This window comes from Leclercia adecarboxylata, assembly GCF_023639785.1.
GTDB lineage: Bacteria > Pseudomonadota > Gammaproteobacteria > Enterobacterales > Enterobacteriaceae > Enterobacter > Enterobacter adecarboxylatus_D.
Window position 1 is genome coordinate 2971175 of sequence record NZ_CP098325.1, and the last position, 461373, is coordinate 3432547.

Genomic DNA, 461373 nt, shown 5'->3' on the forward strand with positions numbered 1-461373 from the left:
CACCCGTATCATCATCGTCTTTGGCCTGCTGCGAAACGCGCTGGGCACCCCTTCCGCGCCGCCTAACCAGGTGCTGCTGGGCCTGTCGTTGTTTTTGACCTTCTTCATTATGTCGCCAGTGATCGACAAGATTTATGTCGACGCTTATCAGCCCTTCAGCGAAGAGAAGATCTCGATGCAGGAGGCGCTGGAGAAAGGGGCGCAGCCGCTGCGGGAATTTATGCTGCGTCAGACCCGTGAAGCCGACCTGGCGCTGTTTGCCCGTCTGGCTAACGCCGGGCCCATTCAGGGGCCGGAAGCGGTGCCAATGCGCATTCTGCTGCCCGCCTACGTCACCAGCGAACTGAAAACCGCGTTCCAGATTGGCTTTACGATCTTCATTCCGTTTTTGATTATCGACCTGGTGATTGCCAGCGTCCTGATGGCGCTCGGGATGATGATGGTGCCCCCGGCCACTATCGCCCTGCCCTTCAAGCTGATGCTGTTTGTTCTGGTGGACGGCTGGCAGCTGCTGGTGGGTTCGCTGGCGCAAAGTTTCTACAGTTAAGGAGCGCGCAATGACGCCAGAATCGGTCATGATGATGGGCACGGAAGCGATGAAAGTCGCCATTTCCGTTGCCGCTCCCCTGCTGCTGGTGGCGCTGGTCACCGGCCTGGTCATCAGTATCCTGCAGGCCGCCACGCAGATTAACGAGATGACCCTGTCGTTTATCCCGAAAATCATCGCCGTGTTTGTAGCGATCATTATCGCCGGGCCGTGGATGCTGAACCTGCTGCTGGACTATATGCGCAATCTGTTCACCAACCTGCCCTACATCATCGGCTAGTCATGCTGCAAATCACCAGCGTTCAATGGCTTGAGTGGCTCGGCCTTTACTTCTGGCCGCTGCTGCGCATCCTGGCGCTGATCTCCACCGCGCCGATCCTGAGCGAGCGGGCCATTCCTAAACGGGTTAAGGTCGGGCTGGCGATGATGATCACCATTATCGTCGCCCCGACGCTGCCGCCGGTGAACGTACCGATCTTTTCCGCCCCGGCACTGTGGGTGGGCTTGCAGCAGATCCTGATTGGCGTTGCCATTGGCTTTACGATGCAGTTCGCGTTTGCCGCCGTGCGTACCGCCGGGGAGCTGATTGGTTTGCAGATGGGTCTGTCGTTCGCCACCTTCTTTGACCCGGGGAGCCGGCTCAATATGCCAATTCTGGCCCGTATCATCGACCTGCTGGCGATGCTGCTGTTTATGGCCTTTGACGGCCATCTGTGGCTGATTTCGCTGCTGGTGGATACCTTCCACACGCTGCCCATCGGCGGAAATCCGGTCAACAGCAACGCCTTTATGGCGCTGGTCAGCGCGGCCGGGCTGATTTTCCTCAACGGGCTGATGCTGGCGCTGCCGCTTATTACCCTGCTGTTGGCCGTCAACCTGTCGCTGGGCTTACTCAACCGTATGGCGCCGCAGCTGTCGGTATTCGTCATCGGTTTCCCGATTACCCTGACCATCGGTATTCTGCTTATCTCCCTTTTAATGCCGCTTATTGCACCTTTCTGCGAACATTTATTCAGCGAAGTATTTAATTTGCTGGCTGATATTGTGCGCGAACTTCCGACGAAATAATAAACCCCTGGTTTTATATTGTCTCTCTGAGGATATTCCTAAAATAAAGAATGAGAAACATCTGCCAGGATATATCTGATGCGGGTTGAATGTTTCAATGCTCCTCACATAATTCAACATTTACTTTACTTTAAGAAGTTTCCTGGCAAATTATACGTAACTTTACGGGATAGTGAGTTCGCCTGAAAGTCCTTGTAATGCTCACAGGTAATTTATTTTTCCATCCCGTTTGGCTGTTATAGAGCTCTCAGGCAGGTGGTTAATTATCGTTATGCATTGAGTGAGGGTATGCCATGTCAACGATCATTATGGATTTATGCAGTTACACCCGGCTAGGGTTAACCGGGTATCTGGCAAGCAGAGGGGTTAAGAAAAAGGACATCAACGATGTACATACCGTTGACGAACTTGCCGCCGCATGTGAAGCCTTTACGCCAGGTGTGGTGTTTATTAATGAGGACTGTTTCATTCACGATCCCGCCAACAGTCAGCAAATAAAGCAGATCATTAATCAGCATCCCGGCACGCTGTTTATTGTTTTCATGGCGATAGCCAATATCCATTTCGATGAATATTTGCGTGTTCGTCAGAATCTTCTGATTAGTTCTAAATCTATTAAACCCGAATCCTTGGATGAACTGGTAGGGGATTATTTAAGCAAAGAGATAAAGAGTGTAGCGAAAATTAATTTTCCGACTTTATCATTAAGCCGAACTGAATCCAGTATGCTGCGAATGTGGATGGCTGGACAAGGAACGATTCAGATTTCCGACCAGATGAATATCAAAGCGAAAACCGTATCGTCACATAAGGGAAATATTAAAAGGAAGATAAAAACGCATAATAAGCAAGTGATCTATCATGTCGTTCGTTTGACAGACAATGTGACCAACGGAATCCACGTTAACCTGCGTTAACCCCTTCCCTTTCTTTACACGCAATCCGATCTCTGGCTACGCCAGAGATTTTTCATTTTGGCCGGGCCAGCCCCTGCAACCCGACATGCACGCTACTCCTGGCTCTCAACGAATATACCGTCAGGGTGGCCAAGCTCGTTAAAGAACCAGATCCCAAGCGGGTAATCTTCCAGCGAGACCAGATACATCGTGCCTTCATTAAACTGCTCAACCGCCAGAACAACCCCCGGGCGACGCGGCCCGCCATCGGTTTTAACTGTGACCCGATCGTTGACGTTCATAAAATCCTCCTCTGGTTTTGAGCCAGTGTAGAACAAAACGTGAAAACTGGCAGCGTGTTGCTGCGCGATTGCCGCTTTTATCGGCGGTCTATACTTACAGATGAACCCGGTTGAATGAGGAGTGAGGAATGAAGACCGCAAAAGAGTACAGCGAGACCGCGAAACGGGAAGTGAATGTCGACGTGGATGCCTTGCTCGCCGCCATCAATGAAATCAGCGAGAGCGAGGTCAAGCGGATCGAGGATGACCCTACCCGGGTCAGAGTAAACGACAGGGATTACCATACCTGGCGCGAGCTGGCGGAAGCCTTCGAGCTGGATATTCATGATTTTAGCGTGACGGAAGTAAATCGCTGAGGCGAAAAAAATCCCGGTCATGGGGTGACCGGGATCAAACTTGCTTATGCAAGAAGCACTTGTAAATTCGTTACACCAGGAAATCTGATGTCGGGTAAACATTATCTGCAAAATTTTTGCAAGACAAGGAAATATTCTTCACATTTATAGTTACCGTGTGAAATTAAAATATTAGTTATGGTTCCACAAGTCACGCGGGACGCGGTGTGAGCGGGATCGGTTCCAGACGGTAGCCATTTTAACGAATTTTATTTTAAGAAAAATCCTATAAAAGACCTTTATCTGTTACGGGAGATGCTATGCCTTCACTTAACGATCCGCTGCTGATTTATAGCGATCTGGACGGCACATTGCTGGACATTCACACCTATGACTGGCAGCCCGCGCTTGGCTGGCTGGAACAGCTACGGGATAACCAGATCCCGGTGATCCTCTGCAGCAGTAAAACTGCGGCGGAGATGCTCGAGATCCAGAGCGACCTGGGCCTGGATGGCCTGCCCTTTATCGCCGAAAACGGTGCCGTGATCCAGCTGGACGTGCGCTGGAACGACCACCCCGATGCCCCGCGGTTAATCACTGGCGCTGCCCACACCGACATCGTTAACGTTATTAATCAGCTGCGCGACCGGGAGGGTTATAAGTTCACCACCTTTGATGATGTGGATGAGCGGGTGATTAGCGAGTGGACCGGGCTTAACCGGGAGCGAGCGGCTCTGGCGAGGCTACATGAAGCCTCGGTGACCCTCATCTGGCGCGACAGCGACGAGAGAATGGCCGCGTTTGAAGATGCCCTGGACGGGCTGGGAATGAAGTTTGTGCAGGGCGCGCGGTTCTGGCACATCCTTGATGAGCGCGGCGGAAAAGATCAGGCGATTAACTGGCTCAACGAGCAGTACCTCCAGCGCGAAGGGGCACTCCCAACCACCCTCGGCCTGGGGGACGGTCCTAACGATGCCCCGCTGCTCGATAGCGTCGATTTTGCCGTGGTGGTCAAAGGCATAAACCGCCAGGGCGTGGCGCTAAAAAACGACGATCCGGCGCGGGTTTACCATACCCAGCAGCCCGGCCCTGCAGGCTGGCGTGAAGGGCTGGATCACTTCTTCTCGTCCTGATCCACCACCTGGTTGCGTCCACGCTGTTTCGCCTGGTAGAGACGGGCGTCGGCGATGGACTGCAGCTGTTCAAAATCGTAACTCCCGCTCTCCTGTGCGCTGCTGACGCCAATCGACACGCTGACGCGCGTCGTCTGGCTCTTTTTCACCAGGATCTCCCGACGATTGATGCGCTCGCGAATGCGCTGGGCAATCGACATCGCCTGTTCCGGCCCCGTATCCGGCAGCACCACGCAGAACTCCTCTCCCCCAACCCGACCGGCGACATCGCTATCCCGTATCGTACGGGTAATTAACCCGGCGGCATGGGTCAGGACTTTATCCCCTGCCTGGTGACCAAAGCGGTCGTTAACGCTTTTGAAGTGATCAAGGTCCATCTGCAACACCGAGAAAGGCTGCTTCTGCTGTTCACAACGTTTCGCCAGCGCTTTTGCGCGCTCAAACAGCGCGCCACGATTGTTTATGCGCGTGAGAGGGTCGTGCCAGGCCTGCCACTGCAGCGAGTGCTGCATGGAGTACATGTTGCTAACCATCCGGCGGATAACGATCCAGGAGACGACCAGCATGCCGGTGAACAGCAGCCACAGCAGCGCCAGAGCGATAGTGATGCTGCCAAAATCGCCGTTCGCCCCTTCCCTCAGGGTATGGATGCGCAGCACCATGCCGTCGAAGTGATCCAGATGCTGCCAGTTGACGTAGCGGCTCCCCAGACGGATATCCCCTCCGGTATCTTTTTCCAGCGCAGCGGCGATTTGCGCCCGCTCACGTTCGTTGAAATGGTTCACATTGTCGGCATTGCTCTCTGATGTGGCAAGCAGATGAAAACCGTTGTCGTAGAGCTGAAACTCCCCTTCACCGTTGCCATCTACCGCATCCTGGAGCAATTTCTTAAGCCCGGTGAGGGAGAAGTCTATCGCCAGCGCGCCGTACCAGTAGTGCTGATGATCGACCGGCACGCTGGCGGTGACCGTGCCATCCTCAGATCCCCGGGTAAACCAGCGCACGCTGCGGGTCCGGTTCTCACGCTCCGACTGGCCGGTGTACCACGGACGTGTCACCAGCTGGTAGTAGCGGGAGATGATGTCATTGCCCCAGTCGGCAGGATTGGTCGAGACGTAAAACCCGGCGCGGGAGACATAGACCACGCGGTTTGCGTGTGCCGCAGGGGAGTCGATACGCAGTAAATAGCCCATTTCGAAGGCGGCGCTCAACTCTCTTTCAAGCCGTTCCTGGTCGCGTATCAGGCTGGTGGTTTGCCGCACAAAGGCATCAGAAACGCCGTTCAAAGGTAAGGTGCGCCGCACGTCAAACGTCAGCTGCCAGAAAGGTTTTCCCTGCAAATCTTTAAAATGGTCGACGGTATTGCGCAGCAGCGGCGACGCGAGGGGGGTTTCAAGGGCGTCGCGCATGCCGTTACGAAAGAACAGCAATTTTTCAACGCTGAACTCGAGCTGGCGATCGAGGGAATTGACTACCGTCTCCAGATGGTTCTTCTGGCTGGCGGCGTAGGCATCCTCCAGTACCACAGCCTCACGCCAGGTGAGCAGCGTGGAGAAGATGAGGACAGCAATAAAGCATATATTAACAACCCGGCCCGGATGAAAACGGTGTCGCGCCGAAAAAGCGTCTTTTCCTGTAACGTTGTCGTGCTCCACACACTCTCCATAAAGGCCAACTTTGCCATCCGCATGGCATCAAAGCCTGGCGGGTTTTGCCGTGCAACTACTGTTGGCGATTATAGCGTACAAAAACGCCCGGCAGTGCCGGGCGTAGCGTGACTTAAGCCTTGTCCTGCCGCCGGATGCCGTCACCATGCTGAAGCTCATCTTCACGAAACGCTTCCTGCTTGATGCCGTAACCGTCGTACCAGCGACACTCCACCATTCCGCTTGCATAGCCGGTGACGACCATACGTGGACCGCCGTTTTTAGGCTTAACTTCATCGCTGACCAGAAAGACCATAACCGCCTCCTTTATCAGTGTGAAACTGTATCAATTTAGTCGAGGAACAGAAGTTATGCCTGGTACAGGCGCAGCCTATTAATGTGAGCGACCTCGCATTTTCTCCACAACTTTAACCACCGCGACGACGATCAGCCCCAGGATAAAGCCGAGGACCAGGTTAAGTAACGTCGGTAATATGGCTGCGATAACAGCGCCTTGCGCTTCGGCGAAGTGCTCAATGGCATGATGTAGCGGTGCAATACCGTGTACCACGATCCCGCCACCGACCAGGAACATCGCCAGGGTGCCAATCACCGATAACGACTTCATCAGCCAGGGGGCAATCACCAGCAGCGCCTTGCCGATCCCCTGTGCCAGCGCGCTGGTTTTTTCGTTCAGCCAGTAGCCGATGTCGTCCAGTTTGACGATGAGTCCTACCAGACCGTAAACCCCGATAGTGACCAGAATGGCAATTCCGGAGAGCACCAGCACCTGATTCAGCAGTGGCGCATCCGCCACAATGCCCAGGGTAATAGCGACAATCTCCGCCGACAGAATAAAGTCGGTGCGGATAGCACCCTTAACTTTATCGCGTTCGAAAGCGACAGGATCTTTAGCGGCCAGCGCTTCCAGACGCTGTTGCCGGGCGGCCGGGCTCTCCTTCTCCTTGTCTTTACGCGCAGCCAAAGAGTGAAGGATCTTCTCTGCCCCTTCAAAACAGAGAAACGCCCCGCCAATCATCAACAGGGGCGTAATGGCCCAGGGGATAAAGGCGCTAATCAGCAGCGCCAGCGGCACCAGGATCACTTTATTGATAAAGGAGCCTTTCGCCACGGCCCAGACCACCGGCAGTTCCCGGTTGGCGCGAACGCCCGTGACCTGTTGAGCGTTGAGGGATAAGTCATCTCCCAGCACGCCCGCGGTCTTTTTCGCCGCCAGTTTTCCCATCAGTGAAATATCGTCCAGCAGCGTGGCGATATCATCCAGCAGAGTTAATAAGCTACTTCCCGCCAAAATTACGTTCCTTCTTTTTTGTTAATTACCACAACAGTATGGAGCAAAACCGGTAACCCTGAAACCATCCCATTTATGTCAACAAAATATTCACACTTGCCGAACAATTAAAGGACTCGCCAGCGCAATAGTTTTCACGTTAACTATATGCGACCTTTTTATTACGCGGTGAGGGAGTATGCGTTTCAGGCAAGTAATACCATTAGCGGGCGCGCTGTTTGCGCTCTATATCATCTGGGGCTCCACCTACTTTGTGATCCGTATCGGGGTGGAGAGTTGGCCGCCCCTGATGATGGCGGGGGTGCGCTTTCTCTCTGCGGGTACGCTGTTGCTGGCGTTTCTTCTGCTGCGCGGCCATAAGCTGCCGCCGCTGCGCCCGTTGCTCAATGCAGCCCTGATTGGCGTCCTGCTGCTGGCAGTGGGCAACGGATTTGTCACCGTCGCCGAACATCAGAACGTGCCGTCCGGGATCGCCGCGGTGGTCGTGGCGACCGTGCCGCTGTTCACCCTCTGCTTCAGCCGCCTGTTTGGCATCAAAACACGCAAGCTGGAGTGGCTGGGGATCGCCATCGGTATGGCGGGTATTATTCTGCTCAACAGCGGCGGTAACCTGAGCGGTAATCCATGGGGTGCGGTGCTGATCCTGATTGGTTCGATGAGCTGGGCATTCGGTTCGGTCTATGGCTCACGCATCGCGTTGCCAACCGGGATGATGGCCGGAGCCATTGAGATGGTGACCGCCGGGATCGTCCTGCTGGCGGCATCTATGCTGTCGGGGGAGAAAATGGCTGCCCTGCCCGACCTGTCGGGATGGCTGGCGGTGGGCTATCTGGCGATTTTCGGCTCGGTGATCGCCATTAACGCCTACATGTTCCTGATCCGCAACGTCTCACCGGCGGTTGCCACCAGCTATGCCTATGTGAACCCGGTGGTGGCTGTCCTGCTGGGCACGGGCTTAGGCGGGGAATCGCTCTCAAGCGTAGAGTGGCTGGCGCTGGGGATTATCATTATGGCGGTGGTGCTGGTGACGCTCGGCAAGTATCTGCTACCGGGCAAACCGGTGGTTACGCCGTGTCCGGTGGAGAAACCCTGAGCGGGCGAATGCCCTGAGTGTCGATCTGCGCGGTAGCACCGCCGCTGCAGATCCACTCCTCCAGCCGCTCCATAAGCGCCTTATCATCCAGCTTCATTCGGCCGCGCAGCGCACATTCCCACACCACCAGAACCCGCCAGCCCTGATCCTGCAACACGGCGATATCCCGCGCGTCGCGCGCCACATTTTTGCCAATTTTATCCAGCCAGAAATCGGTGCGGGTCGCGGGAACTTTAAACAGATAGCAGTCGTGGTGATGCCAGAAGCAGCCGTGGGTGAAGATGACGCATTTGCCGCTATCGACAACAAAATCTGGCCTTCCGGCAAGCGCGGCGTCCTGCACGCGAAACTCAAACCCGAGCTCCGTGAGCAGGCCCGCCAGCCGCTTCTCGATAGCCGTATCCCGCGTGCCGATAGCGCGCATGTTTTTACTGCGCGTGGCCTTATTGTGAACGTCCGTCATTCGCGGCCTCGGCCTTGCGCTGTTGCACCGCCTGTAAAATGCGCGACTCCAGCAAACGTGCCACGGCGGCAAATGCCGGCACCACCACGGAGTTACCAAACTGGCGATAGGCCTGGGTATCCGAAACCGGAATGCGGAAGCTGTAGCCCTGCGGCGTTTCAAACCCCATCAGGCGAGCGCATTCGCGTGGCGTCAGGCGGCGCGGACGGTGGCGCTGGTTTTCGGCATCATCAAAGTCGCGCTCGCCCAGGGCCTTATCCCAGCCGCGGTCGATAAGGATCTCGGCGCCATCTTTGTAATAGCGTGCCGACAGGGTGCGGGCGACGCTGTGCGGATTGGTAGGGTCGACCATTCCGAAGCCAAAACCGTTACCCTTCGCCTGATGCTTTTTGGCATAACGATACAGATACTTCCACAGCACCGGGGTAAGAATGAATTTAGCGTCCACCACCGGCTCGAGCAGGTCGGCAATCGTCGGGCGCCGGGCCGGCCACAGCCCCGGAAGATCGCGCAGCGTAAAGTTGCCCCGCAGATTGAGATCGCGACGAAAGCCCACCAGCACGATACGCTCGCGATGCTGGGGCAGGAAATGTTTGCCATCAACGATCTTCGGGTCGTCCGGCCCGCTATCGTCGGCATCCGCCACGTCATACCCCAACTCGTCCAGGGTCTGCATAATGATGCGGAATGTTTTGCCCCCGTCGTGACTCTTCAGGTTTTTGACGTTTTCCAGCACGAAGATCGCCGGGCGGCGGGCGTCAATGATGCGGGCCACGTCGAAAAACAGCGTCCCCTGGGTATCGCAGGCAAACCCGTGTGCGCGGCCCAGTGCGTTCTTCTTCGACACGCCCGCCAGGGAAAACGGCTGGCAGGGAAAGCCCGCCAGCAGCACGTCATGCGCGGGAATGTTGTCGCGAATATGCCGGGCCGCCTCTTCATCGGTAACGCCGGTCTGGTGGCTGAGCGTGACTTCACGAATATCATCGTTGAACTGATGCGCGTCTGGATCGCAATACCAGTTGGCCCTGTAGGTACGCACCGCGTGTTTGTTCCATTCGCTGGTGAAGACGCACTGCCCCCCAATCGCCTCAAAACCATGGCGAATACCGCCGATCCCGGCAAAAAGATCGACAAAGCGGAAAGCATAGTGCGGGTGACAGGCTGGCGGGCGCGGGAGCAGGTTTTGCAGCATGCCAAATTCGCCGTCGCTGAGACGATGCCCTGCCCGCTCGCTGGTTACCAGTCGCTTGATAATAGCCGGACTCCAGTGGCTCTCGCCCTGAGCATTCAGAAGATGAGCCAGGGTTCTGGCATCGTAAATTTCCAGCAGTTGACACAATAACGCCTGAACGGACGCCGTTGATTTTACTGCCAGCAAAGGCGCGGATTCCGTCACTGATACATTTTCCTGCATACATTTAACCGGACCAAAAGGGATGCAAACAGAGTAACACAGAAAGGGCTTACAGACTTTCCCGGAAGCGTTGTAATACCTCGCTGTCGGTGCCTTCGTAATCCCCGCGTAACTCTGCGCTGAGCCGGGCCATAAACTGGATCAGAAAATCGGCGCTCTGCCGTGCCAGCTCACGTCCGGCCTGGGTCTGCATCGTCTGCGGCAGACGCAGGAGTTTGGTCTGGAAATGGTCCAGCGCAAACGCCCGGTCGTTCAGCTCGCGTTCATCCGCAAAGGGATCGTCCGGATCGAAAAGGGGCACGCCCAGCGCGCCGGAGACGGCAAACACGCGCGCCAGCCCGATGGCGCCAAGGGCTTCCAGCCTGTCTGCATCCTGCACGATTTTCGCTTCCAGCGTGCGAGGCGGGATCCCGGCACTGAAGCTGTGCGCCTCAATGGCGTGCTGAACGGCCGCATAAAGCGGGGTGGGGAAATCCGTGAACTCTTCGCCCAGAATAGCGGCCGTCTTTTCAGCGGCCAGCTGCGACGAGCGGCCCCGCTGCGGATGGTTCTTCGGCAGGCTGACAATATCGTGAAAATAACAGGCCGTGAGAATGACCAGGGCATCAACCTGCTGGTCTTTCATCAGGCGCTGTGAGGTATACCAGACCCGGCGGAAATGCGAAATATCATGCGCGGTATCATCCCGGCCATGATGCACCATCAGCCAGTGTTCAAAACGTTGTTGCCACTGCACGAGTTCCATAGCGCTTCCCTGAAGTGAAAAGCCGTACAATAGCAATTATTTACTGCTCTGGCACATCGCGCGGGCGGGTGTACCAGGCAATGCTCCCGAGGATCGCCCCCACAGCCCCCAGCACCAGAAATCCAATCAGAGCACCCAGCCATTTGCCGGATGTCGATCCGAGATCGCCATCAACCAGCGGACCTGGCACTGAATTGATCTTACTAATGACCCACAAATAGCGTGCCATCGCCCAGATGAAGTAGCCGCAAAATGCGTAAAAAACCCACAGGGCCAGTTTGCCTCCCAGGCTGCGCTCATATTTTTGTTCCATTTAGTCCTTTCCTTTCCTTTCCTTTCCTGGCGGCGCTGTCGCCCATTCACATCGTCACTGTAAAATGTGAAATAAATCACATTTTTCTATCGAACGCACCCTCATGGTGCACATTTGTGCTGATGATTTGCCTTAAGTTGATCTCCCGCAACTTTATATAGCGCATATTTATCATTTCGTCGCGTTTATCTGTCAAACATATAGTTTTAGCAGAAGGCAACTTTATTAAGGACTAATTTCACTCTCCCGGCACGAGGCAAGCTATTTCTTAAATCTCACAACTGTGTAATGATAATGACGTTATGAGCTTTTTTGTCGTTTCATCATTAAACACTCTTAAATACCCCCTTATTATTGCCCGATAATGTTATCGGGCTTTTTTTTATTCTCGCCCGCCCTGTCAGGCATAACCCCGCTAAATGAACCCATCAAACCTATAACCAGCTAATATTAAAACCAATAACCATCATAAATGCGTGAAAAAAAACCATAAATTAAACATATAAAGACACTCATTTTAATATTTTGAAATAATCTAAATAATTTAGTTACATTTATTTTTAAACAGTAAAAACCTGCCCTGAAATAGTATTGACCCGGTAACCCGGAGGGGGTTGCATATATTCATGATGAAAATATATAGAAGGGAATATATAATGAAAAGAAAAGTACTGGCAGTTCTGGTCCCCGTTTTATTGAGTGCAGGCGGAGCTAACGCAGCGGAAATTTACAATAAAAACGGCAATAAATTCGATCTGTACGGAAAGATGGTCGGAAAGCGTATCTGGAACAACACCGACCAGAGCAACAGCGAAAATTTTGATGCCTCTTACGCGCGCTTCGGCATTAAAGGCGAAACGCAAATCAGCGATGCTCTGACCGGTTACGGCCAGTTCGAGTACAACATGCCCGCCAACGCGCCGGAAGGCGAGCAGAACCAGAACACCCGTCTGGCCTTCGCGGGGCTGAAATTCGGCGAGTTCGGCTCATTTGACTATGGCCGTAACTACGGCGTAGCGTACGACGCCGGTGCTTACACTGATATGCTCGTAGAATGGGGTGGTGATTCCTGGGTTCACACCGATAACTTTATGACTGGCCGTACCACCGGCGTGGCGACCTATCGCAACTCGGACTTCTTCGGCGCGGTTGAGGGTCTGGATTTTGCGCTGCAATACCAGGGCAAAAACCATGATAACCAGGTGAAGAAAGCCAATGGTGACGGTTACAGCTCATCAATCAGCTACAACTTCGATGGCTTCGGCTTCGTTGGTGTATACGGCAAATCTGACCGCACCGACAAGCAGTCAATTGACGGCTACGGCGATACCGCTGAAATCTGGTCGCTGGCAGCAAAATACGATGCCAATAATCTCTATACTGCTGTGATGTACGGTGAAACCCGTAACATGACCTATGTAAGCGACGCCGGTTTTGCTAACAAAACCCAGAACATTGAAGCCGTGGTGCAGTACCAGTTCGATTTTGGTCTGCGTCCTTCCCTGGGCTATGTCTACTCCAAAGGCAAAGACCTGGGTGAACGTAACGGCGTGCGCGGCTTTAATGCCGACCTCGTGAACTATGTTGAGCTGGGTACCTGGTACTACTTCAACAAGAATATGAACGTCTACACTGCGTACAAATTCAACCTGCTGGATGGTGACGACGCAGCCAGTACCGGCATGCCTGCTGACGACCAGTTCGCGCTGGGTATCGTTTACCAGTTCTGATTGGCCAACAGCCCCTATCAGGCCCGCTGCAAAGCGGGCTTTTTGCTTTCTGCCGCCTTCGTTTTACATTGCTTTTACAAATTAGCACCATCAGCGATAATGCTCCCCTTTCTGCCTTTACCGGAGTTTCAATGCGCGATTTGCCGCCCCTTCCCTCCACGCATAAGCGCCCAATGAAGCTGAACACGCTGGTCACGCTGATGGTGTACAGCGTGACGGGCGCGGTGCTGCTGGTGATTTTTATCCTCTATTTTGCGCAAATCACCCGGGCCACGCGCGATGGGGTTCGGGATACCGCCCTGGCCGTCGCCAGAACGCTGGCCGACAGCCCGGAGGTGATCCGCGGCTTGTCCCTCCCACCGGAGAGCAACATTATTCAGCCCGTCGCCCGGGCAGTCATGCAGCGTAACAACCTGCTATTTGCAGTCGTCACCGATATGCAAGGCATCCGCTATTCGCATCCCAACAGCACTCTGCTTGGCAAAGCCTTTATCGGCGTGGATCTCCGCCCCGCGCTGGAGGAAAAAGAGAATGTCGCCATCAATCACGGGGTGCTCGACGAGGCGCTGCGCGTGTTCACGCCGGTCTATAACGCGCAGCATCAGCAGATTGGGGTCGTTGCGGTGGGGATCTCGCTCAATAAAGTGGAGCAGCAGATCGCCCGCAACCGCTGGGATGCCATCTGGCTGGTGCTGTTCAGCGCCCTGCTGGGGGCGCTGGGCGCCTGGGGGCTGGTGCGGGTGCTGAAGCGCGTTCTGTTCGGGCTGGAGCCCTGGCAAATATCAGCCCTGCTTGAACAGCGCCAGGCGATGCTGCAATCCCTGCGCGAGGGCGTTATTGCCGTGGATCAACAGGGGCATGTGACGATGGTGAACCATGCCGCCCGGCAGATCCTGAATATCAACGCCTGCGGTAATACTCAGCATGAAGCGCCGCTGCTGGCGAACCTGCGCGAAGTATTGCGTAGCGGGGAATCCCGTCAGGATCAGGAGATCACCTGCCACGGTCGGTTGTTGCTCTGTAATACCTTACCCGTGAAAAGCGATAATCAGCTGATGGGTGCTATTACCACGTTTCGCGATAAGACTGAAATCAGCGAGCTTCTGCAGCGACTGGACGGCATGGTGAACTATCTCGATGCCCTGCGCAGCCACTCCCATGAGTTTATGAATAAGCTGCACGTGATCCTCGGGCTGCTGCATATGAAACACTATGCCAGACTTGAAGAGTACGTCCTGCTGACGGCGAATGCCTGGCAGAGCGATGTCGGCACGCTGCAGCGCAACGTCAAATCGCCGGTGGTGGCGGGATTTTTGCTGAGCAAAATCAACCGCGCCAGAGAGATGGGGAGTAGCCTGACGCTATCCGATGCCAGTCAGGTTCCTGATAACCCCAATGCGCAGCAGGTTGCAGGGCTTGTTACCGTTCTCGGTAATGTGATTGAAAATGCACTCGATGCCATGGTCCCTCAGTCCGGGGGGGAGATCGGTCTGCTGCTGCACTACCAGCAAGGCTGGATTAGCGCTGAGGTGAGTGACGATGGCCCGGGTATTGCCCCTGAGCATCTGCAGACCATTTTTAGCAAAGGGTTTTCCACTAAAGGGGAGAACCGGGGGATGGGATTATTCCTCGCCCGTCAGCAAATCGAAAATCTGGGCGGGGAGATCGCCGTGGAATCTGAGCCGGGCGTGTTTACCCAGTTTTTTGTGCAGCTCCCCTGGGACAGTGAAAGGAATAACGCGTGATACATGTTTTGATTGTTGATGACGATGCGATGGTGGCCGATCTTAACCGCCAGTACATAGACCGGGTCGAGGGATTTTTCTGCTGCGGCATTGCCACTTCCCTTGCACAGGCTGAAGCCGTATTACACTCCCCTGGCCGACAGGTGGATCTGATCCTGCTGGATGTCTATATGCAGCGGGACAATGGCCTGAGCCTGCTGCCAGCGATCCGCGCATCCGGGCGTAAAACAGACGTTATTATGATCACCTCGGCCTCGGATGCCACCACCATTCAAACCGCCATGCATTATGGCGTGGTGGACTACCTCATCAAACCCTTTCAGTTTCCGCGTTTTGCCGGGGCGTTGAACGGCTGGCGCGAGAAAAAGCAGCTGATGGAATCGCACCAGTATTATGAACAGGCCGACGTTGACCGTCTGCTGCGCGGCGGTGCGCCGGCGCTGGCGGACAGTCGTCGCCTGCCGAAAGGGTTAACCTCTCAGACGCTGCGCACGCTGTGCCTGTGGATTGATGCCCATCATGGAACAGAGTTCTCAACCGACGATCTGGCGAACGCGGTTAATATCTCGCGGGTATCCTGCCGCAAGTACCTGATCTGGCTGGCGCAGGTTAACGTTCTGCACACCAGCATTCACTATGGTGCAACCGGTCGGCCCGTGTATCGTTATCGCCTGCGCCCTGAGCAGATAGCCTTGCTCAGACAATATTGTCACCAGGAGTAACGCCTGCAATACAATCTCTTCGGATAAACAGCCTGATTTAGCTCACATATATTGTTTTGAAGCGGTAAAGGGCTATTACTCAACACAAGTGGAATGATAAGGTAACCGGCGCACAGTAAGTCTGGTGAGATGCGAGCAGAAATTCTGAAGCGTAATTTGGCTTTTAACAGACCATAACCGTTCAATTTTGTTCAAGTGACGAGTTTGCGAGCAAAGCGATGATTAAGTGGCCCTGGAAATCGAATGAATCCGCCCGAAGCGCGGCGCTGCCGTGGGAAGAGGCGCTGGCGATCCCCGTTCTGTCCACTTTATCGGATGAGGATAAATCGCGTCTGGTACAGCTTGCCATGCGGTTCTTACAGCAAAAACGCCTGGTACCGCTGCAGGGTTTTGAACTCGACGATCGCAAGAGCACCCGCATCGCCCTGCTCTTTTGCCTGCCGGTACTGCAGCTGGGTATCGAGTGGCTGGACGGTTTCCATGAAGTGCTGATCTACCCTGCCCCCTTTGTGGTGGACGACGAATGGGAAGATGACATCGGGCTGGTTCACAATCAGCGGATGGTGCAGTCTGGTCAAAGCTGGCAGCAGGGGCCAATTATCCTCAACTGGTTGGATATTCAGGACTCGTTCGACGCATCCGGCTTCAACCTCATCATTCATGAAGTGGCGCATAAGCTGGATACCCGTAATGGCGACCGCGCCAGCGGGGTGCCGTTTATTCCGTTACGTGAAGTCGCGGGCTGGGAACACGATCTGCATGCCGCCATGAATAATATTCAGGACGAGATCGATCTGGTAGGCGAAAGCGCGGCCAGCATTGACGCCTATGCCGCCACCGACCCGGCCGAGTGCTTTGCTGTATTATCAGAGTATTTCTTCAGCGCTCCCGAGCTTTTCGCGCCCCGCTTCCCTGCGCTGTGGCAGCGTTTTTGCCAGTTTTACCAGCAGGACCCGCTGCAACGTTTACGTGAAAATGAAGGACCCGGCGAAGATCCCGCCGCGCAAGTACACTAAATCAGCAGCTTGAGTCATAATTAATCAATTGAATCAGTGCGTTGAATTTAGTGTTGACACAAAATAGCGAGGCTATTAATATGCGCCTCGTTCACACGATTCCTCTGTAGTTCAGTCGGTAGAACGGCGGACTGTTAATCCGTATGTCACTGGTTCGAGTCCAGTCAGAGGAGCCATATTTAAGAAGCCCGCTTAAGGAAACTTAAGCGGGATTTTTGCTTCCTGCGTTTAATCGTTATACCCCGCATTGCGGGGTCGTCCTGGCTATATCTGGTAGTCAATCGCCACGTCTTCCGGCTCCATGACCTGACGTTTAATCTCATCCACCGACAATCCGGCGTTGCAAAGTTCGATAAAGCGCCAGACATAGTTGCGCTGCAGCTGCCCCCGCTTAAGCCCGAGCCACACGGTGTTGGCATCAAACAGGTGGCGGGTATCGAGACGCACCAGATTTCCCTGCTCGCGCTCGTCGCCGGACTGTTCCGCGACCAGCCCGATACCCAGCCCCAGCTCAACGTAAGTTCTGATCACATCGGAGTCCTGAGCGCTGAGCACCACATCCGGCGTCAGTCCTTTGCGGTTAAAAGCTTCATCAATGCGGGAGCGCCCGGTGATGCCCTGGCGATAGGTGATTAACGGCCATTTCGCGATCGCGTCCAGCGTCAGCGGGGAGACCTGCGTCAGCGGATGTTCCACCGGCAGCAGCAGGCTGTGATGCCAGCGAAACCACGGAAACGCCGCCAGCAGCGGATCGTTGCTCAGGCGCTCGCTGGCGATGCCGATATCAGCCCCGCCATTTTGCAGCAGCACTTCTATCTCCTGCGGCGTGCCCTGGATCAGCTCCAGACGTACGTCCGGGAACAACTCCCGGAAGGCCTTGATGACCGGCGGCAGACTGTAGCGAGCCTGAGTATGGGTGGTGGCAATGGTCAACACGCCGGAAGCGTCGCTGGTAAACAGGTCCGCCAGCCGGCGCACGTTACTCGCCTCATTGAGAATGCGTTCGGCGATGATCAACAGCGCCTTGCCGGGCTCCGTCATCCCCAGCAGGCGTTTGCCGCGACGAATGAAGATCTCAATCCCCAGCTCTTCTTCAAGCTCGCGGATATGGCGGCTGACGCCGGACTGGGAGGTATAAAGCATGTTGGCGACCTCGGTCAGGTTATAATCCCGACGGGCCGCCTCACGGATAATTTTAAGTTGCTGGAAATTCACGGTTCACCCCGACGAATCTGACATAACTCTATTGTTAGAGTCTGGCCGCCGTGAGAACAAATAATAAAAACCCGCAACTTATACCTTTATGGAATATTAGCTCACCAGCTGCAGCTCGCGGTTCTCCAGCGATGGGCGGCTTACCAGCGACATCAGGATCTCTTTTACCGCCTGCGCCTGCGGCGACAGCGAGCCCCGCGCCGAGACGTTTAGCGACAGCGGCAGGCTCATCGACGGGGAGGATATTCTCGCCATCCAGCCGTTGGCGGCACTGCAGAGCGCTCGCGCGGCCGATTCAGGCAGTACCGTCACGCCCATCCCGCTGGCAATGGCGGCAGTCAGGGTGGAGATCGAGTCGATTTCACCGATGATTTTTGCCGTCAGGCGGCGCAAAGAGAAGGCCTCATCAACGCGCAAACGCACGGCGCTGTAATCGCGGGGTAAGAACAGATTCATCTCCGCTACCGCGGTTAAATCGACGCTCTGTCCTGGGCAGTCCCGCGTCCCCACCACAAAGAGATCTTCTTTCAGTACCGGCTGGCTGGTGATCCCTGCCACGGGAGAACGATCGTAAAGCACAGCCATATCCAGCTGTCCGCTGAGTAATTTATCGTTCAGTGCCGCACCGCTGTTTTCGTGCAGGTAGACCAGCACCTCCGGCAGCTCTGCGCGCACCGCCTGTAATAACGGCATGGTGACAGACGAGGCCGCGGTGCCTGGCGCCAGCCCGATCGATACCTGTCCGGTCAGCGTCTGTCCGACATTGCCCACCGCCAGCTGCGCCTGTTCGCACTGCCGCAGAATGGTGCGTGCATGGGTGTAAAGGATTTTGCCTGCTTCGGTAGGGGTTACGCCGCGTTTCGTGCGGATCAACAGCTGCTGATCCAGCTCACCTTCCAGAGTGGCTACCTGCTGGCTCAGTGCCGGCTGTGCGATATGTAACACCTCTGCGGCCTGGGTCAGGCTACCGATATCGACGATTTTCACGAAGTACTTCAGTCGTCTTAAGTTCATTTTGCCCCCTGTACGAAATGCGTTGCCGGTTTCGGCGCGAATGTACTGAGGGTTTTGCAAGATGCTTGCCAGTTTTATGGAGAGGTCCGATATGTCTGTGAATCAGCGGAAAATAAGGAAATCTAATCGCTGCTGACGCTTTTAAACATGAAACAGCGGTTTATGATCTGCCCCATTCGGGGTATATGCGCACCAAAAATGTGCAAACCGTTGCTGAAACCGCCACTTTGCTGGTTTTGTCAGCAAACGATCCACGCAGGCGGGATCACCCTTTGACAAGAGCCAGCCACGCCGCTAATATTCGCCCCGTTCACACGATTCCTCTGTAGTTCAGTCGGTAGAACGGCGGACTGTTAATCCGTATGTCACTGGTTCGAGTCCAGTCAGAGGAGCCAAATTTAAGAAGCCCGCTTAAGGAAACTTAAGCGGGCTTTTTGCTTTATTGCTTTCGATAAATAGTGGTGCCGACAGCATCGGCACCACACCAGGTTTACTGATATTCGAAAGAGGCAACGATTGCAGAAGAAACGTCACCCGGCATAACTTTACCGGCTGTTGAATAAACGCGCGCCTGAAGTTTAAAGGTTGTGCTTCCGTCTTCAACGGCGCCGGTCAGCGAGCTGTTATTGCTCAGAATGTCTCCCGAGGTTTGTTCCGATAACTCGACAGCGGTATTGGCTGCGGCGTCCGCGGCGTTGTTCGCCCACATCGTGGCATCTGTTTCGTCCGGCGTACCGGTAAATGTCACTTTTACGTTAGTGGTACTTGCCGGGCAACCGGTCACCGGTAAGTCAAATTTCGTCAATGTTGAACCCGAACCGGCCGCCTCTAAAGAGTACGCCTGGATGTCCTGACCCAGATCCACGTTTAACGCACTTGAACCACCGTTAAGGGTTGTACAAGGGGAAGCAATCACTTTCCCTGTGACATTAATATTAACGGTATCCGCCGCATAAAGATTGCCAGCAAATAAAACTGCAGAAATGGATGCGGTCAAATAACATAACGTTTTTTTCATTTTAGCCCACCTTGGCATGAAGTTAAGACATTTTAAAATGTCATTGGTATGTAAGTGTCAATGTTGCGGACGTATTCGCCTCACCGACGGTTACTGAATTTCGTGTTTGATAATATCGGGCAGTAATAGGGAATGTTTCTTTCCCACCGCTGGATTGTTTTAATTGCAATTGGTTATTAATCACGAGAGGGTTGCCATCGTATAATAACTGCACTCCAACGCCCTGCGCGGTATTCGCATCGCCTTGATTGTTTAATGCCAGTACGCTCGCATCGCTGACGTCCGGGTTTTGCTGTCCGTTTAACGTAACATTGATATTGGCATTTTTATCGCAGTCTAATCCAAGACTCTGCGTACTGGTTTTATCCGGCGTAAATCCTATCGTATTACCGAAATCTGCCTTCGAAACAGCGCCTATCGGGAACGTTAAATTCGGTGTCGTAATTGCGCATGCCACCTCAGTGACTGCCCCACCGATTAGGTTAACTTTCAGGGCCGTAATTCCAGACACCGTCCAGTTGCCTAATTCCCCCACTTTTAACTGCCCGGACTGAATATCACCCGTTTTATACAATTTATATTTAATCGGCGGTGAGGACACAGTACCGGACCCCGTATTATCGGTGGAGGCTGGATTGTCCAGATATCCCCACATCAGATTCACTGAAATAGCCACCCCTGGAATATTGGTCTCGTAGGCATGATCTATTGACGTTGGCACACCACCAAGATAAACCATCTGATAGTAGTTAGTGTTGGTACTACCATCACACACCAGGAAATCCCCGCTACCCGGGCTGGAACTCGAATATATCACTGAACCAACCGGTGCATCTCTTTGTACTATCACATTGCTGGGCGTGAAGCTTATTGTTTGCGTTCCCGCGCCCCCCATAAATTGACAAGTCGCTGATGCACTAAAGCTGAAACACCCGCATAGTATTAATAAAACGCCAGAGGTTTTAGTGAAAATTTTATTTGCATATTTCATTGCTTAACACCACTCCGGAATTTGCTTCGGGTATATGAAGCGCATAATTAACCCGGCATTGTTCATTTGCTTCCCGTCCCCAACGTGCAATGAGCTCACCACTATTTTCCAGGCCGGTGAGATAGACCTGCCCCTGATCCCCGACAATAAATCCGGCAGAGTTTTTATCTGTGGCTACAGTCACCGTGGCTCCAAAGGGGACAGGTTGTCCACTTGCCTTTGCCAGGGTCATTAAAACGCGGTTCCCCACGTTGGCAATATATTCCGCCCTGACCACTGCACCGCGAGTGGGAATAACCGTCTGGGTCGTTAGCTGCAGTTCAACATCATCAGGTAGCGTTTGGGTGTCGAGGCTCAGGCGATTTTTGCGATACGGCGACACATTCGTGGCGACGGTATATCCGCGAAAATCGGTTTTCACGCCGGTCTGACCCGTTACGCCTACGCCCGACGCGCCCGGTGCCTTAATCAGCGCGATGGTTTCGCCAAAAGGTTGCCCCAGCGTCACGCCGTTGGCATGAACCAGAATGCCCCCATTCAGGCCGTAGTTCATGCGCTGCATATTTTCGTCGGTGCTATAGCCACCGAGGATTTCACCGTAGGTTCCGTGATAATCCGCGCTGAAGTTACTGCTATGGCCGACGCCGTCGTTGCCATACCCTTGCTGGATACCCCAGCTCAGGGCATTTTCCTGCAGCGCGGTGCCGCTCAGACCCAGCGAATGGGTCGTGTTCCCTTTCTTACTGGTGTTCAGGCTGTAGCTGGCCCAGGTATTGCTCAGGAAACGATCTAAAGGAATGCTGACATTTAGCGCCAGAATCTGATCTTTATCGTAGGTTTTCCCGCTGCCGCTGCTTCCGGCGCTCGCATTATTGCTATAGGTATAACTCAGCCCCCAGGTGATGCCGTTCCACGCGTTGTTATAGCTGACGCTGTAGGAGCTCATCGTCTTGTCAGCATTCCAGTAATCTTCCCGGATGGCGCTGCCGGTGATTGAGCCGAAAGCGGGGCCCAGCGTCTGGCTCAGCGTCACTTCGGCCCGGTTACGCCGACGATCCTGCAGCGACGCGTTATCGCTGCTGGCGTCCAGCACTTCCTGCATACCGTAATAGCCCGCGGTAGAGTAGCGATAGCTGGTCGCCGTGAAATTGGTTCCGGTATCGGTAAAGTTTTTGCTGTAGCGTAGACGCCAGGCGCGCCCGCTCGATTTGCTCATGTTCTCAGGACTTGACCACGCCTGGGTGACATCCGCAGACACTGCGCCGATCCCCCCCATATTTCGCCCGATACCGACCGCGTACGACTGATATGGGCTGGCCGCCTGCACGCCGCCGTAAATCGTAAAGCCCTTCGGCAGACCATAAATGGCGGTTCCCTGCATCAGAGGACGCTTTTCAACCTGGCTGTCACTGGGACGATACTGGCCCCCCGTAAGGCTGTACTTCAGCCGCCCCTCTCGCTGCAAGACGGGGACAGAGGCGTAGGGCACGACAAACTCATGCTCGCTACCGTCCGCTTCTTTCACCGTCACGTTTAAATCACCTGCACCGCCTGTTGGGTACATATCGGTAATTTCAAATGCGCCAGGTGCAACATAGCTCTGGTAGATGATGTAACCGTTCTGGCGAATAATCACCTGAGCGCTGCTGCGGGCAATGCCGCGCACCACAGGCGCATAGCCCTTTTGACTGTCGGGCAGCATCTCATCATCAGAGGCCAGCTGGCCACCGCGAAAAGGAATACTGTCAAAAACGTCTGACGGCGATGAACTGTCGCCGAGGGTCAGCTGGCTTTTCAACGGCACAATATTGCGCTGGGCATAGGTATAAACCGAATCCCACTGCGTTTTACCGTCATTATCCCGGCGCCAGGTTATGTAATTGCGCAGACGCCACGGGCCAATATTTATGCCCGGACGCAGGTTCGCATACTGGCTTTGACTGTTGTTCGTGGCGCTATTTCGCCCCCAGGTGTTATCCCCGCTAATGCTGTAATTCAGCATCAGGGCGTTAATGCCTTCATCCCACAGTTCCGGCGCGACATAGCCACGCGCCTGCGACGTAAGCGCGGCCTGCGGAAAACTCAATAACAGCTTCTGTGCCCCAAAGATAAAATCAGCAGACGCCTCGGGAATAACGGTAAAATTGACGCACTCGCTCTCTTTATCCAGCGCTGGAAACAGATCGGTTTTAACACCGTAACTTTGCAGCAAACCTAACGACAGGCAAGGCTGAAGGATCCGATCGCCCTGCGCAGTCGTCGCGGCTTTAAATTCAATCTCCCGCGTATCGACCGTCTGATCGTTCAGGACGACCTCGACACGATAGCGGCCCGGCACCTGCGCGCCACTGGCAAAAGATGAGAGATCAACGCCTTTCATAGAGGGGTTGTCAACTTCAAGCAGGGCCGGATTAAAATACTCCTCTGCGCAGACATTCTGTGTTATACCGGGCAATGCCAGCGCAATAAAACAGGCCAGACGAGACGGCTTAAATAAGGAGTATAATGTCTTGCACATAATTAGTTTTTCTCCTGTCCGTGGAGAGTTATTCCTTTAAATAGTGACGTGATGGATTTTCCCGACGCCACCATAATCGTTAATAAGCTTGAAGGTTACCGGTCCGGAACTGACGCCTGCCGGCAATGAAAATGTCGCCGACGATCCTGGTGCAACATAAGTTGGTTCAGGCACGCTTTTTCCTGCGACGGTAATTTCATTAAAATTCATATAATAATTAGCCGGATTACTCACCGAAATGTGACCCGCAGAGATTTTCCATGTCAGCTGCTTAGCAAAATCTTCAGGACCTTTTCCTTTTAATGACTCCGGGCGATAAATTAATTTAATGCGGGTTTTCACTGCAATCTGCAGTGAATTCGCTTTTTTTTCCGCCGCAGGAATGGCCTTAATGTTTAACCAGTACATGGACTCTTTATTGTCCGGTAAATTCCCGGCACGGACGATCCTCATCATATTCTCCTGACCGCGATCCAGGCGGTACAAAGGAGGTGTAATAATAAAAGGAACTTTTCCGGCACTGTTGTCCAGGTTATCAAACCATGACTGAATAAGGTAAGGAACGTTATCAGGATTTGAAACGCCGATCGCTGCTTCCTTTTTACCGCCGTCGTAAATTACGCGCGTTCCGCCGATATTCACGCCCGCGTAGACTGACGATGCGCTAAATAACACCAGCAAACCTGTCAAGAGGTTATTCCTGAAACGTTTCATTAAAAAACCTGTGGATTTAATAAGCTGAAAAATGCCCTGTTCTGCGTAACGGGCTGATAAATAATTGACCAGAGTATTTATCTTTTGCGTAAATCCAACAATCCAAAAACAGGGTAATTTTATTCAGGAAATTTCTTTACTTTTATAAAAAAAATAAAAACCCGCCTAAGCAATCTTAAACGGGTTTTTAGTATATCTTACATCTTATTAGTCGATTGTGGCTACCCTCGACGCATCAGATATTCCATAAGTAATATTCACCGGCATTCCAGACCGGCGCACCAGCGCCTCATTCACTCGCCCGGTATCGACATCTCCAGCGTTAAGCTGGGCGCGTAAGGCTGGCGTCATCGGCAGCGGGACTTTATTTGTTGATTCAAACTCCGCGCGGTTACGCGACAGCGGTTCATGAACTTCCACCCAGCGGCTACCGTCCGGCTCGGTGGTCACTTTCACCGGCTGATCGATAAGCTGCACGCGCGTTCCGACCGGAACATTTTCGAAAAGGTATTTAATATCGTCGTTGCGCAGCCGGATGCAGCCCTGGCTGACGCGCAGCCCGATGCCAAAGTTCGAATTCGTACCGTGGATGGCATAAAGCCTGCCGATATAGAGGGCATACAGCCCCATCGGATTATCCGGGCCGGCTGGAACAAATGCGGGCAGCGTTTTGCCCTCTTTGGCATAGGCGCGACGGGTGTTCGGCGTTGGCGACCAGGTTGGCCCGTCCTGCTTGCGCTCAACGGCAGTGACCCAGTTACGCGGCGTCTCCCGCCCGGCTTCTCCGATACCGATTGGGAAGATCTCAACGGTATTGCCCCCTTTCGGATAGTAATAGAGGCGCATCTCCGCCACGTTGACCACAATGCCCTCACGCACCGTCGGGGGCAGGATCAGCTGCTGCGGCACAACCAGCTGTGTACCCGCTTTGGGTAAAAAAGGATCGACCCCCGGGTTAGCCTCCAGCATATTGCTGAGCCCCTGTCCGTGCTGCGCCGCAAACGCCTCCAGCGGCAATTTATTGTCATGCGGAACGGCGATCGTCTGCACGCTTCCCACCAGACGACTCCCTTCAGGCGGCAGCGGGTAACTTACCGCCAGTACATTCTGGCTAACCAGTAAAGCAGTAACAAAACCTGACGTCTTTATAAGACTCATCATTCCCTTCCTCTGTCGCTCCGCGTATCAGACAAGCATAGCCTCGTTGCTGCGTTTATAGCCAGCCAACGAATTATCATTCTGATGAATATCACCCGTTTAGCGCATGCGGGGATAAAAACGTTTTCAGCGGTTCGCTGTCGCGGTAGTCTCATACCCGTCGCCATTTTCTGGCGGCCGCAATGTGAGCGATCTTCTTCCTATACCTATAAAAAATAACGTCAGACAGGATCACTATGGATACCACCCTCGCTTCCTCGTCCCCCGACGGGGCAACACCATCGCTTCAGCGCGCGCGCCGCGCGGCCCTCGGCAGTTTTGCCGGTGCGGTAGTCGACTGGTACGATTTTCTGCTGTATGGCATCACCGCCGCGCTGGTCTTTAACCGGGAATTTTTCCCGCAGATTAGCCCGGCAATGGGCACGCTCGCGGCCTTTGCCACCTTTGGCGTCGGCTTTCTCTTTCGCCCGCTCGGCGGGGTAATCTTCGGCCATTTCGGCGACAGGCTGGGCCGCAAACGGATGCTGATGCTGACGGTGTGGATGATGGGGATCGCCACGGCGTTGATTGGCATTCTGCCCTCTTTTGCCGCTATTGGCTGGTGGGCGCCGGTTCTGCTGGTCACCCTGCGTGCGGTTCAGGGCTTTGCCGTCGGCGGCGAATGGGGCGGCGCTGCGCTGCTGTCGGTCGAAAGCGCCCCGGCGCGTAAAAAAGCCTTTTACAGCAGCGGCGTGCAGGTGGGTTACGGCGTGGGTCTGTTGCTCTCAACCGGCCTGGTGTCGCTGATAAGTACCCTCACCACAGACGAACAGTTCATGAGCTGGGGCTGGCGCATTCCGTTCCTGTTCAGCATTGTACTGGTGCTGGGCGCGCTGTGGGTGCGTAAGGGGATGGATGAGTCTGCCGAGTTCGAGCAGCAGCAACAGCAACCTGCTGAAAAGCGCCGCCTGCCGGTGATGGATGCGCTGATCCGTCATCCCGGCGCGTTTTTGAAAATTATCGCCCTGCGCCTGTGCGAACTGCTGACCATGTATATCGTCACCGCCTTCGCCCTAAGCTACTCCACCCAGAACCTTGGCCTGCCCCGTGAGCTTTTTCTGAATATTGGCCTGCTGGTGGGGGGTATCAGTTGCCTGACCATCCCCTGCTTTGCCTGGCTGGCGGACCGGTTCGGCCGCCGCCGGGTCTATATCACCGGTGCGCTCACGGGAGCCCTGAGCACCTTCCCGTTCTTTATGGCCCTTGAAGCCCAGTCCGTTTTCTGGATTATGGTCTTCGCTATTATGCTGGCGAATATCGCGCATGACATGGTGGTGTGCGTCCAGCAACCTATGTTCACAGAGATGTTTGGAGCCAGCTACCGCTACAGTGGCGCAGGGGTTGGCTATCAGGTGGCGAGCGTGGTGGGAGGTGGTTTTACACCCTTTATAGCCGCCGCGCTGGTGACCTTCTCTGGCGGGGACTGGCACAGCGTGGCGCTCTATCTGCTGGCCGGGTGTTTGCTCTCTGCCGCCACCTGCCTGCTGATCAAACGGGCCGACACCTGATCTCACTTTTGTTTCACATACAGGTGACATACTATCGGGTAACGCCGTACACCTGTGGAACAAGGAGACAGAGATGAATAATAAGGGCTCCAGCCTGACCCCGGCTCAGGCACTGGAAACGCTGGATGCGCTGTACGACCAGGCGGTCAACGCCCTGCGCAGTGCCATCAGCAACTATATCAAAGACGGAACGCTCCCCGATCCAGAGGCCAGAATGAATGGCCTCTTTGTTTATCCGTCACTTTCCGTGACCTGGGATGGCAGCACCACTAATCCGCCAAAAACCCGCGCCTATGGCCGTTTTACCCATGCCGGATGTTACTCCACCACCGTCACCCGTCCGACGCTTTTCCGCCCCTATCTGGAAGAGCAGCTGACGCTGCTGTATCAGGATTACGGCGCCCACATCACCGTGGAGCCATCGCGCCATGAGATCCCCTACCCGTACGTTATCGACGGCTCAGAGCTGACCCTGGACCGCTCCATGAGCGCGGGCCTGACGCGCCACTTCCCGACCACCGAGCTGTCGCAGATCGGCGATGAGACCGCGGACGGCATCTACCATCCCGCGGAATTTTCCCCGCTGTCACACTTTGATGCCCGCCGCGTCGATTTTTCACTGGCGCGCCTGCGTCACTACACCGGCACGCCCGCAGAACATTTCCAGCCGTTTGTGCTGTTCACCAACTACACCCGCTATGTGGATGAGTTTGTGCGCTGGGGCTGCAGCCAGATCCTCGATCCAGACAGCCCGTACATCGCCCTCTCCTGCGCGGGCGGGATCTGGATCACCGCCGAAACCGAAGCCCCGGAGCAGGCCATCTCCGATCTGGCGTGGAAAAAGCACCAGATGCCCGCCTGGCATCTGGTCACCGCCGATGGTCAGGGCATCACCCTGATTAACATCGGCGTAGGTCCGTCGAACGCCAAAACTATCTGCGATCACCTCGCGGTGCTGCGCCCGGACGTCTGGCTGATGATTGGCCACTGCGGCGGGCTGCGAGAAAGCCAGTTGATTGGCGATTATGTGCTGGCCCACGCCTACCTGCGTGACGATCACGTGCTGGATGCCGTACTGCCGCCGGATATCCCTATCCCGAGCATTGCCGAGGTGCAGCGGGCACTGTACGACGCCACCAAAGAGGTGAGCGGCATGCCGGGCGAAGAGGTGAAGCAGCGCCTGCGTACCGGTACGGTGGTCACCACCGACGACCGTAACTGGGAGTTGCGCTACTCGGCGTCGGCGCTGCGCTTTAACCTGAGCCGCGCGGTGGCTATCGATATGGAGAGCGCCACCATCGCCGCTCAGGGGTACCGCTTCCGCGTGCCTTACGGCACCCTGCTCTGCGTCTCAGACAAGCCGCTCCACGGCGAAATTAAGCTCCCCGGCCAGGCAAACCGCTTTTACGAGGGGGCAATCTCCGAGCATCTGCAGATTGGCATTCGCGCTATCGATCGGCTGCGCGCCGAGGGCGATAGATTGCACTCGCGCAAACTGCGTACCTTTAACGAGCCGCCGTTCCGCTAATCATAAAAAAGGAAAGTTATGCAAACCCCATCACCGCTCTATGCCCTGCGCCAGTGGCTGGAAACCCAGGCGCTGGATGGCATTATCGTTCCCCGCGCCGATGCCTTTCAGAGCGAATATTGCCACCCTCACGATGATATTCTCGCCTGGCTGACCGGCTTTGACGGCTCGGCGGGCCACGCCCTGATCCTGCGCGATCGTGCCCTGCTGTTCGTCGACGGTCGTTATCAGGTTCAGGCCCGGGAACAGGTTAATCTGGCCGAAATCGCGATCCTGCATCTGCACAACGATCCCCTGGCGGACTGGTTGCAGCAGAACGTGGCGGCGGACACGCGAATCGCCTTTGAAGCGATGCTGATGACCAACGCCCAGTACGAGGCGCTCAACGCCAGCCACTGCGAGCTGGTCGCCCTGAATGATTCCCCGTTCGATACACTCTGGCAGGATCGTCCGGCCCCGCCTGTGGGTGCCATCCGCGAAATGACGGTGGAGGTCAGCGGCGAGAGCAGCGCCGATAAACGCCAGCGCGTGGCCGCCCTCCTGGCAAAACAGAACGCCGACTATCTGGCTATCACCCAGCCGGACAACATCGCCTGGCTGCTGAACGTGCGCGGCAGCGATATCCCGATGAGCCCGGTGCCAAACTCATTTGCCCTGTTGAGCCGCGAGGGTGCGGTGGCGTGGTTTGTCACCCCTGAGAAAACCCGCGACCTTTCCTCCACATTGCTCGGGAGCCTTAAGCTATCGCCTGAAACGGATTTCCTGGAACGCAGCCAGCAGCTGTGCGCCGGTAAGCGCGTCATGGTGGATGCCGATTCGGCCCCTGTCGCCCTGCGCTTTGCCGTCGAGCCGCAGGGAGAGATTGTCTGGCACGCCGATCCGATCACCGCCATGAAGGCGCACAAAAACCCTGTTGAGCTGGCGGGCTACCGCGACAGTCACCATCAGGATGGGGTGGCGTGGGTCAACTTCCTTGCCTGGCTGGCGCACGAGGTGCCGCGTCGCGAAGCCGCTGGCAACCCGATCACCGAACTGGAGGCGCAGGCGCAGCAGCTTCTCTTCCGTCAGCAGCGGCCGGGCTTTATCGAGCAGAGTTTTGCCACCATTTCCGCCTCTGCCGGCAACGCGGCAATGTGCCACTACCACTCCAGCGAGCAGACCAATGCGGCCATCACCCGGGCGCATTTTTACCTCAACGATTCCGGCGGGCAGTATCACAACGGCACCACCGATGCCACACGCACCCTGGCTTTCGGTCCGCTGGGCGAGCAATGTCGACGGCATTACACCGCAGTGCTGAAAGGCTTTTTATCGCTTATTTCCCTGCAATTCCCGACCGGCACCTGCGGACATCAGATTGATGCCTTTGCGCGGTCTGCATTGTGGGAGCTGGGGCTCGATTTTGATCATGGCACCGGACATGGCGTTGGCCACCAGCTGCTGATCCATGAAAACCCGCAGCGGATCGCGAAGAAGGTCAACCCCTGGCCGTTGACGGCGGGTAATATCATGACCATCGAGCCGGGTTATTATCTGGCCGGTGAATACGGTATCCGCATTGAAAACCAGGTGGAGGTGGTGGAAAGCGTTCCGGGCTTCTGCCGCTTCGCGTCGCTGACGCTGGCCCCGATTGATCTGAGCCAGGTGGAGCTGGCCCTGTTGAGCGATAAAGAGATTAAGTGGCTGAACGATTATCACCACCGGGTACGCGAGGCGCTTTCACCGCACGTTCACAGTGAGGCACGCCCGTGGCTGATCGCGGCGACGGCGCGCGTGCACAGGTAACCTGTCTCCGCCCTCTCCCACAGGAGAGGGCAAACGTCCAAAAGCAAAAAGCCCGCTTAAGTTTCCTTAAGCGGGCTTCTTAAATATGGCTCCTCTGACTGGACTCGAACCAGTGACATACGGATTAACAGTCCGCCGTTCTACCGACTGAACTACAGAGGAATCGTGTGAACGGGGCGAATATTAGCGATGCCACCTGGCGTTGTCAAAGGCAGAATGCAGATTTTGCATCGTTTGCCGATTTATTCCCCACTTTGCACATTCGCTATCCGTTCTGCGGGGAGCGCCGCGACATTTTCGCGCGCGGGTCGAGGATATTTCCACAGCCAGCGTCCGCTGACCATGCGCCAGTAAAACAGCGCGCCGCGTACCGCCCAGTCGAGGAACATCCCCAGCCAGACACCCACCACGCCCATACCCAGCATGATCCCCAGCGTATAACCTGCCACCACGCGACATCCCCACATCCCGAGCATCGAGACCCACATGGCAAAGCGGGCATCGCGCGCCCCTTTCAGTCCGGCAGGCAGTACCCAGGACGCCGCCCAGATCGGCATAAAGGCAGCGTTGAGCCAGATAAGGATCACTACCACGTCCTTAACGTCCTGCTCATGGGTATAGAACGATGCCAGCAGGCTGGCGAACGGCGCGGTGCCCCAGGCAATGGCGGTAAGCCCAATCGTCGAGAGCCAGAAGACGTGACGCAACTGGCGCTCCGCCTGGCCTATCTGCCCTTTCCCGAGCCGTTTACCGGTGATAATGGTGGATGCGGAACCCAGGGCGTTACCCGGCAGGTTGATCAGTGCGGCGATGGAAAAGGCGATAAAGTTACCGGCGATGACGTCGGTCCCCATCCCGGCCACAAACATCTGGGTCAACAGCTTGCCGCCGTTGAACAGCACCGACTCGATACTGGCGGGCACGCCGATACCCATCACTTCCCAGATAATCGCGAAGTTGAGCGGCTTGAAATAGCTTTTGAGGCTGATACGCAGCGCCGGATTAAAACCAACCGCCAGCACCACAATGATGGCCACAGCGCCAATATAACGGGAGATAGTCAGCCCCAGACCGGCACCGATAAACCCGAGCCCGTCCCAGGAGAAAATCCCGTAGATCAGCACGCTACTGATCATGATGTTGAGGATGTTCATCCCGCCATTGATCAGCAGCGGAATTTTGGTATTCCCTGCCCCACGCAGCGCCCCGCTGCCAATCAGCGCAATGGCCGCGGCCGGGTAGCTAAGCACCGTCATTTCAAGATAGGACAGCGCCAGGGCTTTCACCTCTCCGGTGGCATCACCGGCAACCACATTGATAATCTCTTCGCCGAAATAGTGGATCACCGCCGCCAGTACAATGGAGAACAGGGTCATGATCACCAGCGACTGTCTGGCTGCCGCCCGTGCCCGCCGCGGATCGCGCTTGCCCAGGCTGAATGCCACCACCACCGTGGTACCAAGATCGATCGCCGCAAAGAAGGAGATGATGACCATATTGAAGCTGTCGGCCAGCCCAACGCCCGCCATCGCCTCTTTACCGAGCCAGCTTACAAGGAAAGTGCTGAGCACCCCCATCAGCAGAACGCAGGTATTTTCCAGAAAGATTGGCACGGCAAGGGGGGTGATTTCGCGCCAGAAGAGAACTTTGTAGCTCTTGCGTTTGCTATACCAGCGCGTGCGCATCACGGCCTGGCGTAAAGCGGAGGTGACGTTCAAAATGGACCTTAGAGAGAAAGTTGAAACTACATTTCAAATAATGAGGGAGAAATGCAGATCCTGCAAAGTATTTCCCACAAAAAAATCCAGGAAATGACGACAAACTGATGACAGAATCGGCAGTTGAACAATCTTGTCTAAGATCAGGTTTGACAAAAGTTTTTTCGCCGCTAAGATAACGCTCCACAACGATTCCTCTGTAGTTCAGTCGGTAGAACGGCGGACTGTTAATCCGTATGTCACTGGTTCGAGTCCAGTCAGAGGAGCCACATTTAAGAAGCCTGCTTTCGAGCAGGCTTTTTGCTTTTCTGAAGCGGGCAAACGGCGGATAAAAAAAAGCCCCCGACAGATCGGAGGCCTTATTCTCTTCAGTGACGATTATTCGCCTTTCACTTCAGCGTGCTTCATTTCGCCCATCACTTTCAGCTTTTTGGAGATTTCACGACGTTCTTTAGAGATCTCAGCATTTTTGATGATGTAGTCGTCTACGCGGTCTTCGTAGTCGCTTTTCATGCTGGCAATAATGCCCTGGATTGCTTCAACGCTCATGCCTGGTTTGATGTAATCGCTCAGGTTGTCCAGCAGCAGGACACGCTTCTGGTTGTCACGGATCTTCTTCTCAACGTCCTGGATTTCACGTTGCAGTTTGTTCTTGCGGCGGAACAGGCGGACGAATTCCAGAACATCCTGGAACGAAGGCTTAGTTGTTTCCATTTTTACACCCCTGATAATGTGAGATTCGGATTCGTTTAAACAACCGCGATGGCATTAACTTACTGATAGCGATTGCTGATGACAATAATTTTTCCTTTGTCCCTATCATAACCTCAATTTCTGCTGAATCGAAGCAGCAGACAACACAACCGCGCATAGCCGCTTTTTATTTGCGCAGTGCCCGGCAGATAAGATGTGACAGCAACTCCAGCTGGCGGGCAAGTTCCATGCTCAACCATACATAGCCGTGAATGGGCGTTTCCGCCACGTTTTCACTGCGATTATCGTTAATCAGCTGACGCAGCTCGGCAACGATTTCATTCAGTCGCTCGGTATTTGCCAGAATGGGCTGCGGATTACCTTCGTAGAGGGCATGGGCGATGGTCAGCAGCGTTTGCTGGGTCATCTGCTGCGTCTCTTTCAGCGTTCGGGCATTCAGCATGACAAAGTGGCTGGCCCGGGAGGACCAGTGGGCATTGATCTGTAGCTCGAGCATGCAGACCAGATTGCGGCTGACGGTCTGGATCGCCTCAAAGATGGCGCGCTGAATATGGGTCTCTTTGCTGGCCGGCGTAATCAGGCCACGCATTTTCACCACGTCGTTGAGGATGGTTTGCAGATGCTTTTCCAGCCGTGGACGCTCAACCAGGTTGGGTGAAAACCCCGCCTGATAGACCCGGTTGAAGGCGGTAACGTAGTTCGCCATCTGGATACGCCAGTGTAAAAACGCCCGCTGCGGCCAGATGCCGGTAAACAGCATTGCCAGCAGGGACCCCAGGATCACGTCGCCGCTTCGCCACAGCGCAGTCTGCATGTCCCCGGTCGGCGCGCCAATGACCACCGCGAGGGTGATGCCAATAAGCAGTGCCTGATAGGGTCGTTTCCCCAGTGCCAGCCAGCCACAGAGAAACATTGCTGCCGCGCACCACAATAGCATCAGCGGCAGGGAGATAAGCTCCAGCTTCAGGGCAATTAACCCCAGGGCCGACCCCAGAATAGTGCCGCCTATACGCTCGTACGCGCGCGGAACAACGTTCCCCCAGAAGGAGATGGGCCCCATGATGACCACCAGGGTAATCAGCGGCCATGTCCCTTCCGGCACGTCCAGCAGACGCACCAGTAAAAAGGTGAGGATAAACGCCAGCGCGATACGGCATCCGTGGACGGTGCGGTAATGACGATACAGACGAATTTCAAAAGGCGTCAGAGACTTGTCGGGGCGCACAGGCTCTCCAGCTTTACGGCAAACCCTGATTGTACTTCGTTTTCTGCCGGAGTTGTGCTCCCCGGCAGAAAAACCCTGAGAAAAGTAAGAATTAGCGCGCCCTTACGCGATACGGGTCTGGACCGGAATAAACATTTCAATATCCCAGTAACCGTCTGCGTTGCCGTCATTCAGATAACGTTCAAAGCAGGCTTTCGGCGCAATCTGGTAATCGACATCTTCGAGCAGGCTATCGAAAAAGAGATTCCACGGGGTGGCGAAATCATGGTTTTCGACGCGGGCCTTCGCTACCGCATAGTCGCCTTCTGCCACTTCAGTGAGGATGACGCCTTCGCTATTGGGAGGGATAACAAAATCGTCCGCCACGGTGACAACCGTGTCACAGCGTAACTTTTCAGCAGGGACTTCATCGGGATTATCATAGTAGACCGCCACCCATTCCAGGGGTTGGATCTGACGCCCTTCCACCCACATCATCAGTTGCTCAAAACCCTGCTTAACGGTGTGTTCCCACGGGCCAACCATATGAAAACCGGCAATTTTGCGTTTATTCTGGTGCGTGATGCTGTAGTCCATGCTGCCTCCGATTGGTTACTGTATATACATACACTGTAATGCAGAGAAAAGCGTTATAACAATGATGACCTGTCTATTATGCGAGCAGGCTCGCACAGTCGCCAGCCTGCTCATCGGTAGGTTATGCCTTATGGTGTATATAGTCGCTCAGACGGGAGAACATTCCGCCTTTCCCGACGCTCTCAAGCGTCACCAGCGGCCAGTGGGCCACAACTTTATCGCGATCGTAAAGCTCGATCTCCCCTACCCGCTGATGGGCGGCGATCGGCGCTTCCAGCTCTTTCGTATCCAGCACATACTTGGCCTTAATGTTCGGCAGTTCCGCCTTCGGCAGCGCCAGCCAGAAATCCTGATCGGTGCCTAACGAAATGCGCTCCTTATCGCCGTACCAGATGCGCTCGTTGCCCACCTGCTTACCGTTACGCAGGATCTGCACGGTATCGAAATTCTGCTGTCCCCAGTGGAGCAGTTTGCGCGCCTGGTCCTCGCGGCCTTTCGGGCTTTCGGCCCCCATCACAACGGCAATCAGACGGCGCTCCCCGTCAACGGCAGAGGCGATCAGGTTAAAGCCGGCACCGGAGGTGTGCCCGGTTTTCAGGCCATCCACGCTGAGCGACTTATCCCATAGCAGGCCGTTACGGTTCTGCTGGGTGATGCCATTCCAGGTCAGACTCTTTTCGCTGTACATGTGATAAAACGCTGGCTCACCGTGGATGATCGCCCGGGAGAGCACCGCCAGGTCGAAGGCGGAGCTGTGCTGGCCCGGGGCATCGAGACCGTGGACCGTTTCAAAATGGGTATCGCGCAGATTCAGCTTTTTGACGTAATCATTCATCATCGTGACGAACTGCGGCTGCCCGCCTGCGACATAGTCAGCCAGCGCCACGCAGGCGTCGTTGCCGGAGTCAACAATCAGACCGCGGCTGAGGTCGCGTACGGAGACGCGCTCGCCCGCTTTCAGGAACATCAGCGAGGAGCCATCAAAGACTGGATTGCCCTTTGCCCAGGCGTCCTTTCCTACGGTTACCATATCGTCCGGCGTGATACGATGGCTGTCGATAGCGCGATCGACCACATAGCCCGTCATCAGTTTGGTCAGGCTCGCCGGATTACGCTGCTGGTGTTCATTGCCCGCCGTTAAAATTTGCCCCGTCGTATAGTCCATCAGCACCCAGGATCCCGCCTGGATTGCTGGCGGCTGCGGCGCATAGTTAATTGGATCGGCAGCCAGCGCGGATGAAATGCTCAAAGTGAGTAAAGAAACAGCAATAAACAGACGGCGTTTCAACGAAGTATCCTCAGGTCATTTAAAATCGTTGACCTTTTTACGGAACTTTTCAGGTTGATTCCTGGATTAATTGCAAAAGAATGTGACAGCGCGCATGTTTTTCCCGGACGATCCTTCGCAAATTTGCACGGTGGCGGCGCTTTTCCTTCGGCGTGCCAGGCCGGATGGTTTACCATAGTGATGTCACTCATAAACAGGATGGTATTACTGGTGTCTGACTCCGCCGCGCGCCCTACATTTTTATTTCATGATTACGAGACCTTTGGCACCAGCCCTTCGCTGGATCGCCCCGCTCAGTTTGCCGCTATCCGCACCGATGAGGATTTCAACGTTATCGGCGAGCCGGAGGTGTTTTACTGCAAACCGGCCGATGACTATTTGCCCCAGCCTGGGGCGGTGATGGTGACCGGCATCACGCCGCAGGAGGCCCGCGAGAAAGGCGTCAATGAGGCAGAGTTCGCCCGTCGCATCCACGATCTGTTCACCGTGCCCAATACCTGCGTGGTGGGCTATAACAACGTGCGCTTCGATGACGAAGTGACCCGGCATATTTTTTACCGTAACTTCTACGATCCCTACGCCTGGAGCTGGCAAAACCGCAATTCACGCTGGGATCTGCTTGACGTGATGCGCGCCTGTTACGCCCTGCGCCCGGAGGGGATCGCCTGGCCGGAAAATGACGACGGGTTGCCGAGCTTCCGCCTGGAGCATCTGACCCGCGCGAACGGCATTGAACACAGCAATGCCCACGACGCGATGGCGGATGTTTACGCCACCATTGCGATGGCGAAGCTGGTGAAGACCCGGCAGCCGAAGCTGTTCGAGTACCTGCTCAGCCACCGTAGCAAGCAAAAACTAACCACCCTGATTGATGTTCCGCAGATGAAGCCGCTGATGCACATCTCCGGCATGTTTGGCGCCTGGCGCGGCAATACCAGTTGGGTCGCCCCTCTCGCCTGGCATCCGGAAAACCGCAACGCGGTGATTATGGTGGATCTGGCGGGTGATATTACCCCCCTGCTGACGCTCGACAGCGACGAGCTTCGTGAGCGGCTGTACACGCCGAAAGAGGCGCTGGGTGATAATGCCGCGGTGCCGGTGAAGCTGGTGCATATTAACAAGTGTCCGGTGCTGGCGCCTGCCAATACCCTGCGCCCGGAAGATGCCGATCGGCTGGGAATCGACAGGCAGCGCTGCCTGGCTAACCTGAAATTGCTGCGGGAGAACCCGCAGGTGCGCGAAAAAGTGGTGGCGATTTTTGCCGAAGCAGAGCCGTTCGTCCCTTCTGAGAACGTTGATGCTCAGCTTTATAACGGGTTCTTCAGCGATGCGGACCGCAACGCCATGAACATCGTATTAAAGACCGATCCCCGTAACCTGCCCGCACTGGATATCACTTTTGTGGATGAGCGCATCAGGAAGCTGATGTTTAACTACCGCGCACGTAATTTCCCCGGCACGCTGGATGAGAGCGAGCAGGAGCGCTGGTTGCAGCATCGCCGCAACGTTTTTACGCCAGAATATTTGCAGGCCTATGCCCAGGAGCTGGAGATGCTTTATGGTGAATATGAAGGCAATGCGGAGAAGCAGGCGCTGTTGAAAGCGCTGTATCAGTATGTGCAGGAAATAGTGTAAGTTCAGGGCATAAAAAAACCGGAGGCGATGTTCTCCGGTTTTTTTTATTTTGCCCGGCGGCGCTATGCTTGCCGGGATCAGGATGCGTTATGCAACGTCTTCGTACTGAGGAACCGGGTTGCGGAAGCTTTTGGTCACGCAGGCCAGGTAAATCAGGCCAATACCACCCCAGATCAGACCCAGAACCATGGAGCTCTCTTCCAGGTTGACCCACAGTGCGCCAACGGTCAGCGCGCCACAGACTGGCAGTACCAGGTAGTTGAAGTGGTCTTTCAGGGTTTTGTTGCGCTTCTCACGGATCCAGAACTGGGAGATCACGGAGAGGTTAACAAAGGTAAAGGCCACCAGCGCACCGAAGTTAATCAGGGCGGTAGCGGTAACCAGGTCGAAGTTAATCGCCAGCAGCGCAATGGCACCGACCAGCAGCACGTTCCATGCCGGGGTACGCCATTTCGGATGAACATAGCCGAAGAAGCGAGTCGGGAACACGCCATCGCGACCCATTACGTACATCAGACGAGAAACGCCCGCGTGCGCCGCCATACCGGATGCCAGAACGGTAATGCTGGAGAAGATCAGCACGCCCCACTGGAAGGTTTTACCGGCAACATACAGCATGATTTCTGGCTGTGACGCGTCCGGCTCTTTGAAGCGAGAGATATCCGGGAAGTACAGCTGCAGGAAGTAAGACGCGCCGATAAAGATGACACCGCCCAGCAGCGCCGTCAGGAAGATGGCACGCGGGATCACTCGCTCTGCGTCTTTGGTCTCTTCAGACAGAGAAGAGATACCGTCGAAGCCCAGGAACGAGAAGCAGAGGATTGTCGCACCGGTGATCATCGGCACAACGTGCGCGCCTTCAGACCAGAACGGACGTGAGCTTACCAGCGTACCTGCACCTTCACCGTGGGAAACACCGTAGATAATCAGACCGACAATCACCGCCACGATACCCATCTGCAGGATAACGATCAGGGTATTGAAGTTAGCCACGGTCTTGATGCTGCGCAGGTTAGAGATGGTCATAAAGGCCACCAGCGCCACAACGAAGATCCACGATGGTACGGAAGGCACCAGCGCTTCGAAGTAAATTTTAGCCAGCAGAATGTTGATCATCGGCATGAACAGATAGTCCAGCAGAGATGACCAGCCCACCATAAAGCCTACAGCCGGGCTAATGGATTTCTGGGCATAAGTGTATGCAGAGCCTGCGGACGGGAAGCGGCGAACCAGCTTGCCGTAGCTCAGCGCAGTAAAGAGGATCGCGACCAGCGCAAAGGCATACGCCGTTGCAACGTGACCGTCAGTGAGGCCTGATACAATACCGAATGTATCAAACAGCGTCATCGGCTGCATATAGGCAAGGCCCATCATAACAACCGGAATCAACGTAAGCGTTTTACGTAATTCCACGCGAGAGGTTTTTGGAGTTGCGTTATGCGACATAGTTATTCTCCTTTACGGTGAATACCGCCACGTAAGCGAATGATTGCCCCATTTCTTTCTTCCTCAGCGACAACAACTGTCGGATTTTAGTAAATATCTATCCGGTACGAAGCCCGGCCTCTTGGATTTAAATGATTTTCTTACATGCAAAAAAAAATAACCGACGCCTTTTATATCGTCGATTATTTATATGTTTGCAGCGGCGCATTTTGCCCTGGTTTAGGGCGAAAAGGCAAGAGCGCAAAGGCCTTGTGAAACAAAAAATTCACACTAATCGCTTGATTTCTCGGCTTCGCTTTGGGCGTATACGGCAGCGATAGCACTATTTGCTAAAATTTCCTGCCGCCACCATGCATTCGCAAGCCCGGCGGTCTGCTCATTCCAGCCTATCCACACGGAGTCATAACTGGATTGGGCCACGACCTGCTTCTCAATTAACGCTCCGCTTTCAATGTAACGCTGGGCTAAATAGCGCGGCAGATAACCGCAACCTAAGCCGCTTATTTGCAGCTCCAGCTTGGTTTTAAAATCGAAGACGGTAATAGCCTCCTGATCGTCGAGCAGCTGCGATGAGGCCGAGCAACCTGGCAGGGCGTTGTCACCGACCACAATGGCCCGGTAGCTTTTAATGACGCGACGGTTAACCGGCTCCGGCTCCTGCGCTAAAGGGTGGTGCGGTGCAACCACGAACACCTGTTCCAGCTGTCCCAGACAGGCAAAACCAAAGTCGCTGAGCTGGGGGGGTTCATGTAACGCCCCAACAACGATATCCGCCCGGCCTTGCACCAGGGCTTCCCATGAACCCGCCAGCACGCCGTTGATAAACTTAAGCCGGGTCACGCTGTGTCGCTCATAAAAGGCTTCAATCAGCGGCGCCAGCAGAGAAAAGGGGAAAGTGTCGTCTACGCCGATAATCAGCTCATTCTCCCACCCCTGATGCAGCTTAACGGCCTGCTTTTCCAGCTCGCGCACTGAATGCAGCACTTCCCGCCCTTTTTCCAGCAGCATTTTCCCGGTGCGGGTAAAGCGCGCCCGGTGGCCGGAACGGTCGAGGATCTGAATATTAAGGTCGCTTTCAAGCTTGTGGACGGTGTAGCTGAGGGCGGAGGGCGTTTTAAAGAGCTTCGCCGACGCCGCAGCAAAGCTCCCCTCTTTTTCCAGTGCATCAAGGATTATAAGAACATCCAGCAGCGGTTTCATGCTCACCCCCTTGTGGTGCGCTTACGCTCCGCCAGCGGCATTACTCCATTGGCATAACCAGCGGATCGGGAAAGAGATACTCAAATCCCAGTTCATGACAGATGCGGTTCCCGTCAATCAGTTTGCCCTTCCCCTCTCCGGGGGCATCGTGAAAGTGCGGAGGCGCCAGACCAAGCTGACGGGCCATCGCCGGATAGAATGTACTGCGTGCTGGATGAGAGGGCGCACATATATTATAGATGTGCCCGCCCTTTGGAGCCTGCAATAGCAGAGTAATCGCGCCAATAACATCCTCCAGATGGACCAGATTAACGCCATGTTGCCCATCTGACGCTGATTTTCCGGCAAAAAAACGTCCCGGATGACGACCAGGCCCCACCAGCCCCGCAAGGCGTAATATATCCACCTGAGTGCCGGGCAAATTATGCAGCCAGTCCTCCAGCTCTTTTAATACATGTCCGCTGGCCGTTACCGGCTGGCGGGGCATATTCTCTTTGACGGCGCCTTCGACATCGCCATATACCGAGGTTGAGCTGGTGAAAATAATGCGCGGAATATGATGCGCCAGGGCGCTGTCGACAATTTCCTGTACCGCCTGCAGATAATAGTTTTCACCCGGACCGGTGCGACGCGCCGGCAGCGTGATGACCAGCGCATCCACATTCATCAGGGCATCCAGGTCATCGGCATCGCACACCAGCTCCGGTTCCAGACGTAATTCAACGCTCTCGATGCCGCACATTCGCGCCGCTTCGACGCCATCTGCGGTGGTTTTACTGCCGGTAACGTGCCAGCCCCGTGCCTGTAACGACATGGCCAGCGGCATTCCAAGCCATCCCAGACCGACAATTGCGACCTTTTTCATGCGTTTTCTCCTGACTTTTACGCCTCTGCTGTAAGGCTACGCCAGCCACGCGGAACTGACAATTGATAGCGCCAATATGAAATCATTTAATGATAAAAAAAAGCCCTTGCTTTATGTAGCGCAAGTGGTTTAGGTTAAACGACATCACATGAATAAGCATTCATCGAGAATTTTATGACACGCGTTCAATTTAAACACCACCATCATCACCATCATCCTGACTAGTCTTTCAGGCGATGTGTGCTGGAAGACAGTTAGATCTTCCAGTGGTGCATGAACGCAAGAAAAAGCCCCCGGAAGATCACCTTCCGGGGGCTTTTTTTTGGACCGTATTCAGGCAAGTTACAACAGGATCACGAGGAACCGACAATGTTAGATAATTCACGTTTACGCATAGCTATGCAGAAATCAGGTCGTCTTAGCGACGATTCCCGCGAACTGCTGGCGCGCTGCGGCATAAAAATCAACCTGCACACCCAGCGCCTGATTGCGCTGGCAGAGAATATGCCGATTGATATTCTGCGCGTGCGTGACGACGACATTCCGGGCCTGGTGATGGACGGGGTGGTGGATCTGGGCATTATTGGTGAAAACGTGCTGGAAGAAGAGCTCCTGACCCGCCGCGCGCAGGGTGAAGATCCGCGTTACTTCACGCTGCGTCGTCTGGACTTCGGCGGCTGCCGCCTGTCGCTGGCCACTCCGGCTGATGAAGCATGGGATGGCCCGGCCGGGCTGAACGGTAAGCGTATCGCCACCTCCTACCCTCACCTGCTGAAGCGTTACCTCGATCAGAAGGGCGTGCAGTTTAAGTCATGCCTGCTCAATGGTTCTGTCGAAGTGGCACCGCGTGCCGGTCTGGCTGACGCGATTTGCGACCTGGTCTCCACCGGCGCGACCCTGGAAGCGAACGGCCTGCGCGAAGTGGAAGTGATCTACCGCTCTAAAGCCTGCCTGATCCAGCGCGACGGCGAAATGCCGGAAGCCAAGCAGCAGCTGATTGACCGCCTGCTGACCCGTATCCAGGGCGTGATCCAGGCGCGCGAATCCAAGTACATCATGATGCACGCCCCAACAGAACGTCTGGATGAAGTGATCGCCCTGCTGCCGGGCGCAGAACGCCCAACCATTCTGCCGCTGGCAGGGGATCAGCAGCGCGTGGCGATGCATATGGTCAGCAGCGAAACCCTGTTCTGGGAAACAATGGAAAAACTGAAAGCGCTGGGCGCCAGCTCTATCCTGGTGCTGCCCATCGAGAAGATGATGGAGTAACCCCCATGACCTTTAACACCGTTATCGACTGGAACACCTGTAGCGCAGAGCAACAGCGCGACCTGCTGATGCGCCCGGCAATCTCCGCCTCGGAGAGCATAACCCGCACCGTGGCGGAGATTCTGGACAATGTAAAAAACCGTGGTGACGATGCCCTGCGGGAGTACAGCGCGAAGTTCGACAAAACCGACGTTGGCGCGCTGAAGGTGAGCGTGCAGGAAATCACTGACGCATGTAACCGTCTTGGCGACGACATCAAGCAGGCGATGGCGGTGGCGGTCAACAACATCGACACCTTCCACCGCGCACAAAGTTTGCCCGTTGTGGATGTGGAAACTCTGCCAGGTGTGCGTTGCCAGCAGGTGACCCGCCCGGTTGATTCGGTGGGTTTGTATATTCCCGGCGGTTCTGCGCCACTGTTCTCCACCGTGCTGATGCTGGCCACCCCGGCGCGGATTGCCGGATGCCGGAAGGTGGTGCTCTGCTCTCCGCCGCCGATAGCCGATGAAATTTTGTATGCGGCACAGCTGTGCGGCGTGCAGGAGATATTCAAAGTGGGCGGCGCGCAGGCCATTGCCGCTCTGGCGCTGGGTACCGAGTCCATCTCTAAAGTGGATAAAATCTTCGGCCCTGGCAATGCGTTCGTCACCGAAGCCAAGCGCCAGGTCAGCCAGCGGCTGGACGGTGCGGCCATCGATATGCCGGCCGGTCCGTCGGAAGTGCTGGTCATTGCCGACAGCGGCGCGACGCCGGATTTCGTGGCCTCTGACCTGCTCTCGCAGGCCGAGCACGGCCCGGATTCACAGGTGATCCTGCTCACGCCGGATGCCGATATGGCAAAACGCGTGGGCGAAGCCGTGGAACGCCAGCTGGCGGATCTGCCCCGGGCAGAAACGGCCCGTCAGGCGCTCTCAGCCAGCCGCCTGATTGTGGCGCGGGATCTGGACCAGTGCATCGCCATTTCTAACCAGTATGGCCCTGAGCACCTGATCGTTCAGACGCGCAACGCCCGTGAACTGGTCGACAGCATCACCAGCGCCGGTTCGGTATTCCTCGGCGACTGGTCTCCGGAATCCGCAGGCGATTACGCCTCGGGCACCAACCACGTGCTGCCAACCTACGGTTATACCGCGACCTGCTCCAGCCTGGGGCTGGCGGATTTCCAGAAGCGCATGACCGTGCAGGAGCTCTCCCGGGAGGGCTTTGCCAGCCTGGCCGCCACCATTGAAACCCTGGCCGCCGCCGAACGTCTGACCGCCCACAAAAATGCCGTGACGCTGCGCGTTGCCGCCCTGAAGGAGCAAGCATGAACATTGAAGAGTTAGCCCGCGAGAACGTCCGCGCCCTGACCCCGTATCAGTCTGCCCGCCGCCTGGGGGGCAATGGTGATGTCTGGCTAAACGCCAACGAATTTCCGACGCCTGTTACCTTTGAGCTGACCCAGCAGACGCTGAACCGCTACCCGGAGTGTCAGCCCAAAGCGGTAATCGAGAACTACGCGGCCTATGCTGGCGTGCAACCGGAGCAGGTGCTGGTGAGTCGCGGCGCGGATGAAGGTATCGAACTGCTGATCCGTGCCTTTTGCGAACCGGGTCAGGATGCCGTGCTCTACTGCCCGCCAACCTACGGGATGTACAGCGTCAGCGCCGAAACGTTCAACGTTGAGCAGCGCAAGGTGCCGTCTCTGGAGAACTGGCAGCTCGATTTGCAGGGTATCGCCGATAATCTTGACGGCGTGAAGGTCGTGTTTGTCTGCAGCCCGAATAACCCCACCGGCCAGCTGATTAATCCGCAGGACATTCGCGCCCTGCTGGAGATGACCCGCGGTAAAGCCCTGGTGGTTGCCGATGAGGCCTATATTGAGTTTTGCCCGCAGGCGACGCTGGCCGGCTGGCTGGCGGAATATCCACACCTGGTTATCCTGCGTACCCTGTCAAAAGCCTTTGCCCTCGCCGGGTTACGCTGCGGCTTTACGCTGGCAAACAAAGAGGTAATCGACCTGCTGATGAAGGTGATTGCGCCTTATCCGCTCTCGACGCCGGTGGCGGATATCGCTGCCCAGGCCCTCTCGCCAGCGGGAATTACCGCCATGCGCGGTCGCGTGGCGCAGATCGTTTCCGAGCGCGAGTATCTTGTCAGTGCGCTGAAAAACATCGCCTGCGTGGAGCAGGTATTCGATTCAGAAACCAACTATATTCTGGCGCGCTTCACCGCCTCGAGTGCAGTCTTTAAATCTTTGTGGGATCAGGGCATTATCCTTAGAGACCAGAACAAACAACCCTCTTTGAGTGGCTGCTTACGTATCTCCGTGGGCACCCGGGAAGAGAGCCAGCGCGTTATCGACGCCCTGAATGCGGAGAAAGTATGAGCCAGAAGTACCTCTTTATTGATCGTGACGGCACCATCATTTCGGAACCCCCCACGGATTTTCAGGTCGATCGTTTCGACAAGCTGGCGTTTGAAGCCGACGTCATTCCGGTGCTGCTGAAGCTGCAGAAAGCCGGGTATAAGCTGGTGATGATCACCAACCAGGACGGCCTGGGTACCGACAGCTTCCCACAGGCCGATTTTGACGGCCCGCACGATCTGATGATGCAGATCCTGACCTCCCAGGGCGTGGCGTTTGATGAAGTGCTGATCTGCCCGCACTTACCCGCTGATAACTGCGACTGCCGTAAGCCGAAAGTGAAGCTGGTTGAGCAGTACCTCGCCGAATCGGCACTGGATAAAGCGAACAGCTACGTGATTGGCGATCGCGCCACCGACATTGAGCTGGCCACAAACATGGGCATTGCTGGCCTGCGCTACAACCGCGAGTCCCTCAACTGGGCGATGATTGGTGAGCAGCTGACCAGGCGCGACCGTTTCTCTCACGTTGAGCGCAACACCAAAGAGACGCAGATTGACGTGAAGGTATGGCTGGATCGCGAGGGTGGCAGCAAGATCCACACCGGCGTCGGCTTCTTCGATCATATGCTGGATCAGATCGCCACCCACGGCGGATTCCGCATGGAGATCGGCGTAAAAGGCGATCTCTACATTGACGATCACCACACCGTGGAAGATACCGGCCTGGCACTGGGCGAAGCCCTGAAGCTGGCGTTGGGCGACAAGCGCGGGATCAATCGCTTTGGTTTTGTGCTGCCAATGGACGAATGCCTTGCCCGCTGCGCGCTGGATATCTCCGGCCGTCCACACCTGGAATACAAAGCCGACTTTACCTACCAGCGTGTAGGCGACCTCAGCACCGAGATGGTTGAGCACTTCTTCCGCTCCCTCTCCTACGCCATGGGCCTGACGCTGCACCTGAAAACCAAAGGTAAGAACGATCACCACCGCGTGGAGAGCCTGTTCAAGGCCTTTGGCCGCACCCTGCGCCAGGCCATTCGCGTGGAAGGCGATACGCTGCCGTCGTCGAAAGGAGTGCTGTAATGAACGTGGTGATCCTTGATACCGGTTGCGCCAACCTCAACTCCGTGAAATCCGCCATTGCCCGCCACGGTTACGACCCGCTGGTCAGCCGCGATCCGGATGTGGTCCTGCGCGCCAGCAAACTCTTTTTACCCGGCGTCGGAACGGCGCAGGCAGCGATGGATCAGATCCATCAGCGTGAGCTGGTCGAGCTGATTAAAGCCTGTACCCAGCCGGTGCTGGGGATTTGTCTGGGGATGCAGCTGCTGGGCCGACGCAGTGAAGAGTCTAATGGCGTGGATCTGCTGGGTATCATCGATGAAGATGTGCCTAAGATGATCGATCACGGTCTGCCCTTGCCGCATATGGGCTGGAACCGTGTTTATCCGAAAGCGGGCGATCGCCTGTTCCGCGGGATCGAGGACGGGGCGTACTTCTATTTCGTGCACAGCTACGCGATGCCGGTTAACGCCCATACTATTGCCCAGTGCCATTACGGCGAGCCCTTCACTGCCGCCGTACAGAAAGATAACTTCTATGGCGTGCAGTTTCACCCGGAGCGTTCCGGTGCCGCAGGCGCGCAGCTGCTGAAAAACTTCCTGGAGATGTGATGATTATTCCCGCTTTAGATTTAATCGACGGCACGGTTGTCCGTCTGCACCAGGGCGATTACAGCCAGCAGCGCGACTATGGTAACGATCCGCTGCCCCGACTGCAGGACTATGCCGCGCAGGGCGCTGAAGTGCTGCACCTGGTTGACCTTACCGGGGCGAAAGATCCGGCCAGACGTCAGATCCCGCTGCTGAAAAAACTGGTCGCGGGCGTTAACGTGCCGGTACAGGTTGGCGGCGGCGTGCGCACAGAAGAGGACGTGGCGGCGCTGCTCGACGCGGGCGTGGCGCGCGTGGTGGTAGGTTCTACCGCGGTGAAAGATCCGGATACGGTAAAAGGCTGGTTCAGACGCTTCGGTGCCGACGCGCTGGTGTTGGCGCTGGACGTGCGTATCGATGACCAGGGACAAAAACAGGTTGCGGTCAGCGGCTGGCAGGAGAATTCCGGCGTGACGCTGGAAGCCCTGGTGGATCTCTATCTGCCTGAAGGACTTAAGCACGTTCTGTGCACCGATATCTCCCGTGACGGCACGCTGGCGGGCTCAAACGTATCGCTGTACGAAGAGGTTTGCGCCCGTTATCCGCAGGTGGCGTTCCAGTCTTCAGGCGGTATTGGTGATTTGAATGATATCGCGGCCCTGCGCGGTACTGGCGTTCGTGGGGTTATCGTTGGTCGCGCCCTGCTGGAAGAGAAATTTACTGTAACGGAGGCGATTCAATGCTGGCAAAACGGATAATTCCTTGTCTCGACGTGCGTGATGGTCAGGTCGTAAAAGGCGTGCAGTTCCGCAATCACGAAATCATCGGTGATATCGTTCCGCTGGCAAAACGCTATGCGGAAGAAGGCGCTGACGAGCTGGTCTTTTATGACATCACCGCCTCCAGCGACGGACGCGTGGTGGATAAAAGCTGGGTCGCGCGCGTCGCGGAAGTGATCGACATTCCTTTCTGCGTGGCGGGCGGGATCAAATCGGCGGACGATGCGGCAAAAATTCTCTCCTTCGGTGCGGATAAGATCTCCATTAACTCCCCTGCCCTGGCCGACCCTGAGCTGATTACCCACCTGGCGGACCGGTTTGGCGTGCAGTGCATTGTAGTCGGGATCGATACCTGGTTTGACGAGGCTACCGGCAAATACCACGTTAACCAGTACACCGGCGATGAGAGCCGTACCCGCGTGACTCAGTGGGAGACGCTGGACTGGGTGCAGGAAGTGCAGAAGCGTGGCGCGGGAGAGATCGTACTGAATATGATGAACCAGGACGGCGTGCGTAACGGCTATGACCTGGCGCAGCTGAAAAAAGTACGCGCCGTCTGCCATGTGCCGCTGATTGCCTCGGGTGGCGCAGGCACGATGGAGCACTTCCTGGAAGCCTTCCGCGATGCCGATGTGGACGGCGCGCTGGCGGCCTCGGTGTTCCACAAGCAAATTATCAATATTGGTGAGTTAAAATCGTTCCTGGCGAATCAGGGCGTGGAGATCAGGGTATGTTAACAGAGCAACAACGTGCGCAGCTGGACTGGGAAAAAACCGACGGCCTGATGCCGGTGGTGGTGCAGCACGCGGTGTCCGGCGAAGTGCTGATGCTGGGCTATATGAATCAGGACGCTCTGGCGAAGACCATCGACAGCGGCAAAGTAACCTTCTTCTCGCGCACCAAACAGCGTCTGTGGACCAAGGGCGAAACCTCCGGTCATTTTTTGAACGTTGTGAGCATCACCCCGGACTGCGATAACGATACGCTGCTGGTACTGGTTAACCCAATCGGGCCAACCTGCCATCTGGGCACCAGCAGCTGCTTTGGCGATACCAGCCATCAGTGGCTGTTTCTGTATCAGCTGGAGCAACTGCTGGCGGAACGCAAAACCGCTGACCCGCAAAGCTCCTACACTGCGAAACTCTATGCCAGCGGCACCAAGCGTATCGCACAAAAGGTTGGGGAAGAAGGCGTGGAGACAGCCCTGGCCGCCACCGTGAACGACCGGGCCGAGCTGACGAATGAAGCCTCTGACCTGATGTATCACCTGCTGGTGCTGCTTCAGGATCAGGATCTGGATTTAACAACGGTGATTGAAAATCTACGTCAGCGACACAAATAAAAAAACCGGGGAAACCCGGTTTTTTTTTAGCTATTGAACCTGTATCAGGCTCTGGCGTTATAGTTACGCAGCGCGTTGCGGCCTAATACCACGCCGGAGCCGATGATGCCGCCGAGCAGTACGGCAAGGATCAGTACGATTGAGCGTTTCGGGCTATCACGGCGAATCGGCAGGTCTGGCTTCATGACGTAACGATAGGCATGAATTGATGCCGGGTCGATTTTCAACTTCTCAATATCGAGAAGTTTCTGTTTGTTCTGGTAGTAGCTGTCCGAGAGCGTCAGGGGACGCGAAGATTCGTGGGCAATCATGGATTGCAGCGCTTCGGTACCTAACAGGAACATCGTTTCCTGGGTCACATCCTGAGTCTGCTGAATTTTAGGGGTCGTAATGTTTGCAGCTTCGGCATACTTCAGCGCTTCCGTAATCTGGCGGATACGCAGGTCTTTCTGCTCCTGAGCGATAGTTTCCTGGTTCCCCAGTACGTCCTTCAGGGTCGCAACCTGCTGCTTGATGTTGTCGTTGAGGTCAACTTCAAGCTCTTTTTGAATCTGCTCATCTACCTGCTGAATATACTGTGCCACCTGCTTCTGCGCCGCTTCAGCAGAACCGTTTACGTAGCTGATTTTCAGGGGCAAAGGTTGCCCCTTGACCGACTGCTCAATCATCAGTTTTTCAGGGATATCCTGGTTTTCCAGCGTCTGGGATAACGCCGAGAAAGAGGCGTTATAGCGGGTGATCACGCTATCCTGAATATCCGTCAGCTTCGGCGCATTAGCACCATAAAGAATATTCAGCGCATTGCTGTAGCCGCCAATCTGGGCGGCATCAGGCTGGGTGATAATAGCAGTAGATGTCCACTTCTCTTTGGCAAACGCCAGGTATACACCAGCAAGAATCACTGCGATAACGATAAACGCCGCAACGATCCATTTCCCCCGCCACAGCTGGACAACAAGATCAATCAAATCAATCTGCTCAGGGTCACTGCTGCGCGCGACCACGTTATTGTTGTTGTGAATCATATAGTCCTTAGAATGCAAATAAGCGCAAAGAATAAAGTTTGGGATATAGTTTATCGATTGTTTCCGGATTATCTATAGGAATCCGATGAGCGATATCGAAAATATGATGTTTGGTAACCCTGCGCATCGCGTTATCATACCCCAAATCCGGTATTTAACGCACCGGACATGATAAGTCACAGATGAGGACAGTTATGAAATTTCTGGTCACTGGCGCAGCGGGTTTTATCGGCGCACATGTCAGCAAGCGGCTTCTGGAAGCCGGGCATCAGGTTGTAGGTATCGACAACCTCAATGACTATTACGATGTGAACCTGAAGCAGGCGCGTCTTGATCTTTTGCCAACAGCGAACTTCACCTTCCGTAAGCTGGATTTGGCTGACCGTGAAGGCATGGCCGCGCTCTTCGCGGATGAAAAATTCGATCGCGTTATTCATCTCGCTGCGCAGGCAGGCGTACGCTACTCCCTGGACAATCCTCATGCTTACGCAGAAGCCAATCTGGTCGGCCATCTGAACGTGCTGGAAGGCTGCCGTCACAATAAAGTGCAGCATCTGCTGTACGCATCCTCCAGTTCAGTTTACGGCCTGAACCGTAAAATGCCTTTCTCGACCGATGATTCCGTTGACCACCCGGTATCGCTCTACGCCGCGACCAAAAAAGCCAACGAGCTGATGTCGCACACTTACTCCCATCTGTATGGGCTGCCAACTACAGGTCTGCGCTTCTTTACCGTATACGGCCCATGGGGGCGTCCGGATATGGCGCTGTTTAAGTTCACCAAAGCCATGGTGGAAGGCAAGAGCATCGATGTTTATAACTTCGGTAAGATGAAGCGCGATTTCACCTACATCGATGATATCGCCGAGGCGATTGTTCGCCTGCAGGATGTGATCCCTCAGGCAGACAGTGAATGGACAGTTGAGTCTGGCTCTCCGGCCACCAGCTCCGCACCTTATCGCGTCTATAACATCGGTAATAGCTCACCCGTTGAGCTTATGGATTACATCACGGCGCTGGAAGAAGCCCTGGGCATCGAAGCGGATAAAAACATGATGCCGATCCAGCCAGGAGACGTGCTGGAGACCAGCGCGGACACTACCGCACTGTATGAGGTTATCGGCTTTAAGCCACAGACGTCGGTGAAAGAAGGCGTGAAGAATTTCGTTGACTGGTATCGCGACTTCTACAAGGTTTAAAAAAAAGCCCGGAATTATCGCCGGGCTTTTTTTATACAGAATAATCAGTCGCTGCCAAAAAGATCGCGGGTATAGACCTTTTCCGCCACGTCAGAGAGCTCTTCTGCCATTCGGTTGGAGATGATCACATCCGCTTCTTTCTTGAAGGCATCCAGATCGCGAACCACGCGTGAATGGAAGAATTCATCTTCTTTCATCACCGGTTCATAAATAATTACCTGGACGCCCTTCGCCTTAATACGCTTCATAATCCCCTGAATGGAAGAAGCACGGAAGTTATCCGAGCCGCTCTTCATAATCAGGCGGTATACACCTACCACTTTCGGTTGACGCGCCAGAATGGAGTCGGAGATGAAGTCTTTTCGCGTGCGGTTCGCATCCACAATGGCAGAGATTAAGTTGTTCGGTACGGACTGATAGTTGGCCAGCAGCTGCTTGGTGTCTTTCGGCAGGCAATAGCCACCATAACCGAAGGATGGGTTGTTATAGTGGTTGCCAATACGCGGATCCAGGCAGACGCCTTCGATGATCTGACGCGTGTTCAGCCCCAGGCTCTCTGCATAACTGTCCAGCTCGTTAAAGTAGGCAACACGCATAGCCAGATAGGTGTTAGCAAAGAGTTTAATGGCTTCAGCTTCTGTCGCATCCGTGAACAGCACATCAATATTCTGTTTGATTGCGCCTTCCTGGAGCAGCGCAGCAAAGCGTTCCGCACGCTCTGAGCGCTCACCGATAACAATACGGGATGGGTGCAGGTTATCGTACAATGCCCTGCCCTCACGCAGAAACTCTGGGGAGAAAATGACATTATCGATACCCAGCTCTTCTTTGATTGACTGCGTGAAACCAACTGGAATGGTTGATTTAATGATCATCACGGCATCTGGGTTAATCGCCGTCACGTCTTTGATTACCGCCTCAACGCTGGAAGTATTGAAATAGTTGGTTTTCGGATCGTAATCAGTGGGTGTCGCAATGATGACAAAATCCGCACCACTGTAGGCATCAACTTTATCAGTAGTGGCCCGGAAGTTTAATGGCTTGTTAGTCAGGTAATCCTGAATCTCTTTATCCACGATTGGAGAGATCTTCTGGTTGAGCATATCAACCTTGGCCTGCACGATATCCAGCGCGACCACTTCGTGGTGCTGTGCAATCAGGATCCCGTTAGAGAGACCCACATAACCTGTTCCGGAGATTGTTATTTTCATTGAGTTAACTTCTTTAAATTAAGTGTCCGGGAGCGACGACCGCCCCACCGCATTAAGCAACTTTTGGGGTTTTTACCTCGTATGTCGAGTTGATGTCAAGGCGAATGGCTGGCTGCAGAAAGGCATAATTTCAGTGATTTATGCTGCAGTATAGCCTGTCGGATGAATCAGGCGAGGCAATGCAGGGGATTACGCATAAAAAAAGCCCGGTGATATTCACCGGGCTTCGCTACGTAACTGAGTTAAATCAGATTAATCCAGCCACTCGGTGTGGAATACACCTTCTTTATCAGTACGCTTATAGGTGTGCGCACCGAAGTAGTCACGCTGCGCCTGGATCAGGTTGGCAGGCAACACAGCAGCACGATAGCTGTCGTAATAGGCAACAGCAGCGGAGAAGGTTGGCACCGGAATACCGTTCTGTACAGCGTAAGCAACGACGTCACGCAGCGCCTGCTGGTAATCATCAGCGATCTGCTTGAAGTAAGGTGCCAGCAGCAGATTGGCGATGCTCGCGTTTTCTGCATAGGCATCGGTGATTTTCTGCAGGAACTGGGCACGGATGATGCAACCGGCACGGAAGATCTTCGCGATTTCGCCGTAGTTAAGATCCCAGTTGTTCTCGTCAGACGCAGCTCGCAGCTGTGAGAAGCCCTGAGCGTAAGAGACGATTTTGCCAAGATACAGTGCGCGACGGACTTTCTCGATAAATTCGGCTTTATCAGCGGCCAGTTTAGGCTGCGGACCCGTCAGCACTTTAGAAGCCGCAACACGCTGCTCTTTCAGGGAAGAGATGTAACGTGCAAAGACGGATTCAGTAATCAGGGACAGTGGCTCGCCCAGATCAAGGGAGCTCTGGCTGGTCCATTTACCGGTACCTTTGTTCGCCGCTTCATCGAGGATCACGTCGACCAGGTATTTACCCTCTTCATCTTTCTTGGTGAAGATGTCTTTGGTGATGTCGATCAGGTAGCTGCTCAGCTCGCCGTTGTTCCAGTCGGTGAAGGTTTCTGCCAGCTCTTCATTAGAAAGGTTCAGACCCCCTTTCAGCAGTGAGTAGGCTTCTGCGATCAGCTGCATATCACCGTATTCGATACCGTTGTGAACCATCTTCACATAATGACCCGCTCCGTCCGGACCGATATAGGTCACACATGGCTCACCATCTTCCGCAACGGCAGCAATCTTAGTCAGGATTGGCGCAACCAGCTCGTAAGCGTCTTTCTGGCCGCCAGGCATGATGGATGGGCCCTTCAGCGCACCCTCTTCGCCGCCGGATACGCCGGTACCGATAAAGTTAAATCCTTCAGCAGAAAGTTCACGGTTACGACGGATGGTGTCGTGGAAGAACGTATTGCCGCCATCAATGATGATGTCGCCTTTTTCCAGATAGGGCTTCAGGGAGTCGATGGCAGCATCGGTGCCAGCGCCTGCTTTCACCATTAACAGGATACGACGAGGCGTTTCCAGGGATTCAACAAACTCCTGAACCGTATAGAAAGGAACGAGTTTTTTGCCTGGATTCTCGGCAATCACTTCTTCAGTTTTATCACGGGAGCGGTTGAAAACGGAGACGGTATAACCACGGCTTTCGATGTTCAGCGCCAGGTTGCGCCCCATCACTGCCATACCGACGACGCCGATCTGTTGTTTGGACATTACTTACTCCTGTCAGGTGTGTTTAAGACAATTTTACATCGCGAATCACAATAACAAAATCGTCTTTTTTTTAACAAATAAAAATTAGCAATAAGCGTGATTACAGCCACTTTGGCCACATTCACACAATCAGAATGTTAAATGAACAGTTATGCAGAAGTGTTTTTATTAGAATTTATTGCCATAGCCATTACGAATATCCCCATGGGGGTATAAAGGAAGGGGTTCGTAATGGATACGCCTGCAGAAAAAATAAGCGCACAAACGATCTGTAGCTTTCGAATAGTAAATGATTTCACAATAGTCCCTATCGACAGAATAAAAATAGGGATAAGAGATAACATTACACCCAATGCTCCTGTTTTATAAAACAGTTCCAGTGGCACAACTTCAATTCTTCCTCTATCCAGAATCTGTGCGCCAAAACCATGTCCAAAGACAGAAACGAGTCCATTCATTGAGTTCATTATATAGGTGAAGTCCTGGAGTCGCACGGAGTCAGAGTCGCCTGCCCGCCCACCAACGATAACCATCAAAGCAAGCCCTGCCATAACGGCTAATGCAATATACATTAAATTCTTCATTGCACCGTTAATTCTGAAACTTGCAATCATCATCGAAAGCCCTGCAAAAAGAAATACGCCTCGGGTTTCTGTTAAAAATAGTGCGATGACGGTAAGGATAAAATACAGATATCGCTTTTCGATAAAGAAGAAAATTGCGCCGATGCCGAGGAAGAAAAAAGATTTTGCAAAAAAAGCGCCACTCGGTCTGAAGAAGAATTCTGACGTTAGTGAGAGTGCGTTATAAATAGCAACAGAATTAAGAAGTCCGCCCTTCAACAAAACAATATAAGCGATGTAAATCGAAGAGGCGATAACGCAAAAAAACTTAACCACTTTAACAAATATGGTTAGCGAGTATTCAGTCAGTGATTCATTCAATGTACAAAGATATAACAGTATTAACATGTAGATGTATGGCTGAAAATCAAAAGCCATTTCAGATACATCATTTCCGTTAATCGCTCCCACGAGACAACCATAAACCGGAAGAGCGATTATTGCAAATATAGTTAGCAGCGTTCTGCTGTTTGTTCTGGCTGTTAAGGTTATTGCATTTAAAATAAAAAGTAAAACTGCCAGGCCGAAAAAAATATAACGCAACGGCGGTAAACCAAGAGGGTCTAACAATCTACCGCCGCCGCCAAAGACAATTTCCATGGTGAGAAGCAGGATAAAGATCCTGTTTAACTTATTCATCGTTGTTTCTCAAAAATTATCATGAAATGAAATTAACATTGTTCAAAAGAAGTTGAGCAGTAAAAGCATACTTAAAATAATTTTATCTCGACCACGGCGTCTCAATTTTGACACATGTGGTATCAGGATAATATTATTACTGTAATTACGCGTAATTGTTATACGCTTAATCGGCCTAAAGTTTGTTTCAAAAAGTTTTTTTAATTTATAGACTTCAGTTCTATACCAGCCAGAATTTACCAACTTTATCCTTTTCACCCACATTTTGAATGATATATTTGCTCCAACCTGGTTTGAGGAATGTTGGCGATATTTCATCCCTGGTACTGAATCAATATACCATGAATAATTATGGGAACGCGCATATGCATAAATCAACCAGTCATGTAAAGATACATCCCTGGCTAATTCTTTTGATTTCAGGAACTCACGAAACGCGCTTCCTAATCTATTGGTAAAAACATATGTACAACCTGGTCCTGCTGCTTCGAAATAATAGTCAAATGCAGTCTGGGATTGCGCTTTATCGATTAGACATGTCCTGCCATCTTCCCAGAATGCTAGAACATTACTTGAATAGGCATCAATCTGTTTACTCACAATAATTTCAATTGCGCGTTTAAGTTTATCTGTATACCAGATATCATCCTGATCGGCGAAAGAAATATAATCATAGCCGTCAAAATTAACATCCATTACCAGACGATAAAAGTTCTTTCCGGCAGAACCATATCGATCACCGTAGGGCAAAAAATAAACATTATCGAATTTGTTATATTTTGCAGTCAAATACTCCCACGAACCATCGCTTGAAAGATCGATACTGATAAATACATCAACGCTCACTTCAACTTGCGCTAAGATAGACTCTAATTGTTCATCAATCCAGGTCCTACCATTATAAACTGCAAGTAAAACTGCCACTTTATTCATTATAAATTCTCAAAATTACTTATGTTCTTTTTTAGACGTGCGAGGATTTTCACCTGCTACATTTCGGATACCATCCCAAACGCCAGAGACAAAGGATTTGAAGTAGTTTTTCTTGTCATTTTCATGAATAATTAAAATGACACTATGCACAACGCAAAACGTAATTTCGCGAAGCGCGAGCAGTTTAGGAACATGAGGGTAACGTAGCAAACGAATTGCATTTCTCACACGATAATATCGTCTTGCCGCCGAGTGGACGGGTACAGTAAATCCAAAGACCGAAAAAGATGAATTACCGATAGAATGAATCATGACAGCATTCGGGTTTATATACACCAAATGGTTTTTATCGAAACAGCGAAGACACCACTCTGTATCAACATAATCGATAAATAATGAGTCATCCATCATGCCCACCTGGTCGAAGAGTGAGGTTTTAACCATTGAACCGGATGAAATAACCACAGATGAAGTGAAAGTTTTTTTCTCGCCACGAGAATAAAGCTTTTCACGAAAGCCGTTCTTTTTAATGTGCGTTATCGCATATTCAAAGCCGCGAGCCTCATCATAAAAAACTGGGGCTGATATAAGCGCGTTATTTTCCACGGCAAATTTGAGCATATCATGGATAAAAGTATCAGGAATTTTGCTATCCTGATCAAAGAAAATGACATTTTCATATCCATTTTCAATACAATATTCAATACCGATGTTCTGCGCTAAAGCAATTCCCTTATTACCTTGCAACCAGCGGTACTCAACCCCCATTTCCTTAAGCTCTTCTGTTTCGTAAGGGCTATTATCCACGACCACAATATCACATGCCTGATTTTTTAAAGACATAATGGTTTGTGTTAAATCGGAGAGCACCGGGTTATAGGCTACTATAATAGCGCAAATTTCGTTTATGTTATTCATTTATATTTACTCAAACCTCATCCTGGACTCAATATAACATTATGAAAAATTCAATCTAATGAATAATCCATCAAGTAAATCCCTTATAATTGATTTTTTAGTTGAGTATTTCATATAACTAGAACTCAATAATGCTGACACAAGACCTTTTCTTTCCCCGCCAGCAAAGATACTGCCTCTGTAAATTGTATTAACACAGCCCAGATAATTTAGGATGTATTCAGATATTTCTCTCATCTGTGAGGTCTGCTGTGATTTACGTAGTGCATGAGTTAAATCATAGATCTCCCGATAATGGGCGATGCGCTTATCTCTTTTTTTTCTATCAAACGCAGCTTTTAACTTCCCTGCAAAAGTACTCTTTTTTGCACCAATTTGATTATTTTCGTGCTGACGATACAGTATCAATTTGTCTTCGACCGGGACTAATGACCCAAGCGCACATGCATTGCTTGCGAGCCAATAGTCATGCGGAATTTTTTCCGGGAAAGGCATAACGGAATTAAGGAAAACCTTTCGTACAGCCATAGTGGCGCCGGTAACAACATTATTTATGAGAATTTTTTCTAATGCTATATCGCCGTTGGCTGGCGTAAAGTTCACATGCTGCCAGAGCGTCCCCAGCCTCTCCATGGCATTGTTTATCAGCCAGGCATTAGAGAAAACAACATTGGCATAACTTTGATTTGAGAAAACCGCCAGTAGTGTTTCTGCTTTGTTTTCGACCCAAATATCATCTTGATCTGAAAAAAACACAATCTCAGATGTGACGTGCTCCGTTAATTTTTCAAAATTCTTGATATAGCCTAAATTGAGCCCATCATGGATGATATCAATTTTAATATCCGTTTCTGTTTTTAACGTCTCAAGTATGGCGAGGGTACTATCAGTCGATCCATCATCTCGTATAATAATCCGGGAAGGTTTTATGGATTGTGCAAGGATACTTACAACCTGCTCTCTGATATAGCGCTCACCATTGTAAGTCGCAAGAATAACTTCGTAACTCATATCTTCCCTCTATGTTTATTTATACATTCCCGGGAAACAATAATAAGTAAAATGCAATCTACAAATACGCGAATTGTCCACGCATAAGCAGCACCAAGCACGCCATATGCATTCACACAAAAATACAGCAGGGCCAAATAGGGTATTACCTCAATGCAGTGTAAAAAAGCGGTATATTTCGCTTTACCCAGAGACTGTATGACGGTGAAAGGAATTTGAGCGATAGAGTTAAAGAAAAAGCCCACTAACAAAATCTGGAAAATGGCCTGTGAATGGAGGGCATACTCATCGCCGAGCCAAAGCTGCATAATCAGTTTAGCCAGGAAGATCAGGATAAGAACTAATGGTAAACATCCCAGCCCCATTATCAGATAGGCGAATCTGATATTTTTTTTCAACTCATCATACGTTTTTGCTGCGCTCAGCTTAGGAAAAACGGCTCTGGAAAGCGCTCCGGGAAGGAGACCTAAACGCGATACGATTTCAGAGGGAGCGGTGTAATAACCGACCTTATCAGCACCCAATGAGCCTGATATAACGAACCGGTCGAAGTACACCATCACCGGGCTTATGATGTTGCTAACAGTGATCCATCCTCCAAAGAAAATCATTCGTCTGAATGTTTCTCTATAAAATATAAAACCGGCATTAATGATTTCATTCCGAACAATCACAAATGCAATTATTAATGACAATAATCTACCAACTGCTAAGCCAAGGATTGCAGAGAATAGCGATGGTGAAACAAATACAAACAAAGCCGGTAAGCCAGCAATTATAGAACTACCGAAACTTCTTTGTATATTTAATATTGCAAAACGTTCATCGCCTTCAAGTATAGACATCCATAACTGATTAAGCAGAAAAGCGGGTATAGTCCAGACCAGGACGCGAATGGAATTTTGAACATCAGTATGATTGGATGCTGTGATATTCAAGAGTGAAATAATATTTGGCGTGAAAAGTGATATGAGAATTGCGCCAAAAACGCTAAATAAAAATAAAAATATTGTTGCTGTAGAAATTATTTTTTTACGTTCATCGATATCGCCCCGATACACGGCAATTTCTCGGACAATTGCGCGAGTCAAACCAATATCAAATATGCCTGCATAACCTACAATGGCAATTGCTAAAGTGTAAACACCAAAAAGTTCAACCCCTAGTACCCGAGCAAGATAACCCATGGCCGGGATAGCTATAGCAGTAGGTACAACATAACCTGCTAAATTCCAGACACTATTTTTAATTAATCCCATTCCGTTTACATTATCTCATCTTAATAAATAAAGGGGCTTTTAGCCCCTTTTAATAACTATAAGCAAAATATGATGCATTAATCCCCCGCCTCGATTGTCATCATTCGGGGTTGGTGTGAAATAATCTGACTTTAAATATCAGTAGCCTTTTAGCATCTTCAACAAATACTGACCATAAGCATTCTTCGCCAGCGGTTTTGCCAGCACCCTCACCTGCTCCGCATCAATAAACCCTTTGCGATAAGCAATCTCTTCCGGGCACGCTACCTTCAGTCCCTGACGCTCTTCAATGGTCGCAATAAAGTTACTGGCCTCAATGAGGCTCTGATGTGTACCGGTATCCAGCCAGGCAAAACCGCGTCCCATCATGGCAACGGACAGATTGCCCTGCTCCATGTACAGACGGTTGATGTCAGTGATTTCCAGCTCACCACGTGGCGACGGTTTCAGGCTCTTTGCCATTTCAACCACGCTATTGTCATAAAAATAAAGACCGGTCACGGCGTAGTTACTTTTTGGTTCAGCGGGTTTTTCTTCCAGGCTAACGGCCGTGCCCTGTTTATCAAACTCAACGACGCCATAACGCTCAGGATCGTTAACATGGTAAGCAAAGACGGTTGCACCGCTCTCTTTATTAACGGCTGAATCCATAAGTTTCGGCAGGTCGTGACCATAGAAGATATTGTCGCCCAGTACCAGCGCACAGTCATCATCGCCAATGAACTCTTCACCAAGGATAAACGCCTGGGCCAGCCCATCCGGACTCGGCTGGACTTTATACTGCAGGTTAAGCCCCCACTGGCTACCATCACCGAGCAGCTGCTCAAACCGTGGCGTGTCCTGGGGAGTACTGATAATCAGGATGTCACGAATACCCGCCAGCATAAGCGTCGTCAGCGGGTAGTAAATCATGGGTTTGTCGTAGATAGGCAACAGCTGTTTGCTGACAGCCATCGTCACCGGGTACAGTCGGGTTCCTGAGCCACCGGCTAAAATAATCCCTTTACGCGTTTTCATTTCATCATCTCTTTAATGTGCAAAATGCCCGTAAACGGGCATTTAATTAAAAGTCAGACCGCAGTGGTCGTAAATAGCTCAGCCAGCATTCGTTTCACACCGGCTTCCCATTCAGGTAATACCAGGTCGAAGTTCTGCTGGAATTTCTCAGTATTCAGACGGGAGTTATTCGGACGACGCGCAGGGGTAGGATAAGCGCTGGTAGGGACGGCGTTAAGTTTATTGATCGCCAGTTCAATACCCGCCTTACGTGCTTCTTCAAATACCAGTGCCGCATAGTCGTGCCAGGTGGTCACGCCACCCGCAACCAGATGATAGAGGCCAGCCACTTCAGGCTGTTTTACTGCAACACGAATTGCATGCGCAGTACAGTCGGCCAGCAGTTCAGCGCCTGTCGGTGCGCCAAATTGATCGTTAATAACCGACATCTCTTCGCGTTCTTTTGCGAAACGCAGCATGGTTTTTGCAAAGTTATTGCCTTTGCCCGCATAAACCCAACTGGTGCGGAAAATTAAGTGCCGGGAACAATTTTCCTGAAGTGCTTTTTCGCCTGCCAGTTTGGTCTCACCGTACACGTTCAACGGTGCGGTCGCATCCGTTTCCAGCCATGGTTTTTCCCCGTTGCCAGGGAAAACGTAATCGGTGGAGTAGTGAATGACCCAGGCACCGATTTTTTCGGCTTCTTTCGCGATGGCTTCAACGCTTGTAGCATTGAGCAGTTGCGCGAATTCTGGCTCTGATTCCGCTTTATCTACGGCCGTATGGGCCGCCGCGTTGACAATTACGTTCGGTTTAATGCGGCGTACCGTTTCAGCCACGCCTTCCGGGTTGCTGAAATCACCGCAATACTCGCTGGAGTGCACATCAACGGCAATGAGGTTACCTAGCGGGGCGAGCGCCCGCTGCAGCTCCCATCCCACCTGCCCTGTTTTGCCGAACAGAAGGATATCCATTACTGACGTTCCCCATAGTTCTGTTCAATCCAGGATTGATAGTTACCGCTTTTCACATTCTCAACCCACTGGGTGTTCGCCAGGTACCACTGCACCGTTTTACGGATGCCGCTTTCAAACGTCTCCTGCGGTTTCCAGCCTAACGTCTGGCTAATTTTATCGGCATCAATGGCATAACGACGGTCATGGCCCGGACGGTCAGTAACATAAGTGATCTGATCGCGATACGAGCCCTCTTTTGGCACGATCTCATCCAGCAGGTCACAGATGGTGTGTACGACATCCAGGTTCTGCTTCTCGTTGTGACCGCCAATGTTGTAGGTCTCGCCAGGTTTACCCTGAGTCACCACGGTGTAGAGCGCGCGGGCGTGATCTTCAACGTACAGCCAGTCGCGGATCTGATCGCCTTTGCCGTAGATCGGCAGCGCCTTACCGTCCAGCGCGTTGAGGATCACCAGTGGGATCAGTTTTTCCGGGAAGTGATAAGGGCCGTAGTTATTGGAGCAGTTAGTCACAATCGTCGGGAACCCATAGGTACGTAACCATGCGCGGACGAGATGATCGCTGGATGCTTTGGAAGCAGAGTAAGGGCTGCTAGGTGCATAGGCTGTAGTTTCAGTGAACAGCGGCAGTTCTGTAGAGCCGGGGTGTTCATCCGGATGCGGCAGATCGCCGTACACTTCATCAGTAGAGATGTGATGGAAACGGAAAGCTTTTTTCGCGTTTTCGTCAAGCGTTGACCAGTAGGCTCTGGCCGCTTCTAGCAGGACGTAGGTGCCAACAATATTGGTTTCAATAAACGCCGCCGGGCCGGTAATGGAGCGGTCAACGTGGCTCTCTGCCGCCAGATGCATCACCGCATCAGGCTTATGCTCGGCAAAAATACGGTCCATCGCGGCTTTATCGCAAATGTCTGCATGTTCAAACAGGTAACGCTGGCTGTCGCTCACCTCAGCCAGAGATTCCAGGTTACCGGCGTAGGTCAATTTATCGACATTAACCACGGTATCCTGGGTGTTTTTAATAATATGTCGTACAACCGCAGAGCCGATAAAACCCGCACCGCCAGTAACAAGAATTTTCACGCGTTATTTTCCGTTAATTGATATATCAGGATCTTCACATTCTGCAGCAGCGATGGCGCTGAACAGAAATCGGACACGCTACCGCCCCTGGCTTAACAGCTACCAGTGCACTGAACGTCGTCGTAAATAGAGGTATTTTGCAGGCCAGCCCGCGCATAACGACGACAGGGCTGACCAGTAAATCAATTAATAATTGTCGTCTTAAATGCCAGCAGAAACAAGGGAAAAATCTGACTAACGAGACAAAAAGCCAGCAATTAACTTGCTGAAATTTAAGAATATATTTAAAAACGAAAACGGCAGTGTCATTCACAGGGCTTATCAGAGCCAGGAATGAACCACTGCCGTTTGGGCAACGACGAGACGATCGTTAATCGTTGGTTAAGAGCTTCGTCATGCTTTCGCGGAACTTCTGCCCTTCTTTCAGGTTACGCAGGCCATACTGTACAAACGCCTGCATGTACCCCAGTTTCTTACCACAGTCGTAACTGTCACCGGTCATCAGCATCGCATCAACCGACTGCTTCTTCGCCAGTTCTGCGATGGCATCCGTCAGCTGAATACGATCCCAGGCGCCAGGTTCGGTACGCTCCAGTTCGGACCAGATTTCTGCGTTCAGCACGTAGCGGCCTACGGCCATCAGATCGGAATCCAGGGTCTGCGGCTGATCCGGCTTCTCGATAAACTCAACGATACGGCTGACTTTACCTTCTGAGTCCAGCGGCTCTTTGGTCTGAATAACGGAATACTCAGAGAGATCGCCCTTCATGCGCTTCGCCAGCACCTGGCTACGGCCCGTCTCGTTGAAACGCGCCACCATAGCGGCAAGGTTGTAACGCAGTGGATCGGCAGAGGCGTTGTCCAGAATGATATCCGGCAGGACAACCACAAACGGGTTATCGCCGACCACAGGACGCGCGCACAGAATAGAGTGGCCCAGACCCAGAGGCTGCGCCTGACGCACGTTCATGATGGTTACGCCCGGCGGGCAGATGGACTGCACTTCTGCCAGCAGCTGTCGCTTAACGCGCTGCTCCAGAAGAGCTTCAAGTTCGTAGGAGGTGTCGAAGTGGTTTTCCACCGCATTCTTGGAGGAATGGGTAACCAGAACGATTTCTTTGATCCCTGCAGCAACAATCTCGTCGACGATGTACTGAATCATCGGCTTGTCAACGATCGGCAGCATCTCTTTAGGAATGGCTTTTGTGGCCGGGAGCAAATGCATGCCCAGACCGGCTACCGGAATGACCGCTTTCAAATTAATCATATTTCTTCCACCTTAAAATGGTTGCCGAATTATAGCCCTTTAGCCTGGTTTCGCCAGCACGAATTGCTACAAATCTCGGGATGATGTTACGCAATTACAGCGCAAATTCCAGTGGATGCAATCCGAATACCGGCGCTTTAATTCCAGGAATCCTCGCAAAATGTCGTCTGGCTAATATTTAGCGCTTCGGCAGTTTAAAATTCAGCCGTTCCGTGTTGATTGTATGATGGTCAATTCGGTCTATATCGACAGAACTTTGCCCCTTCTCATTAACGGCATTAATGTTCGCCAGCGAGAGCAGCGTCTCGTCACGCGCCATAAACTTGCCGCGCACATCCTTGCGCAGATCGAAATTCAGCTTCAGGGCTGGCCCTCGCTCTGCATCCTGCATGACGTTGATATTACGCATGAAAAGATGCTGAGGTTTATTGTGCAACTCCAGCGTAGCCCGTTTCATCTCCATATTGGTCAGCGCCACGAAGGAGGTCTTATTGCCGGAGGAGATCTGTATTCCGCGCAATTTTCGCGCAAGATTCCGGTTGTCCATGTGGATATTGTTGAGGCGGAAATTTTGCGGTATCGACAAATAATCGCCTTTGATTACCCCATAGCCAATTAACATCCCGGCGCTGTCGATCATCTCAACATTATCGATAACAAAATTATCGCAGCCGTATATCGCCACCGTTGCGTTATCAATACCCGCTTTCTTGCTGAAGTCCGGGGTAATATTTCGGGCCTTAACGTTACGAATAATAAAGTGTTTGCCGTTTTCGACATGTACCAGCTGGCGGCAGTTGCTGCCGGTAATGTTCGCTACCACGAAGTTCTTAACTGACTGGTCTTCCGGGTAATTATTGTCGTACGTGCTGCCAGCCAGACCGATGCCGATCCCCCAGTTAATCTTCCCGTTGGTACAGTCGATATGGTCGATCACATGGTCTGAAATCAAGATGTTCTTATCATTAATCGCCACGTTCCACTCGATGGCGTCACCCTGCAGGTAGCTGAAATGACAGTTGGTGATCTTCACGCCGTCCAGCTGGTTATGAAATCCCTGACGCAGGATCGCATAGTTGGCCTTGGTGACCCGCAGGTTGTCGATCAGCAGATTGCGCATCACCCGCTTTTGTTTGCCGCCAATATAAATCTGGGTCACCGGGCCATAGCCGCTCATTGCCAGGCCCTGGATCACGCAGTCGGAGCCGCGTACGTCGAAGGTAATGTTTTCGCTGCGCCCCTCCCCTTCACCAATCACCTTGCTGCCATCCTGCAGCACCAGGCGGCCCCGGCCGTTGCCGGTCAGCGCGCCGCGAATGCGCAGGGTTTTACCTTCGGGGATAAAAATGGCGGCGTTGATATTTTTGCAGGTGAGCCCTGCGGGCACCACCACGGTATCGCCTTCGGAAAAGGCCTTTTTGAAAGCGGCGATCCCGTCACGAAGATCATACCGGCTGATGTCTACCGTGGCGCCGCTCGTGGCGGCCCGTACCCCCACCAGCGGTGCGGCCGCCAGTACGGAACAGGTGGTGACAAACGCGCGTCGCGTCATCTCTTTCGGCATATCGCCTCCGTTTAAAGCGTGTGTAGCAGAGTGGCTAACTGTCGATTGATGAGATGCTGGTTGAAATCGGTCTCCACCTTTTTGCGCGCGTTGTGCAGCACAGGGGAGAGCTCCTGGGGGGCGAGGGCGGCAAACCGTTCCAGCTGACCGGCCAGCGCCTCCGGGTTGTTCTCTTCCACCAGCCAGCCGGAATGCCCGGGCTCAATAAGCTCAGGAATACCGCTGTGCACCGTAGAAACCACCGGGATGCCCACCGCCATCGCCTCCATCAGGGCAACCGGAATCCCCTCCATATCACCGTCCGTGCCGGTGATGGACGGCAGCAAAAAGACGTCGGCGGCATCGAGCATGGCTTTGACTTCATGGCTGGGCTTGAAGCCTGGCATCTCGACGTGCGACTCCAGCTGATACTGCTCGATCAGGGTGCGCAGGCGACGCTCCCAGGGGCCGATGCCAAGAATGCGATAGTGGAAATCCACCCCGCGCGCTTTCAATTGTCGGCAGGCTTCGATGGCCACGTGGAGCCCTTTTTTCTCGGTCAGGCGCGCGACAGAGATTATCTGCAGCGGGCTGCCGGGCGTTTTAACCGGCCGCTGGGTAAAGCGCTGCATGTCCACGCCCATACGCGAAACGGTGATTTTCTCCGGCGGACAGCCCATGGTTTTGAGCCGTCCAGCCCACAGATCGCTGATGGGCAGCATCATGTCGCCGCGCTGAAAGAGCCGCTGGTATTCAGGCGTATAGTGGTTCAGTACCTCACGGCTGGAGATATCAATGCCGTGGAACACCGTCGCAATTTTCCCCTCGATCACCCCCAGCTCGCGCAGCTTGGCGGCCGTCACCCCTGCCGGGCCAAAGTGGGCGATAAACACATCCGCCCGCCAGGAGCGCTGCGTCTGGCCACAAATGGCGGAGAGGATCAGATTGCGCGACTCGGCGCCGTAGCGGGAAACATTCAGCGCCTTCCATGTGCCGGGACGATGCAGCCCGCGCAGGGTCTGGCGGGCACGGTAGCGGAGTTTTGCCAGCTTGCCCTGAGGCTCATCCTGCAGCCAGCGGGTCTTGCTGGCCAGGTCATACTGGGTCCAGGCGGCGTGGGTGTTCCGGGTATCGCCCTTTTGCAGGGCGATAATTTCCACGTCATATCCCATATCGATAAACGCGGTGATCTGATTAAGCACAAACGTCTCGGACGAGAGCGGGAATTTCAGTAAGAAAAAACCAACCTTCATTTGCCCTCCCCGACCCGATCCAGCACTGATTTCACCATTTTGATGCCGTTCTCACGTTCGGCCTTCACCGCCACCGCCAGGCGTTCGTTGATAGCCGGGAGCTGACCGAGGGTATCGCCGACCATCGCGCCCAGGGAGCCATCCAGCAGATGACGTATATCCACCGCCATCTCCGGCATCCCCAGCTGCTGCATGATCCCGGCAGACTTGTGCTCGTAGTTAATGGCAATCGCTGGCGTACCAAAGTTCATGGAGATGATGGCCGAGTGCAGGCGGGTACCCACCGTCAGGTCGCAGGCGCCCAGCAGCTTGCCCATCTCAAGGTCGTTGAGTTCGTCCATCACCACGTGGTAGCGAGACGGATCGCTGACGTGCTGGCGCAGGTTAAGCGCCACCATGCGGTCATCTTTGTTGTAGCTGTCGATGCCGGTACAGGTTGAGAGCGCCAGCACCTGATAGCCGCTGTCCAGCACCCGGTTGACCACCTCGGCAAAGGCCTTTTCGTAGGCCGCCTGGGTGGTGCCGAGCCGCTTATCAAACGGCGCCAGCTCGCGCAGGGTGATGGCGACGGTCTTCTGCTGCGCCGCGACGTTCAGCCAGTGCTGCACGGCATAGCTCGGGGTAAAGTTCTCTTCCTGATGATCCACCAGCCAGGCGGTATCCACCCCCTGCTCCACTTTGCGGGTGTCGATCTCGCTGCGTTGCATCAGGTTCAGGCTCACCGACTCGCGCAGGATCAGGGCGTCACAGTGACCAAAGACATAGTTTGCCAGCTGGTTGAACTGTGGATCCTGGAAAGGCCCGACGCTGTGGCCAACCATAAACAGCGGTTTTTTCGCCATAAAGGTGCAGAGCGCATGCTCAAATTGCGGTACGCCGTAGAGGTCGACAAAAAACGATCCCCCCACCTGAATGATGGCGTCGTAGCCGGAGAGCAGACGGACAAAATCGGTAAAACCCTGGGCGATGGCGATATTGCGCAGCTTGCCGGTGTCGGTCACGCGGGACAGCAGCACCTGATGCTGATAGCGGCGGCGCAGCACCTTTTTGACGCGCCCCATCATGCCTGCGGCGCTGTTATGCTGCTTCATCTGGCTGTAGAGAGGATCGCCCATAACCGGGCGGTTCAGCAGCCAGGATGAGCTCACCGGGTAGCGGCTCATCACGTCGACTTCTGTCTCGGGAGACAGGGCGTAAATCGCGTCCAGCAGGCCGCGCAGAATGGCGCTGTCACCACGGTTACCACAGGTATGGTTGCCCAGAATCAATAATTTCATAATAACCTCTTAAAAGCGGTTCTAAATTCATCGGGTTCGGCCTGGTGCCTTCACCCCGACCCTCTCCCGCAGGGAGAGGGAGCAAGTTATCCTGCGCGAAGCAGCATTTTCATCTTTTCGTTGCGGCAGAACTGGCGTTTGATCTCCACTACCAGCGCGTTGCGCGACAGCACAATCATCACCGCGAAGGCCAGCGCGCCCGCAGCCACCTGCACCGCCAGCAGCGCGGCCAGCGGCAGATGGCCGTTCAGGGCCAGCCCTAAGCCATAGCTCACTGCAAGGGTGGGCAGCGACAGGTAAAACGGCAGCCACAGGCTCAGGATGTACTGGCGGTAGCTGGAGCCCAGCACCGGCTTAATCATCACGAAGTAGCTCAGGACGGTGTTGACAATCTGCACCAGCAGGAAGCCCAGCGTCACGCCCATCGCGCCCGCCAGATGGCCGCCGATGACGATCGCCGGAATAAACAGAAATGTTTTGAATACGTTGAATTTGAAGCTGATATCGACGCGGGCTTTGGCCATCAGCAGCGAACCAATCGGGTTACCGACGGAGCGCAACAGCCCCACCACGCACAGCAGCTGCAGGATCGGCACGATGCTGAGCCACTTCTCACCGAACACCAGCGGCACCAGATTGCCGGAAACCACCATCAGCCCCAGCAGCGTCGGGAAGTTAATAATGCCCACCACCGACAGCAGCTTGTAGAAATTGATGCGCAGCTTGCCGGTATCGTCCTGGATTTTGGCAAACGCCGGGAAGAGCACGCGGGTGATGATGGGGTTGAGCTTCATCGGCGGCACTACCGCCACGTTGTAGGCCAGGTTATAGCCCCCCGCGACGCTGGCGCCGAGAATACGCGCCAGCACCAGGGTAGAGAGGTTGGTGTTCACATAGTTAATGATGCTGTCGGCGGTCAGCCACGCCCCAAAGCGCAGGTTCGACGCCACCGATGCAAGAGAGAAGTGAAAACCCGGACGGTAAATTTTGCGCCCGAAGTAGCCGAACAGCAGGGTGCGTACGGCGGAGTTCACCAGATACCCGAGAATGGCCGTCATCGCCAGAGGCCAGAAGTGGGCGCTGACCACGGTAAAGGTAAAGCCGGCCAGCACCGAGCTGGTTTCAATCATGCCGATTTTGCTGAACTCCAGCTCCTTTTGCATCAGCGCCCGGAACTGCTGCCCGTGGGGGATCACCACAAACGCGAACGACAGCGTGCGCATCAGGGGGCCGAGTTCAGGGTTATTCAGTGCGTCAGCAATAACATCGCTCAGCAGAAACAGCACCACGAATACCAGAATACCCAGGCCGACGTTCAGCCAGTAGAGGGTGGTCAGCTCCAGCTGGCTAATCTCCTTGCGCTGAATAATCGAGTTGGCGATGCCGAAGTCCGACAGCGTATCGGCCAGGGCGATGATCACCAGGGAGACGGTCAACAGGCCAAACTGGTGGCTATCGATGATGCGCGCCAGCACCGTCATCTGCACCAGTCCCAGGCCGATGATGATCACCGTGGCGATAGCCGACCACTTTGCCCCGCTCAGGGTTTTTTCACGTAAGCTCATGTTAATACGCCGCTTTGTTCACAAAGCCCTTAAAGACGGTGAGAAAAACGATTTTGATATCAAACCAGAGGCTCCACTCACGGATGTACTCCAGATCGAACTCAATGCGTTTTTCCATCTTCTCCAGGGTGTCGGTCTCGCCGCGCCAGCCGTTGATCTGCGCCCAGCCGGTGATCCCCGGTTTAACTTTGTGGCGCAGCATGTAGCCTTCAATCAGCTGACGGTACTGTTCGTTATGCGCGACCGCATGCGGACGTGGGCCGACGATGGACATGCCGCCGGTGAACACGTTGATAAACTGCGGCAGTTCATCCAGCGACGTACGGCGCAGGAAGTTACCGACGCGGGTGACGCGCGGGTCGTTTTGCGTCGCCTGGGTTACCACGTCGTCGTTCTCCATCACCTTCATGGAACGGAATTTCCACACCATGATTGGCTTACCGTCCATGCCGTAGCGGGTCTGGCGGAAGATCACCGGCCCCTTCGAAGTGAGCTTCACCGCCAGGGCAATGGCACACAGCACCGGGGAGATCAGCAGCAGGATCAGGGAGGAGAGGACGATGTCTTCCACGCGCTTCAGCACCCGGTTAAGGCCAGAGAGCGGCGTGTCATACAGCGGCACCACCGGCACGCCGTTCACCTCTTCGATACGGGAGTGCAGAATGTTAAAGGTGAACACATCCGGGATAAGGAGCACCGAGCAGGTGGTATCCGCCAGCTTGTGCATCAGGGTCTTGATGCGCGCTTCGTCGCTCATCGGCATGGCGATGTAGACGTTGTGGATCTTCCCGGCTTTGGCATCATCAACCAGCTGGGAGTAGTTACCGGCCCAGTCGGCAGAGACGCCGCCAGGCTGCGCGTCGTGATAGACCCCAACCACATCAAACCCCAGCCACGGCTCTTTACGAAAACCGTCCAGTAGCGCTACGCCGGCTGGCATACTGCCGGCCACCGCCACCCGACGGGTGTTGTAGCCCCGGTTACGCAGCCAGCCCGCGCCAAAGCGGATAAGGGATCGGCACACCACCATTCCCACGCTGGTGAGCAGATACCAGGCAAAATAGGTAGCGAAGCGATTATCGAAGTCGTTGTTGAAGGCCACCAGCCCGAAGCTGAAGACCAGGCTTAAGGTCCAGTTCTGCAGCAGCAGCAACAGCTCGGTGGTGATTTTGACGCCCCGCCATGAGCGGTAGAAGTCGGTCATGCCGCCGATCATCTGGAAGACAACCAGCGCAATCAGCGCCATCAGCAGATGCATGTAGAGGAACGGCAGCCCGCTGAGTTTACACACCATCCACAACCCACCGAACATGATGGTGATATCAGAAAAACGCTGCACCATAGAGATTAACGATGCATTCGTTTTGGCTCGCTCGCGCTTTTTTAGATTTGTCATCGTTGTTCCTGTTTCAGGGTCCCCTCACCTATCGGGTGAGGGGCAAGGGTTACTGATTCAACAGCGCCATAATGTCCTGCGTTCGCGCCGCCATCAGCGCCGCATCGGCGCGGGATTCCACGTTAAGGCGCACCACCGGCTCGGTGTTCGACGAGCGCAGGTTGAAGCGCCACTGCGGGAAGGTCATGCTGATCCCGTCGGTACGGTCGATCTCCAGCGCATGCAGGGCAAAGTGGTGCTCCACGCGGGCAATGGCTTCGGCGGGGGCAGCAAGCGTGCTGTTGATCTCCCCGCTCGCCGGGAAGGCCGCCATGCGGTCGCGCACCAGCTCGCCCAGGGACTTGCCCTTCAGGCACAGCAGCTCGGTCACCAGCAGCCAGGGGATCATCCCGCTGTCGCAGTAGGCAAAATCGCGGAAGTAGTGGTGGGCGCTCATCTCGCCGCCGTAAATGGCGTCCTCTTCGCGCATCCGCTCTTTGATGAAGGCATGCCCGGTTTTGGACATTACCGGGGTGCCGCCCGCTGCGGCCACTACGTCCACCGTGTTCCAGGAGAGACGCGGGTCATGAATGATGCGCGAACCGGGGTTTTTCTCGAGGAATGCTTCCGCCAGCAGGCCGACAATGTAGTAGCCCTCGATAAACTGCCCTTTTTCGTCGAACAGGAAGCAGCGGTCAAAGTCGCCGTCAAAGGCGATGCCCATGTCGGCACCGTGTTCGATCACGGCGTTGCGGGTATCGGCCCGGCACTCCGGCAGCAGCGGGTTAGGAATGCCGTTCGGGAAGTTGCCATCCGGGGTGTTGTGCACCTTAACGAAGGTGACCGGCACGTTGAGCGCTTTGAAGCGGGCTTCCAGGGCATCCACCACCGGGCCTGCCGCGCCGTTGCCGGAGTTAATTACCAGCTTGAGCGGCTTGAGGTTCGCCAGGTTGATGTAGCCCAGCAGGTGGTCAATGTAGGCGTCGCGCAGATCGATTTTCTTGTAGCTGCCGCGTTTCGCCTCATTCACCGGCGGGAAGTCGTTGGCTTCGGCCAGACGCTGCACGTCGCGCAGGCCGGTATCACCGCTAATTGGGCGAGCCCCCTCGCGCACCAGCTTCATGCCGTTGTAGTCCATCGGGTTATGGCTGGCGGTCACTTCGATCCCGCCGTCGACGCCTAAATGGAAGGTGGCGAAGTAGATCTCTTCGGTGCCCGAAAGCCCGATATCCAGCACATCGACACCCGCGTCCTGCAGCCCTTTCGCCAGCGCCAGCTTTAACGCTTCGCTGGTCAGGCGCACGTCGCCGCCCAGCACAATGGTTTTTGGTTTTAAGTATTCGCCGTACGCGCGGCCAATGCGCCACGCAATATCTTCATTCAGCTCTTCACCCAGCTTGCCGCGAATATCGTAGGCTTTAAAACAGGTTAATTTTTGCATCATTACCCCTTTTTCAGGCAACAGTTGGCCCGACCCGGACAGGGCCAATTTAATTTTGTTGTTTCCGTAGGCCGGATAAGCGAAGCGCCATCCGGCAAATCACGCGCTGGGGCTAAACCCTGCCGTACCTGTCCTCAAAGCGGACGATATCGTCCTCTTCGAGATACGAGCCGGAGCGCACCTCAATCAGATCGAGGGGGATTTTCCCCGGGTTTTCCAGGCAGTGGGTGGCCCCCAGCGGGATGTAAATCGATTCGTTTTCACCGAGCAGGGTCTCGACATTGTCGATGGTGACTTTGGCGGTACCCGCCACCACCACCCAGTGTTCCGCGCGGTGGTGATGCATCTGCACCGATAACCCCTCGCCCGGTTTAACGGTGATGCGTTTCACCTGATAGCGGTCGCCTTCGTCGATGGAGTCGTATTTACCCCACGGACGGTAAACTTCACGGTGAATGTGGTGCTCGTGGCGGCCATCGGCCTTGATCTGCTCAACGACTTTTTTGACGTCCTGAACGGCGTTGCGATCGGCAATCAGCACCGCGTCTTTGGTCTGCACCACCACCAGATCCTTCACCCCGACGGTCGTGACCAGGCCAGACTCGGCGTACACATAGCTGTTTTCGGTTTTATGGCTGATCACATCCCCGTGATGGACGTTACCTTCCGGCGACTGGGCGCTGATCTCCCACAGAGAGGACCAGGAGCCGACGTCGCTCCAGCCTGCATTCATCGGCACCACCACCGCATCGGCGGTTTTTTCCATCACCGCGTAATCCACCGACTCTTCAGGGCAAGAGAGGAATGCGGCTTCGTCCACGCGGATAAAGTCCAGATCCGGGTCGACGGTGGCCATAGCGCGTTCGCAGGCTTCCAGAATATCCGGACGATACTTCTGCAGCTCTTCCAGATAGCGTCCCGCGCGGAACAGGAACATGCCGCTGTTCCAGTAATATTCCCCGCTGGCAACGTAGGCCTGGGCGGTTTCCATATTCGGTTTTTCAACGAACTGCGCCACGTCAAAGGCCAAGCTGTCGCCCTCGCCCGGCGTGACGTTGCCGCGACGGATATAGCCATAGCCGGTTTCCGGCAGATCCGGCACGATGCCGAAGGTCACCAGCTTGCCGCTATCGGCATAAGGGATGGCCGCGCGCACTGCGTCGCGGAACGCCTCTTCCTGCTGGATGACGTGGTCAGCGGCCAGCACCAGCATCAGCGGATCGCAATCCGGGCTGCTGCGCTTTGCCGCCAGTGCCGCCAGGGCGATCGCCGGCGCGGTGTTGCGTCCCGCCGGTTCAAGAATGATGTTTTCGGTGAGCTTGTTCAGCTGACGCAGCTGCTCGGCGACGATAAAACGGTGCTGTTCGTTACAGATCACCACCGGGCTTTCGCAGTCCACGCCGTTAAGACGGTTGACCGTGGTCTGCAGCATAGTGAGCTCCCCTTTCAGGCAGAGGAACTGTTTTGGATAGAGCACGCGGGAGAGTGGCCATAACCGGCTACCTGAGCCACCCGCCATCACAACCGGGTACAACGTATTCTTATTCATGATTTATCCCCGAATATCTGCAATAAACTGGTTAAGCACGTTTTCTTTCTCGAGCGTGCGTTCGGCATAGTCACGCGCTGTCGCGTTCTCTTTAGGCATATTCAGCGCCTGTTCGATCCCGGCGACCAGCGCAGGCACCGATTCAGGCTCGACGCACACCGCGATCCCCGGCAGGCTGTCGCACAGCTGGCCCAGTTCGGTGTGGGCCTCGGCGGTGATCACCGCATTGCCGCCCACCGCCAGAATGTTGGTCAGCTTGGAGGGCAGCACGGCATCCGCCGCGCCGCGCTTTTGCACCACCAGATGGCAATCGGCCATCTTCAGCAGCGCCGGCAAGGCGTCGTAAGACTGCAGCGGCAGGAAGCTGACGTTCTGCAGGCCGCGCTCGCGGGCCATTTTTTGCAGCCGCGCTTTGCCGCCGCCCTGGCCGACAATCACAAACTGCCAGGGCTGGCCACTGAGCTGAACGGCTGCCTCAATCACGTTCTCGAGCCCCTGCTTCTCGCCGATGTTGCCTGAATAAAGAATAATTTTTTCCGCGTCTGGCAGAGCCAGCTGCTCGCGCAGGGCTGCGGCATCCGCGGGTGTCACCTCACGGAAACGCGCCACTTCTGACCAGTTGGGAAAGAAGATCACTTTTTCCGCCGCCACGCCCTTCTCCTGCGCCTTGTTCATCATGGAGCGCGAGATGGTGGAGACGTAATCGACGTTGTGCAGGCCGCTGCGCTCGAAGGCACTGGCCAGTTTCGCCACCTTGCCGCCCTTGCCTTTTCCGGCCATTCCCAGGCCCAGCATGGCGTCCACTTCGTAATCCTGAATGTGCAGCAGGGTGCGCGCGCCCGAGAGTTTGCCCAGCAGGCGCATGCCCGGGGTGCAGAACAGGGTCGGCACCACGCCGATAATGCGGTCCGGCTTCCAGCGACGTTGCGCCATCAGCGGGAAGAAACTGCTCAGGGCAAAGCTGCCCAGATGAATCAAACGTTTTAAGGTGGATGGCTGCTTCGGCACGTACAGCGGACAGCGCCAGACGGTGGCGGCCCCCTCTTCGCGACGGTAGCGCCAGCTGGAATAGGACTCGCCCACCTGCCACTCCGGGTAGTAAGGCGGTGCGGTAATGACCCGCACCTCATGGCCCTGGCGGGCCATCCACTCGACCATCTCGCCGGTGTACTTACCGATACCGGTCAGTTCGGGGGAGTAGTTAATTCCGTATACGAGGATCTTCATAGTCCCGGTACTCCGGCCTGCTGCAGAAAATAGGCCCGGCTGTTGTCATGAACGTTATCGCTTGCCAGCAGCGCGTCGGCTGTCTGCCAGCGATAATCGTCATGCTGCGCATCAGGCAGACGCAGGTCCGCCTGATTCACCTTCAGGCGGAAACCGAGCACCACGTAGTGGGTGGTGAAATCGCTGCCGGAAAAGTTGTCGTCATAGAAGTGCTGCCAGACCCCGTAGAACTGCCCCGCCGTCATCGGCAGGCGGAGCCCCAGCTCCGCCTCCGTCAGACGCGCAAAGGCATTTTCCAGCGTCTCGTCTTTCTGCACCCGCCCGCCCGGTACGAACCAGTAGCCCTGCGCCGGGCGGTTGGTACGCTGCCCGAGCAGGAACTCACCGCGCTCGTTCTCCACAATCAGATCGATGGAGATAAGCGGGGTGGAACGCACCACAGTGGCAAAATCTTCCTGACTCAGAAACATAGTTACCCCCGGAAGCGGTGCTGGTTTTCCAGGAACCACTGGTAGGTGCTGGCCAGCCCCTGCGCCAGCGACACCTCGTGGAACCAGCCCAGCTGGTGCAGACGGGTCACGTCCAGCAGCTTGCGCGGGGTGCCGTCAGGTTTGGTGGCATCGAACACCACGCGCCCCTTGTACCCCACCACCTGGCTGATGGTGAGCGCCAGCTCGCGGATAGTGCAGTCCACGCCGGTGCCGACGTTGATGTGCGACAGCATCGGCTGGGTGTTCTCCTGCCACACCTCCTGGGCCAGCTCCATCACATGGATGCTGGCAGCGGCCATGTCGTCCACGTGCAGGAACTCACGCATCGGCGTGCCGCTGCCCCACACCACCACTTCCGCCGCGTTACCGACCGTGGCTTCATGGAACCGGCGCAGCAGCGCCGGGATCACATGGGAGTTGCTCGGGTGGAAGTTATCGTTCGGGCCGTACAGGTTCGTCGGCATCACCGAGCGATAGTCGCGACCATACTGGCGGTTATAGGACTCGCACAGCTTGATCCCGGCAATCTTGGCGATAGCGTAGGGCTCGTTTGTGGCTTCAAGCGTGCCCTGCAGCAGCTCGCTCTCGGCAATCGGCTGCTTCGCCATCTTCGGATAGATACAGGATGAGCCGAGGAACAGCAGCTTGTTCACGTTGTGCAGGTGCGCCGCGTGAATGATGTTGCTCTCGATCATCATGTTTTCGTAGATGAAGTCCGCCGGATAGGTATTGTTGGCAACAATACCCCCCACTTTTGCCGCCGCCAGATAGACCTGGTCGATACGCTGTTCGGCAAAGAAGGCCTCTACCGCACGCGCATCCAGCAGGTTAAGCTCGTCACGGCTGCGCAGCACCAGTTCGACGTTGCCGCGCTGTTCCAGCTGGCGGACGATCGCCGAACCCACCATCCCGCGATGTCCGGCAACAAAAATACGTTGTTTGGTCATTCTCAGGACTCCAGCGCGATGGCAACCTCGTAGCCGTGGGATTTGAGCAGGGAGTGTTTTTTCGCCGCTTCGAGATCTTTAGCCACCATCTCGGATACCATCTCCTGCAGCGTGGTTTCTGGTTTCCAGCCCAGTTTTTCGTGCGCTTTGGTCGGGTCGCCCAGCAGGGTTTCAACCTCGGCAGGACGGAAGTAGCGCGGGTCAACTTCCACAATCACGTCGCCTGGCTGTACGCCCGGAGCGTCGTGGCCGGTTACGGAAACTACGATGCCCTTCTCATCCACGCCGGTACCTTCAAAGCGCAGTTTGATGCCCAGCTGAGCCGCGGCCATCTCAACGAACTGACGCACGGAGTACTGCACGCCGGTGGCGATAACGAAGTCTTCCGGTTTTTCCTGCTGCAGCATCATCCACTGCATCTTGACGTAGTCTTTGGCATGGCCCCAGTCACGCAGGGAGTCCATGTTGCCGAGGTGCAGTTTCTTCTCAAGGCCCTGGGCGATGTTGGCGATAGCGCGGGTGATTTTACGGGTTACGAAGGTCTCGCCGCGGCGCGGGGATTCGTGGTTGAACAGAATGCCGTTACAGGCGTACATGCCGTAGGATTCACGGTAGTTAACAGTGATCCAGTAGGCGTACATTTTTGCCACCGCATACGGAGAGCGCGGGTAGAACGGGGTGGTCTCTTTCTGCGGGATCTCCTGCACCAGGCCGTACAGCTCAGAGGTGGATGCCTGGTAGAAACGGGTCTTCTTCTCGAGGCCGAGGAAGCGAATCGCTTCCAGCAGACGCAGGGTGCCGATGGCGTCTACGTCAGCGGTGTATTCCGGGGACTCAAAGGAGACCGCCACGTGGCTCATGGCCCCCAGGTTATAGACTTCGTCCGGCTGCACTTCCTGCAGAATACGGGTCAGGTTGGAGGTATCGGTCAGATCCCCATAGTGCAGGTGGAATTTAGGGTTCGCCGCGTGTGGATCCTGGTAGATATGATCCACGCGCTCGGTATTGAAAGAGGAGGCACGACGTTTGATTCCGTGCACTTCGTAGCCTTTTTCCAGCAGGAGTTCCGCCAGATAAGAACCATCCTGTCCGGTTACGCCGGTGATGAGAGCGACTTTAGACATGTTTATTTTCTCCAGACTTATCAGAAGTTATTCAGTTTCAACGCGTTCGCGTATCACCACTGCGGGATTGCCACGGCAAAGCGTATTTGCCGGTAGCGACTTAAAAACACTGCTGCGCGCGCCAATAACGGTACCGTTGCCAATTGAGACGCCGGGGGCGACAAATACGTCGGTCGCCAGCCAGCATTTCTCGCCAATGGTTATTGGCTGCGCGTTAATATCAAAATGTTCACTCATGTAATCGTGGCTGCCGGTGCACAGGTAGCATTTCTGTGACACCACCGCATTTGCACCAATCGAAATATCGCCCAGGGTGTATAACACCGCGTCGTCGCCAACCCAGGCGTTATCCCCTAAGGTTAATTTCCACGGATAAGTAATTTTTACCGAGGGGCGAATGACTGCGTTTTTTCCGATTTTTGCGCCGAAGCAGCGTAATAAAAATGCGCGCCAGCGATACATAATTTGCGGTGACCAGGCAAATAACGTTGCCTGTACGGCCCACCATAACTGCACCTTAATTCCCCCTGCGCCACGAAAGCCTTTTGGCACGGAGAAGCCGCTTAATTCCTGCATACGCTTTCCTTATATTCAGGCTTTGTTATATAAGGCTTTGGTTTTACCCGTCGTTTTAAGACGTAATAAATAAGATAATTCCGCGAGGGCACCCGGCATGCGCAATATTTCGCGCTGCACTTTTTTGGCGTCCTGACACAATTCCAGATTATTCGAGGTTGACACTCCGCCCATTGAAAATTCAGATACCAGACCCGGCAGGCGTTTAAACGGATAACCGGCTTTATAGAGTCGGGCGGTCAGAGCGTAATCCGATGAGACGCGATATTGCAGATCGTACGGGTACGTTTTTAATCCACTCAGCGGAAAGAAAATCGCCTGATGGCTTGCGGGCAGGCTGTGGTAAATATACCAGCCCGGTTTCGCCGACCGGCGTACTTTATTTCCATCACCGAAATCGAGTAAGGCGTCACCCATGTACATAGCGTTATCGTTCGCCCGGCTGAGCTGGCGCACAAACTGCGCCACGTCGTCATGAAAAATATCGCCGGAGTTCAGAAAAATGGCGTAGCGCCCCTGCGCCATATCGATGCCCTTATTCATGGCATCGTAGATACCGCGATCCTTCTCGCTGATATAGCGTAAGTTATACTCACCATTGAGTTTTTCCAGAAACTCCGCGGTGCCGTCGTTCGAACCGCCATCCACCACAATCCATTCAAAACTGAGGCTGGGATCGCCTGCCAGATTGCGCAGTGACCGCCAGGTTTTTACCACACCCTCGTAGTTACGAAAGGCAACAGTAATAACACTGAGTAACATAAACCACCTCGTTATGAATGGGTAATATTAAGCGCTTTGCGCAAAATAAACGGGCAAACAATTAAAAATGCGTACTCCGGACTAAATATTGACCCGGTAAAAAACAGCGACACCGGCGTAAACAGATAAAGCTGAACGCGAAAATTCTGATTATCACCAAAAGCGCTGATCGTCATTTTGAAAACTTTAAACAGATACCAGGCCGTTAATAACACTGCGAACCATGAGAAATAAATAATCAGCAGATACAAGCCATTGTCTATTGTTTTTCCGACATCCGCACCGTTAAAGATTCCGAATGATGCGACATATTCATAAAGTGAGCCAAATCTGACAACGCCGTCAATATGGGTTAAAGAGTACCCTACCATCACCAGCGGACCGATAATACGATAATACGATGATGACCCTTCGGTCCCTAAATCACCCAGACGTTCAGATATATACGGGAAGGCAAACACCACCCCGACTAAGAACACTGACAATGAAATGATCGCTAAAGGTAACTTCTTCTTGATCGCCTCTTTATTCAGGTACTGAAACGCCCATTCAAGAAGGTAAAACAGAATAAAGGTCATTACCCCGGAGAACGAACCTGACAGAACAATTCCTGCAAGAATCATAGCATCGCTCTTGGGCGTTTTGATACCAAACTGTTTGATGCTGAGCCAAATTGAGATTAACGCCAGAGCGAAGAATGCCGGTTCGAAATAGAGCGCGGTGGTGCGCTTTCCGCCAAATTTAATGAAATTCAGTACATAGCTATTACTGTAAATAAGATATTTCGAAATTATTTCCATCAGGCTACTGCCGCCGGTGAGAATAATTTGCGCCATCTCCAGGGCGGCAATAGAAACGATGATGCTAATGACCAGATAAAAGAACCTGAGGATCTTCCGATAATTGTGCGGCGAAATGGTTTTAAAGCGAATACTCCATACCATGCCGATAATGATCACAATATAAACAAACAGCATGGTGGAGGTGACGTATTTGCTGGCATCCAGCGACTGCCCAAAAATGTAGTTGAATGCGGTCAGGCCCACGCCCATCCCCAGGGCTATCATCAGCTTCTTCACGCTGATTTTGTCGACAAACAGCAACAGCAGCAGCGGTAAGAAGGTGACGATAGTGATGGGGAAACTTTCTCCCAGCTGGGCAATTTTGACGTTAACCAGCAGGTAGACCAGGGGCAGCAGCAGATAGCTACAGATTCTGATAGAACGAGACATACTCCTCCAGCATCTGTTGTCCACTGTAGGCCTGGCGGCTGCGGGTGCGGAAATCCTCAAGGGTGGTGCCAAACACCGCCTGGGCGATCTCCGCTTTCGACAGCTGCACCAGAGGCAACACTTCATTTTCACTGAAGGTTTTGCCCCCGGATTTCTCCAGCACTTCCCGGGCGGCATCGCTGTGGGTGGCGATCACCGGCACCCCGATGGAGAGCGCTTCGCACAGGATCAGCGGGTAGTTATCCACCCGGGAGCTGAACACCAGCGCATCCATACCGTTCAGGGCGCTCATCAATTTGCGCTTGTCGGTTTCGAAGCCGTGATTCACCACGTTCGGCCCCTCAAATGGCGAGAATTTGCCGAAGGTGTGCAGTTCGATCTTATCCCCGAGCGCCATTATGTCGCGCACCAGCTGCTGGTTGGTTTTGCCGTCGTAGCGCAAATCGTGAGCAACCACGGCGATTTTCGGCTTACCTGCGGTGACGGCGACCGGAGTCAGCTCAGCCAGAATGGCTTCCGTCGCCACGTCGATACCGTTATTGATGATCCGGCAGCGCCCTGCCCCGTACAGGCTGTTAAAGGCGTCGGCCACGTGCTGGCTGGGGGAGATAAACTGGCAGCCCAGCGCCAGCATGTCGCGGAACAGCTGACGTTTGCCGTCCACCAGCTGATGGGCGCGATCCACTTTTACCGGCGGGTAGTTGCTGAGCGTCGGGCATTTCTGGCAGTTCTCTTTCCACCCTTCGCAGCCGTCGGTAAAGGCGCAGCGCCCGGTCACGCTCCAGTGATCGTGCAGGGTCCAGACAAAGGTGGTTTCCGGCTTATGCGCCTGCACGTTCTCACAGAAGGCCACCACCTCTTCAAGCTTCAGCCAGTAGCTGTGCAGCACATGAAAGTGCAGCACCACCGGGCCCGGCGTGCGGGTGACGGTGCGATACAGGCTGTTAAGATTTCCGAACAGGTCGCGGTTAAACAGGCGGAACAGCGCGATATTGGCCACGGAGGTCAGGCGCGGGGTGTGCTTCACCACCTGCGGATAGCGGTCGTGGCTGACGCTTTTTTTGCCACCCTTGCCGTAGCCGTAGATAAAGCGCGACTGAAGGCCTTTTTGCAGCGCGCGCTGGTGCAGATCCAGCGCCACGCCTGCCGCCCCGCCCTCGGCGAGACGCACGTTAAATTGCAGAATGTTCATTTGATCACCTTCACGCGGGCCTTTTCGCCCACCACCAGGGCGTTGTCCGGGATGCTGTCGAGCACCACGCTTCCCGCCCCGACGGTGACGTTATTGCCGACGGTGATATCACCGATCATCACCACGTTGGCGCCCAGCTCGACGTTATTGCCGATCACCGGACAGGCCAGGCTGTCCGGGCCGCGGTTGCCAAGGGTCACCCCGTGGCGAATGGTGAAATCATCCCCGGCGACCACGAATTTATTGATCACCACGGCATAGCCGTGGTGAATGGTGAAGCGGCGACCGATGGTGGCCGCGGCCTGGATTTCGTAGCCGAAGAAACACTCGGTGATGATGCGATAGAGCACCAGCACCGGCGCCGCCCAGAGATTGTTAAGGACGTTCTTTTTGCGCCACACCGAGCAAAAATGGGCCACCCGGTAGGCCAGCACCATGCAGCAGGGGCGCAGGCTCCAGCTGTTTGCGCGACAATCTTCCAGCACCATTATTTCCCCCGCAGTCCATCAGCCAGGCGCTTGCCGTTACGCACGGAAATCAGCGTCAGCAGCGTGCGCCAGTTCATGCGCTTATTGCGGATCTGATACAGCGTAAACAGCTGATACTTGCGGCTGGCGCGGTCAAACTTGTCCCGGTGCTTGCGATAGAAGTGGAAGTAGCCGGAGAACTTTTTCGGCGACGAGGTGATCTGCATTTCGCCATGATTGATATGCAGGATCTGCGTGGCTTCTTCGACTTTCCACGGCTCGCCATACTCCACCACCATCCGCAGGAAGATGTCGTAATCCTGTGCGGCAGCAAGGGTCGTATCGAACAGGCACTCCTTGAAGCGCCATGCCCAGGTAAAGACCTGATTGCCGATGATGTTGCGCTTGTAGAACAGGCGACGGGAGTACGGCGATTTCGGGTACAACGGCAGGCTGGCAGGCTGGGAGTAGACCTCCCCCTCGCAGACGTAGTCGTTGGCGTATAAAAACGCGTGGGTGACCAGATGATGCTGGTGGGACAGGAAGGTCGACAGCCGGTTTGGCGTCCACTCGTCGTCATCGTCGATGCCGGTCAGGTACTGGCCGCTGGCCTGCAGAATGGCCTGGTTGCGTACCGCACAGGCACCGGAGTTGATGGCATTATGGGTGTAGATCACCCGCGGATCGTTCAGGTCAGCGACAAACTTCTGCAGCTGCTCGTACGAGGAAGAGCAGTCATCAACGATGATCAATTCCCAGTGGTCATAATCCTGGCGCAATACCGATTTTATCGCACGGATCGCCAGCTGCTGACGGTTCCATGTCGGCATATAAATGGAAATCAAAGGACGTGGTGTCATGGTGTTCCCCGAATGGCTCATTACTTGCTGTCCGATTTATATTCGTACTCGTAATACCCGTAATCCTGATACCCGCTGGCGCGGCGGAAGATAGAGTTGAGGATCACCCCTTTCACCGCAATGCCGTTCTGCTCGAAGCGGCTGAGACTGGTTTCCACCTCTTTCAGGGTGTTCACCGCATAGCGCGCCACCATCAGGGTGGTGCCCGCATGGCGGCCGACCACCGCTGCATCCGTTACCGCGAGGATTGGCGGGGTGTCGATCAGCACCAGGTCATAGTTTTCGCTCGCCCACTTCACCAGCTGGGTAAAGCGCTCGCTCATCAGCAGCTCCGACGGGTTCGGCGGCACCTGTCCACGCGTGACCAGGTCAACGCCAGGGATCGAGGTCGGCTTCGCGCACTGGCTGATATCGCCCTTGCCCAGCAGAATGTCCGACAGACCGTTAACGTTGTTGGTGCCGAACAGCTCGTGGGTGTAGCCCTTACGCATATCGCAGTCGATCAGCAGCACGCGCTTGTTGGTCTGGCTGACCACCGCCGCCAGGTTGGCGCAGACAAAGGTTTTCCCGATGGACGGGCTGACCCCGGTCAGCATCAGCACGTTGTTGCTGGCCTGCATCATGGCGAAGTGCAGACTGGTGCGCAGGCTACGGATGGCTTCGATGGCCAGATCCGTCGGGTTACCTACCGCAAGCAGCTGGCTCTGTTTGTAGCGCTTAACGCCGTTGGTGGTTTTAACGCTGTCGCGGGACTTCTGCCACTCGGACAGCGGGATGCTGGCGTAGACGTTGATGCCGTTCTCCTCCAGCACCTGCGGGCTTTCAATCCCACGGTTAAACAGGGAGCGCAGCAGCACGCCAACGATGGAGAGCATCAGGCCGAGAATAATGCTGCCGAGAATAATCAGCGCTTTCTTCGGCTTCAGCACGCCAGGCTGGGTGATGGCCGGGTCGACAATGCGCACGTCGCCCACGGTGCTCGCCTCGGTGATCTTCAGCTCCTGCTGTTTATTCAGCAGCTGCATATAGACCTGCTGGCCGGACTCCACGTCGCGGGTCAGACGCAGGATCTCCTGCTGGGTTTTTGGCATCGCGGTGACGCGATTATTGAGCTTCGCTTTCTCCTCTTCCAGGGTCTGGCGTTTTTCCAGCAGCGTGCGGTAGGCCGGATGACGTTTGGTGTAGAGCTTGGATATTTCCGCCTCTTTGAAGGTCAGCTCGTTCAGCTGGGCGTCGATGTTGACCATTGAATCCAGCACCGACTTCGCTTCCAGCGGCAGATCGACGGAATCTTTATCCTGACGGAAAGCGTTGAGCTTGTTCTCGGCCTGATCCAGATGACCGCGCACCTCCGGAAGCTGTTTGGCAAGGAAGTCGAGGCTTTTCGACGCCTCTTCCGACTTGCGCTTCACGTTCTGCGCCTGGTAGTTGCGGGTAATGCTGTTGAGAATGTCGCGGATCTTGTCCTTGTCTTCCCCGGTAAAGCTCAGTCGCAGTACCCCTGTGTCCTTACCGGTTTCGGTGACCGTCAGGTTGCCCTGCAGGTTATTGATCATGCCCAGCATCGAGAATTTGCTGACGGTAAACTCGCTGCCGCTCCCGGCATGAATGGCGCTGACCATCATGCTCACGCCGTCTTTCGTCAGCATCTCCCCCACCTTGCCCTGGGCGCTAAACCCGGCGTCGCTGGTGAGCTGGTAGCGATCTTTACCCAGCACTTCGAGGGTAAAGATCTGGCTGGCGCCTCCGGCAGGAAGCGTAAACGTGGTCACTTTGACAGTGTCGTTCTGTCGGCCCATCAACCGATCCCAGCCCGCGCCAAACACCGGGAAGGTGTTTTTGCTCACGCCGATATCGAGATCCAGATCGTCTACGGTTTTGCCCAGCACCAGGCGGGACTGGATCAGTTCAATTTCCGCCTGTGAGGCGGGCGGCTTGTTCGCCAGCGCTGAACCGATGTCCTGCACCAGGGAACTGCCGCTGTTCTGCTCAATTTGCACCAGCGCGTCGGCGCTGTAGATCGGCGTGGCGAAGAGGGTATAGATCACCGCCGCGACGGCGAACACGGCGGTGATGCCAATCACCCACCAGCGCGCCTCGACCACGGTCCCGATCAGGCGACCAATATCAATTTCATCACCGCCCGCGCTCGGGGTGGAAGAAGGTTTTACGTTTGCTGTCATTATTATCCCTGCTGAACGTTCAGTGCCTGTGCCCACTGGCGGGCAGACTGGTCGAGTAAGGTGTAAACCGCCTCAAACGCTTCATGGCTTTTGCGATACGGGTCGGGGATCTCACGTTCGTTATCCCAGTGACCAAACAGCATCACCTTGCCGCGCATCTCCGGTGCGATATCGCACAGGGCATGGATGTGGCGTTTTTCCATCGCGAGGATCAGGTCATAGTCGCGGCACAGGCTGGCCGTCACCTGACGGGCACTGTGCCCGTCGAGTGAAAGCTGATGCTCTGCGGCAACCTGACGCGCGCGCTCGTCGGCCCCTTTGCCCACCAGCGCGCCGAGCCCGGCCGACGCCACGGTGAGCTGCGGTTGGTACTGTTTCAAAAGCCGTTCAGCGGTAGGGGAACGGCAGATGTTCCCCACACAAACCACCAGAATTTTGTTAAACATCGTTATCACCAGTTGTGGTACTGATGTACCGTGTCGGACATGGTATGGATATTGTTGATGGTCGGCATCAGCTGGTTCATCACACGGTTCCAGCGCGTTATCGGCGCGGTAGTGACGTAGACCACGTCATACGGCTGGAGGCGGAAGCCGGTCGCCATCACCAGCGAGGTGGCATCAGACATATCCAGCTGGTAGACGTTGGCAATCTTGCCCTTCCCACCGTTGCCCGTAATCGGACGGATCACGAAGATACCGCTGGCGTCGGAGGTGCTCATATCCAGCCCTTCCGCGTTGCCCAGCGCTTCGGTCAGGGTCATACCGCTGAAGTCCATCTTGAGGGTGCTCTGTTTTTTCACTTCACCCATCACGAATACTTTGAGGTCGTCATTGCGCGGCACGAACAGAATGTCGCTCGGATAGAGCAGACGGTTCTGGCTCAGATCGCCGTTCTGCATCAGCGCCTGCAGGGAGATACGCTCCTCTTTACCTTTATGGGTCAGCACCGCATTGCTCCAGTCGGCGCCGTCGGTGAGCCCGCCCGCGGCGTTGATGGCATCAAGCACCGTCAACGGCACGTTGGTGATTGGCTGCTGGCCGGATTTGTTCACCTGGCCGGAGACATAGACTTTCTGCGAACGGAATGCGGCGATATTAACGTCCACCTGCGGGTCAGCGATGTACTGCGCTAAACGGCCGGTAATATCACTGCGGATCTGCGCGAGCGTTTTGCCCGCCACGCGAAGTTTGCCGACATAGGGATAGAACATGGTGCCGTCCGCCTGAACCCAGTTGCCGGTATCGCTGGAGCTACGATACTGGCCGGCCGGGGTGGTCAGCTCCGGGTGATCCCAGACGGTGACGTTAATGACATCCCCCGGCCCGACGCGGTACTGGTAGTTGGCGATCTCCTGGTCGAGGCTGTCGTTAGGCCGCGCCACGACCGGACGGGGGCGTAATTGTTCAACCAGCTGCGGGGTCATGGGATAAACATTCACCATGCGGTTAATATCAAAGTCAGCATCCTGCTGTTTAATCACATCCTTGCCCGAGGTCGAGGTTGAGATATTGCTGCCGGGAAAGATCGTACAACCACTCATCAAGGTCACAGACACCAATAATGGCATCAATTTCATTTTGGATTTCATCATTGATTATTTATCACTATGGCAGAGTAATTATCCTGTGCATTTAAATAAGTGCGAAGGCGTATTACTTTTAGCATGCAGTCAATAAAAGAGAAATATAACTGGCATCAGTCCTAAAAGAAGCTTATTCGCTCTCAGGCTATTGACAGAATAATCGAGGCTGATCAACACGCTTTCAGGCACGCTACCGCCCTTGGCTTTCAGTTACCAATTCACTGCTTAAACAGTAAGTTAGGGATAAAAACCCTCTTTGACAGGGTTTAATGTAAAAATATAAAGGACAGGATAATTCCGAACCCGATATAGATTTAAACGCCATTAAACCGTTACAGAAATAGCATCAAAAATGACCGCTATTTGATGCTGAAAGAATTGTTGCAGCTATCCGAAATGCAGGCAAGGAAACATCATCAAAGGCGTGGCTTTTAAGATTAATATTAACGGTCGCATTTCTTTGCTTTTAGGAATAGCTTGATATTGACAATATTAAATTATGCCTGGCAACCTGCGATATTTCTTATTTTACTTTATTCGGAGTTATTCCAATTTTAACCCACAGAGCGAAGGGTTTATTTCCTGACCATTAAGGAAAATCTGTGCAGATAAATGCCCGGCTGGCATTGCATTTTTCTGGCGCAGTATCCATGATCGAAATGTGACAATTGTCATATAACCAAAGGTATTACTCTCACTATGGAATGGATAGCAGATCCATCAATATGGGCTGGCCTGGTCACCCTGGTGGTGCTGGAGCTTGTGCTCGGTATCGATAACCTGGTCTTTATCGCTATTCTCGCCGAAAAGCTGCCCCCTGCTCAGCGCGACCGCGCCCGCATTACCGGTCTGTTAATGGCGATGATTATGCGCCTGCTGCTGCTGGCCTCTATCTCCTGGCTGGTGACCCTCACCCGCCCGCTGTTTACCGTCCACGGCTTTGGCTTCAGTGCACGCGATCTGATCATGCTGTTTGGTGGTTTTTTCCTGATCTTCAAAGCCACCGTCGAACTCAACGAAAGGCTGGAGGGCAAGGACAGCGAGAACCCCACCCAACGTCGCGGGGCGAAGTTCTGGGCGGTAGTGGCGCAAATCGTGGTGCTGGACGCCGTCTTCTCGCTGGATTCGGTGATCACCGCGGTGGGCATGGTCGATCATCTGCCCGTTATGATGGCTGCCGTGATTATCGCCATTGCGCTGATGGTAATGGCCAGCAAGGCGCTGACGCGCTTCGTCAATGACCACCCGACGATTGTCATTCTGTGCCTGAGCTTCCTGCTAATGATTGGCTTTAGCCTGGTGGCAGACGGTTTTGGCTTCCACATTCCGAAAGGGTACCTCTACGCCGCCATTGGCTTCTCGGTGATTATCGAGGCGCTGAACCAGCTGGCGATCTTCAACCGCCGCCGTTTTCTCTCCGCCAATCAGACCCTGCGCCAGCGCACCGCTGACACGGTGATTCGTCTGTTGAGCGGTAAAAAAGAGGATGCCGAACTGGACGCGCAGTCCGCCTCTCTGCTGGCCGACCATGATGACAGCCCGATCTTTGCCCCACAGGAGCGGCGAATGATTGAGCGGGTGCTGCACCTTAACCAGCGCTCCGTCAGCAGCATTATGACCTCCCGTCACGATATCGAGCATATCGACCTCAACGCGCCGGAAGAGCAGATCCGTGCCCTGCTGGATAAAAACCAGCACACCCGCATCGTGGTCACCGGCAGCGATCGGGAAGAGGAGCTGCTGGGTGTGGTTCATGTAATCGATCTGCTTAATCAGCAGCTGCGCGGCGAGCCGCTCAATCTACGCGTGCTGATCCGCCAGCCGCTGGTGTTCCCGGAGGTGCTGCCGCTGCTGCAGGCTCTGGAGCAGTTCCGCAACGCGCGCACCCATTTTGCTTTTGTGGTGGATGAGTTTGGTTCCGTGGAGGGGTTAGTCACGCTCAGCGACGTGATGGAGACCATTGCGGGCAACCTGCCGAACGAAGTGGAAGAGATCGACGCCCGGCATGATATCCAGAAGAATGCCGACGGCAGCTGGACCGCCAACGGCCATATGCCGCTGGAGGATCTGGTGCAGTATGTGCCCCTGCCGCTGGACGACAAGCGGGAATATCACACCATTGCAGGCCTGCTGATGGAGAACCTGCAGCGGATACCGCAGCCGGGTGAAGAGGTGCAGGTGGGAGATTACGCGCTGAAAACGCTGGAGGTGGAGAACCACCGGGTGCAGAAGGTGCAGCTGATCCCGCTGGTTACGCAGGATGAGATGGATTACGAGCTGTGATGTGGCAATAAGAAGGGGGAAAACCCGATCGCGCTCAGGCTTTAAGACCGCACCTGACTGTTCCCTCTCCCCTGTGGGGAGAGGGTTAAGGTGAGGGGTGAAAGGTCAGTGAAAACGCTACTGAATCTTCTCCAGCAGCTTCTTCACATCTTTACCGTTCTTCGACTCTTTGTTCTTTTCCGCCCAGTCATTTAACCGGCGTTTCGCCTCATCCTGCAGATGCTTACGTAGCAGCTGGTCCACCTGCAGGCTGTAGTTCAGCGCCTGCCAGTTGCCATAGACGTTCAGCGGGATCGGCGTGGTTTTCAGGAAATCGATCAGCTTGCCTTCGCCAAGCCATCCTTCCAGCACGCGGATTTTAAAGCGGGTATCCGCGGTTTCCTTAACCAGATCCAGGGTGCCGTTTCCTTCAAGGGTCAGCATCGGCGACTCGCCCTGCATATCTTCCAGGGTGACCTGTCCTCTGTCGAGAGTCAGGTCAGTAACGAAGCTGTCCAGACGGGTGGCATTATCAAAATTCTCTTTAACCTTGACGTTACTGCTGCGCTCCACCGCCTGCTGCACCAGTTGCTGGAAGTTAAGCCCTTCCATGCGGGCATTGTGCATTTCCAGATGCGCCTCGCCCTGCCAGTTGTGGCGGAAGGCTTCGGCGTCAATTTTGCTGCCGGAGAAGTCGCCGGCCATGGTCAGGCTGCCGGTGAGCGAAATCGGATAGTTGAACGCCTTCAGGATGGTGCCGATCTCAATATTATCAAGACGCGGCTGGAAGGCGGTCTGGGCAGCGGCTTTTCGCACATCGAGCGTGCCGGGTAAGGAGAGATGCCCCTCCCCCAGTTTACCGCTCAGCTCTGCTATGGTCAGAAGGCCGTTTTTATTGCTCAACTGGCTGCTGACCTGGGTAAAGTCCATTCCGCGCCAGCGTACGCTGTTCGCTTTCAACTGAACATCGGCGCTGAAGCCGCGCAGGCCGTTGTAATCAGGATCGTCCACACTGGAGGCGATGACCGGACGCTGTGACCTGGCCTGGGTTTGCCCCTGCTGTACCGCATCACTGTTTGCCGCCGCGGCGGCCTGCGCCGGGAGCAGATTTTCCAGATTAAGCTTGTCAAATTGCAGGTTGATGTTCCACTGCGGGTCGGTGCCCAGCAGCACGCTGGCCTGGCCGGTCAGGGCGCTGTCATTGGCCTGCAAATTAAGCTGATTGAGTTCGAGCTGTTTCTTCTCTTCACGCCACAGGGCCTGCAGCGAGCCCTGGCCGCTAATACCCTGCGTCGGCAGATCGACACCGGTCAGCTGCCAGCTAAGCTGCTGGATGTCGGCGCTCAACAGATGCGGATAGTCAGAGGCGTTGACGTTGGCGGAAAAGGCCAGAGTGAGATCGCGCTGGTTGCGGTTCACCCGGGCGCTAAAGTCGACCTTGCCTTTATGATGCTCGTCCTGATCCATCTGCAGGTTCAGATTGCGCACCGTGACCTGCTCATCACCTTCGTGCTGGAACACCAGCACGCTGTCGGCCACCTTCAGGCGGCCAATATCAAATGACCAGCCGGCGTCCTCCGCTTTATCAGGCAGGGTATTTTCCCGGGGCGCCACGGGCGCTTCGGCGTTACGCACCGCTTCGGTTTGCGGGGTGAGCTGGATCACCGCCCCTTTGAGCATCACCTGATTGACCTGAAGCTGATGCGAAAGCAGCGGCATCAACGCCACGTCGAGACGCATATTGTCGGCAGACACCAGCGGCGCGGAAGCTCCCGGTGCGGTGAGCGACATGCGCCCGGAGAGGATGCTGAGCTGCGGCCAGACGTGCCAGCGCAGCGGGCCATCCAGCTTCAGCGCATAACCACTGCGAGCCTCAACCTGACGCACCATGTAGGCACGAAAGTCATTAGGATTGACCAACAGAACCAACGCCGACAGGCCAGCAACCAGCACCACCAGCAAAATCATCAGCGTTGTCAGAACTCTTCTCATGGCTTCCTCAATGGCTCGGTTCGGACTCAGTCTTTATCAATACGACTGGCGACAGCACCCTGCTGGTCGCGATACTTGGCATCCTGGCGGGCGTTGTAAGGACGTGCCGCAGGACCGGTTAACGGCTCAAAGCTCAACGCGCCAATCATCATGCCCGGGCGCAGCGCCAGCGGCAGTTTACCCGCGTTGAAAAATTCCAGCACAATACGGCCTGACCAGCCTGGATCGATACGGTGAGCGGTCACGTGTACCATCAGCCCCAGACGCGCCAGAGACGAACGCCCGTCGAGCCAGCCGACCAGATCCGCCGGCAGGGTGATGGATTCAAAGGTGACGGCCAGCGCCAGTTCACCCGGATGCAGATAGAAGGCTTCCCCGTCTTCCAGCACGATTTCGTCGCTCATCACCCGGTCGAGCGCGGCGCTGACTTCATCTTTCGGCCCGCTCAGGTCGATAAATGGCGCGGTATGGCCGCTAAAGGTGCGAAACTTATTTCCCAGACGGACATCGACAGTCACGCCGTTAATGCGCTCGACAGGCGGGCGCGGGGTGATGCTCAGACGGCCTTCGTCCAGCCAGGCTTCAATATCACGGTCACAAAGACGCATCACTTTCTCCTTTCGTGCAGCACGCCTTCCGGCATTGAGAGCCGGAGGGCGAACCCGGTTATCTTTGAACGGTACACAATTCGCGCGTGTTATTCAAAAAACTGGCTGATTTTCGCTTTCAGAATATCAATGGCAATGCGGTTTTTACCCCCGCGCGGCACGATAATATCGGCGTACTGTTTGGAGGGTTCAATGAACTGCAGGAACATTGGGCGTACCGTTTTCTGGTACTGCGCCATCACGGAGTCCATGGAGCGGCCGCGTTCGTTGACGTCGCGTTTGATGCGGCGCATCAGACAAATATCCAGCGGGGTATCGACGAAAATGGAAAAGTTCATCGATTCGCGCAGGCGTGCGTCGGTAAGCAACAGGATCCCTTCGAGGATAATGACCTTTTTCGGCGCAATGCGAACGGTTTCCTGCAGGCGGGTATGTTCAACATAGCTATAAACAGGCAGCTCAATGGCGGTGCCGTTTTTCAGAGCCTGGAGATGCTGGAATAACAGGCTGTGATCCATCGCGCTGGGATGGTCATAGTTGGTCTTAACACGCTCTTCCATCGACAGATGGCTTTGATCTTTGTAATAGCTGTCTTCTGGAATAACGCCGATGTGCTCATCACCGACCTGTTCACGTAATTCACGGTAAAGCGTACTGGCAATGAGACTTTTACCTGAAGCCGATGCGCCGGCGATGCCTATAATGACGCACTGATGAGACTTATCAGTCATAAATTTTGCGACCTGAGTAACCTGGATGTAAGGAAGGACGACGCCTGAGCGTCAAACGCGGCAATTATAGGGATTTCATCGTTCTGATACCAGCCGAATAGAAATGTTATGCGAGACGCGTTCAAAGTCCGTGCAGATTAATCCGCGCACACTATTATTCGGTTACTTTTCCAGCACCTGAGATAAATTTTTTACAGGATAACTGTTTAATAACTCTGTGATGTCAATTTATGAGCGCATACCATATAAATTGTAAATTGTTTGTACTAGCATGAACCAAATTAAAAAATGAACTCGTCCGGAGATGACTCCTGGCGGCATGGCGTCTTCGGATAAAGCGGTAATGAATAAAAAATACCAGCGCGTTTTGGTAACTACGCCACATCCTTTACTACGGCTTGTCAGTCTTGGACTGGTTACCTTCATATTCACTCTTTTTTCGCTCGAATTAACGCGTTTCGGCACTTTTTTGGCACCTTTATGGTTCCCGACCTCCATCATGATGGTGGCGTTCTACCGTCACGCCGGCAAGATGTGGCCTGGCATCGCCCTCGCCTGCACCTTAGGTAACATTTTTGCTTCATGGCTTATCTACTCCTGGGATTCCATCAATCTCTGGTACGCGGTTATCAACGTCGTGGAGGCGTTTGTCGGCGCGCTGCTGCTGCGCAAGCTGCTTCCCGGCTACAATCCCCTGCAAAATCTCGGGGACTGGATCCGTCTGGCGATTGGCAGCGCCCTGATCCCTCCCCTGCTGGGCGGGGTGCTGGTCTGGCTGCTGGTGCCGAGCGACGAGCCGCTGCGCAGTTTTCTGGTCTGGGTACTGTCGGAGTCCATCGGCTCGCTAGCGCTGGTGCCGTTAGGCCTGCTGTTTAAGCCGCACTATCTGCTGCGCCACCGCAACCCACGCCTGCTGTTCGAAACCCTTGTCACCATGGCGGTAACGCTGGTTCTCAGCTGGATCTCCCTGCAATATTTGCCCTGGCCGTTTACGGCAATCATTGTCTTACTGATGTGGAGCGCCGTGCGGCTGCCGCGTCTGGAAGCTTTCCTGGTCTTCCTCGTCACGGTGATGATGGTGTCGTTAATGATCGCCAAAAATCCTGCCCCGCTGGCGACGCAAAATGCCTACGCGATGGTCAACGCCCCCTGGCTGCCGTTCCTGATGATGCTTCTGCCCGCCAACGTAATGACCATGGTGATGTACGCGTTTCGCGCCGAGCGTAAGCACATCACCGAAAGCGAAGAACGCTTTCGCAATGCGATGGAGTATTCCGTCATCGGTATGGCGCTGGTCAGCACCGACGGCCAGTGGCTACAGGCGAACAAGGCCCTGTGCCAGTTCCTCGGCTACTCCCAGTCCGAGCTGCGCTCCCTTAGCTTCCAGCAGCTCACCTGGCCGGAAGATTTAGAGAACGATCTGGAGCAACTGGATCAGCTGTTGCAGGGCAAAATCAACAGCTACTCGCTGGAGAAGCGCTATTACACCCGCAGCGGCGAGGTGGTCTGGGCGCTGCTGGCGGTGTCGCTGGTGCGTCACGCCGACGGCACGCCGCTCTACTTTATCGCCCAGGTCGAGGACATTAACGATCTCAAGCATACCGAATGGGTGAACAAGCGCCTGATGGAGCGCATTACCCTGGCAAACGAAGCGGGAGGCATCGGCATCTGGGAGTGGGACGTTAAGCCCAACGTGATCAGCTGGGACAAGCGCATGTTCGAAATGTATGAAGTGCCTGCCCACGTCAAACCCACCTGGCAGCTCTGGCATGAGTGCATGCTGCCGGAAGATCGCGCCATGGCGGAACAGGTGGTGCGTGATTCCCTCGCGGCCCGCGTGCCCTTCAAGCTGGAGTTCCGCATCCGGGTGAAAGACGGCATTCGCCACATTCGCGCTCTGGCAAACCGGGTGCTGAACAAACAGGGCGAAGTGGAGCGCCTGCTCGGCATCAACATGGACATGACCGAGGTGAAAGAGCTGAACGAGGCGCTGTTCCAGGAAAAAGAGCGTCTGCACATTACCCTCGACTCCATCGGCGAAGCGGTGCTGTGTACCGATATCAACATGAACGTCACCTTTATGAACCCGGTGGCGGAGAAGATGAGCGGCTGGCTGCAGCAGGATGCACTGGGGCAACCGATCCTTTCGGTGCTGCACATTACCTTCGGCGATAACGGCCCGCTGATGGAGAACATCCACAGCGGGGACATGTCCCGCAGCGATATCGAACAGGACGTGGTACTGCACAGCCGCAGCGGCGGCAGCTACGATATTCACTACAGCATCACCCCGCTGAGCACCCTCGACGGGCAGAACATCGGCTCGGTGCTGGTGATCCAGGACGTCACCGAATCGCGCAAAATGCTGCGCGAATTGAGCTATAACGCCTCACACGACGCCCTCACCCACCTGGCGAACCGCGTCAGCTTTGAGGCCTGCCTCAAGCGGATGCTGCATACCGTGCAGGAGACGCGTCAGCGTCATGCGCTGGTGTTTATCGATCTGGACCGCTTTAAGGCGGTGAACGACACCGCAGGCCACGCGGCGGGGGATGCGCTGCTGCGGGAGCTGTCATCTTTGATGCTGAGCATGCTGCGCTCCACCGATATGCTGGCCCGTCTGGGCGGGGATGAGTTTGGCCTGCTGCTGCCGGACTGCAACACCGAAAGCGCGCGCTACATTGCCGGTCGCATCATCGACGCCATCAACGACTATCACTTTATGTGGGAGGGCCGCCTGCACCGCATCGGGGCCAGCGCCGGGATCACGCAGATTGACGAGCGCAATAACCAGGCCTCCGAGGTGATGTCGCAGGCCGATATCGCCTGTTACTCCTCGAAGAACAACGGCCGCGGCGTGGTAACGGTGTATGAACCCCAGCAGGAGCGGATCCTCAACGTGCCGGGCACCATCTCACTGGACGAACAGTGGCACATGATTAAAGACAATCATCTGCTGATGATCGCCCGCAGCGTCGCCTCGCCGCGGATACCGGAAAGCAGCACCTTCTGGATGCTCGCCCTTCGCCTGTGGACCAACGACGGTGAAATGCTGGAAGAGCACACCTTCCGGGCAGGACTGGCGGAGCCGGAGCTAATTCACGCCCTCGACAGACGTATTTTGCAGGAGTTTTTCCGCAACTTTGCCACACCGCTGACCAACAAAGGCACCGGGGTCGCCCTGCCGCTCTCCACGGCGGGTCTGGCCAGCGCCACGCTGGTGGATGAACTGCTGGAGATGCTGAGCGCCTCTCCGCTGCAGCCGCGCCTGCTGCATCTGATCGTCAACGTCAGCGTCCTGACGCTTGCTGATGGCCAGACCCACGCCAACCTGCAGAAGCTGCGTGAGGCCGGTTGCCCTATTATCCTGAGCCATGTGGGTCGCGATATGGAGATATTCAACCACCTGAGCGCGCAGATGGCCGACTACCTGCTTCTCGATCCTGAACTGGTGGCTAACGTCCACGGTAATCTGATGGATGAGATGCTGATCACCATTATTCAGGGCCACGCCCAGCGTCTGGGGATCAAGACTATCGCCGGGCCGAGCAATCAGCCGATTATGATGGATACGCTCTCGGGCATTGGCATCGACTATATCTACGGCAACACCATCGGCGAGCCGCAGCCGCTGGAGCTGCTACTCAATACCAGCTATTTCGCCATCAACTGACGGCGTCCAGCCGTCGGTATACCAGATGTGCAGCAGAGCGTACGAACGCCAGGGCTGCCAGCGTTCCGCATAGCGGCGTATCTGTGCCGGGGTCATACCGGCAAAGCGCTGCTTGATCAGATAGTCATCCGCTAAAAACACATCTTTTGCCTGCCAGCCGCGCAGGGCGAAGTAGTTCGCCGTCCAGCGGCCAATCCCGGGCCGGGTCTGCAGCGCTTTGATCGCGCCCTCAATATCATCCGGGGCCTCGGTCGGGAAATCCCCCGCCACCACCGACTGCGCCAGATGGATCAGCGATTCCGCGCGTTTTAACGGCATGCCCAGCGCTTTCAGCGCCAGCGGATCGATCTCCGCCACCGCGGCAGGCGTGGGAAAACAGCGGTAGCCCGCGGCTTCCGGCAGGGGCTCGCCGCACAGCGCCACCAGCTTCGCGGTCAGCTTCGCGGCCATCGCCACGCTCACCAGCTGTCCAAGGATGGCGCGCACGCCCTGCTCCCAGGTGTCCATCGATCCCGGCAGGCGCAGGCCGGGACGCGCGGCACCCAGAGAACCCAACACATGGGCAATCTGCCGCGGATCGCAGTGCAGATCGAACAGGCGGGTGACGCGCGCCAGGCAGAGATCGGCGATGGGCAGCAGCCCGTCGCTGAGCGCCACCTCCAGCGTGCCATTGGGCTGCGGCGTCACGTGGATCAGCCCCCGATGTTCCTCCCGGGCGAAACTGCGGGTGTAGTCGGTGGGGGTCACGGTTTCAATCCCGGCGACCGCGCGATCGCCAAGAAATTTCAACATCCATTGCCAGTCGTAGGGCGGCTGCCAGGTCAGGGTAAACATCGTCGCTCCTTATTTTGTCCAGTCACAGCATAAACGGTGATGGCGCCTTACGCCTTGCTTTCATATTCCTGTTGTCGCCAGCCGGACATTTCGCTAAAGTCTCGCCCCTTCTCAATGGCATGGGGACGCTGACGTGTTTATCGGATTTGACTATGGCACCGCCAACTGTTCAGTAGCGGTGATGCAGAACGGGCAGCCGCAGCTGCTGAAAATGGAAAACAACAGCACGCTGTTACCGTCGATGCTCTGCGCGCCGACCCGCGAGGCGGTGAGCGAGTGGCTGTACCGCCATCATCAGGTTCCGGCCACCGGGGCGGAAACCCAGGCGTTGCTGCGCCGGGCGGTCAGCTTTAACCGCGAGGAAGACATCGATGTGACGCCGGCCAGCGTGCAGTTTGGTCTGTCGTCGCTGGGTAATTACATTGAGGATCCGGAGGAGGTGTACTTCGTTAAGTCGCCGAAATCCTTCCTCGGGGCCAGCGGCCTGAAGCCACAGCAGGTGGCGCTGTTTGAAGATCTGGTCTGCGCCATGATGCTGCACATTCGCCAGCAGGCCCAGACGCAGCTGACGGATGAGATCACCCAGGCCGTGATTGGTCGCCCGATCAACTTCCAGGGGCTTGGCGGCGACGAGGCTAACCAGCAGGCGCAGGGCATTCTGGCGCGCGCGGCGCAGCGTGCCGGTTTCCGCGATGTGGTGTTCCAGTATGAGCCGGTTGCCGCCGGTCTGGATTTTGAGGCGACGCTGGATCGCGAAAAACGGGTGCTGGTGGTGGATATCGGCGGCGGGACCACCGACTGTTCGCTGCTGCTGATGGGGCCGCAATGGCACCAGCGCCGGGATCGCGAGAGCAGCCTGCTGGGCCACAGCGGCTGTCGTATCGGCGGTAACGATCTGGACATCGCCCTGGCCTTTAAGAGCCTGATGCCGCTGCTCGGCATGGGCGGGCAGACCGAAAAAGGCACCGCGCTGCCGATTCTGCCGTGGTGGAACGCCGTGGCGATCAACGACGTGCCGGCGCAAAGTGATTTCTACAGCGTCGCCAACGGCCGTTTCCTTAACGATCTGGTGCGCGACGCCCAGGACGGCGACAAGGTGGCGCTGCTGCATAAAGTGTGGCGTCAACGTCTGAGCTACCGGGTGGTACGCAGCGCGGAAGAGAGCAAAATTGCGCTTTCAGACGCACCAGAACACGCCGTGACGCTGCCCTTCATCAGCGATGCGCTGGCGACGGCCATCAGCCAGCAGGGGCTGGAAGCGGCCCTGGCGCAACCGTTACAGCGCATCCTCGAGCAGGTGCAACTGGCGCTGGATAACGGCAACGAGAAGCCGGACGTCATCTACCTGACCGGCGGTAGCGCCCGTTCACCGCTGATTAAAAAAGCGCTGGCGCAGCAGCTGCCGGGTATCCCGATTGCCGGGGGGGATGATTTTGGCTCCGTCACCGCCGGGCTGGCCCGTTGGGCGCAGGTGGTGTTCAGCTAAGGTGGCATTGCCGGGGGCGCTTCGCTTGCCCGGCCTACTCTGGTGCGGCCTGTTGCCCTCACCCCACCCTCTCCCACAGGGAGAGGGAAAAAACACTAAAAACGACAACTGGCGTTGCCGTTTTGCTTTTACCTCCATTCAGACAAATCCAGACAGTCTTTCATATTTCCTCCATTTTTCCGCTCAATTGCCTCACTAAACTAGTATTATTTTCCGCACTGTTTCAGGACGAGAACATATAACGATGAAAGGCCGCAATAAATCCCGCTGGGTAATCGCCGCTGGCATCATTGTGGTGGCCCTTGCCGCCGCGTGGTACTGGCATCAACAGGCTTCGGCCCCCGCCGGGGCGTCGAGCCAGACGCAGCGCCCGGCAGGGGGTGGACGCCACGGGATGCGCGGCGGCCCGCTGGCGCCGGTTCAGGCGGCGACCGCCGTCAGTAAATCCGTTCCGCGCTATCTTTCGGGCCTCGGCACTATCACCGCCGCCAATACCGTTACCGTGCGCAGCCGCGTCGACGGGCAGCTGATCGCCCTGCACTTCCAGGAAGGGCAACAGGTGAAAGCCGGCGATCTGCTGGCCGAAGTCGATCCCAGCCAGTTTAAGGTTGCGCTGGCGCAGGCCCAGGGACAGCTGGCGAAAGATCAGGCCACCCTCGCTAACGCCCGCCGGGATCTGGCCCGTTATCAGCAACTGGTGAAAACCAACCTTGTCTCCCGCCAGGAGCTCGACGCCCAGCAGGCGCTGGTCAGCGAAAGCCAGGGAACCCTCAAAGCCGATCAGGCCGCCGTCGCCAGCGCGCAGCTGCAGCTCGACTGGAGCCGCATCACCGCCCCCATCGACGGGCGTGTCGGGTTAAAACAGGTGGACATCGGCAACCAGATCTCCAGCGGGGATACCACCGGGATCGTGGTGCTGACCCAGACCCACCCTATCGACCTGGTCTTCACCCTGCCGGAAAGCGATATCGCTACCGTTGTCCAGGCACAGAAAGCGGGCCAGACGTTAACCGTCGAAGCCTGGGATCGCGCCAACAAGCAGAAACTGAGCGACGGCACCCTGCTGAGCCTTGATAACCAGATCGACACCACGACCGGCACCATCAAGCTGAAAGCGCGTTTCAGCAATCAGGATGACGCCCTGTTCCCGAACCAGTTTGTTAATGCCCGCATGCTGGTGGCGACCGAAGAGAATGCGGTGGTGATCCCTACCGCAGCGCTGCAGATGGGTAACGAAGGCAACTTCGTCTGGGTGCTGAACAGCGACAACAAGGTCAGCAAACATCTGGTGAAACCGGGTATTCAGGACAGCCAGAATGTGGTGATTACCGCCGGCCTGTCGGCAGGCGACCGCGTGGTGACCGACGGGATCGACCGTCTTACCGAAGGGGCAAAAGTGGAAGTGGTGGAAGCCCATACCGACACCCCGGCAGAGCCTGCGAAACGCGAACATAAAAAACAGGGAGCGAACGCCTGATGCAGGTCATGCCTCCGAGCGCCACTGGCGGCCCGTCGCGCCTGTTCATTCTGCGCCCTGTCGCCACCACGCTTCTGATGGTGGCGATCCTGCTGGCGGGGATCATCGGCTACCGCTTCCTCCCGGTCTCTGCCCTGCCGGAAGTGGATTATCCTACCATTCAGGTGGTGACGCTCTACCCTGGCGCCAGCCCGGACGTGGTCACCTCGGCCATTACCGCCCCGCTTGAGCGCCAGTTCGGGCAGATGTCGGGCCTGAAGCAGATGTCCTCCCAGAGCTCCGGCGGCGCGTCGGTGGTAACACTCCAGTTCCAGCTTAGCCTCTCACTGGACGTTGCCGAGCAGGAGGTGCAGGCCGCGATCAACGCGGCCACCAACCTGCTGCCCTCTGACCTGCCTAACCCGCCGGTTTACAGCAAGGTCAACCCGGCGGATCCGCCGATCATGACCCTCGCCGTCACCTCCTCCGCCATGCCGATGACCCAGGTCGAAGACATGGTAGAAACCCGCGTGGCGCAAAAAATATCCCAGGTTTCCGGCGTCGGGCTGGTGACCCTCTCCGGCGGCCAGCGCCCGGCAGTGCGCGTGAAGCTCAACGCCCAGGCCATTGCCTCTCTGGGGCTGACCAGCGAAACCATCCGCACCGCCATCAGCAATGCCAACGTTAACTCGGCCAAAGGCTCCCTCGATGGCCCGACCCGGGCGGTGACGCTCTCCGCCAACGACCAGATGCAGTCTGCGGATGAGTATCGCCAGCTGATTGTTGCGTATCAGAACGGGGCGGCGATCCGCCTGGGGGACGTCGCCACCGTCGAACAAGGGGCGGAAAACAGCTGGCTGGGGGCATGGGCCAACAAGCAGCAGGCCATCGTGATGAACGTCCAGCGCCAGCCGGGGGCGAACATCATCGACACCGCCGACAGCATCCGCGCCATGCTGCCCACGCTCATCGACAGCCTGCCGAAATCGGTCAGCGTCAAGGTGCTGTCGGATCGCACCACCAATATTCGCGCCTCGGTGAGCGACACCCAGTTTGAACTGATGCTGGCGATTGCGCTGGTGGTGATGATCATCTACCTGTTCCTGCGTAACGTCCCGGCGACCATTATCCCGGCGGTGGCGGTGCCCTTGTCGCTGGTCGGTACCTTTGCCGTGATGGTGTTCCTCGACTTCTCGATCAACAACCTGACGCTGATGGCCCTCACCATCGCCACCGGCTTCGTGGTGGATGATGCTATCGTGGTCATCGAGAACATCTCCCGCTATATCGAAAAAGGCGAAAAGCCGCTGGCGGCGGCACTGAAAGGGGCCGGTGAGATCGGCTTTACCATCATCTCCCTGACCTTCTCGCTGATTGCGGTGCTGATCCCGCTGCTGTTTATGGGCGATATCGTCGGGCGCCTGTTCCGCGAGTTTGCCGTGACCCTGGCGGTGGCGATTTTAATCTCGGCGTTGGTTTCCCTGACCCTGACGCCGATGATGTGCGCCCGCATGCTGAGCCATGAATCCCTGCGCAAGCAGAACCGTTTCTCCCGCGCCTCGGAGCGGATGTTCGAGCGGATCATCGCCGCCTATGGCCGCATGCTCGCAAAAGTGCTGAACCACCCGTGGGCAACCCTCGGCGTGGCGCTGGGTACCCTTGCCCTGAGCGTGCTGCTGTGGGTGATGATCCCGAAAGGCTTCTTCCCGATTCAGGATAACGGCATTATCCAGGGCACCTTGCAGGCCCCGCAGTCGGTCTCCTTCGCCAGCATGGCCCAGCGCCAGCAGGCGGTTTCCGATGTGATCATGAAAGATCCGGCAGTCGAGAGCCTGACCGCGTTTGTCGGCGTGGATGGCACCAACCCGTCCCTGAACAGCGCCCGCCTGCAGATCAACCTCAAACCGCTGGACGATCGTGACGACCGGGTTAACACGGTAATAGAGCGACTGCAGCGCGCGGTGGCGAAAGTGCCTGGCGTGGAGCTCTACCTGCAGCCCACCCAGGATCTGACCATCGATACCACCGTCAGCCGCACCCAGTATCAGTTTACCCTGCAGGCCACCAGCCTCGACGCCCTCAGCACCTGGGTGCCGCAGTTGATTGACGAACTCCGGCAGCTGCCGCAGCTCTCCGACGTCAGCAGCGACTGGCAGGACAAAGGCCTGGCGGCGTACATCAACGTCGATCGCGACAGCGCCAGCCGTCTGGGTATTACCATGGCGGATGTCGATAACGCGCTTTACAACGCCTTCGGCCAGCGTCTGATCTCCACCATTTATACCCAGGCCAACCAGTACCGGGTGGTGCTGGAGCACGACACCCGGCAGACGCCGGGGCTGGCCGGGCTGGACACCGTTCGCCTGACCAGCAGCAGCGGCGGAATTGTGCCCCTGAGCGCCATAGCCAAAGTAGAGGAGCGCTATACGCCGCTGGCGGTGAACCATCTGGATCAGTTCCCGTCCACCACCATTTCGTTTAACGTCCCGGACGACTACTCCCTGGGCGAGGCGGTCCAGGCGATCACCGATGCGGAGAAAAACCTCAGCTTCCCGACCGATATCCAGACCAAATTCCAGGGCAGCACCCTGGCCTTCCAGGCCGCGCTCGGAAGCACCATCTGGCTGATCGTGGCCGCGGTAGTGGCGATGTACATCGTGCTGGGGGTGCTGTATGAGAGCTTTATTCATCCGATCACCATCCTCTCAACTCTGCCTACCGCAGGCGTAGGGGCGCTGCTGGCGCTGATGCTGGCGGGCAGCGAGCTGGACGTCATTGCCATCATCGGCATCATCCTGCTGATCGGCATCGTCAAGAAAAACGCCATCATGATGATCGACTTTGCCCTCGCCGCCGAGCGCGAGCAGGGGATGTCGCCGCGTGACGCCATTTTCCAGGCCTGTCTGCTGCGTTTCCGCCCGATCCTGATGACCACGCTGGCTGCGCTGCTCGGCGCCCTGCCGCTGATGCTCAGCACCGGCGTCGGCGCCGAACTGCGCCGTCCGCTGGGGATTGGCATGGTGGGCGGCCTGCTGGTAAGCCAGGTGCTAACCCTGTTCACCACGCCGGTGATCTATCTGCTGTTTGACCGCCTGGCCCTGTGGAGCAAAAGCCGCTTCCCGAAACGTGAAGAAGAGGAGGCGTAAGTGAAGTTTTTTGCCCTCTTCATTTACCGCCCGGTGGCGACGATTTTAATCTCCCTTGCCATTACCCTGTGCGGCGTTCTCGGCTTCCGGCTGCTGCCGGTGGCCCCGCTCCCGCAGGTGGATTTCCCGGTAATCATGATCAGCGCCTCCCTGCCGGGCGCGTCGCCGGAAACCATGGCCTCGTCGGTGGCCACCCCGCTTGAGCGCTCGCTCGGGCGCATCGCCGGGGTCAACGAGATGACCTCCAGCAGCTCGCTCGGCAGCACGCGTATCATTCTTGAGTTTAACTTCGACCGCGATATCAACGGCGCGGCGCGGGACGTGCAGGCGGCGATCAACGCCGCGCAGAGCCTGCTGCCGAGCGGCATGCCGAGCCGTCCGACCTACCGTAAAGCCAACCCGTCCGATGCGCCGATCATGATCCTGACGCTCACCTCGGACACGTACTCTCAGGGGCAGCTGTACGACTTCGCCTCCACCCAGCTGGCGCAGACCATCGCCCAGATCGACGGCGTGGGCGACGTGGACGTTGGCGGCAGCTCCCTGCCCGCCGTGCGCGTGGGGCTCAATCCGCAGGCGCTGTTTAATCAGGGCGTCTCGCTGGATGACGTGCGCAGCGCTATCAGCAATGCCAACGTACGCAGGCCCCAGGGGTCGGTGGAGGATGGCAGCCGCCGCTGGCAGATCCAGACCAACGACGAGCTGAAAACGGCGGCGGAGTACCAGCCGTTAATCATTCACTACAATAACGGCGCGGCGGTGCGCCTGAGCGACGTGGCGAGCGTCACCGACTCGGTGCAGGACGTGCGTAACGCCGGGATGACCAACGCTAAGCCAGCCATTTTGCTGATGATCCGCAAGCTGCCGGAAGCCAACATCATTGAGACGGTGAACAGCATCCGCGCCCGTCTGCCGGAACTGCAGGAGACCATTCCGGCAGCCATCGACCTGCAGATTGCCCAGGATCGCTCCCCCACCATTCGCGCCTCGCTGGAGGAGGTGGAGCAGTCGCTGATTATCTCGGTGGCGTTGGTTATCCTCGTGGTCTTCCTGTTCCTGCGCTCCGGACGTGCGACGCTGATCCCGGCGGTCGCCGTGCCGGTGTCGCTGATTGGTACCTTCGCCGCCATGTACCTGTGCGGCTTTAGCCTCAACAACCTGTCGCTGATGGCGCTGACCATCGCCACCGGCTTTGTGGTGGATGACGCCATCGTGGTGCTGGAGAACATCTCCCGCCATCTCGAAGCGGGAATGAAGCCGCTCCAGGCGGCGTTGCAGGGCTCACGGGAGGTCGGTTTTACGGTGCTCTCCATGAGCCTGTCGCTGGTGGCGGTATTCCTGCCCCTGCTGCTGATGGACGGCCTGCCGGGGCGTCTGCTGCGGGAGTTTGCGGTGACGCTGTCGGTGGCGATTGGCATCTCGCTGTTAGTGTCCCTGACGCTGACGCCGATGATGTGCGGCTGGATGCTGAAACGCAGCCCACCGCACTCCCAGCCGCGCAAGCGGGGCTTTGGCCGCCTTCTTATAGCCCTGCAGGAGAGCTACGGCAAATCGCTGAAATGGGTCCTGAACCACACCCGGATCGTCGGGCTGGTGCTGGTGGGCACTATCGCGCTTAACGTCTGGATGTACATCTCCATTCCAAAAACCTTCTTCCCCGAGCAGGACACCGGCGTGCTGATGGGCGGTATTCAGGCCGACCAGAGCATCTCCTTTCAGGCGATGCGCGGCAAGCTGCAGGACTTTATGAAGATCATCCGTGAAGACCAGGCCGTGGATAACGTCACCGGCTTCACCGGCGGCTCGCGGGTCAACAGCGGAATGATGTTTATCACCCTTAAGCCCCGCGACGAGCGTAACGAAACCGCCCAGCAGGTGATCGACCGCCTGAGGGTCGCGCTGTCGAAAGAGCCGGGAGCGAATATGTTCCTGGTGGCGGTGCAGGATATCCGCGTCGGCGGACGTCAGTCGAACGCCAGCTATCAGTACACCCTGCTGTCGGACGATCTCGCGGCGCTGCGGGAGTGGGAACCGAAGATCCGCAAGGCGCTGGCGGCGCTACCCCAGCTGGCGGATGTGAACTCCGACAGCCAGAATAACGGCGCGGAGATGGCCTTAACCTACGATCGTGAAACCATGTCGCGGCTGGGCATTGACGTCAGCGCCGCGAACAGCCTGCTGAATAACGCCTTCGGCCAGCGGCAGATCTCGACCATCTATCAGCCAATGAACCAGTACAAGGTGGTGATGGAGGTCGATCCGCGCTATACCCAGGATATCAGCGCCCTGGATAAGATGTTTGTGATTAATAACGACGGCAAGGCGATCCCCCTCTCCTACTTTGCCCACTGGCAGCCTGCTAACGCGCCGCTGTCGGTGAACCACCAGGGGCTGTCGGCGGCGTCCACCGTGTCGTTCAACCTGCCAACCGGCTCGTCACTGTCGGAGGCCAGCGAGGCCATCACCCGCACCATGACCCAGCTTGGCGTCCCGTCCTCGGTGCGCGGCAGCTTCGCCGGTACCGCACAGGTGTTTCAGGAGACCATGAAATCGCAGGTGATCCTGATTCTGGCGGCTATTGCCACGGTCTATATCGTGCTGGGCGTGCTGTATGAGAGCTATATTCATCCCCTGACCATTCTCTCCACGTTGCCGTCGGCGGGGGTGGGCGCGCTGCTGGCGCTGGAGCTGTTCGGCGCGCCGTTCAGCCTGATCGCGCTGATCGGTATTATGCTGTTAATCGGCATCGTAAAGAAAAACGCCATCATGATGGTCGATTTTGCCCTGGAGGCGCAGCGCAACGGCAACATGACGCCGCAGGAAGCCATCTTCCAGGCCTGCCTGCTGCGTTTCCGCCCGATTATGATGACCACCCTGGCGGCGCTGTTTGGCGCCCTGCCGCTGGTGATTTCCAGCGGTGATGGAGCAGAGTTACGCCAGCCGCTGGGGATCACCATTGTCGGCGGGCTGGTGATGAGCCAGCTGCTGACGCTGTACACCACCCCGGTGGTCTATCTGTTCTTCGATCGCCTGCGGGTGCGTTTTTCCCGTAAACCCAACGAGACGGTACCTGGCCCATGACCGATCTTCCCACTCAGGTTCGCTGGCAGTTGTGGATTGTCGCCTTCGGCTTCTTCATGCAGTCGCTGGATACGACCATCGTCAATACCGCCCTCCCCTCAATGGCGAAAAGCCTCGGGGAGAGCCCGCTGCATATGCATATGGTGATCGTCGCCTACGTGCTGACGGTGGCGGTGATGCTGCCCGCCAGCGGCTGGCTGGCGGACAAAGTGGGGGTGCGCAATATCTTCTTTACCGCCATCGTGCTCTTTACCGCTGGCTCCCTGTTCTGCGCCCGGGCAGAGACGCTGAACGAACTGGTGATGGCCCGGGTGCTGCAGGGCGTCGGCGGGGCGATGATGGTGCCGGTGGGCAGGTTAACGGTGATGAAGATTGTGCCGCGCGAGCAGTATATGGCGGCAATGACCTTCGTCACCCTGCCCGGCCAGGTGGGGCCGCTGCTGGGCCCGGCCCTCGGTGGCGTGCTGGTGGAGTACGCCTCCTGGCACTGGATCTTCCTGATTAACCTGCCGGTGGGCATCATCGGGGCGATCGCCACCCTGTGTCTGATGCCGAACTACAAAATGCAGACCCGGCGCTTTGACCTGGCGGGCTTTTTCCTGCTCGCGGCGGGAATGGCGACCCTGACCCTGGCGCTGGACGGACAAAAAGGGCTCGGGATCTCTCCGCTGGCGCTGGCCGGACTGGTGGCTATCGGGGTGGTATCGATTCTCTGGTATCTGTGGCATGCCAGGGGTAACGACCGGGCGTTGTTCAGCCTCACGCTGTTCCAGAACACCACCTATCGCCTGGGGCTGCTCGGTAGCCTGGCCGGGCGTATCGGCAGCGGCATGCTGCCGTTTATGACCCCGGTCTTTTTGCAGATTGGCCTCGGCTTTTCGCCGTTCCATGCCGGGCTGATGATGATCCCCATGGTGCTCGGCAGCATGGGGATGAAGCGCATTGTGGTGCAGGTGGTGAACCACTTTGGCTATCGCCGGGTGCTGGTTGCCGCCACGCTGGGGCTGGCGCTGGTGAGTCTGCTGTTTATGGGCGTCGCGCTGCTGGGCTGGTACTACGTCCTGCCGCTGGTGCTGTTCTGCCAGGGGATGATCAACTCCATCCGCTTCTCCTCCATGAACACCCTGACGCTCAAAGATCTCCCCGATGAACAGGCGAGCAGCGGCAACAGCCTGCTGTCGATGATCATGCAACTGTCGATGAGCGTCGGCGTGACCATCGCCGGGCTGCTGCTGGGCATGTACGGGCAGCACCAGCTCACCGCCGACAGCACCGTCGTCCATCAGGTGTTTCTCAACACCTACCTGAGCATGGCACTGATCATCGCCCTGCCGGTCTTTATTTTCGCCCGGGTTCCGGATGATACCAGCAAGAATGTCGTCATCAGGCGGCGCAAAAGGAGTAAACCATGAAGTTCTGGCGACCGGGCATTACCGGCAAGCTGTTTCTGGCCATTTTCGCCACCTGTATTGTCCTGCTGATCACCATGCACTGGGCGGTGCGGGTCAGCTTTGAACGCGGTTTTATCGACTACATCAAACACGGCAACGAGCAGCGGCTGCAGGGCTTAAGCGATGCCCTGGCCGAGCAGTACGCCCTGCACGGCAACTGGCGCTTTTTACGTAATAACGACCGCTTTGTCTTTCAGATCCTGCGCTCGCTGGAGCACGATACCGACGACGATCGCCCCGGCCCCGGTATGCCGCCGCACGGCTGGCGCACCCAGTTCTGGGTGATCGACCAGGATCTGCGGGTGCTGGTCGGCCCGCGCGCCCCGGTGCCGCCGGACGGCACGAAGCGGGCCATCACGGTGAATGGCAATGCCGTCGGCTGGGTGATCGCCTCCCCCGTTGAACGGCTGACGCGCAATACCGACATCAATTTTGACCGCCAGCAGCGCCAGACCAGCTGGCTGATTGTGGCCCTTTCCACCCTGCTGGCGGCGCTGGCTACCTTCCCGCTGGCGCGAGGCCTGCTGGCTCCGGTCAAGCGGCTGGTGGACGGCACCCACCGGCTGGCGGCCGGAGATTTCTCCACTCGCGTCGATACCCGCAGCCAGGACGAACTGGGCAAGCTGGCGCAGGACTTTAACCAGCTCGCCAGCACCCTGGAGAAAAACCAGCAGATGCGCCGGGACTTTATGGCCGATATCTCCCATGAGCTGCGCACTCCGCTGGCGGTGCTGCGCGGCGAACTGGAGGCCATTCAGGACGGCGTGCGGAAATTCACCCCGGAATCGGTGACCTCGTTGCAGGCGGAGGTGGGCACCCTCACCAAGCTGGTGGACGATCTGCATCAGCTGTCGATGTCCGACGAGGGGGCGCTGGCCTACCAGAAAGCCCCGGTAGATGTGATTAATATTCTGGAAGTGGTCAGCGGTGCATTCCGGGAACGCTTTGCCAGCCGGGACCTGCGCATCGAGCTGTCGCTGCCGGAGAACGCGGTGGTGTTTGGCGATCGCGACCGGCTGATGCAGCTGTTTAACAACCTGCTTGAAAACAGCCTGCGCTATACCGACGCGGGCGGGGCACTGCGGATCTCCGGCAAATGTGAAGCGCAACGCTTCGCGCTGACCTTCGCCGACACCGCGCCCGGCGTCTCTGATGAGCAGCTCAGCAAGCTGTTTGAGCGTTTTTACCGCACCGAAGGTTCCCGCAACCGCGCCAGCGGTGGCTCCGGGCTGGGGCTGGCAATCTGCGTCAACATCGTTGAAGCCCACGGCGGCACCCTTCGTGCCGCCCATTCGCCTTTTGGCGGGGTTAGCATTACAGTAGAGCTACCGCTGGAACGCGATTTATCGAGAGAAGCATGACTGAGTTACCCATTGACGAAAATACACCCCGCATCCTGATTGTGGAGGACGAGCCTAAGCTTGGGCAGTTATTAATCGACTATCTGCGGGCGGCGAGCTATGCCCCGTCGCTTATCAACCACGGCGATCGGGTGCTCTCTTACGTGCGCCAGACCCCGCCGGATCTGATCCTGCTCGACCTGATGCTGCCTGGCACCGACGGCCTGACCCTGTGCCGCGAAATCCGCCGCTTCTCTGAAGTGCCGATTGTTATGGTGACCGCCAAAATCGAAGAGATCGACCGCCTGCTGGGGCTGGAGATCGGTGCCGATGATTACATCTGCAAACCCTACAGCCCACGCGAAGTCGTGGCCCGGGTGAAAACCATTCTGCGCCGCTGCAAGCCGCACCGTGAGCTGCAGGTGATGGATGCTGAAAGCCCGCTGATTATCGACGAAGCCCGTTTCCAGGCGAGCTGGCGCAGCAAGCTGCTGGACCTGACGCCTGCGGAGTTCCGCCTGCTGAAAACCCTCTCTGGCGAGCCGGGAAAAGTGTTCTCCCGCGAGCAACTGCTGAACCACCTGTATGATGATTACCGGGTGGTGACGGATCGCACTATCGACAGCCACATCAAAAATCTGCGCCGTAAGCTGGAAGCCCTGGATGCCGATCAGTCGTTTATTCGTGCGGTTTATGGAGTGGGATATCGCTGGGAAGCGGATGCGTGCCGGATCGGCGGATGAAGGAGGTAAAATTACCCGCTGCGGCGGGTAATGGCATCAGAGGACGTCAGCCGCCCCGTGTGCCGTAATAACATAACCCTGCTTTTGCCAGTGATCCAGCTGCTGGCGCTGTTCGTCTGACAGCGTTTTACCCGCCCAGACGAGAATGTGCTGACCGGGGAAGAACTCCGGATGGGGTAACTCAAGGGGTTCAGCAAAGACGTTGATGCGCCAGCCCCGCTGCGACAGACGCCACCCCTCCATCCACAGGCGGGTACGATCCTCAACCCCCCAGCCAATGAGTAACGCATCCCTTCCCGCTTTGGTACGCGAGTCGGTCAGGCTGTTGACCGCCTGCTCAATCAGAATGCCGTCCAGTAAGCTGCCCATAATACGCGCGGTGGCGTGGTCAAGGCGCAGGGTGTCTCGCACAGGGATAAACACGTTGTCGATTAGCGCGTCAACAGGATGATGCTGACAGAAAATGGCGATCTGCGCCCGTGACTTAGACGGGTTCACCTGACGTAGCGTGCCGATCATCTCTTCCTGTAGCACACGCCAGTCTCCCGGCTCGGAGGCTTTTTCCCCATCTAGCAGGGCTTTGACCTTACCCACCGGTACGCCACGCTCAATCCAGCGCTTGATCTCTTCTATGCGCTGCAGATCGTCGTCATCAAATTGTCGATGTCCACCTTCACTGCGCTGCGGCTTCAGCAGGCCATACCGGCGCTGCCACGCACGCAGGGTGACGGGATTGATGCCGCAACGTTCTGCCACATCGCCAATACTGTAAAAGGCCATCAATTCCTCATGGCTAATCAATATATTCATCGTTCAAGGTAACGAATCTCACCGGGCAGTACAACTTGTAATATTGTACAACAGAATTGTATCACTGCCCGGTAAAGGTTAGAGAATAACCTCCTCGCGCGGCTCAGGCCAGGCAACTGGCGGGATCCCGGCCAGTTCAGGGTGGGCAAAAAGGTGCCCCTGGAACTGAGAAACGCCTGCAGATTCGAGCCACATCCACTCTTCCGGCTGCTCGATACCCACTGCGGAGATCAGAATTTCTAAAGCTGTACAACATTTTATGATAGCGAGCACAATCGCCTGCCGCGGACCGCTCTTGTGAACGTCGCGAATCAGATCACGGTTAATCTTAATTCTGTCTGGCTGGAACTGCGCCAGCAGTAACAGACCGGCAAAACCCCCGCCAAAGTGGTCGATCGCCACGCCGATGCCTGCGGCTTTTAACTCGCGCACCGCACCGGTGAACGCCTCCAGACGTGAGATGACTTCATGCTCGGTAAATTCCACCACAATCTGCTCGGCCACCAGCCCGTTAGCCTCAATCTCCCGGATCAGATAGTCGACTGCGTTGGGAATTTTGACCAGCGTCATGGGTAAAAGGTTCACGGACAGGCTCTGCTCCCCCAGCCCCAGCTCCTTTGCCATCGCAAAAGCAACGCTCTTACTTTTAAGGTCGGCTTCATAGACGGCATCGCCTTCCAGCCCTTCAAACCAGCTCAGGGAGGGCTCCCCTTGCGGCGTGCGGATCAGGGCTTCAAGGGAGACAACTTCCCGGGCCAGCGGGTCGATAATCGGCTGGAACGCGAAGCTGCACAATTCACTGTAACAGCCCGGCAGGGTGCGTACGCTGGGATCGTCGTTATCAGGAACGAACACCCAGTGGTCCCCTGACGGCAGCTCAAAGTAGTTCTCTTTTTCACTCTCCTCGACGAAGGTTCTGAAAAACTGCAGCGCCCTGTCGTTATAGGTCATCTGGTACTTAGTGGTGCCCTTATCCAGCACGTTTTGCAGCACTTCATTACGGTCATAATGACGTAAATCAAACAGTTCCATGCCGTACTTACCGAAGCGTCGGGCGCGAGAATAATCGCACAACAGTTCCACCACATTGTGGTGGCGCGGGTCTTCACAGATCGCGCGGTAAATGGCTCTTACATTCTCCTCGGGTCCCTCGAGCAGCTGAAAAAAGAGCTTGCCAGTAAACAGAAGAATGCCGCTAACACCGGCTTCTTTGTTTTTTTCATTTGCTGCAACAACCATGTCTTCCAGCACTGTTACCGGTACGTCATCATGAAAATGGCTACGGTAAATAATGGTAGTGAGCATAGGATTTCCAATAGAGGAGGTAAATGAAAGTCCACAGTATCAGATGGTTTGCTTAACTTCTTATAAGCTTTACCGGACGAGATAAACCCCGCCACCTGTACCCGCTAAAACGACAAAAATTGTCGACAATGTACAATCTTTTTAGCGTGTTTTACAAATTTTATCCATTTTAAACCTCTGAATAATATGGATTAGCACGTAATGGTAAAAATATATTTGTTAACTTGTACAATTGGTGTGTACAGTATTTACAAGTTAACAAGATATTAACCTTAAAAATACAGCGGATTTCAGGAGTGACATATGCGCGAGAACGGGTACTCACCGAACACAGCCAATGCCATTGCCCAGTACTTTAATAAAGCAAACCAGCCCTCCCAGCAGGAGACACTGGGTCAGATTGTGGTTGAAATTCTACGGGAAGGAAAAATCCTCAATCGAAAAGCCATTTGTACCCGTCTGCTTTACCGGATGGAGCAGGCTTCGGATCGGGATGAGGAGAGTCGATATCAGACCCTGGTAGGCCTGCTGTTTGATCGATAAACAATACGCCACGGCGGCTGATTACCTTGTTTTTTGAGTCAGTTTTTTCTTTGAGACAGATTTTTTATACTGTTACGACAGACTGACTTTATGCCACATCTCTTCCTGCAGGAAGATGTGGCGACAGAGACGTAGTTATGAACAGAAGTGACCATGAACGACTTACTGATGAACTCATTGGCGAAGCCACCCTTTCTCTGCTGAAAGATAACGGCCCCATCAGCATGAAGCTGTTGCTGGAGAGGCTGCAACACATGTTATCGACAGAGCAAGACGGGCAGCGTCGGAACGTGCTATCCCAAATTATTCTGGAAATTTCCAATGATGGTAAGGGTGGCGCCCGGCGCAATACCAAAAGCGATCAGCAGGAGTGGGACACGGATGGTCGACACAGCAGCAGCAATGTGTACCCTCTGTTTGGCAATAGCCCGCAAGCCAACAGAAATAAGCATTAACTGCACCATTAACTTATTTATTGAACCGGTGTGACACTATGAGCCAGGCTATGCTCCAGACAACAGACTTTTACGAAGAACTGCCCAACGCTGCATTGTCCAACTACTTCCGCAGTGCTGGCGGTTTGCTGGCCGAAGAGTGGGCGCTGCTTCAAACCGTGACGGGCGCCATTCTGGATGCGAAGGAACCGCTGACTAACAAAGCGATTATTTTACGTTTGATCCACGAAATCGAGTCTACGCGTGACGTCGTCCGCGCCGATATCATTCGTAAGACCCTGGAAATTATTGTCGATCACACTCAGGACGACATCTGATTGCCCCACCTCTGAGCTAAACGCCGACGGTACTGTCCTGCCGTTGGCGTTTACTCACTCAATGGTTTACCTCCCCTTCCCGCAGCGCTACAATGCCCGCCCTTAATGTATGGGATCTCCTCCCGGCGCCCACCTGGTGTGCGCATCTGACCTGTCATCAGAACGAGAACTAACATGTTTAAACCGGAACTTCTCTCCCCGGCGGGAACGCTGAAAAATATGCGTTACGCTTTCGCCTACGGCGCCGATGCCGTTTATGCGGGCCAGCCGCGCTACTCACTGCGCGTGCGTAATAACGAATTCAACCATGAGAATCTGCAGCTCGGCATCAACGAAGCCCATGCGCAGGGTAAAAAATTCTACGTGGTGGTGAACATCGCCCCGCATAACGCCAAGCTGAAAACCTTTATCCGCGATCTGAAACCGGTGGTGGAGATGGGCCCGGATGCGCTGATTATGTCTGACCCCGGTTTGATCATGCTGGTGCGGGAGAACTTCCCGGAGATGGACATTCACCTTTCGGTGCAGGCCAATGCCGTGAACTGGGCAACGGTGAAATTCTGGAAGCAGATGGGACTGACCCGCGTGATTTTATCCCGGGAACTGTCGCTGGATGAGATTGAAGAGATCCGCACCCAGGTGCCGGACATGGAACTGGAAATTTTCGTCCATGGCGCGCTGTGCATGGCCTACTCCGGCCGCTGCCTGCTCTCCGGCTACATCAACAAGCGTGACCCGAACCAGGGCACCTGCACCAACGCCTGCCGCTGGGAATATAAGGTTCAGGAAGGCAAACAGGATGAGGTAGGCAATATCGTACACAAGCACGAGCCTATCCCGGTGCAGAACATTGAGCCAACGCTGGGCATCGGAGCACCTACCGACAGCGTGTTTATGATTGAAGAGGCCCAGCGCCCGGGTGAATACATGACCGCGTTCGAAGATGAGCACGGCACCTACATCATGAACTCCAAAGATCTGCGCGCCATCGCTCATGTTGAGCGCCTGACCCAAATGGGCGTGCACTCCCTGAAGATCGAAGGCCGCACCAAGTCCTACTACTATTGCGCGCGTACCGCCCAGGTCTATCGCCAGGCGATTGACGATGCGGCGGCAGGCAAACCCTTCGACAGCACCCTGCTGCAAACCCTGGAAGGTCTTGCCCATCGCGGCTACACCGAAGGCTTCCTGCGTCGTCACACCCATGACGATTACCAGAACTACGAATATGGCCACTCCGTTTCCGATCGTCAGCAGTTTGTTGGCGAGTTCACCGGTGAGCGTAAAGGCAATCTCGCGGCAGTGGCGGTAAAAAACAAGTTCCTCGTGGGCAACAGCCTGGAGTTGATGACTCCGCAGGGCAACATTAACTTCACCCTGGAGCATATGGTGAACGGCAAAGGCGAACCAGTTTCCGTCGCGCCGGGAGACGGTCATACCGTCTGGCTGCCGGTGCCGGAAGAGATCGCCCTGGAATATGCGTTGTTGATGCGTAATTTTGACGGTGAAAACACTCAGGCGCCGCACGCTAAGTGATAAAAGGGGTTATTTTATGGTATGAGATGATTCTTAGAATCCGATCACATACCGCTGCGCTTAATACGGGTATTATCGCAGGTGCTGAAAAACATAACCCATAAATGCTAGCTGTACCAGGAACCACCTCCTTAGCCTGAGTAATCTCCCTTACACAGGCTATTTTTTTATCTTTTTTACGCTGAAATCCTGAGTGCTTCCGCATTAGATTCATACCCTACCCGTCAGGCAGCGGTTATTCTGTGATACACAGTGTCTTCGATTATCATCGTGAGGAAGGGAGGCATTAAATAACGATATTGATGTCTGAACAGACAATACCGTGACAGACATTTCTCATTTATTAAATAAAATGCTAACCTTATAATAAATAAAAAAGGAGAGGTAAAAACATATTATTTACCTCTCCTTGTACTGCTTTTATATTAAAGTTTTAGATATGCAGATTATTCAGAAATGAATACGCAGATTATTTCTTTAATTTGTTGGCAATCTGTGAAATGGCATCAATACCAAATCCTACCATACCCACTACGCTTGAACCGATCTGATAAATTCCGGTGAAGATGTTGAATTCAACAATGCTGCCGATTCCCTTACCCATCATAGTTGCCGGGGTAGTAGCATCAGTCTTGAAGCCACCCAGTGAGGTACCCGCGTCAACAAGACCGCCAACAACTTTGCCAATCTGACCTAACACATTTGAGAAGATACCTGAGCCGGTAACGTCCGCCATTTCCTGTGGATTAATTTCTCTCATTTCCAATTTCCTTTTTGTTATTTGCCATATATGTGTAAAGCATGCGCATATTACACGGGCGCCGTTAAAAATCCATTAATTTCGCAAAACTTTGAATTAAAAATTTGATGAGAATCTACATGTAAAAAGTTTGTTCGGTAGAATTATTCATATTGATAATGTGTAGTGATTTAAAATAGCGCCACGCTGCCAATAAATTAGCAAAAAACAGTGTTTTCCATATTGCTGGCGTTATTAAAAATAAAATCACTATAATAATATTAATTTTGGAAATATTATTTAATTTATTAATGAAAGTCTTTAAGGAATTTAAAATTTAAATAGTTGAGGAGAGCGTTAGCAAGCGTGCGCAGACCCGCGATTCAGGCTCCCTGAGTCATCGCCTTTACATAGGTGGATTTGTGACCCGCTCTTTCCCTTCAGAACCCTCGTCCGGATGCTGTCGTTACACTATCCTGAAGGGCCCCCAAACGTAAATTTATCTCTATTTTCAAGGAGAAGTAAGACAAATTATCAATTTGTTAAAGTCAGGGTATTCATTCAGATATCAGATGCTATTCTTCTTACGAATGAAATTTCACTTAAGGAGAAGGAGAATATATGTACTGGGTGGTTGAAAACAGGATGGTTTGCCCTCGTACTGGAACAATATTTATACACGTACTCACCGTTAAAAATCTCAGGCTGATAATCTGGTATAAAGGAGATTACTTTATCAGCATCGGATCGGTTCTTGTCACCAGCCCCTTCGGCATTGCCATAGATGGCAAAATCAAAAAATTACACATCCTTCGAACATTCCCTTATAAACCCTCACTTTGGTCATCTTTTCTGCAGAATTCAGACTGCCCCGGCAATGAGGGGGCCCTGATAACCCGCTGTGCACGACGCCAGCACTGTATGTTCGCTTTATGCCCTTATGGCGTACTTACGACCTGAAACATTCGAACCGAGTGGCGTAAAACTGAGTACGCCACTCATTTAATTTCTCGCCTTTCATCCTCTTCTTACCCGCTTTTCCTCGCGCTGCGATACACTTCTGGAAGATAAGCACAGGAGCAACGTGGATGGCGACCTATCCGGCAAGTTTATTAATTCTCAATGGTAAAAGCGCAGGCAACGATCTGTTACGCGAGGCGGTCATGCTGCTGCGCGACGAAGGCGTCCAGATCCATGTTCGCGTCACCTGGGAAAAAGGCGACGCGGCGCGTTATATCGACGAAGCCCAAACCCTCGGCGTCGAGACGGTGATTGCAGGCGGCGGCGATGGCACCATCAACGAGGTGGCAACCGCATTGATTAACCTTCAGGGTGACCACCGTCCTGCGCTGGGCATTCTGCCGCTCGGCACCGCCAACGATTTTGCCACCAGCGCGGGGATCCCCGAGGCGCTGGATAAGGCCCTGCAGCTGGCGATTGCCGGTAAAGCCACGGCGGTGGATATTGCCCGGGTCAATGACAAAACCTGCTTTATCAATATGGCGACGGGCGGATTTGGCACCCGCATTACCAGCGAAACCCCGGAAAAACTGAAAGCGGCGCTGGGCGGGGTCTCGTATTTGATCCATGGGCTTGCTCGACTGGATACCCTTAAACCGGATCTGTGTGAAATCCGCGGCGAGAACTTCCACTGGCAGGGTAATGCGCTGGTGATTGGTATTGGCAACGGTCGTCAGGCGGGCGGCGGGCAGCAACTCTGCCCGGATGCGCTGATCAACGACGGGCTGCTTGGGGTGCGTATCATTACCGGCGATGAACTGCTTCCGGCCCTGCTCACCACGCTGACCAAAGCGGAGGACAGCCCGCATCTTGTTGATGGTCAGTCAGCGTGGTTTGAAATCCAGGCGCCGCACGGGATGACCTTTAATCTGGATGGCGAACCGCTGAGCGGCGAGCATTTCCGCATTGCGCTCCTGCCTGGAGCAATCCACTGCCGGCTGCCGCCGGATTGTCCGCTGCTGCGCTGAGTGTTGCCCGGCGACGAGGTCAAAGCAAAACGGTAACCGTCAGGTTACCGTTTTTTTGTGTTTGCGCTCTCTCCCTGTGGGTGAGGGCATCAGGCTACACCTGACCCACTAATACACCGCCACCTCCCTCGCCATCTCGCGGGAATACTGCTGGCTGGCGGTGACCAGCATCCGGGTATAATCGGTTTTGGCCTCACCCGCCACCAGATCGTCCACCGTCAGGGTTTCAAGGATTTTGCCGTACTGCATTACCGCCACCTTCTGGCAGAGATGCGCAATGACCCCGAGATCGTGCGTCACCATCAGGTAGGTGAGCTTCGACTCGCGCTGCAGCTCCGCCAGCAGGTTTAAGATCTCCGCCTGAACCGACACATCCAGCGCCGAGGTAGGCTCATCGAGCAGCAGCACCTGCGGCTCCAGGATCAGCGCCCGGGCGATCGCCACGCGCTGGCGCTGGCCGCCGGAGAGCTGATGCGGATAGCGGTCGCGGAAGGCGCGATTGAGACCCACCTTATCCAGCAGGGCGTGAATGCGCCGATCCCGGTCGTTGATACCGTGAATTTGCAACGGCTCTTCCAGAATATCGCCGATGGTGTGCCGGGGATGTAGCGAACCGTAAGGGTCCTGAAACACCATCTGCACCAGACGGCAGCGCTGCGGGCTGATGCGCCGCGCCAGTGGCTGACCATTAATCGCCAGCGCCCCTTCCCAGTGCGTGAACAGACCCGCCAGGCACTTCAGCACCGTGGTTTTGCCGGAACCCGACTCCCCCACCAGGCCATAAATCTCCCCCGGCTGGACGTTAATATTCACGTCGTACAGCACCTGGCTGCGTTTCTCGCCTTCGCCGAAGGCCAGATTCAGGTTTTTTACCTCGATCATCTTCGCTCCTTATTCGGTCAGCCAGCTGGCCTGGCGCTGCAATACCGGCAGCACCGGACGGCGGCGATTCATCTCGGGCAGGGCGTTAATCAGCCCCTGCGTATAGGGGTGCTTCGCGTTGTGCAGATCGCAGGCGGCAATCGACTCCACCACCCGTCCGGCGTACATCACCAGCACCCGGTCGCAGAAGCTGCGCACCAGGTTGATGTCGTGGCTGATAAAGATCAGCCCCAGCCCGCGGGACTGGACTAAATCGTCCAGCAGCCCCAGCACCTGCAGCCGCACCGAGACATCCAGCGCCGAAGTCGGCTCGTCGGCGATCACCAGCTCCGGGTCGGTGATCAGCATCATGGCGATCATGATGCGCTGCCCCTGCCCGCCGGAGATTTCGTGAGGATAAAGATGATAAACGCGCTCTGGCTGGCGAATACGCACCACGTCCAGCATCTCCAGCACTTTGGCTTTGGCCTCTGCCTTGCGCCCCGGATGGTGGGTCAGCCAGGCTTCGGCAATCTGATCCCCGACGCAGACCACCGGATTGAGAGAGTATTTCGGGTCCTGCATGATCATCGAGATGCGCTTACCGCGAATGCCGCGCATCTGCGCCTCGCTGACGGTACGTAAATCGACGTCGCCAAACTGCATCCGCGTGGCGGTGATCTGCGCCTTTGCCGGGTGCAGGCGCAGCAGCGCCCGCCCGACGGTGGATTTGCCAGAGCCGGACTCGCCGACTATCGCCAGCTTTTCCCGGCCCAGCTGGAAGGAGACGCCGCGCACCGCGTTGGTCACCGCGCGTCCGTTGATAAAGTCGACGTGCAGGTCGCGCACGTCGAGCAGCGGCATATCAGTTGCTGCGAGGATCGAGGATGTCACGTAAGCCATCTCCTAAGAAGTTGAACGCCAGGCTGTTAATCAGGATCGCCAGCCCCGGGATCGTCACCACCCACCAGCACTCCATCATGTAGGTGCGGCCGCTGGAGATCATTGCTCCCCACTCCGGCTCCGGCGGCTGTGCGCCGAGGCCGAGGAAGCCGAGCCCGGCGGCGGTCAGGATGATCCCCGCCATATTCATGGTGATACGAATAATGACCGACGGCAGGCACAGGGGCACGATGTGACGCCACAGCACCCGCACCGGAGAAGCCCCCTGCAGACGCACGGCGGAGATAAAGTCGGCCTGGCGTAATGAGAGGGTTTCGGCACGCGCCAGACGGGCAACTGGCGGCCAGGCGGTGAGCGTAATGGCGATCACCACGTGTTCCAGCCCCGGCCCGAGCGCCGCGACAAACGCCAGCGCCAGTACCAGGCTCGGGAAGGAGATAAAGATATCGGTGACGCGCATTAACACCGCATCCACCTTGCCGCCAAAGTATCCGGCGGTGACGCCCAGCAGCAGCCCCAGCGGGCCGACGGTGACCGACACCAGCAGCACGATATAGAGCGTGATGCGCGAGCCGTACACCAGGCGGCTGAAGATATCCCGGCCAAACTCGTCGGTGCCGAACCAGTGCTGCGCGTTCGGCGCCGCCAGAGCGTTATTCAGATCCTGCACCAGCGGGTTGTAAGGTGCGATCCAGGGTGCGAAGGCCGCGACGATCAGCAGCAGCAGGATGATGCCGCCGCCAATGGCCGTCAGCGGGTTACGCGCCATCTGCCCGGCAAATCCGAAGCTGCGGCGGGCCATTCGCGCCAGGCGCTGGCGTCCTTCGCTGCGAACACCTTGCAGCGGTGTATCCAGAGAAACGGTCATGATTTCGTCCTCGGGTCGAAGAGTTGATACAGCATGTCGGAGAGCAGGTTGAGCATCACGAAGATCATCCCCACCAGCAGGACGCAGCCCATCACCGCGTTCATATCGCCCAGCAGCAGGCTGCCGGTGAGATAGGAGCCAAAGCCCGGCCAGGAGAAGACGGTTTCAATCAGCACCGCCCCTTCCAGCAGCGAGCCGTAGGCCAGCGCCACCACCGTCAGCAGCTGCACGAGGATGTTGCGAAACGCGTGGTTCCAGATCACCTGCCGCTCGGTTAAGCCTTTCACCCGGGCGGTGATGATGAACTCCTGGGACAGCTGGGCCAGCATAAAGCTGCGGGTCATGCGGCTGATATAGGCCAGGGAGTGGAACCCCAGCAGCGAAGCGGGCAGCACCAGGTGGTTAATGGCGTTCCAGAACACCGCGCTGTTGCCTGCCAGCAGGGCATCGACGGTCATCAGTCCGGTGCGGCGCGGCACAATGCCATCCAGGCCTAAATCCAGCCGTCCGGCACCGCCCACCCAGCCGAGCCAGGCGTAAAACAGCAGCAGCCCCATCATCCCCACCCAGAAGATCGGCGTGGAATAACCGGCCAGACTAATGATACGCACCACGTAGTCCGAGACGCTGTTACGGCGCGCCGCGGCCAGCACCCCCAGCGGGATCCCTAAACCGGCACCGACGATAATCGCCATGGTCGCCAGCTCAAGGGTGGCCGGGAAGACGCGCAGAATGTCATCCAGCACCGGTTTGCCGGTCAGCAAAGCGTTGCCAAAATCGCCGTGCAGCAGGTTATTGAGGTAGATCCCAAACTGGGTCAGGAGGGATTTATCAAAGCCCAGCTGCTGGTAAACCTGCTGATAGGTGCTGTGGTCGGCATCCGGGCCGACAATGGCCAGCACCGGATCCACCGGCATCACGCGGCCAATGAAAAAGGTCAGTACCAGCAGGCCGAACAGCGTCACCAGCACCTGGGTTAAACGCCTGGAGAAACGCCGGGTGCGGGAGCCTGGCGCGAGTATCGCAACACTCATTTTTCACCTCCGGTTTTATACACTTCCCGCAGGAAGGTGGTGGCGGACGGATGCGACTGGAAGTTTTTCACCTCGTTACGCACCACTACCGAATCAACCATCTGCGACAGCGGGAGCAGCGCCGGGATCAGCTGGTCATAGCGCACCTGAATCTGCTGATAGTCGGCGATCTGCTTCTGCGGATCGCGCTCCAGCAGGGCCTTGTCGATCATCTCGTTCAGCGGCTTGTCGTAGAAACTGGTCCGCCAGCCCTGGAAGTTGGTCAGCCGGGCTTCGTCGCTGTTGTCCGGGTTGTAGACCAGCGCCCGTAGGCTGGAGTGCGGGTGTGGCTCCACGCCGCTGCCGCCGCGCCCGACCAGCATGTCGAACTTACGCTCGCGCATCGCGCCGTAGATCTGGTTCCCGGTGCCGGTGATGATTTTGGCGTTGATCCCCGCCTGCATCAGAGTGGACTGCACGGCGATGGCGATATTGAGGAACGGCTGATCCGCCAGCACGCGCAGGGTTGTGTCAAAACCTTCCGGATAGCCCGCTTCCGCCAGCAGCTTTCTGGCGCGCGGGATGTCGAGTTTGTAGCCCGGATCCGGCAGCGTCGACGGCATTCCCGCCTTGATTGGCCGCTGGTGCAGCACGCCGTAGCCCGGCATCAGCGCCTTATTTATCCCCTGATAGTCGATGAGATAGCGCACCGCCTCGCGCACCTTCGGGTTGGCGAAGTGCGCCTCCTTCATGCTCATCGCCACGTAGTACACCGTGCCCTTCTGCACGGCTTCCACCGTCAGCTGCGGATCCTTGCGCAGGGCGTTAATGTCGGCCACCGCCATGTTGCTGGCGATATCCAGATCGCCCTTCTCCACCATCAGGCGCAGGGTCTGCGACTCCTGGAAGTGGCGCAACACCACGCGGTTCATCTTCGGCGCTTCGCGCCAGTAATTCGGGTTACGCTGCATGCGCAGCACATCTTTTGCCTGCCAGGTCTCCAGCATAAATGGCCCGGAACCGGCTTCGTTGGTAGTCAACCAGCGGTTGCCCCAGTCGCTGTTTACCTCGTGGCTCAGCACGGTTTTGCGATCCAGCACGCCAAGGTTGCCCAGCGCGCCGAGAGAGTAGATCACCAGCTGCGGGTCGTTGGCTTTCGGCAGGGTGAGCTGCACGGTGTAGTCATCCAGGGCTTTCACCTGCTGGTCGATATTTTTCTTAGAAAACCCATAGGATTTCCACACCGACGCCTGGGCGAGGTTCAGGTGCAGCAGACGACGCATGGACCACACCACGTCTTCGGCGGTAAGCGGATTGCCGGAGTGGAAGGTCACGTTATCGCGCAGGTGGAAGGTCAGCGTTTTACCGTCCGGCGAGATGTCCCAGGACTTCGCCAGCGCCGGTTTAACGTTGGTGAGGGTATTGGGATCGAGTTCCACCAGCGAATCGTAAAGATTGACCACAATGCCCACCACCTCGTTGCCGGTCATCGCGGCCGGATCGAGGGTCAGCAGGTTGTTCATGTTCATACCGATGATGAGCTGATCGGGCGGCGTTTTTGCGTACGCCGCGCCGCTCCCCGTCATCAGCGAGAGCGCGAGTAAGCACGCTCCGGTGAGGGAGGTTCGTTTCATGTATATATCGCCTGTAGGGTACGTTTTTATTTGTCAGTCGTGGCTGACGGTATTGGCTTCGATATACGCAAAATTAATGTCTTCGCCGAGTCCCGGGCGATCCGGCAGGCTGACCATGCCGTTGTCATCCATCGGGTCGATCAGGCTGTGCAGATATGCAGCGGGTTCGTCGTAATCAAGGAACGGGTGCAGCAGGCCGCGTTCATACCAGCGGCAGTTTTTGATGGCGCCAATCACCGCCAGGCTCGCCGCACCGTTGCCGTGTACTTCGCAGTCCATGCCGAACGATTCGGCGAGGTTCGCCACCTTCAGGGTTGGCGAGATGCCGCCCACGCCGTTGGCCCCCGCGCGCAGGATATCGCACGCCCCGGCTCTGACCCAGTCGGCGCGGCTGTGGTGTTTGCCGCCCAGGCTCTCTGGCCCGACGATGGGAATGGAGAGGTTCTCCGCAAGCCAGGCATAGGAGGCCATGCTCTCCTCTTCCATCGGCTCTTCAAACCAGGCGAAGTTGAGTTTTTCCAGTTCTTTACCGATCCACAGCGCTTCCGCGCGGCTGTACCAGTGGTAGCCGTCAATCATCAGGTCGATATCCGGCCCCACCGCCTCGCGGACCGCGGCGCAGGCTTTGATATCCATCTTCGGATCAGGCGCGAAAGAGACCGGCGGCATCCAGGTGTGGAGCTTGATAGCTTTATAGCCGCGGGCGACCAGTTTTTCAGCAAAGCTGGCGTACTCTTCCGGGGTGGAGAGACCGCCCGGCAGATCGTCCCCGCACATGGTGCTGCCGTAGGCGGGCACTTTATCGCGGTAACCGCCCAGCAGCTTCCAGACCGGCATATTGAGTTTGCGGCCAATCAGATCCCACAGCGCCTGCTCAACGAAGCCCAGTGCACGTTCGGTCAGCTGATGGGCGCTGCCGCGCTGCCAGTGAGCCAGCTCCTGCCAGATCTTCTCGCGGTTAAACGCGTCCTGGCCGATCAGCACTTTACGAAAGAAGGTATTGACCACAAAAGGGCGCACCACTTCCGGCGGTGCAAAAGCGTACCCTTTGGTGCCATCGTCTGCGGTAATGGTCAGCATCGCCATTCTGGCCAGGCTTTCGGGTCCCGGATGAGAGTGCCCGGCGCTGTCGGAAACCCGGCGGGTGGGATACTGAAAGACGGTGACGTTTACAGATTCGATTTTCATTTTTTATCCTTAAAACTGCGTAGGTTCAGCGTGTTCTTTCATTTTGAAAAGCTGTTTCGAATCTAACTTTAAGCGCAAAATTCATCCACTGCCTTAGACAAATTCCGCTAAGCGTCGACCGTTTTTTGTGCATCTGCACGGGTAGGAGTGACACTTTTCACAAAAGACAGGGGAAATGTGAGGTAGATCGGGATGGATGTTTGAATGAAATGAAATGGGGTTTCGATCATGGCCGGAGGGAGAAAAACGGCACCGGACGGTCCCCTCTCCCCAGTGGGGAGAGGGTTAGGGTGAGGGGTTATGCGATAGTCACCTTCTTATCCAGATAGACGTCCTGCACCGCATTAATCAGCTTCACGCCATCGGCCATCGATTTTTTAAACGCCTTACGACCGAGGATCAGCCCCATGCCGCCCGCCCGTTTATTGATAACAGCCGTGCGTACTGCATCGGTGAGATCGGTTTCGCCCCCTGCCGCGCCGCCGGAGTTGATAAGCCCTGCGCGACCCATATAACAGTTCGCCAGCTGGTAGCGCACCAGATCGATCGGGTTGTCGCTGGTCAGTTTGCTGTAGACCCGATCGTCGGTATAGCCAAACTTGACCGCCTTATAGCCACCGTTATTTTCGGCCATTTTCTGCTTCACGATATCCGCCCCAATGGTGGCCGCCAGATGGTTGGCCTGCCCGGTCAAATCGGCGGAAACATGGTAATCCGTGCCGTCTTTATTAAAGGCCGGGTTACGCAGATAGGCCCAGAGTACGGTCACCATTCCCAGCTCATGAGCACGCTCAAAGGCAGCGGAGATCTCTTCGATCTGACGGCGCGACTGCTCTGAGCCGAAGTAGATGGTGGCCCCGACCGCCACCGCGCCCAGGTTGAACGCCTGTTCGACGCTGGCATAGAGGGTCTGGTCATATTCGGTTGGGTAGCTCAGGGTTTCGTTGTGGTTCAGCTTGACCAGGAACGGAATGCGGTGCGCATAGCGCCGGGAAACCGATGCCAGCACGCCGTAGGTGGAGGCGACACAGTTACAGCCAGCTTCAATCGCCAGTTCAACGATATTCTTTGGATCAAAATAGAGCGGGTTGGCGGCAAACGACGCACCGGCCGAATGCTCTACCCCCTGGTCCACCGGCAGGATCGACAGATAGCCGGTTCCGCCCAGACGCCCGGTGTTATACAGCGTCTGCATATTTCGCAGTACCGCTGGCGGGCGGTTGTTGTCGATCATCACGCGATCGACGTAGTCGTGGCCAGGCAGATAGAGCTGGTCGGCTGGAATGGTCATACAACGATGCTGTAACAGGCTGTCGGCGTCTTTGCCAAGCAACTGCGCAATATCAGTCATAGTTTTGCTCCCCTTAGTGCCGACAGGCTGTCGGCATGTTTCTCCAGGCTCACAGGATTGCGAGCCCCCTAAGCCTGGTCTGTGGGTAGCGAATTTTCCAGCTATGCCTGAGAACCTTTACCACCACGCATGGAAATGGTGGACCGGCCCAATGCCCTGCCCGACCTCCAGCGAGTCCGCCTGGGCCAGCGCGCAGGAGAGCCAGGCTTTAGCCTCACGCACCGTATCCGCCCAGTTATCGTGGCGCGGACGCAGCGCAGCCAGTGCCGCCGAGAGGGTACAGCCGGTGCCGTGGGTGTTTTTGGTCTTCACGCGGGGGGCGGTAAAACGTACCGTACCGTCACGGGTGAACAGCCAGTCAGGGCTTTCGGGATCGTCAAGATGCCCTCCCTTCATCAGCACCGCTTCACATCCCATCGCCAGAAGGGCGTAACCCTGCTCTTTCATCTCCTGCTCGCTGCGGGCATGGGGGGCATCCAGCAACGCCGCCGCTTCGGGTAAGTTAGGCGTAATTAGCGCCACCTGCGGCAACAGTTTTTTACGCAGGGTATCGACGGCAGAAGGTGAAAGCAGCGGGTCGCCGCTTTTCGCCAGCATCACCGTGTCCAGTACCACACTTGTTACCTGATGGCGCCGAAGCTGCTCCGCTACGGCCTCGACGATATCGGTTTCGGCCAGCATGCCGATCTTGGTGGTGTCGATGCGCACATCGCTGAACACCGATTCCAGCTGCGCCGCCACAAAATCGGGCTCAATACGATAGACCGACTGGACCCCGCGGGTATTCTGCGCCACCAGGGCGGTAATAGCCGAGCAGCCGTAAGCGCCGAGCGCGGAGAAGGTTTTCAGGTCGGCCTGGATCCCGGCGCCGCCGCTTGGGTCGGTGCCGGCAATGGTCAGGGCATTAATGCGTTTCATCGTTGTGCCCCCAGTTCCCACAGGGCATCCAGAAACGCCGTGGCAAAACTGCCCGGCCCGCGGCTCTGGGCTGCCGCAAGGGTTCCGGCCCGCTTCATCCAGCCGCAGGCCGCCGCCATGTTCTCCAGCCTGTCGCCGGGCAGTGAACAGCTGGCCGCCACTACCGCCGACAGCGCGCAGCCTGTCCCCACCACCCGGGTCATCATCGGATCGCCGCCGGTGACCGTCTGGGTACGCAACCCGTCGGTGATGTGATCCACCTCCCCCGTCACCACCACAATGGCATTGGTTTGCCGTGCCAGCGCCTGGGCCGCAGGCAACGCGCTGGCCGCCGTATCGGTGGTGTCCACGCCGCGTCCCCCCGCGCTCATGCCGGCGAGCGCGAGGATCTCCGAGGCATTACCGCGAATGGCCGCCGGTTTGAGGACGAGGATCTGCTGGCAGAACCGGGTGCGATAGCCCAGCGCCCCGACGGCCACCGGGTCGATCACCCAGGGTTTACCGGCGGCAACCGCGTTCTCAATGGCCCGGCGCATCGCCTGGGCGCGCGACGCGGTTAACGTCCCGACGTTAATCAGCAGCGCATCAGCAATAGCAGAGAATTGTTCCGCCTCTTCGGCTTCAATCACCATCGCCGGTGAAGCGCCGAGCGCCAGCAACACGTTAGCGGTAAAGGTCTGCACGACGTCGTTGGTCATGCAGTGGGTCAGCGGAGAACGGGTTTGGAAGTGGTGTAAGGCGTGTAAATTAAGCAGGTCAGGCTGCATGGTGTCGCTCCTGCCTTGCGCGAAGAAGCGATTGCCCGAAGGGCATCTGACTTCCCTACGCTGGCATTATCCAGATCAGGTGGTACGGGTATTTCTCAGCCTTCACAAAGAAGGGCACCCCGAGTCAAATTACATAATGTAACGATGGCAGCGTAGAGGATGCTTCTGACAATAGCAAGAGCCGTACTGACACCTCTCCACTCACTTTGATTTACATCTCTAAAATCATTTTCTAACCCGCCAATAACTGACAGCCAGGACAAATCTCAAGAATTTAGCTATTCGTGCTAAATGTGATCTTCGTCAACCTGATAAAACGCCCCTTGCGTGATATTCACCGCGCGCCACTGCTGCGTCTCTAATATAGACACCAGCAAACTGTGGCCAGGCCAATAATAATTATCGAATCAACAATCGGGGAAAAATTCCTCACTTCTTTAAGGTTAATGTATGAAAAAGATTCTGTTGGTGGGTGTGATTGCCGCTTTGCTGGCGGGCTGTGTCTCAGAGGAGCAGCGCTTGGCGCAGTGTCAGGCCAAAGGCGTAAGCCGTGATGCCTGCTACATTGCCGACCAGAACCGTCAGGCCACCATCAATGCGGCGGCGGAAAAGCAGGCGCTTGAGAATGCGCATGAAGCCGTACAACATGGCCAGGCGGCTCACGTTGCCGATCCGCTGCGTGAAGCCTCCTTCAGTGCTAACGGGATTAAAGCCAGCATCAATAACGGCTTCACCCAGGCCACCATCAACGGCAAAAAAGCGTCGGTGAAACGGTTTAACGCGAATTTTTACGAGGTGAAAGGCGCGGGTTACGTGCTGTCGATCTCGCTGGATGCGAACGGCGTGGTCGATGCCTCATGGAATAAAACCCATGGCCGCGACAACGGTATTCTGAACGTAGTCCAAAAGTAGTTTAAAGCGTTCTAAAAAGCCCCTCTTATATACCCGGAGCCTCCCCCGGGAAACCTCAGGCACCATGCGGGGTTACGCCCTACGCGCGTTGTTTCAACGCGCGTTACAAAACGATAAACAATTAACCATTGAGCCCTGGGCAAAAAGGCTCTATATTGGCCGCGATTTTTGATGCCCTTCTCATTTTTTTTCATTAATTATTCAATCGGAGCCACGTGCTGAGCTGCGGTTGTAGGAGTGATATGATGACGGATAAAGTCCGTATTGATACTTTGAATGCTTCTTCTTTCAAAACCAACGAAACCTATCTGGCCCGTCAGGCCGAAATGGAATCCAATGTCAGGAGTTATCCGCGCAAGCTGCCTTTAGCCATTACGAAGGCGGACGGGGTGTGGATCACCGACGCGGATAACAAAGAGTATCTTGATTGCCTGGCCGGAGCGGGAACGCTGGCGCTGGGACATAACCATCCTGATGTGCTGAAAAGCATCCAAAGTGTCATTACCAGCGGCTTGCCGTTACATACCCTGGATCTGACCACGCCGTTGAAAGACGCGTTTTCAGAATACCTGCTCTCTATGCTGCCAGGTCAGGGCAAAGAGTACTGCCTGCAGTTTACCGGCCCATCCGGCGCAGATGCTGTTGAAGCCGCGCTGAAGCTGGCGAAAAAAGTGACCGGCCGCAGCGGCATCATCAGCTTCTCTGGTGCATACCACGGCATGACCCACGGCGCACTGTCCGTGACCGGCAACCTGTCTCCGAAAGAAGCGGTTGACGGCATGATGCCAGAAGTACAGTTCATGCCTTACCCGCACCAGTACCGCTGCCCGTTGGGTATCGGCGGTGAAGCAGGTGTTAAAGCGCTGACCTACTACTTCGAAAACCTGATCAACGACGTTGAAAGCGGCGTGCGTAAACCTGCTGCCGTGATTCTGGAAGCCGTTCAGGGCGAAGGCGGCGTGAACCCGGCACCGGTTGAATGGCTGCAGCGCATCCGTAAAGTGACTGAAGAGCACGGCATTCTGCTGATCCTTGACGAAGTTCAGGCTGGCTTTGCCCGTACTGGTAAATTCTTCGCCTTTGAACACGCGGGTATTCAGCCAGACATCGTTGTGATGTCCAAAGCTGTGGGCGGCGGTCTGCCGCTGGCCGTACTTGGTATCAAAAAGCAGTTCGACGCCTGGTCTCCTGGCCACCACACCGGTACCTTCCGTGGTAACCAGCTGGCAATGGCAACGGGCCTCACCACCCTGCAGATCCTCAAAGAGCAGAATATCGCTGATAAAGTTGCCGCCCAGGGCGAGTGGCTGAAAGCGAAACTGGTTGAGCTGCAGAAACGCTATCCGGTTATTGGTCACGTGCGCGGTCTGGGCATGATGATCGGTATTGAGATCGTTAAGCCGCACGAAGCTGCCGACCATATGGGCTGCTTCCCGGGCGACGGCGAGCTGTCTGCATTGATCCAGAAGAAGTGCTTCGAAGCGGGCCTGATTCTGGAGCGTGGCGGTCGTAACGGTAACGTTGTGCGTCTGCTGCCTTCCCTGCTGATCAGCGATCAGGAGCTGAATGTGTTCCTGGATAAATTTGAGCAGGCGCTGCTTGCTGCGGGCGTTCGCCCAGTCTAACCGGAGACAATGGATACAATGTCAGATTTAAACCCGATTTTGTCGTCCTCGGCGCAAAGCATCGAAGCCTATCAGCAGGCCATCGAGCAGAGCACCCAGGCGGTCATGCAGTGGCTGAAACAGCCGGAAATGTACCAGGGTAAAACGGTCGCTGAACTGCGCGACCGTATCAACCTGGATTTCAACCCGGAAGGGCTGGGCAACGAGACCGCTATCGAGCGCGCCGTTGAATATTTCCTGAAAGACAGCCTGGCGGTGCATCATCCGCAGTGTGTGGCGCATCTGCACTGCCCTAGCCTGGTGGTAAGCCAGGCGGCGGAGGTGATGATCAACGCCACTAACCAGAGCATGGACTCCTGGGATCAGAGCCCGTCTGCGACCATTATCGAGATAAAACTGATCGAGTGGCTGCGTACCCGCCTGGGTTATCAGGCGGGCGACGCGGGCGTCTTCACCAGCGGCGGCACCCAGAGCAACATGATGGGTCTGATGCTGGCGCGCGATGCCTTCTTTGCACGTCAGGGCCACTCCGTCCAGCAGGATGGTCTGGTTGGCGATCTGCGTAAGATCCGTGTTCTGTGCTCCGACAGCGCCCACTTCTCCGTACAGAAGAATATGGCGCTGATGGGTCTGGGCTACCAGTCCGTTATCCAGGTTAAAACTGACGAATGTTCGCGCATGGATCTGAACGATCTGGCCGCGAAAATTGAGCAGTGCAATGCCAACGGCGAGCAGATTCTGGCGATCGTTGCCACTGCCGGTACCACCGATGCGGGCGCTATCGATCCGCTGCGTGCGATTGCAGAGCTGGCGGCGAAGCAGAATATCTGGGTTCACGTCGATGCGGCATGGGGCGGCGCGCTGCTGATGTCCGAGAAGTATCGCGATTACCTCGACGGTATCGAGCTGGTGGATTCCGTAACGCTGGACTTCCACAAGCAGTTCTTCCAGACCATTAGCTGTGGCGCGTTCCTGCTGAAAGAAGCGCGTCACTATGAGCTGATGCGTTATCAGGCGGCGTACCTGAACTCTGAGTTTGATGAAGAGGCGGGCGTGCCAAACCTGGTATCCAAATCCCTGCAGACCACCCGTCGTTTTGACGCGCTGAAGCTGTGGATGAGTCTGGAAGCGCTGGGCGAGAAGAAATACGCTGAGATTATCGATCACGGTGTCACCATGGCGCAGCAGGTTGCCGCGTACGTGACTGAACAGCCGCTGCTGGAGCTGGTCATGCCGCCACAGCTGGCGAGCGTTCTTTTCCGCTTCCGTCCTGAGCATCAGCTGGATGACGCAGCCATCGCGCTGCTCAACCAGAAGATTGGCGATGCCCTGCTGGAATCCGGTCGCGCTAACGTCGGTGTCACCGAGCATAACGGTATCACTTGCCTGAAGCTGACCCTGCTGAACCCAATCGTAACGCTGGAAGATGTTAAAGTTCTGCTGTCACTGGTAGAACGTACGGCGCACGAACTGCTGGCGAAGTAAAAGGTTTAACCCGGCGGCGCTCGCTGCCGGGTCTTCACTCCCCTCACATTATTCCGCTTTATTCTTCCCCTGTTTGCGCTTAGAGGTGGAGTAGCCATACGCATCATAACCGGAAGCATAATAGCTGGCCGCGGATTTCACGACGTCATTCAGTATCGCGCCTTTAATGTTGACTCCCATCTGCTGTAAACGGCGCTGGCACACCGCCATCTCCCGGACGCTGGTCACGTTAAAGCGAGCCACCAGCAGGGTGGTAGCCGCAATCCGGCCGATCAGCGCGGCATCCGTGACTGCCAGAACCGGCGGCGTATCGACAATCACGATATCGTACTGGGTGCTGGCCCAGTGCATAAAGGCCTGGAAACGCTCGTGCATCAACAATTCAGAAGGGTTCGGCGGATATTTACCGCAGGTCACTACATCAAATTGCCCGCTGGTGTAGGTCTGGATCGCTTCATGGAAGGCGACTTTACCTGACAACACATCTGATAAACCGGCGTCATTGCGCAGGTTAAAAATATTGTGCACATAGCCTTTGCGCATGTCGGCATCGATAAACAGTACCCGCTGCTGAACCTGCGTGACCAGTGCCGCCAGTGTGGTGCTGACCAGCGTTTTACCGCAGTCCTGGCTCGGACCAGTGAACATCAAAATATTATTTTCGGCATCCATCATGGCGAAGTGCAGGCTGGTTCGTAACCCGCGCACCGCTTCGACAAAGTTATCCAGCGGCCGGTCTATCGGCAAGAAGGGCACATCGACAATTTTGTGTCGCTTGCAATAGTGAAAGAAATAGCGGTTACCGATACGGGTTTTACTGTGCAGCCAGGCAGAATGCGGCAAGGTGGCATAGACGCTAACCCCCTCCTCTTCGAGCTGTTCCGGGGCGTTAATGCCGCGTCGCAGCGCCGTTTTTGCCAGCACGCCGCCAGACGCAATAAACATCCCGAACAGGGTCATAGCGACCACAATCATCGCTTTACGCGGCTTAACTGGCGCAGGTTGTGTCATCGCCGGGTCGATAATGCGCACATTGCCAATCGCGCTGGAACGAGAGATGTTCAGCTCCTGCTGGCGGGTAAGCAGCTGGAGGTAAACCGCCCGGCCTGAATCCACATCGCGGCTGAGGCGCAGGATCTGCTGTTGCGTTGATGGCATCGCCCCTACACGCTTGTTCAGCCGCTCCCGTTCGGCTTCTAAGGTCTCACGTTTTTCCCGCAGCGCCCGATAGGTCGGGTGGTCTTTTTTAAAGTGCTGAGAGACCTCGGCCTCGCGGAAGGTAAGCTCATTGAGCTGATTATCAACGTTAACAATCTGCTCAAGCACTGTCTTGGCTTCCAGCGTTAAGTCTACCGAGTCGCGCTGCTTACGATAGCTGTTGAGGCGCTCTTCAGCCTGGTCCAGCTCGCCCCGGACCTGCGGCATCTGGCGCTGCAGGAAGATCAGGCTCTGCGAGTCCTGCGCTGCCTGACGGGCAATGTTCTGCTGCAGATAGCTCTGGGTAATGTGGTTTAACACCCTGGCGATTTGCACGGGATCCTGGCCACTCAGGCTCAGGGAAAGAATCCCCGTATCTTTGCCCTGTTCCACCACGCTAAACTGGCGGTTCAGGGCATTGATCGCCTCAAGTTGCGTACGTTGCCGCACCCTGAATTGCGTGCCTGGCCGGGCAGAGAGTTCACGTACGACAATCTCCACCCCGGCGTGTTTCAGCTGCACACCAACGGTGCCGCGCACGCTAACCCCCTCTCCTTCCAGCAAATAGTGTCCCTTATCTTCTGCTGTCAGTATCAGCTCAGCGCTTTTCCCCGGGGTGCGAGGAAGCGTAAGATTATCGAGAGTCAGGGTGGCGGCAGGCTGCCCGGTTAACTTCGCCCATCCCGCGCCGATTAACGGCAGGCGAACCTGGGTGATGTCATCGCGCAAGCGCAGCGCCTCGACGGTTTCACCGAGGATCATCCGCGATTTCAGCAACTGAGTTTCCGCAACGGCGCTCGATGAACGCTCCGGCGTCAGCTGGTTTAGCGTTTTGAGAATACTGTTCTGCTGTTTATCTTCTATTTGCACCAACGCATCCGCGAGATAAACCGGTGAGGCGAACAACGCATATAAGATTCCGCAGAGCGTAAAAAATAGCGTGATCGAAATAATGCAGATGCGATGATCGATTAACTCGCCCAGAAGACGCGCCAGATCCAGCTCATGATTATCAGCAGTGTAACTCTGCGTATTTACGATTTTCGACGACATGTATGTAATCCCTTAACGTTAAGTCGGTTAGTCCATTCCTGACTTGCTTCGCCAAGCAGGCGAAAAACATATTCAAAAGCTTCCATGCTTTTTCCATAGGGATCAGGGATTTCCTGCGCGCTGAGCCACTTCCCAAACAGCAAGGCTTTACCGCGCACCTCCGGCGCAATGAGTGAGATCTGGTTTATCTGCCCCAACTCCATCGCGAGGATCAGGTCGTGTTGCCGCATCAGTGTTGCCGTCAGTGGGCGGGCGACGTGATCCGCCAGCGACAGGCCATACATGGCGGCGATTTTTTGCGCCTGGCTATCTGCCGGATGTCCGGCCAGCGCGCAGATCCCCGCCGAGGCAATCGTGAAAGTGGGTAACTTTTGTTGCAGAAGCCGCTCGCCAATCGGCGAGCGACAAATGTTCCCTGTGCAGACCACCAGAATTGACTGGATCATTATTCAGGCCATGACTTAATGAAGCGAACGGTTTCGGTCAGGTCATGCACACCGCTGATGGTAGGAACCAGTTGCGTCAGAACCCGGTTCCAGCGAGATACCGGCGCTGTAGTGACATAGACGATATCGTAGGGCTGAAGCTGGAATTCCGTGCTCAGCACCATGGCCGATGCATCGCGGGCATTCAGTTGGAAAATATGCGCAATTTTGCCGTCACGGTTTTTGCCCGCAGTGGAGCGGATCACGAAAATACCGCGTGCGTCAGCCATCGCCTGGTTCAGGCCACCGGCGTTTGCCAGGGCTTCTGCCAGCGTCATGCCGCTGCGATCCATTTTCAGGGTGCTCTGATTCACCACCTCGCCCATTACGAAGACTTTCAGGGCGTCGTTACGGGGGATAAAGAGAATATCGCCGGGCCACAGCAGCTTGTTTTGCGTCAGATCGCCATGCTGCATCAGGGCATACAGCGAAATGCGCGTATCTTTGCCTTCGTGGGTGAGGACCACGTTTCGCCAGTCTGCATCTTTCGACAGGCCGCCTGCCGCATTGATTGCATCCATAATGGTCAGGGGAATATTCGTGATCGGCTGCTGCCCGGACTTCTCCACTTCGCCGGTGACGTAGGCTTTTTGCGACCGAAACGCCGCGATGCTAACGTCGACCTGTGGGCTTTCGATCACCCTGTCCAGCCGGGCCGTGATCTCTTCGCGCACCTGGGAGAGCGTTTTTCCGGCCACGTAAAGCTTGCCGACATAGGGATAAAAGAGCGTTCCGTCCGCACCGACCCAGTTGCCGGTGTCGCTGGCGCTGCGATACTGTCCGGCAGGCGTGGTAAGCTCAGGGTGGTCCCAGACGGTGATCATCAGGACATCTCCTGGGCCAATCCGGTATTCCCAGCGTTTTAACTGTTCATCCAGATTCGGATTTGCCTGAGATTTCACCTGATTTACGCGAAGCTTTTCAATGACTGAAGGCGTTAATGGCCAGACATCCACTTTCTTATCCAAATCAAGCGGATTGTCGCTGACCGCAACGGTATTTTTCCCTGACGTAATGATATGTTGGCCAGGCGTAATGGTGCAGCCTGTTAACAATAGTGCGCAAATAAAACTTATGCTGGTGCGGAGTGGTATTGTCATTAATAAAAGATACTCTATTATATTCCGTTAATAGCCCATCAACATCCCTGTAGCTCTCATTAAAACGCCACATCACTATACTTAATAATATTAATTTAAATCAGAGAGTTACACGAAATAATCCGATAAAACGAAAAAGCATAAACTGTACTTAAAATTGTCTTGCGAAATTTTTAAAAGAGAAAAAAGGTGCAGAACAAATTAATTAAATGGCATCATAAACACTTCATAAAAAAAATAACATAGTACATTGATAGCTATTAAGCCTGCGGGCGCCATTTAGGATTTTATAAAAAGAATAATAAATAATATAAATTTAGATTAGAAAAAAATTCGCCATATAAATGATTAGATCTGTTCCCACTGTCGCAGGAATGTGGTGATTTGTTACATTTTTTGCCAGCTTAGCCAACCGGCAAAACATAAAATAGACTATCTGTTGCTCAAGCCACGAAACGGCAAATCATGAGTGATGGCCACGGTAAATCTGGAGAAAAAATGACTAAAGGTAAAATTCTACTTCTGGGCGTATTGATGTCACTGGCGAGCGCAGCCTTTGCTGCACCACAAGCCGCAGCGGCGCCCTCTGGCATCCAGGCCTATGAGGAACAGGAGTTTGTAGCCGATTTTACGAAATACAAGATTGGTGATTTCGCCCCGGCGCAGTACCTGACACCTGAGTACACCATCAAGCAATACAACCTGCGTAACCTTCCTGCGCCGGATGCAGGCCAGCACTGGACCTACATGGGCGAGAACTACGTGCTGGTGGGCGATACCGACGGTAAGATCTACAAAGCCTATAACGGCGATATTTTCTATCACCGTTAACCCTTGTTGTAGCCGGGTGGCGAGGTAAAAGCAAAACGGTCACCTGAGGTGACCGTTTTTTATGTTTACACCCTCTCCCGTGGGAGAGGGTTGGGGTGAGGGCATCAGACCGCACCCGCGCAAAAGCGTTACACCGCGCGAAACGCGATATCGCCCGGAATCACTTCACCCTGCCAGTAAAGCTGTGCTGCGACGCGATTCGCCAGCTGGCGATACATCTGTGCAAACTCACTTTCAGGACGGTTGACCACGGTCGGCTTACCGCTATCCAGATCTTCACGCAGCGTGATGTGCAGCGGCATCTGACCCAGCAGCTGGGTGTGATACTGCGCGGCCAGTTTTTCTGCCCCGCCGGTACCGAAGATAGCCTCATGATGGCCGCAGTTGCTGCAGATATGCATGCTCATGTTTTCAACGATACCCAGCACCGGCACCTCGACCTTCTCGAACATCACGATGCCTTTTTTGGCGTCGATTAGCGCGATATCCTGCGGCGTGGTTACCACTACTGCTCCGGTAACCGGAATGTTCTGCGCCAGCGTCAGCTGAATGTCACCGGTGCCCGGCGGCATATCCAGTACCAGATAATCGAGATCCGGCCACATTGTTTCCTGCAGCATCTGCATCAGCGCTTTGCTGGCCATTGGCCCGCGCCACACCATGGCGTTATCGTCGGTGACCAGATAGCCAATCGAGTTGGTCGCCAGCCCGTACGCCATAATCGGCGCCATATGGGTGCCATCCGGCGAGGTTGGGCGCTGATTTTCCGCGCCCAGCATATTGGGAATTGACGGGCCATAGATATCGGCATCGAGAATACCGACTTTCGCCCCTTCGGCGGCCAGCGCCAGCGCCAGGTTCACGGCGGTAGAGGACTTCCCTACCCCGCCCTTGCCGGAGCTGATCGCGATAATATTTTTCACGCCATTGATACCAGGATGGTTCTTCACCCGTTTCAGCGTGGCGATGGTATGGGTCAATTTCCAGTCAATGGCCTTCGCCCCGGTGATACGCAGTAACTCGGCGCTGGTTTGCTCTTTCAACGTCTCGAACGCATGGTTCCAGACGAAGGGCATATGCAGTTCGACATGCAGAGTGTCATCCAGCCACGCCACGTGATGTAACGCTTTCAGCGTGGTGAGATTGTGCTTCAGGGTGGGGTGCTGAAAATTAGCCAGCGTCCCGGCGACCATTGCGCGCAAGGCTTCCGGGGATTTGGCCTGGGATTGAGAACTCATCCCGACTCCTTTTGTTTTTGTGGATAAGACCTTTGTTGAACAAGTTTACCTGAAAGGCCATGGTTTGTGCTTACTTAATAATGCCCCTTTTGGTACTATCAAAACCCTTTTCACTACCAAAGAAGTAATGCTTACTATGACTCAAGTCGCGAAAAAAATTCTGGTGACGTGCGCTCTGCCGTACGCTAACGGCTCAATCCACCTCGGCCACATGCTGGAGCATATCCAGGCTGATGTCTGGGTCCGTTACCAGCGAATGCGCGGCCATCAGGTAAACTTCATCTGTGCAGACGACGCACACGGCACGCCAATCATGCTGAAAGCACAGCAGTTGGGCGTTTCCCCTGAGCAGATGATTGCTGAAATGAGTCAGGAGCATCAGACAGATTTTGCTGGCTTCGACATCAGCTATGACAACTATCACTCCACGCACAGCGACGAAAACCGTGAGCTGTCGGAGCTGATTTACACCCGTCTGAAAGAGAACGGTTTTATTAAAAACCGCACCATCTCTCAGCTCTACGATCCGGAAAAAGGCATGTTCCTGCCGGACCGTTTCGTCAAAGGCACCTGCCCGAAATGTAAGTCTGTGGATCAGTATGGCGACAACTGCGAAGTCTGCGGCGCAACCTACAGCCCGACCGAGCTGATTGAGCCGAAATCCGTGGTATCCGGCGCGACGCCTGTGATGCGTGACTCCGAACACTTCTTCTTCGACCTGCCGTCATTCAGCGAAATGCTGCAGGCGTGGACCCGCAGCGGCGCGCTGCAGGAGCAGGTAGCGAATAAGATGCAGGAGTGGTTTGAATCCGGCCTGCAGCAGTGGGATATCTCCCGCGATGCGCCGTACTTCGGCTTTGAAATCCCGAACGCCCCGGGCAAATACTTCTACGTCTGGCTGGATGCGCCAATCGGTTATATGGGCTCGTTCAAGAACCTGTGCGACAAGCGCGGCGACACCACCAGCTTCGACGAATACTGGAAAAAAGATTCCGACGCCGAGCTGTATCACTTTATCGGTAAAGACATCGTCTACTTCCACAGCCTGTTCTGGCCAGCGATGCTGGAGGGCAGCGGCTTCCGTAAGCCAACCAACCTGTTCGTCCACGGCTATGTGACGGTGAACGGCGCGAAGATGTCCAAATCCCGCGGCACCTTCATTAAGGCCAGCACCTGGCTGAACCATTTTGACGCCGACAGCCTGCGCTACTACTACGCGGCGAAGCTCTCTTCCCGTATCGACGATATCGACCTGAATCTTGAAGATTTCGTCCAGCGCGTGAATGCCGACATCGTCAACAAAGTGGTTAACCTGGCCTCCCGTAACGCAGGCTTTATCGCCAAACGTTTCGACGGTGTGATGGCCGCGGAGCTGGCCGATCCTGAGCTGTACAAAACCTTCACCGACGCGGCGGCCGTGATTGGCGAAGCGTGGGAAAGCCGCGAATTCGGTAAAGCCGTACGCGAAATCATGGCGCTGGCCGATCTGGCTAACCGCTACGTCGACGAGCAGGCCCCCTGGGTTGTCGCCAAACAGGAAGGCCGCGATGCCGACCTGCAGGCGATATGCTCCATGGGTATCAACCTGTTCCGCGTGCTGATGTCTTATCTGAAGCCTGTTCTGCCGCAGCTGGCTGCGCGTACTGAAGCGTTCCTGAACACCGAACTGACCTGGGACAGCATTAACCAACCGCTGCTGGGTCATAAGCTGAACGCGTTTAAGGCGCTCTACAACCGTATCGAGATGAAGCAGGTTGAAGCCCTGGTTGAGGCCTCTAAAGAAGAGGTGAAAGCCGCTGCCGCACCGGTTACCGGCCCGCTGGCGGACGATCCGATTCAGGAAACCATTACTTTTGACGATTTCGCTAAAGTCGATCTGCGCGTGGCCCTGATTGAAAACGCGGAATTTGTTGAAGGCTCCGACAAGCTGCTGCGTCTGACCCTCGATCTGGGCGGCGAGAAGCGTAACGTCTTCTCCGGCATTCGCTCCGCATACCCGGACCCGCAGGCGCTGATTGGTCGCCACACGGTGATGGTCGCCAACCTCGCGCCGCGTAAAATGCGCTTCGGCATCTCGGAAGGGATGGTGATGGCCGCAGGTCCTGGCGGGAAAGATATCTTCCTGTTAAGCCCGGACAGCGGTGCGCTGCCTGGCCATCAGGTGAAATAACAAAAAAGCCGGAGATAATCTCCGGCTTTTTTTTGCCCTGCGGCGCTACGCTTGCACGGGCCTACAAATCACGCCTTCGGATGATGCACCCGGTGGGTCAACCCGCGCAGGAAATTACGCAGGAACTGGTCCCCGCATTCGCGGTAATTTTTATGGTCCGGCGCGCGCATCATGGCGGTGATTTCCGGCATTGAGACGCGGTATTTCTGCTCCGTCATAATGGCCAGAATATCGTCGGTTTTCAGCGAAAAGGCGATCCGCAGCTTTTTCAGCACCGTATTGTTGTTTACCCGACGCTCCAGCGCCAGCTCCGGCGCGGACTCATCTTTGCCACGCTTGTCATAAATCAGGCCGTTCAAAAAACCGGAAAGAATGATGTCCGGACAGCGAACGAAACCGTCCTCCTCCTCTTTGGTCATCCAGGTGTCGAACCCGGCCGAGGTGGATTCCATGTCGGCAAGCGCAAGAATGCGCACCATGTCGTTGTTATTAGCTTTCAGGGTGTAGCGCAGGCTACGAAGAATATCATTACTGAGCATAGAGCCTTCGAGTGTCGATGATGCAATGGCGCGCAGTGTAGCAGTTTTACAGCCCTATCGCCTCTTTCAAACTCTTCAGGTAGCGACGGCTGACCGGCACCGTCTGCCCGGCGCGCAGGACCAACTCCGCCTGGCCATTCTCCTCAAGGCGGATCTCTTTCAGATGCGCCATGTTGACCAGATACTGGCGATGGCAGCGCAGCAGCGGCGTACGGCTCTCCAGGGTACGCAGCGTCAGTTCGGTAAAGCCCTCTTTTCCCTCATGGCTTGTCACAAACACCCCGCTCATGCGGCTACTGACAAAGGCCACGTCCTCCATCTGTAACAGATAAATTCGGCTGTGGCCGGTGCAGGGAATAAACTTCAGCGGCTGCTGGTGTTCCGCCAGGAGCGACACATCCTGCATGCTGCGCTCCTGGCGCAGGCGATTGAGCGTTTTTTCCAGACGCGGCTCTTCGATGGGTTTCAGCAGATAGTCGAACGCGTGCTCTTCGAATGCTTTAACCGCGTACTCGTCAAAGGCGGTGAGAAACACAATATAGGGGCGATGCTCCGGGTCGAGCATGCCCACCATCTCCAGGCCGCTGATGCGCGGCATCTGGATATCCAGAAACAGCACGTCGGGACGCAGCTTATGCACCGCGCCAATAGCTTCAATGGCGTTAGCGCACTCGCCGACAATCTCAATATCGCTGTGTTCCTGCAGCAAAAAACGCAGGTTTTCTCGCGCTAAAGGCTCATCATCGACAATCAGCACATTCAACATGCGTGTTCCTCCAGAGGCAGTCTTAAGGTTATGCGGGTAAAGCTGTCGGGCTCGCAGGTGACGGTAATGCCGCAATTCTCGCCAAAATGGGCGCGCAGGCGTTTATCCACCAGCCCCATTCCCAGGCCTCCCGCCTCGTTTGAGGCGCTATAGAGCCCGGCATTGTCTTCAATATTCAGCACCAGATAGCGATTAAAGCGGCTGGCGGTGATGGCAATCTCCCCGATGCCCAGCAGCTGGGAGGTGCCGTGCTTGATCGCATTTTCCACAATCGGCTGTAAGGTAAAGGCGGGCAGCTGCTGCCAGGCCAGCTCATCCGGCACCGAGAGCGTGACGTGCAGGCGCGACTGGAACCGGGCCTGCTCAATTTGCAGATAGGCGTTCACATGCTCTATTTCATCCGCCAGGGTGACGATCTCTGACGGCCGCTTCAGGTTCTTGCGGAAGAAGGTTGAGAGAAACTGCACCAGCTGCGTCGCTTGCTCGCTGTCCCGGCGGATCACCGCCTTCAGGGTATTGAGGGCATTAAAGAGAAAATGCGGGTTCACCTGGGCGTGCAGCAGCTTGATCTCCGACTGGGTGAGCAGCGCCTTCTGCCGCTCATACTGCCCGGCCAGGATCTGCGCTGAGAGCAGCTGGGCGATCCCCTCTCCCAGGGTACGGTTGATGGAACTGAACAGGCGGTTTTTCGCCTCGTAGAGCTTTATGGTGCCCATCACCCGCTGATTTTCCCCACGCAGCGGGATCACCAGCGTTGAGCCCAGCTTGCACTGTGGATGCAGCGAGCAGCGGTACGGCACTTCGTTACCGTCGGCGTAGACTACCTCACCGGTCTCTATTGCGCGAAGCGTATATGCGGACGAAATCGGTCTGCCCGGCAGGTGGTGATCGTCCCCGGTGCCGGTAAAGGCCAGCAGCTTTTCACGATCGGTGATGGCGACCGCGCTGATATCCAGCTCCTGATGCAGCACCTGCGCCACCTTCATGCTGTTCTCTTCGTTAAAGCCCTGGCGCAGGATCCCCTCCGTCGAGGCCGCGACCTTCAGCGCCGTCGCTGAAAAGGCCGAGGTATACTTCTCAAACATCGCCCGTTTATCGAGCAGAATGCGCATAAACAGCGCGGCGCCGACCGTGTTGGTGACCATCATTGGCGCGGCAATGCTGCCCACCAGATGCAGGGCATCCTCGAACGGACGGGCGATGAGCAAAATGATCAGCATCTGTACCAGTTCGGCCACCAGGGTAATTGCGCCTGCGGTAAGAGGGCTGAAGACTTTATCCGGGCGGCCGCGGCGGATCAGCACGCTGTGGACGAGGCCGCCAAGCAGCCCTTCGACAATGGTTGAGATCATACAGCTCAGCGCCGTCATCCCACCCATTGAGTAGCGATGCAGGCCGCCGGTCAGCCCCACCAGGCCGCCAACCACCGGGCCGCCGAGCAGGCCACCCATCACCGCGCCAATCGCACGGGTGTTGGCAATGGAGTCTTCAATATGCAGGCCCAGATAGGTGCCGAGAATGCAAAAGATGGAGAAGGTAACGTAGCAGAGCAGCTTGTGCGGCAGACGGACGGTGACCTGCATCAGAGGAATGAACAGACGTGTTTTACTCATCAACCACGCGATGACCAGAAACACACACATCTGCTGAAGCAGCAGCAACACCAGATTAAATTCGTACATGCCCACAAACCGGTAACTCTAAAAGCGCGTAACATACACCGAAGCGCATTAACTTTCTTTGCAGTAAAAGCATGGAAATGTGTTTTCGTGCAACCCATCACACCTTTTGCCGAACATAATCTGATATTCGCATTATTTGTGCGAAAAAAGAGCAATCTTTCCTGGTTCACCATTCTGCGTCTACAGTTAATCTGGGTATGTGCAAGCCGGGGGATAACATGGCGCTCTACACGATAGGGGAAGTGGCACTGCTGTGTGATATCAATCCAGTCACGTTACGCGCCTGGCAACGGCGTTACGGATTACTTAAACCGCAGCGAACCGACGGCGGACACCGGTTGTTTACGGATTCAGATATCGACCGGATCCGGGAGATCAAAGGCTGGATCGATAACGGCGTACAGGTCGGGAAGGTCAAAACGTTGTTGAGCCCGGAAGGTCAGGATGAACTGAACATCTGGCGCGAACAGCAGGAGGTGCTGCTGCGTTATCTGCAGTCCGGCCATCTGCACCGCCTCAGGGTATGGATCAAGGAGCAAGGCAGTGAATACCCGGCGCAAACCTTGATTACTCACCTCTTCATTCCGTTACGAAGGCGGTTGCAGTCGCAGCAGCCCACTCTGCAGGCGCTGCTGAGCGCGCTCGACGGGGTGCTGATCAATTACATCTGTATCTGTCTGGCCAGCGCGCGAAAGAAGAACAGCAAGGATGCGCTGGTAGTGGGCTGGAACGTGCACGACACCACTCGCCTGTGGCTGGAAGCCTGGATTGCCGCCCAACAGGGCTGGCGTGTCGACGTGCTGGCACATTCCCTGGTGCAGCTGCGCCCCGAGCTCTTCGACGGGCAGACGCTGCTGGTGTGGTGCGGTGACTCACCGACGGCGGCCCAGGAGCTGCAGCTGACCCAGTGGCAGGAGCACGGCTATCCCGTCTTCCCGCTGAAAGGCAATTAATGGTTCATTAACACCCGCGCTTCACCGTATAATCGCCCTGTTAACATCAGGAGCACATTATGAAGGCAACCAAAGTCGCGGTTATCACCCTGTTCTTTCTCATGGCCGTCAGCGGTATTGGTGGCGTGATGCTGGCAGGTTATTCGTTTATTGTCCGTGGCGGTGTCGGCTGAGGCTTCTTGCCAGCCGCTCAAAGGCGCGATCCACCACAATCGCTGCCAGCGCTACCAGCAGCGCCCCCTGGATAATATAGGCGGTATTAAAGCCGCTTAAGCCGATAATAATCGGCGTCCCCAGCGTACTGGCCCCCACCGTTGACGCAATGGCCGCCGTGCCGATATTGACGATCACCGAGGTGCGCACCCCGGCCAGCATAACCGGCGCGGCCAGCGGCAGTTCGACGTTACGCAGACGCTGCCAGCTACTCATCCCCATCCCTTCTGCCACGCTGATTGCCGCTGCGGGTACCGCCGCCAGCCCGGCAAGCGTCGCCTGCAAAATCGGCAGTACGCCATACAGGATCAGCGCGATAATCGCCGGCTGCTGACCAAAGCCCATCACCGGCACCGCAATCGCCAGCACGGCAACCGGCGGGAAGGTCTGGCCGACGGCGGCGATGGTCTCCACCAGCGGGCGAAACTCTTGCCCTGAAGGTCGCGTGACCGCAATCCCGGCCCCAGCCCCCAGCACGATGGCGAAGAGGCTTGAGGCGCCCACCAGCCAGAAGTGGGCGAGCGTCAGGACAACAAAGCTCTCCTGCTGATAGACCGGGCGCGGCAGTTCGGGGAACAGCGCGCTGAAGAGCGGCGCGCTGTAGGGCATCAGGAGCAGGAGTGCAACGAAAAGCGCCACCAGCCACAGGAGCGGATCGCGTAACCACTTCATGTTGCCTCCCGGGCCAGCAGGTCGCGAAACCAGAGCGTGCCGCACGGCTTGTCCTGGTCATCCACCACCGGCAGGCTTTCACAGCCCTGACTGACAAATGCCGAAAGCGCATCGCGCAGGCTCATGGATGCCCGCAGGGGGCTCTCGCCCGGGATGATTTCCGGGCGCATCGACTCACCCACCGTACGCAGCGACAGCAGGCGTACGCCCAGCTCGCTGCGGCCAAAAAACTCGCGCACAAAGCCATTTGCCGGCTGGGTAAGCAGCGCCAGCGGCGTGCCCTGCTGCACCACCCTGCCGCTGTCCATCAGCACCAGATGGTCCGCCAGGCGGAGCGCCTCGTCGATATCGTGGGTCACCAGCACAATGGTGCGGCCCAGGATGCGGTGAATACGGGTCATCTCCAGCTGCAACGCGCTGCGGGTAACCGGGTCAAGCGCACCAAAGGGTTCATCCATCAGCAGCACTTCCGGATTAGCGGCCAGGGCTCGCGCCACTCCGACACGCTGCTGCTGTCCGCCCGAAAGCTGATGCGGGTAACGCTCGCGTATCCCGGGGTCCAGCCCCAGCAGCGCCATCAGTTCATCCACCCGATCGTCAATTTTTTGCTGCGGCCATTTTTGCAGCTGGGGCACGGTGGCGATATTGCGCGCCACCGTCCAGTGCGGGAACAGCCCGATGGACTGGATGGCATAACCCATCCGACGGCGCAGCTCCAGCACCGGCAGGCTGCGGATCTCCTGCCCGGCAAAGCGGATCAGGCCGCTGTCGTGCTCCACCAGCCGGTTGATCATTTTCAGGGTGGTCGATTTGCCCGATCCCGAGGTGCCCACCAGCACCGAAAAGGCCCCTTCAGCAAAGGTCAGATCCAGATTGCTGACCGCGGGCTCCCCGGCAAAGGTTTTACTTACATCATGAAATTCAATCATTGGTTCTCCTTCGCAGCAGGGCCATCCACAGCGCAAACAGCGCATCCACCACCACCGCCAGGACGATGGTGGGTATAACCCCCAGCAGCACCAGATCCAGGGCGCTGCTCAGCAGCCCCTGGAACACCAGCGCCCCGAATCCTCCGGCGCCGATTAATGCCGCGATCACCGCCATCCCCACGGTTTGCACCGCCACCACGCGCAGGCCGCGCAGCAGCACCGGCAGTGCCAGCGGGAGCTGGATCTGCCAGAAGCGCTGGCGGCTGTTCATCCCCATCGCATCGGCGCTCTCCAGCACCTCGGCAGGTACCTGGCTGAGCCCCGCCAGTACCCCGCGCGCCAGCGGCAACAGGGCATAAAGTACCAGGGCGATCAGCGCCGGGGTCATGCCGGTGCCGGCAATGCCCAGCGAGGAGAGCCAGGGCCAGGCGCGGGACAGCCCGGCGAGCGGGGCAATCAGCAGGCCGAACAGCGCCACGGAGGGGATAGTCTGGATGACGTTCAGCACCGCAAATACCGGCCCCTGGGAGGACGGGCGGCGATAACAGAGAAGCCCCAGCGGTACGCCGATAACCAGCGCCGGAACGAGTGTCCCCAGCAGCAGAGTGAGATGCTGCTGCCCGGCATCGTTAAAGACATCCTGCCGGTTGGCGTACTCCTTCATCAACGAGAGCGCATTGAGTTCGCCGCTGAACAGCAGCATCAGGGGCAGGATCCAGATTTGCGCCTGCAGCAGCCAGCGCCAGAGCGGCTGCGGGCTGAGCCGACGTATGGCATCGCTACAGGCCAGCAGGCAGAGCGCCAGCCAGAGCCACAGCCCGCTGCCCACGGCGGTACGCGCCAGCGGGCTTTCGCTGCTGGCAAGATGCGACGCGGCAAGGCCCGCACTCCAGACCAGCCCGGCGAACAGCAGCTCGCACACCGCAAGCGTTGCGACATATGCCCAGCGCCCGCGCATCAGCGACAGGCCCAGCAGCAGGCCGAGCGGGATGAGCAGCAGCGCAGGGGAAAACGTCCAGACCTGCCAGACGGCGCGCCCTTCCCCGGACACCAGCCGGTTCGGGGCGAAATTCACAAAAGGTAGCGCGCCTGCTGCCAGGGCTATGGCAGCCATCAGCAGCAGCACGCGGTTATGACATTTTATCGGCACAGCACGGTCCTGCGGCGGGTTATTTCACCAGCCCTTTTTGCTTCAGGTAATCTGCCGCCACTTTTTTGGCATCCAGCCCTTCCACTGCAATGCTGGCATTCAGCTGCTGCAGCGTTTTTTCATCCAGCGTTTCAAATACCGGCTTCAGCCAGGCGTCCAGCTCCGGGTACGCTTTCAGCACCGCCTCACGCACGACCGGCGTTGGGGCGTAGATAGGCTGAACGCCTTTCGGATCGGTCAGGGTTTGCAGGCCAAGCGCCGCGACAGGGCCGTCGGTGCCGTAGGCCATCGCCGCGTTGACGCCCGAGGTTTGCTGGGCCGCCGCCTTAATGGTGACGGCAGTATCGCCCCCCGCCAGAGAGAGAAGCTGGCTCTGGTCGAGCTTGAAGTCGTAGGCTTTTTCAAAGGCCGGGAGGGCGTCCGGGCGCTCGATAAACTCGGCTGAGGCTGCAAGTTTGAAATCGCCCTTCTCTTTCAGGTAGCGGCTGAGATCTTCAAGGGAGGTGAGTTTGCCTTTCTCCGCCATGTCCTTGCGTACCGCGATGGTCCAGGTATTGTTGGCCGGGGCCGGGGTAAGCCAGATCAGCTTGTTTTGTTCGGCATCGAGTTTTTTAACTTTCTCGTACCCGTTCTTAGCATTTTTCCACGCCGGGTCATTTTCATCTTTAAAGAAGAAGGCCCCGTTGCCGGTGTATTCCGGGTAGATATCCAGCTCGCCCGAGGTGATGGCCCCGCGCACCACCGGGGTGGTGCCCAGCTGTACTTTATTGACGGTTTTAACCCCGTGGCTCTCCAGCACCTGCAAAATGATGTTGCCCAGCAGCGCGCCTTCCGTATCGATTTTCGACCCGACCTTTACCGGCTCCGCCGCCTGTAATGGCAGGCTCAACGCCGCCAGCAACGCCGTTGAGCCAACAATCCCCTTTAAAATAGTCATTCCGCTTTCCTCATGATTTTGCCGCCTTTTTCAGAGGCTTGAGAGAAAAGCGTAGTCGAAAAGTGGGGTTTTAGCGCGCCATTCATAAATTGTGTAAGGCGCCCCACTTTCGCTATTGCCGGGTGGCGCTACGCTTACCCGGCCTACATAACCGCAGGCCCGTGCAAGCGCAGCGCCGTCGGGCGGTTTTACAGGTTTACAGCAGCTCGAACTCGCCCTTATTCACGCGGGCTGAATCCGTACCAATAAAGACGTTGAATTTGCCTGGCTCAGCGGCATATTTCATCTGCTGGTTCCAGAACTTCAGCGCATCCACGTCAATCGGGAAGCTGATGGTTTTGGTTTCACCCGGTTTCAGGTTCACCTTCTCAAAGCCACGCAGCTGTTTCACCGGGCGGCTCATGGAGGCGGTCACGTCCTGAACGTACATCTGGACCACCGTCTCCCCTTCGCGTTTACCGGTATTGGTAACGTCGACGCTGGCGGTAACTGTGCCGTCTGCCTTCATGGTCGGCGCAGACATTTTCACGTCAGACACCTTAAAGGTGGTGTAGCTCAGACCGTAACCAAACGGATACAGCGGGCCGTTCGCTTCGTCGAAATAGCGCGAGGTATACTTGTTCGGCTTGTCGGCGTTATACGGACGACCGGTGTTCAGGTGGCTGTAGTACACCGGGATCTGCCCGACGGAGCGCGGGAAGGACATCGGCAGTTTGCCGGACGGGTTGTAGTCACCAAACAGCACGTCGGCAATAGCGTTACCGCCTTCGGTACCGGCGAACCAGGTTTCCAGAATGGCGTCAGCCTGCTGATCTTCTTTCACCAGCGCCAGCGGACGGCCGTTCATCAGCACCAGCACCAGCGGCTTGCCGGTGGCTTTCAGGGCGGCGATCAGATCGCGCTGGCTTTGCGGCAGGGTGATATCGGTCCGGCTCGACGCCTCATGCGCCATCCCCTGGGCTTCACCCACCACGGCGACCACCACATCAGACTGTTTCGCGGCGTTAACCGCCTCGTCAATCATCTCCTGGGCAGAGCGCGGATCGACCTTCACCGCCTCTTCATACTGATTGAGGAAAGTCACGATATCGTTATCGCTGGTGACGTTCGCCCCTTTGGCGTAAATCACTTTACCCTTGTCGCCCAGGGCATCTTTGATGCCGGTCAGCACGGTGACGGACTGATCCGCCACGCCTGCCGCAGACCAGCTGCCCATCACGTCGCGCTTGCTGTCGGCCAGCGGGCCCACCACCGCCACGGTGCCGGATTTCGCCAGCGGCAGAGTGTCGAGACGGTTTTTCAGCAGCACCAGGCTTTCGCGCGCCACTTCACGCGCCTCTTTGCGGTGCAGGCGGCTTTCGGCATTGGTATCCACCGGGTCGGACTCTTTCGGCCCCAGGTGGCTGTACGGATCGTTGAACAGCCCCATGTCGTATTTCACGTTCAGGACATGGCGCGTGGCGTCGTCCAGCTCCGCCATGGTGACCTTACCGCTCTTCACAAGATCCGGCAGGTACTTGCTGTAATACTCGTCGCTCATGCTCATGTTGATGCCGGACTTCAGCGCCACGCGCACCGCATCTTCCGGGTCGGCGGCGGTGCCGTGCTTAATAAGCTCTTTAATCGCACCGTGGTCAGACACCGTAATACCCTTGAAGCCCCACTGGTCGCGCAGCACGTCTTTCAGCAGCCAGGAGTCGGAGGTGGCCGGGGTGCCGTTGAGGGAGTTCAGCGCCACCATCACCGCGCCGCTCCCGGCATCGAGACCGGCTTTGTACGGCGGCATATAGTCGTTGAACAGGCGCTGCGGGCTCATGTCGACGGTGTTGTACTCTTTACCGCCTTCCACTGCGCCGTAGGCGGCAAAGTGCTTGACGCTGGTCATCACCGAGTAGCGATCCGCCGGGCTTTTGCCCTGCATCGCTTCCACCATGGTTTTACCCATCGTCGCGGTCAGATAGGTGTCTTCCCCGAACCCTTCCGAGGCGCGGCCCCAGCGCGGATCGCGTGAGACGTCCACCATCGGCGCCCAGGTCATGTTCAGGCCGTCATCCGCCGCCTCGTAGGCCGACACGCGACCGACGGTTTTCACCGCCTCGAGGTTAAAGGAGGAGGCCAGACCCAGGCTAATCGGGAAGACGGTACGCTGGCCGTGCACCACGTCGTAGGCGAAGAATAACGGGATTTTCAGGTGGCTGAGTTCCATCACCTGATCCTGCATCTTGCGGATATCCTGGCGGGTGACGGTGTTGAAGATCGCCCCCACCTGCCCGTTTTTGATCATCTCGCGAATGGCTTCTTTCGGATTATCCGGCCCGACGCTGATCAGGCGCAGCTGGCCGATTTTCTCGTCTACCGACATCTTTGTGAGCAGGTCGGTCACAAAAGCATCCCGGGCTTCCGGCGTTAGCGGATGATTGCCAAACAGGTCGTCAGCCAGCGCGGGTTGCAGCGCCAGACTTACAGCTACCCCAACAGAACAGAGCCATTTCATCTCGTTTACTCTCTCATCAATAACCGCCGGATAGTCGCGGCCAGACCGTACGAAAAGCGCAGTGTGCCATAAACCCTGTTAACCTTGGAGGGTTTATTCTCTGATTTTTCTGGTGAATAGTCGTTCGCATACAGATTAATCGCGCTATGATTTTCGACGACGCATTTGAATAACCACAAGGGGTGGACGATGTCTTCTGAACGACTGCACGATAACACCAACTTTATAAACGACCTCGCACGTCTGGTAGGTCATGCGCATCTGCTTACCGACGCCGCGAAAACCGCCCGCTACCGTAAGGGCTTTCGCTCCGGACAAGGGGACGCGCTGGCGGTGGTGTTCCCGGGCACGCTGCTGGAGCTGTGGCGGGTGCTCAACGCCTGCGTCGAGGCTGACAAAATTATTCTGATGCAGGCGGCCAATACCGGCCTGACGGAAGGCTCCACGCCAAACGGCAATGATTACGATCGCGACATTGTGATCATCAGCACCCTGCGCCTCGACAAACTGCATCTGCTGGACAAAGGCGAGCAGGTGCTGGCCTATCCGGGCACCACCCTCTACTCGCTGGAAAAGGCGCTCAAGCCGCTGGGCCGCGAGCCGCACTCGGTGATTGGCTCTTCCTGCATTGGCGCCTCGGTGATCGGCGGGATTTGCAACAACTCCGGCGGCTCGCTGGTACAGCGCGGCCCGGCCTACACTGAAATGTCGCTGTTCGCCCGTATTGACGAACAGGGCAAGCTGACGCTGGTGAACCATCTGGGCATCGATCTGGGGGTTACGCCGGAGCAGATCCTCAGCAAGCTGGACGACGACCGGGTGAAAGACAGCGACGTGCTGCACGACGGGCGTCATGCCCACGACCATGATTACATCACCCGGGTGCGCGAGATTGATGCCGACACCCCGGCGCGCTACAACGCCGACCCGGATCGTCTGTTTGAATCCTCCGGCTGTGCCGGCAAGCTGGCAGTCTTCGCCGTGCGCCTGGACACCTTCCCGGCGGAGAAACGCCAGCAGGTGTTCTATATCGGTACCAACCAGCCGGAGGTGCTGACCACTATCCGCCGCCATATTCTCGGGGAGTTCACCCATCTGCCGGTCGCCGGTGAGTATATGCACCGGGATATCTACGACATCGCCGAACGTTACGGCAAAGATACCTTCCTGATGATCGACAAGCTCGGCACCGACAAAATGCCATTCTTCTTCACCATGAAGGGGCGCACCGATGCGATGCTGGAGAAGGTATCGCTCTTCAAGCCCAACTTTACCGACCGCTTTATGCAGAAACTGGGCAACGCCTTCCCGGCGCATCTGCCGCCGCGCATGAAGAGCTGGCGGGACAAATATGAGCATCACCTGCTGCTGAAGATGGCGGGCGATGGCATTGCCGAAGCGCAGAGCTGGCTGGCGGAGTTCTTTAAAACCGCCGAAGGCGACTTCTTTGCCTGCACGCCGGAAGAAGGCAGCAAGGCCTTCTTACACCGCTTTGCCGCCGCCGGGGCCGCGATCCGCTATCAGGCGGTTCATGCCGACGAGGTGGAGGATATTCTGGCCCTGGATATCGCCCTGCGCCGCAACGATACCGAATGGTTTGAGCAACTGCCGCCGGAAATCGACAGCCAGCTGGTGCATAAGCTCTATTACGGCCACTTTATGTGTTACGTCTTCCATCAGGACTACATCGTCAAAAAAGGGGTCGATGCGCACGCCCTCAAGGAACAGATGCTGGCCCTGCTGAAGGCGCGCGGGGCGCAGTACCCGGCGGAACATAATGTAGGTCACATTTATGAAGCGCCGGAGACATTAAAACAGTTTTATCGCGCTAACGACCCAACCAACAGCATGAACCCCGGCATCGGGAAAACAACCAAGCATAAAAACTGGGCAGGCGAACCGGAAGCAGCGCGGGAAGGTGTGCAAGCCACTGATCAAACCAGTTAGCCCTCGGTGGGGTGCTGTTAAGCCCGCATAAATAGGATTAGAGTAACCTCACGACGCCAGAGAAACGTTTCTCTGGCTTTTTTTAACGAGGAGCGGGCATACCATGTCGGCTGTTGAAACTTTATCCGAAACTGACGTTGTGATACGCGATGCCGGGGCGGAGGATGCGCATGCGATTGCCGCTATCTACGCCTGGCACGTCCTTAACGGACGCGCATCCTTTGAAGAGGTTCCCCCTACCGTTGACGAGATGCGCGAGCGCATTCACGCGGTGACCAGCCAGGGTCTGCCGTGGCTGGTGGCGCTCTATCGCGGGATTGTGGTGGGCTACTGCTACGCCACCCACTATCGCGCGCGCCCCGCCTACCGCTATACCCTTGAAGAGTCGATTTACGTCGAGGCCAGCACCCCCGGGCGCGGTTTTGGCAGCGCGCTGCTGAGCGCCCTGATCGCCCGCAGCGAAGAGGGACCCTGGCGCCAGATGATCGCCGTGGTGGGCGATGGGCCAAACAACGCCGGGTCGTTACGCCTGCATAAAAAGCATGGATTCGAAGTGGCGGGACAGCTCAGAAGCGTGGGATACAAAAAAGGTGACTGGCGCGATACGCTGATTTTGCAGCGTCCCCTCAACGACGGTGACTGGACGCTGCCGGAGTAGTTTATTGCCCGGCGGCGCTTCGCTTACCCGGCCTACGAAACCCGTAGGCCCGCGCAAGCGCAGCGCCGCCGGGCATTAAACCCCGCTTAATCGTTCTGCGCGGTGGCCATCTGCGCGGCTTTCTGCTTTTTGTAGCTCAGCGCCGCGGCCGGAACCGGGGTAACTTTTCCGGTTTCAATCCAGGTACGCAGACGGCTGGCGTCGGCAAAATGGGTATATTTGCCAAACGCATCCATCACCACCAGCGCGACCGGCTTGCCATTAAAGACCGTACGCATCACCAGGCAGTGGCCCGCGGCGTTGGTAAAGCCGGTTTTGGTCAGCTGAATATTCCAGTTATCACGGTAGACCAGATGGTTGGTGTTGCGAAACGGCAGGGTATAGGCCGGGTTCGAGAAGGTTGCCATCTCTTCACGCGTGGTGCTGAGCTGGCCAATCAGCGGATACTGCTTGCTGGCGATCAGCAACTTCGTCAGATCCTGCGCCGTCGAGACGTTATGAATCGACAGGCCAGTTGGCTCCACAAAATGCGTCCGGGTCATGCCCAGCGCCTTCGCTTTGGCGTTCATGGCGCGGATAAAGGCGTTATAGCCGCCCGGATAGTGGTGCGCCAGGCTTGCGGCGGCGCGGTTTTCCGAGGACATCAGCGCCAGCAGCAGCATGTTTTTGCGGCTGATTTCGCTGTTCAGACGCACGCGGGAGTAAATCCCTTTCATCTCCGGCGTCTGGCTGATGTCAACGCGCAGTTTTTCATCCAGCGGCAGCCGTGCATCCAGCACCACCATCGCGGTCATTAATTTGGTAATAGAAGCAATCGGGCGCACCAGGTTCGGGTGGCTGGAGTAGATCACTTTGTTGGTTTGCAGATCGACGATCATGGCGCTACCGGAGGCGATCTCCGGCTGGGTCGCCGTAGCCACAGCGGCAGGTTTGGCGATCGCAGGGGTCGCCACTGGCACGGCCAGCAACAGTGCAAGACTCAGTAAAGAAACGCGGAATTTCAGCATGGTGAGATTTCGGATAATTATTCATGCACGTAATAACGTACGCCGCCCGGGCCGAAGCGAGAGCACGGGCTGGCTAAGGCATCATAGCCGTCCGGATGCCTTGCTACCAGTAGTTAATCGTGAACAGATGCTGCATTGCTGGCATTTGCGCCAGCAATGCATTCAGCTCAGAAGAGACGATATCCATAACCCCAAAGAATAACTGTTAGCGCCAGTAACACTTCCAGCAGCAGCACGCCAATGGCGAGGGTTGAACCAGAGAAGCTTCGCCCCTCTTCTTTGTTGATCTTCAGGAAGGTAGGAATACCGATATACAGCAGATAACCGGTATAAAACAGCGCCAGCGTACCGACCAGCGCGCATAGCCATACAATGGGATAGAGCGCCACGATCCCGCTTAAAAACAGCGGTGTGGCCACGTATCCGGCAAATACCATGCAGTGGGTCAGCGAAGGCCGCTGCGGATATTTACGCGCCATCCAGTAAATCACCCGCCCCATTGCCGCTACCCCTGCCAGCATCAGGGCGTAAAACGCTACGGCCAGCGCCAGGCCGGTGGTCCACGACAGTTTTACGATATTCCCGTCGTCAAAATCCCAGCCGATTTGCGTGGTACCAATAAATGCGCAAATCACCGGTACGGCGGCCATCAGCAGCACATGGTGGGTATAGTGATGACTGACCGTTTCGTTTTCGCTTCTGATGACGTGCATTTCACGATCGGGATGGGAAAAGAGTCCCCAGACATGGTTCATAACGCCCCCTTGTTGTCGGCCCGCTAGCGATAACTCAAGTATAATGCAGGCCTGAGATTATTTTTTATACAGTATAAAAATGCAGCGGTGGGTTCAGCGCTCTGATATATTAAGTCCTGCTAAACAGCACCTTACGGCAGAGGATCTCTGATGGCGAAATTCATTTTTTTCAAAAAGGGGCATAACGTCGCTGCATTGGATAAATCCGACGTGCAGGGCGCCAGGATGTTGACTGAACAGGGGTATATCGAGCAGTTTGAAGAGATTACCGCCCCGGACGGCCAGCGCGCGCTGGCGCGTTTTGACGATATTAAAAAAGAAGAAGAGACGGCGTTACATGCCTGGGCGACAGGTGCCGTCTTTTTTGGGCTTATTGTCCCCGGTATAGGTTTAATCAGCTGGTTGTTATTACGTTAACGTTTCCTGCGCTACGCTTAACGTATGGATATTAATACTCTCATTGCACAGTATGGCTATGCCGCGCTGGTTATCGGCAGCATAGCGGAAGGCGAAACCATCACCCTGCTGGGTGGCGTGGCGGCGCATCAGGGACTGCTCCGCTTTCCCCTGGTGGTGGCCGCAGTGGCGCTGGGCGGCATGATTGGCGACCAGCTCCTCTACTTAACTGGCGTGCGGTTTGGTCCGACAATCCTGCGACGCTTTTCCCGCCATCAGAAGAAAATCGACCGCGCCCAGCAGCTGATCCAGCGTCACCCCTATCTTTTCGTCATCGGCACCCGCTTTATGTACGGCTTTCGCATCATCGGCCCGCTGCTGATCGGTGCCAGCCGCCTGCCGCCGAAAATCTTCCTGCCGCTGAACATTGTCGGGGCCATCGTCTGGGCGCTGATCTTCACCACCCTGGGCTATGTGGGCGGGGAAGTGCTGGAACCCTGGCTGCACGCGCTGGACCAGCACCTGCGCCACTGGATCTGGCTTATTGTGGTGCTGGTGCTGGTCTTCGCGGTGCGCTGGTGGCTGAAACGCCGGGATCGCAGCTAAATATTACTGCTCCGGCTTAAACTGCGGATTGCCCAGCATAAAGCCGCCATCGACGATAAACGACTGTCCGGTGGCGTAGCTGGCGTCGGTGTCACACAGCCAGGCGACCAGGCTGGCGATCTCTCTGGTATGCCCCGGCCTTGCCAGGGGAATATTTGGCATGGAGCCGGGCTCCACTTCACTGTCGTCCATGTTGTTCATCGGCGTGGCAATCGCCCCCGGCGCTACGGCGTTGACCAGAATATTGTGATGCACCAGCTCCATCGCCATCGATTTGGTCAGGCCGCCCAGCGCGTGTTTGGCTGAGGTGTAGGCGCTGGCTTCCGGCAGCGGGGTATGCTCATGCACCGAGGTAATGTTGACGATACGCCCGCCCTCCCCCTGCTTCACCATCTGCCGGGCGGCAATCTGTGAGCAGAGAAACGCCCCGTCCACGTCGACGCTAAAGATCGAACGCCACTGGTCATACTCCATATCGAGAAACGCCGCTTTGGTCATCGCCCCGGCGTTATTGACCAGCACGTCGAGGCGGCCGAAACGGGCAATCAGCGTCTCGATGGCTTTCGCGCCATCCGGCAGCTGGCTGAGATCAAGCTGGATAGCCTCTGCCCGCTGCCCGCGCGCCTCGATCTCACGACAGGTTTTCATCGCCCCTTCTTCGTCCGAGTGCCAGGTCACGCCAATATCAAACCCACGCTCCGCCAGCATCAGCGCCGTGGTTTTGCCGATCCCCGAATCCGATGCCGTCACAATTGCCACACGATTGGTTGAACCCATACTCACCTCCGAGAAAGAACACAAAGAGATAAGTATAGTTACTTCTCATTCTCTACCCGTGGTGATAGCCGCCGCCCAGAGCAGAGGTGAGTTGCAGGGTGGCATCAACGTATTGCCCCTGCAGCGTCAGCCCGGCCACCTGCTCCTGCAGGGCGGGGATTCTGGCCTCGCTGACGCGCGAGCCGGCGATAATCCCGGCGTTAAAACGCGCCTGCGCCAGGGCCACTACGCGGGCGGCATCGGCTTCCACGCGCTGCTGATGCCTGTTTTTCGCCATCAGCGTTTCAACCTCGCTGGCGCTGCGGGTCACCTGATTGACCGCCTCCACCACCGCTTTGTTGTAGTTCGCGATCGACAGATTGCTTTGCGCCTGGGCGATATCCAGGTTGGCATTCAGGCGTCCGCTGTCGAAAATCGGCAGGGTCAGACCAGCGGTGACCCCCATCTGCTGCGCCGAGGAGCGGAACAGATCGCTCAGGTGCAGGGCGTCCTGTTGCAGAAAGGCCATTAAATTTACATCGGGATAGAACGCCGCTTTCGCCGCATCCACGTCGCGCAGGGAAGCCTCGATATACCAGTGCGCCTCCTGCAGATCCGGCCGCCGGGCCAGTAATTCATAGCCCAGGGTGGAAGGCAGGTGGCTCTCCACCGCAGGCAAGGCATGGGGAGTGAGCTGCACCGCCGGCGAGTTCGTCAGCGCCGCCAGCCGGGCCTCAATGGCTTTAATCTTGCCGTTGACTTCCGCCAGCCGCTCATCGGTTTTACTGGCGTTGATGTCGGTTTCCACCCCTTCCACGGAAGAGGTAATGCCATGCTGATACAGCTCGCGGTCGGTGCCGATGATGGCAAGCTGCTCCTGCCTGATGGCGGTTAATACATGCCCGATGGCCGCCTCGGTCTGCCACTCCCAGTACAGGCGCGCCACGCTGGTGGCAAGCAGCTGGCGGGTTTGTTGCAGCTCCGCCTGTTGCGCGTTGACCTTACCGATGCGGGATTCAACCCGGGCGCGGTTTTTGCCCCACAGATCCAGATCCCATCCGGCGGTTAAGCCAAAGGTGCCGTTGGTATACCAGGGGCCGGTGGTTCCGGCCGCCGGATCGGTTATCGCAAAGGGCCCCATCAACCCTTCGGCAGACATTTTTTGTCGCTCTGCATCGGCTGAAAAATCGACTTGCGGGCCATCGGCGGCTGTCGCCATTCTGGCCTGCGCTTCAGCCAGGGCAATGCGCTGACGGGCAATGTCCATATCGGGCGCATCGGCCAGGGCTTTGGTAATCAGGTGAGTTAATTCTGGATCCTGAAACGCTTCCCACCAGCTGTTTTTTGGCCACTGACCGGCAGTAAGCCCGGTGTCGATTTTCGCGGCGGGGATCTGTTGATGTAGCGACGCCGCCGTATCGTGGCCGGGCGCACAGGCAACCAGAAAAAGAGAGAGAGGCAGGCAGCAAAAATAAAAAGTCGAAGGTTTCATAACGTTATTCACCCAAAAAAGAAGGCTGCAAAATACGCCCGCTTCGTCTCCTTTGTTTAGGAATGGGTGGCAATCAACAATTTGTCATACCTTTACATATCCGGTAAAGGCGCCCGACAGGAGGTCAGACGCCTTCGCACTCATTACGCTTTCAGCGAGGCGCCACGGGTCGCAATCACCTCCTGATACCACCAGAAGCTCTTCTTACGGCTGCGCGCCAGCGTGCCCGCCCCACTGTCGTCACGATCGACATAGATAAACCCGTAGCGTTTGGAAAGCTCCGCTTTTGACGCGCTCACCAGATCGATCGGCCCCCAGCTGGTATAGCCCATCACCGCCACGCCGTCCTCAATGGCTTCACGCACCTGCACCAGGTGGTCGTTCAGGTAGCGGATGCGGTAATCATCCTGCACCACGCCGTCGGCATCCGGTTTGTCTTTGGCACCCAGACCGTTCTCCACAATAAACAGCGGCTTCTGATACCGATCCCAGAGCACGTTCAGCAGAGTACGCAGGCCAACCGGGTCGATCTGCCAGCCCCACTCAGAGCTGGCCAGATGCGGGTTCGGCACCATGCTCAGAATATTGCCGCGCGCCTGCTGGTTCAGCGCTTCATCGGTGGTCACGCAGCCGGTCATGTAATAGCTGAAAGAGATAAAGTCGACGGTCGATTTAAGCGCCTCGCGATCGGCGTCGGTGATGTCGAGCTCAATGCCGTTATCGCGGAAGAAACGCAGCATATAGCCCGGGTAGGCTCCGCGGCACTGCACGTCGCCGAAGAACTGCCAGGCACGGTTTTCCTGCAACGCTTCCAGCACATCGTCCGGCTTGCAGGTCAGGGGATAGACCAGACCGCCGAGCAGCATATTGCCGATTTTCGCCTCCGGGATGATCTCGTGGCAGGCCTTCACCGCCCGCGCGCTCGCCACCAGCTGATGGTGGATCGCCTGATACACCTCCGCCCTGCTGCTGGTTTCCGGCAGGCCGACGCCGGTCATCGGCGCGTGCAGGGACATGTTGATCTCGTTGAAGGTGAGCCACAGCTTCACCTTATGCTGATAGCGGGTGAAGACGGTGCGGGCATAGCGCTCGAAGAAGCCAATCACCTGGCGGCTGCCCCAGCCGCCGTACTCTTTTACCAGCCCCCACGGCATCTCGTAGTGCGACAGCGTCACCAGCGGCGTGATGTGGTGTGCCGCCAGCTCGTCAAACAGCTTATCGTAGAAGGCCAGTCCGGCTTCATTGGGCTGCTGCTCGTCGCCGTTCGGGAAAATACGCGTCCAGGCGATGGAGACGCGAAGACAGCTGAAGCCCATTTCGGCGAACAGTTGAATGTCCTCAGGGTAACGATGATAAAAATCGATGGCCACATCCTTGATGCCGCTGTCCCCCGCCACGCGCTCCACCACCGGGCCAAAGACCCCCTGAGGCTGAACGTCAGAGGTGGAGAGACCTTTGCCATCGGCCAGGTAAGCGCCTTCGACCTGATTCGCGGCAACCGCGCCGCCCCATAAGAAATCATCCGGGAACGTTTTCATTCTCTTCTCCTGTTATTGATGGCTGACGCAGAGTAGCGGCGTACCGGCCTGGACAGCGGTCGCCGCCAGGGTCACGATAGCGCCGTAGTCGTCGCTGTTACTGATAATGATGGGTGTCGCCAGATCGTATCCGGCATCGATGATCGCCTGGCGATCGAACTCCAGCAGCAGATCCCCCGGCTGCACTTTGTCTCCCACCTTCACGTGGGCGGTAAACGGCTTGCCGTCGAGCTTCACGGTGTCGATCCCGACGTGGATCAGCACTTCGATGCCGCTGTCGCTCAGCAGGCCGATGGCATGTCTGGTGGCAAACAGCGAAGCAACCTCCCCGGCAAAGGGGGCGATGACCTTGTTGTCAGAAGGAATAATCGCCACGCCCTGGCCGAGCAGACCGCTGGCAAAGGTGGCATCCGGCACCTGATCCAGCGCCAGAACGCTACCGCTCATCGGTGACAGGACATCGTTTTCACCCAGGGCGGCGGCAACCGGCGTCGCGCCCGCCGCGCTACCCGGCATACCGGCGACCAGCGTCATAGCACAGCTCAGCCCCAGCGCGACCAGCGTGCCAATAATTCCGCCCCACAGGGTGGCATCGATGCCGCCCGGCGGGATCATCTGCGCAAAGGTGAAGATATTGCCAAAGCCAAAGGAGTAAACGTGGGTGTCGCTGAAGCCGACAATCGCCCCGCCAACCGCCCCGGCTATACAGCCAAAGATAAAGGGGCGTCGCAGCGGCAGGTTGACGCCATAGACCGCAGGCTCGGTGACGCCAAAGATGCCCGCCGTTACCGAGGAGCCCGCCAGCATTTTTAACCGCATATCGCGGGTGCGCAGGAATACGCCGAGCGCGGCACCCACCTGGCCGTATACTGCCGGCAGCAGCATCGGCAGCATAGAGTCATGCCCCAGCACCGCGATGTTATTGATCATCAGCGGGACCAGCCCCCAGTGCAGGCCGAAAATCACGCACACCTGCCAGACGGCACCCATCGCCGCCCCCGCCAGCCACGGCGCCAGAACGTAGATCCACTGGTAGCCGTTGGCCAGCATCTGGCTAAGCCAGGTAGCGACCGGGCCAATCACCAGGAAGGTGAGCGGCACCGTCAGGCCTAAGCAGAGCAGCGGCGTGAAGAAGTTTTTCATTGCCGACGGCAGGCGCCTGTTGCCCTGTTTCTCCAGCCAGCAGCTGACCCAGGCCGCAAGAATAATCGGGATCACTGAGGTGCTGTAGTTAAACCAGATCAGCGGGATACCGAGGAAAACATCCGCCGCCGCCCCCGCCTGCTGGCTGGCATCAAAGGCCTGAATCATGGTCGGGTGGACCAGCGCTCCGCCAATCACCATCGTGATAAACGGGTTACCGCCAAACTTTTTCCCGGCGGTATAGCCCAGCACCAGCGGGAAGAAGAAGAACAGCGCATCGCTGGCGGCAAACCAGATTTTGTAGGTGCCGCTGTCGGTGGAAAGCCAGCCGCAGACCACCGCCAGCGCCAGCAGACCTTTCAGGATCCCCGAGGCGGCCAGGACGCCGATAAACGGTGTAAAAATGCCCGAAACAATGTCGATTAAACGCCCCAGCAGGTTATCTTTCTCCCCACTGTCCTCCGCCACCGGCGTCTCATCGCTGAGACCTGCTTCGCTGCACACCGCCTGCCAGACGTCATGGACGTGGTTGCCGATAACCACCTGAAACTGGCCGCCGCTCTCCACCACCATGATGACGCCGGGGTTTTGCTTCAGCCCTTCGGCATCTGCCCGCAGGGGGTCTTTCAGTTTGAAACGCAGCCGGGTCGCGCAATGCACCAGGCTGATAATGTTCTCTTTGCCCCCCACGTGGCAGAGAATGTCCTTCGCCAGTGTTTGATATTCCATTTCCTGTTCCTCTTCACTGCCCGCAGGCAGGATGTGACTGAGTCGTAAAAATAAAAAAACCCGAGAACGGCCCCCTTTCGGGAGCCGCGCTCAGGTTTTGCCTGCGTTATGCAGTAACAATCCAGTTGTGGGAACTTAACGTCCCTCTTTTCTCACGCGCTCAATGTGAATGGTGAGAAACATAATCTCTTCGGTGGTCAGCTCGCGCTGATAGCTCATTTGCAGATGCCGGGCAATTTTCTCGGCACAGTTCCACGCTTTCGCGTAGTTGTCCTTTACCGCCGTATGCAGCGATGCGTCGTCATCGGCCACCACGGTGCGGGTCAGCATCCGCTGGGCAAAAAACTTCAGATGGGTGACGAAGCGCTGATAGCTTAGCGACTCTTCATCATACTCCAGCTGCAGGCTGTACTTCACCAGCTGCAGAATCTCCTGCATCACGCGGGTAACGTGCATCACCTCCGGCATCTCGCTGTGCAGCTGGGCGGTGACCAGATGCAGCGCGATAAATCCGGCTTCATCTTCATCCAGCTTTACGTCCAGCCGCTTCGCGATAATGGCCCGCGCCTCCTGGCCCAGCGCAAACTCTTTCGGGTAGAGCCGCTTTATCTCCCACAGCAGGACGTTTTTGATCGCCAGGCCCTTTTTCTGCCGCTCAATGGCAAAGTAGCAGTGATCGGTTAAGGTGATGTACAGACTCTCCTGTAGCTTACCCAGCCGCTGCGTTGCCAGCCCGATAATGCGGTCGCAGGTGGTCATCACCTCAAGCGGGATCTGGCTGAGTAACTCCCCCAGCCGGCGCACCAGCTCATCGCTTTGCAGGGCAAACACTTTTTCGATGTTCGCTGTGGGCACCCTGTCACCGATGCGTTTCTGAAAGGCCAGCCCGCGGCCCATCACCACCTGTTCACGCCCCTGTTCATCCAGAACAACCACCACATTATTGTTCAGTATTTTGGCGATTTTCATTCCGAGCCCCAGAAACAAAAAAACCTGACCTCCGGCAGATGCCAGAAATCAGGTTTTGCCTGCCGCAGCAGTAACAATCCAGTTCACGCACTTTAACAGTTTCGTTCGGAGCCACAATGCGCCCCGCTAAAAAACGTGACGCAGATCGAAGTGTTACTTCGCCTGAATAACCCGGGCAATATCCGCGGAGGTTTGCAGGGTACGGATCTCCTGGAACAGATCCAGGGCCTCATCGTACTCTTTGCGCAGGTAGCTCAGCCACTGTTTGATGCGCGCCACATGATACAGGCCGGTGTCGCCCTGCTTTTCGAGACGGGAGTATTTCTTCAATAGCGTAACGACGTCCGGCCACGGCATACGCGGCTCGTCGTATTTAATCACCCGGCTGAGGTTCGGCACGTTAAGCGCCCCGCGCCCGATCATAATGGCATCGCAGCCGGTTGCGGCCATGCAGGCCAGCGCGCTCTCGCGATCCCAGATTTCGCCGTTCGCCACCACCGGGATGGCCAGCCGTTTGCGGATCTCGCCGATGGCCTGCCAGTTTATGCGCTCAGCTTTGTAGCCATCCTCTTTGGTGCGCCCGTGCACCACCAGCTCGGTAGCGCCCGCCTGCTGGACCGCATCGGCAATTTCAAACTGGCGGTCGCCGCTGTCCCAGCCGAGGCGCACCTTCACCGTCACCGGCAGATGCGAAGGCACCGCCTCGCGCATCGCTTTGGCCCCACGGTAGATAAGCTCGGGATCTTTTAGCAGCGTGGCCCCGCCGCCGCTGCCGTTCACCATTTTCGACGGACAGCCGCAGTTGAGATCAACCCCCCAGGAGCCCAGCTCGACGGCACGGGCGGCGTTTTCCGCCAGCCACTCTGGATATTGCCCCAGCAGCTGTACCCGCACCAGGGTGCCGGAGGCGGTGCGGCTCTGGCGATGCAGCTCCGGGCAGAGTCTGTAAAACGATTTTACCGGCAACAACATATCCACCACCCGAAGAAACTCGGTGATGCAGAGATCATAATCGTTAACGTCGGTCAGCAGCTCGCGCACCAGCGAATCGAGCACGCCTTCCATCGGTGCCAGTAATACACGCATATCAGTACCCGTAAAAAAAGACGCGCTATGGTATCTGCTCTGTGTAACGGTGGAAAGCCCTGATTCGGGGCTGGCGGAAGCAGGCTGATTTATAATGTTTTTACCCCTATTCCCGGGGGAATGCCCAGGGTTCCCAATGGGAATGTCTGGTATGCTCAAAAGTCATGATGTGATCCGTAGCACGTTTCGGGTTTTAATTGTATGATGAATGCGTTTCATCAAGGGCTTTCACCATGAATAAATCTCTGATAGTCGTCTGGCAATACCTGCGCGCGTTCGTCCTGATCTACGCCTGCCTGTACGCAGGTATTTTTCTCGCCTCCCTTCTGCCGATCACCATTCCCGGCAGCATTATTGGCATGCTGATTCTGTTTGTGCTGCTTGCGCTGCAAATTCTCCCGGCAAACTGGGTTAAGCCCGGCTGCTCGGTGCTGATCCGCTATATGGCGCTGCTGTTCGTCCCCATCGGCGTGGGGGTGATGCAGTATTACGATCTGCTGAGCGCGCAGTTTGGTCCGATATTCGTCTCCTGCACCATCAGTACCCTGGTGGTATTTTTGGTGGTCAGCTGGAGCACGCATCTCGCGCATGGGGAACGTAAAGTGGTTGGGCAGAAAGGACAGAAAAAATGATGGCGAATATCTGGTGGTCCCTGCCGCTGACCCTCGCGGTATTCTTCGCCGCCCGCAAGCTGGCGGTGCGCCTGAAGTTCCCCCTTCTCAACCCGCTGCTGGTGGCGATGGTGGTGATCATTCCTTTCCTGCTGGTGACCGGCATCCCCTACGCGCACTATTTCCAGGGCAGCAAAGTCCTTAACGACCTGCTCCAGCCTGCGGTGGTGGCGCTGGCGTTTCCGCTGTATGAACAGCTGCACCAGATCCGTGCCCGGTGGAAATCCATTATCACCATCTGTCTGGTCGGTAGCGTGGTGGCGATGATCACCGGCACGTCGGTGGCGCTGCTGATGGGCGCAACGCCGGAAATTGCGGCCTCCATTTTACCCAAATCCGTCACCACCCCGATCGCGATGGCGGTGGGCGGCAGCCTCGGCGGCATTCCGGCGATCAGCGCCGTATGCGTGATTTATGTCGGTATTCTGGGAGCGGTATTAGGCCATACGCTGCTGAATGCCATGCGCATTCGCACTAAATCAGCCCGCGGTCTGGCGATGGGTACCGCCTCGCATGCCCTCGGCACCGCCCGCTGCGCGGAGCTGGACTATCAGGAAGGGGCATTCAGTTCTCTGGCGCTGGTGATCTGCGGAATTTTAACCTCGCTGATCGCGCCGTTCCTGTTCCCGATTATTCTGGCGGTAGTGGGCTAAAATTTGCGACGCGTCGCGCATTTTTCATTTGAGTTTCATAAGTTGCACACATAATGAGATCTAAGTCACATATAAAGCCCCAACGGCTCCGTACACTACTGATCCATTAACCTTTATGAGGCAACGCCATGCATCCACGTTTTCATTCCGCTTTCGCTCAGCTTGCAGAGAATTTGCAGTCAGCCCTGGCCCCGGTTCTGGCGGATGCACACTTCCCCGCCCTGCTGACGGCTGAACAGGTCGCCGGGCTGAAACGTGCCACGGATCTGGATGATGACGCGCTGGCCTTTGCGCTTCTGCCCCTGGCGGCCGCCTGCGCCCGTGCCGACCTTTCTCATTTCAACGTTGGCGCCATCGCGCGCGGCGTGAGCGGCACCTGGTACTTCGGCGGCAATATGGAATTTCTCGGTGCCACCATGCAGCAGACCGTTCACGCCGAGCAGAGCGCCATCAGCCACGCCTGGCTGCGCGGTGAAAAATCCCTGCAGGCAATCACCGTCAATTACACCCCGTGCGGTCACTGCCGTCAGTTTATGAACGAGCTCAACAGTGGTTTAGAGCTGCGTATCAACCTGCCGGGTCGCGCCCCGCATACGCTGGCGGACTACCTGCCGGATGCGTTCGGACCAAAAGATCTTGAGATTAAGTCGCTGCTGATGGATGAGCAGGACCATGGTTACGCCGTAAGCGGAGACGAACTGGCCCGGGCCGCCATTCTTGCCGCCAATAAGGCACACACGCCGTACAGCAACGCGCCAAGCGGCGTGGCGCTGGAGTGCCGTGACGGGCGATTCTTTACCGGCAGCTATGCCGAAAATGCCGCCTTCAACCCGACGCTGCCGCCGTTGCAGGGTGCGCTAAACCTCCTCAGCCTTAACGGTTACGACTATCCGGATATTCAGCGCGCCATTCTGGCGGAAAAGGCCGATGCGCCGCTGATCCAGTGGGATGCTACCGCAGCCACGCTGCGCGCCCTGGGGTGCACCAGCATCGATCGCGTATTGCTGGCGTAAGTCTCTGATGCGGGCAGCAATGCCCGCACAACTGATGAAATTCCCCCCAATTAAACCGCCGTTTCTTGCGCTTACCAGACGGGTAAAGTAGCCTGAGTGAAATTTCACCTTTGGTAAGAGTCATCTGTATGTTAAAGCGCGTGTTTTACAGCCTGGTTGTCCTGATCGGCATCGTGCTGTTGACTGCGCTGGGCCTCGACCGCTGGATGAGCTGGAAAACGGCCCCTTATATCTTTGATGACCTTCAGGATCTGCCCTACCGTCAGGTCGGCGTGGTGCTCGGTACCGCCAAGTATTACCGCACCGGGGTGATCAATCAGTATTACCGTTACCGCATCCAGGGGGCGCTCAACGCGTATAACAGCGGCAAGGTTAATTATCTGCTGCTGAGCGGGGACAACGCACTCCAGAGCTATAACGAGCCGGTCACCATGCGTAAGGATTTGATTGCCGCAGGCGTTGACCCGGCCGATATCGTGCTCGACTATGCGGGTTTCAGAACCCTCGATTCCATTGTCCGCACGCGTAAGGTGTTTGATACCAACGATTTCATCATCATTACCCAGCGTTTCCACTGCGAACGGGCGCTGTTTATTGCCCTGCATATGGGCATCCAGGCGCAGTGTTATGCCGTTCCGTCACCCAAAGACATGCTCACGGTCCGGGTGCGCGAATTTGGCGCTCGTCTGGGGGCGCTGGCGGATCTTTATCTCTTCAAACGTGAACCACGGTTCCTGGGCCCGCTGGTGCCGATCCCGACAATGACGGAAGTCCCGGCCGATGCCCAGGGTTATCCGGCGATAACGCCTGACCAGCTTCTTGAGATGCAGAAGAAGAAATAACCCCCGCCGGGTGGAGGCTTCGCCTTACCCGGCCTATAACATCTGCCGTACCGTAGGCCCGTGCAAGCGCAGCGCCGCCGGGCACAAAAAAACCCGCACAAGGCGGGTTTTTTGTGAACCTTAATCTTACTTCTTACGCGCGTACTTCAGTGAGTCCAGCGCCACGGCGAAGATAATGATCGCGCCTTTGATGATGTACTGCCAGTACGGGTTCACGCCGATATAGGTCAGACCGTAGTTGATCACGGTGAAGATGATCACACCGGTTACCACACCCAGCACGGTACCCACACCACCGCTGAACGACACGCCACCTACCACGCACGCGGCGATGGCATCCAGTTCATACATAAAGCCGAGGTTGTTAGTGGCGGAACCGATACGACCCGCTTCCAGCAGACCACCGAACGCGTAGAACACGCCGGACAGGGCATAGATAACCAGCAGGTTCAGGGCAACGTTAACCCCGGAGACTTTTGCCGCTTCCGGGTTACCACCGATGGCGAAGATGTTCTTACCGAAGCGGGTTTTGTTCCACAGGATCCAGACGAACGCCACCGCAATCAGCGCGTAGAAGGTGATGTACGACAGGCGGAAACTGCCCATCGCGATAAAGCCCTGCGTAAAGGTCGAGAAACCGCTATCGAAACCGGAAATCGGTGATGCGCCCACGAAGTCGTAGTACAGGGAGTTAATACCGTAAACGATGATCATCGTGCCCAGAGTGGTGATAAACGGCGTGACGTTCAGGTACGCGATGATGATGCCGTTGATCAGGCCGATGATAGCGCCAATGGCGCAGACAATCAGGATCACCAGGAAGATTGGCATGGTTGCCATCTCCGGGAACACCTTGTTGGCGTTTTCCATCGACTGCAGGAGCGTAGCCGCAACAACCGCCGCCAGACCAACCTGACGCCCGGCTGACAGGTCAGTACCCTGGGTGACAATCAGACCCGCCACGCCCAGGGCAATAATAATACGCACCGAAGACTGGGTCAGAATGTTACTTAAGTTCAGCAGACTTAAGAATGTTGGATCCTGGAAAATAATAATGGCCAGCAAGACTAAAAGAACAACGTAAATACCGCCTTCTTTCAGATAAGTAAGAAAACTTTTCTTATTTAACGCACTCATGAGGAGCCCCTGATCTTAAAGGTGCAAAGACGCAAGACGCAAAATTTCGTTTTGCGTTGTCGTTTTGGTGTCAACAATTCCGGCAACGAGACCATTGCTCATAACCAGAATACGATCTGTGATCCCTAACAATTCCGGCATTTCGGAAGAAATAATAATAATCCCTTTATCTTTCTTGGCTAATTCAGCAATCAACTGATAGATTTCAAATTTTGCACCAACATCGATACCGCGGGTGGGTTCATCCAGCATCAGAATTTCAGGCTGGGTTAACAACCAGCGTCCAATAATAACCTTCTGCTGGTTACCACCGGAGAGCGAGCCAATCTGCGTGCGATGTCCTGGGGTTTTTACGCGCATGGAGTCAATTACCCACTGGGTATCGCTCTTCATACGGGAATTGTCCAGCAGACCGATTTTGTTTTTGTAATTATGGATATTAGAAATTAAGGAGTTAAAGTTAATATCCAGATACGCATAAATACCGGTCGAGCGGCGCTCTTCCGTTACCAGCGCAAAGCCGTGGTTAATGGCTTCGTTGGCGTTGTGGTTATTAATCTTCTTCCCGTGCAGGGTGATCGTCCCGCCCGATTTCTCGCGAATACCAAACAACGTTTCGACGATATCGGTACGCTTGGCCCCCACCAGACCGGCAATGCCAAGGATCTCCCCTTTATGCAGATCGAAGGAGATATCGCGGATAGAGGGCTGGCGCAACGACGTAAGGTTGCGGACTTCCAGAATCACTTCGCCCGGCTTGTTCTCTTTGTTCGGGAAACGCTGGTTCAGGGAGCGGCCAACCATCATGGCGATGATCTTGTCCATGTCCAGCCCTTCCAGCGGCTGGGTGGCAATCCACTGGCCGTCGCGCAGCACCGTGATTTCATCGCACAGCTGGAAGATCTCTTCCATTTTGTGAGAGATATAAACGATGCCGCAACCGCGGTCTTTCAGCTTACGGATAATAGTGAACAGATGGTTCACCTCTTTCTCCGTTAATGAAGACGTTGGCTCATCCATAATAACGATTTTGGCGTTATAGGAGAATGCCTTGGCGATTTCGATCATCTGCATCTGTGAAACAGATAAGGTACCGACGCGCGCGCGCGGATCGATATCAATATCCAGTTCATCAAAAATAGCCTTGGTGTCACGATACATTTTGTCCTGATCGACAAATACGCCTTTGGTCGGATAACGACCCAGCCACATATTGTCCATAACAGAACGCTGAAGTACCAGGTTAAGCTCCTGGTGAACCATCGAAATACCGTTTTCCAGTGCCTCTTTAGCGGAATGGAAATCGATCTCTTTCCCCTGAAAAAGAATGCTGCCAGAATCTTTTTGATAGATCCCAAATAAGCATTTCAATAACGTTGATTTACCCGCACCGTTCTCCCCCATTAATGCATGAATGGAGTGAGGCCGTACTTTTAAATTAACATTATCCAGTGCTTTAACACCGGGAAAAGACTTGTTGATACCGCTCATTTCCAACAAGTATTCACCGGACGACTGAGTCGTTGTGCTGACCATAATTATACCTTCTCGGCCTCGCGTCGCGTGATAAAAGGGCGCAGAAACTGCGCCCAGTGGAATGCAATAACTTATTTACCGGTGAACTGCGCCAGGTTTTCCTGATCTACGCCAACGTAGGGAACGCGAACAACTTTATTTTCGATTTTCCAGTTAGTACCGTCAGCAGCGCCTTTGCCTTCTGCCAGGTTTTTCGCCAGATCGAAGGTAGCTTTCGCCTGATTGTTAGCATCGTTCAGCACGGTACCGGCCATTGCGCCAGATTTAACCAGTGCCAGGGCCTCAGGCAGGGCATCAACACCAAATACCGGGATAGAAGATTTGTTGTGTGCTTTCAGTGCTTCTACCGCGCCCATTGCCATCGCATCGTTGTTAGCGATAACCACTTCGATTTTGTTAGCGTTCGGACCAGACAGCCATGCGTCCATCTTGTCTTTCGCCTGAGCGGTATCCCACATGGCGGTATCTAATGCCAGCTGCTGGGTTTTCAGACCCTTGTCGTTCAGCTCTTTGATAACGTAGGTGGTACGTGCTTCAGCGTCCGGGTGGCCTGGCTCGCCTTTCAGCAGTACGAACTGAACCTGACCATCTTTGTTCAGATCCCAGTTCGGGTTAGCCGCCCAGTGTTTAGCAATCAGGTCGCCCTGAATAATGCCGGATTCTTTGGAGTCAGTACCGACGTAGAAGGCTTTGTCGTAGCTGTCCAGCGCTTTACGGGAAGGTTCTTTGTTGAAGAACACCACTGGCACGTTCTGGCCACGTGCTTTCTCAATGACGGTACCCGCAGCAGCCGGGTCAACCAGGTTGATTGCCAGTGCTTTCACGCCTTTTGCCAGCAGAACGTCGATCTGGTCGTTCTGTTTGGACTGGTCATTCTGGGAGTCATTCATCAGCAGCTGTACGTCTGGTGCGCCTTTACCCTCTTTCTCGATGGCCTTACGCACAACAGACATGAAGTTGTCGTCATACTTATAGATAGTCACACCAATACGGCTATCTGCAGCGTGCGCGGTGGCACCGAAAAGCATGCTTGCCATAAGAGCAGACAGAGTCAACACCTTCTTATTCATGATATCTCCGATTTTTATGCAGGGTAGTTCGTGTGAATAAGGCTCGGCGGGCACATGTTAAAGAAACGTTACTGCCGGCCGAAGTCCACTTATAAAATTTCTATCTTCCTTGGTCGGTAACGCTCCAGAATGCGTTTTTTTGGATGTTTAACGGACCGTAGCTATAGTCAAAGTGATTAATCACCGTTACATAGCGTTTCAGTTGCTAAAACGCTGACATCATAGACAGCGCATTGTTAAGTTACTGTGAAATTACTCACAAATTGAAAACGGTTACATCACGACGAATTATTAGTTAGTGATCGGAGCCACAATTTGCCGAATGGCAACCGAGTGGCGACGCACTAAAGTCGGCATGAAACAGTGTGTTGCGTCGATATCCAGCTTGCCGGCAGCCCCCTGTAACGCCAGTTCTGTGGCCAGCCGCGCCATAGAGGCGATGGGATAGCGAACCGTTGTCAGCTGAGGGTCCGTGTAACGGGCGATCGGGATATCATCGAAACCAATCAGTGACAGATGCTGCGGCACCGCAATGCCGTTGTCTTTCAGCGCCGTGAGCGCACCCGCGGCCATGCTGTCGTTATAGGCAAAGACCGCGGTCAGCTGCAGGTTACGTCCGAGCAGCTCTACCATCGCCGCTTCCCCGCCCTGCATGTCCGGCGCGCCGGTGCCAATCCAGCTTTCCGAGGCCGTAATGCCCTGTTCCAGCATGGCTTTCTGCCAGCCCTCCCGGCGCATGTCGTCATCCTCAATGCGGTGGCTGGAGGCCAGATAGCCGATGCGCTGATGGCCGTTGTTCATCAGCATTCGCGTCGCCATCATCGCGCCGCTGACGTTATCGAGGCAGACGCAGCGGTGGGCGTAGCCAGGGACGATGCGGTTAATCAACACCATGCCGGGGATCTGCTCCATCAGGGCGGAAAGCTCTTCATCGCTTAACGCTTTTGAGTGCACGATCAGGGCGTTACAGCGCTGGCGAATCAACACCTCTATGGCGTTGCGCTCCTTTTCCGCTTCGTGATAGCTGTTGCCGATCAGCACATATTTGTTGTGCTCCTGAGCGACCATATCCACGGCTTTTACCAGCGCACCAAAGAAGGCATCCGACACATCCATCACCACCACGCCGATGGTATCGCTGACCTGCGTCGCCAGCGCCTGGGCGTTCGCATTCGGCCGGTAACCCAGCGCCGTGACGGCTTTCATCACGCACTCACGCGTTTCCGGACTGACCAGCGCGCTGTTATTAAGCACCCGGGAAACGGTGGCGACAGAAACGCCCGCCTGACGCGCGACGTCACGAATGGTGATCATATTCACCACCCTTATTTAGATTGCAGCAACTCACAGACACCCCCTGTGTTTAGCAAGGTGACTATTCTGGCAGCGAGAAGAGGAGGACTACGTGAAGAAGGTCACAAGGATGAAAACGGTTACATCCGTTTTGTTAATGATTGTGATCCAGATCGTTATCCGGATGTATTACCTGATGAAACCCCTGACGCACGCGCGGTCAATTGACGCCACAGCCATTCCAGCGGCCCCTGGCGGAAATGACGCAGCCAGAGCACGGAGAAAAGGATATTCACCAGCCAGATGGGCAGTACGAAGCCCAGCAGCTGCAGGCGGTCGAATTTCATAAATAAGCCGAGATGATAGAACAGCGTGGTGCAGATCAGCGTCTGCAAAATATAGTTGCTCAGCGCCATGCGCCCCACGCAGGCCACCGCCATCACCAGCCTGAACCGGCAGAGCTGCGGCCAGAAACCGTATATCAGCGCGGCATAGCCAATGGTCTGGAACGGGGCGCTCAGCTCGCGCGGCGCCTGCAGCAGGAAGGCGCACCAGCGATAATCCCAGCCCACATACCACTGGGCGATCACCGCCGGGAGGTTAATAGCCAGCCCCACCAGCACCAGCCACATCCCGGTACGCCGGTAGTGGCGCTGGCTGAACTCGCCCTTCAGCCAGCCGGTACGCATCAGCGCGGCGCCGATCAGCATCATGCCTGCCAGCTGCCAGCCATACTGCGCCCCAAGGGCCAGCAGACTGTTGCCAATCATATCCGCCCGGTTGCTGATGGCCTCCATACCGCCGCCCACCTTCCAGTACTGCTCATACTGGAGATTCGCCGCATCCGGCACCCAGGAGCGGTTGGTCGACCCGCCTGAAATAACCCCCAGCAGCAGCAAAATGGCCACGCCGATCGCGAACAGCACTACGCCGGTGTTAAAGAGATTTTTCACATCATGCGCGTCGCGGATGATGCGCCAGCAGATCAGCCCCACCAGCCCGTAGGCCAGCAGAATGTCGCCATCCCAGAACAGCAGCCCATGGATAAAGCCGAACAGCACCAGCAGAGAGAGCCGGGCCTGGATCCAGCCTTTACCGCGTTTCAGTAACAGCTGAAGGCCAGCGCCGAACAGCAGCGCAAACAGAGTGAGGAATTTGACCTGCGCAAAGAGATCCAGCCCAGCCCATGTCCAGGCGTCGCGGAGGGTGATATCGCCATACCAGGCGGGATTGAGGTAAGCGGCCTTCGGCAAACCGAAGCCGCTTATATTCAGCAGCAGGATACCCAGAATAGCGACGCCACGAACGAAATCCAGCGTGACATTTCTTTCCATGTACCCTGCCCTGACGATTAGCTAACGTGACGGACGGCGCGCAGGAACTCCTGGCGGGTATTCTGGCTCGATTTGAACAGACCGCCCAGCGAGGTGGTGGTGGTGGCGCTGGTCGCATCACGAATACCGCGCGCTTTCACGCAGTAATGCACTGCATCAATCGATACCGCCACGTTGTTAGTGCCAAGCAGCGTTTGCAGCGCGATAAGGATCTGCTGGGTCAAACGCTCCTGCACCTGCGGACGCTGGGCAAAGAACTGCACGATACGGTTGATTTTCGACAGACCAATCACCGCATCTTTCGGGATGTAGGCCACGGTCGCTTTACCGTCGATGGTAACAAAGTGATGCTCGCAGGTGCTGGTCAGGGTGATATCGCGCACCGTTACCATCTCATCGACCTTCATCTTGTTTTCGATGACGGTGATTTTCGGGAAATTGGCGTAATCAAGGCCGGAGAAAATCTCATCGACATACATTTTGGCGATGCGACGTGGGGTCTCCATCAGACTGTCATCACTCAAATCGAGATTGAGCAGCTGCATGATTTCGGTCATGTGCCCGGAAATAAGACGTTTACGTGTTTCGTTGTCCATCTCCTGAACCGGTGGGCGCAGCGGCGTTTCAAGGCCGTGTGCTACCAGCGCTTCATGGACAAGGGCAGCTTCTTTACTCATTGATGACATTCTTTTCTCCTGCAGGTGTGGCGCTCTTCTGCCCTCCGTGGGGCAAAATGTGCACTCATTGTGCGCGAGGCGGCGAGCATAATCCAGTATTCACCGCGATAATTATTCCAATTGCCGTTACCTTTCAACCTGACGCTGCCAGACCAGTCCGCCCGCAATAAACAATGCGATACCGGCAAGGCCCAGCGCGGGCTCAAGCTGATGGGTAAGCCAGCTCGACAGTGCCGAGGTCATCGGGCCAATCAGCTGCCCGACCGCATAGCCGGTGGTGAGTAAACCGGCCATGTAACGCGTGTGATTCGGCGCCAGCTCGCGCCCGTAAAGCAACGAGAGCTGCACCGCACACAGAAATCCGCCCCCGACCAGCAGCGCACCGGTCACCAGACCGGCCATCCCCGGCATCAGCCAGGCGGCAATCACGCCCACCGCCTGCAACCAGAGCACCACCGCCAGCCGACGGTGGCTGGTAGAGACGTGGCGCAGGGCAATACTCAGGGCAATCCCCAGCATCGAGGCGACCCCGAACACCGGCCAGACAAACTGGGCAAAGGCGCTGCCAGGAAAGCGCAGCGCCGCCATCTGCGACAGAAACGTCGCCGGGAGGATGTAACCAAACCCGGCGAGGCTGTAGCTCCAGACCAGACGACGCAGATCCCGGGTCAGGGTCAAGGGCTCCGGCGTGGTGCCCGGACGATGCAACTGCCCGGTGCGCGGCAGGTAGCGGGCCACCAGCGCGACAAGCACCAGCGCCAGCAGGCCGTAAATTTGCCAGGCGGCACTGGCCGACAGCGCCTGGGCCTGGATCCACACCGCCAGCAGACCGCTTATCGCAATGCCCGCCCCCGGCCCGGCAAACACCGCGGCACTCAGGCCCGGCTTGCCGAAATGGGCCAGCCGCTCGTTGGTCCAGGCGGCGATGAGCACCATCGACCAGCCGCTCATGCAGCCAATCACAAAGCGCAGAAGCCCGTGGATCACCGCGTTATCCGCCACGGCGGAAAGCAGGGTCAGCGCCACCGCGCCCGTAATCCCCAGCCATAAACGCCCTTCGACAAACCGGTGCGCGCGCATGGCATCCCATGCCCCGACCAGATAGCCAAGATAGTTCATTGCCGCCACCAGCCCGGCGCTGGTCAGGGTGAGTTCGCCCGCCGCAATCATCAGCGGCACCTGCGGGGTAAAGGCAAAGCGCCCTATTCCCATCGCCACCACCAGAACCACAAATCCGCTGAGCGCGATACGCAGCGCCATGACCACTCCAGATGTTAAAGTTTCGTAAATTCATGATGCAGGATATGACGTCAATGCGGAAGTGAAAGTTACTCACACGTAACTGAATTATCTGTATTATGGCTTTCCTGACCGATATCACCTTTCATAAGGAGCCCTGCATGGAACTGCTCGAAGAGCACCACTGTTTTGAAGGCCGACAGCAGCGCTGGCGTCACGACTCCAGGGTGCTGAACTGCGCAATGACGTTCAGCATTTTTCTTCCTCCGGTAATCGGCAGCGCAAAACCGCCGGTGCTGTACTGGCTCTCCGGCCTGACCTGCAATGACGAAAACTTCACCACCAAAGCGGGTGCCCAGCGCGTGGCGGCTGAACTGGGAATTGCGCTGGTCATGCCGGACACCAGCCCGCGCGGTGACGACGTGGCGGACGATGCCGGATACGACCTCGGTAAAGGGGCCGGGTTCTACCTGAACGCCACCCGGGCTCCGTGGGTGCAGCATTACCGCATGTACGATTACCTGCGCGACGAGCTGCCGGGGCTGATCCAGGCGGAATTTGCGGTAGCGGATCGCAGCGCGATCAGCGGCCATTCGATGGGCGGGCACGGTGCGCTGGTGATGGCGCTGAAAAACCCGGGTAAATACGTCAGCGTGTCGGCGTTTGCGCCGATTGTGAACCCGGCCCAGGTCCCCTGGGGGCAGAAAGCGTTCACACATTATCTGGGCGAAGATGCCGCCACCTGGCAGGAGTGGGACAGCTGTGCGCTGATGCTGGCCAGCCAGCCGGAACAGGCGATCCCGACCCTTATCGACCAGGGCGATGCCGATCAGTTCCTCGCGACGCAGTTACAACCGGCAGTGCTGGCGGAAGCCGCGCGCCAGAAGGGCTGGCCGCTGACGTTACGTATCCAGCCGGGGTACGATCACAGCTACTATTTCATTGCGACCTTTATTGAAGATCATCTGCGCTTCCATGCGCAGCAGCTGTTGAAGTAAGTGCGGCCTGATGCCCTCACCCCAACCCTCTCCCACAGGGAGAGGGAGTCAATCGCCGCCCGGCGCTTTAACCATCAGAAGCGGTAATCCACCGCCATAAAGTAACGGCGCCCTTCTTCGGTGTAGCTGTAGTCGTCGCGGCTGAGATCTTTATCCAGCAGGTTCATCACCCCGGCACGCAGCTTGACGTTTTTGGTCGCCTGCCATGCGCCGCCGGTGTTCCACACCACGTAGCCGCCCGGCGTTGCTGCGCCATCGGTCAGGGCGCGTTTCTCGCCGGTATAGTTCCCCTGCACGTAGAAGGACCAGTCCTGCGTCGCCTGCCAGTCAAGGGTGCCGTTCGCGGTATGGAACGGCAGCTCGGAGAGCGGTTTGTTCTCGCCGTTGCTGATATCACGCCCGTCGTTATAGGTGTAATTCAGCGTCATTCGCCAGTCTTCGGCAATCGGGAACTTCACCTCCGTCTCTACCCCGCGGATACGCGCCTTATTGACGTTGTAGTAGCGGAAAATCGGCTCGCCGTCGACATTCAGCCCGACATAGTTCGGGTAACCCTGCGCCTGGTTGACGTTGGCAGTACGGCTGATGCTGATCCGGTCATCGACGTCATTCTGGAAGGTGGTGATGCTGGCCTGAACGCCTTCTGACCACCCCTCTTCGCCGCTGTAGTAGAGACCCAGCTCGAAGCTTTCGCTGGTTTCCGGTTTCAGATCCGGGCTACCGACGATTTCACAGGCGCCACGGCAGGAGCCGGTGGTCCAGTCCGGGCTCAGCTGCAACAGGGACGGCGCTTTGAATGCCGTTGCCCAGCCGCCCTTCACCGTGACGGTATCGGTGGCGTTATAGACCAGGTAGGCACGCGGGCTCCAGTGGTCGCCGTAGGTTTCGTGGTCATCCATACGCACGCCGGTGGTCAACGCCAGCGGTTCGAAAATCCGCCATTCGTCTTCCAGGAACAGCGCATACTGGCTGGCCGAGGTATTGCTGCTGGAGCCGCCGGACAGGTTTACCGGATCTTTCAGCTTATCGTGACGCCACTCTCCGCCGAAGGTCAGCAGCTGGTTGATTTCCCCCAGCGGCAGAACATATTTGCCGTCAACGGAGTTGCTTTCGGACGTAATCGGGCTGGCGTTGCCCGGGTTCTTGTTGTCGACCTTCTCGCCGTAGAATTTCAGCTCGCTGTTACCCACGCCCCAACGGCCGTTATGGCTCAGGGAGTAGTTCTGGCGCTCCAGGCGGTTTTTGTCCAGCGAGTCGGAATCACGATCCTGACGGTCGAAACCATACCCGGCGGTGAAATCGTGGTTTTCGTTCGGGGTCCAGGCAAATTCGACGTTGGCATCGCGGCTGGTGAAGCCTTCGATACGCGGCGTTTCGCCGGTGGCGCTGGTAGAGGAGGTCTGCGGATCGTCTTTATCACGCTGGGATACGCTGCCGAAGGCTTTCAGGCCGAGGACGCCATCCACCAGCGGGCCGCTGGTATAGAACTGGCCGCCGTAGGTATCACCGCGATCGCGATGCTCCTGAAGGGTGGTATCGGCGGTGAGCGTGCCGGTCCATTTCTGGCCGATCTTTTTGGTGATGATGTTTACCACGCCGCCCAGGGCATCGGAGCCGTAGAGGGAGGACATCGGCCCGCGCACCACTTCGATGCGCTCGATGGCATCTACCGGAACCCAGTTTAGGTCGAAATCGTTATGGCGAAAAACGGCGTTGCGCGAGTTGACGCGTTTGCCGTCGATCAGGATCAGCGTATAGCTGCTGTCCAGCCCGCGGATACTGACGCCCTTCCGGTTGTCCCCTTCGTTAGTTAACTGCACGCCCGGCACGTCCTGTAACACATCTTTCAGGTTCTGCACTGGCTTACGCTGCAGATCCTGCTGCGTGATGACGCTGATACTGGCGGGGGCATCCTTCAGGTTTTGCTCGTTGGCCGAGGCGGTAACGACCATTGTGTCGCCAGATTCCGCCGCAACAACCGGCAGCGCCAGGGAAAGAGCAGACGCGCACAGCCCTCCCCGAACGAAGGGATTCAACCTAAACATTCCATTTCTCCATGAGGTAAAAACAGCAAAATCAAACAGGTACTGCTCACATAGCTTTTTTTTATTAAGATGTAATGATAAGGCAAACGATAACTATTATCAATTCAATTGTTAAAAGTTATGTCAAGACGGCATAATGTGGAGAGATAAAAAACCCGCTCGAATGAGCGGGTTAAAGAGAGGCGTTGCGCTTATTTTTTAAAGCTATTCGGGAAATCCATATCTTTATAGCTTACGAACTTCGTCCCTTTCGCCAGCTTGTAACCAAACCAGATAATCAGGAACAGCGGGATACCAATATAGGTGGCCGCCACGCCGCCCCAGTCGATGGTGTCGGCCAGGAAGGCTTCGTAGTTCTGGCCCAGAGTAATGATCAGACACAGCACAAAGGCGAAGATCGGCCCCAGCGGGAAGAACCCGGAACGGTACGGCAGGTTGTTAATATCGTAACCCTGCTTCACATAGCCGCGGCGGAAACGGTAATGACTGATGGCAATACCCAGCCAGGCGATGAAGCCCGTCATGCCGGAGGTGTTGAGCAGCCACAGGTAGACCGTCTGGTTGCCGAACATCGAGGTCAGGAAGCACAGGCAGGCAATCACGGTAGTGGCATACAGCGCGTTACGCGGTACGCCGCCGCGGGACAGCTTAGAGAAGATGCGCGGGGCTTTACCGTCACAGGCCAGGGAGTAGAGCATACGGGTAGAGGCATACATCCCGGAGTTACCCGCCGACAGTACCGCCGTCAGGATCACCGCATTCATCACCGCTGCCGCAGAGAGCAGACCGGCATGCTGGAAGACCAGCGTGAACGGGCTGACGCTGATGTCTTTCACATCGTTACGCAGCAGGCTCGGATCGGTATACGGAATGATCAGGCTGATAATCAGGATGGCGAACACATAGAACAGCAGGATACGCCAGAACACCTGCCGTACCGCGCGGGGAATGTTCTTCTCCGGGTTTTCGGATTCACCTGCGGCAATACCGATAAGCTCTGTCCCCTGGAAGGAGAAGCCGACAATCATCGCCACGCCGATCATCGCCGAGAAGCCCCCGGCAAATGGCGCATCGCCCACCGTCCAGTTGCTCCAGCCTGCCGGTTCGGCGCCTTTGAAGATGCCGACGATCATCGCGATGCCCACGACGATAAAGATGATGACCGTTGCGACTTTGATCAGCGAGAACCAGTATTCCGCTTCACCGAAGCCGCGCACGGAGATGTAGTTCAGCAGGAAGATCACCGCGAGGAAGACGGCGCTCCAGATCCAGCCCGGCGTATCCGGGAACCACCAGGTCATCACCAGCTGTGCGGCGACGAGGTCCACGGCGATGGTGACCGCCCAGTTGTACCAGTAGTTCCAGCCCAGCGCGAAGCCGAAGCCTTCTTCAACATATTTCTGGCCATAGGTAGAAAAAGAGCCGGACACCGGCATATACGCCGCCAGTTCGCCCAGGCTGGTCATCAGGAAGTAGACCATCAAACCGATCAGAATATAGGAAAAGAGCGCGCCGCCAGGACCCGCTGCAGAAATGGTCGCACCAGAGGCGACAAAGAGGCCTGTACCGATGGATCCGCCAATGGCGATCATCGTCAGGTGACGCGCCTTGAGTTCGCGACGTAGCGCGGGCGCTTCTGTGGTTTTAGTTTCGGAAACCATGTGAAAATGCTGTCCATTCAAAAAATGAGGCGCGATTGTAGCAGACGATCGCCAGCTCTTCCGGCACAAATGCCCTGTTATAAGAGAGCTTCATGACCGGTCCAGGATTATAAGTAAAGCAGAGAATGGCATTGGCGCGAGGAATAGATCCCGGCGGGCAAAAGGCCGCCGGGCGGGCTTACATTTCGCAGTAACGCAGGAAACGTTGCAGGGAATTAGAGAGGTGCTTCTGGCGGTGATGGATGCGCCACAGGGTGCGCACCAGCTTGTTCGGCAGCGGAACGGGGATCTCCACCAGGGTGCCACTCTCCAGCTGTTCGGCAATCACCCGGCGCGACAGGCAGCTGATGCCAAGGCCGTGGCGCACCGCATGTTTGATGGCCTCCGAGTTACCCAGCTCCATGCCCATATGAAATTGCGGCAGATGCGAAAGCAGCAGGTAATCGACGATCTCACGCGTGCCCGACCCCTGCTCGCGTAAAATCCACGGCGCCTGCGCCAGGCGTTCCAGCGTGACCTCCTGCTGTAATAAAGAAGAGGCCGGGGAGGCAAAGACCACCAGCTCATCCTCCAGCCAGGGCTCCGCAATGATGTCGGCGTTATGGCATGGCCCCTCGATAAGGCCGATATCCACCCGAAAATCGATCACCGCGTTAATCACATCCTGGCTGTTACCGACGCTCATCTCCAGCGGCAGACCCGGAAAATCCCGGCGGTAGCGGGCAATCACTTCGGGCAGGATATAGTTGCCGACGGTGCTGCTGGCATAGACGCGAATGGCGCCGTTATCCTCGCGAAACAGCTGTTCGATTTCGACGGTCTGCTCCAGCAGCGCCAGCGCACGCGGGTAAAGCAGCCGCCCGTGCTCGTTCACTACCAGCCGCTTCCCTACCCTGTCAAAGAGCTGAACCCCAAGCTGGCCTTCGAGATCGGTCAGCGCAGCGCTGACCGCAGACTGGGAGAGCGCCAGCATCTGGGAAGCCTGGGTCGTCGATCCGCTTTTCAGCACTTCGGCGAAGACTTCAAGCTGGCGTAACGTAATATGCATAGTTGCCATCCGGTACGGTAAGCCGATTGCTTACCACTTATAAAGATTAATTATAAATATATAATCAATTTTATTTTTAAGCCAGAGCGCCGTAACCTTTTAGCCAGAGAAAAGGAGAAGGTTATGACAACACTCACCCTGCAGCATCATCGTACAGTGTGGCACTACATTCCAGGCCTTGCGCTCAGCGCGCTGGTTACCGGCGTGGCCCTTTGGGGCGGCAGTATTCCGGCGGTGGCGGGAGCAGGTTTCAGCGCCCTGACTCTGGCTATCCTGTTGGGGATGGTGGTCGGGAATACGGTCTATCCGCGGATCTACAAGCCGTGCGACGGCGGCGTGATCTTCGCCAAACAGCACCTGCTGCGACTGGGGATCATCCTGTATGGTTTTCGCCTCACTTTCGCACAGATTGCCGACGTCGGGGTCAGCGGGATCGCCATTGACGTATTAACCCTGACCAGCACCTTCTTACTTGCCTGCTTTATCGGCCAGAAGGTATTTGGCCTCGACAAGCAGACCAGCTGGCTGATTGGCGCAGGCAGCAGCATTTGCGGCGCGGCGGCGGTCCTGGCGACCGAGCCGGTGGTGAAGGCTGAATCCAGCAAGGTGACGGTTGCCGTGGCGACGGTGGTGATCTTCGGTACCCTGGCGATCTTCCTTTATCCGGCCATGTATCCGCTGGTTGCCCACTGGTTCAGCCCGGAAACCTACGGTATTTACATCGGTTCGACAATGCACGAAGTCGCCCAGGTCGTGGCGGCCGGTCACGCTATCAGCCCGGACGCAGAGAACGCGGCGGTGATCGCCAAAATGCTGCGGGTAATGATGCTGGCTCCGTTCCTGCTGATCCTCGCCGCGCGGGTGAAACAGCTTGCGCCAGCGGGTAACGGGGAAAAGAGCAAAATCACCATTCCGTGGTTTGCGATCCTCTTTATCGTGGTAGCCATCTTCAATTCGTTCCATCTGCTGCCAAAAGCAGTGGTGGATATGCTGGTGACCCTGGATACGGTGCTGCTGGCGATGGCGATGGCGGCGTTGGGCTTAACCACCCACGTCAGCGCGCTGAAAAAGGCCGGGGCGAAACCGCTGCTGATGGCGCTGCTGCTCTTCGTCTGGCTGATTGTCGGCGGGGGCGCCATTAACCTGGCGGTTCATAGCCTGATGGCATAAACCGCTGTAGCCTTATCCTGTTAACCCGCTATCATAAGCGTTTGCGGGTTAACAGGAGTCCCTTTATGAAATATGTTGGAGCGCACGTCAGCGCTGCCGGCGGTCTGGCAAATGCCGCCATTCGCGCCGCCGAAATCGAGGCGACCGCTTTCGCCCTGTTCACCAAAAATCAGCGCCAGTGGCGCGCCGCGCCGTTAACCACTCAGGTGATTGATGAGTTCAAAGCGGCCTGCGAAAAATACCACTTCACCCCCGGTCAGATCCTGCCTCACGACAGCTACCTGATTAACCTCGGCCATCCGGTTCAGGAGGCGCTGGACAAATCCCGTGACGCCTTCCTGGATGAGATGCGGCGCTGCGAGCAGCTCGGCCTGACGCTGCTGAACTTCCATCCCGGCAGCCATCTGTCACAAATCGACGAGGATGCGTGCCTGGCCCGTATCGCCGAGTCGATCAACATCGCCCTGGCGCAGACTGAAGGCGTCACGGCGGTCATTGAAAACACGGCAGGCCAGGGCAGCAATCTCGGGTTCCGCTTTGAGCATCTGGCGGCCATCATTGACGGCGTGGAAGATAAAACCCGCGTTGGCGTCTGCATAGATACCTGTCACGCCTTTGCCGCCGGGTATGACCTGCGCAGTATTGAGGAGTGCGAGAAGACCTTCGCCGCATTCGAGCGCATCGTCGGCTTTAAGTACCTGCGCGGTATGCACCTTAACGACGCGAAAAGCGCCTTCGGCAGCCGCGTTGACCGTCACCACAGCCTGGGCGAGGGCAACATCGGCCATGATGCCTTCCGCTTTATCATGCAGGACCCGCGATTCGACGGTATCCCGATGGTGCTGGAGACCATCAACCCGGATATCTGGGCCGAGGAGATCGCCTGGCTTAAAGCGCAGCAACATGCCGAGGCCACCGCATAATGATGAACGAAAGGGAAAAGCAGATCCTGAAGATCCTGCGGCGGAACCCTCTTATTCAACAGCATGAGATCGCCCAGATCCTGGATATCAGCCGCTCGCGCGTCGCCGCGCACATTATGGATTTAATGCGTAAAGGGGCGATCAAGGGGAAAGGCTATATCCTCACCGAACAGGATTACTGCGTGGCGCTGGGTGCCATCAATATGGATATTCGCGGGGTGGCGGATATCCGCTTCCCGGAACCCTCCTCCCATCCCGGGGCCATTCAGTGCGCGGCGGGTGGCGTGGCGCGTAACATCGCCCATAATCTGGCGCTGCTCGGGCGCGAGGTGCACCTGATTTCTGCCGTTGGCAGCGATTTTTATGGCGAAACCCTGCTGGAACAGACCCGGCAGGCAGGCGTTAACGTCCAGAGCACCCTCCGCCTGCACGGACAAAGTACGTCGACCTATCTGTCGATTGCTAATCCGCAGGATGATACCGTTCTGGCGATCAACGATACCCATATCCTGCAAGGGCTGACACCACAGCTGCTGAACCAGTCGCGCGAGCTGCTGGCCCATGCCGGGGTGATCCTGGCGGACTGCAACCTCACAGCGGAGTCGCTGGAGTGGGTCTTTACCCTCGCCGGGGATGTGCCGGTCTTTGTCGACACGGTTTCGGAATTTAAGGCCGACCGCGTCAAACCCTGGCTCTCGCGCATCCACACCCTGAAGCCCACCCTGAAGGAGCTGCAGATTCTGGCGGAGTGCGATGATTGTCATGCTGCCCTCGCCGCCCTGCATGAGAAAGGGGTGCAGCGGATAGTGGTCTGTCTGGAAGAGGATTCGGTGCTGTGCAGCGCCCAGGGCGCAGAGCCGTTCCTGCTGACGCCGCCTGCCCACCCGGTGGTCGACCGCTTTGGTGCCGATGACGCCTTTATGGCCGGGCTGATTTATGGCTTCCTCGACGGGAGCGATTTTACGGACAGCGCCCGGTTTGCTGTTGCCTGCGCAGCGCTCTCCCGGGCCAGTGAAAGCATCAACAACCCGACGCTGTCGGTCGATAACACCCTGTTGCTGCTTGACAGCCAGCCGTAAACCGGCCGGGTAGATCCCCTACCCGGCCTGCGCCGTTAGCCTGCTAAACCGATAAAGAAGCCCGCGATGGTGGCGCTCATCAGGTTAGAGAGCGTTGCCGCCACCAGCGCCCGGACGCCAAGCTGGGCTATCTCCGGGGCGCGCCGGGGCGACACCGCAGAAAACGCCCCCACCACCACCCCGATCGAGCCGAAGTTAGCAAAACCACACAGGGCGAAAGAGATAATGGCAATGGTTTTCACATCCAGTTGACCGGCGCTTTGCAGGTACGGTGAGAAGTTGAGATAGGCGACGAACTCGTTAATCGCCAGCTTCTGTCCAATCAGGCTGCCGGCCAGGGTGGCATCCTGCCACTCCACCCCCATAATCCACGCCAGCGGCGCCAGCGCGTAGCCAAACAGCCCTTCCAGGCTCAGGCTTTCAATGCCAAACCAGCCGCCGATGCCGCCCAGCATCCCGTTCAGCAGGGCGATGATCGCCACAAACGCCATCACCACTGTCGCCACCCCGGCGGCGATTTTTAAGCCGGTCATCGCCCCGGTGGCCGCGGCTTCAATAATGCTTTTCGGCGGCGTGTCGCTGAACGACAGGTTTTCAAAGGTGACCTGCGACGCTTCCGTCGCCGGACTCAGCAGACGGGCAAACAGGATCCCGCCGGGGATCGCCATCAGCGAGGCAGCAAGCAGGTAATCAATCGGCACCCCCATTCCCGCGTAGCCAATCAGCATTGAACCGGCAATCGACGCCATGCCGCTACAAATAGCGGTAAACAGCTCGTTGCGGTTCAGCTTATCAATGAACGGTTTTACTATCGCCGGGATCTCGTTTTGCCCGAGGAAAATAGTGGTCACCGCCACGAAGGATTCAATTTTACTGATGCGCAGCGCCTTCTGGAAAATGCCGCCCAGAATCCGGATCAGCAGCCCCATCACGCCAATGTAGTACAGCAGGCTTATCAGCGCGGTCACAAAGATAATGGCGGGCAGAACGCGGAACGCAAACACGAACCCGGCCCCGTCAAACAGGGTATCCATCTTCGGTCCGACCAGCGCGCCAAAGATAAAGGCGCTCCCGGCATCGCTGTAGGACATGACCTTACTCACCCCGATGGCGGCCTGTTCAACCAGCCATTTACCGGGTGGGAAATAGAGCATGATGCCGCCGATGGCCACCTGCAAGATGAAAGCGGCCCCCACGGTACGCAGGCTGATGCGGCGTTTATTGATTGAAAGGAGGAAGGCTATCGCTAACAGTACCGCCATACCCAGCAGACTTCTCATTACGTCCATAATGATTTCCTTACCTGAAAACCCGGCGACAGGCCGGGTATCCGTGATTCCACTGCGAAGACAGGCGACGGCAAACTGCCTGTGGAAAGGTTATGCGAGGCGCTGGTAAGACTTAGCGATATCGCAGGCCAGGCGGGCATTGTTAAAGACCAGCTGAATATTGGATTTCAGGCTGTCGCCGCCGGTTAATTCCGCCACACGGGCCAGCAGGAACGGCGTACTGGCTTTGCCGGTAACGCCCTGCTCTTCCGCTTCCTTCACTGCCTGGTCGATGGCGGCGTTGATGGTCTCTTCCGGCATGGCGAACTGTTCCGGGATGGGATTCGCCACCACCAGGCCGCCGTTGAGGCCGGTCTGCCATTTCACGGCCATTGCGCGGGCGATGGCTTCTGCGCTGTCGAGACGAATGCTGACCTCAAACGGGCTGGTACGACAGAAGAAGGCAGGCAGGGACTGGGTCTGATAACCAATTAACGGCACCCCGTAGGTTTCCAGATATTCGGTGGTTAATCCAAGATCGAGAATCGATTTTGCCCCGGCGCACACCACGGCCACGTTGGTTTTTGCCAGCTCCTGTAAATCGGCGGAAATATCAAAGGTATGTTCCGCCCCACGGTGTACCCCGCCAATGCCGCCGGTGGCGAAGACGTTAATTCCGGCCATCGCCGCAATAATCATGGTTGAGGCCACCGTCGTCGCGCCATTTATTCCAGCAGCCACCACAAAAGGCAGATCCCGGCGGCTGACTTTGGTTACGGCGTGGCCCTCACGGCCTAATAATTCAATCTCTTCTTTGCTCAGGCCCACTTTCATTACGCCATGAATAATAGCGATAGTGGCCGGAACAACACCCTGCTGGCGGATAGCATCTTCAACTTCCAGTGCCGTCTGGGCATTTTGTGGGAAAGGCATGCCATGAGAAATAATGGTGGATTCAAGCGCCACGATCGGTTTTTTATTATTTAATGCGTCCTGAACTTCAGGAGAAATTTGCAGGAACCCGGCAGATAATTTTAATTCAGACATGTTCTCTCTCCATTAATGCGTTAACATTTTCAGACGATAAATCAGGGTTATTGGTATACATCGATGCCAGCGCCAGCGAAGAACAGCCCTGGGCAAAACGAACGGCACGCGCGAACGTGTCTCCCTCCAGCCAGCAGAACGCCAGCCCCGCCATCATGGCGTCGCCCGCCCCGGTCACGTTCACCAGCCGGGTTTTGAAGGGGGCTGACCAGCCGCTTTCTCCCCCTTTCTCACTGTAATAAACGCCGTCGCCGCCCATGCTTAACACCAGCCGGAACAGACCGTGCGCGTGAAACCAGGCTGCGACTTTCGGCGCATCCGCCGCGCAGGTGAACGGGATGCCGCTGAGGGTTTCGGCCTCGATGCGGTTGGGTTTGAGGGTGTGGATATGACCCAGCCAGTCACGCACTTTGTTGCACTTCCAGGCGGAGACCGGGTCAACGAATACCGGCGCCTGGCCTGCGTTTTCGAAGATCCAGCCCAGGGTAGATTCACTGAGATTGCAGTCAACCACCACCGCTTTTGCCGCCCGTAAAAATGAGAGATGGTGGGCCAGATATTGCGGGTTAATGTAGTCAGAAATGGCCATATCATTAATGGCTACCAGCATTTCACCGGTGTTATCCAGTAACGATAAATAACTGGAGGTTCCCTCACCCGCGATGACCTGGCATTTTTCTACCTGCACACCGGCGGCCTGGGTTTGCGACAGCAGTGACTGACCGTAAAAATCATCGCCGACGGCGGAAAACAGCCAGACGTTTTTCCCCAGTAAGGCAAGGTTTTGCGCAATATTGCGGCCTACGCCGCCGGGGGTAAATTTTATTTTTCCTGGGTTAGAGTCTGCATAATTCAGCGAGGCGTGTGAATATCCCGCAACATCCATATTTGCAGAACCAATTACAACAATATAATCCTTTTCACGCATAGAACATCCTCTGGCACGCAGGCCATCGCAATGACAATTAAGCGAGGTAGTTACCTTAAAGACTATTAGAGCATGTGTTTGTATGTGAACACGTGTTCATAGTATGCGTAAGAAGGGGAAAGTAAATAGGTCCAAAAAAGGATCATGAAATGTATATGAACAGAATCACAAATTTTTGTAGATACCGTTTTCTGCTCAACAAAAAACTGCGAACCGCTGCACGATTAAAGGCAAAAAAAAGGGCAGAGTTGCCTCTGCCCTTTCTGGAGAAAGATAAATTACGCTGCTTTTGCGGCGACTTCTGCTTCCGGGCGTTTCAGCACCGCGTAAGAGAGGCCCGCCACCAGGGTGCCGGCGATAATCGCAAACAGGTAACCCAGCACCGGCGTGATTGCGCCAGGGATCAGCAGAACAAACAGACCGCCGTGTGGTGCCATCAGCTTCGCGCCAATCGCCATGGAGATAGCGCCGGTTACCGCGCCACCCACGATACAGCAAGGCAGAACGCGCATCGGATCGCGGGCCGCGAACGGAATCGCCCCTTCGGTGATAAAGCACAGGCCCAGTACCAGCGCCGCTTTACCGCCTTCCTGCTGCGCCTTGTCGAACTTACGACGGGCAACGATAGTCGCCAGGCCCAGCGCCAGCGGTGGCACCATACCCGCAGCCATAATGGCCGCCATTGGGGCATACGTCTGGGTACTCAGCAGGCCAACACCGAAGGCGTAAGACGCTTTGTTAACCGGTCCACCCATATCGGTACACATCATCGCACCAAGGATCGCACCCAGCAGGACCGCATTGGCGGTGCCCATGGTTTGCAGCCAGTGGGTCAGGCCTTCGAGAATACCGGCAACCGGTTTACCGATCAGGTAGATCATGGCCAGACCAACCACCAGGCTGGAGAACAGCGGAATGATCAGGATCGGTTTCAGCGCTTCCATGCTCTGCGGCAGCTTCAGCTTCCCGCTGATGAGCTTCGCCATATAGCCTGCGAGGAAACCGGCGATAATCCCGCCGATAAAGCCAGAGCCGGTGCTCACGGCCAGCATACCGCCAATCAGACCCGGGGTCAGACCCGGACGGTCGGCGATGGAGAACGCAATATAACCGGCCAGGACCGGCACCATCAGGGCAAACGCCGAGCCGCCGCCAATCTGCATCAGCGCCGCGGCCAGGGTACCCGGCTCTTTAAAGGCCTCGATACCAAAGGCGAAGGAGAGCGCGATACAGAGACCGCCCGCCACCACCATCGGCAGCATATAGGAGACGCCCGTCAGCAGGTGACGATAGGCCCCGGCGGACTCTTTTTTACCTTCAGCAGCCGCAGCTGCGCTGTTACCCGCAGGCTGGAACGGTTTGGCTTCTGCCTGGGCTTTATCCAGCTCCTGCGCGGTTTTCTTCAGCGCCAGACCGGTAGAGGTACGGTACATCGGCTTACCGGCAAACTTCGCCAGATCCACTTCGATATCTGCCGCCACGATAACCAGATCCGCAGCCGCCACCTCTTCCGGGGTGATTGCGTTGCCTGCGCCCACGGAACCACGGGTTTCAACTTTTACCCACCAGCCGCGTTTTTTGGCTTCGGTTTCAATGGCTTCAGCCGCCATGAAGGTGTGCGCCACGCCGGTCGGACAGGCGGTGACCGCCACTACGCGCTTCGGACCGCTGGCCGCAACCGGTGCAGCCGCTGCGACAGGTGCGGTATAGAGCGCCGCATGGCCTTTCGCTTCGCTCAGGAACAGTTCCGGGTGGGCCACGGCGCGGTTGATGTCGCCCAGCCACACTTTTTTGCCGTTCAGGGAGCTGTCGACCGGAATGCTGTCGCCCAGCACGATAACCAGCTCGGCATCGCCCGGGTTGTCGATGAAATCAAGGTGTGCTTTATGTCCTGCCGAACCGAGCAGGGTTTTCGCCATATAAGCGCGAGCCTGTCCGAGTGCAGAGTCAATAATCAGCAGCGTTTTCATTATGCCTCTCCTGCTGTCAGTTAAAGGGTTTCAAGTCAACGCGCGCCATCATCGCGGCCAACTGGGTACGATCGGTAATGCCGACATTGCTCTGGCTGACGGCCAGGGCAGCAACGGCGGTAGCAAGACGTAAAGTGTGTTCACTGGATTCACGCATCAGCAGGCCGTAGATCAGGCCGCCCACCATCGAATCGCCGGCACCCACGGTGCTGACCACTTCCATTGACGGCGGTTTTGCGATCCATTCGCCAGAGGCGTTCACCCACAGCGCCCCTTCGGCACCCAAGGAGATCACCACGTGGGCGATACCCTGCTCACGCAGCGCATGGGCAGCGTCAATCACATCCTTTAATTCTGGCAGCTTACGGCCAGCCCAGATCTCAAGTTCGCGACGATTGGGTTTCACCAGCCACGGCGCGGCTTTCAGACCGGCAACCAGCGCATCGCGGCTGCTGTCAAAGATAATGCACGGGCACTGGCTGCGCAGGCGCGTCATCCAGTCGGTAAAGGCTTCCGGGCTGACGCCGGACGGCAGGCTGCCGCTCACGCAGACCATGTCGAACTGGCCAAGCCAGCTCAGGGAATCATTCACAAAACGTTCCCAGTCAGCCTGGGTGACTTCAAAACCGGAGAAGTTCAGGTCGGTGACTTCGCCATCTTTTTCCGTCATTTTCACGTTGATGCGGGTACGCCCCTGCACCACCTGGAAACGGTTGGCGATCCCCAGCTCGCTGAACAGCTGCTGGAAACCATCCTGGTTATCTTTGCCGAGGAAACCGCCGACGGTGACGTCGATACCCAGATCCTTCAGCACTTTCGCAACGTTAATCCCTTTACCTGCCGCATGCAGGCCAGTGGTACGCACGAGGTTAACTTCGCCACGCTCAATTTCCGGGCAAAAGCCCACGAGATCGTAAGCCGGGTTCAGCGTAATGGTGGCAACACGTCTGCTCATTATGCGCCCTCCCCCAGACCGGCCGCGATGGCGTCGCCAATCGCTTTCAGCGCCTGTTCAGCATCCGTACCCTGTGCGGTGAAGCGCAGGCGATGGCCTTTCTTCACGCCCAGCGCCACGACTTTCATCAGGCTGCGACCGTTGGCCGGTTTACCGCTGCCGTCGAGGTTGGTGACGGTAACGTCGCTGGAGAATTGCTTAATGGTATTGACCAGCATGGTACCCGGACGGGCGTGCAGGCCGTGCTCGTTACGCACCACAAACTCGGCGCTCAGCAGTTCATCAGTGTTCACGTCATCGCTGGTCAGCAGCGCCAGCAGGGTTGCCGCGTCCGCTTTCAGCAGCTGTTCAGCTTTTTTGTTCAGCAGTAGGTCACTCAGGCGCTTCAGCACCTCTACCGGCTGATCGTCCGCCATGGCGACGGTAACCAGCATTGCCGCGGTTTCCCCGGCGGTGTCGAAGGCGGTGGCCGCACGGCTGACCGCGATGGCGCTGCGCAGGTTGCCTTCAGCACAGTCGTTCAGCCAGACGCCCTGCCCGAGGTTCAGGGGCTTGTCGTTGATGGCGTGAGCCACGAAAGCGGTATCCACCGCACCGGCTTCTTTCAGACGACCGGCGTTCAGCGCCTGCAGGGTCACCAGATCGGAAGCGGCTACGTCCAGGGTCAGCGTCTCGTTATCCAGCTTCAGGGCTTCACTCTGCTTTTCACCCATCAGCAACGCGCGCAGCTCTTCTGCGGTGGTCGCGGATTTCAGCTGTTCAGCGACGGCGTCGTCGCTCAGGACGTGCGTCAGCTGACGCAGCAGGCCGAGGTGTTCATCGCTGCTGGCGGCGATACCGATGGCGACATAGGCCACCTGGCCTTCGCCCCAGAGCACGCCCTGCGGGAACTGATAAACCTGCACGCCGGTTTTCAGCACTTGATCGCGGGTATCGGTGGTGCCATGCGGAATGGCGATGCCATTGCCAAGGAAGGTTGAGGTCTGCAGCTCGCGCGCCAGCATGCCGTCAACGTAGCCGTCAGCCACGTTGCCCGCCTGCACCAGCGCGGCAGCGATCTGCCGGATAGCCTCTTCTTTTGTACCGGCCTGTTCGCCCGGATGAATGTCCTGCACGGATAACTGGAACATGGTTCTCCACTCCTGCTGAATTTGAATCGATTCAGCTTAACTGTGAAAAAAGGCGCCAATCCGTTTGGGTTAGGTAAACCAATTAGCGCTGAAACGTTTCAAGAAGTCTTGCGCTTTACGGCACAGCTTGCAAGTAAAGAGTCATTTCAGCTTGCAGAATTTAGAGTTACAGCACATTTTTGCTTCAGCTCACGGCTTCCGTCATAGCCGCAGCCGCTCGACTTCAGCAACTTCAGCAAGCACAGCGGCAGGATGAAATGCCATTTTGATTTTTTGTGGGGTAATTGACCCGGGTATCTGTTTATTTTCTGACAAGCGGCGTAAAATCCGCGTCTCTTCATATCACTGATACAGAAACATGCACACCACTCCCGCGGCCGCCTCGCCAAAATCCTTTGATCTGACCTCATCGGCGTTTTTGATTGTTGCTTTTCTTACCGGCATTGCCGGCGCGTTACAGACGCCGACGCTGAGCCTGTTCCTCACCAACGAGGTGCACGCCCGTCCGGCCATGGTGGGCTTCTTTTTTACCGGTAGCGCCATTATCGGCATTCTGGTCAGCCAGTTTCTGGCCGGCCGTTCAGATAAGAAAGGCGACCGCAAATCCCTGATTGTCTTTTGCTGTCTGCTGGGAGTCTTCGCCTGCCTGCTGTTCGCCTGGAACCGGAACTATTTTGTGCTGCTGTTTGTTGGCGTGTTCCTCAGCAGCTTTGGCTCTACCGCCAACCCGCAGCTGTTTGCCTTAGCCCGGGAGCATGCCGATCATACCGGCCGCGAGGCGGTAATGTTCAGCTCCATCCTCCGTGCCCAGGTGTCCCTGGCCTGGGTGGTGGGGCCGCCGCTGGCCTACGCGCTGGCGATGGGATTTGGCTTCCCGGCGATGTATCTAAGCGCCGCCGTGGCGTTCGTGATCTGTGGCGCGATGGTCTGGTTTTTCCTGCCGACGATGCGCAAGGAGCCAAAGCTGGCGAGCAGCGTGCTGGAGTCACCGCGCCGCAACCGCCGCGACGCCCTGCTGCTGTTTACCATCTGCACCTTAATGTGGGGCACCAACAGCCTGTACATCATTAATATGCCGCTGTTTATCATTAACGAGCTGCACCTGTCCGAGAAGCTGGCGGGCGTGATGATGGGGACGGCCGCCGGGCTGGAGATCCCAACCATGCTGATTGCCGGCTATTACGCCAGACGCTTTGGGAAACGCTTCCTGATGCGCATTGCCGCCGTCGCTGGCCTGCTGTTTTACATCGGGATGCTGACCGCGCAAACGCCGGTGCTGCTGCTGGGCTTACAGCTGCTGAACGCTATCTATATTGGTATTCTCGCCGGGATTGGCATGCTCTATTTCCAGGATCTGATGCCGGGCCAGGCGGGCGCGGCGACCACGCTGTACACGAACACCACCCGCGTCGGCTGGATTATCGCCGGTTCTGTGGCCGGGATCGTGGCCGAGATCTGGAGTTATCATGCGGTATTCTGGATTGCGCTGGGGATGTGCATCCTCACCACTCTCTGCCTGAGCCGCATTAAGGATATTTAAGGGGCGGTGAGCGCCTCGAGTTCAAGCAGCCAGGTTATGGCCTGATGGCGCGTATCCTGGCACATCTCCCGCGAGGGCTGGAGCCCGGCGCACACTTTGGGGCGTAAGCTCGAGCCGAAGATTTTGCAGCGCTGCCGCTCGTCGAGCTGAACACAGGGCGTGTTGGCCGGTTTGCCGTTGGGCATCCCGGGAATGGGGCTGGTGATGGAGGGCGCGGTGCAGCATGCTCCACAGTCCGGACGGCAATCCATATATGTACTTTACCTGAAAGAAACCCTGGAGCACGGGCGTGGCGCGCACAGTAACACCTTTTACGTATTGATAGCAAAAGCCGCGAAATCCGCTTGCCTGAAAAGCCGCGCGCGAGTACTTTGACGCGATATTTTTGACCTTCCCGTTAACAGGATTATTGCAATGCCAAGAGCGAACGAAATTAAGAAAGGTATGGTGCTGAATTACAACGGCAAGCTGCTGATTGTGAAAGACATCGATATTCAGGCACCCAGCGCCCGTGGCGCAGCAACGCTGTACAAAATGCGTTTCGCCGATGTGCGTACCGGTCTGAAAGTTGAAGAGCGTTTCAAAGGCGACGATATCGTCGATACCGTTACCCTGACCCGTCGCTATGTCGACTTTTCCTATGTGGACGGCAACGAGTACGTCTTTATGGATAAAGAAGACTATACGCCATACATCTTCACCAAAGACCAGATTGAAGAGGAGCTGCTGTTTATTCCTGAAGGCGGCATGCCGGACATGCAGGTTCTGACCTGGGATGGCGTTCTGCTGGCGCTGGAGCTGCCGCAGACCGTGGATCTGGAGATCGTGGAAACCGCACCAGGCATCAAAGGCGCATCCGCATCCGCACGTAACAAACCTGCCACCCTGACCACCGGTCTGGTTGTTCAGGTGCCAGAGTACCTCTCCGCTGGCGAGAAAATCCGTATCCATATCGAAGAAAAACGCTATATGGGTCGCGCTGACTGAGTGCGGGCTGTTTTGCCGGGTGGCAAAATAAAAACAAAACGGCAACCAATGGTTGCCGTTTTTTATGTTTGCGCCCTCTCCCCACGGGAGAGGGTTGGGGTGAGGGGATCAGGCCGCACCTAAAACCCCTGGCCCGGTAAGCGCAGCGCCACCGGGCATCAAGGCTTAAAGAAGTTCCGGATATTTGGTCATCTTCAGCGCCAGCTCCACGCCGCGCACTTCCGCCATCCCTTTCAGACGGCCAATCGCCGAATAGCCCGGGTTGGTTTTCTTACGCAGATCGTCCAGCATCTGATGTCCGTGATCCGGACGGAACGGGATAGGACGCAGATCCCCCGCCTGCTTACGGCGCTTCTCTTCACCCAGGATCGCATCGACCACCGCCACCATATTCACATCGCCGGTCAGATGAGCGGCTTCGTGGAAGGTCTTTGGATTCTCTTCCCGGCAGGTTGCCCGCAGGTGGGTGAAGTGGATACGGTCGCCGAAGGTTTCAATCATCTGCACCAGGTCGTTATCGGCGCGCACGCCGTAGGAGCCGGTACACATGGTGAAGCCGTTGTTAATGCTGTCGACCGTCTCTTTCAGCCACTGCATATCTTCAATGGTGGAGACAATGCGCGGCAGGCCGAGAATAGGACGCGGTGGATCGTCCGGGTGAACCGCCAGACGCACGCCCACCTCTTCCGCCACCGGGACAATCGCGCGCAGGAAGACGGCCATGTTCTCACGCAGCTGGTTTTTGTCGATGTTGCCATACTCCGCCAGGCGTGCGCGGAACTGGTCAAGGGTATACCCCTCTTCCGCACCCGGCAGGCCAGCGATGATGTTGCGGGTTAATTTTTCGATATCCCCTTCGCTTGCGGCCTCGAACCATGCCTTCGCCTGCTGCTGCTCTTCTGCGGTGTAGTCTGCCGCCGCGCCGTCGCGCTTCAGAATGTGCAGTTCGAACGCGGCAAAGGCGATCTGGTCAAAACGCAGCGCCTTTGAGCCGTCCGGCAAGGTGTATTCGAGGTCGGTACGCGTCCAGTCGAGGATTGGCATAAAGTTGTAGCAGACGGTGTCGATACCGCAGGCCGCAAGGTTGCGGATACTCTGCTGATAGTTTGCAATCCAGGTCTGGTAGTCGCCGGAGTGGGTTTTGATCTCTTCATGAACCGGGATGCTCTCAACGACCGACCAGGTGAGCCCTTTCTCGGCCAGCAGCGCCTGACGCGCTTTGATCTCTTCCACCGGCCACACCTGGCCGTTAGGAATATGGTGCAGCGCCGTGACAACGCCCGTTGCGCCAGCCTGGCGCACATCATCAAGAGAAACAGGATCTTTCGGCCCGTACCAACGCCAGGTTTGTTCCATTGATTCACCCTCTAAAGTTGTTATACCAATATTTCGCTAAGTGATGACGACTACCATACATGCATGGGGGAGCAGGTCAACACGCCTCGCTATATTGATTGATCCATCTCACAGTTCCCGGATATTTCCGGCTCACCAATTCAATTTGTTGTCATATAACTTTACACTGGCATTGTTAATTAATGGTTAATCAGGTGTTTATTTCATGAAGACAATTGCCTCCACCGCGCTACCAGCTCACGTGTTACAGCCGCAGTACGATCGCCGGGCGTTACGCTCCCGTATCGTGCATTTCGGCTTTGGCGCCTTTCACCGCGCCCATCAGGCGCTCCTGACCGATCGGGTGCTGAACGCCAGAGGCGGTGACTGGGGGATATGTGAGATTAGCCTGTTCAGCGGCGATACGCTGATGAGCCAGCTGCGCGCGCAGGATCATCTGTTTACGGTGCTGGAAAAAGGCCCCGAAGGTAATCAGCCGATCGTCGTGGGGGCGGTACATGAATGTCTGAACGCTAAGCTCGATTCGCTGGCGGCCATTATTGAGAAGTTTTGCGAGCCGCAGGTGGCGATTGTCTCCCTGACCATCACCGAAAAGGGCTACTGCATCGATCCGGCCACCGGCAAGCTGGATACCCGTAATGAACGCATCATTCACGATCTGGAATATCCCGATGCGCCGCACTCGGCGCCGGGGATCCTGGTTGAAGCCCTGCATCGCCGCCGCGAGCGCGGCCTGCCGCCGTTCAGCGTGCTCTCCTGCGATAACATTCCGGATAACGGGCACGTGGTAAAAAATGCGGTGCTGGGTATGGCCCACAAGCGCTCGCCGGAGCTGGCGGAGTGGATTGCCGCTAACGTCAGCTTCCCGGGCACGATGGTTGACAGGATTGTGCCTGCCGCCACCGAAGGTTCTCTGGCAGAAATCGCACGCGAAGTGGGCGTCGAGGATCCGTGCGCCATCAGCTGCGAGCCGTTCATTCAGTGGGTTATCGAGGATAATTTCGTCGCCGGGCGCCCGGAGTGGGAAGTGGCCGGTGTGCAGATGGTGCAGGACGTGTTGCCGTGGGAGCAGATGAAGCTGCGCATGCTCAACGGGAGCCACTCTTTCCTGGCCTGGCTCGGCTATCTGGCCGGTTTCGCCCACATCAATGACTGCATGGCCGACAGCGCCCTGCGTGACGCCGCCCGTCGCCTGATGCTTAACGAGCAGGCACCGACCCTGCGCATTACGGGTGTGGACCTTATCGCCTATGCCGACAGCCTGATTGAGCGCTTCGCCAATCCGGCGCTTCAGCACCGCACCTGGCAGATTGCGATGGACGGCAGCCAGAAGCTCCCTCAGCGCATGCTGGAGGGTATTCGCCACCATCTTCAGCGCGGCACCCCGTGGCCGCTGCTGGCCCTCGGCATCGCGGGCTGGATGCGCTACGTCAGCGGGCTGGATGATGCGGGCAATGACATTGATGTCCGCGATCCGCTGAGGGACAAAATTCGCGCCATCGTCGAGACCAGCAGCGAAGAGGAGCGCGTCCCTGCCCTGCTGGCCCTGAATGAAATTTTTGGCAACGACCTGCCGCAGGATCCGCAGTTTGTGGAGGCCGTTACCGCGGCTTACCAGCGTATCCGCCAGTCGGGCGCACGACAGGCCGTCATTGATACGCTCCAGTTTTAACGGGTGCGTTTCAGGCGAGCGGGCGCCCCCCGTTCGCCCTTCCCCTTCCCAACGCTGTTCTTTTCCGCCAGGATGATGATAATTGTTACAGCATTACATTTATCACTCCTGGAGCACCTGTGACTAAAACCAACCTCATTACTGGCTTCCTTGGTAGCGGGAAAACCACGTCGATATTGCACCTGTTGGCCAATAAAGATCCTGATGAAAAATGGGCCGTGCTGGTCAATGAATTTGGCGAGATCGGCATCGATGGCGCGCTGCTGGCCGATAACGGGGCGATGATTAAGGAGATCCCCGGGGGATGTATGTGCTGCGTGAACGGCCTGCCGATGCAGGTGGGGCTGAACACCCTGCTGCGTCAGGGCAAGCCCGACCGGCTACTGATTGAACCCACCGGCCTCGGCCATCCTAAGCAGATCCTCGACCTGCTGACCGCCCCGGTCTATGAGCCGTGGATCGATTTACGTGCCACCCTGTGCCTGCTCGATCCCCGTCAGCTGCTGGACGAAAAATTCGTCCACAATGAAAACTTCCGCGATCAGCTTGCCGCCGCCGACATCATTATTGCTAATAAAGAGGACCGCGCCACAGCGGAGAGCCGCGCCGCGCTGGAGATCTGGTGGCAGCACTTCGGTGGAGAACGCCAGCTCGCGCACGCCACCCAGGGGAACGTGGATAACGCCCTGCTCGATCTGCCGCGGCGCAATCTTACTGCATTGCCTGCCAGCGCAGCCCATGCCCACAGCCACGGCGAAAAACAGGGCCTGGCAGCGCTGAGCCTGCCCGGGCACCAGCGCTGGCGTCGCAGCCTGAACAGCGGCCAGGGCCATCAGGCCTGCGGCTGGGTATTCGATGCCGAAACCTGCTTCGACACCATCGGTTTACTGGAATGGGCGCGGCTTGCCCCGGTTGAACGGGTGAAGGGAGTGATGCGTACCCCGGACGGGCTGGTGCGGATCAATCGCCAGGGGGCAGATTTCTTCATCGAAACCCAGGGCGTGGCGCCGCCGGATAGCCGAATAGAGTTAATTAGTGCGGTTAACACCGACTGGAACGCCTTACAGTCGAGCTTGTTGAAGCTTCGTTTAAGTTCGGGCAACTAACGTTGCCCTGTTTTAACTGACTACGGCGTGATGATGAAAACCCGACTATTACCCATTTTATTGCTCAATATCGCCGGTGTGGCGCTCTTTTTATCCTGGTATCTGCCAGCCAACCACGGTTTCTGGTTCCCGCTGGACAGCGGGATCTTCCACTTCTTCAACCACAAGCTGGTTGAGAGCCGGGCCTTCCTGTGGCTGGTGGCGATCACCAATAACCGGGCGTTTGATGGCTGCTCGCTGCTGGCGATGGGCGCGTTGATGTTCGCCTTCTGGCGTAATGAGAGCCCTGCCGGGCGCCGACGCATTCTGATGATCGGCCTGGTGATGCTGCTGACTGCGGTGGTCCTCAACCAGCTGGCACAGGCCCTTATCCCGGTGAAACGCTCAAGTCCGACGCTATTTTTCCCGGATATCTACCGCGTCAGTGAACTGCTGCATATTTCGACAAAAGACGCTTCAAAAGACAGTTTCCCCGGCGATCACGGAATGATGCTGCTTATTTTCAGCGCGTTTATGTGGCGTTATTTCGGTCATAAGACTTTCGCATTAGCCCTGATTATTTTTATGGTTTTCTCTTTCCCACGGGTAATGATCGGCGCGCACTGGTTCAGTGATATTGCCGTCGGGTCGCTTTCGGTGGCATTGATTGGCCTTCCCTGGTGCCTGCTGACCCCGCTAAGCGATCGTTTAATAGCCTTATTTGATCGCTACCTGCCCGGTTAATACAACATCTTTCAAACAAGTTACTAACAGTAATTAACTATATCTGACAGGGATCGTTAACGATCCCTGATGAGTTTCTTCCCTGACTTAACGGCAACCGTCATCTTCCTGTCATATTAATCACGTTAGAAATTAACGCGTTGACCATTCCTTAACCTAAATCAGCCTGTTTTTTCGCTTTCCCGCCCGCCTGCTTTTGCTATCACATTTACTTATAAAAAACTGCGTATTTTTGCTCGCAATGGCTGGCTCAATCAGGTAATCTCAGACTCGTTTTACCTCGGCGCTACAATTATTATCGTTGTAAATAAATTTGTGCGATTCGCCACAGATTTGACCATAAAGAATTGTCTGATAGTGCGCAGGTATTTAGTCTCGTCTCGCTTGGCATTTTTTATAACGATATTTGTCGTTAAGGACTTCAAGGGAATATAAACAACATGGTCAAATCTCAACCGATCTTGAGATACTTCTCACGGGTAATCCCGGCGATTGCAGTCGCGGTTCTGCTTTCAGCTTGTAGCGCATCGAACACCGCAAAGAATATGCATCCTGAGACGCGTGTTGTGGGGTCAGAAGACGCCTCTTCACTGCAAGCCTCTCAGGATGAATTTGAAAAGATGGTCAGCAATCTGGATATTAAATCCCGATTAATGGACCAGTATGCCAGCTGGAAAGGCGTGCGCTATCGCCTTGGCGGCGAAACACGTAAAGGTATTGATTGTTCCGGTTTCGTGCAGCGTACGTTCCGCGAGCAGTTTGGTTTAGAACTTCCGCGTTCAACCTATGAACAACAGGAAATGGGCAAGTCGATTTCGCGTAACAGCTTACGCACCGGCGATTTAGTGCTCTTCCGTGCGGGTTCAACCGGCCGTCATGTCGGCATCTATATCGGTAACGACCAGTTTGTCCACGCGTCCACCAGCAGCGGTGTGACGATCTCCAGTATGAACGAGCCATACTGGAAAAAGCGCTATAATGAAGCGCGCCGTGTACTGACTCGCAGTTAACCGCCTGTGCTGTCCGTTTCCCTTGACTGACAGCATGGTAAAAAGCACTGCTATTGCAGTGCTTTTTTTTTATCGCGATTCGCGATAATTCTGGACTTCTCATTCCAGGCTATAGTCTTGTAGTAGCGTGAGTTTAGCCGTCATGATAACGCGGGCGGCACATCAGGATCCCATAACACTTATGTTCACCCGCCATTTATCGTCCCGCCGAAAAGTGCTGATGCTCAGCGTGCTTTCAGGTCTTATTGTCGCCCTGCTCTGCGGCGGTATGCAGTTTTTATACAGCTACCACAAGCGCGAAGTGAAATACGACAACCTGATTAGCGACCTTCGCGTGTACATGGAAAGTTATTTTGCAGAACTGCAGACGTCTATTGATAAATTACAGCCGCTGACGCTCAGCCAGTGCAAGGACGTCAAATCTGAACTCACTTCCCGCGCCTCATTCAGCCTTAACGTCCGCGCCTTTCTGCTGGTTAAAGATAATATGGCCTTTTGCTCGTCAGCCACGGGCCCCATGCATGTCCCCCTCAAGGAACTCGTGCCGGAAATAGACACCCGTAAAGCGGTAGACATGGCTCTCCTGCCGGGTACGCCGATGATGCCGGAGAAACCGGCCATTGTGTTGTGGCATCGCAATCTGCTGATCAAAGACGGCGGAGTATTTACCTCCATTAACCTCAACCTGACGCCTTATCTGCTCTATACCGCCCGTCAGGATGAATTTGCCGGTATTGCCCTTATCATTGGCAAAACGGCTTTTTCGACCCATTCAACCCGGCTCATTCATATTAACAATCTGGACGACAAACCTGTGCGTTCGAGCCAGATCGCCGGATTGCCGTTTACCATTAATCTGTACGCCGATACCTGGACGCTGGAAGATCTGATCTTCGCGCTACTGTTTGGCCTGTTGTGCGGCTCCAGCATCGGGCTGCTCAGCTTCTTCTGGTTAATGATGCGCGCCAATCCGCGTAAAGAGATCCTCACCGGTATCAAGCAGAATCAGTTTCATGTGGTGTATCAGCCGGTGGTGGATTCGGGAGATTTGCAGATGCGCGGCGTGGAGGTGCTGATGCGCTGGCAGCATCCCGGCGCAGGCGCCATCCCGCCAGATGCCTTTATTAATTTCGCAGAAGCGCAGCAACTTATTGTGCCGCTGACGCTGCATCTTTTCGACCTGATCCGCCGCGACGCGCCAGCGCTGGCTAAACGTCTGCCGCCAGGCTCCAAGCTGGGCATTAATATCTCGCCAGGCCATCTGCATGCCGATAGCTTTAAAGACGATATGCGTAAGTTCGCCGCCTCGCTGCCGCCGGATCACTTCCAGATTGTGCTTGAAATCACCGAGCGCGATATGCTGAATCAGCGGGAAGCAACAAAGCTGTTTGAGTGGCTGCACCTGGAAGGTTTTGAAATCGCCGTGGATGATTTTGGTACCGGGCACAGCGCCCTGATCTACCTTGAGCATTTCACCATGGATTACCTGAAGATCGACCGGGGTTTCGTGAGCGCCATCGGGATGGAAACCGTCACCTCTCCGGTGCTGGATGCGGTACTGACGCTGGCCCGGCGGCTGAACATGGTGACAGTCGCAGAAGGCGTCGAGACCGCCGAGCAGGCGAAATGGCTGCGTGACCATGGCGTCAATCTGCTGCAGGGGTACTGGATAAGCCGCCCGTTGATTCTGGAGCAGTTCCTTAGCTGGAAGCCTGATATTCACCTTGATAGCGAATAATTTCCCAACCACCGCTGCGTCACATATTATTCAGGTATCCTGCCCGTTGAGAACAGATGAGGAAAACGTTGCGGAATGATTGTGCGTATTATATTGCTGCTGGTGGCGTTGATAAGCGGGTTCAGTCAGGCGCAAACCATTAAAGAGAGCTACGCGTTCGCGGTCATTGGCGAGCCCAAATACGCTATCAATTTCGATCATTACGATTACGTCAATCCCGCTGCGCCAAAAGGCGGCACCGTCACCCTGGCGGCGAACGGCACCTTCGATAACTTCAACCGTTATGCCCTGCGCGGCGTCGCGGCAGAGCGCACCGACGCGCTCTACGATACCCTCTTTACCACCTCCGACGACGAACCTGGCAGCTATTATCCCCTGGTGGCCGAGACCGCGCGTTACGCTGATGATTTTTCCTGGATGGAGCTGACCCTCAACCCGCATGCGCGTTTTCACGACGGTACGCCGGTCCGGGCCAGCGATGTCGCCTTCACCTTCCATAAATTTATGACCGAAGGCGTGCCGCAGTTCCGGCTGGTCTATAAAGGGGCGACGATAACGGCCATCGCTCCGCTGACGGTGCGTATCACCCTTGCCAGCCCCAATAAAGAGGACATGCTGAGCCTGCTGACCCTGCCGGTGATGCCGGAAAAGTTCTGGAAAGATCACAAGCTCAGCGACCCGCTCTCAAAACCACCCCTGGCAGGCGGGCCCTACCGCATCACCCGCTGGAAGATGGGGCAGTATGTGATCTATTCCCGGGTAAAAGATTACTGGGCGGCAAACCTGCCGGTAAACCGGGGCCGCTGGAATTTCGACACCCTGCGCTACGACTACTATCTGGACGACAACGTGGCCTTCGAAGCCTTTAAGGCGGGGGCCTTTGATATGCGGGTGGAGAGCAGCGCCAAAAACTGGGCCACGCGCTATATCGGGAAAAATTTTGATCGTCGCTATATTGTGAAAGAGTCCTTTAAAAATGACTCCGCCCAGGACACGCGCTGGCTGGCGTTTAATATTCAGCGCCCGGTATTTACCGACCGCCGCGTTCGCGAGGCGATTACCCTCGCCTTTGATTTCGAGTGGATGAACAAGGCGCTGTTTTACGGCGCCTATAGCCGCGTCAATAGCTATTTCCAGAACACCGAATACGCCGCCCGAGGTTACCCGGATGCCGCTGAACTGATGCTCCTCGGGCCGCTGAAAGGCGCAATTCCCTCGGAAGTCTTTACCCGCGTCTTTCAGCCGCCCGTCTCAAAAGGCGACGGCTACGATCGTAACAACCTGCTGAAAGCCAGCCAGCTGCTGGATGAGGCGGGCTGGGTCATTAAAAATAAGCAGCGGGTCAACAGACAAACCGGTAAAGCATTCAGTTTTGAACTGCTGCTGCCCTCCGGGGGTAATAACCAGTGGGTGCTGCCGTTCCAGCACAATCTGGAGAGGCTCGGCATCACGTTGAATATCCGCCAGGTGGATAATTCACAGATCACCAACCGGATGCGCAACCGGGATTACGACATGATGCCGCGCCTGTGGCGGGCCATGCCGTGGCCCAGCACCGACCTGCAGATTTCATGGGCCTCCCAATACATTGATTCAACCTACAACTCGCCGGGCGTGAAAAACCCGGCGGTGGATAACCTGATCGCCCAAATCGTTGCCGCGCAGGGGGATAAAGCCAAACTGCTGCCTCTTGGACGGGCGCTGGATCGGGTATTGACCTGGAACTATTACATGCTGCCAATGTGGTTTATGGGGGAAGACAGGGTTGCCCGCTGGGATAAATTCTCCCTTCCCGCCCAGCGCCCGATCTATTCCCTCGGGTTCGATAACTGGTGGTATGACGTTAACAAAGCGGCGAAATTACCCGCCGAGCGGCGTTAAGGGATCGCAATGGGCGCTTATTTACTTCGTCGTTTACTCCTGGTGATCCCCACTCTGTGGGCGATTATCACCATCAACTTTTTTATCGTGCAGATTGCCCCGGGCGGTCCGGTGGATCAGGCCATTGCCGCCATTGAATTTGGCAACAGCGGCGCCATGCCCGGCGGAGGCGATGAAGGGATGCGCGCCAGCCATGCCCGTACCGGGGTGGGCAACATCAATGAGAGCCACTATCGCGGCGGACGCGGGCTCGATCCCGAGGTGATCGCCGAGATCACCCAGCGTTACGGTTTTGATAAGCCGATCCATGAGCGCTACTTCAAAATGCTGGGGGATTACCTGCGCTTCGATTTTGGCGACAGTCTGTTTCGCAGCGCGTCCGTGCTGCACCTGATCAAAGAGAGCCTGCCCGTCTCCATTACCCTTGGGCTGTGGGGCACGCTCATTATCTACCTTGTTTCGATCCCGCTCGGCATTCGTAAAGCGATGGATAACGGCAGCCGGTTCGACATCTGGAGCAGCACCTTCATTATTATTGGCTATGCCATCCCGGCGTTCCTCTTTGCCGTGCTGCTGATTGTCTTTTTCGCGGGCGGAAGCTACTTCGACCTCTTCCCGCTGCGCGGCCTGGTCTCGACCGATTTCGACACGCTGCCGTGGTATCAAAAAATCACAGATTATCTGTGGCACATCACCCTGCCGGTGCTGGCGACGGTGATCGGCGGATTTGCGGCGCTGACCATGCTTACCAAAAACGCCTTCCTGGACGAGATCCGCAAGCAGTACGTGGTCACCGCCCGCGCCAAAGGGGTGAGCGAGCGGCGCATCCTGTGGAAACATATTTTTCGCAATGCCATGCTGCTGGTGATCGCCGGTTTTCCGGCCACCTTTATCAGCATGTTCTTTACCGGCTCCCTGTTAATTGAGGTGATGTTCTCCCTCAACGGCCTGGGCCTGCTGGGCTACGAGGCCACCGTCTCGCGGGATTATCCGGTGATGTTTGGCACGCTCTATATTTTCACCCTGATTGGCCTGCTGCTGAATATCCTCAGTGATATCTGCTATACGCTGGTCGATCCGCGTATTGATTTTGAGGGTCGCTGATGCTGCGCTTAAGCCCCATCAACCAGGCCCGCTGGGCTCGCTTTCGTCACAACCGCCGCGGCTACTGGTCGCTGTGGATTTTCGCCCTGTTTTTTGCCCTGAGCCTGTGCTCGGAGATCATCGCCAACGACAAGCCGCTGCTGGTGCACTTTAACGATCGCTGGTACGTCCCGGTGCTCAAAAACTACAGCGAAAGCGACTTTGGCGGCCCTTTTGCCACCGCGGCGGATTATCAGGACCCGTGGTTACAGGCGCAGTTAAACGAACACGGCTGGGTGCTCTGGACGCCGATCCGCTTTGGCGCCAGCAGCATTAACTTTGCCACCACCACGCCTTTCCCGTCGCCACCCTCGGCGCAAAACTGGCTGGGCACCGATGCCAACGGCGGCGATGTGCTGGCGCGCATTCTGTACGGGACGCGAATTTCCATACTCTTTGGCCTGATGCTGACCCTCTTTTCCAGCGTGTTGGGCGTACTGGCGGGCGCGGTCCAGGGCTATTACGGCGGTAAGATTGACCTCTGGGGACAGCGGTTTATCGAAGTGTGGTCCGGCATGCCGACGCTGTTTTTAATCATTCTCCTTTCAAGCGTGGTGCAGCCCAACTTCTGGTGGCTGCTGGCTATTACGGTGCTGTTTGGCTGGATGGCGCTGGTGGGGGTGGTGCGGGCGGAATTCCTGCGCACCCGTAACTTCGACTACATCCGCGCGGCCCAGGCGCTGGGGGTGAGCGACCGCGGGATCATTTTCCGCCATATGTTGCCGAATGCCATGGTGGCGACGCTAACCTTCCTGCCGTTTATTCTGTGCAGCTCCATCACTACCCTCACCTCGCTCGATTTTCTCGGTTTTGGCCTGCCGCTGGGCTCGCCTTCGCTGGGTGAACTGCTGTTGCAGGGCAAAAATAACCTCCAGGCGCCGTGGCTCGGGATCGCCGGTTTTCTCTCCGTCGCCGTTCTGCTTTCGTTGCTGATTTTTATTGGCGAAGCGGTCCGCGACGCCTTCGACCCCAACAAGGCGGTGTAAGATGACGCAGCCCTTGCTCCATATCGACGCGCTCTCCATTGCCTTTCGCCAGCAGGGAGAGGTGCGCAGCGTGGTGAACGACATCTCCCTGAAAATTGATGCCGGCGAAACGCTGGCCCTGGTGGGTGAGTCGGGTTCCGGGAAGAGCGTCACCGCCCTGTCCGTTCTGCGTCTGCTGCCTGCCCCGCCCGTGCTCTATCCTCAGGGCGATATCCTGTTTCATGGCCAGTCGCTGCTGCATGCCGACGAACGCACGCTGCGCGGCGTGCGCGGAAATAAGATCGCCATGATCTTCCAGGAGCCGATGGTGTCGCTGAACCCGCTGCACACCCTTGAAAAACAGCTCTATGAAGTGCTCTCCCTGCATCGGGGTATGCGCAAGGAGGCGGCCCGGGGAGAGATGCTGGACTGCCTCGAACGCACCGGGATCCGCAATGCCGCGAAACGGCTCGGCGATTTTCCCCATCAGCTTTCCGGGGGGGAACGCCAGCGGGTGATGATCGCCATGGCGCTGCTGACCCGCCCGGAGCTGCTGATCGCCGATGAGCCCACCACCGCGCTCGACGTCACGGTGCAGGCGCAGATCCTGCAGCTGTTACGCGAGCTACGCGACGAGCTGAACATGAGCCTGCTGTTCATCACCCATAATCTCAGCATCGTGAAAAAACTGGCTGACCAGGTGGCGGTGATGCAGAACGGCCGCTGCGTGGAACAGAACCGCGCCGCGCCGCTGTTGGCCGCGCCACAGCATCCCTATACCCAGCGGTTGCTCAACAGCGAGCCCGCAGGCGATCCTGTCCCGCTGCCGGACGCCGCTCAGCCGCTGCTGCGCGTGAAGGATCTCTCCGTGGCGTTTCCGGTGCGCAAAGGCATCCTGCGCCGGGTAGTGGACAACAAGCAGGTGCTGAACAACGTCAGCTTTACCCTGAGCCCCGGCGAGACCCTGGGGCTGGTAGGTGAGTCAGGATCCGGCAAAAGTACCACGGGACTGGCGCTGTTACGCCTGATCGCCTCGAAGGGGGAGATTATGTTTGACGATCGTCCCCTGCACGAGTGGGATCGCCGCCAGATGCTACCCGTTCGCCACCGGATGCAGGTGGTTTTTCAGGATCCTAACTCCTCCCTTAACCCGCGCCTTAACGTGCAGCAGATTATTGAGGAGGGGCTGCGTGTCCATCAGCCCGGCCTCAGCGTGCGGGCGCGTGAAGAGGAGGTCATTCGGGTGATGAGCGAAGTGGGGCTGGATCCGCAGACCCGGCATCGCTACCCGGCCGCTTTTTCCGGCGGCCAGCGCCAGCGGATCGCCATCGCCCGGGCGCTGATCCTGCGCCCGGAGCTGATTATTCTGGACGAACCAACCTCATCACTGGACAAAACCGTCCAGGCGCAGATTCTGGCGCTGCTGAAAGATCTGCAGCAAAAACACCGCCTGGCCTATATCTTCATCAGCCACGATTTGCAGGTAGTACGGGCGCTATGTCACCAGGTGATTGTGTTGCGGCAGGGGGAAGTGGTCGAGCAGGGAGATTGTCAGCGCGTGTTTGCCGCGCCGACGCAGGAATATACGCGTCAGCTGTTAGCGTTACGCTGACGCTTCAGAAAGGATTCTGGCCAGAGAAAGGCTCGGCTATCGCCACACCGACGTTTTTCAGGCGGCAGGTTGCTGCGAACTCATCCTGGCTTTTCACAAACAGGCATGGCTCGCCTTCGCACTCCAGCACCGAGCTGTAAAGCTCAATGTCCGTCAGCGCCTGGCTCAGTTTTTCCATCAGCGGCCACGCGTTGCCCTCTTCCGGGCTCAGCAGCTTAAGGGCCACCAGACAGTTGTCAGGATTTGTTCCGCTCTGCGGAATCGGTTCAACCTTCGAGCCTGCAAAACCCGCTGACCAGCGATAGCTCTGCGGCAAGCGATGCACAATTGAGAGCTGTAATGTATTCACGTTTGTTCCCCGGAAGCAAAATTTACTTCACAATCTATTTACATTTATAGTAACACATCATCACTCACCTGCTCTGTTTTTAGTAAGAAAACGCTTACACCCAGTTTCCGTGGGCATTGACGTCTTATTTATCAGGGCTTTTTATGAGTGTTTCAGGTTCATAGCGGCGCTATATGTACCCGTTTCTGTGATCTAACACAACCTTTTTAACTACAAAGATGTGACTATTTACACAAATAGATTTTACATAAAAGAAACAAACAAGAGGTCAATGAACCGCCTTTTAATTGACCTGCATCAAAAAAGGGCCCGGTCTGGGCCCTTAATTGTGCATCAGTTCACCGATTTTCGCGGCCGACTGGCATAGAGGCAGAAAAGAATGGAGCAGGTGGCGCACAGCGCAATTGTCCAGAGCATCGGCCAGGCGCTGTCAAAGGTCGCCAGTGAGAGCAGCGCGCCGACAATAGCACCGATCCCGAAGCGGAAGGTTCCCGCCAGTGAAGAGGCGGTCCCGGCCATGTGCGGAAATTCATCGAGAATGACGGCCATGGCGTTGGACGAGACCATCGATATACAGCCGACAAACGCCGCGATACCCACCACCAGCGCCCAGAATCCAACATCGAAGAAGGCGGTTACCACCATCCACACCGCCATCACAAACTGGATCCACAGCCCGATGCGGAACATATTCAGCGCCCCCACCCGGCGGACGAAGCGGCTGTTAATCATCGTCAGTACGAAGATGAACACCACGTTCAGCGCGAAGTAGTAGCCAAAATGCTGCGGAGAAACATGGTTAAGCTCAATGTAGACAAAGGGCCCGGCGCTGAGGAACGAGAACATCCCGGCAAAGCTGAAGCCGCTGGCCAGCATGTAGCTCAACACGCGCTTATGGCGAAACAGCGAGGCAAAGTTGCCAAGCGTGGTGCGAATATGAAACTTCTGCCGGTGCTCAACAGGGAGCGTCTCTTTAATAAAGAAGAAGATCATCGCCGAGGCCAGCAGGGCCGCCAGCGCCAGGATCCAGAAAATCGCATGCCAGCTAAACCACACCAGCACCGCCCCCCCGACCATCGGCGCCACCAGGGGTGCCACGGTGGTGACCATCATGACGAAGGACATCATGCGGGAGAACTCTTCTTTCGGGTAGATATCACGCATCAGGGCGTTGATGACCACGCTTGCCGCCGCAGCCGCCAGGCCATGGAAGAAACGCATCACAATCAGGTGATCGACGGACTGCGCCATGGCACAGGCCATCGCCGCGCCGGCGAATACCAGGGTCCCGCCCAGCACCACCGGTTTACGCCCCAGGCTGTCGGCCATTGGCCCGTAGAGCAGCTGCCCGAGCGCAAAACCGAGAATATAGCTGCTGAGGGTCATTTGCACGCTACCTGCCGGCACGCCAAATTGCTCAGCGATCACCGGTAGCGCGGGCAGATACATGTCGATGGACAGCGGCATCAGCATGGCCAGCAGGCCAAGAATAAAGACAATGCTCAACGACGAGTGTGGCCTGGTGGTCACAGTTAGCTCCTGAAATTAGCGTGAAGAGAGGCCAACGCTGGCAATTTCTTCTTCCGTCAACGGGCGGTATTCGCCCGGCTCAAGTTCCGGGTCGAGAAGGATCTCCCCGATCCGTTCGCGATGCAGACCCACCACGTGATTTCCCACGGCGGCAAACATGCGTTTTACCTGGTGATAGCGCCCTTCACTGATGGTCAGACGCACTTCGGTTGGGGTGATGACTTCCAGCACGGCGGGTTTAGTCAGATCTTTTTCATTATGTAGCTGGACACCCCTGGCGAATTGCTCAGCCGTGCTGTCGCTCACCGGGTTTTCCAGGGTCACCAGATAGGTTTTCTCGCAGTGGTGACGCGGGGAGGTGATGCGGTGCGACCACTGGCCGTCGTCGGTCATCAGCACCAGGCCCGTGGTGTCGATATCCAGACGCCCGGCGGCATGGAGTTTATGCGCGACAGGCTCATCGAGGAAATAGAGCACGGTAGGATGATCGGGGTCTTCGGTGGAGCAGACGTAACCTTGCGGTTTATTGAGCATGAAGTAGCGCGGACCATTCTGCTGCGTCAGCGAATTGCCTTCATATTCTACCTGCTGTTCAGGCTGGAGTTTGAACGCGCTGTCTCGCACAATATCCCCATCCACGGTGACGTGGCTGGCGCGGATCAGACGCCCGGCAATAGCGCGGCTTACGCCGAGTTGCTGAGCGATAAACTTATCAAGTCGCATGAAATATTTTAAGCCTTAAAGGTGCCAGGAGCCGGACAAGGCGTCCGGAAAAGAAGCAGTCGGAAACAGATCAGTATAACGGGCTCTGTGCGCCACTCAAGGGAAAAAGTTTCATGGCATAATATGAGCGAGATAACCAAACCGAGACCCCATGACCTTTACACTTCGCCCCTACCAGCAGGAAGCCGTGGACGCCACCCTCGCCCACTTTCGTCAGCATAAAGAGCCGGCGGCCATTGTGCTGCCCACCGGCGCAGGCAAAAGCCTGGTGATCGCCGAACTGGCGCGTCTGGCCCGTGGCCGGGTGCTGGTGCTGGCGCACGTCAAAGAGCTGGTGGCGCAGAACCACGCCAAGTATCTGGCGCTGGGCCTGGAGGCGGATATTTTTGCCGCCGGGTTACAGCGTAAAGAGAGCCACGGCAAGGTGGTTTTTGGCAGCGTGCAGTCGGTGGCGCGCAACCTGGACAAATTTCAGAGCGAATTCTCCCTGTTGATTGTGGACGAGTGCCATCGCATCAGCGATGACGATGACAGCCAGTATCAGCAGATCCTGAGCCATCTGAAGAGCGTTAACCCGCAGATCCGCCTGCTGGGGCTCACCGCCACGCCGTTCCGCCTCGGCAAAGGCTGGATATACCGTTTTCATTATCACGGCATGGTACGCGGGAATGAAAACGCTCTCTTCCGCGACTGCATTTACGAGCTGCCGCTGCGGTACATGATTAAACATGGCTACCTGACGCCGCCGGAACGGCTGGACATGCCGGTGGTGCAGTACGATTTCAGCCGCCTGCAGGTGCAGAGTAACGGCCTGTTCAGCGAGGCAGACCTTAACCGCGAGCTGAAAAAGCAGGATCGCATCACCCCGCATATCATCAGCCAGATTATGGAGTTCGCCGCCACGCGCAAAGGGGTGATGATATTTGCCGCCACCGTGGAGCACGCCCGGGAGATCGCTGGCCTGCTGCCCGCCAGCGATGCGCAGCTTATCACCGGTGAAACCCCCGGCAGCGAACGCGATCGGCTGATTGAAGCTTTTAAGGCGCAGCAGTTCCGCTACCTGGTCAATGTGTCAGTGCTTACTACCGGTTTTGATGCCCCGCACGTGGATCTGATTGCCATTCTGCGCCCGACCGAATCCGTCAGCCTCTATCAGCAGATTGTGGGCCGCGGCCTGCGCCTGGCCCCGGGTAAAACCGACTGTCTGATTCTGGATTACGCCGGGAACCCGCACGACCTCTATGCTCCCGAAGTGGGCGCGCCCAAAGGAAAAAGCGACAACGTACCGGTGCAGGTGTTTTGTCCCGCCTGCGGGTTTGCCAATACCTTCTGGGGTAAAACCACCTCTGACGGCACGCTCATCGAGCACTTTGGCCGCCGCTGCCAGGGCTGGTTTGAAGATGACGAGGGGCATCGCGAGCAGTGCGACTATCGCTTTCGCTTTAAAAACTGCCCGCAGTGCAATGCCGAGAACGATATCGCCGCCCGCCGCTGTCGCACCTGCGATACGGTGCTGGTCGATCCCGACGATATGCTGAAAGCGGCCCTGAAGCTGAAAGACGCCCTGGTGCTGCGCTGTAGCGGGATGGCGCTGGCGCAGGGTGCCGATGAAAAAGGCGAATGGCTGAAAATCACCTATTACGATGAAGACGGCGCTGATGTAAGTGAGCGCTTCCGCCTGCAAACGCCCGCCCAGCGCACCGCCTTTGAACAGCTGTTTATCCGCCCGCATACCCGCACGCCCGGCGTGCCGCTGCGCTGGATCACCGCCGGGGATATCCTGCATCAGCAGCCGTTGCTGCGCCACCCGGATTTTGTGGTGGCACGGAAAAAAGGGCAGTTCTGGCAGGTGCGTGAAAAGGTGTTCGATTACGAAGGCCGTTTCCGCCGCGCCAATGAATTGCGGGGTTAGCGGGACTTTTCGTTGATGTGAAAGCCATTTGAGTATAAAATGCCGCCCGCTTCACATCCGTGATGCAGAACACTCACCTGTTGCTGGGTCGCCTGTAACAGGATTTTTATACAGAGAGAAATCAATGTTCACTATCAATGCAGAAGTACGTAAAGAGCAGGGTAAGGGTGCGAGCCGCCGCCTGCGTGCAGCTAACAAATTCCCGGCCATCATCTATGGCGGCGAAGCTGCTCCTGTCGCAATCGAACTGGACCACGACAAACTGTGGAACCTGCAGACTAAGCCTGAATTCTACAGCGAAGTTCTGACCATCGTTGTTGACGGTAAAGAAGAGAAAGTTAAAGCTCAGGCCGTACAGCGTCACGCTTTCAAGCCAAAACTGTCTCACATCGACTTCGTTCGCGCGTAATCGCAAACTGGTCGAAAAAAAACCCCGCATTGCGGGGTTTTTTTATGGCGGTTATTTACCGCCGGCGGTGCGACGCTGCAGCTGGTCCCGCAGGTTTGGCGGGGTGCCTTTAATGGTCAGCGTGTCGGTCGCCGGATCCCAGAAAATGCGCTCGCCCAGCAGCATGGCGTCAAAGTTAAGGGTTAACCCACCGCCGCTACCGGCAAATTTGGTCAACTGACGCAGCGTGCTGCGATCCGCCGGGAAGCTCTCTTCCAGCTCGTAGCCCTTCTCCGCCGTAAATTCCTGGAAACTCACTTCGCTGACGCCCGCCAGCTCTTTAGAGAGCGACTCCAGTTCAATCTCTTCCCCCGCCTGCAGCTGTTCGTTGCAGTAGGTATACACCTGCTGACGCACGTTCTGGCGCTCTGCTTTATCCAGCTCGGCTTCCGCGGTGAAGTCATCCACCGCCTGCAGCAGGCCTTTATTTTGCGCTTTGGCGTTCAGGCCTTCGCTGGCACCGAGGAAATCCATAAAGAAGTCGGCCACCTTGCGCCCTACCCGGCCTTTCAGGAAGGTCAGATAGCGGGTGGATTCGGGATTGGTCTCCCATTCGGTCAGATCGATACGCGCCACGATATCCGCATGGTTGATATCCAGATAGTGGGTGGAACTGATATCCAGCTGCTCATTGACGCGCATGCTGCTTAAGTTATTCAGCACCGCCACCAGCAGATACTCCACCGCCAGGTAGCGGTAGTGGCAGAACAGCACGATACCGCCGTCGGCAAAGGGGTATTTTGCCAGCTCATCACGCAGGCGGCCGGTTGCCGCGCGGCTAAACGCGAGAAACTCCTCTTCGCCCTGACGCTGCTGGCGCAGCGCCTGCGCCAGTTCGCTCTCTTCGCTGAACAGGCCGTAGGCTTTATTTTTGGCACTGTAAACGCGGTGCAGCTCTGCCATCATGTCAACAACGGTAGGCGTCGGTTCCAGTAACGAATCGCGCAGCACCAGCTCAAGGGTTTGCTCATCACGCTTGATAAGCTGGTGCAGGGCAATCTGGTTGATATCCAGACTCATGATAAACTCTCCTTTTAGACCGGGCCGTATTCAACCACCCCCCAGTCATGTATGCAACCGAAGATAAAAAAGGGGAAAAAAAGCTGTTGCTACGGTAATATGTTGCCCTTTCCTCTACAAACAGATTTCGATTTATGCCACAACTCTCCCGCTACAGTGATGAACACGTTGAACAAATGCTCAGTGAGCTGCTCAACGTACTGGAAAAACATAAGGCACCGACCGACCTTTCCCTGATGGTGCTGGGAAATATGGTGACTAACCTTATCAATACCAGCGTTGCGCCGGCCCAGCGCCAGGCGATCGCGAAATCCTTCGCCCAGGCCTTACAGTCCTCGGTCAACGACGACCAGGCGCACTAAGGGAACCGAACCCGTTTATGGTGACGAATCGTCAGCGCTACCGTGAAAAAGTCTCCCAGATGGTTAGCTGGGGGCACTGGTTTGCCCTGTTCAACATTCTGCTGGCGATGGTGCTCGGCAGTCGTTATCTCTTTGTCGCCGACTGGCCGACGACGCTTGCCGGACGGGTTTACTCCTGGATAAGCGTCATTGGTCATTTCAGCTTTCTGGTGTTCGCCACCTATCTGCTGATCCTCTTCCCGCTGACGTTTATCGTCATGTCGCAGCGGCTGATGCGGTTTGTCTCCGCCATCCTTGCCACCGCAGGCATGACGCTGCTGCTGATTGACAGCGAAGTCTTTACCCGTTTTCACCTGCATCTTAATCCCGTCGTCTGGGAACTGGTGATCAATCCCGACCAGAACGAAACGGCGCGCGACTGGCAGCTGATGTTTATCAGCGTGCCCATTATCCTGTTGATTGAAATGCTGTTTGCCACCTGGAGCTGGCAAAAATTGCGTAGCCTGACGCGTCGTCGTCGCTACGCCAGGCCGGTGGCCGCCCTGTTTTTCGTGGCGTTTATCGGCTCACATTTCATGTATATCTGGGCAGACGCCAACTTCTACCGGCCGATCACCATGCAGCGCGCGAATTTACCGCTCTCTTATCCGATGACCGCCCGTCGCTTCCTCGAGAAACACGGTCTGCTGGATGCGCAGGAGTACCAGCGCCGCCTGATCGAGCAAGGCGATCCTGAAGCCGTTTCGGTGCAGTATCCGCTGAGCGATCTGCGCTACCGTGACATGGGCCAGGGGCAGAACGTGCTGCTTATCACCGTCGACGGTCTGAACTATTCCCGCTTCGAGAAGCAGATGCCCGCGCTGGCTGAGTTCGCCGATAAGAACATCAACTTTACCCAGCATATGAGTTCCGGTAACTCAACCGATGCCGGTATCTTTGGTCTGTTCTACGGCATTTCGCCAGGCTATATGGACGGCGTGCTGTCTTCGCGTATTCCGGCGGCGCTGATCACCGGGCTGAACCAGCAGGGCTATCAGCTGGGGCTGTTCTCCTCTGACGGCTTTAGCAGCCCGCTCTATCGCCAGGCGCTGTTGTCTGACTTCTCGTTGCCGACAACGAAAAGCCAGTCCGACGAGCAGACTGCCGGGCAATGGATCAACTGGCTTAACCGTTATGCGCAGGACGATAACCGCTGGTTCTCCTGGATTGCCCTGAATGGCACCACCCTGGATGACAGCAACCAGAAAGCCTTTAACCGCCGCTACGCTCAGGCCGCAGGCAATGTGGATACCCAGATTGCCCGGGTGCTGGATGCGCTGCGCGAATCCGGCAAGCTGGAGAACACCGTGGTGGTGATCACCGCCGGTCACGGCGTGCCGCTGGGCGACGAGCGCAACGATGTCGACTGGGCCCGCCCTCGCCTGCATGTTCCGCTGGTGATCCACTGGCCTGGCACGCCATCGCAGCGCATTAACATGCTGACCGATCATAAGGATGTCATGACCACCCTGATGCAGCGTCTGCTCCACGTCAGCACGCCAGCCAATGAGTATTCTCAGGGTCAGGATCTGTTCAGCGCAACGCGTCGTCATAACTGGGTTACTGCCGCCAGCAACAACACGCTGGCCGTCACGACGCCAAAACTGACGCTGGTGCTGAGCAGCAATGGTAATTACAAAACCTATGATCCATTGGGTGAAAAACTCGACGACCAGACGCCACAGCTGAGCCTGCTGTTACAGGTGCTGACGGATGAGAAACGGTTTATCGCTAACTGATTTAAAATTAATCAGTTAGCCTGAGCCACCCTTGCATTAAATGCGGAATTGGGTAGTATAAATTTTATGTGTCGGCACGTAGCGCAGCCTGGTAGCGCATCGTCATGGGGTGGCGAGGGTCGAGAGTTCAAATCTCTCCGTGCCGACCAAACAATTTGAAGACAAAAAAGCCAGCCGGTTAACCGGCTGGCTTTTTTTGATCTTTAATTCTGACAGATTAGATTTCCGGCGTGGTCTTAAACCCGCTCAGCATCAGCACCAGGCTCTCTTTAGAGGAGGCCGGGCTGAACTGGTAGTGGTTACCCTGACGGTCGCCACCGATGTACCAGGAGATTTCTGTTTTCCCGGCCGCCAGCGCTTTACGCACCGCTTTGTCGACGTCCACCATCCGGTATTCACGCTTGTTGTTGAGATACAGAATGGCATCGGAGTTATAGGAGCAGGCCGGGCGATGATTCCAGGTGACGGTCGCTGGATCCCAGTCGTTGCTTGCCGGATAGAAGAAGATCTGATCCGCGCCGTTGGCTTCGACTTTTCCGCCGTAGATCCGCACCTTGTATTTAAACTGCGACGCATCCTGGCCTTTTGGCAGCGGTGGGATTTTGAACTTGATAAGGCTCATGGTCTCGACGTTGCGGGTCCGGCCGCCGTTTTTCCAGTTATCCTGAATTAACAGCGTTTGCGCCGTCGGGACCGGGGTGGTTGGGGCCTCGCTGCTCACCCAGACGTTGGCCAGCGCCTTCGAATAACCGTGCGGTATAACGCCGCAATCCACGTCATCGTTCATACACATGTCAGTCATAAAGCGGGCGGCATCTTCGGTCCAGCCGTTCATAAAGTCGGCATGGGCGGTATACATGCTGCCCCAACGCTCTTCGCGCACATCGCCATTCATGATGGGATCGAGCGAGAGCTGCGCTTTGGCGGTATCCAGAGAGGTGATCCCGTGAAGGACATAGGCTACGTTCATATTCACCGTCGGGATTTTCACCGGATAACCGGAAGGGCACTGCCCCTTCACATCATAGGCCGCATTCGCCATACCGTGATGGGGCTTCAGGTTGATACCGTCCCAGCAGTTAGGAAACTGGATGCCGATGTTGAACTGTACGGCGTCCTGGGCTTTTCTCAGCCCACACACTTCACCAATTTTATTGCTGTAGCCTTTGCCGTTGGCACATAAAAAAGTGATTCGCGGATTAGGCGCGCTGCCGTGGTGATCCCCTGCCACCATCTCCAGCCCGGCAGGGAATGGATTAAGCGGGTACTGATCGACGTTGGTGGCCTGATAGTAGGTTTTCTGATAGGCCGGCTTTACCACCGTGCCGTCCGGGAGACGCATGGAAGGCGCCCAGTAAGCAGAGCTGTCCGCTTTGTTATCGCAGGTGGTTTCTGCACGCTGTTGTAACGATGAATACGTTGAGAACGCGTCGGTATGGGTGTTACCGAAAAAGTCGTGCCACATCGCCTGGTTGGTTTTGCCAAACATCATGACGGCATCATCGCCCAGGGTATGGGACCAGGCGCAGACAACGCTTGTCTGCGGGGTGGCATGTGCATAAAGGGACGGCAGCAACAGAGCTGACGCCAGCGCGGTGTAAAGTGTGGTCCTTTTCATTAGTATCTCCTTATAGAAAGGACCACATTGGTAACAAATGGGGGTTAACTCTCCGAATTATTTACAGAATAATTTTCCACAGTTGCGTGCTTTACAACGCCGACGGGCGCTTTAACAGGTAGACCAGGGTGATGAGGCAGATCGCCGCCCCGGTATAAAAGGTGTATTCCGCCCCCCATACCTCCCAGATAATACCGGCCCCCAGGCTGGCAATCAGCAGCGCCACACCGCTCACCATGCTGAACAGGCCAAAGGCGGTTCCGCGCAGGTCGGCGGGTGCCGTTTTGGCGATCATCGCGGTCAGCAGCCCCTGGGTCATCCCCATATGGATCCCCCACAGCGCCACGCCGGCAATGATCCCTATCCAGTGGGTGCTCAGCGCCAGCACGATATCGGCGGCGATCAACACCACCAGCCCCCACATCAGCAGGCGGGTATGGCTCATGGCATCGGAGAGTTTGCCGAACGGATAGGCCGAAAACGCGTAAAGCAGGTTCATGGCGACCATCACCAGCGGGATCAGCGCCAGCGGGATATGGGCCTGCTGGGCGCGCAGCACCAGAAATGCCTCACTGAAACGGGCGAGGGTGAAGACTGCGCCGAGGCCAATCACCCACCAGCAACTGGCGCCGAGGCGTTTAAGGTTCTCTTTTTTGATGGGGTTGGTACGCTTGTGGGTGACAGGGGTAGCGGGCTCATGCAGGCCGACAAAGAGCAGCACAACGGCTAAAATGCCCGGAATAACGGCAATCCAGAAAATGGTGCGGAAATCGTTATTCCACAGCAGCATCATGCCGACGGCCAGCAGCGGCCCCAGAAAGGCGCCGAGAGTATCCATCGACTGACGCAGCCCGTATGCTGCCCCGCGTAATTCTGGGGGCGTGACGTCAGCGACCAGCGCGTCGCGGGGTGCGCCGCGGATCCCCTTCCCTACCCGGTCAATCAGGCGCGCGCCAAGGATCATCCCTGAAGAGGAGGCCATGGCGAACAGCGGTTTGCTGGCTGCTCCCAGTCCGTAGCCCAGCAGCGCCAGCCCTTTACGTTTCCCCAGATAGTCGCTGATGGCGCCGGAAAAAACCTTAATGATGAGCGCAGTGGCTTCTGCCAGCCCCTCAATCAGGCCAATGACGATCACGCTGGCACCCAGCGTGGTCGCCATAAAGAGCGGCAGTAAGCTATGGATGATTTCCGATGAAATATCCATCAACATGCTGACGCCGCCCACCACCCAGACCCCTTTTGGGATCCGGCTCAGCGTGGAAAACCGGGAGACCATGTTCCACTCCTGTTATCAGGAAAACAGTCATTTAACCTGAATATAGCGCAGGAGTGAAATGCGAATCTATCGCGTTAATGACTCAATGTTTATCGCTGCCGCCGAGGAAAAAGATCCCCAGCGGGATGGCCAGCAGAACGGTAAATACCGTACTGTAGACCAGCACCATCGCCGATTGCAGCACGTACATACTGGTCGTCCACTGGGTCAACGGAATATTGTACTGCTCAACCACGCCAATGATTGTCACACGGCCCACCCCCATTACCGCGATCAGAAAAACCGTCAGCAGTGCCAGCAGAAATTTTTTCCCCGCCGGGGTGTTAAGTTTTTTACGTACCATGCGTGTTTTCCTTCACAGATAGATAACAAAGATTGCTGCTCACCCTACCACGATCGCTGCCGCCGCACCAACTCAGAATTTAAAACCATATTAAAGGCAATTTTTCAGTGATATAAACCAGATAAAAATAAAATTAAGGCAATAAACACCATTTGTGATAGGGTGATAGTTACCGTTTGTCATAAAAAGGAATGACTGTGAAAAACGCCTCTAAAAGCATCATCGCCCTGCTGGCCCTCACCTGTGCCAGTGCATACGCCACGTCTGCCGATCTGCCGCTCAGCAAAACGGCCCCGTATCCGCAGGCGGAACAGGGTATGAAGCGCCAGGTGATTGACCTGCCCGAGCAGAAAGATGAAGCAAATTATAAGGTTGAACTGCTGATCGGCCAGACGCTTGAAGTGGACTGTAACGCGCATCGTCTCGGCGGGCAGCTCACCAGCAAGACGCTGGAAGGCTGGGGTTATGACTATTACGTCTTCGATAAGGTCACTTCGCCGGTCTCTACCATGATGGCCTGCCCGGACGGCAAGAAGACACGCAAATTTGTGACCGCCAGCCTGGGCGAGCATAGCCTGCTGCGCTACAACAGCAAGCTGCCGATTGTGGTCTATACGCCTGCGAACATCGAGGTGAAATACCGCGTCTGGCGGGCTGACGAGAAGGTCGAAAACGCCGTCACGCGTTAATAAAAAAGCCGGGTTAGCATAACCCGGCTTTTTTGTGTCAGAGCGCGATATCCGCCACCGGTTTGCTTTCCGGCTGGGTTGTCGCCTGCGGCTGAGCCTGAGGCGCCGTATCCGGGGCCTGAGGTTTTTCATATTTCAACTGCAGCACGCGGCTGGTGTACTCCAGCTCCTGCTCGGTGGCCTCAACGTTACCGTTCAGCGCCGTACCGTAAGACGGAATAATGGTCTTCAGCTTCGCCTGCCATTCCGGGCTGGCGACTTTGTCTTTAAACACTTTTTCCATCAGGTGCAGCATGATTGGCGCTGCGGTGGAAGCGCCCGGTGAGGCCCCCAGCAGTGCCGCCACGGTGCCCTCTTTATCGCTCACCACTTCGGTGCCCAGACGCAGCACGCCGCCTTTTTCAGCATCACGCTTGATGATCTGCACGCGCTGTCCCGCCTGCCACAGACGCCAGTCCGCTTTCTTCGCGTCCGGGTAGTACTCTTTCAGCGCGTCGAAGCGATCGTCATCTGAGAGCAGCACCTGGCTAATCAGGTATTTCACCAGATCGAAGTTATCCAGACCCACATCAACCATCGGCCCCACGTTTGAGGTGGTCGTGGCGCTGAGCAGATCCCACAGCGAACCGTTCTTCAGGAATTTGGTCGAGAAGGTGGCGAACGGCCCGAACAGCACCACGCGCTTACCGTCAAGCATACGGGTATCGATATGCGGGACCGACATCGGCGGCGCGCCCACGGAGGCCTGGCCGTAGACCTTCGCCAGATGGCGATTCACCACCTCCGGGTTTTCTGACACCAGGAACTGGCCACCAACCGGGAAGCCCGCATAGTTTTCCGCTTCCGGAATTCCTGTTTCCTGCAGCAGCTTCAGCGCCGCACCGCCGGCACCGATGAAGACAAACTTCGCCCTGATGACGTGTTCTTCTTCATTGTGCTTCAGATCGGCAACGGTCACGCTCCAGGAGTTGTCGGCGTTACGCTTAAAGCCGCGCACCTCGGTATTCAGCGCCAGGTTGAAGTTCTCTTTTTTCTGCAGAGAGCCCACCAGCTGACGGGTGATTTCACCGTAGTTCACGTCGGTACCGATTTCCGTACGGGTGGCGGCCACTTTCTGGTTCGGGTCGCGCCCTTCCATTACCAGCGGTGCCCACTCTTTAATCTGAGCGTGATCTTCAGAGTACTTCATGCCGCGGAACAGCGAGCTTTGCTGCAGGGCAGCATAACGTCCACGCAGGAAGTTAACGTTGTCGTCGCCCCAGACAAAACTCATGTGCGGCACGGTGTTAATAAAGCTGTGCGGATCGTGCAGCACACCGCTGTTCACCTGGTGAGACCAGAACTGACGGGAGATCTGGAACGCTTCGTTAATCTCCACGGCTTTCTCAATGCTGATGGAGCCGTCTTTTTTCTGTGGCGTGTAGTTCAGCTCCATTAACGCGGAGTGGCCGGTACCGGCGTTGTTCCAGCCGTTAGAGCTCTCCTGCGCCACGCCGTCCAGGCGTTCAACCATGGTCATGGACCAGTCCGGCTGTAACTCTTGCAGATAGGTGCCAAGGGTGGCGCTCATGATCCCGCCACCAATTAAAAGAACGTCGGTCTCCTGCTCTTTTGGTGCGTCCGCTTTCACCGCCATGGAGACGGCGTTAAGCCCCACGGCCAGTGAAAAGAGCGCGGCAGTCATTTTTTTCATCATTTATGCCTTAGTTATATGCGTGGAAATTGCAGGTGAAATAAGCTGCGGGGCAAAATTAACAACATTTAAATATTGTTTAAAGGTTAAGAAATTATTGTAATTGTGAAATTTAATGGTGGAATGTTTGTATGGAAATGTCGCAACCGGCTGGCAAAACGGTCATTTTCTGGCTACTATGCTGCACTTTGTGATCGCGCGCACGGAAGCCCGCCCAAACCTGCGAATCTTATGTCTCAATCTTTGATGCCCAATGAAAGTCGCGTAGCTACCGTGCTGCGCTCTCCAACGCTTTTTGTACGTGAAATTCTGGCCGGGGTGATTACCGCCCTGGCGCTGATCCCGGAAGTGATCTCCTTTTCAGTGGTGGCGGGTGTAGACCCAAAAGTCAGCCTGTTTGCCTCGGTAGTGCTCTGCCTCGGGCTCTCGGTACTGGGCGGCCGCCCGGCCATGGTGACGGCAGCAGCCGGTTCCGTCGCGCTGGTGATCGGCCCGATGGTGGCGCAGCACGGCGTACAGTACATTCTGCCAGCGGTGCTGCTGGCGGGCGTGATTCAGATCCTGTTCGGCGCCCTGGGAATGGCGCGACTGATGCGCTTTATACCCGCCGCGGTGATGACCGGGTTTGTTAACGCGCTGGGCATTTTGATTTTCTTCGCCCAGGTCCCTCATTTCTGGAGTAAAAGCCCGCTGATCGTCGGTCTTTTCGTCCTGACGCTGTTAATTGTGCTCTGGGCGCCACGCTACATTAAAAGCGTTCCTTCCCCGCTGCTTGCCATTGTGGTGTTGACGCTGTTTACCGTCCTCAGCGGCCAGATCCTGCCGACCGTGGGCGATGAAGGCTCGATTGGCGGTGGCCTGCCGGGCATCACCCAGATGCTGGTGCCGCTCAATCTGCAAACCCTGAGCATTATCTGGCCCTGCGCCCTGAGTATTGCTTTTGTCGGCCTGATGGAGTCGCTCCTGACCGCAAAGCTGGTGGATGAGCTGACGTCGACCCCATCCAGCAAGCGCCGCGAAAGCATGGGGCTTGGCGTGGCGAATATCATGGCGGGATTCTTCGGCGGGATCGCCGGTTGCGCGATGATCGGTCAGACCATCGTTAACGTCGAAATGGGTAAAGGACGCAGCCGCGTCTCCACCTTTGCCGCCGGGCTGGTGCTGCTGTTGCTGGTTACCGCCCTGAGCGAGGTGATGGCTAAAATTCCGATGGCCGTGCTGGCGGGGATCATGGCGATTGTCGCCATCAAAACCTTTAACTGGCAGAGCATTCGCCCTGCCACGGTGAAAGGCGCGCCGGTTGCAGAAACGCTGGTGATGCTGGTGACCGTCGGGGCCACCGTTACCACCGGCAATCTGGCGATTGGCGTGGTGGGCGGGATTATCATGATGGCGATCCTCCCTGCCCGCCTGCGTCGTCACAGCGCCGCTACAGCAGAAACAGTGTCGCCAGCCCAAGAAAAATAAAGAAGCCGCCGGTATCGGTGATGGCAGTGATCATCACGCTCGACCCCACCGCGGGGTCGCGCCCAAGGCGGGTCATCACCATCGGGATGATCACCCCCATCAGCGCCGCCACCAGCAGGTTCAGCACCATTGCCAGGGTCATTACCCCACCCAGGGCCATATCGCCATACAGCCACCAGGTCACACCCCCCATAATCCCGCCCCACACCAGGCCGTTGATCAGCGCCACGCCGAGTTCGCGCAGGATCAGGAAGGTAAAGTTGCCCGGCTGAATATGCTGGAGCGCCAGAGCGCGCACGATCATGGTGATAGTCTGGTTACCGGTGTTGCCGCCAATTCCCGCCACGATAGGCATCAGTGAGGCCAGCGCGACCAGTTGGGAGATGGTGTGTTCAAAGCCGTCGATCACCCGCGAGGCGATAAACGCGGTACAGAGGTTGATCGCCAGCCACGCCCAGCGGGTTTTCACCGCCTTGCTCACCGGGGCGTAGACATCTTCTTCGGCGCTGAGTCCCCCGAGGGCACGCATGTCGTTGTCGGTCTCTTTATAGACGACGTCGACGATCTCATCGATGGTCAGACGCCCCATCAGCTTACCCACCGAGTCCACCACCCCGGCGCTGAGCAGGTTGTCACGCTCAAAGGTGCGGGCAGCCTTTTCGGCGTCATCTTCCGGGGAGAAGAGCATCGGCTGCGTTTCCATCACCTCGCTGACGCGGGTCTGGGCGCTGTTCAGCAAAATAGTCTGTAGCTCAAGCTCGCCGAGCAGGCTTTTATCCCGGGCGGTGACAAACAGCTTGTCGGTGTTCTTTGGCATTTTACCCAGACGCCGGAGATAGCGCTGGACCGCGCCGAGCGTCACGTCCGGGCGCACGGTAATTACGCTGAACTCCATGATCGCGCCGACGCGGTCCTGCTCATAGTGCATGACCTGGTGGATCCGGGCGCGGTCCTGTGGCGGCAGCGAGGCCAGCAGCCGTCCGGTCAGGTTTCGCGGCAGATGCTGCACCATGTAAAGCTGGTCATCGATATCCAGGGTGCGAACGGCGTCAAGAATGGCGTGGTCGCTCATCTCGTCGATCAGATCGTCCCAGACGTTTTCGGAGGCCTCGAGCAGCACCTGACCACGCTCGTGATCCTCAACCAGCCGCCACAGGGCGTGGCGCTCTTCCGAGGGCAGCGCTTCAAGGGTATCGGCGAGATCGGGCGGCGGCAAATGGGCAACCAGCGCCCCTACCTCAGCAATATCGTCGGCTAAGGTCCCGACATCATATTGCTCAGCCAGGGTCAGTTTGCCCAGCAGGGTGGAGGTGAGCGCTTTGTCGGTGGTCATCAGCCAGATCAGGCGCGCACGCTCTTCATCGCGCAACCGTGCGCTATTTTTTGTTAATCCAGACATCAATTATCAATCCATTAAATGAGTTGGCATTAAGCATAGCGTGGGGTTGTGTAAATTTTAATAAACGGATGAGAAGAGAGAATAAAAAAGCAGCAGGCGGGGAGAAAAGAGGCCGGGTAAGGCGAAGCCGCCCCCCGGCACAGTAACAGTCAGGCGGTACGGGCTACCGCATCAAGCGACGCGGCATCGCGCTCCGCGCCGGTCAGTTCCGTGAGCTGGCCGCTGCGCATCTCAAGCAGGCGGTCGGCATGGATAAAGTAGTGATCGTCATGGCTGATGGCAAAGATGGTTTTGCCCATCTGCTGCATCAGCGGCAGCAGCACCTGGTAGAACTCCCGGCGGAAATGCGGGTCCTGATCGGCAGCCCACTCATCCAGCAGAATAATGTCACGCTCTTCCGCCAGCGCCAGCAGCAGGGCCACACGCTTCTTCTGCCCTTTCGACAGCTTAAGGTTGAGGATCCTGCCATCCTGCAGCTCCAGCTTGTGCGACATTTGCAGGTGCGCCAGCCATTTATCCACCAGCGCCGGATCGGCCTGTTTGCCTTCCGGCCCCAGCAGCTGATCGAACAGCCAGACGTCGGTAAACACCGCCGAGAAGAGCTTGCGGTAATCCTCCGGCCTTTCGGCGCTTAGGGGTTTACCGTCCAGCAGGATCTCGCCCGACTGCGGCTGATACAGCCCGGTCAGCAGCATCGCCAGGGTTGATTTGCCGCTGCCGTTGCCGCCAATCAGGAACAGCAGCTCGCCGCGGTTAAGGGTTAAGTTCACTGGCCCCACGGAGAAGTCGTTGTCCTGATACTTGAACGTAACGTTGCGCAGCTCCAGCGTCTGCCAGTTCGGGAACGCCTGCGGGCGAGGGAATTCCGCTTTGTACGGCGCCAGCGCAAACTTGCGCAGCTTGTTAAAGGCCACCTGGGCGCTGAGCAGGGTTGGCAGCGCGCCAACCGCCGAGAGCAGCGGCGTGCGCAGGAACAGCAGCGTCAGCGAGTAGGTGGCGGCGACGTTGGTGTCCGCCCAGCCAAGGCTGTTGGCCATCCAGAAGACCAGACCAATCGCCCCCAGCATCATGATATTTGACCAGTTAACCGCGCTCAGGTGGAAGGTATCGGCCCGCACGATGTGGTGGCGATATTCGCGGGCATCCGGAATATAGAGGTTGTTGAAGATGTGCTCGGCGCGCTCGCGGTTGAGGGTCAGCTCTTTGCGCCCTTCCAGCACCGTCTGGTAGTCGTTGTAGAGCTTGTCTTCGGTTTCGCGCAGTACCGCCATATGCCTGTAGACGCGCGACACCAGCATATAGCCGCCCCAGATGGTGATCGCAATCCACAGGGCGGTGATCGCCAGCATTTTGGTGGAGAGCCAGGCCAGATACGCCGCCGATCCAAAGGTCAGAATGATCCCCTGCACCAGCTCCGGCAGACGCACAAAGGCAATGGTGATCGAGCGGACGTCGCTGGTTAACCCGGCCAGCAGCGAGGCGCTGCCCAGCTGCTCGACACGTTCAACCTGGGTATCCAGAATTCGCTTGATGAACTCGCTGCGCAGCCGGTAGACGAAGTGGTGACCCAGCGTCGTCAACGCCAGCTGTGAGCCCAGCGTAACGGCCATCAGCAGAACCAGCAGGCCGAGAAATTCCGGCAGCACCATCAGGGTGGTATCGACGGTTTCAATTAAACGCAGGTTGATAAAGGCGATAAGCCCAATACCCAGCGCGGCGCTGAGCAGGCTTAATGCCATCACCGCGATAAACGGCCAGCGGTATTGGCGCCAGACCAGTAACAGGAGTTCCATGCAGAGCAATCCAGACAAGAAAAAACAGCCAGCAGTGTAAACTGCTCGCCGCTTACATCAAGAATAATTCTTATTTTTATTCGTTGTACGCTGCCTGGCGGAAGGTCAGGTTGTAGCGATAGTCGCCGGTAAGCGGATGTGTTCCGGGTTTAAGCGGCTGAATACCATGATAAAACAGCCTTGATGGCCCACCCCACACCACCACGTCGCCATGCTCCAGCAGGAGGCGTTTAAGGGGATCGTTGCGGCGTAATCCGCCGAACTGGAATATGGCGGGCAGGCCGAGCGATACCGAGACAATCGGCGCCCGCAGGTCCGCTTCGTCTTTATCCTGATGCAAGGAGAGCTTCGCGCCGACGCCGTAGCGGTTGATAAGACAGGCGTCCGGCCGGAACTCAGGATAACCCGCCGCGCAGGCGGCAGCATGGCACAGGTCGGCAAACGCCTCCGGCATCGGCGGCCAGGGCGCAGCGGTGAGCGGGTCGAGGGGAGAATAGAGATAGCCCCGCTGATTGGTGGTCCAGCCCAGCCCGCCGCAGTTGGTCATCGCTACCGACATGGTGTAACCCCCGGGGGTGACCATCTGGCGAAACGGCGAGACGACGGCCACCTGTTCGATTGCCTGCATTAACGCAGGCCCGCCTGCCCGGGCGAAGCGGCGCAGGATCACCGCGCCGGGGGCCAGCGGCTCCTGCCAGGGTTGTTCATCGGCAAAAAGATCCAGCATTACACCTCCTCTTTTTTAGCTTCGCGCTTAAGCAACGCCGCTTTGCGGGCCGTGCCCCAGCGGTAGCCTGAGAGCCCGCCGTTGCTACGCACCACGCGGTGGCAGGGAATAACGATTGCAAGCGTGTTGGCGGCACAGGCCCGGGCCACCGCACGCACCGCGCCGGGATGCCCAATGGCGTTGGCCACCTGCTGATAGCTTGCCGTCTCTCCGCCGGGGATGGCACGCAGGGCCTGCCAGACCTGGCGCTGAAAGGCGGTGCCGCGAATATCCAGCGGCAGGGCGAGGGTTACGTCATGGTTATCCACACTGGCGATCACCTGGGCGACGCGTGCGGCGAAGGCGGCATCCGCCTGTTCACGCCGGGCGTGAGGGAAGATCGTCTCCAGCTCGGCAATCAGAGCATTGTCGTCATCGCCGGGCAAAATCGCGCAGACGCCCCGCCCGCTTTCCGCCACCAGACAACGCCCCAGCGTGCAGTCGCTCAGGGCGTAACGCACGGTGGTCTCCTCCCCGCCGCTGCGGTACTGCTTTGCGGTCATTCCCAACGTGGCATCGGCCTTGCGATAGTAGCTGCTGCTGTCCGGGAAACCCGCCGCCAGCACGGACCCGGTAATGCTCTCGCCCTGGGCCAGCGCATCGCGAAGCCTTTTCGCCCGGGCGGCCTGTTGCCAGCCTTTCGGCGTCATGCCGGTGGAGGCTTTAAACAGCCGATGAAGATGGTACGGGCTCATCGCCACCTGCTGCGCCAGCCTCTCCAGGGTCAGGGGCTGTTCCTGCTCCAGTAGACGACAGGCTTTTTCGATGGTGGCGACGCGCTGCGCATGGGGATCCTCTTGATCCGGGCGGCAGCGTTTGCAGGGACGAAAACCTGCCTGTTCCGCCTCGTGGGCATCGGGGTAAAAGCGGACATTTACACGCAGGGCATGGCGCGCCCGGCAGGATGGGCGGCAGAAGATACCGGTGGTCTGTACGGCAAAGACGAAGTGACCATCGGCATGACGATCGCGGGCCAGCACCGCCAGCCAGCGTTCGTCATCATTATTCAGGTTCGGCTTTTTCATGATCGGCTCCTTCTGTAAGCATACTCATAGCCTGCCTGAGTGCCAGCCGACAAAAACCCGCAACCTTGCTTTTTAATTCGCCCCGTTAACGAGGAAGCTGGCAAACTGCGGGGACATCCAGGTTTTGAAGTTCTCGCCTTCACGGGTGATCATATAGACTGCCAGCCCTTGCTGACGCACGATCTCTTTGGCTTTTTCCGCCCCCAGCACCATCAGGCCGGTATCCCAGGCATCCGCCTCCAGGGCCGTAGGGGCGATTACCGTCACCGACACCAGGTTATGGGTGATCGGACGGCCGGTCTGCGGATCGATCACATGGGATACCCGCTTGCCATCCAGCTCATAGTAGTTGCGGTAGCTGCCGGAGGTGCTGATGCCGTGGCCGTTGATATCAACAATGGCCTGTACGGCATTCTGCCGATCGGTCGGCTTCTGGATCGCCACGCGCCAGGGTTTATCACTGGCATTCATGCCCCGGCTGACCAGCGCCCCGCCCACGGAGACCAGATAGCGGGAGATCCCCTCTTCGGCCATCAGCTGCGCCAGGTGATCGGCGGCATAGCCCTCGCCCACCGTCGAAAGGTCGACAAACAGATCGGAAATGTCTTTTTGCAGATACTGTTTACCGGACTGATTAATTACCGACAGATGCTGTAGTCCCGTTTGCGAGCGGGCATCATCAATTTGCGCCTGGTCCGGCGTTTTTACCGGCTGCTTGTTGGGGCCAAATCCCCACAGGTTAACCAGGGGACCGACGGTGATATCCATCGCGCCGTTGGTTTTGTAGCCCACCCGCAGCGATTCGGTGACAATATCCGCCATCGCTTCGCTCACCGGCCACGGTGAGGTGCTCTTCGACTGATTGAAGCGCATCAGCGCCGAGTCGTTTTTATAGGTGGACATCAGCTGGTCATCGCCATCCAGCTGGGACTGGATCTTGCCGCGCAGCTCTTCTGCCTGAGCAGCGGAGAGATCGATGGCGCTAACGCGCCAGAAGGTGCCCATCGTTTTCCCTTCCAGCACCGTTGCAGCGGCGGTATCGTTCTTTACCGGCACGGTGGGAGCGTCGCACGCAGACAACATAAACAGGGTCGCCAGAAAGCCGGCGCGCAAAAAAGTAATTTCCATTCGTTATTATCCTCAAGCCTGAGACCGGCAAGAGTACACCAAAAAGCAGGCTTTGTAAGGGCCTGACAGCAAAACCAAAAAAAGGGGCCTTTTGGCCCCTTTTACAATCAGACGTAAGACTTAGAACTGGTAAACCAGACCCAGTGCTACGATGTCATCGGTGCTGATACCAGCACGATCGGTGAATGCGTTAGCATCCAGCAGGTTGATTTTGTAATCAACATAGGTAGACATGTTTTTGTTGAAGTAGTAAGTCGCACCAACATCAACATATTTCAGCAGATCCTGATCGCCGTTACCTTCGATGTCCTTACCTTTGGACTGCAGGTAAGCCACGGATGGACGCAGACCGAAGTCGAACTGGTACTGTGCAACCACTTCGAAGTTCTGCGCTTTGTTAGCGAAGCCGTAAACAGCGTTCGCGCCGCCGGACTGGGAGTCACCGAAACGGGTCGCGTTGTAAGTCTGGGTGTACTGCGCTGCCAGGTACAGGTTGTTCGCGTCGTATTTCAGGCCGCCGCTGTACACTTCAGCGTGGTCACCACGGCCGTAAACGCGTGGGCCATTCTGGTCTGCGGTACGTTTAGAAGAGGCTGCTGCAGCACCAACGCTGAAGCCTTCGCCCAGATCGTAGGTCAGGGAGCCGCCGAAGCCGTCACCGTTCTGTTTCAGCAGGCTACGGCCACCGAAGTTTTCGCCTTCTACGCTGCCGTTTTTACCCTGGTACTGCAGAGCAAAGTTCAGGCCGTCAACCAGACCGAAGAAGTCCTGGTTACGGTAGGTCGCAACGCCGTTACCACGGGATTGCAGGAAGTTGTCAGAACCGTAGGTGTCGCCGCCGAATTCTGGCAGGACGTCAGTCCAGGAGGTTACGTCGTAGATTACGCCGTAGTTACGACCGTAGTCGAAAGAACCTGCTTCAGCGAATTTCAGACCAGCAAAGGCCACACGGGTCCAGGACTGGTTGTCGCTTTCAGTGGTGTTACCCTGAATCTGGTATTCCCACTGGCCGTAGCCCGTTACCTGATCGTTAACCTGAGTTTCGCCTTTGAAGCCGATACGCATGTAGGTCTGGTCGCCATCAGCGCCATCGTCATCAGAGAAATAGTGCAGACCGTCTACTTTACCGTAGAGATCTAATTTGTTGCCGTCTTTGTTGTAAATTTCAGCCGCATTCGCTGCGCCTGCTACCAGCAGTGCTGGCACCAGGAGGGACAGTACTTTAACTTTCATTATTTTAACCCTCTGTTATATGTTTTTTATTACCACTGCTTACTGATTAACCCTCTTAACCAGTCGGCAAGTTCATTCTCCGCAAAAATACAGAATAATCCAACACGAATATGATACTAAAACTTTTAAGATGTTTCATATTGCCGTATAGATGTTTCAATTTGTAAATTTGAGGGAACTTTTTTGCCGCACAATAAGTTAAAAAATAAAGCACCAATAATCAAAAAATTAAAATAACAGATTAAATTCAATAACTTATACAAAAATCAATTATAGCACTGATTGCCAAAACAAAAATGGCGTCGGCTACTAAAATATCTCCCGCTATCATCATTAACTTTATTTATTACCGTCATTCAAATTTGAATGTCTGTTTATCCAGAATTGAACCGAATGCAATGCATTCGGTTTTTTTTTACTCATCTTTACGCAAATTTAAATAATTTGTGCTACCCGCCTGAAACTATAACGACTATTAATTAATTCTTAGCTTGCTATTCACAGCCTCAAAAATTGCATGGTCAATTTAATTTCTTGTTTATTCGTGCTATTTTTTCGCGATATTGTGAGTTATTTGTACAATATCGGTCTAAGCGTACAGATTTAACGCGGTTCGTTTGTTTTGCGCAACGCGACGAAAAAGTCAGCACATGGCAGGGTGTGAGGCTGGAAATTCGGTTATTACGCTTTATACTGCCCTATTCGCCTGAAGCGCAGCCATAACGGGTTAAACACATCAATGAGTCAGTCTGATACCACAGCCGCGAACAAGTTCTCCCTGCTTCCGGGCAGTATTACTCGTTTCTTTCTTCTATTGATCGTTGTGCTGTTAGTGACCATGGGCGTGATGGTGCAGAGCGCCGTGAATACCTGGCTCAAAGACCGCAGCTATCAGATTGTCGATATCAGCCACGCGCTGCATAAACGTATCGACACCTGGCGCTACGCCACCTGGCAGATTTACGACAATATAGCGGCCACGCCAACCACCTCCTCTGCGGAAGGGCTGCAGGAGACACGCCTGAAACAGGACGTCTACTATCTTGAGAAAACGCGACGCAAAACCGAAGCCCTGATCTTCGGCTCTCACGACAGCGCCACGCTGGAGATGACCCAGCGGATGTCAACTTACCTGGACACGCTGTGGGGCGCGGAGACTATTCCCTGGTCGATGTACTATCTCAACGGCCAGGACAACAGCATGATCCTGATCTCCACTCTGCCGCTCAAGGATCTCTCCTCCGGCTTTAAAGAGACGACGGTGGGTAACATCGTGGATTCCCGCCGCGCGGAGATGCTGCAGCAGGCTAACGCCCTGGACGAGCGCGAAAGTTTCTCCTCCCTGCGCCGGCTCGCCTGGCAAAACGGCCACTATTTTACCCTGCGCACCACCTTTAACCAGCCAGGCCATCTGGCGACGGTGGTGGCCTTCGATCTGCCGATCAACGATTTGATCCCACCGGATATGCCGCTCGACAGCTTCCGCCTGGAGCAGGACAACACGGTACAAAACCTGCGGGCGCCGACGGACAAAGAGAGCCCGGACAGCGTCTCCATCTCCTTTAACGGCTCGAAAATCGAGATTGCCTCCACGCTAAACACCACCGGCATGCGTCTGGTCTGGCAGGTGCCTTTTGGCACACTGCTGCTTGATACCCTGCAAAATATTCTGTTGCCGCTGCTGCTCAATATCGGTCTGCTGGCGCTGGCGCTGTTCGGTTACAGTACCTTCCGCTCCCAGCCTGGCCGCCAGAGCGATGTTCCCGTTGCGGCTGGCACCAACAGCGAGCTGCGCGTGCTGCGCGCGCTAAATGAAGAGATTGTCTCCGTCCTGCCGCTCGGTCTGCTGGTGCACGATCAGGAAGCCAACCGTACGGTGATCAGCAACAAAATTGCCGACCACCTGCTGCCGCACCTGAATTTGCAGAACATCACCAGCATGGCGGATCAGCATCAGGGGGTGATTCAGGCCACCATCAATAATGAGTTGTACGAGATCCGTCAGTTCCGCAGCCAGGTGGCGTCGCGCACGCAGATTTTCATTATTCGCGATCAGGATCGCGAGGTGCTGGTCAATAAAAAGCTCAAGCAGGCGCAAAGGCTGTACGAGAAAAACCAGCAGGGCCGCGCGGCCTTTATGCAAAATATTGGCGAGGCGTTCAAGCTGCCGCTGAGGGCGCTGGCCAGCGAAGCCGCTCAGGTATCCAGCCCGGAGAGCCTGCAGCTGTCGGCTCATGCCGATACCCTGGTACGGCTGGTGGATGAGATCCAGCTGGCCAACATGCTGGAAAATGACACCTGGAAGAGCACGGCATCACTGTTTTCGATTCAGGATCTGATCGACGAAGTGGTGCCGGAAGTGCTGCCGGTGATCAAGCGCAAAGGGCTGCAGCTGCTGATTAACAACCCGCTGCGTGCCAACGATGAGCGTCATGGCGACCGTGACGCTTTGCGCCGCATTCTGCTGATGCTGATTCAGTACGCGGTCACCACCACCCAGATCGGCAAAATTACCCTCGAAGTGAGTAGCGATGAGTCGGCCGACGACCGCCTCACCTTCCGTATCCTTGATACCGGCGAGGGGGTCACGGCCAGTGAAATCGACAACCTGCATTTCCCGTTCCTCAACGAGACCCAGGGCGACAACTATGGCAAAGCCAACGCCCTCACCTTCTGGCTCTGCGATCAGCTGGCGCGTAAACTGGGTGGCCATCTGAATATCAAAGCGCGTGAATCGCTGGGTACCCGCTATTCCCTGCACGTTAAAATGGCGGCCAGCCCGCAGGAAGCAGAGGAAGATGAACGCCTGCTGGATGACGTGGTAATCATGGTGGACGTGACCTCAAACGAGATCCGTAATATTGTGGTTCGTCAGCTGGAAAACTGGGGTGCGAGCTGTATCTCGCCGGACGAAAGGCTGGCAAGTCAAGAATATGATCTCTTTTTAACAGATAATCCGTCTAATCTTACTGCCTCGGGCTTGCTTTTAAGCGATGATGAGCCAGGCGTGCGAAAAATTGGCCCAGGCCAGGTGCGCGTCAACTTTAATATGAGCAATGCTATGCAGGAAGCTGTACTACAACTTATAGAAGAGCAGCTGGCGCAGGAAACGATCCCGGAATCCCCACTGGGCGGCAATGAAAATGCTGAACTTCATGCCAGCGGATATTATTCGCTCTTTGTAGACACAGTACCAGATGATGTTAAGAGGTTGTATACTGAATCCGCCGTGAATGACTTCGCGGCGCTGGCTCAGACAGCACACCGGCTCAAAGGGGTGTTTGCCATGCTTAATCTGGTTCCAGGCAAGCAATTATGTGAAACGCTGGAACATCTTATTCGTGAGAAAGATGCCGCCAGCATAGAAAAATACATCAGCGACATTGACGCCTACGTCAAAAGCTTGCTGTAGCAAGGTAGCCCTATACATGAACAATATGAACGTAATTATTGCCGATGACCATCCGATTGTACTGTTCGGTATTCGCAAATCACTTGAACAGATCGAGTGGGTGAATGTAGTCGGTGAATTTGAAGACTCCACAGCACTGATTAATAACCTGCCTAAGCTTGATGCGCACGTGCTCATCACCGACCTTTCCATGCCTGGAGATAAATACGGTGACGGGATTACGCTGATCAAATACATCAAGCGCCATTTCCCAAGCATTTCAATTATCGTGCTGACCATGAACAACAACCCGGCGATTTTAAGTGCCGTTCTGGATCTCGATATTGAAGGGATTGTCCTGAAACAGGGCGCACCAACCGATCTGCCTAAAGCGCTTGCCGCGCTGCAGAAAGGGAAAAAATTCACGCCGGAAAGCGTCTCCCGCCTGCTGGAAAAAATCAGCGCCGGCGGTTACGGCGACAAACGCCTGTCGCCAAAAGAGAGCGAAGTATTGCGTCTGTTTGCTGAAGGTTTCCTGGTAACCGAAATCGCCAAGAAGCTGAACCGCAGCATCAAGACCATCAGTAGCCAGAAAAAATCTGCGATGATGAAGCTGGGTGTTGAGAACGATATCGCCCTGCTGAACTACCTCTCTTCCGTGACCCTGAGTCCTGCGGATAAAGAGTAATTCTGTGAAATGCCGGGTGGCGCTTCGCTTACCCGGCCAATAATGCCTGCAGGCCCGCGCAAGCGAAGCGCCGCCGGGCAATAAAAAAGCCCAGAAATGGGCTTTTTTTTATCCCCGCGTTTTCCTCACCCGCTCGGCATACACTGACAGCGTCTGCTTCAGTACGTCCAGGGTCACCGGCTTGGACAGACAGCTGTCCATCCCCGACTCCAGACAGCGCTGCTTCTCTTCTGCCAGCGCGTTAGCCGTAACGCCCACCACCGGCAGCGTCAGGCCGAGCTGACGGATGCGCTGGGTCAGGCGATAGCCGTCCATGTTCGGCATGTTCACGTCGCTCAGGACGATGTCGATGTGGTTTTTACTCAGCACGTTCAGGGCATCCACGCCGTCATTGGCGGTTTTACACTGATACCCCAGCGAGCCAAGCTGGTCAGCCAGCAGACGGCGGTTAATCGGATGGTCATCCACCACGAGGATCATCATATCCTCATTCAACGACTGCTCCGACTCCGGCGACGGCAGCGACGAGCTACCGTCCGCGCTGTCCATCTCAACACGGTAGATGCGCGCCAGCAAGGCAATCAACTCATGCGGCGCTGCCACGCTGTTCACCCACTCGCCACGAGCACGTTCAAGTGCGATACCGATATGGCGACGGCAGAAGATCACCGCAGCCTTACCCTGCCACGGCTGCGTCAGCTCATCGTCGGTAAGGAGCATATCTTCCGCGTCCGGGGTTTGCCCGGCGTAGCGCGCCACCCGGATACCGTGCGACGTCAGCAATGACTCCAGGTAAGCATGCAGCGAGGCGTTATTGACCGCCAGCCAGCAGCGTTTATCGCTTAGCCCTTCAATCAGCATGTTAGCCGGAGACTGCGCCGCATAGAGCGGAATACGGATAGTGAACTGGCTGCCCATGCCCGGCTCGGTATCCACCGAGATGTCGCCGTCCATCATGCTGATCAGTTTTTCACAGATTGCCAGACCCAGTCCGGTGCCCTGGAAGTTGCGCTGAACCCCCGTTCCCACCTGGAAGAAAGGATCGAAGAGCTTGACTACCTCTTTTGCCGGGATGCCCACCCCGGTATCGCGCACGCGGATGCTCAGGTAGTCCCCTGCCCGGCTCACGTGCATCACGATGCAGCCCATATCGGTAAATTTAATGGCGTTGCTCAGCAGATTGGAGATCACCTGCTGCAGACGCATCGGATCGCCCTGCAGCGATAACGGCACGTCCGGCTCGATAAAGCAGTACAGTCCCAGCTGCTTACGCACCACCAGCGGCAGGTAGTTGGCGCTGATATGGTTCATCACCTCCCGCGGCGAGAATTCACGCGGCTCGATTTTCAGCTGTTCGGACTCAATTTTAGAGAAGTCGAGAATATCACTGATGATTTTCAGCAGCAGGCTGGAGGAGTTGTTCATCGCCGTCACCAGACGGTCGACGCCGCGCGGTAACTCTTTAGTCTGCAGCAGATCGAGGTTACCGATAATCCCGTACAGCGGAGTACGCAGCTCATGGCTGACGGTGGCAAGGAACATCGATTTCGACTGGCTGGCCTGTTCGGCAGCCTGAGCCATATCCTGCAGCGACTCTTCCATTTTGACGCGTGCAGAGACATCCACCAGCACGCAGATCGCCACGTTCTCATTGCGGTAGCGCGAGTGAACAAAGCTAATCTGCAGATTGGTGTTATTGCTGGTCAGCACGTCGACGAAGTTGACCTGCTGTCCGCAGATGATCTGCGTCAGCCGCTGCCGGTCCTCATGGGTGAGCATATTCAGGTAGTTATGCGCCAGCTCGTTACTCAGAATATTGGTCCCGTCGAGGGTGCGGAGAATACAGATCCCCACCGGCGCAGAGGCGACAATCTTGCGGTTGAATTGCTCATGCTCTTCAAGACGCTGGGCGTCGATCTCCGCCGGAATAAAGATTTTGCGCTCATACATACGGGCAAGGGTAAACAGCGCTATCCCCACCAGCACGTTCAACAGTACCGAGTTGAGGATCAGCATGCGAATTCGCTCCAGCACCATGTCCACCGGAACGGAGTAAACAATGCTCAGCGACGAAGGCGGCAGGCTCTTTTTCAGCACCAGATCACGAAAACCGGCGCTGTAACCAAACCATGAGCGTTCCTGCATCCAGCGCGGGTCGACCTTCAGTCGGGATTCCGGCCCGGCCAGCGAAATCAGGGCATGGCCATTTTCATCAAGAATGGTGACGCCCATCGGCAGATTACCCGGGGTGAAAAAGTTCTCCATCCGGATAGACTGCTCGATGCCAAGCATCGCCTGCAGGCGGTTGCCCAGATAGACCGGCGTCAGGGCATAGAAGTACCCTACCCCCGAACGCGGCCCCTGGCTTATCCAGAACAGGTTATTGCCGCGCTCATCCTGGGGCGCGTTACGGTATTTGATAATCCGCTCATGCAGGGTCTTCAGGGCGCTGTCGCGGTCCACCGGCACGTCCCGCAGGCCAAAATCGGCCATGCAGAGGTTTTCGCTGCCGATCAGAAAGACGCGGTTCAGATCGTAGGCTGCCGAGAAGTTATCGCGCCAGTAGCGCATAAACCAGGCGAGGGACTCCAGGGAACCCCGCCACGCGGAGCCCATCGCCGAGCAGTCAGAGTCAGGGAACAGGGGCTCAAAGTTGGGCACATCCGCTTTACTGTCCCGTGCGCGCATAGCCAGAACGCCGTTTTCCGCGGTCAGGCGGTTCTCGGCGATGTACTTGAGCTCCTTCATTACGTCCGAGGTGCGCTGAATGTAGCGCTGGGCCTGATCGAAGCTGAGACTAAACTCCTGACGGATCTCCGCCTCCTTCTGGTGCAGCGCATTGACGATGTAAAACACCGAAAAGAGCGCGATCAGCACCCAGATCAGGAGCGCCAGCGCCCGAAAAAGATAGCGAGAAACTTTCAGCGTGGTTCGAAAGGAGACGAGGTATTTCAAGGGGGCGAGGCTCCGCCGTCAGGATCACAAGGAATGGGTTAAGGTAGCGGTAAATCGCCGTTGCCGCAACGTTCGGTTGTCTGCAATTCAGTGCCGCAGCAAAAGAAAAGGGCCGGAAACCGGCCCTTTATCGTCAGGAGAGATTACTCTTCGGCATCATCTGCCGCATCATCGTCGGTTTCTGCTTCCGGTGCGATCTCATCATCACCTTCTGCCACGCTACCGTCGATAGAGTCGAGCTCTTCATCATCCACTGGTTCAGCGACACGCTGCAGACCCACAACGTTTTCATCTTCCGCGGTACGGATGAGGATCACGCCCTGGGTGTTACGCCCTACCACGCTGATTTCCGACACGCGGGTACGCACCAGCGTACCGGCATCGGTGATCATCATGATCTGGTCGCTGTCGTCGACCTGTACCGCGCCAACAACGGAACCGTTGCGCTCGGTGACTTTGATCGAGATAACGCCCTGGGTACCACGGGACTTGGTTGGGTATTCGTCCTGGGCGGTGCGTTTACCGTAACCATTCTGCGTAACGGTGAGGATTGCGCCTTCGCCACGTGGAACGATCAGCGAGACCACGCTGTCTTCACCCGCCAGCTTGATGCCACGAACGCCGGTCGCTGTACGACCCATCGCACGCACCGCGTTCTCTTTAAAGCGCACCACTTTACCGGCAGCAGAGAACAGCATCACTTCGTCGGAACCGGAGGTCAGATCCACACCAATCAGTTCATCGCCTTCGTTCAGGTTGACGGCAATAATGCCGGCAGAACGTGGGCGGCTAAACTCGGTCAGGGCGGTTTTCTTCACCGTGCCGCTGGCGGTCGCCATAAAGACGTTGACGCCTTCAGCGTACTCGCGAACCGGCAGGATCGCGGTAATACGTTCGTTTTGCTCCAGCGGCAGCAGGTTGACGATTGGACGTCCACGCGCGCCACGGCTCGCTTCCGGCAGCTGATAGACCTTCATCCAGTACAGACGGCCCCGGCTGGAGAAGCAGAGGATGGTGTCGTGGGTGTTGGCCACCAGCAGGCGGTCGATAAAGTCTTCTTCTTTAATACGGGCCGCCGATTTGCCCTTCCCGCCACGACGCTGTGCTTCGTAGTCGGTTAACGGCTGATACTTCACGTAGCCCTGGTGAGACAGGGTCACAACAACGTCTTCCTGGTTAATCAGGTCTTCGATGTTGATGTCCGCGGAGTTAGCCGTGATCTCAGTGCGACGCTCGTCACCGAACTGATCGCGGACCAGTTCCAGCTCTTCGCGGATCACTTCCATCAGGCGATCGGCGCTGCCCAGAATGTGCAGCAGTTCAGCGATCTGCTCCAGCAGCTCTTTATATTCGTCGAGCAGTTTTTCGTGCTCAAGACCGGTCAGTTTCTGCAGACGCAGATCCAGAATCGCCTGAGCCTGCTGTTCGGTCAGCCAGTATTTGCCGTCGCGAATACCGTACTGCGGCTCCAGCCACTCAGGACGCGCGGCATCGTCACCGGCACGTTCCAGCATGGCGGAGACGTTGCCCAGATCCCACGGCTTAGCGATCAGGCCAGCTTTCGCTTCGGCAGGGGTTGGCGCACGACGGATCAGTTCGATGATCGGATCGATGTTTGCCAGCGCCACTGCCAGCGCTTCGAGGATGTGGGCACGATCGCGGGCTTTACGCAGCTCGAAAATAGTACGACGGGTCACCACTTCACGGCGGTGACGCACGAATGCGCTCAGAATGTCTTTCAGGTTCATGATCTTCGGCTGACCATGGTGCAATGCCACCATGTTGATACCGAAGGAGACCTGAAGCTGAGTCAGGGAGTAGAGGTTGTTCAGCACCACTTCCCCTACCGCGTCGCGTTTGATTTCAATCACGATACGCATGCCGTCTTTATCAGACTCATCACGCAGCGCGCTGATACCTTCAATACGTTTCTCTTTAACCAGCTCGGCAATCTTCTCGATCAGGCGCGCTTTGTTCACCTGATACGGAATTTCGTGGACGATAATGGTCTCACGGCCGGTTTTGGCGTCGGCTTCCACTTCGGCACGGGCACGAATATAGATCTTGCCGCGACCGGTACGGTACGCTTCTTCAATGCCGCGACGGCCATTAATAATGGCGGCGGTCGGGAAATCCGGGCCGGGGATGTGTTCCATCAGCCCTTCAATGCTGATCTCTTCATCGTCGATATAGGCCAGGCAGCCGTTGATCACTTCCGTGATGTTATGCGGCGGAATGTTGGTCGCCATACCTACGGCGATACCGGAAGCACCGTTTACCAGCAGGTTAGGGATCTTGGTTGGCATCACATCCGGAATGCGCTCAGTGCCGTCGTAGTTATCGACGAAATCAACGGTCTCTTTTTCCAGATCGGCCATCAGCTCATGGGCGATTTTCGACATACGGATTTCCGTATAACGCATCGCCGCGGCGGAGTCGCCGTCGACTGAACCGAAGTTACCCTGACCATCAACCAGCATGTAACGCAGTGAGAATGGCTGCGCCATACGGACGATGGTGTCATAAACTGCTGTATCACCATGCGGGTGATATTTACCGATCACGTCACCAACGACACGGGCAGATTTTTTGTAGGCTTTATTCCAGTCATTGCCCAATACGTTCATGGCGTATAGTACGCGACGGTGTACCGGCTTAAGTCCATCGCGGACATCCGGCAGCGCTCGGCCAACAATGACCGACATCGCATAATCCAGATAGGAGCTCTTCAGCTCTTCCTCGATGTTAACCGGTGTAATTTCTCTCGCAAGGTCGCTCATCTAACCGCTATCCCTCTACTGTATCCCGGATTCAAAGGTCGGAAATTATAACACACCCGCTTAGGTTTAAACTAATTTGCTTTGTTATCCTGATATACTTCCTCGTCTTTAAATTACGGAGTAAAAGCGTCCATGAATGCGGAAAAATCCCCGGTGGCTCCCAACGTTGACCATGAAGAGATCGCCAAATTCGAAGCCGTCGCCTCGCGCTGGTGGGATCTTGAAGGTGAGTTCAAACCGCTGCACCGCATTAACCCCCTGCGCCTGGGCTATATTGCGGAGCGTTCCGGCGGCCTGTTCGGTAAAAAGGTGCTCGATGTGGGCTGCGGCGGCGGTATCCTGGCCGAGAGCATGGCGCGCGAAGGCGCCACGGTAACCGGGCTGGATATGGGCTTCGAGCCGCTGCAGGTTGCGCGTCTGCACGCGCTGGAAAGCGGCATTGAAGTCGAGTACGTGCAGGAAACGGTGGAAGCGCACGCGGCGGAGCACGCCCAGCAGTATGATGTCGTCACCTGCATGGAGATGCTGGAGCACGTCCCGGACCCACAATCGGTGGTAAAAGCCTGTGCGGCGCTGGTAAAACCGGGCGGTCAGGTGTTCTTCTCCACGATTAACCGCAACGGCAAGGCATGGCTGATGGCGGTGGTCGGCGCGGAGTATGTGCTGCGCATGGTGCCAAAAGGTACCCACGACGTGAAAAAATTCATTAAGCCGGCGGAACTGCTGAGCTGGGTCGACGGCACATGGCTGAAGGAGCAGCATATGACCGGTCTGCACTACAATCCTCTCACCGACAAGTTCAAACTGGCGCCCGGCGTGGACGTTAACTACATGCTCCACACCACGGCAAAAAAAGAAGACGCTTAACCACTCTTTTTCTCACGAATGCGCAACCCTTAGTTGCGCATTTTTGACTACACGTTGAAGAAATCAGCAGTCGATCAAATTTTCATTTTTTTTTCTACATTATTGACATGACGTCCAGGCCTTACGGTACGAGGACTTACGCTTTTTTACCCTTTCACAACCTCAATTTAACCTCAAAATCAACTCTTGTACTCAAAAGAATCCTTACTAGAATACTCACCATCTTGCGTTATGCTTAATGCAAAACCCCTATATATAGTATTTATCCACAGCATCCTGTGGATAAGCGGGGGATATTTTCTTTTTTCACGGACAGGTAAAAACCCACATGAATCAGAGTCTGCTGGTGACAAAGCGCGACGGTGCAACCGAGCGTATCAATCTGGACAAAATCCATCGTGTTCTCGACTGGGCAGCAGAAGGACTGAATAACGTATCCATTTCTCAGGTTGAACTGCGCTCCCACATCCAGTTCTATGACGGCATCAAAACGTCTGATATCCACGAAACCATAATCAAAGCCGCGGCGGATCTCATCTCCCGCGAAGCACCGGATTATCAGTACCTCGCTGCCCGTCTGGCAATTTTCCACCTGCGTAAGAAAGCCTACGGCCAGTTTGAGCCGCCAGCGCTGTTCGATCATGTAGTGAAGATGGTCGAGCTTGGCAAGTACGACACCCATCTGCTGGAAGACTACACGGAAGAAGAGTTCAGGCAGATGGACGAGTTTATCGATCACTGGCGTGATATGAACTTCTCCTACGCCGCGGTGAAGCAGCTGGAAGGGAAATACCTGGTCCAGAACCGCGTGACCGGCGAAATCTACGAGAGCGCCCAGTTCCTCTACATTCTGGTGGCCGCCTGCCTGTTCTCCAACTATCCGCGTGAAACCCGTCTGGAATACGTGAAGCGTTTCTACGATGCCGTTTCCACCTTTAAAATTTCTCTGCCAACGCCGATCATGTCCGGCGTGCGCACCCCAACCCGCCAGTTCAGCTCCTGCGTGCTGATCGAGTGCGGCGACAGCCTGGATTCCATCAACGCCACCTCCAGCGCCATTGTGAAATACGTTTCCCAGCGTGCCGGCATCGGCATCAACGCCGGTCGTATTCGTGCCCTGGGCAGCCCAATTCGCGGCGGCGAAGCGTTCCACACCGGCTGTATCCCGTTCTACAAACACTTCCAGACCGCGGTCAAATCCTGCTCTCAGGGCGGCGTGCGCGGTGGTGCGGCTACCCTGTTCTACCCGATGTGGCATCTGGAAGTCGAAAGCCTGCTGGTACTGAAAAACAACCGTGGCGTGGAAGGCAACCGCGTGCGTCACATGGACTACGGCGTTCAGATCAACAAGCTGATGTACACCCGTCTGCTGAAGGGGGGTGATATCACCCTGTTCAGCCCGTCCGACGTCCCGGGCCTGTACGACGCATTCTTCGCCGATCAGGATGAGTTCGAGCGTCTGTACGTGCAATATGAAAACGACGACAGCATCCGTAAGCAGCGCGTGAAAGCGGTAGATCTGTTCTCCCTGATGATGCAGGAACGTGCTTCGACGGGTCGTATCTACATCCAGAACGTCGACCACTGCAACACCCACAGCCCGTTCGATCCGGTCGTTGCCCCAGTGCGCCAGTCCAACCTGTGCCTGGAGATCGCCCTGCCGACCAAACCGCTGGAAGATGTTAACGACGAAAACGGCGAGATCGCCCTGTGTACGCTCTCCGCGTTCAACCTGGGTGCGATCAACAGCCTCGACGAGCTGGAAGAGCTGGCGGTGCTGGCGGTACGTGCGCTGGATGCACTTCTGGATTACCAGGATTATCCAATCCCGGCGGCAAAACGCGGTGCGATGGGTCGTCGTACTCTGGGCATTGGCGTCATCAACTATGCCTACTGGCTGGCGAAAAACGGCAAGCGTTATTCCGATGGCAGCGCCAACAACCTGACGCACCAGACCTTCGAAGCCATTCAGTATTACCTGCTGAAAGCCTCGAACGAACTGGCCATCGAACAGGGTGCCTGCCCGTGGTTCAACGAAACCACCTATGCCAAAGGCATTCTGCCGATTGACACCTATAAGAAAGACCTGGATGCGATCGCCAACGAGCCGCTGCATCTTGACTGGGAGCGCCTGCGCGAATCCATCAAGACCCACGGCCTGCGTAACTCCACGCTCTCTGCCCTGATGCCGTCCGAGACCTCTTCGCAGATCTCCAACGCCACCAACGGTATTGAGCCGCCGCGCGGTCACGTGAGCATCAAAGCGTCGAAAGACGGGATCCTGCGCCAGGTGGTGCCGGACTATGAGCTGCTGAAAAACAACTACGAGCTGCTGTGGGAGATGCCAAATAACGACGGCTACCTGCAGCTGGTGGGTATCATGCAGAAGTTTATCGACCAGTCGATCTCTGCGAACACCAACTACGATCCGTCACGCTTCCCGTCAGGGAAAGTGCCGATGCAGCAACTGCTGAAAGACCTGCTCACCGCCTACAAATTTGGCGTGAAAACCCTGTACTATCAAAACACCCGCGACGGTGCGGAAGATGCGCAGGACGATCTGGCCCCATCCATTCAGGATGACGGCTGCGAAAGCGGCGCTTGTAAGATTTAAGTTAATGCCGGGTGGCGCTACGCTTACCCGGCCTACGGTTTTGTAGGCCCGGCAAACGCAGTGCCGCCGGGCAATACAATTTCAACAGGACTCACTTCAATGGCATACACCACCTTTTCACAGACGAAAAACGACCAGCTCAAAGAGCCGATGTTCTTCGGCCAGCCGGTCAACGTGGCGCGCTACGATCAGCAAAAATATGACATCTTCGAAAAGCTGATTGAAAAGCAACTCTCTTTCTTCTGGCGTCCGGAAGAAGTTGACGTTTCCCGCGACCGCATCGACTTCCAGGCTCTGCCGGAACATGAAAAGCACATCTTCCTCAGCAACCTGAAGTACCAGACCTTGCTGGATTCTATTCAGGGGCGCAGCCCGAACGTGGCCCTGCTGCCGCTGATCTCCATCCCGGAGCTGGAAACCTGGGTTGAGACCTGGGCGTTCTCCGAAACGATCCACTCCCGCTCCTACACCCATATCATCCGTAACATCGTCAACGATCCGGCGATTGTCTTTGATGATATCGTGACCAACGATCAGATCCTCAAGCGCGCAGAAGGTATTTCCCACTTCTACGACGACCTGATCGAGATGACCAGCTACTGGCATCTGCTGGGCGAAGGCACCCACAGCGTGAACGGCAAAACCGTCACCGTGAGCCTGCGTGAGCTGAAGAAAAAACTCTACCTGTGCCTGATGAGTGTGAACGCCCTGGAAGCAATCCGCTTCTACGTCAGCTTCGCCTGCTCCTTCGCTTTCGCAGAGCGCGAACTGATGGAAGGCAACGCCAAAATCATCCGCCTGATCGCCCGCGATGAGGCCCTGCACCTGACCGGCACCCAGCATATGCTGAACCTGCTGCGCAGCGGCGTGGACGATCCGGAGATGGCTGAGATTGCTGAAGAGTGCAAACAGGCGAGCTACGACCTGTTTGTGCAGGCGGCCCAGCAGGAGAAAGAGTGGGCGGAATACCTGTTCCAGGGCGGCTCCATGATCGGCCTGAACAAAGATATTCTCTGCCAGTACGTCGAGTACATCACCAACATCCGTATGCAGGCTGTCGGCCTTGATCTGCCGTTCCAGACCCGCTCCAACCCAATCCCGTGGATCAACACCTGGCTGGTTTCTGATAACGTTCAGGTTGCGCCGCAGGAAGTGGAAGTGAGCTCCTACCTGGTGGGTCAGATTGACTCTGAAGTTAACACCGACGATTTGAGCGACTTCCAGCTCTGATGAGCCGCGTGACGCTCCGTCTTTCTGGCACAGAAGTGCTGTGCCAGGAAGAGCATCCCTCCCTGCTTATTGCGCTGGAATCCCACCAGATTGCCGTTGAATATCAGTGCCGCGAAGGCTACTGCGGCTCCTGCCGCTGTCGTCTGGTTGCCGGTCAGGTTGACTGGGTCACCGAACCGCTGGCCTTTATCAATGAAGGGGAAATTTTGCCCTGCTGCTGCCGGGCAAAAGGGGATATAGAGATCGAGATGTAGCTGCCCTGGCTCCCTCTCCCGGTGGGAGAGGGAACCAGGCCGCAGAGCCTGATTGTCGGGTGGCGGCTTCGCCTTACCCGACCTACAAAACCTACTTCCGGTGAATGAAGTCGACCGCTTTATCCGGGAAATCCGTAAACAGTCCGTCCACGCCCGCCTGGTTATACAGCACGTCATAAAGCTGATTCACGTCTGTCGCATATGCCGGCAGCTGATCCGCACGCACCGTATACGGATGGGCCTGCATTTTGCTGGCATGCGCCTCTTTCACCATCGCGGTTAGCGTCACGTGGCCCGGCGTGGAGCCCTCCGCCACCAGCATGTGATAATCGGGTCCGATGCCGTCAGCGTACTGCGCTATCTGCTTCATGGCGCCCGGTTTAAACATCCAGTCATAGCTGTAGTTTACCCACTTGCCGTCCGGCTGCTTCTCCTGGGTCTCATTCCAGTCGGTGTAAGCAATCAGCTGTACCAGATTGAGGTTCATCTCCCTCTTTGGCTCCAGCTCGGTTTTGATGCGCTTCAGCTCGGCGGCGTCAAAGCACTGCAGATAAACCTTGTCCTTCTTGCTGGTGTAGCCGTACTGCTTCAGCACGTCCAGCGTTTTCGCGGCGATGTCCTTCCCTTCCTGATGGTGGAACCACGGCGCTTTAATCTCCGGGTAGATACCGATGTTTTTCCCGGTGGAGTGGTTCAGCCCCTGAACAAACTCAATCTCTTCCTGGAAGGTGTGGATCCGGAAATCAGATTTGCCCATCGGGAAACGTCCCGGGTAAACCTGCACCTTCCTGCCCTTTTCAATCTCGAAGCCTTCGGTAAACCTCAGGGCGCGGATTTCATCCAGGGTAAAGTCGATAGCATAGTAGCGCCCGTCTTTACGGGCGCGATCCGGGAAACGCTCCGCCACGTCCGTCACACGGTCAAGATAATGATCGTGCAGGACAACCAGCTGGTCGTCCTTCGTCATCACCAGATCCTGTTCCAGATAATCCGCCCCCTGCGCGTAGGCCATCGCTTTCGCCGGCAGCGTATGCTCCGGCAGATAACCGCTCGCGCCGCGATGGGCAATGACGATTTTATCCGCCGCCAGCGCAGACCCCGTCATCAGGCCCGCCAGCAGCAGACCGGTTGTTAAGTGAGTTAATTTCATCGCAATGTTCCTTATTGACGACGCGCCTGCACTTCGGCGTGGTGACGTTTTTCACCCATCATGACAACAATCAGCAGCAGCACCGCCAGCACGCTTCCGCCAATCATCACCATAAAGCCGCCGTCCCAGCCGAAGAAGTCAACGGTATAGCCGACAATCGCACTCGCAGCGACCGACCCACCGAGGTAGCCGAACAGACCGGTAAAGCCTGCCGCCGTGCCCGCCGCTTTTTTCGGCGCCAGTTCAAGCGCGTGCAGACCAATCAGCATCACGGGGCCATAAATCAGGAAGCCGATAACGATCATACAGGCCATATCCACACCCGGATTACCCGGTGGGTTAAGCCAGTAGACCACAGTCGCGATGGTCACCAGGGTCATGAAGAATACGCCTGTCGCGCCGCGGTTGCCTTTAAACACTTTGTCCGACATCCAGCCGCAAATCAGGGTGCCGGGAATACCGGCGTATTCATAGAGGAAGTAGGCCCAGGAGGATTTATCCAGCGCAAAGTGCTTCACCTCTTTCAGGTAGGTCGGTGACCAGTCGAGGATGCCGTAGCGCAGCAGGTAGACGAACACGTTCGCCACCGCGATGTACCAGAGCAGCTTGTTCGGCAGCACGTACTTCATGAAGATCTGTTTCGCGGTCAGCTCTTCTTCGTGCTCCTTGCTGTAATCATCCGGATAGTCGTTTTTGTACTCTTCAATCGGCGGCAAGCCACAGGACTGCGGCGTGTCGCGCATCAGCGCGAAGGCAATAATCGCCACGACAATGGCCCCGAAGGCAGGCATATAGAGCGCCGCATGCCAGTCGTTGAACCAGGCCATCCCCAGCAGGAACAGCAGAGGCGGAATACCGCCGCCCACGTTATGGGCGCAGTTCCACACCGACACAATGCCGCCACGCTCCTTTTGCGACCACCAGTGCACCATGGTGCGTCCGCATGGCGGCCACCCCATTCCCTGGAACCAGCCGCAGAGGAACAGCAGGACAAACATGACGGCAATGCTGGAGGTTGCCCAGGGCACAAAGCCCATAAACAGCATGACCGCTGCCGCCAGGATCAGACCGGCGGGCAGAAACACGCGCGGATTCGAGCGATCCGACACTGACCCCATGATGAATTTGGAAAACCCGTAGGCGATAGAGATCCCCGACAGCGCGAAGCCCAGATCGCCGCGGGAGAAGCCCTGTTCCACCAGATAGGGCATGGCGAGGGCAAAGTTTTTACGTACAAGGTAGTACGCCGCGTACCCGAAGAAGATCCCCAGGAAAATTTGCCAACGCAGACGGCGATAGAGCGGATCTATTTCTGCTTCTGGCAGACGCGCCCTGTGCGGCGCAGGTTTAAAGATACTGAGCATAACAGCCTCCGTGGCCTTGAAATGAATGAGCAGGTGTCTCGCACCTGAATTCCAGAGGCGGGGATGTTAAGAAATCATAGCAATTGTTACTGTGAATCAACGCACAGATTGTTACAGAAATATGACAAAATGCGCAAAAAGGCGCACGAAACGCTGTTTCACTTTCGAATTTCGCTCGTTTGTGTTCGAAATCAAACAAACCACAATTTTAATGTGGCTAAATGATAAAAAACGAACACAGAGGGTTAACAATGACAATTCACGAGCCAGGCTACAGCGATGTGATTATCATTGGCGGTGGCGCAACCGGGGCCGGAATCGCACGGGATTGTGCGCTGCGCGGCTTAAGCGTCACGCTTCTGGAGCGCCATGATATTGCAACAGGCGCAACTGGCCGCAATCACGGGCTGCTGCACAGCGGCGCGCGGTATGCGGTCACCGACGGTGAATCCGCACGCGAGTGTATCGCCGAAAATCAGATCCTGCGGCGCATTGCCCGCCACTGCATTGAACCGACCGACGGGCTGTTTATCACGCTTCCCGAAGACGATCTCGCCTTTCAGCCGACCTTTATCACCGCCTGCCGGGCGGCGGGGATTGCGGCCGAGGCCATCGACCCGGCCCTCGCGCGCCGCATTGAGCCCGCCGTCAACCCGGCCCTGACGGGCGCGGTAAAAGTGCCGGACGGTACGGTGGATCCCTTTCGCCTGACGGCCGCCAATATGCTGGACGCCCGCGAACATGGCGCGCGCATCCTGACCGGCCATCAGGTCACCGGGCTTATCCGGGAGGGGCATCGCATCGTGGGCGTGCGGGTCCTGGATACGCAGTACAACGAACTCAGCGAGCTGTATGCCGCCGTGGTGGTCAACGCGGCGGGGATCTGGGGGCAACGCATCGCAGAATACGCCGATTTATCTGTGCGTATGTTCCCGGCCAAAGGCTCGCTGCTGATCCTCGACCACCGCATTAATAACCATGTGATCAACCGCTGCCGTAAACCGTCTGACGCAGACATCCTTGTACCCGGCGATACCATTTCGTTAATCGGTACAACCTCAACGCACGTGGACTACAGCGAGATTGATGCCAACCGCGTGACCGCCGAAGAGGTGGATACCCTGCTGCGCGAAGGGGAAAAACTGGCCCCGGTGATGGCGCAGACCCGCATTCTTCGCGCCTATGCCGGGGTGCGTCCGCTGGTCGCCAGCGATGACGACCCGAGCGGGCGCAACGTCAGCCGGGGCATCGTGCTGTTCGATCACGCCGCGCGCGACGGCCTGGAGGGCTTTATCACCATTACCGGTGGCAAATTGATGACCTACCGGCTGATGGCCGAGATGGCGACCGACGCCGTGTGCCGCAAGCTGGGTAACACGCAGCCCTGCGTGACGGCTGAAAAAGCGCTCCCCGGCTCACAACAATCGACCGAAAAGACGCTGCAAAAAATTATCTCCCTGCCTGCTCCTCTGCGCGGTTCCGCCGTCTATCGCCACGGCGACAGGACGCCGTCCTGGCTGGGCGAAGGGCGGCTGAGCCGCAGCCTGGTATGCGAGTGCGAAGCCGTGACCGCCGGTGAAGTGCAATACGCCGTGGAGAATCTGACGGTGAACAGCCTGCTCGATCTCCGACGCCGCACCCGGGTGGGCATGGGTACCTGTCAGGGTGAACTGTGCGCCTGCCGTGCCGCCGGGTTGCTACAGCGTTTTAATACCACCACCGCTACACAGTCGCTGGATCAGCTCAGCGCGTTTTTAAATGAACGCTGGAAAGGGATTCAGCCTGTCGCCTGGGGTGATGCCCTTCGCGAAACCGAGTTTACCCGCTGGGTCTATCAGGGGCTTTGCGGTCTTGAGAGGGAACAACAGGATGAAATTTGATACCGTGATTGTCGGCGGCGGGCTGGCAGGCTTGCTCTGTGGCATCAAACTCACGAGGCAGGGGCTGCGCTGCGCCATTATTACCCGGGGCCAGAGCGCCCTGCACTTCTCGTCCGGCTCGCTGGATCTGTTGGATGAAACGTACCGCGATAAACTGCCCCCGGCCCACCCCTATCACCTGATTGGCGCGCGGCATATTGACCGCCTTGCGCTGGAAACCGAAACGCTACTGGCGGACTGCGGCGCACGTCTGAAGGGAAGTTCCAGGCGAAATCATCAGCGGGTCACGCCGCTCGGCAAACTGCGTTCCGCCTGGCTCAGCCCTGAAGAGGTACCCGTTGCCCCCTTAAATGCCGCACGCGTGCGAGTGGTGGGCATTAGCGGGTTTCTCGATTTTCAGCCCCATCTTGCGGCGGCATCGCTTTGCCGCCAGGGGGTTAACGCCGACACGGCAGAGATAGAACTGCCCGAACTGGATGTCCTGCGCGATAACCCGAGCGAGTTTCGCGCGGTGAACATTGCCCGTTTTCTTGATAACGAAGAGCGATGGTCTCTTCTGTATGACGCGCTCAGGCCGCTCGGTGAAACATGCGACGCGCTGTTGATGCCCGCCTGCTTTGGCTTAAGCGACAACCGGCTCTGGCGCTGGCTTTCGGATCGTCTGCCCTGCGCGCTCGGGTTACTGCCTACGCTTCCCCCTTCCGTACCCGGCATCCGCCTGCACACCCAGCTGCAGCACAAATTCATTGCCCAGGGTGGCGTGTGGATGGCGGGTGATGAGGTGAAAAAAACCACCCTCACCGACGGGAGAGTCAGCGAGATATGGACCCGAAACCATGAAGATATTCCGCTTCGTACCCGCTATACGGTGCTGGCAAGCGGCAGCTTCTTCAGTAACGGGCTGCTGAGCAGCCGGAAGGGGGTCCGGGAAGCCATTATGGGGCTTGACGTCCGGCAACTTGCCTCCCGCGCGGACTGGTATCAGAGTGATTTCTTCTCGCCGCAGCCCTGGCAACAGTTCGGGGTGATTGTCGATAACCAACTGCATCCGCAGCTCTCCGGCACGCCCGTCAGCAATCTCTTTGCTATCGGCTCGCTGCTGGGCGGATACGATCCCATTGCCCAGGGATGCGGTGGCGGCGTCTGCGCCGTCACGGCGCTGTATGTGGCGGAGCAGATTAGCCAGTGCGCGGAGGCTGTGTAATGAACGATACCCGGTTTGAAAACTGCATTAAATGTACGGTCTGCACCACGGTATGTCCGGTCAGCGGCGTTAACCCGCGCTATCCCGGCCCGAAACAGGCCGGACCCGACGGTGAGCGCCTGCGCCTGAAGGATGGCAGGCTTTACGATGAGGCGCTGAAATACTGCATCAACTGTAAACGCTGCGAAGTCGCCTGCCCGTCGGATGTTAAAATCGGCGATATCATCCAGCGCGCCCGGGCGCGCTACGGCACGCAAAAGCCATCCCTGCGGGACGCTATTCTGAGCCACACCGATCTGATGGGCAGCCTGTCGACGCCATTTGCCCCGCTGGTAAATGCCGCCACCTCCCTCAAACCGGTGCGCCGGCTGCTGGATGCGACGCTGAAGATAGACCATCACCGCAGCCTGCCGAAATATTCTCAGGGTACCTTTCGGGGCTGGTACAAGTCCGTCGCGGCCGAACAGGCGCGGTTTACCGAGCGGGTCGCCTTCTTCCACGGCTGCTATGTAAATTACAACCACCCGCAGCTGGGCAAAGATCTGCTGAAGGTACTGAATGCCATGGGAACCGGCGTAACGCTTCTCAACAAAGAGAAATGCTGCGGCGTCCCGCTGATTGCCAACGGATTTACTGATAAAGCCCGTAAGCAGGCCACAAGCAATGTCGCGTCCCTGCGCGAGGCCATTGTCGACAAAGGAATGCCGGTGCTGGCGACCTCATCCACCTGTACCTTCACCCTGCGCGACGAGTATCCGCACCTGCTGGACGTGGACAACACCGGGCTGCGTGAGCATATCGAGCTGGCGACACGCTTTTTGTGGCGCAAACTGGATAGCGGAAAGACGTTGCCCCTGAAGGCATTACCCCTGAAAGTGGTCTATCACACGCCATGCCATATGGAAAAGATGGGCTGGTCACTCTATACGCTTGAGCTGCTGCGGTTAATTCCGGGCCTTAAGCTGACGGTGCTGGATTCGCGCTGCTGCGGCATCGCGGGCACCTACGGCTTTAAGCGGGAAAATTACGAAACCTCTCAGGCGATTGGCGCTCCGCTGTTCCGCCAGATTGAAGAGAGCGGCGCGGAGCTTGTGGTGACCGACTGTGAAACCTGCAAATGGCAGATAGAGATGTCCACCAGCAAACGCTGCGAGCATCCCATTAGCCTGCTGGCACAGGCGCTGGATTAAACAAGCGCCCGGCTGAAGGCCTCTGCCGGGCGCTTCCCTGATTAATAACTTGTTTTACTGGCTGCGGATAGCGGCGTTTTGAACATCGCCAGTCGCCTGTCGAGGGCGTCGGTATACAGCATGGTGTCCACTCCAACCGCAACAAAGGTCGCTCCCCAGCTTAGCGCCTTTTGCGCCATCTGCGGATCGACCGCAAGAAAGCCTGCGGCTTTACCCGCAGCACAAATGCGGCGAATGCTGCGCTCGATAATCGCCAGGACTTCCGGGTGCCCGGCGTTATCCGGATACCCCAGCGAGGCAGAGAGATCGGCAGGGCCGATAAACACGCCATCAATGCCGTCCACGGCCAGGATTGCGTCCAGGTTCTCCAGCGCCGTTTTGCTTTCGACCTGAATCATCAGGCAGAGCTCATCATTAGCCTGAGCCATGTAGTTTTCGACTCGTCCCCAGCGGGCGGCGCGGGCGACACCCGCGCCGACGCCTCGCGTGCCCTGCGGCGGATAGCGCGTTGCCAGCACAATTTGCCGCGCCTGCTCTGCGGTATCCACCATCGGGATCAGCAGCGTTCTGGCGCCGATATCAAGCACCTGTTTGATCAGGCTGCGGTCGCCGTCAACCGGGCGGATCACCGGCTGGCCTGGATAAGGCGCAATCGCCTGCAGCTGGTGGTACAGATCCTGAACGGTGTTGGGCGCATGCTCCCCGTCGATTAACAGCCAGTCATAGCCTGAGGTTGCCGCTATCTCCGCCATGTAGGACGACGTGGAACTTAACCACAACCCAATTTGCGTTTCGCCGTTACGCAGGGCCTGCTTAAAAGGATTAGAAAGAACGTTCTGCATAATAACTCCCTGAAAATTAATGATGTATGCGGTCGGCCTGGGGGGCGGTGCGGGTCACCCCCAGCACGAGGATCGCCATCGATCCGAGAATGGCGATTGCAGCCAGCGCCAGCAACCCCGCCGCATCGCTGCCAAATACGTTCTGGGCCTCCACCCGGATGAGCGGGGCGAGAAAACCGCCCACCGCGCCAAACAGGTTGACGAAGCCAATCCCTGCCGCCAGCGCCGTCCCGGAGAGCAACTGTGTCGGCATAGTCCAGAAGACCGGCTGCACGGCAATAAATCCCACCGCGGCCACGCACAGTGCCATCATCGCCAGAACCGGTGACACCAGCCCCGACACACCCACCCCAATACCGGCGGCCAGCAGCGTCAGCGTGGCGATATTGCGCCGCTCGCCGGTGCGGTCGGAATAACGCGGGATAAGCCAGGTGCCAAACAGCGCGGCCACCCATGGAATCGCCGTCACCACCGAGGCAGTAAAGCCCACTTTAGTGCCGAGCAGGGCTGCGACCTGGGTCGGGAGGAAGAAGATCAGTCCATAGACGGCAATCTGAATGGTCATGTAGATAAAGGCCAGCTGCCAGACCCGGCCATTGCGCAGGGCATCGCTCAGGCGTGAAGTCGCTTTGCTCTGCTCTTCACTCGCCAGTTGATTGATCAGCACCTGCTTCTCCTCTGCGTTCAGGAATCGCGCCTGCTGAGGCGTATCGTCAAGCCAGAAGAAGGTAAAAACCCCTGCCCCTACGGCAATCAGGCCTTCAATAACAAACATCCAGAACCAGCCAGGATGGCCCATAAAGCCGTGCATCTCCAGCAGTGCGCCGGAGAGCGGTGATCCGAGCGACAACGCCAGCGGCGCCCCCATGTAGAACAGCCCCATGATGCTGGCGCGGTTGCGCTGGGGGAACCACTGGGAGGTGAGATAGATCATGCCGGGGAAGAAGCCCGCTTCCGCGGCCCCAAGCAGGGTGCGGATCAGCAAAAATTTGCTTTCGGTATCGGCCCATGCCATCGCCGCGGAGAGAAAACCCCACAGCAGCGTGGTGGTGCCAATCCACGTCCGGGCGCCAAATTTACGCATCAGCAGGTTGGCGGGCACACCCAGCAGGGCGTAAACCACAAAGAAGATCCCGGCGCCGAGGGCGTAGGCTTCATTGCTGAGCCCGGTATCGATCTGGTAGCTCTCCTTGGCAAAGCCGATGTTAGAGCGATCCAGAAACGCCAGCACATACAGCGCCAGCATAAACGGGATCAGACGGGCGCGGTTTTTCCTGACCACGCTGTCAAGCAGAGTCATACTCATAGACAATCCTCAGTGAACGGTGACGCCACGCCGGTGCGCGGCGCGGCTGTTTAGTGGCTGTAGGGACGTTTCAGGGCGCAATCACGGTTGAGCTCGACGCCGAAACCGGGTTTATCCAGCGTCGATTTATGGATGCGGCCATTCACCGGCACCGGTTCATCGAGCAGGATCGGATCAAACTGCGGGCGCAGCGTGGCGCAGTCCGGGCTGGTCATCAGGAACTCGCTGAACGGGGTGTTGGTGAAGGTGATCACCGCGTGATGGGAGTAGACCGACGAGCCGTGCGGCACCACCAGTTGCCCGCGGGCTTTGGCGATAGCGGCGATCTCCACCAGCGTGGTTAATCCCCCGCACCAGCCCACGTCCGGCTGCATAATGTCGATCCCGGTTTCGGACAACGTACGGAAGGACTGCAGCGTGCCGTGGTGTTCGCCGCTGGTAACCATCATGCCCGGTGGGGCATTGCGCTTCAGTTCGCGATAGCCTTCATACTGCTGGGGCGGCAGGCACTCCTCAATCCACTTCAGATTGTACGGCGCGCAGGCATGGGCCAGCTTCGTGGCGTAATTCACATCCTGGCTCATCCAGCAGTCAAGCATCAGCCAGAAGTCGGGCCCGCATTTTTCCCGGTACTCCGCCACCATCGCGACATCCTGGCGGATCCCCGCGTCGCCGTCATGCGGCCCCCGGTGAGTCGGCATTTTACCGCCGATGAAGCCCATCTCTTTCGCCAGGTCCGGGCGCGCGCCGGTGGCGTAAAAACGAATTTCATCCCGCACCGCGCCGCCCAGCAACTTGTAGACCGGCAGTCCAACCACCTTGCCAAACAGATCCCACAGCGCCAGGTCGATACAGGAGATGGTGTTCAGCACCAGCCCGCCGGAACCGGCGTAAAACATCGTTGCCCCGAGCATCTGGTCGTGGATGAGCTTGATGTCGCTGACGCACTTGCCCTCTATAAAACGGCTGAGGTGTTTCTCCACGATAAAACAGCCCATTTCCCCCGCGGTGGAGACAGCAAAACCGGTCTGGCCGTTTTCTGCCTCTACTTCCACAACCAACGTGCCGAGGACGTTAATGCCGAACGACTGGCGCGACTGCTCATACTGGGGGTATTTACTCATCGGGGTGGCGATGTGGTCGTCGATCCAGTGGTTAGCCCCCTGATCGTGGTAATCGCCACCGCCAGCGCCCTTCTCTGCCGTTGCGCCACCGGTGAACCAGGCACGGATCTGTTTAATCTTCGGTAGGGTCATGATGTTCTCCATTTTATGAGGCGTGTTGTTCGAAGGGGCTTTTCCAGCCCAGTAACCGGGAAATGTCTTTCGCGCAGGCAATCGCTTTACCGGCCAGGTAGTCGCGGTTGTCCTCAGTGATTTGCAGCCGGGTGCCCACCACCGAGATTGCCGCGGTGAGTTCGTTGCTGGCATTGAAGACCGGCGCCGCCACGCAGCGCACGTCGGGATAGTCTTCACCGTTATCAAAGCTCCAGCCCCTGGCGCGAATACGTGCCAGCTCGTTGCGCAGCCGATCGGGATCGGTGATGGTTGTGGGTGTCGCGCGTTCCCAGCAAATGCCAGCGATAATCGACTCCTGTACAGAGGGGAGTTGCCAGGCAAGCAGGCACTTGCCGATGCCCGAACGGGGAAGCGACAGGCTTTTCCCCTCGTGGGAGCGCACGCTGATGGTGGCGGGAGACTCGATTTTCAGAATGTAGTAGGCGTTATCGTGATCGATGATGCCGAGATGACACAGCATGCCGCACTCGTCCATCAGCCGGGTCAGGCGCGGGCGCGCCAGCTCGCGCAGATCCATCCGGCTGACGGCGTGGCCGGCCAGCTCCACCAGCCTGGTCCACAGGCAGTAATTATCCTGGTTATCGAGACTCAGAAAGCGCTGCTTTCTCAGCTCACCCAGCAGGAGATAGGCGGTGCTTTTCGGGATGCCGAGCTCCTCGATGATGGTCGCGGCGCTGCACGGCCCCAGACGGGCAATAGTAGTAAGAATATCAATGGCGCGGGTCAGCGCCGGTACTTTGCTTGATTCCAGCATAGTGGACTCCAGTCCTGAATACTGGAATCAGTGTTGCGGCTGTAAGCGAGTTTATTTGTGAGCGGGTTCAAATCCCGGGCGCTATCCAGCCTGCTGAACCGTCAGCAGTAGAATTATGTGATAAGCAGCACGGAAAAAAATCTGGCGAGTACAACAGGTTGGACAAACTTGCGCCGGAAAGGGGTCCGGCGCACCCCTATCAAGAGAGGAAAAGCGTATCGACGACGTTAATCCAGCCATGTTCGCCGGCAACCGGCTTGCCGTTCAGCCAGCGGCGCAGCATATTCAGCGCCATCATCGCACACACCTCCTGACGTACCGCCAGGCTGTAGCGCGAGGCGCTCATTTTAACGCGCAGGCCGTGCGTGCCTTCAGGAGTAGAGAGGGCGAAGTTAAGGTGATCTTCTTCCAGCCCGGAGATCGCCAGCGCCAGCCCGGCGAAATGGTTCACTCGACGCTCTGCGGCCCAGTGGGCGGTTTGTGCCAGCGTCTCTTCCTGAGACGGCACCACTTCGCTTGCCAGCAGCGAGGCATTGGCACGGGATAACTGCAGAGCCAGAAGCCCGCCGGTGAACTGCTCGCTCAGGGTCAGGCCTAACTGACGGGCCTGCAGTTCACGAACGATCTGCGCGGGTAGCCCCTCGGTACCTTCGAAAATCAGGTTCTCACCCGCCACGCGCTGCACCTCTGGCCATAGCGCCAGCATCGCGGCTTTTTCCGTGGCCGGGCCGGTTAATTTCAGCTCAATAATCGGCATGGAAGAGCGATAGCCCATCGTGACGCCCGGCGGTAAAGCGAGATGATCGAGGCTCTGGGCCAGATCGCTTTCGGAGCGCCCGAAGGTGGTAAGACGCAAACAGATGGGAGGTTCAGAGAGGGTAAAACGGGCCCGTAATCGCGGCAGGATCTGCTGTTCGACCATCACTTTAAATTCTGACGGGACACCCGGCGTGAAGAACATCAGGCAGCGGTTAAGCTGAACGGCGAAGCCGCAGGCGGTGCCGACCGGGTTATCAACCAGTTCGGCGCTGGCCGGGATTTCAGCCTGTTTGCGGTTGCTGGGCGCCATCACGCGGCCACGATCGGAGAAAAAGCGCTCCATGTGGGCCAGCCACTCCTCATGCAACACCAGCCCTTCGCCTTTGGCGGTCGCAGCGGCCAGCGCGCTGAGATCGTCGCTGGTGGGGCCCAGTCCACCGTTCACAATCAGCACGTCGCACTGTTCGCTGCGCTCGCGCAGAACGTTGACCAGCGACTCGAGATTGTCGCCTACGGTATTGCGGCGCGTTAGCGGTAATCCTTGCTCAAAAAAGAGATCGGCAAGCCAGGCGGCATTGGTATCAATGATTTGTCCATGCAGCACTTCGTCGCCAGTGGATAACATTTCCACGTTTATCATTGTGTTCTCCCATTTCAATGGTCAAAACACTATAGCGCAATCGAAGACCGGAGGGAGAGAGAAACTGGCGCGACGGAACGCCGCGCCGAAGGGGTTAGAAGCCTGCGCTCACGCCCACGTATGGACCGTCAGCAATGGCGTTGTCGCGGTTGCCATCTTTGCCCGCCAGGTTCAGGTAACGGTAGCCTGCTTCGATGGTAATCGGACGCACAATGGTCCAGCGTGCGCCAGCGTTGGCTTCCTCATAGCTGTCAATACCGCTGGAGAGGGAGTCCGGAGAGTAGTAGTACTCACCGAACAGGCCAAAGCTGTCGCCAATTTTCCACTGCAGGCCGCCGCCCACTGCCGCCGCGTAACCTTCGTCACCGTCGTTCGGGTTGGTGTAGATGCCTTTACCGCCGATGGTCGCCAGGAATGGACCAAGCGGAACGTTAAAACCGAGGCCCAGGCTTGCTGCATCGCCGTCGTCGTCGTTATGCGTCCAGCCGCCGGTCATCGCCAGGCCTGCGCTATCCGTGCCAAGACCAAAGCCCAGGTGGGTATAATCCTCGCCCGCCGAGCCGTTGAAGGAAATAGCGTTGGCCGCTGCCGATACACACATCAGGCCTAAGCCCATTAATGCCACTTTTTTCATTGTCGTGATCCCGCACAATTTGTTCACAGATATCCAAAACCGCGAGATTTTAACCTGACTGGCTGTGGGATCAATGGACTCCGCGTGCGACGGACAATTAGTTTGTAACGATTTGATAATATCGGTATTTACGTCATCAATAAAAAGCGCATTTTTACGCACAGGCCGCCCAGATGTTCACTGGGCATCAGCTGAAGGTGGCTGCGGTGCAGGCGGGCAATATCATTGGCCAGCGCCAGCCCAATCCCCGACCCGGCGGCATCCCCCACGTTATCCAGCCGATGAAACGGCAGCATGGCCCGGGAAACCTGATCTTCAGCAATTCCCGGTCCGCTGTCCTCCACGCTGAGCTCAACAGCGTCGTTATCCGTGTGCAGATACACCGTGACGATGCCCTGCGCCGGGGTGTATTTGATCGCGTTCTCCAGCAGGTTTGCGCACAGCTCGCCCAGCAGCACCTCATCACCTTCTATCATGACGGGTTGCTGAACGCCGTCATAGCCTAGATCGATTTCCTTGCTGCGCGCCTGCGCCAACCGGGAGAAGCAGCAGTTCTGCACCACCTGAACCAGATCCACGGGGGCAAACTGGCGCTCTCCCTGCTCTTTGTGCTTCACCGTAGAAAACTGCAGCAGCCGTTCAGTGAGAACGATGGTGTTGTCCAGCGTCACGTTCATGGCGCGTAAGCTCTCCTGCCACAGGGCCGGATCGTTTCGTGTCAGGGCAACGGAAACCTGGGTTTTGAGCACCGCCAGCGGCGTTTTGAGCTGATGAGAAGCATCGGCGTTGAAGCGCTCCTGGCGGGAAAGCACGCCGCGTAACCTGTCGATATAACGGTTAAAGGCCACGATGAGCAGCCGCGTTTCCGACCAGGGCAGCAGCTCCGGCAGCGGGGCCAGCAGCCCAGGCTCACGGCGCACCATCAGCGAGGAGAGCTGGCGCATCGGGCGCAGCACGCGACGCAGCAGCCAGGCGGTTAAGACCAGCGTCAGCAGCACCAGCAGCCCCTGCGAAACAAGCGATGAAAACAGAAGCTGAGTGGCCAGATAGCGCCGGGACTGCAAGGTTTCGGCGACGTAGATCTCCGCCATACCGGACACGTTGTCCTCGTTAACCGGCTGGAGTAACTTCGCCACGCGGATCGCCTGGCCGCGATACTCGGTATGATAAAACCAGGCCAGCGCGGGATAGTGCGTGGTGCGCGACGTGGAGGGAGGCATGTTCGGCAGATCGTCATAGCCGGAGATCACCCGCCCTTGCGGATCGACCACCTTGTAATAGAGGCGATCGTTCATGTTCAGTTCAAAGCTGTCGAGCACCACCCAGGGCACATTGACCAGCAGCTTGCCGTTATGCACCTCCAGCCGCTCAGAGACGGTACGCGCCGAAGATAGCAGCGTGCGGTCGTACGCCTGGGTCGCCGCCTGCAGGGCGCTGACGTAACTGTTAAAGGCCGACAATCCCCACAGCAACAGCAGCGGCAGGCCGAGAAAAAGCAGCAGCTGCAGGTAAAGCGACTGGGGCTTAACCCACTTCATCGCCGCACTCCAGCACATAGCCCAGCCCGCGCAGGGTGGTGATCCGTACCCCGCTGCCGCTCAGCTTTTTACGCAGGCGATGAATGTAGAGATCGAGACTCTCGGGGCTGACGTCGTCGTTCAGGCTAAACACCTGATCGAACAGCTGCTGGCGGGAGACGGGCCGGGTGCGGCGATGCATCAGCACCTTCAGCAGCGACAGTTCCCGCGGGGTAAGCGAGAGCGGCTCATCGCGCAGCAGGAAAAAACCGTCGTCGTCATACTCCAGCTCCCCAAGGTGCTGGCGCTCCTGGGTTCGCCCCTCACTTCTGCGCAGCAGGGCGCGAAGCCTGGCGTCCAGCTCCTCCAGTTCAAAGGGTTTTGGCAGATAATCATCCGCCCCGGCGTTCAGGCCTTTCACCCGATCCGCCACGTTGCTGCGTGCGGTGAGAAACAGCACCGGCAAGGTCTGGCCGCGTTTTCGTAAACGGTGCACCACCTCCAGGCCGTCAAAACCGGGCATGCCGATGTCCAGTATCGCCACCGCGTAGTTTTCCCCCTGCAGGAGATGATCGGCCGCGCGCCCGTCAGAAACGCAGTCTACGGCAAAGCCCTCCTGCACCAGCGCTTTCTCCAGCCAGTGAGCCAGCTCACGATTATCTTCCGCCAGTAAGAGACGCATATCACATCCTGTAAAGTTGGTGTCGCATTGAAAGGGAAATGAAAGGTTATTGTTTTAACAATCACGCAACGGAACCGCTACAAGGTGGTTCACATAATCAGAAAAAACCCGTACCCGTACCCCCGGCGTGAGGATAAGCGATGAAAAAACAATTACTTTCTACGATTGCTGCAAGCGTATTAATGTTGAGTGCCTCTGTTGTCCAGGCGCAGGACGCCCCTTCCCGTACCGAATGTATCGCCCCGGCCAAACCGGGCGGCGGCTTCGATCTCACCTGCAAACTGATTCAGGTCAGCCTGCTGGAGACGAAGGCCATTGAAAAGCCGATGCGTGTAACCTACATGCCAGGCGGCGTGGGCGCGGTGGCCTATAACGCGATCGTCGCCCAACGTCCGGCAGAAGCCGGCACCGTGGTGGCCTTCTCCGGCGGCTCGCTGCTGAACCTCTCCCAGGGCAAGTTTGGCCGCTACGGCGTGGATGACGTGCGCTGGCTGGCCACCGTCGGTACCGACTACGGCATGATCGCCGTGCGCGCGGACTCCCCCTGGAAATCCCTGAAAGATCTGCTTACCGCCATGGAAAAAGACCCTAACAGCGTGGTGATTGGTGCAGGCGCCTCCATCGGCAGCCAGGACTGGATGAAAGCCGCCCTGCTGGCGCAACAGGCGAAAGTGGACCCGCACAAAATGCGTTACGTGGCGTTTGAGGGCGGCGGAGAACCGGTAACGGCGCTGATGGGCAACCACGTGCAGGCGGTTTCCGGCGATCTCAGCGAAATGGTGCCCTACCTGAACGGGGATAAGATCCGCGTGCTGGCGGTCTTCTCGGAAAATCGCCTGCCGGGGCAGCTGGCAAACGTACCGACCGCAAAAGAGCAGGGTTACGACCTCGTCTGGCCGATTATCCGCGGCTTCTTCGTCGGGCCAAAAGTGACCGATGCCGAATACCAGTGGTGGGTCGACAACTTTAACAAACTGCAGCAGACCGACGAATTTAAAAAGCAGCGCGATCTGCGCGGGCTGTTTGAGTTCAACCTGAACGGTAAGCAGCTGGACGAGTATGTCAAAAAACAGGTGAATGACTATCGCGAGCAGGCGAAAGCCTTTGGCCTGGCCAAATAACCGGAGGCGCTAATGAGCGATCGCATTTTTGCCGGGATCTGGTTGTTGCTCTGCATTGGCGGGATGTTCGTTGCCTGGCAGATCCACAGCGAATACAGCTATGAACCCGTGGGGCCACGCCCCTTTCCAATGGGCATTGTCGGCCTGATGCTGCTTTGCTCGGTGGCCATGCTGTTACGCCATCCGGATACCGTCGAGTGGCCGCCCAGGCGCATTTTGCAGCGGCTGCTGGTGATGGTCATTGTGCTCCTGATGTATGCCTGGGGCTTTGAATGGCTCGGCTTCCCGGTGGCGACCGCCATCCTGACGATGGTCATCGGCATGCTGTTTAACGCCAGCCTCCCTGCTGCGGGGATCTCGGGTGTGGTGATGGGCATTTGCCTGTGGTACGCCTTTGACCGCCTGCTGGATGTCACGCTGCCGCTTGGCGCCTGGCTTAATTAACGGAGCACGCTATGGATACCTGGATTTACCTCTCACAGGGGTTCGCTGTGGCGATGACCCCGGAAAACCTGGTGATCGCCCTGATCGGCTGCTTCGTCGGGACGATCGTCGGTCTGCTGCCTGGACTCGGGCCCATCAACGGGGTCGCTATTCTGCTCCCGCTGGCGTTTGCCCTGCATCTGCCTGCGGAATCGGCGCTGATCCTGCTGGCCACGGTCTATATCGGCTGTGAATATGGCGGCCGTATCTCGTCAATACTGCTCAACGTGCCCGGGGATGCGGCGGCCATTATGACCGCGCTGGACGGTTACCCGATGGCGCGGCAGGGACGCGGCGGCGTGGCGCTCTCTATTTCCGCCGTCAGCTCGTTCTTTGGCTCGCTGATTGCCATTGGCGGCATCATTCTGTTTGCGCCTGCGCTGGCCCAGTGGTCCCTGGCGTTTGGTCCGGCAGAGTATTTTGCCCTGATGGTTTTCGCCATTGCCTGTCTCGGCAGCATGATGGCGCAAAACCCCCTGAAATCGTTCTTGTCTGCGCTGATCGGCTTAGGGTTAGCCACCGTCGGCGTGGATGCCAACACCGGGGTCTATCGCTTTACCTTCGACAGCGTTCACCTGTCCGACGGCGTGCAGTTTATCGTGGTCGTGATTGGTCTGTTCTCTGTCTCTGAGATCTTACTGATGCTGGAACATACCAGCAGCGGGCAGACGCTGGTGCGTAAAACCGGCCGGATGCTCTTTAGCGCCAGAGAGGGCGCGCAGTGTATCGGCACCACGCTGCGTTCAGCGGTCATTGGTTTCTTTGTTGGCATTCTGCCGGGCGCCGGGGCGACCATCGCCAGCGCCATCACCTATATGACGGAGAAAAAGCTCAGCGGCAACAGCGACAGCTTTGGCAAAGGCGATATTCGCGGCGTCGCCGCCCCCGAAGCGGCCAACAATGCCTCGGCCTGTGGCTCGTTTATTCCCATGCTGACGCTCGGCGTACCCGGCTCCGGCACCACGGCGGTGATGATGGGGGCGTTGACGCTCTATAACATCACCCCAGGACCGGCGATGTTTACCGAACAGCCGGACATCGTCTGGGGGCTGATTGCGGCGCTGCTGATTGCTAACGTGATGCTGCTGGTGATGAACATCCCGCTGATCGGCCTGTTCACCCGTATGTTGTCTATTCCGCTTTGGTTCCTGGTGCCCACCATCGCGGCCGTCTCGGCGGTTGGGGTGTATGCGGTACACAGCACCACCTTCGACCTGATTCTGATGGTGGTGCTGGGGGTGTTCGGCTACATCTTGCGTAAAATGCACTTCCCGATGTCGCCGCTGATTTTAGGGTTTGTGCTGGGTGAGATGCTGGAGCAGAACCTGCGCCGCGCCCTCTCCATCAGCAATGGCAATATCTCCATACTGTGGGACAGCAACGTGGCGAAGGTCCTGCTGGCGCTGGCGATTGTGGTGCTGGTCGTGCCGCCGGTGTTGCGCCTGATGCGGCGTCAGCGTAAGCCGCAGCCCGATGTCGGTTAATTAACCTAAAAGCTGCGCATTCGCCCACTGTTTTAACGCCTGGCGGGAGATCTTAATCCCGCCATTTTTTAGCTCTGCCGGCAGCACCAGCCAGCGCACGGGCTGCTCAAAACGGGCCAGTTTGCCCTGCACCCATTCCGGGAAGCGGGTGATATCCGTTCCCGGTTCACACTCCACCACCGCCACCGGACGCTGGCCAAATTCGGCGTCAGTCAACGGAACAACGAAGACCTGGCTGATGTCCGGATGGGTCGCGATGATCCGCTCAAGACTCTCGGGCTGGATGCCCTCGCCTCCGCTGAAAAAGAGGTTATCCATCCGACCGAGGATCGTCAGGCGACCGTCATGCAGTTCGCCGCGATCGCGGGTGGCAAACCAGCCCTCTGAATTGGTGAGCGGCAGCAACCTACCGTCGCGCCAGTAGCCTGAGGCCATGCTTTGCGCCTTGATCCAGACTTCACCGTTAACGACCTGAACCTCCCTGCCCGGCAGCGCGCGGCCCACGTCCGGCTCGCCGTCAGCCTCTTTCGCGCAGACGGTAGAGGCAAACTCCGTCAGGCCGTAGCCGCAGAACGTAGAAATCCCCTGCGCGCGCGCCTGTTGCGTCAACTCAACGGGAATGGCGGCCCCGCCCAGCAGTACCGCTTTCAGCGCGATATGCTGGTGGGTATTGAGCAGACGCCAGAGCTGGGTGGGCACCAGCGAGGCATGCGTGCACCCCTGCATGGCCTGCTCCAGCGGCTGCTTCTCGCGCGCGGTTAAGCGCGCGCCGGCCTGCAGCCAGCGCCATAAGATCCCCTGCCCGGAGACGTGAAACAGCGGCAGCGAAAGCAGCCAGTCGTCATCGTCGCCGTAGGGCATCAGCGCAAGGACGCCTGCCGCGCTGGCAAGATGCGCCCCGCAGGTATGAACGGCCGCTTTCGGCAGTCCGGTCGAGCCGGAGGTGAGCGTCATTGAGGCCAGCCGCTCAGGCTGCCATGCCACGCTGTATTCACCGGGCTGGGCATGCACGGCAAGGGTGGCGAGTCCGTCATAGTGACCGTCCAGCACCAGCGCAAAACGCAGCGTCATCTGCGAAAGCAACACCTCCAGCAGTGGGCGCGGAAGCTGGGGGTTAACAGGAAGAATTCGCGCGCCACACTGGAGCAGCGCCAGCCATGCAAGCAGGGTCTGAGGATGATTATGGGCGAGCAGCAGCACACCGTCCCCCGCCTCCACGCCCTGACGGTGGAACCCCGCCGCCAGAGTGTCGACGCGCGTGCAGAGCTGTTGCCAGCTCAATACCTCATCATTCAGACGCAGGGCGGGTTTGTCGGCTCGCTGCGCACGCCAGTGCCGCCACGGCCAGTCAGCAAAACTCATTGCAACGGCTCCAGCGCCTCAATGCCCGCGCACGGCAACGCGCTACCCGGCCACGGCCGAATAAGCTGGGTTTGCATCAGGTTTAGCGTATCCAGCCCCGGGATGGTGTCGGGCGTTAACCAGGCGGCAATGCGCGCCAGCTGCGTCAACCCCAGGCTGGATTCGATGGAGGAGCTGATGACCGCTGTCAGCCCTGCGCTGTGCGCTGCCGCCACCTGCTCACGTACCTTCGCCAGGCTACCCGTTAACGTCGGCTTTATAACCACGGCGCTCACGCCCGGCTCGGCAGTAAACGTGAAATCTGCCTCGCGGAGGCTCTCATCCCAGGCAATGGCAATGCCGGTTTCTCGGGCAAAGGCGCGTGAATCCTCGCGGGTTTTGCACGGTTCTTCCAGAAAGGCGATGCGGCTGCGGTACGCCGGGTTGACGTACTTCGCAAACTGCTGCGCCTTCAGCGGCGTCCAGGCGCGGTTGGCGTCCAGGCGCAGGCGCAGATCGGGGATCGCTTCCAGGAGGAGGTTAGCGACCATACCGTCGCGTACCGCTTCGTAAAGACCGACTTTGATTTTCGCCACTTTCTCGCGGGGCATCGCGCTGAGCAAGGCAAACAGTTCATCCGGATCGCCGGTGCAGAGCGGTGCGGCCCGATAGTCCGCCTGCTCCGGCAGGGTGCCGTCCAGCTCCGCCAGCGCACAGCTGATGCCGAAGTCTACCGAAGGCAAACCCGACAGCAGCGGCGCTTCGCCGTTGCGCCACGCGCGAGACCACGCCCGCAGCGCAGCCTCTGCGTCCTCCAGCGATTCACGGCTGAAGCCCGGCAAGGGGGCGATCTCTCCCCACCCTTCCCGACCGCTCTGCTGCAGATGAATGAACAGACCATCGCGGGTTTTTAACCGCCGCTCGCGCAGTACCACCCCCGCGTCCATCGGTATCTGCCAGCGGTAGATCTGCACGCTGCGCATTACGGATTCCGTTTGTATTTACTGAAGTCCGGCTGGCGTTTTTCGTTGAACGCGTTACGCCCTTCCTGGCCCTCTTCGGTCATGTAGAACAGCATGGTGGCGTTGCCTGCCAGCTCCTGCAACCCGGCCTGACCGTCGCAGTCGGCGTTGAGGGCCGCCTTCAGGCAGCGCAGCGCCATTGGGCTGTTCTGCAGCATTTCGCGACACCAGCGAACGGTCTCTTTTTCGAGATCGGCAATAGGTACCACGGTGTTAACCAGGCCCATATCCAGCGCTTCCTGGGCGTTGTACTGACGGCACAGGAACCAGATTTCACGCGCTTTTTTCTGACCGACGATGCGGGCCATGTAAGACGCGCCCCAGCCGCCGTCGAAGGAGCCGACTTTCGGACCGGTCTGGCCGAAGATGGCGTTCTCTGCGGCAATGGTCAGATCGCACATCATGTGCAGCACGTGGCCGCCGCCGATGGAGTAGCCTGCCACCATCGCGACAACCGGTTTCGGGCAGGTACGGATCTGACGCTGGAAATCAAGCACGTTCAGGTGATGGGTACCCGCATCGTCCTGGTATCCGCCGTAGTCACCGCGTACTTTCTGATCGCCACCGGAGCAGAAAGCTTTTTCACCTTCCCCGGTAAGGACGATAACGCCGATGTTGTCGTCATAACGCGCATCCGCCAGGGCCTGAATCATCTCTTTGACGGTCAGCGGGCGAAATGCGTTGCGCACTTCCGGACGGTTAATGGTGATTTTGGCGATCCCGTCAGTCGATTTATGGTAGCGAATGTCGGTATAGCCTTCGGAGCAGTCCTGCCATTCCACCGGGGCGTACAGCATGTTTTCATCAGGGTAGATCATAGCGTGTCCTTTGTTGAAAGACGGAGTATCTGGGCCAGACGCTCAGCCACCGCAACGGGGTTTTCCCGGTGGGCGTTATGTCCGGCGTAAGGAATTTCATATTGGGTGACAGGAAGTTGCCGGGCAATGTCCCGAAACTTGTGGTCCTGCTCGCCATAGAGATAGAAAAAAGGGAGGGCGCTCTCAGCGAGCGCCGCCCGTAAATCGGGTTGTTCGGCAAGCGACGTCGCCTGCAGCATCGCGGCCAGGGTAATCCCCGTGTTGCGGCTACGCAGGTCGACCAGCTGCTCCCGTTGCGCCGGGCTTAGCGAGGCAAATACCGGCTGTTGATACCAGTCGGCAAATACTGTCGCTAAAGGCTCCTGGCGAAAACGTGCGGCCCACCGGGCATCGGAGGCGCGGCGGATTGCGCGCTCGCGTTCATCGCTCAACCCCGGATGCGCCCCCTCGACGATCAGCCCCTGCAACCCCCCGGGCCGCTGGCAGGCGTGATACAGCGCAATGCGGCCGCCGAGGGAGTACCCCACCAGCCAGTAGTTGAGTATGTTGTAACTAAATAGCGTGCGGTTCAGCAGGCGACTCACGTCATCGAAATCGTTCACTCTGATGTGCGCCGATTCGCCGTGCCCCGGCAGGTCGAGATAGAGCCGGGGATAAGCCGCCAGATAGTCCCCCGGCAGCTGCCATTCGCGGCGATCGCCGGAAAAACCGTGCAGGAAAACCAGCCAGGGTTTATCCGCCTGCCCTTTTCGTTGCGTTCCCGCGAGGATCACAGGTGGCTAACCTGCGCCAGCAGATTTTGCAGCATCTGCGCGCCGTCGCTGTCGTTCACCACCACTTCAATAAGCGTGGCGCCGGGTTTACTCCACGCCGTGCTGAGCGCGCTTTCAAGCTCCGCCCAGCTTTCGGGGCGCTGATATCTGAGGCTGAACATCGCCGCGGCATGTTCAAACTGCACGTTTTGCGGCATCAGATAAAAGCGTTCCCGTTCGCTCTGCGGGGTTGGCAGCAGGGAGAAAATCTGCCCCCCGTTGTTGTTGATGACCATCAGCACAAAAGGTGCCGAGGCCTGACGCAGCAGCGCCAGCGCATTCAGGTCGTAGAGCGCCGAGAGATCGCCCACAATGGCCAGCGTGGAACGGGCGCTGGCGCGCTGAACCCCGGCGGCAGTGGAAATCAGCCCGTCAATGCCGCTGGCACCACGGTTGCTGAACACCGGGTAGCCCGCCGGCAGGCGGGAGAAGGCGTCAATCAGGCGTACCACCAGGCTGTTCCCCACAAACAGCTGTCCCTGTTCGGGCAGATAGCGATGGATGCGGTGCGCCAGCTGCGCCTCGCCGAATGCTTCGCTGTGTTGCGCCGTCAGCGCCCAGGCCTGGCGAGAGAGCTCGGGAATTTCAGTTGCCCAGGGGGCGCGTTTTTCTGCCGGATGCAGTTCCAGCCACTCGCCCACGCGGGATACCAGCCGACGCCCGCGATGATGCGCGGGATCCAGCCGCCCTTCGTGAGGGTCCACCAGCCAGTACTCTTCCGGCGTGCAGGTAGCCTGCCACTGTAAAAGCCGCTTTCCCGTCAGGCTGCCGCCAAGCTGCACCACAATTTGCGCCTGCTCCAGCTCGGTGACGGCCCGGGCGTTGCCGAGCCAGAGATCGGCGCACGGCAGCGGCTGCCCGGTCTGGGAGAGCACGTCGCCAATCAGCGGCCAGCCCAGCCGTTGCGCCCACTGTGCCACCAGTTTGCCTTCTTCGGCACTCATCCTGCCCGCGAGTACCACCCCGCGTTTCTGCCGCCAGAAGAACCAGTCACGCTGTTTTGGGCTTGATAGCGCCGCCGGTGCGCGCAGCCAGGGTTTATCGCTCTGCCACCAGTCGCCCAGCGCCTGCTGCCAGTCCAGATCGGTATTATCCATTTCGCCATACAGGGGTTCGGCAAAGGGACAGTTAATGTGTAGCGCTCCCGCACGCAGCGCGCCCAGGGCGTTATCCACCGTCGAGACCAGCCAGCGGGCAGGAATATCCCGGGTCGGGCGCGGCAGGGACAGGGTTTGGGTCGGATGGGAGGCAAAAATACCCTGCTGGCGAATGGCCTGGTTTGCACCGCAGTCGATCAGCTCCGGGGGGCGATCCGCGGTCAGCAGGACCAGTTTTTCACCGGTCAGACCGGCCTCAATCAGCGCAGGATAGAGATTCGCCACGGCCGTACCGGAGGTGACAATGACGGCTACCGGCGCATCGCTGGCTTTTGCCAGCCCCAGCGCCAGATGCCCCAGGCCGCGCTCATCAAAATGGGTATGATGAATAAAGGCCCGGTTTTCAGCAGCGGCCAGGGTCAACGGCGTTGAGCGCGAGCCGGGCGCTATGCAAACATGCCTGACGCCATGGCGGGTCAGGGCTTCGAGGATCACCGCCGCCCAGCGTCGGTTAAATGAACTCACTGACATGGAATTGTCCGGTATCAATATTGCGACGTAGTATAAATAATAGAGAAAGATGTAATTTTGATATGAATCGGGAATGTACGACTCAGTATTAATCCTTTAGGAGCAGAGAGCGCAGTCCGGCGGCTTTATTTTCAATCTCCTGCCACTCCTGTTCAGGGTCGGAACCGCTCACGATCCCTGCCCCGGCATACAGGCGCACGCTGTTTTCCTGCACCCTGGCCGAACGCAGCGCCACGCAGAACTCGCTTTGCGCTAACGAGAGATACCCGACAGAGCCGGCATACCACTCCCGGTCGAAGGGTTCATTGCGGGCGATAAACTCCCACGCCGCCTGGCGCGGCAGACCGGCAACCGCCGCAGTGGGTTGCAGGCGCATCAGGCACTGTTCATCGTCCGGGTGTTGCAGCGTCGTCCAGATGCAGCGGCGTAAATGCTGGACCTTACGTAAACGCACAATTTGCGGCGGGAGTACGTCGAGCACCCCGTTATCCCGCTGCAGGCGCTGACAGATATCCTCAACCACCAGCATGTTTTCACGCTGGTTTTTATCGTCTTTCATCAGCCAGTTACCCAGACTGGCGGCCCGGGCATCGTCAGGATGGCTGGCCACGGTACCGGCCAGCGCTTCGGTGCGCAGCTGCAAGCCGCGCCGCCGCCACAGGCGTTCCGGCGACGATCCGAGAAACGCATGGGTGGCATCGCTGCGCATCAGGAAGTGATAGCACTGAAAATTGACCTGTCGGCTGGCCGCCATCAGCGCGGCTGGGTTTACCGGCTGGTTAAACTGCAGATCCGTGGCCCGGGCCAGCACCACTTTATCGAACTCACCCCGGGCAATGGCGTCTGTCGCTGCGGTAATCAAGGCATGCCAGCCAGCCCGGTCAGGTAACTGGGCTTCGCTTACTACCGTCTGCGTCACCGGGGTCACCGGCTGGCTGTCCGCCAGGGAGCGGACAAACGCCAGCGTGCGTCGGGCCTCGTTTTTTAGCGAGGTTTCGCTCCAGAGCACCAGGCGCAACGTCGCGGTTCCCCCGGCGCGCTGCCACAGCAAACGGGGCAGGAACAGGCTGCCCTGTCCGGGATCGAACGCGTTAACGCCCACCACCCGAAGATCGGCAGCGTGTGGGTAGAGATGCAAAAATTGACGGGCAGCAGATAAGGAAGCGAAATGCTTTAACGCCCCCAGGGCGGCATACTCTTCATCGCCATTGCGCTGCTGCCAGTAGAACTGCGGCCAGGTTTGCTGGGCATTCAGCCAGCCAAGTGGGTCGAACGCATCATTAAGGGGAAAGGAGACATCAAGACAATGCAGGCCAGGCGCATCGGGAAACTCGGCGACTAATTGATGGCAAAGACCTTCCAGCGCGGTGGAAATCGAGTGCACGCGAACTTCTCCCAGCTCAAAAACCTCACATTATAAGGGGTACTTAAAAGAAAAAGCAGTACCCCCGATTTGGCAGGGAGAAGCCTTGGTGCTGTGTCGTTAACGGCGGGCGAGCAGAATACCCAGTATCAGGCCAGCGGCGGCGCCGACGCCAATCCCCTGCCATGGTTTTTCACGGACATAATCATCCGCACGGTAGACCGCTTTTTTGGCCTTGTAATAGTATTGATCGGACGCATGGCCCACGCGCGTTTTCACATCGTGCAGAGCCTGCTCAGCACGCGCTTTAAGCTCAACGTATTTCTGATCGGCCGGATCGCCGGAAGAGCGTAATACCTCCTCCAGGGTTTCACTCAGCAGAGTCAGATCGTCATCAACATGGTTATCCGATGATTGATAAGACATAGTGTTCTCCATGTGGTTGCATCAGTTCGATAACTATAGACAATGCCTGCCAATTCCGCCTGTTACGCTTGCTGTGCCTCTTTCGCCATCCCGATGTGTGGTATGCCGTCTTCATCGTAAACGTCGGTCACAGGGGAAAAGCCAAAATGGCCATAAAACGACTGCAGATGCGCCTGTGCCCCGAGGTATAACGCCTTGTTCGGCCAGTTGTTTTCGCATGAGCGAAGCGTTTGCTCCATCAGCGTGTAGCCCAGCTTTTCGCCCCGCGCCTGAGGGCTGATGATGACGCGGCCTATCACCACGGGAGAAAAATCGTCGTCGCTTTTCAGAATCCTCGCATACGCTACCAGCCGGTTATCTTTCCAGCCGAGGATGTGGCGGTTCTCCCCCACCAGATCGTCGCCGTCAATGTCCTGATAGGGGCAGGATTGTTCAACAACAAACACCTCGCAGCGCAGTTGAAGTAGGGCGTAAAGCGCAGGAACGGTCAGCTCGCTATGGTGCAGATCTTGCCACTGGATCATTGAGATCTCCTTATCGTATGGGTAGCCGTTATACTAATGACTTTTCGTCCCCGGCGCAGAGGCTTAGTACATTATGGAGCTGCTTTTTTTAGGAACATCCGCTGGCGTGCCGACCCGTACGCGCAACGTCACATCCATCCTGCTGGATTTGCAGCACCCTACCCGCAGCGAATTGTGGATGTTCGACTGCGGCGAAGGCACGCAGCATCAGCTGCTCCACACCGCGGCGCATCCCGGCAAGCTGAACAGAATATTTATTACCCACCTGCATGGTGACCACCTTTTTGGCCTGCCGGGGCTGCTGTGCAGCCGCTCAATGGCGGGCAATATTCACCCGCTGACCATTTATGGCCCGCCCGGCATCAGGGAGTTCGTCGAAACCAGCCTGCGGATCAGCGGCTCGTGGACGGATTATCCTCTCGAGATTATTGAGATCCAACCGGGGATCGTATTCAGGGATGATGCGTACACCGTGACCGCCGCGGCGCTCAATCATCCCGTAGAGTGTTACGGCTTTCGCATTGAGGAGTGCGATAAACCGGGCGCGCTGGACGGCGCAGCGCTCGTGGCTGCCGGCGTGCCCTTCGGCCCCCTGTTCCAGCAGCTGAAACGCGGTGAAAGCGTGACGCTGACGGATGGCAGGACGATCAACGGCGCCGACTATCTCTCCCCGCCCCGCCCGGGTAAAAAACTGGCTATCTTTGGCGATACCGCCCCCTGCGACAATGCCTTTGCCCTGGCAAACGGCGTTGATCTGCTGGTGCATGAGGCCACGCTTGAGAGCGCAATGGAGGAGAAGGCCAACAGCCGCGGCCACAGCTCGACGCGTCAGGCGGCCACGCTTGCCCGTGACGCGCAGGTAAAAAAACTGATCGTTACCCACGTCAGCTCCCGCTATGACGCCGAAGGCTGCGCCATGCTGCTGGCCGAGTGCCGGAACCTGTTTGCCGGGACGCAGCTTGCAGAAGATTTTGCTACCGTGCGCGTTTAATGCTCTGGTTTTCCCCGAAACTGCCGATAACCCTGTCAGGCAGGTATTTTTCACTTAGGGGCAAACATGGATAATTTCCAGAAAGACATTGATGACAGGGCTAATCTGACCCTGTCGAACCGTTTTGAGCTGCTGCTGTTCCGTCTGGGCACCTCGTTGAATGAAAACAAATCTGAGCTGTTCGGCATCAACGTCTTTAAGCTTCGCGAGATTGTGCCCATGCCAGCATTCACCAAACCGGCGGGGATGAAGTCGCCGCTGATGGGCATGGTCAATATTCGCGATCAGGTGATCCCGGTTATCGATCTGGCCGCTGTGGCAGGCTGCAAGCCAACCACGGGGCTTAATATTCTGCTGATCACCGAGTATGCCCGTAGCGTCCAGGCTTTTGCCGTGGAGTCAGTCGAGAACATTATGCGACTGGACTGGAAGCAGGTGCACGCGGCGGAAACCGCCGTCAGTGGACGCTATATCACCAGTATTGCCTGCCTGGATGAGAAGACCGATACCAACGATCTGGCGATGGTGCTGGACGTGGAGCAGATCCTGTATGACATCACACCGGCCAACCACGACCTGCATGCGACCGATCTGAAAACCACCAAATTCAATATCAAGCCAGGTGCGGTGGCGATTGTGGCGGAAGACTCGAAAGTGGCGCGCTCAATGCTGGAGAAAGGCTTGCAGGCAATGCAAATCCCGGCGCTGATGCACATCACCGGTAAAGAGGCGTGGGAGAAGATTGGCGTCCTGTCTGCCCAGGCGCAGGCGGAAGGCGTGCCGATCACCGATAAGATTGCGCTGGTGCTCACCGACCTCGAGATGCCGGAGATGGATGGCTTTACCCTGACCCGCAAGATTAAAACCGACGCTCTCCTGAAGGACATACCGGTGGTGATCCACTCCTCGCTTTCTGGCAACGCCAACGAAGATCATATCCGCAAGGTAAAAGCCGACGGCTACGTGGCGAAGTTCGAGCTGAACGAGCTGTCGTCGGTGATTGAAGAGGTCCTGGAGCGGGCGGCGAAGAAAATCGACGGGCCGTTGATCAGCAGGAAGCAGCTGGCCTGATTTGCCCTGTTTTGCCGGGTGGCGCTACGCTTACCCGGCCTACAAAACCCGCGCCGCCGGGCAATAAAAAACCCGCCGAAGCGGGTTTTTTGTTTTTACATTAATGGCATCGCTCGCTGCACGATATCAATCAGCGGCTGCGGATAGATACCGAAGATCAGTACCAGCAGCGCGGAGATTAGCACCACAATACCGCCAGCGCTGTACTGCCAGTTGCCTGGCGCATCGCGGTTGAGCTGCGAAGGCGCGCTCAGGTACAGGCTTACGGCAACGCGCAGGTAGTAGTAAAGACCAATCGCGGAGCCAATAACGACACCCGCCGTCAGCCACCACAGACCCGCCTGCACACCCACTGCCAGCACGTAGAACTTACCGATAAAGCCCAGGGTCATCGGGATACCCGCCAGAGAGAGCATCATCACCGTCATTACCGCAGAGAGGATCGGACGGTGCCAGAACAGGCCACGGTAGGAGAACAGCGAGTCGGCATCCGGGCCACGGTACGGGCTGGACATCAGGCTCACCACGCCGAACGCGCCGAGGCTGCTGAACAGGTAGCCTGCCAGGTAGACACCGACGGTTTCCATGGACATCTGACCGCTCTGCAGCGCAATCAGCGCCACCAGCAGATAGCCCAGATGGGAGATAGACGAGTAGCCCAGCAGACGCTTGATGTTGGTCTGGCTCAGCGCCATCAGGTTACCGAAGATGATGGACACGAAGGCGATAATGCCCAGCACCACGCGCACCGCTTCACTCTCACCTACCGGTGCGTAGAGGAACAGACGCATCACCACGCCGAAGATAGCGATTTTGCTCGCCGTCGCCAGGAAGGTGGATACCGGCGCCGGCGCACCCTGGTAAACGTCTGGCGTCCACAGGTGGAACGGAACCAGAGAGAGTTTAAAGCCGAGGCCAACAATCATCATGCCCAGACCCGCCAGCAGCAGCGGCTCATGCAGCATGCCGTCGCCGAGGCTCTTGCCAAGCCCTTCGAAAGAGAGGTTACCGGACTGAGCATAGATCAGCGCAATACCAAACAGCAGGAAGGACGAAGCAGCAGCAGACAGGATCGTATACTTGATACTCGCTTCCAGAGAGCGCTTCTGGCGGAAGGCGTAACCAATCAGGCCGAACAGCGGCAGAGAGATCAGCTCAATACCGAGGAACAGCGCCGCCAGATGGTTGGCATTGGCCAGCAGAATACCGCCCAGGGCGGCAATCAGAACCAGCAGGTAAAACTCTTCTTTGTTATCGTTGTAGCCTTCCAGCCACGGGTAAGCAAAGGTACAGGTCGCCAGGCTGGCTAACAGCACCAGCCCGGTGTACAGCATGGCGAAGCCGTCAACGCGCATCAATGGCGTGACGTCCATCGCCCCCGCCTGGCCAACAAACCAGAGGGAGACTAACGCAGCGTTCAGACCCAGAACCGCCAGCGTGGCATTCAGGAAGTGATTGCGTCGCCACGCAATGGAGAGCATCACAACCACCACCGTCAATCCGACGATCAGCAGCGGTAGCAGCGCAATCAGTTGTTGTGGAGTTATTGTCATGGCGATTTACGGCCTTGTAGTAGAAGCAGAATTAACAAACCACTGCTGGATGTTACCCATCGCGGAGTGCGAGGTATCCAGAATCGGCTGAGGGAAGAAGCCCAGCAGCACCAGCAGTACGACCAGCAGCAGGATGATGAACAGCTCGCGCAGCGACATCCCCGGCAGTTCTTTAGCAGCGATTTCACTCTTCGCCTTACCGAAGTAAGCGCGGTGCAGCATCGCCAGCGAGTAAACCGAAGCGAACACCAGACCGAAGGTAGAAATGACGGTGATCACCGGCACCACTTTGAAGCTGCCGAACAGGATCATGAATTCGCCGACGAAGTTACCGGTACCCGGCATCCCCAGCGTCGCCACCGCGAAGAACATCGACAGGGCTGGCAGCCACTTAATTTTGCTCCACAGGCCACCCATCTGACGCATGTCGCGGGTGTGCAGACGTTCATACAGCTGGCCGCACAGGATGAAGAGACCGGCTGCGGACAGACCGTGAGCAATCATCTGAATAACCGCGCCCTGGTACGCCAGCTGGCTGCCGGTGTAGATCGCAATCAGCACGAAGCCCATGTGGGAAACGGAGGTATAGGCAATCAGACGTTTGATGTCGTACTGCGTGAAGGCCATCCAGGCACCGTAGAAGATACCGATCACACCGAGCCACATGGCAATCGGCGCAAACTCTGCGGAAGCATTCGGGAACAGCGGCAGCGCGAAACGCAGCAGGCCGTAGGCCGCGGTTTTCAGCAAGATGCCTGCCAGGTCAACGGAACCCGCCGTTGGTGCCTGAGAGTGCGCATCCGGCAGCCAGCCGTGCAGCGGAACCACCGGCATTTTCACCGCAAACGCAATGAAGAAGCCCAGCATCAGCAGGTATTCAACGCCGTGGGACATTGGCGTCTTCAGCAGATCCTGATAGTTGAAGGTCCAGACGCCGGTCGCGTCGTAGTGCACAAACACCAGCGCCAGGATGGCAATCAGCATCACCAGACCACTCGCCTGGGTATAGATGAAGAACTTGGTAGCCGCCGTGATACGCGTTTTACCGTCGGACGCCTTATGGCCCCACAGCGCGATCAGGAAGTACATCGGCACCAGCATCATCTCCCAGAAGAAGAAGAACAGGAACATGTCGATGGCAAGGAACACGCCGATAACGCCGCCCAGGATCCACATCAGGTTCAGGTGGAAGAAGCCCTGGTATTTTTCGATTTCTCGCCAGGAGCACAGCACCGCCAGAACGCCGAGCAGACCGGTCAGCACCACCATCAGCAGCGACAGACCATCAATCGCCAGATGGATCGTAATACCGAAGCGTGGGATCCACGGCAGAATGAATTCAGACTGCCACTGCGGGATACCCGCAGACTGGGTGAGTGAATAGCCGCCCTGCAACCAGAGTTGCAGGCCAAGCGCGAGCGTCAATCCCATGGTGATCAGCGCAATCCAGCGCGGCATCTTCACGCCAAAGCGTTCGGTCTGCCAGCACAGGAACCCACCGATAAAGGGAATTAATATTAGCCAGGGTAGTAACATGGCGATTTGCATTCCTTTTTAAGGCCCCCAGCAGGGGCCTGATTTTCAACGAATTCGAATAAAATTCACTTAACGATCAACGCAACACCATCAGCAGCGCCAGCACAACAACCGCACCGATGCTCATGGACGCCACATACCAGCGCAGATAGCCGTTCTCGCTGAACAGCAGGCCTTTACCTGCAACGCGGGAAAGGATCGCCGGGATGTTCATCATGCTGTTCAGCGGATCGCGCTTGATAAGCCACGCAATGCCGAGGAACGGTTTCACGAAGATCATGTCGTACAGCCAGTCGAAGCCCCACGCGTTGTACCACCAGGTGCCCAGCAGACGGCCTGGCGCACTGTTGGCAATGGAGGTGACCAGGGTACGTTTACCCAGCCACAGCCATGCTGCAATCAGGATGCCCGCAATAGCGACCACACCGGAGGTGATTTCAAGGGTCAGGACGCGACCGTGCTCAAGCTCTGTGGTGTCTGGCAGTACGCCCTGCAGCGGTGGCACAATCATCGCGCCAACGAAGGTGGACAGGACCAGCAGCACAATCAGCGGCAGGTGGTGGGTAATCCCCTTCCCTGCGTGAGCGTGAATTTGTTCTTTACCGTGGAAGACGATGAAAATCATACGGAAGGTGTAGAGAGAGGTCATGAATGCACCGACCAGACCTGCCACCATCAGATTGATATGACCATTCGCCATGGCGCCCGCAAGGATTTCGTCCTTACTGAAGAAGCCCGCGGTGATCAGCGGCAGTGCCGCCAGCGCCGCGCCGCCCACCAGGAAGCAGACGTAAACCAGCGGAATGGATTTGCGCAGACCGCCCATCTTAAAGATGTTCTGCTCGTGGTGGCAGGCCAGGATCACCGAACCGGACGAGAGGAACAGCAGCGCTTTAAAGAACGCGTGCGTCATCAGATGGAAAATCGCCGCATCCCACGCCTGAACGCCCAGCGCCAGGAACATGTAGCCAATCTGGCTCATGGTGGAGTAAGCGAGAACGCGTTTGATGTCGGTCTGAACCAGCGCCGCAAAGCCTGCCAGCACCAGAGTGACCGCACCGACGATACCCACCAGATGCAGGATTTCCGGCGTCATCAGGAACAGGCCATGGGTACGCGCAATCAGGTAGACACCGGCGGTAACCATGGTCGCGGCGTGGATCAGCGCGGAGACAGGGGTTGGACCCGCCATCGCGTCGGCAAGCCAGGTCTGCAACGGCAGCTGTGCGGATTTACCCACAGCACCACCGAGCAGCATCAGCGTTGCCCACCACAGCATATTGTTGCCTGCTTCGAAGTGCGCCGGCGCCAGCTCTACCATTTCGCGGAAGTTCAGCGTGCCCAGCTCGTTGTAAAGAATGAACAGGGCGAAGGCGAGGAACACGTCACCCACACGGGTCACGACGAACGCTTTCATGGCCGCTGCGCCATTCTTCGGATCGGTGTAGTAGAAACCGATCAGCAGATAAGAGCACAGACCCACGCCTTCCCAGCCGAGATACATCAGCAGCAGGTTATCGGCCAGCACCAGAACCACCATGCTGGCGATAAACAGGTTGGTGTAGGCGAAGAAGCGGGAGTAACCCTCTTCACCGCGCATATACCAGGAGGCGAACATGTGGATCAGGAAGCCCACGCCGGTCACCACGGAGAGCATGGTCAGTGAGAGACCATCCAGCACCAGGTTAAAACCGATGTTGAAATCACCGACCGACATCCAGGTCCACAGCGGAACGCTGAAGGCCTGACGACCATTGTTAAAGAAGTCGATCCCCGCATACGCGGTCACCAGCGCCGCAAGGCCAACAGAGCCCATACCGACGGTGGCGGACAGATTCTCAGACCAGCGGCCACGAGAAAACGCCAGCAGCAAAAAGCCGATCAGCGGAAAAATAATGGTTAAGGCAAGCATGTTCATCCACGCAACTCACTTACTGAATCGATGTTCAGGTTCTGGCGGCGACGATGGAGCTGCAGCAACAGCGCCAGGCCAATACTCGCTTCCGCAGCCGCGAGGCTGATGGCGAGAATGTACATCACCTGACCATCGGTCTGGCCCCAGTAGCTACCGGCAACCACAAAGGCCAGCGCGGAAGCGTTGATCATGATCTCCAGGCCAATCAGCATAAACAGCAGATTGCGGCGGATAACCAGACCGGTTAAGCCCAGCACGAATAAAATCGCGGCGAGGATCAGTCCGTGTTGTAAAGGGATCATGCGCGATCCTCCGTTTTTCTTTGCGCGCTGTCGTCCTTACGGTTGCTCAGCACTTCACCCATGCGCTCTTCGCGACCCACGTGGAAGGCGACGACCAGACCTGCCAGCAGCAGCATGGACGCCAGCTCAACCGCCAGAACGTAAGGACCAAACAGGGTAATACCCACTGCTTTAGCGCTGATTGGCGTACCGTCGATACCCTGGTCGTTAACACCCAGAATGGCGTAAACGATCACCGCCAGCATGATGGCCGACAGAATCGCCGGACCAATCCACACCTGCGGCTTCAGCCACTGACGTTCCTGCTCAATTTCAGACCCGCCCAGGTTCAGCATCATCACCACGAAGACGAACAGAACCATGATGGCCCCGGCGTAAACGATGATTTCAAGCGCACCGGCAAAGTGTGCGCCCAGCGCAAAGAACACCCCGGAAATGGCCAGCAGCGAAATGATTAAATAGAGCAGCGCATGCACCGGGTTGGTGTGCGTAATCACTCGCAGCGTAGCCAGGATGGCGATCAGGCCACAGATATAAAAAGCGAATTCCATTGCCCCTCTCCTTACGGTAACAGGCTCTTGACGTCGATAGGCTTGGCTTCGTTCTCCGCTTCGCCCTTATCTTTGCCGTCGATTGCCATACCCGCCATCCGGTAGAAGTTATATTCCGGGTATTTGCCCGGACCGGAAATCAGCAGATCCTCTTTCTCGTACACCAGGTCCTGACGCTTGTATTCGCCCAGCTCGAAATCCGGGGTCAACTGAATCGCCGTGGTCGGGCACGCTTCTTCACAGAGGCCGCAGAAGATGCAGCGTGAGAAGTTGATGCGGAAGAACTCCGGGTACCAGCGACCGTCTACCGTCTCTGCTTTCTGCAGAGAGATACAGCCTACCGGACAGGCTACCGCACACAGGTTACAGGCAACGCAGCGCTCTGAACCGTCCGGATCGCGGGTCAGCACGATACGGCCACGGTAGCGCGGCGGCAGATATACCGGCTCTTCCGGGTACATCCGGGTTTCGCGTTTGGCAAACGCGTGCAGGCCGATCATCCAGATACTGCGTACCTGGGTGCCGAAGCCTACCAATAATTCTTTCAAGGTCATGATCTTAAAGCCCCTTATGGCTGCTGCCAGAGAATGACAGCCGCCGTTACCAACAAGTTGACGAGCGTCAGCGGCAGGCACACTTTCCAGCCGAAGGACATTACCTGGTCATAACGCGGACGCGGTAATGCTGCGCGAATCAAAATGAACATCATCATGAAGAACGCGGTTTTCAGCGCGAACCAGATGAACGGCGGTAAGAACGGGCCATGCCAGCCACCAAAGAACAGCGTGACCATCAGTGCAGAAATGGTGACGATACCGATGTACTCGCCCACGAAGAACAGACCGAACTTCATACCGGAATATTCAATGTGGTAACCATCGGCCAGTTCCTGCTCGGCTTCTGGCTGGTCAAACGGGTGACGGTGACACACTGCCACACCGGCGATAGCAAAGGTGACAAAACCAAAGAACTGCGGAATGACGTTCCAGATGTCGGCCTGGTTGTTGACGATGTCGGTCATGTTGAATGAACCGGCCTGCGCCACCACGCCCATCAGGGAGAGACCCAGGAACACTTCATAGCTCAGCGTCTGCGCAGAAGCACGCATCGCACCCAGCAGGGAGTATTTGTTGTTACTGGACCAGCCGGCGAACAGCACCGCGTACACCGCGAGGCCTGCCATCATCAGGAAGAACAGGATCCCGATGTTCAGGTCAGCCACAACCCAGGTCGGGCTCACCGGAACGATAGCAAACGCCAGCAGCAGCGAGGTAAAGGCGATCATCGGCGCCAGAGTAAAGATCACACGATCCGAGAAGCGCGGGATCCAGTCCTCTTTAAAGAACATCTTGATCATGTCCGCGACCAGCTGGAGTGAACCACCCCAGCCCACGCGGTTCGGTCCGTAACGGTTCTGGAACAGACCAAGCAGACGACGTTCACCAAAGCTCATGAACGCGCCGCAGGTGACGACCACCAGCAGAATAACAACCGCTTTCAGGATGCTCAGCAGAATGTCGATAAGATCGGGCGTTAACCAACTCATGCTTTTGCCTCCTGCAGGTTATCAAGACGCGCACCCGCCAGTACCGGCGCGATGCCAGGCATACCCATCGGCAGACCCACCTGCCCTGCTGTCAGACCTTCAGAGATAATCAGCGGCAGGCTGATTGTCTGGCCTTCGTAGCTGAAGCTGATGTTCGCGCCCGCGTTAACGCCAAGCTTCGCGGCATCCGCCGGGTTGAGCTTGATGTACGGCTGCGGCATACGGCTCTGGAAGACCGGGGAACGCTGGGACATTTCGTCGCTACCAAACAGATGGTAGTACGGCGCAATACGCCAGCTGCCCTCTTCGGCCTGGAAGCTCGCCGGAACGGTGGTGAAGAAGTCCAGACCGGTTTCGGACGCTTCAATCAGACGCACGCCCGGATCGCCGTGACGCAGAGAGCCGCCCACTTCAGCCTGGAACTTGTTCCATGCCTGCGGGGAGTTCCAGCCTGGTGCCCATGCGAATGGGATCTGCGAACGCGGTGCAGACGGCTGGTTGTTCCCTTCCATCGAGAAGGCGAACATGGTGTCTTTGTCCTGCGGCTGACGCGGTTCATGCACGCTGATGTTGGCGCGCATTGCGGTACGGCCACTGTAGCGGTGCGGTTCACGCGCCAGTTTCTGGCCGCGAATACGGAAGCTCGCCTCCGGCGCGGCATCTTTAATGCCTGCCAGCTGCGGCAGTGCGGCGATGGCAGCGTCGATCACGTGGTCGAGCTGGGTCCAGTCCACCTCACGGCTCAGCACGGTGCTGTGCAGAGAGTGCAACCAGCGCCAGCTTTCCAGCATCACAATGCTGCTGTCGTAGTACGCCGGGTCATAAACCTGGAAGAAGCGCTGGGCGCGGCCTTCGTTGTTGATCACGGTGCCGTCGCTTTCTGCGAAGCTTGCCGCAGAGAGCACCAGATGCGCTTTATCCATGATCGCGGTGCGCTGATGATCGATAACCATCACCAGTGGCGCCTTAGAGAGCGCAGCGTCAACGCGGGCCGCAGAGGCATGGCGATGCAGGTCGTTTTCCAGCACCACGACGGCGTCAGCAGCACCGGATTCCAGTTCGCTTAATGCCGCTTCCAGAGATCCACCGCCAATCATGCCCAGACCAATGCTGTTTACCGCACGGGCAATCATGGTTACGCCAACGTCCGCACCGCGGCCTTTCAGCGCTTTAGCCACGTTTGCAGCCGCTTCAATGATCTCCGCGCTACCGGCGTTAGTACCGGAAACGATCAGAGGTTTTTTCGCACCGGCCAGCGCCTGCACGATGACGTCGATCTTGTTCTGCAGATCGCGGTCCAGACCTTCAACGGCCGGGGCACTGTTATCCAGGGCGTGCGCAATAGCAAAGCCAAGACGGGCCTGATCTTCAACCGGAGCACGGTAGGTCCATGCTGCGATATCATCCAGACGGGTGCCATCGACGTTCGTCACAAACAGAGGATGCTTCGCGCGCTGCCCGATGTTGAGGATCGCCGCAATCTGCCAGTCAGCCACTTTCTGGGCTGCGGCCATTTCACGGGCTTTCCCTTTCACCGCCTGGCGAACCGCCAGGGCAGCACGAGCGCCGGTCTGGGTTAAATCTTCGCCCAGCACCAGAACGGCATCGTAAGATTCGATTTCGCGCAGCGCCGGGGTATGAATCCCGCCTTCGCGCAGCACTTTCAGCACCAGCTGCAGGCGTTCCTGCTCGCCTTCAGCGATACCGGTGTAGAAATTATTGGCACCCACCAGTTCACGCAGCGCGAAGTTGCTTTCGATGCTGGCGCGCGGGGAGCCGATACCGATCACTTTCTTCGACTGGCGCAGAATGTCGGCTGCGCCCTGCATCGCCTGCTCGGCGTTCAGGGTGATAACGTCGTCGCCACGGCGCTGAACCGGCTGACGCGGACGGTCTTTCAGGTTCACATAGCCATAGCCAAAACGACCGCGGTCGCAGAGGAAGTAGTGGTTAACGGTACCGTTGTAACGGTTTTCGATACGGCGCAGTTCGCCATAACGTTCACCCGGGCTGGTGTTACAGCCGAGGGAGCACTGCTGGCAGATGCTTGGCGCAAACTGCATATCCCATTTACGGTTGTAGCGCTCAGAGTGCGTTTTATCCGTGAACACGCCGGTCGGACAGATTTCGACCAGGTTACCGGAGAATTCGCTTTCCAGCACGCCGTCTTCCGGACGACCGAAGTAGACGTTGTCATGTGCGCCATATACGCCCAGATCTTCGCCATCAGCGTAGTCTTTGTAGTAACGCACGCAGCGGTAGCAGGCGATGCAGCGGTTCATTTCATGAGAGATGAACGGCCCCAGATCCTGGTTGCGGTGGGTACGCTTGGTAAAGCGATAGCGACGGAAGCTGTGGCCGGTCATCACGGTCATATCCTGAAGATGGCAGTTACCGCCCTCTTCACAGACCGGACAATCGTGCGGGTGGTTAGTCATCAACCACTCCACCACGCTTTCACGGAACTGTTTTGCTTCCGCGTCGTCGATAGAAATAAATGTTCCTTCGGTGGCTGGCGTCATACAGGACATTACCAGGCGACCACGCGTGTCTTCCGCGTTTTGATATTGCTTCACCGCACACTGGCGGCAAGCACCGACGCTCCCCAGCGCCGGATGCCAGCAAAAATACGGAATATCAAGGCCCAGAGAGAGACATGCCTGTAGCAGGTTGTCCGCCCCGTTAACCTCGTATTCTTTGCCGTCTACATGAATCGTAGCCATTAGCATGCTTCCAGTTGTCTCGGTCGAAACCGAGCGTTAATCAAAATTCTGTTTTTACCAGCGCGCTTTCAGCAGGTTCGGCTGAATACCATTGATCGAATGGGTATTGCTGAACGGCTGCTTGATGCCTGCTTCGAATTCTTCGCGGAAATATTTAATCGCGCTCTGCAGCGGCTCTACGGCACCTGGCGCGTGGGCGCAGAAGGTTTTACCCGGGCCCAGGAATCGACACAGTTGCTCAAGTGTCTCGATATCACCAGGCTGGCCTTCGCCACGCTCAATTGCACGCAGGATCTTCACGCTCCACGGCAGACCATCACGGCACGGTGTACACCAGCCGCAGGACTCGCGGGCGAAGAACTCTTCCAGGTTACGCACCAGCGGTACCATGCCGATCTCGTGGTCGACGGCCATCGCCAGCGCCGTACCCAGACGGCTGCCCGCTTTACCAATGCTTTCGAACTCCATTGGCAGATCGAGATGCGCTTCGGTCAGGAAGTCGGTCCCTGCCCCGCCTGGCTGCCAGGCTTTAAATTTGAGGCCATCACGCATGCCGCCCGCGTAGTCTTCAAGAATTTCACGTGCGGTGGTGCCAAACGGCAGTTCCCAGACGCCCGGGTTCTTCACGCGACCGGAGAAGCCCATCAGCTTGGTACCGGCATCTTTACTTGAGGAGATGCCCTGATACCACTCCACGCCGTTGGCGAGGATAGCCGGAACGTTACACAGGGTTTCGACGTTGTTCACACAGGTCGGTTTACCCCACACGCCGGAGCTTGCCGGGAACGGTGGCTTGGAACGTGGGTTCGCACGACGGCCTTCCAGGGAGTTAATCAGCGCGGTCTCTTCGCCGCAGATATATCGCCCTGCACCGGTGTGCACGAACAGCTCGAAATCGAAACCGGTGCCGAGAATGTTTTTACCCAGCAGGCCCGCTTCGGTGGCTTCGGCAATCGCGCGACGCAGGTTTTCTGCCGCTTCGATGTACTCACCGCGCAGGAAGATGTAGCCACGGTAGGCTTTCAGCGCGAAGGCCGAGATCAGCATGCCTTCCACAAGCAGGTGCGGCAGTTGCTCCATCAGCAGACGGTCTTTATAGGTGCCCGGTTCCATTTCATCGGCGTTACACAACAGGTAACGGATGTTCATGGATTCGTCTTTTGGCATCAGGCTCCACTTCAGACCGGTGGAAAAGCCCGCGCCGCCGCGCCCTTTCAGGCCAGCGTCTTTAACCGCATTAACGATTTCATCCGGTGCCATGCCGCCAAGGGCTTTACGCGCGCCTTCATAGCCGTTTTTGCTCTGGTATTCGTCGAGCCATACCGGCTGTTTATCATCGCGCAGACGCCAGGTCAGCGGATGCGTTTCAGCAGTACGAATTACAGTTTTCATTTGTACTGCTCCAGCAGATCGGGAATGGCTTCCGGCGTCAGATGGCTGTGAGTGTCCTCATCAATCATCATGGTCGGCCCCTTGTCGCAGTTGCCCAGGCAGCAGGTTGGCAGCAGGGTAAAGCGGCCATCAAAGGTCGTCTGGCCCGGCTTGATATTGAGTTTCTTCTCAATAGCGGCCTGAATGCCCTGATAACCGGTGATGTGGCAGACCACGCTGTCGCAGTAGCGGATCACGTGACGGCCCACCGGCTGGCGGAAGATCTGGCTGTAAAACGTTGCCACGCCTTCGACGTCGCTCGCCGGGATACCCAGCACTTTTGCGATCTCATAGATCGCGCCATCCGGCACCCAACCACGCTGTTTCTGTACGATTTTCAGCGCTTCAATGGACGCCGCACGCGGGTCTTCGTAGTGGTGCATCTCGTGCTCAATGGCGGCACGCTCTGCTTCACTCAGCTCAAAAGCCTCGGTTTGTGGTTGTTGATTCTCGTGCATATTTAGCGGTCCACATCTGACATAACAAAATCGATACTACCCAGATACACAATCAGGTCGGAGACCAGACTGCCGCGGATGGCGGCCGGGATCTGCTGCAGATGCGCAAAGCTCGGCGTACGGATACGGGTGCGGTAGCTCATGGTGCTGCCGTCACTGGTCAGGTAATAACTGTTGATACCCTTGGTCGCTTCGATCATCTGGAAGGATTCGTTGGCCGGCATAACCGGACCCCAGGAAACCTGCAGGAAGTGTGTGATCAAGGTTTCGATATGCTGCAGCGTGCGCTCTTTCGGTGGCGGCGTGGTCAGCGGGTGATCCGCCTTGAACGGGCCTTCCGGCATATTGTTGAGGCACTGCTCAAGAATGCGCAGGCTCTGACGCAGCTCTTCCACTTTCAGCATCACGCGGGTATAGCAGTCGGATACACCGCCGCCGACCGGGATTTCAAAGTCGAAGTTTTCGTAGCCAGAGTAAGGACGGGCTTTACGCACGTCGAAATCGATACCGGTCGCACGCAGGCCAGCACCGGTGGTGCCCCACTCCAGCGCCTCTTTCGCGCCATACGCGGCAACGCCTTTCGAACGGCCAATCAGGATGGAGTTACGCAGCGCGGCTTTCTCGTACGACGCCAGACGTTTCGGCATCCAGTCGAGGAACTCACGCAGCAGACGATCCCAGCCGCGCGGCAGGTCGTGTGCCACACCGCCGATACGGAACCAGGCCGGGTGCATACGGAAACCGGTAATCGCTTCCACCAGATCGTAGATTTTCTGACGGTCGGTAAAGGCGAAGAAGACCGGCGTCATAGCGCCGACGTCCTGAATGAAGGTGGAGATATACAGCAGGTGGCTGTTGATACGGAACAGTTCAGACAGCATGACGCGGATGACGTCAACGCGTTCTGGCACCTTGATGCCGGCCAGTTTTTCCACTGCCAGCACGTACGGCATCTCGTTCACGCAGCCGCCAAGGTATTCGATGCGGTCGGTGTACGGAATGTAGCTGTGCCAGGACTGACGCTCGCCCATCTTCTCTGCGCCGCGGTGGTGATAGCCCACATCCGGCACACAGTCGACGATCTCTTCGCCATCAAGCTGGAGAATAATACGGAACGCACCGTGCGCGGACGGGTGGTTTGGACCGAGGTTGAGGAACATGAAGTCCTCGTTGTCGGTGCTGCGCTTCATGCCCCAGTCTTCAGGTTTGAAGGTCAGCGCTTCCATCTCCAGATCCTGCTTGGCTTTGGTCAGCTCAAACGGGTCGAACTCGGTGGCGCGCGCCGGGTAATCTTTACGCAGCGGGTGGCCGGTCCAGGTCTGCGGCATCATGATGCGCGTCAGATGCGGGTGGCCATCGAAGGTCATACCAAACATTTCCCAGGTTTCACGCTCATACCAGTTCGCGTTCGGGAACAGTTTGGTGATCGTCGGCAGATGCATGTCGTTTTCAGACAATGCCACCTTGAGCATGATATCCGTGTTGCGGTCTATTGAGATCAGGTGGTAGAAAACGGAAAAATCCGCCGCGGGTAAACCGTGGCGGTGCGTACGCAGACGTTCGTCCATGCCGTGTAAGTCAAACAGCATGACGTAAGGTTTAGGCAGTTTCTTGAGGAAATCAACCACTTCCAGTAACTGCTCACGCTTCACCCAAACAACGGGTACCCCGGTGCGGGTGGCCTGAACAGTAAAGGCATCCGGCCCAAAACGGTTGCGCAGTTCGCCGATGACCGGGTCATCCAGATGATCCCGTGTTTGCCAGGCGGCGTCTTGCGCGGTTAAGTCGGTCATAGTGTTCACCATTGCAAAAGGTCCGTGGTGACTGTCGGGCGTGGCTTCGCGCTATTTGAATAGTGATATGCGAAGGTTATCTCCATGCCCACAGGCGCAAATTAAATTTCGTCTGGTGTACGCAGATTGGTCACTGCAATACGTTCGCCGCGTTTACGCTCGCGCTCAGACTGCATATTAGCGCGGTACACGCCCTGATCGCCCACAACCCAGGAGAGCGGACGGCGTTCTTTGCCAATCGACTCCTGCAACAGCATCAGCGCCTGCATGTAGGCTTCTGGACGCGGTGGGCAGCCCGGGATGTATACGTCCACAGGGATAAACTTATCTACACCTTGTACGACGGAATAGATGTCGTACATGCCGCCAGAGTTTGCACAAGCCCCCATGGAGATAACCCATTTTGGCTCGAGCATCTGGTCGTACAGACGCTGAATGACCGGTGCCATTTTGGTAAAGCAGGTACCTGCAACCACCATCAGGTCAGCCTGACGCGGAGAAGCACGCAGTACTTCTGCACCAAAACGCGCAACGTCATGCACCGCAGTGAATGACGTCACCATTTCAACGTAGCAGCAGGAAAGGCCAAAGTTGTATGGCCAGATGGAGTTCTTACGACCCCAGTTGACCATATCGTGCATGGCATGCTCGAGCTTGCCCATATACACGCTTTTATTGACTTCTTGCTCCAGGGGGTCGGTTACGATCTCCTGCTTTTGCAGGGGGTAACGGTCATTCTCACCGTTAGGATCTATGCGGGTGAGCGTATAATCCATCTTATTGCCTCGCTGTTACTGCTGACGATTAGAGATACTGTTTTCCGGGTTGGTACGTTCACGGCGTGAACGCGCAGGTGTCCAGTCCAGCGCGCCAATACGCACCAGATAAACCAGACCGGCCAGTAACACTAAAATGAAAATTGCGGCCTCGACAAAGCCTACCCAACCACTCTCACGAATGGAGGTTGACCATGCGAACAGGTAAAGCGCTTCCACGTCGAAAATGACGAAGAACATGGCCACCAGATAGAACTTGGCAGACAGGCGTAAACGCGCGGTACCTACCGAATCGATACCCGATTCGAATGGCGTGTTTTTGTGCCTTGCGCGGGCGCGACCGCCCAGGAACCAGCCGCCGACTAGCATCAGGCAGCACAGGCCAATGGCAACGATAAGAAAGATTGCGAATGCCCAGTGATGAGCGATGACTTCTGTGGATGTTGACATACTCATTGCTTACTCATCAAAAGTGATACCTGAAACACTGCTCTTACTGGCAGATGGGCATCACATCGATTCATGGGGAGGAACAAATAACCGTACACTAACTGTCGAAAATGAGACATAGACAGCAAAATGATGTGGTTTTTTACTCCTTTCTATAACCTTTTGTCAACTTTAACAAAAGTTTCTTCACATTAAATTACATTGATCGAACTTCATTAACATTTAATGCCCTTTACCCTCAAAAAACGTGAGGCGCGTTCCTGCGTAAGGGTGTTGAATCGTGTCCGTAATGAACTAACACAAAGATTACCCGTCTATTTTGACAGGATTTGCCGTCGATTCCTCCCCCCAAAGAGGAGTATTTTCTTGATCTGTGACACGCTTTTGTTAATTCAATCAAAAAAACGGCAACATCTTTGCTGCTTTTTTAACATGCCCATTGACATTAAAAGAAGAAGTATAGCGGGTTTTCAAAAGAGGGTTTAATTACTATCAGATTGATAATAATGGAGATTAGAAAAACCTGACGCAAACTGGCGGTGCTACATGCAAAAAAAGAACCACTGTGCAACGAAGTCGCGCCAGTGGCTCATAAAGGTGTCAACGCATTAATACCAGAACGGGAGGGGGTTGTTTACTCAAAATCGCGTTCAATCACCAGAGGGTCATCCCCCCCTTCTGGAGTCACATTATTATACTGCCAGGGGTTATGGTAGTTATCCATGGCATTAAAAATGGTTTGCGCAAGTTCGTTATTGCTGGCCGGGTTGTGGCACAGCATATATTCCGTATCCGGCAGCGAAGGCAAGCCGTCCGCTTTACCTAACACCCGTAAATCAGGGCTCATCATCTCAACCGGGCGTGCCGTCACGCCAAGTCCCGCTTTCACCGCGGCGCGGATGGCTGGCAGCGTTGACGCGACATAAGCCAGTCGCCACGGCACACTGGCGGCGTCGAGCGTGGACAGCACAACGTCGCGGAACGGGCTGGGATCGTCCAGCAGCACCAGCGGCACCGGCTCGCCGCGCTGTAACGTAAACTCGGCCGCACAATACCAGTGGGTCGGAGAGGTGCGCAACGTCAGGCATTCAAACTGGCTGGTACGATGGGTGGTCACCACCAGATCGACCTCCTGCTCCTGGAGCATATCAACCATATAGGCGTTGCGTTTAACCCTGACATCAAGAGCAAGTTTCGGATAAACCGAACTGATGCGGTTGAGCAGAAACGGCAGAATGGTGTCGGCTGACTCATCAGAGGCGCCTAATGTTAAGACACCCTGCAGGTTGCTAAACATTAATGATGAGCAGGCCTCATCATTGAAGCGCAAAATTTTTCTGGCGTAACCCAGCAGCTGAATACCGTGCTCAGTTAACAGCTTGTTGCGTCCATGACGGGCAAAAAGCTCTTTGCCGACCAGTTGCTCCAGTCGTTGCATTTGTTGACTGACTGCAGATTGGGTACGGCAAACTGCCGCCGCCGCCGCCGCAAAGGTGTTCAGATCGGCGACCGCCACAAAGGTTCTCAGCAGATCGAGGTCGAGGTTCATTATCGGACGATTTGCATTAATCATATCTTTTCACTTACAGGTTGCTCGTGCGGAGCTGCCCCGGGTTTAAGCTGTGTGCGTAAAAGTAATACAGTTCCCTCTGAACAAAATCCTCTGACGTCCCGGTCCGGCAGTGTGCCTGCAAAATATCATTGTGCTGGGTATATCAGTGGTCAGAAACAACTTATCTGACGTTATTTTTATTCTCAAAAACGCTCGAGATATATAGATGTTTGCCGGAAGATGTAAATTCCATTAAAGAAGATGCCTTTCCAACGTCAACTTTATCGCAGTACAGGTTAAGCAGCAATGGTATTGCTTAACTTCTCAAGGCAGAGATAATTCTAACAATTACAATAGACTATTAAAGGTCCAGGCATCAAGGCCTGCTGCGGCCTGTTATCGGGTATCACCAGACCTGGTACACATCTTACCCTAAAACCTTTTTATTTATAAGCCTTATCGCAAATCCTGTGATTTAACCTTAATGATAACTAACTAAACTAATTTTATTAATATTAACGAAAGTTGCGATTTCGTCTTTATTCAGAAATAAATAATAATTGAAACAGGACTTAATGATTAATAATACTTAACATTAATTTCACATGAGCAACGTTAATATAAAAAGGCCGGAAAGCGAATACCATGATGTTTCACTCAGCTTTTACGAAACATCACGACAGGAAACTGTAGCACTGCCAGCGTAAGCCGCGCAGTATGCGGCTTTTTCACAGTGTAATATCCACCTTAAAACAGACATATCAATACAAAAAACCATACAAAAGACAAAATACATCCAATAAAATGAAGTATACATTAAAAAATAGTTAAAAATTTCATAACCGAGTATCAGCAATGGACAAAATCTTCTTCTGCCAACCCTTCAAAATCGGGCAATCGAGGAGTACATTGTTTCGTGCTGACTTCCACGGCAGGACGTCGCAATAACAGTAAAAGGTCAAAGATTCATGTCACCCATCGAAAAATCCAGCAAGTTAGATAACGTTTGTTATGACATTCGTGGCCCGGTTCTTAAAGAGGCGAAGCGCCTCGAAGAAGAAGGTAATAAAGTACTTAAGCTCAATATCGGCAACCCGGCGCCATTTGGTTTTGATGCACCGGATGAAATTCTGGTTGATGTGATTCGCAACCTGCCGACGGCGCAAGGATATTGCGACTCCAAAGGGCTCTATTCTGCGCGTAAAGCCATCATGCAGCATTATCAGGCGCGTGGCATGCGTGAAGTGACCGTCGAAGATATCTATATCGGTAACGGCGTTTCCGAGCTGATCGTCCAGGCGATGCAGGCCCTGTTGAACAGCGGCGACGAAATGCTGGTCCCGGCGCCGGACTACCCGCTGTGGACCGCGGCTGTGTCGCTTTCCAGCGGTAAAGCGGTACATTACCTGTGCGATGAGTCCTCCGACTGGTTCCCCGATCTGGATGACATTCGCGCCAAAATCACGCCGCGTACCCGCGGGATCGTCATCATTAACCCGAATAACCCAACCGGCGCCGTCTACTCTAAAGAGCTGCTGCTGGAGATTGTCGAGCTGGCCCGCCAGCATAACCTGATCATCTTCGCGGACGAGATCTACGATAAAATTCTGTACGACGCTTCCCAGCACCACTCTATTGCCGCGCTGGCCCCGGATCTGCTGACGGTTACCTTTAACGGCCTGTCTAAAACCTATCGTGTTGCCGGTTTCCGTCAGGGCTGGATGGTGCTGAACGGGCCGAAGAAACACGCCAAAGGCTATATCGAAGGTCTGGAGATGCTGGCCTCCATGCGTCTTTGCGCCAACGTCCCGGCGCAGCACGCGATTCAGACTGCCCTGGGTGGTTATCAGAGCATCAGCGAATTTATCGTGCCGGGTGGGCGTCTGTATGAGCAGCGCCAGCGCGCGTGGGAGCTGATTAACGATATTCCGGGCGTCTCCTGCGTGAAGCCAAACGGCGCGCTGTATATGTTCCCGAAAATAGACATCAAACGCTTTAACATCTTTGACGATCAGAAGATGGTGCTCGACTTCCTGCTGCAGGAAAAAGTGTTGCTGGTTCAGGGTACGGCCTTTAACTGGCCGTGGCCGGACCATGTGCGTATCGTGACGCTGCCGCGTGAGGATGAGCTGGAAATGGCCATCTCCCGGTTTGGACGCTTCCTCTCCGGATACCATCAGTAAAACGATAATCGGGCTGCCACAGGCAGCCCGATTTGCATCTCTCCTCCCCTCCCCTCACAATGAAACCTGTCGCTGTGCAGATTTAAGGTAACTTATGAGTCAGAGTCATTTCTTCGCCCATCTTTCCCGCCTGAAACTGATCAACCGCTGGCCGCTGATGCGTAACGTACGCACCGAGAATGTTTCCGAACACAGCCTGCAGGTAGCCATGGTCGCCCACGCGCTGGCCGCCATCAAAAACCGCAAGTTCAATGGCCAGGTGAATGCCGAGCGGATCGCGCTGCTGGCGATGTACCACGATGCCTCCGAAGTGTTGACGGGTGATCTGCCCACCCCCGTGAAATACTTCAATTCGCAGATCGCTCAGGAGTACAAAGCGATTGAAAAAATTGCCCAGCAAAAGCTGGTCGACATGGTGCCGGACGAGCTTCGGGATATCTTTGAGCCTTTAATAGACGAGCAAAGCTACAGCGAAGAAGAACACCGGATCGTGAAGCAGGCCGATGCGCTGTGCGCCTATCTGAAATGCCTTGAGGAGCTTTCAGCCGGCAATCACGAATTTTTGCTGGCGAAAACCCGGCTTGAAAAGACGCTCGAGGCGCGGCGCAGTGAAGAGATGGGTTACTTCATGGAGGTGTTTGTCCCGAGCTTCCAGCTGTCGCTGGATGAGATAAGCCAGGATTCCCCGCTGTAATGTTGTGCCGGGCGGCGACTGCGCCATGCCCGGCCAGGCAACAAGCTCAAAACGGGAACAACACCGGGATCATCACCACGCACACCACCATCACCAGAAGGGTGAACGGTACGCCAAGCTTCACAAAGTCGCTGAAGGAATATTTGCCGGGGCCCAGCACCAGCGTGTTAACGGGTGATGAGACCGGGGTCATAAAGGCGGCGGAAGCGGCCATCGCCACCATCATTGCGAACGGATAAGGCGAAACCCCCATCGATTTTGCCATCGCCAGGGCAATAGGCGCCATCAGCACCGCCGTCGCGGTGTTGGAGATAAACAACCCGATGGTGGCGCACATAATAAACAGGCACATCAGCATCATGTAAGGGCCGTAGTCCCCGCCCACCTCCATTAACCCTTTTACCACCAGGTCAACACCGCCGGTTTTTTGCAGGGCCAACGCAAAGGGCATCATGCCGACAATCAAAATAATGCTCGGCCAGTGGATGGCCTTGTAAGCGCTTTCAGCGTCAATGCAGCGGAATTTACCCATCAGCAAACAGGCGATAATCGCTGCCACCGGATTAGGAATTTCGTCGGTCAGCATCAGGGCCACCATCAGCACCAGACAAAAAATAGCGTGCGGCGCCTGACTGTGGGCCGGGGACGCATCGCTCACTTCCACAGGCAGGTTGAGCACCACGAAGTCTCGCCCTCTCTGCCCCAGCTGGGTGATCAGCTTCCAGTTACCCACCACCAGGAAAATATCCCCCAGTTGCAGAGGCTCATCCACCACCGAGCCGTTCATCGCCTCGCCGTCGCGCTTCAACCCTACAACGTTTAAACCGTAGCGGGTACGAAATCCTATCTCGCGAATGGTTTTGCCGAGCAGCTCCGACTCGGGAATCAACGAAACTTCGGCCATGCCCACATCCAGCGCCTGATCGGAGAAGTACTCCCCGCGCAGGACCATGGGTTCCAGCAGCTGTTCGCTGCAGAAATCGCGCAGATCGACCTCGGCGGATGACATATCAATCAGCAGCACATCCCGGGCGCGGAATTCCGATACGCCGTTAACGTTGACGATGACCCGGCGAAAACGGCGCCAGCGCTCCACGCCGATGACGTTGGCGCCGTAGCGTTCGCGGAGTTTTAAATCATCCAGACGCTGTCCAATCAGCGGCGAGCCAGGGCGGATCGCCAGACGGCGCGCCCGCCCGGTAAGGTGATACTCTTTGATCAGATCGCGAAAGGTGCGGCGCTTCCAGCCGTCGCGGGCTTTATCCTGCTTATCGCTTTTCAGGGCGAAGCGGGTCAGCAGCATGTAGACGATACCCATCACCAGGATCACCAGCCCCAGCGGCGTCACGCTGAAGAAGCTGAACCCTTCCAGGCCTTCGCGCAGCAGTTCACTGTTAACCACCAGGTTCGGCGGGGTTGCTACCAGGGTCATCATGCCGCTGATAAGCCCGGCAAAACTGAGCGGCATCATCAGGCGCGAGGGCGAGATCTGCATGCGCATGGAGACGCTCAGCACCACCGGAATAAAGATAGCCACCACGCCGGTGGAGCTCATAAAGGCCCCGAGCCCGGCAATGGTGAGCATCAGGAAGATCAGCATTTTGGTTTCGCTGTTGCCCGCCACGCTAACAAGCCAGGTTCCCATGCTGGTCGCCACGCCGGTACGCACCAGGCCGTCACCAATAATAAAGAGGGCTGCAATCAAAATAACATTGGGATCGCTAAAGCCTGAGAAGGCTTCCGGAAGCGTTAAGGTGCCGCTCAGTACAAAGGCGACGATGACCAGCAGAGCCACGGCATCCATGCGTACCTTACCGGTCGCAAAAAGAACAATCGCGATAAGGAGCAGGCTTAACACCCAGATAAGTTCACCGTTCACAACAGATCCTTGTCAGAAGAGAGTGAGGCAGATAGTGCCATAAAAAAGCCCCAACAATGTGGGGCTAAATCATGTGATTACATTTTCCGTGAGACTGTTACATTCCCGTCAGGGGTGCGGCTGACGGCGAGAGACGCCAGCGTGGTGAGCACAAAATCAGCCTCGTCCAGACGCGGCGAACCGGCTGGTACGTTGACGGCAATAACGTGGCTTCCGGCATTGAGGCCCGCCAGCACGCCGGCGGCGGCATCTTCTACCACCACGCACGCTTCAGGCGCCAGCCCCAGCAGCTCCGCGCCCAGTAAAAAGGCATCGGGCTCCGGTTTGCCGCGCTTGACGCGCTCCGCGGTAATAAACACTTCCGGTAGCGGCAGGCCAGCTGCTTTATGCCGCGCATGGGCCACGGGAACCGAACCGGAGGTGACGATAGCCCAGGGGATTTCCGCTTCATTCAGGTGCCTGAGCAGTTCCAGCGCCCCCGGCAGCGCCGTGATGCCGTCGGTATCGGTGGCTTCAACCTGCTCAAGCCAGGTGAACTCCGCCTGAATTTCCGCTTCACTTTTTCCCTGGAGGAAGTGCCGTAAAGAGGTTATGGCCTGTTTGCCATGGATGAAATTCAGTACGTCCTGATGGTCGATGCCATGTCTGTCGGCCCAACGGCACCAGGAGCGTTCTACAACCGGTAGCGAATCAACCAGCGTACCGTCCAGATCAAACAGAAAACCTTTACACTGCACATCTACCTCCGTCAGGCATTAATAATTTGTTGGATCTCATTGCTGCTCAGATGGTACTGGCGCGGGCAGGCATGCCACGCGCTGAGCATGCGCTGATATTTCTCCCACATTGGGGTCTGGGCATTGAAGCCATGCGTGCCGGCATCGAAATGGGTATAACGACCTTCGACGTTGACCATAAAGCGGACATAGCTCAGGTAGCGGGATTCCGTGGCCGCATCAAACCCCAGGAAGGTCACACGACGTTCGTCAATGGTCTGGGCATCTTTCAGGTTCGTCCAGGAAACATGCAGGGCGTGATACATTTCCATAATGTCGATGACGGTACGGCAGGTCTCTTCTTTCAGTTCACCAAACTCGCGATCCAGCTCGCGCATCTGTAAACCAAAACCACGTTCGATAATAGTCTGCAAGCGGCGATAGCGCTCTGCATTGTCGGGATCAAGCATCGTCATCATTTTGTACTGATTAGACAAAATCAGACGTTGAGCGTGGGTCATTTCCATCTTTCGACTCCTGTTGCGCATGGCAGCTTTAAAAAAGACACGGTAACGGGGTGTTACTGTGCCTTCTTTTGATCATCGTTTCGATGATCAATCACAAGTCATCAAGGAATGTTTTATCAAGTTGCTTAAATGCCCGCTTCAGGGTATCGGCCAGCGCCTGATAATCGGGTTTCCCCTCTACCGGCGCGAGCGCCTGGCCGGCATCCTGCAATTTGCTGCGCACTTCGTAGAACCAGGACAGTACCGACGGCGGCAAAGGTGTAACCGAACGTTTACCCAGCCACCACAGCCCCTGCATCGGCAGGCTTAGCGCAAACAGGGCGGTGGCGACGGCCGGGCCGAGCTGGCCACCCAGCGCTATCTGCCAGCACAGGGTAAAGACTGCCAGGGGCGGCATCAGGCGGATAGCGTGGCGGGTGGCGCGAATCGCGCGGTTTTCAATAAATACGGGCGCCAGGCGCTTATCCATAGGCCACGTCTTTGAATAGTGCTGTCCCCGGCGAAACAGGCTGAAAAAGCTCACGGAAGGATTCTCGGGTGTCGACATGGCTTACCTCAACTTCACATATAAATATTAAAAAATTCGTGCAAAACCACAACTGGTCATGACAACGTTCAAAAACTTTTGTCAGCGCTACCCAGTATCGGGTATCCTGTGCCGGCCTGCAAAGGCCTTAGACGATGAAAGTACACTCGTCAAATTATCGCACATTATGCCATTGCCGGAAAAATGCGCAAAATGGCATAAAATCATATGTATTCTTTTCGTCATGCCAGAATGTCCTTCCGGCATGATGTTAATCATAAATGTCAGCGATATCTTGCGCTACGATCCTTGACTCACTGACGTTTTTTTAGCCACGTATCAATAATAGGTACTTCCATGTCGAGTAAGTTAGTACTGGTTCTGAACTGCGGTAGCTCTTCCCTGAAATTCGCCATCATCGATGCGCTTAACGGTGAAGAGTACCTTTCTGGTTTGGCCGAATGTTTCCATCTCCCTGAAGCACGTCTGAAGTGGAAAATGGACGGCAGCAAACAGGAAGCGGCTTTAGGTGCAGGCGCCGCTCACAGCGAAGCGCTGAACTTTATCGTTAACACTATTCTGGCACAAAAACCGGAACTGTCCGCTCAGCTGACCGCAATCGGTCACCGTATCGTTCATGGTGGCGAGAAATACACCAAATCTGTGATCATCGATGACAGCGTTATCCAGGGCATTAAAGACTCTGCCTCTTTTGCACCGCTGCATAACCCTGCTCACCTGATCGGTATCGCTGAAGCCCTGAAATCCTTCCCGCAGCTGAAAGACAAGAACGTGGCCGTATTTGATACCGCGTTCCACCAGACCATGCCGGAAGAGTCTTACCTCTACGCTCTGCCGTACAAACTGTACAAAGAGCATGGCGTACGCCGCTACGGTGCCCACGGCACCAGCCACTTCTATGTCACGCAAGAAGCGGCAAAAATGCTGAACAAGCCGGTTGAAGAAGTCAACATCATCACTTGCCACCTCGGTAACGGCGGTTCCGTTTCTGCTATCCGTAACGGCAAATGTGTTGATACCTCTATGGGTCTGACCCCGCTGGAAGGCCTGGTAATGGGCACCCGCTCTGGCGACATCGACCCGGCGATCATCTTCCACCTGCACGATACCCTGGGTATGAGCGTAGAAGACATCAACAAGATGCTGACCAAAGAGTCCGGCCTGCTGGGTCTGACCGAAGTGACCAGCGACTGCCGTTACGTTGAAGACAACTACGCAGAGAAAGAAGACGCTAAACGTGCAATGGACGTTTACTGCCACCGTCTGGCGAAGTACATCGGCTCTTACACTGCGCTGATGGACGGTCGTCTGGATGGCGTCGTCTTCACCGGCGGTATCGGTGAGAACGCGGCTATGGTGCGCGAGCTGTCCCTGGGCAAACTGGGCGTGCTGGGCTTTGAAGTTGACCATGAACGTAACCTGGCTGCACGCTTCGGTAAGTCTGGCTTCATCAATAAAGAAGGCACCACTCTGGCAATGGTTATCCCAACCAATGAAGAGCTGGTCATCGCGCAAGACGCGAGCCGTCTGACCGCCTGATTCCCCACCGCCAGCAATGCTGGCGGTGCTGTTTTGAAGCCCGCCTGTTTTCGGCGGTAACGAAAGAGGATAAATCGTGTCCCGTACTATTATGCTGATCCCGACCGGAACCAGCGTAGGCCTGACCAGCGTCAGCCTCGGTGTGATCCGTGCGATGGAACGCAAAGGCGTTCGTCTGAGCGTGTTTAAGCCAATTGCGCAACCACGCGCTGGTGGCGATGCCCCAGACCAGACCACGACGATCGTTCGTGCAAACTCTAACCTGCCAGCCGCTGAACCGCTGAAGATGAGCCACGTTGAGTCTCTGCTCTCCAGCAACCAGAAAGACGTGCTGATGGAAGAGATCATCGCTAACTACCACGCTAACGCCCAGGATGCGGAAGTGGTGCTGGTGGAAGGCCTGGTTCCGACGCGCAAACATCAGTTTGCCCAGTCCCTGAACTTTGAAATCGCCAAAACGCTGAACGCGGAAATCGTGTTTGTGATGTCCCAGGGTACTGATACCCCGGAACAGCTGAAAGAGCGTATTGAGCTGACCCGCAGCAGCTTCGGCGGCGCGAAAAACAGCAACATCACCGGCGTTATCGTTAACAAACTGAACGCCCCGGTTGACGAGCAAGGCCGCACCCGCCCTGACCTGTCCGAAATCTTTGACGACTCGTCTAAAGCACAAATCGTCAAAATCGATCCGGCAAAACTGCAGGAATTCAGCCCGCTGCCAGTCCTGGGCGCGGTGACCTGGAGCTTCGATCTGATCGCCACCCGTGCAATCGATATGGCGCGTCACCTGAACGCCACCATCGTGAACGAAGGCGATATCAACACCCGTCGCGTGAAGTCCGTGACCTTCTGTGCGCGTAGCATTCCGCACATGCTGGAGCACTTCCGTGCAGGTTCCCTGCTGGTGACCTCCGCAGACCGTCCTGACGTGCTGGTTGCCGCCTGTCTGGCCGCGATGAACGGCGTGGAGATCGGTGCGATCCTGCTGACCGGTGCCTATGAAATGGACCCACGCGTCAGCAAGCTGTGCGAACGTGCCTTTGCTACCGGCCTGCCGGTCTTCATGGTGAACACCAATACCTGGCAGACCTCTCTAAGCCTGCAGAGCTTCAACCTGGAAGTGCCGGTTGATGACCACCAGCGTATCGAGAAAGTGCAGGAATACGTGGCCGGCTGCATCAATCCTGAGTGGATTGAGTCCCTGACCGCGACCTCCGAGCGCAGCCGTCGTCTCTCTCCACCAGCCTTCCGTTACCAGCTGACCGAGCTGGCGCGTAAAGCGGGCAAACGCGTTGTTCTGCCAGAAGGCGACGAACCACGTACCGTGAAAGCGGCAGCCATCTGTGCCGAGCGCGGTATCGCAACCTGCGTGCTGCTGGGTAACCCGGATGAGATCACCCGCGTAGCGGCCTCTCAGGGCGTTGAGCTGGGTTCTGGTATCGAAATCGTTGACCCGGAAGTGGTGCGCGAAAGCTACGTTGCCCGTCTGGTAGAGCTGCGTAAGAGCAAGGGCATGACCGAAGCCGTTGCCCGCGAACAGCTGGAAGACAACGTGGTTCTGGGTACCCTGATGCTGGAGCAGGACGAAGTTGACGGTCTGGTTTCCGGTGCTGTTCATACCACCGCGAACACCATCCGTCCGCCGCTGCAGCTGATCAAAACCGCGCCAGGTAGCTCTCTGGTCTCTTCCGTGTTCTTCATGCTGCTGCCGGAACAGGTTTACGTTTACGGTGACTGTGCGATCAACCCGGATCCAACCGCTGAACAGCTGGCAGAGATCGCGATTCAGTCCGCGGATTCCGCGATTGCGTTCGGTATCGAACCGCGCGTTGCGATGCTCTCCTACTCTACCGGTAACTCCGGTGCAGGTAGCGACGTTGAGAAAGTGCGTGAAGCCACCCGTCTGGCGCAGGAAAAACGCCCGGATCTGGTTATCGATGGCCCGCTGCAGTACGACGCCGCAGTAATGGCTGACGTTGCCAAATCTAAAGCGCCTAACTCGCCGGTTGCGGGTCGCGCTACCGTGTTCATCTTCCCGGATCTGAACACCGGTAACACCACCTACAAAGCGGTACAGCGTTCTGCCGACCTGATCTCCATCGGGCCGATGCTGCAGGGTATGCGCAAGCCGGTGAACGACCTCTCTCGTGGCGCGCTGGTAGACGATATCGTCTACACCATCGCGCTGACCGCGATCCAGTCTTCACAGCAGTAAGCAGCCCCAAACGTAAAAAGGCGACCTCAGGGTCGCCTTTTTTATTATCGTGCTGTTACGCTTCTTCGTGTTTAGCCGGTTCGTTGCTGGCATTGCGGCTCATCCACAGGGCCAGGGCTTTTAACGAATCTGGCGTGAAGTCATCGCAGCGGGCGGTGATCTCCGCCGGTGTCATCCAGCAGACTTCACTGACCTCTTCTTCCTGCAGGGCAAACGGACCGTGGGAGACGCAGCTGAACAGGCCTCCCCAGACGCGGCAGTGGCTGTCTTCAAAGTAGAACTGACCATGCTCGGCAAACGGCACCCCGGCAATCCCCAGCTCCTCTTCCGCTTCACGGCGGGCGGAATCAAGTAACACCTCATCGGCCTGAACCACACCGCCAGCCGTTGCATCCAGCATACCGGGCATGAAGTCTTTTGTTTCGGTACGGCGCTGCACCAGAATTTTGCCCATACCATCATGCACCACGATATAGGTCGCGCGATGACGCAGGCGCTGGGCCCGCATCTGCTCGCGGCTCGCCTGGGCGATGACTTCATTGTCTTCGCTGACTATATCTACCCACTCAGTACTTGCCAAATGACTCTGCTCCACCATCGGGAAACCTTCTCTTTAAAGCGCTCTCACGGCGCGTTTACTGTTGAGGAGTAAGTTACGGATTAATCCTGGACTCTGCAATAACCTGGCTGTCATTCAGCGTCATAACGCACAAATGGTCCTCTTCCAGCATCCCATAGCTGGGAGGAAACCCGCCTTTCGGCAGGCTAACGGAGCCAGGGTTGAAATGAATAACGTCACCCTTCATCCCGGCAACCGGAATATGAGTATGGCCGTAAACCAGGACATCGCCAGCATTCAGCGCGGGCAGATTATCCGGACCAAAAAGATGACCATGAGTGACAAACAGGCGGCAGCGCTCCAGCAGGATCTGCTGCCAGGGGGCGGTAAGGGGGAAATGCAGCAGCATCTGGTCAACTTCGCTGTCGCAGTTGCCCCGCACAGCAATAATGCGCGATGCATACGCGTTAAGCCGCTCGGCCACCTCCGCAGGGGCATAGCCTTCAGGCAGCGGATTGCGCGGGCCGTGATTCAGCACATCGCCGAGGACAATCAGCCATTGCGCCCCGCTCTGGTTAAACAACGAAAGCACCTTTTCGGTCGCCGGTAGCGAGCCGTGGATGTCCGATGCAAACATCAGCTTCATCAGTGACTCCTTGTAGTGAAAAGCCACCCCATCATACCCGAATCGGCTGCCCTTATCAGCCAGCCCGCTTCGCTGAAAGCGCCACGTAACGCTGCACGGAGGCGCGTTGCCACTGGAAGCTCGCGTAATCCGCCAGCTGTTGAGGCACATCGTCACCGTTGAGCACCAGGCGGTTAAGCATCAGCGCCAGATCGGCATCGGCAATACACCATTCCCCGAATAAGTTCTGATTGCCGTGGGCCAGCAGCGAGGTAGCGGTATCAAACAGCTGGCTGGCTGTTCGTTGGGCAGTTTCGCTCAGGGCCGGTTTTTTCACCCCGGCAAATACCACGTCGGTAGAGCGCTCTTCCCGGATGGGCATCAGATCGCTGCGCAGCCACGCCTGAATCTGCCGCGCGCGGGCGCGTTTTTGCAGATCGAGCGGATAGATTCGCTCCCACTCCGGTGGCGCAAAACGCTCTTCCAGATATTCGGTAATGGCTGAGGATTCGCTGAGTTCAAACCCGTCAACTTCCAGTACCGGCACGCGACGGGTCAGCGCATACCCCCGCCACTGCGGCTGGCGGTTTTCACCCCGGCTGAGATCCACGGTCTTCAGGGTAAAGGGCAATCCCTTCTCGGCCAGCGCGACGTACACGCTCATGACATAAGGAGAGAAATAATCGGCATCTGACCACAGGGTAATTGCAGGTTGGCTCATAACGTCCTCATAAGGCTTCGGATGATGGGTTTACATCCAAAATATAACCTCCAGGCCCGGCTGTCACCTGACGAAAACTCACGATTTATCATCACCGCCTATACTCGATCCTGTACAGAAAAAAGCGTTATGACAGGAGTTGCGATGATTGACCTTTATTACGCCCCTACTCCCAACGGGCATAAGATCACCCTTTTTCTGGAAGAGGCCCAGCTGGACTACCGCATCGTGCCGGTGGATATCAGCAAAGGCGAACAGTTCCGCCCTGAATTTCTCGCCATTTCCCCCAACAATAAAATTCCGGCCATTGTAGATCATGACCCGGAGGACGGTGGCGCGCCGCTGAGCCTGTTTGAGTCTGGCGAAATTTTGCTCTATCTGGCAGAAAAAACCGGCACGTTGCTGAGCGGTGAGTTACGCGAACGCCACATCACGCTGCAGTGGCTCTTCTGGCAGGTTGGCGGCCTGGGGCCGATGATCGGGCAGAACTACCACTTCACCCACTATGCCCCTCAGCCTGTCCCCTATGCCATCGAACGGTTTCAGGTGGAAACGCAGCGGCTCTATAACGTGCTGAATAAGCGCCTGGAAAAATCGCCGTGGCTGGGAGGGGATCACTACAGCATTGCGGATATTGCCTGCTGGCCATGGATCAACACCCATGAGAGCCATCGCGTCGATCTGGCGTCATGGCCCGCGGTAAACAACTGGTTTGAGCGTATTCGCACGCGTCCGGCAACCGAGCGCGCAATGCAAAAAGCGCAGCAGATATAAACGGTTTCCTCATGTATTATGGTGGCGATAATGACACGGAGGAAGCCTGCAATGTCCCAGCAAGACGCGATTATTCGTATTAAAAATTTACGCCTGCGCACCTATATCGGTATCAAAGAGGAGGAGCGCGCTAACCGTCAGGATATCGTCGTTAATGTGGTGATCCACTACCCGGCCGACAAGGCCAGGGACAGTGAAGATATCAATGACGCACTGAACTACCGCACCGTCACCAAAAGCATCATTCAGCATGTCGAGAATAACCGCTTCTCTTTACTGGAAAAATTAACTCAGGATGTGCTGGATATCGCACGCGAACATCACTGGGTCACCTATGCTGAAGTTGAGATTGATAAACTTCACGCGCTGCGTTACGCCGATTCCGTCTCAATGACGTTAAGCTGGCAACGCTAAGCGCAACCCTGGAGGTTGTATGAAGATCCTGGTAACCGGCGGCACCGGCCTGATTGGCCGACATCTTATCCCACGATTGCAGGTGTTGGGCCATGAGGTCACTGTTGTGACGCGCAGTCCTGAAAAAGCGCGTCAGCACCTCGGCTCCGGCATTAATATCTGGAAAGGGCTGACGGAGCACCAGGATCTCAACGGCTTTGAGGCCGTTATCAATCTTGCAGGCGAGCCCATCGCCGACAAGCGCTGGACGGAAGAGCAAAAACAGCGTCTGTGCAACAGTCGCTGGAACATTACCCAGCGGCTGGTGGATATGGTCAAGGCCAGCGACACGCCGCCGTCGGTGTTTATCTCCGGTTCGGCAGCGGGTTATTACGGCGATTTAGGTGAGGTGGTGGTGACCGAAGAGGAGCCGCCGCACAATGAATTTACCCATAAGCTGTGCGCCCGCTGGGAGCAGATCGCCTGTGGCGCGCAGAGCGAAAAAACCCGCGTCTGCCTGCTGCGCACCGGCGTGGTGCTGGCCCCTAAAGGCGGGATTCTGGCGAAAATGCTGCCGGTGTTTAAACTCGGCCTTGGCGGCCCCATCGGCACGGGCCGTCAGTACCTGGCCTGGATCCATATCGACGATATGGTCAACGGCATTCTCTGGCTGCTGGATAACGATCTGCGCGGCCCGTTCAATATGGTTTCCCCCTATCCGGTGCGTAACGAGCAGTTTTCCCATGCGCTGGGCCATGCGGTTCACCGCCCGGCTGTCATTCGCGCTCCGGCCACCGCGGTCCGCCTGCTGATGGGGGAATCCTCCGTGCTGGTGCTGGGCGGCCAGCGCGCGCTGCCGAAGCGGCTGGAGGCCTCCGGGTTCGCTTTCAGGTGGTACGACTTAGAAGAGGCCCTGGGAGATGTGGTAGGTTAAACCTGCCCGGTCGGCTGTGTTAAGGTGTTATGCCCGCTCCCCGCTTAAGGCGCTACGATGGCTACAATCACCACTTCCCGGCTGACGCTCTCCCCCTTTGAGCCCTCCGACTGGCCCTTTTTCCTTCGGCTTCGCGAAGCGCCGGAGATTATGCGCTATATGGCTGCTATCGCCCCGGAAAAAGAGACCCAACGCCTGTTCGCCGCCCGCCTGACGGCCCCGCATACCTTTGTGATCCGCGCCCACGATGATGACACTCCGCTGGGGGATATTGGCCTGCAAATCAGCCCCCGCTACCCTGAAGAGGCCGACATAGGCTACACCGTTATACCTGCGGCACAGGGCCGGGGGATTGCCAGCGAAGCGCTGCGCGCCCTGTGTGAATACGCGTTTATCCGGGTGGGCGTTAAGGCGGTTAATGCGTATGTGCTGGCGGAGAACGGCGGTTCGGTGCGGGTATTAGAGAAAGCGGGATTTGTGCGTACCCAGGTGCTGAAGCAGGCGTATGAGATTAACGGCGTACGCTATGATGACTGGGTGTACCGGCTGGAGAGTGGTGCGGCCTGAGAGCCCTCTCCCTGGCCCTCTCCTACGGGGAGAGGGAACAATAAGCGTAGCGCCACCGGGCAAGAAACTACTTTAACGACCCTTTCAGGAACTGCTGCAAGCGCGGGCTCTGCGGATTACCTAACACCTCATCCGGATGCCCCTGCTCTTCGATCTTGCCCTGATGCAGGAAAATAACGTGACTGGAGACGTTACGGGCGAAGCCCATCTCGTGCGTCACCACTACCATCGTTTTCCCCTCTTCGGCGAGCTGCTGCATGATGCGCAGCACTTCACCCACCAGCTCGGGATCGAGCGCGGAAGTGGGTTCATCAAACAGCAGCACTTCCGGCTCCATCGCCAGCGCACGGGCGATAGAGACACGCTGCTGCTGACCCCCGGAGAGATGCACCGGGTATTTCATCTGCTGGCGCTCGTCGATACCCACTTTCGCCAGATATTTCTCCGCGCGGGCGCGGGCTTCCTGCTTGCTTAAACCCAGCACCTGCACCGGGGCTTCCATCACGTTCTCCAGCACCGTCATGTGGCTCCAGAGGTTGAAGTGCTGGAATACCATCGTCAGGCGGGTACGCAACATCCGCAGCTGGTGCTTATCGGCGACCTTCAACTGGCCATCTTTGTCCTGCACCAGATTGATGTTCTCACCGCTCACGATAATCGAGCCGGCACTCGGTTTTTCGAGGAAGTTAATGCAGCGCAGGAAGGTACTTTTACCCGACCCTGAGGAGCCGATAATACTGATCACATCGCCCGCATTGGCCTGCAGCGACACCCCTTTCAGCACTTCATGTTCGCCGTAGCGTTTGTGCAAATCGATAACGTTTAATTTGTTCTCAGCCATCTTAATTCTCAGTGCGTCGAAGAAGGTTTTATGTGCTGCAACCAGCGTTTTTCCGCTTTGCGGAACAGGCTAATCAGGACGTAAGAAATGATTAAATAGAGCACTGCCGCGATCCCGAAGGCGGTAAACGGCTGATAGGTCGCCGAGTTGATGTCGCGGGCAATCTTGAGCAGATCCGGCACCGTGGCGGTAAAGGCCAGGGCGGTAGAGTGCAGCATCAGAATCACTTCGTTGCTGTAGGCAGGCAGCGCAATACGCAGCGCCGACGGCAGAATAATGCAGCGATACAGCTTCACGGAAGAGAAGCCATACGCCCTTGCGGCTTCAATTTCACCGTGCGGCACGGAGCGAATAGCACCGGCGAAAATCTCGGTGGTGTAGGCGCAGGTATTGAGCGTTAACGCCAGTACGGTACAGTTCAGCCCGCTGCGGAAGAACGCGTTCAGCATCTCGGTGCCTTTCACAATCTCCAGCGTGTACATACCGGAGTAGAACACCAGCAGCTGCACATACAGCGGCGTACCGCGGAATACGTAGGTAAACAGCCAGATGGGAAAGCGAATGAATTTGTTGTTCGATACGCGGCCAATGGCGAGGAAGATCGCCAGAATCCCGCCCATCACCACAGAAGAAATCAGCAGCCAGAGGGTGATCGCCACGCCGGTAAAGCGGTATCCGTCGGTCCACAGCAGGGATTTCCAGTATTCCTGAATAATTTCAATCACAGGTCAGCCCTCTTCACACCCACGGAATAGCGACGTTCGAGCAGCAGCAGCACGCCATTGGAGACGGTGGTAAACACCAGATAAATTACCCCGCAGACAATCGCGAAGTAGAACGGCTCCCAGGTGCTTTTGCCCGCCAGCTGCGTGGCCTTCACCACGTCTTCCAGCCCCAGTAACGAGACCAGCGCCGTCGCTTTGAGGATAACCTGCCAGTTGTTGCCGATGCCCGGCAGCGCAAAGCGCATCATGGCCGGAAACATAATGCGGCGAAACGTCTGTGAGGAGGTAAAACCGAAGGCCGTGGCCGCTTCGATATGCCCTTTCGGCACGGCAAGATAGGCCCCGCGGAAGGTTTCGGTGAAATAGGCCCCGTAGATAAAGCCCAGGGTGATGATACCGGCCACCATCGGATCGATATCAATCTGCCCCATGCCAATGGCATCTGTGATGCTGTTGAGGGCGATCTGCAGTCCATAGAAAATGAGCAACATCAGCACCAGGTCAGGAACACCGCGAATAAGGGTGGTATAACCCTCAAACAGCAGCGCCATCGCCCGATTCGCTGAAAGCTTCGCGCCCGCGCCTGCAAGGCCTATTAACACAGCCAGCACCACCGAACTGAGAGCCAGTTCAAGGGTGACCAATGCGCCTTGTAAAATTACGCCAGAAAATCCGTACAGCATACCGCCTGCCCTGTCGTGAGTGGTGTAGCCGTGTCTTTTCCCCTCCCGGAGCGGGAGGGGTCGCACGTTATTGAGTGGAGTAATTAACCACCGTAGACATCAAAGTCGAAGTACTTCTTCGCCAGTTTTTCGTACGTGCCGTCTGCGCGCATTTCAGCGAAGGCTTTGTTCAGCGCTTCGCGCAGTTCGTTGTCTTCTTTACGCAGCCCCATGCCAGTGCCTACGCCAAAGAGTTTCTCATCCTTAATGGATGGACCGCCGAACTTATAATCTTTGCCCACAGGCTGTTTCAGGAAGCCTTCGCTGGCTGCCACCTCATCCTGGAAAGCGGCGTCAATACGGCCCGCGGTCAGGTCAGCGTAGATGTTTTCCTGGCCCTGATAAGAGACGATTTCAATCCCTTTCGGCGCCCAGTGCTCGTTACCGTAGGTCTCCTGCGTGGTGCCCTGCAGCACGCCTACGCGTTTACCTTTCAGTGACGCCAGGGTCGGCTGGATATCAGCTGATTTCGCTACCACCAGACGTGAGTCCGCTGCATAGAGCTTGTCGGTGAAGGCAATCTCCTGCTGGCGTTTTTCGGTGATAGAGAGGGAAGACATAATGGCGTCGATTTTTTTCGCTTTCAGCGAAGGGATCAGCGCATCCAGTGGGTTCTCAACGAAGGTACACTCTGTTTTGATACGTTTGCACAGCTCTTTTGCCAAATCGATATCAAATCCTACCAGTTCACCCTGCGCATTCTTGGATTCGAAGGGAGCATAAGTTGGGTCAGTACCAATACGAACTTTTTGCGGAATTGCTGCGAATACCGCAGTAGCGCTGGAAAAGGCCAGCGCCAGAGAAAGTGACAAAACCAGTTTTTTCATATCTATCCTCAACAGACTGTCTTCTTACGGGATTTTAACGCCGACGGGGTGCCTTTAATGTGCCATTAATCGCCGCGGCAAGGCAAAAGATTATGCCCGGCAGGCGCGAAAAAGTGCATCGCGAGTGCTTAACTATTCACTTTATAACCAACGTGGCGCACGATTTGCACCATCATTGTTCGCAAAGGCCTCTGTCGCACCATAATGGGGTTCCATTATGGTGCGCACCCGTCTGTTACGCTTAGTCGCCGTAGACGTTAAAGTCGAAGTATTTCTTCGCCAGTTTGTCGTAGGTCCCGTCTTTACGCAGTTCAGTAAAGGCTTTATCAAACGCCGCTTTCAGCTCAGCATCGTCTTTACGCAGACCGATCCCGGTGCCGTCGCCGAAATATTTTTTGTCTTTAACGGACGGGCCAGCAAAGGCAAACTCTTTGCCAGCAGGCTGTTTCAGGAAGCCTTCGCTCGCAGCGACCTCATCCTGGAATGCCGCATCCAGACGTCCTGCCGCCAGGTCAGAATAGATCAGATCCTGGTTCTGATAAGCCACCACGTCCACGCCCTTCTCACGCCAGTTGGCATTAGCGAAGCCTTCCTGGGTTGAGCCCTGTAGCACGCCCACATGCTTACCTTTCAGCGAGTCAATGGTCGGCTGGATGGGGGAGCCTTTCGCCGCAATCAGACGTGAATCCGCCGCGTAGAGCTTGTCAGAGAAGGCGATCTCCTGCTGACGCTTCTCGGTAATGGAGAGCGAGGAGATGATCGCGTCGATCTTCTTGGCTTTCAGGGAAGGGATCAGCGCGTCGAAGTCGCTGCCCACCCAGGTGCATTTCACGGACATGCGTTTGCACATCTCATTTCCCAGGTCGATATCAAACCCAACGAAATCCCCCTTCGCATCTTTCGATGAGAATGGCGCATAGGTGGCGTCTGTACCGATACGTACGTTCTGTGGGAGGGCCGCAAAGCTGCTTGCTGCTGCGCTTAATCCCACCAGCAAAGACAGAGCCAGAACCGTCTTCTTCATACATTACCCTCAAGTGTCGTGATTTTCTTATGTAATAGATTGTGTTGTGTGTTGTTGCAGGCGATCTCTTGCAGGTCTTATGCCACATTGCGCTCATCGCAGAATTACGGCGTTAAATATGTTAACGAAAGGTTGCAGGATTGCCTTAATGGTGAAAGATAGCAGGTCTGCCAAACGAACCGCAGTGGCTGGAAGGGAAAAAAGGAATTAAATGTTGAGGATATGATCGCTGTTGCAGAATTGCCCTGAAACAGGGCACGTTGCGACGTTCTGCACCCGAAGAGGACACCTTTCCCGTCAGGCGCCCTGCCAGCGGGTAAAGAGATCGTCCGGCAGGTCAATGTCGAACTGGTCGATAACCCGGTTCACGGTTTGATTGATCACGTCATCAAGCGTGAGCGGGCGGTGATAAAACGCCGGCACCGGGGGCATAATCACCGCGCCCAGCTCGGCCGCCTGGGTCATCAGGCGCAGGTGGCCCAGATGCAGCGGGGTTTCACGCACGCACAACACCAGCGGACGGCGCTCTTTCAGCACCACGTCGGCCGCGCGGGTCACCAGCGTATCGGTGTAGCTGTTAACGATACCCGAGAGAGTTTTGATGGAACACGGCAGGATCACCATGCCCGCGGTCTTAAATGACCCGGAGGAGATGCTGGCGGCGATATCGCGCGCATCGTGCACCACGTCGGCTAACGCCTGAACGTCACGCAGGGAATAATCGGTTTCCAGAGAGAGGGTCTGGCGTGCGGCCTGGCTCAACACCAGATGCGTTTCAACGTCGGCGACGTCGCGCAATACCTGCAGCAAACGGACACCGTAAATCGCGCCGCTGGCCCCTGAGATCCCTACTATTAATCGTTTCATGATGTTCGCCCTTGCTGTTACAGGGCTGACTGTGCAGGATTTTGGCGGGAGTTGCAAGCGAGGGCGGACGCCCTCGCCTGTGATAAGGATTAACCTTCGTTATGCATCTCTAAACTTTCGAGATCGTTCGCCAGCTGGACGGCTTTTGCATCGTCGTTGCGCAGGGAATCGAGGTAATCCAGGTATTTCTGGTCAACGTCTTTGGTCACGTAGATACCGTTAAACACCGAGCACTCAAACTGCTGAATATCCGGATTCTCGGCGCGCACCGCGTCGATCAGATCGTTCAGATCCTGGAAAATCAGGCCATCAGCCCCGATGATCTGGCGGATCTCGTCCACTTCACGACCGTGGGCAATCAGCTCGTTGGCGGTTGGCATATCGATGCCATAGACGTTCGGGAAGCGAATTTCCGGTGCCGCAGAGGCCAGATAGACCTTCTTCGCACCCGCTTCACGGGCCATCTCGATAATCTGCTCAGAGGTGGTGCCCCGCACAATGGAATCATCCACCAGCAGCACGTTCTTGTCGCGGAATTCGGCCCGGTTGGCGTTCAGCTTGCGGCGCACCGATTTACGGCGCAGCTGCTGGCCCGGCATGATAAAAGTGCGGCCAACGTAGCGGTTCTTCACAAAGCCCTGGCGATAGGGTTTACCCAGAATGCGCGCCATCTCCAGTGCGATATCGCAGGAGGTTTCCGGGATGGGGATAACCACGTCGATATCCAGGTCTTCCCACTCGCGGGCAATCTTCTCGCCAAGCCTGGTGCCCATATTCACACGGGCGCTATAGACGGAGATTTTGTCGATGAAGGAGTCCGGACGGGCAAAGTAGACGTATTCGAACAGGCACGGATTGCTGACCGGGTTCTCTGCACACTGACGGGTAAACAGCTGGCCTTTTTCGGTGATGTACACCGCTTCACCAGGGGCGACGTCACGCAGGAACTCAAAGCCCAGCGTATCCAGCGCCACGCTTTCAGAGGCCACCATATACTCGGTGCGGCCGTCGCCGATGTCGCGCTTGCCCAGCACCAGCGGGCGGATGCCGTTCGGGTCGCGGAAGGCAACCATACCGTGGCCGATAATCATCGCTACGCAGGCATAGGCACCGCGAATAAGACGGTTAGTGGCGGCCACGGCCGCAAAAATGTTGTCTGCTTCCAGCGGATAGTGACGGAAGTTGTCCAGCTCGCTGGCAAAGATGTTGAGCAGGATTTCAGAATCAGAGGTGGTGTTAATGTGACGACGCTTCTCTTCAAACAGCTTCTTACGCAACTCGTGAGCGTTGGTCAGGTTGCCGTTGTGGGCAAGCGTGATGCCATACGGCGAGTTAACGTAGAACGGCTGAGCTTCAGAGGCGCTGGAACTGCCAGCAGTCGGGTAACGAACGTGACCAATACCCATGTTGCCCTGAAGACGCTGCATATGGCGGGCTTCAAACACATCGTTTACCAGGCCGTTCGCCTTACGTAAACGGAAGCAGTTGTGTGCATCAATGGTGATGATACCCGCAGCATCCTGCCCACGGTGCTGAAGCACCGATAATGCGTCATAAATAGACTGGTTTACCGGCATGAAACCGGCGATACCGACAATACCGCACATTCGTCATTTCCTCGTTAAGCCACATCTCAGGGTTTATGCCCTGGGCAAAAAACTCGACGAGCTTTGCAGATAGTCAAAGAACCATCTGATGATGAAGCTGAACTGCGGGATAAGCTGCGATTTCTGCCAGTCTTCACTTTTTGAAAACCCGGTAAAGGTATCAAGGAAGAACAGTATCGCGGCAACAATCAGCGCGCCTCGCAACGCCCCGAAACAGATCCCAAGCACCCTGTCCGTTCCTGACAGCCCGGTTTTCTCAACCAGCTGGCCAATCACGTAGTTAACAATGGCGCCGACAATCAGCGTCGCGATAAACAGCACCGCGATGGCAATCCCATTTCGAACCAGTTCATCTTCAAAGCCCGTGAACCAGACAGACAGGTAAGTGTAGTAATGACTGGCAACAAAGAAGGCACAGCCCCAGGTTACCAGCGATAACGCTTCACGAACAAAGCCACGGATCAGGCTAACCAGACAGGAAAAACCTATCACCGCAATGATGGCGTAATCAATCCAGACCATATGTGTCCCACGATTAAACGCCCTGTCATCCAGTTCGGGGCGAATTCTAACAGAAAAAGAAAACGTTTGCGTAGGGATTTCCTTCCCGCGCGTAAATAAAAAAAGCGCTGAAAAAATATTCAGCGCCGTGGGCAGGTTGCGCCTCTCCGGACGTCTGCCTCCCCCACTCCCGCAAGAGAGAGGGGGGTAAATGCTTACATCAATTCACGCTGTAGTTCATCACGACGCCGCTCAAACCAGAGAGCTGATTCAGCTCACCAAGCGATCCTTTAAGCTTGTCTCGCGACGCATCCGGACCCACGAGAATACGGGTGATTTTACCCTGTACCGGCGTGGAAGGTGAAGTGTAAACGCGATACCCCGCGCCACGAAGCTTGGCCACCACCTCGTTGACCTTATCGGCATTTTTGAGCGCCCCAAGCTGCACAACGTAGGCTTTGCCGGTTGGCGCAGGCTTCTCTTCAGCTGCCGGTTTGGTCGGTGGGGTTTCTGTGGCCGCCGCCAGCTGCTGGCTGGTGTTATCGCGCTGCGGTTTTGGCTGCGGCTTCTCGGCGGGTTTTGGTTTTTGCACCGGTTTCGGCGCGTACTGCTCTACCGGCGCCGGAACGGGATCCAGCTCGTTGTTATTCCCGGCAGCCAGACGAGAAGGATCTAAAGACGGTGCCGCGGCATCCCCCGCCCGCACCTCTTCGGCTGCCCCTTCAGGTGGCTGCGCCGGCAGGGCCTGCGTCGCCGCTGGCAGCATATCGGGCTCGTCCCGATCGCCTGGTTTCGGCACCAGCGGGATCGCCGCGAACTCATCCTGATAATGTTTTTTCTGTCCATCAAGCAGCCCGGGGAGAATAATTACCCCCAGCGCCACCAGCACAATGGTGCCTGCTAAACGGTTCTGAAACTTACTTGCCACCGGTTCTCCCCGCATCCATTACGTCCATGACATGTGCCACCGTGTGGAATGAACCACACACCAGCACGGTATCTTCTGGGCTGGCGTCTGCCATTGCCGCACGCCATGCCAGCTCCACGCTGTCAAAGCTCTTGCCTTCGCCGAGATGTTCCATCAGCTGTTGGGCAGTCGCCCCGCGCGGACCTTCAAGAGGTGCACAATACCAGCTATCGACCACAGTCTCCATGCAGGCCAGCGTGCCGCCAATATCTTTATCATGAAGCATACCGATAACCGCCAGCACGCGCCCGGTTTTTGGCAGGGATTTGAGACGTCCCGCGAGATACGCTGCGGCATGGGGGTTATGCGCCACATCCAGGATCAGACGCGGTGATTCGCTGATAATCTGGAAACGTCCGGCCAGAATCGCATTCTGGATACCGTCGCGCATCGCCTGCTCGCTCACCGCCAGCCCGCTGGCACGCAGTGCGGCCAGCGCCGTCGCGGCATTCGGCTGCGGTACCTGCGGCAGCGGCAGGTTGTCCAGCGCGCCCGCGTCATCTTCAAAACGCCAGCCGCTGTCCGTCACGCTGTAGCGCCAGTCCACGTCACGACGCTTAAGCAGCGCCCCTTTCTCCTGGGCCACATCGGCGATGGTGTGCGGCATATCGGGTTCGCCGACGATCGCCGGTTTGCCTGCGCGGAAAATACCGGCTTTTTCACGGCCAATGCTTTCGCGATCCGGCCCCAACCAGTCGGTATGATCCAGCGCGATGCTGGTGACCACCGCCACATCCGGGTCGACAATATTGGTGGCATCCAGACGCCCGCCTAAGCCGACTTCGAGGATCACCACGTCGAGTTGCGCCTGCTTAAACAGCCACAGCGCGGACAGCGTGCCGTATTCAAAATAGGTCAGCGAAATATCGCCGCGTGCGGCTTCGATTTCGGCAAACGCGGCGGTGTGCGCCGCTTCCGCTAACTCCGTGTTCTGCACCCGCACGCGCTCGGTATAGCGCACCAGATGCGGCGAGCTGTAGACGCCCACTTTGTACCCTGCCGCCATCAGCATGGCTTCCAGGGTGCGGCAGGTGGTGCCTTTGCCGTTAGTGCCCGCCACGGTGAAAACAAAGGGAGCCGGTTTCAGAACATCAAGGCGCGCCGCGACCTGGCTTACGCGCTCAAGTCCCATATCGATGGCTTTACTGTGCAGGTTTTCCAGATAAGAAAGCCACGCGGCCAGAGGCGACGTGGCTTGGGGAAGAGTGATATTTTCCATGTTGCGCGCTTTTCAGTTACGGTTAGAAAGCAAAAGGGCAGCGCCACTGGCCCTGCCCTTTTCAGTTATCAGGCCTCGGGTTCCTGATCCGGTACTACCACGCCTTCGCGCGGCTCATCCGGGCTTGGCGACGGCAGGTTCATCAGCTTCGCCAGAATGCTGGCCAGTTTCAGGCGCATTTCCGGACGGCGAACGATCATGTCGATAGCGCCTTTCTCGATAAGGAACTCACTGCGCTGGAAGCCCGGCGGCAGCTTTTCACGTACCGTTTGTTCGATTACACGCGGGCCGGCAAAGCCGATCAGCGCTTTCGGTTCAGCGATGTTCAGATCGCCCAGCATCGCGAAACTTGCCGATACGCCGCCCATGGTTGGGTCGGTCAGTACGGAGATGTACGGCAGACCACGTTCCTGCATTTTCGCCAGCGCTGCGGAGGTTTTTGCCATCTGCATCAGCGACATCAGCGCTTCCTGCATACGTGCGCCACCGGAGGCGGAGAAGCAGATCAGCGGACAGTTGTCCTCCAGCGCCTGCTCGACGGCACGCACGAAGCGCGCGCCCACCACGGAACCCATTGAGCCGCCCATAAAGGAGAACTCAAACGCCGCTGCGACAACCGGCATCTCGTGCAGGGTGCCTTTCATCACTACCAGAGCGTCTTTCTCGCCGGTCTCTTTCTGTGCAGAGGCCAGACGATCTTTGTATTTCTTGGAGTCACGGAACTTCAGCACATCTTTCGGCTCAAGCTCGCTACCCAGTTCAACCAGAGAACCTTCATCCAGCAGGCTGTGCAGGCGGTTACGCGCCGACATACGCATGTGGTGATCGCACTTAGGACAAACTTCCAGATTACGCTCGAGCTCGGCGCGGTACAGAACCTGGCCACAGCTGTCACATTTGGTCCACACCCCTTCAGGAATACTCGCTTTGCGGGTTGGGGTGATATTGCTTTTAATTCGTTCAATCCAGCTCATTGATAACCTTTCTGCCTGAACCAGGTTTGCTGTAAGGGGCGCATAATGCCATTTTTGCCCCCGACAGACCATGAATGTTGCACATTAAAACATAACAGCCCGAAACTTTGGATAAAAAAGTGGTCGAACCGCGGTCGTGCCTTTATTTTGCTTGTTTAGCCGCCGCGCGGCGGTGACGAATCACCTCAATAACGCCCGGCAGAATCGACACCACAATAATCCCAACGATCAGCAACTTAAGGTTTTCCTGAATCATAGGAATGGTGCCGAAGAAATAGCCCGCGTAGGTAAAGCTCAGCACCCATAACAGCGCACCGGTGACGTTATACAGCGCGAACTGACGGTACGACATGTGACCCATACCCGCAACAAAGGGGGCAAAGGTTCTGACGATGGGCACAAAGCGCGCGAGGATAATCGTTTTGCCGCCGTGCTTCTCATAAAACGCATGGGTTTTATCGAGATAGCTGCGACGGAAAATCTTCGAGTCCGGGTTACTGAACAACCGCTCGCCAAAAAGCCGACCTATAGTGTAGTTCACCGCATCGCCAAGGATCGCGGCGATAAGCATCAGCACCACCATCAGATGAACGTTGATATCGTTGGTCTCCAGCGACGCCAGCGCCCCCGCCACGAACAGCAGCGAATCGCCCGGTAAAAACGGCGTCACCACCAGCCCGGTTTCACAAAACAGGATCAGGAACAGAATGGCATACACCCAGACGCCATAGTCGGCGACCAGTTCTGCCAGGTGAACATCAATATGCAGAATGAAATCAATCAGAAAGCGAATTAAATCCATATTGTCTAAACCTTTATTGCCACGGCTATCAGTCCGCTAAAAACAGCGGGCCCATTGGCGGTTTCGGAAGGTCAAAACGATCCGGGTAATCAACCGAGACCAGATACAGCCCTTCCGCTTTCGCCGTTGCTGCCGCCAGCGTTCTGTCCTTCGCTGCCAGCAACTCTGCAATCCAGCTCTCCGGCTGGTGTCCGGCCCCTACTTCCATCAGGCTGCCTGTAATATTCCTGACCATATGATGAACAAAGGCATTCGCTTTAATATCCACCACCACATACGCGCCATGACGGCTGACGTTAATGTGTATTACGTTGCGCCACGGGGTACGCGACTGGCACTGCACGGCACGAAACGAGGTAAAGTCGTTCTCGCCAATCAGCGCCTGCGCCGCACGATGCATGCGATCGGCATCCAGCGGTTCGTAAAAATGGGTGACGCCCTGGCCCAACACCGCCGGGCGAAGACGCTGGTTATAGATGATGTAACGGTAGCGACGCGCGGTGGCGCTGAAACGCGCATGAAAATCATCCGGCACATTTTTGACCCACCGTACCGCGATGTCACCAGGCAAATTCGCATTTACCCCCAGCGTCCAGGCCGCGTCTTTACGCACCGCGGTGGTGTCAAAGTGAACCACCTGCCCGGTACCATGAACACCGGCGTCGGTACGCCCCGCGCACAGGACGTTAACAGGCTCATTCGCCACCTGAGAGAGCGCCTTCTCCAGCTTCTCCTGGACGCTACGCACCTCGTTCTGACGCTGCCAGCCATAGTATTTACTGCCATCGTACTCAATCCCGAGGGCAATTCTATGGACCGGCTTTTGTTCCACTTCAGACATCAGTACAGATACTCCTGCACCAGTTTCTCAGCGATTTTCACCGCCATCAGCGCGCCGCCGAAACGCACGTTATCGGCCACAGACCAGAACTGAACCTGCTCCGGCATGCCGTAATCGTTGCGGACGCAGCCGATGGAAAGACGCGCGTTGCCCGTAGCGTCGCCCACCTGGGTCGGGAACTCGCTCTCTTCGGACAGCTCAATGTCTTCGCCACGGCCAAAGGCGTCACGCGCCTCTTCTGCCGCCAGCGGACGCATGGCTTCAAAGCTCACCATCTGGGCATGGCCGTAGAACACCGGTGACTGCACGCAGTTGGCAGAGATCATCAGTCCTTCGTCCTGCAGGATCTTGCGCACTTCATCGACAATTCGCCGCTCTTCGCGCACGCTGCCTTCACGATCCGGCAGCAGTGGCAGCATGTTGAAGGCCAGCTGACGGCCAAAGAAGTCGTCTTCGTCAACCGGAATGCCGTTCAGCAGTTTCGCGCTCTGTCCGGCCAGGGCATCCACCGCTTTTTTACCGTGGGCGGAGGCCGACAGCAGGCTGGTGACGGAGATGCGGGATAAGCCGCCTTCGTCGATCAGCGGCTTCAGGGCGGAGAGCAGCTGGCTGGTGAGGCTGTCCGGTACGGCGATAATGTTACGGTTGCGATAGTCGGCCAGCACGAAGGGATTGACGTCCGGTACGACCAGCGGTACGTCCGGCTCAAGGGCAAACAGGCCGCTTAAATCAATGACCAGGCAGCCCGCGTTGGTGGCGTCTTCAATATACGCGGCGGAAGCTTCAACCCCGGCCGCGAAAAAGGCCAGCTGCGCCTGGGTCCAGTCGAACTCAGCCGCATCCTGAACCATGACGGATTTACCTTCATAACGCAGATGCTCACCTGCGCTCTCGTTACGCGCCAGGGCATAGATGTCGCCCACCGGGAACTGACGCTCGGCAAGGGTTTCGAGCAGGGCTTCGCCCACGGCGCCCGTTGCGCCCAGTATGGCAATGTTCCAGCCTTCAGACATGGTGGTTTACTCCAGAAATAAAAAAGCGTCCCCGGCGGAGTGTCCGCCAGGGAGCATTAAGAAGACATTAACGAACCGGGTGATGAACGGCGTTGAAACCCAGCTTATGCAGCAGCGATGCCGCAGCAGGATCATCACACATCACATACAGGGAAGACCATTCGCGGCGTTCAACGTAATGCTTACGCAGCTTGTCAAATTCACCCGGCGTACCCGCTACTTTTCGCAGCAGCGCGTCATCGCGGCGCACATCATACACTAAATGCACCAGCCTTTTCAGCGTTCCCTGATCCAGCGTGCCGTGCAGGGTGATGCGGCCAAAATCCGGGGTCGGCAGCAGGGTATCCAGGGATACCTGCTGGGATTTGCCGATAAACGCGCTGTAGGCTTCAAATACCTGAGTGGTACCGCGGGCTTTGCCTTCGAGAGTGTAGCCTGCTATGTGCGCAGTGCCGATATCCACTTTCTCCAGCAGGGCCACGTTGAGATCCGGCTCCGGCTCCCAAACGTCCAGCACTACGCTGAGTTCCTGACCGGCGTCCAGGCGCTGCAGCAACGCCGCGTTATCTACCACCGGGCCTCGGCAGGCATTAATCAGAATGGTGCCAGGCTTCAGGCGGCTTATCAGCGCGTCGTCTGCCAGATGGTGCGTTTTATAAGGGCCATCCTTAAACAGCGGCGTATGGAACGTGAGTACGTCACATTCCGCCACCAGCTCATCCAGGCTGCGAAAATCGCCTTCATCGCCACGGTCAGCGCGGGGGGGATCGCACAGCAGGGTGCGGATGCCTAACGCCTCCAGGCGCTTTTGCAGGCGTCCGCCCACGTTACCCACACCGACAATGCCTACGGTTCGGCTGGTGAGGGTGAACCCGTCGCGCTCGGCCAGCATCAGCAGGGATGAGAAAACATACTCCACGACGGCAATAGCGTTACAGCCCGGCGCGGCGGAAAAACCAATCCCGGCCTGCTTCAGCCACGCGTCATCCACATGATCGGTTCCTGCTGTTGCCGTACCGACAAACTTCACACCTTTGCCAGACAGCAGCGCCTCATTCACTTTGGTCACCGAGCGCACCATCAGGGCGTCGGCATCATCCAGCTCTTCGAGCGGAATGGGGCGTCCGGGAACGGCCTTAACCTCACCCAGGCGGCTGAACAGCTCGCGGGCGTAAGGCATATTTTCATCAACGAGGATTTTCACGTCTGAGTACCTGTTTGAGAGGAAGTTATCCGGTCAAGTGTGCCATAATCTGGCCGCCAGGCATATACGTAAACCTGGTTAACGATGAGTAACGAATTTAAGGATTTTTTGCCGATGCAGCCCATTTCAGGTACGCCGCCGCAACCTCCGGGTGAAGGCCCGCGTCCATCCCATGTCGCGGGTGAACAGCCCCTCTCCACACAGCAACGCACTGTACTGGAACGTCTGATCACCCGGCTGATCGCCCTGACGTCGCAGCAGAATGCGGAAGTGTGGGCCGGAGTCAAACACGATCTGGGAATGAAGAGTGATGCGCCCATGCTGTCGCGCCACTTCCCTGCTGCAGAGCAAAACCTCAATCAGCGCCTGAATACCGCCCAGCAAAACCACACTACCCGGCAGATGGTCTCCCAGCTGACGGAGCTGCTGAATCTGGGCAATAACCGTCAGGCGGCGAGCGATTTTATTCGCCAGCAGTATGGCCAGACGGCCCTGAACCAGCTGACGCCCGAGCAGCTTAAAACGGTACTGTCGCTGCTGCAAAATAACCAGCTCGCTATTCCGCAGCCGCAGCAGCGTCCGGCAACGGAACGCCCGCTGCAGCCAGCGGAACACAATACGCTGAAGCAGATGGTGACCAAACTTGCTGCCGCCACGGGCGAGCCGACCAAACTGATCTGGCAGTCGATGCTGGAGCTGTCCGGGGTGAAGGCGGGAGAGCTGATACCGGCCAGACAGTTTACCCATCTTGCCACCTGGCTCCAGGCGCGCCAGACGTTAAGCACCCAGAGCGCACCAACGCTGCACACGCTTCAGGCCGCGCTGAAGCAGCCGCTGGAGCCGCAGGAGTGGGATAACATTCAGGACTATGCCCGCCAGAACTGGCAGGCAACGCCGCAAACGGTGCTGACCACAGCCCAGGTTCAGGATCTGCTCAATGAGATCTTCACCCGCCGCACCGAGCGCGAAACGGGCACGCTGGAAGTACGCAATATTCAGCCGATCTACAGCCCGCTGTTTGCTCCGGTGGTCGAGACCTTCAAATCCCTGTCAGCCCGACCGGGCCTGATGCTGGTCGCCCTGTTGGTCGCGATGGCGCTAATCTGGCTGGTGATTTAAAACAAAAAAGGGAGCCATCAGGCTCCCTTTTGCTATCTGGTGTAATACTTACGCTTTCAGCTTACGCATGACCAGCGTGGCGTTGGTGCCGCCGAAACCGAAGCTGTTAGACATCACGGTGTTCAGTTCACGCTCGGTTGGCGCAGTAACGATGTTCAGGCCAGCAGCCTGCTCGTCCAGCTCTTCAACGTTGATGCTTGGGGCGATGAAGCCGTGTTCCAGCATCAGCAGGGAGTAGATAGCTTCCTGCACGCCAGCCGCACCCAGAGAGTGACCGGTCATGGCTTTGGTTGCAGAGATAGCCGGGCTGTTGTCGCCAAACACTTCGCGGATGGCACCCAGCTCTTTCACGTCGCCTACCGGAGTGGAGGTACCGTGGGAGTTCAGGTAGTCAATTGGCGTATCCAGGCCGTGCATCGCCATCTTCATGCAGCGCACTGCGCCTTCACCTGATGGTGCAACCATGTCTGCGCCATCGGACGTTGCGCCGTAGCCCACGATCTCAGCGTAGATATGTGCGCCACGGGCCAGAGCGTGCTCCAGCTCTTCAACCACAACCATACCGCCGCCGCCAGCGATAACGAAACCGTCACGGTTTGCGTCGTAGGTACGGGAGGCTTTTTCCGGGCATTCGTTGTATTTGGTGGACAGTGCGCCCATCGCATCGAACTCACAGGCCATTTCCCAGCCCAGCTCTTCGCCGCCGCCAGCAAATACGATGTCCTGTTTACCCAGCTGGATCTGCTCAACCGCGTTACCGATACAGTGTGCGGAGGTCGCACAAGCGGAGCTGATGGAGTAGTTTACGCCGTGGATTTTGAACGGGGTCGCCAGGCAAGCGGAAACCGCTGAACCCATGGCTTTGGTCACAACATATGGACCGACCGCTTTCAGGCCGCGCGGGCTACGCATGGCGTCAGCGCCGAATACCTGGGCCTTAGAGGAGCCGCCGGAACCGGCAATCAGACCCACACGCGGGTTGTTCTGATAAACGTCTTCGCTCAGGCCAGCGTCAGCAATCGCTTCCTGCATGGAGAGATAGGCGTAGATGGAGGCATCATTCATGAAACGGACCACTTTGCGATCGATCATGCCCGTGGTGTCCAGTTTTACATTACCCCATACGTGGCTGCGCATGCCGGAATCTTTAAACTCTTCAGAGAAGGTGATCCCGGAGCGTCCTTCACGCAGAGATGCCAGGACTTCCTGCTGGTTATTACCGATGCTGGAAACGATGCCCAAGCCAGTAATCACTGCACGTTTCATTCAATACCTCTGTAAGTCGCACTATTTTAAGTTTCGAGTCGCACAATAGCGTACACTTGTACGCCGAACAAGTCCGATCAGCCAATTTCTGCGGAAATTTGCACCAACAGACGCACATCGTTAAGATCGCGGCACAGCCTGTCAGACGAGTAACTTACGTGAAACAAAACGCTATACAACCCGCCAACCTCGAATTCAACGCTGAGGGTACACCTGTTTCCCGAGATTTTGATGATGTCTACTTCTCTAATGATAACGGACTGGAAGAGACACGTTATGTTTTCCTCGATGGAAACCAGCTGAATTCCCGTTTTCCGCTGCATCCCCGCGATCTGTTTGTGGTCGCCGAGAGCGGATTTGGCACCGGGCTGAATTTTCTCACTCTCTGGCAAGCGTTCGATCGCTTCCGTGCGGCTCACCCTGACGCTACGCTGCAAAGATTACATTTCATCAGTTTCGAGAAATTTCCGCTGGCCGCCGAGGATCTGCGTCTGGCGCACCAGCACTGGCCGGAGCTGGCCCCCTGGGCGGAACAGCTCCAGGCCCAGTGGCCCCTGCCCGTCGCGGGCTGCCATCGCCTGCTGCTGGACGGCGGGCGCGTCACCCTTGATATCTGGCTGGGTGATATCAACGAGCTCACCGATAAGCTGGATGACTCCCTGAATCAGCAGGTCGACGCCTGGTTCCTCGACGGCTTTGCCCCGTCCAAAAATCCGGATATGTGGAACGCGCAGCTGTTTGCTGCCATGGCTCGCCTGGCCCGTCCGGGCGGGACGCTCGCCACCTTTACCTGCGCCGGATTTGTCCGTCGCGGTCTGCAGGAGGCGGGTTTCAGGGTGCAAAAAACTAAGGGCTTTGGCCGCAAGCGCGAAATGCTTATCGGAGTGATGGAGCAGGATCTTCCCTCCCCTGCCCGCACGCCGTGGTATACCCGTACGCCCTGCGACGGGCGGGAAACCGCTGTCGTGGGTGGTGGGATCGCCAGCGCCCTGCTGTCGCTGGCGCTGTTACGCCGCGGCTGGCAGGTGACGCTCTACTGTGCCGACGACGCTCCGGCAGCAGGCGCCTCCGGCAATCGCCAGGGGGCGCTCTATCCCCTGCTGAGCGCCCAGGATGCCGCGCTGAGCCAGTTTTTCCCGGCGGCGTTCACCTTCGCCCGCCGCCTCTACGATGCCCTGCCGGTGGCCTTTGATCATGCCTGGTGCGGCGTTACCCAGCTGGGCTGGGACGAAAAAAGCCAGAAAAAAATCGACCAGATGCTGGCCCTGGGCCTGCCGGAGCAGATCGCGATGGCGGTCAATGCCGGAGAGGTGGAAGCGAGCACCGGCGTGCCCACCGGCTGCGGCGGGATCCAGTATCCCCTCGGCGGCTGGCTGTGCCCGGCCCAGCTTACTGCGGCAGTCATTAGCCTGGCGCAAACCCTTGGCCTGCAGGCGCACTATGGCCGCCGGGTGAAATCCCTGGAGCAGACCGGCACGCGGTGGACGCTGGCGTTTACCGACGGTGAGCAGGCGCAGCATGGCAGCCTGGTGCTGGCGAACGGGCATGGCATCAGCCAGTTTAGCCAGACTGCGCAACTGCCGGTTTACCCGGTGGGCGGCCAGGTGAGCCATATCCCGGCGGCTGCGCATCTTAGCCAGCTTCGCCAGGTGCTCTGCTATGACGGGTATCTGACCCCGCAAAACCCGGCTAACGGCCAGCACTGTATCGGCGCCAGCTATCATCGCGGGCAAACCGTCCCCCAGTACAGCGAAGAGGACCAGCAGCATAATCGCCAGCGTCTGCTCGACTGCCTGCCGCAGGCAGCGTGGGCGCGGGAAGTGGATGTCAGCGCCGGTGAGGCGCGCAACGGGATTCGCTGTGCCACCCGCGATCACCTCCCGATGACCGGTGCGGTGCCGGACTATGACGCCACGCTGGCGGCGTATCAGGATCTCGTCAACAACAAATCGCAGGCGGTCACCGCCCCGGAGTTTCGTAATCTGTTTGTGCTTGGCGGGCTGGGTTCACGCGGACTCTGTACGGCCCCGCTGACGGCGGAAGTGCTGGCCGCGCAGATGAGCCACGAGCCGATCCCGCTGGATGCGCAGACGCTGGCGGCGCTGAATCCGAATCGGTTATGGGTGAGGAAGTTGTTGAAGGGGAAAATGGTTAAAGCGTAGGCCCGGTAAGCGCAGCGCCACCGGGCATCTGGCGAGGGAGCCGATTTATTGCCGGGCGGCGCATTCGCTTGCCCGGCCACCGTCTCTTATGCGTTTACGCGGGCCTTCTGAAACAGCGTATCCCACATCCCCAGCACCAGTGACTGGTCGCGTGGAGAGAGCTCGCCCGCCAGAATGGCTTTTTCCAGGCTACGGGAGACTTCAGCGTGGACCGCGTCCGGAGAGTGATCATCACCGGCTTCCAGCTCGGCAACCGCCAGCGTCAGGTGACCACGCAGATAACCGCTGGCAAACAGTTCATCGTCACTGGCGTGCTCCACCATGTCATCAATTAACGCCAGAATGCGTGATTCAAATTCTGCGATCATCTTCTTTCCTCAGTTAAGATCTTCCGGCCACGGGAAGTGTTCCGCCGTGATGTCCGGCGTGTGGTAATAATTCTGTAAGGCCTTGATCAAGCGCGCCGGACGTTCCGGAATGCCTTTCTCAAGATACTCCATCACCTGCGCGTGAACGCGGCGCTGGAAGACAATGCGGTCTGGCTCGAAGTCGCCTTCGAGGTTGTCACAGCTGACGTTGAACGGGAATCCTGCCGCCACGCACAACAGCCACTCCAGCGCCTGGGGTTTAACCTCAACATCTTCAAATTTCCCCTGGGTCGCGGCGTCGCGGCCGTCCGGACAGTACCAGTAGCCAAAGTCCACCAGCTCGCGACGCGCTTTTCCTGCGATACACCAGTGCGATATTTCATGCAAACCGCTGGCGTAAAAGCCGTGGGCGAACACGATCCGGTTGTAAGGGACTTCCGCATCTGCAGGAAGATAGATCGGTTCGTCGTCGCCTTTAATCAGACGGGTATTAAAATCATCCGCGAAGCAGCCGTCGAAAATCTCAATCAGCTGTTCGTATTTATGCGTACTGTTCATTAGTTCATCCCCAACCAGTGGAGGATCTCCTGTCCGTGGCTGTCATAAAGAAGTTTGGCACTCATTACCGCCGAGACAATGACAATCATTGGACGGATGAGCTGTTGCCCTTTGCTTAACACCAGGCGCGAACCTGCCCGTGCGCCCAGAAATTGTCCGGCCATCATCACAAAGCCGGTCGCCCAGATAACCTTCCCGCCGATGATAAACAGCAGCAGGCCGCCAACGTTCGAGGTGGCGTTCAGCACCTTGGCATGGGCGGTGGATTTAGCGAGGTTAAAACCGGCCAGCGTCACGAACGCCAGGGCGTAAAACGACCCGGCGCCGGGGCCGAAGAAACCATCATAAAAACCGACGCAGCCACCGGCAATGAGCGCAAAGGGCAATCCGTGCAGGCGGCGCTGTCTGTCCTCTTCGCCGAGCTTCGGCATCAGTAAAAAGTAGAGGCCAATACAGATAACGAGGATGGGTAAGATCTGGCGCAGGATATCGGACTGCACATGCTGAACCAGCAGCGCCCCGCTGGTCGAGCCGATAAAGGTCATCAGGATATTGAGCTTCTGGTCGGCGAGGTTCACCACCTTGCGGCGGATAAAGTAGATCGAGGCGGATAAGGATCCGCCGCACGCCTGTAGCTTGTTGGTCGCCAGCGCCTGCGCCGGGCTCATCCCGGCCGCCAGCAGGGCCGGAACGGTTAACAGCCCGCCACCGCCGGCCAGCGCATCAATAAAACCCGCCAGCATAGCGATAAAAAACAGCGCCACTAACAGCAGTGGCGATACCATAAACAATTCAGCAAATTGGTCCATTAGAGGGCATGCTCATCCAGTAGCGCCTGACAGGAAGGCGGCAACGGAGGCGGTGTCTTCTTCTCAGGCTTGGTCGATCCAGGTTTCGCTGGCTCAAACCAGCTTTGTAATTCCGCACCGCAGCCATCGCCTGGTGGCGGTAACGGTTGATCTTCACACTCGAGGCTGTTCGCCGGGCAGCGCAAACGGACGTGCATATGCGCACGGTGCTGGAACCAGGGTCGCACTTTACGCAGCCAGTCGCGGTCGGTTCCGGCATCTTCACACAGCTGCTGCTTGATGGCCGGGTTAACGAAGATGCGCGTAACGTCGTTATCTTTTGCCGCCAGCTTGATCATGCTGGAGACCTCCTGCGACCAGAGCGACGGCACCACATGCTTGCCGTCGCGGGCAACCAGATCGAGCGCCTGGGGCTTCATCAGTTGTGCCGACGTCCAGCGGGTTTTCGGCAGCTGCAGGAAGATATCCACGTCCAGCCCGGTTTGATGGCTGGCGTGGCCGCCGTTAAAGCGTCCGCCTGCGGGCATCCCCATATCGCCAATCAGCACCGTACCCAGCCCGAGGTTATGCACCTGGTTGCTGAGGCGCTGAATAAACAGCACCAGATCCGGATGACCAAAGTAGCGACGCTGATCGGTGCGCATCACCTGATACGTAGAGGACTGCTGCGGCAGCGCCTCTGCGCCAACGATACAGCCATTAGAGAACCCGCCGATGGACTGGGCGCTGCCCGCCACCGGGTGGGTGATTTTTTGCCAGGGCGTTGCCGCCAGAGCGGCCCCGCTGGCAAGCAGCGCCAGCAGAGCAATTGCGGTTTTTTTCATGGTTACCAGCGTGGAATGGTGGTCGTCACATCTGCATTCTGCGCGCGCTGGCGCAGGAAGTGATCCATCAGCACGATCGCCAGCATCGCTTCGGCGATCGGCACTGCGCGAATCCCAACGCAAGGATCGTGACGCCCTTTGGTGATCATCTCAACTTCTTCGCCAGCGCGGTTAATGGTGTGGCCCGGCACGGTAATGCTGGAGGTCGGTTTCAGCGCGATGTTCGCCACAATCTGCTGCCCGCTGCTGATGCCGCCCAGAATGCCGCCCGCGTGATTGCTCCGGAAGCCTTCTTTCGTGATCTCGTCGCGATTCTGGCTACCGCGAAGCTGAACCACGTCAAAACCGTCGCCAATCTCTACCCCTTTCACTGCGTTGATGCTCATCATCGCATGGGCAATATCGGCGTCGAGGCGATCAAAGACCGGCTCGCCCCAGCCCGGCGGTACACCATCCGCCACGACGGTGACTTTGGCACCAATGGAGTCGCCCTCTTTCTTCAGGCCGCGCATCAGTTCGTCCAGTGCTTCCAACTTCGAGGCATCGGCACAGAAGAACGGGTTCTGTTCTACCTGATCCCAGTCGACAATCGCCAGTGGGATATCGCCCATCTGGGTCAAACAGCCGCGGATAACAATGCCAAATTTCTGCGCCAGATATTTTTTGGCGATGGCGCCTGCCGCCACGCGCATGGCGGTTTCACGGGCGGAGGAGCGACCGCCGCCGCGATAGTCGCGAAAACCGTATTTCTGCTCGTAGGTATAGTCGGCGTGGCCCGGACGGAACACATCCTTGATGGCGCCGTAATCCTGGGAACGCTGATCGGTATTCTCAATCAGCAGGCCGATGCTGGTGCCGGTGGTGCGTCCTTCAAAGACGCCTGACAGGATTTTGACTTGATCCGGCTCGCGGCGTTGGGTGGTATAGCGCGAGGTGCCCGGGCGACGCCTGTCGAGATCGTGCTGTAAATCGGCTTCGGTCAGTTCGATGCCAGGCGGCACGCCATCAACGATGCAACCCAGCGCCAGCCCGTGAGACTCGCCAAACGTCGTCACACGGAATAATTGTCCAATACTGTTTCCTGCCATTACGGCTCCGTTTTCGTTGTTCTGTGTTTGAGCTTTCTGTGTTTGCGCAATGTGAAACGGGCCGAAGCCCGTTGGATTAATCTTTGTAGATGCTGAAGTGCTCGCGCGCGGCGAGAAGCTGCGCTTTGGTCAGCATGAAGACGCCGTCACCACCGTTGTCGAACTCGAGCCAGGTGAACGGCACATCCGGATATTGCTCCATCAGATGTACCATGCTGTTACCGACTTCACAAATCAGAATACCGTCGTCGGTCAGATAATCCGGCGCACAGGCCAGGATGCGGCGGGTCAGCTTCAGGCCGTCGGAGCCGGAGGCCAGGCCCAACTCCGGCTCGTGACGATATTCGTTCGGCAGATCGGACATGTCTTCCGCATCAACGTACGGCGGGTTGGTGACGATCAGATCGTACTGCAGCGTCGGCAGGTCGCGGAACAGGTCAGAGCGAATTGGCGTAACGTGATGGATCAGGCCGTGCTCTTCAATGTTGTGCTCGGTCACGGCCAGCGCGTCGGTGGAGATATCTACGGCATCCACTTCCGCTTCCGGGAAGGCGTAAGCGCAGGCGATGGCAATGCAGCCGCTGCCGGTACACATATCCAGAATGTGCTCAGGCTGATGGTCAATCAGGCCGGCGAAGTGGTTGTTAATCAGCTCACCAATCGGCGAGCGCGGCACCAGCACGCGTTCATCGACAAAGAATTCATGGCCGCAGAACCAGGCTTTGTTGGTGAGGTAGGCTACCGGGATACGCTCGTTTACGCGACGGATCACGCGCTCAACGATGCGGTGTTTTTCACTGGAGGTGAGACGCGCAGAACGCATATCTTCCGGGATATCCAGCGGCAGATAGAGCGACGGCAGCACCAGCTGTACCGCCTCATCCCACGGGTTGTCGGTACCGTGACCGTACCAGATATTGGCCGCGCTGAAACGGCTGACCGCCCAACGCAACATGTCCTGAATGGTTTGCAGCTCATTCACCGCTTCATCGACAAAAATTTTATCCACTATGTTCTCCAGGGCATGCTCGCTAAATTTTCGGCGGCTAGTGTGCCATGAAGACGGCGATAAATCAGCACTGTCGCTAACGGCCTGGGGGTAAAAAATGCGTTTTGCTGTACGGCGAGTCAGGTACACTGTCGGAAATAAGAGATGAGACGGACCCATGAAAAAGAAAACATCCTTGAGCCAGGAGGATCAAACGCTGTTTCGTCAGCTGATGACAGGCACGCGTAAAATCAAGCAGGACACCATCGTCCACCGCCCGCTACGTAAAAAAGTAAGTGAAGTTCCGGTAAAACGCCTGATCCAGGAGCAGGCCGACGCCAGCCACTATTTTTCCGACGAGTTCCAGCCGCTGCTGAACACGGAAGGCGCGGTGAAATACGTGCGGTCGGACGTCAGCCATTTTGAGCTGAAAAAATTGCGTCGTGGAGATTATTCGCCGGAGCTGTTTCTCGATCTGCACGGGTTAACCCAGATGCAGGCGAAACAGGAGCTGGGCGCGCTGATTGCCGCCTGCCGCCGGGAACATGTCTTCTGTGCCTGCGTGATGCACGGCCACGGCAAACATATTCTTAAACAGCAAACCCCGCTGTGGCTGGCTCAGCATCCACACGTGATGGCGTTTCATCAGGCACCGAAAGAGTACGGCGGAGATGCCGCACTGCTGGTATTGATAGAAGTCGAAGAGTGGCAACCGCCTGAGCTGCCCTGAGAGGCAGGCGGGTGGCTGTTGCTACCCGCCTGGATCCAGTGCGTCAGATAGCTTTTGCCATCTTCAGATTGCAGGGGCTCATCTGCCAGTTGAACACGCCAGCACCCGTTTCATTGAGGGTGACGTTGGCAATGGCAGAGGTGCTGAACATCGGCGGCGTTTCGCCCGGGCAGAGTTCAGCTACCAGATAGCCGACTAACGGCAGATGTGAAATCACCAGCGCAGAGGCGACACCTTCATTGCACAGCGCCTGAAGATAGGCACTGACAAGACCCACATCGCCACAGGGGGTAAGCTCTGGCAGAACTTCGACGCTGTCAGGCAGGTTCATACACTCCCCCACCACGTCCAGCGTCTGTTCAGCGCGTAAGAACGGGCTGACGAGGACACGCTCAATATCCACTTTTTGCCCTTTCAGCCAGGTAGCCATTTGACGGGATTCGTCACAGCCGCAAGGCGTCAGAGGACGTACAGAGTCACTGGCAGCATCAAGTGCCGCGTCACCGTGACGCATGATAAAAACTTGCATATTGCACCGCTTTTGTTGACCAGGATCACCGGTGTTACTTCCCCGCGTGAACACATCACGAGGTAGAAAACCCGATGGCCGGGCATTGTGCCTGATCCATCCGTTGAATGAAACGCTGTTTTTTACCTCAACGGCGTAAGTATAGTCAATGTCAGTTTACAAATTAGACAGGACCAGACCCTTCAACGGCGGATTTACTCTTATTTGACCTTAATTTACAAGGTCAGTTTCCTTTGCTGGCCAAAATCGCAGCCCCTGATCCGCCATTTGCAACAATGTGTCACACGGCGTAAACCGCGGCCCATATTGCACAGCCAGTCGTTGTAAAATCGCAACAACTTCACCCGCACCTAAGCTATCCATATAGCGGAACGGGCCACCCAGGAAAGGTGGGAAACCGATGCCAAACACGGCGCCAATGTCACCGTCACGGGCATTTTTAATGACCTTCTCATCAAAGCAGCGCGCCGCTTCGTTGAGCATCATCATGACGCAGCGTTCTGCGCACTGTGTCGCAGAGAGTTTGCCCTCGCCGGCAGGCTTAATAAGCCCATAAATAGCCGGGTCAACCTGCTTCTTGCTTTTACGCCCTTTTGGGTCGTAAAGATAGAAACCGCGTCCATTTTTTCTGCCTTTGCGATCATCATTCAAAATTGCAGAAACAATGTTTGCAGGTGCGCTAAACCGTTCACCGTAAGCGCTTTCCAGCACAGGTATAATTTTAGTGCCGGTATCGATTCCCACCTCATCCAAAAGTTGGATTGGGCCGACCGGGAAACCAAACTTCACCAGCGCATTATCGATATGTTCAACCTTTTCGCCTTCGGTCAGCAGGCGCATGGCTTCACTGATATAAGGAGCCAGAATGCGGTTGACGTAGAACCCGGCTTTATCAGCGACCACCACCGGCGTTTTGCCCTGCATTTTTGCCAGCTTCACGATAGTGGCAATGGTCTGCGGGCTCGTTCCGGCGTGCGGGATGACCTCCACCAGCGGCATTTTTTCTACCGGACTGAAGAAATGCAGCCCGATCACCTGTTCAGGTCGCGCGGCCCCGGCCGCAATATCGCCGATAGGCAACGACGAGGTATTGGAGGCAAAAATGGTGTGCGGTGCACAGTTCGCTTCAACCTCGGCCACCATCTGCTGTTTCAGGGCCAGATCTTCGAATACGGCCTCAATCACCACATCACGATGACGGAAACCGCTGTAATCGGTAGTGCCGGAGATCAGCGCCAGCTGACGATCGCGCTCGCTGGCTTTGATATGGCGGCGTTTGACCTTTTTATCAAGCAACTGCCAGCTGTATTGCAGCGCGTGATTGATCCCCTTCGGGTTGATGTCTTTGATCCGCACCGGTAATTTGCCTTTGCTGGCGCTCACGAAGGCGATACCGCCCCCCATCAGCCCGCCGCCCAGTAGACCGATGGCGTCCAGTGGCGCAGGCTCCGCCTCGCTGCCGGGATCTTTTTTCACTTCAGTGCTGGCAAAAAAGATGCTGCGCAGCGCCTGAGACTGCGGCGTCATCGCCAGCTCGCCAAAGGCTTTGGCTTCTGCGGCATAGCCGCTGCTGCTGCCCTGGGTCAGGCCGGTATGGATCACCTCGAGAATACGTTTTGTCGCCGGGTAGTTGCCCTGGGTTTTCTGCTCGGTTTTTTTACCCACCATGTTGAACAGCAGCGCGCGGCCCAGCGGCCCCGCCAGCACGCGCTCGCGTACCGGTAAGCGACGACTGTCCGGTTTGCCTTTCAGGGCCAGCGCAACGGCGGCCTCCAGCAAAATGGCGTGGGGAACCACCTCATCCACCAGCCCAACCTTCAGGGCCTGGCGCGGACGCAGCTGTTTGCCGGCAAGGATCATCTCCAGTGCCGTGCTGACACCCACCAGCCGCGGCAGACGCTGCGTGCCGCCCGAGCCCGGCAGTAAGCCAAGCTGCACTTCCGGCAGGCCCAGCACCGTTTTGGCGTCGTCGGTACAAATGCGTCCGTGACAGGCCAGCGCCAGCTCCAGACCGCCGCCAAGGCAGGCCCCGTGGATCGCCGCAATCACCGGGATCGGCAGAGCATGAATTTCGGCCATGATCTGCTGCCCCTGACGGGCCAGATCCTCCGCCACCTGCGCGCTTTCGGCGCGGGCAATCATGTTGATATCGGCCCCGGCAATAAAGTTGTCCGGCTTGGCCGAGATGAACACCAGCCCGCGCAGGTTTTTGTTTTCACGCACCTGCTTAAGGATGGCGCGCACCTGGCCGCCAAACTCTGCTTTCAGGGTATTCATCTTTTCGCCTGGCGCATCGATGGTGACTACCGCCACGTTGTCCAGACGCACGTGCAGGGTAAACGCCGTTGTCATCTCCATTATTCTGCCTCCAGAACCATTGCGGCACCCAGGCCACCCGCCGCGCAGGCGGTGACCAGGCCAAAACCGCCGCCGCGACGGCGCAGCTCATGCAGCGTCTGGGTGATCATCCTCGCCCCGGTCGCCGCAAAGGGGTGCCCATACGCAATGGAGCCCCCCAGCACGTTAAATTTGCTTTCATCCACTTCGCCCGTGGCATGGGCGCGGCCCAGCACGTCCCGGGCAAAACGTTCGCTGGCCAGCAGTTGTACGTTGGCCAGGGTCTGCGCGGCAAAAGCTTCGTGCATGTCGATGAGCGTCAGATCGCCCATGGTGAGCCCGGCACGCTCCAGCGCCAGCGGCGTAGACCAGGCAGGCCCCAGCAGCATGTCCTGCCAGACATCAATGGCGGTAAAGGCGTAGCTGCGCAGATAGCCGAGCGGCTTCAGGCCCAGCTCTCTGGCGCGGGATTCGGTCATCAGGATCACCGCCGCCGCGCCGTCGGTTAACGGGGTGCTGTTCGCCGCGGTGACGGTGCCGTGTTTACGGTCGAACGCCGGGCGCAGTTTCGCGTAATCCGCCAGCGTAGAGGTACCGCGAATATTGTTATCCTGGCTAAGCGGCTCGCGGAAGGGCGGCGTATAGGCCGTCATCACCTCATCTGCCAGCTTGCCCTCCTCCCAGGCCTGGGCGGCGCGCTGATGCGAGCGGTGCGCCAGGGCATCCTGCTGTTCACGGGTAATGCCGTAGGTTTTCGCCATCTGCTCGGCGGTATCCCCCATCCGCAGCCCGGTGGAGTACTCCGCCACGGCAGGTGGCACAGGGAGTAGATCGCGCAGACGCAGGCGCGAAAACAGCGACAGGCGCTGCCCGGTGGTGCGGGCTTTGTTGGCGTCCACCAGCACACGGGCGAGCTTTTTACTGACGCCAATCGGTAAAACGGACGAGGAGTCGGCTCCGCCGGCAATCCCGGCGCGAATGGTGCCGGTTATCAGACTCTCCGCAACGTTCGCCACCGCCTGAAAGCTGGTGGCACAGGCGCGGCTGACGCTGTAGGCATCGGTGTGCACGTTCATCCCGGTACCCAATACGATTTCACGGGCGATATTAGGCGCTTCCGGCATTTGCACCACCTGGCCAAAGACCAGCTGTTCGATAACCTCGGGAGGGATTTCGCTGCGAGCCAGTAGCTCTCCTACGACCATTTTTCCCAGATCGACGGCAGGAATGCCATGAAACGCCGTCGCCTGACGGGCAAACGGCGTACGTAATCCACTGACAATGGCAATGCGATCGCCCTGACGGGTGATTAGCGGTAATGCCTGACTCATAACGCTCCCCTGTGAATAACAAATGCGCAAAGTGGTCTGACCTGATAACAGTCTTAACCAAATTTTTACATTAGCCAATCAGGGAGAGGAAAAATTGCGAGCGAACACACAGAGCACAAACGAAACGCCTCCAGGAAGGAGGCGTTGAAAGGAATTAACGCAGACCGAGTTGAAAAATCAGGGATTCTGCTTCGCAGCTGAACACGAAGTCGATGTCCAGGCGAACCCCACCTTCTACGTCGGTGAAGGTAGAGTTAATTGCACAGGGTTCAGACTCCACGCCGCGGGCTTTTTCGGTCAGCGCGGCCAGCGTCTCTTCGGCGTCGGCACGGCTGGCAAACTCACGGCTGTAAGAGGCGGTGCAATCCGTGTTGTCCACGATGGTACCCACATCCATACAGCAGCAAACCGGGGTTTCATCAGCACTGCATTTACTCATAGTAGATTTCCTCTTCATTCGCGCATGGCGCGAGATAAACACGATGCTGATATTTTACGCGCCGGGCGGGGGCGGCTCCAGTCGTTAATGGCTTTAAAGCGGGTAAGTGAGCAATATCACACGTAAAAATGATCTAAAACAAAAATCACCCATTCGGAGGAAGCGAACTGGTCACAATTTTGCCACCCAGATCCCGTTTCGAAAAACATATCAGTAAATATTCACAAACACTCTTGCAACATTCTATCTGGTCAGACCTATACTCTCGCCACTGGTCTGATTTCTAAGTGTTACGACAGACCCTACACTTCGCGCTCCTGTTACGGTATGTAACAAAAATTGCATAAAAATAACTCAATGAGGTTATGGTCATGAGCCAGAAAACCCTGTTCAAAAAAACTGCGCTGGCAGTCGCAGTGGCAATCGTCTCCACCTCCGCCTGGTCAGCGGGATTCCAGCTTAACGAGTTCTCTTCCTCAGGCCTGGGCCGTGCCTATTCCGGGGAAGGCGCCATCGCTGATGATGCCGGGAACGCGAGCCGTAACCCTGCCCTGATCATGATGTTTGATCGTCCAACCCTCTCCGCAGGTGCCATTTTTGTTGACCCTGATGTAGATATCTCCGGACGCTCTCCTACGGGCGCAAGCCTGAACGCGGATAACATCGCGCCAACTGCATGGGTGCCAAACCTGCACTTTGTTGCACCTATCAATGACCAGTTCGGCTGGGGCGCATCCGTAACCTCTAACTACGGACTGGCGACCGAGTTCAATAACAATTACGCAGCAGGGGCCTACGGCGGTACAACCGACCTGGAAACCCTTAACCTGAACCTGAGCGGTGCTTATCGCCTGGATAATCACTGGAGCTTCGGCGTCGGCTTTGATGCGGTGTATGCGAAAGCGAAAATTGAGCGCTACGCGGGTGACCTGGGTCGCGTTATCGCAGGCTCCGGCGCATTACCTCCGGCCCTGGCACGACAGGTCGCCGGGATCCAGGGAGATACCCAGATTGCCTACCTGAAGGGTGATGAGTGGGGCTATGGCTGGAACGCCGGTATTCTGTATGAAATCGATAAGAACAACCGGTATGGCTTTACCTACCGTTCTGAAGTGAAAATCGATTTCGATGGCGACTATAAGAGCAGCCTGCCATCAGCCTACAACCAGATCCTGGGCAACTTTGGTCTGCCGTTGGGCACAGATGGCCGCACCACTGGCGGTTCTCTGACCCTGAATTTACCTGAGATGTGGGAACTGTCCGGGTACAACCGAGTCGCACCGCAATGGGCTATCCACTATAGCCTGACCTACACCAGCTGGAGCCAGTTCCAGGAGCTGAAAGCGACCAACAGCGGCGGTGATACGCTGTTCTATAAAGACGAAAGCTTCCGTGACGCTTACCGCATCGCGCTGGGTACCACCTACTACATGGATGATAACTGGACGTTCCGTACCGGTATTGCCTTCGATGACAGCCCGGTTCCGGCAGACAAGCGTTCTATCTCCATTCCGGATCAGGATCGCTTCTGGCTGAGCGCCGGTGCAACCTATGCATTCAACGAAGATGCTTCAATCGATGCGGGTGTCTCTTATATGCACGGTCAGAAAGTGTCGTTCCAGGAGGGTCCGTATGAGTTCTCTTCTGAAGGTAAAGCCTGGCTGTATGGCATGAACTTCAACTACGCGTTCTAATCACATCACGATTAAAAAAGGTGAGCCCTGGGGCTCACCTTTTCTTTTTTATTCCGCATCAATCTCGGAGAGTTCATTTTCGATCGCTTTGGCGTTCGGGTTCTCTTCCGGTTTCAGCTTGCCGCCGTTGGCAATGAAGTCGTGGTTCTGGAAGTAGGCCTCACGCACCATAAGGTACGGATCGGAAGACTGACGAAGCAGACCGTCGGAATCCAGCAGCTGCGCGCGCGTCTCCACCCCTTCCAGCGTCCATTTACCTATCGACAGCGGCCAGGTGAGCCAGGAGAGCACCGGATAAAGCGTATCGACCATGTCGCCGCCATCATCACGCAGGGTGAAGCTTCCGTAGAACGGCAGATGCACGTACGGGCCGTAACCCACATTATAGTGACCCAGGGTACTACCGAAACGGTGCGGCTGCTCGCGCTGCAGCTTCGGATTCGCCATCCCGGCAACGTCAATAAAGCCGCCCATCCCTAACAGGGTGTTCAGGAAGAAACGGGTGAAGTGGACCATCCCCTGATAAGGATCGCCCTGCAGGAAGTAGTTCGCCATCACCGCAGGCTCTTCGAGGTTGCTGGTGAAGTTGCTCAGGCCATTACGGGCAGGCTGTGGAACATAATCACGCCATGCCACCGCAACCGGGCGCACCAGATACGGATCCAGCACGTTGTAGTTGAAGTTGTACATGGAGCGGTTAAATCCTTCCAGAGGATCGGAGCGCCCCTGCTGCTCGCCAGAGCTGGCGCAGCCCATCAGCAACGTGGTGCTCAGCGCAACCACCGACAGCCGAAGTTTCATATCTTTCTCCCTGTTAAGTATGGCTATCAGCAAAAGCCATCCGTCATGGCGCTTTCGCGCTCTGTCTGTAAACGTGCAAGTGATTGTATCAGCACGACTACTGATGTCTACGACCACAAATCGGGGCAATAAACACTCTCTGGTATGATCTCAGAATAGCCTGGCTTTACGTTTTCGTTTGGCTGGCAATTTTATACGGCCTTTGCCATTGATGTATCGCCTTTATTGCCATTGCAGGAATTTAAGAGCATACCCACGGGCGACGGGGGAAAAAGCGCTACGCTTAAGGGTATCTGATCACTATGGAGCGTTGCGATGGACGAGCTAAAAGAAGAGAAAATAGACGGTCATACTGAAGAGCTGGAAGTGGAAAGCGAGGAGAATCGCCGGGGAAAGAAGATTGAGGTCGACGAGGACCGCCTGCCCTCGCGCGCGATGGCCATCCATGAACATATTCGCCAGGACGGTGAAAAGGAGCTGGAGCGCGACGCCATGGCGCTGTTCTGGTCTGCGATCGCAGCCGGATTATCAATGGGCGCCTCCCTGCTGGCAAAAGGGATTTTTCACGTCGAGCTCGAAGGGGTACCCGGCGGCATAATAATAGAAAACCTCGGATACACCTTTGGCTTTATTATCGTGATTATGGCGCGCCAGCAGCTCTTTACCGAGAACACCGTCACCGCCGTACTGCCGGTGATGCAAAGCCCGACCTGGGGCAATTTCGGCCTGCTGATGCGCCTGTGGAGCGTGGTGCTGCTGGGCAACATTATCGGTACCGGGGTCGCCGCCTGGGCGTTTGAGTATATGCCGATATTTGATGAGCCCACCCGCGACGCCTTTGTGAAAATTGGTATGGGGGTGATGGAAAACAGCCCATCGGAGATGTTCGCCAACGCGATTATCTCCGGCTGGATCGTTGCGACTATGGTCTGGATGTTCCCGGCGGCCGGTTCGGCAAAAATTGTGGTTATCATCCTGATGACCTGGCTTATCGCCCTTGCCGATACTACCCACATCGTGGTGGGGACGGTGGAAATCTTATATCTGGTGTTTAATGGCACCATCCACTGGACCGAATTCTTCTGGCCCTTCGCCCTTCCTACTCTGGCCGGTAACATCTGCGGCGGGACCTTTATTTTTGCCCTGCTGAGCCATGCGCAGATTCGTAACGATATGTCTAATAAGCGCAAAGCCGAGATGAAAGCCAGGCAGGTGGAAGCCGAAGAAGATAAAAAATCGGCTTGAATGGCGACACTTTAAGCAGTCAGGCGGTCACGCGCTTAACGCATTGTCTAAATGACGTTATACTCGTGCCGCTTCGTCCCCTTAGTTAAATGGATATAACGAGCCCCTCCTAAGGGCTAGTTGCAGGTTCGATTCCTGCAGGGGACAAATCCCGCCACTCAATCTGTCATCCCTCATAGCACCCATACACACAACTCAACAGCTTGCTGTGATGTACTCTCCTGCCATCAGAACGTATCCATACCTTACCGGGTATAAAAAATTGAACGGAGAAAGTTGATGAAGAAGATCCTGATCGCTATGGCATTACTCGCCCCCTGCTCTGCCTTTGCCGGCGTTGTCTTCCATCCGGTAGAACGCGCGGCCGTGGTCGCAAATTCCAACCATCCTGTAGCGGCGGCAACCGTTACCGCGCAGGCAAGAAATCACCGGGCAGCCAGAGTGGATGCCGTGAGCTGTAACGACGGACGCTGCGTCCAGCACGGTAACGTTATTCGCTAAGATTTACGGAGCCCCGACATCCCGGGGCTTCATTTCATCTACTTTATCGCACCATTCAGCAACGACAGCACCACCTGCGGCATCTGATTGGCTTTCGACAGCATCGATCCCAGGGACTCCTGGAATATCTGCGCACGCACCAGATTTGACATCTCAAAGGCGTAGTCAGCATCCTCAATTCGTGAGCGGGATGCATTGACCGCGACTGACATCGTCGCCTGAAGATTTTGTGTGGATTCCAGACGGTTCGCCACTGCCCCCAGGGTGCTGCGCCGTTCATCGACCTGCTTAATGGCATTGTCGAGCGCCGCCAGAGGGTTCTCAGGGTTTTTCAGGCGAATTTCGTCACCCACTTCAGAGATATTCAGGGTCGTGTAGTTGGTCGCTGCATCCGTAGAGGCACTAAAGGATGCCTGATAGTAGATCTGCAGATCTCCCAGACCGTTCAGGGTCTTAAGCAGGAAGCGGGCAGGCGTCTCATCAGTCAAAACCAGAGTGGCTTTTTTTGACTCGGTGCCGTTCACCACATCCATATAGTAATTACCGTCCGCGTCCAGGCGCAGCACATCGTTGGAAATATTGCCCCCGGCATCGGTATAGCGCACGTTGACCTTCGCAGGATCCATCGTGACGGCTGACGTCCCGTTAACATGAGTCACATCTGAGAAATTACTCAGGCTGGTAGCATTATTCGCCGTCACCACAAGCGAACTGGTCGTGCCGTCGGTCGTTGTCGTCACCGAGGCAGTGTAATAGCTAAAATTACCGTTGCCATCGTCCACTTCCATAATGTACTGGCTGCCTGATTTCAGCAGCCTGGCATCAGCGGCGGAGACCGCATTATTACTGGCATCGTTAAAATTCAGCGTTGCCGTCGTGGGATCAATATTGGGTGTGCTGGTTACGACAGCCGGAAGCGTGCCGAAATCCGTCTCCCATTTTGCCGTGGTGCTGGTCATTTGCGCGGTGACGGCACCGGATGAACCATAGGTCAGGGTGGCAGGATAATAGAAATCATCCTGCTCAATATAATACTGGCCGTTTGATTCCCGTAATGACGGTGCCGGGCTGTTACTTAGTCCGCCACCATTGGTGTCGAGATAGCTCACCGAAGGAATGGATCGGCTGTCTAGCTGGCTGACGCTGCTGTAGAGAGGCGTGCCATTCGTTGCGCTGATACTCACGCTACCCGTTCCGCTGGCGGTATTCCAGCTTGCGGCGGTGGTGGCCTGATAATAAGCAGGCTTACCGTCAGCGCCTGTATCCTGAATATAATACCGGCCATTATTGGCGTTTCGCACCAGTTGCGGCGCGTTGTATGAGCCTGTCGGAGACCAGGTTACGCTGACATTACTGCTGTTCAGGTCGATATTACTGGCGCTTCCTGTTACCTGGCTGATGTCTGAAACCTTGCCGCTGATACCGCGAATAACGAAATCCTTCAGCCCGATATTTTCCACGCTGAAGTTTTTCGATAGATCGAGAAAGATTTTTTCATTATCCCGGGTGCCGACCTGAAAACCGACCGAGCCAGCACTACCGTCCAGCAGGTTAATACCGTTAAAGTCGACGGACGTATTCAGCCGATCGATCTCTTTCAGGTTTAAGTTAATTTCAGCCTGAATAGCATCCGCATCCGCCAGGTTGTTAGTTTCACTGAGCCCTTTTACGGTGAGTTCCCGAATGCGCTGCAGCCGGTTATTGATTTCACTCATCGCGCCTTCGGCAGTCTGCACCAGTGATAAACCATCACCTGCATTACGTTGCGTCTGCTGCAACGCATTCTGCTCGCTGGTCATGCGGTTAGCCACGGCCTGGCCCGCCGCATTATCCCTGGCGCTGTTGATACGCATGCCGGAAGAGAGATTGCGGATGGCCTGCGCGAGGGCAGAGGTATTTTGTGAGGATTTCCCCTGGATGGTTAACGCAGTTAAATTCGTATTCAGGCTTAACATTCCGATGTACCGGTTCAGGTTTCACTGCAACGGTTATCGGTCATGCGCTGGATTAGTTGATGATTTATTGAGAACTTAACCAAATTTAGTAGGGGTACGCCGAAGGTCATTGCGGATAGAGTCATTCCCTTCAGGGTTTGGCTACCGTGCGTAAAGCGCGGTTAATCCTACCCGAGGCCAGACCTAAGGAGAGTTATATGTCCAAAGCACTACTCATCATCGATATGCAGAATTTTGTTGCGGAAAGAATTCAACAGGGTGTGGATTACTTTCCGCCAAACAGCATTGAAAACATGACCGCTATCATTGAGAAATTCAGACAATCAGGCGCCCCGGTCATACACGTTCGCCATCAAACGCCCGAGGAGGGCTCGCCGCTCCATCACCGTTCTCCTTCCAGCTTACCCCTTAAGTCCTTTGAAGAATTAGCCGACGAACCGGTCTTTATTAAACACACATCGTCTGCGTTCAGCTCTACGGGTTTGTTTGATTATCTTCAGGATGCGGGTATTTCAGAGCTGGTGGTTATCGGTGCCGTAGCCGGATTTTGCGTTAACTCTACCGTCAGATCGGGCGCAGACCTCGGATTAAAAATCACTGTCTTAAAAGATGCAGCGATCAGTTTCGAACTGAAACAGCATCAGCTCAGCGCAAAAGCCATTCTGGATGTTACCCTCGGGCTACTTGATGCCGGTTTTGCTCAGGTTATCCCTGCTGGGGAATTAAAGGTATAATCTGCCCATCATTTGACAGATTTCAGAAACGAACATGACCAAACTCACACTCCAGGAACAGATGCTGAAAGCTGGCTTAGTCAGCAGCAAAAAGATGGCGAAGGTACAGCGCACCGCCAAAAAATCCCGCGTTCAGGCGCGTGAAGCACGAGAAGCGGTGGAAGTGAATAAACAGGCGCAGATGGAGCGCGATAAGGCCCTGAGCGAGCAGCAAAAGCAGGCAGCCCTCGCCAAAGAGTACAAGGCGCAGATCAAGCAGTTAATTGAGATGAACCGGATCGTGATAGCGAAAGGCGATATCGGCTTCAACTTCACCGACGGCAATCTGATTAAAAAAGTGCTGGTGGATAAAACCACACAAAAACAGCTGATCAATGGTCGTCTGGCGATTGCGCGCCTGGTGGCTGAAGCGGGCCGCGAAAGCGAATACGCCATCATCCCTGCGGTTGTTGCCGATAAAATTATGCAGCGTGATGCGAGCTATATCGTATTTAGCGGCGAGCTGACACAGGAAGCGAAAGACGAAGACGATCCGTACGCTGATTTCGTCGTGCCTGATGATTTGATGTGGTAATGCCTGAAGACCACCTCTTCCCGGGGTGGTCTTCATACTTTCTTAGCGCTCGTGGAACGCCTCCGCCCTCGCCCGCAGAATCGGTTTCAGCAGATACGCCATCACCGTTTTCTTACCGGTAATGATATCCACCGACGCCACCATACCCGGAATAATTAACAGCGGCTTTTCATCCGTGCCGAGGTGGTTTTTGTCGGTACGCAGTCGAATCACGTAAAAACTCTTCCCGTCTTTGTCGGTGACCGTATCAGGGCTGATCTGCTCCAGCGTTCCCTTCAGGCCGCCATAGATCGTGTAGTCGTAGGCGGTGAACTTCACCGTTGCCTCCTGTCCCGGACGTAAAAACGCGATGTCCTGTGGACGGATTTTCGCTTCCACCAGCAGTTTGTCATCCAGCGGAACGATCTCCACCAGGTCGTTACCCGGCTGGATCACGCCGCCGATGGTGTTCACCATTAGCTGCTGTACCACGCCCCGCACCGGTGAGGTCACCAGGGTACGGTTCACCCGGTCGGAAATCGCCTTGCCCGAGGCCTCGATTTTGCTGAGATCGGTTCGCGCCTCGTTGAGCTGCCCCAACGCTTCGCTGCGATAGCGCCCGCGCGTTTCGCCGACTTTACTCTCAATCTCCTTGATGGCCGCTTCTGCCCGGGGAATAGCGAGGGTCACGGAGTCGAGCTGCCCCTGGGTTTCCACCACGCCACGACGCAGGCGGAGCACTTCAACTTTAGAGATCGCTCCTTTGGCCACCAGCGGTTCAGACATGGCGACTTCCTGCTGCTGCAGCGCCAGGCTGCGACGGTACTGGCTGGCCTTGCCCTGGAAGTCGAGCAACTCCTGCTTCTTCTGAATGAGCTGTTCGTTGAGCCCGGCCAGTTCGCTCTGAATGCGTTTATTCACGCTGGCGAAAAGCTCCATCTCGCCGCTGGCGATATCCGGGGCCTGCTTCACGATCTCCGGTGCCAGGGTCAGGGTTGTGGCATCGTTCAGCTGTGCGGTCAGACGCTGGATGCGCGCCTGCAGCGCCAGCCTGTCGGCCTCGCTCTCCCCGGCGTTGGAACGAAACTGGGTATCATCCAGACGCAGCAGCGGCGCGCCGGCTTTCACCACCTCGCCTTCATGGACAAAGACCTCAGCGACGATCCCCCCTTCGAGGTTCTGCACTTTTTGCAGGCGGGACGACGGTATAGCCCGCCCTTCCCCGCGCGTCACCTCGTCGATACTGGCCAGCGATGCCCAGAGGATCATGGCGATAAAGAAGGCGAAGATGGCCCACAGCGTGACGCGCACCACTCGCGGGGCATCGTCCAGCAGGGCTTTGTTGACCTCGTTAGTGGTAAAGGGTGCGGGCTGTTTATCTCCTGACAGCCAGCTCATCAGGCGGCTAAGCGTCTCAACGATTCGCATGAATTTGTCCTTTCTTCAGCGCACTCATCACGCTCTCTTTCGGACCGTCGGCAATGATTTTGCCGTTGTCGACGATAATCAGACGATCCACCAGCGTCAGCAGCGACGCACGGTGGGTTACCATCAGCAGCGTTTTGTTGGCGATCGCCGGGGCGAGCGCCTTTTTGATCAGATCTTCGCTGGTGTTATCCATTGAGCTGGTAGGTTCGTCCATCAGCAGCACCGGCGGGTCGAGCAGCAGCGCACGCGCCAGAGCGACAGCCTGCCGCTGGCCGCCGGAAAGACTCATCCCCCGCTCGCCCACCTGCATGTTGTAGCCGGACGGGTGACGACGGGCGAACTCGTGTACCCCGGTCAGGGTGGCCACGCGCAGCATGGTCTCGTCGTCAACATAGCTGGCGCCGTACACCAGATTCTCGCGCAGGGTGCCGCTAAACAGGTGGATATCCTGCGGCGCGTAGCCAATGTTGTGGCGCAGATCGTGAACATCAATCTGGCGGGCATCGATGCCGTCGATCAGCACATTGCCGCTGTTCGGCTGGTAAAAACCGACCAGCAGCTTCGCCAGAGAGCTTTTACCCGACCCGCTGCGCCCGATGATGCCCACCTTTTCCCCGGGCTGGATCGTCAGGGAAACATTGATGAGCGAAGCATACTGATTGCCCGGGTAGATAAAGGTCACATCGCGCAGCTCGATAGCGCCGGAGAGTGTTTCCCGCTTCAGCGGCACTTCGTCGTCCTGCACTTCCTGCTCAAGATCCATCATCCGGTCGATGGTGGCTTTGGTCATCCGCGCGCGCTGGTAGCGGGTGATCAGGCTGCACAGCTGGCCGATGGGCAGCATGGCGCGACGGTGCAGCAGATAGCAGGCGATCAGCCCGCCCATGCTCAGGTTGCCGCCAATAATGATGTAGACTCCGGCCACGATCAGGGCCACGCCGCTGAACTGTTGCAGCCAGGCGGTAAAGTTCACCGCCACATAAGAGAGCGACTTCACCCGCAGCTCCAGCTTGCTCAACTGGCCGGTAAGGTGCTCCCACTGATACTGGCGCTCGCTCTGGGCGTTATTGATCTTGATGGCATCAAGACCAGTAAGCGTCTCCACCAGCATCGCCTGGCGTTCGTTAGAGAGCTGATACGTTTTTTTCACGCGGGACATCAGCGGGCGCTGGATCAGCCAGTTCACCAGCAGCGCCAGCGGATAAGCGAGCAGCGGGATAAACACCAGCGGGCCGCCGATGATGCCAATCACCAGCAGGATCAGCAGGGTAAATGGAAAGTCGATAAAAGCGGTCAGCGTCAGCGACGACAGAAAATCACGAATCGACTGGAACTCCTGGAAGTTCTGCGCAAAGCTTCCCACCCGCTGTGGGCGGAGCTTCATCTTCATCCCCAGCAGCCGCTCGAACAGCGCCGAGGAGACCACCAGGTCGGTTTTCTTGCCCGCCAGATCGAGACAAATACCCCGCAGGATCTTCAGCACAAAGTCGAACACAAAGGCGATGCTGACGCCAATAGCCAGCACCCACAGGGTGGCGGTGGCTTGATTAGGCACGACCCGGTCATAGACGTTCATCACAAACAGCGGGGCGCTGAGCGCCACGAGGTTGACCAGGAAACTGGCGACCACCGCATCCATATAGAGGAATTTCGACAGCCTGAGCGTGTCCTGGAACCAGGATTTTGTGCGCGGCAGCGTGGCCGTCGGCTGGGCATCAAACTCATGCTGCGGGGAGATAAAAATCGCCCGGCCGCTGTAATTCTCCGCCAGCTTTTCGGGCGAGACGGTGATTTCACCGCCCTCCGTTTCACTGGGCAGCAGGCGCGCGCGCTGCTGGTCATCCCAGCCAATGAGCACCGCGGCCTGGTTGTTTTTCAGCAGCAGAATGGCAGGCAGAGAGAGCGCGGTAATGTTTTCCAGCCCACGCTGCATCACCCGCGCCTTGAGCCCGGCCCGTCCGGCGGCGCGGGGAAAGGTCTCTGTCGTCAGGGTGTGGGCGTCCAGCGGCAGCCCCGCGGTCAGGACGTTGCGGCTGGTCACGACGTTATGCAATTTACAGACGATCATCAGCGCGTCCAGCAGCGGATCGTCATGGCTTTGCCGCGGATCCTGTCTGCCCTGCGCCTGCGGGGGCATCTCGATACGATCGGAGGAGTCAATATCAGGCGTCATTCTCTGCCTCAGTGTTCTGCAGACCGCGGTCGCAGATAAAAAAGAGAGGGTTACTGCTGTTTATTGTGCCAGCAACAACCCCGTCAGCCTTTCAGGGCGTCTTACTTTAATTCAGGCAGTTCTGCCTGGGAAGATTTCGCTTGTTCGAGCGGCTCGGCAGCGGACGGCGGCTGAATATTCAGGTTCTTAAGCAGTTCACCGGTACGGGCGCTGATGCGGTAGGTGGTAAACATGTCGACGAACTGCAGCTCGACGTAGCGGCGCTGGGCGCTGAACACTTCGTTTTCGCTGTCCAGCATATCGAGCAGGGTGCGGTCGCCAAGGCTGAACTGCTCCTGATAGGCGCTACGCACCTGCACGCTGCGATCGGCATACTCTTTGGCGATCGGCACCTGTTGCCCGGCATTTTTCAGGGCGTTCCAGGCCAGACGCAGATCTTCGTTCAGCTGACGCTGGGCGTTGTTTTTAACATCCTGCGCCTCTTTCATTTTGTAGGCATAAGAGGTGAGCGTCGCCTGATCGCTGCCGCCGTTATAGAGGTTGTAGCGCATGCGCAGCATCGCCTGCCACTCCTGGCTGTGGCCGCGGGTACCATCGATGTTGTTATCCATGGTACGCCCGACTTCGACATTCACATCCGGATAAAAACGCGATTTGGCCGCTTCGTACTGCTGGCGGGTGGCTTCCACGTCGGCATCGGCCTGTTTCAGCAGCGGATTGTTTTCCAGCATTACGGCACGCGCGGCGTCGAGCGAAGCGGGCACCGTAATTTTAGCCGGCATCACCAGGGTATCTGGCTCTTTGCCGGTGATGCTCTGGTAGTTGGCGCGGGAGTCTTCGAGGTTGGTTTGCTCGGTCAGCAGATTGTTGCGCGCCTGTGCCAGACGCGCCTGGGCCTGCTCGAAGTCTGCCTGACGGCCGACGCCCTGCTCGGTACGCAGGCGGATCTGATCGAACACGCGCTCGTGGTTTTTGAGGTTATCTTCGGCCAGCGCCACCATCTTCTGGCGCATCAGCACGTCGAGATAGGTCTGAATCGCCTGCAGCGCGGTAGATTCACTGGTATTCAGCACCGTCCAGGCCCGGGAGTTGACCGTGGCTTTCTGGCGGCCCACTTCGCTGGTGGTGGCAAAACCGTTGAACACGTTCTGGCGCAGGTTGATGGCGGATTCGCTGCGGTGCAGATCGCGCAGGTGATCGCCTGCCGCGCGGGTGCTGGCGTTATCGGTTTGCTCCCAACCGGTGCCCGCGGTGAGATCCAGCGTCGGGAGATAGCCGCCTTTGGCAGCGCGGAGATCCTGATCGGCGGAATAACGGCTGTTTACCGAGGCGTTAACTTCCGGATGCCATAGCAGGCTGTCTTTTACGGCCTGCTCCAGGGTAGTGGCCTGGCTGTGAGTGGCGCTGAGCACCAGGGCTGCCCCCATAACGAACTGACTATACTGTTTCATCTTGTTGATTTTCCTTCATATCCCTTGATTTTTGGTCAATATCCACCAGAGAAAGTCCCATTAGACCGAGGGAAAAATGCATCCTGCGATTTTGTGGTCAGACAGGGTCCTTCGTCTGATCTGAATAATGTGTGCCGCGCAGAGCCAGACTGCCCCTGCGCGGCGAGCCGTCAGGCGTGATCTTCCGGTTTGGCGATCAGGCTCTCGAGCATCGCGTCGTTACCGGCGTCATAACCGTCCGTTCCGGCGATCTCGCCGCCTTCAGCAGGAACATGCTCCACCTCCGCCGGTGCATCCGCCGTATCGCTCTGCGGCCCTGCCTGAATCAGCGTGCTGAGATCGTTATGCGCCTCATCATGAATGAGATCGCTGAAGTTCAGCTGCTCCTGCTGATCCGTACTCTGGAGCGTGAGGGCCTCACTTTGCGCATCACCCGCGTGATCGGCCGATGCCGTCGGCGCGCTGGCATTATCCGCCGCTGCGGTGCTGAGCATCAGATTGTCGTCATCGATTAACGATGCGGCATGATCCGCGGTCGTCAGACTGTGGTCAGCGTCATGGTCATCCGCCGTCAGGCTGCTGTTCACCGGCTTGTGATTGTCTTCGTCGCTATCCGAATGATGCTCCTCAACGCTGTGAGCGGCCATCAGCGGGTGATCGTCGACGTTATCATCGGCGTGCTCTTCCCCGCCGTGGGATTCACTGACGAAGGTTCCGCCCTCTTTGCCGTCGACGGTAAAATCGGTTTCATGATGCTCAGAGGCTGTAGAGTCCACTTCCAGGCCGATCTCCCCAAAATCGCTTTTGCCATCCGGCAGCTCAACGCTTACCTGACCATTGAAGTGCGAGGTGTCGTTATCAAAGGTCAGGGTGTAGGTCTTATCCTCAGCGTTGTAACTGACGTCCGCATAGTTGCCGGTAAAGGTCGCGTTTTCCGGGATACCGGTCAGCGTGATGCTGTTCAGGTGGTCGCTGCTGTCCGACGTTTCGAGATTGACGTCCAGGTTTAGCGTTACCGTGTAGCTGACGGTGGTATTGCCGCCAAGCTCCGAGGACGGCCCGTCACCAAACACCACCCCTTCGATGCCGTTGGCATTCTGGAACGGCGATTTCCCGGTCTCGTTATCGGTGACATGCAGGTTGTCTATGTCATTGTTCTTGCCGTTCTGCGGATGTTCGACACCGGTGACGGTGTAGTCAGCCTCATTACCCTGAACAAAGATATAGTCCTTACCCGCCTCGCTTTGCGGTAAGCCCTGGTTGCCGGTGATACCGTTGATCGGCCTGAAGTCATAGCGATCCTCCGGCCAGTCGCCCTGCTGGTAATACCCCCCCGTGTGATCCCCGACCACAAAGATATCGGTATGGGTTTTGTCGCCATTGTTGGCGTTAGCGTTACCCTGGCTGTTGTAGTAGTGGATCTGATCCGGGCTGTCGGCCTTCGGCACGAAGTCGCCAGGGATCTTGCCATCCGGGCTATCCGGGGTCAGCCAGACATGCACGTTACTGCCGATCGCCACAATCACGCCGTTCTGGATGTCGTAACCGTTAGGATCGCCGCTACCGCCGTTAACGTGGATGATCTTGTCATCCGTCGTCTCGGAGGTTTTATCGCCAGGGGTGACGGTAACGGTGAGTTTGACGTCTGAGTCGGCGTCAGCGTCTGCGTCGGCGTCGGCGTCAGAATCGGCATCAGCGTCGGCATCAGCATCAGCATCGGCATCGGCATCAGCGTCAGCGTCAGCGTCTGCATCGGCATCGGCATCGGCATCTGCATCAGAATCGGAATCCGCGTCGGCGTCCGCATCGGCGTCTGCATCAGAATCAGCGTCAGAATCCGCATCGGCATCAGCGTCTGCATCGGCGTCAGAATCCGCATCGGCATCAGCGTCTGCATCGGCGTCAGAATCCGCATCGGCGTCAGAATCTGCATCCGCGTCCGCGTCGGCATCAGCGTCAGCGTCGGCGTCGGCATCGGCGTCAGAGTCTGCATCCGCGTCAGCGTCTGCATCGGCATCCGCGTCGGCATCGGCGTCCGCATCCGCATCGGCATCGGCGTCCGCATCAGCATCAGCATCTGCATCGGCATCTGCATCAGAATCCGAATCGGCATCGGCATCCGCGTCGGCGTCGGCATCTGCATCGGCGTCTGCATCGGCATCAGCGTCGGAATCGGCATCCGCATCGGCATCTGCATCTGCATCAGCGTCAGAATCTGCATCCGCATCAGAATCTGCATCGGCATCCGCGTCAGCATCGGCATCTGCATCGGCGTCTGCGTCTGCGTCTGCGTCTGCGTCTGCATCAGAATCCGCATCGGCGTCTGCATCTGCATCAGCGTCCGCATCTGCATCTGCATCGGCGTCGGCATCGGCATCAGCGTCAGCGTCGGCGTCGGCGTCGGCGTCGGCATCAGAATCAGCGTCGGCATCCGCGTCAGCATCGGCGTCGGCATCAGAATCGGCATCAGAATCGGCGTCCGCATCAGCGTCGGCGTCTGCATCTGCATCAGCGTCGGCATCAGCGTCGGCGTCTGCATCTGCATCAGCGTCGGCATCAGCGTCGGCATCCGCATCAGCATCGGCATCGGCATCGGCATCGGCATCGGCATCGGCATCAGCGTCAGAATCTGCATCCGCGTCAGCGTCTGCATCGGCATCCGAGTCGGCATCCGCATCAGAATCAGCATCTGCATCCGCGTCAGAATCCGCATCGGCGTCTGCATCAGCATCGGCGTCTGCATCAGCATCGGCATCGGCATCGGCGTCAGAATCGGCATCGGCATCGGCATCGGCATCAGAATCGGCGTCAGCGTCTGCGTCTGCATCTGCATCTGCATCTGCATCTGCATCTGCATCAGCGTCAGCGTCTGCATCGGCATCGGCGTCTGCATCCGAGTCGGCATCCGCATCAGCATCAGCGTCGGCATCCGCGTCAGCATCGGCATCCGCATCAGAATCCGAATCGGCATCAGCGTCTGCATCGGCATCCGCATCGGCGTCCGCATCGGCATCGGTATCGGCATCAGAATCCGCATCGGCATCTGCATCTGCATCTGCATCAGCATCGGCATCGGCATCAGCGTCAGCGTCAGCGTCAGCATCAGAATCAGCGTCCGCATCCGCATCCGCATCAGCGTCAGAATCTGCATCTGCATCTGCATCTGCATCTGCATCAGCGTCAGCGTCAGCGTCGGCGTCTGCATCGGCATCTGCATCAGCGTCCGCATCCGCGTCGGAATCGGCATCCGCATCAGCGTCTGCATCTGCATCTGCATCAGCGTCGGCGTCTGCATCAGCATCGGCATCGGCATCTGCATCCGCATCGGCATCGGCATCTGCATCCGCATCGGCATCGGCATCTGCATCGGCATCTGCATCTGCATCTGCGTCAGAATCTGCATCCGCATCAGAATCTGCATCGGCATCCGCGTCAGCATCGGCATCTGCATCTGCATCGGCATCTGCATCGGCGTCTGCGTCTGCGTCTGCATCAGAATCCGCATCAGCATCGGCGTCGGCGTCGGCGTCGGCGTCGGCGTCGGCATCGGCGTCCGCATCAGAATCCGAATCGGCGTCCGCATCTGCATCCGCATCTGCATCCGCATCGGCATCAGCGTCTGCATCCGAGTCGGCATCCGCATCAGCATCGGCATCAGCGTCAGCGTCAGCATCGGCATCAGAATCCGCGTCGGCGTCGGCATCCGCATCCGCATCCGCATCGGCGTCGGCATCGGCGTCTGCATCAGCGTCAGCGTCTGCATCAGCATCAGCATCAGCATCAGAATCCGAATCGGCATCTGCATCTGCATCAGCGTCCGCATCAGAATCCGAATCGGCGTCAGCGTCTGCATCAGAATCTGCATCGGCATCTGCATCTGCATCCGCGTCGGCGTCGGCGTCGGCATCTGCATCCGCATCTGCATCAGCGTCGGCGTCGGCGTCGGCGTCCGCATCAGCGTCGGCATCCGCATCAGCGTCGGCGTCGGCGTCGGCGTCCGCATCAGCGTCGGCATCCGCATCAGCGTCCGCATCAGCGTCGGCATCAGCGTCAGAATCCGCATCGGCATCCGCATCAGCATCAGCGTCTGCATCAGAATCCGAATCGGCATCCGCATCAGCGTCCGCATCAGCGTCGGCGTCGGCATCAGAATCCGCATCGGCATCCGCATCAGCGTCAGCGTCAGCGTCAGCGTCAGCATCAGAATCCGCATCGGCATCGGCATCGGCGTCTGCGTCAGAATCGGCATCGGCGTCTGCATCGGCATCGGCGTCTGCATCGGCATCGGCATCAGCATCGGCATCGGCATCGGCGTCTGCATCAGCATCAGCATCAGCATCAGCATCGGCATCGGCATCGGCGTCTGCGTCTGCGTCAGAATCGGCATCGGCGTCTGCATCAGAATCCGCATCGGCGTCGGAATCGGCATCTGCGTCTGCATCAGCATCCGCGTCAGCGTCAGCGTCAGCGTCGGCGTCGGCATCTGCGTCGGCGTCTGCATCAGAATCCGCATCGGCATCGGCATCGGCATCCGCGTCGGCGTCTGCATCAGCATCGGCGTCAGCATCGGCATCGGCATCGGCATCGGCATCGGCATCGGCATCTGCATCAGCGTCCGCATCAGAATCTGCATCCGCATCAGAATCCGAATCGGCGTCTGCATCCGCATCCGCGTCAGAATCTGCATCTGCGTCGGCATCCGCATCGGCATCCGCATCGGCGTCAGCATCGGCATCAGAATCAGCATCCGCATCCGCATCCGCGTCCGCGTCCGCGTCAGCGTCCGCATCGGCATCAGAATCCGAATCGGCATCAGCGTCAGCATCTGCGTCGGCGTCGGCGTCGGCATCCGCATCGGCATCGGCATCGGCGTCGGAATCAGCATCTGCGTCTGCATCGGCATCGGCGTCAGAATCCGCATCCGCATCCGCATCAGCGTCAGCATCCGCATCGGCATCCGCATCGGCATCCGCATCGGCATCAGAATCCGCATCCGCATCTGCATCCGCATCTGCATCCGCGTCGGCATCCGCATCCGCATCAGCGTCAGCGTCTGCATCCGCATCGGCATCCGCATCAGCGTCAGCATCGGCATCGGCATCGGCATCGGCATCAGAATCTGCATCAGCATCAGCATCAGCATCAGCATCAGCATCAGCATCAGCATCGGCATCAGAATCTGCATCAGCATCAGCATCAGCATCTGCATCTGCATCGGCGTCTGCATCAGAATCAGCGTCGGCGTCGGCGTCCGCATCGGCATCCGAGTCCGCATCGGCATCCGCATCGGCGTCGGCGTCGGCGTCGGCATCAGCATCAGCATCAGAATCTGCGTCAGCATCCGCGTCCGCATCGGCATCAGCGTCAGAATCCACATCCGCATCAGAATCGTCAGTATCGAGCAGCGTTAATTCTTCCGGGGGTTCATCTTCGGGGAAGTCCAGCCCGATGGTGGGGTAGCCCGCAGTAGGGTCAACAATTTCGCCAGTTAGATCGAGCACAACGTGGGTATGTGACCCACCGCCGCTGCCGCCTGGCTCGCCGCCAGTGTTACCGGATTGTGGACCTGCAGCTGTTGCCTCAAGGGTTTGCGTCGGGTCCTGCCCGTCGGCAATCGCTTGCTGGATGGCAGCAATATCTTGCTGCTGGGCCGCCGCGTCGGGCGTGACGACGTGCCCTGAGCTATCCCACTGGCTGTCACGACCCAGATCCAGCTGTTTGCCGTCCGCCAGAGATAAGGTAATTGCGCCAGTCGCGCCTGTCTGGACTTGTTCTCCTTCGAGAACGCGATCCCCTTCGGTCAGCAAACGCTTACTGCCATCAGGGCTGACGGCAAATACTTGTCCGATTACGGCTTTAACGATCCCGGATACGCCACTCATATATTATCTCCCTCAATCTTTTTCCCGCCCTGTTCATCCATTGATCGGGCTCAGAATACGAAAAGAGTAATTAATCTGTATTGTTAATTCGCTGTGCAACTATGGCCAGAATACGCCTTTCTGCCGCTGATTTATTGATTCAGGTACAGGTCAGGGCACTATATTAATAGATGCAATGAATAAACATGAATCGAAAAAGATCGGCACTATCAAAATAGGGAGCCTGGATAATACCCCTCTATTTCGTGCTGATTCATTCCGTCACGTAATAATAACGGCTAAATAAGCCCCTCATCGTCATCCGCAATTAACCCTTCCAGACCACTCAGCGACCGGCGCGCCTGCGCACGGCTGGTGAGTTTGGCCTGCGCGGCTGGCGGCAGATCGGTAATGGTAATTACCCCCTTGCTCATCAGAACCTCGATCAGATCCTCCAGCACACGCACCATTTCCAGGTCGCTTTGCCGCAGCTGATACAGCGTGGCTTCACGGATCTCGCGCTGGCGCAGCCACTCGTCAATCTCAGGCGTACAGGGATCGTGCTGTTCCGTCATTTCGGGAAAAGGTGTCAGTTCCACCCGAATAATTCGTCTTTCCGTATCGCGTTCTACGTAATACATATTCAGCCTCTGTTTAGCCTTTGAGGTTAATTTCCACCCAGCGTACTGGCATCAGCGAAATAGCGCCCCATCGCGCCATATAGCCCCATTTTTTCGAGAGTCGCCAGTTCGCCCGCTGTTTCCACGCGCTCGGCAATTAAAGGAAGATTAATCTGGCGGGCAGCCCAGTAAATTGCCTCAATAAACAGTTTTTTATCGTCCTCACTGTCTATATCGCGAATATAACTGCCATCAACTTTAATCCAGGCCAGACCCCATTGCGGTAAATTGCCGATAAGGTGGAAGCGGCCACCAAAATGCTGGATGCCCAGACGACAACCCAATGCCTTCAGACGACTGACCAGCACATTCACCCGCTCCACGTCGGGTAACTCATTCTCATCCAGCTCCAACGTCAGCCAGTTCGCCAGTTGCGGCGCGCTTTTTAACGGCTGTAACAGGGCATTGAGGCTCTGGTCGTCCGTAACGCTGGCGCCGCTAATGCTGAGCGCCAGCGGGCGCGGCGATTTTGCCAGCTCGCGCAGGGTCTGCTGGAGCATCACAATATCCATGCGACGGCTGAGATCGAGGCGGTGGATCCACGGCATAAAGCGCCCCGCCGGCACCAGCTCGCCCTCCTGAGTTTTGATTCGGGCGAGGATCTTGTGATGCAGCACCACATGCCGGTTATTGCACTCGTAAACCGGCTGGGAGAAGAGTTCAAAGGCTCCGTTGGTCAGTACCGCGTCCAGACGGGTGTACCAGCTGTGATGATCGTCTTCACTTTCAGTTGCCGATGCAGTATCGGGGGTAGTAAAGATGCGCATCTCGGTTTCGGCTCTCGCCAGCGCCTGGTCCGCCTGAGCCAGTACCGCCTGCGGCGTATCGCCAACCTTAAAAGGTACCACCGCGAAGTGCGCCACCGGGGTCACGTCGCTCATGCCCATCTCAGACAACGCTTTCAGCTGCGTACCGAGGGTATTACGCAGATTATCGAGCTCCTGGCCCAGGATTTGCGGGGCGATAATAGCAAACTCCCCGCCGCGCACGCGGGCTAAAAAGCCTTCGTTGTGGAAATTGTTGCGCTGCAGGCCGCTCAGAATATCCGCCACCGCCACCAGCAGCTGGTCGGATTTCGCGCCGCCCAGACGCTGGTTCAGGCCCATCAGATCCTGCACCCGCAGCAGCATAATATGGCCGGCAGCGTTCTCTTCATCGCTCAGGCGAGACTGCAGTTGCATATCAAACGCCCGGCGGTTGCTCAGGCCGGTGAGACTGTCGTAATACGCCTCCTGACGCAGCGCTTCGGTACGCCGGGCCTGTTCGCTGAATAACACCTTCAGCTGCGTCACCATCATGTTGGTGGCATCCACCACCCGGCGCAGCTCGGGCGTTTTCGGCAGTGCCTGAATGTTGAGAAACTCGCGGCGGCAGATGGCCATCGCCTGTCCGGCAATATAGTTAAGCGGACGCAGGGCACGGCTTAACATCAGCGTGGCCGCCAGCACAAACAGCAGGCTGCAGCCGATCAGCCACAGGAAACTGGCGACGATGCTGTCCCACAGGCGGGCCAGGGCAAACATCGGATGGCTGACCACTTCGACCCGGGCGACCTGGGTCCAGCCCCGCATCACAATGGCGTCGCCCTCACCAGGGCTGAGGTTCACTATCCGCACAAACCACTGCGGTACGCGGGTGCTCTGCGGCACGTCGCTGCGCTCGATAATCGGTTTATTGGTTTTAATGTCCACCACGCGAATGCGATAGAAATAACCGCTGTCAAAGATGGAGTTCACCATCAGCTCGGTCATGGTCGGATCGTCGATATGGGTCGTCAGGGTCAGACCCAGCGCCGTCGCCGCATCCTGCGCGTGGGCGCTGAGCTGATTGCGATACTGATCCCGTGAACTTTCCAGGGTAACGAAAAAGTTGCCGCAGAAAATGACGAGCGTAAATAAACAGATGCCTGTCAGTAGCTGTTTATAAAGAGACATGGCCCAATCCTATTCATTAATTACAAATCCTTCTGCACGCATTCGGGTGAGAAGATCCTGCCAGCGGGAGAGCCTTTTGCTGTCACCCACGCGCTTGTTGCCGCCAGATTGCGGCAGCCACAGCCCTTCGCCGTTAAACGCATAAACCGGAAGCAGGTCGGTACGCTGTGTGGCAGGCAAGATGGCGGTTTTCAGATTATCCAGCACCAGCGGGATCGCCGTGGGGGTGGAATACCATGTCACCACCATGTGCGCCTGGTTCAGTTCCAGTGCCTTAACATAGGTAATACGTAACTGGTTCGCCGGCACGCCCAGTTCGCGCAGGGTGAAATACTTCGCCAGCGCAAAGTCCTCGCAATCCCCTGCCCCCTTACGCAAAAATTCAATTGGCGTTGCCCAGTAATCCTGCTGCTTCCAGACGACGATATCATCGCGAAACGCCATGCGGGCGTTAAAAAACTGGTTAACCCTGTTCAGGGTGTCCTGAATCGCCCCCTGAGACGGCTGCTTCAGTAACGCGGCCCACTCATCAATCCGCTGTCGGGCGGCAGGGGTGGCCGGGCCATAGAGCCGTTCGGTACGGGTGCTGATAGCGCTGAAATCCCACCCGGCGCCAAGCCCGGGAGAGATAACCAGCAATACCACCAGCCAGAGCGACAGCCAGCGTCGACAGCTCACGAAACGGGAACGAGAAAGCCGCATGGCGCTGACTTACTTCTCGCCTGACCGGGCAAGCCAGCGCTTACGGTACGCGACATAGCCGGAAAGGTAGTGCTCAACGTCGTCGATCCGCACCCGGTAGCTATGGTGGCGGATAAAAAAGCTGCCGACAACGCGCGGCGGATTTTTGAAGAACATCGCCAGTTCCGGCCAGAAAAAGCCGTTCGCCAGATAGCGGGCGCGGGTCTCCAGCGCCTCGTTGAATACCGCCATATCGAAGCCCGCCAGCAGATGCTTATACGGCGATGACTCAAGCCGCGCGATCATCCGCGATGCCGCCATCATCAGCTCCAGCAGCGTGGGATAGGTGGTGACACGGTTCTTGACGAAGTCGAGATGGTCGCGCACGTTATCCAGCCCAAACTGGTAATAGCGCTCCAGCGGCCGGTAGAGCGTCAGCTCGTTGACGCAGTAGCTGAGCCAGTGATCGTGGGCCTGCCAGTGCTTTTGCGCAATAAAATGATCCATTGCCCGCTCGACCATTTCCAGCCAGCGCGGGGCGTTAGTCAGGCCATAAAGACGCATCAGCGCAAACGCCGCTTCACCGTCGTAATAGATAATGCGGTGCGCCGCCTTCAGGGAGAGATCCCCGGCGTTCAGCACGTGGACAAACCCGCCGGTCTTAAGGTCCTGCATAAAGCCGATCCCGTTCGCCAGCCGGGCCATCTGCGCCAGATACTGATTATCGCCGGTCAGCTCGCTGTATTTCGCCATCGCCAGAATGCACACCGCGTTGCCGCCAAGCTTAATTTCATCCCCGGTATCCACCAGGAAATCGGCGTCACTGCCATCGGGAAGCCGGTAAGTGCGAATAAAGCTGCTGCAAAGATCGTGGAGCGCCCGTTCGATGGCCGCCCGCTCCTCCGGCTGCTGCGTCACCTCCCACCCTTCGAGCAGGGCATAGGTGGAGCTGGCGTGACGCAGGGCGTTATAGGTGGGAATAGCGCGATCGAAGCAGGGGAACCAGCCGTACTGATAGCGTCCGGACGGAGTGACCTGCCGGGCAAGATAGTCGGTGGCGGAGGCGATCATCGGCTCAAGGGCCGTTGCCTGCCAGTCAGGTAGCTGGCGGTAGCCGCTGTTACGCCCGGTCGATTCGATGGGCAACAGCCGCTCACCGTCGCAAAACAGCGCCTGAGTGGTGAAGCGCCAGAGCGTCTGGTCAGGCTGCTCCGGCCATGTCAGCAGCGCGCCGAAGCGGCGGCGGGAAAAATGGGCCAGATTATTGGCATTGGGCGTGGCAACGCCGTGGTCACCGTGGTAAAGCAGCGCGTTGGCGGCAATCTCCTGCTCCAGCATCGCGTAGCGAAACGCCGGATCCATGCTCAGGCCAAAGCGAAAATAGTTACGTTTGGTTTTGGCTAATCGTTCCTGCAGATTATCCCAGCGCAGGGCCTGTACCTTATCGACAAGATCCACCCGCAGCCAGCAAACCTCCGTGCCGCTCTTCAGCTGCCACTGCTGCAGCGCCTGTGCGCCCTGCTGCCAGGCCTGATCGAAAGTGTCGCCACATCCCTGCACAATATGCGCACGGCTCTGGCTGTCGGAAGCACTAAAAAAGATCGCCCAGGCGGGGCAGATCGACGGTTTGGGCGCGACGTCCAGCAACTCCATCGCCGGGCGGGTTTGCGCCAGTAATTGGCTGAGCGGCATTTTTACTCCTGAGAACGCCTGAGGAAACCCTGTCAGAAAAATCCTAACCCGATAATACCATTATGTATGACAAGTTGTGTATTCTGTATATCTATTGTTTCTCCCGGGGCGCTGTTGTGAGTCGATGTTTTGCGGTATGGAGCCTGCTGCTGGCCAGCGTTTTTGCTTACGCTGAGACGCCGCTGCTGTGGAACCAACCGGCCTCCCGACAGCACTGCCCAACCGGTAACGATGCGGTGTGGGTGCGCCCCCCGAGCGGTAACGCCTGCATGCGCTATTTCAGCGCGGGGGACCTCCGGGCCGCCCCACTGGTGGTGGTGGTGCTCAAAGGCGATCGCGTCTCGCAGATTAAGCGCCCACCCGAAACCATCCCCGGCAACACCGCAACTGACCAACGCCGCCAGGCCCGGGCCATCATGCGCCAGACCGGGTTGCCGACAATCATCATCGCCCGCCCCGGCACCTATGGCTCCAGCGGCAACCATTATCACCGTCGCCAGGCAGAAGAGTTCCAGGCGATTAATGCCGCCCTCGATGCCATCAAGGCCCGCTACGGTATCCAGCGCGTTATCCTCAACGGACACAGCGGGGGCGCCACCGCCGCGTCGGCGCTGTTAGCCACCGGTCGCCGGGATATTGACTGCGCGGTGCTTACCTCTGGCGCCTGGGGAATACTGGAGCGGGCGCAGCGCATTCGCCAGCGGCGCGGTGAATCCCCTGCCCCTGGGCTGGACAATACCGGGCTTTCTCACCCCTGGGACCCGCTCGAGCATATCAGTGGGATCGCCGCCGATCCCTTCCGGCTGATCCTGGTGATCGGGAACCCGCAGGATCGCAATACCCCCTTCGATCTGCAGGCGCGCTTTGCCGCTGCGCTGCGTGAGCATGGCCATCGGGTAGCGTTGCTCGAACGCCCCGCCATACCGCCGCAATACCACGATCTGAAGGGTAACGCCGGAATTACCGCCATTGGTCTTTGTCCGCTACGCGGATACGCCGCAAAAAAGCAGGAATAACATCATGAGCCAGACACCGCCCCGCCAGCAACGCGCTGAGACGCCAGCACCGGGATGGACCGCCGCCGACCTCGATAAGCTGCCCGGAAGCGTCTGGCATCATCGTCCGGATGCAGACTGGCATGCCTGCGACATCGCCATTTTTCATGTTAACGCGCAGCCTACCCGCCCCTGCCTGTTTATTGCCATGGATACCGACACCTGGCTGCAGGGCTCCGGCAACACGGGGATTTACGCGGGCTGGCGCGATACCCATCTTTCCCTTTCCCGCCACGCCTCCCGCTACTGTGGGGCGATTGTTCAGCGCAGGCTCGACGGGCTGCCGCCAGACTTCCCCCAGCTGGTGGTCGGTAACAGCTATCAGGCGCTGCAGTGGCTGGCAGAAGAGGCGCGGCGACGGCTGGACGGCAAGCTGGTGGCGATCACCGGTACGGTAGGGAAAACCTCGACCAAAGAGATGCTGGACAGCATTCTTTCACCCCGTATGCCGGTAGTGACAAGTCGCGGCAACCACAATACCCGCACCGGGGCCTCGGTGACGTTGGCCCGGACTGCCCACAACCCGCAGGCGGTGGTAATGGAAGTGGCGATCTCTGCCCTGTGGATGCGCAACGGCGGGATCGGCCCGCGCATCAAGCCGCATATCGTCATCATTACCGAAATCGGCATCACCCAGGTGGGGAAGAACGTGACCTCTCTTGATGACGTGGCGCGCTTTAAAGCACGCATCAGCCACGGCCTGATCCCCGGCGGCTACGCCGTTTTAAACCGCGATATGGCCGGGTATGACACCGTGGCAGCAGGCGTTACCCGCGACGGGGCCCGCATCATCAGCTACGGTTTTCACCCCGGTGCAGACGTGCGCATTACGGCCTTTACCCCGGACGGCAACGGCAGCCTGATGACCCTCTCCCTGCGCCAGCACAGCCTGCGCTACCGGCTGGCCGTGCCCGGTAAGGGCGCTGCGCTTAACTCGGTGGCCTCGCTTATCGCCGCAGACCTGCTCGGCGTGAGCCTGCCGGAGATCATCGCCAGCCTTGAAGCCTGGCACAGCGACGGTCAGCACATGGGCATTACCCACCTGCCGCTGCCGGACGGCGGAGCCGTTACCCTGATTGACGACAGCTACAACGCCGAATACCTCTCCATGCTCAACGCCTTCGAGGTGGCCGCGCAGCACCGCCGGGAAAGCGGGGGCCGGTTGATAGCCCTGCTGGGGCGAATCATTAACCTTGGCGACCAGTCCGACGCGATCCACCGCTCGCTGGCGGAGCCGTTACTGGCGGCAGGCTGCGGGAAGGCCTTTTTGCACGGTGATGAGATGGCGGCCCTGCACAATGTCCTGCCACAGAACGTTCGCGGCGGTCACTTTTGCACTGTCGAAGCGCTGGTGGATGCCGCAGCACCGACGCTGCGCGACGGCGATATCGTGCTGGTTAAAGGGAGCGTGCGAAATTCTGACTTCAACCGGTTAACCGGCCTTCTGAAGACCCGTCTCGCTGCGCCGCCTGCCCTGCCAGAAGGAGAGACCGCCCGTCTGCTGGTGAATCTCACCACCGGCGAAACGCGGGTTTCCAGGCTGAGTGACAGCACCTTTGCACCAACCTATCTCAGCCAGCTGCTGCTGACCACCTGCGTGGCGGAGCGGCTACTGATGAAAGAGCTGCCCCTTGAAACGCCTGTTGAGATGCACGCCATTGCCGCCCACGTCCTGAAGGGCAATCCGGCGCTCGGCCTGCCGCAGGGCAGCACGGTGCCCCTGAAGTCGCTGTTGCAGGGGATGCTGATGCATAACGCCTGCGACGCGGCCATTCATCTCGCGGAAAAGCTGGCAGGCAGCAGCGCCGGGGCACTGAAGCAGCTCCGCAAGCTAATGAGCGAACAGGGGATGGCGGATACACACATTAATAACGTCTCCGGCCGCCCCCGTCCCGGCCAGCGCACCACGCTCAGGGATGTGGCGAAGCTGCTGTACCATTTCAGTCTGCGCTATCCGCACCTGCTGTCGTGGTTTGCTGAGCCCGAAGCGGTCATCGGCAAGCACCTGTACCGTAAAACCGCCAACCTGCACAGCAACGGCAGCGCCTGGGGGCAATTCAGTGCCGGACGCTGGGGTCTGGCGCTGCAATGGGTCGCAGGGGATCTCTGGCTGGCCTGCGCCGCCGGGGCGGATGACGCCTTCCATCTCGACTATCTGCTGGATGAACTGCTCTCCCGGGTGGAGGGTACACAACCCGCTCCGGCCCCCGTCGAACGGCAGCTCCAGAAGCCGGCAGCGACAATCACCCTGCTGGGGGATACCTACTTTGGGGAGTGGTACACCCGCAAGCGTCAGAGGCGCGGGATCGACGATGCCCTGCAACGCTACGGATACGATCACAGCTTTGCGGACATTGCTCCGCTGCTGCGCGGCAGCGACTTTACCCTTGCCAACTTTGAGGCGGCCCTTGCCACCGACCTGCGCGCCTGCCCTGAAGGGCGAAAACCATTCTGCCTGACCGGCGATCCGCAGGCCTCGGTTGCGGCTCTGCGCAAACAGGGCATCGACGCGGTGGCGCTTGGCAACAATCACGCCATGGACGCCGGACTGCCGGGTCTGCACAGCACGCTGGCGGCGTTTAGCGACGGCGGCATCGCCTGCATTGGGGCCGGGTTTAATGCGCAGCAGGCACAGGCTCCGCTGGTCCTGACGGTGGGCGCCAGGCAGTACAAGATTTTCAGCGCCTACTGGTACCGACGCTACATGGAGCAGGAGTGCGCCTTTTATGCCCGGCCGCGCCGGGCGGGCGTCGCCTGCCTGAGCGGCGGGCTGACTGAACAGCTGCGTCAGGAAAAAGCCAGCGCCAATCCCGCCACCACCATCGTTCTCGCCCACTGGGGGCTCGACTACCGCTGGACGACGGCGGGACAGCGGGCGCTGGCGCAGCGTCTGAGCGAGGCCGGAGCCGACCTGATTATCGGTTCCGGGCCGCATATGCCCGGTGAAGCGGCCCATCACGGCACAAGCCTGGTGCTCTACAGCATCGGCAACGGAGTGTTTAACAGCAACGGTGAATATCGGGAGCGCGGCATGCCGCCGTATGGTTTTATCGTCCGCCTGCTGCTCGGCGAGCAGGTGCCGCAGATCCAGCTCCTGCCGATCCTCACCGACAATAAAAAGACCTTCTGGCAGCCCCGCCCGGTTAACGAGGCTGAATTCGCCGATCTGATTGCGCATCTGACCGCCCAGGGCATGCCCATTAGCCGGGAAGAGGCGCCCGGCGCGGGCTGGCGAGCCCTGTACGAAGGGGGGGAATACAGGCTGATCATGACGCTGGAGACCTTCGCAGGAGGGTAAGCACATTTTTAAGCGATACAACTACCTGAATTAAAATTCCCGATTACAGTTAGAAGATGTCACTCCGCTGTGCGACTGAGTCAGGACATACTGATGAGCGTGCCACTGCAAAAAATGCCCCGCCGTGGGATAGTGTTGTTAGCGCTGCTTCTCTGCGTAAGCGGTTGTGCTCCCCATGACAGTAATCCCAGCCGGGCGCGCGTGGCGCCGAAATATGTTCGCCCTGCGCCAGTCCAGCCCGCGTACAGCGCACCGGAACCCTTCCTCAGCGCGCCAGCAGAGGCTCCCTCCCCCCCGGTGAAAGCCAAAAAACGGCCACCGGTCAAAGCCGCAGAACCCTCCGCTCCCCGGGTGGTGCCGGTGCTGGATAATTCACTGCCAGAGCAAATCTGGCAGCCGGCTGTTACCCGTCAGACCAGCCTGGAGCTTAAATCATGACGGAACGCGCTATCGGGGAACTGGCAAGCCGAACGGAGATTAAGCGCCCGACGCTGCCGCTATGGCAAAACGCGCTGGTTATTCTCCTTACCCTCACCTACCTCATCTGCGAGCTGGCGTTTAACTCGCGCCTGCTCGATCTGGTAGGCAGTCTTTCCTCACCCGATGACATTCACAACATGGAGCGCTACGGTCGTGCCTTAACCGCCATCGCTGCTGCACTGCTGGTATTCCAGCTGGTGCTGGCAGGTAACGCCTGGCTGAGAAAACGCGGCGTTGAATTTCCTGCGCCCTGGACGGCAGGCATGGTGTTTTCGCTGTGCCTGCTCACCGGGGTAGTGACCTGGCAGGCGGTGGAGTGGGTGATTGAACGTCAGGTTGCCCGGAGCACCGGCGAGTTTCGCCAGAAGTCGATGCTGGCCCAGCTCTATCAGCAGTCGTTAATTGACGGACACCAGACCCTGGAAGGCATTCCCATCGATGACGACGGCAGCCAGCGTGACACCTGGACCAGCCCCTCCGGGAAAGCGTTTCTGGCGATGCTGCCGCTGCTGATGAGTTCGGTCAGCCGCTATCACGAGCTGCTTGAGCGAGAGGCCGGGCAGAACCTGCGGGACAGCATCAGCGTTCAGGAGGGCGGTCTGCTCGGCTATTACAAACTCTGGCTGGCCGCACGGGCGGACATTTATAAAGACTATCTCAGCTACAATAGCGCCGCGCAGACAGCAGGGCTTTATAACGGCGTGACGATCCCGGCCCGGCTCGACTGGGAATCGTTTTTCATGCTGGAAGCCGTGCAAAAAATGCTGCGTGAGAAGCTGGTACTCCCTGGAGAAATCCGGGTCAGGCCTGAATACCCGAAAGATGACGCCCTGAAACAGTTTGCGCTGGATCTGCAGGCCCCTCACCTTGATCGCGCCATGCAGCAGCAGCTCCCCCGTTTGCAGGCGGCGCTGGCCAGCTACGGCGCGGGCGGGGCCAATGAAAAACGGGGCGAGGATGCGGCGCGGGCGGTGATTGTTCCCCCCATCGCGCTGATGTTCTCTCTGCTGGGGGCCCTCACCCACCTGGCAAAACTGCTCTATCTGCTGCTTCTGCCCTTAAGTGCCGCCCTGCTGTATATCACCGCCTGGCGTCCCGTTCGCCTGCTCAACCGTCATCCGCTGATCTTCCCGGTGGCGCTGATTGGCCTGCTGCTCTGCCTGTGCAGCGTGATGAATAACAGCATCACCGCCTCTCCGGCCTATCAGTCATTGCGGCATGGGTTGCAGGGGGCGGAGGTGACCATTACCGACGCGCCATCGTCCTTAAGCGGCGGCACGCTGCTGCGGGTGATCCATGCCGTCAGCATCGGGCAAAGTTACAGTTATCCGATGAATCACGCCCTACGCCAAAACGTGCTTTTCAACTTTGATTTTGGATATGAAACAGGTAATGAATAACCTCTTCTTCCGGATAAAAACAAGCATCTGTTTAGGTTATTTTAATGCTGGTTTTTTGAGCAAAAAGTAGTGTTAGCAGTTAAGATATATCAGTGCTACATTACGCCGCCCAACGGCGACAACCATTTTCAGACCATGAGCATGTACGGTGCCCACCGGGAACCTATACGATTAACGCAGGTCATAACAGAAGCACGGCGTAACGCCTGTCTGGCGCTACCTACACACTCTCCATAAAGGTCGTTCTATCTTGTCTCAATGCAAATTCACACTCGCCCTGTTGCATCCTCGTTACTGGTTTACGTGGTTTGGCCTGGGTGTCCTGTGGCTGCTCGTACAGCTGCCCTACCCGGCGCTGCGCTGGCTGGGTGCGACTCTCGGGAGTCTCTCCCGTCGCTTTCTGAAACGCCGGGAGTCTATCGGCCGCAGAAACCTCGAACTCTGTTTTCCGGCGCTCTCCCCCGAAGAGCGTGAACATCTGATCGCTGATAATTTTAAAGGCATCGGCATGGCGTTACTGGAAACGGGAATAGCCTGGTTCTGGCCAGACCAGCGGGTCCGCAAGCTGTTTGATGTTGAAGGCCTGGAAAATTTGCAGCGCGCGCAGGCTAAAAACCGCGGCGTGATGGTGATTGGCGTTCACTTTATGTCGCTGGAGCTGGGCGGCCGGGTGATGGGGTTATGCCAGCCGATGATGGCGACATACCGTCCGCATAACAGCGCCCTCATGGAGTGGGTGCAGACGCGCGGGCGCATGCGTTCCAATAAAGCGATGATCAACCGCAATAACCTGCGCGGTCTGGTCAGCGCCCTGAAAAAAGGGGAACCGGTCTGGTTTGCACCGGATCAGGACTATGGCCGCAATGGCAGCAGCTTTGCCCCCTTCTTTGCGGTGAAAGATGTTGCGACCACTAACGGCACATTCGTGATTCAGCGCCTCTCAAAGGCAACGATGCTTACCGTCACGATGGTCAGAAAAGCCGATAAAAGCGGCTATCGCCTGTTCATCATGCCGGAGATGGAGAACTATCCGCAGGAAGAGGTGGCTGCGGCGGCATACATCAACAAGGTGATCGAGAGCGAGATCATGCGTGCGCCGGAGCAGTATTTATGGGTGCATCGCCGCTTCAAAACCCGTCCGGCAGGTGAGTCTTCTCTCTACCACTAGCCCCTGAAAAAAGGTTAGCTTCTGCATGAAACTAACCTTTTCAATCACCTGTAATCACTCCGGTTTATCGTTAGCAGGCTATGTTGCCGAAGGGCAATTTATTCCACCCCGAAATTAAACTGTCGCCGTTCCACGACACTCGTAAGTGGCGGAAATTATTTAAAAAAATGCCCCTTGTCACTCCTGAAATTTAGGCGTACATTAGCGCCGTCTGGCTACCTGAAAGCACAGAATTCTGAGCTGGAGTCGCTGCCAAAACGGGGATAATTCTCATTTCCGCCCTGGAGTGACTTCACCTCTCTATAATCAGTTGGACTCTGTTTTTAATGCGTATCACGAAATACGCGGAGCGATGAACGTGAAATATTTCTTGATGGGTTTTTCAGTGATTTTGTTCGCCTGGGTCGGCACGTTTGCCCTGATGATGAACTGAGCAAAGAAAATGTAGTCAAAAAAACAGGCGCCTGAGGCGCCTGTTTTTTTGGTTACTGCCCCGCCTGCTCTGGCGTTGTTTTTGTTGCCTGCGGCAGCAGCCCATCGGTGCGGAACATGCTTTTAATGCCCCTTACTGCCTGACGAATGCGGTCGCTGTTCTCAATCAGCGCGAAACGTACGTGCGTATCACCGTAGTCGCCAAAACCAATCCCCGGAGAGACGCACACTTTCGCGTCCTGCAGGAGTTTCTTGGCAAACTCCAGCGATCCCATCCCGGCGTAAGCATCCGGGATCTTCGCCCAGACGTACATCGACGCTTTCGGCATCTCGACCATCCAGCCCGCTTCATGCAGCCCTTTGACCAGCACATCGCGGCGGCGTTTGTACTGGGCGGCAATGTCCTTCACGCACTGCTGATCGCCTTCCAGCGCAGCAATCGCCGCCACCTGCAAGGGGGTAAAGGTGCCGTAGTCGTGGTAGCTTTTGATTCGCGCCAGCGCGTTCACCAGCGTCTTGTTGCCGACCATAAAGCCGATACGCCAGCCCGCCATGTTGTAGCTTTTCGACAGGGTGAAGAACTCCACCGCCACGTCGCGCGCGCCGGGAACCTGCATAATCGACGGTGCTTTCCAGCCGTCATAGACAATATCGGCGTAGGCCAGATCGTGCACCACCAGCACGTCATAACGCTTCGCCAGAGCCACGACCTTCTCAAAGAAATCGAGTTCGACACACTGGGCGGTCGGGTTAGAAGGGAAACCGAGGATCATCATCTTCGGCTTCGGATAGCTTTCGCGAATGGCGCGCTCCAGCTCATTGAAAAAGTCGACGCCTTCAACCAGCGGCACAGAGCGCACCTGCGCACCGGCAATGACCGCGCCGTAAATATGGATCGGGTAGCTGGGGTTCGGTACCAGCACGGTGTCGCCGTGGTCTAGGGTCGCCAGCATCAGATGCGCCAGCCCCTCTTTCGACCCGATGGTGACAATGGCTTCGCTCTCGGGGTCGATCTCAACCTGATAGCGCTCCTGATACCAGCGCGAAATGGCGCGGCGTAAGCGCGGAATGCCTTTGGACGTCGAATAGCCGTGGGTGTCCGGGCGCTGGGCGACGGTACAGAGCTTTTCCACGATATGCGGCGGCGTAGCGCCGTCCGGGTTGCCCATACTGAAATCAATTATGTCTTCGCCGCGCCGACGCGCAGCCATTTTCAGTTCAGCGGTGATGTTAAATACATACGGGGGAAGACGATCGATACGCGAAAAACGGCGTTCAGGACTGGAGTCAGCCATACATTCCTCAGATTACGTTAGCGCCCGGACCGTCCGAGCGACGTCGCCACGAATATGGCGTGATTAGAAAATAACCTGAAAAAATTCATCTTGTCGAGAGGTCAGAAATAAAAAAATAACGTAGCGCTAAAACGGGAACTCTGCTCTGACAAAAACGGGAAGTGATAATGAAAAGCGGCATTTTTGATACTATTTAATTAACATTCTAATATCAGTGCAGTTACGTCTTTTGTATGATTTTTCCCCTTCACAGACCCTCAGGCGACAACTTCATCAATCCCCTTTGATGATTGTGGTTTATCCCCATTTTATAAAACCGGCTGATGACTGGTCATTGAGCGTCAGGTTTTTTATCATGGTTCTTTCCCGTTTTCCCAGGTTTCCCCGTGCACGAAATATTCAATATGCTGCTGGCGGTTTTCGATCGCGCGGCGTTAATGCTGATTTGCCTGTTCTTCCTCATCCGCATCCGCCTGTTCCGCGAGCTGCTGCATAAATCTGCCCATTCGCCGCGGGAGCTGCTGGCGGTTACCGCCATCTTCTCGATGTTTGCCCTCTTCAGTACCTGGTCCGGCGTGCCGGTAGAGGGATCGCTGGTCAACGTGCGGATCATCGCCGTCATGTCCGGCGGGATCCTGTTCGGCCCGTGGGTGGGGATCATCACCGGTGTCATCGCAGGAACCCACCGTTATCTGATTGATATCGGCGGCGTGACGGCGGTTCCTTGCCTGATCACCAGCATCGTTGCCGGCGTGCTGTCGGGAGCGATCAACCGTAAGATCCCGAAAAAGCAGCACTGGAAGGCGGGTATCATCGCAGGCATGCTCTGTGAAACCCTGACCATGATCCTGGTAGTGGCGTGGGCACCGACCATAGCGCTCGGGGTGGATATCGTCTCGAAGATCGGCATCCCGATGATCCTCGGTAGCGTCTGCGTGGGCTTTATCGTGCTGCTGGTGCAGAGCGTGGAAGGTGAAAAAGAGGCCAGCGCTGCGCGGCAGGCCAAGCTGGCGCTGGATATCGCCAATAAGACGCTGCCGCTGTTTCGCGATATTAACGCCGAATCACTGCGCCAGGTGTGCGACATCATCCGCCGCGATATTGACGCCGATGCGGTGGCGATCACCAATATTGACCGGGTGCTGGCCTACGTGGGCGTAGGGGAAGCAAACTACCAGGATAGCGACGATACCGTCAGCCCCACCACCCGCCAGGCGATTAACGGCGGCAAAATCATCATCAAGAATAACGATGAAGCCCACCGCACGCCGGAGATCCACTCCATGCTGGTGATCCCGCTGTGGGAAAAAGGGGTTGTCACCGGCACGCTAAAAATTTACTACTGCCACGCGCACCAGATTACGTCGTCCTTACAGGAGATGGCGGTCGGGCTGTCGCAGATTATCTCCACCCAGCTGGAGGTCTCCCGTGCCGAGCAGTTACGGGAGATGGCAAACAAGGCAGAGCTGCGCGCCCTGCAGAGCAAAATTAATCCCCATTTCCTGTTTAATGCCCTGAACGCTATCTCCTCGTCGATCCGCCTGAATCCGGACACCGCCCGCCAGCTAATTTTCAATCTGTCGCGCTATCTGCGCTACAACATTGAGCTGAAAGACGACGAGCAGATCGACATCAAAAAAGAGCTCTATCAGATCAAGGATTACATCGCCATCGAGCAGGCGCGGTTTGGCGATAAGCTCACCGTCATCTACGACATCGATGAAGAGGTGAACTGCGTGATCCCCAGCCTGCTGATCCAGCCCCTGGTGGAGAATGCCATTGTCCACGGCATTCAGCCGCGCAAGGGTAAAGGCGTGGTCACCATCAGCGTTGCCGAGTGCGGTAACCGCGTGCGGGTGGCGGTGCGCGACACCGGGCACGGGATCGACCCGAAAGTGATTGAGCGGGTAGAATCCAATGAGATGCCCGGCAATAAAATTGGTCTGCTGAATGTCCATCACCGCGTTAAGCTGCTCTATGGTGAAGGGCTGCATATTCGCCGTCTTGAGCCGGGTACCGAGATCGCGTTTTATGTGCCCAATGAACGCTCCGCCGTTCATGCCCAGCCGTTGTTGTTACCTTAGAGGGAGTGACGCATGAAAGTCATCATTGTGGAAGATGAAATACTCGCTCAACAGGAGCTGAGCTGGCTGATTAAAGAACACAGCCAGATGGAGATCGTCGGCACCTTTGAAGATGGCCTGGACGTGCTGAAATTTTTGCAGCACAACCGGGTCGACGCCATTTTTCTCGATATCAATATTCCCTCCCTGGACGGCGTTTTACTGGCGCAAAACATCAGCCAGTTTGCCAGCAAGCCTTTTATCGTCTTTGTCACCGCGTGGAAAGAGCATGCGGTGGAAGCCTTCGAACTGGAAGCGTTCGACTATATTCTGAAGCCTTACCAGGAGTCACGGATCGTCACCATGCTGCAGAAGCTGGAACACGCCTGGCAACAACAGTCCGGCGCGGAGCATGTCGCAGCGTCACCGGTGATGCGTGAAAATGACACCATCAATTTGATCAAGGACGAGCGCATTATCGTGACGCCGATGGACGATATCTATTACGCCGAAGCGCACGAGAAGATGACCTTTGTCTATACCCGCCGTGAGTCGTTCGTCATGCCGATGAACATCACCGAATTTTGCGCCAAACTGCCGACGAGCCACTTCTTCCGCTGCCACCGTTCGTTTTGCGTCAACCTGAACAAGATCCGCGAGATCGAACCCTGGTTTAACAACACCTACATTTTGCGGCTGAAGGATCTGGATTTTCAGGTGCCGGTAAGTCGTAGCAAGGTGAAAGAGTTTCGCCAGCTGATGCACCTGTGAAGGAAATGCCCCGGTGAACGGACGTCACCGGGGACGCGCCATTACAGGACCTGGCCCAGAGTCTGACGCAGATGCGCACCAGAGCCCAGCAGGCCCGGGTTATCATGTACGATCAGGTACACCGGGATATCCCGGACATAATCGCGGAAGCGGCCTTTATCCTCAAACCCGCCGCGGAAACCGGATGATTTAAAGAAGTCGAGGAAGCGCGGTACGATCCCGCCTGCAATATAGACCCCGCCAAAGGTGCCCAGATTCAGCGCCAGGTTGCCGCCAAAACGCCCCATAATGACGCAGAACAGCGACAGCGCGCGACGGCAGTCAGTGCAGGAATCTTCCAGCGCGCGTTCGGTGATGTCTTTCGGCTTCAGGTTTTCCGGCAGACGGCCGTCAGATTTCACGATAGCGCGGTAGAGGTTCACCAGGCCCGGGCCGGAGAGCACGCGCTCTGCCGATACGTGGCCGATCTCCGCGCGCAGCTCTTCGAGGATAATGCCCTCTTCTTCGCTGTTTGGCGCGAAATCGACGTGTCCGCCTTCGCCCGGCAGGCTGATCCAGCGCTTGTCGACGTGAACCAGATGCGACACGCCAAGGCCGGTGCCAGCGCCATAGACGGCAATCGGCTTGCCTTCAACCGGCGCCGTACCGCCAAACTGGATAAGATGCTCCGGCTTTAACATCGGGATCGCCATCGACACCGCGGTAAAGTCGTTGATAATTTCCAGATGCGCAAAACCGAGGTTGGCCTTCATTTCGGCAATAGAGAATGCCCAGGTGTGGTTGGTCATCGCCACCCAGTCACCGGTAATCGGGCAGGCAATGGCGATACAGCCGTCCTCAACGCTGACCTCATGCTCCGTCAGATAGACACGAACCACCGCTTCCAGGCTGGGATAATCCAGCCCGGAATAGGTTTTGGCGCGGGAGATTTCGCCGGTGTTGACGTCACATAACGCCAGACGCGCGTTAGTCCCCCCTACATCACCTACCAAAGCATACTTTGTCATTCTTCTACTGCTCCGCTAAAGTCAAAATAACTGATTGGCACACTCTAAATTCAAGGCCAGATAACAACAACGACCTGAATAAAAGCACCCCAGGATTATCGATCTTCGTCACAGAATAACTTTACCGTTTCAGCACCATTTGCACTATTACCAAAAGGCTGAGAGTGCAAAGTAAAGACAGCCATTTTCTACAAGGAAATCATCATGCTCCATCCGCGAGCCAGAACGATGCTGCTGCTGGCCCCTCCCGCCCTGATTATTGGCGTAGCATCCAGTCTGATTCTGATAATTATCATGAAGGTCGCCTCGGTGCTGCAGGCGGTATTGTGGACGTCGTTGCCCGCCAGTATCGGTCTTAACACGAGTTCTCCCGTGTGGGTTATTTTGATCCTCACCCTGACCGGTATCGCCGTGGGGCTGGTGATCCGCTATAGCCCGGGGCATGCCGGCCCGGACCCGGCCACAGAGCCGCTGATTGGCGCGCCGGTGGAGACCGCCGCCCTGCCAGGATTGATTATCGCCCTGATTATCGGTCTGGCGGGGGGCGTCAGCCTCGGGCCTGAACATCCGGTGATGGCGGTGAACATCGCCCTGGCCGTCGCCGTTGGGGCGCGCGTCTTCCCGCGGGTGAACGCCCTGGACTGGACCATTCTCGCTTCGGCGGGCACCATCGGCGCGCTGTTCGGGACCCCCGTGGCAGCGGCACTGATTTTTTCCCAGACCCTGAGCGGTAATGCGGATATACCGCTCTGGGATCGTCTGTTTGCCCCGCTGCTCGCCGCCGCCGCGGGAGCGCAGACCACCAGCCTGTTTTTCCATCCCCAGTTTTCGCTGCCCATTGCCCACTACAGCCAGATGCAGCTGGTGGATATCTTTAGCGGCGCGATTGTCGCCGCCATCGCTATCGCGCTGGGCATGGTGGCGGTCTGGTGTCTGCCACGCCTGCACCGGCTGATGCATCGCCTGAAGAACCCGGTTCTGATTCTCGGCGTAGGGGGATTTATTCTGGGTATCCTGGGCGCTATCGGGGGCAACATTACGCTGTTTAAAGGGCTGGATGAGATGCAGCAGATGGCCTTTAGTCAGATCTTCAGCGTGTCGGATTATCTGCTCTTTGCCCTGATCAAGCTGGCGGCGCTGGTGGTGGCTTCGGCCTGCGGTTTCCGCGGCGGGCGCATCTTCCCGGCGGTGTTTGTAGGCGTCGCGCTCGGGTTGATGCTGCACGAGCATGTTGAGGCGGTTCCGCTGGCGATCACCATCTCCTGTTCGATTCTGGGGTTAGTGCTGGTTGTCACCCGGGATGCATGGCTGAGCCTGTTTATGGCGGCAGTGGTGGTGCCGGACACCAGCCTGCTGCCGCTGCTCTGTATTGTGATGCTGCCCGCCTGGGTGTTGCTGGCGGGCAGACCCTTGATGATTGCCGGACGTCAGGAGAAATAATCAGGCGCTTTTACGCGCTTCCAGCGCCTGGATAATCCCGCTCAGCAGCGGCGGGACGTCGGCTTTCGGCAGCATGACCTCAATCAACGACAGCCGCTCCGGGTGCCCCACCCTCTCCAGCACCTCTTCCAGCTGCACCGTCTCGCTGACCCGCCAGCACTCGGCCTGACAGTTCAGGCTGAGCGCCTGCGGGATCTGCGTCCATTTCCACAGCGCAATGTCGTTATAGCGCTGATTCGGGCCGTGGATGGCGCGCTCCACCGTATATCCTTCGTTATTGAGGACCACGATCACCGGGCGCTGTTTGTCACGCAGCATGGAGCCCATCTCCTGAATGGTGAGTTGCGCCGCGCCGTCACCGGTAATCGCAATCACGCGACGGTCCGGGCAGGCGGTCTGGGCGCCGTAGGCGGCGGCCAGGGTGTAACCAATCGAGCCCCAGATCGGCTGCACGATAAAGTTCACCTCATCCGGCAGGCGCAGCGCGCCAGCACCAAATGCCGAGGTGCCCTGGTCGGCAAGAATAATGTCGCCGGGGCGAATATAGTTTTGCAGCGTTTTCCAGAAGCTATCCTGGGTCAGCGAGCCGGGATCAACCGCATGCAGCTCTCTTGCCGGGCGGGGCATATGGCTGATGTTAGCGTACTGCTGGCAAAGACTGGATAGCACCTCAATGGCCTGGGCCATCGGGATGCCGGTATACCAGACATCGCCAATGCGCGAGGCGTGCGGCTGCACGTCGATGGTCTGCTGAGGGGTGAGTTTGTGGGTGAAACCGGCGGTGAGCGTATCGGTAAAGCGCGTGCCCACGCAGATTACGGTATCGGCGCCTTCAATGGCCTCGTTGACGCCGGCCGCGCTGGCGGAGCCGCTGTAGGTCCCCGCAAAGCCGGGTTTGCGCTCATCAAAAATGCCTTTCCCCATCAGCATGGTGGCGTGGGCGACGGGCGTCTGGTCCACCCAGCGCTGCAGCTGGTTTTTCAGGCCATAGCGCAGGACCAGGAAGTCGGCCAGCAGCGCGATACGATCGCTCGCGGCCAGCCGTTTTTCTGCTGCCTGACGGAAAGCATCCAGACGGAAGCTGTCGCTTTCATAAATTCGGTCAATAAGAGCGCTCACAGGCGGGCTGGCAGGTTTTTTTGCCACATCAGCTGGCAGCATAATATAGCCAGGGCGGCGCTCCCGGAGCATTTCGGTCAACACCCGGTCAATTTCATAGCAGGCGTTCTGTTCGGTCAGGTGCGCCTGCGCCACGGTGACGGGCTCACTCATCTTAAAGAAGTGACGAAACTCACCGTCACCGAGGGTATGGTGGAGCAACTCCCCTTTTTTCTGCGAGGCGCTGCCTGGCGCCCCCACAATATGCAGAACCGGAACATGTTCGGCGAAACTGCCCGCGATGCCGTTCATGGCACTGAGTTCGCCAACCCCAAACGTCGTCAGCAGCGCGGCAAAACCCTTGCAGCGCGCATATCCATCGGCGGCGTAGGCCGCATTCAGTTCGTTGGCACAACCTACCCAGCCGATATCCGGGCTGGCGATAACGTGATCGAGAAACTGCAGATTGTAGTCGCCCGGCACGCCAAACAGATGATCGGCACCACAATCTGTAAGACGGTCCAGCAGGTAATCGGCGACGGTGTAGGGGGTATGCATGACAGTTATCCTTATAATGTTGACTTCAGTTTGAGTATTGAAGAAGCGTGATAGCTGTCCAGGAATGGCGATAATCTGCCAATGGAAATAATGCTTTACGTATTTTCGCGCGGTAATCTGCTTGCCTGACGTTTAGTGTAAACGTATACACTGAATGACATTCTGACGCAGAGGGGCAAGACTCATGGTTTATCAGGCGGATCAAAACCGTTACCAGTCAATGGTGTATCAACGATGCGGGCAAAGCGGTCTTAAGCTCCCTGCCATCTCCCTTGGGCTGTGGCATAACTTTGGCGATGCCACGCTGATTGAAAACAGCCGTCAACTTTTACATCGTGCCTTTGACGTGGGCATTACGCACTTCGACCTTGCCAATAACTACGGCCCACCACCGGGTTCGGCAGAACGTAATTTCGGGCGAATCTTGCAGGAAGATTTCAGCGCCTGGCGCGATGAGCTGATCATCTCCACCAAGGCGGGCTATACCATGTGGGACGGTCCCTACGGCGACTGGGGTTCGCGTAAGTATTTGATTGCCAGCCTCGACCAGAGCCTGAAACGCATGGGGCTGGAGTATGTCGACATCTTCTATCACCACCGTCCGGACCCGGAAACACCGTTACAGGAGACGATGAAAGCGCTCGACCATATCGTGCGTCAGGGCAAGGCGCTGTACGTTGGACTGTCCAACTACCCCGCCGAACTGGCCCGCCGGGCTACTGAGATCCTCGACGACCTGGGCACACCCTGCCTTATCCATCAGCCGAAATACTCCCTGTTTGAACGTGCGCCGGAGGAGGGATTACTGGACGTGCTTAAGGAGAAAGGGGTGGGCTGCATTGCCTTTTCGCCGCTCGCGGGCGGCCAGCTGACCGACCGTTATCTGAACGGTATCCCGGCAGATTCCCGCGCAGCCAGCGGCAGCCGCTTCCTGAACCCGGACCAGATAACTGAAGAGAAGCTGGCGAAAGTGCGTCAGCTCAACGCGCTGGCTGAACGCCGGAACCAGAAGCTGTCGCAAATGGCGCTGGCGTGGGTACTGGATCAGGAGGCCGTCACCTCGGTCTTAATTGGAGCCAGCAAAACGGCGCAAATTGACGATGCGGTGGGTATGCTGGCGAATCGCCATTTCACGCCTGAAGAACGCCAGGAAATAGAACTGATTCTGAGTAGTACAAATTAAATGCGCTTTTAGCAAAAAGTGCTACGCCTTCTGAATTAGGAGTTAAAGCGATTATCCGGAGCTTTACCGCCCCTTAATATTGCGTTAACAAGCCGATTACGGCTCCGATCGTGAAGGAGAATAACCATGTTCAGGTCCCTGATTCTGGCAGCAGTATTAATGGCTTCAGCCCCGCTGGTCGCTAATGCTGGCGAAATCACCCTGTTGCCATCCATAAAATTACAAATTGGCGATCGCGATAATTACGGTAACTACTGGGACGGCGGCGGCTGGCGTGACCGCGACTACTGGCGTCGTCATTATGAATGGCGTGGCAACCACTGGCACAGACACGATAATGGCTACCATCGTGGCTGGGACAAACGTAACGCCTACGAGCGCGGCTATCGCGCAGGCTGGAGCGATCGTGATGACCATCGCGGTCCTAAAGGTCACGGACGTGGTCATGGCGGACACGGCCATCGTCACTGATACGAAAAAGGCGCCTTACGGCGCCTTTTTTACAACCCTAACGCGGTCCCGATCAGCAGCCACAGGTTCAGGGCCACCACCAGGACCACGATTGCCCACCCGGTCCGTTTCACCGTAACGCTGTTCACCAGATCGCCCATCAACGTCTTGTCGCTGGTAAAGACCAGCAGCGGCACCAGCGCCAGAGCAATACCAAAGCTCAACAGCACCTGGCTCATCACCAGAATGCGCGTCGGGTCCAGCCCCATCAGGATCACGATAAACGACGGCAGCATGGTAATCGAACGGCGCACCCACAGAGGAATGTGGAAGCGAACGAAGCCCTGCATGACCACCTGCCCCGCCAGCGTGCCCACCACGGTGGAGGAGAGACCCGCCGCCACCAGGCTCAGACCAAAAATAGTGGCCGCCGCGTGACTCAGGAGCGGTTCCAGCGTCAGGTACGCCTGATCGAGATCGGCAATACCGGTATGACCGTTAAAATGGAACGCCGCTGCGGCGGTGGCCATCATCGCCAGATTCACAAACCCGGCGATGGTCATGGCGATCGCCACGTCCCATTTTGTCGCAGAGTAGCGCTCATGCCGCGAGCCTTCATGCAGGTTCTGGGTTAGCGACGAGTGCAGATAAATGACGTGCGGCATAATGGTCGCACCCAGCACCCCGGCGGCAAGGAACACCGCTTCGGTGGTGGGAAGGCTCGGGATCGCCATCCCTTTCGCTAACTGGACGACGTCAGGCCGGGAGAAGATCAGCTCAACGATATAAGCCGCCGCCACGAACAGCAGCAGGCCGCCAATCACCTTCTCCAGCGGCTTTTGCCCGCGTCGTTGCAGCATCAGGATCAGGAAGGTGGCAATACCGGTTAATACTGCCCCCTGTAATAGCGATACGCCGAGGATCAGCTTAAAGCCGATGGCCGCACCGATAAACTCCGCAAGATCGGTCGCCATGGCAATGATTTCGGCCTGCACCCAGTAAAACCAGACCAGCGGACGCGGGTAGTGGTCGCGGATCTGCTCCGCGAGGTTTTTCCCGGTGGCGATACCCAGTTTTGCCGACAGCACCTGAATCATCATCGCCATCAGGTTGGCCCACACGACCACCCACAGCAGTTTGTAGCCAAAGCTGGCCCCGGCCTGGATATTGGTCGCAAAGTTACCGGGATCGATGTAGCCAATGGCGGCAATAAACGCAGGTCCCATTAATGCGAACCGCATTTTGCGTGCCGCCCTGCCCCTGCTACTCTCATCAACGCGACTATTGCTCATTTTTGCCTCAGGAATATAGCCTTTGCTATGTTTAATGCTATCAAAATGCGAATGATTATCAAGTTCATTTAAATGGGTTAGAGTGATTGCACTGATAGCGAAGAACGATAAGCAGGCTGAGTCGTGGATATGTTGACGGGCGAAAATGCACGCAACCTTTGTGAAGCGTAGCACACAAACTTAACTTTTAATTCATTTACACAACATAACGAAAATGTATCGTATGTCACTATTTTTGAGACTCGTCACAGGACTCAACGATAGTGTGGCTTTGATCTCGTTTTCTTTACGCTTGTTTCATAGAATGTGCAGCGAAATTAAACCTGCCTCATATTTGGAGCAAATATGGACCGCGTCCTACATTTTGTCCTGGCACTTGTTGTCGTTGCCGTGCTTGCGCTGCTGGTCAGCAGCGATCGCAAAAAGATCCGCATTCGCTATGTTGTTCAGTTACTCGTTATTGAAGTATTGCTCGCCTGGTTCTTCCTGAACTCAGACGTGGGGCTGGGCTTTGTGAAAGGCTTCTCCGAGATGTTCGAAAAACTCCTCGGATTCGCTAATGAAGGGACCAACTTCGTGTTCGGTAAAATGAACGACGAAGGTCTGGCGTTCTTCTTCCTGAAAGTGCTGTGCCCGATTGTCTTTATCTCTGCCCTGATCGGTATCCTGCAGCACATTCGCATCCTGCCGATTGTTATCCGCGCTATTGGTACCGTGCTGTCTAAAGTGAACGGCATGGGTAAACTGGAATCTTTCAACGCCGTAAGTTCCCTGATCCTCGGTCAGTCTGAGAACTTCATCGCCTATAAAGATATCCTCGGCAAAATGTCCCGTAACCGCATGTACACCATGGCGGCCACGGCAATGTCTACCGTTTCCATGTCTATCGTGGGCGCGTATATGACCATGCTGGAGCCAAAATACGTGGTTGCTGCGCTGGTTCTGAACATGTTCAGCACCTTTATCGTTCTTTCGCTGATCAACCCGTACCGCGTGGATGAGAGTGAAGAGAACCTGCAGATGGCTAACCTGCATGAAGGCCAGAGCTTCTTTGAAATGCTGGGTGAATACATCCTGGCAGGCTTCAAAGTTGCGGTTATCGTTGCGGCGATGCTGATCGGCTTTATCGCGCTGATCTCCGCCCTGAACGCCCTGTTTGCTGCGGTGCTGGGTATCTCCTTCCAGGGCATTCTGGGTTACATCTTCTACCCGGTAGCCTGGGTGATGGGTGTTCCGGCAAGCGAAGCGCTGCAGGTGGGCAGTATTATGGCGACCAAACTGGTTTCTAACGAATTCGTCGCAATGATGGATCTGCAGAAAATCGCCGGTTCCCTCTCCCCGCGTGCTGAAGGCATCCTCTCCGTCTTCCTGGTCTCTTTCGCTAACTTCTCTTCCATCGGTATCATCGCCGGTGCGATTAAAGGTCTGAACGAAGAGCAGGGTAACGTGGTTTCCCGCTTCGGCCTGAAACTGGTTTACGGTTCTACGCTGGTCAGCGTCCTGTCTGCGTCTATCGCCGCACTGGTCCTGTAATCAGCATAAAAAAACCGGGGATGATACGTCCCCGGTTTTTTTTCGCCTGCCATTCACTGAAGCGGTTGCGGTTTGCCGATCAGATATCCCTGCAGATAATCTACCCCTGAGGCGAGCAACTTTTCGCGCTGCTCCTCGGTTTCGACAAATTCCGCTACCACGCACAGCGAGCGGGTCTTCGCCAGATTACAGATTGATTTCACAATCATCGCATCCATGCTGTCGCTGCAGATATCCTTCACGAAGCAGCCATCGATTTTAATGATGTCCGCCTGCAGGCGCTTGAGCCGCTCGTAATTGGCGTAGCCGGTACCGAAATCGTCGATGGCGATTTTAAAGCCGTACTGACGCAGTTGCTGAATATTGGCAATACTGACTTCCGAATTGGAGAAAGCCTGCTCTTCGGTCACCTCGATAATGACCGACTGCGGCTTCACCCCGTGGCGTTCAAACAGGGCAATGATCTCTGCCGCCACCTCTTTTTGCATCAGCGTCAGCGGCATCAGATTGACGGAGAAGCGCGCGCAACACTCGTCCGAGGGATGATCCCGCAGCCAGACCAGCAGCGCTTCAACCACGCTGATATCGAAGCGGCGGCTCAGGTTAAACTGCGCCACCAGCGGCAGAAACTTATCGGGCGTAAGGAGCTCACCCTCGCTTTCCAGACGCGACAGAATTTCGTGATAACCCACGCCATCGGCTCTCTGGATGGGCTGTGCATACAGCCGTAATCCCCCCTCATCCAGCGCCCGCTTAATGCGGCTCAGCATCAGCACACGATCCGTCGTCTGCCCTGAAACCGTCTCAAGGCTGTTATTCAACGACAGAACCTGATTCGCCGAGCAGGCTTTCTCCGCCAGCCAGCTAAGCTGGCCGAGCGTGTGATACAGACTCTCTCCGCCCTTAGACTCCACGCCACCCCAGGCGCCGCCAAATTCAATATCCAGACCGATATTGTTCCAGTAAATTTTACGGCTGTTCATGTAATCAATGATGTGCTGTAAGCGCGCCCCGGTTTCCGGGCCGCTGAGCACCACCACCAGCTCGTTACCCGGGATCTGGAAAATCTGCTCGTTGGCCATCAGCAACGGCTGCAGCTGACGAATGATGGCCCGTTTGCACTGCACGCGCATCATCAGGCCGTAATGACGGCTCAGAAACTCCAGATTATCCATCCGTAAACAGCACAGAGTGACCTCCCTGTTGTCCTTCAGGAAACACTCCAGCGCGCGCAGGTTACGCAGCCCCGTGAGTGGATCGACCAATGCCCTCTCCTGCCAGCCGCGTTTAAGCCATTCGCTGCGCTGAAAAATACGTGACATGTAAACCAGACAAATCGCGAAGGAGATCAGCACCGACAGCACGAACGCCAGTGAGTAGCCGTTTTGCACGCCCTGCAAAAAATTGCTGTTGTAAGTCAGCAGCAGCAAGGTGCTCAGCGCCCAGCCCAGCGAAATAAAGGGATAGCGGAACCGGCTCACGCCCAGGGTGAACAGAATGAATATTACCGGAACCAGGTAGCCCGCGATAATATCGGAGGTAAAAGGCGTACAGAGCAGAAGCAGGAAAGCAGCCAGTAATAGAAGTAGTATGGATGTAAATATTTGGTTGCGAATTGAAAAAGGATTATTAATATTTCGCCGCCATAGCGCGCGTGCGTAGTTTGGATTAATAATCATTCTTAAAGGATAATAGAAGAGCGTGGTAAAAATCAGAACGGCACAAATCAGGCTCTGAACATCGACGATATGATATATGACGGAGCCTCTGTCTGAGAAATTAGCAAGGGTAACAGGGAAATCACAGAAATAACCGGCGAGGAACATTGAGAGTTTTATTGCCAGGGGCAAGGCAAATCCTAACCAGAAAATGCGCGCCCCGATAAAGCGGCTGGGTAGCTGATAGCGCCAGCGCGAGCCAAGCTGCCAGCGCAGAAGCCCGCAGACCACTAGCGTACTAAACACCTGACAGAACAACAAAATAACATCCTGTTTCGGCGATAACTGCAGGTTCCATTGGTTGATTATGGCGAAACTGATAATGACAGGAATGACGGCCTGGCGACCAAATAATAATATTATCGCCAGCATGACGCTCAACGGCATCCATGCCAGATAAACTTCAAAACCATCGATAACTGATTTCGGTGAAATAAGGCGGGAGAAAGGCACAACGACGAGGCATAACGCCAGGGCGAGCGAAAAGCTCTTTAAGTTAATATTAATTTTAATATTCATTAATTTTGTTAAACTATTTACCTGGCGATATTAATTTCAAATCAATATTATTTCCTTTAAAAATGCAATTCAAGTTACAGGCCAGGAAATAGCATTTCCTGACTAAGAATTTACCTAAACATGATTTATGTACAGGAAAAAAGAGATAAAGGCGTTTGTACGGGCATAAAAAAACCCCCGCCATTCGGCGAGGGTTTAAATTTTGGTGGAGCTAAGCGGGATCGAACCGCTGACCTCTTGCATGCCATGCAAGCGCTCTCCCAGCTGAGCTATAGCCCCACAGTTTTCTTTACGCACCAGACTCTGTTGGGTTCAAAGTTTGGTGGAGCTAAGCGGGATCGAACCGCTGACCTCTTGCATGCCATGCAAGCGCTCTCCCAGCTGAGCTATAGCCCCATCGCGTAAAGCGTGTCGTGTTGACGGGCGGCATAATATGAATTCCATTGCGGAGTGTCAACGGCAAATTCTCACACTGTGGTTCAATCGCTGAAAATTCATGCAAATGAATCACATTGCGAGAGTACTCGCAGTCATGAGTTAATCTTGTCACGTTTTCCAGTAAAACGGTGTTATAAAATGACCCACTAATTAACCACACTCTTACTCAGGAAATTGCATGATCAAGGAACGAATGACGCCGGAAGAGTTGGCCCGACTCACTGGCTATAGCCGACAGACCATCAATAAATGGGTGCGGAAAGAGGGTTGGTCCACATCGCCAAAACCTGGCGTCCAGGGTGGCAAAGCGCGCCTGGTGCATGTGAATGAGAAAGTTCGGGAGTTTATTCGCAATGCGCGCAAAGCCCCGGATGGGGTGCCTTCACCTGATGTTTACCCCGATAACTCACTACAGGCCCTGCTGATTACGCTGGCCAACGAAATGACACCCACGGAACAGAAACAACTGACCTCTTTATTACTCCGGGAAGGGATTACCGGATTGTTGCAACGCTTAGGGATCCGCGATCAAAAATAATATGAAAAGATTACGTAGCAAAATGACCACCGAAGAGCTGTCAGATACGCTGGGGGTCGCCAGGCAAACTGTTAACCGCTGGGTGCGCAAGAATAACTGGAAAACGGAAGGCATTAATGGCGTTAAAGGTGGGCGAGCGCGCCTTATTCATATTGATGCGCAGGTGCGCGATCACATCATGAATATTCCCGCCATTCGTAAACGCCAGGCGAGCTACCAGCTGGCAGAAACCGCGGCCAGCTATGGTGATGTCAAGCCCGTTGCCGTGCTGCCAGGGATTATCAACGCGCTGGAGAATATGACCTTAGCGGAACAGCAACGGCTTGAAACGCTGCTTACGCGGGAGGGGGTACAGGGTTTTCTGGTGCGGCTGAACATTCATCAGCCAGAGGGATAAAAAAACGGCAGGGAAACCTGCCGTTTTGATTTTACTTTCTGATCACTGCTGGCTTTCGCGCTCAGCAATAAAATCGAGCGCTCTGTTAATACGCGCTACGCTGCGGGTTTTGCCAATCGCGTGGACGGTAACGTCCAGCGCCGGGGACTGACCGGCACCGGTAACGGCTACACGCAGCGGCATGCCGACTTTACCCATCCCGACTTCCAGCTCGTCTGCGGTCGCCTGAATGGCGTTATGCACGTTCTCAGCGCTCCAGTCGGTAATAGCAGCCAGCTTATCGCGAACCACTTCCAGCGGCTGACGCGCAACCGGACGCAGGTGCTTCTTCGCCGCGTCGGCGTCAAACTCGTCGTATTCTTCATAGAAGTAACGGCAGTTTTCAGCGATCTCTTTCAGCGTCTTGCAACGTTCGCCCAACAGTTTGATCAGATCGGCCAGCTGTGGACCGTTGCGGGTATCGATGTTCGCCTGCTCAATATGCCACTGCAGCTGGGTCGCAACGTACTCTGGCGGCAGAGCGTTAATATAGTGATGGTTCAGCCACAGCAGTTTATCGGTGTTGAACGCACTGGCAGACTTACCTACCGCACTCAGGGTGAAGAGCTGGATCATCTCTTCGCGGCTGAAGATCTCCTGATCGCCGTGGGACCATCCCAGACGCACCAGATAGTTCAGCAGCGCTTCCGGCAGGTAGCCATCATCGCGATACTGCATGACGCTGACGGCGCCGTGGCGTTTGGACAGTTTTTTACCGTCGTCACCGTTAATCATCGAGACGTGCGCGTAAACCGGTACCGGAGCATTCAGCGCTTTAAGGATGTTGATCTGGCGTGGGGTGTTGTTGATATGGTCTTCGCCACGCACCACGTGGGTGATCGCCATATCCCAGTCATCAACCACAACACAGAAGTTATAGGTTGGTGAACCGTCGGTACGGCGGATAATGAGATCGTCCAGCTCCTGGTTGCTGAATTCGATTGGGCCACGGATCTGATCGTCAAAAATGACCGAGCCTTCCTGCGGGTTAGCGAAACGCACAACGCAGGGTTCATCTTCCGCGTGGTGTGAATGATCGTGGCGGCAGCGACCGTCGTAACGAGGCTTTTCGTTATTCGCCATCTGCTCTTCACGCAGCGCTTCCAGACGCTCTTTCGAGCAGTAGCACTTATAGGCAGTACCCGCTTCCAGCATGTCATCAATGACAGCGTTGTAGCGATCAAAACGTTTGGTCTGGAAATAAGGGCCTTCGTCCCACTCCAGATTAAGCCAGTTCATACCATCCATAATGGCTTCGATTGCTTCCGGCGTGGAGCGTTCGAGATCGGTATCTTCGATACGCAGCACAAACTCACCGCCCTGGTTGCGAGCAAACAGCCAGGAATAGAGAGCAGTACGCGCACCGCCGACGTGCAGGTAACCTGTCGGGCTTGGCGCGAAGCGAGTTTTGATTTTCATGAAGTGGCCTTACAGTGATAAAGATGCCGACAACCGGCATATCCTGGAAACTAAAGTGGGCAATATTCTATCACTCCAGCCTGATTCCTCAATCTTGTTGCTGTCAGATCGTTCTTTGTAGCCGTTTTTGTTTAGAAATCATGCATCACAGGTGGTTTTGCGATCGTTTTGTTTAATTTTACGACGAACGAACAAAATCTTTAGAAAAGGCGTTGACTCATTTTCAACTCTCCCTATAATGCGACTCCACACAGCGGGGGTGATTAGCTCAGCTGGGAGAGCACCTCCCTTACAAGGAGGGGGTCGGCGGTTCGAACCCGTCATCACCCACCAACTACTTTATGTAGTCTCCGCCGTGTAGCAAGAAATTGAGAAGTGGGTGATTAGCTCAGCTGGGAGAGCACCTCCCTTACAAGGAGGGGGTCGGCGGTTCGATCCCGTCATCACCCACCACTTTCTCGCCAGCTGGATTTCTTGCAGTAGTAGTAAATGAAGTACCGAAGTGGGTGATTAGCTCAGCTGGGAGAGCACCTCCCTTACAAGGAGGGGGTCGGCGGTTCGATCCCGTCATCACCCACCACTTCGGGTCGTTAGCTCAGTTGGTAGAGCAGTTGACTTTTAATCAATTGGTCGCAGGTTCGAATCCTGCACGACCCACCAATGTAAAAAGGCGCCCTAAAGGCGCCTTTTTGCTATCTGCGATCCAGACGATTCGAACCTGCAGCAGGTTCGGGCCGAACGCAGTGAGGCAACGGAGCCGCTGGCGGCGACGGCCCGAAGGGCGAGCGAAGCGAGTCATCCTGCACGACCCACCAATGTAAAAAAGCGCCCTAAAGGCGCTTTTTTGCTATCTGCGATTCCTGGCCGTTCAGTTAGCTTTTCTCAAGTCTTTCAATTTTCTGCCGATACCTCTTCTTTAGGCAGAGGAAATCAGCATGACAACCATTCAGGCATCCACACCCTCGATACAAACCAAAAGTAGCGGCAGCAGTGGCTCCACCGGTAGCGACATTGCGTCGCAAATTAGCCGCCTCACCTCACAAATTAATAAACTCACCAATCAGTTGAAAGATGTTGCCAACGGCAGCGGCTCGGCGGAAGAGAAAAAAAAGCAGCAGGAGCTGCTGCAGAACCAAATCAAAATGTTGCAGGCACAGCTTCAGCAGCTGCAGCGCCGCCAGGCGGAAGAAGCCCAGCAGAAGCAGGACAAACAGCAGGGTAAAGTGGAAGGCGTTAACTCCCCTTCCCCTGAGCATCAGATTGATATCTACGTTTAATTTTCTTCCGGGCTAAAAAGCGGATCGCGTATGCGGGCCTGCGTCAACTGCTGCGCCTGCATACGTACCACTTCCCATAGCGCCTGAGCCGCACCCGAAAGCGAACGATTTTTACGGCGAACCAGCATCAGCTTACGCTCAATGATCGGGGTGAAACGTTTTACCGTCAGACGGCTCCCCTGCGGCAACGGGAGCGCCAGCGCTGGCAGCACGCTGATCCCAATCCCGGCTTCGACCATTGGAAAGAGCGTAGCGGGATGACCTATCTCCTGCACAATTGTCGCTTTTACCTGCTGCTCTGCCAGAGCCGCATCAATGAGTGGCCGGCTGCCAGAAGCGTAGTCCTGCAACACCAGTCTGGCCCCCTGAAGCGATTGCCAGGTGACCTTTTCTTCGGCGGCAAGGGGATCATCGTCACGACACAGCAACAGGAAGGGCTCGGAGAGCACCTCTTCACACTCCAGATCGCTCACTGGCCCCGGATCGATCACAATGCCGAAATCCACTTCACCCAGGCGAATACTCTCCAGAACCCACTGCTGCGGTCGGTCATGGAGCACAAAATCAATATCCGGATACTGGTGATTACTTTGCGCGATACAGTGCGGTATTAAATGCGCCGAAATGGTCTGGCTGGCGGCTACCCTTACTGTTCCGGAGAGCTGCTGCCCTACCCTGCCTGCATCCCGTAGCGTGCTGTTAAGTTCATCCAGTAGTCTTTCAAGACGCGCGGCCAGCTGCTGGCCGGCTTCCGTCAACACCACCTCACGGGTGGTGCGGTCGATGAGCCGCACGCCGGTCTGTAGCTCCAGCTCTTTCACGCTATGGCTTACCGCCGACTGGCTCAGGCCAATTATCCCCCCCGCGCGGCTGAAACTTTTGGCCTGTGCGACGGTGACAAATATACGAAGTTGCCGAAGAGAGTAATTCATCTGTTTTACTCATGAATTGATGCAATAAATCAATTTTATTTCTCAAAAGGATAAAAGCACAATAGCGCTATCTGCTTTCAGGAGTGTTTATGAAACTTTTGCGCATTCTCGATCCGTTCACCCTCATTCTTATCGTCGTGGTTCTGCTCGCCTCCTTCTTCCCTGCTCGCGGCGGCTTTGTGCCCTTCTTTGAAGGTTTAACCACCGCCGCCATTGCGCTGCTGTTCTTTATGCATGGGGCAAAACTCTCCCGTGAGGCGATTATCGCTGGCGGCAGCCACTGGCGGCTGCACCTGTGGGTGATGTGCAGTACCTTCGTTGTCTTTCCCGTTTTAGGTGTGCTATTTGCCTGGTGGGCGCCAGTCAACGTCGACCCGTCGATTTATACCGGTTTCCTGTACCTCTGTATTTTGCCAGCCACGGTGCAGTCGGCCATCGCCTTTACCTCCATGGCGGGCGGGAACGTGGCAGCAGCCGTCTGTTCGGCATCGGCCTCCAGCCTGCTGGGCATTTTCCTCTCGCCGCTGCTGGTCGGGCTGGTGATGGATATGCACGGGGCGGAAGGCAGCCTGGAACAGGTGGGCAAAATTATGCTGCAACTGCTACTGCCGTTTGTGCTCGGGCACCTTTCCCGTCCCTGGACAGGGGCATTTGTGGCGAAACATAAGAAGTGGATCGCAAAAACCGATCAGTCATCAATTCTGCTGGTGGTCTATTCTGCGTTCAGCGAAGCCGTAGTGAATGGTATCTGGCATAAGGTTGGGGTGGGGTCACTGCTGTTTATCGTGGTAGTCAGCCTGGTACTGCTGGCGATTATCATTGCTATCAACGTCTTTGCTGCCCGCCGCTTCGGGTTTAACAAAGCTGACGAAATCACCATTGTCTTCTGCGGGTCGAAAAAGAGCCTGGCTAACGGCATCCCAATGGCCAACATTCTGTTTCCAACCTCGATAGTGGGGATGATGGTGCTGCCGCTGATGATCTTCCACCAGCTGCAGCTGATGGTTTGCGCGGTGCTGGCGCGTCGCTACCGGCGCCAGACCGATGAACTGCAGGCCCAGGAGCAGGCCCGCACTGCAAAAGTTTAAGGACGTCTCAGGGGCTGAACCAGCTGGGTCAGCCCTTCGGTTTTAATCAGTAACGTTAACGCCATCAGCTCACCCAGATGCCCGGCAGGAAATTCATCCTTACGGGCAAACCACAGCAAATACTCCTCCGGCAGGTCAATCAGCCGACGGCCTTTGTACTTGCCGAACGGCATTTCGGTGTTGGCGATCTCGATAAGCTGCGCTTTATCCACGTTACTCTCCTAACAGACGCAGCATTTCGGCTTCGTCAATCACTGCGATCCCCAGCTCCTGTGCTTTGGCCAGTTTAGAGCCCGCCGCTTCACCGGCAATCACCAGGTCGGTTTTCTTCGACACGCTGCCTGCCACCTTTGCCCCCAGCGCCACCAGCCGCGCTTTAGCATCATCCCGGGAAAGCTGGCTCAGGCTGCCGGTAAGTACCACAGTTTTACCGGCGAACGGGCTGTCGATCTCTTCGGCGTTAATCACCTGCGGCGCAGGCCAGCGAATACCTTCCTTCAGCAACTGGCCGATTACATCGCGGTTGCTCTCTTCCGAGAAGAAGTTAAAGACATGGGTGGCGACCACGATGCCAACGTCCGGCACCTTTTGCAGCTCGTCGATGGAGGCGTTCTCGAGCGCCTCCAGCGTCCCGAAATACCCTGCCAGTCCCGCTGCCGTCGCTTCGCCCACTTCACGGATCCCCAGCGCATAGAGGAAACGGGCAAAGGTAGTCTCTTTGGCCTTTTCCAGCGCGTCGGCCACGTTCTGGGCAGATTTAGGCCCCATGCGATCCAGGCCGGTCAGCTTGCCCGGCGTCAGGCGGAACAGATCAGCAGGCGTATGGACGTACTCTTTCTCCACCAGCTGATCGATAATTTTGTCACCCATGCCGTCAACGTCCATCGCCCGGCGGGAGACGAAGTGTTTCAGCGACTCTTTGCGCTGCGCGCCACAGACTAAACCGCCGGTACAGCGGGCAACGGCCTCCCCTTCGACGCGCTCAACGTCGGAACCGCACACCGGACAGTGAGTCGGGAACTCAACGGCACGCGTATCGTCAGGACGCTCTGATTCCACCACGTTAACCACCTGCGGGATCACGTCCCCGGCCCGGCGGATCACCACCTTATCGCCGATACGCAGCCCCAGACGGTCGATTTCGTCGGCGTTATGCAGGGTCGCATTGCTGACCAGCACCCCGGCGACCTGTACAGGCTCCAGACGCGCGACAGGCGTTATCGCCCCGGTACGGCCCACCTGGAACTCCACATCGCGCACGAAGGTCATCTGCTCCTGCGCCGGGAACTTAAAGGCTACCGCCCAGCGCGGCGCGCGGGCGACAAAGCCCAACTGCTCCTGCAGCGCAAGGGAGTTTACTTTGATCACCACCCCGTCGATATCAAAGCCCAGCGTCGGACGATCGGCTTCGACCTGACGGTAAAACGCCAGAACCGCCTCCGGGGAATCGCACAGCTGCACCCGGTTGCTGACCGGCAGCCCCCAGGCTTTAAACTGCAGCAAACGTCCCAGATGGGTATCGGGCAGCTCGCCCCCCTCCAGAATACCAACGCCATAGCAAAAGAACGTCAGCGGGCGCTTCGCGGTAATACGGGGGTCAAGCTGGCGCAGCGAGCCTGCGGCGGCATTGCGGGGGTTAGCGAAAATTTTGCCGCCGGTACGACGCGCCTCTTCGTTAATTTTTTCAAATCCTGCCTGGGGCAGGAAGACTTCGCCGCGCACTTCAAGCCGCGCCGGAATGTTCTCGCCATGTAATTTCAGCGGAATCGCGCGGATGGTGCGCACGTTGGCGGTAATGTCCTCGCCGGTGGTGCCGTCGCCGCGGGTAGCCGCGCGGATCATCACTCCGTTTTCGTACAGAATGCTGACGGCCAGGCCATCCAGCTTCAGCTCGCAGCACCAGCTCAGGGCATCGGACTGCTTCAGGCGATCCTGCACGCGCTTGTTGAAGGCGAGGAAGCTCTCTTCGTCAAAGACGTTATCCAGCGACAGCATAGGCACTTCGTGACGCACCTGGCTGAAAAAGGCCAGCGGTGCCGCCCCGACGCGCTGGGTTGGCGAGTCCGGCGTAATGAGTTCAGGGTGCTGCGCTTCAAGCTCGCGCAGCTCACGCATCAGACGGTCATATTCCGCGTCCGGCACTTCTGGCGCATCCATCACATGATAAAGATACTCATGGTGGCGAAGCGTGGTTCGCAGTTCGGTGAGTTGTTGTTCGATTGAGTCCATGTCGCACCATTAATGAGAAAAACCCCCGACATGCGGGGGTTGAGGAGGTGTGAAACAAAACGCGGAAATTTACGCGTTAGCTTCTTTAACTTCGCGGATGCGGTCCTGATATTCGCGCAGTTTCTGCGGCGTCATCATTCGACGCTGATCGTCGAGCACCATACCGCCGACTTCATCGGCGATGTGCTGAGCGGACTGCAGCATCAGCTTAAAGTTTTGCAGTTCATCGCCATAGGATGGCACCTGCATAAAGATCGTAATACCCGGCGTGGTGAAATCACCGGTCATCTCCGGATCAAAAGTACCCGGGTTGACCATGTTCGCCAGGCTGAACAGCGAAGGACCGCTGCCATCTGGGCTGAGGTGGCGATGGAAAATATTCATATCGCCAAATTTAAAGCCCGCCTGATGGATGCTGCTGAGCAGTACTTCACCGTTAATGGTCGTGCCCTGATGGGCCGCCACGCTCATCACAATCACCGTCTCTTTGCGCTGCGGTTTTTCAACCACTGGCGCGGCTTCGACAACCGGCTCCGGCTCTGCAACAGGGGCTGGCGCAGGGGCTGGTTGCGGCGCAGGGGCTGGTTGCGGCGCAGGCGCTACAGGCTGCGGTGCCTGCTGCACAACGGGTTGTGGCTGCGGCTGAGGTTCAGGCTGAGCGGCATACTGCGGTTGTTGCACCGGCTGCTGACGCACAGGTTCATGCTGCGGCGGTTGCTGCTGCGGCTGGTGTACCGGTTCGGCAGCAGGCTGCGGCGCAGCCGGACGTGGCTGAGCAGATGCATAAGGTGGCTGGTACTGATGCTGCGGAGGCTGACGAGGCGCTTCATGCTCCCCATGGCCTGCGCCGGGCGCACTGTTAGCCCGATGAACGCGTACTTCACCCACACCCTCGTCTTCCGTATCTTCGATATCGTCATCGCTATCGTCGTCACGGTGAGACTTCATGCGCTTCAGTGGGCGATCGCGAAACATAGAAGAGCGCTCTTTACGGCTGGTCCAGAAACCATGTACCAGTAAAGCGATTATGGCGATCGCGCCAACAATGATTAATATCAGACGCAAATCCTGCATCATTATATTCTCTGTTGTTCTAACACCTTGCCACCACGGCAAACATTTACTCACTAAGAGTATTTGCCGATTACGTCAAGTGCAAGTGCGTGCAGAGCATTCGCAGCATAAAGATGAACTAAATCGTGCTTTTTGCTGTTTTTTCGAACATTTCCGAACTGGTCAACGTGCCGCAACTGGCTAATATAGGCAGGCAATTTCACTGGTTGCGATAAAAGGAGCTCAACCTGGTTATGGTTTCATCGACATCTTCCCCTCCACGCAGCGGCGTCTGGTACTTTTCCCAGGGCTGGAAACTGGTTTCACTGCCTGGCATCAGACGCTTTGTGATCCTGCCTCTGCTGATCAACATTCTGCTGATGGGTGGCGCCTTCTGGTGGCTGTTTACCCGGCTCGACACCTGGATCCCGGCGCTAATGAGCCATGTTCCCGACTGGCTGCAGTGGCTGAGCTATCTGCTGTGGCCGATAGTCATCATTTCGGTTCTGCTGGTGTTTGGCTATTTCTTCTCGACCATTGCCAACTGGATTGCAGCCCCTTTTAACGGCCTGCTGGCCGAACAGCTTGAGGCCCGGCTGACGGGTGCCACGCCGCCAGATACCGGCGTGCTGGGTATAATGAAAGATCTGCCGCGCATCATGAAGCGCGAGTGGCAGAAGCTGGCATGGTATCTGCCTCGCGCCATTGTGCTACTGCTTCTCTACTTTATTCCGGGTATCGGCCAGACCGTTGCTCCCGTGCTGTGGTTCCTGTTCAGCGCGTGGATGCTGGCTATCCAGTACTGCGACTACCCCTTTGATAACCATAAGGTGCCCTTTAAGGAGATGCGCACTGCCCTGCGCAGCCGCAAGATGGCCAATATGCAGTTTGGCGCGCTGACCAGCCTTTTCACCATGATTCCGTTCCTGAATTTATTCATCATGCCGGTGGCGGTCTGCGGCGCGACGGCAATGTGGGTCGACTGTTATCGTGATAAACACGCGTTATGGAAGTAATGCAAAAATGTGTAAACGAAGGGTGGCTTATGCCACCCTTTATTCCATACTGATCCCCATTATTTCGTTGCAGTATATAGATATGCGAATTCCTTTCTTCCCCATCTCACCCCGAAAGGTATGCTGATGCGGTATCCCAATTTCAAACAGTTAAGGACAGGCCATGAGTAAGATTTTTGAAGATAACTCGCTGACTATCGGTCACACGCCCCTGGTTCGACTGAACCGTATCGGTAATGGACGCATCCTGGCGAAGGTGGAATCTCGTAACCCAAGCTTTAGCGTAAAATGCCGTATCGGTGCCAATATGATTTGGGATGCGGAAAAGCGTGGCGTGTTGAAGCCTGGCGTTGAACTGGTTGAGCCAACCAGCGGTAACACCGGTATCGCGCTGGCCTATGTTGCCGCAGCACGTGGGTATAAGCTGACGCTGACCATGCCAGAGACCATGAGTATTGAACGCCGCAAGCTGTTGAAAGCGCTGGGCGCCAATCTGGTCTTAACCGAAGGCGCTAAAGGTATGAAAGGCGCCATCCAGAAAGCCGAAGAGATCGTCGCCAGCGATCCGGCAAAATATCTGCTGCTCCAGCAGTTCAGCAACCCGGCAAACCCGGAAATTCACGAGAAAACCACCGGCCCGGAAATCTGGGAAGATACCGACGGCCAGGTCGATGTGTTTATCTCCGGCGTGGGTACCGGCGGTACGCTGACCGGCGTGTCTCGCTATATTAAAGGCACAAAAGGTAAAAAGGATCTGATTACCGTTGCCGTTGAGCCAACCGACTCTCCGGTCATTGCCCAGGCGTTGGCTGGTGAAGAACTGAAACCAGGCCCACATAAAATTCAGGGTATCGGCGCGGGCTTTATTCCGGGCAACCTGGATCTGAAACTGATTGATAAAGTTGTGGCTATCACTAACGATGAAGCCATCTCTACCGCACGTCGTCTGATGGAAGAAGAAGGTATCCTGGCGGGTATCTCCTCTGGTGCTGCCGTAGCCGCCGCGCTGAAACTACTCGAAGATGAAACCTTTACCAATAAGAATATCGTGGTTATCCTGCCATCGTCGGGTGAGCGTTATTTAAGTACTGCACTGTTTGCCGATCTCTTTACTGAGAAAGAATTGCAACAGTAGTGCCAGAATGTAAATATCGCGTAAAAAAGCACCCAAACGGGTGCTTTTTTGTGGCCTGCTTCAAACTTTTATCTCGTCCGGCATTGCCCAACCCCGTCAGCTCTGGTATTTAAGCTGACAATTATTTTGAAGCACGAAATTAATCGTTGCAGTAATTCCCGCTGCTGAATCGATTTTATGATTTGGTTCAAGTCTTGCTTTCGCGGCATAATGTTTAATGTCGAGCGAGACGTCAGCAGCCTGACATGCCAGCACCGGATGCGTTTGTCACTTTTGTGGCGCGTGCCGTTTAGCCGGTGCTAACAATACAGGCTAAAGTCCTGCCGCCAGGCTAGACTTTAGTTCCACAACACTAAACCAATAAGTTGGGGAAATACAATGTTCCAGCAAGAAGTTACCATTACCGCTCCGAACGGTCTGCACACCCGCCCTGCTGCTCAGTTTGTTAAAGAAGCGAAAGGCTTCACTTCTGAGATCACTGTGACTTCCAACGGCAAAAGCGCGAGCGCAAAAAGCCTGTTCAAACTGCAGACTCTGGGTCTGACTCAGGGCACCGTTGTGACCATCTCCGCTGAAGGCGAAGACGAGCAGAAAGCAGTTGAGCATCTGGTAAAACTGATGGCTGAGCTCGAGTAAGTATCCGGGTTCTTTTAAATATCAGTCACAAGTAAGGTAGGGTTATGATTTCAGGCATTTTAGCATCCCCGGGTATCGCTTTCGGCAAAGCACTGCTGCTGAAGGAAGACGAGATCGTCATCGACCGGAAAAAAATTTCTGCTGATAAGGTAAATCAGGAAGTTGAACGTTTTTTGAGTGGCCGTGCAAAAGCATCTGCGCAACTGGAAACGATCAAAACTAAAGCTGGCGAAACTTTCGGTGAAGAAAAAGAAGCCATCTTCGAAGGGCACATCATGTTGCTCGAAGATGAGGAGCTTGAGCAGGAAATCATAGCCCTGATTAAAGATAAAGGCATGACGGCGGACGCCGCTGCGCATGAAGTTATCGAAGGTCAGGCAACTGCCCTGGAAGAGCTGGACGATGAATACCTGAAAGAGCGTGCGGCTGACGTGCGTGATATCGGTAAGCGCCTGCTGCGCAACATTCTCGGCCTTGCCATCATCGATCTGAGCGCGATTCAGGATGAAGTCATCCTGGTTGCTGCTGACCTGACCCCGTCAGAAACCGCACAGCTGAACCTGAACAAGGTGCTGGGTTTCATCACTGACGCCGGTGGCCGTACCTCCCACACCTCTATCATGGCGCGTTCGCTGGAGCTGCCAGCCATCGTGGGTACCGGTAGCGTCACCGCTCAGGTTAAAAACGACGATTATCTGATTCTGGATGCCGTAAACAACGTGGTTTACGTCAACCCAACTAACGAAGAGATCGAAAAACTGCGCACCGTTCAGGAGCAGGTTGCGACTGAAAAAGCGGAACTGGCTAAGCTGAAAGATCTGCCAGCCATCACTCTGGATGGTCATCAGGTTGAAGTGTGCGCAAACATCGGTACCGTACGCGACGTCGATGGCGCTGAGCGCAACGGCGCAGAAGGTGTGGGTCTCTATCGTACTGAATTCCTGTTCATGGACCGTGACGCCCTGCCAACCGAAGAAGAGCAGTTCGCTGCCTACAAAGCGGTTGCTGAAGCCTGTGGCTCACAGGCTGTCATCGTCCGTACCATGGACATCGGCGGCGACAAAGAGCTGCCGTACATGAACTTCCCGAAAGAAGAGAACCCGTTCCTGGGCTGGCGTGCCGTGCGTATCGCGATGGATCGTAAAGAGATCCTGCGCGACCAGGTCCGCGCTATCCTGCGTGCTTCCGCATTCGGTAAGCTGCGCATCATGTTCCCGATGATCATCTCCGTTGAAGAAGTGCGTTCACTGAAGAAAGAGATCGAGATCTACAAACAGGAACTGCGTGACGAAGGTAAAGCTTTCGATGAGTCCATCGAAGTTGGCGTGATGGTGGAAACCCCAGCCGCAGCAACGATTGCCCGTCATTTAGCGAAAGAAGTCGATTTCTTTAGTATTGGTACCAACGATTTAACCCAGTACACCCTGGCAGTTGACCGTGGTAATGATATGATTTCACATCTTTACCAGCCAATGTCACCGTCCGTGCTGACGCTTATCAAGCAAGTTATTGATGCTTCTCATGCAGAAGGCAAATGGACTGGTATGTGCGGTGAGCTTGCAGGCGACGAACGTGCTACACTTCTGTTGCTGGGTATGGGTCTGGACGAATTCTCGATGAGCGCCATTTCCATCCCGCGCATTAAGAAGATCATCCGTAACACGAACTTCGAAGATGCGAAGGTATTAGCAGAGCAGGCTCTTGCTCAACCGACAACGGACGAGTTAATGACGCTGGTTAACAAGTTCATTGAAGAAAAAACAATCTGCTAATCCACGAGATGCGGCCCAATTTACTGCTTAGGAGAGATGGCTAATGGGGTTATTTAGTAAACTGTTCGGTGACAAAGGCAACAACGACACCGGAACTATTGAGATTGTTGCTCCGCTGTCTGGTGAAATCGTCAACATCGAAGACGTGCCGGATGTCGTGTTTGCAGAGAAAATTGTGGGTGATGGCATTGCTATCAAACCAACCGGTAACAAAATGGTTGCGCCGGTAGATGGTACCATCGGTAAGATTTTTGAAACCAACCACGCGTTCTCTATCGAATCTGATAGCGGTATTGAGCTGTTCGTTCACTTCGGCATCGACACCGTCGAGCTGAAAGGCGAAGGCTTCAAGCGTATCGCTGAAGAAGGCCAGCGCGTAAAAGTTGGCGACCCGGTTATTGAATTCGATCTGCCACTGCTGGAAGAGAAAGCCAAGTCTACCCTGACTCCGGTTGTTATCTCCAACATGGACGAAATCAAAGAACTGATCAAACTGTCCGGCAGCGTTACCGTGGGTGAAACCCCGGTTATTCGCATCAAAAAGTAATTTTTGGCCGCACAGAAAAATGGCGCCTTCGGGCGCCATTTTTGTTTGTCAGGCCGGGAGAACCAGCTCGTCGTAGCCTTTCTCCTGGGTATACCGCATCACCTGCGTCACCCTGTCCCCTGCGCGGCTTATCGCTGCCGCCACGCTCTCCTGCTGCACCAGCGCACTGACCAGCTCAGAACAGAACAGATCCCCGGTGCCTTTCAGATCGGCTTTGATGCGCGGATGGGCGCTGACCGTCACGTTATCGCGGGAGACCAGAACCACATGAATAGCGTCTGCATCGCCTGTCACTGGGGCGCTGGTGATCGCCACCCACTGCAGGGTATCGGAAAGTAGCCCTTTGGCAGCGGCAATGGCACTGGCGTTATCCCGGCACGTTTTTCCGCTGAGCACTTCCAGCTCGTAGACGTTAGGCGTGATCCCCTGCGCCAGGGGCAGCAGATGCTGGCGGTAGGCTTCCGGGATTTCGGGTTTAACATAGGTTCCGCTGTCGGTGTCGCCAATCACCGGATCGACCAGAATAAGCAGATCGGGATGCTGCGCCTTCACCGTGCGCAGCCAGTTTGCCAGCAGGATAATCTGGCTGGCGCTGCCCATGTAGCCGGTGGTGACCGCTTTCAGCTCGCGCAATATGTCACGCTCCTCCAGCGCTTTCAGGTAGCCGCTGAACCACTCGTCGGGGATCACTCCGCCGTAAAAGGTGTCGTAGTGCGGGGTATTACTGAACAGCACCGTCGGGACCGCCGTCACGTTAAGGCGATGCTGACGAATATTGGGTACCGCAATGCTGTTACCTACGCTGCCGTACACCACCTGGGACTGAACCGCCACAATATCGCTCTGCTGCACCCGGGTTTTATCCCGGAATAAAATCATCTCCATCGCGTTTAGATCCCTGCGCCCTGCGCATAGCTCTCCTCACCAAAGACGCCGGTAGACAGATAGCGATCGCCGCGATCGCAAACGATCGCCACGACTACCGCACCGGGCACAGCCTCTGCAATCCGCAGTGCGCCCGCTACCGCGCCGCCAGAACTGACGCCGCAGAAAACGCCTTCGCGCACGGCCAGTTCACGCATGGTATTTTCCGCCTCGCGCTGGTGAATATCCAGCACCTGGTCCACAAGCTGGGCATTAAAGATGCCCGGCATATACTCCGCAGGCCAGCGGCGAATGCCCGGGATACTGCTGCCCTCTTCCGGCTGCAGGCCAACAATGGTGACCGCCTTTTCCTGCTCGCGCAGGAATCGGGAGACGCCGGTAATGGTGCCTGTGGTGCCCATGCTGGAGACGAAATGGGTGATGCGCCCTTCGGTCTGCTGCCAGATCTCCGGGCCGGTGGTGGTGTAATGTGCGTAGGGGTTATCAGGATTGTTGAACTGATCCAGCAACTTACCCTCGCCGCGATCGGCCATCGCTTGCGCTAAATCGCGCGCCCCTTCCATCCCTTGCTCTTTGGTCACCAGAATCAGCTCGGCACCGTAAGCCCGCATCGCAGCGCGGCGCTCCTGGCTCATGTTGTCCGGCATCAGCAGCTTCATGCGGTAGCCCTTCAGCGCGGCGATCATCGCCAGCGCAATGCCGGTATTCCCGCTGGTGGCCTCGATCAGCACATCGCCGGGTTTAATTTCTCCGCGCTTTTCCGCCTGGACAATCATCGACAGCGCGGCCCGATCTTTGACCGAACCCGCCGGGTTGTTGCCTTCCAGTTTGATCCAGATTTCGCTGCCGTTGTCGCACCCCATGCGCTGAAGCTTGACCAGAGGAGTGTTGCCGATGGTGTGTTCGAGTGTAGTCACGATTTTTGCTCAATAAAAAGCCCGGTAAGCATTACGCCACCGGGCGATAAACATGGTCAATAAACTATCAGGCAGATTCCGCCAGAGCAAGATCTCCCCGCGTCTCGATACGATCCTTATCGTGATAAATACGCGCGTGTTGCAGTCCCACAAACAGACGTTCCCCGCGGTGTGGCGGCTCTTCGTCGCGCAATACTACCGTCAGCGGTTCGTTGTACCAGCCGAGCGGCTGCACCACCAGCTGCGTATAGTGACCTTTCGGGCTGGCCTCCAGTACCTGCACCGGCAGCGGCGAGTCGAGGCTGGTGCGACGGCTGACGTCCACTTCCCACGGGCGCAGGAAGAGATCCACCGGCCCCTGATAAGCAGGCGTATAGCCGAGCGGCCAGCGGTGGGCGCCGACGTGGAACTGCCCTCCGCGGATAGTGCCGTGCAAACGGTTCACTTCGCCCATAAACTCGAGCACGAAGCGGGTTGCAGGCTCACGCCACAGCTGCTCTGGCTCATCAACCTGTTCGATATTGCCCTGGCTCATCACCACCACCCGGTCGGCCACTTCCATCGCCTCTTCCTGATCGTGGGTAACAAAAACGCTGGTGAACTTCAGCTCTTCATGCAGCTGACGCAGCCAGCGACGCAGCTCTTTACGCACCTGCGCATCCAGCGCGCCAAAAGGTTCGTCCAGCAGCAGAATTTGTGGTTCTACCGCCAGGGCACGCGCCAGGGCCACGCGCTGTTTCTGACCGCCGGAGAGCTGCGCCGGATAGCGATCGGCGAGATGGGCCAGCTGCACCATTTCCAGCAGTTTGGTGACTTTCGCCTTGATGGTCGCGGCGTTCGGACGCTCGCGGCGCGGCAGCACCGTCAGGCCAAAGGCGATGTTATCGAACACCGTCATATGGCGGAACAGGGCATAATGCTGGAACACGAATCCCACCTTACGGTCGCGCGCATGCAGGCGGCTGACGTCGGTGCCGTGGAAGCGAATATGCCCGCTGGTCTGGTGCTCCAGCCCGGCGATAATACGCAGCAGCGTGGTTTTACCTGAGCCAGAAGGTCCCAGCAGCGCCACCATTTGTCCGGAAGGGATATCCAGCGAGATATCGTTCAGCACCTGGGTGCGACCAAAAGACTTCTTAATATTGGCAATCTCAATGCTCATGATTTCCCTCCTGATGCTGGCGTTTGGCCTGATTCTCTAAACGCCACTGCACCATACTCTTTAAAAACAGGGTCAAAATAGCCATCAGCGTCAGCAGGGCTGCGGCGGTAAAGGAACCGACGGTGTTATAGTCCTGCTCCAGCAGTTCAATTTGTAACGGCAGCGACAGCGTTTCGCCGCGGATCGAGCCGGAAACCACCGACACCGCGCCAAACTCGCCAATCGCGCGGGCATTGGTCAACACCACGCCATACAGCAGCGCCCAGCGGATATTCGGCAGGGTGACGCGGCGGAACATCTGCCAGCCGGACGCGCCCAGCAGCACCGCCGCTTCGTCTTCGTTGCTGCCCTGGCTTAACATCACCGGCACCAGTTCACGCACCACAAACGGACAGGTGACAAATACCGTAACCAGCACCATGCCCGGCCAGGCGAACATGATCTGTAAGTTATGTTCATCCAGCCAGCCGCCCAGTGGCCCGTTGGAGCCATAGAACAGCAGATAGACCAGACCCGCCACCACCGGTGAGACCGCAAACGGAATGTCCAGCAGGGTCAGCAGCAGCTGGCGGCCCGGGAAGTTAAAGCGGGTTACCAGCCAGGCCAGCAAAATGCCAAATACCAGGTTTACCGGCACGGTAATCAGGGCAATCATCACCGTCAGCCAGATGGCATGCAGCATATCCGGATCGGCCAGATTTTGTAGCGCGGGCATAATCCCCTTGCTGAACGCCTGAACAAAGATATAGACCATCGGCACGACCAGAATGAAGGCCGATACCAGCACGCCGGTGCCAATCAGGACCCATTTTCCCCAGTTAATGCGGGGGGCGTCGTAGCGTTTCAATTGAGTAACTTCCGCCATCAGTGACCTACCACGCGTCGACCAAAGCGACTTTGCAGAGTGTTAATCGAGAACAGCAGCAGCAGCGAGGCCGCCAGGATCACCGAGGCAATGGCGCTCGCCGCCGGGTAATCAAACTCCTGCAGGCGAACAAAAATCATCAGCGAGGTGACTTCGGTTTTCCACGCGATGTTACCGGCGATGAAAATTACCGCGCCAAACTCACCGAGGCTGCGGGTGAACGACAGCGCCACGCCTGCCAGCAGGGCCGGGGAGAGCTCGGGAAGTACCACTTTGCGAAAGCTCTGCCAGCGCGTCGCGCCCAGGGTTTCTGCTGCTTCTTCATATTCCGGACCTAACTCTTCCAGCACCGGCTGCACGGTTCGTACCACAAACGGGATGCTGGTAAAGGCCATCGCTACCGCAATGCCAAGCCAGGTATAGGTCACTTTAATGTCAAACTTCGCCAGCCATTCGCCGTAAAAACCGTTAACGGAGAACAGCGAGGCGAGCGTTAAGCCCGCCACCGCCGTCGGCAGCGCAAAGGGTAAATCCATCAGCGCATCCAGCAGCGTGCGGCCCGGGAAGCGATAGCGGGTTAAGATCCATGCCATCAGCAGGCCGAACACGCCGTTAAAGAGGGAGGCGACAAACGCCGACAGCAGCGTCACTTTATAAGCCGCCACCACCTGCGGGTTGCTGATCACCTCCCAGTACTGGGACCAGCTCATCTCAGAGAGTTGAACCACCAGCGCGCTGAGCGGTAATAACAAAATCAGGCAGACGAACAGCAGGCTGGTCCCGAGGCTTAAGGTAAAGCCCGGCAGCACACGTCTGGAGGAAACTGCAAACATTACTTACGCCCCGCCGCCAACAGTTTGTCTAACTCACCGCCGCTGGCGAAATGGGTTTTCATGACGTCAGGCCAGCCGCCAAAATGATCTTCCACGCGGAACAGTTCGGTCTGCGGGAATTTGTCTTTCAGCTTGTTCATCACGTCCGGGTTATTCACGCGATAGTAGTAATCGGTGATCACGGTCTGGGCCTGCGGGCTGTACAGATAGTTCAGATAGGCTTTCGCCGCTTTTTCTGTGCCGTTGGCTTTGATATTTTTATCCACCCACGCCACCGGGAACTCCGCCAGCACGTTGGTTTTCGGGATCACCACTTCAAAGCCCTGGGCTTCGTACTGCTTACGGATGTTGTTCACTTCCGATTCAAAGCTGATCAGCACATCACCCAGACCACGCTCCGCGAAGGTAGTGGTTGCCCCACGACCGCCGGTATCGAACACTTCGACATTTTTCAGGAACTGGGTCATGAACTGTTCTGTTTTGGCTTTATCGTTGCCGTCCGCTTTATCCGCAGCGCCCCAGGCGGCCAGATAGGTATAACGGGCGTTTCCGGAGGTTTTAGGGTTCGGGAAAATCAGCTTCACGTCAGAACGTACGAGGTCGTTCCAGTCGTGAATGTTCTTTGGGTTGCCCTTACGCACCAGGAAACCCATGGTGGAGTAGAACGGCGAGCTGTTGTTCGGCAGACGGCTCTGCCAGTCGGCCGGGATCAGCTTGCCTTTGTCGTGCAGGATCTGCACGTCGGTAATCTGGTTGTAGGTAACCACATCGGCCTTCAGCCCCTGCAGAATAGCCAGCGCCTGTTTCGAAGAACCGGCATGGGACTGCTTGATAGTCAGTTTGTCGCCGTTATTGTCTTTCGCCCATTGCTGTTCAAATGGCGGGTTCAGGGCGGCAAACAGTTCGCGCGAGACGTCATAGGAGCTGTTCAGCAGCTCGGTTGCCTGCGCCTGCGCGACCAGCAGCAATCCTGCCAGTGCCAGCGATCCTTTTTTCAGTACAGTAACGGCCATTGCGCACCCTTATAAATGTGATGACTATCTTATGGTCATAATATTTATAACGAGTACTAAAGGAGTAACGGTTTTATATACCGTTTAGTGATTTGGAAGCAGAAAAGGGAATAAGGATGCAGAGGAAGTGCCGGGTGGCGCTGACGCTTACCCGGCCTACATACGGAGAAGGTTTTACAGTACCAGCAGACGCTCAATGGACGGCGCAAAGTAGTAGCCGCCGGTCACCGGTCTGGTGAAGCGCAGCATCGCGTCGCGCTTGCCATCGGTGTCACCGAACATGCTCAGGAGCTGCTGCTCAATGTTGTACAGGCGCGCGCAATAGGCGCAGAAGTAAAGGCCGTTCGTACCGCTGGCGGTGCCGTACGGCAGGCTCTGGCGCACAATCTTCAGCCCTTTGCCGTCCTCTTTCAGATCGACACGGCTCAGGTGCGAGGTCGCCGGGCGGTCATCGCCGTCGATCTCTTCGTTGGCCTCTTTGGTGCGGCCAATCATCATCTCCTGATCGTGCACGCTCATGCGGTTAAGCTGTTTGAGATTGTGCTCCCAGCGCTGAACAAACACGTAGCTGCCGCCCGCGTCCACGCCCTCTTTGATCACCGCCACTTCACGACGGGTCTCATCCCCTGCCGGGTTTTCGGTGCCGTCAACGAAGCCGCTCAGATCGCGCTCTTCCACCCAGCGGAAACCGTGGATCTCTTCTTTAACGTCAACGCAGTCGCCAAAGGCAGCCATCGCGGCCTGGGCAATGGAGAAGTTCACATCGTGACGCAGGGAGAGAATATGGATCAGCACGTCGTACTGGGTGGCCGGGGCCAGGCCTTTACCGTAGGGGACAAAGTCTTTCAGCTCTTCAGCCCCTTCCCCACCGCTCAGCTGACGCCAGACGTCGTGGCCAAACGCCACCACCGCACCGCAGTGCGCATCCGGGAATTTGGCCTGGAAGGTGGCCACGTTATCAATAAAGACTTTGCTGGCCGCACGCAGGGCATCGATATCCCCTTTGACATTGGCTTCGATCCAAATCGCCGCGCGGCAATGTTCTGGCAAAATGCCACTCTGAACCTGAGACATCGCTCCTCCTGAAAAAAAGATGCCACGAAGTCGTGGCATGGTTGGCGGCGATTATACCCGCTTTTTTAACGAGGCGGCTTGTCCAGGCGCAATTTACTGCTGCCAGATAATTTTGCTGACTTTCCAGTTTTTCAGCGTGTCGTCAGAAGGCATCAACCCTTCCGGGCCGTTCCAGGTGCCGCTGAACTGATAGCTGATATGCTGGCTGCCTTCCGCCTTACACTCTACCGCCACGCTCTCTTCGCCCGGGGCGCTGGTGCAGTTGCCGTAGGCCTTCTGGTAGAGGTCGCTGAACGGGGTACCGATCTTCACGCCGTTGTCGGTTTCAACGTCGCTATCCAGCACTTCGATACGCGTCACGGTGTTTTTATCACCGTTTATCACCATCGCCAGCCGATCGTCTTTCAGCGCTTCGAAATAGTGAACAATGTTGCCATTCTGCGTTCTCATGCCGCTGCGCAGCCGGTAATCACCGCCCAATGCCGATTCGATGGCGCTCTGTTCCAGCGGCGTGGCGGCGGTGAGTTTTCCTACGCCCTGCTCGGAGACGTCGGTGGAAGCGCCGAACCAGTTCCAGGGATAAGCCGCAGACCAGTTAACGGCGGAGAGCGTTGAACAGCCCGTCAGGACAACGGGGAGCGCGCATAACAGTAAACGCAGCGATTTCATCGGGAGTTCCTTTCTGGTTATTTGAACGCTTGTTGGAGTACAGCATCGCTAAAAAGTGCCGTTTAATCTTGCTCAGGCGTAAAACAGGCGCGCAGACGGGGATGAGTCAGCAGCCACAGCAGCGCCACAATATCGGCCACCACCAGCGCAATGCCTGTGCCGCTCAGGGCTTCCCCATTCAGCCACAGCAGGGGCTGCCAGCACAGCAGAACGCACTGGGCGAGGATCAGCATCCCGCGCAGCGAACGCCACAGGCGCGGCCAGAGATGCCGCCGCCCGCTCAGCAAAAAGGCCATCACCGCCGGGAGCCCCGGAAGCAGCCCCAGCCAGAAGTTATCGTGATCGGGATAAAACAGGTTCAGCAGCGTATTGCCCTGATCGCGGGACGCTCCTGCCATGACGAACAGCACCCAGGTACGGGCCTGAAGCAGCAGCACGCACCAGAACAGAAACGGCAGGCGAACCCGGCCGTGGCTATCGTAGTCGCCCGGGTGAAAATCAATACTCTTCATCTTCTATCAGGCGTTTTCCCAGGGTCAGCACGTCGGCATGTTCATAGTTAAGACGCTCGTACATGCCCAGCACCATGTCATTATCCTCCCGCACCATGATCTGAATTTTTGGGCAGCCGCGGGCGATCAGTTTCTTTTCCAGGCGATTGAGCAGCGCGTTAGCGATACCGCGCCCGCGAAATTCAGGGTGGACGCCGAGATAGTACGCCGAGCCGCGATGCCCGTCGTAGCCGCCCATCACCGTGCCCACCACTTCGCCATTGACCTCCGCCACCAGGAACAGACTGACGTCATGATTGAGCTTGCGCTCGATGTCCATCTCCGGATCGTTCCACGGTCGCAGTAGCTCGCAGCGCTCCCAGAGCGTGATGACCTCTTCGAAGTCGGCCTGGCGAAAAACGCGTATCTCCATGGTATTTACCGCCTTTTTGGGTTCAAAAACAGTGATTATGACGCGAACGCCCTCTTTCGCCAATATCCAGCGAAAAACACCTGAAAATTTGGCATAATGGCACTTTGTCACGTATTGAAATGAAAAGTAAAACAATTCGCCACATGGACTGTCGTAACGGAAAAGACGATACGATATAACACCAGGACCCCAATTTTTACAATTCAGGCCGCATGAGCACATTCAAACCATTAAAAGCACTCACATCGCGTCGTCAGGTTCTCAAAGCGGGGCTGGCGGCCTTAACCTTAACAGGCATCGCAAAGCAGGCTCAGGCAAAAGAAGAGAGCACGCTAAAAACCAGTAACGGACACAGCAAGCCTAAAACCAAAAAACCCGGTGCGAAGCGTCTGGTGATGCTCGATCCGGGCCACGGCGGTATTGATACCGGCGCCATAGGCCGTAACGGTTCGAAAGAAAAACACGTTGTGCTGGCGATTGCAAAAAATGTCCGGTCGATTTTACGCAGTAACGGCATTGACGCCCGCCTGACGCGCTCCGGCGATACCTTTATTCCGCTGTACGACCGCGTTGAGATCGCCCACAAGCACGGCGCGGATCTGTTTATGTCGATCCACGCCGATGGCTTTACTAACCCCTCGGCGGCCGGCGCATCGGTGTTTGCCCTTTCCAACCGGGGCGCCAGTAGCGCCATGGCAAAATACCTCTCTGACCGGGAAAACCGCGCGGATGAAGTGGCCGGGAAGAAAACCACCGACAAGGATCATCTCCTGCAGCAGGTGCTGTTTGACCTGGTTCAGACCGACACCATCAAAAACAGCCTCACGCTCGGGTCACATATCCTGAAGAAGATTAAGCCGGTGCACCGTCTGCACAGCAAAGGCACCGAGCAGGCGGCGTTTGTGGTGTTGAAATCACCGTCGATCCCGTCCGTGCTGGTGGAAACCTCTTTTATCACCAACCCGGAAGAAGAGCGCCTGCTTGGCACCACGGCGTTTCGCCAGAAGATCGCCAACGCGATTGCCTCCGGCGTTATCAGTTACTTCAACTGGTTCGATAACCAGAAAGCGCACTCCAGGAAACGTTGATGAAACCGAATGCAAAGCAGGTCAAAGCCTTCCTGCTGCAACTGCAGGATGACATTTGCCAGAAACTGAGCGCCGTCGATGGCGGTGAATTTCAGCAGGATGAGTGGCAGCGTGAAGCCGGCGGCGGCGGACGCAGCCGCGTGCTGCGCAACGGCGGCGTATTCGAGCAGGCCGGGGTTAACTTCTCCCACGTCCACGGCGACGCCATGCCCGCCTCGGCCACCGCGCACCGCCCTGAGCTGGCAGGCCGCAGCTTTGAGGCGATGGGCGTCTCGCTGGTGGTCCATCCCCACAACCCGTTCGTGCCCACCAGCCACGCCAACGTGCGCTTTTTTATCGCCGAAAAACCGGGTGCCGATCCGGTGTGGTGGTTTGGCGGCGGCTTCGACTTAACGCCTTTCTACGGGTTTGAAGAAGACGCGGTGCACTGGCACCAGACCGCCCACGACCTGTGCCAGCCCTTTGGTGAAGACGTCTATCCGAAGTACAAGAAGTGGTGCGACGACTATTTTTACCTCAGGCACCGCGACGAGCAGCGCGGCATTGGCGGCCTGTTCTTTGACGATCTGAATACCCCGGACTTCGATACCGCCTTCAGCTTTATGCAGGCGGTGGGCAATGGCTATACCGATGCTTACCTGCCGATTGTCGAACGGCGCAAAAACCACGATTACGGCGTGCGCGAGCGCGAGTTTCAGCTCTATCGCCGCGGGCGTTACGTGGAGTTTAATCTGGTGTGGGATCGCGGCACGCTGTTCGGCCTGCAGACCGGCGGGCGTACGGAGTCGATTTTAATGTCGATGCCGCCGCTGGTGCGCTGGGAGTACAGCTTTGAACCGAAAGAAGGCAGCCCGGAGGCTGCCCTGAAGGAGTTTATTAAGGTTCGGGACTGGATTTAGTCCCCCTCTCCCCAAAGGGCCGAGGGTGAAAAGACGGTTCCGTGCAGTCCCCTCTCCCCTATGGGGAGAGAGTTAGGGTGAGGGGTTACAGCGGCTGCGTCTGCGCCTCTACCACCGCCAGCGCCACCATGTTCACAATCCGGCGCACGGAGGCAATCGGGGTTAACACATGCACCGGTTTCGCCACGCCCATCAGCACCGGCCCCACGGTTACCCCTTCTGAACTGGAGACGCGCAGCAGGTTGTAGCTGATCCGCGCCGCTTCCACGTTCGGCATGATCAGCACATTGGCGGAGCCTTTCAGCGGGCTGTCCGGCATGCGTTCGTTGCGGATGCTCTCCACCAGCGCGGCGTCGCCGTGCATTTCCCCGTCGATCATCAGCTCCGGCGCACGCTCGCGCACCAGCGCCAGGGTCTGGCGCATTTTGCAGGCGGCAGCCGATTTGGACGAACCAAAGTTGGAGTGCGACAGCAGGGCCACTTTCGGTTCGATACCAAAGCGACGCACCGTTTCCGCCGCCATCACCGTGATCTCTGCCAGCTGTTCGGGGGTTGGATCGTCGTTAACGTAGGTATCGGCAATGAAGGTGTTACCGCTTGGCAGCAGCAGCGCGTTCATCGCCCCGGCGGTATGCACCCCTTCGCGATAGCCAAAGATCTCCTGCACCACGCTGAAGTGCTCGTGATAATCGCCGATGGTGCCGCAGATCAGCGCGTCGGCCTCGCCGCGGTGGACCATGATCGCGCCGATCACCGTGGTGTTGCCGATCACCGCCCGCTGCGCCTGCTCCTGGGTGATCCCCCGGCGCTTCATGATGCTGTAGTACTCGCTCCAGTACTCCTTGAAGCGCGGATCGGATTCATTGTTGACGATCTCGAAATCGACGCCCGGCTTGATCTGCAGCCCCAGCTTCTGGATACGCATCTCGATCACGCTCGGACGACCAATCAGAATCGGCTTCGCCAGCCCAAGGCTTACCAGCTCCTGAGTGGCGTGCAGGACGCGCGCCTCCTCCCCTTCCGCCAGCACCACGCGTTTTGCGTCCGCACGCGCCTGGGAGAAGATCGGCTTCATAAACAGGTTAGTTTTGTAGACGAACTCGGTCAGCTTATCGACGTAGGCATCAAAGTCGGCAATCGGGCGCGTCGCCACGCCGGAGTCCATCGCCGCCTTCGCAACCGCCGGGGCGATTTTCACGATCAGGCGCGGGTCGAACGGCTTAGGAATGATGTAGTCCGGGCCAAAGCTCAGATCCTGATCGCCATAGGCCGAGGCCACCACTTCACTCTGCTCGGCGTGGGCCAGTTCAGCAATGGCGTGAACCGCAGCCAGCTTCATCTCTTCATTAATGGCAGTAGCCCCGACGTCCAGCGCGCCGCGGAAAATGAACGGGAAGCAGAGGACGTTGTTCACCTGGTTCGGATAGTCGGAACGACCGGTACAGATAATGGCATCCGGGCGCACTGCTTTTGCCAGCGGCGGCAGGATCTCCGGCTCCGGGTTGGCCAGGGCGAGGATTAACGGCGCGCGGGCCATCTTCATCACCATCTCTTCGCTGAGCACTTTCGGGCCTGAGCAGCCGAGGAAGATATCCGCCCCGTCCATCACCTCTGCCAGGCTGCGCTTGCCGTCGTCTTCCACGGCGTAGGCGGCTTTGGTCTCGGCCATATTGGCTTCGCGGCCCTTGTAGATCACCCCTTTGGAGTCGCAGACCACGATGTTGTGCTTCTGCATGCCCAGTGCCACCAGCAGGTTCATACAGGCGATGGCTGCCGCCCCCGCGCCGGAAACCACCATGCGCACGTCAGAGAGGTTTTTCTCCACCACCCGCAGACCGTTCAGGATGGCGGCGGTACTGATGATGGCCGTTCCGTGCTGATCGTCATGGAACACCGGAATGTTCATGCGTTCACGCAGCTTCTGCTCGATATAGAAACATTCCGGCGCTTTGATATCTTCGAGGTTGATCCCGCCAAAGGTCGGCTCCAGCGCGGCCACCACGTTGATGAACTTGTCCGGGTCGAGCTCATCCACTTCAATATCAAACACGTCGATACCGGCGAATTTCTTGAACAGGACGCCTTTACCTTCCATCACCGGTTTACCGGCCAGCGCCCCGATGTTGCCCAATCCCAGCACCGCCGTACCGTTGGAGATCACCGCCACCAGGTTGCCGCGGGCGGTGTATTTGTAGGCCGCCAGCGGATCTTTTTCGATTTCGAGACAGGGCGCGGCGACGCCCGGCGAGTAGGCCAGGGCCAGGTCGCGCTGGGTGGCGAGAGGTTTGGTCGGAGAAACCTGAATTTTGCCTGGTACGGGGAATTCATGAAAATCGAGGGCACTCTGTTTCAACTGCTCATCCATTGTAGGGTTCCTTTCACTTATCGTTCAAAAGGGTGATGTTGTCATGGTCCTGATGTTCACCCTGGCGTGGCGGACAGTATCGCTGTTGACCGCCGTTCAAACTTTGAAGGCTGCCAAACTCTGACCATCCGAAAACAAAAATTGTTATCAATTTATAACAATCATGTTACCCGCCCGGCGAAGCAAGACCAGGCTCGTCTGCTATGCTTTTTTGTTAAGTACGTCGCGAAATTCACAGAAGTGTGTTTCTAAGCACTCCATCAACTCTTTTATTTTTAAGGAGTAATCATTTATGAACCAACTAGACGGCATCAAACAATTCACCACAGTCGTTGCGGACAGCGGTGATATCGAATCCATTCGCCATTACCAGCCACAGGATGCGACCACTAACCCGTCGCTGCTGCTGAAGGCCGCCGGGCTTGAGCACTTCTCGCACCTGATTGACGACGCTATCGCGTTTGGTAAAGGACGCGGCAAAACCAAAGAGCAACAGGTTGCCGAGGCCAGCGACAAGCTGGCGGTGAATATTGGTAGCGAAATTCTGAAAAGCATACCGGGGCGCGTCTCCACCGAAGTGGACGCTCGACTCTCCTTTGACCAGGAGAAGAGTATTGCTAAAGCGCGACAGCTGGTGCAGCTCTACGAGGAGCAGGATGTCGATAAGTCGCGCATTCTGATCAAGCTGGCCTCCACCTGGGAGGGGATCCGCGCCGCCGAGGTGCTGGAAAAAGAGGGGATCAACTGCAACCTGACCCTGCTGTTCTCCTTCGCTCAGGCACGCGCCTGCGCCGAAGCCGGGGTGCATCTGGTGTCTCCGTTCGTGGGGCGCATCTATGACTGGTATCAGGCCCGCCAGCCGATGGACCCGTACGTGGTGGAAGAAGATCCCGGCGTGAAGTCCGTTCGCAATATCTACGACTACTACAAGCAACACCGGTACGAAACCATCGTGATGGGTGCCAGCTTCCGCCGCACCGAGCAGATCCTCGCCCTCACCGGCTGCGACCGCCTGACCATCTCCCCTAATCTGCTGAAAGAGTTGCAGGATAAAGATGAGACCGTGATTCGTCGCCTGGTGCCGTCCTCGACGGTGCTGCCAAAACCAAAACCCATGACCGAAGCCGAATTCCGCTGGGAGCATAATCAGGACGCCATGGCGGTCGAGAAGCTGTCAGAAGGGATCCGTCTTTTCGCGGTCGACCAGCGCAAACTTGAAGATCTGCTCGCCGCCAAACTGTAACCTTGCCATGGAGTGAAATATGTCCCGTAAAGAGTTAGCCAATGCCATTCGCGCCCTCAGCATGGATGCCGTGCAAAAAGCCAATTCCGGTCATCCAGGCGCACCAATGGGCATGGCCGATATCGCCGAAGTGTTGTGGAACGACTTCCTGAAACATAACCCTAACGATCCGACGTGGTACGACCGCGACCGCTTTATTCTTTCCAACGGTCACGCCTCGATGCTGCTCTACAGTCTGCTGCACCTCTCCGGCTATAACCTGCCGCTCGAAGAGCTGAAAAACTTCCGTCAGCTGCATTCGAAAACGCCGGGACACCCGGAGCTGGGGTATACGCCAGGCGTCGAAACCACCACCGGCCCGCTCGGTCAGGGGCTGGCGAATGCGGTCGGGCTGGCGATTGCCGAGCGCACGCTGGCGGCGCAGTTTAACCAGCCGGGACATGAGATTGTCGATCACCATACTTATGTCTTTATGGGCGACGGCTGCCTGATGGAGGGGATCTCCCACGAGGTCTGCTCCCTGGCGGGCACGCTGGGTCTGGGCAAGCTGATCGGCTTCTACGATCACAACGGCATCTCCATCGACGGCGAAACCGAGGGCTGGTTCACCGACGACACGGCGAAACGCTTTGAAGCCTATCACTGGCACGTGGTGCATGAGATTGACGGCCACGATCCCGAGGCGCTGAAAGCGGCTATCCTCGAAGCGCAAAGCGTGACGGACAAACCGTCGCTGATTATCTGTCGTACGGTCATCGGATTTGGTTCTCCGAACAAAGCCGGGAAGGAAGAGTCCCACGGTGCGGCGCTGGGCGAAGAGGAAGTGGCCCTGACCCGGCAGAAGCTGGGCTGGAAATACCCGGCCTTCGAAGTGCCAAAAGAGATTTACCAGGCCTGGGATGCCCGCGAGGCGGGCGAAAAAGCCCAGAAAGCGTGGAATGACAAATTTGCAGCCTACCAGCAGGCGCACCCGGAGCTGGCGGCCGAGTTCACTCGTCGTATGAGCGGTGGCCTGCCTGAGAACTGGGAAGAGACCACCCAGGCGCTGATCGAAAACCTACAGGCTAACCCGGCGAAAATCGCCACCCGTAAGGCGTCGCAAAACGTCCTTAACGCCATTGGTCCGACCCTGCCGGAGCTGCTGGGCGGCTCTGCAGACCTGGCGCCAAGCAACCTGACGATCTGGTCGGGCTCCACCTCGATCAAAGAGGATCTTGCCGGGAACTATATTCACTACGGCGTGCGCGAATTCGGGATGACCGCCATTGCCAACGGCATCGCCCATCACGGCGGCTTCGTGCCTTACACCGCCACCTTCCTGATGTTTGTGGAGTATGCGCGTAACGCCGCGCGTATGGCGGCGCTGATGAAGGCCCGGCAGATCATGGTCTACACCCACGACTCCATCGGTCTGGGGGAAGATGGTCCCACCCACCAGGCGGTGGAACAGCTGGCCAGCCTGCGTCTAACGCCGAACTTCAGCACCTGGCGCCCTTGCGATCAGGTCGAAGCGGCGGTGGGCTGGAAGCTGGCGGTAGAGCGTCATAACGGCCCGACGGCGCTGATACTCTCCCGTCAGAACCTGGCGCAGATTGAGCGTACGCCGGAGCAGGTGAAAAACATCGCCCGCGGGGGGTATATCCTCAAGGACAGCGGCGGCAAGCCGGACGTGATTTTGATTGCCACCGGTTCGGAGATGGAGATCACCGTTAAGGCGGCCGAGAAGCTCACCGCTGAAGGCCATGCGGTGCGTGTGGTATCGCTGCCTTCCACCGATATCTTTGATGCCCAGGATGAAGCCTACCGAGAGTCGGTGCTGCCTTCTGACGTGACGGCGCGCGTGGCGGTCGAAGCGGGTATCGCCGATTACTGGTACAAGTATGTCGGGCTGAAAGGGAAGATTGTCGGGATGACCGGCTACGGTGAATCCGCTCCGGCTGAGAAACTGTTCCCGTTCTTCGGCTTTACCGTGGAGAACGTGGTAGAGAAGGCGCAGAGTTTACTGTAAGTGCCACGCCCGGCGGCGCTATGCTTGCCGGGCCTGCAAGGTCAACGTCATTTTGTAGGCCGGGTAAGCGTAGCGCCACCCGGCATTTCAGCGTGTGATCCACAGCGTCGGCCATGCATCCGGCCCATGCCAGTTATCACAGCTCGGCTCTTCGGCATAGCGCACCAAGCGGAAGCGTTGGCCGGTAAAACGCCACCGCGTCTGAATACCGCAGTCGGCAATACCCCGCCCCAGGGCCAAAGTGGTCAGCTCGCGGCTCTTCTCATCGAAACTGGCGTTCATTAACTCCATCTCGCTGCTGTCGCTCGAGGGTACAAACGGCAGACGCAGGCGCACCACGTGCGATGCGAACGGCTTTTTACGCGACACCAGCCAGGCTAAATCGACGGTGTTGTACGCCCCCGCCTCACAGCTGACTATCAGCAGCGCCTTGTCATCCGTTAAGGCAGTGACCCGCACTTCACGCCGCGCCGGGTCGAGGGAGCACTGGCTGTTATTAATGCGCCAGGTGCCGTAATCGAGCAGATCGCTGCGCTCCTCACGCGTAAGCGGCGTAGGCGTCGGGTTGACCACCGCCACCTCTTTCAGTGCAGGCGCGGGCGGTACGCTCAGGGGCGGCTGCGCGCCTTTATTGATCCACGCCGTTTCACTCCCGCCACGCTTTTGCTGGGCGTCGATAAACTGCAGCGCCTCTTTCAGCCCATCCAGAGAGATCGTCTGCTTGCCGTTGGCGAGGGTGATGGCCCTTTTTTGCTGCAGGGTAGTCAGCAAAGCGGTAATGGTGGCGGCATGGTCAGTGATCAGGCGCCAGGGGGTAATTTGCCAGTGCGGGGGAGTGAGCTGCAATGGCTCGCCGTCGAGCAATAAGCGGGGAGCGATGGCGGGCTGTTTGGGCTCGGGCGTTGCCAGCCCACCAAGATCGATGCGCAGCACGGCGTCGGTTTTCGCGCCAGCGCTGCGGCTTAAGGTCATCACCAGCCCGTTGTGTTCGCCGGTATTACGCGCAATGCAAAAATTCTGGTTATTGCAGGTCACCTGCCAGTCAGTAAACGACTTCTGTGCAGGTGCCGCCCGGGCTAAAGTCGCGGGCAGCGCGCTGAGCAAGAAAACAAGTAAAAGGCAGTGACGCATGAATAGCAGGATCCCGGAAGCAATGACTGGACAGACAGACCGTATCTTCCTGCTCAGAAGGGAGTAGCTCAATCGGATTTATCGGATAGATTTATATAAAATACATCTTATTAACGGTAATAAGATCAAGCCATTAACCCGGAACTTTGTAAATATTGCAATAATATCACCGTCTTGCCGTCCCGAATTTCACCCGATTGTATCATCGCGAGCGCCTGCGCGAAGGGCAGCTCCAGCACCTCGATCTCTTCATCTTCGATCCCACCGCCTTCCCCGGCGCGCCGGGTATCGCTGTATTCCGCCACGAAGAAATGAACGATTTCCGTTACGCCACCCGGGGACATATAAAGCTCAAAAACTTTACGCGCCTCGCCGACGACAAAGCCCGTCTCTTCAACTGCCTCTTTGCGAATACAGACTTCCGGTTCGTCGTTATCCAGCAGCCCGGCGCAGGCTTCAATCAGGCGGCCATCCGGGTTGCCATTCACCCAGGTGGCGATGCGGAACTGGCGGATCAGCACCACGCTCTGCTTCTCGCGGTTATAGAGCAGAACCGTGGCGCCGTTCCCCCGATCGTAAACTTCGCGTTTGTGGCGCACCACTTCGCCGTTACGCCGCGTCAGGTCGTAGGTGAGGTTACGCAGGATGAAATAGTTATCCGAAAGGCACTTGTCTTTAATTAATTCAATTTTCAAGGTAATACGGGCTCCGTTACGTATCATGCTGGTCATACTACGCTGCGAAGCCCGCGTTGTCGCCCGTCGGGTTAATGGGCAACGGGCGAGGCCACCCCTAGCCAGTCGGCGATCCCCTGAGCGGCATGCCGTCCTTCGGCCATCGCCGTGACGACCAGGTCGGCCCCCCGTACCGCATCGCCACCGGCAAATATCTGCGGGTTGCTGGTCTGATAGCGGTAGCGTGATTCAACGCTGGCGGCAATCCGCCCCCAGTCATCCACCTCGACACCCTGCGCCTGCAGCCAGGGCATGGAATGGGGATTAAAGCCAAAGGCCATAATTACCGCATCGGCAGGCATAATAAACTCGCTGCCGTCGATGGGCACCGGGCGGCGTCGGCCCTGGGCGTCGGGTTCGCCCAGCCGGGTGCGCAGCAGACGGATGCCGTTAACCCGGCCATTATCATCAAGCGTCAACGCTACCGGCTGGACGTTGAACTCAAAGGCCGCCCCCTCTTCTCTGGCGTTTTTCACCTCTTTTTTCGAGCCCGGCATGTTGGCTTCATCCCGGCGATAGGCGCAGGTTACGTTCGCGGCTCCGTGACGCAGCGCGGTGCGCACGCAGTCCATCGCCGTGTCGCCGCCCCCCAGCACCACGACGTTCAGCCCGGCGGTGTCAACAAAGGGTTCATCCGCTGAGGAGGGTAACCCCATCAACTGGCGGGTATTACCCACCAGGAAAGGCAGAGCATCGTAAACGCCCGGCGCATCTTCATGGGGAATACCCGCTTTCATCGACCGGTAGGTGCCCACGCCGACAAACAGGGCGTCATATTCACTGAGCAACTGGCTAAGCGTGACGTCTTTGCCCACCTCGCAGTTTAATTCGAAGTGAATACCCATCGCGGTGAAGATCTCCCGGCGGCGGGCCAGCAGGGATTTATCCAGCTTAAAGGCGGGAATGCCGAAGGTGAGCAGGCCACCGATTTCCGGATGACGATCAAATACCGTGACGCTGACCCCGCGGCGGATCAACGCGTCGGCGCAGGCCAGCCCGGCAGGCCCGGCACCGACGATCGCCACCTTTTTATTGACCGGCGTAACCTGGCTCAGATCCGGGCGCCAGCCTTTGGCCAGCGCCCGATCCGAGATATAGCGCTCGATGTTGCCGATGGTCACCGACCCGTCCACGTCGCGTACCGTGCAGGCCCCTTCACACAGTTTATCCTGCGGGCAGACCCGGCCCGTGATTTCCGGCAGGCAGTTGGTCTGGTGGGATAGCTCAACCGCAGCGTCGATATCCCCCGCTTTTACCCGCTCGATCCACTGAGGAATAGCGTTGTGCAGCGGGCAGGTCCATTCGCAGATCGAATGTTCGCCACACGTCAGGCAGCGGTCTGCCTCGCGCTGCGCCTGCGCCGGGCGGAACGGCAGGTAAATTTCGTCAAAATTACCCGCCCGCGCTTCAGGGGGAAGCTTATCCGGTTCGCCGCGCGCGGGCAGAGCGTTCATCTGCTCGCGTTTGCTGAAGGTTGGGGTTTCGTTCGCCGGGCGGGTCTGCCACGGCTGGGATTCATGACGCGCGGTGCGCAGCCGCCGGGCACGGGCCAGCTGGTTCAGGTTATCAGGGGTAACCAGCGACAGGGCATCCGCCGGGCAGTTCTCCACACAGGCGGGGCCCTGGGGGCGTTCAAGGCAGAGATCGCACTTCTGGGCAGTGGCCGCAAGGGGCGTGGTGACGATCTCCATGGTGCCAAACGGGCAGGCAACGACGCAGGCTTTGCAGCCGATGCATTTGTGCCCATCCACCTGCACGCTGTCATGCGCCCGGCCGATCGCCCCGTTCGGACAGCTCTGCATGCAGGGAGCGTTTTCACAGTGATGACAGGTGACGGCGCTGCGCTTATTCCCCTCTTTAACCACGGTGATACGAGGGGTAAAATGCCGCCGGCTGAGGACATGTTGCTCATGATTATGTGCCATGACGCAAGCAACCTCGCAGGCATAGCATCCAATACATTGCTGGCTATTTGCCATAATAAAACGGTTCATGACGATCCCCTTGCAGGCCCTGATAACCTTATTCTTTTAATGGAATAGTGTATTTACCCACCGCAAGGGTAACAGGCAATGTTCATTTGCCCAGGAACGGGAAATATTTCGCCTGAACCTGTGTCAGATCAATTAATTTCAGCACGGGTGAAATTACGTTTCATCTCCCTGCACAACTGCCTATCAGGACACGATCAGTGAGAGTTAAACAACCTGTTTCACGCAGCCTTGCCCGGGCCTTTTTCTCCATTATCGCCCTGTCTCTGCTGACCAGCGCGATCGCGTTGTTTACCCTCGCCAGCAGTCAGCGTGATGCCGAAGCGATCAACCTGGCCGGTTCGTTGCGAATGCAGAGCTATCGCCTGGGATACGATATACAGCGGGGCAGCGTCGACCTGCTGCCACATCGCAAAATCTGGCAACAAACCCTGAACGCCCCTGCCCTGCTCACCCTGACAAGCTGGTATGTGCCGGATGAGGTAAAGGAGCGCTATCGCCAGCTACAAATCTCCTGGCAGGTTGTGGATCAGAAACTTGCCCAGGGTGATTACGACTGGTATCAGGGGCAGATGGACGAGTACGTGGCGCGGATCGACGCGTTTGTTCTCTCCCTGCAACACTACGCCGAACATAAGATCCAGCGGGTGTTTGCCATCTCCCTGGCGGGCGGGACAGGTATTTTCCTGCTGGTGTTTATCACCCTGCGCCGGATCCGCCAGCAGGTTGTCGCCCCGCTGAATCACCTGGTCACCTCCAGCCTGCAAATCGAGCAGGGCCATTTTACTACCCGGGTGCCGGATACCGACCTGCCCAACGAGCTTGGCCTGCTCTCCCGCACCTTCAACCATATGTCGGCGGAACTGCATACCCTCTACCGCTCGCTGGAGATTTCGGTTGAGGAGAAGACGCACCACTTACACGAAGCCCACCAGCAGCTGGAGATGCTGTTTACCTGCTCCCAGGCGTTGAACACCGGCAAGATTGACAGTCACTGCTTCAGGAACATCCTGCGCATTGTGTGTGAATACACCGGGATCCGTTATCTGGCCCTGCACACCAGCGACGGCTGGCACATGCAGGAGGGCGAAGCCGCACCGCATCTCGAAACGCAGGTGCTGCCGGTGGTGATGCTGGAGACCCGCTTTGGCGAACTGCGCTGGCAAAGCGAGGCGCGCGCCGTGCCGATGCCGCTAATGAAGAGCGTTGCGACGATGCTTGGCCGTGGCCTGTTTTCCAACCAGGCGCAGAAACACTATCACCAGCTGCTGTTGATGGAGGAGCGCGCCACCATCGCCCGCGAACTGCACGACTCCCTGGCGCAGGTGCTCTCCTATCTGCGCATCCAGCTGACCCTGCTTAAACATGCGGTGCCGGAGGAGAACGAAACGGCGCAAACGATCATCACCGATTTTTCCCGGGCGCTGAATGCCGCTTACCGCCAGTTGCGGGAACTGCTCACCACCTTCCGCCTGACGCTGAACCAGGCCAGTCTGCCTGCTGCGCTTCAGGAGACGCTGGAGGACTTACAAAAACAGACTGCCGCCAGACTGAGTCTCGACTGTCAGCTTTCGTCTCTGGCGCTGGATGCGCAGATGCAGGTGCACCTGTTACAGATTGTCCGGGAGGCGGTGCTGAACGCCATCAAGCATGCGCAGGCCAGCGACATTACGGTGAGCTGCGTTACCGCCCCGGATGGCAGCCACAGGGTGAATATCCGCGATAACGGCATCGGCATTGGCGAGGCCAGCGAACCCCCGGGCCACTACGGCCTGAACATTATGCGCGAGCGCGCCGACAGGCTGGGGGGAACCCTGAGCTTCTCGCTGCCGCCGGACGGCGGTACAGAAGTCAGCGTAAGCTTTCGCTCTTCAACCGCAATCGAGGGTAAATAACGGTAAAAACAGGCGGGGAGTCATCTTTCAGCCGCGCAGATGAACAATACTCACCGCTGCACAAGGGCGATGGCGCGGATAAAGCGCATGATAATTTACATTATCTCCTTTATTTCTCCACGTTTGGCATCTCCCTTGCCGCTAGAGTTAAGCGGGCTAACTACAATGACGACGCGCAGCAAAACGAGGTCCTATTTTAATGGCGAATTTTTTCATCGATCGCCCCATTTTTGCCTGGGTGCTGGCAATTCTGTTGTGCCTGACGGGCACGCTGGCTATTTTTTCTCTTCCTGTTGAGCAGTATCCGGATCTGGCCCCGCCTAACGTGCGGATCACGGCGAACTATCCGGGGGCATCCGCGCAAACCCTGGAGAACACCGTCACCCAGGTGATTGAGCAGAACATGACCGGCCTCGACAACCTGATGTACATGTCGTCCCAGAGCAGCGCCACCGGCCAGGCGTCGATCACCCTGAGTTTTACCGCGGGCGCCGACCCGGATGAAGCGGTGCAGCAGGTGCAGAACCAGCTGCAGTCGGCCATGCGTAAGCTGCCCCAGGCGGTACAGAATCAGGGCGTGACGGTGCGTAAAACCGGCGATACCAACATCCTGACCATCGCGTTTGTCTCTACTGATGGCTCAATGGACAAGCAGGATATCGCCGACTATGTCGCCAGTAATATTCAGGACCCCCTGAGCCGTATCAACGGCGTGGGGGATATCGACGCCTACGGGTCGCAATACTCGATGCGTATCTGGCTCGATCCGGCGAAGCTCAACAGCTTCCAGATGACCGCGAAAGACGTCACCGACGCCATCGAATCGCAGAATGCGCAGATTGCGGTGGGCCAGTTGGGCGGGACGCCGTCCGTTGACAAGCAGGCGCTGAACGCCACCATCAACTCCCAGTCGTTGCTGCAAACCCCGCAGCAGTTCCGCGATATTACCCTGCGCGTCAATCAGGATGGCTCCGAGGTGCGTCTGGGGGATGTCGCCACCGTGGAGATGGGCGCCGAGAAGTACGACTACCTGAGCCGCTTTAACGGCAAGGCGGCCTCCGGGCTGGGAGTGAAGCTCGCCTCCGGCGCCAACGAGATGGCCACCGCTGAATTGGTTATCGACCGTCTCGACGAGCTGTCGCACTATTTCCCCCACGGGCTGGAGTACAAAATCGCCTACGAGACCACCTCGTTCGTGAAGGCCTCCATTGAGGATGTGGTGAAAACCCTGCTGGAGGCCATCGCCCTGGTGTTCCTGGTGATGTACCTGTTCCTGCAAAACTTCCGCGCAACCCTGATCCCGACCATCGCCGTCCCGGTGGTGTTGATGGGCACCTTTACGGTGCTTTACGCCTTTGGCTACAGCATTAACACCCTCACCATGTTCGCGATGGTGCTGGCGATAGGCCTGCTGGTGGATGATGCCATCGTGGTGGTAGAGAACGTAGAGCGCATCATGAGCGAAGAGGGACTCTCGCCCCGCGAGGCCACGCGGAAATCGATGAAGCAGATCCAGGGCGCGCTGGTGGGTATCGCTATGGTGCTGTCGGCGGTCTTTGTGCCAATGGCCTTCTTTGGCGGCACCACCGGGGCTATCTATCGTCAGTTCTCGATAACCATCGTTGCGGCGATGGTGCTGTCGGTGCTGGTGGCGATGATCCTCACCCCGGCGCTGTGCGCCACCCTGCTGAAGCCACTGCAGAAAGGCGAGCACCACGGTCAGAAAGGGTTTTTCGGCTGGTTCAACCGCATGTTTAACCGCAACGCGGCGCGCTACGAGGCGGGCGTGGGGCGGATCCTGCATCGCAGCCTGCGCTGGATGGTGATCTACATTCTGCTGCTGGGGGGCATGGTCTTCATGTTCCTGCGTCTGCCCACCTCATTCCTGCCGCTGGAAGACCGGGGCATGTTTATCACCTCGGTGCAGCTACCGAGCGGCTCAACCCAGCAGCAGACCCTGAAGGTGGTGCAGCAGGTGGAGTCGTACTTCTTTAACAAAGAGAAAGACAACGTACTGTCGGTCTTTGCCACCGTGGGCTCCGGCCCTGGCGGGAACGGCCAGAACGTGGCGCGTATGTTTGTCCGCCTCAAGGACTGGGATGAACGTGATGCCAAAACCGGGAGCTCGTTCGCCATTATCGAGCGCGCCACCAAAGCCTTCAGCCGCATTAAAGAGGCGCGGGTCTTTGCCAGCAGCCCGCCAGCCATTAGCGGGCTCGGCAGTTCGGCAGGCTTTGATATGGAGCTGCAGGATCACGCCGGAGCCGGACATGATGCCCTGATGGCCGCCCGCGACCGGCTGCTGGCGCTGGCCGGGGAAGAGCCTTCCCTGACCCGCGTGCGCCACAACGGTCTGGACGACAGCCCGCAGCTGCAAATCGATATCGACCAGCGCAAAGCGCAGGCGCTGGGCGTCTCCATCGACGACATTAACGACACCCTGCAAACCGCCTGGGGCTCAAGCTACGTGAACGACTTTATGGATCGTGGCCGCGTGAAAAAGGTCTACGTCCAGGCCGCGGCCAAATACCGCATGCTGCCGGACGATATCAACCTGTGGTATGTGCGCAATAAAGAGGGCGGTATGGTGCCCTTCTCGGCCTTTGCCACCTCGCGCTGGGAGACCGGCTCCCCGCGTCTGGAGCGCTATAACGGCTATGCTGCGGTAGAGATCGTCGGTGAAGCCGCACCGGGCGTCAGCACCGGCACCGCCATGGACGTGATGGAAAATCTGGTGCAACAATTGCCCGCCGGGTTTGGCCTGGAGTGGACCGCCATGTCCTATCAGGAGCGCCTCTCAGGGGCTCAGGCCCCGGCATTGTACGCCCTGTCGCTGCTGGTGGTGTTCCTGTGTCTGGCCGCACTGTATGAGAGCTGGTCCGTACCGTTCTCGGTGATGCTGGTGGTTCCGCTGGGCGTTATCGGTGCCCTCCTCGCCACCTGGATGCGTGGCCTGGAAAATGACGTCTACTTCCAGGTCGGGCTGTTGACGGTCATCGGCTTGTCGGCGAAGAACGCCATTCTGATTGTTGAGTTTGCCAACGAGATGAATGAAAAAGGTCACGAGCTGATGGCCGCGACCCTCGAAGCCTGTCGCCAGCGCCTGCGCCCCATCCTGATGACCTCTCTGGCCTTCGTATTTGGTGTACTGCCGATGGCCACCAGCTCCGGCGCGGGCTCCAGCAGCCAGCACGCGGTAGGCACCGGGGTGATGGGCGGGATGATCTCGGCGACAATCCTCGCCATATACTTCGTGCCGCTGTTCTTTGTTCTGGTGCGTCGACGTTTCCCGTTAAAGGAACGACAGCAATAAGATCCTGAAAATAAAAAAGGCGTCCTTACCGGCCGCCTTTTTTGTGTGTTTATTTTCACACTATTCTTATTAACTAATTAAGTGCTCTTGCAATTCTTGCTGAATGTCATTTACGAAGCATGCCTTCGATAAAATCTTTCCAGTTCCCCAGTTCACGTTCAATCATAACTACCTCTCTTATTATTATCGGCCATTCTACGAAAATATATCATCATTGTGAAGACTTTTTAATCAGTGATACTGCTCTCACCCTGTTGGTACGACTGGCTTGTAGATAATATGGGTCCTTCGCTGTAAATTTTATGTGACCGACTGCAATATTTTGAAATAACCCTGATTTGCCCGATGAAATTTATTTACTGCCTGTTCTTACATGACTTTTTCGCCGTTGGACTGCTATACAAGGAAGATGAAATAATATTCATGGCCTGTAGAATATTTATGCCAGATACGAATATTCAATAATGTCATTAATCAAATGTGTTATATTTCACAAAACTTTTAATCATCGAAAATACTGAGCAATTGACCGCTTTTAAGACAAAAGGATTCACCATGACCACCCTCTACGGCATCAAAAATTGCGACACCATTAAAAAAGCCCGCCGCTGGCTAGAGCAAAACAACGTTGAGTACCGTTTTCATGATTATCGCGCCGACGGCCTTGATGCAGATTTGATGCAAAAATTCATCGCAGAGCTCGGCTGGGAAGCCCTGCTGAACACCCGCGGTACGACCTGGCGTAAACTGGATGAATCTCTGCGCGCCAGCATCACCAGTGCGGACAGCGCAGCGGCGTTAATGCTTGAAATGCCGGCAATCATCAAACGCCCATTGCTCTGGACGCCCGGTAAGCCTATGCTGCTGGGTTTCAACGAAAACCAATACCAAACCTATTTTATTGAGGTGTAGTCTATGTCATGCCCGGTCATTGAGCTGACTCAGCAGCTTATTCGCCGCCCTTCCCTGAGCCCCGATGATGCGGGTTGTCAGGCTCTGATGATCGAACGCCTGCGGGCGATTGGTTTTACCGTCGAACCCATGGATTTTGGCGACACGCAAAATTTCTGGGCCTGGCGCGGTCAGGGTGAAACGCTGGCGTTTGCCGGACATACCGATGTGGTGCCAGCCGGCGATGCCGACCGCTGGATCAATCCGCCTTTCGAACCCACCATCCGCGACGGTATGCTGTTTGGCCGCGGCGCGGCGGACATGAAAGGCTCCCTGGCGGCGATGGTGGTTGCTGCTGAACGTTTCGTGGCGCAATACCCGAATCATAAAGGCCGCCTGGCGTTTTTGATCACCTCTGATGAAGAGGCCAGCGCCAAAAACGGCACCGTGAAGGTGGTGGAAGCCCTGATGGCGCGCAACGAACGTCTGGATTACTGCCTGGTGGGCGAGCCGTCCAGCACCGAAGTGGTCGGGGATGTGGTTAAAAATGGCCGTCGCGGCTCCATCACCTGTAACCTGACCATTCACGGCGTTCAGGGTCACGTGGCCTATCCGCATCTGGCCGACAACCCGGTTCATCGCGCCGCCCCGATGCTCAACGAGCTGGTCGGGATCGAGTGGGATAAGGGCAACGACTATTTCCCGCCGACCAGCATGCAGATTGCCAATATCCAGGCTGGTACCGGCAGCAACAACGTTATCCCGGGCGATCTCTTTGTGCAGTTTAACTTTCGCTTCAGCACCGAGCTGACGGACGAAATGATCAAAGCCCGCGTGGTGGCTCTGCTGGAGAAACACCAGCTGCGCTACAGCATCGACTGGTGGCTTTCCGGCCAGCCGTTCCTGACCGGACGCGGTAAGCTGGTGGATGCGGTGGTTAATGCTATCGCGCACTATAATGAAATTAAACCGCAACTGCTGACCACAGGCGGTACCTCTGACGGTCGCTTTATTGCCCGCATGGGTGCACAGGTGGTCGAACTTGGGCCGGTGAATGCCACGATTCATAAAATCAATGAATGCGTGAACGCCGCAGATTTGCAACTGCTGGCCCGTATGTATCAACGTATCATGGAGCAACTCGTCGCCTGACGACTGCCCCGAAGAAGGATAAGCGAATGGACTGGCTGGCTAAATACTGGTGGATCCTGGTACTGGTTTTTCTGGTAGGCGTGCTGCTGAACGTGATCAAGGATCTCAAGCGCGTTGACCATAAGAAATTCCTCGCCAACAAACCTGAACTCCCTCCCCATCGTGACTTTAACGACAAGTGGGATGATGAAGACGACTGGCCGAAGAAAGACCAGAAGAAGTAACGCCTTCACCCTCTCCCCGGCGGGGAGAGGGTTATCCGCTAAAAGAATTCTACGATATCGTCGTCATTCGGCTTGCCGCCGCTGAGCGCTTCATCAAAGTAGTGTTTCGGCACGGTATAGCGCAGGTGATCCAGCGCAAACTGAACGCTGCGATCGTCAATGGCGTGCCCCAGATCGTCGACAATATCCAGCGTCACATCGCCTCCCGCGCGGATCAGCGCTTCCTGAGCAGCAACCGCATGGGAAAGCTCAATCACGCGATCTTCCCCACCGTGGATCAGATGGATAGTGGTCTTCGTGGTCGCCTGCTCGGGCAACGTCGCATAGCGGCCGTTGAAAGCAATGACCCGTGATACCAGACCAGGCTCCGCCTTGACGCTCTCCAGCGCCATGATCGCCCCCTGAGAAAAACCAATCAGCGCGGTGGCGTCTGACTTAACACCCGCTTGCTGCTGCCAGTAACGCACCGTTTCGACAAAGGTCGGCATGATGGCATCCACCCGCCCCTGACGGCTCTCTTCGGTTACGTCCTGCACGGAGAACCACTGACGGCCGTTCGGGCCGCACGGCTGCGGACCGCCCACGCTGACCACCAGAGCATCCGGAAAAAGCGGCGCAAACCAGCTGCCAATCTGCCCCATATTGACCGGGTTATCGCCGACGCCATGAAACAGCAACAGCAGCTGTTTGGCCGGTTTATCGGGGCTCTGGACAACAAAATGGTCATGTTTCATGGCAGTCTCCTTAATTGATAAGCGGGATTCTACGCCTGACAGGCAGAATGAACATGCCAGTTTACTGATGAAGTCATTGAAAAAATTGCCATTGCAAAACAGCCTGTTTCAGCGCCTGACAGCGCGCGTGGTCCAGATGGGCCAGCGCCTGGCCCGCCTCGAGACGCAGGGCGCTCAGCAACGCCTTGCGCCCGCTCAACCCCAATCTTTGGCTCAGGTCGCTATCGTCCATGCCCTGCTCAATTTTACCCCGCAAGCCGGTCAGCGGCAGATGCGTCGTGTGCAGCAGCCGCGTCAGACTGGCGATGGACGCCGTAAGCGGACGGTGTGCATAAGCAAACCCGGCCAGCTCCAGCCAGTCATCATCATTAAGGGTAGCTTCCTCTGTGGTCGGTACCGGGATCTTTTCACCGTTCCAGCGCTCAATCACCGCGGCATCGCGACACAGCCGCTGATGCTCACGCTGGCACAGCGCCTGCCCCGCCGGGCTGAGTGGTAGCATCGCCATCGCCGTATAGCAACCGCTGCTGGCTTCGCGATGACTGCCCATGCGAACCAGCACAAATCCACAGCGCTGCCAGAAGCGCCAGAGCTCATCGGTGTAGCCAAAGCTGACCGAAAGGTAATCAAGGCTCTCCTGCTGGCGGCTGGTCGCCACCAGCGCCTGACCGATGCCCTCACGCTGGCGGGCGGGATGAACGGCCACACGCGTCACCCGTCGGGCGGTGAGCGTTGCCGCGTGAGGGGAGCCGCCGTGGGCTGCTAAAGATTGCGCCACCAGATTGCCGCGCGGACGCCGGTAGCCTGCCCATACCGCCTGGCTGAGCGCCGGGCTCAGCCCCCCCTCCTCCACCAGCCACAGCGCGCCGCAGACGCCCTCCCCGGTGCGGGCAACGGCAAAATGCTGCCCGGGGGCATCCATCATGCGTCGCAGATCGAGGGGGGACGTACGGTAATGGGCGGCGCACAGCAGTTTGTAGACGGCGGTCGGCAGCGCTGGCTCACGGCTCCAGGCCTCCTGTTCCAGCGGCATACAAGTGACCTCGCCCCGGGAGGCGCAGTCGTCAGGCTCATCATCAAACAGCAGGACATCCGCGATAAAGCGCTCCAGCGGGCAGCCCGCGGCCCAGCGCACCGGAGTGGAGAGCGTGAAGTGACGCAGCCCGGCAAAACGGGCGCAGAATTTCAGTAAGAAGCCCCGGCCAGTGCCCTCATAGCCCTGCACCGTGGTGGTGAGCAGAACACGGGGGAAGCGCGTCACCAGCCTTTCCAGCAGCGGGCCTGGAATGGCTGCCGCCTCATCGACAATCAGCCAGTCGGCGTGTCTGTCTGAAGCCAGCAGCGCATCCGGGGCCATAAAGTGATAGCGCTCGCCGCCAAAGCGGGCAATGACCTCCGTCGCGGCTCTGGAAGGGGCGGTGACAATGGCGCTGCCCGCAATACGTTGCAGCAGCATACCCGCCAGCGCCGACTTACCGCGCCCGCGCGGAGCGGTGACGGCGACGACGCCTTCAGGCAAAGCCACGAGGTGCCTGAGAATAGCCGCCTGCTCGCTTTGCGGCTCGCCGCTGGCCGGATGCCAGGCGGTTGCCGCTGCGGATGGCGTAATAACAAAAGGCTCACCCTGCTGCCAGCGTAATACCCGCGGATCGCGCAGGATGTGGCGGCAGAAGCGGTGGATAAAACGCGGCGTCGGGATGGGCTGCGGACTGTCGCTCCAGCGCAGAGAATCCTGGTCGGGTGTTTCCGGCCAGCGTCTCAGGCCCGGCGTGAGTAAAACCAGCACGCTTCCGGCACGCAGGGTGCCCGCCAGGGCGGCAAACGCCGAGACGTCAAAGCCCTGTCGGGCATCAAAGATAGCGTGCAGAAACTCGCGGCCCAGCAGCTGATGCAGCGCCTGGGGCGCGCAGGAAGGGAGCTGCGGGGCGTCAGGGCCGACCCACAGCCAGTCCCCAGGATAGTGCGCTTTCAGCAGCAGCGCCTGCTGCTGCGTCCAGCTTTCATCTCCACTCAGCACCAGCAGCCGCCGGTGCCCCTCCCGCGCCAGTTGTTCAGGCAGGCCTGATAAATTCATCCCTGACATTGAGAATTAGATTGCCTTACCGAAGGTATTGCATTGCGCCGGATCGCCGCCGTCAAAACCTTTTTTGAACCAGGTGTAGCGCTGTTCTGAAGTCCCGTGAGTGAAGCTGTCCGGAACGACGTGGCCCTGGCTTTGCTGTTGCAAACGGTCATCGCCAATGGCATGGGCCGCGTTAAGCGCCTCTTCCAGATCGCCCGCTTCCAGCACTCCCTCCTGCTGCATATTGTGGCCCCACACGCCGGCAAAGCAGTCGGCCTGCAATTCCATTCGCACAGACAGGGCATTCACCTCTTTTTCGCTGGCATTCTGCTGAAGCTGGCGAACTTTCGGCTCAATGCCGAGCAGTTTTTGCACGTGATGACCCACTTCATGGGCAATCACGTAGCCCTGGGCGAAGTCGCCGTCGGCACCCAGCTTACGCTTCATGTCATCATAGAAAGAGAGATCGATATAGACGGTAGAATCAGCAGGACAGTAGAACGGCCCCATCACCGATTGCCCGGTACCGCAGCCGGTGCGCGTGGCACCGCGATACATCACCAGCTTCGGCTGCTGGTAGGTGCGGCCCATTTTGTCGAACAGCTGGCCCCAGGTATCTTCCGTTGTGGCGAGGATCACCGAGGTAAATTTCGCCGCTTCATCTTCATTCGGGCTGATGGAGCGCGGAGACTGATACTGTTGCTGCATCGGTTGCCCGGTCAGCAGCCCGCTCAGATCGACGCCATAGTAGCCCGCCACCACAACCACCAACAGTATGATGATGCCGCCCTTGCCTCCCGGCAGGCGAAAACCCGGGCCCCCCATTGACGGGCCCCCACTGCTGCCGCGTCTGTCATCCACATTGTCACTTTCACGACGCCCTTGCCAGCGCATAATCCCACCTCGAAAATATCATTTTGATAATAGGTATGATCGTAGGCGCTTCGGGGAAAGATTACCACAGGAAACAGGAGTGAGATGCCAGAGGAACGGGCGTTCCTCCGGCGGTAAGGCAGGATTAGTCGAGCTTGACGCCCAGACGGTGGGCAACGGCTTCGTACGCTTCAATGACGCCGCCGAGGCTTTGACGGAAGCGGTCTTTGTCCATTTTGTCCAGGGTCTCTTTGTCCCACAGGCGGCTGCCGTCCGGGGAGAATTCATCACCCAGAACCACCTCACCTTTATACAATCCGAATTCAAGTTTGAAGTCGACCAGGATCAGGCCCGCATCGTCAAACAGCTTCTTCAGCACGTCGTTGGCTTTGAAAGTCAGCTCCTGCATGCGCGCAAGATTCTCTTTGCTCACCCAGCCGAAGGTTTCGCAATAAGATTCGTTGACCATAGGATCGTGCATGGCGTCATTTTTCAGGAACAGGTCGAACAGCGGCGGATTCAGCTCGATGCCCTCTTCGATACCCAGACGCTTCACCAGGGAGCCCGCGGCGCGGTTACGAACGACACATTCGACCGGCACCATATCCAGCTTCTTCACCAGACACTCCGTATCGGACAGCAACGCTTCCATCTGCGTCGGGATGCCCGCTTCTTCCAGCTTGCTCATAATGAAGTGGTTGAACTTGTTGTTCACCATCCCTTTACGGTCAAACTGCTCAATGCGCGCGCCATCTCCTGCTGACGTATCATTGCGGAACTCGAGCACCAACAGATCCGGGTTTTCCGTGCTGTATACGGTTTTCGCTTTGCCACGATACAACTCAGCTTGCTTCTGCATCTTCATTACTCCTGGTGTGATGATTTGTGTTCAAAACTGGAGATATTATGCCACGCACACGTTTGCGTAGCACGAAAATTAAAAGGGCTGGATTAACCAGCCCTTTTTCTTACTTGCTGAAGGCTGCCTGGAGGACAGCAACCAGCGCATCGTTCTGCGACTGGGTCAGCGTGTGACCTTTCGGATCGATAAACTGCAGGCTGCTACGGTTATCCAGATCGCCGACCTGAAGTTTGTAATCGCCAGAAGACAGTCCCGGATCGCGTACGCCCAGATCTTCCCAGCTGCTGTCAGACAGCGGCTTATAGGTGAGCGTCATGCTGCCGGTTGAGCGGGTGCTGTCGGTCACTTTCATGCCGACGCGCTCAAGGGTAGATGGCAGACGCTGCCAGACCTGGTTGAATGGACCACGCACCACCAGCATCGGCAGACCGGTATCGTCGGCAGCGCTCTGCACGTCGAAGGTTGCGCCATTGCGGTTCTGAGCGGCATTGGCAGCGGCGGTGGCGTTCTTGTCGAGACCCGCGGCAATGACGTTAAGCAGTTCGGTGCTGTAACGCTGCATGGATGCCGCGTCTGCAACCGGTTTGCCCGCCTGCTCCAGGTTCAGCAGTTTAACCATCACCGCCTGCTGATAACCCTGAGGTTTAACAGAGACCTGATAGCGTCCACGGTACTGTTGATCTTCATCCAGACGGTTCCATTCGATCCAGTCTGTGGTCAGCGACTGGCTGGCATCGTCGCGCTGGGTAATCGCGTAGTTCTTCGACTGAAGCACGCTGACCACCTGCGGCCACAGTGAGGCGTTGCGCGCGCTCTCAAGCTGCAGCGTGGCGGTATCGCCAGTGAACTGAGTACGCGCCCCGCTTACCAGCGCCAGAGGCTGTGCTGGTGGACGAATATCAAGCGCTTTGCCTACCGCGCCGCTGCCGTTGGCAACCGGAATGTTGTAGTCACCATTCTGAATCGGCAGGATCATGCCAGCAGGCGCATGAAGTTCAGCAAGCGGTGCGGCATCCAGATAGGATTCGTCACCACTCACCTGGCGCTTGTAGCGTGAATCTGAGCTACAGGCCGCGAGCAGCATAACAAGCGAAACACCCGCAACCTTCGCCAGGCGCGACTTCTGTACTGAGTAAGCCATCAAATCTCCCTAAACTTTACAGCAGACCGGCATGCTTAAGCGCGCTTGTGACCGTTTCGCGACCATGGTCGGTAATCGGGGTCATTGGCAGACGCAGCGTATCGGTTGCTACAAGTCCCAACTCCTTACATGCCCATTTCACTGGGATCGGATTGGGTTCGACAAATAATTTGTTGTGCAGCGGCATCAGACGCTGGTTAATCAAGCGCGCTTCATGGAAATGACCGGCCGCAGCCAGTTTACACATTTCAGCCATATCGCGGGCTGCAACGTTGGACGTCACGGAAATCACGCCGTGGCCGCCGAGCTGCATAAAGTCCAGCGAGGTCGCATCATCGCCACTCAGCAGAATAAAGTCGTCTGAAACCAGCTCTTTGATCTGATGAACGCGGCTTAAGTTCCCGGTCGCCTCTTTAATACCGATAATATTTTTTACTTTCGCGAGGCGGCCTACCGTTTCTGGCAGCATATCGCAGCCAGTACGCGACGGCACATTATACAGAATTTGTGGCAAGTCAGTATGTTCAGCGATGGCTTTGAAATGCTGGAACAAACCTTCCTGGGTTGGACGGTTGTAGTATGGCGTGACTGTCAGGCAACCGACCACACCACTGTCGTTGAAACGCTGGGTCAGGCTGATGGCTTCCGCGGTCGCATTAGCGCCCGTACCGGCGATAACCGGGATACGCCCGTCAGCCAGTTCGAGAGTCATCATGACCACTTCGCCATGCTCTTCATGGCTCAACGTTGCAGATTCACCGGTAGTCCCTACCGAAACAATCGCCGAGGTTCCGCTGGCGACATGATAATCAATCAGTTTCTTCAGGCTTGACCGGCAGACATTACCTTTCTCATCCATCGGTGTTACAAGCGCGACAATACTTCCCGTGAACATGGGCCATCCTCTGTGCGTACAAGAGCCTCAATGGTACGTTTGGTGCTGTAATAAAAGCAAGTGACGTGAGGCCTCCAGGTTATTGTATGCCGGTTTTTTTTATGCTTTCCTTAGAAAGACTAAACCACGCAAAGGAAGAACAGGTTTGACAACCTCATCACAACATTACCTGGTTATCACTGCGCTGGGTGCCGACAGGCCGGGGATCGTGAACACCATCACCCGCCACGTCAGTAGCTGCGGCTGCAATATCGAAGACAGCCGCCTGGCGATGCTGGGTGAAGAGTTTACCTTCATCATGCTGCTTTCCGGGTCGTGGAATGCGATCACCTTAATTGAATCGACCCTGCCGCTAAAAGGGGCAGAGTTGGATCTGCTGATCGTGATGAAGCGCACCACCGCGCGCCCGCAGCCGGCACTGCCCACCACCGTGTGGGTGCAGGTGGAAGTGCCTGACTCTCCGCATTTAATCGAACGCTTTACCGCCCTGTTTGACAGCCATCAGATGAACATCGCCGAACTGGTCTCGCGTACTCAGCCGGGCGAAGAGAACACCGTGCCTAAACTGTTTATTCAGATCACCGCGCACAGCCCGGCGTCGCGCGATGCGTCAAATATCGAACAAGCGTTTAAAGCCCTCTGTACAGAACTGAATGCGCAAGGCAGTATTAACGTCGTCAATTATTCCCAGCATGAACAGGATGGAGTTGAGTAATGAATCCACTGAAAGCCGGTGACATCGCACCGAAATTTAGCTTGCCCGATCAAGACGGTGAGCAAGTAAATTTAACCGACTTCCAGGGACAGCGTGTACTGGTCTATTTCTACCCGAAAGCCATGACCCCAGGCTGCACCGTACAAGCCTGCGGCTTACGCGATAACATGGACGAGTTGAAAACTGCCGGCGTTGAAGTGCTGGGTATCAGCACCGACAAGTCGGAAAAACTGTCTCGTTTCGCCGAAAAAGAGCTGCTTAACTTCACGCTGCTTTCCGACGAAGATCACCAGGTCTGCAACGCGTTTGGCGTCTGGGGCGAGAAAACCTTTATGGGTAAAACCTATGACGGTATCCACCGCATCAGCTTCCTGATCGACGCTGACGGCAAAGTTGAACACGTGTTTGATGACTTCAAAACCAGCAATCACCACGACGTGGTGCTGGAATGGGTGAAAGCGAACGCCTGAAGGTAAATGCAAAACGGCAACCTGGGTTGCCGTTTTTCGTGTTTGCTCCCTCTCCACGTGGGAGAGGGTCGGGGTGAGGGCATCACGCCGCACAAAACCCCAGGCCCGTGCAAGCGCCAGCGCCGCCGGGCAGCAGGCTACTCCTCCACCGCCGGCACATCCGGCCATGCGTGAACCACGGCTTTAATCAGCGTTGCCAGCGGGATCGCAAAGAACACGCCCCAGAATCCCCATAACCCGCCAAAAATCACCACCGACAGAATAATGACCAGCGGGTGCAGGTTTACCGCTTCTGAGAACAGCACTGGCACCAGCAGGTTTCCGTCCAGCCCCTGAATAATCAGATAAACGACGAAACAGCTCCAGAACTCCGTTCCCAGCCCAAACTGGAACAGCGCCACGCCCACCACCGGAATAGTGACCACAAATGCCCCGATATACGGGATGAGCACCGAGAAGCCAACCAGTACCGCCAGCAGCAGGGAGTAGTTCAGGCCGAAGATCAAGAAGCCAATCCAGGTGGCAACCCCAACGACAATCATCTCCAGCACTTTGCCGCGGATGTAATTGGTGATCTGCTGGTTCATCTCCTGCCACACCTGTCCTGCCAGGCCACGGTTACGCGGCAGAACGCGGCGCACCGCATTGAGCATCTGTTCTTTATCTTTGACCAGGAAGAAGACCATCAGCGGCACCAGCACCAGATAGACGGCCAGCGTAAGCAGGCCCACCAGCGAGGCGAGGGAGTATTTCACCACCGTATCCCCCATGGTCATGATGCGGGTACGCATGTTTTCTGCCATCGCGTCGATGATGCCCGCATCCATCAGGGCCGGATAGCGACGCGGCAGCGTGGCGGAAAAATCAGACAGTTTGCTCAGCATCCCCGGCATGTCACGGATCAGGTTGATCCCCTGCTGCCAGGCGACAGGCAGCACCACAAAGGACATCACCATTAATATGCCGACAAAAAAGACCAGCACGATGATGCTGGCCCAACGGCGGGAACAGCCAATATTTTCCAGCCGGACGGTGGGCCACTCCAGCAGATAGGCGAGCACAATCGCCACCAGCAGCGGTGCCAGCAGGCCGCTAAAGAAGAAGAGGATGCCAAATCCGGCAACCAGAATAATCAGCAGAGCAATAGCCTCCGGATCGCTAAAGCGTCGGCGGTACCACTGCATTAATAACTCGAGCATACAACCCTTCCCTGAAGATGTTGGCTGGACGTAAAGGGTGAATTGTATCGAAGAGTTAATGAAAAGACTTTCGCTTTTTTGTGCGCTGTCACAAAACGCAAAAGCCTGAAAAGAGGGATTTTCTTATCGCCCTGACGCGAATACACTGGCAGAGCAGCCGCAGATGAACGATATGCGGGTTCTTCGGTCAAATTAGCACACCCACCAGACAGGACAGAGGTTATGTTCAGGCAGTTGAAAAAAACGTTGGTTGCGACGCTCATCGCTGCGCTGACCGCTGGCCAGATGATGCCAGCCTTCGCTGACTCTGCAGACTCATTGCCGGATATGGGCACCTCGGCAGGAAGCACGCTCTCCATTGGTCAGGAGATGCAAATGGGCGACTTCTATGTACGCCAGCTCCGCGGCAGTGCGCCGCTGATTAACGATCCGCTGCTGGTGCAGTACATCAATTCGCTCGGGATGCGTCTTGTCTCCCATGCAAACTCGGTCAAGACGCCTTTCCACTTCTACTTAATCAATAACGACGAGATCAACGCCTTCGCCTTCTTCGGCGGCAACGTGGTGCTGCACTCGGCGTTGTTCCGCTATGCCGATAACGAAAGCCAGCTGGCTTCGGTCATGGCGCACGAAATTTCCCACGTCACTCAGCGTCACCTGGCGCGCGCGATGGAAGATCAGAAGCGCAGCGCCCCACTCACCTGGGTGGGCGCCCTGGGCTCTATCCTGCTGGCGATGGCCAGCCCGCAGGCGGGTATGGCGGCGCTGACGGGTACCCTGGCGGGCACCCGTCAGGGGATGATCAGCTTTACCCAGCAAAACGAACAGGAAGCTGACCGCATCGGTATTCAGGTGCTGCAGCGCTCCGGGTTTGACCCGCAGGCGATGCCGGGCTTCCTCGAAAAACTACTCGACCAGGCGCGCTACTCTTCACGCCCGCCGGAAATTTTACTTACCCACCCGCTGCCGGAAAGCCGTCTCTCGGATGCGCGTAACCGCGCCAACCAGATGCGTCCGGTGGTGGTGCAGTCCTCACAAGAGTTCTACATGGCGAAGGTCAGAACCCTGGGCATGTACAACTCCGGGCGTAACCAGCTGACCAACGATCTGCTGGATGCCCTGAACAAAGGCAACGTGCGCGAGCAGCGTGCGGCTCAGTATGGGCGTGCGCTTCAGGCGATGGAAGCCAGCAACTACGCCGAAGCCCGCAAGAACCTGCAGCCGCTGCTGGCCGCCGAGCCAGGCAACGCCTGGTATCTCGACCTGGCGACCGACATCGATTTAGGGCAGAAAAAAGCCCAGGATGCGATTAACCGGCTGAAAGGTGCCCGCGATCTGCGCAACAACCCGGTGCTGCAGCTTAACCTGGCGAACGCTTACTTACAGGGTGGACAGCCGCAGGAAGCCGCCACGCTCCTCAACCGCTACACCTTCAGTAATAAAGACGACCCTAACGGTTGGGATCTGCTGGCCCAGGCAGAAGCTGCGCTTGGCCATCGCGATCAGGAGCTGGCCGCCCGCGCCGAAGGTTTCGCCCTTGCCGGACGCCTGGATCAGGCCATCTCTCTGTTGAGCAGCGCCAGCTCGCAGGTGAAACTCGGCAGTCTGCAACAGGCCCGTTACGATGCCCGCATCGACCAACTGCGCGAGCTGCAACAGCGCTACCGCCCGTATGAAAAGATGTAAAAGGAGAAAAGATGTCTGACGCGGTCACGATCTACCATAACCCTCGCTGCTCAAAGAGCCGTGAAACCCTGAACCTGCTTAAAGATCACGGCGTTGAGCCGCAGGTGGTGCTTTATCTGGAGACGCCGCCGGATGCCGCTACCCTCCGTACCCTGCTTGGCCAGCTGGGGATGACCAGCGCCCGGCCGTTAATGCGCCAGAAAGAGGCGCTTTATAAAGAGTTGGGACTGGATGACAGCGCGCTCAGTGAAGACGCACTGATTCAGGCGATGGTGGACAATCCGAAGCTGATTGAGCGCCCGATCGTGGTGGCAAAAGGCCAGGCCCGGATTGGTCGTCCGCCTGAACAGGTACTTGAGATTGTGAAGTAAGCATGAAGTGGCCCGGTAGCCTGTGCGCCGGGCCTACAGATTGAGAATATCTTTTACAAAAGGAATGGTTAATTTTCGCTGGGCGGTAATGGATGCCTTATCCAGCTGATCCAGGGTCATAAACAGCGTACGCATCTCGCGATCCAGACGTTTTAACAGAAAACGCCCCACGTCTTCTGGCAGCTCAAACCCCCGTAACCGCGCCCGCAGCTGCAATGCCTGGAGCTTATCTTCATCGGAGAGCGGCTGTAGTTTGTAGATCTGCCCCCAGTCGAGTCGCGAAGCCAGATCGGCCAGGCCGAGATTGAGCTGACGCGGTGGTCGATCGCCGGTGATCAGCAGCCGGGTTTTCCCGGACTCCAGAATGCGGTTATAGAGATCAAAAATCGCCATTTCCCACAGCTCATCACCCGCTACGCATTCGATATTGTCGATGCAGACCAGCGAAAGCTGTTCCATCCCGTCAAGGACTTCCGGCACAAACCAGGTGCGTTTATCCAGCGGCACATAGCCGACCGCATCCCCGCGCTGGGAGAGTTCGGCACAGGCGGCGTGCAGCAGATGGCTGCGTCCCGCGCCTTCGCGTGACCAGATATAGATGTAACCGCTGTGCTCCTGGCGCAACACGTTTTGCAGTGCAGCCAGTAAAGAGGGGTTATCACCCGGCCAGAAACTCGCAAAAGTTTCGTCGTCGGGAAGATAAAGTGGCAAAGAGAGCTGTGCCGGTGCGTTCAGAAATACCTCAACCAGGTCTTACTCGGAATCGGCCCAGAGTTTAACACGGAACAAGCGGGGAGAGAACCGGGCGGATCGGCCGCCCGGTGAGAGGATCAATGCGAGGCTTTTTCGCTCTCTTCCGCGTCCAGAACCACCTCTTCCGGGCGCAGAATGGAGATCAGTTTGAAGATCAGGGCCAGGCCTACCCCGACGATGGTCGCCAGCGCCATGCCTTTCAGCTCCGCCGCGCCAATGTGCACCTTGGCACCGCTGACGCCAATAATCAGGATCACCGAGGTCAGGATCAGGTTCTGCGCTTTGCTGTAATCCACTTTTGATTCGATCAGCACGCGGATACCGGAAGCGCCGATGACGCCGTACAGCAGCAGAGAAACGCCGCCCATCACCGGCACCGGGATGATCTGGATAGCGGCCGCCAGTTTACCCACGCAGGAGAGCAGGATGGCGATAATCGCCGCGCCGCCGATAACCCAGGTACTGTAGACGCGGGTAATCGCCATTACGCCGATGTTCTCGCCGTAGGTGGTGTTGGGCGTGGAACCAAAGAAGCCGGAGATAATGGTCGAGAAACCGTTGGCAAACATCGAGCGGTGCAGGCCCGGGTCGCGGATCAGGTCGCGCTTGACGATGTTCGCCGTTACCACCAGGTGACCAACATGCTCGGCAATCACCACCAGCGCCGCAGGCAGGATGGTGAAAATAGCAAACCACTCAAAGCGCGGGGTGTAGAAGGTTGGCAGCGCGAACCAGTGGGCTTGCGCGATCGGGGTGGTATCCACCACGCCCATGGCGAAGGAAAGCGCATAGCCCGCCAGCACGCCGATCAGGATCGGGATAATTGCCATAAAGCCGCGGAACAGCACGGAGCCAAAGACCGTCACGCCCAGCGTCACCAGCGAGATGATAATGGTTTTGGTATCCGGCGACTGGCCGTCGGCAGGCAGCAGCCCCGCCATGTTCGCCGCAACGCCAGCCAGCTCAAGGCCGATGACGGCAACGATTGCGCCCATTGCCGCAGGCGGGAACATCACATCCAGCCAGCCGGTACCGGCTTTCTTCACGATGAAAGCCACCAGACAGAACAGCACGCCGCACATGATGAAACCGCCCAGCGCCACTTCATAGCCTAACGGCAGCAGCAGCAGAACCGGGGAGATAAAGGCAAAGCTGGAGCCCAGATAGGCCGGGATTTTACCTTTACAGATGAAGAGGTACAGCAGCGTCCCGATGCCATTAAACAGCAGCACGGTGGCCGGGTTAATGTGGAACAGAATAGGCACCAGCACGGTTGCGCCAAACATCGCAAACAGGTGCTGCAAACTAAGCGGGATAGTCTGTAAAAGTGGCGGTCTTTCACTCACCCCGATAGCACGGCGCGTCATAGAGTCTTCCTCAAGTGTTGTTTGTTTTAAGCGGTTGGGTTTTTTATTCAAAAAAAAGCCGACTATCAAAGTCGGCTTCTTTTTCGTTATTCACTTATTTGGTACCAAAAATCTTATCGCCGGCATCGCCGAGGCCCGGGATGATGTATCCGTGCTCGTTCAGCCCCTGATCGACAGACGCGGTGTACAGCTCAACGTCCGGGTGCGCTTTTTCCAGCGCGGCAATGCCTTCCGGGGCGGCAACCAGCACCAGCACCTTGATGCTGCTGCAGCCTGCGTTTTTCAGCAGGTCGATGGTGGCGATCATGGAGCCACCGGTCGCCAGCATTGGGTCAACAACCAGCGCCATACGCTCGTCGATGTTGGAAACCAGCTTCTGGAAATAAGGAACCGGCTCCAGCGTCTCTTCGTTACGGTAGATGCCGACCACGCTGATACGTGCGCTTGGGACGTGCTCCAGCACGCCTTCCATCATGCCCAGACCCGCACGCAGGATTGGCACAACGGTAATTTTTTTGCCTTTGATCTGCTCAACCTGTACCGGGCCGTTCCAGCCTTCAATGGTCACCGTTTCGGTTTCCAGATCGGAGGTTGCTTCATAGGTCAGTAAGCTGCCAACTTCAGAGGCCAGTTCACGAAAGCGCTTAGTGCTGATGTCATGCTCACGCATCAGGCCCAGCTTGTGTTTAACGAGTGGGTGTTTCACTTCCACAATCTTCATTCTCTTTCTCCTTCGGGTGGCAGCCACAAAAAAAATCGCCGGATTATACCGCTTTTTGCGGACAGCGCCATACCCATCTTGCTTGACGTACATCAAGCAAAGTGATTAACAGGCCGTACTGATTATAAAACAGTCAAATAATTCTGGATGGAGAGCGGCTGAATTTGTGCCCGGCGGCGCTGCGCTTGCACAGGCCTAAGGGAGGGGGGTAGGCCGGGTAAGCGCAGCGCCACCCGGCAATTTCAAGGGGTTAAAGCGACTCCCCGTTGCTGGCGATCACCTTCTGATACCAGTCAAACGACTTTTTCTTGCTGCGATTCAGCGTGCCGTTGCCTTCGTTGTCTTTATCGACGTAGATGAAGCCATAGCGTTTTTTCATTTCGCCCGTACCGGCAGAGACCAGATCGATGCAACCCCACGGGGTGTAGCCCATCAGATCCACACCATCTTCCTCTACGGCTTTTTTCATCTCGCGGATATGGGCGCTGAGATAGTCGATGCGGTACTGGTCGTTCACCGTGCCGTCACTCTCCTGCACGTCAATGGCGCCAAAGCCGTTCTCGACAATAAACAGCGGCAGCTGGTAGTGATCCCAGAACCAGTTCAGGGAGTAGCGCAGCCCCACCGGGTCAATCTGCCAGCCCCAGTCCGACTTCTGTACGTACGGGTTGGAGACCAGGCTTTTGCTTTCATCGTAATCCAGCTGCGGGTTGTCGTCCGTCGCTTTGGTGGCAAACGACATGTAATAGCTGAAGCCAATGTAGTCCACACAGCCCTGCTTCAGCGCCGCTTTATCCTCTTCGGTGATATCCAGCGCAAAGCCGCGACGGGCAAAGTAGTTGAGCAGGTGCTGGGGATAGGCCCCGCGAACGTGCACGTCGGTGAACCAGTAGCGGCGGTGCATGGCGTTCATCGCCATCATCATATCGTTCGGAGCGCAGGTCAGCGGGTAGATCGGGCACATGGCAATCATACAGCCGATGCGCAGGGACGGGTTGATGTCGCGTCCGGCCTTCACGGCCAGGGCGCTCGCCACCAGCTCATAGTGCGCCGCCTGGAACATCACCGGCTCGCGATCTTCACCCGGCTGGTACTTCAGCCCGGAGTTGGTAAACGGGGCGAAATCCTCGTGGAAGTTGGCCTGGTTGTTGATCTCGTTGAAGGTCATCCAGTACTTCACTTTATGCTGATAGCGCTCAAACACCACGCGGGCAAAGCGCACAAAGAAGTCGATCAGCTTGCGGTTACGCCAGCCGCCGTACTCTTTCACCAGGTGATAAGGCATTTCGAAGTGCGAGAGGGTGATCACCGGTTCGATGCCGTGCTTCAGACACTCATCAAACAGGTCGTCATAGAACTGAAGCCCCGCCTCGTTGGGTTGCTGCTCGTCGCCTTTCGGGAAAATACGCGTCCAGGCAATAGAGGTACGGAAGCATTTAAAGCCCATCTCCGCGAAAAGCTGGATATCTTCTTTGTAACGATGGTAGAAATCGATGGCTTCATGGTTGGGGTAGTTTTTGCCCGGCAGCACGCCGTCGGTGATTTCGCGGGGGACGCCGTGCGCGCCAGCGGTCATCACGTCCGCCACGCTCGTGCCCTTCCCGCCTTCCTGCCAGCCGCCTTCAAGTTGATGCGCCGCCACCGCGCCGCCCCACAGAAAACCTTCTTTGAATCCTGACATGCGATATCCCTCATTCAGCGTTAATTATCGGCAAAAAAGCATACAGAAACCGGTTTCAGTGAAATGATGTGCATTCACTGGCTGGGTTGCAAGGAGAAGAATGTACCCGGTTTCATTTTCGTGAACGGGTTCATGTTTGCGCGTTAAGGTGCGATTTTCACTGGATTTTCAGGGGCGCGATTTTCTGTTGCAGAATGGGCTCGCAAACGTTTGCCTGGACTGTTAGAATTGCGCCGATTTTTCTTACTATCGCAATGCAATCGCGTGGGGACTTGAGCCGTGACCAACAAAACTTCTCTCAGCTACAAAGATGCCGGTGTTGATATTGACGCAGGTAATGCGCTGGTTGACCGTATCAAAGGTGTGGTGAAAAAGACCCGCCGCCCGGAAGTGATGGGAGGTCTGGGAGGATTCGGCGCACTGTGCGCGCTGCCGCAAAAATACCGTGAACCGGTTCTGGTCTCAGGCACCGACGGCGTGGGCACCAAACTGCGTCTGGCGATGGATCTGAAACGCCACGACACCATCGGCGTTGACCTGGTGGCCATGTGCGTAAACGATCTGGTGGTTCAGGGCGCTGAGCCGCTGTTCTTCCTCGACTACTACGCGACCGGCAAGCTGGACGTGGATACCGCAGCCAGCGTAATCAGCGGTATCGCCGAAGGCTGTCTGCAGTCTGGTTGTGCGCTGGTGGGCGGTGAAACTGCCGAAATGCCAGGCATGTACCACGGCGAAGATTACGACGTTGCGGGCTTCTGCGTGGGCGTTGTTGAAAAATCAGAGATCGTTGACGGCAGCAAAGTAACCGACGGCGACGTGCTGATTGCCCTGGCATCCAGCGGCCCGCACTCCAACGGCTACTCCCTGGTACGCAAGATTGTTGAAGTGAGCGGCTGCGACCCCCTTACCACCGAGCTGGAAGGTAAACCTCTGGCCGATCACCTGCTGGAACCTACCCGTATCTACGTGAAATCGGTTCTGGAATTGATTGAGAAGGTGGACGTTCACGCTATCGCTCACCTGACCGGCGGCGGCTTCTGGGAAAATATCCCGCGCGTCCTGCCGGACCACACCCAGGCGGTGATCGACGAATCGTCATGGCAGTGGCCTGCGGTATTTAACTGGCTGCAGGACGCCGGTAACGTCAGCGATCACGAGATGTATCGCACCTTCAACTGCGGCGTGGGAATGGTTATCGCCCTGCCGGCAAGCGAAGTGGACAAAGCCCTGGAACTGCTGCAGGCGAAAGGTGAAAACGCGTGGAAAATCGGTATCATCAAAGCTTCTGATTCCGAACAGCGTGTGGTCATTGAATGAAAAATATAGTGGTGCTCATTTCCGGTAACGGAAGTAATTTGCAGGCTATTATCGATGCCTGCAAACAGAAGAAAATCAACGGCACCCTCCGCGCAGTATTCAGTAACAAGGCCGATGCGTACGGCCTTGAGCGTGCCCGCGATGCGGGCATTGCCGCGCATGCGCTCAGCGCCTCCCAGTTTGCCAGCCGCGAAGCCTTTGACCGCGAGCTGGTGCAGGAGATCGATGCCTACGCCCCGGACGTGGTGATACTGGCCGGCTATATGCGTATCCTCAGCCCGGCGTTTGTTGCGCACTATGCCGGACGTCTGCTGAACATCCACCCTTCCCTGCTGCCTAAATATCCCGGCCTGAACACTCATCGTCAGGTGCTGGATAATGGCGATGAAGAACACGGCACCTCGGTCCATTTCGTCACCGACGAACTGGATGGCGGCCCGGTCATTCTGCAGGCAAAAGTGCCGGTATTTGCAGGCGACAGCGAAGAGGAGATTACGGCCCGGGTGCAGGCTCAGGAGCACGCCATCTACCCGCTGGTCGTGAGCTGGTTTGTTGACGGTCGCCTGGAAATGCGCGACGGCGCCGCCTGGCTGGATGGCGCGCCGTTACCTCCGCAAGGACATGCGGCGGAAGAGTAATTTTTTGCCGGGTGGCGCGTCGCTTACCCGGCTTATAACGCCTTTTTCCCCGCCAACTCTCTATTATCCCTCAGAAAAAAATTTAACTGTCATACTTTTCTGACACAGTTGGACATATCGTGGGAATGCTCGCCATAATAAAGGCGAGACGGATTTGCCACGTCCTGTGATTGAACTGGAGTGTGAGTAGTAATGGGTCAGGAAAAGTTATACATCGAGAAAGAGCTAAGCTGGTTAGCATTCAACGAGCGCGTGCTTCAGGAAGCGGCGGATAAAACTAACCCGCTGATTGAACGTATGCGTTTTCTGGGGATTTATTCCAATAACCTGGATGAATTTTATAAGGTCCGCTTTGCTGAACTGAAGCGCCGAATCATCATTAGCGAAGAGCAGGGTTTAAACTCGAACTCGCGTCATCTGCTGGGCAAGATCCAGTCCCGCGTACTGAAAGCCGATCAGGAGTTTGATAGCCTGTATAACGAATTGCTGCTGGAGATGGCACGCAATCAAATCTTCCTGATCAACGAGCGTCAGCTCTCGGTCAACCAGCAGAGCTGGCTGCGCCACTATTTCAAACAGTATCTGCGCCAGCACATCACCCCGATCCTGATTAACCGTGAAACCGATCTGGTGCAGTTCCTGAAGGATGACTACACCTATCTGGCGGTAGAGATTATCCGCGGCGACAGCATCCGCTATGCGCTGCTGGAGATCCCGTCGGACAAGGTCCCGCGCTTCGTCAATCTGCCGCCGGAAACACCCCGTCGCCGCAAGCCGATGATCCTGCTGGATAATATTCTGCGCTACTGCCTCGACGACATCTTCAAAGGCTTCTTCGACTACGATGCACTGAACGCCTACTCCATGAAGATGACCCGCGACGCCGAGTACGACCTGGTGCACGAGATGGAGGCCAGCCTGATGGAGCTGATGTCCTCCAGCCTCAAGCAGCGTCTCACCGCCGAGCCGGTGCGCTTTGTTTACCAGCGCGATATGCCTGATGCCATGGTCGAGATGCTGCGCGAGAAACTGACCATCTCCCGCTATGACTCCATCGTGCCGGGCGGTCGCTACCACAACTTCAAAGACTTTATCGGCTTCCCGAACGTTGGCAAAGCCAACCTGGTGAACAAACCGCTGCCGCGCCTGCGCCACATCTGGTTTGATAAGTTCCGCAACGGCTTCGACGCCATTCGCGAGCGCGACGTCCTGCTCTACTATCCGTACCACACCTTTGAGCACGTGCTGGAACTGATGCGTCAGGCGTCGTTCGATCCCAACGTGCTGGCGATCAAAATCAACATCTACCGCGTGGCGAAAGACTCCCGCATTATCGATGCGATGATCCACGCCGCCCACAACGGTAAGAAAGTGACCGTGGTCGTTGAACTGCAGGCGCGTTTCGATGAAGAGGCTAACATCCACTGGGCCCGTCGTCTGACCGAAGCGGGCGTGCACGTGATCTTCTCGGCTCCGGGTCTGAAGATCCACGCCAAGCTGTTCCTCATCTCCCGTAAAGAGGGCGATGACGTGGTGCGTTACGCCCACATCGGTACCGGTAACTTCAACGAAAAAACCGCCCGTATTTATACCGACTACTCGCTGCTGACCGCCGATGCGCGGATCACCAACGAAGTGCGTCGGGTGTTTAACTTCATTGAAAACCCGTATCGCCCGGTCAGCTTCGACTATCTGCTGGTTTCCCCGCAGAACTCCCGTCGTCTGCTGTATGACATGATTGACAAAGAGATTGCAAACGCGCAAAACGGCCTGCCGGCCGGCATTACGCTGAAGCTCAACAACCTGGTTGATAAAGGGCTGGTGGATCGCCTGTATGCTGCGTCCAGCTCAGGGGTGATGGTTAACCTGCTGATCCGCGGCATGTGCTCGCTGATCCCTAATCTTGAAGGTATCAGCGAAAATATTCGCGTCATCAGCATCGTTGACCGCTATCTCGAGCACGATCGCATCTATATTTTTGAGAACGGTGGCGATAAACGCGTCTACCTCTCTTCCGCCGACTGGATGACGCGTAACATCGATTACCGTATTGAAGTGGCGGCGCCGCTGCTTGACCCAAGGTTGAAGCAACAAATTCTTGATATCATTGACTTATTGTTAAGCGATACTGTAAAAGCACGTTATATCGATAAAGAACTGAGTAACCGCTATGTGCCGCGCGGCAACCGCCGGAAAGTGCGCGCGCAGCTGGCGATTTACGACTATATCAAATCACTCGAGCAACCCGATTAACCTATGCCGATAAACGACAAGACCCCACGACCGCAGGAGTTCGCTGCGGTCGACCTTGGTTCTAACAGCTTCCACATGGTCATCGCCCGTGAGGTGGATGGCGCAATGCAGATCATCGGTCGTCTGAAGCAGCGCGTCCACCTGGCCGACGGCCTGGGTGCGGACAACATGCTCAGCGAAGAGGCGATGGAGCGCGGGCTGAATTGCCTGTCGCTGTTTGCCGAACGCCTGCAGGGCTTCACCGCGTCGAGCGTCTGCATTGTCGGAACCCATACCCTGCGCCAGGCCGCTAACGCGACGGAGTTTTTAAAGCGCGCTGAAAAGGTGATCCCCTACCCTATTGAGATCATTTCGGGTAATGAAGAAGCCCGTCTGATTTTTATGGGTGTGGAACATACCCAGCCCGAAAAGGGCCGCAAGCTGGTGATTGATATCGGCGGTGGCTCGACGGAACTGGTGATCGGCGAGAACTTTGAACCGCACCTGGTTGAAAGCCGCCGGATGGGCTGCGTCAGCTTTGCCCAGCTCTACTTCCCGGGTGGCGTTATCAGCCGGGAGAACTTCCAGCGTGCGCGCATGGCGGCGGTACAAAAACTTGAGTCCCTCGCCTGGCAGTATCGTCTGCAGGGCTGGAACGTGGCGCTGGGCGCCTCGGGTACCATTAAAGCGGCACACGAAGTGCTGGTGGAGATGGGCGAAAAAGATGGCTTTATCACGCCAGAGCGTCTGACCATGCTGATGGAAGAGGTAATCAAGCATAAGAGCTTTGATGCCCTGAGCCTGCCGGGTCTGTCCGATGAGCGCAAAGCAGTCTTTGTGCCGGGTCTGGCGATCCTGTGTGGCGTATTCGATGCGCTGGCGATCCGTGAGCTGCGTCTGTCCGACGGCGCGCTGCGCGAAGGCGTGCTCTATGAGATGGAAGGTCGCTTCCGTCACCAGGACATTCGCAGCCGCACCGCGCAAAGCTTGGCCAATCAGTACAACATTGACCGCGAACAGGCCCGGCGCGTGCTGGAAACCACAATCCATATCTACGATCAGTGGGAAGCCCAGAATCCGAAACTGGCGCATCCGCAGCTGGCAGCCCTGCTTAAGTGGGCGGCGATGCTGCATGAGGTGGGGCTCAACATTAATCACAGCGGGATGCATCGCCATTCGGCCTATATTCTGCAAAACAGCGACCTGCCCGGTTTCAACCAGGAGCAGCAGACCATGATGGCCTCGCTGGTACGTTATCATCGTAAAGCCGTTAAGCTGGACGAGCTGCCGCGCTTTACGCTGTTTAAGAAAAAACAGTTCCAGCCGCTGATCCAGCTGTTACGTCTGGGCGTGCTGCTGAACAATCAGCGCCAGGCGACCACCACGCCGCCAACGCTGAAGCTCACCACGGACGATAACCACTGGACGCTGAGCTTCCCGCACGACTGGTTTAGCCAGAACGCGCTGGTACTGCTGGATCTGGAAAAAGAGCAGCAGTACTGGAGTGCCGTCACCGGCTGGTGCTTAAAAATTGAAGAAGAGCACTCGCCGAACGTCGCGGCGTAATAGTTCCCTCAGGCGCTCTTACTGAGCGCCTCAGTCATTAACACTCTCTCCAGCGGCTCGGGTTTACCAATCAAATAGCCCTGAAAATAGTCAATGCCCATCGCCTCAGCGGCAACGCGGATCTCTTCGCTTTCAACATACTCTGCCACCACCAGCATCTTTTTCATCCGCGCCAGGTGGCAGATCGAGGCAACTATCTGATAGTCCAGGCTGTTGCTGACGATATTACGAATAAAGCTGCCGTCGATCTTGAGGATATCGGCATCGACATTTTTCAGGCGCGCATAGCTGGCATAGCCGGTACCAAAATCATCAATGGCAATCCGGCATCCCATCTGCTGCAAGTGGGTCACGGTCTGCATCGCCAGCCCGGCATTGCCAAAACTGCTGCTCTCGGTGATCTCGAAGATGAGCTGCCAGCTCTCAACAGAATATTTTTGCAACATCCGACTGACCTCAAGCGGCAGCTGGGCCCGACACACGGACGTTGGGGAAAGATTGATAGCAAACCGCTGTCCCGGCAGCGCTTCCCGGTTATCCGCCATAAACTTAAGCGTCTTCTCCAGCACCAGCAAATCAATGCGCGACGAGAGACCAAACTCCTGGGCAACGGGCAGAAAGACATCGGGTGAAATCAGCCCGTCGTCGCCATTTTGCAGACGGAGCAGGATCTCGTGATAGTTATCGCCGCGAATGCCCTGGACGGGCTGCGCCAGCAGGGTAAATTCATCTTTTTCCAGCGCGCGCTGCAGGCGATTCATCATATCGACTTTGTCTTTCAGGCCGCGCTGAAGATTGATCGCGCCACGCTGCTGGAGGTTTTCCGGGTGATTGGTCGCAAGAGAGAGATCTGCAATAGTGCTCAGCTCACCCAACAGCAGATAGAGATGCACTACCGGGGAGCGCACATAGCAGTAACTGACCCCCACCGGTGGCTGGAGCGGCATTCCGTCCCAGATAAAGCGGAAACGCTTTATATGCAGATCCAGTTCATCAATGCGGGACTGATGCATTTCAGTATTTAAACGCAGCACCAGATCGTGACCCGACAGCTGATACACGCACTCATCTGATTCCAGGTAGTCGTTCAGCCATGCGGCCAGCTTCTGTTTGTACTGGATGCGCAGCAGTACGCCGTAGTTACGTCCCAGCACCTCCAGCTCCGGGATGCGCAGGAAGCAGAGTACCGACCAGGGGGCTTTGCCCAGCGCACGATTGAGCGCGCGCAAATTGGGCATGTGTACTACCGGATCGAGAAACGCCAGCCGTCTGGCGCGCAGATTAATCGCCCGCTGGCGCGTCGCCAGCACCGCCATATACACCACCACGAAGGTAAAGACCAGATAGCTGGACGAGGTGATGGTCAGCTGAATGTCATAGCCTTGCGACCAGGGTATGTAACGGTAAAAATAGTGAATGGAGATAATAAGGATGGGGGTCCAGATCAATGACATCAGCTTATAACCGAAGCGCATAGACCCCCATAACATCACCGGCATCAGCAGCGACAGCGTGTAGTTGGTGCTGAAAATGGAGCTGTTTTCGTTGATCGGCCACAGCAGCAGGGCCAGCAATGCACCGGCAACCAGCGTCCAGATAATGCCTTCAGTTATCGTTACTTTGCTGTCAATCTGCATAACAATCTGCGATATCAGGCTGCGCAGATAGCGGGGATGGCGCAGGGTGCGGATCACCAGGTAGCAGAATGGCACTCCTGTCAGGCAGCCAACCAGCAATCCCTGATAGTTAATCAGGGAGCGGATCCCAATGGTATTAATACCGACCAGGTCAAAACGTGTCTGGTAGAAGCCAAGATAGACAGCAAACTGAAACAGCAGCAGAAACAGGGTGGCTGGACAGAACATCTGCCAGAACATTCGTTGCGCCATCAGGCGTCCGTCGCCATAGGAGACCTTGTTTCGCCGTGGCGCAAAGACCTTATATCCACCCCAACTGAGCGTTATCGGGATGAGGAAATGCCCCAACGAGACGGCAGTTTCGTAGCCGCCAAGAGTGGGGTAATAGCGCAAAAAAAGCGCAACCATAATGCCTGGCACTGCCGCCATGCCATAGAACAGCATCAGCGAGAGTAATAGCGCCAGAGGCATGTAATAAAGCACCACCACGTTGCCCTGCACATGGGTGTATGTCGTGGCGTGACGCGCAATGGGTAAAAGAATAACCGGCAGGATAAGTGGAAGCCCCCACCAGCGATCTCTGTATTTTTTGTATAACGTAAAAAGAGTCATAGATGCCATAGTAAACCCGCTCATCCCGGGGGGTAGTTGAGACAGGCATCCAACCTGACAATGTTGCCGTGCAAACGGATTACCGATTACACGAGAGGAATAAAGATTTTAGTTAGCAACGGCGAGTGACATTTGACTTAAATCAAACATATTAATATCGATAAATAATATTCAGCTTTTTTAACTGTACTTTTGTGCTAATTATCAATGGCGTAAATAAACTGATTAATATACATAACAATAAATGGATTAGTTGTTGACGGAATTTTACATCAGGATCAATTGACCCCTGCTCGCCCGTATGCCTTAATGGCGTACCGCCCTCAGGGTATTTCAGGAAAACTACAGTGAGTCAGGCCACACGTATGCGAAGACGACATCGGTTTAACACTCGGATGACGCGTATCATACTGCTTATCAGCCTCTTCTTTTTCGTCGGCCGCTTCGTTTACTCCTCTATTGGTGCGTGGTATCACCACCAGGAGAAAAAACAGGCCCAGCAATCTACCCTCTCCGCCGATTACGCCGAGCGTTCGACGTCGACAATTAATTAATCGTTTGGTTTTTATTGGTTCAATTAACTATTCTGCATTCTGTAATAATCGAATAATTTCGCCGATCCCTTTGCTCAGAATTTTATCCTGACGCATAACGATTGCCAGCTGGCGATGTAATACTGGCGTAAGCGACCGCACGCATAACCCCTGCCTGTCTTCCGCGCAATTGACTGCCATTCGGGGGATAATGCTGTATCCCAGGCCGACGCGAACCATCCGCTTGATCGCTTCGATACTGCCGGATTGCATAATCGGCGGCGCTTCCACCCCGCTTGCCTGAAACCAGGCGTCGATCACCCGTCGCGTACTGCTTCCCGCACTGAAGGCGATAAAGGGCCTGTCCCGCAGATGCTCTGCGGTCAGAGAGACATATTGCCCCTCGTCTTCCCCGGCGGCGATAAACACAAACTCCTCATCCATCACCGGGGCGATCGCCAGCGCCGAACCAGCCGCCGGGAGCGTCACCAGCCCCAAATCGAGACGGTTCTCCTCAATGGCGCGAACAATCTCAAGGGTGTTACCGGTAGTGACGCCAACCCGCAGCAGCGGATGCGCCTGACGCAGTTGCTGCAGCAGGGGTGGCAACAGGTGAATGCAGGCCGTGGCTCCCATTCCGATGGTTATGGTGCCGCTCACTTCCTGATTAAACGCGGCCACGGACCGTATCGCCTCATCCACCGCCTGCTCGATGCGCTCGCCGTGGGTGAATAACGCCTGCCCGGCCGCCGTGGCTTTAATCCCCCGCCCGGTCCGCTCAATTAATCGCGTCTGCAGAAATTGCTCCAGCTGGCGGATCTGCAAGCTGACGGCGGGTTGCGAAAGGCCCAGCACATCCGCAGCGGCAGAAAAACTGCCGCGCTGCACCACCAGGCGAAAGGTCGCCAGCTGTCCCAGATTCAGGGTCGTCATTACAAAGTTTCTCTTATAGGAGCCATAAACGCCCGGGCCTGCCTGCGCCCCGATGCAGTGGATATGCTCAGGATAACGCCCTGATGGAATGAAAGATAATGAAAAACCCTGCCATACCCCGAGCCATCCCGCTGACCACCGGCTGTAACCAGCTTATCAACTGGGGGATCTCTTTTTATATGCCGGGTACCTTTGCCCGGGCGATTACTGCGGATACCGGCTGGTCGTCGCCGCAAGTCTATTCAGGCCTGACGCTCGCCATGCTGGTGATGGCCGCTCTCTCGCCCTTTGTTGCCCGCATACTGTCGCGGGCTGGCGGCCAGCGCGTGGTGATGACGGGTTCCCTGCTGCTCGCCGTCGGTTGCCTGATCATGGCCGGGACGCATTCGCTGGTTGCCTGGTACAGCGCCTGGGTGTTAACCGGCATCGGGATGCGTTTGTCGCTGTACGACGCGCTGTTTGCCGCGCTGGTCAATCTTTACGGCCAGCAGGCGCGACGAACCATCTCCCGCGTAACCCTGGCGGGTGGGTTGGCCTCGGTGGTGTTCTGGCCGCTCGGCGAGGCGCTGCTTAACGTGATGGGCTGGCGTGACGCGCTTCTGATTTATGCCCTGTTCGGCTTGCTGAGCGCGCTGTTAACCCTGGCGTTACCCAATCAAACACGCCCTGTCGTTAATAAATCCCTCGCAACTGGCGGGGGACAGGATCGGCGCAACGGCTGGCTCTACGCCGCCTTTATTGCGCTGATCACCTTTGTCTCTAACGGTACTTCCACCCATCTGCCGGAATTTATCGCCAGCGTCGGCCTGCCGGTTACCGTCGGGATGTTATGGGGCATCGGTCAGACTGGCGCACGATTTCTGGAGGTGGTTGCCGGCGCGGGGCTGACGCCGCTGCGCCTCACCTTGCTCACTACCCTTGCGATGCCGGTCTGCTTTTTGCTGGGTGTGAGCAGCACGCTCTGGCTCTGGTCGGCCGCCTGTTTTGTGCTGGGCTATGGGGCGATCAACGGCCTGGTGACCATCGTAAAAGCGACCCTGCCCTTACAGCTGTTTGCGCCACAAGAGTACGCCAGACTGACCGGGGTGCTGCTGATCCCCGCCCAGCTGATGGCGGCGGCCTCCCCACTGGCTTATGCCTGGCTGAACCGAGCGCTGGGCGTGGTGGGCGCAATGTGGCTGTCGTGGGGGCTGACGCTGGTGATCGCCGGGCTGGCGGTGGCCATCGTGAAAGGTCAGGCAGTGCGTGATGATCGGGGCATCCCTGCCCTGAACGACTAAAGGACAAATCCGCCGTCAATAGTCAGGCTTGAACCGGTCATGTAGCCGGAAGACTCACCCGCAAGCCAGGCTGCCAGGGAGGCGATCTCTTCCGGCTTACCGATACGTTGCAGCGGGACGAGCGACGTTATTTGCTCCACTATGCTGGCGGTCATATCGGTGGCTACAGGCCCCGGCTGGATGTTGTTTATGGTGATGCCCCGTGGTGCCAGATCCAAAGCGAGGTTTTGCACCATCGATGCCACCGCCGCTTTACTCATGGCGTAAACACTGCTCCCCGCATGCCCCGTGCGCACCGCGGTATTGCTGCCGATGGTGATAATTCTTCCTCCCTCCTTCATCGGCTTAACCGCCGCCTGAATGGCGAGGAAGACGCCGCGCACGTTGACGGCCAGGGTGGTATCCAGATCCGCCAGGGTATACTCCTCAAGAGTCCCCGGGCGAAGCACACCCGCGTTCACTACGGCCACATCAAGCCTGCCATAGTGGTGTAGCGTTGTGTCGACTGCCGCCTGGATTGCCGCCGCATCAGCGCTGTCGGCCTCAATGGCTATTGCCTGCCCACCCTGACGCGTAAGGGCGGCTACCACATCCTGCGCCCTGTCGGGACGGGACACCCAGGTGATGGCAACCCGATAGCCGTCGTGCGCCAGACGTGCGGCAATGGCCGCCCCTATACCGCGCGCACCGCCGAATACCAACGCAACTTTTTCGTGATTCATGATGGTCATACTCCTGTTTGCTTGAGCACCCACCCGGGTGCCTCTGCAGATACTCTGCCAGCGAAAACGCCCCCGCGCTTGCGCGGAATGTATCGCACTGTATCCACGCCGCCCTGCTTACGCAGCCATACAAAAAAGCCGCCCACAGCAAACAGACCCGATACATAAAAATGGTTTTCTGTCTCTGTCGCCATTGATGACCTGAAGAGGAGATACCTGAATGATGCGTCGACATTTACTGCTCACGCTGTTCGCGCTGACATCTGGCTGCACCTTGGCCGCACCGTTAAGCGGCCTCAGCGCGGCGGATGTTAACGGCCCTGCTGCCGTTGCACCGCTCGAACAGCCCCAGCCCCCGGCGAAGCTGATTGTGGATCCGCCGCTGGCGGGCCCGCTGCGTAAAGGGGCAGTCTTTATTCAGTACCGCACCGAGAACATGCGCATTGAACCCGTGTTCGGGCCCGAGGCGCTAAAAGTGACGCCGCGTATCGGCCATATCCACGTCATTGTGGATGACAACCCCTGGCACTGGGCCGACGCCAGCGGCGAGCCGGTCATTCTGGTGGGACTGCCAGCAGGCCATCACAGGGTGACCCTTATCCTTGCCGATCCAACCCATAAACCTGTCGATCGTAAAACCGTCGAATTCACCGTGCCGCCGCATGCCGCGACTATGCACTGAACGCAGCCCCTGACTTTTTTTTGAGGATGTAAACCATGAAAACATTACTGATTGCCGTTCTGACCTTCACCGCCGCAATGACCTCTTCCGCGTTTGCGGCCCAGGAAATTAACCAGGACCAGGGGCAACACAAGATCGGCACCGTTTCCGACAGCAGCGGCGCATCGTCGCTCGCGGATCTGGAGGCAAAACTGCAGGCCAAAGCCGATAAAGCGGGTGGCAGCGCGTTTCGCATTACCTCTGCTGGCGGGAACAACTCCCTGTCAGGCACCGCCGATATTTATCGCTGAGGCCTCATCATGAAAAAACGCTTTACGCATACCCTGATGGCCAGCCTGCTGCTGGCCTCTGCCAGCGGCACTGCGCTGGCGAACAATAAGACCGTGGTGCTGGTGCACGGGGCGTTTGCCGACGGCAGCAGCTGGAACCGCGTGATTAGCGACCTGCAACGTCAGCATACCGAGGTTATTGCCGTTCAGCTGCCGCTCACCTCACTGAAAGATGATGTCGCCGCGACGCAGCGCGCCATCGCCCGGGCTCAGGGTGATGTGGTGCTGGTGGGTCACTCCTGGGGCGGCACGGTCATCAGCGAGGCGGGTAACGATGCGCGGGTCAAATCGCTGGTTTATGTGGCGGCGTTTGCTCCGGATTCAGGCCAGTCGACGGCGGATCTGGCGGGAAGTTACCCGGCCCCGCCGGGCAGCGCAGGCATCGCCAAAACCGCAGACGGTTTTCTTTATCTGCCGGATAAAGCGGTACGCGAGGATTTTGCCCCGGACATTAAGGCTGGTGAGCAGAACGCATTGACCGCCACCCAGGGTCCGATCCGTGCCGACGCCTTTGCAGAAAAGGTGACGCATGCGGCCTGGCACGATAAGCCGAGCTGGTATGTGGTGAGCAAAAATGACCGGATGATCAACCCGGATCTTGAACGGGCGATGGCGAAGGCGATTGATGCCAAAACCACCGAGGTGGCGGCAAGCCATGTGTCGATGGTGAGCCATCCCGGAGAGATTGCCCGGGCGATTGAGCAAGCCGCGAAATGAGACTGGCAAAAAAAAGCCCGCGAGAGGCGGGCTTGTTTTTTTAACGCTTAACGGGCGGGAATTATTCCCACTCGATCGTCGCCGGTGGCTTACCGCTGATGTCATACACCACGCGGGAGATACCGTTCACTTCGTTGATGATGCGGTTAGACACACGGCCCAGGAAGTCATACGGCAGGTGCGCCCAGTGGGCGGTCATAAAGTCGATGGTCTCAACCGCACGCAGGGAGACAACCCAGTCGTACTTGCGGCCATCGCCCATTACGCCAACGGAACGCACCGGCAGGAAGACGGTGAACGCCTGGCTCACTTTGTTGTACAGGTCGGCTTTATGCAGCTCTTCGATGAAGATCGCATCCGCACGACGCAGCAGGTCGCAGTACTCTTTCTTTACTTCGCCCAGCACGCGTACGCCCAGACCCGGGCCCGGGAACGGGTGACGGTAGAGCATGTCGTACGGCAGACCCAGCTCCAGACCGATCTTACGCACTTCGTCTTTGAACAGCTCGCGCAGCGGCTCAACCAGGCCCATCTTCATCTCTTTCGGCAGGCCGCCCACGTTGTGGTGAGATTTGATGACGTGTGCTTTACCGGTGGCAGACGCCGCGGACTCGATCACGTCAGGGTAGATGGTGCCCTGCGCCAGCCACTTCACGTCTTCCAGCTTCAGCGCTTCTTCGTCGAATACTTCTACGAATACGCGGCCGATGATTTTACGTTTTGCTTCCGGATCGTTTTCACCCGCCAGCGCGTCGAGGAAGCGCTGCTCGCCTTCAACGTGAACGATGTTCAGACCAAAGTGGTCCCCGAACATGTCCATCACCTGCTGGGCTTCGTTGAGGCGCAGCAGGCCGTTGTCCACGAAGACGCAGGTCAGGTTTTTACCGATAGCGCGGTGCAGCAGCATCGCGGTTACGGAGGAGTCAACGCCGCCGGACAGGCCGAGGATCACTTTATCGTCCCCCACCTGCTGGCGGATGCGCTCAACGGCGTCGTCGATGATTTTTGCTGGCGTCCACAGGGCTTCACACTGACAAATATCGATGACAAAACGCTCCAGCATGCGCAGGCCCTGACGGGTATGGGTCACTTCCGGGTGGAACTGCACGCCATAGAAACGTTTTTCTTCGTTGGCCATGATGGCAAACGGGCAGCTCTCGGTGCTGGCAACGGTCACGAAGTCGGACGGGATCGCGGTGACTTTGTCGCCGTGGCTCATCCAGACGTCGAGCAGCGCTTTGCCGTCGGCGGTCAGGGAGTCTTCGATACCGCGGATCAGGGCGCTGTCGGTCTGCACTTCAACCTGCGCGTAGCCGAATTCACGCTCGTTAGAACCTTCAACGTGACCACCCAGCTGCATCGCCATGGTCTGCATGCCGTAGCAGACGCCGAACACCGGCACGCCGGCTTCGAACACGTACTGCGGCGCGCGCGGGCTGTTGTCTTCGGTGGTGCTTTCCGGGCCGCCGGAAAGGATGATGCCGCTTGGATTGAACTCGCGAATCTGAGCTTCCGTAACATCCCACGCCCACAGTTCGCAGTAAACGCCCAGCTCACGCACGCGACGTGCCACCAGCTGAGTATATTGAGAACCGAAATCGAGGATGAGAATGCGATGTTTATGAATGTTTTCCGTCATTGACGCTAATTCCGAGGCAAGTGAAACAAAAACAGAGCGCCCGGCTTAAAGCCGGGCGCGGAAATTAATCAGGAGCCCATACGGTAGTTCGGAGACTCTTTGGTGATCGTCACGTCGTGAACGTGGCTTTCCTGGATACCCGCACCGCTGATACGTACGAATTCCGCTTTAGTACGCAGCAGGTCAATGGTACCACAGCCGGTCAGGCCCATACAGGAACGCAGGCCGCCCATCTGCTGGTGAATGATCTCTTTCAGGTAGCCTTTATAGGCCACGCGACCTTCGATACCTTCCGGCACCAGTTTGTCAGCGGCGTTATCGGTCTGGAAGTAACGGTCAGAGGAGCCTTTGGACATCGCGCCCAGGGAGCCCATACCGCGGTAGGATTTGTAAGAACGGCCCTGGAACAGTTCGATTTCGCCCGGAGACTCTTCGGTACCCGCCAGCATGGAGCCGACCATTACCGCTGCCGCACCGGCTGCGATGGCTTTGGCGATGTCGCCAGAGAAGCGGATACCGCCGTCAGCGATAACCGGAATCCCGGTCCCTTCCAGCGCTTCAACCGCGTCGGATACGGCGGTGATCTGCGGAACGCCCACGCCGGTCACGATACGGGTAGTACAGATGGAGCCAGGGCCGATGCCCACTTTCACCGCGCTGCAACCCGCGTCTGCCAGGGCACGTGCGCCCGCGCCGGTCGCCACGTTGCCGCCGATGATCTGCAGGTCAGGATATTTTGCACGGGTTTCACGAATACGCTGCAGCACGCCTTCGGAGTGGCCGTGAGAGGAGTCGATCAGCAGGACGTCAACGCCCGCGGCAACCAGCGCGTCGACGCGCTCTTCGTTACCGGCACCGGCGCCAACCGCCGCGCCGACGCGCAGACGGCCATGCTCGTCTTTACAGGCGTTAGGTTTACGTTCTGCTTTCTGGAAGTCTTTAACGGTGATCATGCCGCGCAGGTGGAAGCTGTCGTCCACAACCAGCGCTTTTTCAACGCGTTTTTCGTGCATTTTAGCGAAGACCACGTCGCGGGACTCACCTTCACGTACGGTGACCAGACGCTCTTTCGGGGTCATGTAGACGCTGACCGGCTGGTTCAGGTCGGTGACGAAACGGACGTCACGACCGGTAATGATGCCCACCAGTTCGTTATCGGAGGTCACAACCGGGTAGCCTGCAAAGCCGTTACGCTCGGTCAGGGCTTTCACTTCGTGCAGGGTGGTGGTTGGCAGAACGGTTTGTGGGTCGGTAACGATGCCAGATTCATGCTTCTTCACGCGGCGAACTTCTTCTGCCTGGCGCTCGATAGACATGTTTTTATGAATAAAGCCAATGCCGCCTTCCTGAGCCAGGGCGATAGCCAGGCGCGCTTCAGTCACGGTGTCCATTGCCGCGGAGAGCATAGGAATGTTCAGGCGAATGGTTTTAGTTAACTGCGTGCTGAGGTCGGCAGTATTCGGCAGAACGGTGGAATGAGCGGGAACGAGGAGGACGTCGTCAAACGTCAGTGCTTCTTTAGCGATACGTAGCATGGGCAATATCTCTGACCTGGGTGGTTAAATATTGCCGTGGCATTATACAGAGCGTAACCGATTGCATCTACACTTTTTTATAAATAATGCTTGCGATTGCCTCTGAGCAGGTTACTATCGACTGAATAACTTGCTGATTTAGAATTTGATCCCGCTCACATGTTATCCTCCCGGTCCCCCTCAATTTTTACCGTCAGCCGCCTTAATCAGACGGTCCGTTTGCTGCTTGAGCAGGAAATTGGCCAGGTGTGGATCAGCGGAGAAATCTCCAATTTCACGCAGCCTGCTTCCGGTCACTGGTACTTCACCCTGAAAGACAATACTGCACAGGTGCGCTGCGCGATGTTCCGCAACAGTAACCGGCGGGTGACCTTCCGGCCGCAGCACGGACAGCAGGTACTGGTTCGCGCCAGTATCACCCTGTACGAGCCGCGCGGTGATTATCAGATTATCGTCGAAAGTATGCAGCCGGCGGGTGAAGGACTTCTTCAGCAAAAATACGAGCAGCTGAAAGCCGCGCTTTCAGCAGAAGGGCTGTTCGATCAGCAATATAAGCAGCCGCTCCCCTCCCCTGCCCACTGCGTGGGGGTCATCACCTCCAAAACCGGCGCCGCGCTGCATGACATTCTGCACGTGCTGAAACGCCGCGACCCTTCCCTGCCGGTCGTTATCTACCCGACCGCCGTTCAGGGTGATGATGCGCCAGGGCAGATTGTTCGCGCCATTCAGCTCGCTAACGCCCGTCAGGAGTGTGATGTGCTGATCGTCGGACGTGGCGGCGGATCGCTGGAGGATCTCTGGAGCTTTAACGACGAACGGGTCGCGCGGGCGATTTTTGCCAGCCGGATCCCGGTGGTGAGCGCCGTCGGCCATGAAACCGACGTCACCATCGCCGATTTTGTCGCCGACCTGCGGGCACCCACGCCGTCCGCTGCGGCAGAAATGGTGAGCCGTAACCAGCTGGAACTGCTGCGCCAGATCCAGAACGGCCAGCAGCGCCTCGAGATGGCAATGGACTATTTCCTCGCCAACCGCACCCGTCGTTTTACCCAGCTTCACCATCGTCTGCAGCAGCAGCACCCACAGTTGCGCCTGGCCCGTCAGCAGACCGTGCTGGAGCGTCTGCGCCAGCGGATGAACCTCGCAGTGGATACCCAGCTCAAGCGCGCGGGGCAGTGCCAGCAGCGCGCCACTCAGCGCCTGAATCAGCAGAACCCGCAGCCACGCATCTGGCGCGCGCAAACGCGTATTCAGCAGCTGGAATACCGGCTGGCGGAAAATCTGCGCGCGCGCCTCGGCAGTACGCGTGAGCGCTTTGGTAATGCGGTAACCCACCTCGAAGCCGTCAGCCCGCTTTCAACGCTGGCGCGCGGTTACAGCGTGACCACCGCCACCGACGGTACCGTGCTGAAGCAGACCAAACAGGTCAAAGCGGGTGATCTGCTCACCACCCGGGTGTCAGACGGCTGGGTAGAAAGCGAAGTGAAAGGCGTGACGCCGGTGAAAAAAGCGCGGACGCGTAAAAAAGCGTGATCATGGTTGGCCGTGATGGGGATGGATGAGCGATAAACCGCGCTCTGCGCCAGCAGTACGCCGGATCAAATAACATATCCCTCCCCGCTCATCGCCTTTTACCGGCGCGATTAGTCTGACTTCTCTCCAACCCCGACGTCATCATTTACAATTAGAGTGTTTCTTTTTTCGGCATTGCCAGAAACAGGAGAGAAGCATGACCCGAATGCATAGCGTGATCCCGCCCTATATCCTTCGTCGTATTATTGAAAGTGGCTCTGAGCCGCAGCAGCGCTGCGCCCGCCAGACGCTGACGCATGTACAAACGTTGATGGCCCATATGCCAGGTAAACCCGCCGCGCCGCACGTGAATAAAGCCGGGCAGCTGGAGCGCGATATTTATGATGCAAAACAGGCCCAGGAGCTGCCTGGTATTCAGGTGCGTTATGAGGGTCAGCCGTCCAATGGGGATATCGCTGTCGAGGAAGCCTATGAGTATTTAGGTATTACCCATGAATTTTTCTGGAAAAATTATCATCGCGACTCGCTGGATAATAAAGGGCTGATGCTGACGGGCACCGTGCATTATGGGCGGGAATATCAGAACGCTTTCTGGAATGGTCAGCAGATGGTATTTGGCGATGGTGACGGCGAGATCTTTAACCGCTTCACCATTGCCATTGACATAGTGGCGCATGAACTTAGCCACGGCGTGACCGAAACCGAAGCCGGGCTAATCTACTTTGAACAAGCGGGTGCGCTGAATGAGTCTTTATCTGACGTTTTTGGCTCGCTGGTGAAGCAGTACCACCTGAAGCAAACGGCCGATAAAGCCGACTGGCTGATTGGTGAAGGGCTGCTGGCTGAAGGGATCAATGGCAAAGGGCTGCGCTCAATGTCTGAGCCCGGTACCGCTTATGATGACCCCCTGCTCGGTAAAGATCCGCAGCCCGCGCACATGAAAGACTTTATCAAAACCCGCGAAGATAACGGCGGCGTGCACCTTAATTCAGGTATTCCTAATCGCGCCTTTTATCTTGCTGCCACGGCCATTGGCGGCAACGCCTGGGAGAAGGCCGGTTATGCATGGTATGACACGGTTTGCGACCGACAGCTGGCGCAGGATGCGGATTTTGACGCTTTCGCGAAACTGACGGTTGCCCACGGTGAAAAGCGATCGGGTGGTAACGTCGCAGCGGCCATTGAGCAAGCCTGGAAACAGGTGGGAGTGTTGTGAATGCAGGTTCCGGAACTGACCGATGACGCGGTCGTCGAGCTGGCGCGTGAGGGTGGCGTAGCCTATATCCCCCATCTCAGCGGGTTACGGCGAATCGCGCTCTCGACGCTTAACAGCGCGCAGCGCCAGCGCGTGGTGAATATACTGGAGCAGGCTATCCCTCGTGGAGAGCCGCCCGGTCAGGCGTCGTCACCCGGTGGCGGCGACCAGCGCTATTTTCGCATCCAGATAATCTGGACCCGGCACAATCAGGCGCAGTACACCGACATTATCGTGCTGGTTCCCGAACAGGAGGCGCCAGAGTCGCTGGTCGAACTCTGGCAGAAAGGCGAAGGCTGCGTATGCGATTAGTCCGCCCTGACGAACTCCACCCGCTTTTTAGAGATCAGGCCGTGGCCGTTCTGGCAGAAATAGTCCACCGCACCGCAGGCTTTTAACACCTCGAGGGGCTTATGGCACTCCGGGCAGCGGGCTTCCAGGGCAATATCTTTGTTGCAATTCTCGCAATGCGCCACGCCATTTTCGGGCTCCAGCTCCGTGTTACATTCCGGGCAGATAATCGACATGATGACTCCTTAGAAGGGTATTCAGTACTCAATCAATTTTACCACGATGGGCTCAGTGAGGGCCACGCAGCTGCTGCTGTAATCTCAGGAGGAGTTCAACCTCTTCCAGACGCCGCTGCGTTGTGCGGCTCACCTCTTGCGGGTCGCGTATAAACAGACTCTGCTCCCCCAGAATCTGTTCCGCCAGACAGTTGGCGTAAATGGTGCCGCCAAAGCGCCAGCACTGCACCTGTCCGCCGTCGGTAAGCGTCAGCACATCCTCCGCCCCGCGCCGGTCGTGGTTGATGACGCGACCGTCCCGCAGATGCAGTCGCAGTCCCTTTTGCCCCCCCGTCGGCCCGGCATATTTGTTCAGCCAGATATCCACCGGCACGCCGCCCATCGTCCCCTGAAGATGCGCCTCGCCTTCGGCGGTGGTCAGATCGCCTCTGGCGATATCGCGCCCGAGACGATCTTTCGCCGTCACCACCTGTAAGGCAAGCTCGCCGCTGCCGCCCAGATAACGCACCGTCTCGCGCATCATCGCCAGCACATGCGTACCGATATCCAGGATCACCCCATCCGGGTGACGAAGCGTCCGGGTATCCGGCTCGCCGGTGGCAAAGTTAAGCGCGATGGGCTCCCCCGCCGTGTTAAACCCGCTTGGCTCCTGCAAAAAGCCCTCGATTCTGACGATATCTGTAAAGGTTTTGACCAGCCCCAGACGCACCAGGTTTATGCGCGCCATCCAGTGATCGAGCGCCAGCACCCGGGCGGCAGCTCCCGGCCTCGCCAGCAGCGCTTTCAGTTTTTCGATCTGGGCTAGCGTGGCGACAATCGGTTTTTCCACCACGATGCGCGGGAGGGTAGACGCCAGCGCCTGCTCAAGCACGGCAAGGTGTTGCAGCGATGCGGTGGTAATAAAGAGCGTATCGAGGGGGCGGGCAAGAAGGTCGGCAAGGGAGGAACAGCGCGTAATGCCATCAAGCGTTTTTGCGGGCTGGAGATCAAAACCCTGACAGTGAAGTGATTCACCAAAAGTACTTCTTAAGGCGGGCAAATAGGCGGTTTCGACTACCGCGCCAAGTCCAACAAACCCAATCTGCATCTGAACCTCTTTCATTGCATTGCCGGAGCGTAACCACGCCCCGGCAATGTCGTCAGATTCAGGCGTTAGTTACGGGTTTCGGCTCACTTTTCGTTTGCGCATTTTCCAGCATACGACGCACCGGAACAATGAGCACCGTCAGAACGGCAGCACAAATCAGCAGAGCTACAGAGCAGCGCGCGAAGAGATCCGGCAGCATATCCAGCTGGTCTGCCTTCACGTGGCCGCCAATCAGACCCGCTGCCAGGTTGCCCAGCGCGCTGGCGCAGAACCACAGCCCCATCATCTGGCCGCGCATTCTTTCCGGGGCCAGCAGGGTCATGGTCGCCAGACCAATCGGGCTCAGGCACAGTTCACCAAGCGTCAGCATCAAAATGCTGCCCACCAGCCAGAACGGGGAAACACCGGCGCCACCATTGCTGAGGACGTTCTGCGCCGCCAGCATCATCAGGCCAAAGCCGCCTGCCGCGCACAGAATGCCGATCACGAACTTGGTGATACTGCCCGGACGAATGTTGTTGCTCGCCAGTTTTGGCCATGCCCAGCTAAAGACCGGTGCAAGCAGAATAATAAACAGGGCGTTAATCGACTGGAACCACACGGCCGGGATTTCGAAATCGCCGATCATGCGATTAGTGTAGTCATTGGCAAACAGGTTAAACGACGTCGGTTTTTGCTCGAACGCAGACCAGAAGAACGCCGCAGACACCAGCAGAATGAAGCAGACCAGCAGTCTGGCGCGCTCTTTACGGTTCAGGCCGGCAAAGACAAACAGCCAGATGAAGTAGAGGGCCACCGAGGCGGCAATGAAGTAAACCAGCACGCTGGCAACGGCAACGGGGTTGATCACAATCACACCCTGGGCAATCAGGGTGACGATAATCGCCACACCCACCGCCAGCGCCAGCAGCCAGCCCCCGACACCGTTTTTCTTCACTACCGGGCTGTTCCAGGTAGAGTCGAGCCCCACTTCGCTGTCGTAGCGTTTCATGGCCGGAACGGCAAACAGGCGGAAGATGACCAGCGCGACCAGCATCCCGATACCGCCGATACCAAAGCCCCAGTGCCAGCCGTGGGATTTAATCAACCAGCCGGAGATCAGCGGCGCGATGAATGAGCCCATGTTGATGCCCATATAGAACAGCGAGAAGCCGCCGTCACGGCGGGCATCGCCTTTCTTATACAGCGTGCCGACCATTACCGAGATACAGGTTTTGAACAGGCCCGAGCCCAGGACAATAAACATCAGGCCGATAAAGAACAGGTTGTTGCCCATTACCGCAGAAAGCGCAATCGACAGGTGGCCAAGCGCAATCAGGATCGAACCGTACCAGACCGCTTTCTGCTGTCCGAGCCAGTTATCCGCCAGCCAGCCGCCCGGCAGCGCGGCCAGGTACATGGTGCCAGCAAAGATACCGACGATAGCGGAGGCATTTTCCCGCGCCAGCCCCATCCCGCCGTCATAGACGGTGGCAGCCATAAACAGGATCAGCAGTGGACGAATGCCGTAAAACGAGAAGCGCTCCCACATCTCGGTGAAGAACAGCGAGCCAAGTGGATAAGGATGGCCGAAGAATGTTCGGCTTTCGTTTTTATTAACAGAGGATTGCATAATTCTCCCGAGATGATATGTCGTCGTGCTTGTAAGCACCGGAAGTCGGCCACGCAGAGTGTGCTCTGGCGGCTTTTTTACATCCGGCGAAATGTTATTTAACCATTTGATAACCTGAGGCTACTTTTGTCCAGCCCCCACCCCACCACCAAAAGATGAAAATTCGACAATCGTCTTATTTCTTAGATTTTATGTTGGATAAACGTGAATAGTGATTGACATCACATCAATAATTATTCGTTGCTTTCAGAAGAATTCAGGCATAAAAAAACCCGCGACAGGCGCGGGTTTATTTGCAGATCGGCAATGATTATTTGCTTTTCTTAATGTGTTTAATCAAACGTTTACGCTTACGCATCTGGTTCGGCGTCAGGGTGTTGCGTTTGTTGGCAAACGGGTTGTCCCCTTCCTTGAACTGGATACGGATCGGCGTACCCATCACGTCCAGCGACTTGCGGAAGTAGTTCATCAGGTAACGTTTGTAAGAATCGGGAAGATCCTTCACCTGGTTGCCGTGGATAACTACGATCGGCGGGTTGTAACCACCGGCGTGGGCATACTTCAGCTTCACGCGGCGACCACGCACCAGCGGTGGCTGATGGTCTTCTGCCGCCATGGTCATAATGCGGGTCAGCATCGCGGTACCCACACGACGGGTGGAGCTGTCGTAGGCTTCGCGAACGGATTCGAACAGGTTACCCACGCCGCTGCCGTGCAGGGCAGAGATGAAGTGCACGCGGGCAAAGTCGATGAAGCCCAGACGGTAGTCCAGAGTCTCTTTCACCTGCTCACGAACTTCATTGCTCAGGCCATCCCACTTGTTGACGACGATAACCAGTGAGCGCCCACTATTGAGGATGAAGCCGAGCAGAGAGAGATCCTGATCTGAGATGCCTTCGCGGGCATCGATAACCAGCATCACCACGTTGGCGTCTTCAATCGCCTGCAGGGTTTTGATTACCGAGAATTTTTCCACCACATCGGTGATTTTACCGCGTTTACGCACGCCCGCGGTGTCGATCAGCACGTACTCACGCTCGTCGCGCTGCATCGGGATGTAGATGCTGTCGCGGGTCGTGCCCGGCATGTCGTACACCACCACGCGGTCCTCACCGAGGATGCGGTTAGTAAGTGTGGACTTACCTACGTTCGGACGGCCAACAATCGCCAGTTTGATCGGCAGATCCAGGGGGTTAAAGTCGTCTTCAGGCTCTTCTTCGCCCTCTTCGCCTTCTTCGAACTGCGCCCAGTATTGCGCGTCTTCATCGACTTCTTCCGGCGGGTTGATCTCGTCAACGTACGGCAGCAGTGCGGTTTCCAGCAGGCTGGTCACGCCGCGCCCGTGAGAGGCGGCGATCGGGTAGATGTCGCCCAGGCCTAATGACCAGAAATCCGCCATCGCCTGATCGGCGTCGATACCGTCAGTTTTGTTTGCTACCAGGAAAGTTGCTTTTTCACGCGAGCGCAGGTGCTTGGCGATAGCCGAGTCGGCAGGCATCAGGCCCGCACGCGCATCGACCATAAACAGCACGATGTCGGCTTCTTCGATCGCCAGCAGGGATTGCTCCGCCATGCGGGTTTCAACGCCGTCCTCTGTACCGTCGATACCACCGGTATCAATACAGATAAATTCACGACCTTCCACTTCTGCACGACCGTACTTACGGTCACGCGTGAGCCCCGGGAAATCCGCAACCAGCGCATCACGGGTGCGTGTTAAACGGTTAAAAAGAGTGGATTTTCCAACGTTCGGGCGCCCGACAAGCGCGACCACAGGTACCATGTTTAAAGCCTCATAAAATTCGATATCACGTCGCGTTTGCGGCGTTTTTTAAAAAATCAAAACGGCCCCTGAAGCAACAGGAGCCGTTGAGTATACTACAACCGCGGTGATTAACGCGTGATCGCGTACAGCGTACCGTCTTTTGCCTGGATCAGCAGTTTGCCGTCAACCGATACCGGCTCGGTCAGGAAGCCGGAGCCGTCGACTTTTTCCTGGGCAACAAAACGACCGTTGCTCGGGTCGATCCAGTGCATATAACCTTCGCTATCACCCACCACCAGGCTGCCATTATAGAGTGCCGGTGCGGTCAGCAGACGGTGCAGCAGATCGCTTTGCGTCCACAGCGTTACGCCGCCTTCAGTGCTCAGGGCCAGCAGGCGATCGTTCTGGTCGACCAGGTAGATGCGGTTGCCGTCGACGATGAAATCATTCACCGAGCCCAGCTCACGTTTCCACATGATCTGGCCGCTACGCAGATCCATCGCGGTCAGGTTGCCGTTATAGGCCAGGGCATACACCACGCCGTTTACGATAACCGGAGTCGTGTCCACGTCGCTCAGGCGGTCGATTTCGGTCGGACCGGTAGCCTGGGAGATACGCTGCTGCCAGATCAACTGACCTTGCTGCATCAGTACGGCGCTGACGCGACCGTTATCCCCCCCCACAATGGCAGCACCGAACGCGGTGGACGGAGCAGATTCACCGCGCAGGGAGAGCGCAGGCATATCCAGGTTTACGGTCCATTTCACCGCACCGTCCGTTTCATTCAGCGCCTGAAGCTGGCCGTTAGCTGTATGCACCAGCACCATGCCGTCGCTGACGACCGGACGAGAGAGTGCTTCGCCCGCCACACGGGTCTGCCAGGCAATGGAACCATCGCTGGCATTAAGGGCATAGACCTGGGCCTTTTCGCTGCCGATATAGACATGGCCACCGGCAACCGTTACGCCACCTGACAGCAGAGCTGGCGTGCGTGACATCCAGCCGCTTTTCTCGGCGAGGTTAATCGACCACACTTCTTTGCCGTCATCGGCGTTAAGGGCTTTCACCGTGCCTTTGCGGTCAGCCGCATAGACAACGCCGTCCGCAGACGCCGGATGCAGGTTAGAGTAGAAATCGCCGATCCCGTCGCCCACGGAGGTGCTCCAGGCGGTGGATGGCTCAAACTGGTTTTCAACCGTCGGCAGTGGCGACATGGTGACAACATCTTCTTCGCCGCTGAACAGTGAACAGCCGCTCAATAACGTAACGGAAAGCAGTCCTGGCAGAAGTAATTTACGCAATTGCATCGGGTCCCTCTCAGACGGACAAATTATTTATTTTCATCTGCAGCATTTCGCTCAGCGCTGGCGAGGCGTTACTTTTCACGCCCGCTTCCCACGCGCTGCGCGCGCCCTGTTTGTCACCTTTACTCAGCAGGGCTTCACCACGCAGATCGGCAACAATAGCGGCAAAACCTTCACCTTTAACGCTGTCCAGCGTCTTCAGCGCTTCATCAGTTTTCTTCTGCTGAACCTGAATACGGGCAAGGCGCAGATTGATAACCGCTTTCAGATTATCGTCTTTTGCTGCTGCCAGACCCTGCTGCAGCTGTGCTGCCGCTTTATCCAGTTCATTTTTATCCACCAGCTGCTGAGCCACTTCCATTGAAGCCAGCGCGCCGTAGGTATTTTTGTTGTCAGCGGCAAATTTCTCTGCCGCCGTCAGCGTTTGTGGCTGATCGGCACGGATTGCGCTCACGGTATTTTCATACTGTAAGGAAGAACCGCGCGCCGAATCGACCTGATGACTGTTCCAGTAACGCCAGCCTACCAGCGCGCCAATACCTAAAATGACCCCAACAGCCAGGGCTTTGCCGTTTTCGGCAAAGAAGCGTTTAATCGCATCAACCTGATCGTTTTCGTTCTCGTAAATTTCCACGCAGTCCTTCTCCTTAGCCCAGTAGAGTGCGCAAGTGCGCCGCAACGCCGTCCTGCGTTACCGTTGTTTGCTCACCAGAGCGCAGATCTTTTACTACTACTTCGCCGTTAGCCACTTCTGACTCGCCAAGTACCAGTGCGATACGCGCGCCCCACTTATCGGCACGGGCGAACTGTTTTTTGAAGTTGCCGCCGCCGTGGTTGGTCATCAGCTTAGCGTCCGGCAGCGCATCGCGCACGCGTTCAGCAAGCTGCATTGCCGCAGACTGCGTTTCCGCGCCTGAGGCTACCAGGTATATATCGACAACAGGATCGGCTTTAAATTCCGGATTAACTGCCTGAACTAACAAAACAAGTCGCTCAAGGCCCATGGCAAAGCCAACGGCAGGGGCAGGACGACCGCCTAACTGCTCAACCAGGCCGTCATAACGACCGCCGGCACAGACAGTACCCTGTGAACCGAGACTGGTGGTGACCCACTCAAAGACGGTGCGGTTGTAGTAGTCAAGACCACGAACCAGACGCTGGTTAACCCTGTAGGTAATACCGGCGGCCTCCAGCAGTTTGCACAGACCGGCAAAGTGTTCGCGGGAATCGTCATCCAGATAATCGCCCAGCGCAGGCGCATCGTTAAGCAGTACCTGAACGTCCGGGTTCTTGGTGTCCAGCACGCGCAGCGGGTTGCTGTACATACGACGCTTGCAGTCTTCGTCCAGCTTCTCTTTATGCTGTTCGAGGAACGCGACCAGCGCATCGCGGTAGTTCGCGCGCGCTTCAAGAGAACCGATAGAGTTCAGTTCCAGGGTAACATGATCGGCAATGCCCAGCGCACGCCACCAGCGGGCGGTCAGCATGATCAGCTCAGCGTCGATATCCGGGCCCTGCAGGCCAAAGGCTTCGACACCCAGCTGGTTAAACTGACGGTAGCGGCCTTTCTGCGGACGTTCGTGGCGGAACATCGGGCCGATATACCACAGGCGTTGCTCCTGATTGTACAGGAGACCATGCTCGATGCCGGCGCGTACACATCCCGCCGTACCTTCCGGACGTAAAGTCAGGCTGTCGCCATTACGATCCTCAAAGGTGTACATCTCTTTTTCAACCACGTCGGTGACTTCGCCGATAGCGCGTTTGAATAACGGGGTCTGCTCTACAATCGGCAAACGGATTTCGCTGTAACCGTAGCTGCCGAGCACCTGCTTGAGGGTGCCTTCAATGCGCTGCCAGATGGCGGTCTCGCCAGGCAGATAATCGTTCATGCCGCGAATGGCTTGAATATTCTTTGCCACGTTTGTTCTCTTTCTATAGACAAAAATGAACCCTGGGGTTCATAACCGAAGGGTTCAATCATACACAGGAAGCAGACCGCTTCCCATCACGTTATTTTTCGACCTGTTGCACGCTGATGCGCTGCGCTGCATCCAGCATGGTGGCTTTGGCACGGATACGGGCTTCAAGCTGATCGATCATGTCGTTATTATCCAGACGATCTTTGCGGACGCCATCTTCATAGAGACCACTTTTCTTGTTGCCACCCGTTACGCCAAGCGTTGACACCAGCGCTTCACCCGGCCCGTTCACCACACATCCGATAATCGAGACGTCCATTGGAGTGATGATATCTTCCAGACGCTGCTC

At 56.7% G+C, this 461373-nt stretch carries 402 protein-coding genes, 12 tRNA genes, 1 other RNA gene, 1 pseudogene, 1 riboswitch and 1 other annotated feature (2 of these 418 only partly in view); of the genes and pseudogenes, 161 read left to right on the top strand and 255 right to left on the bottom strand.

The features are described 5' to 3' along the window. The 4 genes from fliP to rcsA all read left to right on the top strand — a co-directional run. Positions 1-547, top strand: partial view of a flagellar type III secretion system pore protein FliP gene (gene fliP, locus NB069_RS14200; RefSeq protein ID WP_250584532.1) — the 3' portion only. 191 nt of this gene lie to the left of the window's left edge; the window shows 547 of its 738 coding nt (coding positions 192-738); the start codon falls outside the window, past its left edge; the stop codon is at positions 545-547. Positions 548-557: 10 nt separating this feature from the next. Next, positions 558-827 carry a flagellar biosynthesis protein FliQ gene (gene fliQ / locus NB069_RS14205; RefSeq protein WP_039032550.1) on the top strand — a complete coding sequence of 90 codons (270 nt, stop codon included), beginning with the start codon at positions 558-560 and terminating at the stop codon, positions 825-827. A 2-nt stretch (positions 828-829) separates the two neighbouring features. Beyond that, the gene (fliR, locus tag NB069_RS14210) at positions 830-1615 is read left to right on the top strand and encodes a flagellar biosynthetic protein FliR (protein ID WP_250584534.1); all 786 of its coding nucleotides are present in this window, start codon (positions 830-832) and stop codon (positions 1613-1615) included. Between the two features lie 293 nt (positions 1616-1908). Next, complete coding sequence (gene rcsA, locus NB069_RS14215; protein ID WP_250584535.1) at positions 1909-2532, top strand: transcriptional regulator RcsA; 624 nt, start codon at positions 1909-1911, stop codon at positions 2530-2532. A gap of 92 nt (positions 2533-2624) precedes the next feature. Here rcsA and dsrB read toward each other — a convergent pair whose 3' ends face one another. Next, entirely contained in the window at positions 2625-2813 is a 189-nt protein-coding gene (gene dsrB / locus NB069_RS14220; RefSeq protein ID WP_039032547.1) for a protein DsrB, read from the bottom strand. A 128-nt stretch (positions 2814-2941) separates the two neighbouring features. On the opposite strand from dsrB, the gene yodD reads away from it, so the two are divergent. Both yodD and NB069_RS14230 read left to right on the top strand, forming a co-directional pair. Beyond that, on the top strand, positions 2942-3169 hold the full coding sequence (gene yodD, locus NB069_RS14225; RefSeq protein ID WP_039032546.1) for a YodD family peroxide/acid resistance protein: 228 nt from the start codon (positions 2942-2944) through the stop codon (positions 3167-3169). Positions 3170-3468: 299 nt separating this feature from the next. Continuing rightward, entirely contained in the window at positions 3469-4281 is an 813-nt protein-coding gene (locus NB069_RS14230) for a mannosyl-3-phosphoglycerate phosphatase-related protein (protein ID WP_250584537.1), read from the top strand. Here the strand turns inward: NB069_RS14230 and dgcQ are convergent. The 3 genes from dgcQ to NB069_RS14245 form a co-directional block, all read right to left on the bottom strand. After that, positions 4263-5936 (bottom strand): cellulose biosynthesis regulator diguanylate cyclase DgcQ, encoded by a 1674-nt coding sequence (gene dgcQ / locus NB069_RS14235; RefSeq protein ID WP_250584539.1) that lies wholly within the window; start codon positions 5934-5936, stop codon positions 4263-4265. The two genes, NB069_RS14230 and dgcQ, sit on opposite strands and share 19 nt — an antisense overlap. A 124-nt stretch (positions 5937-6060) precedes the next feature. After that, positions 6061-6243, bottom strand: a complete 183-nt coding sequence (locus tag NB069_RS14240) for a YodC family protein (RefSeq protein ID WP_166182893.1) — start codon at positions 6241-6243, stop codon at positions 6061-6063. Between the two features lie 78 nt (positions 6244-6321). Beyond that, the gene (locus NB069_RS14245) at positions 6322-7239 is read right to left on the bottom strand and encodes a DUF808 domain-containing protein (protein ID WP_250584541.1); all 918 of its coding nucleotides are present in this window, start codon (positions 7237-7239) and stop codon (positions 6322-6324) included. Positions 7240-7417: 178 nt separating this feature from the next. Between NB069_RS14245 and yedA the strand changes: the two genes are divergently transcribed. Then, positions 7418-8332, top strand: a complete 915-nt coding sequence (gene yedA / locus NB069_RS14250) for a drug/metabolite exporter YedA (protein WP_250584543.1) — start codon at positions 7418-7420, stop codon at positions 8330-8332. Here yedA and NB069_RS14255 read toward each other — a convergent pair. The 4 genes from NB069_RS14255 to drpB are packed head-to-tail and all read right to left on the bottom strand — an operon-like array spanning position 8304 to position 11267. Beyond that, the gene (locus tag NB069_RS14255) at positions 8304-8795 is read right to left on the bottom strand and encodes a very short patch repair endonuclease (RefSeq protein ID WP_250584545.1); all 492 of its coding nucleotides are present in this window, start codon (positions 8793-8795) and stop codon (positions 8304-8306) included. The two genes, yedA and NB069_RS14255, sit on opposite strands and share 29 nt — an antisense overlap. After that, positions 8776-10209 carry a DNA cytosine methyltransferase gene (locus NB069_RS14260; protein WP_250584547.1) on the bottom strand — a complete coding sequence of 478 codons (1434 nt, stop codon included), beginning with the start codon at positions 10207-10209 and terminating at the stop codon, positions 8776-8778. Before NB069_RS14260 ends, NB069_RS14255 begins: the two co-directional genes overlap by 20 nt. 49 nt (positions 10210-10258) lie before the next feature. Then, positions 10259-10954: a phosphohydrolase gene (locus tag NB069_RS14265; RefSeq protein ID WP_250584549.1), complete on the bottom strand. Its 696-nt coding sequence runs from the start codon at positions 10952-10954 to the stop codon at positions 10259-10261. A 40-nt stretch (positions 10955-10994) separates the two neighbouring features. After that, positions 10995-11267 (bottom strand): cell division protein DrpB, encoded by a 273-nt coding sequence (gene drpB / locus NB069_RS14270; RefSeq protein WP_250584551.1) that lies wholly within the window; start codon positions 11265-11267, stop codon positions 10995-10997. A gap of 656 nt (positions 11268-11923) precedes the next feature. Between drpB and NB069_RS14275 the strand changes: the two genes are divergently transcribed. From NB069_RS14275 to NB069_RS14295, 5 genes are all read left to right on the top strand, one after another. Next, complete coding sequence (locus NB069_RS14275; protein WP_250584553.1) at positions 11924-12997, top strand: porin; 1074 nt, start codon at positions 11924-11926, stop codon at positions 12995-12997. A 131-nt stretch (positions 12998-13128) separates the two neighbouring features. Then, on the top strand, positions 13129-14742 hold the full coding sequence (locus NB069_RS14280; RefSeq protein ID WP_250584555.1) for a sensor histidine kinase: 1614 nt from the start codon (positions 13129-13131) through the stop codon (positions 14740-14742). Continuing rightward, the gene (gene dcuR / locus NB069_RS14285; RefSeq protein WP_250584557.1) at positions 14739-15464 is read left to right on the top strand and encodes a two-component system response regulator DcuR; all 726 of its coding nucleotides are present in this window, start codon (positions 14739-14741) and stop codon (positions 15462-15464) included. Before NB069_RS14280 ends, dcuR begins: the two co-directional genes overlap by 4 nt. Positions 15465-15682: 218 nt before the next feature. After that, positions 15683-16480: a DgsA anti-repressor MtfA gene (mtfA, locus tag NB069_RS14290; protein ID WP_250584559.1), complete on the top strand. Its 798-nt coding sequence runs from the start codon at positions 15683-15685 to the stop codon at positions 16478-16480. A gap of 100 nt (positions 16481-16580) precedes the next feature. After that, positions 16581-16656, top strand: a tRNA-Asn gene (locus NB069_RS14295). 88 nt (positions 16657-16744) lie between these two features. Here NB069_RS14295 and cbl read toward each other — a convergent pair. After that, complete coding sequence (cbl, locus tag NB069_RS14300; protein ID WP_250584561.1) at positions 16745-17695, bottom strand: HTH-type transcriptional regulator Cbl; 951 nt, start codon at positions 17693-17695, stop codon at positions 16745-16747. A gap of 96 nt (positions 17696-17791) precedes the next feature. Beyond that, positions 17792-18709, bottom strand: coding sequence for a nitrogen assimilation transcriptional regulator NAC (nac, locus tag NB069_RS14305; RefSeq protein ID WP_250584563.1), 918 nt, complete (start codon positions 18707-18709; stop codon positions 17792-17794). 319 nt (positions 18710-19028) lie between these two features. Here nac and NB069_RS14310 point away from each other — a divergent pair. Beyond that, a tRNA-Asn gene (locus NB069_RS14310) sits at positions 19029-19104 on the top strand. A gap of 95 nt (positions 19105-19199) precedes the next feature. On the opposite strand, the gene NB069_RS14315 is transcribed toward NB069_RS14310, so the two are convergent. The 5 genes from NB069_RS14315 to ldtA form a co-directional block, all read right to left on the bottom strand. Further along, a complete protein-coding gene (locus NB069_RS14315) occupies positions 19200-19727 on the bottom strand; it encodes a fimbrial protein (RefSeq protein WP_250584565.1) in 528 nt (175 codons plus the stop codon). A 40-nt stretch (positions 19728-19767) separates the two neighbouring features. Continuing rightward, on the bottom strand, positions 19768-20718 hold the full coding sequence (locus tag NB069_RS14320) for a fimbrial protein (protein WP_250584567.1): 951 nt from the start codon (positions 20716-20718) through the stop codon (positions 19768-19770). Continuing rightward, positions 20702-23236: a fimbria/pilus outer membrane usher protein gene (locus NB069_RS14325; protein WP_250584569.1), complete on the bottom strand. Its 2535-nt coding sequence runs from the start codon at positions 23234-23236 to the stop codon at positions 20702-20704. The genes NB069_RS14320 and NB069_RS14325 overlap by 17 nt, the downstream gene beginning before the upstream one ends. A 36-nt stretch (positions 23237-23272) precedes the next feature. Beyond that, positions 23273-23950: a fimbrial biogenesis chaperone gene (locus NB069_RS14330; RefSeq protein ID WP_250584571.1), complete on the bottom strand. Its 678-nt coding sequence runs from the start codon at positions 23948-23950 to the stop codon at positions 23273-23275. Positions 23951-24157: 207 nt separating this feature from the next. Next, positions 24158-25108: a L,D-transpeptidase gene (gene ldtA, locus NB069_RS14335; protein WP_250584573.1), complete on the bottom strand. Its 951-nt coding sequence runs from the start codon at positions 25106-25108 to the stop codon at positions 24158-24160. Positions 25109-25344: 236 nt separating this feature from the next. On the opposite strand from ldtA, the gene shiA reads away from it, so the two are divergent. From shiA to NB069_RS14350, 3 genes are all read left to right on the top strand, one after another. After that, the gene (gene shiA, locus NB069_RS14340; RefSeq protein WP_250584575.1) at positions 25345-26655 is read left to right on the top strand and encodes a shikimate transporter; all 1311 of its coding nucleotides are present in this window, start codon (positions 25345-25347) and stop codon (positions 26653-26655) included. A 73-nt stretch (positions 26656-26728) separates the two neighbouring features. Next, positions 26729-28183 carry an AMP nucleosidase gene (locus NB069_RS14345; RefSeq protein WP_250584577.1) on the top strand — a complete coding sequence of 485 codons (1455 nt, stop codon included), beginning with the start codon at positions 26729-26731 and terminating at the stop codon, positions 28181-28183. A gap of 18 nt (positions 28184-28201) precedes the next feature. After that, a complete protein-coding gene (locus NB069_RS14350; RefSeq protein ID WP_250584579.1) occupies positions 28202-29968 on the top strand; it encodes an aminopeptidase P family protein in 1767 nt (588 codons plus the stop codon). Positions 29969-30054: 86 nt separating this feature from the next. Here NB069_RS14350 and NB069_RS14355 read toward each other — a convergent pair. The 3 genes from NB069_RS14355 to NB069_RS22540 form a co-directional block, all read right to left on the bottom strand. Further along, positions 30055-30130, bottom strand: a tRNA-Asn gene (locus tag NB069_RS14355). 80 nt (positions 30131-30210) lie between these two features. After that, a complete protein-coding gene (locus NB069_RS14360) occupies positions 30211-31653 on the bottom strand; it encodes an EmmdR/YeeO family multidrug/toxin efflux MATE transporter (RefSeq protein WP_434543628.1) in 1443 nt (480 codons plus the stop codon). After that, positions 31634-31873, bottom strand: coding sequence for a DUF5951 family protein (locus NB069_RS22540; RefSeq protein WP_350223395.1), 240 nt, complete (start codon positions 31871-31873; stop codon positions 31634-31636). The genes NB069_RS14360 and NB069_RS22540 overlap by 20 nt, the downstream gene beginning before the upstream one ends. 6 nt (positions 31874-31879) lie before the next feature. On the opposite strand from NB069_RS22540, the gene NB069_RS14365 reads away from it, so the two are divergent. Beyond that, a tRNA-Asn gene (locus NB069_RS14365) sits at positions 31880-31955 on the top strand. 109 nt (positions 31956-32064) lie between these two features. Here the strand turns inward: NB069_RS14365 and NB069_RS14370 are convergent. From NB069_RS14370 to dacD, 4 genes are all read right to left on the bottom strand, one after another. Further along, positions 32065-32400, bottom strand: a complete 336-nt coding sequence (locus NB069_RS14370; protein ID WP_039030228.1) for a DUF496 family protein — start codon at positions 32398-32400, stop codon at positions 32065-32067. 166 nt (positions 32401-32566) lie between these two features. Further along, entirely contained in the window at positions 32567-33625 is a 1059-nt protein-coding gene (locus NB069_RS14375) for an FUSC family protein (protein WP_250584581.1), read from the bottom strand. Positions 33626-33727: 102 nt separating this feature from the next. Next, entirely contained in the window at positions 33728-34201 is a 474-nt protein-coding gene (gene sbmC, locus NB069_RS14380) for a DNA gyrase inhibitor SbmC (RefSeq protein ID WP_250584583.1), read from the bottom strand. A 121-nt stretch (positions 34202-34322) separates the two neighbouring features. Continuing rightward, positions 34323-35489 (bottom strand): serine-type D-Ala-D-Ala carboxypeptidase DacD, encoded by a 1167-nt coding sequence (dacD, locus tag NB069_RS14385; protein ID WP_250584585.1) that lies wholly within the window; start codon positions 35487-35489, stop codon positions 34323-34325. Between the two features lie 210 nt (positions 35490-35699). Here dacD and sbcB point away from each other — a divergent pair, with 210 nt between their 5' ends. Next, positions 35700-37124: an exodeoxyribonuclease I gene (gene sbcB, locus NB069_RS14390; protein ID WP_250584587.1), complete on the top strand. Its 1425-nt coding sequence runs from the start codon at positions 35700-35702 to the stop codon at positions 37122-37124. Between the two features lie 87 nt (positions 37125-37211). Here the strand turns inward: sbcB and NB069_RS14395 are convergent, their stop codons facing one another. The 4 genes from NB069_RS14395 to NB069_RS14405 form a co-directional block, all read right to left on the bottom strand. Then, complete coding sequence (locus tag NB069_RS14395; protein ID WP_250584589.1) at positions 37212-38570, bottom strand: APC family permease; 1359 nt, start codon at positions 38568-38570, stop codon at positions 37212-37214. After that, a complete protein-coding gene (yoeI, locus tag NB069_RS22545) occupies positions 38560-38622 on the bottom strand; it encodes a membrane protein YoeI (RefSeq protein ID WP_138370007.1) in 63 nt (20 codons plus the stop codon). The genes NB069_RS14395 and yoeI overlap by 11 nt, the downstream gene beginning before the upstream one ends. 218 nt (positions 38623-38840) lie before the next feature. After that, complete coding sequence (locus NB069_RS14400) at positions 38841-39770, bottom strand: LysR family transcriptional regulator (protein WP_250584591.1); 930 nt, start codon at positions 39768-39770, stop codon at positions 38841-38843. 40 nt (positions 39771-39810) lie between these two features. Beyond that, positions 39811-40635 (bottom strand): SDR family oxidoreductase, encoded by an 825-nt coding sequence (locus tag NB069_RS14405; RefSeq protein ID WP_250584593.1) that lies wholly within the window; start codon positions 40633-40635, stop codon positions 39811-39813. A gap of 174 nt (positions 40636-40809) precedes the next feature. On the opposite strand from NB069_RS14405, the gene hisL reads away from it, so the two are divergent. The 9 genes from hisL to hisIE all read left to right on the top strand — a co-directional run bounded on the left by hisL (position 40810) and on the right by hisIE (position 48026). After that, entirely contained in the window at positions 40810-40860 is a 51-nt protein-coding gene (hisL, locus tag NB069_RS14410; RefSeq protein ID WP_001364200.1) for a his operon leader peptide, read from the top strand. Next, positions 40836-40959: a sequence feature (His leader region), on the top strand. It overlaps the preceding gene by 25 nt. 45 nt (positions 40960-41004) lie before the next feature. Next, a complete protein-coding gene (gene hisG, locus NB069_RS14415; protein ID WP_250584595.1) occupies positions 41005-41904 on the top strand; it encodes an ATP phosphoribosyltransferase in 900 nt (299 codons plus the stop codon). 5 nt (positions 41905-41909) lie between these two features. Further along, entirely contained in the window at positions 41910-43214 is a 1305-nt protein-coding gene (hisD, locus tag NB069_RS14420; RefSeq protein ID WP_250584597.1) for a histidinol dehydrogenase, read from the top strand. Continuing rightward, positions 43211-44272 (top strand): histidinol-phosphate transaminase, encoded by a 1062-nt coding sequence (hisC, locus tag NB069_RS14425; protein WP_250584599.1) that lies wholly within the window; start codon positions 43211-43213, stop codon positions 44270-44272. Before hisD ends, hisC begins: the two co-directional genes overlap by 4 nt. Further along, positions 44269-45336 (top strand): bifunctional histidinol-phosphatase/imidazoleglycerol-phosphate dehydratase HisB, encoded by a 1068-nt coding sequence (hisB, locus tag NB069_RS14430; protein ID WP_250584601.1) that lies wholly within the window; start codon positions 44269-44271, stop codon positions 45334-45336. The genes hisC and hisB overlap by 4 nt, the downstream gene beginning before the upstream one ends. Beyond that, entirely contained in the window at positions 45336-45926 is a 591-nt protein-coding gene (hisH, locus tag NB069_RS14435) for an imidazole glycerol phosphate synthase subunit HisH (protein ID WP_250584603.1), read from the top strand. Before hisB ends, hisH begins: the two co-directional genes overlap by 1 nt. Continuing rightward, positions 45926-46663: a 1-(5-phosphoribosyl)-5-[(5-phosphoribosylamino)methylideneamino]imidazole-4-carboxamide isomerase gene (gene hisA / locus NB069_RS14440; RefSeq protein WP_250584605.1), complete on the top strand. Its 738-nt coding sequence runs from the start codon at positions 45926-45928 to the stop codon at positions 46661-46663. Before hisH ends, hisA begins: the two co-directional genes overlap by 1 nt. Next, positions 46645-47421 (top strand): imidazole glycerol phosphate synthase subunit HisF, encoded by a 777-nt coding sequence (gene hisF / locus NB069_RS14445; protein ID WP_250584607.1) that lies wholly within the window; start codon positions 46645-46647, stop codon positions 47419-47421. Before hisA ends, hisF begins: the two co-directional genes overlap by 19 nt. Further along, positions 47415-48026 carry a bifunctional phosphoribosyl-AMP cyclohydrolase/phosphoribosyl-ATP diphosphatase HisIE gene (gene hisIE, locus NB069_RS14450; RefSeq protein WP_250584609.1) on the top strand — a complete coding sequence of 204 codons (612 nt, stop codon included), beginning with the start codon at positions 47415-47417 and terminating at the stop codon, positions 48024-48026. The genes hisF and hisIE overlap by 7 nt, the downstream gene beginning before the upstream one ends. A 44-nt stretch (positions 48027-48070) precedes the next feature. On the opposite strand, the gene wzzB is transcribed toward hisIE, so the two are convergent. Beyond that, positions 48071-49051, bottom strand: coding sequence for an LPS O-antigen chain length determinant protein WzzB (gene wzzB, locus NB069_RS14455; RefSeq protein ID WP_250584611.1), 981 nt, complete (start codon positions 49049-49051; stop codon positions 48071-48073). A 194-nt stretch (positions 49052-49245) separates the two neighbouring features. Between wzzB and NB069_RS14460 the strand changes: the two genes are divergently transcribed. Beyond that, entirely contained in the window at positions 49246-50250 is a 1005-nt protein-coding gene (locus NB069_RS14460; protein WP_250584613.1) for an NAD-dependent epimerase, read from the top strand. Between the two features lie 44 nt (positions 50251-50294). Here the strand turns inward: NB069_RS14460 and ugd are convergent, their stop codons facing one another. The 31 genes from ugd to NB069_RS14615 form a co-directional block, all read right to left on the bottom strand. Next, positions 50295-51461: a UDP-glucose 6-dehydrogenase gene (ugd, locus tag NB069_RS14465; protein WP_250584615.1), complete on the bottom strand. Its 1167-nt coding sequence runs from the start codon at positions 51459-51461 to the stop codon at positions 50295-50297. A 252-nt stretch (positions 51462-51713) separates the two neighbouring features. Then, positions 51714-53120, bottom strand: coding sequence for an NADP-dependent phosphogluconate dehydrogenase (gene gndA / locus NB069_RS14470; RefSeq protein WP_250584617.1), 1407 nt, complete (start codon positions 53118-53120; stop codon positions 51714-51716). A 149-nt stretch (positions 53121-53269) separates the two neighbouring features. Beyond that, positions 53270-54382, bottom strand: a complete 1113-nt coding sequence (locus NB069_RS14475) for an oligosaccharide repeat unit polymerase (RefSeq protein WP_250584619.1) — start codon at positions 54380-54382, stop codon at positions 53270-53272. 42 nt (positions 54383-54424) lie between these two features. Then, positions 54425-55315 carry a glycosyltransferase gene (locus NB069_RS14480; protein ID WP_250584621.1) on the bottom strand — a complete coding sequence of 297 codons (891 nt, stop codon included), beginning with the start codon at positions 55313-55315 and terminating at the stop codon, positions 54425-54427. A 15-nt stretch (positions 55316-55330) separates the two neighbouring features. After that, positions 55331-56233: a rhamnosyltransferase gene (locus NB069_RS14485; RefSeq protein WP_250584623.1), complete on the bottom strand. Its 903-nt coding sequence runs from the start codon at positions 56231-56233 to the stop codon at positions 55331-55333. 39 nt (positions 56234-56272) lie between these two features. After that, on the bottom strand, positions 56273-57244 hold the full coding sequence (locus NB069_RS14490; protein ID WP_250584625.1) for a glycosyltransferase family 2 protein: 972 nt from the start codon (positions 57242-57244) through the stop codon (positions 56273-56275). After that, positions 57241-58503 carry a flippase gene (locus NB069_RS14495; RefSeq protein WP_250584627.1) on the bottom strand — a complete coding sequence of 421 codons (1263 nt, stop codon included), beginning with the start codon at positions 58501-58503 and terminating at the stop codon, positions 57241-57243. The genes NB069_RS14490 and NB069_RS14495 overlap by 4 nt, the downstream gene beginning before the upstream one ends. A 138-nt stretch (positions 58504-58641) precedes the next feature. After that, complete coding sequence (gene rfbA, locus NB069_RS14500; protein ID WP_250584629.1) at positions 58642-59520, bottom strand: glucose-1-phosphate thymidylyltransferase RfbA; 879 nt, start codon at positions 59518-59520, stop codon at positions 58642-58644. 53 nt (positions 59521-59573) lie between these two features. Next, a complete protein-coding gene (gene rfbD, locus NB069_RS14505; RefSeq protein ID WP_250584631.1) occupies positions 59574-60473 on the bottom strand; it encodes a dTDP-4-dehydrorhamnose reductase in 900 nt (299 codons plus the stop codon). Further along, the gene (rfbB, locus tag NB069_RS14510; RefSeq protein WP_250584633.1) at positions 60473-61558 is read right to left on the bottom strand and encodes a dTDP-glucose 4,6-dehydratase; all 1086 of its coding nucleotides are present in this window, start codon (positions 61556-61558) and stop codon (positions 60473-60475) included. The genes rfbD and rfbB overlap by 1 nt, the downstream gene beginning before the upstream one ends. A 370-nt stretch (positions 61559-61928) precedes the next feature. Beyond that, the gene (gene galF / locus NB069_RS14515) at positions 61929-62825 is read right to left on the bottom strand and encodes a GalU regulator GalF (RefSeq protein ID WP_250584635.1); all 897 of its coding nucleotides are present in this window, start codon (positions 62823-62825) and stop codon (positions 61929-61931) included. Positions 62826-63003: 178 nt separating this feature from the next. Further along, entirely contained in the window at positions 63004-64389 is a 1386-nt protein-coding gene (gene wcaM / locus NB069_RS14520) for a colanic acid biosynthesis protein WcaM (RefSeq protein WP_250584637.1), read from the bottom strand. Positions 64390-64400: 11 nt separating this feature from the next. Beyond that, on the bottom strand, positions 64401-65621 hold the full coding sequence (wcaL, locus tag NB069_RS14525; RefSeq protein WP_250584639.1) for a colanic acid biosynthesis glycosyltransferase WcaL: 1221 nt from the start codon (positions 65619-65621) through the stop codon (positions 64401-64403). Continuing rightward, positions 65618-66898: a colanic acid biosynthesis pyruvyl transferase WcaK gene (wcaK, locus tag NB069_RS14530; RefSeq protein ID WP_250584641.1), complete on the bottom strand. Its 1281-nt coding sequence runs from the start codon at positions 66896-66898 to the stop codon at positions 65618-65620. The genes wcaL and wcaK overlap by 4 nt, the downstream gene beginning before the upstream one ends. Before the next feature lie 86 nt (positions 66899-66984). Further along, entirely contained in the window at positions 66985-68463 is a 1479-nt protein-coding gene (wzxC, locus tag NB069_RS14535) for a colanic acid undecaprenyl disphosphate flippase WzxC (protein ID WP_250584643.1), read from the bottom strand. Between the two features lies 1 nt (position 68464). Beyond that, positions 68465-69859, bottom strand: a complete 1395-nt coding sequence (wcaJ, locus tag NB069_RS14540; protein ID WP_250584645.1) for an undecaprenyl-phosphate glucose phosphotransferase — start codon at positions 69857-69859, stop codon at positions 68465-68467. A gap of 49 nt (positions 69860-69908) precedes the next feature. Then, positions 69909-71279 carry a colanic acid biosynthesis phosphomannomutase CpsG gene (gene cpsG, locus NB069_RS14545; RefSeq protein ID WP_250584647.1) on the bottom strand — a complete coding sequence of 457 codons (1371 nt, stop codon included), beginning with the start codon at positions 71277-71279 and terminating at the stop codon, positions 69909-69911. 112 nt (positions 71280-71391) lie between these two features. Next, positions 71392-72828 (bottom strand): mannose-1-phosphate guanyltransferase, encoded by a 1437-nt coding sequence (gene cpsB / locus NB069_RS14550; RefSeq protein ID WP_250584649.1) that lies wholly within the window; start codon positions 72826-72828, stop codon positions 71392-71394. Between the two features lie 3 nt (positions 72829-72831). Continuing rightward, positions 72832-74055 carry a colanic acid biosynthesis fucosyltransferase WcaI gene (gene wcaI, locus NB069_RS14555; RefSeq protein ID WP_250584651.1) on the bottom strand — a complete coding sequence of 408 codons (1224 nt, stop codon included), beginning with the start codon at positions 74053-74055 and terminating at the stop codon, positions 72832-72834. Then, entirely contained in the window at positions 74052-74525 is a 474-nt protein-coding gene (locus NB069_RS14560; protein WP_250584653.1) for a GDP-mannose mannosyl hydrolase, read from the bottom strand. The genes wcaI and NB069_RS14560 overlap by 4 nt, the downstream gene beginning before the upstream one ends. A 2-nt stretch (positions 74526-74527) precedes the next feature. Then, positions 74528-75493, bottom strand: coding sequence for a GDP-L-fucose synthase (gene fcl / locus NB069_RS14565; RefSeq protein WP_250584655.1), 966 nt, complete (start codon positions 75491-75493; stop codon positions 74528-74530). Between the two features lie 2 nt (positions 75494-75495). Next, entirely contained in the window at positions 75496-76617 is a 1122-nt protein-coding gene (gmd, locus tag NB069_RS14570; RefSeq protein WP_103180220.1) for a GDP-mannose 4,6-dehydratase, read from the bottom strand. Between the two features lie 27 nt (positions 76618-76644). Continuing rightward, on the bottom strand, positions 76645-77193 hold the full coding sequence (gene wcaF, locus NB069_RS14575) for a colanic acid biosynthesis acetyltransferase WcaF (protein WP_250584657.1): 549 nt from the start codon (positions 77191-77193) through the stop codon (positions 76645-76647). 15 nt (positions 77194-77208) lie between these two features. Beyond that, the gene (wcaE, locus tag NB069_RS14580; RefSeq protein ID WP_250584659.1) at positions 77209-77955 is read right to left on the bottom strand and encodes a colanic acid biosynthesis glycosyltransferase WcaE; all 747 of its coding nucleotides are present in this window, start codon (positions 77953-77955) and stop codon (positions 77209-77211) included. A gap of 11 nt (positions 77956-77966) precedes the next feature. Further along, positions 77967-79187 carry a colanic acid polymerase WcaD gene (gene wcaD, locus NB069_RS14585; RefSeq protein ID WP_250584661.1) on the bottom strand — a complete coding sequence of 407 codons (1221 nt, stop codon included), beginning with the start codon at positions 79185-79187 and terminating at the stop codon, positions 77967-77969. Continuing rightward, positions 79162-80379, bottom strand: a complete 1218-nt coding sequence (wcaC, locus tag NB069_RS14590) for a colanic acid biosynthesis glycosyltransferase WcaC (protein ID WP_250584663.1) — start codon at positions 80377-80379, stop codon at positions 79162-79164. Before wcaC ends, wcaD begins: the two co-directional genes overlap by 26 nt. Next, complete coding sequence (gene wcaB / locus NB069_RS14595) at positions 80376-80864, bottom strand: colanic acid biosynthesis acetyltransferase WcaB (protein WP_142490002.1); 489 nt, start codon at positions 80862-80864, stop codon at positions 80376-80378. Before wcaB ends, wcaC begins: the two co-directional genes overlap by 4 nt. A 2-nt stretch (positions 80865-80866) precedes the next feature. After that, complete coding sequence (gene wcaA, locus NB069_RS14600; RefSeq protein WP_250584665.1) at positions 80867-81706, bottom strand: colanic acid biosynthesis glycosyltransferase WcaA; 840 nt, start codon at positions 81704-81706, stop codon at positions 80867-80869. Between the two features lie 20 nt (positions 81707-81726). Then, positions 81727-83889: a tyrosine-protein kinase Wzc gene (gene wzc / locus NB069_RS14605; RefSeq protein WP_250584667.1), complete on the bottom strand. Its 2163-nt coding sequence runs from the start codon at positions 83887-83889 to the stop codon at positions 81727-81729. Positions 83890-83891: 2 nt separating this feature from the next. Next, the gene (wzb, locus tag NB069_RS14610) at positions 83892-84335 is read right to left on the bottom strand and encodes a low molecular weight protein-tyrosine-phosphatase Wzb (protein ID WP_250584669.1); all 444 of its coding nucleotides are present in this window, start codon (positions 84333-84335) and stop codon (positions 83892-83894) included. A 5-nt stretch (positions 84336-84340) separates the two neighbouring features. Further along, positions 84341-85483, bottom strand: a complete 1143-nt coding sequence (locus NB069_RS14615) for a polysaccharide export protein (RefSeq protein ID WP_250584671.1) — start codon at positions 85481-85483, stop codon at positions 84341-84343. A 690-nt stretch (positions 85484-86173) separates the two neighbouring features. On the opposite strand from NB069_RS14615, the gene NB069_RS14620 reads away from it, so the two are divergent. Next, positions 86174-87757: a TerC family protein gene (locus NB069_RS14620; protein ID WP_250584672.1), complete on the top strand. Its 1584-nt coding sequence runs from the start codon at positions 86174-86176 to the stop codon at positions 87755-87757. A gap of 117 nt (positions 87758-87874) precedes the next feature. Here the strand turns inward: NB069_RS14620 and asmA are convergent, their stop codons facing one another. The 3 genes from asmA to udk form a co-directional block, all read right to left on the bottom strand. Then, positions 87875-89728: an outer membrane assembly protein AsmA gene (asmA, locus tag NB069_RS14625; protein ID WP_250584673.1), complete on the bottom strand. Its 1854-nt coding sequence runs from the start codon at positions 89726-89728 to the stop codon at positions 87875-87877. Between the two features lie 26 nt (positions 89729-89754). After that, positions 89755-90336: a dCTP deaminase gene (dcd, locus tag NB069_RS14630; RefSeq protein WP_138369953.1), complete on the bottom strand. Its 582-nt coding sequence runs from the start codon at positions 90334-90336 to the stop codon at positions 89755-89757. Positions 90337-90425: 89 nt separating this feature from the next. Next, positions 90426-91067 carry a uridine kinase gene (gene udk, locus NB069_RS14635; protein ID WP_032612454.1) on the bottom strand — a complete coding sequence of 214 codons (642 nt, stop codon included), beginning with the start codon at positions 91065-91067 and terminating at the stop codon, positions 90426-90428. A 343-nt stretch (positions 91068-91410) separates the two neighbouring features. Here udk and NB069_RS14640 point away from each other — a divergent pair, with 343 nt between their 5' ends. After that, a complete protein-coding gene (locus NB069_RS14640) occupies positions 91411-94740 on the top strand; it encodes a diguanylate cyclase (protein WP_250589523.1) in 3330 nt (1109 codons plus the stop codon). Here NB069_RS14640 and alkA read toward each other — a convergent pair. Beyond that, positions 94708-95574: a DNA-3-methyladenine glycosylase 2 gene (alkA, locus tag NB069_RS14645; protein WP_250584674.1), complete on the bottom strand. Its 867-nt coding sequence runs from the start codon at positions 95572-95574 to the stop codon at positions 94708-94710. The two genes, NB069_RS14640 and alkA, sit on opposite strands and share 33 nt — an antisense overlap. Positions 95575-95707: 133 nt before the next feature. Between alkA and yegD the strand changes: the two genes are divergently transcribed. The 7 genes from yegD to baeR all read left to right on the top strand — a co-directional run bounded on the left by yegD (position 95708) and on the right by baeR (position 108277). Continuing rightward, positions 95708-97060, top strand: coding sequence for a molecular chaperone (gene yegD, locus NB069_RS14650; protein ID WP_250584675.1), 1353 nt, complete (start codon positions 95708-95710; stop codon positions 97058-97060). Positions 97061-97304: 244 nt separating this feature from the next. Further along, positions 97305-98537: an MdtA/MuxA family multidrug efflux RND transporter periplasmic adaptor subunit gene (locus NB069_RS14655; protein WP_250584676.1), complete on the top strand. Its 1233-nt coding sequence runs from the start codon at positions 97305-97307 to the stop codon at positions 98535-98537. Then, positions 98537-101662: an MdtB/MuxB family multidrug efflux RND transporter permease subunit gene (locus NB069_RS14660; RefSeq protein WP_250584677.1), complete on the top strand. Its 3126-nt coding sequence runs from the start codon at positions 98537-98539 to the stop codon at positions 101660-101662. Before NB069_RS14655 ends, NB069_RS14660 begins: the two co-directional genes overlap by 1 nt. After that, complete coding sequence (mdtC, locus tag NB069_RS14665; RefSeq protein ID WP_250584678.1) at positions 101663-104743, top strand: multidrug efflux RND transporter permease subunit MdtC; 3081 nt, start codon at positions 101663-101665, stop codon at positions 104741-104743. After that, on the top strand, positions 104740-106155 hold the full coding sequence (locus NB069_RS14670; protein WP_250584679.1) for an MFS transporter: 1416 nt from the start codon (positions 104740-104742) through the stop codon (positions 106153-106155). Before mdtC ends, NB069_RS14670 begins: the two co-directional genes overlap by 4 nt. Further along, a complete protein-coding gene (gene baeS / locus NB069_RS14675; RefSeq protein WP_250584681.1) occupies positions 106152-107555 on the top strand; it encodes a two-component system sensor histidine kinase BaeS in 1404 nt (467 codons plus the stop codon). Before NB069_RS14670 ends, baeS begins: the two co-directional genes overlap by 4 nt. Further along, positions 107552-108277 carry a two-component system response regulator BaeR gene (gene baeR, locus NB069_RS14680; protein WP_250584683.1) on the top strand — a complete coding sequence of 242 codons (726 nt, stop codon included), beginning with the start codon at positions 107552-107554 and terminating at the stop codon, positions 108275-108277. The genes baeS and baeR overlap by 4 nt, the downstream gene beginning before the upstream one ends. Before the next feature lie 36 nt (positions 108278-108313). Here the strand turns inward: baeR and NB069_RS14685 are convergent, their stop codons facing one another. Continuing rightward, a complete protein-coding gene (locus NB069_RS14685) occupies positions 108314-109057 on the bottom strand; it encodes a MerR family transcriptional regulator (protein ID WP_250584685.1) in 744 nt (247 codons plus the stop codon). A 108-nt stretch (positions 109058-109165) separates the two neighbouring features. Further along, complete coding sequence (locus NB069_RS14690; RefSeq protein WP_250584687.1) at positions 109166-110392, bottom strand: diguanylate phosphodiesterase; 1227 nt, start codon at positions 110390-110392, stop codon at positions 109166-109168. Between the two features lie 303 nt (positions 110393-110695). Between NB069_RS14690 and ycgZ the strand changes: the two genes are divergently transcribed. The 4 genes from ycgZ to yegQ all read left to right on the top strand — a co-directional run bounded on the left by ycgZ (position 110696) and on the right by yegQ (position 113243). After that, positions 110696-110935 (top strand): regulatory protein YcgZ, encoded by a 240-nt coding sequence (gene ycgZ, locus NB069_RS14695; protein WP_250584689.1) that lies wholly within the window; start codon positions 110696-110698, stop codon positions 110933-110935. A 137-nt stretch (positions 110936-111072) separates the two neighbouring features. Continuing rightward, on the top strand, positions 111073-111390 hold the full coding sequence (locus NB069_RS14700; protein ID WP_250584691.1) for a hypothetical protein: 318 nt from the start codon (positions 111073-111075) through the stop codon (positions 111388-111390). Between the two features lie 38 nt (positions 111391-111428). Beyond that, positions 111429-111707: a biofilm development regulator YmgB/AriR family protein gene (locus NB069_RS14705; RefSeq protein ID WP_250584693.1), complete on the top strand. Its 279-nt coding sequence runs from the start codon at positions 111429-111431 to the stop codon at positions 111705-111707. 174 nt (positions 111708-111881) lie between these two features. Beyond that, entirely contained in the window at positions 111882-113243 is a 1362-nt protein-coding gene (gene yegQ, locus NB069_RS14710; RefSeq protein ID WP_250584695.1) for a tRNA 5-hydroxyuridine modification protein YegQ, read from the top strand. A 469-nt stretch (positions 113244-113712) separates the two neighbouring features. Here the strand turns inward: yegQ and NB069_RS14715 are convergent, their stop codons facing one another. After that, entirely contained in the window at positions 113713-114003 is a 291-nt protein-coding gene (locus tag NB069_RS14715) for a hypothetical protein (RefSeq protein WP_250584697.1), read from the bottom strand. A gap of 1067 nt (positions 114004-115070) precedes the next feature. Between NB069_RS14715 and yegS the strand changes: the two genes are divergently transcribed. Next, positions 115071-115970, top strand: a complete 900-nt coding sequence (gene yegS / locus NB069_RS14720) for a lipid kinase YegS (protein ID WP_250584699.1) — start codon at positions 115071-115073, stop codon at positions 115968-115970. A 108-nt stretch (positions 115971-116078) separates the two neighbouring features. On the opposite strand, the gene NB069_RS14725 is transcribed toward yegS, so the two are convergent. The 9 genes from NB069_RS14725 to thiM form a co-directional block, all read right to left on the bottom strand. Next, positions 116079-116852, bottom strand: a complete 774-nt coding sequence (locus NB069_RS14725; RefSeq protein ID WP_250584701.1) for an ABC transporter ATP-binding protein — start codon at positions 116850-116852, stop codon at positions 116079-116081. A 9-nt stretch (positions 116853-116861) separates the two neighbouring features. Beyond that, positions 116862-117725 carry an ABC transporter ATP-binding protein gene (locus NB069_RS14730; protein WP_250584703.1) on the bottom strand — a complete coding sequence of 288 codons (864 nt, stop codon included), beginning with the start codon at positions 117723-117725 and terminating at the stop codon, positions 116862-116864. Next, on the bottom strand, positions 117697-118602 hold the full coding sequence (locus NB069_RS14735) for an ABC transporter permease (protein ID WP_250584705.1): 906 nt from the start codon (positions 118600-118602) through the stop codon (positions 117697-117699). The genes NB069_RS14730 and NB069_RS14735 overlap by 29 nt, the downstream gene beginning before the upstream one ends. Beyond that, entirely contained in the window at positions 118599-119636 is a 1038-nt protein-coding gene (locus NB069_RS14740) for an ABC transporter permease (RefSeq protein ID WP_250584707.1), read from the bottom strand. The genes NB069_RS14735 and NB069_RS14740 overlap by 4 nt, the downstream gene beginning before the upstream one ends. Continuing rightward, positions 119633-121249, bottom strand: a complete 1617-nt coding sequence (locus NB069_RS14745; RefSeq protein ID WP_250584709.1) for an ABC transporter substrate-binding protein — start codon at positions 121247-121249, stop codon at positions 119633-119635. The genes NB069_RS14740 and NB069_RS14745 overlap by 4 nt, the downstream gene beginning before the upstream one ends. A gap of 33 nt (positions 121250-121282) precedes the next feature. Further along, positions 121283-122437: a mandelate racemase family protein gene (locus tag NB069_RS14750; RefSeq protein WP_250584711.1), complete on the bottom strand. Its 1155-nt coding sequence runs from the start codon at positions 122435-122437 to the stop codon at positions 121283-121285. A 298-nt stretch (positions 122438-122735) separates the two neighbouring features. Beyond that, positions 122736-123788, bottom strand: a complete 1053-nt coding sequence (gene fbaB / locus NB069_RS14755; RefSeq protein WP_250584713.1) for a class I fructose-bisphosphate aldolase — start codon at positions 123786-123788, stop codon at positions 122736-122738. Positions 123789-123905: 117 nt separating this feature from the next. Further along, a complete protein-coding gene (thiD, locus tag NB069_RS14760) occupies positions 123906-124706 on the bottom strand; it encodes a bifunctional hydroxymethylpyrimidine kinase/phosphomethylpyrimidine kinase (protein ID WP_250584715.1) in 801 nt (266 codons plus the stop codon). Beyond that, positions 124703-125473 (bottom strand): hydroxyethylthiazole kinase, encoded by a 771-nt coding sequence (thiM, locus tag NB069_RS14765; RefSeq protein WP_250584717.1) that lies wholly within the window; start codon positions 125471-125473, stop codon positions 124703-124705. Before thiM ends, thiD begins: the two co-directional genes overlap by 4 nt. 35 nt (positions 125474-125508) lie before the next feature. Then, positions 125509-125605, bottom strand: a riboswitch (TPP riboswitch). 318 nt (positions 125606-125923) lie between these two features. Between thiM and NB069_RS14770 the strand changes: the two genes are divergently transcribed. The 3 genes from NB069_RS14770 (at position 125924) to NB069_RS14780 (ending at position 129495) form a co-directional block, all read left to right on the top strand. Continuing rightward, on the top strand, positions 125924-126385 hold the full coding sequence (locus NB069_RS14770; RefSeq protein ID WP_250584719.1) for a hypothetical protein: 462 nt from the start codon (positions 125924-125926) through the stop codon (positions 126383-126385). Positions 126386-126627: 242 nt separating this feature from the next. Next, positions 126628-128010, top strand: a complete 1383-nt coding sequence (locus NB069_RS14775) for a diaminobutyrate--2-oxoglutarate transaminase (protein ID WP_138369935.1) — start codon at positions 126628-126630, stop codon at positions 128008-128010. An 18-nt stretch (positions 128011-128028) separates the two neighbouring features. Next, positions 128029-129495, top strand: a complete 1467-nt coding sequence (locus NB069_RS14780) for a pyridoxal phosphate-dependent decarboxylase family protein (protein ID WP_250584721.1) — start codon at positions 128029-128031, stop codon at positions 129493-129495. A gap of 48 nt (positions 129496-129543) precedes the next feature. Here NB069_RS14780 and NB069_RS14785 read toward each other — a convergent pair whose 3' ends face one another. Genes NB069_RS14785 through NB069_RS14795 form a run of 3 tightly spaced genes read right to left on the bottom strand, consistent with a single transcriptional unit; the run spans position 129544 to position 133330 of the window. Beyond that, on the bottom strand, positions 129544-131745 hold the full coding sequence (locus NB069_RS14785; protein ID WP_250584723.1) for a polysaccharide biosynthesis tyrosine autokinase: 2202 nt from the start codon (positions 131743-131745) through the stop codon (positions 129544-129546). Then, positions 131727-132191, bottom strand: coding sequence for a protein tyrosine phosphatase (locus tag NB069_RS14790; protein ID WP_250584725.1), 465 nt, complete (start codon positions 132189-132191; stop codon positions 131727-131729). The genes NB069_RS14785 and NB069_RS14790 overlap by 19 nt, the downstream gene beginning before the upstream one ends. Further along, positions 132191-133330 (bottom strand): polysaccharide export protein, encoded by a 1140-nt coding sequence (locus tag NB069_RS14795; protein WP_250584727.1) that lies wholly within the window; start codon positions 133328-133330, stop codon positions 132191-132193. Before NB069_RS14795 ends, NB069_RS14790 begins: the two co-directional genes overlap by 1 nt. A gap of 498 nt (positions 133331-133828) precedes the next feature. Here NB069_RS14795 and NB069_RS14800 point away from each other — a divergent pair, with 498 nt between their 5' ends. Continuing rightward, on the top strand, positions 133829-134161 hold the full coding sequence (locus NB069_RS14800) for an RcnB family protein (protein WP_250584729.1): 333 nt from the start codon (positions 133829-133831) through the stop codon (positions 134159-134161). A 128-nt stretch (positions 134162-134289) separates the two neighbouring features. On the opposite strand, the gene apbC is transcribed toward NB069_RS14800, so the two are convergent. After that, positions 134290-135399: an iron-sulfur cluster carrier protein ApbC gene (gene apbC, locus NB069_RS14805; RefSeq protein ID WP_250584731.1), complete on the bottom strand. Its 1110-nt coding sequence runs from the start codon at positions 135397-135399 to the stop codon at positions 134290-134292. A 136-nt stretch (positions 135400-135535) separates the two neighbouring features. Between apbC and metG the strand changes: the two genes are divergently transcribed. Continuing rightward, a complete protein-coding gene (gene metG / locus NB069_RS14810) occupies positions 135536-137569 on the top strand; it encodes a methionine--tRNA ligase (RefSeq protein WP_250584732.1) in 2034 nt (677 codons plus the stop codon). A gap of 68 nt (positions 137570-137637) precedes the next feature. On the opposite strand, the gene NB069_RS14815 is transcribed toward metG, so the two are convergent. From NB069_RS14815 to NB069_RS14825, 3 genes are read right to left on the bottom strand one after another with little or no spacing between them, the layout of a single operon-like run. Continuing rightward, on the bottom strand, positions 137638-138108 hold the full coding sequence (locus NB069_RS14815; protein WP_039031087.1) for a DUF1456 family protein: 471 nt from the start codon (positions 138106-138108) through the stop codon (positions 137638-137640). A gap of 46 nt (positions 138109-138154) precedes the next feature. Continuing rightward, entirely contained in the window at positions 138155-138874 is a 720-nt protein-coding gene (btsR, locus tag NB069_RS14820; RefSeq protein WP_250584734.1) for a two-component system response regulator BtsR, read from the bottom strand. Then, a complete protein-coding gene (locus NB069_RS14825) occupies positions 138868-140556 on the bottom strand; it encodes a sensor histidine kinase (protein WP_250584736.1) in 1689 nt (562 codons plus the stop codon). Before NB069_RS14825 ends, btsR begins: the two co-directional genes overlap by 7 nt. A 218-nt stretch (positions 140557-140774) precedes the next feature. Between NB069_RS14825 and mlrA the strand changes: the two genes are divergently transcribed. Together mlrA and NB069_RS14835 are read left to right on the top strand one after the other, a co-directional pair. Next, complete coding sequence (gene mlrA / locus NB069_RS14830; protein WP_250584738.1) at positions 140775-141509, top strand: HTH-type transcriptional regulator MlrA; 735 nt, start codon at positions 140775-140777, stop codon at positions 141507-141509. Positions 141510-141568: 59 nt separating this feature from the next. Continuing rightward, positions 141569-141682 carry a protein YohO gene (locus NB069_RS14835; protein WP_072036698.1) on the top strand — a complete coding sequence of 38 codons (114 nt, stop codon included), beginning with the start codon at positions 141569-141571 and terminating at the stop codon, positions 141680-141682. Here NB069_RS14835 and NB069_RS14840 read toward each other — a convergent pair. The 5 genes from NB069_RS14840 to bglX all read right to left on the bottom strand — a co-directional run bounded on the left by NB069_RS14840 (position 141657) and on the right by bglX (position 147904). Then, on the bottom strand, positions 141657-142394 hold the full coding sequence (locus NB069_RS14840; RefSeq protein WP_250584739.1) for an ABC transporter permease: 738 nt from the start codon (positions 142392-142394) through the stop codon (positions 141657-141659). The two genes, NB069_RS14835 and NB069_RS14840, sit on opposite strands and share 26 nt — an antisense overlap. Then, positions 142391-143323: an ABC transporter ATP-binding protein gene (locus NB069_RS14845; protein WP_250584741.1), complete on the bottom strand. Its 933-nt coding sequence runs from the start codon at positions 143321-143323 to the stop codon at positions 142391-142393. The genes NB069_RS14840 and NB069_RS14845 overlap by 4 nt, the downstream gene beginning before the upstream one ends. After that, positions 143316-144473, bottom strand: coding sequence for an ABC transporter permease (locus NB069_RS14850; protein WP_284677019.1), 1158 nt, complete (start codon positions 144471-144473; stop codon positions 143316-143318). Before NB069_RS14850 ends, NB069_RS14845 begins: the two co-directional genes overlap by 8 nt. A 19-nt stretch (positions 144474-144492) precedes the next feature. Then, entirely contained in the window at positions 144493-145410 is a 918-nt protein-coding gene (gene osmF, locus NB069_RS14855) for a glycine betaine ABC transporter substrate-binding protein OsmF (RefSeq protein ID WP_250584744.1), read from the bottom strand. A gap of 196 nt (positions 145411-145606) precedes the next feature. Beyond that, positions 145607-147904 carry a beta-glucosidase BglX gene (bglX, locus tag NB069_RS14860; RefSeq protein ID WP_250584746.1) on the bottom strand — a complete coding sequence of 766 codons (2298 nt, stop codon included), beginning with the start codon at positions 147902-147904 and terminating at the stop codon, positions 145607-145609. Positions 147905-148093: 189 nt separating this feature from the next. Between bglX and dld the strand changes: the two genes are divergently transcribed. Then, the gene (dld, locus tag NB069_RS14865; protein WP_250584748.1) at positions 148094-149851 is read left to right on the top strand and encodes a D-lactate dehydrogenase; all 1758 of its coding nucleotides are present in this window, start codon (positions 148094-148096) and stop codon (positions 149849-149851) included. Between the two features lie 103 nt (positions 149852-149954). Further along, positions 149955-150509 (top strand): GNAT family N-acetyltransferase, encoded by a 555-nt coding sequence (locus NB069_RS14870; protein WP_250584750.1) that lies wholly within the window; start codon positions 149955-149957, stop codon positions 150507-150509. Between the two features lie 86 nt (positions 150510-150595). Here the strand turns inward: NB069_RS14870 and pbpG are convergent, their stop codons facing one another. Together pbpG and NB069_RS14880 are read right to left on the bottom strand one after the other, a co-directional pair. Next, positions 150596-151516: a D-alanyl-D-alanine endopeptidase gene (gene pbpG, locus NB069_RS14875; protein ID WP_250584752.1), complete on the bottom strand. Its 921-nt coding sequence runs from the start codon at positions 151514-151516 to the stop codon at positions 150596-150598. Between the two features lie 167 nt (positions 151517-151683). Continuing rightward, positions 151684-152271 (bottom strand): Yip1 family protein, encoded by a 588-nt coding sequence (locus tag NB069_RS14880; RefSeq protein ID WP_250584754.1) that lies wholly within the window; start codon positions 152269-152271, stop codon positions 151684-151686. 150 nt (positions 152272-152421) lie between these two features. Between NB069_RS14880 and NB069_RS14885 the strand changes: the two genes are divergently transcribed. Beyond that, positions 152422-152688, top strand: coding sequence for a hypothetical protein (locus NB069_RS14885; RefSeq protein ID WP_250584756.1), 267 nt, complete (start codon positions 152422-152424; stop codon positions 152686-152688). 24 nt (positions 152689-152712) lie between these two features. Continuing rightward, positions 152713-153273 carry a DedA family protein gene (locus NB069_RS14890; RefSeq protein WP_250584759.1) on the top strand — a complete coding sequence of 187 codons (561 nt, stop codon included), beginning with the start codon at positions 152713-152715 and terminating at the stop codon, positions 153271-153273. A 3-nt stretch (positions 153274-153276) separates the two neighbouring features. Here NB069_RS14890 and NB069_RS14895 read toward each other — a convergent pair whose 3' ends face one another. The 6 genes from NB069_RS14895 to dusC all read right to left on the bottom strand — a co-directional run bounded on the left by NB069_RS14895 (position 153277) and on the right by dusC (position 160986). After that, positions 153277-154050 carry an SDR family oxidoreductase gene (locus tag NB069_RS14895; RefSeq protein ID WP_250584761.1) on the bottom strand — a complete coding sequence of 258 codons (774 nt, stop codon included), beginning with the start codon at positions 154048-154050 and terminating at the stop codon, positions 153277-153279. Positions 154051-154102: 52 nt separating this feature from the next. Beyond that, positions 154103-155521: a multidrug resistance outer membrane protein MdtQ gene (gene mdtQ, locus NB069_RS14900; protein ID WP_250584763.1), complete on the bottom strand. Its 1419-nt coding sequence runs from the start codon at positions 155519-155521 to the stop codon at positions 154103-154105. A gap of 143 nt (positions 155522-155664) precedes the next feature. Continuing rightward, complete coding sequence (locus NB069_RS14905) at positions 155665-157059, bottom strand: glycoside hydrolase family 1 protein (protein ID WP_250584765.1); 1395 nt, start codon at positions 157057-157059, stop codon at positions 155665-155667. A gap of 12 nt (positions 157060-157071) precedes the next feature. Next, on the bottom strand, positions 157072-158931 hold the full coding sequence (gene bglF / locus NB069_RS14910) for a PTS beta-glucoside transporter subunit IIABC (RefSeq protein WP_250584767.1): 1860 nt from the start codon (positions 158929-158931) through the stop codon (positions 157072-157074). A gap of 135 nt (positions 158932-159066) precedes the next feature. Continuing rightward, a complete protein-coding gene (gene bglG, locus NB069_RS14915) occupies positions 159067-159900 on the bottom strand; it encodes a transcriptional antiterminator BglG (protein ID WP_250584769.1) in 834 nt (277 codons plus the stop codon). A 153-nt stretch (positions 159901-160053) separates the two neighbouring features. Beyond that, positions 160054-160986: a tRNA dihydrouridine(16) synthase DusC gene (gene dusC / locus NB069_RS14920; RefSeq protein WP_250584772.1), complete on the bottom strand. Its 933-nt coding sequence runs from the start codon at positions 160984-160986 to the stop codon at positions 160054-160056. A 233-nt stretch (positions 160987-161219) separates the two neighbouring features. Between dusC and NB069_RS14925 the strand changes: the two genes are divergently transcribed. From NB069_RS14925 to sanA, 4 genes are all read left to right on the top strand, one after another. Continuing rightward, entirely contained in the window at positions 161220-161618 is a 399-nt protein-coding gene (locus NB069_RS14925; protein ID WP_250584773.1) for a CidA/LrgA family protein, read from the top strand. Further along, a complete protein-coding gene (locus tag NB069_RS14930; protein ID WP_250584775.1) occupies positions 161615-162310 on the top strand; it encodes a CidB/LrgB family autolysis modulator in 696 nt (231 codons plus the stop codon). The genes NB069_RS14925 and NB069_RS14930 overlap by 4 nt, the downstream gene beginning before the upstream one ends. A gap of 128 nt (positions 162311-162438) precedes the next feature. Further along, positions 162439-163323, top strand: a complete 885-nt coding sequence (gene cdd, locus NB069_RS14935) for a cytidine deaminase (protein WP_250584777.1) — start codon at positions 162439-162441, stop codon at positions 163321-163323. 128 nt (positions 163324-163451) lie between these two features. After that, positions 163452-164165, top strand: coding sequence for an outer membrane permeability protein SanA (sanA, locus tag NB069_RS14940; protein WP_250584779.1), 714 nt, complete (start codon positions 163452-163454; stop codon positions 164163-164165). A gap of 126 nt (positions 164166-164291) precedes the next feature. Here sanA and mglC read toward each other — a convergent pair whose 3' ends face one another. From mglC to NB069_RS14975, 7 genes are all read right to left on the bottom strand, one after another. After that, positions 164292-165302, bottom strand: coding sequence for a galactose/methyl galactoside ABC transporter permease MglC (gene mglC / locus NB069_RS14945; protein WP_039031063.1), 1011 nt, complete (start codon positions 165300-165302; stop codon positions 164292-164294). Positions 165303-165317: 15 nt separating this feature from the next. Further along, the gene (gene mglA / locus NB069_RS14950) at positions 165318-166838 is read right to left on the bottom strand and encodes a galactose/methyl galactoside ABC transporter ATP-binding protein MglA (protein ID WP_250584781.1); all 1521 of its coding nucleotides are present in this window, start codon (positions 166836-166838) and stop codon (positions 165318-165320) included. Between the two features lie 71 nt (positions 166839-166909). Beyond that, positions 166910-167908 (bottom strand): galactose/glucose ABC transporter substrate-binding protein MglB, encoded by a 999-nt coding sequence (mglB, locus tag NB069_RS14955; protein WP_250584783.1) that lies wholly within the window; start codon positions 167906-167908, stop codon positions 166910-166912. Between the two features lie 291 nt (positions 167909-168199). Continuing rightward, positions 168200-169222, bottom strand: coding sequence for an HTH-type transcriptional regulator GalS (gene galS / locus NB069_RS14960; RefSeq protein ID WP_250584785.1), 1023 nt, complete (start codon positions 169220-169222; stop codon positions 168200-168202). Between the two features lie 155 nt (positions 169223-169377). Continuing rightward, a complete protein-coding gene (gene yeiB, locus NB069_RS14965; RefSeq protein ID WP_250584787.1) occupies positions 169378-170535 on the bottom strand; it encodes a DUF418 domain-containing protein YeiB in 1158 nt (385 codons plus the stop codon). A gap of 17 nt (positions 170536-170552) precedes the next feature. After that, the gene (gene folE / locus NB069_RS14970) at positions 170553-171221 is read right to left on the bottom strand and encodes a GTP cyclohydrolase I FolE (protein WP_250584789.1); all 669 of its coding nucleotides are present in this window, start codon (positions 171219-171221) and stop codon (positions 170553-170555) included. A gap of 117 nt (positions 171222-171338) precedes the next feature. After that, complete coding sequence (locus NB069_RS14975) at positions 171339-172472, bottom strand: YbfB/YjiJ family MFS transporter (protein WP_250584791.1); 1134 nt, start codon at positions 172470-172472, stop codon at positions 171339-171341. A gap of 140 nt (positions 172473-172612) precedes the next feature. Here NB069_RS14975 and fghA point away from each other — a divergent pair, with 140 nt between their 5' ends. Then, positions 172613-173449 carry an S-formylglutathione hydrolase gene (gene fghA / locus NB069_RS14980; protein ID WP_250584793.1) on the top strand — a complete coding sequence of 279 codons (837 nt, stop codon included), beginning with the start codon at positions 172613-172615 and terminating at the stop codon, positions 173447-173449. Positions 173450-173523: 74 nt separating this feature from the next. Here the strand turns inward: fghA and cirA are convergent, their stop codons facing one another. From cirA to yieE, 3 genes are all read right to left on the bottom strand, one after another. Further along, the gene (gene cirA / locus NB069_RS14985) at positions 173524-175494 is read right to left on the bottom strand and encodes a catecholate siderophore receptor CirA (protein WP_250584795.1); all 1971 of its coding nucleotides are present in this window, start codon (positions 175492-175494) and stop codon (positions 173524-173526) included. A gap of 191 nt (positions 175495-175685) precedes the next feature. Then, positions 175686-177155, bottom strand: coding sequence for an amino acid permease (locus NB069_RS14990; protein ID WP_250584797.1), 1470 nt, complete (start codon positions 177153-177155; stop codon positions 175686-175688). 178 nt (positions 177156-177333) lie between these two features. Then, positions 177334-178203, bottom strand: a complete 870-nt coding sequence (yieE, locus tag NB069_RS14995) for a DNA-binding transcriptional regulator YeiE (RefSeq protein WP_250584799.1) — start codon at positions 178201-178203, stop codon at positions 177334-177336. Positions 178204-178326: 123 nt separating this feature from the next. Between yieE and NB069_RS15000 the strand changes: the two genes are divergently transcribed. The 3 genes from NB069_RS15000 (at position 178327) to NB069_RS15010 (ending at position 181375) form a co-directional block, all read left to right on the top strand. Continuing rightward, on the top strand, positions 178327-179373 hold the full coding sequence (locus NB069_RS15000; protein ID WP_250584801.1) for a YeiH family protein: 1047 nt from the start codon (positions 178327-178329) through the stop codon (positions 179371-179373). A gap of 65 nt (positions 179374-179438) precedes the next feature. Then, positions 179439-180296 carry a deoxyribonuclease IV gene (gene nfo / locus NB069_RS15005; protein WP_250584802.1) on the top strand — a complete coding sequence of 286 codons (858 nt, stop codon included), beginning with the start codon at positions 179439-179441 and terminating at the stop codon, positions 180294-180296. 2 nt (positions 180297-180298) lie between these two features. Further along, complete coding sequence (locus NB069_RS15010; RefSeq protein ID WP_250589525.1) at positions 180299-181375, top strand: sugar kinase; 1077 nt, start codon at positions 180299-180301, stop codon at positions 181373-181375. Positions 181376-181410: 35 nt separating this feature from the next. Here NB069_RS15010 and NB069_RS15015 read toward each other — a convergent pair whose 3' ends face one another. The 6 genes from NB069_RS15015 to fruB form a co-directional block, all read right to left on the bottom strand. After that, on the bottom strand, positions 181411-182664 hold the full coding sequence (locus tag NB069_RS15015) for a NupC/NupG family nucleoside CNT transporter (RefSeq protein ID WP_250584805.1): 1254 nt from the start codon (positions 182662-182664) through the stop codon (positions 181411-181413). A 90-nt stretch (positions 182665-182754) separates the two neighbouring features. After that, positions 182755-183690 (bottom strand): pseudouridine-5'-phosphate glycosidase, encoded by a 936-nt coding sequence (locus NB069_RS15020; RefSeq protein ID WP_250584807.1) that lies wholly within the window; start codon positions 183688-183690, stop codon positions 182755-182757. Further along, a complete protein-coding gene (locus NB069_RS15025) occupies positions 183683-184618 on the bottom strand; it encodes a pseudouridine kinase (RefSeq protein ID WP_250584809.1) in 936 nt (311 codons plus the stop codon). Before NB069_RS15025 ends, NB069_RS15020 begins: the two co-directional genes overlap by 8 nt. A 278-nt stretch (positions 184619-184896) precedes the next feature. Further along, entirely contained in the window at positions 184897-186588 is a 1692-nt protein-coding gene (fruA, locus tag NB069_RS15030) for a PTS fructose transporter subunit IIBC (RefSeq protein WP_250584811.1), read from the bottom strand. Positions 186589-186604: 16 nt separating this feature from the next. Then, a complete protein-coding gene (fruK, locus tag NB069_RS15035; RefSeq protein ID WP_250584813.1) occupies positions 186605-187543 on the bottom strand; it encodes a 1-phosphofructokinase in 939 nt (312 codons plus the stop codon). Next, a complete protein-coding gene (gene fruB / locus NB069_RS15040) occupies positions 187543-188673 on the bottom strand; it encodes a fused PTS fructose transporter subunit IIA/HPr protein (RefSeq protein ID WP_250584815.1) in 1131 nt (376 codons plus the stop codon). Before fruB ends, fruK begins: the two co-directional genes overlap by 1 nt. A gap of 358 nt (positions 188674-189031) precedes the next feature. Between fruB and setB the strand changes: the two genes are divergently transcribed. Next, on the top strand, positions 189032-190213 hold the full coding sequence (gene setB / locus NB069_RS15045; RefSeq protein ID WP_250584817.1) for a sugar efflux transporter SetB: 1182 nt from the start codon (positions 189032-189034) through the stop codon (positions 190211-190213). Here setB and NB069_RS15050 read toward each other — a convergent pair. After that, a complete protein-coding gene (locus NB069_RS15050; RefSeq protein WP_250584819.1) occupies positions 190210-190464 on the bottom strand; it encodes a YkgJ family cysteine cluster protein in 255 nt (84 codons plus the stop codon). The genes setB and NB069_RS15050 overlap by 4 nt on opposite strands. A 163-nt stretch (positions 190465-190627) precedes the next feature. On the opposite strand from NB069_RS15050, the gene yeiP reads away from it, so the two are divergent. Further along, positions 190628-191200 (top strand): elongation factor P-like protein YeiP, encoded by a 573-nt coding sequence (yeiP, locus tag NB069_RS15055; RefSeq protein WP_014884579.1) that lies wholly within the window; start codon positions 190628-190630, stop codon positions 191198-191200. Between the two features lie 165 nt (positions 191201-191365). On the opposite strand, the gene uxuA is transcribed toward yeiP, so the two are convergent. Next, on the bottom strand, positions 191366-192556 hold the full coding sequence (gene uxuA / locus NB069_RS15060; protein WP_250584821.1) for a mannonate dehydratase: 1191 nt from the start codon (positions 192554-192556) through the stop codon (positions 191366-191368). A 205-nt stretch (positions 192557-192761) separates the two neighbouring features. Here uxuA and NB069_RS15065 point away from each other — a divergent pair, with 205 nt between their 5' ends. From NB069_RS15065 to yejF, 9 genes are all read left to right on the top strand, one after another. Beyond that, positions 192762-194228, top strand: a complete 1467-nt coding sequence (locus NB069_RS15065) for a mannitol dehydrogenase family protein (RefSeq protein WP_250584823.1) — start codon at positions 192762-192764, stop codon at positions 194226-194228. 119 nt (positions 194229-194347) lie between these two features. Further along, entirely contained in the window at positions 194348-195334 is a 987-nt protein-coding gene (locus NB069_RS15070; RefSeq protein WP_250584825.1) for a CobW family GTP-binding protein, read from the top strand. Between the two features lie 27 nt (positions 195335-195361). Next, complete coding sequence (locus NB069_RS15075; RefSeq protein ID WP_250584827.1) at positions 195362-196057, top strand: phosphatase PAP2 family protein; 696 nt, start codon at positions 195362-195364, stop codon at positions 196055-196057. A 440-nt stretch (positions 196058-196497) separates the two neighbouring features. Next, the gene (gene mepS, locus NB069_RS15080; RefSeq protein WP_103180364.1) at positions 196498-197067 is read left to right on the top strand and encodes a bifunctional murein DD-endopeptidase/murein LD-carboxypeptidase; all 570 of its coding nucleotides are present in this window, start codon (positions 196498-196500) and stop codon (positions 197065-197067) included. A 181-nt stretch (positions 197068-197248) separates the two neighbouring features. Beyond that, complete coding sequence (locus NB069_RS15085) at positions 197249-198805, top strand: cyclic di-GMP phosphodiesterase (protein WP_250584829.1); 1557 nt, start codon at positions 197249-197251, stop codon at positions 198803-198805. 75 nt (positions 198806-198880) lie between these two features. Continuing rightward, positions 198881-200686: an extracellular solute-binding protein gene (locus NB069_RS15090; protein WP_250584831.1), complete on the top strand. Its 1806-nt coding sequence runs from the start codon at positions 198881-198883 to the stop codon at positions 200684-200686. 9 nt (positions 200687-200695) lie between these two features. After that, the gene (locus NB069_RS15095) at positions 200696-201790 is read left to right on the top strand and encodes a microcin C ABC transporter permease YejB (RefSeq protein ID WP_250584833.1); all 1095 of its coding nucleotides are present in this window, start codon (positions 200696-200698) and stop codon (positions 201788-201790) included. Next, the gene (locus tag NB069_RS15100) at positions 201790-202815 is read left to right on the top strand and encodes an ABC transporter permease (RefSeq protein ID WP_250584834.1); all 1026 of its coding nucleotides are present in this window, start codon (positions 201790-201792) and stop codon (positions 202813-202815) included. The genes NB069_RS15095 and NB069_RS15100 overlap by 1 nt, the downstream gene beginning before the upstream one ends. 1 nt (position 202816) lies before the next feature. Further along, positions 202817-204406 (top strand): microcin C ABC transporter ATP-binding protein YejF, encoded by a 1590-nt coding sequence (gene yejF / locus NB069_RS15105; protein ID WP_250584836.1) that lies wholly within the window; start codon positions 202817-202819, stop codon positions 204404-204406. A gap of 4 nt (positions 204407-204410) precedes the next feature. Here the strand turns inward: yejF and NB069_RS15110 are convergent, their stop codons facing one another. The 3 genes from NB069_RS15110 to rsuA all read right to left on the bottom strand — a co-directional run bounded on the left by NB069_RS15110 (position 204411) and on the right by rsuA (position 207008). Further along, positions 204411-204755 carry a YejG family protein gene (locus NB069_RS15110; RefSeq protein ID WP_039031032.1) on the bottom strand — a complete coding sequence of 115 codons (345 nt, stop codon included), beginning with the start codon at positions 204753-204755 and terminating at the stop codon, positions 204411-204413. A 333-nt stretch (positions 204756-205088) separates the two neighbouring features. Beyond that, positions 205089-206285 carry a Bcr/CflA family multidrug efflux MFS transporter gene (locus NB069_RS15115; RefSeq protein WP_250584838.1) on the bottom strand — a complete coding sequence of 399 codons (1197 nt, stop codon included), beginning with the start codon at positions 206283-206285 and terminating at the stop codon, positions 205089-205091. 15 nt (positions 206286-206300) lie between these two features. Next, positions 206301-207008 carry a 16S rRNA pseudouridine(516) synthase RsuA gene (gene rsuA, locus NB069_RS15120; RefSeq protein ID WP_250584840.1) on the bottom strand — a complete coding sequence of 236 codons (708 nt, stop codon included), beginning with the start codon at positions 207006-207008 and terminating at the stop codon, positions 206301-206303. A 151-nt stretch (positions 207009-207159) separates the two neighbouring features. On the opposite strand from rsuA, the gene NB069_RS15125 reads away from it, so the two are divergent. Next, a complete protein-coding gene (locus tag NB069_RS15125; RefSeq protein WP_250584842.1) occupies positions 207160-208920 on the top strand; it encodes a DEAD/DEAH box helicase in 1761 nt (586 codons plus the stop codon). Positions 208921-209044: 124 nt separating this feature from the next. After that, positions 209045-209329 carry a 50S ribosomal protein L25 gene (rplY, locus tag NB069_RS15130; protein WP_250584844.1) on the top strand — a complete coding sequence of 95 codons (285 nt, stop codon included), beginning with the start codon at positions 209045-209047 and terminating at the stop codon, positions 209327-209329. 51 nt (positions 209330-209380) lie between these two features. Here the strand turns inward: rplY and yejK are convergent, their stop codons facing one another. Beyond that, positions 209381-210388, bottom strand: coding sequence for a nucleoid-associated protein YejK (yejK, locus tag NB069_RS15135; protein ID WP_250584846.1), 1008 nt, complete (start codon positions 210386-210388; stop codon positions 209381-209383). A gap of 134 nt (positions 210389-210522) precedes the next feature. On the opposite strand from yejK, the gene NB069_RS15140 reads away from it, so the two are divergent. The 3 genes from NB069_RS15140 (at position 210523) to NB069_RS15150 (ending at position 212677) form a co-directional block, all read left to right on the top strand. Further along, positions 210523-210750 (top strand): YejL family protein, encoded by a 228-nt coding sequence (locus NB069_RS15140; protein WP_032612681.1) that lies wholly within the window; start codon positions 210523-210525, stop codon positions 210748-210750. A 17-nt stretch (positions 210751-210767) separates the two neighbouring features. After that, positions 210768-212528 (top strand): LPS biosynthesis-modulating metalloenzyme YejM, encoded by a 1761-nt coding sequence (gene yejM / locus NB069_RS15145; RefSeq protein WP_250584848.1) that lies wholly within the window; start codon positions 210768-210770, stop codon positions 212526-212528. A gap of 72 nt (positions 212529-212600) precedes the next feature. Beyond that, a tRNA-Pro gene (locus tag NB069_RS15150) sits at positions 212601-212677 on the top strand. 68 nt (positions 212678-212745) lie between these two features. Here the strand turns inward: NB069_RS15150 and NB069_RS15155 are convergent. The 3 genes from NB069_RS15155 to NB069_RS15165 all read right to left on the bottom strand — a co-directional run bounded on the left by NB069_RS15155 (position 212746) and on the right by NB069_RS15165 (position 215765). Beyond that, positions 212746-214146, bottom strand: a complete 1401-nt coding sequence (locus NB069_RS15155) for a CBM96 family carbohydrate-binding protein (protein ID WP_250584850.1) — start codon at positions 214144-214146, stop codon at positions 212746-212748. 91 nt (positions 214147-214237) lie between these two features. Further along, positions 214238-215422, bottom strand: coding sequence for an MFS transporter (locus NB069_RS15160; RefSeq protein WP_250584852.1), 1185 nt, complete (start codon positions 215420-215422; stop codon positions 214238-214240). An 82-nt stretch (positions 215423-215504) separates the two neighbouring features. After that, complete coding sequence (locus NB069_RS15165; protein ID WP_250584854.1) at positions 215505-215765, bottom strand: DUF2534 family protein; 261 nt, start codon at positions 215763-215765, stop codon at positions 215505-215507. Between the two features lie 197 nt (positions 215766-215962). Here NB069_RS15165 and eco point away from each other — a divergent pair, with 197 nt between their 5' ends. After that, complete coding sequence (eco, locus tag NB069_RS15170; protein ID WP_434543588.1) at positions 215963-216454, top strand: serine protease inhibitor ecotin; 492 nt, start codon at positions 215963-215965, stop codon at positions 216452-216454. Between the two features lie 37 nt (positions 216455-216491). Here the strand turns inward: eco and mqo are convergent, their stop codons facing one another. Next, entirely contained in the window at positions 216492-218147 is a 1656-nt protein-coding gene (gene mqo / locus NB069_RS15175; RefSeq protein WP_250584858.1) for a malate dehydrogenase (quinone), read from the bottom strand. Between the two features lie 178 nt (positions 218148-218325). Here mqo and NB069_RS15180 point away from each other — a divergent pair. Further along, positions 218326-219614: pseudogene (locus NB069_RS15180) on the top strand (SulP family inorganic anion transporter). Here NB069_RS15180 and mgtE read toward each other — a convergent pair. The 6 genes from mgtE to NB069_RS15210 form a co-directional block, all read right to left on the bottom strand. Beyond that, entirely contained in the window at positions 219577-221013 is a 1437-nt protein-coding gene (gene mgtE, locus NB069_RS15185) for a magnesium transporter (RefSeq protein ID WP_250584862.1), read from the bottom strand. The pseudogene NB069_RS15180 and the gene mgtE sit on opposite strands and share 38 nt — an antisense overlap. A 149-nt stretch (positions 221014-221162) precedes the next feature. Further along, complete coding sequence (locus NB069_RS15190; RefSeq protein WP_250584864.1) at positions 221163-222806, bottom strand: multidrug ABC transporter permease/ATP-binding protein; 1644 nt, start codon at positions 222804-222806, stop codon at positions 221163-221165. 76 nt (positions 222807-222882) lie between these two features. Continuing rightward, positions 222883-223533 carry a DNA oxidative demethylase AlkB gene (alkB, locus tag NB069_RS15195; RefSeq protein ID WP_250584866.1) on the bottom strand — a complete coding sequence of 217 codons (651 nt, stop codon included), beginning with the start codon at positions 223531-223533 and terminating at the stop codon, positions 222883-222885. Beyond that, positions 223533-224597, bottom strand: a complete 1065-nt coding sequence (gene ada, locus NB069_RS15200; protein ID WP_250584868.1) for a bifunctional DNA-binding transcriptional regulator/O6-methylguanine-DNA methyltransferase Ada — start codon at positions 224595-224597, stop codon at positions 223533-223535. Before ada ends, alkB begins: the two co-directional genes overlap by 1 nt. A 72-nt stretch (positions 224598-224669) precedes the next feature. Beyond that, a complete protein-coding gene (apbE, locus tag NB069_RS15205; RefSeq protein WP_250584870.1) occupies positions 224670-225725 on the bottom strand; it encodes an FAD:protein FMN transferase ApbE in 1056 nt (351 codons plus the stop codon). 120 nt (positions 225726-225845) lie between these two features. Then, positions 225846-226958, bottom strand: coding sequence for a porin OmpC (locus tag NB069_RS15210; protein WP_250584872.1), 1113 nt, complete (start codon positions 226956-226958; stop codon positions 225846-225848). 739 nt (positions 226959-227697) lie between these two features. On the opposite strand from NB069_RS15210, the gene rcsD reads away from it, so the two are divergent. Both rcsD and rcsB read left to right on the top strand, forming a co-directional pair. After that, positions 227698-230370 (top strand): phosphotransferase RcsD, encoded by a 2673-nt coding sequence (rcsD, locus tag NB069_RS15215; protein ID WP_250584874.1) that lies wholly within the window; start codon positions 227698-227700, stop codon positions 230368-230370. 16 nt (positions 230371-230386) lie between these two features. Continuing rightward, entirely contained in the window at positions 230387-231037 is a 651-nt protein-coding gene (rcsB, locus tag NB069_RS15220) for a response regulator transcription factor RcsB (protein ID WP_032612710.1), read from the top strand. A 108-nt stretch (positions 231038-231145) separates the two neighbouring features. Here rcsB and rcsC read toward each other — a convergent pair whose 3' ends face one another. Continuing rightward, the gene (rcsC, locus tag NB069_RS15225; RefSeq protein WP_250584876.1) at positions 231146-233992 is read right to left on the bottom strand and encodes a two-component system sensor histidine kinase RcsC; all 2847 of its coding nucleotides are present in this window, start codon (positions 233990-233992) and stop codon (positions 231146-231148) included. Positions 233993-234135: 143 nt separating this feature from the next. Continuing rightward, positions 234136-236772, bottom strand: coding sequence for a DNA topoisomerase (ATP-hydrolyzing) subunit A (gene gyrA, locus NB069_RS15230; protein WP_250584878.1), 2637 nt, complete (start codon positions 236770-236772; stop codon positions 234136-234138). A 132-nt stretch (positions 236773-236904) separates the two neighbouring features. Between gyrA and ubiG the strand changes: the two genes are divergently transcribed. The 4 genes from ubiG to yfaE all read left to right on the top strand — a co-directional run bounded on the left by ubiG (position 236905) and on the right by yfaE (position 241737). Beyond that, positions 236905-237639: a bifunctional 2-polyprenyl-6-hydroxyphenol methylase/3-demethylubiquinol 3-O-methyltransferase UbiG gene (ubiG, locus tag NB069_RS15235; protein ID WP_250584880.1), complete on the top strand. Its 735-nt coding sequence runs from the start codon at positions 236905-236907 to the stop codon at positions 237637-237639. 328 nt (positions 237640-237967) lie between these two features. Next, the gene (gene nrdA / locus NB069_RS15240; RefSeq protein WP_250584882.1) at positions 237968-240253 is read left to right on the top strand and encodes a class 1a ribonucleoside-diphosphate reductase subunit alpha; all 2286 of its coding nucleotides are present in this window, start codon (positions 237968-237970) and stop codon (positions 240251-240253) included. Positions 240254-240352: 99 nt separating this feature from the next. Beyond that, the gene (gene nrdB, locus NB069_RS15245; protein WP_250584884.1) at positions 240353-241483 is read left to right on the top strand and encodes a class Ia ribonucleoside-diphosphate reductase subunit beta; all 1131 of its coding nucleotides are present in this window, start codon (positions 240353-240355) and stop codon (positions 241481-241483) included. Next, on the top strand, positions 241483-241737 hold the full coding sequence (yfaE, locus tag NB069_RS15250) for a class I ribonucleotide reductase maintenance protein YfaE (protein WP_138369880.1): 255 nt from the start codon (positions 241483-241485) through the stop codon (positions 241735-241737). Before nrdB ends, yfaE begins: the two co-directional genes overlap by 1 nt. 91 nt (positions 241738-241828) lie before the next feature. On the opposite strand, the gene glpQ is transcribed toward yfaE, so the two are convergent. Then, complete coding sequence (gene glpQ, locus NB069_RS15255; RefSeq protein ID WP_250584886.1) at positions 241829-242887, bottom strand: glycerophosphodiester phosphodiesterase; 1059 nt, start codon at positions 242885-242887, stop codon at positions 241829-241831. A gap of 11 nt (positions 242888-242898) precedes the next feature. Continuing rightward, positions 242899-244251 carry a glycerol-3-phosphate transporter gene (gene glpT / locus NB069_RS15260; RefSeq protein ID WP_250584888.1) on the bottom strand — a complete coding sequence of 451 codons (1353 nt, stop codon included), beginning with the start codon at positions 244249-244251 and terminating at the stop codon, positions 242899-242901. Positions 244252-244502: 251 nt separating this feature from the next. Between glpT and glpA the strand changes: the two genes are divergently transcribed. From glpA to glpC, 3 genes are read left to right on the top strand one after another with little or no spacing between them, the layout of a single operon-like run. Next, positions 244503-246131 carry an anaerobic glycerol-3-phosphate dehydrogenase subunit A gene (gene glpA, locus NB069_RS15265; RefSeq protein WP_250584890.1) on the top strand — a complete coding sequence of 543 codons (1629 nt, stop codon included), beginning with the start codon at positions 244503-244505 and terminating at the stop codon, positions 246129-246131. Next, positions 246121-247335 (top strand): glycerol-3-phosphate dehydrogenase subunit GlpB, encoded by a 1215-nt coding sequence (glpB, locus tag NB069_RS15270; protein WP_250584892.1) that lies wholly within the window; start codon positions 246121-246123, stop codon positions 247333-247335. Before glpA ends, glpB begins: the two co-directional genes overlap by 11 nt. Next, positions 247335-248525, top strand: coding sequence for an anaerobic glycerol-3-phosphate dehydrogenase subunit GlpC (gene glpC, locus NB069_RS15275; RefSeq protein WP_250584894.1), 1191 nt, complete (start codon positions 247335-247337; stop codon positions 248523-248525). The genes glpB and glpC overlap by 1 nt, the downstream gene beginning before the upstream one ends. 41 nt (positions 248526-248566) lie before the next feature. Here glpC and yfaU read toward each other — a convergent pair whose 3' ends face one another. The 8 genes from yfaU to tctD all read right to left on the bottom strand — a co-directional run bounded on the left by yfaU (position 248567) and on the right by tctD (position 256957). Continuing rightward, the gene (yfaU, locus tag NB069_RS15280) at positions 248567-249367 is read right to left on the bottom strand and encodes a 2-keto-3-deoxy-L-rhamnonate aldolase (protein ID WP_250584896.1); all 801 of its coding nucleotides are present in this window, start codon (positions 249365-249367) and stop codon (positions 248567-248569) included. A 16-nt stretch (positions 249368-249383) separates the two neighbouring features. After that, entirely contained in the window at positions 249384-250673 is a 1290-nt protein-coding gene (locus NB069_RS15285) for an MFS transporter (protein ID WP_250584898.1), read from the bottom strand. A 50-nt stretch (positions 250674-250723) separates the two neighbouring features. Beyond that, a complete protein-coding gene (rhmD, locus tag NB069_RS15290) occupies positions 250724-251929 on the bottom strand; it encodes an L-rhamnonate dehydratase (protein WP_250584900.1) in 1206 nt (401 codons plus the stop codon). Between the two features lie 13 nt (positions 251930-251942). Then, a complete protein-coding gene (locus NB069_RS15295) occupies positions 251943-252725 on the bottom strand; it encodes an IclR family transcriptional regulator (protein WP_250584902.1) in 783 nt (260 codons plus the stop codon). Between the two features lie 199 nt (positions 252726-252924). Further along, positions 252925-254124: a nicotinamide mononucleotide deamidase-related protein YfaY gene (locus tag NB069_RS15300; protein ID WP_250584904.1), complete on the bottom strand. Its 1200-nt coding sequence runs from the start codon at positions 254122-254124 to the stop codon at positions 252925-252927. Positions 254125-254218: 94 nt separating this feature from the next. Continuing rightward, positions 254219-254758, bottom strand: a complete 540-nt coding sequence (locus NB069_RS15305; RefSeq protein ID WP_250584906.1) for a YfaZ family outer membrane protein — start codon at positions 254756-254758, stop codon at positions 254219-254221. Positions 254759-254886: 128 nt separating this feature from the next. Next, positions 254887-256296, bottom strand: a complete 1410-nt coding sequence (locus NB069_RS15310; RefSeq protein WP_250584908.1) for a sensor histidine kinase — start codon at positions 256294-256296, stop codon at positions 254887-254889. Then, positions 256283-256957, bottom strand: a complete 675-nt coding sequence (tctD, locus tag NB069_RS15315) for a transcriptional regulator TctD (protein ID WP_250584910.1) — start codon at positions 256955-256957, stop codon at positions 256283-256285. The genes NB069_RS15310 and tctD overlap by 14 nt, the downstream gene beginning before the upstream one ends. Before the next feature lie 140 nt (positions 256958-257097). Here tctD and NB069_RS15320 point away from each other — a divergent pair, with 140 nt between their 5' ends. Genes NB069_RS15320 through NB069_RS15330 form a run of 3 tightly spaced genes read left to right on the top strand, consistent with a single transcriptional unit; the run spans position 257098 to position 260045 of the window. Further along, positions 257098-258078 carry a Bug family tripartite tricarboxylate transporter substrate binding protein gene (locus tag NB069_RS15320; protein ID WP_250584911.1) on the top strand — a complete coding sequence of 327 codons (981 nt, stop codon included), beginning with the start codon at positions 257098-257100 and terminating at the stop codon, positions 258076-258078. Positions 258079-258090: 12 nt separating this feature from the next. Then, on the top strand, positions 258091-258522 hold the full coding sequence (locus NB069_RS15325; RefSeq protein WP_250584912.1) for a tripartite tricarboxylate transporter TctB family protein: 432 nt from the start codon (positions 258091-258093) through the stop codon (positions 258520-258522). Between the two features lie 11 nt (positions 258523-258533). Continuing rightward, positions 258534-260045, top strand: coding sequence for a tripartite tricarboxylate transporter permease (locus NB069_RS15330; RefSeq protein ID WP_250584914.1), 1512 nt, complete (start codon positions 258534-258536; stop codon positions 260043-260045). On the opposite strand, the gene menE is transcribed toward NB069_RS15330, so the two are convergent. The 8 genes from menE to NB069_RS15370 all read right to left on the bottom strand — a co-directional run bounded on the left by menE (position 260046) and on the right by NB069_RS15370 (position 267979). Then, positions 260046-261407 carry an o-succinylbenzoate--CoA ligase gene (gene menE / locus NB069_RS15335; protein WP_250584916.1) on the bottom strand — a complete coding sequence of 454 codons (1362 nt, stop codon included), beginning with the start codon at positions 261405-261407 and terminating at the stop codon, positions 260046-260048. After that, complete coding sequence (gene menC, locus NB069_RS15340; protein ID WP_250584918.1) at positions 261404-262369, bottom strand: o-succinylbenzoate synthase; 966 nt, start codon at positions 262367-262369, stop codon at positions 261404-261406. Before menC ends, menE begins: the two co-directional genes overlap by 4 nt. Next, a complete protein-coding gene (gene menB / locus NB069_RS15345) occupies positions 262369-263226 on the bottom strand; it encodes a 1,4-dihydroxy-2-naphthoyl-CoA synthase (protein ID WP_250584920.1) in 858 nt (285 codons plus the stop codon). The genes menC and menB overlap by 1 nt, the downstream gene beginning before the upstream one ends. Then, positions 263223-263999 carry a 2-succinyl-6-hydroxy-2,4-cyclohexadiene-1-carboxylate synthase gene (gene menH, locus NB069_RS15350; protein ID WP_250584922.1) on the bottom strand — a complete coding sequence of 259 codons (777 nt, stop codon included), beginning with the start codon at positions 263997-263999 and terminating at the stop codon, positions 263223-263225. Before menH ends, menB begins: the two co-directional genes overlap by 4 nt. After that, positions 263996-265666, bottom strand: coding sequence for a 2-succinyl-5-enolpyruvyl-6-hydroxy-3-cyclohexene-1-carboxylic-acid synthase (gene menD / locus NB069_RS15355; protein WP_250584924.1), 1671 nt, complete (start codon positions 265664-265666; stop codon positions 263996-263998). Before menD ends, menH begins: the two co-directional genes overlap by 4 nt. Positions 265667-265754: 88 nt before the next feature. Beyond that, the gene (gene menF / locus NB069_RS15360; protein WP_250584926.1) at positions 265755-267050 is read right to left on the bottom strand and encodes an isochorismate synthase MenF; all 1296 of its coding nucleotides are present in this window, start codon (positions 267048-267050) and stop codon (positions 265755-265757) included. A 99-nt stretch (positions 267051-267149) separates the two neighbouring features. Continuing rightward, complete coding sequence (gene elaB / locus NB069_RS15365; RefSeq protein WP_250584928.1) at positions 267150-267455, bottom strand: stress response protein ElaB; 306 nt, start codon at positions 267453-267455, stop codon at positions 267150-267152. A gap of 62 nt (positions 267456-267517) precedes the next feature. Further along, on the bottom strand, positions 267518-267979 hold the full coding sequence (locus NB069_RS15370; protein ID WP_250584930.1) for a GNAT family N-acetyltransferase: 462 nt from the start codon (positions 267977-267979) through the stop codon (positions 267518-267520). A gap of 73 nt (positions 267980-268052) precedes the next feature. Between NB069_RS15370 and rnz the strand changes: the two genes are divergently transcribed. Both rnz and NB069_RS15380 read left to right on the top strand, forming a co-directional pair. Continuing rightward, positions 268053-268970: a ribonuclease Z gene (rnz, locus tag NB069_RS15375; protein ID WP_250584932.1), complete on the top strand. Its 918-nt coding sequence runs from the start codon at positions 268053-268055 to the stop codon at positions 268968-268970. A 66-nt stretch (positions 268971-269036) separates the two neighbouring features. Continuing rightward, positions 269037-270041 carry a chemotaxis protein gene (locus tag NB069_RS15380; protein ID WP_250584934.1) on the top strand — a complete coding sequence of 335 codons (1005 nt, stop codon included), beginning with the start codon at positions 269037-269039 and terminating at the stop codon, positions 270039-270041. Positions 270042-270136: 95 nt separating this feature from the next. On the opposite strand, the gene nuoN is transcribed toward NB069_RS15380, so the two are convergent. The 14 genes from nuoN to lrhA all read right to left on the bottom strand — a co-directional run bounded on the left by nuoN (position 270137) and on the right by lrhA (position 286648). Next, positions 270137-271594 carry an NADH-quinone oxidoreductase subunit NuoN gene (gene nuoN, locus NB069_RS15385; protein ID WP_250584936.1) on the bottom strand — a complete coding sequence of 486 codons (1458 nt, stop codon included), beginning with the start codon at positions 271592-271594 and terminating at the stop codon, positions 270137-270139. Between the two features lie 6 nt (positions 271595-271600). Then, positions 271601-273130 carry an NADH-quinone oxidoreductase subunit M gene (gene nuoM, locus NB069_RS15390; protein WP_250584938.1) on the bottom strand — a complete coding sequence of 510 codons (1530 nt, stop codon included), beginning with the start codon at positions 273128-273130 and terminating at the stop codon, positions 271601-271603. A gap of 76 nt (positions 273131-273206) precedes the next feature. Then, positions 273207-275048, bottom strand: coding sequence for an NADH-quinone oxidoreductase subunit L (gene nuoL, locus NB069_RS15395; RefSeq protein WP_250584940.1), 1842 nt, complete (start codon positions 275046-275048; stop codon positions 273207-273209). After that, complete coding sequence (nuoK, locus tag NB069_RS15400; RefSeq protein WP_049841347.1) at positions 275045-275347, bottom strand: NADH-quinone oxidoreductase subunit NuoK; 303 nt, start codon at positions 275345-275347, stop codon at positions 275045-275047. The genes nuoL and nuoK overlap by 4 nt, the downstream gene beginning before the upstream one ends. After that, on the bottom strand, positions 275344-275898 hold the full coding sequence (gene nuoJ / locus NB069_RS15405; protein ID WP_250584942.1) for an NADH-quinone oxidoreductase subunit J: 555 nt from the start codon (positions 275896-275898) through the stop codon (positions 275344-275346). Before nuoJ ends, nuoK begins: the two co-directional genes overlap by 4 nt. An 11-nt stretch (positions 275899-275909) precedes the next feature. Then, positions 275910-276452 (bottom strand): NADH-quinone oxidoreductase subunit NuoI, encoded by a 543-nt coding sequence (nuoI, locus tag NB069_RS15410; protein WP_003861491.1) that lies wholly within the window; start codon positions 276450-276452, stop codon positions 275910-275912. Between the two features lie 14 nt (positions 276453-276466). Then, positions 276467-277444 (bottom strand): NADH-quinone oxidoreductase subunit NuoH, encoded by a 978-nt coding sequence (gene nuoH / locus NB069_RS15415; RefSeq protein WP_039030977.1) that lies wholly within the window; start codon positions 277442-277444, stop codon positions 276467-276469. Continuing rightward, a complete protein-coding gene (gene nuoG, locus NB069_RS15420; protein ID WP_250584944.1) occupies positions 277441-280167 on the bottom strand; it encodes an NADH-quinone oxidoreductase subunit NuoG in 2727 nt (908 codons plus the stop codon). The genes nuoH and nuoG overlap by 4 nt, the downstream gene beginning before the upstream one ends. A gap of 54 nt (positions 280168-280221) precedes the next feature. Then, complete coding sequence (gene nuoF / locus NB069_RS15425) at positions 280222-281559, bottom strand: NADH-quinone oxidoreductase subunit NuoF (RefSeq protein WP_039030975.1); 1338 nt, start codon at positions 281557-281559, stop codon at positions 280222-280224. Beyond that, on the bottom strand, positions 281556-282056 hold the full coding sequence (gene nuoE, locus NB069_RS15430; RefSeq protein ID WP_006176513.1) for an NADH-quinone oxidoreductase subunit NuoE: 501 nt from the start codon (positions 282054-282056) through the stop codon (positions 281556-281558). Before nuoE ends, nuoF begins: the two co-directional genes overlap by 4 nt. Before the next feature lie 2 nt (positions 282057-282058). Next, the gene (gene nuoC, locus NB069_RS15435) at positions 282059-283861 is read right to left on the bottom strand and encodes an NADH-quinone oxidoreductase subunit C/D (RefSeq protein WP_250584946.1); all 1803 of its coding nucleotides are present in this window, start codon (positions 283859-283861) and stop codon (positions 282059-282061) included. Positions 283862-283950: 89 nt separating this feature from the next. After that, positions 283951-284625: an NADH-quinone oxidoreductase subunit NuoB gene (gene nuoB, locus NB069_RS15440; protein WP_003861482.1), complete on the bottom strand. Its 675-nt coding sequence runs from the start codon at positions 284623-284625 to the stop codon at positions 283951-283953. 15 nt (positions 284626-284640) lie between these two features. Continuing rightward, on the bottom strand, positions 284641-285081 hold the full coding sequence (gene nuoA, locus NB069_RS15445; protein ID WP_106996027.1) for an NADH-quinone oxidoreductase subunit NuoA: 441 nt from the start codon (positions 285079-285081) through the stop codon (positions 284641-284643). Between the two features lie 628 nt (positions 285082-285709). Further along, positions 285710-286648, bottom strand: a complete 939-nt coding sequence (gene lrhA / locus NB069_RS15450) for a transcriptional regulator LrhA (RefSeq protein ID WP_250584948.1) — start codon at positions 286646-286648, stop codon at positions 285710-285712. Between the two features lie 947 nt (positions 286649-287595). Here lrhA and alaA point away from each other — a divergent pair. Both alaA and yfbR read left to right on the top strand, forming a co-directional pair. Further along, on the top strand, positions 287596-288810 hold the full coding sequence (alaA, locus tag NB069_RS15455; RefSeq protein WP_250584950.1) for an alanine transaminase AlaA: 1215 nt from the start codon (positions 287596-287598) through the stop codon (positions 288808-288810). A 94-nt stretch (positions 288811-288904) separates the two neighbouring features. Next, a complete protein-coding gene (gene yfbR / locus NB069_RS15460) occupies positions 288905-289504 on the top strand; it encodes a 5'-deoxynucleotidase (protein ID WP_250584952.1) in 600 nt (199 codons plus the stop codon). 46 nt (positions 289505-289550) lie between these two features. Here yfbR and NB069_RS15465 read toward each other — a convergent pair whose 3' ends face one another. The 4 genes from NB069_RS15465 to yfbV form a co-directional block, all read right to left on the bottom strand. Then, positions 289551-291383 carry an SLC13 family permease gene (locus NB069_RS15465; RefSeq protein ID WP_250584954.1) on the bottom strand — a complete coding sequence of 611 codons (1833 nt, stop codon included), beginning with the start codon at positions 291381-291383 and terminating at the stop codon, positions 289551-289553. Between the two features lie 77 nt (positions 291384-291460). Next, the gene (locus NB069_RS15470; protein ID WP_250584956.1) at positions 291461-292120 is read right to left on the bottom strand and encodes a sugar phosphatase; all 660 of its coding nucleotides are present in this window, start codon (positions 292118-292120) and stop codon (positions 291461-291463) included. An 11-nt stretch (positions 292121-292131) separates the two neighbouring features. Beyond that, positions 292132-292626, bottom strand: coding sequence for a YfbU family protein (locus NB069_RS15475; protein ID WP_250584958.1), 495 nt, complete (start codon positions 292624-292626; stop codon positions 292132-292134). A gap of 91 nt (positions 292627-292717) precedes the next feature. Continuing rightward, positions 292718-293173: a terminus macrodomain insulation protein YfbV gene (gene yfbV, locus NB069_RS15480; RefSeq protein WP_250584960.1), complete on the bottom strand. Its 456-nt coding sequence runs from the start codon at positions 293171-293173 to the stop codon at positions 292718-292720. A 336-nt stretch (positions 293174-293509) separates the two neighbouring features. Here yfbV and ackA point away from each other — a divergent pair, with 336 nt between their 5' ends. Both ackA and pta read left to right on the top strand, forming a co-directional pair. Next, complete coding sequence (gene ackA, locus NB069_RS15485; protein WP_250584962.1) at positions 293510-294712, top strand: acetate kinase; 1203 nt, start codon at positions 293510-293512, stop codon at positions 294710-294712. Between the two features lie 76 nt (positions 294713-294788). After that, the gene (pta, locus tag NB069_RS15490; protein WP_250584964.1) at positions 294789-296927 is read left to right on the top strand and encodes a phosphate acetyltransferase; all 2139 of its coding nucleotides are present in this window, start codon (positions 294789-294791) and stop codon (positions 296925-296927) included. A gap of 55 nt (positions 296928-296982) precedes the next feature. Here the strand turns inward: pta and yfcD are convergent, their stop codons facing one another. From yfcD to yfcF, 3 genes are read right to left on the bottom strand one after another with little or no spacing between them, the layout of a single operon-like run. Then, a complete protein-coding gene (gene yfcD, locus NB069_RS15495) occupies positions 296983-297525 on the bottom strand; it encodes an NUDIX hydrolase YfcD (RefSeq protein WP_039030964.1) in 543 nt (180 codons plus the stop codon). A gap of 55 nt (positions 297526-297580) precedes the next feature. Beyond that, positions 297581-298132: a phosphodiesterase gene (gene yfcE, locus NB069_RS15500; RefSeq protein ID WP_250584966.1), complete on the bottom strand. Its 552-nt coding sequence runs from the start codon at positions 298130-298132 to the stop codon at positions 297581-297583. A 55-nt stretch (positions 298133-298187) separates the two neighbouring features. After that, on the bottom strand, positions 298188-298832 hold the full coding sequence (yfcF, locus tag NB069_RS15505; protein WP_250584968.1) for a glutathione transferase: 645 nt from the start codon (positions 298830-298832) through the stop codon (positions 298188-298190). Between the two features lie 144 nt (positions 298833-298976). Between yfcF and yfcG the strand changes: the two genes are divergently transcribed. The 4 genes from yfcG to NB069_RS15525 are packed head-to-tail and all read left to right on the top strand — an operon-like array spanning position 298977 to position 301500. After that, entirely contained in the window at positions 298977-299606 is a 630-nt protein-coding gene (yfcG, locus tag NB069_RS15510) for a GSH-dependent disulfide bond oxidoreductase (protein ID WP_250584970.1), read from the top strand. Positions 299607-299657: 51 nt separating this feature from the next. Next, a complete protein-coding gene (gene folX / locus NB069_RS15515; protein WP_039030960.1) occupies positions 299658-300020 on the top strand; it encodes a dihydroneopterin triphosphate 2'-epimerase in 363 nt (120 codons plus the stop codon). A 19-nt stretch (positions 300021-300039) separates the two neighbouring features. After that, positions 300040-300933 (top strand): TIGR01777 family oxidoreductase, encoded by an 894-nt coding sequence (locus NB069_RS15520; RefSeq protein ID WP_250584972.1) that lies wholly within the window; start codon positions 300040-300042, stop codon positions 300931-300933. 57 nt (positions 300934-300990) lie between these two features. Beyond that, a complete protein-coding gene (locus NB069_RS15525) occupies positions 300991-301500 on the top strand; it encodes a GNAT family N-acetyltransferase (protein WP_250584974.1) in 510 nt (169 codons plus the stop codon). Positions 301501-301567: 67 nt separating this feature from the next. Here NB069_RS15525 and hisP read toward each other — a convergent pair whose 3' ends face one another. The 15 genes from hisP to pdxB all read right to left on the bottom strand — a co-directional run bounded on the left by hisP (position 301568) and on the right by pdxB (position 315634). Beyond that, entirely contained in the window at positions 301568-302341 is a 774-nt protein-coding gene (gene hisP, locus NB069_RS15530; protein ID WP_250584976.1) for a histidine ABC transporter ATP-binding protein HisP, read from the bottom strand. An 8-nt stretch (positions 302342-302349) separates the two neighbouring features. Then, complete coding sequence (locus NB069_RS15535; RefSeq protein ID WP_250584979.1) at positions 302350-303066, bottom strand: ABC transporter permease; 717 nt, start codon at positions 303064-303066, stop codon at positions 302350-302352. Further along, positions 303063-303749: a histidine ABC transporter permease HisQ gene (locus NB069_RS15540; protein WP_250584981.1), complete on the bottom strand. Its 687-nt coding sequence runs from the start codon at positions 303747-303749 to the stop codon at positions 303063-303065. Before NB069_RS15540 ends, NB069_RS15535 begins: the two co-directional genes overlap by 4 nt. Before the next feature lie 83 nt (positions 303750-303832). Then, a complete protein-coding gene (hisJ, locus tag NB069_RS15545) occupies positions 303833-304615 on the bottom strand; it encodes a histidine ABC transporter substrate-binding protein HisJ (protein ID WP_250584983.1) in 783 nt (260 codons plus the stop codon). A gap of 241 nt (positions 304616-304856) precedes the next feature. Continuing rightward, complete coding sequence (gene argT, locus NB069_RS15550) at positions 304857-305639, bottom strand: lysine/arginine/ornithine ABC transporter substrate-binding protein ArgT (protein WP_250584985.1); 783 nt, start codon at positions 305637-305639, stop codon at positions 304857-304859. A gap of 297 nt (positions 305640-305936) precedes the next feature. Then, positions 305937-306506 (bottom strand): UbiX family flavin prenyltransferase, encoded by a 570-nt coding sequence (locus tag NB069_RS15555; protein WP_250584987.1) that lies wholly within the window; start codon positions 306504-306506, stop codon positions 305937-305939. 89 nt (positions 306507-306595) lie between these two features. Further along, on the bottom strand, positions 306596-308113 hold the full coding sequence (gene purF, locus NB069_RS15560; protein ID WP_250584989.1) for an amidophosphoribosyltransferase: 1518 nt from the start codon (positions 308111-308113) through the stop codon (positions 306596-306598). Positions 308114-308146: 33 nt separating this feature from the next. Then, the gene (gene cvpA / locus NB069_RS15565; RefSeq protein ID WP_039030950.1) at positions 308147-308635 is read right to left on the bottom strand and encodes a colicin V production protein; all 489 of its coding nucleotides are present in this window, start codon (positions 308633-308635) and stop codon (positions 308147-308149) included. 199 nt (positions 308636-308834) lie between these two features. After that, positions 308835-309542 (bottom strand): cell division protein DedD, encoded by a 708-nt coding sequence (gene dedD / locus NB069_RS15570; protein WP_250584991.1) that lies wholly within the window; start codon positions 309540-309542, stop codon positions 308835-308837. Beyond that, positions 309532-310800: a bifunctional tetrahydrofolate synthase/dihydrofolate synthase gene (gene folC / locus NB069_RS15575; protein ID WP_250584993.1), complete on the bottom strand. Its 1269-nt coding sequence runs from the start codon at positions 310798-310800 to the stop codon at positions 309532-309534. Before folC ends, dedD begins: the two co-directional genes overlap by 11 nt. Positions 310801-310868: 68 nt before the next feature. Then, a complete protein-coding gene (accD, locus tag NB069_RS15580) occupies positions 310869-311774 on the bottom strand; it encodes an acetyl-CoA carboxylase, carboxyltransferase subunit beta (protein ID WP_103825166.1) in 906 nt (301 codons plus the stop codon). Positions 311775-311916: 142 nt separating this feature from the next. Further along, positions 311917-312576 carry a DedA family protein gene (locus NB069_RS15585; protein WP_250584995.1) on the bottom strand — a complete coding sequence of 220 codons (660 nt, stop codon included), beginning with the start codon at positions 312574-312576 and terminating at the stop codon, positions 311917-311919. 28 nt (positions 312577-312604) lie between these two features. Continuing rightward, positions 312605-313417, bottom strand: coding sequence for a tRNA pseudouridine(38-40) synthase TruA (gene truA / locus NB069_RS15590; RefSeq protein WP_250584997.1), 813 nt, complete (start codon positions 313415-313417; stop codon positions 312605-312607). Further along, the gene (locus NB069_RS15595; RefSeq protein ID WP_250584999.1) at positions 313417-314430 is read right to left on the bottom strand and encodes an aspartate-semialdehyde dehydrogenase; all 1014 of its coding nucleotides are present in this window, start codon (positions 314428-314430) and stop codon (positions 313417-313419) included. Before NB069_RS15595 ends, truA begins: the two co-directional genes overlap by 1 nt. Before the next feature lie 67 nt (positions 314431-314497). Then, complete coding sequence (gene pdxB, locus NB069_RS15600) at positions 314498-315634, bottom strand: 4-phosphoerythronate dehydrogenase PdxB (protein ID WP_250585001.1); 1137 nt, start codon at positions 315632-315634, stop codon at positions 314498-314500. 114 nt (positions 315635-315748) lie between these two features. On the opposite strand from pdxB, the gene flk reads away from it, so the two are divergent. Beyond that, positions 315749-316753 carry a flagella biosynthesis regulator Flk gene (flk, locus tag NB069_RS15605; protein ID WP_250585003.1) on the top strand — a complete coding sequence of 335 codons (1005 nt, stop codon included), beginning with the start codon at positions 315749-315751 and terminating at the stop codon, positions 316751-316753. A 48-nt stretch (positions 316754-316801) separates the two neighbouring features. Here flk and fabB read toward each other — a convergent pair whose 3' ends face one another. After that, positions 316802-318019, bottom strand: a complete 1218-nt coding sequence (gene fabB / locus NB069_RS15610) for a beta-ketoacyl-ACP synthase I (protein WP_250585005.1) — start codon at positions 318017-318019, stop codon at positions 316802-316804. A gap of 158 nt (positions 318020-318177) precedes the next feature. Between fabB and mnmC the strand changes: the two genes are divergently transcribed. Next, a complete protein-coding gene (mnmC, locus tag NB069_RS15615; RefSeq protein ID WP_250585007.1) occupies positions 318178-320181 on the top strand; it encodes a bifunctional tRNA (5-methylaminomethyl-2-thiouridine)(34)-methyltransferase MnmD/FAD-dependent 5-carboxymethylaminomethyl-2-thiouridine(34) oxidoreductase MnmC in 2004 nt (667 codons plus the stop codon). Positions 320182-320267: 86 nt separating this feature from the next. Here the strand turns inward: mnmC and NB069_RS15620 are convergent, their stop codons facing one another. The 6 genes from NB069_RS15620 to prmB form a co-directional block, all read right to left on the bottom strand. After that, entirely contained in the window at positions 320268-320549 is a 282-nt protein-coding gene (locus NB069_RS15620) for a YfcL family protein (RefSeq protein WP_250585009.1), read from the bottom strand. Positions 320550-320558: 9 nt separating this feature from the next. Further along, positions 320559-321107 (bottom strand): elongation factor P hydroxylase, encoded by a 549-nt coding sequence (locus tag NB069_RS15625; RefSeq protein WP_250585011.1) that lies wholly within the window; start codon positions 321105-321107, stop codon positions 320559-320561. Then, the gene (locus NB069_RS15630) at positions 321107-321916 is read right to left on the bottom strand and encodes a sulfite exporter TauE/SafE family protein (RefSeq protein WP_250585013.1); all 810 of its coding nucleotides are present in this window, start codon (positions 321914-321916) and stop codon (positions 321107-321109) included. Before NB069_RS15630 ends, NB069_RS15625 begins: the two co-directional genes overlap by 1 nt. Beyond that, positions 321916-322740: a penicillin-insensitive murein endopeptidase gene (gene mepA / locus NB069_RS15635; RefSeq protein ID WP_250585015.1), complete on the bottom strand. Its 825-nt coding sequence runs from the start codon at positions 322738-322740 to the stop codon at positions 321916-321918. Before mepA ends, NB069_RS15630 begins: the two co-directional genes overlap by 1 nt. A gap of 2 nt (positions 322741-322742) precedes the next feature. Continuing rightward, a complete protein-coding gene (aroC, locus tag NB069_RS15640; protein WP_250585017.1) occupies positions 322743-323828 on the bottom strand; it encodes a chorismate synthase in 1086 nt (361 codons plus the stop codon). 76 nt (positions 323829-323904) lie between these two features. Then, positions 323905-324837 carry a 50S ribosomal protein L3 N(5)-glutamine methyltransferase gene (gene prmB, locus NB069_RS15645; protein WP_250585019.1) on the bottom strand — a complete coding sequence of 311 codons (933 nt, stop codon included), beginning with the start codon at positions 324835-324837 and terminating at the stop codon, positions 323905-323907. 157 nt (positions 324838-324994) lie between these two features. Here prmB and smrB point away from each other — a divergent pair, with 157 nt between their 5' ends. After that, a complete protein-coding gene (smrB, locus tag NB069_RS15650) occupies positions 324995-325546 on the top strand; it encodes an endonuclease SmrB (RefSeq protein ID WP_250585021.1) in 552 nt (183 codons plus the stop codon). 43 nt (positions 325547-325589) lie between these two features. Here smrB and sixA read toward each other — a convergent pair whose 3' ends face one another. The 4 genes from sixA to NB069_RS15670 form a co-directional block, all read right to left on the bottom strand. Then, on the bottom strand, positions 325590-326075 hold the full coding sequence (gene sixA / locus NB069_RS15655; protein ID WP_250585023.1) for a phosphohistidine phosphatase SixA: 486 nt from the start codon (positions 326073-326075) through the stop codon (positions 325590-325592). Positions 326076-326285: 210 nt separating this feature from the next. Next, positions 326286-328433: a fatty acid oxidation complex subunit alpha FadJ gene (gene fadJ, locus NB069_RS15660; protein ID WP_250585025.1), complete on the bottom strand. Its 2148-nt coding sequence runs from the start codon at positions 328431-328433 to the stop codon at positions 326286-326288. Next, positions 328433-329743, bottom strand: a complete 1311-nt coding sequence (gene fadI / locus NB069_RS15665) for an acetyl-CoA C-acyltransferase FadI (protein WP_250585027.1) — start codon at positions 329741-329743, stop codon at positions 328433-328435. The genes fadJ and fadI overlap by 1 nt, the downstream gene beginning before the upstream one ends. A 154-nt stretch (positions 329744-329897) precedes the next feature. Beyond that, complete coding sequence (locus NB069_RS15670) at positions 329898-330182, bottom strand: YfcZ/YiiS family protein (RefSeq protein WP_250585029.1); 285 nt, start codon at positions 330180-330182, stop codon at positions 329898-329900. Positions 330183-330553: 371 nt separating this feature from the next. Between NB069_RS15670 and fadL the strand changes: the two genes are divergently transcribed. Next, positions 330554-331876: a long-chain fatty acid transporter FadL gene (gene fadL, locus NB069_RS15675; protein WP_250585031.1), complete on the top strand. Its 1323-nt coding sequence runs from the start codon at positions 330554-330556 to the stop codon at positions 331874-331876. A 48-nt stretch (positions 331877-331924) separates the two neighbouring features. Here fadL and mlaA read toward each other — a convergent pair whose 3' ends face one another. After that, a complete protein-coding gene (gene mlaA / locus NB069_RS15680) occupies positions 331925-332677 on the bottom strand; it encodes a phospholipid-binding lipoprotein MlaA (RefSeq protein ID WP_250585033.1) in 753 nt (250 codons plus the stop codon). Between the two features lie 315 nt (positions 332678-332992). Between mlaA and NB069_RS15685 the strand changes: the two genes are divergently transcribed. The 3 genes from NB069_RS15685 (at position 332993) to NB069_RS15695 (ending at position 334423) form a co-directional block, all read left to right on the top strand. Then, positions 332993-333922: a formate/nitrite transporter family protein gene (locus NB069_RS15685; protein ID WP_250585035.1), complete on the top strand. Its 930-nt coding sequence runs from the start codon at positions 332993-332995 to the stop codon at positions 333920-333922. Between the two features lie 75 nt (positions 333923-333997). Then, a tRNA-Arg gene (locus NB069_RS15690) sits at positions 333998-334069 on the top strand. A 132-nt stretch (positions 334070-334201) separates the two neighbouring features. After that, a complete protein-coding gene (locus NB069_RS15695) occupies positions 334202-334423 on the top strand; it encodes a hypothetical protein (protein ID WP_250585037.1) in 222 nt (73 codons plus the stop codon). Positions 334424-334461: 38 nt separating this feature from the next. On the opposite strand, the gene NB069_RS15700 is transcribed toward NB069_RS15695, so the two are convergent. Continuing rightward, positions 334462-336378, bottom strand: a complete 1917-nt coding sequence (locus tag NB069_RS15700; RefSeq protein WP_250585039.1) for a flagellin — start codon at positions 336376-336378, stop codon at positions 334462-334464. Between the two features lie 197 nt (positions 336379-336575). Here NB069_RS15700 and NB069_RS15705 point away from each other — a divergent pair, with 197 nt between their 5' ends. Together NB069_RS15705 and NB069_RS15710 are read left to right on the top strand one after the other, a co-directional pair. Then, a complete protein-coding gene (locus NB069_RS15705; protein ID WP_250585041.1) occupies positions 336576-337112 on the top strand; it encodes an isochorismatase family protein in 537 nt (178 codons plus the stop codon). 34 nt (positions 337113-337146) lie between these two features. After that, positions 337147-337686, top strand: coding sequence for a DUF2058 domain-containing protein (locus NB069_RS15710; protein ID WP_250585042.1), 540 nt, complete (start codon positions 337147-337149; stop codon positions 337684-337686). Positions 337687-337728: 42 nt separating this feature from the next. On the opposite strand, the gene NB069_RS15715 is transcribed toward NB069_RS15710, so the two are convergent. From NB069_RS15715 to NB069_RS15755, 9 genes are all read right to left on the bottom strand, one after another. Then, entirely contained in the window at positions 337729-339093 is a 1365-nt protein-coding gene (locus NB069_RS15715) for an HlyD family type I secretion periplasmic adaptor subunit (protein ID WP_138369819.1), read from the bottom strand. Then, on the bottom strand, positions 339080-341230 hold the full coding sequence (locus NB069_RS15720) for a type I secretion system permease/ATPase (protein ID WP_250589526.1): 2151 nt from the start codon (positions 341228-341230) through the stop codon (positions 339080-339082). The genes NB069_RS15715 and NB069_RS15720 overlap by 14 nt, the downstream gene beginning before the upstream one ends. Positions 341231-341367: 137 nt before the next feature. Further along, entirely contained in the window at positions 341368-342717 is a 1350-nt protein-coding gene (locus tag NB069_RS15725; protein WP_250585045.1) for a TolC family outer membrane protein, read from the bottom strand. A gap of 170 nt (positions 342718-342887) precedes the next feature. After that, complete coding sequence (locus NB069_RS15730) at positions 342888-344237, bottom strand: hypothetical protein (protein ID WP_250585047.1); 1350 nt, start codon at positions 344235-344237, stop codon at positions 342888-342890. 2 nt (positions 344238-344239) lie between these two features. Next, positions 344240-348100, bottom strand: a complete 3861-nt coding sequence (locus NB069_RS15735) for a hypothetical protein (RefSeq protein ID WP_250585049.1) — start codon at positions 348098-348100, stop codon at positions 344240-344242. A 777-nt stretch (positions 348101-348877) separates the two neighbouring features. Continuing rightward, entirely contained in the window at positions 348878-349219 is a 342-nt protein-coding gene (locus NB069_RS15740) for a tryptophan synthase subunit beta (protein ID WP_250585051.1), read from the bottom strand. A 26-nt stretch (positions 349220-349245) separates the two neighbouring features. Then, complete coding sequence (gene lapD, locus NB069_RS15745) at positions 349246-351192, bottom strand: cyclic di-GMP receptor LapD (RefSeq protein WP_250585053.1); 1947 nt, start codon at positions 351190-351192, stop codon at positions 349246-349248. A 9-nt stretch (positions 351193-351201) separates the two neighbouring features. Then, complete coding sequence (gene lapG, locus NB069_RS15750; RefSeq protein WP_250585055.1) at positions 351202-351894, bottom strand: cysteine protease LapG; 693 nt, start codon at positions 351892-351894, stop codon at positions 351202-351204. A gap of 9 nt (positions 351895-351903) precedes the next feature. Beyond that, positions 351904-353565 (bottom strand): Mur ligase, encoded by a 1662-nt coding sequence (locus NB069_RS15755; RefSeq protein ID WP_250585057.1) that lies wholly within the window; start codon positions 353563-353565, stop codon positions 351904-351906. Between the two features lie 116 nt (positions 353566-353681). Here NB069_RS15755 and NB069_RS15760 point away from each other — a divergent pair, with 116 nt between their 5' ends. From NB069_RS15760 to NB069_RS22550, 6 genes are all read left to right on the top strand, one after another. Further along, positions 353682-354581, top strand: coding sequence for an alpha/beta hydrolase family protein (locus NB069_RS15760; protein WP_250585059.1), 900 nt, complete (start codon positions 353682-353684; stop codon positions 354579-354581). Between the two features lie 4 nt (positions 354582-354585). Next, entirely contained in the window at positions 354586-357918 is a 3333-nt protein-coding gene (locus NB069_RS15765) for a CapA family protein (protein WP_250585061.1), read from the top strand. Between the two features lie 93 nt (positions 357919-358011). Next, positions 358012-358356, top strand: coding sequence for a hypothetical protein (locus NB069_RS15770; protein WP_250585063.1), 345 nt, complete (start codon positions 358012-358014; stop codon positions 358354-358356). Then, complete coding sequence (locus NB069_RS15775) at positions 358353-359798, top strand: hypothetical protein (RefSeq protein WP_250585065.1); 1446 nt, start codon at positions 358353-358355, stop codon at positions 359796-359798. The genes NB069_RS15770 and NB069_RS15775 overlap by 4 nt, the downstream gene beginning before the upstream one ends. A gap of 247 nt (positions 359799-360045) precedes the next feature. Beyond that, entirely contained in the window at positions 360046-360966 is a 921-nt protein-coding gene (gene lpxP / locus NB069_RS15780; protein ID WP_250589527.1) for a kdo(2)-lipid IV(A) palmitoleoyltransferase, read from the top strand. Positions 360967-361339: 373 nt separating this feature from the next. Next, positions 361340-361399: a hypothetical protein gene (locus NB069_RS22550; protein WP_350223420.1), complete on the top strand. Its 60-nt coding sequence runs from the start codon at positions 361340-361342 to the stop codon at positions 361397-361399. Between the two features lie 52 nt (positions 361400-361451). On the opposite strand, the gene alaC is transcribed toward NB069_RS22550, so the two are convergent. Beyond that, a complete protein-coding gene (gene alaC / locus NB069_RS15785; RefSeq protein ID WP_250585067.1) occupies positions 361452-362693 on the bottom strand; it encodes an alanine transaminase in 1242 nt (413 codons plus the stop codon). Between the two features lie 386 nt (positions 362694-363079). Between alaC and NB069_RS15790 the strand changes: the two genes are divergently transcribed. Further along, entirely contained in the window at positions 363080-364777 is a 1698-nt protein-coding gene (locus NB069_RS15790; protein ID WP_250585069.1) for a sensor histidine kinase, read from the top strand. Between the two features lie 12 nt (positions 364778-364789). Then, the gene (locus NB069_RS15795; RefSeq protein WP_250585071.1) at positions 364790-365527 is read left to right on the top strand and encodes a LytR/AlgR family response regulator transcription factor; all 738 of its coding nucleotides are present in this window, start codon (positions 364790-364792) and stop codon (positions 365525-365527) included. A gap of 41 nt (positions 365528-365568) precedes the next feature. On the opposite strand, the gene glk is transcribed toward NB069_RS15795, so the two are convergent. Further along, positions 365569-366534 carry a glucokinase gene (gene glk / locus NB069_RS15800; protein WP_250585073.1) on the bottom strand — a complete coding sequence of 322 codons (966 nt, stop codon included), beginning with the start codon at positions 366532-366534 and terminating at the stop codon, positions 365569-365571. A gap of 204 nt (positions 366535-366738) precedes the next feature. Between glk and NB069_RS15805 the strand changes: the two genes are divergently transcribed. Then, complete coding sequence (locus tag NB069_RS15805) at positions 366739-367974, top strand: ion channel protein (protein WP_250585075.1); 1236 nt, start codon at positions 366739-366741, stop codon at positions 367972-367974. On the opposite strand, the gene ipdC is transcribed toward NB069_RS15805, so the two are convergent. Further along, on the bottom strand, positions 367975-369630 hold the full coding sequence (ipdC, locus tag NB069_RS15810; RefSeq protein ID WP_250585077.1) for an indolepyruvate decarboxylase: 1656 nt from the start codon (positions 369628-369630) through the stop codon (positions 367975-367977). A 184-nt stretch (positions 369631-369814) separates the two neighbouring features. Between ipdC and mgrA the strand changes: the two genes are divergently transcribed. Next, the gene (gene mgrA, locus NB069_RS15815) at positions 369815-370813 is read left to right on the top strand and encodes an L-glyceraldehyde 3-phosphate reductase (protein WP_250585079.1); all 999 of its coding nucleotides are present in this window, start codon (positions 369815-369817) and stop codon (positions 370811-370813) included. Positions 370814-370939: 126 nt separating this feature from the next. Continuing rightward, a complete protein-coding gene (locus NB069_RS15820; RefSeq protein ID WP_250585081.1) occupies positions 370940-371284 on the top strand; it encodes a DUF2502 domain-containing protein in 345 nt (114 codons plus the stop codon). A gap of 29 nt (positions 371285-371313) precedes the next feature. Here the strand turns inward: NB069_RS15820 and NB069_RS15825 are convergent, their stop codons facing one another. Beyond that, the gene (locus NB069_RS15825) at positions 371314-372555 is read right to left on the bottom strand and encodes an Nramp family divalent metal transporter (protein WP_250585083.1); all 1242 of its coding nucleotides are present in this window, start codon (positions 372553-372555) and stop codon (positions 371314-371316) included. Between the two features lie 345 nt (positions 372556-372900). On the opposite strand from NB069_RS15825, the gene NB069_RS15830 reads away from it, so the two are divergent. Next, positions 372901-374088: a NupC/NupG family nucleoside CNT transporter gene (locus tag NB069_RS15830; RefSeq protein ID WP_039032602.1), complete on the top strand. Its 1188-nt coding sequence runs from the start codon at positions 372901-372903 to the stop codon at positions 374086-374088. A gap of 53 nt (positions 374089-374141) precedes the next feature. Here NB069_RS15830 and NB069_RS15835 read toward each other — a convergent pair whose 3' ends face one another. The 3 genes from NB069_RS15835 to NB069_RS15845 all read right to left on the bottom strand — a co-directional run bounded on the left by NB069_RS15835 (position 374142) and on the right by NB069_RS15845 (position 376721). Then, on the bottom strand, positions 374142-376325 hold the full coding sequence (locus NB069_RS15835) for an EAL domain-containing protein (protein WP_250585085.1): 2184 nt from the start codon (positions 376323-376325) through the stop codon (positions 374142-374144). Positions 376326-376528: 203 nt separating this feature from the next. Next, positions 376529-376604: transfer RNA gene (locus NB069_RS15840), tRNA-Ala, on the bottom strand. A 41-nt stretch (positions 376605-376645) separates the two neighbouring features. Continuing rightward, positions 376646-376721, bottom strand: a tRNA-Ala gene (locus NB069_RS15845). Between the two features lie 220 nt (positions 376722-376941). Here NB069_RS15845 and NB069_RS15850 point away from each other — a divergent pair. Both NB069_RS15850 and NB069_RS15855 read left to right on the top strand, forming a co-directional pair. Beyond that, positions 376942-377301, top strand: coding sequence for a YfeC-like transcriptional regulator (locus NB069_RS15850; RefSeq protein ID WP_250585087.1), 360 nt, complete (start codon positions 376942-376944; stop codon positions 377299-377301). A 1-nt stretch (position 377302) separates the two neighbouring features. Continuing rightward, entirely contained in the window at positions 377303-377698 is a 396-nt protein-coding gene (locus NB069_RS15855) for a YfeC-like transcriptional regulator (RefSeq protein ID WP_250585089.1), read from the top strand. A gap of 42 nt (positions 377699-377740) precedes the next feature. Here NB069_RS15855 and gltX read toward each other — a convergent pair whose 3' ends face one another. Next, positions 377741-379156: a glutamate--tRNA ligase gene (gene gltX / locus NB069_RS15860; RefSeq protein WP_250585091.1), complete on the bottom strand. Its 1416-nt coding sequence runs from the start codon at positions 379154-379156 to the stop codon at positions 377741-377743. A 257-nt stretch (positions 379157-379413) separates the two neighbouring features. Here gltX and NB069_RS15865 point away from each other — a divergent pair. The 6 genes from NB069_RS15865 (at position 379414) to NB069_RS15890 (ending at position 380433) form a co-directional block, all read left to right on the top strand. After that, positions 379414-379489 (top strand) — tRNA-Val (locus NB069_RS15865). Between the two features lie 44 nt (positions 379490-379533). Next, a tRNA-Val gene (locus tag NB069_RS15870) sits at positions 379534-379609 on the top strand. 51 nt (positions 379610-379660) lie between these two features. Beyond that, positions 379661-379736 (top strand) — tRNA-Val (locus NB069_RS15875). A 4-nt stretch (positions 379737-379740) separates the two neighbouring features. After that, positions 379741-379816 (top strand) — tRNA-Lys (locus NB069_RS15880). Between the two features lie 27 nt (positions 379817-379843). Further along, positions 379844-379971: non-coding RNA, RtT sRNA (locus tag NB069_RS15885), on the top strand. 120 nt (positions 379972-380091) lie between these two features. Further along, positions 380092-380433 carry a FlxA-like family protein gene (locus NB069_RS15890; protein WP_250585093.1) on the top strand — a complete coding sequence of 114 codons (342 nt, stop codon included), beginning with the start codon at positions 380092-380094 and terminating at the stop codon, positions 380431-380433. On the opposite strand, the gene NB069_RS15895 is transcribed toward NB069_RS15890, so the two are convergent. Continuing rightward, a complete protein-coding gene (locus NB069_RS15895; protein WP_250585095.1) occupies positions 380430-381365 on the bottom strand; it encodes a LysR family transcriptional regulator in 936 nt (311 codons plus the stop codon). The two genes, NB069_RS15890 and NB069_RS15895, sit on opposite strands and share 4 nt — an antisense overlap. An 89-nt stretch (positions 381366-381454) precedes the next feature. Here NB069_RS15895 and NB069_RS15900 point away from each other — a divergent pair, with 89 nt between their 5' ends. Beyond that, a complete protein-coding gene (locus NB069_RS15900) occupies positions 381455-382453 on the top strand; it encodes a bile acid:sodium symporter family protein (RefSeq protein ID WP_250585097.1) in 999 nt (332 codons plus the stop codon). On the opposite strand, the gene NB069_RS15905 is transcribed toward NB069_RS15900, so the two are convergent. The 3 genes from NB069_RS15905 to zipA all read right to left on the bottom strand — a co-directional run bounded on the left by NB069_RS15905 (position 382450) and on the right by zipA (position 385759). Then, positions 382450-382665, bottom strand: coding sequence for a DUF3820 family protein (locus NB069_RS15905; RefSeq protein ID WP_103180635.1), 216 nt, complete (start codon positions 382663-382665; stop codon positions 382450-382452). The genes NB069_RS15900 and NB069_RS15905 overlap by 4 nt on opposite strands. 1 nt (position 382666) lies before the next feature. Beyond that, complete coding sequence (gene ligA / locus NB069_RS15910) at positions 382667-384682, bottom strand: NAD-dependent DNA ligase LigA (RefSeq protein ID WP_250585099.1); 2016 nt, start codon at positions 384680-384682, stop codon at positions 382667-382669. A gap of 69 nt (positions 384683-384751) precedes the next feature. Further along, positions 384752-385759 (bottom strand): cell division protein ZipA, encoded by a 1008-nt coding sequence (zipA, locus tag NB069_RS15915; protein WP_250585101.1) that lies wholly within the window; start codon positions 385757-385759, stop codon positions 384752-384754. Positions 385760-385989: 230 nt separating this feature from the next. Here zipA and cysZ point away from each other — a divergent pair, with 230 nt between their 5' ends. The 5 genes from cysZ (at position 385990) to crr (ending at position 390841) form a co-directional block, all read left to right on the top strand. Continuing rightward, positions 385990-386751 (top strand): sulfate transporter CysZ, encoded by a 762-nt coding sequence (gene cysZ, locus NB069_RS15920; protein ID WP_250585103.1) that lies wholly within the window; start codon positions 385990-385992, stop codon positions 386749-386751. A gap of 163 nt (positions 386752-386914) precedes the next feature. After that, positions 386915-387886, top strand: coding sequence for a cysteine synthase A (cysK, locus tag NB069_RS15925; RefSeq protein ID WP_039029656.1), 972 nt, complete (start codon positions 386915-386917; stop codon positions 387884-387886). Between the two features lie 378 nt (positions 387887-388264). After that, positions 388265-388522 carry a phosphocarrier protein Hpr gene (gene ptsH, locus NB069_RS15930; RefSeq protein WP_000487600.1) on the top strand — a complete coding sequence of 86 codons (258 nt, stop codon included), beginning with the start codon at positions 388265-388267 and terminating at the stop codon, positions 388520-388522. A gap of 44 nt (positions 388523-388566) precedes the next feature. Next, on the top strand, positions 388567-390294 hold the full coding sequence (gene ptsI, locus NB069_RS15935; RefSeq protein WP_250585105.1) for a phosphoenolpyruvate-protein phosphotransferase PtsI: 1728 nt from the start codon (positions 388567-388569) through the stop codon (positions 390292-390294). Between the two features lie 43 nt (positions 390295-390337). Further along, positions 390338-390841 (top strand): PTS glucose transporter subunit IIA, encoded by a 504-nt coding sequence (crr, locus tag NB069_RS15940; protein WP_039029658.1) that lies wholly within the window; start codon positions 390338-390340, stop codon positions 390839-390841. A 48-nt stretch (positions 390842-390889) separates the two neighbouring features. Here the strand turns inward: crr and pdxK are convergent, their stop codons facing one another. The 10 genes from pdxK to NB069_RS15990 form a co-directional block, all read right to left on the bottom strand. Continuing rightward, positions 390890-391726, bottom strand: coding sequence for a pyridoxine/pyridoxal/pyridoxamine kinase (gene pdxK, locus NB069_RS15945; RefSeq protein ID WP_250585107.1), 837 nt, complete (start codon positions 391724-391726; stop codon positions 390890-390892). 5 nt (positions 391727-391731) lie between these two features. Then, the gene (gene cysM, locus NB069_RS15950; protein WP_250585109.1) at positions 391732-392643 is read right to left on the bottom strand and encodes a cysteine synthase CysM; all 912 of its coding nucleotides are present in this window, start codon (positions 392641-392643) and stop codon (positions 391732-391734) included. A 67-nt stretch (positions 392644-392710) separates the two neighbouring features. After that, positions 392711-393805 carry a sulfate/thiosulfate ABC transporter ATP-binding protein CysA gene (cysA, locus tag NB069_RS15955; protein ID WP_250585111.1) on the bottom strand — a complete coding sequence of 365 codons (1095 nt, stop codon included), beginning with the start codon at positions 393803-393805 and terminating at the stop codon, positions 392711-392713. Then, positions 393795-394670 carry a sulfate/thiosulfate ABC transporter permease CysW gene (gene cysW / locus NB069_RS15960; protein ID WP_250585113.1) on the bottom strand — a complete coding sequence of 292 codons (876 nt, stop codon included), beginning with the start codon at positions 394668-394670 and terminating at the stop codon, positions 393795-393797. Before cysW ends, cysA begins: the two co-directional genes overlap by 11 nt. After that, on the bottom strand, positions 394670-395503 hold the full coding sequence (gene cysT, locus NB069_RS15965) for a sulfate/thiosulfate ABC transporter permease CysT (protein WP_103180651.1): 834 nt from the start codon (positions 395501-395503) through the stop codon (positions 394670-394672). Before cysT ends, cysW begins: the two co-directional genes overlap by 1 nt. Next, positions 395503-396516, bottom strand: a complete 1014-nt coding sequence (locus tag NB069_RS15970) for a sulfate ABC transporter substrate-binding protein (protein ID WP_250585116.1) — start codon at positions 396514-396516, stop codon at positions 395503-395505. Before NB069_RS15970 ends, cysT begins: the two co-directional genes overlap by 1 nt. 174 nt (positions 396517-396690) lie before the next feature. Further along, complete coding sequence (locus tag NB069_RS15975; RefSeq protein ID WP_250585117.1) at positions 396691-397590, bottom strand: Dyp-type peroxidase; 900 nt, start codon at positions 397588-397590, stop codon at positions 396691-396693. 93 nt (positions 397591-397683) lie between these two features. Continuing rightward, a complete protein-coding gene (locus NB069_RS15980; protein ID WP_250585120.1) occupies positions 397684-398259 on the bottom strand; it encodes an RpoE-regulated lipoprotein in 576 nt (191 codons plus the stop codon). 62 nt (positions 398260-398321) lie between these two features. Further along, positions 398322-398771 carry a DUF2919 domain-containing protein gene (locus NB069_RS15985; RefSeq protein WP_250585122.1) on the bottom strand — a complete coding sequence of 150 codons (450 nt, stop codon included), beginning with the start codon at positions 398769-398771 and terminating at the stop codon, positions 398322-398324. Further along, positions 398758-399183, bottom strand: a complete 426-nt coding sequence (locus NB069_RS15990) for a GNAT family acetyltransferase (RefSeq protein ID WP_032613000.1) — start codon at positions 399181-399183, stop codon at positions 398758-398760. Before NB069_RS15990 ends, NB069_RS15985 begins: the two co-directional genes overlap by 14 nt. A gap of 212 nt (positions 399184-399395) precedes the next feature. Here NB069_RS15990 and amiA point away from each other — a divergent pair, with 212 nt between their 5' ends. Beyond that, positions 399396-400271, top strand: a complete 876-nt coding sequence (amiA, locus tag NB069_RS15995; protein WP_250585124.1) for an N-acetylmuramoyl-L-alanine amidase AmiA — start codon at positions 399396-399398, stop codon at positions 400269-400271. Continuing rightward, the gene (hemF, locus tag NB069_RS16000) at positions 400271-401170 is read left to right on the top strand and encodes an oxygen-dependent coproporphyrinogen oxidase (RefSeq protein WP_250585126.1); all 900 of its coding nucleotides are present in this window, start codon (positions 400271-400273) and stop codon (positions 401168-401170) included. The genes amiA and hemF overlap by 1 nt, the downstream gene beginning before the upstream one ends. Positions 401171-401255: 85 nt before the next feature. Here the strand turns inward: hemF and maeB are convergent, their stop codons facing one another. Continuing rightward, complete coding sequence (gene maeB / locus NB069_RS16005) at positions 401256-403535, bottom strand: NADP-dependent oxaloacetate-decarboxylating malate dehydrogenase (RefSeq protein ID WP_250585129.1); 2280 nt, start codon at positions 403533-403535, stop codon at positions 401256-401258. A gap of 292 nt (positions 403536-403827) precedes the next feature. Between maeB and tal the strand changes: the two genes are divergently transcribed. Together tal and tkt are read left to right on the top strand one after the other, a co-directional pair. Next, a complete protein-coding gene (gene tal, locus NB069_RS16010; protein WP_250585131.1) occupies positions 403828-404778 on the top strand; it encodes a transaldolase in 951 nt (316 codons plus the stop codon). 19 nt (positions 404779-404797) lie between these two features. Further along, positions 404798-406786, top strand: coding sequence for a transketolase (gene tkt / locus NB069_RS16015; protein ID WP_250585133.1), 1989 nt, complete (start codon positions 404798-404800; stop codon positions 406784-406786). 87 nt (positions 406787-406873) lie between these two features. Here the strand turns inward: tkt and NB069_RS16020 are convergent, their stop codons facing one another. The 3 genes from NB069_RS16020 to aegA all read right to left on the bottom strand — a co-directional run bounded on the left by NB069_RS16020 (position 406874) and on the right by aegA (position 410645). Next, a complete protein-coding gene (locus NB069_RS16020) occupies positions 406874-407917 on the bottom strand; it encodes a DUF1176 domain-containing protein (protein WP_250585135.1) in 1044 nt (347 codons plus the stop codon). 125 nt (positions 407918-408042) lie between these two features. Then, positions 408043-408618: a GDP-mannose pyrophosphatase NudK gene (gene nudK, locus NB069_RS16025; protein ID WP_250589528.1), complete on the bottom strand. Its 576-nt coding sequence runs from the start codon at positions 408616-408618 to the stop codon at positions 408043-408045. A gap of 65 nt (positions 408619-408683) precedes the next feature. After that, positions 408684-410645 carry a formate-dependent uric acid utilization protein AegA gene (gene aegA, locus NB069_RS16030; protein WP_250585137.1) on the bottom strand — a complete coding sequence of 654 codons (1962 nt, stop codon included), beginning with the start codon at positions 410643-410645 and terminating at the stop codon, positions 408684-408686. Positions 410646-410842: 197 nt separating this feature from the next. On the opposite strand from aegA, the gene narQ reads away from it, so the two are divergent. Both narQ and acrD read left to right on the top strand, forming a co-directional pair. Then, positions 410843-412537, top strand: a complete 1695-nt coding sequence (gene narQ / locus NB069_RS16035; protein ID WP_250585139.1) for a nitrate/nitrite two-component system sensor histidine kinase NarQ — start codon at positions 410843-410845, stop codon at positions 412535-412537. A gap of 199 nt (positions 412538-412736) precedes the next feature. Then, positions 412737-415850 (top strand): multidrug efflux RND transporter permease AcrD, encoded by a 3114-nt coding sequence (acrD, locus tag NB069_RS16040; protein ID WP_250585141.1) that lies wholly within the window; start codon positions 412737-412739, stop codon positions 415848-415850. A gap of 106 nt (positions 415851-415956) precedes the next feature. On the opposite strand, the gene ypfM is transcribed toward acrD, so the two are convergent. Beyond that, positions 415957-416016, bottom strand: coding sequence for a protein YpfM (gene ypfM, locus NB069_RS16045; protein WP_015572204.1), 60 nt, complete (start codon positions 416014-416016; stop codon positions 415957-415959). Between the two features lie 389 nt (positions 416017-416405). Between ypfM and NB069_RS16050 the strand changes: the two genes are divergently transcribed. From NB069_RS16050 to NB069_RS16060, 3 genes are read left to right on the top strand one after another with little or no spacing between them, the layout of a single operon-like run. Continuing rightward, on the top strand, positions 416406-416762 hold the full coding sequence (locus NB069_RS16050) for an ArsC family reductase (protein WP_250585143.1): 357 nt from the start codon (positions 416406-416408) through the stop codon (positions 416760-416762). A gap of 3 nt (positions 416763-416765) precedes the next feature. Beyond that, entirely contained in the window at positions 416766-417893 is a 1128-nt protein-coding gene (dapE, locus tag NB069_RS16055) for a succinyl-diaminopimelate desuccinylase (RefSeq protein ID WP_250585145.1), read from the top strand. Positions 417894-417919: 26 nt separating this feature from the next. Next, positions 417920-418117 (top strand): YpfN family protein, encoded by a 198-nt coding sequence (locus tag NB069_RS16060; protein ID WP_039029679.1) that lies wholly within the window; start codon positions 417920-417922, stop codon positions 418115-418117. 38 nt (positions 418118-418155) lie between these two features. On the opposite strand, the gene ypfH is transcribed toward NB069_RS16060, so the two are convergent. The 6 genes from ypfH to dapA form a co-directional block, all read right to left on the bottom strand. Further along, the gene (ypfH, locus tag NB069_RS16065; RefSeq protein ID WP_250585147.1) at positions 418156-418851 is read right to left on the bottom strand and encodes an esterase; all 696 of its coding nucleotides are present in this window, start codon (positions 418849-418851) and stop codon (positions 418156-418158) included. 73 nt (positions 418852-418924) lie between these two features. Continuing rightward, positions 418925-420925: a tRNA(Met) cytidine acetyltransferase TmcA gene (locus NB069_RS16070; RefSeq protein WP_434543629.1), complete on the bottom strand. Its 2001-nt coding sequence runs from the start codon at positions 420923-420925 to the stop codon at positions 418925-418927. A 15-nt stretch (positions 420926-420940) separates the two neighbouring features. Then, entirely contained in the window at positions 420941-421807 is an 867-nt protein-coding gene (gene ypfJ, locus NB069_RS16075) for a KPN_02809 family neutral zinc metallopeptidase (RefSeq protein ID WP_250585151.1), read from the bottom strand. Positions 421808-421931: 124 nt separating this feature from the next. Continuing rightward, a complete protein-coding gene (purC, locus tag NB069_RS16080) occupies positions 421932-422645 on the bottom strand; it encodes a phosphoribosylaminoimidazolesuccinocarboxamide synthase (protein ID WP_032613044.1) in 714 nt (237 codons plus the stop codon). A 109-nt stretch (positions 422646-422754) separates the two neighbouring features. Continuing rightward, positions 422755-423789, bottom strand: a complete 1035-nt coding sequence (gene bamC / locus NB069_RS16085) for an outer membrane protein assembly factor BamC (protein WP_250585153.1) — start codon at positions 423787-423789, stop codon at positions 422755-422757. A 16-nt stretch (positions 423790-423805) separates the two neighbouring features. Continuing rightward, positions 423806-424684: a 4-hydroxy-tetrahydrodipicolinate synthase gene (dapA, locus tag NB069_RS16090; RefSeq protein WP_138369780.1), complete on the bottom strand. Its 879-nt coding sequence runs from the start codon at positions 424682-424684 to the stop codon at positions 423806-423808. 145 nt (positions 424685-424829) lie between these two features. Between dapA and NB069_RS16095 the strand changes: the two genes are divergently transcribed. Continuing rightward, positions 424830-425399, top strand: coding sequence for a glycine cleavage system transcriptional repressor (locus NB069_RS16095; RefSeq protein ID WP_250585155.1), 570 nt, complete (start codon positions 424830-424832; stop codon positions 425397-425399). Next, positions 425399-425869, top strand: a complete 471-nt coding sequence (gene bcp / locus NB069_RS16100) for a thioredoxin-dependent thiol peroxidase (protein ID WP_250585157.1) — start codon at positions 425399-425401, stop codon at positions 425867-425869. Before NB069_RS16095 ends, bcp begins: the two co-directional genes overlap by 1 nt. Positions 425870-426006: 137 nt before the next feature. Here the strand turns inward: bcp and NB069_RS16105 are convergent, their stop codons facing one another. Then, positions 426007-427068: an AI-2E family transporter gene (locus NB069_RS16105; protein WP_250585159.1), complete on the bottom strand. Its 1062-nt coding sequence runs from the start codon at positions 427066-427068 to the stop codon at positions 426007-426009. Positions 427069-427290: 222 nt separating this feature from the next. On the opposite strand from NB069_RS16105, the gene bepA reads away from it, so the two are divergent. Beyond that, positions 427291-428754 (top strand): beta-barrel assembly-enhancing protease, encoded by a 1464-nt coding sequence (gene bepA / locus NB069_RS16110; RefSeq protein ID WP_250585161.1) that lies wholly within the window; start codon positions 427291-427293, stop codon positions 428752-428754. Positions 428755-428765: 11 nt separating this feature from the next. Beyond that, positions 428766-429125: an arsenate reductase (glutaredoxin) gene (gene arsC, locus NB069_RS16115; protein WP_250585163.1), complete on the top strand. Its 360-nt coding sequence runs from the start codon at positions 428766-428768 to the stop codon at positions 429123-429125. A gap of 33 nt (positions 429126-429158) precedes the next feature. Here the strand turns inward: arsC and NB069_RS16120 are convergent, their stop codons facing one another. From NB069_RS16120 to NB069_RS16135, 4 genes are all read right to left on the bottom strand, one after another. Then, positions 429159-429860: a DnaA inactivator Hda gene (locus tag NB069_RS16120; protein WP_071886429.1), complete on the bottom strand. Its 702-nt coding sequence runs from the start codon at positions 429858-429860 to the stop codon at positions 429159-429161. Positions 429861-429955: 95 nt separating this feature from the next. Then, positions 429956-431245: a uracil permease gene (gene uraA, locus NB069_RS16125; RefSeq protein ID WP_250585165.1), complete on the bottom strand. Its 1290-nt coding sequence runs from the start codon at positions 431243-431245 to the stop codon at positions 429956-429958. Between the two features lie 94 nt (positions 431246-431339). After that, positions 431340-431966, bottom strand: coding sequence for a uracil phosphoribosyltransferase (gene upp, locus NB069_RS16130; protein ID WP_032613066.1), 627 nt, complete (start codon positions 431964-431966; stop codon positions 431340-431342). Between the two features lie 250 nt (positions 431967-432216). After that, a complete protein-coding gene (locus NB069_RS16135; RefSeq protein WP_250585167.1) occupies positions 432217-433647 on the bottom strand; it encodes a 6-phospho-beta-glucosidase in 1431 nt (476 codons plus the stop codon). A gap of 279 nt (positions 433648-433926) precedes the next feature. On the opposite strand from NB069_RS16135, the gene purM reads away from it, so the two are divergent. From purM to ppx, 4 genes are all read left to right on the top strand, one after another. Next, positions 433927-434964: a phosphoribosylformylglycinamidine cyclo-ligase gene (purM, locus tag NB069_RS16140; RefSeq protein ID WP_250585169.1), complete on the top strand. Its 1038-nt coding sequence runs from the start codon at positions 433927-433929 to the stop codon at positions 434962-434964. Next, positions 434961-435602, top strand: a complete 642-nt coding sequence (gene purN, locus NB069_RS16145; protein ID WP_250585171.1) for a phosphoribosylglycinamide formyltransferase — start codon at positions 434961-434963, stop codon at positions 435600-435602. Before purM ends, purN begins: the two co-directional genes overlap by 4 nt. A gap of 192 nt (positions 435603-435794) precedes the next feature. Next, a complete protein-coding gene (gene ppk1 / locus NB069_RS16150) occupies positions 435795-437855 on the top strand; it encodes a polyphosphate kinase 1 (protein WP_250585173.1) in 2061 nt (686 codons plus the stop codon). A 3-nt stretch (positions 437856-437858) separates the two neighbouring features. Further along, positions 437859-439400 (top strand): exopolyphosphatase, encoded by a 1542-nt coding sequence (gene ppx / locus NB069_RS16155; protein ID WP_250585175.1) that lies wholly within the window; start codon positions 437859-437861, stop codon positions 439398-439400. An 8-nt stretch (positions 439401-439408) separates the two neighbouring features. Here the strand turns inward: ppx and NB069_RS16160 are convergent, their stop codons facing one another. Further along, entirely contained in the window at positions 439409-441649 is a 2241-nt protein-coding gene (locus NB069_RS16160) for an EAL domain-containing protein (protein WP_250589529.1), read from the bottom strand. 347 nt (positions 441650-441996) lie between these two features. Between NB069_RS16160 and NB069_RS16165 the strand changes: the two genes are divergently transcribed. Continuing rightward, complete coding sequence (locus NB069_RS16165) at positions 441997-442203, top strand: YfgG family protein (protein ID WP_250585177.1); 207 nt, start codon at positions 441997-441999, stop codon at positions 442201-442203. A 27-nt stretch (positions 442204-442230) separates the two neighbouring features. Here the strand turns inward: NB069_RS16165 and NB069_RS16170 are convergent, their stop codons facing one another. After that, on the bottom strand, positions 442231-443115 hold the full coding sequence (locus tag NB069_RS16170) for a LysR family transcriptional regulator (protein WP_250585178.1): 885 nt from the start codon (positions 443113-443115) through the stop codon (positions 442231-442233). 98 nt (positions 443116-443213) lie between these two features. Here NB069_RS16170 and NB069_RS16175 point away from each other — a divergent pair, with 98 nt between their 5' ends. Beyond that, positions 443214-444395 carry an MFS transporter gene (locus tag NB069_RS16175; RefSeq protein ID WP_250585180.1) on the top strand — a complete coding sequence of 394 codons (1182 nt, stop codon included), beginning with the start codon at positions 443214-443216 and terminating at the stop codon, positions 444393-444395. On the opposite strand, the gene NB069_RS16180 is transcribed toward NB069_RS16175, so the two are convergent. Beyond that, positions 444392-445117, bottom strand: coding sequence for an SDR family oxidoreductase (locus NB069_RS16180; protein WP_250585182.1), 726 nt, complete (start codon positions 445115-445117; stop codon positions 444392-444394). The genes NB069_RS16175 and NB069_RS16180 overlap by 4 nt on opposite strands. Before the next feature lie 220 nt (positions 445118-445337). Here NB069_RS16180 and NB069_RS16185 point away from each other — a divergent pair, with 220 nt between their 5' ends. The 3 genes from NB069_RS16185 to NB069_RS16195 are packed head-to-tail and all read left to right on the top strand — an operon-like array spanning position 445338 to position 446845. Beyond that, complete coding sequence (locus NB069_RS16185) at positions 445338-445799, top strand: DUF6130 family protein (protein ID WP_250585184.1); 462 nt, start codon at positions 445338-445340, stop codon at positions 445797-445799. Between the two features lie 35 nt (positions 445800-445834). Further along, positions 445835-446089: a DUF1471 domain-containing protein gene (locus NB069_RS16190; RefSeq protein WP_250585185.1), complete on the top strand. Its 255-nt coding sequence runs from the start codon at positions 445835-445837 to the stop codon at positions 446087-446089. A gap of 9 nt (positions 446090-446098) precedes the next feature. Further along, on the top strand, positions 446099-446845 hold the full coding sequence (locus NB069_RS16195) for an alpha/beta fold hydrolase (RefSeq protein WP_250585187.1): 747 nt from the start codon (positions 446099-446101) through the stop codon (positions 446843-446845). A gap of 61 nt (positions 446846-446906) precedes the next feature. Here the strand turns inward: NB069_RS16195 and guaA are convergent, their stop codons facing one another. Together guaA and guaB are read right to left on the bottom strand one after the other, a co-directional pair. Then, positions 446907-448484, bottom strand: a complete 1578-nt coding sequence (gene guaA / locus NB069_RS16200; protein ID WP_250585189.1) for a glutamine-hydrolyzing GMP synthase — start codon at positions 448482-448484, stop codon at positions 446907-446909. A 68-nt stretch (positions 448485-448552) separates the two neighbouring features. Further along, entirely contained in the window at positions 448553-450019 is a 1467-nt protein-coding gene (gene guaB, locus NB069_RS16205; protein WP_250585191.1) for an IMP dehydrogenase, read from the bottom strand. Between the two features lie 159 nt (positions 450020-450178). Between guaB and xseA the strand changes: the two genes are divergently transcribed. The 3 genes from xseA to NB069_RS16220 all read left to right on the top strand — a co-directional run bounded on the left by xseA (position 450179) and on the right by NB069_RS16220 (position 453119). Continuing rightward, positions 450179-451552 (top strand): exodeoxyribonuclease VII large subunit, encoded by a 1374-nt coding sequence (gene xseA, locus NB069_RS16210; protein ID WP_250585193.1) that lies wholly within the window; start codon positions 450179-450181, stop codon positions 451550-451552. Between the two features lie 196 nt (positions 451553-451748). Beyond that, on the top strand, positions 451749-452768 hold the full coding sequence (locus tag NB069_RS16215) for a M4 family metallopeptidase (protein ID WP_250585195.1): 1020 nt from the start codon (positions 451749-451751) through the stop codon (positions 452766-452768). Then, positions 452769-453119, top strand: coding sequence for a protealysin inhibitor emfourin (locus NB069_RS16220; RefSeq protein ID WP_250585197.1), 351 nt, complete (start codon positions 452769-452771; stop codon positions 453117-453119). It begins immediately after the preceding gene. Here the strand turns inward: NB069_RS16220 and NB069_RS16225 are convergent. The 8 genes from NB069_RS16225 to ispG all read right to left on the bottom strand — a co-directional run. Further along, a complete protein-coding gene (locus NB069_RS16225) occupies positions 453116-453334 on the bottom strand; it encodes a zinc ribbon domain-containing protein (RefSeq protein WP_250585198.1) in 219 nt (72 codons plus the stop codon). The genes NB069_RS16220 and NB069_RS16225 overlap by 4 nt on opposite strands. 52 nt (positions 453335-453386) lie before the next feature. Continuing rightward, the gene (locus NB069_RS16230; protein WP_250589530.1) at positions 453387-454421 is read right to left on the bottom strand and encodes a Gfo/Idh/MocA family oxidoreductase; all 1035 of its coding nucleotides are present in this window, start codon (positions 454419-454421) and stop codon (positions 453387-453389) included. Between the two features lie 58 nt (positions 454422-454479). Next, on the bottom strand, positions 454480-456033 hold the full coding sequence (locus NB069_RS16235) for a peptide MFS transporter (protein WP_250585200.1): 1554 nt from the start codon (positions 456031-456033) through the stop codon (positions 454480-454482). A gap of 310 nt (positions 456034-456343) precedes the next feature. Then, positions 456344-457816 carry a ribosome biogenesis GTPase Der gene (der, locus tag NB069_RS16240; RefSeq protein ID WP_250585202.1) on the bottom strand — a complete coding sequence of 491 codons (1473 nt, stop codon included), beginning with the start codon at positions 457814-457816 and terminating at the stop codon, positions 456344-456346. 110 nt (positions 457817-457926) lie between these two features. Then, positions 457927-459105 carry an outer membrane protein assembly factor BamB gene (bamB, locus tag NB069_RS16245; protein ID WP_250585204.1) on the bottom strand — a complete coding sequence of 393 codons (1179 nt, stop codon included), beginning with the start codon at positions 459103-459105 and terminating at the stop codon, positions 457927-457929. 10 nt (positions 459106-459115) lie between these two features. Next, positions 459116-459736, bottom strand: a complete 621-nt coding sequence (locus NB069_RS16250) for a YfgM family protein (RefSeq protein WP_250585206.1) — start codon at positions 459734-459736, stop codon at positions 459116-459118. Between the two features lie 13 nt (positions 459737-459749). Then, a complete protein-coding gene (gene hisS, locus NB069_RS16255; protein WP_250585208.1) occupies positions 459750-461024 on the bottom strand; it encodes a histidine--tRNA ligase in 1275 nt (424 codons plus the stop codon). Positions 461025-461115: 91 nt separating this feature from the next. Continuing rightward, positions 461116-461373: the 3' portion of a flavodoxin-dependent (E)-4-hydroxy-3-methylbut-2-enyl-diphosphate synthase gene (ispG, locus tag NB069_RS16260; protein ID WP_250585210.1), read on the bottom strand. The gene runs 861 nt beyond the window's last position; the window shows 258 of its 1119 coding nt (coding positions 862-1119); the start codon falls outside the window, past its right edge; it ends in the stop codon at positions 461116-461118.

Excerpts from the sequence above, each read along its gene's own strand:
- cysK (WP_039029656.1), top strand. The coding sequence starts at position 386,915 with ATGAGTAAGATTTTTGAAGATAACTCGCTGACTATCGGTCACACGCCC.
- uxuA (WP_250584821.1), bottom strand. The coding sequence starts at position 192,556 with ATGGAACAAACCTGGCGTTGGTACGGGCCGAAAGATCCTGTTTCTCTT.
- nuoM (WP_250584938.1), bottom strand. The coding sequence starts at position 273,130 with ATGTTACTACCCTGGCTAATATTAATTCCCTTTATCGGTGGGTTCCTG.
- wcaK (WP_250584641.1), bottom strand. The coding sequence starts at position 66,898 with ATGAAATTATTGATTCTGGGCAACCATACCTGTGGTAACCGTGGTGAC.
- nrdA (WP_250584882.1), top strand. The coding sequence starts at position 237,968 with ATGAATCAGAGTCTGCTGGTGACAAAGCGCGACGGTGCAACCGAGCGT.
- setB (WP_250584817.1), top strand. The coding sequence starts at position 189,032 with ATGCACACCACTCCCGCGGCCGCCTCGCCAAAATCCTTTGATCTGACC.
- NB069_RS14370 (WP_039030228.1), bottom strand. The coding sequence starts at position 32,400 with ATGGAAACAACTAAGCCTTCGTTCCAGGATGTTCTGGAATTCGTCCGC.
- uraA (WP_250585165.1), bottom strand. The coding sequence starts at position 431,245 with ATGACGCGCCGTGCTATCGGGGTGAGTGAAAGACCGCCACTTTTACAG.
- NB069_RS14685 (WP_250584685.1), bottom strand. The coding sequence starts at position 109,057 with ATGGCCTTTTACAGTATTGGCGATGTGGCAGAACGTTGCGGCATCAAT.
- NB069_RS15975 (WP_250585117.1), bottom strand. The coding sequence starts at position 397,590 with ATGTCTCAGGTTCAGAGTGGCATTTTGCCAGAACATTGCCGCGCGGCG.
- yfcF (WP_250584968.1), bottom strand. The coding sequence starts at position 298,832 with ATGAGCCAACCTGCAATTACCCTGTGGTCAGATGCCGATTATTTCTCT.
- NB069_RS15050 (WP_250584819.1), bottom strand. The coding sequence starts at position 190,464 with ATGGATTGCCGTCCGGACTGTGGAGCATGCTGCACCGCGCCCTCCATC.
- smrB (WP_250585021.1), top strand. The coding sequence starts at position 324,995 with ATGAAAAAGAAAACATCCTTGAGCCAGGAGGATCAAACGCTGTTTCGT.
- NB069_RS15520 (WP_250584972.1), top strand. The coding sequence starts at position 300,040 with ATGAAGATCCTGGTAACCGGCGGCACCGGCCTGATTGGCCGACATCTT.
- NB069_RS15155 (WP_250584850.1), bottom strand. The coding sequence starts at position 214,146 with ATGAAAAGGACCACACTTTACACCGCGCTGGCGTCAGCTCTGTTGCTG.
- tkt (WP_250585133.1), top strand. The coding sequence starts at position 404,798 with ATGTCCCGTAAAGAGTTAGCCAATGCCATTCGCGCCCTCAGCATGGAT.
- NB069_RS15670 (WP_250585029.1), bottom strand. The coding sequence starts at position 330,182 with ATGAGTAAATGCAGTGCTGATGAAACCCCGGTTTGCTGCTGTATGGAT.
- pbpG (WP_250584752.1), bottom strand. The coding sequence starts at position 151,516 with ATGCTGAAATTCCGCGTTTCTTTACTGAGTCTTGCACTGTTGCTGGCC.
- NB069_RS15065 (WP_250584823.1), top strand. The coding sequence starts at position 192,762 with ATGAAGACAATTGCCTCCACCGCGCTACCAGCTCACGTGTTACAGCCG.
- NB069_RS14705 (WP_250584693.1), top strand. The coding sequence starts at position 111,429 with ATGAGCCAGGCTATGCTCCAGACAACAGACTTTTACGAAGAACTGCCC.
- cysA (WP_250585111.1), bottom strand. The coding sequence starts at position 393,805 with ATGAGCATTGAGATTGCCAATATTAAGAAGTCTTTTGGTCGCACCCAG.
- mgtE (WP_250584862.1), bottom strand. The coding sequence starts at position 221,013 with ATGTCTGGATTAACAAAAAATAGCGCACGGTTGCGCGATGAAGAGCGT.
- cpsG (WP_250584647.1), bottom strand. The coding sequence starts at position 71,279 with ATGCAAAAATTAACCTGTTTTAAAGCCTACGATATTCGCGGCAAGCTG.
- hisA (WP_250584605.1), top strand. The coding sequence starts at position 45,926 with ATGATTATTCCCGCTTTAGATTTAATCGACGGCACGGTTGTCCGTCTG.
- yfcD (WP_039030964.1), bottom strand. The coding sequence starts at position 297,525 with ATGGTGGAGCAGAGTCATTTGGCAAGTACTGAGTGGGTAGATATAGTC.
- hisF (WP_250584607.1), top strand. The coding sequence starts at position 46,645 with ATGCTGGCAAAACGGATAATTCCTTGTCTCGACGTGCGTGATGGTCAG.
- NB069_RS16235 (WP_250585200.1), bottom strand. The coding sequence starts at position 456,033 with ATGCAATCCTCTGTTAATAAAAACGAAAGCCGAACATTCTTCGGCCAT.
- NB069_RS15095 (WP_250584833.1), top strand. The coding sequence starts at position 200,696 with ATGGGCGCTTATTTACTTCGTCGTTTACTCCTGGTGATCCCCACTCTG.
- NB069_RS16220 (WP_250585197.1), top strand. The coding sequence starts at position 452,769 with ATGCAGGTTCCGGAACTGACCGATGACGCGGTCGTCGAGCTGGCGCGT.
- rcsB (WP_032612710.1), top strand. The coding sequence starts at position 230,387 with ATGAACAATATGAACGTAATTATTGCCGATGACCATCCGATTGTACTG.
- NB069_RS16020 (WP_250585135.1), bottom strand. The coding sequence starts at position 407,917 with ATGCGTCACTGCCTTTTACTTGTTTTCTTGCTCAGCGCGCTGCCCGCG.
- zipA (WP_250585101.1), bottom strand. The coding sequence starts at position 385,759 with ATGATGCAGGATTTGCGTCTGATATTAATCATTGTTGGCGCGATCGCC.
- NB069_RS14840 (WP_250584739.1), bottom strand. The coding sequence starts at position 142,394 with ATGAAGTGGTTACGCGATCCGCTCCTGTGGCTGGTGGCGCTTTTCGTT.
- apbC (WP_250584731.1), bottom strand. The coding sequence starts at position 135,399 with ATGAGTTCTCAATCCCAGGCCAAATCCCCGGAAGCCTTGCGCGCAATG.
- mdtQ (WP_250584763.1), bottom strand. The coding sequence starts at position 155,521 with ATGAAACCTTCGACTTTTTATTTTTGCTGCCTGCCTCTCTCTCTTTTT.
- NB069_RS14395 (WP_250584589.1), bottom strand. The coding sequence starts at position 38,570 with ATGTCGCATAACGCAACTCCAAAAACCTCTCGCGTGGAATTACGTAAA.
- NB069_RS15090 (WP_250584831.1), top strand. The coding sequence starts at position 198,881 with ATGATTGTGCGTATTATATTGCTGCTGGTGGCGTTGATAAGCGGGTTC.
- NB069_RS15835 (WP_250585085.1), bottom strand. The coding sequence starts at position 376,325 with ATGAATATTAAAATTAATATTAACTTAAAGAGCTTTTCGCTCGCCCTG.
- NB069_RS14750 (WP_250584711.1), bottom strand. The coding sequence starts at position 122,437 with ATGAAAATCGAATCTGTAAACGTCACCGTCTTTCAGTATCCCACCCGC.
- hisIE (WP_250584609.1), top strand. The coding sequence starts at position 47,415 with ATGTTAACAGAGCAACAACGTGCGCAGCTGGACTGGGAAAAAACCGAC.
- NB069_RS15210 (WP_250584872.1), bottom strand. The coding sequence starts at position 226,958 with ATGAAAGTTAAAGTACTGTCCCTCCTGGTGCCAGCACTGCTGGTAGCA.
- NB069_RS16105 (WP_250585159.1), bottom strand. The coding sequence starts at position 427,068 with ATGCTCGAGTTATTAATGCAGTGGTACCGCCGACGCTTTAGCGATCCG.
- NB069_RS15325 (WP_250584912.1), top strand. The coding sequence starts at position 258,091 with ATGAGCGATCGCATTTTTGCCGGGATCTGGTTGTTGCTCTGCATTGGC.
- mlrA (WP_250584738.1), top strand. The coding sequence starts at position 140,775 with ATGGCGCTCTACACGATAGGGGAAGTGGCACTGCTGTGTGATATCAAT.
- nuoL (WP_250584940.1), bottom strand. The coding sequence starts at position 275,048 with ATGAACATGCTTGCCTTAACCATTATTTTTCCGCTGATCGGCTTTTTG.
- mlaA (WP_250585033.1), bottom strand. The coding sequence starts at position 332,677 with ATGAAACTTCGGCTGTCGGTGGTTGCGCTGAGCACCACGTTGCTGATG.
- acrD (WP_250585141.1), top strand. The coding sequence starts at position 412,737 with ATGGCGAATTTTTTCATCGATCGCCCCATTTTTGCCTGGGTGCTGGCA.
- yfcE (WP_250584966.1), bottom strand. The coding sequence starts at position 298,132 with ATGAAGCTGATGTTTGCATCGGACATCCACGGCTCGCTACCGGCGACC.
- wcaI (WP_250584651.1), bottom strand. The coding sequence starts at position 74,055 with ATGAAGATCCTCGTATACGGAATTAACTACTCCCCCGAACTGACCGGT.
- NB069_RS15765 (WP_250585061.1), top strand. The coding sequence starts at position 354,586 with ATGAGCCAGACACCGCCCCGCCAGCAACGCGCTGAGACGCCAGCACCG.
- lapG (WP_250585055.1), bottom strand. The coding sequence starts at position 351,894 with ATGCGGCTTTCTCGTTCCCGTTTCGTGAGCTGTCGACGCTGGCTGTCG.
- fbaB (WP_250584713.1), bottom strand. The coding sequence starts at position 123,788 with ATGACTGATATTGCGCAGTTGCTTGGCAAAGACGCCGACAGCCTGTTA.
- NB069_RS14615 (WP_250584671.1), bottom strand. The coding sequence starts at position 85,483 with ATGATGAAATCCAAAATGAAATTGATGCCATTATTGGTGTCTGTGACC.
- dsrB (WP_039032547.1), bottom strand. The coding sequence starts at position 2,813 with ATGAACGTCAACGATCGGGTCACAGTTAAAACCGATGGCGGGCCGCGT.
- NB069_RS14845 (WP_250584741.1), bottom strand. The coding sequence starts at position 143,323 with ATGATTGAATTTCATGATGTAAGTAAAACCTTTGCCGGGGAGCCCGCG.
- wzc (WP_250584667.1), bottom strand. The coding sequence starts at position 83,889 with ATGACAGCAAACGTAAAACCTTCTTCCACCCCGAGCGCGGGCGGTGAT.
- NB069_RS14265 (WP_250584549.1), bottom strand. The coding sequence starts at position 10,954 with ATGGAACTCGTGCAGTGGCAACAACGTTTTGAACACTGGCTGATGGTG.
- fadJ (WP_250585025.1), bottom strand. The coding sequence starts at position 328,433 with ATGGAGATGACAACGGCGTTTACCCTGCACGTGCGTCTGGACAACGTG.
- NB069_RS15300 (WP_250584904.1), bottom strand. The coding sequence starts at position 254,124 with ATGATAAACGTGGAAATGTTATCCACTGGCGACGAAGTGCTGCATGGA.
- NB069_RS16135 (WP_250585167.1), bottom strand. The coding sequence starts at position 433,647 with ATGTCAGGATTCAAAGAAGGTTTTCTGTGGGGCGGCGCGGTGGCGGCG.
- NB069_RS14255 (WP_250584545.1), bottom strand. The coding sequence starts at position 8,795 with ATGACGGACGTTCACAATAAGGCCACGCGCAGTAAAAACATGCGCGCT.
- NB069_RS14280 (WP_250584555.1), top strand. The coding sequence starts at position 13,129 with ATGCGCGATTTGCCGCCCCTTCCCTCCACGCATAAGCGCCCAATGAAG.
- baeR (WP_250584683.1), top strand. The coding sequence starts at position 107,552 with ATGACTGAGTTACCCATTGACGAAAATACACCCCGCATCCTGATTGTG.
- yfbR (WP_250584952.1), top strand. The coding sequence starts at position 288,905 with ATGAGTCAGAGTCATTTCTTCGCCCATCTTTCCCGCCTGAAACTGATC.
- truA (WP_250584997.1), bottom strand. The coding sequence starts at position 313,417 with ATGTCTGAAGTGGAACAAAAGCCGGTCCATAGAATTGCCCTCGGGATT.
- NB069_RS14400 (WP_250584591.1), bottom strand. The coding sequence starts at position 39,770 with ATGAAACCGCTGCTGGATGTTCTTATAATCCTTGATGCACTGGAAAAA.
- NB069_RS15595 (WP_250584999.1), bottom strand. The coding sequence starts at position 314,430 with ATGTCTGAAGGCTGGAACATTGCCATACTGGGCGCAACGGGCGCCGTG.
- crr (WP_039029658.1), top strand. The coding sequence starts at position 390,338 with ATGGGGTTATTTAGTAAACTGTTCGGTGACAAAGGCAACAACGACACC.
- nuoB (WP_003861482.1), bottom strand. The coding sequence starts at position 284,625 with ATGGATTATACGCTCACCCGCATAGATCCTAACGGTGAGAATGACCGT.
- gndA (WP_250584617.1), bottom strand. The coding sequence starts at position 53,120 with ATGTCCAAACAACAGATCGGCGTCGTCGGTATGGCAGTGATGGGGCGC.
- asmA (WP_250584673.1), bottom strand. The coding sequence starts at position 89,728 with ATGAGAAGAGTTCTGACAACGCTGATGATTTTGCTGGTGGTGCTGGTT.
- NB069_RS15895 (WP_250585095.1), bottom strand. The coding sequence starts at position 381,365 with ATGAATTACTCTCTTCGGCAACTTCGTATATTTGTCACCGTCGCACAG.
- NB069_RS14240 (WP_166182893.1), bottom strand. The coding sequence starts at position 6,243 with ATGGTCTTTCTGGTCAGCGATGAAGTTAAGCCTAAAAACGGCGGTCCA.
- wcaE (WP_250584659.1), bottom strand. The coding sequence starts at position 77,955 with ATGTTACTCAGTGTTATTACTGTTGCCTTTCGTAACTACGAGGGTGTG.
- fliQ (WP_039032550.1), top strand. The coding sequence starts at position 558 with ATGACGCCAGAATCGGTCATGATGATGGGCACGGAAGCGATGAAAGTC.
- bglF (WP_250584767.1), bottom strand. The coding sequence starts at position 158,931 with ATGGAATATCAAACACTGGCGAAGGACATTCTCTGCCACGTGGGGGGC.
- btsR (WP_250584734.1), bottom strand. The coding sequence starts at position 138,874 with ATGTTGAATGTGCTGATTGTCGATGATGAGCCTTTAGCGCGAGAAAAC.
- NB069_RS16050 (WP_250585143.1), top strand. The coding sequence starts at position 416,406 with ATGACCACCCTCTACGGCATCAAAAATTGCGACACCATTAAAAAAGCC.
- hisJ (WP_250584983.1), bottom strand. The coding sequence starts at position 304,615 with ATGAAAAAACTGGTTTTGTCACTTTCTCTGGCGCTGGCCTTTTCCAGC.
- NB069_RS16195 (WP_250585187.1), top strand. The coding sequence starts at position 446,099 with ATGAAAAAACGCTTTACGCATACCCTGATGGCCAGCCTGCTGCTGGCC.
- NB069_RS14930 (WP_250584775.1), top strand. The coding sequence starts at position 161,615 with ATGATGGCGAATATCTGGTGGTCCCTGCCGCTGACCCTCGCGGTATTC.
- NB069_RS15830 (WP_039032602.1), top strand. The coding sequence starts at position 372,901 with ATGGACCGCGTCCTACATTTTGTCCTGGCACTTGTTGTCGTTGCCGTG.
- NB069_RS16225 (WP_250585198.1), bottom strand. The coding sequence starts at position 453,334 with ATGTCGATTATCTGCCCGGAATGTAACACGGAGCTGGAGCCCGAAAAT.
- nrdB (WP_250584884.1), top strand. The coding sequence starts at position 240,353 with ATGGCATACACCACCTTTTCACAGACGAAAAACGACCAGCTCAAAGAG.
- NB069_RS14790 (WP_250584725.1), bottom strand. The coding sequence starts at position 132,191 with ATGATCCAGTCAATTCTGGTGGTCTGCACAGGGAACATTTGTCGCTCG.
- apbE (WP_250584870.1), bottom strand. The coding sequence starts at position 225,725 with ATGGAAATTACTTTTTTGCGCGCCGGCTTTCTGGCGACCCTGTTTATG.
- hisG (WP_250584595.1), top strand. The coding sequence starts at position 41,005 with ATGTTAGATAATTCACGTTTACGCATAGCTATGCAGAAATCAGGTCGT.
- mglC (WP_039031063.1), bottom strand. The coding sequence starts at position 165,302 with ATGAGTGCGTTAAATAAGAAAAGTTTTCTTACTTATCTGAAAGAAGGC.
- NB069_RS14785 (WP_250584723.1), bottom strand. The coding sequence starts at position 131,745 with ATGTCGTCGAAAATCGTAAATACGCAGAGTTACACTGCTGATAATCAT.
- elaB (WP_250584928.1), bottom strand. The coding sequence starts at position 267,455 with ATGTCTTATCAATCATCGGATAACCATGTTGATGACGATCTGACTCTG.
- NB069_RS15160 (WP_250584852.1), bottom strand. The coding sequence starts at position 215,422 with ATGGTCTCCCGGTTTTCCACGCTGAGCCGGATCCCAAAAGGGGTCTGG.
- maeB (WP_250585129.1), bottom strand. The coding sequence starts at position 403,535 with ATGGATGAGCAGTTGAAACAGAGTGCCCTCGATTTTCATGAATTCCCC.
- ugd (WP_250584615.1), bottom strand. The coding sequence starts at position 51,461 with ATGAAAATAACAATCTCCGGAACAGGTTATGTGGGTCTCTCTAACGGG.
- NB069_RS15585 (WP_250584995.1), bottom strand. The coding sequence starts at position 312,576 with ATGGATTTAATTCGCTTTCTGATTGATTTCATTCTGCATATTGATGTT.
- udk (WP_032612454.1), bottom strand. The coding sequence starts at position 91,067 with ATGACTGATAAGTCTCATCAGTGCGTCATTATAGGCATCGCCGGCGCA.
- nuoE (WP_006176513.1), bottom strand. The coding sequence starts at position 282,056 with ATGCACGAGAATCAACAACCACAAACCGAGGCTTTTGAGCTGAGTGAA.
- hemF (WP_250585126.1), top strand. The coding sequence starts at position 400,271 with ATGAAACCGAATGCAAAGCAGGTCAAAGCCTTCCTGCTGCAACTGCAG.
- mqo (WP_250584858.1), bottom strand. The coding sequence starts at position 218,147 with ATGAAAAAAATGACTGCCGCGCTCTTTTCACTGGCCGTGGGGCTTAAC.
- nuoA (WP_106996027.1), bottom strand. The coding sequence starts at position 285,081 with ATGAGTATGTCAACATCCACAGAAGTCATCGCTCATCACTGGGCATTC.
- purF (WP_250584989.1), bottom strand. The coding sequence starts at position 308,113 with ATGTGCGGTATTGTCGGTATCGCCGGTTTCATGCCGGTAAACCAGTCT.
- NB069_RS15620 (WP_250585009.1), bottom strand. The coding sequence starts at position 320,549 with ATGATCGCAGAATTTGAATCACGCATTCTGGCGTTAATTGATGACATG.
- fghA (WP_250584793.1), top strand. The coding sequence starts at position 172,613 with ATGGAACTGCTCGAAGAGCACCACTGTTTTGAAGGCCGACAGCAGCGC.
- NB069_RS15825 (WP_250585083.1), bottom strand. The coding sequence starts at position 372,555 with ATGAGCAATAGTCGCGTTGATGAGAGTAGCAGGGGCAGGGCGGCACGC.
- mepS (WP_103180364.1), top strand. The coding sequence starts at position 196,498 with ATGGTCAAATCTCAACCGATCTTGAGATACTTCTCACGGGTAATCCCG.
- glpA (WP_250584890.1), top strand. The coding sequence starts at position 244,503 with ATGACAATTCACGAGCCAGGCTACAGCGATGTGATTATCATTGGCGGT.
- ppx (WP_250585175.1), top strand. The coding sequence starts at position 437,859 with ATGCCGATAAACGACAAGACCCCACGACCGCAGGAGTTCGCTGCGGTC.
- bglG (WP_250584769.1), bottom strand. The coding sequence starts at position 159,900 with ATGAAAATCGCCAAAATACTGAACAATAATGTGGTGGTTGTTCTGGAT.
- NB069_RS15475 (WP_250584958.1), bottom strand. The coding sequence starts at position 292,626 with ATGGAAATGACCCACGCTCAACGTCTGATTTTGTCTAATCAGTACAAA.
- osmF (WP_250584744.1), bottom strand. The coding sequence starts at position 145,410 with ATGACTATTTTAAAGGGGATTGTTGGCTCAACGGCGTTGCTGGCGGCG.
- NB069_RS16070 (WP_434543629.1), bottom strand. The coding sequence starts at position 420,925 with ATGAATTTATCAGGCCTGCCTGAACAACTGGCGCGGGAGGGGCACCGG.
- hisD (WP_250584597.1), top strand. The coding sequence starts at position 41,910 with ATGACCTTTAACACCGTTATCGACTGGAACACCTGTAGCGCAGAGCAA.
- cdd (WP_250584777.1), top strand. The coding sequence starts at position 162,439 with ATGCATCCACGTTTTCATTCCGCTTTCGCTCAGCTTGCAGAGAATTTG.
- NB069_RS14800 (WP_250584729.1), top strand. The coding sequence starts at position 133,829 with ATGACTAAAGGTAAAATTCTACTTCTGGGCGTATTGATGTCACTGGCG.
- lapD (WP_250585053.1), bottom strand. The coding sequence starts at position 351,192 with ATGTCTCTTTATAAACAGCTACTGACAGGCATCTGTTTATTTACGCTC.
- dapE (WP_250585145.1), top strand. The coding sequence starts at position 416,766 with ATGTCATGCCCGGTCATTGAGCTGACTCAGCAGCTTATTCGCCGCCCT.
- NB069_RS15855 (WP_250585089.1), top strand. The coding sequence starts at position 377,303 with ATGAAAAGATTACGTAGCAAAATGACCACCGAAGAGCTGTCAGATACG.
- NB069_RS15085 (WP_250584829.1), top strand. The coding sequence starts at position 197,249 with ATGTTCACCCGCCATTTATCGTCCCGCCGAAAAGTGCTGATGCTCAGC.
- NB069_RS14460 (WP_250584613.1), top strand. The coding sequence starts at position 49,246 with ATGAAATTTCTGGTCACTGGCGCAGCGGGTTTTATCGGCGCACATGTC.
- tctD (WP_250584910.1), bottom strand. The coding sequence starts at position 256,957 with ATGCGTCTCTTACTGGCGGAAGATAATCGTGAGCTGGCTCACTGGCTG.
- NB069_RS15125 (WP_250584842.1), top strand. The coding sequence starts at position 207,160 with ATGACCTTTACACTTCGCCCCTACCAGCAGGAAGCCGTGGACGCCACC.
- wzzB (WP_250584611.1), bottom strand. The coding sequence starts at position 49,051 with ATGATTCACAACAACAATAACGTGGTCGCGCGCAGCAGTGACCCTGAG.
- rsuA (WP_250584840.1), bottom strand. The coding sequence starts at position 207,008 with ATGCGACTTGATAAGTTTATCGCTCAGCAACTCGGCGTAAGCCGCGCT.
- NB069_RS14350 (WP_250584579.1), top strand. The coding sequence starts at position 28,202 with ATGCAAACCCCATCACCGCTCTATGCCCTGCGCCAGTGGCTGGAAACC.
- bcp (WP_250585157.1), top strand. The coding sequence starts at position 425,399 with ATGAATCCACTGAAAGCCGGTGACATCGCACCGAAATTTAGCTTGCCC.
- NB069_RS14490 (WP_250584625.1), bottom strand. The coding sequence starts at position 57,244 with ATGAGTTACGAAGTTATTCTTGCGACTTACAATGGTGAGCGCTATATC.
- wcaF (WP_250584657.1), bottom strand. The coding sequence starts at position 77,193 with ATGCAGGAATTAAGCGGCTTCTCCGTGCCAAAAGGCTTTCGTGGCGCA.
- NB069_RS15320 (WP_250584911.1), top strand. The coding sequence starts at position 257,098 with ATGAAAAAACAATTACTTTCTACGATTGCTGCAAGCGTATTAATGTTG.
- rplY (WP_250584844.1), top strand. The coding sequence starts at position 209,045 with ATGTTCACTATCAATGCAGAAGTACGTAAAGAGCAGGGTAAGGGTGCG.
- NB069_RS15985 (WP_250585122.1), bottom strand. The coding sequence starts at position 398,771 with ATGAAGAGTATTGATTTTCACCCGGGCGACTACGATAGCCACGGCCGG.
- NB069_RS14925 (WP_250584773.1), top strand. The coding sequence starts at position 161,220 with ATGAATAAATCTCTGATAGTCGTCTGGCAATACCTGCGCGCGTTCGTC.
- NB069_RS15775 (WP_250585065.1), top strand. The coding sequence starts at position 358,353 with ATGACGGAACGCGCTATCGGGGAACTGGCAAGCCGAACGGAGATTAAG.
- fruK (WP_250584813.1), bottom strand. The coding sequence starts at position 187,543 with ATGAGCAGACGTGTTGCCACCATTACGCTGAACCCGGCTTACGATCTC.
- hisH (WP_250584603.1), top strand. The coding sequence starts at position 45,336 with ATGAACGTGGTGATCCTTGATACCGGTTGCGCCAACCTCAACTCCGTG.
- NB069_RS14660 (WP_250584677.1), top strand. The coding sequence starts at position 98,537 with ATGCAGGTCATGCCTCCGAGCGCCACTGGCGGCCCGTCGCGCCTGTTC.
- mglB (WP_250584783.1), bottom strand. The coding sequence starts at position 167,908 with ATGAATAAGAAGGTGTTGACTCTGTCTGCTCTTATGGCAAGCATGCTT.
- nuoI (WP_003861491.1), bottom strand. The coding sequence starts at position 276,452 with ATGACCTTGAAAGAATTATTGGTAGGCTTCGGCACCCAGGTACGCAGT.
- NB069_RS15700 (WP_250585039.1), bottom strand. The coding sequence starts at position 336,378 with ATGTTAAGCCTGAATACGAATTTAACTGCGTTAACCATCCAGGGGAAA.
- ackA (WP_250584962.1), top strand. The coding sequence starts at position 293,510 with ATGTCGAGTAAGTTAGTACTGGTTCTGAACTGCGGTAGCTCTTCCCTG.
- NB069_RS15305 (WP_250584906.1), bottom strand. The coding sequence starts at position 254,758 with ATGAAAAAAGTGGCATTAATGGGCTTAGGCCTGATGTGTGTATCGGCA.
- wcaA (WP_250584665.1), bottom strand. The coding sequence starts at position 81,706 with ATGACACCACGTCCTTTGATTTCCATTTATATGCCGACATGGAACCGT.
- sixA (WP_250585023.1), bottom strand. The coding sequence starts at position 326,075 with ATGCAAGTTTTTATCATGCGTCACGGTGACGCGGCACTTGATGCTGCC.
- NB069_RS15140 (WP_032612681.1), top strand. The coding sequence starts at position 210,523 with ATGCCACAACTCTCCCGCTACAGTGATGAACACGTTGAACAAATGCTC.
- nac (WP_250584563.1), bottom strand. The coding sequence starts at position 18,709 with ATGAACTTAAGACGACTGAAGTACTTCGTGAAAATCGTCGATATCGGT.
- baeS (WP_250584681.1), top strand. The coding sequence starts at position 106,152 with ATGAAGTTCTGGCGACCGGGCATTACCGGCAAGCTGTTTCTGGCCATT.
- ubiG (WP_250584880.1), top strand. The coding sequence starts at position 236,905 with ATGAATGCGGAAAAATCCCCGGTGGCTCCCAACGTTGACCATGAAGAG.
- NB069_RS16175 (WP_250585180.1), top strand. The coding sequence starts at position 443,214 with ATGAAAAACCCTGCCATACCCCGAGCCATCCCGCTGACCACCGGCTGT.
- yfaE (WP_138369880.1), top strand. The coding sequence starts at position 241,483 with ATGAGCCGCGTGACGCTCCGTCTTTCTGGCACAGAAGTGCTGTGCCAG.
- galS (WP_250584785.1), bottom strand. The coding sequence starts at position 169,222 with ATGATCACCATTCGTGACGTCGCGCGTCAGGCGGGCGTTTCTGTCGCC.
- fcl (WP_250584655.1), bottom strand. The coding sequence starts at position 75,493 with ATGACCAAACAACGTATTTTTGTTGCCGGACATCGCGGGATGGTGGGT.
- gltX (WP_250585091.1), bottom strand. The coding sequence starts at position 379,156 with ATGAAAATCAAAACTCGCTTCGCGCCAAGCCCGACAGGTTACCTGCAC.
- nuoC (WP_250584946.1), bottom strand. The coding sequence starts at position 283,861 with ATGGTGAACACTATGACCGACTTAACCGCGCAAGACGCCGCCTGGCAA.
- menD (WP_250584924.1), bottom strand. The coding sequence starts at position 265,666 with ATGTCAGTGAGTTCATTTAACCGACGCTGGGCGGCGGTGATCCTCGAA.
- cysZ (WP_250585103.1), top strand. The coding sequence starts at position 385,990 with ATGGTTTCATCGACATCTTCCCCTCCACGCAGCGGCGTCTGGTACTTT.
- NB069_RS16170 (WP_250585178.1), bottom strand. The coding sequence starts at position 443,115 with ATGACGACCCTGAATCTGGGACAGCTGGCGACCTTTCGCCTGGTGGTG.
- bepA (WP_250585161.1), top strand. The coding sequence starts at position 427,291 with ATGTTCAGGCAGTTGAAAAAAACGTTGGTTGCGACGCTCATCGCTGCG.
- NB069_RS14990 (WP_250584797.1), bottom strand. The coding sequence starts at position 177,155 with ATGGTTTCCGAAACTAAAACCACAGAAGCGCCCGCGCTACGTCGCGAA.
- rfbD (WP_250584631.1), bottom strand. The coding sequence starts at position 60,473 with ATGGATATCCTTCTGTTCGGCAAAACAGGGCAGGTGGGATGGGAGCTG.
- NB069_RS14735 (WP_250584705.1), bottom strand. The coding sequence starts at position 118,602 with ATGACCGTTTCTCTGGATACACCGCTGCAAGGTGTTCGCAGCGAAGGA.
- hisB (WP_250584601.1), top strand. The coding sequence starts at position 44,269 with ATGAGCCAGAAGTACCTCTTTATTGATCGTGACGGCACCATCATTTCG.
- NB069_RS14655 (WP_250584676.1), top strand. The coding sequence starts at position 97,305 with ATGAAAGGCCGCAATAAATCCCGCTGGGTAATCGCCGCTGGCATCATT.
- yeiP (WP_014884579.1), top strand. The coding sequence starts at position 190,628 with ATGCCAAGAGCGAACGAAATTAAGAAAGGTATGGTGCTGAATTACAAC.
- wzxC (WP_250584643.1), bottom strand. The coding sequence starts at position 68,463 with ATGAGCTTACGTGAAAAAACCCTGAGCGGGGCAAAGTGGTCGGCTATC.
- NB069_RS15720 (WP_250589526.1), bottom strand. The coding sequence starts at position 341,230 with ATGCCCCCGCAGGCGCAGGGCAGACAGGATCCGCGGCAAAGCCATGAC.
- NB069_RS14330 (WP_250584571.1), bottom strand. The coding sequence starts at position 23,950 with ATGAAACGTTTCAGGAATAACCTCTTGACAGGTTTGCTGGTGTTATTT.
- NB069_RS14560 (WP_250584653.1), bottom strand. The coding sequence starts at position 74,525 with ATGTTTCTGAGTCAGGAAGATTTTGCCACTGTGGTGCGTTCCACCCCG.
- NB069_RS14715 (WP_250584697.1), bottom strand. The coding sequence starts at position 114,003 with ATGAGAGAAATTAATCCACAGGAAATGGCGGACGTTACCGGCTCAGGT.
- fruA (WP_250584811.1), bottom strand. The coding sequence starts at position 186,588 with ATGAAAACGCTGCTGATTATTGACTCTGCACTCGGACAGGCTCGCGCT.
- NB069_RS14815 (WP_039031087.1), bottom strand. The coding sequence starts at position 138,108 with ATGCTCAGTAATGATATTCTTCGTAGCCTGCGCTACACCCTGAAAGCT.
- gyrA (WP_250584878.1), bottom strand. The coding sequence starts at position 236,772 with ATGAGCGACCTTGCGAGAGAAATTACACCGGTTAACATCGAGGAAGAG.
- sbmC (WP_250584583.1), bottom strand. The coding sequence starts at position 34,201 with ATGGACTACAGCATCACGCACCAGAATAAACGCAAAATTGCCGGTTTT.
- NB069_RS15740 (WP_250585051.1), bottom strand. The coding sequence starts at position 349,219 with ATGTATTACGTAGAACGCGATACGGAAAGACGAATTATTCGGGTGGAA.
- NB069_RS15370 (WP_250584930.1), bottom strand. The coding sequence starts at position 267,979 with ATGATCCAGTGGCAAGATCTGCACCATAGCGAGCTGACCGTTCCTGCG.
- ppk1 (WP_250585173.1), top strand. The coding sequence starts at position 435,795 with ATGGGTCAGGAAAAGTTATACATCGAGAAAGAGCTAAGCTGGTTAGCA.
- yeiB (WP_250584787.1), bottom strand. The coding sequence starts at position 170,535 with ATGGAAAGAAATGTCACGCTGGATTTCGTTCGTGGCGTCGCTATTCTG.
- NB069_RS14825 (WP_250584736.1), bottom strand. The coding sequence starts at position 140,556 with ATGTACGAATTTAATCTGGTGTTGCTGCTGCTTCAGCAGATGTGTGTG.
- nuoG (WP_250584944.1), bottom strand. The coding sequence starts at position 280,167 with ATGGCTACGATTCATGTAGACGGCAAAGAATACGAGGTTAACGGGGCG.
- fliR (WP_250584534.1), top strand. The coding sequence starts at position 830 with ATGCTGCAAATCACCAGCGTTCAATGGCTTGAGTGGCTCGGCCTTTAC.
- mtfA (WP_250584559.1), top strand. The coding sequence starts at position 15,683 with ATGATTAAGTGGCCCTGGAAATCGAATGAATCCGCCCGAAGCGCGGCG.
- menB (WP_250584920.1), bottom strand. The coding sequence starts at position 263,226 with ATGATCTACCCTGATGAAAACATGCTGTACGCCCCGGTGGAATGGCAG.
- tal (WP_250585131.1), top strand. The coding sequence starts at position 403,828 with ATGAACCAACTAGACGGCATCAAACAATTCACCACAGTCGTTGCGGAC.
- NB069_RS14480 (WP_250584621.1), bottom strand. The coding sequence starts at position 55,315 with ATGAATAAAGTGGCAGTTTTACTTGCAGTTTATAATGGTAGGACCTGG.
- NB069_RS15715 (WP_138369819.1), bottom strand. The coding sequence starts at position 339,093 with ATGCGAATCGTTGAGACGCTTAGCCGCCTGATGAGCTGGCTGTCAGGA.
- NB069_RS15010 (WP_250589525.1), top strand. The coding sequence starts at position 180,299 with ATGAACGAAAGGGAAAAGCAGATCCTGAAGATCCTGCGGCGGAACCCT.
- NB069_RS15805 (WP_250585075.1), top strand. The coding sequence starts at position 366,739 with ATGCTCCATCCGCGAGCCAGAACGATGCTGCTGCTGGCCCCTCCCGCC.
- cysW (WP_250585113.1), bottom strand. The coding sequence starts at position 394,670 with ATGGCGGAAGTTACTCAATTGAAACGCTACGACGCCCCCCGCATTAAC.
- NB069_RS15725 (WP_250585045.1), bottom strand. The coding sequence starts at position 342,717 with ATGAAACAGTATAGTCAGTTCGTTATGGGGGCAGCCCTGGTGCTCAGC.
- NB069_RS14890 (WP_250584759.1), top strand. The coding sequence starts at position 152,713 with ATGGATATTAATACTCTCATTGCACAGTATGGCTATGCCGCGCTGGTT.
- NB069_RS14485 (WP_250584623.1), bottom strand. The coding sequence starts at position 56,233 with ATGAATAACATAAACGAAATTTGCGCTATTATAGTAGCCTATAACCCG.
- NB069_RS14775 (WP_138369935.1), top strand. The coding sequence starts at position 126,628 with ATGATGACGGATAAAGTCCGTATTGATACTTTGAATGCTTCTTCTTTC.
- NB069_RS14740 (WP_250584707.1), bottom strand. The coding sequence starts at position 119,636 with ATGAGTGTTGCGATACTCGCGCCAGGCTCCCGCACCCGGCGTTTCTCC.
- NB069_RS15190 (WP_250584864.1), bottom strand. The coding sequence starts at position 222,806 with ATGGAACTCCTGTTACTGGTCTGGCGCCAATACCGCTGGCCGTTTATC.
- dapA (WP_138369780.1), bottom strand. The coding sequence starts at position 424,684 with ATGTTCACGGGAAGTATTGTCGCGCTTGTAACACCGATGGATGAGAAA.
- rcsA (WP_250584535.1), top strand. The coding sequence starts at position 1,909 with ATGTCAACGATCATTATGGATTTATGCAGTTACACCCGGCTAGGGTTA.
- galF (WP_250584635.1), bottom strand. The coding sequence starts at position 62,825 with ATGATTAATTTGAAAGCGGTCATTCCGGTAGCCGGTCTGGGCATGCAT.
- fadI (WP_250585027.1), bottom strand. The coding sequence starts at position 329,743 with ATGAGTCAGGCATTACCGCTAATCACCCGTCAGGGCGATCGCATTGCC.
- NB069_RS15310 (WP_250584908.1), bottom strand. The coding sequence starts at position 256,296 with ATGAAGTGGGTTAAGCCCCAGTCGCTTTACCTGCAGCTGCTGCTTTTT.
- NB069_RS15695 (WP_250585037.1), top strand. The coding sequence starts at position 334,202 with ATGAAGAAGATCCTGATCGCTATGGCATTACTCGCCCCCTGCTCTGCC.
- NB069_RS15015 (WP_250584805.1), bottom strand. The coding sequence starts at position 182,664 with ATGGACGTAATGAGAAGTCTGCTGGGTATGGCGGTACTGTTAGCGATA.
- NB069_RS14670 (WP_250584679.1), top strand. The coding sequence starts at position 104,740 with ATGACCGATCTTCCCACTCAGGTTCGCTGGCAGTTGTGGATTGTCGCC.
- folE (WP_250584789.1), bottom strand. The coding sequence starts at position 171,221 with ATGTCATCAATGAGTAAAGAAGCTGCCCTTGTCCATGAAGCGCTGGTA.
- NB069_RS16190 (WP_250585185.1), top strand. The coding sequence starts at position 445,835 with ATGAAAACATTACTGATTGCCGTTCTGACCTTCACCGCCGCAATGACC.
- NB069_RS15735 (WP_250585049.1), bottom strand. The coding sequence starts at position 348,100 with ATGCGGATGTGGATTCTGACGCTGATGCCGATGCGGACGCGGATGCTG.
- nuoK (WP_049841347.1), bottom strand. The coding sequence starts at position 275,347 with ATGATCCCTTTACAACACGGACTGATCCTCGCCGCGATTTTATTCGTG.
- bamB (WP_250585204.1), bottom strand. The coding sequence starts at position 459,105 with ATGCAATTGCGTAAATTACTTCTGCCAGGACTGCTTTCCGTTACGTTA.
- NB069_RS15900 (WP_250585097.1), top strand. The coding sequence starts at position 381,455 with ATGAAACTTTTGCGCATTCTCGATCCGTTCACCCTCATTCTTATCGTC.
- dld (WP_250584748.1), top strand. The coding sequence starts at position 148,094 with ATGTCTTCTGAACGACTGCACGATAACACCAACTTTATAAACGACCTC.
- NB069_RS14885 (WP_250584756.1), top strand. The coding sequence starts at position 152,422 with ATGGCGAAATTCATTTTTTTCAAAAAGGGGCATAACGTCGCTGCATTG.
- NB069_RS15000 (WP_250584801.1), top strand. The coding sequence starts at position 178,327 with ATGACAACACTCACCCTGCAGCATCATCGTACAGTGTGGCACTACATT.
- NB069_RS14325 (WP_250584569.1), bottom strand. The coding sequence starts at position 23,236 with ATGTGCAAGACATTATACTCCTTATTTAAGCCGTCTCGTCTGGCCTGT.
- NB069_RS16230 (WP_250589530.1), bottom strand. The coding sequence starts at position 454,421 with ATGCAGATTGGGTTTGTTGGACTTGGCGCGGTAGTCGAAACCGCCTAT.
- NB069_RS16215 (WP_250585195.1), top strand. The coding sequence starts at position 451,749 with ATGACCCGAATGCATAGCGTGATCCCGCCCTATATCCTTCGTCGTATT.
- NB069_RS15285 (WP_250584898.1), bottom strand. The coding sequence starts at position 250,673 with ATGAGTATGACTCTGCTTGACAGCGTGGTCAGGAAAAACCGCGCCCGT.
- NB069_RS16185 (WP_250585184.1), top strand. The coding sequence starts at position 445,338 with ATGATGCGTCGACATTTACTGCTCACGCTGTTCGCGCTGACATCTGGC.
- NB069_RS15710 (WP_250585042.1), top strand. The coding sequence starts at position 337,147 with ATGACCAAACTCACACTCCAGGAACAGATGCTGAAAGCTGGCTTAGTC.
- folX (WP_039030960.1), top strand. The coding sequence starts at position 299,658 with ATGTCCCAGCAAGACGCGATTATTCGTATTAAAAATTTACGCCTGCGC.
- NB069_RS15770 (WP_250585063.1), top strand. The coding sequence starts at position 358,012 with ATGAGCGTGCCACTGCAAAAAATGCCCCGCCGTGGGATAGTGTTGTTA.
- NB069_RS14640 (WP_250589523.1), top strand. The coding sequence starts at position 91,411 with ATGAATAAAAAATACCAGCGCGTTTTGGTAACTACGCCACATCCTTTA.
- yedA (WP_250584543.1), top strand. The coding sequence starts at position 7,418 with ATGCGTTTCAGGCAAGTAATACCATTAGCGGGCGCGCTGTTTGCGCTC.
- aroC (WP_250585017.1), bottom strand. The coding sequence starts at position 323,828 with ATGGCAGGAAACAGTATTGGACAATTATTCCGTGTGACGACGTTTGGC.
- folC (WP_250584993.1), bottom strand. The coding sequence starts at position 310,800 with ATGGAAAATATCACTCTTCCCCAAGCCACGTCGCCTCTGGCCGCGTGG.
- alkB (WP_250584866.1), bottom strand. The coding sequence starts at position 223,533 with ATGCTGGATCTTTTTGCCGATGAACAACCCTGGCAGGAGCCGCTGGCC.
- arsC (WP_250585163.1), top strand. The coding sequence starts at position 428,766 with ATGTCTGACGCGGTCACGATCTACCATAACCCTCGCTGCTCAAAGAGC.
- NB069_RS14905 (WP_250584765.1), bottom strand. The coding sequence starts at position 157,059 with ATGAAAACGTTCCCGGATGATTTCTTATGGGGCGGCGCGGTTGCCGCG.
- ypfH (WP_250585147.1), bottom strand. The coding sequence starts at position 418,851 with ATGAAACATGACCATTTTGTTGTCCAGAGCCCCGATAAACCGGCCAAA.
- fadL (WP_250585031.1), top strand. The coding sequence starts at position 330,554 with ATGAGCCAGAAAACCCTGTTCAAAAAAACTGCGCTGGCAGTCGCAGTG.
- NB069_RS15980 (WP_250585120.1), bottom strand. The coding sequence starts at position 398,259 with ATGAAATCGCTGCGTTTACTGTTATGCGCGCTCCCCGTTGTCCTGACG.
- NB069_RS14320 (WP_250584567.1), bottom strand. The coding sequence starts at position 20,718 with ATGAAATATGCAAATAAAATTTTCACTAAAACCTCTGGCGTTTTATTA.
- NB069_RS15540 (WP_250584981.1), bottom strand. The coding sequence starts at position 303,749 with ATGCTGTACGGATTTTCTGGCGTAATTTTACAAGGCGCATTGGTCACC.
- argT (WP_250584985.1), bottom strand. The coding sequence starts at position 305,639 with ATGAAGAAGACGGTTCTGGCTCTGTCTTTGCTGGTGGGATTAAGCGCA.
- wcaL (WP_250584639.1), bottom strand. The coding sequence starts at position 65,621 with ATGAAGGTTGGTTTTTTCTTACTGAAATTCCCGCTCTCGTCCGAGACG.
- mglA (WP_250584781.1), bottom strand. The coding sequence starts at position 166,838 with ATGGTCAGCACAACGACTCAGTCGTCCGGTGAATACTTGTTGGAAATG.
- bglX (WP_250584746.1), bottom strand. The coding sequence starts at position 147,904 with ATGAAATGGCTCTGTTCTGTTGGGGTAGCTGTAAGTCTGGCGCTGCAA.
- wcaM (WP_250584637.1), bottom strand. The coding sequence starts at position 64,389 with ATGCCGAAAGAGATGACGCGACGCGCGTTTGTCACCACCTGTTCCGTA.
- NB069_RS14475 (WP_250584619.1), bottom strand. The coding sequence starts at position 54,382 with ATGAATAAGTTAAACAGGATCTTTATCCTGCTTCTCACCATGGAAATT.
- ypfJ (WP_250585151.1), bottom strand. The coding sequence starts at position 421,807 with ATGCGCTGGCAAGGGCGTCGTGAAAGTGACAATGTGGATGACAGACGC.
- NB069_RS15685 (WP_250585035.1), top strand. The coding sequence starts at position 332,993 with ATGGACGAGCTAAAAGAAGAGAAAATAGACGGTCATACTGAAGAGCTG.
- nuoH (WP_039030977.1), bottom strand. The coding sequence starts at position 277,444 with ATGAGTTGGTTAACGCCCGATCTTATCGACATTCTGCTGAGCATCCTG.
- accD (WP_103825166.1), bottom strand. The coding sequence starts at position 311,774 with ATGAGCTGGATTGAACGAATTAAAAGCAATATCACCCCAACCCGCAAA.
- NB069_RS15890 (WP_250585093.1), top strand. The coding sequence starts at position 380,092 with ATGACAACCATTCAGGCATCCACACCCTCGATACAAACCAAAAGTAGC.
- NB069_RS15165 (WP_250584854.1), bottom strand. The coding sequence starts at position 215,765 with ATGGTACGTAAAAAACTTAACACCCCGGCGGGGAAAAAATTTCTGCTG.
- NB069_RS15990 (WP_032613000.1), bottom strand. The coding sequence starts at position 399,183 with ATGGAGATACGCGTTTTTCGCCAGGCCGACTTCGAAGAGGTCATCACG.
- cirA (WP_250584795.1), bottom strand. The coding sequence starts at position 175,494 with ATGTTTAGGTTGAATCCCTTCGTTCGGGGAGGGCTGTGCGCGTCTGCT.
- NB069_RS15100 (WP_250584834.1), top strand. The coding sequence starts at position 201,790 with ATGCTGCGCTTAAGCCCCATCAACCAGGCCCGCTGGGCTCGCTTTCGT.
- NB069_RS15850 (WP_250585087.1), top strand. The coding sequence starts at position 376,942 with ATGATCAAGGAACGAATGACGCCGGAAGAGTTGGCCCGACTCACTGGC.
- alaA (WP_250584950.1), top strand. The coding sequence starts at position 287,596 with ATGTCACCCATCGAAAAATCCAGCAAGTTAGATAACGTTTGTTATGAC.
- NB069_RS16180 (WP_250585182.1), bottom strand. The coding sequence starts at position 445,117 with ATGAATCACGAAAAAGTTGCGTTGGTATTCGGCGGTGCGCGCGGTATA.
- dusC (WP_250584772.1), bottom strand. The coding sequence starts at position 160,986 with ATGCGTGTATTACTGGCACCGATGGAAGGCGTGCTCGATTCGCTGGTG.
- NB069_RS15630 (WP_250585013.1), bottom strand. The coding sequence starts at position 321,916 with ATGGACCAATTTGCTGAATTGTTTATGGTATCGCCACTGCTGTTAGTG.
- cpsB (WP_250584649.1), bottom strand. The coding sequence starts at position 72,828 with ATGAATAAGAATACGTTGTACCCGGTTGTGATGGCGGGTGGCTCAGGT.
- NB069_RS14745 (WP_250584709.1), bottom strand. The coding sequence starts at position 121,249 with ATGAAACGAACCTCCCTCACCGGAGCGTGCTTACTCGCGCTCTCGCTG.
- NB069_RS15555 (WP_250584987.1), bottom strand. The coding sequence starts at position 306,506 with ATGAAACGATTAATAGTAGGGATCTCAGGGGCCAGCGGCGCGATTTAC.
- NB069_RS14620 (WP_250584672.1), top strand. The coding sequence starts at position 86,174 with ATGGAATGGATAGCAGATCCATCAATATGGGCTGGCCTGGTCACCCTG.
- xseA (WP_250585193.1), top strand. The coding sequence starts at position 450,179 with ATGTTATCCTCCCGGTCCCCCTCAATTTTTACCGTCAGCCGCCTTAAT.
- NB069_RS14275 (WP_250584553.1), top strand. The coding sequence starts at position 11,924 with ATGAAAAGAAAAGTACTGGCAGTTCTGGTCCCCGTTTTATTGAGTGCA.
- glpQ (WP_250584886.1), bottom strand. The coding sequence starts at position 242,887 with ATGAAATTAACTCACTTAACAACCGGTCTGCTGCTGGCGGGCCTGATG.
- NB069_RS14880 (WP_250584754.1), bottom strand. The coding sequence starts at position 152,271 with ATGAACCATGTCTGGGGACTCTTTTCCCATCCCGATCGTGAAATGCAC.
- NB069_RS15380 (WP_250584934.1), top strand. The coding sequence starts at position 269,037 with ATGGATAATTTCCAGAAAGACATTGATGACAGGGCTAATCTGACCCTG.
- ptsI (WP_250585105.1), top strand. The coding sequence starts at position 388,567 with ATGATTTCAGGCATTTTAGCATCCCCGGGTATCGCTTTCGGCAAAGCA.
- metG (WP_250584732.1), top strand. The coding sequence starts at position 135,536 with ATGACTCAAGTCGCGAAAAAAATTCTGGTGACGTGCGCTCTGCCGTAC.
- fruB (WP_250584815.1), bottom strand. The coding sequence starts at position 188,673 with ATGTTCCAGTTATCCGTGCAGGACATTCATCCGGGCGAACAGGCCGGT.
- NB069_RS14690 (WP_250584687.1), bottom strand. The coding sequence starts at position 110,392 with ATGCTCACTACCATTATTTACCGTAGCCATTTTCATGATGACGTACCG.
- guaB (WP_250585191.1), bottom strand. The coding sequence starts at position 450,019 with ATGCTACGTATCGCTAAAGAAGCACTGACGTTTGACGACGTCCTCCTC.
- menE (WP_250584916.1), bottom strand. The coding sequence starts at position 261,407 with ATGAGTTTTGCTGACTGGCCGTGGCGGCACTGGCGTGCGCAGCGAGCC.
- yieE (WP_250584799.1), bottom strand. The coding sequence starts at position 178,203 with ATGCATATTACGTTACGCCAGCTTGAAGTCTTCGCCGAAGTGCTGAAA.
- NB069_RS15295 (WP_250584902.1), bottom strand. The coding sequence starts at position 252,725 with ATGCTGGAATCAAGCAAAGTACCGGCGCTGACCCGCGCCATTGATATT.
- NB069_RS15020 (WP_250584807.1), bottom strand. The coding sequence starts at position 183,690 with ATGTCTGAATTAAAATTATCTGCCGGGTTCCTGCAAATTTCTCCTGAA.
- thiD (WP_250584715.1), bottom strand. The coding sequence starts at position 124,706 with ATGAAACGCATTAATGCCCTGACCATTGCCGGCACCGACCCAAGCGGC.
- NB069_RS16160 (WP_250589529.1), bottom strand. The coding sequence starts at position 441,649 with ATGACTCTTTTTACGTTATACAAAAAATACAGAGATCGCTGGTGGGGG.
- NB069_RS14780 (WP_250584721.1), top strand. The coding sequence starts at position 128,029 with ATGTCAGATTTAAACCCGATTTTGTCGTCCTCGGCGCAAAGCATCGAA.
- dcd (WP_138369953.1), bottom strand. The coding sequence starts at position 90,336 with ATGCGTCTTTGTGACCGTGATATTGAAGCCTGGCTGGACGAAGGCCGT.
- sanA (WP_250584779.1), top strand. The coding sequence starts at position 163,452 with ATGTTAAAGCGCGTGTTTTACAGCCTGGTTGTCCTGATCGGCATCGTG.
- glk (WP_250585073.1), bottom strand. The coding sequence starts at position 366,534 with ATGACAAAGTATGCTTTGGTAGGTGATGTAGGGGGGACTAACGCGCGT.
- NB069_RS15705 (WP_250585041.1), top strand. The coding sequence starts at position 336,576 with ATGTCCAAAGCACTACTCATCATCGATATGCAGAATTTTGTTGCGGAA.
- guaA (WP_250585189.1), bottom strand. The coding sequence starts at position 448,484 with ATGACGGAAAACATTCATAAACATCGCATTCTCATCCTCGATTTCGGT.
- menC (WP_250584918.1), bottom strand. The coding sequence starts at position 262,369 with ATGCGCAGCGTGCAGATCTACCGCTGGCAGATACCGATGGACGCGGGG.
- gmd (WP_103180220.1), bottom strand. The coding sequence starts at position 76,617 with ATGTCTAAAGTCGCTCTCATCACCGGCGTAACCGGACAGGATGGTTCT.
- rhmD (WP_250584900.1), bottom strand. The coding sequence starts at position 251,929 with ATGACCCTACCGAAGATTAAACAGATCCGTGCCTGGTTCACCGGTGGC.
- fabB (WP_250585005.1), bottom strand. The coding sequence starts at position 318,019 with ATGAAACGTGCAGTGATTACTGGCTTGGGCATCGTTTCCAGCATCGGT.
- glpB (WP_250584892.1), top strand. The coding sequence starts at position 246,121 with ATGAAATTTGATACCGTGATTGTCGGCGGCGGGCTGGCAGGCTTGCTC.
- mgrA (WP_250585079.1), top strand. The coding sequence starts at position 369,815 with ATGGTTTATCAGGCGGATCAAAACCGTTACCAGTCAATGGTGTATCAA.
- NB069_RS15625 (WP_250585011.1), bottom strand. The coding sequence starts at position 321,107 with ATGAACAGTACGCATAAATACGAACAGCTGATTGAGATTTTCGACGGC.
- upp (WP_032613066.1), bottom strand. The coding sequence starts at position 431,966 with ATGAAGATTGTGGAAGTGAAACACCCACTCGTTAAACACAAGCTGGGC.
- glpT (WP_250584888.1), bottom strand. The coding sequence starts at position 244,251 with ATGCTCAGTATCTTTAAACCTGCGCCGCACAGGGCGCGTCTGCCAGAA.
- NB069_RS15525 (WP_250584974.1), top strand. The coding sequence starts at position 300,991 with ATGGCTACAATCACCACTTCCCGGCTGACGCTCTCCCCCTTTGAGCCC.
- NB069_RS14870 (WP_250584750.1), top strand. The coding sequence starts at position 149,955 with ATGTCGGCTGTTGAAACTTTATCCGAAACTGACGTTGTGATACGCGAT.
- NB069_RS15795 (WP_250585071.1), top strand. The coding sequence starts at position 364,790 with ATGAAAGTCATCATTGTGGAAGATGAAATACTCGCTCAACAGGAGCTG.
- NB069_RS14700 (WP_250584691.1), top strand. The coding sequence starts at position 111,073 with ATGAACAGAAGTGACCATGAACGACTTACTGATGAACTCATTGGCGAA.
- NB069_RS14975 (WP_250584791.1), bottom strand. The coding sequence starts at position 172,472 with ATGGCGCTGCGTATCGCGCTCAGCGGATTTGTGGTTCTGGTGGTGGCG.
- NB069_RS15820 (WP_250585081.1), top strand. The coding sequence starts at position 370,940 with ATGTTCAGGTCCCTGATTCTGGCAGCAGTATTAATGGCTTCAGCCCCG.
- yfaU (WP_250584896.1), bottom strand. The coding sequence starts at position 249,367 with ATGCAGAACGTTCTTTCTAATCCTTTTAAGCAGGCCCTGCGTAACGGC.
- NB069_RS14835 (WP_072036698.1), top strand. The coding sequence starts at position 141,569 with ATGAAGGCAACCAAAGTCGCGGTTATCACCCTGTTCTTTCTCATGGCC.
- rcsD (WP_250584874.1), top strand. The coding sequence starts at position 227,698 with ATGAGTCAGTCTGATACCACAGCCGCGAACAAGTTCTCCCTGCTTCCG.
- purC (WP_032613044.1), bottom strand. The coding sequence starts at position 422,645 with ATGCAGAAGCAAGCTGAGTTGTATCGTGGCAAAGCGAAAACCGTATAC.
- NB069_RS14260 (WP_250584547.1), bottom strand. The coding sequence starts at position 10,209 with ATGCAGGAAAATGTATCAGTGACGGAATCCGCGCCTTTGCTGGCAGTA.
- NB069_RS14360 (WP_434543628.1), bottom strand. The coding sequence starts at position 31,653 with ATGCGCACGCGCTGGTATAGCAAACGCAAGAGCTACAAAGTTCTCTTC.
- yejK (WP_250584846.1), bottom strand. The coding sequence starts at position 210,388 with ATGAGTCTGGATATCAACCAGATTGCCCTGCACCAGCTTATCAAGCGT.
- flk (WP_250585003.1), top strand. The coding sequence starts at position 315,749 with ATGCAGCCCATTTCAGGTACGCCGCCGCAACCTCCGGGTGAAGGCCCG.
- pdxK (WP_250585107.1), bottom strand. The coding sequence starts at position 391,726 with ATGGAGATGATTTTATTCCGGGATAAAACCCGGGTGCAGCAGAGCGAT.
- amiA (WP_250585124.1), top strand. The coding sequence starts at position 399,396 with ATGAGCACATTCAAACCATTAAAAGCACTCACATCGCGTCGTCAGGTT.
- drpB (WP_250584551.1), bottom strand. The coding sequence starts at position 11,267 with ATGGAACAAAAATATGAGCGCAGCCTGGGAGGCAAACTGGCCCTGTGG.
- yegS (WP_250584699.1), top strand. The coding sequence starts at position 115,071 with ATGGCGACCTATCCGGCAAGTTTATTAATTCTCAATGGTAAAAGCGCA.
- yfbV (WP_250584960.1), bottom strand. The coding sequence starts at position 293,173 with ATGTCGACACCCGAGAATCCTTCCGTGAGCTTTTTCAGCCTGTTTCGC.
- NB069_RS15970 (WP_250585116.1), bottom strand. The coding sequence starts at position 396,516 with ATGGCCGTTACTGTACTGAAAAAAGGATCGCTGGCACTGGCAGGATTG.
- NB069_RS15330 (WP_250584914.1), top strand. The coding sequence starts at position 258,534 with ATGGATACCTGGATTTACCTCTCACAGGGGTTCGCTGTGGCGATGACC.
- thiM (WP_250584717.1), bottom strand. The coding sequence starts at position 125,473 with ATGCAGCCTGACCTGCTTAATTTACACGCCTTACACCACTTCCAAACC.
- yfcG (WP_250584970.1), top strand. The coding sequence starts at position 298,977 with ATGATTGACCTTTATTACGCCCCTACTCCCAACGGGCATAAGATCACC.
- nfo (WP_250584802.1), top strand. The coding sequence starts at position 179,439 with ATGAAATATGTTGGAGCGCACGTCAGCGCTGCCGGCGGTCTGGCAAAT.
- purN (WP_250585171.1), top strand. The coding sequence starts at position 434,961 with ATGAAAAATATAGTGGTGCTCATTTCCGGTAACGGAAGTAATTTGCAG.
- wzb (WP_250584669.1), bottom strand. The coding sequence starts at position 84,335 with ATGTTTAACAAAATTCTGGTGGTTTGTGTGGGGAACATCTGCCGTTCC.
- bamC (WP_250585153.1), bottom strand. The coding sequence starts at position 423,789 with ATGGCTTACTCAGTACAGAAGTCGCGCCTGGCGAAGGTTGCGGGTGTT.
- mepA (WP_250585015.1), bottom strand. The coding sequence starts at position 322,740 with ATGAAAAAAACCGCAATTGCTCTGCTGGCGCTGCTTGCCAGCGGGGCC.
- aegA (WP_250585137.1), bottom strand. The coding sequence starts at position 410,645 with ATGAACCGTTTTATTATGGCAAATAGCCAGCAATGTATTGGATGCTAT.
- ptsH (WP_000487600.1), top strand. The coding sequence starts at position 388,265 with ATGTTCCAGCAAGAAGTTACCATTACCGCTCCGAACGGTCTGCACACC.
- ycgZ (WP_250584689.1), top strand. The coding sequence starts at position 110,696 with ATGCGCGAGAACGGGTACTCACCGAACACAGCCAATGCCATTGCCCAG.
- NB069_RS14345 (WP_250584577.1), top strand. The coding sequence starts at position 26,729 with ATGAATAATAAGGGCTCCAGCCTGACCCCGGCTCAGGCACTGGAAACG.
- hisP (WP_250584976.1), bottom strand. The coding sequence starts at position 302,341 with ATGGCTGAGAACAAATTAAACGTTATCGATTTGCACAAACGCTACGGC.
- nuoJ (WP_250584942.1), bottom strand. The coding sequence starts at position 275,898 with ATGGAATTCGCTTTTTATATCTGTGGCCTGATCGCCATCCTGGCTACG.
- ada (WP_250584868.1), bottom strand. The coding sequence starts at position 224,597 with ATGAAAAAGCCGAACCTGAATAATGATGACGAACGCTGGCTGGCGGTG.
- NB069_RS14230 (WP_250584537.1), top strand. The coding sequence starts at position 3,469 with ATGCCTTCACTTAACGATCCGCTGCTGATTTATAGCGATCTGGACGGC.
- hisC (WP_250584599.1), top strand. The coding sequence starts at position 43,211 with ATGAACATTGAAGAGTTAGCCCGCGAGAACGTCCGCGCCCTGACCCCG.
- rnz (WP_250584932.1), top strand. The coding sequence starts at position 268,053 with ATGGAGCTGCTTTTTTTAGGAACATCCGCTGGCGTGCCGACCCGTACG.
- lrhA (WP_250584948.1), bottom strand. The coding sequence starts at position 286,648 with ATGATTAATGCAAATCGTCCGATAATGAACCTCGACCTCGATCTGCTG.
- NB069_RS14795 (WP_250584727.1), bottom strand. The coding sequence starts at position 133,330 with ATGACAATACCACTCCGCACCAGCATAAGTTTTATTTGCGCACTATTG.
- NB069_RS16060 (WP_039029679.1), top strand. The coding sequence starts at position 417,920 with ATGGACTGGCTGGCTAAATACTGGTGGATCCTGGTACTGGTTTTTCTG.
- NB069_RS14725 (WP_250584701.1), bottom strand. The coding sequence starts at position 116,852 with ATGATCGAGGTAAAAAACCTGAATCTGGCCTTCGGCGAAGGCGAGAAA.
- NB069_RS14405 (WP_250584593.1), bottom strand. The coding sequence starts at position 40,635 with ATGAAAAAGGTCGCAATTGTCGGTCTGGGATGGCTTGGAATGCCGCTG.
- nuoN (WP_250584936.1), bottom strand. The coding sequence starts at position 271,594 with ATGACAATAACTCCACAACAACTGATTGCGCTGCTACCGCTGCTGATC.
- wcaC (WP_250584663.1), bottom strand. The coding sequence starts at position 80,379 with ATGAACATTCTGCAATTTAACGTGCGTCTCGCCGAGGGCGGGGCGGCA.
- NB069_RS14315 (WP_250584565.1), bottom strand. The coding sequence starts at position 19,727 with ATGAAAAAAACGTTATGTTATTTGACCGCATCCATTTCTGCAGTTTTA.
- alkA (WP_250584674.1), bottom strand. The coding sequence starts at position 95,574 with ATGTTTACCCTGACCTGGCAGCCGCCCTACGACTGGCAATGGATGTTG.
- ligA (WP_250585099.1), bottom strand. The coding sequence starts at position 384,682 with ATGGACTCAATCGAACAACAACTCACCGAACTGCGAACCACGCTTCGC.
- glpC (WP_250584894.1), top strand. The coding sequence starts at position 247,335 with ATGAACGATACCCGGTTTGAAAACTGCATTAAATGTACGGTCTGCACC.
- yejM (WP_250584848.1), top strand. The coding sequence starts at position 210,768 with ATGGTGACGAATCGTCAGCGCTACCGTGAAAAAGTCTCCCAGATGGTT.
- cysT (WP_103180651.1), bottom strand. The coding sequence starts at position 395,503 with ATGTTTGCAGTTTCCTCCAGACGTGTGCTGCCGGGCTTTACCTTAAGC.
- NB069_RS15755 (WP_250585057.1), bottom strand. The coding sequence starts at position 353,565 with ATGCCGCTCAGCCAATTACTGGCGCAAACCCGCCCGGCGATGGAGTTG.
- yodD (WP_039032546.1), top strand. The coding sequence starts at position 2,942 with ATGAAGACCGCAAAAGAGTACAGCGAGACCGCGAAACGGGAAGTGAAT.
- der (WP_250585202.1), bottom strand. The coding sequence starts at position 457,816 with ATGGTACCTGTGGTCGCGCTTGTCGGGCGCCCGAACGTTGGAAAATCC.
- NB069_RS14495 (WP_250584627.1), bottom strand. The coding sequence starts at position 58,503 with ATGGGATTAATTAAAAATAGTGTCTGGAATTTAGCAGGTTATGTTGTA.
- yegQ (WP_250584695.1), top strand. The coding sequence starts at position 111,882 with ATGTTTAAACCGGAACTTCTCTCCCCGGCGGGAACGCTGAAAAATATG.
- alaC (WP_250585067.1), bottom strand. The coding sequence starts at position 362,693 with ATGGCTGACTCCAGTCCTGAACGCCGTTTTTCGCGTATCGATCGTCTT.
- rfbA (WP_250584629.1), bottom strand. The coding sequence starts at position 59,520 with ATGAAAACGCGTAAAGGGATTATTTTAGCCGGTGGCTCAGGAACCCGA.
- cvpA (WP_039030950.1), bottom strand. The coding sequence starts at position 308,635 with ATGGTCTGGATTGATTACGCCATCATTGCGGTGATAGGTTTTTCCTGT.
- ipdC (WP_250585077.1), bottom strand. The coding sequence starts at position 369,630 with ATGCATACCCCCTACACCGTCGCCGATTACCTGCTGGACCGTCTTACA.
- wcaD (WP_250584661.1), bottom strand. The coding sequence starts at position 79,187 with ATGTCTCGTTCTATCAGAATCTGTAGCTATCTGCTGCTGCCCCTGGTC.
- yejF (WP_250584836.1), top strand. The coding sequence starts at position 202,817 with ATGACGCAGCCCTTGCTCCATATCGACGCGCTCTCCATTGCCTTTCGC.
- ldtA (WP_250584573.1), bottom strand. The coding sequence starts at position 25,108 with ATGAGTCTTATAAAGACGTCAGGTTTTGTTACTGCTTTACTGGTTAGC.
- shiA (WP_250584575.1), top strand. The coding sequence starts at position 25,345 with ATGGATACCACCCTCGCTTCCTCGTCCCCCGACGGGGCAACACCATCG.
- wcaJ (WP_250584645.1), bottom strand. The coding sequence starts at position 69,859 with ATGACAAATCTAAAAAAGCGCGAGCGAGCCAAAACGAATGCATCGTTA.
- NB069_RS15025 (WP_250584809.1), bottom strand. The coding sequence starts at position 184,618 with ATGCGTGAAAAGGATTATATTGTTGTAATTGGTTCTGCAAATATGGAT.
- NB069_RS14770 (WP_250584719.1), top strand. The coding sequence starts at position 125,924 with ATGAAAAAGATTCTGTTGGTGGGTGTGATTGCCGCTTTGCTGGCGGGC.
- nuoF (WP_039030975.1), bottom strand. The coding sequence starts at position 281,559 with ATGAAAACTGTAATTCGTACTGCTGAAACGCATCCGCTGACCTGGCGT.
- NB069_RS14895 (WP_250584761.1), bottom strand. The coding sequence starts at position 154,050 with ATGGGTTCAACCAATCGTGTGGCAATTGTGACGGCATCGGATTCGGGG.